Source organism: Variovorax sp. GW823-FHT04F07 (assembly GCF_058795995.1).
In genome coordinates, this window is record NZ_JBXAIG010000001.1 from 1341624 (window position 1) to 1794849 (window position 453226).

Sequence of the window (453226 nt, forward strand, 5' to 3'; positions counted from 1 at the left end):
CTACAAATTAGAACTTTAGATTAAATGCAATTACTTGCATCATTTGTGTCCAACTGTATATCGATTGCGACCGGGATGGAAGGCAATCGACGACATGCCGATGAGGCCATGTCGCCAACGCGACGCGGCGCCGTGCTAGGCGCTCAGCTCGACGATGCTTCGGCCTCGAGGGCCTCGTCGAGCGCCTTGCACGAAGGCGCGCAGACGGTCTGCGACTTGCCCAGCACCTGGCGCGTGCGCAGCTGCGAACGCACGCGGTGCTTGCCGCACATGAAGCAGGACATCGTGGCCCCGCTGAACGACGCCGAGGCGCGGAACGGAGAGCCCGGCGCCTTCGATTTGTAGCGCAGCCCGTCCGCCACCACTGCCGTTTTCACTTCACCCTTGGCCATGCATCTTGTCCTTGTTCGATTCGTCACCGCGCATGGCGCGGGCAATGGCTTCCCTGGCTGCGCCTTCGGCGGCCAGGGAAACGTCCAGCGCCGAGCGGCAAAGGCCGGCGTGCTGGTAATTCATATTTTCGTAGACCTCGGAGGCGGCCGGATAGGCATCGAGCAACTGGCCCAATTCGGCACCGGGCTCGACGTCTTCGAATTCATGCACCAGGTGCTCGACCACCGAGCGGTACTGCTCGGCGCCAACCGGCACGGCGCTGTGCTCAAGCTTCTCCAGCAGTTGAGCCAGCACGTGGGTCACTGCCAGATCGGTCTTGGGAGACGGATTTCGGGTCGTGTTCATGGTTTGCATGTGGGGACAGCATACCCCTATGCAAGGGGCGGGTCCCGCGGAAGTGTCTCTGCCGACATGGCTTCCTGCGCCGCACGCATGCGCTGGAGCAGGCTGTGAAGCATTTCGGTCGACAGGCCGTGGATCACCAGCCGGTGCCCCGCCCGCAAGGTCGACAGCGGCACCAGCGGATGCTTGTTGTTGACCAGGATCAGGTGCTCCGGCGCGTTCAGGATCGTCGCCGCGTAGATGCCGATGGTTTCGTCCAGTTGCAAGGAGTTGGCGGCGCGCCAGAAATCGTTGTCGGTCAGCATCAGCTGGTACAGCGGCGTGAACAGCTCGATGGCGCTTTGCAGGTCGAGAAAATTGAGCTTGCCCTGGGGCATGTCTTCCAGCCGCAACGCCGGCGGCTGGATCATCGAGAAATCGACCTGCTCGGCCTTGCACAGCGCCAGCCCCTTGTCGCGCAATGCTGTGTTCAGCCGGATCACGAAGTTGAACAGGTTCAGGTCGTGCTTCAGGAACATCTCGTCCTTCAGCGCGTCGATGTCGGCGGGCTCCAGCGGCGACGTGCCCACGGGCGCGGGCGAGTTGCGACCGATGAACGCCAGCACCTGCGAGCCCAGGTGAAAGTGCCGCAAGATCAGCCAGTTCGCCTCGGGCGACACGAAGCGCTTGAGCCCCCACGCCAGGAAGCGGTGCAGCAGCACCGAATGCGACCAGTTGCGCGGCACGAACACCTTCACGATCTGGATCAGGATGATCGTCAGCCGCGCGATCGGCCGCAGGAACGGCAGCAGGTACTGGCGCGAGGCCGAGCTCGAGTCGGCCAGCCACGCGGCCTTCACGTCGTCGGGCAGCGGCGTGCTCTGGTCGAGGTACAGCGCCAGCCACGGACTGGGGTCGCGCTCGTCGTGCGCCTGCGTCAGGAAATCAGGTGTTCGATCCATGGGGCATTCGTTCGGTGATGTGCTGGAACTGCATCAGGTACAGCGCGGCCGTGTGGCGCGCGGTGTCGGCAATCTGGCGGGCGGCGCGGGCTTGGCCTTCCACGGCCATCACCATCTCGACCGCGGCGAGCCAGCGGTTCAGGTGGTGCTCGTCGTTGTGGCCGTGGTATTCGAGGAAGCGGAAGGCGTCGGGCGGCAGCTTCAGGCTGGCCTTGAGCAGCGGCAGCAGCGCCGGCACGATGCGCTGGCCCGTGCCTTCGATGATGTAGATCGCGCCCAGGAGGCCGATCGGGTCGCGCGTGGCGGCCAGGCCGTGCAGGTAGGCGTTGAGCGCCTCGCCGCCGGGGTTGCGGCGCAGTTCGTCGATCGATTCGACCGTGCCGCCGGCCTTGCGGTAGTCGCTGAAGAGGATGTTGAAGTCGTTCTGCTCCTCGCCCGCGTGCACGTCGATCAGCGACGACAGCATGCGGTACGGCTCGCTGAGCGAGGCGGCGCCTTCGCGCATCCACAGGCTGCCTTCGCGCACCTGCGGCACCCACTGTTCCATCCAGTTCAGGTAGTCGGGCACGGCGAAACGGCGCTCGCGGATCTGGCGGATCAGCGGCGTGCGCCACACGCGCGAGCGGTAGTCGTGCCAGATGGCGGCCAGCTCGGTCAGCAAGGCGCCCAGGCCTTCGGGCGCGGCGGCCGGGTCGTGCGGGGGCGCAATGACGAGATCGTCGTCGGGTGCCACCGCCGCCGCGCGGGGCGCGATCACGACGGGCGCCGCATCGACGGCCTCGACCTCGAGCAGCATGTACGCCGCCATGAAGCGCCCCGACTCCGGCACATAGCAGAAGATCTGCTCGCCTGGCTTCAGCGCCTTGGTGTGCAGGAACTCGGCGAGCATCACGAGGATCGATGCCGCGCCGGTGTTGCCGCGCCAGGCCAGGTTGCTCCACCAGCGCTCGCGCGGAATCGCCAGGTCGGCCTTGGCCATCAGGTCTTCGACCACCGGGATGAATTTTTCGGACGAGTAGTGGCACAGGAAATGGTCGACCCGCTTCGGATCAACCCAGCCGTCGCGTACCAGGCCGGCGTATTCGTGGATGCCGATGTCGAACAGGTGCGGCAAGAGGCGGATGTCCTGGCGCAGCGACAGCGCGCCGGCCGCCTCGGCCTCGGCCCATGAACCGAAATCAAGGTGGCCGCGCGCGCGATCCTCAGTGAGGCCCAGCTGCATGCACACCGGGTAGTCGCCCGAGAAGGCGCGCTGGTGCACCCACTTCAGCTTGAGGCGCAGCCCCGGCTTGCCGGCCAGCGCGGGCGTGCCGTCGGACAGCAGCAGCGCGCCCGCGCCATCGGACAGCATCCAGCGCAGGAAGTGCGAGTCGAAGTCGGTCTCGTAGCCGCGCGCGGCAAAGCGCGAACGCTTGAACAGGCGCGACGGCATTTCGCTCGCCACCGCCAGCGCCGAGCGGTGCGCGCCCAGCTCGATGCCCTGTGCGGCCGTCTGGATCGCCGACACGCCGGCCGCGCAGATGCCGTGCACCGAATGCGTTTCCATCGGCTGCGCCGCCAGCTCGCCCTGGATCATGTTGGCAAAGCCGGGCATCAGCGTGTCGCCGCCCGACGAGCCGCTGGCCAGCAGCGAGACGCGCGACAGCTCCGTGCCGCCGCGCTGCAGGCAGTCGCGGATCGCACCGGCCGCCAGCTGCGCGTTGGTGTGCCGCGTCACGCCTTCTTCATCGATCGCGTAGTGCCGCGTGAGGATGCCGTTCTCGGCCAGGATGCGGCGCTTGATGCGTTCCGACATGCGGTTGAGCGGCGCGATGTACGCGTCCATGCGGTCGTTGGGAACAGGCTCGCCGGGCATGAAGTAGCCGGCGCTTTCGAGGTACACGCGTTGGAATGAAACGGGCATGGGTTCAGGAGATGGGTGAATCGGGAGGCATCAGCGAGCGGCTGCGAAAACGCGGCCACACGGTCCCCAGCACGAAGACGCGCACCATGTACGGCACCAGCCCGCCCTCGTTGAGCGCGGGTGCCACCTGCGCGCGGTAGCGCGTGTGATGCAGGTGCGTGAGCTCGGACCAATGGGCATGCGGGTTCTCGTGGTGTGCGGTGTGCAGGCCGATGTTGAACAGCAAGGGGTTCACCAGCCCCTCGAAATTGCGCGCGTAGTTCAGCTGGCTACCGCGGGTATCGCCGGATGCCTCCTTGCGCGGCGTCTTGCGGCCGTCGGCGTGCGCGTGCTGCAGGTAGTTGGTGGCCAGCAGCCAGTGCAGGCCGTGCAGCTGCGGCACGATCACGAACAGCAATGCCTTGCGCCAGTCGATCACCAGCAGCACGGTCCAGCTGGTCAGCCACAGCGCGTACTGCGCCATGCAATAGCGCCACGCGCCGCGGTGATGACGGTGCAGCCGCGCGAGCCAGCCGAAGAACAGCGGCATCAGCACCCACACGGCCTGAAACGGATGCAGCAGGTAGCCCCACAGATGGTTGGTGTCGCCGCCGAAGCGGTAGGTGCGCGCCACATCCTTCGGCCCGTGGCGGTGGCGATGGTGGTTGGCCACGTGCGCGGGCCAGAAGACGAAGGTCGGGTGGCCCTGCAGCAGCGTGATCCAGAAGTCGGTCAGCCGGTTCATGCGCCGCCCTCGCCACATGCGCAGGTGCACGTGGTTGTGATGGATCACGCCGATGCCGAGCGTGAGGAACAGCATCAGCGCATACAGCACCACCTGGAAACCGTGCACCCACTGCCACGCCGCCAGCGCGGGCAAGGCGACGAGGTACGCCAGGCTTTGCCAGTCGCGCCAGTGGCGCAGCCGCGGCAGCCGATGGCGCGCGTCAGGCCGTCGTGGCGCCATGCTTCTTTCGAAAGGCCTGGAACAGCGGCTCGGCTGCATCGGCCGCGATGCGCGTGCGGAACAGCCGGTCCATGAAGGTGAACTGGAAGCCGTAGTTGCCGTTGTGCACGGCGTGGTGCAGGTGGTGACGGCGGCTCGCGGCGAACCAGTGGCTGTACGACACGCCGGGCACGAAGTCGTAGTTCGAATGCCCGACGCAGTTGAAGAACAGGCTGAACACCGGCACCGACGCCAGCGACCAGAAGCTGAAGTCGTGCAGCACCATCGGCAGCAGGATCACGTTGCCGAGCATCAGCGCCTCGATCGGATGAAAGCTGTAGGTGGCCCACGGCGTGGTCACGAACGAGCGGTGGTGCGGGCCATGGAAGCGGCGCAGCCAGCGCGTGTGCAGCAGCCGGTGGTTGAGCCAGAAATGCACGTCGTTCCACACCGCGAGCACGAGGATCTCGATGCCGATGCGGCGCCAGCCCGCGTCGGGCTCGAGCCGCGCCCAGCCCAGCTGCAGCAGCCCCCACGGGAACACCATGCCCAGCCCGAAGATCAGCACCGAGATGCCCGATTGCGTGAGCTCGCGCCGCAGCTGGCCGGGCTGCAGCGGCCGCGGATCGAGTGCGCGCCCGATGCCCAGCGCCGGCAGCACGCGCTTCGTGAGCAGCCAGGTGAGCGCGCCGAAACCCAGGTAGATGCCGCCGAAGAACAGCAGGCCCCACAGCATGACCTGCGGGGCCGAAAGAGAAGTGAAGGTCTGCGCCATCCCCCGAGGCTACAACAGCATCTCGGGCACCAGCGGAGAGATCAGGGTGTTGTACAGGCGCTGGAAGAAACCCGACTCGGGTTCCGAGGTGAGGATCACCTCCTTCTCGCCGTCGTTCGTGAGCCATTCGAGCGTGCCGCCCTCCTTCGACAGCCGCAGCCGGTACGAGTTCTGCAGCTTGCTCACATGGATGATGCGCAACATCTCGCGCGCCAGTTGCGGGTTGTCGACCACCACGCCCATCTCGGTGTTCTGGCTGGCCGAGCGCGGGTCGAGGTTCATCGAGCCGATGAAGATGCGCGTCTTGTCGATGGCGGCGGTCTTGGCGTGCAGCCGGCCCAGCGAGTTGCCGAAGCTGCCGAAGCGCATGCTCGCGGTGGTGCGCTGCGGGCTCAGCTCGTACAGGTCGGCGCCGCCTTTCAGCAGGCGCTCGCGGTAACGTGCGTAGCCGGTGTGCACCAGCGGCTCGTCGTTGGCGGCCAGCGAATTGGTCAGCAACGTGAGCTTGACCTTGCGCTTGGCCAGGTCCTCGAAGGCCGCCATGCCGCGCTCGCCCGGCACGAGGTAGGGCGAGGTCAGGTCGACCTCGGTCTTGGCGTCGAGCAGCAGCGCCCAGACCTTCATCGTCACGCTGGTGGCAATGGCATCTTCGGCCGTCAGCGTCGTGGGCTTGGAGGGCGGGTCGGCGATGGCGCGCGCCTCGCCCCACAGCAGGCCCATGCGGCCGCCGTCGAGCTCTTCGGCGATGGGGCCGTAGCCGAGGATGTCCGAGGGCGGCAGCACGACCTTCGGCGGCGGGCCCGACATGCCGATCTCGGCATCGAAGGTGGCGGCGCCGGCCTCTTTGCGCACGATCTCGGCAATGGGCCAGATCTGGTCGCTGTTCCAGTAGGCGTCGAAGATGCTCTCGAGCTGCGGTACCACCTTGCCGACCACCAACGCGTCCATGTCGATGAAGTTCTGCGCCTCGCTCAGCACGAAATACTCGTCGGCGATGTTGCGCCCGCCCACCACCGCCATCGCGCCGTCGGCAATGAAGAGCTTGTTGTGCATGCGGTGGTTGAGGCGGTGGATGTCGAAGATCGACACCACGAAGCGCGACAGGAACCCGTCGCGCGCACAGCAGAACGGGTTGAACAGGCGCACCGACACATTGGGCGTCTCGGACAGCGCCAGCAACAGCTGCTGGCTCTTCACCGTGTACAGGTCGTCCACCAGCACCCGCACCTTCACGCCGCGCGCCGCCGCCTCGCGCAGCGTGCGCAGCAGCAGCCGGCCGGTGGCGTCGTTCTCGAGCTGGTAGTACTGCACCACCAGCGAGCGCTCGGCGCGCTGCGCGAGCTGCAGGCGCGCGTCGAGCGAGTACACGCCCAGCGGCATGAGCCGGAAGCCCGAATGCTCGCCGGGCGGCGTGGAGGCCGCGACGATCTTCGCGAGCGCGGTGCCCGGGTCGGCGGCGGCGGCGTGTTCGGCCGGGCGTTCGCGCGCCGGCGGCAGCGAGCCGCACGCGCCGAGCAATGCCAGCAGCACGCCGGCCAGCGCCGTGCGCAGAAGAGATCGGGCCCAGGCGTTCATGGTCGGGTTCCTCTTGTCGTTGTGGATGCCACTGCCCTGATGTACGCCGGTCCTCCCGCGGCGGTTTCAACGGGGCCCTTTTTGCGAAGCGTCGTCCTAGAATTCGATTCACTTCGCTTCGGAGTTACATCATGGCCCGATCGCTCCTTTTGCGCACCGCTTTGTGGGCCGCGGCCCTCGCCGCCGGGGTACCCCATGCCCACGCCGCACTCGACATCGGCGACCCGGTGCCCAAGTTCACGGCCACGGCCGCGCTGGGCGGCAAGACCTTCCGCTACTCGCTGGCCGAGGCGCTGGCCAAGGGGCCGGTGGTGCTGTACTTCTTTCCGGCAGCCGACTCCAACGACTGCTCCATCGAGGCCCACGCCTTCGCCGAGGCGGTCGACCAGTTCGCCGCGCTGGGCGCCTCGGTGATCGGCGTGTCGGCCGACGACATCGACACGCTCTCCAAGTTCTCGGTCAAGTCCTGCCAGAGCCGCTTTCCGGTGGCCTCCGACCAGGGCAAGACCGTGATCCAGGGCTTCGACGCGTTGATGCAGACCCGGCCCGACTTCGCCAACCGCCTGTCGTACGTGATCGCGACCGACGGCAAGGTTGCCTACTACTACCAGAACCTCAACCCCGACAAGCACGTCGAGCGCATGCTGAACGCCGTGCGCGCGCTGCCCAAAGCCACCGCGGCGAAGTAAGGCGGGCCGGCCCGGGCGCCACGCGCGGGGCGGGCTTCGCGCAAAATCTCGCCCCATGCAGCTCAACTACATCGCCAACGCGGACGTTCCCTCCGCCTCCGGCCGCACCCTCCCCGTCATCGACCCCTCGGACGGCCAGCCTTTCGACGAGATCCAGCGCAGCAACGCCGCCGACATCGACGCCGCCGTGCGCGCCGCGCGCGACTGCTTCGAGGGCGTGTGGCACAAGGTCAGTGCGGCCGACCGCGGCCGCCTGCTCTTCAAGCTCTCGCAGAAGATCGCCGAGCACGTCGACGAGCTCGCACTCATCGAGCAGCGCGACTGCGGCAAGCCCGTGAAGCAGGCCCGCGCCGACGCGGTGGCGCTGGTGCGCTACTTCGAGTTCTATGCCGGCGCCTGCGACAAGCTGCACGGCGAGACCATTCCCTACCAGGACGGCTACAGCGTCTTCACCTGGCGCGAGCCGCACGGCGTCACGGGCCACATCATTCCGTGGAACTACCCGATGCAGATCTTCGGGCGCAGCGTGGGCGGCGCCCTGGCGGCCGGCAACGTGTGCGTGGTGAAGCCGGCCGAAGACGCCTGCCTGTCGCTGATCCGCGTGGCGCAGCTGGCGGCCGAGGTCGGCTTTCCGGCCGGCGCGCTCAACATCGTGACCGGCTACGGCCATGAGGTGGGCGACGCGCTCGCGCGCCACGAAGGTATCGACCACATCAGCTTCACGGGCAGCCCGAAGATCGGCACGCTGATCCAGCAGGTGGCGGCCGAGCGGCATTGCCCGGTCACGCTCGAGCTGGGCGGCAAGAGCCCGCAGATCGTGTTCGCCGACGCCGACCTGGACGCGGTGATTCCCGTGGTGATCAACGCCATCGTGCAGAACGCCGGCCAGACCTGCTCGGCGGGTTCGCGCGTGCTGATCCAGCGCGACATCTACGAGCCCCTGCTCGAGCGCCTGGGCCGCGCCTTCGAAGCCCTGCGCGTCGGCCCCGCGGCAATGGACCTCGACGTCGGCCCGCTCATCCGCCAGACGCAGCAGCAGCGCGTGTGGGACTTTTTGAGCGACGCCCAGCACGCCGGCATCCCGATGGTGGCGCAGGGCGTGGTGGTCGAGGAAGCGCCCGAGACCGGCTTCTACCAGGCCCCGACCCTGCTGCGCGACGTGCCCGTGGGCCATCGCCTGGCCCAGGAAGAAGTGTTCGGCCCCGTGCTCGCCGCGATGCAGTTCGCCGACGAGGACGAAGCCGTGGCCCTGGCCAACGCCACCCAGTTCGGCCTCGTGGCCGGCGTCTGGACGGCCGACGGCGCGCGCCAGTTCCGCATGGCCCGGCGCGTGAAGAGCGGCCAGGTGTTCATCAACAACTACGGCGCGGGCGGCGGCGTCGAGCTGCCGTTCGGCGGCGTGAAGTCGTCGGGCTACGGGCGCGAGAAGGGCTTCGAGGCGCTGTACGGCTTCACGACCCTGAAGACCATCGCCGTCAAGCACGGCTGAGGCTGACGACGCCGCGCCCCGGGCGTCAGCCCAGCGCGGTGTCCAGCAACATCATCAGCACGAAGCCGATCATCAGCCCGCTGGTCGCATAGGTTTCATGCCCCTTGCGGTGCGATTCGGGAATGATCTCGTGGCTGATCACGAACAGCATCGCGCCCGCCGCAAAGCCCAGCCCCCAAGGCAGCAGCATCGCCGAATGCCCCACCACCGCCGCGCCGAGCACGGCGCCCAGCGGCTCCACCAGCCCCGAGGCCATGCCGATCAGCACCGCGAACAGGCGGCTGTAGCCCGCGGCCAGCAGCGCCACGGCCACCACCAACCCCTCGGGCACGTCCTGGATCGCGATGCCGGTGGCGAGCGCATCGGCGCGCACGCCGTTGTTGGCCGCGTAGCCGACGCCGATGGCCAGGCCCTCGGGCACGTTGTGCAGCGCGATCGCGAACACGAAGAGCCACGTGCGGCGCAGCTGCCGCCCGCTCTGCCCTTCGCGGCCCTTGATGAAATGCTCGTGCGGCAGCACGCGGTCCATGGTCATGAGCACCAGGCCGCCCAGCAGGATGGCCGTGCCGATCACGCCGCCGGCCGCCCAGTCGCCGCCGCCGAAGACGCCGATCGACTTGGCGGCGTCCAGCCCGGGAATGATCAGCGAGAAGGCGCAGGCCGCGAGCATCACGCCGGCGCCGAAGCCGAACAGCGTGTCCTGCAGCTTGTCGGGCAACTTCTGCGAGAACAGTACCGGCAGCGTGCCCAGCGCGGTCGCCAGCGCCGCCACCGAGCCGCCGCGCAGCGCGTTCCACACCAGCGGGTCGGCGCGCACGAAGGACCAGAACTGCGACGCCAGCGCCAGCGCGCCGGCCGCGACGATGGCAAAGCCGATCCATTCGCGCAACGGGCGCGGCGACCTGGGCGGCGGCGCTGTGGCCACCGTGCCCTGCGGCGTGTCGTTCATGGGCGGGCTCCTCTTCGGCTCATCGGCCGCCGGTCGCGGCGGCATGGCGGCGGGCCACCTCGGCCCAGTTCACCACGTTGTAGAAGGCCGCGATGTATTCCGGGCGGCGGTTCTGGTACTTCAGGTAGTAGGCGTGCTCCCACACGTCCAGGCCCAGGATCGGGGTCTTGCCCGAGCCGGTGCCGCGCATCAGCGGGCTGTCCTGGTTGCCGCTGCTTTCCACGGTCAGCTTGCCGTCGGCACCGACGACCAGCCAGGCCCAGCCGCTGCCGAAGCGCGTGAGCGCGGCCTTGGTGAAGGCGTCCTTGAAGGCGTCGAAGCCGCCCAGGTCGGCGTCGATGGCCTGCGCGAGCGCGCCCGAAGGCGCCCCGCCGCCACCCTCGCCCACCGGGGCCATGACGGTCCAGAACAGGCTGTGGTTGGCGTGGCCGCCGCCGTTGTTGCGTACGGGGGCGCGCAGCGCCTCGGGCAGTTCCTCGACACCGGCGATGAGGGCTTCGACCGGCGTGTCCGCATGCGGCGTGTCTTTCAACGCCGCATTCAGGTTGTTCACGTAGGTCTGGTGGTGCTTGCCGTGGTGGATCTCCATCGTCTGCGCGTCGATGTGGGGTTCGAGCGCGTCGAAGGCATAGGGCAAGGCTGGCAGGGTGTACGGCACGGTTCGGAAGCTCCTTGTTGGAAAAGAGCCCTTTGCGTGGTGCTTGTGCTGCGTACTCAGGCGTTCAAATGATAGTAATTCTCATTGTCTGCGTCAAGATATCGACGTCATAGATGCCGCCAATCGGCCAGCACGCCATCGCCGAAGCGCCGATACACTGCCCCGCGACCGGCTCGCACGGACGGCGCCAAGACCGTCCTGCCGGTTCCATCCTTCCACCACCGACGGAGACAACACGCATGATCTTCTTGAAGCGCCGCGCCCTGGTGCGCACGGCCCTGCTCGGCCTGAGCCTCGCCCTGCCGCTGCTCGCCACCGCCCAGTCGCTGCCCACCGCCCGGCCCGAGTCGGTGGGCCTCTCCAGCGAACGCCTGCAGAAGCTCACCGACGTGCTCAAGGCCGACGTGGCGGCCGGCAAGATCCCCGGCGCGGTGCTGCTGGTCGCGCGCCAGGGCAAGGTCGCATGGTTCGAACCCGTCGGCAAGCTCGACGCCACCGCCGGCACGCCGATGCCGCGCGACGGCATCTTCCGCATCTACTCGATGAGCAAGCCCATCACCACGGTCGCCGCGATGATGCTGGTGGAAGACGGCCGCATGAAGCTGGACGACCCGGTCGCGATGTACCTGCCCGAGTACGCCCGCATGACGGTCGGCATCGAGAAGCCCGGCGCCGACGGCAAGCCGGTGCTCGAGACCGTGCCCGCGCGCCGCCCGATCACCGTGCAGGACCTCATGCGCCACACCTCGGGCCTGACCTACGGCTTCTTCGGCCCAGGGCTGGTGAAACAGGCCTACAACACCGCCAACCTCGCGGAAGGCGATCCGACCAGCGCCGAGTTCTCGCAGCGCCTGGCCAAGCTGCCGCTGGCCTACCAGCCCGGCACGACCTGGGACTACAGCTACTCGACCGACATCCTGGGCCGCGTGGTCGAGGTGGTGTCGAGCCAGTCGCTGTACCAGTTCGAAAAGGCGCGCCTGTTCGACCCGCTGGGCATGAAGGACACCACGTACTACGTGCCCGAACCGGCGCGCCAGCCGCGCATCGCCGAGCCGCTGCCGAGCGACCGCAGCTTCGGCGTGGGCGCCGACCTGAACGACCCGCGCATCGTGCGCAAGTTCGAATCGGGCGGCGGCGGGCTGGTGTCGACCGCGTCCGACTACGCGCGCTTCCTGCAGATGCTGCTCAACGGCGGCACGCTCGACGGCACGCGCTATCTCGGCCCGCGCACGCTGGCGCTGATGACGACCGACCATTCGAACGCCGGCGCCGGCATCGTGCCCGGCCCGCTGTACCTGCCGGGCCCCGGCTACGGCTTCGGCCTGGGCTTCGCGGTGCGCCGCAACGACGGCGAGGCGCCCTACCCGTCCGGCGGCGGCGAGTACAACTGGGGCGGCGCGGGCGGCACCTACATGTGGGTCGATCCGAAGAACGAGCTGTTCGTCGTGCTGATGCTGCAGTCGCCCAAGTACCGCACCCACTACCGAAGCCTTGCGCGCAACATGGTCTATGCGGCAGTGCTGAAGTAGCCCGCATGGCGCGCGGTCGCGGGCCATGGCGCAAAATCGGCATCGCCCCATGAAGAAAAGCAGCAGCACTGTCATTCCGATCGCTCAGGCCGGCCACGCCGTCGTGGCCGCGCCGGACATCGCCGTGCCCGCCACCGGCCTGCTGGCCGATCGGCTGGGCCGCCCGCTGACCGACCTGCGCATCAGCGTGACCGACCGCTGCAACTTCCGTTGCAGCTACTGCATGCCCAAGGACGTGTTCGACAAGGACTACCAGTACCTGCCGCACAGCGCCCTGCTGAGCTTCGAGGAAATCACGCGCCTGGCGCGCCTGTTCGCCTCGCACGGCGTGCACAAGATCCGCCTGACCGGCGGCGAGCCGCTGCTGCGCAAGCACATCGAGGGGCTCATCGCCCAGCTGGCCGAGCTGCGCACGCCCGACGGCGACCCGCTCGAGCTCACGCTCACCACCAACGGCTCGCTGCTGAAACGCAAGGCCGCCGCACTGAAGGCCGCCGGCCTGCAGCGCGTGACCGTGAGCCTGGACAGCCTGGACGACGCCGTGTTCCGCCACATGAACGACGTCGACTTTCCGGTGGCCGACGTGCTGGCCGGCATCGACGCCGCCCTGGCCGCGGGCCTGGGCCCGATCAAGGTCAACATGGTGGTCAAGCGCGGCACCAACGAGCAAGAGATCTTGCCGATGGCGCGCTACTTCCGCGAGCACCACGGCGGCAAGGTCGTGCTGCGTTTCATCGAGTACATGGACGTGGGCGCCACCAACGGCTGGCGCATGGACGAGGTGCTGCCCTCGGCCGAGGTCATCGCCCGCATCGCGGCCGAGTTTCCGCTCGTGCCGCTCGAAGCCACCACGCCCGGCGAGACCGCGCAGCGCTGGGCCTATGCCGACGGCGGCGGCGAGATCGGCGTGATCAGCAGCGTGACCCAGGCCTTCTGCCACGACTGCAGCCGCGCGCGCCTGTCGACCGAGGGCAAGCTGTACCTGTGCCTGTTCGCAAGCCAGGGCCACGACCTGCGACCGATGCTGCGCGACGGCGCGAGCGACGAGGCCATCACCTCCGCCATCGGCCACATCTGGCAGGGCCGCGCCGACCGCTATTCCGAGCTGCGCGCCCTGCGCGGCCCCGACGACAGCGCCCCCGACGCGGCAGCGCCCCGGCGCGTCGAGATGAGCTACATCGGCGGATGAGGCCGCCAGCCATGGGTACCGCACCGGCCATCGCAGCGGCCGACATCACGGGCCTCGTGCTCGCCGGCGGGCGCGGCACCCGCATGGGCGGGGTCGACAAGGGCCTGCAACTGCTCCAGGGCGAAGTGCTCGCCGCGCACGCCGTGCGGCGCCTGCGCCCGCAGGTCGGCCGCGTGCTGGTCAATGCCAACCGGAATTTCGCGGCCTACGAAGCGCTGGGCGTGCCCGTGTTCGCCGACAGCGTGCCCGACCACCCCGGCCCGCTGGCCGGCATGCTGAGCGGGCTCGAACACTGCCCCACGCCCTGGCTGCTCACCGTGCCCTGCGACACGCCGCGCTTTCCGCCCGACCTGGCAGCGCGGCTGGCCGAAGCCCTGGCCGCCGAAGGCGCCCACGCGCGCATCGCCATGGCCGCCGCGCCTGAAACCGAGGCCGACGGCCGCACGGTGCTGCGTCGCCAGCCGGTGTTCTGCCTGCTGCACATCGAGTTGCGCGACAGCCTGCGCCGCTTTGTCGAGGAAGGCGGCCGCAAGGTCGGCGCCTGGACCGCGCAGCACAACGCCCTGACCGTTCCCTTCGACCGCCCCGGCGACGCGCCCTACGCCTTCTTCAACGCGAACACGCTGGCCGACCTGCAGACGCTCGAACAGCCATGAGCCGCATCGCCGCCATTGCCGCCGACCTCGCGGACTACGACGCGGGCGACCTCGACGTCGACACCGTCGCCGCCTTTCTCGCGCGCCTCGTCGCGCCGCTGGCCGTGGCCGACACCGAAGAGGTCGCGCTGCGCGACGCGCTCGGCCGCGTGCTGGCCGACGACCTCGTTTCGCCGGTGAGCGTGCCGCCGCACGACAACTCGGCCATGGACGGCTACGCCTTCGACGGCGCGCTGCTGCCGGCCGATGCGCCCATCGACCATTCGCTCACGCTGCGCGTGGCGGGCACGGCGCTGGCCGGCTCGACCTGGCGCGGCGCGCTCGGGCCGAACGACGCGGTGCGCATCATGACCGGCGCGATGATGCCGGCCGGCCTGGACACCGTGATCCCGCAGGAGTTCTGCAAGGTCGACGGCGACCAGGTCTGCTTTCCGGCGCGCGTGCTGGGCCGCGGCGACAACCGCCGCCTCGCCGGCGAAGACCTGATGCAGGGCCAGGCGGCGCTGCGGCGCGGCGAGCGCCTGTCGCCGGCCGCGCTCGGCATGGTCGCCAGCCTCGGCCTGGCGCGCGTGACCGTGCGGCGGCGGCTGCGCGTGGCGTACTTCTCGACCGGCGACGAAATCCTCTGCCTGGGCGACACGCCGCGCGAAGGCGCCGTGTACGACAGCAACCGCTACACCCTGTTCGGCCTGCTCACGCGGCTGGGCTGCGAGGTGGTCGACCTCGGCCTGGTGCACGACGATCCCGCCACGCTCGCGGCCGCGCTGCAGCGCGCGGCGCGCGAGGCCGACGCCATCGTCACCAGCGGCGGCGTGAGCGCGGGCGCGGCCGACCACACACGCGACGTGATGCAGCAACTGGGCGACATGGCCTTCTGGCGGGTCGCGATGCGGCCCGGGCGGCCGCTGGCGGTGGGGCTGATTCCGCGTCCGCGCGAGGCCACGGCCACGTCGGCCGTGCTGTTCGGCCTGCCGGGCAATCCGGTGGCGGCGATGGTCGCCTTCCTGGCCTTCGTGCGCCCGGCGCTGCTGCGGCTGATGGGCTGCCACGACGAAGCCTGCGCCCCGCCGCCGCTGCTGCGCGCGCGCAGCGCGGGGCCCATCCGCAAGAAGCCGGGGCGCACCGAGTACCAGCGCGGCGTCGTGCGCCAGGTGCCGGGGTCATTGCCCGAGGTGCGGGTGGCGGCGCACCAGGGGTCGGGCGTGCTGAGTTCGATGCTCGAGGCCAACGGGCTCGTGGTGCTGCCTCACGAGCAGGGCCATGTCGACGCCGGGCAAGAGGTCGACGTGATGGTCTTCGAAGGGCTGATCTAGCCCCTGGCCCTGCCGCTGAGGGTCAGATCCGGCCCAAGGCCTTGTCCACGCCCTTGTTGGCCAGCATGTCGGCCCGCTCGTTGCCCGGATCGCCCGAGTGCCCCTTGACCCAGCGCCACTCGATCTGGTGGCCGCCCTCGGACACCAGCTTGTCGAGCTTCTGCCAGAGCTCGACGTTCTTCACGGGCTGCTTGGTCGAGGTAAGCCAGCCCTTGGCTTTCCAGCCGCGAATCCACTCGGTGATGCCCATGCGCACGTACTGGCTGTCGAGGTACAGCAGCACCTTGCAGGGCCGCTTGAGCGCGGCCAGGCCCTCGATCACCGCCGTGAGTTCCATGCGGTTGTTGGTGGTGTTGAGTTCACCGCCGAACAGTTCCTTCTCGGTGGGGCCCGACTTGAGCCACGCGCCCCAGCCGCCCGGTCCCGGGTTGCCCTTGCACGCGCCATCGGTGTAGATCACGACTTCGTTCAAACTGACTGTTCCTTTTTTCTCTAGCGTCATGCGGGCGATGCCGCCCGCGTCCATGGATTCGTTCGTTCACTGCTTGCTGCGGTGCACCTTGCCCGCGATGGGCACCGGCGCCGTCGCCCGCGCGCCGCTGCGGCGCCAGTCGGCGCTCAGCAGGCGCATGCCGCGCACGCGCTTCACCGCCACCAGGAAGTAGGCGGCGCCGAAGATCGGCCACCAGCGCTCGCCGGCGGCGTCCATCCAGCGCGAGCGCTCCAGCCAGGCGTCGCTGCGCACCGCCGGCCGGTAGATGCCGAAACGGCCCGACTCCACCTCGAAGCTCAGCAGGCGCAGCCAGTCGCGCATGCGCCAGTAGCCGATGAACTCGCCGGCCTCGGGCAGGAAGGTCTCGCCCAGGCCCAGCCGGCGGTACAGGTGCCCGCGGCGCTGCCGCAGGCCCCACAGGCTGGTCGGGTTCAGGCCGCAGATCACCACCCGGCCCTCGGGCACCAGCACCCGCTCGACCTCGCGCAGCGTGGCGTGCGGATCGGGACTGAGTTCCAAGGCGTGCGGCAGCACCACCAGATCGAGGCTGTTGGCCGCGAACGGCAAGGCGGCGAAATCGGTCACCAGCGTCGCCTTGCCGGCCCGCACCGGGTCGGTCAGGGCCAGCCAGCGGTGCGGCATGCGGTTGGCGCGCAGCCCGTCGACCTCGGCGGCCCCGAGCTGCAAGGCGTGGTAACCGAAAACATCGGCCACCGCCTCGTCGAACTGGGCCTGCTCCCAGGCCAGGAGGTAGCGGCCGGGGGGGGTCGCGAACCAATCCTGCAAACCTATAATTTGACCGCTCATGACCCTTGTTCCGCTGCCCGCTTTTGCTGACAACTACATCTGGATGCTGCACGACGGGCACCACGCCATCGTGGTGGACCCGGGCGATGCCCAACCGGTGTTCGATGCGTTGGCGCACCACAAGCTGCAGCTGGCCGCGATTCTAGTCACGCACCACCACCCCGATCACACGGGCGGCGTGGCCGCGCTGCATGCGGCCACGGGCGCGAAGGTGTGGGGCCCGGCGCGCGAGCGCATCCCCGAGCCCTTCACGCCGCTGGTGCAGGGCGACGTCGCACAGGCCCTGGGCCTGCGCTTCGAGGTCATCGACGTGCCGGGCCACACGGCCGGGCACATCGCCTACTTCCTGCCGGCCTCGGCCGCGCAGGCCCCCGTGCTGTTCTGCGGCGACACCCTTTTCTCCGGCGGCTGCGGCCGCCTGTTCGAAGGCACGCCCGCGCAGATGCTCGCCTCGCTCGACGCCCTGGCCGCGCTGCCCGGCGACACGCGCGTGTGCTGTGCGCACGAATACACACTTGCTAACCTGAAGTTCGCCCGCGCCGTGGAACCCGGCAACGACGAACTCACTCACTACAACGCGCGTTGCGAAAGCCTGCGCGCACAAGGGCAGCCCACGCTGCCGTCACAACTGGCGATCGAACGCCGGATCAACCCCTTTCTTCGCAGCCGCGAAGCCACTGTCCTTCGAGCAGTGCGGGCCCATGCCGAGCTTTCCGCGGATGCCGCCGAAGCCGAGGTGTTCGCCGCCCTGCGCCAATGGAAAAACGACTTTCGATGAAATTTATCGTTGCCACCTGCCTTGCAGGCTCCCTGGTACTCGCGGGCTGCGCGGGCACGGACAACAGCGCTTCTTCCTCCACCTCCGCCAAGGCCGGCGCCTCCGCTGGCGGCACGGGCGCCCGCCCCTCGGGCAGCGCCACGCCGATCTATCCGCGCGACAGCAACCTCAGCCCGCTCACCAGCGGCCAGGCCCGTTCGCAGAGCGTGGTCACGCTGGCGCCGCCCGCCGACATGTGGGACCGCATCCGCCGCGGCTTCAAGATGCCCAACCTGGAAAGCGACCTGGTGCGTGACCGCGAGCAGTGGTACGCCAGCCGGCCCGACTACATCCAGCGCATGACCGAGCGCTCGAACAAGTACATCTTCCACATCGTCGAGGAGCTCGAGCGCCGCAACATGCCGACCGAGCTGGCGCTGCTGCCGTACATCGAGAGCGCCTTCAACCCGCAGGCCGTGTCCAGCGCGCGCGCCGCCGGCATGTGGCAGTTCATGCCCGCCACCGGCACCGACTTCGACCTGAAGCAGAACATCTTCCGCGACGACCGCCGCGACGTAGTGGCCTCCACCCGCGCCGCGCTCGACTACCTGCAAAAGCTCTACGGCATGTTCGGCGACTGGCAGCTTGCACTGGCCGCCTACAACTGGGGCGAAGGCAGCGTGGGACGTGCCATCGCCAAGAACCAGCGCCTGGGCCTGCCCACCACCTACAGCGACCTGTCGATGCCGGCCGAGACCCGGCTCTACGTGCCTAAGCTGCAGGCCGTGAAGAACATCGTGGCCAACCCGCAGGCCTTCAACGCCGAGCTGCCGCTGATCGCCAACCACCCCTACTTCCAGACCGTGCCGCTCACACGCGACCTCGACGTGGAACTGGCGGCCAAGCTGGCCGACGTGCGCATCGAAGACTTCCGCGCGCTCAACCCCGCCGCCCACAAGCCCGTGCTGATCGCGGCCGGCACCTCCGAGATCCTGCTGCCCTGGGACAACGCGGCGGTCTTCAAGCGCAACTTCGACGCCTACACGCAGGGCCAGTACGCCAGCTGGACCGCCTGGGTCGTGCCCACCACCATGACGGTGGCCGACGCCGCCCAGCGCTCGGGCATGAGCGAGTCGGACCTGCGCGCGCTCAACAACGTGCCGCCGCGCATGCTCATCAAGGCCGGCTCCACGCTGATCGTGCCGCGCGGCGCGCGCGTGAAGGAAGACGTGGCGGCGGTCGTGGCCGACGGCGGCCACCTGAGCTTCCAGCCCGAGATCATCACGCGCCGCACCACCGTCAAGGCCGGCCGCTCGGACAACGTGGCGAGCATCGCGCGCCGCTACAACCTCAAGCCCGCGGCCGTGGCCGACTGGAACGACGTCAATCAGAACCACGCCTTCAAGCGCGGCTACAGCGTGGTCGTGTACCTGCCGGTGCGCGCCACGCCCGCGGCGCGCGTCGGCTCGGGCGCGGCGCCCGCGCGCGGCCGGGGCGCGGCGGTGGTCACATCCAAGCGCGGTGGCGCGCCGGTGAAAGCCGCCGCACGCGGCAGCAGCAGCGCCAAGCAGGCGGTGGTGCGCCAGCCGCGCGGCGGCACGCCGTCCAAGCGCAAGCGCTGATCCCTGCCCTGCCGGCGGGCGGTGCCGGGCCCGGACCAAAAAAGCGACATCAGGAGGACAGGCCATGGCAGTCGAAGGAAGCGCGGGCGATCTCATCAAGGTCGTCACGCTGTTGGGGGCCGCCGTCGTGGCCGTGCCGCTGTTCAAGCGGCTCGGGCTGGGCTCCGTGCTCGGCTACCTGGCGGCGGGCCTGGCCATCGGGCCCTTCGGCTTCGGCCTCTTCACCGACCCGCAGACCATCCTTCACACGGCCGAACTCGGCGTCGTGATGTTCCTCTTCGTGATCGGGCTCGAGATGCGCCCGTCGCATCTGTGGAGCATGCGGCGCGACATCTTCGGCCTGGGCAGCCTGCAGGTGGTGGTGTGCGGCATCCTGCTGACCGGCGTGGGCATGGCCTTCGGCTTCCCGCTCGCCGTCTCGTTCGTGTGCGCGATGGGCTTCGTGCTCACCTCCACGGCCATCGTGATGCAGCTGCTTGGCGAGCGTGGCGACATCGCTGCGCCGCGCGGCCAGAAGATCGTCGCCGTGCTGCTCTTCGAAGACCTGCTGATCGTGCCGCTGCTGGCCATCGTCGCCTTTATCGCACCGGTGGATGCGGCGCAGCAGGCCATTGCACCTTCGCGCTGGATCGGCATCGGCATTGCCGTGGGTGCGCTCGCGGCGCTGGTGGCGGCGGGCATCTGGCTGCTCAACCCGCTGTTCCGCGTGCTCGCCAACTCCAAGGCGCGCGAGGTGATGACGGCCGCGGCACTGCTCGTGGTGCTGGGCGCGGCGCTGCTGATGCAGGTCGGCGGCCTGTCGATGGCCATGGGCGCCTTCCTGGCCGGCGTGCTGCTGTCCGAATCGACCTTCCGCCACCAACTCGAAGCCGACATCGAACCCTTCCGCGGGCTGCTGCTGGGCCTGTTCTTCATCGGCGTGGGCATGTCGCTCGACCTCGCGGTGGTGGCGCAGAACTGGCAGCTCATCGTCGCGGGCGTGATCTCGATGATGGTGGTCAAGGCGCTGTGCATCTACGGCGTGGCGCGGCTTGCCAAGAGCTCGCCTGCCGACGCGCTCGACCGTGCGGTGCTGATGGCGCAGGGCGGCGAGTTCGCCTTCGTGCTGTTCTCGTCGGCGCTCGCCGCCAAGGTCATCAGCCCGACGGTCAACGCCAACATGACGGCGGTGGTGGTGCTGTCGATGGCGCTCACGCCGCTGGTGGTGCTGGTGCATCGCCGCTTCGCGCCCACCGCGCAGGCCTCGATGGAGGGCGTGGAGAAAGCCGAGGAACTGGCCGGCAACGTGCTCGTCATCGGCTTCGGCCGCTTCGGGCAGATCGCGATCCAGGGCGCGCTGGCGCGCGGTGCATCCATCTCCATCATCGACAACGACACGCAGGTGATCCGCGACGCCGCCGACTTCGGCTTCAAGGTGTACTACGGCGACGGCGCACGCGCCGACGTGCTGCATGCGGCGGGCGCGCACAACGCCCGCGCGATCATGGTGTGCATCGACAACCGCGCCGTGGCCACGCGCATCGCCGAACACGTGAAGGCCGAGTTCCCGCATGCGCACCTGATGGTGCGCGCCTTCGACCGCGAGCATGCGGTGGAACTGGTCAAGCTCGACGTCGACTACCAGATCCGCGAGACCTTCGAATCGGCGATGGCCTTCGGCCGGCAAGGCGTGGTCGCGCTGGGCGCCACGCCCGAGGAAGCCGACGAGGTGATCGACGACCTGCGCCGCCGCGACAAGGAACGGCTGGTGCTCGAGATGTCCGGCGGCCTCTTCGCGGGACGCGCGCTGGTACAGGTCAACACCGAGACGCGCCAGACCCACTGAAGGCACTGAGCGCGCTGAACGCGCGGCTCAGAGCTTCTCTGTCTCCCCACTGCGCGGCTGCCACTTCATGAGCCGCTTCTCGATCAGGCCCACGAGCCCGTCGAGCGCCAGCGCGAAAGCCGTGAGCACCACGATGCCCGCGAACACCGTGTTCACGTCGAAGGTGCCCTCGGCCTGCAGGATCAGGTAGCCCACGCCGCGCGCCGAGCCCAGGTACTCCCCCACCACCGCGCCGACGAAGGCCAGGCCCACGGAGGTGTGCAGGCTGGAGAACACCCAGCTCGTGGCGCTGGGCAGGTACACCGTGCGCAGCAGCTGCCGCTGGTTGGCGCCCAGCATCTTCGCGTTGGCCAGCACCACCGGGCTCACTTCGCGCACGCCCTGGTAGACGTTGAAGAACACGATGAAGAACACCAGCGTGACGGCCAGCGCCACCTTGCTCCAGATGCCCAGGCCGAACCACAGCGCGAAGATCGGCGCGAGGATCACGCGCGGCATCGAGTTGGCGGCCTTGATGTACGGATCGAGGATCAGGCTCGCCGTGGGCGCCAGCGCCAGCCACAGGCCGCAACCCAGCCCGAGCGCCGTGCCGATGCCGAAGGCCAGCACCGTTTCGAGCAGCGTCGTGCCCAGGTGGCGGTAGATGTCGGCGTTGCCCTTCAGGCCTTCGGGAAACAGCAGGTTCGGCGGCACCTCGAAGGGCAGGAACCAGCTCCAGATGCGCCCCGCCACCACGATCGGCTGGCCGAGGAAGAACGCGATCTGGTCGTTGCGCGAAGCAACGTGCCACAGCACAAGAATCAGGGCCAGCAGCGCGAGCTGCCAGAAGCGCGCATGGCGTGCATCGAGGCGCGGCATCATGCGGCCTTCCTCAGTTGCTGCGCGTAGCCCTTGAGCACCTCGTCGCGCAGCACCTCCCAGATCTGGCGGTGCAGCTCCACGAAGCGCGGCTGCGTGCGCACCTCGGCCACGTCGCGCGGACGCGGCAGGTCGATCACGAACTCGCCGATCGGCCGCGTCGCCGGGCCGGCCGACAGCACCACCACGCGGTCGCTCATCGCAATGGCCTCGTCAAGGTCGTGCGTGATGAAGAGCACGGCCTTCTTCTTCGCGCTCCAGAGTTCGAGCACTTCGTTTTCCATCAGCTGCCGCGTCTGCACGTCGAGCGCGCTGAAGGGCTCGTCCATGAGGATGATGTCGGGGTCGAGCACCAGCGTCTGCGCCAGCGCCACGCGCTTGCGCATGCCGCCCGAGAGCTGGTGGGGATAGCGGTCGCCGAAGCCCGTGAGGCCCACGCGCGAAAGCCAGGCCTCGGCCTGCGCGTGCGCCTCGGCGTCGGGCACGCCGCGGTACTGCAGCCCCACCTTCACGTTGTCGATGGCGCTGCGCCACGGCATCAGCGCCTCGGTCTGGAACATGTAGCCGGCGCGCTTATTGACGCCCGTGAGCGGCTGGCCGAACACCTTCACCCCGCCCGACGACGGCTCGAGCAAGCCCGCGCCCACGTTCAGCAGCGTCGACTTGCCGCAGCCCGTGGGCCCGACCACCGAGACGAACTCGCCCGCGCCGATGCGCAGCGTGGTGTCGTCCACCGCCGTGTAGCGCTGGCCCGGGTCGTCCTTCGAAAGGAAGGTGCAGCGGATGGAAAGGAGTTCGAGGGCGTAGTCGGACATGGCGCTCCGGAAGAAAAAACCCGGCCGAAGCCGGGTTGCTGAACGTTCGCAATCAGGCTTTGAACCTGTCTTTCGCACGCTTTGCAAAATCGTTGGTGTAGGTCCTGGCGAGGTCGATCTTGTCGGCCTTGACCGAGGTGTCGAAGCTCGCGATGGCATTGAGCGCCGTCTTCGGCCCTTCGGCCGGCACGAGGCCGTCGGTGGCGATGGACTCGCGCACCTTGTCGAACGACGCGAGGTACAGCGCGCGGTCGCCCAGCAGGTAGGTCTCGGGCACCGTCTTGATGATGTCGCCCGGCCCCGCCGTCTGCAGCCACTTGAGGCCGCGCACGATCGCGTTGGCCAGCGCCTGGCAGGTGTTGGGATGCTTCTGGATGAAGTCGATCGGCGCGTACAGGCAGGCCGCGGGCATCGGCCCGCCGAACACCTGCTCGGTGCCCTTGAGCGTGCGCGTGTCGCTGATGATCTTCACGTCGCCCTTCTGCTCCAGCATCGTCATCACCGGGTCGGTGTTGCTGATGGCGTCGATCTGGCCCGAGCGCAGCGCGGTGAGCGCACCGGCCGCCACGCCCACGCCGATGAAGCTCACGTCGCTGGCCTTGAGGCCGCCGCGCGAGAGCACGAGGTTGGCCACCATGTTGGTCGAGGAGCCCGGCGCCGAGACGCCGATCTTCTTGCCGCGCAAGTCCTGGATGCCGGTGTAGCCCGCCATGTTCTTCGTCGACACGCCCACCGCGATCTGCGGTGCGCGGCCCTGCAGCACGAAGGCCTGGAAGAACTGGTTCTTGGCCTGCAGGTTGATCGTGTGTTCGTAGGCGCCCGAGCAGACATCGGCCGAGCCACCCACCACCGCTTGCAATGCGCGTGCGCCGCCGGCGAAGTCGGAGATTTCCACTTCGAGCCCTTCGGTCTTGAAGTAGCCGAGCTGCTCGGAGATGGTGAGCGGCAGGTAGTAGAACGCCGCCTTGCCGCCCACCGCGATCGAGACCTTGGTTTTTTCCAGCTTGGCCTGCTGCGCAAAGACCCGCGGCAATGCAATCGCTGCGGCAGCGACTGCGGAGGCGGAGATGAGGGTTCTGCGATGAAGCATGGCGCGGTCCTGCGGGCTCTGTGATTCTGGTGAACTGAATCGAGCTTAGGCGTGCGCCCTGTGGGCCTGCATCGGGGTCATCCCGTGCGGGTTTTCACGTAAGCACGAAGGCCTCCTGGAGAAGCCTTCGCCAAGGCGCTATCGCGCCAGAAAAAGTATCGCGATATTGACCAGGAACGCGAGTGCCCAGACCGCACTGCGCGCGCTCGGCGCGCCGCGGATGTACAGGCCGAGGTAGATCACGCGCAGCACCACGTAGACCACCGCGAGCATGTCGAGCCGCGCCTGCGCCACGCCGAGCTGGTGCGCGATGAGCACCGCGCCGATGAAGAACGGCAGGCCTTCGAAGCTGTTGGCCTGCGCGCTGTTGGCACGTGCGCGCCAACCGCTTTGCTTGGCGGCCCAGTCGCGCGGATGCATGTTGTCGCGCACGCCGAAGCTGCCCGCCTTCGCGATCCATGCCGCGAGGTACGGCAGGCCGCAGGCGATGAACACGCACCAGTAGGCGACAGTGAGCAGTGAGAAGGTCATGGAGGCGACAACAAAAGGGAAGAACGAACGCGGCCTTGCACAGGCCGCGCGTCAGCGGCGATCGACCAGCGCGTGCGCGATCGTGCCGAGGTCGACATACTCGAGCTCGCTGCCGGCCGGCACGCCGCGCGCCAGGCGCGTCACGGTGAGCCCGTGCTGCTTGAGCGCCTCGCCGATCACATGCGCCGTGGCCTCGCCTTCGGCGGTGAAGTTGGTCGCGAGGATGACCTCGCTCACCGTGCCGTCGCGTGCGCGGTCGAACAGCTTCTGCAGGCCGATGTCCTTCGGCCCGATGCCGTCGAGCGGACTGAGCTTGCCCATGAGCACGAAGTAGTAGCCGCGAAAGGCGCCCGTGCGTTCGAGCGCGGCCTGGTCGGCCGGCGTCTCGACCACGCACAGCTTGGTGCCGTCGCGCCGCGAGTCCATGCAGACATGGCAGATCGGCGCTTCGGTGAAGGTGTTGCACAGCTCGCAGTGCCGCACCTGGCCTGCCGCCTGCTGCAACGCGCGCGCGAGCAGTTGCGCGCCCTCGCGGTCGTGCTGCAGCAGGTGGAAGGCCATGCGCGAGGCCGACTTGACGCCGACACCGGGCAACCGGCGCAGCGCATCGACCAGCGCATCGAGCGAACTGGCGTCTGCCATGCGTCGCTTAGAACGGGAGCTTCATGCCGGGCGGCAGGCCGGGCATGCCGGCCGTCAGCTTGCCCATCTTCTGCTCGCTGGTTTCCTCGGCCTTGCGCACAGCGGCGTTGAAGGCGGCAGCCACGAGGTCTTCGAGCATGTCCTTGTCGTCGGCCAGCAGGCTGGGGTCGATGGTGATGCGCTTGACGTCGTGCTTGCAGGTCATGACGACCTTGACGAGACCGGCGCCCGACTCACCTTCGACCTCGATGTGCGCCAGTTCTTCCTGGGCTTTCTTGAGGTTGTCCTGCATTGCCTGCGCCTGCTTCATGAGGCCGGCCAGTTGTCCTTTGTTGAACATCGTTGGTCCTGTCTGTGATGGGTTGGTGATGGAAAGAATACGGGTCGAAAAATGCGGCGACTGCGGCGCCGGCTTCAGAGGGGCTTCAGCGATCCGGGAACAATCTTCGCATCGAAGTCGCGCATCAGCATCTGCACCTCGGGGTCGCTGCGGATGGCTTCCTCGGCCACCCGCTGGCGCTCGTCGGCCGCCTGCTTGTTGCGGCGCGCCGGGCTGTCGACCACGCCGCCGATCTCGATGGCCAGCCTCACATTGTGGCCGAGGCCCTGCAGCGCCGCCGTGAGCTTCTCGCGGCTGGACGGCTGGTTGAGGGTTTCGCGCTCGATGCGCAGCATCCACTGGTCGGTGTCGCGCGCCACCAGCTGCGACTGCAGCGCCAGTTCGCGCGCCAGTGCTGCGACGCTTTCGGCGGCAACAAGCTGCATGACCGTGGCATGCCAGAAGTCGCCCTCTTCGCTCGGCGGAATCGGGGTGTAGGTGCTGCGCTGTTCCTCTTCGCGCGGCACGTCGCGCTGGCCGGGCGGCGGCTGCACGCGGATCGGCACGCCGACCACATGGGCTGCGGGGGCGTCGGACGCCTCCTGCGGGGCAGGCCGGGGCATGAGCTGGCGCTGCGGGGCATCGACCACCGCGAGCCGCTGGCCGGCCGGCGCGGGTTGCGCAGGCGGATGCGAAGGCGCGGCAGCAGGTGCCGGATCGGGCACCGAAGGCCGGGAAACCGGGGCAGCTTCGCGCGCGGGAGCCCGCGGCGCGGCGCCGCCGGCGTCATTCAGAGTTTTTTTTTCCGTGGAGGCCGTCGAGGCGGCCGCATGGGAGGGCTTGAAGGCCAGCAGCCGCAACAGCACCATGGTCAGCGCCGCGTACTCGTCGGGCGCCAGGCCCAGCTCGCCGCGCCCGTGCAGGCATAGGCTGTACAACAGCTGCGTCTCGTCGGCGGGCATCAGCGACGCCAGGCGGGCCGTGTCGGCCGCGTCGGGGTCGGTGGCCGCGTCGGCCGATTCGGCGCGCGAGGGCACGGCCTGCAGCACGGCCATGGCCTGCAGCACCGCCGTCATTTCTTCGAGCGTGGACGCGGCGGACATGCCGTCGCGGCGCAGCGCCTCGGAGGTGTCGACCACGGTCTTGCCGTCGCCTTGTGCCAGCGCCTCGATCAGGCGGAACACATGGCCGCGATCGACGCTGCCGAGCATCTGGCGCACGCCGGTCTCGAGCAGCTCGCCGTTGCCGAAGGCGATGGCCTGGTCGGTGAGCGAGAGCGCATCGCGCATCGAGCCGCGCGCCGCGCGCGCGAGCAGGCGCAGGGCTTGCGGTTCGGCCGGCACCTGTTCGGTCTGCAGCACGCTGGTGAGGTGCTCGAGCACCGTCTCGGGCGCCATCGGCCGCAGGTTGAACTGCAGGCAGCGCGACAGCACCGTCACCGGCACCTTCTGCGGATCGGTCGTGGCCAGCACGAACTTGAGGTACTCGGGCGGCTCCTCGAGCGTCTTGAGCATCGCGTTGAACGCGGTGTTCGTGAGCATGTGCACTTCGTCGATCATGAAGACCTTGAAGCGCCCCTGCACCGGCTTGTAGACCGCCTGTTCGAGCAGCGACTGCACTTCGTCGACGCCGCGGTTGGAGGCCGCATCGAGCTCGGTGTAGTCGACGAAGCGGCCCGAATCGATGTCCTGGCAGGCCTGGCACACACCGCAGGGCGTGGCCGTGATGCCACCCTGCCCGTCCGGGCCCTGGCAGTTGAGCGACTTGGCCAGGATGCGCGACACCGTGGTCTTGCCCACCCCCCGCGTCCCGGTGAACAGATAGGCGTGGTGCAGGCGCTGCGTCGTCAGCGCGTTTTCCAGCGCCTGGACCACATGCCCCTGACCGACCATCTCACCGAAGGTTTTCGGACGGAACTTGCGAGCGAGCACGAGATAAGACATTGCGGGCATTCTAAAAGGCGCGGCGGGGGTCACTTCACGCTTGTTTCCCGTCCTTCTCGAAATGATTCACGCCCCGGCGAAGGGGGCAAATTCAGGCGGTTAGAATGCGGGCTGACGGGCCTCCCTGCATGGTGAAGTGGCCAACCGGGTCAGGTGGGGAACCAAGCAGCCCTAACTGCGTAGTCAGTGCCAGGGGTAAGGCTCGTCAACCTAACATCCAGAAGCCGTGAGTTCCTTTCCCAGAGAACTTACGCGCCGTGTCCAGGGGTTACCGACCCCGGACACCTCAAATTCCCAGAACTTCGCGCAGCCATCCATGAACTTGGACATCCGGCCCGCCCGCATCAGTGATCTCGAAGCGTTGGTGCGCCTCGACACCGTGGCCGCGCACGATGCGCGCCGCGCCGTGCAGATCAAGGGCTGGATCGAGGATCGCTTCTGCCATGTGATCGAGATGGATGGCGAGGTCGCCGCCTACGGCGTCCTGCACCACCACTTCTTCGACTGCAGCTTCATCGAGATGCTCATGGTCGGCGAGCAATTTCGCCGCAGGCGGTTCGGCCTGCAACTCGTCGATCACTTCCAGTCGATCTGCGAACGACCCAAGCTCTTCACTTCCACGAACCGCTCCAACGCGGCGATGCACGCGCTACTGAAAGAAGCCGGGTTCAGGGAGAGCGGCCACATCGAAAACCTCGATGCGGACGACCCCGAGCAGGTGTTCTTCTGGCCCTGCGAGCGCGGAGCAGGCCGGCGGCTACAGCCCCAGCCGCTGGATCGCGCCGCGCGCCGCAGCCGCCCCGCTGGCCATCGCCGCCGTGAGCAGGTAGCCGCCGGTCGGCGCTTCCCAATCGAGCATCTCCCCTGCCGCGAACACGCCGGGCAGCGCCGTCGCCATCAGGGCCGGATCGAGCGCGTCGAAGCGCACGCCGCCCGCCGTGCTGATCGCCTCGTCGACTGGCCGCGTCGCGGCCAGCTTCAGCGGCACCGCCTTGATGGTGGCCGCCAGCTGCGCCGGGTCCTGCATCGCGTCCTTGCTCAGCGCTTCGTGCAGCACGCCCGCCTTGATGCCTTCGATGCCGAGACGGCTCTTGAGATGGCTGCTCAGCGAACGCGCGCCGCGCGGATGCTTCACCGCGGCGAGCACCTGTTCGGCGCTGCGGTCGGGCAGCAGGTCGAGCAGCAGCGTCGCACTGCCGTTCGCGGCAATCTCGTCGCGCAGCAGCGCCGACGCCGCGTAGACCAGGCTGCCTTCGATGCCGGTGGCCGTGGCGACGAACTCGCCCTTGCGCGCGAAGTGCCGGCCCTGGCTGTCAGTGAAGGCGATCGCGACCGACTTGAAGGGCTGCCCCGCGAAGCGGCTTGAAAAATGCTCGCTCCAACCTGCGCCGTCGAAGCCGCAATTGGCCGGCAGCAGCGGCGCCACCGCCACGCCCTGTGCCTGCAGCCACGGCGCCCACGCGCCGTCGGAGCCCAGGCGCGCCCAGCTCGCGCCGCCCAGGGCCAGCACCACGGCGTCGGCCTTGGCGCTGACCTCGCCTGTCGGCGTCACGAAGCGCAGCGCGTTCGCATCGAAGGCCCCGTCGCCCACCCAGCGATGCCGCATGTGGAACTGCACGCCCGCGGCGCGCAGGCGATGCAGCCAGGCGCGCAGCAAGGGCGCGGCCTTCATGTCGGTCGGGAACACACGACCCGAGGTGCCCACGAAGGTCTCGATGCCCAGTCCGGCCGCCCACTCGCGCGCCTGCTGCGGACCGAAGGCCGCGAGCAGCGGCTCGAGCTGCGCGCGGCGCTCGCCGAAGCGGGTCACGAACACATCGAAAGGCTCGGAGTGCGTGAGGTTGAGGCCGCCGCGGCCGGCCAGCAAAAACTTGCGGCCCACCGAGGGCATCGCGTCGTACACGTGCACCTGCGCGCCGGACGCGCTCAGCACTTCGGCCGCCATCAGGCCGGCAGGTCCGCCGCCGATGACGGCGACGGTAGAAGAAACAGTCATTCGAGATTCACCAGTTCGCCCTGCCCGGTCAGGAACGCGGCGCGCACCGTGGCACCGGGGTAGGCATGTTGCACGGCAGCGCGGTAGCGCTGCATCTGTGCGATCAGGGCCGCGTCCCGTTCGGGGCGCGCGGCCGATTTGTAGTCGAGGATCCACCATGCGCCGGTGGAGCGCTCGCGCACCAGCCGGTCGATGCGCAAGGTATCGCCCTCGTGGACCAGCGTGACTTCATTGCCATGCCAGTCGATGCTGCGATCGTCCCACACCCAGGCACCGGCGCCCGCGCGGATGCGCTGGGCCAGCGCCGCGGCGCCGCGCGCCTGCTGCGGATCGAGCATGAATTCGCGCGCGGCCGCCCGCACATGGGCCGGCGGCAAGGCCTCGCCGGGCACCGCCCACTCGAGCAGCCGGTGCATGGCCTGGCCGAACGCGGCGGCGCGCACGTCGACCGTGGCGTCTTGTGCCTTTTTCTTTTCGGGCGGCGCACCGATTGCAGCCACGAGCGGTGCGGGCAGGCGCTTCATCGCGAAGGTGCCCACCCCGGTCTCGCCGGCGGCGGAGGCCTCAACCAGCGGCTCGTCGGCCTCGGTCGGCTCGCACAGCGGCTCCAGCCGCGCCCACCAGCTGCCCTCGTTGGCGCGCGACGGTTTCACCGACGACAACACCAGCCGCTCGCGCGCCCGCGTGGTCGCCACGTAGAGCCCGTTGAGTTCTTCGCGGTGGCGCGCGCGCTGCTCTTCTTCGAGCAGCGCGGCGGCGCAGGCCGGCGGGGTCTTCTCGCTGGCCAGGAACACGAAGCGCGTGGGCGCGCTGTCGCTGCCCTTCCACTCGACCAGTACGCCCATGGTCTGCGCACGCGGCGGCGGCGCGTCGCAGTCGAGCATCAGCACGGTGTCGGCCTCAAGGCCCTTGGCGCCGTGCACGGTCAGCAGCTGCACGGCCTCGGGCGCGGCCACGGTGGGCGCGCGCACGCCGCCCGCGCGCAAGGCCCGCACCAGGGCATAAGGCGTTGCGAAGCGCGCACCGTCGATGTCGAGCGAAGCGGCGACCAGCCCGCGCAGGTTCGCCAGCGCGCTCTGGCGCAAGGCCGCCGGCACGGCGGCGCCGAACTTCGCGAGCACGTCGCCGTCGTGAAAGATCGCGTCCAGCGCGTCGTGCGGCGGCATCGCCATCAACCAGCGCTGCCAGCGGCGCAGCTGCACGCCCGCCTCGGTCAGCACGGGCGGCAGGCCTTCGCCCTTCTGGATCAGAGAGAACCAACTGGCCACCGGCGTCTCGCGCTGGCAGCGCGCCAGCTGCACCAGCGTGTCGTCGTCGATGCCGAACAGCGGCGACTTGAGCGCGCGCGCCAGCGACAGGTCATGCGCGGGCGACACCAGCGCGTCGAGCAGCGCGACCACGTCCTGCACCTCGGGCGCGTCGTTCAGGTCGTTCTTCTCGGGCTGCTGCACGGGAATGTGGCGGCGGCGCAGCGCATCCTGCATGGCCGACAAGCGGCTGCGGCGGCGCGCCAGCACCATGATCTGGCGCGGCGGCGTGCCGTCGGCGATGCGCTGCGCGACCCAGCGCGCGGCCTGCTCGCACTCCTTCTGCAGCAGTTGCTCTTCGGGCAGCACGCGCGGCGTGACGAGGCTGTCGCGCCAGTGCAGCATGCCGTCGTCGGCCGGCGCGGCGGCCGCCGTGGTGTCGAGCGCGTCGCGGTCGATGGCAGGCAGCTTCAGCAGCTCGCCGTCGTCGCCGCGCTCGGTGGTGTGGGCGCGGTAGCCGTCGAACTCGCCGGCCGCCTGCGCGGCCAGCATCGCGCTGTTGACGAGACCGACCACGGCGCGCGCGTTGCGGTGCGTGTGGTCGCAGTTGAGCAATTCACCGCCGAGCCCTTCGCGCACGAACTTCTTGGCAGCGATGAACACCTGCGGTTCGGCGCGGCGGAAGCGGTAGATGCTCTGCTTGGGATCGCCCACGATGAACACGCGCGGCGCGCTGCCGCCCGCACCCGTGTAGGCGCTGAGCCAGCCGTAGAGCGCCTGCCACTGCAGCGGGTTGGTGTCCTGGAACTCGTCGATCAGCAGGTGCGCGACGCGCGCGTCGAGCCGCTCCTGCACCCAGCCCGACAGCGCCGACTGGCCCAGGAGCAGCTGCGCGGCCTGCTCGACGTCGTTCATGTCGACCCAGCCGTGCGCGCGCTTGACCTCGCCGAAGGCGGTGATCAGCAGGCGCGTGAGCCGCGTCATGCGCTGCTGGTAGAGCCAGGCCGCGTGCTGCGCCTGCGCCGCGCACAGCAGCTGCAGTTCGGTCTCGGCCTCTTGCGCCGCGGGGAATTTCTGCAGGTTCTTGGTGAGCCGGTCTTCGCTGGCGACGAAGAAGGTCTTGCGCAGCACGGCGAGCGCGTCGGTCAGCGCCTCGGGCGCGGGCTCGCCGGTGCCGAACACGTCGATGATGGCTTCGGCCGCCTTCTGCGGTGTCTTGTTGGCTTCGCGGCCGAGGACGGCGGCACGGTCGAGCCAGCGGCGGCGCACGGCCTCGCCGCGCAGCGCGTCGGTCGGCAGCTCCAGCCCCTGAAGGGCCGGGCACAGCACGTCGAACGGCGTCACCGCATCCTGGGGATCGGACAGCGAGAACTCGACCCGCTTCGACAGCGCCTCGCCCAGCGCCTTCGCGGTCTGCGAGCGACCGTGCGTGGCAACGACGGCGTAGTAGTCGGCCAGCGCGCGCGCATCGCCGGTCACGGCCTCGAAGAACGGCCGCCAGGTGTGGTTGCGCGCCTCGGCATCGTCTTCGAGCAGCTCGTAGTTCGCGGGCAGCCCCAGCTCGCGCAGCACGGCGAGCGGCGCGTTGCGCAGCAGGCCCGCGAACCACGCGTGGAAGGTGCGGAACTGCACCGGCCGCCCGCCTTCGAGCAGTCGCCGGTAGAGCCCCTGCAGGCGCGGCACGGCGGCCTGCGCGGCCTCGGGGGTCATGCCGCGCATCACGAGCTCGCGCTGCGACGCGGCCGGATCGAGCTCGGCGAACAGCGCGAGCCACTGGTCGAGCCGCTCGCGCATCTCGCCGGCGGCCTTCTTGGTGAAGGTGATGGCCAGGATCTCGTGCGGCTCGCAGGCGGAATCGCCCTCTTCGAGCAGCGCGCGCACGATGCGCGACACCAGCATCCATGTCTTGCCGGCGCCCGCGCAGGCCTCGACCGCGACCGAGCGCCGCGGATCGCAGGCGACGGTGTAGAAGGCCTCGCGCGCGACGTGCCGGCCGTTGTGTTCGTAGGCAGCGCCGTTCATGGCGTGACCTCCCAGAAATCCTTGCGGCACAGGCCGCGTGCGGCGCAGAAATCGCAGACGCTGCCCTCGCCCAGCGGCGGCAGCGGCGCGCCCTGCGCGATGCGCGCGAAGTCGTCGATGATGCCGGCGACCAGCGCATCACGCGCCTCGACCACGGCGGGCTGCTCGACGGTCTGCGTGCCGGACGACTTCTCGCCCACGTTGACGTAGGCCGCACGCAAGGTGTCGTCGGCCACCAGCGCGGCGTAGAAGGCGAGCTGCGTGTCCTCGGTCGGGTCCTTCACGCGCTCCTTGGTGACGGAGGCGGTCTCGGTCTTGTAGTCGATCACGAAGGGCTGGCCGTCGGCCGTGCGGTCGACGCGGTCGAGCCGGCCGACCAGCCGCAGGGTGCCCAAGGGCTGCTCTTTCCAGGGTTCGGCCTCGACGAAGACCGCCCCGTCTGCTTCATGTTTCGCGAGCCAGTCGAGATACCCGTCGCGCACCGCCGGCCACGCGGCGGCGAAGGGCAGGAATTCGGCGTCGGAGTAGCCGAGGGTTTGCGTGACATCGCGCGCGGTGTCGGCGAGCAGCGCGGCGCGCGCTTGCGCATCGCTTGTCGGCGCGTCGCGCAGGGTCTCGTGGAACTGGCCCAGCACCGCGTGCAGCCAGTTGCCGAAGTCGCGCTTGTCGACCTCGGCATCGAGCTCGTCGGCGGTGCGCAGGCCCAGCTGGCGCAGCGCGAAAAAGCGATAGGGACAGCGCCGCAGGTCTTCGTAGACGCTGGTCGACACATTCGTGAGCGGCAGCAGCGCGCCCGAGGGCGTGGGCCGCAGGGTCGGCGTGACGGCGACGTCGCGCGGCGTGCGCGGATCGACGCCCGGCTGCAGCGCATGGGCGAGCTGCAGGGCCTGCACCAGCGGGCTCGGCCGCACGGGCTCGCCGCTGGCGTCGGAATGGCGCCAGACCAGGTCGCAGTTCGGGTTGCGCGTGGCCATGGCCCAGGCCGCGCGCTGTGCGGCCTCCAGCACCTCGCGCGAGGCCAGTCCCAGGTCGAGGCGCTGCGCCGCACTCCAGTTGCCCGGTGGTTCGGGCGACGCGGGCATGCGGCGGTCGTCGCAGCCGGGAATGACGACGGCGCCGAAGACGCGGCCCAGCAGCTGGTACATCGGCAGCACGGACACCTTGGGCGCCTCGTCGCCGGCGGGCGGCACGAAGCTGGCGTCTTCGAGCACGTCGCGCGCCCAGGCCGTGAACTCGGCCAGGCTGTGGCGCCCGCCGGGGAACTCGTCCTCCTCGCCATGCGCGTCGGCATCGAGCCAGAGAGCGGCGATCACCTTGGCACCCGCGAAGTCGGCGGCGAGCGCGTCCCACTGCTCGCCGGCCGTCAACAGCTCGCGCAGCGCGCGGTGCCACTCGGCCAGGGAGCGCGCGCGAGCCATCGGGGCGCGGCGGGTTTCGATGGTGGCGGTGAACGTGCGCAGGCTTTCGTCCTGCGGCTTGTCGCTGCGCGCGATCAACGCGCACCAGGCCTGCCAGTCGCGCACGCCTTCGCGCCGCAGGCGCATTTCGAGCGACTGCACGGCGAACACATCGACCTCGGCGCCGCTCTTGAGCCATTCGAGCACCTGGTCGGTGGCGGCGTCGTGCGCGCAGGCGCGCAAGGCACTCATCAGCGTGGCGGCGGCGCGCGTGGTGGACAGCTTCCAGCCGGTTTCGTCGTGCGTGACGATGCCCTGCGTGCTCAGCTGGGCGCTGATGCGGCGGGTGAGCGCGCGGTCGGTGGCGACGAGCGCGACCGGCGCGCGGCCCTCGGCCAGGTGCTGCAGCACGCAGGCGGCGGCCAGCTGGGCCTCGTCCTCGGGGTCGAGCGCCACGTGCGCGTGGGCGGCAGATGGCGGGGCATCGGCGGGCATGAGCGGGATGCGGATCGCGCGGTCGCCCCACAGCGCGCACAGGGCCTGCGTGAGCGGGTCGGTCTGGAAGCCTTCGAGCACGATCAGCGCATCGACCTGGCTGCGCGCCGCGTCGCGCAGCAGCACGTCGGTCGCGTAGCCCGAGTTCGCGGCCCAGGCCACGGCGACGCGGATCAGCGCGCTCTCGATGCGGAACCACTCCGACTCGCTGCCTGCATCGGCCACCTTGGACGCCCCCTGGGCCCAGTCGCTGCCGCGCACCTCAGGCGCCACGGCGGATGCCAGCGGCGCCAGCTGGTAGGCCAACTCGACCACGCGCCCCGCGAGCGCGAAGCGTTCGGCCTGGAAGCCCGACTGCGCGAGCAGGCCCTGGGCCGTGACCAGGTCGCGCGCCATGTCGAAGGCGATGTCGTAGCCGGACGGCAGGAAGCCACCCGCGCTGCGCGCCCAGTTGTGCGTGGTCTCGAAGCGCGGCACGAAGCCCGGGCTGCCGCAGCGCGCCCACATGCCGCGCGCGACCGCCATCAGCTGCGCGTACGGCACCAGCACCACGGTGCGCGCCGCATGCAGCTGCCGCTCGTCGAGCGCGCGCACGATCCGCGCGACGACGCCGTCGGCGGGATCGCACCACAGGGCCTGGACGGGGTGGCCTTCGTTCATGTTCTATCGAGGGGGTTGAGGGGGTCGGCGGCAGGGCCGCAAAGGGCTTTGGCTATCGCCGCCATAGCCGGGCCGCATGGCACGTCACCCCTTGGTTTCTGTCACAATGACCAGCACTTTAGCTGCACCGAAACTCTCTCTGCGCACAAGGACACATCACATGGCCAGCGAACTGATCAAACACATCTCCGATTCTTCCTTCGAGGCCGACGTGCTCAAGTCCAGCCAGCCGGTTCTGGTCGACTACTGGGCCGAATGGTGCGGTCCCTGCAAGATGATCGCCCCGATCCTGGACGAAGTCTCGGCCACCTACGAAGGCAAGCTGCAGATCGCCAAGCTCAACGTCGACGAGAACCGCGACATCCCCGCCAAGTTCGGCATTCGCGGCATCCCCACGCTGATGCTGTTCAAGGACGGCCAGCTGGCCGCCACCAAGGTCGGCGCCATGAGCAAGGCGCAACTCACGGCCTTCATCGACCAGCAACTCGCCTGATGCATTTCTTCCGGCCAGCGCGCAATGCGTTGGCCGGGGCGATTTTCCTGTCATAATCGCCCTCAGTTCACCGGGCCTTTCATCAGGCAACCGGTTCGAGTTCCCCGGTTCGTGAGGCAGTTCTTGCCCCACATCAAACCTCCCCCCGTTCCCGATTCGATTACCCCTCCAGGGGTCGTTCCATGCACTTAAACGAACTCAAGGCACTCCACGTGTCTGAAGTCTTCAAGCAGGCTGAGGCGCTTGAGATCGAAAACATCGGCCGCATGCGCAAGCAAGAGCTGATGTTCGCGATCATCAAGAAGCGCGCCAAGGCCGGCGAACAGGTCTTCGCCGACGGTGTGCTCGAAATCCTGCCCGACGGCTTCGGCTTCCTGCGCAGCCCCGACACCAGCTTCACGGCCAGCACCGACGACATCTACATCTCGCCCAGCCAGGTGCGGCGCTTCAACCTGCACACCGGCGACATGATCGAAGGCGAAGTGCGCACGCCCAAGGACGGCGAGCGCTACTTCGCACTGACCAAGCTGGACAAGGTCAACGACGGCGCACCCGAAGCCAACAAGCACAAGGTGATGTTCGAGAACCTGACGCCGCTGTTCCCCAAGGAACAGATGAAGCTGGAACGCGAAGGCGTCAAGGGCGAAGAGAACCTCACCGGCCGCATCATCGACATCATCGCCCCCATCGGCAAAGGCCAGCGCGCCCTGCTCGTGGCGCCGCCCAAGAGCGGCAAGACGGTGATGATGCAGCACATCGCCCACGCGATCAGCGCCAACTACCCCGACGTGCACATGATGGTGCTGCTCGTGGACGAGCGCCCTGAAGAAGTGACCGAAATGCAGCGCACGGTGAAGGGCGAAGTCATTGCTTCGACCTTCGACGAGCCCGCAGCGCGCCACGTGCACGTGGCCGAAATGGTGATCGAGCGCGCCAAGCGCCTGGTCGAACTCAAGAAGGACGTGGTGATCCTGCTGGACTCGATCACCCGTCTGGCCCGCGCCTACAACAACGTCGTGCCCTCGTCGGGCAAGGTGCTGACCGGCGGTGTCGATTCGAACGCGCTGCAGCGTCCCAAGCGCTTCCTGGGCGCCGCGCGCAACGTGGAAGAAGGCGGCTCACTGACCATCATCGGCACCGCGCTGATCGATACCGGCAGCCGCATGGACGAAGTGATCTTCGAAGAGTTCAAGGGCACCGGCAACTCCGAAATCCACCTGGACCGCCGCCTGTACGAAAAGCGCGTGTTCCCCTCGATCCAGCTCAATCGCAGCGGCACGCGCCGCGAAGAACTGCTGCTGGCCCCCGAGATCCTGCAGAAGACCCGCATCCTGCGTCAGCTCATGTACAACATGGACGAGATCGAGTCGATGGAGCTGATGCTCAAGAACATGAAGGCGACCAAGACCAATGTCGAGTTCTTCGACATGATGCGTCGCGGCGGCTGAGCTTCAGGCTCTTCCGCAAAAGCGCGTTGGCCCCACGGGTCAACGCGCTTTTTTCATGGGTGCTCGATGCGGATGGCGCGGCCTTCGGCGGCGCTCTGACGGCCGATGTCGAGCAGCTCCATCAGTGCGACGGCCTGCGCGGGCGGCACGGGATTGGGCCCCTTGCCGAGGATCGCATCGCGGACCGCGGCGTAGTAGTCGGCGTAGTTGCCGGCCTGCGTCGGCACCGCGCGAAAGTGCGGTGCGCCGTCGCTGCCCGTCAGCGTGAGTTCGCCATCGAGCGGATCGGCGCCCCACCCTTCGGCCGGCGGTCGCTGGCCGGCGCGCAGCGCCTCTTCCTGCGTGTCGACGCCGCGCTTGACGTAGCTGCCGCGCGTGCCGTGCACGATGTAGCGCGGCGCCGCATGGGCCGCGAGCGTCGTGGCGTGCAGCACCACGCGCAGCGGCGCATGAGGGCCACTCTCGTAGCGCAGCACGGCGTGGAAATAGTCCTCGACCCGTGCGCCATCGCGCAAGGCGGCCGTGTCGAGCTGCAGCGTGTCAGGCCGGCCGAAGAGCTGCACAGCCTGGTCGAGCAGGTGCGAACCCAGGTCCACCCACAGGCCCGCGCCCGGCACGGGCTGCTCCCGCCAGCGCTCGCGGACCTCGGGCCGGAACCGGTCGAAATGCGATTCCAGATACACCGGGCGCCCCAGATCGCCAGACGCCAGGACCTGCTGGAGCGTCAGGAAATCGGCGTCGAAACGCCGGTTCTGGTAGACCGAGAGCACGCAATTGTTGCGCGTTGACAACAATTCAAGCTCCCGCGCCTCGGCCACATCGAGCGTGAAGGGCTTGTCGACGACCACGTGCTTGCCCGCCTCCAGCGCCGCCTTGGCGACCGGATGGTGCTGGGCATTGGGCGTCGCCACCACCACGAGGTCGATGTCCGTCCGGGCGACCAGCGCCGCCACGTCGGGCACCACGGCCACCCCGGGCCAGTCGGCATGTACCTTGTGCGGCTGCGAGCTCGCCACGGCCGCCAGTTCGAGTCCCGGAACGGCCGAAAGCACCGGCGCATGGAAGGTCTGGCCGGCGAAACCGTAGCCGACAAGGCCGGCGCGAAGGGGTGTGGAAGTCATGGGAGGGCCCGGTTTGCTCGCAATTGGGGCAGTATGCGATAATCATGGGCTCCGCGAAAAGTGCGGCTGGGCACGTCGCCCGGCTTCCTTGGCCTTCACTTCACGTCAAGACCTCAGGGCGGCGCGCCAGATTGCTGGCACGCTGGTGGCTCTCGCATCGACCGCGCATTGATTCCAACAGCGCAAAAGGAAACACCATGGCAAAAGAAGGCATCCACCCGAATTACCGCGAAGTTCTGTTCGTCGACATGTCGAACGGCTTCAAGTTCGTGACCCGTTCGTGCGCGAACACCAAGGAAATGGGCAAGACCGACGACGGCCGCGAGCTGCCCCTGTTCAAGCTCGACACCACGAGCGAATCGCACCCCTTCTACACCGGCACGCAAAAGTCGGTGGACAACATGGGTGGTCGCGTCGAGAAGTTCCGCAACCGCTTCGGCAAGACCGCTGCCAAGTAATCAGGCACGCGCTCTGGCGTCGAGGGCAGCCCGGTTTACCGCGCTGCCCTTTTTCTTTCCAATCACCCCTTCGCCTCTTCCGCCTCGCCCTTGAACCAGCCGACCCCCGCGATCGTTGCCCAGAATGCCGTACGCCGGCTGCCGCGCGTCGCGTTGCTGCTGCTGTGCGCGGCCTACCTGCTGCCGGGCCTGCTCGGCCGGGGCCCCTGGAAGAGTGCCGACATCACGGCCTTCGGCTACATGGCCGAGCTGGCCCGCAGCACCGAGGGCATCGCCCGCTGGTTCGATCCGCTGCTGCTGGGCATGCGCCCCGAGACCCCCGCGCTGATCCCCTATTGGATCGGCGCCTGGGCGATCCAGCTCGCCCCGTCGTGGGTCAACCCCGACCTGGCCGTGCGCTTCGTGTTCGCGCTGATGCTGTGGGGCACCTTCACCGCGACCTGGTACGCCGTCTACTACCTGGCCCGCACGCCGCGCGCCCAGCCCGTGGCCTTTGCCTTCGGCGGCGAGGCGCGCCCCACCGACTACGCCCGCGCCATCGCCGATGGCGGCCTGCTGGCACTGATCGCTTCGCTGGGCCTGGCCCAGTTGGGGCATGAAACCACCCCCGCGCTGGCGCAGTTGTACTTTGCCTCGCACCTCTTCTACGGCGTGGCCGCGCTGCCCTACCGCCGCGTCGGCCCGGTGATCGCACTCGTGGTCGGCACCCTCGGCATGACGCTGAGCGGCGGGCCGACGGTCGGCCTCGCGCTGGCGATCGGCAGCGCCGTGTACATGGCCTACGAACGCCACCAGCGCGCCATCCGTGCAGTGGAAGGCTACAGCGACGACGAGAGCCCCGGCTTCACCCTGCCCGCCCTGCTGACGATGGTCGGCATTACCGTGCTGGCCGCCGCGCTGGTCTTCGGTCTGGGCCTGGCGCAATGGAAGATCACGCTGGGCCACTCGCTGCTGTCCGACGTGCGCAGCCAGGCCAAGCTGTTGCTGTGGTTCACCTGGCCGGTCTGGCCGCTCGCGATCTGGACGCTCTGGCGCTGGCGCCGCCAGTGGCTCGAGCGCCACGTCGCGCTGCCGCTGTGGTTCGCGCTGGTGCCGCTGGCCGCCACCTGGACCACCGACTTCTCCGACCGCTCCCTGCTGCTGGCCCTGCCCGCCTTCGCCACGCTGGCGGCCTTTGCGCTGCCGACCTTCCGGCGCAGTGCGGCGGCGCTGATCGACTGGTTCAACGTGCTGTTCTTCAGCGGCTTGGCCGTGCTCGGCTGGATGTACTGGATCGCCATGCTGACCGGCGCGCCACGCAAGCCGGCCGCCAGCGTGGCGCGGCTGGTGCCGGGCTTCGTGGCCGAGTTCTCGCCGGTGGCCTTCGTGCTCGCCCTGGCCGCCACGCTGGCCTGGTGCTGGCTGGTGCGCTGGCGCACCGGGCGCCATCGCGCCGCGCTCTGGAAGACGCTGGTGCTGCCGGCCGGCGGCACCGCGCTGTGCTGGATGCTGCTGATGACGCTGTGGCTGCCGTCCATCGACTACGCGCGCAGCTACGTCCCGCAGGTGCGCGCCGTGACCGAGCGCATCGGCCACCCGCGCTGCGTTGCCGAGCTGGCGCTGAGCCGGCCGCACGTCGCGGCGCTGCGCCACCACGGCAACCTCAACCTGCAGCCGCTGCTGCTGGGCAACGACTGCCCGTGGCTGCTCGTGAGCCCCGACACCATCGAGCGGCTGCACACCATCATCCCGCTGGAACAGTGGCGCTTCAGCGGCACCCTGCGCCGCCCCAGCAGCCCCGCGGACGACCTGCTGCTCTACGAAAAGATCGTGCGCTGACCCGTGAGCAGCAGCACGCACGGGAACGAACGCGGACTCATCGCACGGCACGCCGGCACGGTGCTGATCGGCCAGCTGGCCGTGATGGCCTTCGGCGTGGCCGACACCATCATCGCGGGCCGCTATTCCGAAGGCGCGCTGGCCGCGCTCTCGGTGGGCGCCGCCATCTTCGTCAGCGTGTATGTCTCGCTGATGGGCGTGCTGCAGGCGCTGCTGCCGGTGTGGGCCGAACTGCACGGCGCCAACCGGGGCAGCGAGATCGGCCGCTCGGTGCGCCAGTCGCTCTACCTCGCAGCCATCGCCGTCGTGGTCGGCATGACCGTGCTGCTGCTGCCCGGCGCCGCGCTGCGCTGGACGCAGGTGCCCGCCGACATGCGTGGCGAGGTCGAGGCCTACCTCGCGGTGCTGGCCTTCGCGCTGGCGCCCGCCCTGCTCTTTCGCCTCTTCAGCACGCTGAACCAGAGCCTGGGCAAGCCCAAGCTCGTGACCTGGCTGCAGTTGGCCTCGCTGCTCGTGAAGCTGCCGCTGTCGGTCTGGTTCACCTTCGGCGGCGCCGGCCTGCCGGCGATGGGGCTGGTGGGCTGCGCCTGGGCCACGCTGTGCGTGAACTGGGCCATGCTGGGCTGCGCGGTCTGGCTGCTGCGCCACGGCGCGTTCTACCGCGGCTACCAGCTGTGGGAACGCATCGAGGCGCCCGACTGGCGCCAGATCCGCCTGTTCGCGCGGCTGGGCGTGCCCGGTGGCCTCGCGGTGCTGGTGGAAGTGACGTCGTTCACGCTGATGGCGCTCTTCATCGCGCGCCTGGGCACCGCTGCAGCGGCCGCGCACCAGATCGCCTCCAACCTGCTGGCCGTGGCCTACATGACGCCGCTGTCGCTCGCCATCGCGACCAGCGCGCGCGTGAGCTTCTGGCTCGGTGCCGGCGACACCGTCCGGGCGCGCCATGCCTGCCGGCTGGGCTTCGAGCTCACCGCCCTGTTCGCGCTGCTCTATGCCGGCGCGATGGCCGTGTTCCGCACGCAGCTCGCCAACGTGTACTCCGACAACCCGGCCGTGATCGCGATGGCAGCAGCGCTGCTGACCACGGTGGCGCTGTATCACATCGCCGATGCGTTCCAGACGCTGTGCGTCTTCGTGCTGCGCTGCTACCGCGTGACGCTGGCGCCGCTGGTCATCTACTGCGCGATGCTCTGGGGCATGGGGCTGGGCGGCAGCTACCTGTTAGCCTACCGCGGCCTGGGGCCGTGGCCGGCCATGCAGTCGCCGCTGGCCTTCTGGCTCATGAGCGCCGCGGCGCTGGCGCTCACCGCGCTGTTGTTCGTGGCGCTGCTGCGCTGGACGATGAAGGCGCGGGCCCGCTGAGGGCCACGCGGCTTGCTTACTTGCTCATCACGCGCGCTTCGCGCACGCGCGTCGCCGGGAACAGCAGCGCGAAGCGGCTGCCCTTGCCCACCGTGCTTTCGATGCGCAGCTCGGTGCCGTGGCGCTGCGCGATGTGCTTCACGATCGCCAGCCCCAGCCCCGTGCCGCCGGTCTCGCGCGAGCGGCTGCGGTCGATGCGATAGAAGCGCTCGGTGAGCCGCGGAATGTGTTCGGCGGCAATGCCCGGGCCCGTGTCGCGCACGGCGTATTCACCGCGCCCGTCAGGCAGCACCCGCCAGGTCACCACCACCTCGCCGCCGCCGGGCGTATAGCGGATGGCGTTGCTCACGAGGTTCGACATCGCGCTCTGCAGCTCGGTCGGCGCGCCCGACAGCTCGGACTCGGCCTCGGACGTGAACGTGAGCCGGTGCCCTTGCGGCGTGAGCCGGCCCGACAGGCCACGCCCCTCGTCCTCGCACTGCGCCAGCAGCGCGCGCATGCGCACCCACTGGTTGCCCGATGGCGCCGCGCTGCCTTCGAGGCGCGACAGCGTCAGCAGGTCGTTCACCAGCGTTTCCATGCGGTGCGACTGCTGCCCCATCAGCGACAGGTAGCGCGTGCGTTCGTCGGCATCCAGCGGCAAGTTCTGCAGCGTCTCGACAAAGCCGGCCAGCACCGTGAGCGGCGTGCGGATCTCGTGCGACACGTTGGCCACGAAGTCGCGTCGCATCGCCTCGGCCTGCTCCAGCGCCGTGATGTCGCGCGTGAGCAGCATGCGCCGGTTGCCGGCGTAGGGATGCACCTGCACCGACAGCCGCACCGGATGGCCGCGATGCTGCGCATGCACGAGGCCGGGCGCGTCGATGACGACGTCGCGGCTGTAGTTCCACGAGGCCAGGTAGGCCACGAACGCCGGGTCGCGCACGAGGTTCGCCAGGTGCTGCAGCAGGTCGCGCTCGGCATCGATGCCGAACTGGCCCGCCGCCGTCTGGTTGCACCACTCGATGCGGCCCTGCTCGTCGAGCAGCACCACGCCGTTGGGCGACGCCTGGATGGCGGCCAGGAACTCCTGCAGCCGGTCTTCGGCCTGCCGGGTCTGTTGTTCGCGCTCGCGCAGCAGCTTGCGGATGCGCTCCGAGAGCTCGCCCCACACGCCCGGTCCGCGCGACGGCAGCCCGGCCGCGTCGTTGCGCAGCACGCGCAGCAGGCGTTCGGCGCGCCAGGCATCGAAGCCCAGCCAGAGCACCGCGCCCAGCCAGGCACCCAGCCAGCCGTACTTCCAGCCGAAAAGGCCGACAGCGCCCGCCGCAATTGCGAGGGACGCTATTAAAAACGTAGCAATACGAAAAGGCATGGCGGGCGATTATCCGCGCCCGCCGCCGAGGCTCACGGCGCTGCTCACACCGTGACTTGGGCCGTCAGCCGGTAACCCGCTCCGCGAACGGTTTCCACCATCGGCGCGGCCACGCCCAGCGACTCGCGCAGGCGCTTGACGTGCACGTCGACCGTGCGTTCCTCGATGTAGACGTGGTCGCCCCACACCTTGTCCAGCAGCTGCGCGCGGCTGTGCACGCGCTCGGCATGCTGCATCAGGTAGGCCAGCAGCTTGAACTCGGTCGGGCCGACCTTCAGTGCCCCGCCCTGCCAGGTGACGCGGTGGGTGGAGGTGTCGAGGGCCAGTTCGCCGATCTCGACGCGCTCGGTCACCACCTCGGGCGCGCGGCGGCGCAGCACGGCGCGGATGCGCGCCAGCATTTCCTGGGTGGAGAACGGCTTGGTGATGTAGTCGTCGGCACCGGCATCGAGGCCGGCCACCTTGTCGGGCTCGTCGCCGCGCGCCGTGAGCATCAGGATCGGGATGGCCTTGGTGCGCGGGTCTTTGCGCCACTGGCGCGCAAGCTGCAGGCCGCTCTGGCCCGGCAGCATCCAGTCGAGCAGGATCAGGTCCGGCAGGAAGGCGTCGATTTCACGCTGGGCGGCGGCACCGTCTTCGGACCAGATCGGCTCGAAGCCGTTGTGGCGCAGGTTGACGGCGATCAGCTCGGCGATCGAGGATTCGTCTTCGACGATCAGGACTCTTGGTTTCTTCATGCGTTATGGGGAGTCTTTGCGGCGACGGTCGTCACTGCAATGCCGACTCGATTTCCTCCATCGAAGTGTGCCGCACATCGGCGCCCTTGACGATGTAGATGATGAACTCGGCGATGTTCTTGGCGTGGTCGCCGATGCGTTCGATGGCCTTGGCCAGGAACAGCAGGTCCAGGCTGGCGGAGATGGTGCGCGGGTCTTCCATCATGTAGGTGACCAGCTTGCGCACGAAGCCGTCGAACTCCTTGTCGATGAGGTCGTCGTCCTTGAGGATCGACAGCGCGGCGGCCGTGTCCAGGCGCGCGAAGGCGTCCAGCGCGGTGCGCAGCAGGTTCGAGGCCAGGTCGGCGGCAATGCGCAGCTCGGTGGTGGGCAGCTGGCGGGCCGATCCGCTCTCGATGATCGACTTGACCATGCGCGCGATCTTGTTGGCCTCGTCGCCCACGCGCTCCAGGTTGGCGGTGGTCTTGCTGATGGCGATCAAGAGGCGCAGGTCGCGTGCCGTGGGCTGGCGACGGGCGATGATCGACGACAGCTCGCGGTCGATCTCGATCTCCATCGCGTTGACGCGGTGCTCAGTCTCCATCACGCGGTCGGCGGCTTCGGCGTCGAACTGCAGCAGGGCGTACACGGCCTGGTGGATCTGCGACTCGACCATGCCGCCGAGCTCCATCACTCGCGACGAGACGCCGTTGAGTTCGCTGTCGAACTGGCTGGAAAGGTGTTTCTCGGTCATGGTGTTTCCTTTGACTTCAACCGAAGCGGCCGGTGATGTAGTCCTCGGTCTCCTTGCGCTGCGGCTTGAAGAACATCTGTTCGGTGGCACCGAACTCGATCAGGTCGCCGAGGTACATGTAGGCGGTGTAGTCGCTGCAGCGGGCGGCCTGCTGCATGTTGTGGGTCACGATGACCACGGTGTACTCGTTTTTCAGCTCGGCGATCAACTCTTCGATCTTCGCGGTCGAGATCGGGTCGAGTGCCGAACACGGTTCGTCGAGCAGCAGCACTTCGGGCTTGATCGCGATACCGCGCGCAATGCACAGGCGCTGCTGCTGGCCGCCGGAGAGGCCCGAGCCGCTTTGCTGCAGCTTGTCGCGCACTTCGGTCCACAGCGCGGCCTTCTTCAGGGCCCACTCGACGCGGTCGTCCATTTCGCTGGCCGACAGATTTTCGAACAGCTTCACGCCGAAGGCGATGTTGTCGTAGATCGACATCGGGAACGGCGTGGGCTTCTGGAACACCATGCCGACCTTGGCGCGGATCAGCGCCACGTCCTGCTTGGACGTGAGCAGGTTCTCGCCGTCCAGCGCAATGGTGCCTTCGGCGCGCTGCTCGGGGTACAGCTCGAACATGCGGTTGAAGGTGCGCAGCAGGGTCGACTTGCCGCAGCCCGACGGGCCGATGAAGGCCGTGACCTTGTTCTCGGGGATCTCGAGGTTGATGCCCTTGAGCGCGTGGAACTTGCCGTAGTAGAAGTTCAGGTCCTTGACCGAGATCTTCGAGCGCGACGGTTGTTGTTGTGCGACGGTGTTTGGCATGTTGGCGCCTTCTTGATTTAGTGTTTGTTGCGCGTCAGCACGCGCGCCAGGATGTTGAGGGCAAGCACGGCGACGGTGATCAGGAACACACCGGCCCAGGCCAGTTGTTGCCAGTTCTCGTACGGGCTCATGGCGAACTTGAAGATCGTGACCGGCAGGCTGGCCATCGGCTGGCTCACGTCGGCGGTCCAGAACTGGTTGTTCAGCGCGGTGAAGAGCAGCGGCGCGGTTTCGCCGGCGATGCGGGCCACGGCCAGCAGCACGCCCGTGACCACACCGGCGCGCGCGGCGCGCAGCGTGATGCTCAGGATGACCTTCCATTTCGGCGTGCCCAGCGCGTAGGCCGCTTCGCGCAGGCCCGGCGGCACCAGCTGCAGCATGTTCTCGGTGGTGCGGATCACCACCGGAATCACGATGAGCGCCAGCGACAGCGCGCCGGCCAGGCCCGAGAAGGTCTTGAAGTAGGCCACCACCACGGCGTAGACGAACAGGCCGATCACGATCGAGGGTGCCGACAGCAGGATGTCGTTGACGAAGCGCGTGACCGATGCGAGCAAGCCCTTGGGGTTGTACTCGGCCAGGTAGATGCCGGCCATGATGCCGATGGGCGTGCCCACGAAGGTCGCCAGCATCACCATCACGAACGAGCCGAAGATGGCGTTGGCGATGCCGCCCGCCTCGTTCGGCGGCGGCGTCATCTCGGTGAAGGTGGCCAGCGCCAGGCCGCCCACGCCCTGGCGCAGCGTTTCCCAGAGGATCCACACGAGCCAGAACACGCCGAACGCCATCGCGGCGAGCGACAGCGTGAGGGCGATCTTGTTGACGCGGTTGCGCGCGGCGAACTTCGCCTGGCGCGTCTCTGCCAGGGTCTTGGCGTTGATCAGGTTTTGCGCGGTGCTCACGACTTGGTTCCTTCGCTCTTCTTCATCTGGGCCAGCAGCATCTTCGAGAGCGACAGCACGACGAAGGTGATGAAGAACAGCACGAGGCCGAGGTACATCAGCGCGGCCTGGTGCAGGCCCGCGCCGGCTTCGGCGAATTCATTGGCGAGGGCCGAGGTGATGCTGTTGGCAGCCTCGAACACCGACAGGGAGTTGAGCTGGTTCATGTTGCCGATCACGAAGGTGACGGCCATGGTCTCGCCCAGTGCGCGGCCCAGGCCGAGCATGATGCCGCCGATCACGCCGGCCTTGGTGTAGGGCAGCACGACCTTGGAGACGACCTCCCAGGTAGTGGAGCCCAGGCCGTAGGCCGACTCCTTGAGCAGCGCGGGCGTCACTTCGAACACGTCGCGCATCACCGAGGCGATGAACGGAATGATCATGATGGCCAGGATGATGCCGGCCGACAGAATACCGATGCCCACGGGCGGGCCGGACACCAGGGCACCGAGGTACGGCACGCCGGCCAGCAGCTTCTGCAGCGGCTGCTGCACCCAGGTGGAAAGAATGGGGCCGAAGACCAGCAGGCCCCACATGCCGTACACGATGGACGGCACGGCAGCCAGCAGTTCAATGGCGGTGCCCAGCGGGCGCTTGAGCCAGTTGGGCGAGAGTTCGGTCAGGAACAGCGCGATGCCGAAGCTCACCGGCACGGCGATCACCAGTGCGATGAACGAGGTGGCCAGCGTGCCGTAGATCATCACGAGGCCGCCGTACTCGTCCTTCACCGGGTCCCACACGCTGCTCGTGAGGAAGCCGAGGCCGTACTTCGAAATGGCGGGCCAGGCGCCGGCGACGAGCGACAGCAGGATGCCGATCAGCATCGCGAGCGTCAGCAGCGCGGCGCCCTTGGCGGCCCAGCCGAAGAGGCGGTCGGCCATGGGGCCGGAACGTGCCGCCTTGACGGGCGGCGGAGGAGCGGCGGAGGTGCGCGCGCGCTCGGCCGCGAGGTCGAGGGAGGCGGCAGCAGCGGGGAAGGTGGATGACACGGGTCGCTCCGGCAAAGACGAAAGCGGCGCGTCCTGGAGCGAAGAGTTGCTCATGGGCGCGCCGTCCTGGAGGGTGGATGAAGGGTTGCTTCTTACTTGAACGCGACCGGCTTGCCCGATGCGTCCTTCACTTCACCCCATGCCTTGGCAATGGTGGCCTTCACGGCGTCGGGCATCGGCACGTAGTCCAGCTCGTCGGCCGTCTTGTCGCCGCCCTTGTAGGCCCAGTCGAAGAACTTCAGCACGGTGGTGGCGCTGGCGGGCTTGTCCTGCACCTTGTGCATCAGGATGAAGGTGGCGCCGGTGATGGGCCACGAATCCTTGCCGGCCTGGTTGGTCAGCACCTGGTAGAAGCTCTTGTTCCAGTCGGCACCGGCGGCGGCGGCCTTGAAGGCGCTGTCGTCGGGCGAGACGAACGTGCCGGCGGCGTTCTGCAGCTGGGCGTAGGTCATCTTGTTCTGCTTGACGTAGGCGTACTCGACGTAGCCGATCGAATTGGGCAGGCGGTTCACGAAAGCGGCGACGCCTTCGTTGCCCTTGCCACCCGCGCCGGTGGGCCAGTTCACGGCCGTGCCTTCGCCGACCTTGGACTTCCACTCGGCGTTGACCTTGCTCAGGTAGTTGGTGAACAGGAAGCTGGTGCCCGAACCGTCGGCGCGGCGAACCGGGGCGATGGCGGCGTCAGGCAGGGCCAGCGACGCGTTCAGAGCCTTGATGGCGGGGTCGTTCCACTTGGTGATCTTGCCCAGGTAGATGTCGCCCAGCACCTGGCCGTTGAGCTTCAGCTCGCCCGGCTTGATGCCGGGGATGTTCACCACGGGGATCACGCCGCCGATGACGGTGGGGAACTGCATCAGGCCCTTGGCCTGCAGTTCGTCGTCCTTCAGGGGAGCGTCCGAAGCGCCGAAGTCGACGGTCTTGGCTTCGATCTGCTTGAGGCCGGCACCCGAGCCGACCGACTGGTAGTTGATCTTGACGCCGGTGGCCTTGTTGAAGTCGGAAGCCCACTTGGCGTACAGCGGTGCGGGGAAGCTGGCGCCGGCGCCGGTCACGTCTTGTGCGAAGGCGGAAATGGAGAACAGCGCGGTCACGAGGCCGGCGGTTGCAAATTTGAACGTCGTTTTCATAAAGCTTCCTTGAGAAGTAAGAAGTAGTCCCTTTGGGGGCTCGAACGGACTCTAAAAAGCTTTTGTGACATCGATGTGACACCCCTTCTGTCGAGGGAAAATGCCGCTGCGCCACCCCTGCTGTGTGTGACGCTGTCACACAACCGTCATTCACCCCGCCTAACCTCCAGCCCTCGCCGTGACGTGACTTGGGAGGCGGCGCCTGCTGTCACGGCGCTACGATCAGAGAACCGCCCTCTTCACTACAACATGCAAAACGGCACCCGCCTCGCAGCGGTCGATCTCGGCTCGAACAGCTTCAGGCTGGAAATCGGCCAGGTCGACCACGGACAGATCCACCGCACCGAGTACCTCAAGGAAACCGTGCGCCAGGGCAACGGCCTGGACAGCGCCCGCAACCTCACGACCGAAGCCATGCAGCGCGGCTGGGACGCCCTCGCCCGCTTCGGCGAACGGCTGGCCGGCTTCAAGCGCTCGCAGGTGCGCGCCGTGGCCACCCAGACCTTGCGCGAAGCGCGCAACCGAGAAGAGTTCCTGTTGCGCGCGCGCACCATCCTGGGCTTCGGCATCGACGTGATCCCGGGCCGGGAAGAAGCCCGCCTGATCTACCAGGGCGTGGCACACCACCTGCCGCACACCGACGCCTCGGACCAGGAGCGCCGGCTGGTCATCGACATCGGCGGGCGCTCCACCGAAATGATCATCGGCCACGCGCTCGAGGCCGAACGCATGGAGTCGTACCGCGTGGGCAGCGTCGCCTGGTCGATGAAGCATTTCGGCGAAGGCCAGTTCACCGCCCCCGCCTTCCGCGCCGCTGAAGTGGCGGCCAAGGCCGTGCTGGACGACGCGCTCTCCAGCTACACGCGCGACCAGTGGGACGTGGCCTATGGCGCCTCCGGCACCATCGGCGCGGTGGGCGACGTGCTCGCCGCGGCCGGCGGCGAGGCCGGCCTGGTCACGCGCGAGGGCCTCGACTGGCTGCTCGACCGCCTGCTCAAGGCCGGCAGCATCGACAAGCTGCGCATCGACGGCATGCGCGAAGACCGCAAGGCCGTGATCGGCGGCGGCCTGAGCGTGCTGCGCGCGGTGTTCGACCTGCTCGACATCCAGGAAATGAAAGTCGCCCAGGGCGCCCTGCGTCACGGCGTGCTCTACGAATTGCTCGAACGCGACGAGAGCGTGGCCGACATGCGCAGCGCCACGGTGACCCGGCTCGCCACCCGCTTCGCGGTCGATCCGGCCCAGGCCAAGCGCGTGAGCGACACCGCCGCCGCACTGTTCGTGCAACTCGCCCCCGCCGCGCGCGGCGGCAGCACCTCCAGCCGCGCCGGCCGCGCCCTGCGCAAGCTCGGCTGGGCCGCGCAGCTGCACGAGATCGGCGCGCTGGTCTCGCACAGCGACTATCACAAGCACGGCGCCTACATCCTCGACAACACGGATGCGCCGGGCTTTGCAGTGAACGAACTGCATGCCCTCGCCCAACTCGTGCTGGGCCAGCGCGGCAAGCTGCGCAAGCTCGAAGCCTCGCTGGACGACGAGACCTTCGTGATGCAGCTGCTGGCGCTGCGCCTGGCGGTGATCCTGTGCCACGCGCGCCGCGACCCCAAGCCGCAGGCGCTGAACCTCGCGGCACTCGGCGCCAGGGCCTTCACGATCGCCTGCGCGCCCGACTGGGCCGAGATGTACCCGCAGTCGGCGCACCTCCTGCGCGAGGAAGTGCTGGCCTGGCAAAAGACCGGCAACTGGCGCGTGGAACTCAGCGGCGCCTGAGCCGTTTCACTTCGTGTCGATGCCGGCCGTCTGCGTGACTGCCGCAGCGCTGGCCTTGCGCGGCTCGTCTTCCCCGAACAGGCTGACATAGGCCGGCTGCACGATCTGGTCAAGCCCGCGCTTCAACCCTTCGCGAGCACCTGCGGTGTCCTTGAGCAGGCCGTCGTACAGGAGATAGGTCGGCTCGCTTAGGTCGGCGACCTGCAAGGTCTGGCCCACGACGGACTGCTTCTCGTCCCTCAGCAACTGCTCCACCCAGACGTACGGCTTGAAGCTCGATGTCGCATCGGCCGCGCCATAGGACGTCGTGATCCGCAAGATCAATGTGCTGTAGCCGGGCGTCGGCTGGAGTTCCTGCACCTGCATCTGCGCGTGCTCTCCGGTCGCGCGGAAGAAAGGCGTCAGCTTCACCTCGCGGCCACTGTCCCGCAGGCGCGCCGCCAGTCGCTCTGCGAACTGCCTGTTCAGCCCCATGGTCACGCCGCTGTTCTTCACTGCGGCCGTGAACTCCTTGCTGCGCTGGTCGGTCCGGGCGGCCATCGTCAGTCGGCTGTTGGTATCGACGGAGATGGCCACCAGCGCGGCGAGGGGTCCCAGAAACCCTGCGAAGCCCGTCAGCCCCGACCCGCCGCCATCCGTGACGATCAGTTGGTCTTCCTGGTTGTAGATGAGCTCGACCTTCTCGATCGACCGGGCGACATCGTGACGGGTCGGTGGCACAGGCGCGGCGGTGTTCATCGCACACCCCGACAGCAGGGCTGCGGCAACAAGCAGAAAAAACAGCGCCTTCAACCGCATGTCCGCGTCTGCACGCAGCATGTTCATGAAGCTTCCTGGCAGTGTGTTGAGCGGTTTCATGCGTCTTCCCCAGTGATGTGGTCGACCGGCACCGCTTCTTTCCCGCATCGGCGTCAAAAGCACGCTGCCGTGGAGTCACACTGTAGAAATTGCGCCGCGCGCGCGCATGAGTGCTTCGCCCCTTTTTCCGGGAGACAAGCGCCCTGCCAGCTCTGCCCGCAACCGTGACAAAGCGCCTGTCCGCAAGCGTCAGGCAGGGTCCGCGGCGAAGGACGGCTTTGGCAGCTAGAGAAGCTCGGGCGCCTGCACCGTCACGACGACGGTCTGCACGTCGCCGTCGCGCTCGCGGGTGCGGATCCACCACAGCGAGCCCTTGCGCACCGGGCAGCTGTCCTGCTTCAGGCCGAGCAGCATCGAGATGGCCTGGCCCAGCGAGGGCTGGTGGCCGATCACCAGCACCACCGACTTGCCGTTGGGCCAGCCCGTGGCGGCCAGCAGTGCGTCGGGGGTGGTGTCGGGCGACAGCTCGGAGCGCAGCTTGTACTTGCGGCCCAGTGCCAGCGCGGTCTGCTCGCAGCGGCGCGCCGGGCTGCACACGATGCGCGTGCCGTCGGGCAGCTGCCGGTCGAGCCAGGTGGCCATGCGCTTGGCCTGCTTTTCGCCGCGCGGGGTGAGCGAGCGCTGCATGTCGTCACACCCTTCGGTCCAGTCCTCGGCTTCGGCGTGACGCCAGAAGATCAAGTCCATGCTCATCGTCTTTCGAACTTCTTCTTCAATTTCAATTGCCGGACGCATCACGGTGGTTTCCTCGTGATGCATAGCGGCCCATCAAGGCGGCCTGGGCGCCATGCGCTTCGATCGCGGGGGACGCACCCGCCTCGCCGGGGTGGGTGTCATGGTCGACACGCCGGTAGATGCCGTCACCGCCCAGGTCCCAGGCGTCGCGCCCATCGTGCAGGTAGGCCACCAGGCACTCGTCGATGAGGCGCTGGCGCAGGTTGGGGTCGGTCACGGGCCAGGCCAGCTCGATGCGCCGCATCATGTTGCGGTTCATCCAGTCGGCGCTCGACAGGTACAGCGACTCGTCCTCGCCATGGCGGAAATAGAACACCCGCGAATGCTCGAGGAAACGCCCGATCACCGAGCGCACGCGCACGTTGTCGGTGAGCCCCGGCACCTGTGCCGGCAGCGTGCAGGCGCCGCGCACGATGAGGTCGATCTTCACGCCCTTCTGCCCCGCGCGGATGAGCGCGCCGATGATCTCTTCGTCGGTCAACGCGTTCATCTTGGCGACGATGCGCGTGGGCTCGCCGCTGGCGGCGGCCTGTCCGAGCGCATCGATGCGCGCGACCAGGTTCTTGTGCAGGTCGAAGGGCGCGAGCCACATGCGGTTGAGCTTGGGCAGGCGGCTCTGGCTGGCCATGTGGACGAACACGGCCTCCATGTCGGCGGTGAGCGCCGGGTCGGCCGTGAGGTGGCTGATGTCGGTGTACAGCCGCGCCGTGCGCGGGTTGTAGTTGCCGGTCGACAGGTGGCCGTAGCGGCGCAGCTGCTTGCCCTCGCGGCGCGTCACCAGCAGCATCTTGGCGTGGGTCTTCAGGCCCACCACGCCGTACACCACCTGCGCGCCGATCGACTCGAGCATCTCGGCCCAGTTGATGTTGGCCTCTTCGTCGAAGCGCGCCTTCAGTTCGACCACCACCGTCACTTCCTTGCCGCGGCGCACGGCTTCGCGCAGCAGATCCATGAGCTCGGAGTCGGCGCCGGTGCGGTAGATGGTCTGCTTGATCGCCAGCACCTGCGGGTCGAGCACCGACTCGCGCAGGAACGCGAGCACGCCGTCGAAGCTTTCGAAGGGCTGGTGGATCAGCACGTCGCCGCGCTGCAGCCGCTCGAAGAACGACTGGGCGGGCGACAGCGTGACGGGGAACGACGGCGCGTACGGAGGAAAGCGCAGCTGCGGCTCGCCGATCAGGTCGATGAGCTGCGTGAGCCGCGCCAGGTTCACCGGGCCGTGCACGCGGTACAGCGCCTGCGGCGGCAGGTTGAACTGCGCCAGCAGGAAGCTCGCGAGCGATTCGGCGCAGCTGGCCGACACCTCGAGTCGCACGGCCTGGCCGTAGTGGCGGTGCTGCAGGCCCTGGCGCAGCGCGGTGCGCAGGTTCTTGACATCTTCCTCGTCGACCGCGAGGTCGGAATGGCGCGTCACGCGGAACTGCGAGAAGTCGCCCACCTCGCGGCCCGGGAACATGCTGGCCAGGTGCGCGCGCACCACGCTCGACAGCGCCACGAACAGCGTCTTGCCGTCCGACACCTTGGCCGGCATCTTGATCAGGCGCGGCAGCACGCGCGGCAGCTTGACGATCTGGATCGGGTTCTCGCGGCCGAAGGCGTCCTTGCCGCCCAGGCGCACGATGAAGTTCAGCGACTTGTTCGCCACCTGCGGGAACGGGTGCGCCGGGTCGAGCCCCACGGGGATCAGCAGCGGGCGCACTTCGCGCTCGAAATACTCGCTGACCCACTTGCGCTGGGCCGGGTTGCGTTCGCCGTGCGACACGATGTGGATGCCGTGCGTGGCAAAGGTCGGCATCAGCTCGTCGTTGTACAGCGCGTACTGGCGCGCCACGAGCGTGTGGGCCGCTTCGGACAAGCGTTCGAAAGACTCGACCGTGTAGGTGCCCTTGCGATCACCGGCGCTGCCCGCGCTCAGGTGCGGTGCGGCGCGGACTTCGAAGAACTCGTCGAGGTTCGACGACACGATGCACAGGTAGCGCAGCCGTTCGATCAGCGGCACTTCGGGCCGGTGGGCCCAGTCGAGCACGCGCTCGTTGAACGAGAGGATGCTGTGGTCGCGGTCCAGCAACGCGAACGAAGACGCTTCGCCGGCGCGTGACGGGTCAGCGGAGAGGGAGGACATGGGCACTGATTCTGGAGCAAGCGGCACGGGAGAACACGACGGCTGAAATATGACAGTGTCAACTTCGTCCGTGACAGTTCCATGACATTCGCGTGACGCGCCCTGCCCCACAGAGAGCGAACCTGACACATTCGGCGACGGCGAAGCAGCGTGCGGCCCGGCGTCGGGCCGGATGGCCGCCGGCTTCATGCGCCGAGGAAGTGCTTGCGGTAGCGCGCCGGCAGGTCGTCGATGCGCATCAGCATCGGCAGGTCGGCGGTGTTGAAGTCCGGGTCCCAGGCCGGTGCGCCGAGCACCTTGGCGCCCAGGCGCAGGTAGCCCTTGATGAGCGCGGGCGGTTCCACGTCGAGCGCGCTGTCGAGCCGTTCGACCGGCAGCGGCAGGCGCGGCTGCACCTGGTATTGAATAGGCGCGAGGTGGCTGGCCGAGAGCTGGCGCCAGATGCTGGCGGCCGCGTCGCCGCTGGTCACGCCGTTGTGCGACATCGGGATGCTCGCGCAGCCGATCATGGTGTCGAGCTTGTTGCGGTGCATGAAGCCGGCGAGCGCGCCCCACAGCGCGAGGATCACGCCGCCCTGGCGGTGCTCGGCGTGCACGCAGCTGCGGCCCAGCTCGACCATGCGCTCGCGCAGGTCGCGCAGGCGGGTCAGGTCGAACTCGGTGTCGCTGTAGGTGCTGCCGACGCGGCGCGCCTGCGCGGGGGTCAGCACGCGGTAGGTGCCGATGACCTGGCCGGTGAGTTCGTCGCGCACCAGCAGGTGTTCGCAGAAGTCGTCGAACAGGTCGATGTCGTGGCCGGCCAGCGGCGTAGTCAGACGTGCGCCCATCTCGCCGACGAACACGTCGTGACGCAGGCGTTGCGCGGCGCGCACGTCATCCAGATGACGCGCCCAGCTCACCGTGATGCCCGGCTTGGCTTCGACCACCGGCGGCACGATGACGGCCAGCGGCGCCTCGGGCACCGCCGTGCGGGTGGCCAGTGCGGCGACGGTGGCGGCGGCAGCAACAGCAACGGCGGGGGTTCCGGCAGCGGGTGCGGGCCACAAGGCTGCGCGCAGTCCGAGCTGCGAGAGCGGAAACGTCGGGTTCGGCAGTTCTTTCATGGGAAATCCCTTTCTGCTGACCGAGTCTGGACACGCGCAATGAAACCGGCATGTCAGCGGCGTGGCAGACACATGACGTTGTTACAACGCGCGTCAGCGTCGCTTTGGCGCCGCTTCGGCGTCTAATGCGGGGCATTCGCGACACGGAGTTCGACCCCATGGCCACCGACGCACCAGGCGCCAACAGCCGCCTGCACCAGACTTTCCCCGTCCTCAGTGACGCCGAGATGGCACGCATCGCCAGCTTCGGCAGCGTGCAGCGCTTTGCGCGCGGCGAGCGCCTGTTCACCGCCGGCGAGACCGGCGCCGGCATGTTCGTGCTGCTCAAGGGCGTGGTTGCCGTCACGCAGCGCGACGGCCTGGGCCATGTGGTGCCGATCGCACGCCAGGGGCCGGGCGAGTTCCTCGCCGAGGTCGGCCAGCTCAGCGGGCGCCCTGCCCTGGTCGACGGACATGCCGATGAAGAGGTCGAGGCGCTGGTCGTGCCGCCGGACCGCCTGCGCGCGCTGCTGGTGGCCGAGGCCGACCTGGGCGAGCGCATCACCCGCGCGCTGATCCTGCGGCGCGTGGCGCTGATCGAATCGGGTGCGGCCGGGCCGGTGCTGATCGGGCGGCCTGACTCGCCCGAGATGGCGCGGCTGGAGAACTTCCTGCGCCGCAACGGCCATCCTTATCACTTGGTCGACGCGGCCACCGACCCCGATGCCGCCGCGTTGCTCGCCCAGTACGGCCCCGACCAGTTGCTCGCCGTGTGCCCCGACGGCTCGGTGCTGGTCAACCCGAGCGACGAGGGCCTGGCGCGCTGCCTCGGCATGGTCGACGCCGCGGCGCGCGACGAGCTCTACGACGTGGCCGTGGTCGGTGCCGGTCCAGCCGGCCTCGCGACCGCCGTGTATGCCGCCTCCGAAGGGCTGCGCGTGATCGTGCTCGACTGCCGCGCCTTCGGCGGACAGGCCGGCGCCAGCGCGCGCATCGAGAACTACCTGGGCTTTCCGACCGGCATCTCGGGGCAGGCGCTGGCGGGCCGCGCGTTCGTGCAGGCGCAGAAGTTCGGCGTCGAGATGCTGATCCCGGCGCAGGTGGCAGCGCTCGACTGCTCGCGCGAGAACGCGCGGGACAGTCTCGCGCTGAAGCTCACCGACGGCCGCACGATCAGCGCACGCACGGTCGTCATTGCGAGCGGCGCGCGCTACCGCCGCCCCGGCGTGCCGCGCCTGGCCGAATTCGAAGGCCGCGGCATCTGGTACTGGGCCTCGGCCATCGAAGCGAAGATCTGCGCGCAGCAGGAAGTGGCGCTGGTGGGCGGCGGCAACTCGGCCGGCCAGGCGGCGGTGTTCCTGTCGCGCCATGCGGCCAAGGTCAACGTGCTGGTGCGCGGGCCGTCGCTGGCGGCCAGCATGTCGCGCTACCTCATCGACCGCATCGAGGCCACGCCCAACATCTCGCTGCAGCCGCACACCGAGCTCGTGCGGCTGCACGGGGCGCCCGAAGAAGGCCTGACCGGCGCCACGTGGCGCTGCCACACCTCGGGCCAGGAGCACGACTGCCCGGCGCGCAACATCTTCCTGTTCGTCGGCGCGGAGCCCGAGACCTCATGGCTCGAAGGCTGCGGCGTGTCGGTCGACAAGCACGGCTTCGTGCTGACCGGCCCGGCCGCGAGCAGCGGCTTTCCGGCGCGCCCCGCCACGGCGCTCGAATCGAGCGTGTCGGGCGTGTTCGCGGTGGGCGATGTGCGCTCGGGCTCGGTCAAGCGCGTGGGCGGTGCGATCGGTGAAGGCGCCGCGGTGGTGGCGCTCATTCACCAGCACCTGTCGTCGGCCTCGGCCGTGGCCTGAACCCTTCTTGTCCTGAAACACCCATGCCCATCCACGCCTGCGAACACGTTCCCGCCGACCTCGCCCAACCGTACGCGCCCCGCGGCTGCGAAGACTGCCTGAAGACCGGCGACACCTGGGTGCACCTGCGCCTGTGCGTGCACTGCGGCCACGTCGGCTGCTGCGACTCGTCGAAGAACCGCCACGCCACGAAACATGCGCGGGCCGAAGGGCATCCGGTGATCCAGTCGATCGAGCCCGGCGAGCATTGGATGTGGTGCAACGCGCACGAGCGGCAGGTGGGGTAAGCGGTCAACCGTGCGGCCAATGCCCGCACCCGCACGCGACCGCAGGGGCGTGTATATGCTGCCGTTCTCCCGTCACAACCCTCTCACTCCGGAGCCCGCGACATGCCCGCATCGCCCATCGAGGTCTATTCCTGGCCCACGCCGAACGGCCACAAGATTCACATCATGCTCGAGGAGTGCGGCCTGCCGTACCACGCGCACCCGGTGAACATCGGCACCGGCGACCAGTTCGCACCCGAGTTCCTGAAGATCAGCCCGAACAACAAGATCCCCGCCATCACCGATCCCGACGGACCGGACGGCCAGCCGATCTCGCTGTTCGAATCGGGCGCCATCCTCGTGTACCTCGCGGGCAAGACCGGCAAGTTCCTGCCCACGGGCGACCGCGAGCGCTACGACGTGCTGCAGTGGCTCATGTTCCAGATGGGCGGCGTCGGTCCGATGCTCGGCCAGGCGCACCACTTCCGCATCTACGCGCCCGAGAAGATCGCCTATGCCGTCGACCGCTACACCAACGAGGCCCGGCGCCTGTACGGCGTGATCGACCGGCAGCTGTCCAAGCACAAGTTCATCGCCGGCACGAGCTATTCGATTGCCGACATTGCCATCTTCCCGTGGCTGCGCAGCTGGGAGAACCAGGGCATCACCCTCACCGACTACCCGCTCCTGAAGGCCTGGTTCGACGGCATCGCCGCGCGCCCCGCCGTGCAGCGCGGCGTGAAAGTGCTGGCCGACCTGCGCCGTCCCATCACCGATGACAAGGCGCGCGAGATCCTTTTTGGCAAGACACAGTACGAGAAGCGCTGAGCGGCCTCTTATTCGGGCTAGAATGGAAGGCTTGGCGGGGTGTAGCGCAGCCTGGTAGCGCATCTGGTTTGGGACCAGAGGGTCGAAGGTTCGAATCCTTTCGCCCCGACCAAAAGAAAAGTGAAAGCCTGCAACGATGAAAGTCGTTGCAGGCTTTTTTCTTTTCCGGGCCGCTCGTGATCGCCGCGAATCTCACCGCCCTTTAGACGTTTCGTAGCACGACCCACGGCTTTCCGTACATCAGGCAACGCCGCTGCCTTGTTGTTACACCGTCAAGACAACCTTTTTCTTAAGGAACTACCCGCGAGGCCCTCGGCGCTCACGCAGAATCAAGCCAATCGTGATCGTGTTTACAAAGTAAGTGGAATCGCGTTTACAAAGCCGAAGAGCTGAGTCAGGGATGGACGTCACAGCAGAACCCTCACCCCTGGACCCTTTTCCGATGCTGAATTACTTTTCCCGCTGTTCTTGCGGCCTCAGGCATCTCGCCCGCATCGAGCGCCGGCCATGGATGCGACTCTTCTCGAGCCTGCGCTTCTACCAATGCAGCGCCTGCGGAAAGAAGCAACTGGCGTCCGAACGCGCGGTGAACGACGCGGTCTGGAAGTACCGCTCGGAAAACGTCTGACGCCCTCTCCGCCCACGCGATCCACAGAGGCATCGGGCGGGCGAAACGCCGTCCTTAGCAATCTGTTGCGCGTGCTGCCCTTTCGCTGCATGCCCTGCGCCCCCACAGAATCGAACGCGGGTGCTTCACGGTTGCGCAAACCGCGAAGCAGCGTCGGGGAAAGAGTGTCGACACCTTCCCGGTTTGAACTCTTCTGTGATGCTGCTGAATCTGTTTCTCCGATGTTCCTGCGGCCTGGCCGGCCTTCGCCGCATCGAGCGGCGAACCTGGATGAGGATGCTGCCGGCCCTCAGGTTCTACCGGTGCAGCACCTGCGGCAAGAAGCAGCTCGCGTCGAAGCAGGCCGCCGAGACCGCCAGGGTGTCCTCCGGCGCCAGCCCCGCCCTTTCGCCCTCTCAACGACCGCCGCCGAAGGCGTCGTGCATGGAGGGATGTAGGTAGAATCCGCGCTTCCCCGGTCAGAGGCAGAAGCGTCCAGACCGTTGATTTTTCGGGTCTGTTGTCGCACCACTTGCGGCCCGAGGACCGAAGGCTCCGGCCCTCGCTTCTCGACCGGAATCTGCCCGTAGCTCAGTTGGATAGAGCACCTGCCTTCTAAGCAGGTTGTCGGGGGTTCGATCCCCTCCGGGCAGGCCATTTGCGTCTCCAACCGCAACGGGTTTCTCCAACTTTTGCGCCGTTGCTCCGCCGGAAGGACGACGCACAGAGCACGCATGCGCGAGCTGCCGTCAAGTCGACGCGCTTGCTGCCCACGGATGCGGCGGTAGGTTCAACCCGCCCGTCGCCTGCTCGCTCCCTCGCGGTACAGCCCCCTCCGATCTCTCCCAAGACTGCCCAGCCATCCTCCGAAAGGTGATCGCCGCCGTGCTACCGGCATCCGTTGACTCCCACAAATGCGGTATTTGGTTTGCAAAATGGCATGGATAGATTCGGGTCTTCCACCACGAGGAGACGTCGATGAATTACAAGAGCCCGCTATTGGCATTCGGCCTTTTTCTTTACGCCGCCCTTGCGAGCGGCAATGAAGCGCAGCGCGCATGCGGGGACTTCGACAGCGCCGTCATGACAACGCGCGCGCAATGCCAGCGCGAGCGAACACAGGACGACAGAGAGTACTGCGCAGCCACCAGGCTCAAGCGCGCCCAAGACGCACACGCCTCGTGCCTTGTTCGATTCAACACCCGGGGAGCGGGATCCGTTCAAGAAGCCAGGGAGCGCTCAAATCGTATCCGGCGGGAACCCTGAGGCGAAATAAATCTTGCAATTCATCATTGACCAAACAGGGTTTTATAGGAGTTCACATGATTCGATTTTCTCTCGCCATCTTGCTGGCATTCGTCTCTTCTCATGCACTCGCCAGCAATTGGACGACATCCATGGACAATAAAAGAAAATGTGAAACCGCGGCTCATGAGGCTGAGAAGAATCGCCGACCGATGGCGGCCAACCATTACAAGCAATGCGCCAAGGATTTTCAGACTGCTGCCCAATATTTTCGGGAGAATGATCAGGCGTACAACGGGAAAACGGCTTTTCAGCGTGGGCTTGACCAATACAACCGGGGGAACATGCAATAGCCAATATGCCTCGGTGCGCTGATCGAGAAGATCGGCCACCAGACTGAGTTCAGTGGCCCAGTTTTTCCCTCCTCTCCTCAGGACCACCCTTGCCCGCCTTCGTGCGGGCTTTTTTTTGGCCAGTCCAGTCACAGCCCACTGGTTTCCGTGGACTCCCACAAAAGAGGTATTTCGCTTGCAAATCGAGCGACTAGATTCGACTGGTCTCACATCGAGGGGATGACGCCATGACGATAAAGACCACCGCGCAAGAACCTAACGCCACCTCCCACCGCCGAGGTCGGCATGGCCTCTTGCACGCGATCCAGATCCCCACCCACTTCCTGTCGGTGCTGGTCCTCTCGGCCTGCGTACTGGCTGCTCCTGCGGACGCTCGGGCTCAGGTCAATCCCGAGATCGCCAACTGCGCCGAGCTCAAGGACGAGGCCACAGTCACCCAGGCCGATCTCTGCGCCGCGCATGTCGGCTGCCGCTTCGTGCTGAACGTGCAGAAGACCTGCGCACGCGCCAAGAGCTACCTGGAGCGGCTGCAGGCGGCCATTGGCGAAGGCACGCGCACGCTGCTGTTCGGCTATCGCAAGGAAGTCACACCCGATGCCATCTTCACGGCAGAGCTGAACAGCGAGGAGCGCAGCAACGAGCGTGCGCTGGGCGCCCGGCCCGACGTCCAGCCCCGTGCACAGGACATCAGCAACCGCGTGCGCGATGCGGGCACCGGCGATACCCTGAGCGGCAATGGCAAGAACGGCACCACCTGGGTCTACTACGGCCAGACCCGGGACGGCCAGGAAGAAGGCACCGGCACGACGATCTTCTCCAGCGGCGAGATCCAGCGCGGCCAGTACAGGCAAGGCGAGAGGCAGGGGGCATTCGACGTCCTGCACCCCACCGGCGACCGGTTCGTGGGCGAGTATGTGAACGGCAAGCGTGTCGGCGCGGGCGCGTACGGATTCAAGAACGGCGCCACCCTGGTCGGCCGCTGGACCGACACAGGCGCCGTGCAGGGCACCTTCACGCGCGCCGACGGTTCGCGCTTCGAGGGCCTGCGCGTGGATGGCAAGCCCGCCCAGGGCCGCGAGTACCGCGCCGACGGGTCGCTATCCGAGGAAGGCCGCTACGACAAGGGCGTGCTGTCGGTAGGCGCGCGCATCGACACCGAGGGCAACCGGATCGACGTCAACCTGCCGCGCGACCGCGAGGCCGCCGCCCGCGCCGAAGCAGAAAAGAACCGGCTCGCGGCCGAAGCCGAACAGCAGCGCAAACGCGAGCAGGCGGCCCAGGCCGAACAGCAATTCCGAACCAGCCTGCAGACGATGAACCCCGGCCAGCTGTTCGCCCGCGCCGACGAACTGAACGCCCAGGGCGACCGCGCCCGCGCGCGCGAAGTGCAGCGCACGTTGATGAGCCGCTTCCCCGACCATCCGCTGGCGGCCACGACGGCGCGGCAGATGACGGGTGAGTCGGGTGGCAGCACGAACGCGGGTGGCGGCTCGTCGCCAGCGGGCACGGCCAACGCGGCCAGCCGCCCTGCCGGAACGCGCCTTTCCAGCCAGACCTGCGAAGCCATGAAGCAGTCGGTCATCGCGACGAAGGTCGCACCCAATGCCTCGATCACCGCCAGCCAGGAAACGGTGATGTTCATGACGAAGACGGTGCTGGACATGATCGCCGCCAACTGCCCCACCGAGCCCGGCGTGACACCCGCCCAGATCGCCGCGGAACGCCAGACGCGCCAACAGCAATACGCCGCCGCCGAGAACGCCTGCAATGCCGTGCAATCCGGCGGGCGTCGGTGCGTTGCGCAGAATCATTTCGGACCCGGCCGTTGAGGCCCTTGGCCCCTGGCCGTCAGAACAAGGGAAGGACCACCTGGCAATGAGTCGTCGCTGAAAGAATGGCACGGGCAGCGGACGCCGACCCTGGCCGCTTGCGCCTTCAGCGTGTCTTGCCACGCAGCCTGGTGGTCAAGGTGTACCAGCCGTGCTTCATGATGAGCAGCGACAGCACCCCCAGCACCACCGGGACGATGATGTACTCGGCCATCGAAGGCAGGTCCGTCATGGCGGTTCGCGACTTCTTGATCGTGTCCCAGACGGCGAAGGCGCCCATGGCGAAGCCCCCCAGGAGACTGAAGACCGCATCCGTGAGGAAACCGAACCAGGCCGTGAACCTGGACAGCGGCACGGCGCCCGGCCAGTCCAACGCCAGCCACACAAGGCCCAGCGCGAGCAAGGCGACCATGGCCACGAACCAGGCCACGAGCCCGTAGACAAGCAAGGGCACCATCGAGATAAAGGCTGCGGACATGGCGGCCATCAATGCCCGTCGGCGGCAGCGACCTGTGCACGCGCGGACAACGGCACGCCCGACGGCAGCAGCGCCAACGCCTGCGCCCCGCGCGCCGCGGTGCCCACATTGGCCACGAAGGTCCGCCGCGCGTCGTGGAACTCGAAGATCAGGTTGAAGGTGCCATAGGCCTCGCGCACATCGACCTGGCGGATGTCCGCGAAAGGCCGCTCGCGCTGGCGCAGCACGCGGTACACCAGCTGCTCGCTTTCGATGCGCAAGACAGGGTTCAGGCTGTTGGTCGCCAGCGCCACCCACGGCAGTCCGCGCAGGCCGGTGAAGGTGGCCACGACGGGCACCGCGCCGCCCTTGATCGCAAGGGGCGCAGCCCCCGCCCGGGGCGCCTTGGGCGTACGGAGCTTCTTCCAGAGCCAGTAGAGGAACCAGAACGACAGCCCTTGAAGGACGATCACTCCGACGGTCCCCAGGACGGTCATCCAATCCATCTGCACGTCGCCTTCCTCTGTGACACAGCCTGGGCCCTCCCCGGCAAGGCGCCATTAAAGCAGAGGCTCCACGCGCCAGATGCGCGCCGTCTGTCGTTTGAATTCTGGATTCAATACTGTACATTTAAACAGTATTCTCAAGGAATCCACATGCCGAAGAACGCATCCCAGTCCAACGCGTGGGTGAACCATGACCCAAGCTGAACTCTTCTTCCCCCGGCCGGCAACGCCGCCCTCGCCCCTCTTCAACTTCCACGAGCCCTCTGCCGTTGCGGCCGCGCTCGAAGACACCGAGGACGAACCGCGTGACGCCTTTTCCGCCAAGCTGATCGACTACCCCCACTCGTCGGCCGACGCAGTCAGGGTCGCGGAGCAACGCTTCCGGCGCGAACTCGAAAAGCAACTGGGCGCCGACGTGCTGCCAGCCATGCGCGCCTTCCAGAACGCCAGCGAGTCGAGCGACACCGACCTCACCAAGCGCGAACTCGCGCTGGCCGCGCGCTGGGTCAAGGCCTACGACGCCGCGCGCACGGCGGGCTTTCGCGACCTGGGCGACACCGACGAAGCCTACTTCGAGGTCAAGGCGATCTAGCCCCCTGGCGAGGGCTCGTACCAGTTTTCGGTGATGGCTCCCTCGAGGGCAAAAAGACACACTTCGTCGCGTTTGTCTTGTTTGCTTTCACAGGGGAAGAGTCCATGCCGATCCACGTCCACATCCATGGTGTCCATGGACAACCGCCGCGCATCCGCGCCCTTCGGCACTTGGCCGCCGTGGCCTTGCTGGTTGCCGGCAGTGTCCATGCGGCCGGCCTGGTCCACGGCAACGTGGGCAATGTGGGCGCGGTGCAGTCGGGTGGATTCGGCGGTGTCGGCGGAGGTGCCGCCTCGACCTCCGCCGACGGTGCGACAGCGCTGGGTGCGGGCGGCGATGGTGGCGTGGGAACGTCCGGCGGGACCGGCGGCACGGGAGGGGCCGGCGCCAGCGCCACCGCAAGCGGCACGACGGCCATCGGAGGCGGAGGCACCGGTGGAGAGGGCAGCGCAGGCGGCACGGGCGGCACCGGAGGACGTGGCGCACAGGCATCGACCAGCGGGGCCATCGCGCTCGGCGCGGGAGGCACCGGCGCTAGCGGTTGCTGCGGCTTTTCCCCCCCGTCGGGCGGCAGCGGCGCACAGGCATCGGGCAACGCCGCCGTCGCCATCGGCAGCGCCTTGGGCTCCCAACAGGGCGCCCAGGCCTCCGGCAACGGCAGCACGGCCATCGGCGGCGCGAGCGACACAGCCTCGGGCGCCGCAGCACTGGCCGCGGGCGGCGTGGCGATCGGCTCGGGCAGCCGGGTCGCGAACGGTGCGAACGGCGGCGTGGCCATCGGCGCGAACTCGGTCGCCACATCGGCCAACACCGTGTCTTTCGGCAGCGCGGGACAGACGCGCGGCCTGGTCAACGTGAGCGCCGGCGCGGTGCACGCCACCAGCACCGATGCCGTCAACGGCGGCCAGCTGTACACCGTGCGGCAGGCCGCGGACACCGCACAGGCCGCGGCCTCCGCGGCCAATGGCACGGCCGTCCTCGCCAGGGACGCCGCGGGCGCGGCGCAAGGCACCGCCAACACCGCCTTGGGCGCCGCGCAAACCGCGCAGGCGGGCGTCGCCACTGCGCAGGCCGCAGCGGTGGCCGCCCAGGGCACGGCCAACACCGCAACCACGGCCGCAGCCACGGCCCAGGGCACCGCCAACGCGGCGCTGGGCGTGGCGAACAACTCCGCGCAATACGGCGCGGGCGGTGCCCAGGTCGCGCTGAACGCCAACGGCGGCGCCGGCACCACGCTGAGCAACGTGCGCGCGGGCGTCGCCGCCACCGACGCCGCCAACGTCGGCCAGCTGCAGCAGGTGCAGCAAGGCGCGCTGACCACGGCCAACACCTTCACGATGCAGCAGATCGCCGCCTTGCAGGGCGTCATGAACCAGGCGCTGTCCAACGGCCTGTGCAGCTTCAGCGGCGGCAACGTGACCTGCGGCACCGGCACACAGGCCACGGGCACGGGCGCCACGGCGCTGGGCACCAACGCCACTGCTAACGGCGACAACACCACGGCGATGGGCAACGGGGCGCAGGCGCGCTACGCGGGCTCGGTGGCGATCGGCGCGGGCGCGAAGGCGCTGGCCGATCCGACGACCGCCGTCGGCAACGACGCCATCGCCACCGGCAACAACGCGGTGGCACTGGGCGCCAACACGCTGGCCGCGGGATCGAACTCGGTCGCCCTCGGCCAGGGCTCCGTGGCCACGCGCGACAACTCGGTGTCGGTGGGCAATGCCGCCACCGGCCAGACGCGCACCATCGCCAACGTGGCGCCCGGCGTGCTGCCCACCGACGCGGTCAACCTGCAGCAGGCCCAGCAGCTGACGGCGGCCGCGGTGTCCGAGGCGCGCAGCTTCGCGGCCAAGGGCGTGGCCGCGGCGATGGCGATGGGCGATGCGCCGATGCCGTCCGCACCGGGCAAGACCAGCTGGGCCGCGCAACTGGCGAACTACAAGGGCCACTCCGCGATGGGTGCCAGCGTCGTGCACCGCCTCGCGACGGACATGCCGCTGGCGCTCTCCGCCGGGGTCAGCGGCGCGAGCGGATCGGTGGGCGTGCGCGTGGGGCTCAAGGGCGAGTTCTGACGCGAGGGCGCAGCCCGTCCGCCGCGCATAAGAAAACACGAAAAGCGTATTTCCCAGCGACGGCATGGCGCGGGCACAGTCCCACGCCTGTATCGCTCTTTTCCGGCGCGCCCTCGGGGCCGCCCGGCTCTCCATGGCATCCATCCACGACACGCCGACGCGCCCCGCCGCGCCCACGGCCCCCGCCCGCCCATCCACGCTCGCACCCTCTTCCCAGCAACTCGCCGAGCGCTTCCGCCCCGTCTTTGCGCGCATCGCCGAACACGCGGCGCAGCGCGAGAACGACCGCGAACTGGCCTACGCGCCGGTGGCCTGGCTCAAGGCCGCCCGCTTCGGCGCACTGCGCGTGCCGCTCGCGCACGGCGGGCTGGGCGCATCGGTCGAGCAGCTGTACGACCTGCTGATCGAACTCGGCGAGGCCGACTCCAACCTGCCGCAGATCCTTCGCGCGCACTTCGGCTTCATCGAGCGCCTGTTCGCCGAGATCGACCCCGCGCTGCACGGCCCCTGGATGCGCCTGGCGGCCGACGGCGTGATCTTCGGCAACGCCACCACCGAGCTCGGCGAAGGCGCGCTCGGCGCGCTGCAGACCACGCTCACGCGCGACGCGCAGAGCGCCGACACGTGGCGGCTCGACGGCGACAAGTTCTACAGCACCGGCACGCTCTACGCCGACTGGATTTCGGTCGCGGCCCAGCGCCTGAACGACGACGGCAGCAGCGACCGCGTGATCGCGCTCGTGCCCGCGGAAACCGCGGGTGTCGAGCGTGTCGACGACTGGCGCGGCTTCGGCCAGCGCCTGAGCGCCTCGGGCACGACGCGCTTTCGCCAGGTGCGCGTGAAGCCCGAGCACGTGCTGCTGTACGTGCGCGACCAGCCCACGCCGCTCACCGCGCATTTCCAGCTCACGCACCTGGCGACGCTGGCGGGCATCGCGCGCGCCATCGTGCGCGATGCCGTGGCCTTCGTGCAGCCGCGCAAGCGCGTCTACAGCCACGGCAGCGGCGCCACGCCGCGCGAAGACCCGCTGGTGCAGCAGGTGATCGGCCAGCTCGCGAGCACGGCCTTCGTGGCCGCGTCGACCGTGCAGGCGGTGGCGCGCGGCCTGGGCGAGGTCGATCGCCATCTGCAGCGCGGCGAGGCCGTGCCCGAGCAGCTGCTGTTCGAGGTGGAGCTGAACACCGCCAAGGCGCAGGCCGGCATCGTCGATGCGGTGCTGCAGGCGGGCACGCGGCTGTTCGACATCGGCGGCGCCTCGGCGCTGCAGGAAGACCGGCGGCTCGACCGGCACTGGCGCAATGCGCGCACGCTGGCATCGCACAACCCGACGATCTACAAGGGACGCGTGGTGGGCGACCACCTGCTCAACGGTGCGCGGCCGACCTTCTACTGGGCGGTCGGCGCCATCGCGAGCTGAGACGGGAAGAAAAAGGAAGAAGCCGCGAGGCGGTGTTCAGACCCGCGGCAGCGCCGCGAGAAAGGTCGACACCACGATGGCAGCCGCGCGATCGAGCTGCAGGATGTCGGCGACGTCGAAGGCGTTCGGCGCCGTGTGGCCGCTGGTGCCGAGCGGCTTGCGGATTTCGACCAGCACTTCGGCGGCGAGTTCGCGATCGCTGCGCGGACGGCCGTCGGGGTGCATCACCCACTCGTCGACCTGCTCGATGGGGATGCTGCGAAACACCCCCACGATCGGGACGTACTTGTAGCGGTCCTCGCCCACGAGGATGGGCACGCTGAGATTGCAAAAAAACGTATTCGTCGACATGCGGAACGCCGTCGCTAGCCAAAGCAAAAGTTGATTAATTGTTTTCGAGTGTGACTCCGATAGTCATTTTCCCGACCGAGGGCATACGGCAAGACGTGACCTTCTGCACACAAAGTGCGGTCAATTCCGCCGAATTACTCGGGAAAACAACTACTTAATTCTTACACAAAGACACGGATGGCGCGCTTTGTGTACGATTTTTGGCATACGAAATGTTGCGACCGCCACTTCGGCCGGCAGAAACGGGCGCGCAAACAGCTGCGCCTCGCGGTGTCCGCACCGCGAGGAATGCAGGAAAAAACGAGAAGAAGAAACTCAGGCCGGCGCGCTGAACTGCGGCGCCCGCCGCTCGATGTTGGCCTTCACGGCCTCGCGCTGGTTGGGGCTGCCGATCAGCGCCTGCTGCTCGACCGACTCGGCGATCAGCAGCTCGGCGGCGCTGTGCGCGAGCGATGCGTTCAGCAGCCGCTTGCCGGCGCGGATCGCGTCGGGGCTCTTGGTTGCGATCTCGTGCGCCATCTGCAGCGCCTCGGCCAGCGGGTCGGCGGCCACGCGCGTGGCCAGGCCCAGGCGCACGGCCTCTTCGCCCGAGAAGATGCGGCCGGTGAAGGTGAGTTCGCGCACGACGTCGGTGCGCGCCAGTTCGCGCATCAGCACCATGCCCGCCATGTCGGGCACGAGGCCCCACTTGATCTCCATCACCGACAGCCTGGTGTCGGCGGCCACGAGCCGGATGTCGGCGCCCAGCGCCACCTGCAGCCCGCCGCCGAAGGCCACGCCGTGCACGGCCGCGATGACCGGCACCGGCACTTCGCGCCACACCATCGCCACCTGTTGCGCGGCGTTCGAGAGGCCGTGCGTGCGCGCGACGAGGTCGGTGCCGCCGGCCGACGCGCCCAGCACGTCGCTGGCGGCGCCCTGCCCCATGCGTTCGAACGACGCCATGTCGAGCCCCGCGCAGAAGGCCTTGCCGCGGCCCGCGATGACCACGGCGCGCACGCTCTTGTCGCCCCGCAGCGCTTCGCCCGCCTGGACCAGCGCGTCGAACATCGCGGGGTCGAGCGCGTTCATCTTGTCGGCGCGCGCCAGCTGCAGTTCCACCACGCCGTCGGCGTGGCGGGTCCATTCGATACGGTCGCTCATTGCATGTCTCCTGTCGGTGTCCGGGTATCGGCTCAGTATCGCGCGACCGGGCCGCTGGGCGATGATGCGCACTGTCGCCGACCCAACACCTCCGCCGCCTCGTCATGCCTCTGGACCGCCGTCACTTTCTCCTCCAATCGGGCGCGACCGCCGCCGTCGTCGCGCTGTTCGGCCAGGGCTGCGCGCGCTCGCAGTTGCCGCCTTCCACGGGCGCGACAAGCCCGGCGGGCTTCTTCACCAGCGTGCCCATTTCGCAACGCGACGCGGTGGTGGTGCCGCCGGAGTACGAGTGGCAGATGCTCTACCCCTGGGGCGCGCCCACGGGCGTTGCGGGCCGCATGCCGGCCTTCGCGCCCGACGCCGGCAACAGCGCCGACGAGCAGGCCCTGCAGGCCGGCATGCACCACGACGGCATGCACTTCTTCGCGCTCGATGCGCGCGGCGAACGCGGCCTGCTCGTGATGAACCACGAGTACACCGACGAGCAACTGCTGCACCCCGACGGCGTGAAGGCCTGGAACGCCGACAAGGTCCGCAAGTCGCTGCATGCGATGGGCGTGTCGGTGATCGAGGTCCGCCGCACACCCGAAGGCTGGCGCCAGGTGCTGCCCTCGCCCTACGCGCGCCGCGTGCACGGCCGCACGCCGATGCGCATCGCCGGCCCCGCCGCGGGCACGCCGCTGATGCGCACCGCCGCCGACCCGGCGGGCACCGGCGTCTTCGGCACCTTCGCCAACTGCGCGATGGGCGTCACGCCCTGGGGCACCTACCTGACCTGCGAGGAAAACTTCCACGGCTACTTCGGCGGCCCGAAGGAGGCAGCCAAGAACGCGACACCCGCGCAGCGCCGCTACGGCACGGTGCCGGGCGCGCAGTGGGTCGAGTACTGGCGCTTCGACGAACGCTTCGACCTGAGCCGCCACCCGAACGAGCCGCACCGCTTCGGTTGGGTGGTCGAGATCGATCCCTTCGACCCCGAGTCGGTGCCCGTCAAGCGCACCGCGCTCGGCCGCAAGCGCCAGGAAAGCGCGACCTGCACCGTGGCGAAGGACGGCCGCGTGGTGGTCTACATGGGCGACGACGCGCGCTTCGAATACATCTACAAGTTCGTGAGCCGCGACCCCGTGCGCCCCGGCACCGATGCCGCCGCACGCGCGGCCAACCGGCACCTGCTCGACGAAGGCACGCTGCACGTCGCGCGCTTCGACGCCGACGGGCGCGGGCGCTGGCTCGAGCTGGTGCACGGGCGCCACGGCATCGACGCCGCCAGCGGCTTCGCCGACCAAGCCGAAGTGCTGATCCACGCGCGGCTGGCGGGTGACATCGTCGGCGGCACGAAGATGGACCGCCCCGAATGGATCGCCGTGCATCCGCACAGCGGCGAGGTGTACGTCACGCTCACCAACAACACACAGCGCGGCGACCTCGGCAAGCCCGGCGCCGATGCCGCCAACCCGCGCGCGCCCAACTTCTTCGGCGGCATCCTGCGCTGGCGCGAGGACGGTGGCGACGCAGCCAGCACCGCCTTCGCCTGGGACCACTACGCACTCGCGGGCGACCCGGCGCAGCCCGGCGCCGGCACGCGCTACCCCGGCGACCACGCCGATGTCTTCGGCTGCCCCGACGGCCTGCACTTCGACAGCGGCGGGCTGCTGTGGATCCAGACCGACATGAGCGGGCAGTCCATGGGCAAGCCGCCCTACGCCGCGCTCGGCAACAACCAGATGCTGTGCGCCGACCCGGCCACGGGCCGCATCCAGCGCTTCCTCACGGGGCCCAACGGCTGCGAGATCACGGGTTGCGTGGTCACGCCCGACCGGCGCACGCTGTTCGTCAACATCCAGCACCCGGGCGAGTCGCGCGACGACGGCGACGCGAAGCACAACAGCGCCTGGCCCGACGGCGCGCAGCCCGGCAGCGCCCGCCCGCGCTCGGCCACGCTGGCAATCCGCCGGCGCGACGGCGGTATCGTCGGCACCTGACAGTCGAACACATCACAACAACAGCCCCAGGAGATCCCCGTCATGAGCATCCGCATCGTCCGCCTCGGCACCCCGCGCGCACCCGGCGAGGGCCTGCGCATCGGCACCGTGCGCCGCCCGCCGCGCGGCGTGCCGAAGACCGAGTTCGCCTCGCAGAACTGGTACGACGTGTGGTACCCCAACCTCGCGCCGTCGGCCGAGACGATGAAGCTGGGCCAGGAAGCCGAGACCCCGGCGCAATGGAACGCCTTCATGCGCAAGTACAAGGCCGAGATGGCCGAGGCCGACGCGAGCCGCAGCCTCGACCTGCTCGCGGCGCTCTCGCACACCGCTGCGCTGGCGGTCGGCTGCTACTGCGAAGACGAGTCGCGCTGCCACCGCTCGCTGCTGCGCGGCCTGCTGGCCGAGCGCGGGGCGGACATCGCAGCCTGAGCGCGGTCGCTCAGGCCAGCGGCGCGCCGACGAACACCGGCAGTTGCTCGGCCTGCGCCGTGTAGGCGGCGAGCTGCGCAAAGTCCGACGGGCGCACCGCGTCGGGCAGGATGAACTGCGTGAAGGTCCAGGCCACCGCCGCCGAAATGCCGCCCTGCGTGATCGTGTTTTCTGCGGGTGCCGCCAGCGGTGCGGCGGCCAGTTCGCGCTCCAGCTCCGCATACGCCGTGTTCAGCTGGTCCTGCACGCGGTCGACCCACGGCTGGTGCTGCTTCTCACTGGGGCGCAGGTTGCGCTCGTAGACGATCTGCACCGTCTTCTCGCAGGCTGCGAGCGCGAGCCCCGTGAGGCGCAGGTCGCGCAACCGACCCGCCGGATCGGTAGGAAACAAGCTGCGGCCAACGACTGCCTGCGCGTGGTCGATGATGAGCGTCGAGTCCATCAGCACCGTGCCGTCGTCGCACACCAGCGTCGGGGCCTTCACCACCGGGTTGATCGCGCGGAACTGCTCGAAGGTGCTGAAGACCGAGATCGAGCGGTGCTCGAAAGCGAGGCCGAGCAGGCGCAGCGAGATCGCGGCGCGGCGAACGAAGGGCGAGTCGAGCATGCCGACGAGTTGCATGGGGTCTCCTGGAAAAAGATGACTGCCACCATAGCGCCCGCGCCGCGCGCGCAGAAGGGCAACCCATCGAAAATCGGCACACCTTACCGATCGATCATCGGTCCCCTCTTCTTTCGCCGCACGCCATGACCCTCGACAAGAAAGATCGCCTCATCCTCGAAGCTCTGCAGACCGACGCGCGCCAGAGCCTGGCCGCGATCGGCAAGCGCATCGGCCTGTCGCAGCCGGCGATGAGCGAGCGCGTGCGCAAGCTCGAGCATGCGGGCGTGATCGAAGGTTACGGCGCGCGCGTGAACCTGCGCGCGCTGGGCGTGGGGCTGGAGGCCATCATCCGCATCGACACCACGCACGCGGCCATTGCGCGCTACCTCGCGCTCTTCGAGGCCATGCCCGAGGTGCTCGCGGTGGACCGCGTGACCGGCGCCGACTGCTTCTTCGTGCGCTGCGCCATCGCCGAACCGACCGACCTGGAGCGCGTGGTGGACGCGCTGGCGGTCGACGGTTCGGTGACCACCTCGCTCGTGCTGTCGAGCCCCGTGCGCAAGCAGGTCACCGTGGGTGCGGCTAAGGCGCCGCGCAAGTAAGCGTCAGCGCTGCGCCTTGTCCTTCTGGTTCTGCGCTTCGATGCGTTCGCGCGCGGCCAGCCAGTCGGCATCGCTCCACTCGCGCAGCTCGTAGAAGTTGCCGCCGGTGGCCAGCGCATTGCCGCCGTCCATCATGATGCTCTGGCCCGTGAGCCAGTCGCACTGGCCCGGCGCCATCAGGAAGGACGCGAGGTTCTGCAGCTCGCTCATGCGGCCCACGCGCGCCATCGGGTTGGTCTTGATGCTGCGCGCGCCGGGTTCCTCGCCGGGGTTCAGGCGCTTGCTCATGCCCTCGGTCGGGATCTCGCCGGGGCCCACCGCGTTCAGGCGGATGCCGTGGCGCGCCCACTCCACCGCGAGCGACTTGGTCATGACCTCGATGCCGGCCTTGCTCATGGCCGAGGGCACCACGTACGGGCTGCCGTTGTCGACCCAAGTGACGATGATGCTCATCACGCTGCGAAAGGCATCGCCCGGCTTCCACGCGCCCGACTTGGCCTGCGCCACCCAGCGCTTGCCCACGGCCTGCGTCACGTAGAAGCTGCCGTGGAACACGATGTTGGCCACAGCGTCGAAGGCGCGCGGCGAGAGGTTCTCGGTCGGCGAGACAAAGTTGCCCGCCGCGTTGTTCACGAGGCCCGTGAGCCCGCCGCTCTGGAACAGGCTCTCGACCATGTCGTCGACCTGCTGCGCGATGCGGATGTCGACGCCGAAGGCATCGATGCGCCGATCGGGAAACTGCTGGCGCCAGGCGGCGGCGGTTTCTTCACAGACCGCCTGGCGCCGGCCGCAGATGGCGACGTCGGCGCCCAGGCTCAGGAAACGCTCGGCCATGGCACGGCCGAGGCCGGTGCCGCCGCCGGTGACGAGGATGCGCTGGCCGCGCATCAGGGATGCTTCGAACATGAGGGGTCTCCTTGGCGTTGCGGCAGCGGCAAGAGCGCGTGCTGCCATCGGCCGCATGCTACGACCGACAGGCCGTTGTGGCTTGCGGAATCTGGCTCTGCCGGCGGGTGAAAATGGCCGCGCCCCCTTCCCTTTCACCCCTGGACCTTCCGGACACACGACCCATGCCCCGTTCCTCCGATGCTTCCTTCCTGCCGCTCGACGGCGTGCGCGTGCTGAGCCTGGCGCTCAACCTGCCGGGCCCCGCCGCGCTGCTGCGCTGCCGCACGATGGGCGCGGCCTGCCTCAAGCTGGAGCCGCCCGGCGGCGATCCGATGGGGCTGTACAACCGGCCCGCGTACACCGCGCTGCACGAGGGCGTAGAGGTCCGCACGGTCGACCTGAAGACCGAGGCCGGTCAAGCGCAGCTGCACGCCGAGCTGGCCCGCACCGACGTGCTGCTGACCTCGTTTCGCCCCTCGGCGCTGCAGAAGCTGAAGCTCGACTGGGCCTCGCTGCAGGCGCGGCATCCGGCGCTGTCGCAGGTCGCCATCGTCGGCGCCCCGGGCGAGCGCGCGGAGGAGCCGGGCCACGACCTGACCTACCTCGCCGAAAGCGGCCTCGTCACCGGCACGGCGCTGCCGCCCACGCTGTACGCCGACATGGGCGGTGCGCTACTGGCGAGCGAGGCGGTGCTGAAGGCCGTGCTGCAGCAGACCCGCCAGCGCGGCGGCGTGTACCTCGAGGTGGCGCTGAACGCCTCGGCCGACTGGCTCGCCCTGCCCCGTACCTGGGGCCTGACGAAACCCGAAGGCGCGGTGGGCGGCGCGCACGCGGGCTACCGCGTCTACCCCTGCGCCGACGGCCGCGTGGCGGTGGCGGCGCTGGAGCCGCATTTCGCGGCGCGCCTGTGCGACGTGGCCGGCGTGGCACCGCCGGACATGATGGCACCGGCCACGCACGCGGCGCTGGCCGCCTGGCTCGCGACGCGCACGCGCGCCGAGCTGGAGGCCATGGGCCGTGAGCGCGACGTGCCGCTGCTCACGCTGGCCGACTGACGGCGCTCATGACACCGGCAGGCGCAGGTCGCTCAGCTTGCGATCGAGCTTGATGAGCCAGATGCGCGTCGGCCGCTCCAGGTCGGAGCCGCGCGTGATGCGCGCGCTGGTGGCGCCCGCGGGGCAGCCGCTGAAGAGCTTGCCGGTGGCATCGACCGTGCAGTCTTCGACGCTGCCGGCCACGGTCTTTCCATCGGCGCCGAGCAGCACGGTGCCCAGGCCGAAGTCGTTGTCGTTCACCAACGCCAGGGTCTGGTCGTCGACGATGGTCAGGCCCTCGGCCTTCTCGGCCAGCCAGCCCAGCACGTTGAGGTCGAGCAGCTCGGTCTTGCGCATCGTCACCACGGTCGAATAGTCGGCACCGTTCGACGCGGCCTGCGTGATGCTGCTGATTTCCAGGTTGTGGTCGAAGGCCTTGATGTCGGTCGCATTGGTCGGCAGCTCCACCAGCATCAGCTTGTTGAACACCTTGCCGTCGCCCTTGCGCGCGCCCTGCTCGATGACGATGAAGCGGCCGTTGCCCAGGCTCACCATGTCGCCGAGCTTGGCGTTGCCGGTGCGGTCCTTGTCGTACTGGCTGCCGTCGATCGGGTAGGCGTAGAGCTTCGAGGTCTCGGTGGCCGGATCGAACGCGAGCCAGCGCGTGAACTTCGCGATGTGGCGCACGTCGGTGTTGCTGCCGCCCGGTGGCTTGGCCTTGATCGACTTGCCGTTGGCATCGCGCGGGTCGATCGGGCTCTGCAGGAAGCCGTGCAGCACGCCGCTGGCCACATCGAGCGTCAGGCCTTCCATGCCGCGGTTGGGGCGGCGCTGGGCCAGCACCGCCGGCAGGTCGGTGGCGCCAGGGCCGGGCGCGTACTTCTTCTCGACCACGCCGCTGGCGATGTTCAGGCGCGCGATGAAGGGGCCGTACTCGTCGCTGGTCCACAGCACGTTGCGCGCCTTGTCGAGCACCAGGGTCTCGGGGTCGAGGCCGTTGGCGTCGTAGCCGGCCTTGGCTTCGTCGAACTTGTACTGGTCGGTCAGCGGGGTCTCGCCGGTCGAGCCCACGCCCGAGCGCGGCGGCAGGCCGGTGATCTTGGTGTTGGCGTCGCGCTTGAGCGGCACGCTGGTGCTGAGCACCGCGCCGGTCTTGCCCACGCGCACGATGCCGAAGCTCGGCGCGAACGATGGCGCCGGGAACACCTTGCTGATGCTGGTGACACCGTCGCCGCCGCCGGGCACGGGCGCGGTCGGGCCGTCGCCGTTCGGGCCGCGGTCGGTGATGGCGTAGAACTCGAGCGCGCCGTCGTCGGCCTTGCCCTTGAACGCCAGGCCCGAGCCGTAGGCCGGCAGGAAGCCCTGCGGAAAGTCGGCCTTGATGTCCGCGCTGTCGCCCTCGTAGGGCACGTGGAAGCGGGTGTCGGCCTGCAGCTGGTAGCGCGTGACGGCGATGCCGATGGCGCCGAGCTGATTGGTCTGCGTCGACGCTTCGGTGACCGGTGCGGCCAGACGCGAGGCCAGCGTGTCCTCGAAGTGTTCGCGGGCCAGCATGCGGCGGTTCGAGTCGACCATGCGGGCATTGTAGGGAGCGGGCAACGCGGCCAGCACTGCGTTGAGCGCGGTGTGGAAGGCGTCGGGCGCGGCGTTGAAATCGAGCGCGCCGGCCGTCAGGGCGGCCTTGAGCGCGGGCGTCAGGCGGATGCCGTTGGCGGGGTCGCGGTCCTCGTCGAAGCTCTGCAGCGCGAGCAGGCGGTTGACCACGGCATCGGCCTTCACGTCGCTGCCGCCGGCCAGGGTGAGCGGCGTGATCGCTTCGCCGCATGCGGCGCTGCCCAGGGCCAGCGCGCCGGCGCTGAAGGTGACGGTCTCGCCATCCTTGCAGGTGAACTCGCCCTTGGCGTTGGTGGCGGCCTTGGCGGCGCTGCCGGCCACGTAGTCGAGGCCTTCCACGGCGGCATCCAGGAAGGTGCCGGTTTTCGACTGTGCAGCGGGCGGATTGGTCGTGCCGCCGCCCACCGGGAACGACCAGCCGCCCCCGCCGCCGTTGCCGCCGCCGCAGGCGGTCAGCACCGCGCCAGCGCCCACGAGCGCCAGCCATCCCATCCTCGATCCTCTTGTTGTCTTGCGCATTGCTTGTTGTCCTTGTGATGCGCCCGCGCAAAGGCGCAAGCCCCGGCGATTAATGCCGAGGCAGATGACAAGCCCGTGAAACTGCAACCGAAAGGTTGCGGTGGTCGGCGCGCTCTCAGCGCCTTCTCAGCGACCGCTGCCGTCGCGCTGGCGGTCTTCGCGCTTCACCGCGAGGTAGGTGTCCAGGTCGACCTCGTGCAGCTGGCGCGGGTAGCGCTCGGCCGCCGCGAACCAGTAGCGCTGCCGGCGCTCGGCCGGGTCGTTGGCGCCGGTGGCCAGGTAGGCATCGAGCGTGAGGAAGTAGCGCATCGCATTGCGCTCCACCAGCCCGCGCAGGCCGCGGATGTACTCGGGCTGGCCGTCGGCGCCCTTGCCCACCACGGTGAAGCCCACCTTGGAACTGCCGAAGGTGGCGAGGTAGGCCTGCGTGGCCAGCCGCACCATCGTGTTGTGGTTATAGCCGTAGCTGAAGTGCAGGAAGGTCTTGCGCTCGTCGAGCGCCACCGCTTCGAGCCGCACGCGGTAGTTGCTGGTGCCGAACGGGCCGGTGTCGGCCGACATCTCGACCTGCAGGTGCTCGGGCGTGGCGCTGGCCACGCGGTAGGCAAATGGCAGCTCGAAGGCCTGGTCGACCGGCTTGTCGTAGCGGCGCACCACGAACAGCGTGAGCGTCTCCTTGCCCTGCGGCGAGGTGCTGATGCGGCAGCGCCGGTTGTTGATGTGCAGCGTGAGCAGTTCGCACCAGTGGTCCGAGCCCTTGAGTGCCGCGCTGACCTTCGACAGTGGGTGCTCGACCACGGCGTAGATGTCGCCCTCGAGGCCGCCGGGCGTCTCGGTGGAGTCGAGTTGCACGGGGCGCCCGAAGCGGCTCTGGTCGAGCTTGTCGCTGAGCTTCTGGTGTTCGGCGCGCAGGGCCTGGGCACCCGCGGGCGCGGAGGCCTCGGGGGCCGCAGCCTGCGCCAGCAGCGACACGCCGCAGCAGGCGGCCACCGCCAGGATGCGTTTCCACGAAACCGGCAAGGGGGGCGAACGGCTCATCATGGGGCTACACGATACCCCGGTTCCGCCGCACCAGCAGCAGCATCGCCCCCGCCAGCAGCGCCGCCCCCAGCCATTGGCGCGGCGCCATCGGCTGGGCCAGCCACAGCGCCGCCAGCCAGGCGGCCACCAGCGGTTCGATCAGCGTGCCGACCACCGCCGCCGTCGGCGACAGCCGACGCGCGCCCCAGGCGAAGGCCAGGTAGGCGACCGAGGTGGTGGCCACGCCGGTGTAGGCCGCGCCCGTCCATTGCGCCGTGCCCTCGGGCCAGGTGATGCCGTTCGCAACGGCGACGCCGAGCATGCACAGCGCCGCGGCGCTCATGCCCCAGGCGGACGCGGTCACGGCCGGCACCCGCGCCGGCATGCGCGCGTTGCCCAGCACCACCAACGCATAGCAGACGGCCGAGCCGAAGGACCACGCGAGCCCGGCACCGTAGCCCGCCGGCAAGGCGCCCCAGCCAGCGGCCGGCATCACCAGCAGCAGCACGCCCGCCAGCGCCAGCACGAGGCCGCCGAGCAGGCGCGCGCCGAAGGGCTCGTAGCCGCGCAGCACCGACACGCAGGCCACGATCAGCGGCGCGCAGCAGATCGAGATCACCGTCGGCAGCGCGGCACCCAGGTGCGCGATGCCGGCGAACCAGCAGCTCACGTTCAGCGCCATCGCGGCGCCGGTGCCGACGACGTGGCCCTGCTCGCGCCGCGTCAGGTGGCGCCACCCGGCATCGGCGACCGGCGCGCGCCGCGTCGCCTGCCAGTGCAGCCACCACAGCAGCGGCATGCCCAGCGCGAAGCGCGCGAGCGACAGGCTGTGCGGCGCGATGCCGCCGTCGATCAGGAATTGCGCCACCAGGGCGCCGCCGCCCCAGAGCACGCCAGCCAGCAGCACGCCGCCCCAGGCCAGGGCGGCCGTTGTTCTTGCATTCATGTTGAATCTCTCCGTGAGGCCCGTCGCCTCGGCGTCGCGTCGACGCATTGCCGGGGGCGGGCATGACCATCCGGCCACCGCCCGGCATTCTTCATTCAGCAGAAGAAGGCGGACGGCAGCGACCACTTGCGGGCCTGACGGGCGCGGCGCGAGGCGCGCGCGAACGTCAGCGGCAGGTCGACGAAGGGGGAGAGTGATGCAGGTGCATGAGCGGTCGATGATAGGAGCGGTGTCCCGTGCCCACAAGAGAGAATCGCCCGCATGTGCCCTGCCCTCTTTCACCGCAATCCATGAAGCGCCAAGGTCGACTCGTTCGTTGGGAGGCCGAGCGCGGCTTCGGTTTCATCCGCAGCCCGGAGGTGTCGGCCGACGTCTTCGTGCACCTGCGCGACTTTCGCGACCGCCAGCTGAGGCCGCAGGTCGGCATGGCGGTGCACTTCGAAGAGATCCATGTCGGCGGCAAGGGGCCGCGTGCGGTGGCCGTGGAAGCGGCTGCGGCCTCGGCGGCTGCCGTGCCTCGTGCAGCATCACGCCCGCAGCCTCGCCGGCCTTCGGGTCGCAGCACGGCCGGCACGCCGTGGGGCGCGTGGCTGATCGGGGTCTACGCGCTGGGCCTGGGCGCCGCCGTCTGGCTCGGCCGCCTGCCGCTGCTCGCGCTGGCGGTCGTCGCGGGGCTGAGCCTGCTCACCTTCGGGGCCTACGCCTTCGATAAGCGCGCGGCGCAGGCCGGGCGCTGGCGCACGCAGGAAAGCACGCTGCACCTGCTCGCGCTCGCGGGTGGCTGGCCGGGCGCTTGGTGCGCGCAGCAGCTGCTGCGGCACAAGTCGAGCAAGGCGAGTTTCCTGTGGCGGTTCTACGTCACGGTCGCGCTGCATTGCGCTGCGCTGGGGGCGTGGGTGTTCTGGCTGTCGAAGCACGCGGCCTTGGGCTGACCGCGTCTTCGACCAGGCCTCAACGCACCTTGCGTGAAGGCTTGTTGAGCGGCTTGCCGCCGCTGCCGTTGTCGCGCGGCGGCAGGCCCGTGTGCTGCGTGAGGATGCGGCCCTTGGAGGGCTTCACCGGCGCCAGCCGGACCGGTGCCGCGGCCTTGGCGGCCACCGGCGCGGAGGTCGAGTTCTTGCGGCGCGCGCTCGTGTAGCCGCCATCGGTCAGCGGCTGCCACGTCGGGATCAGGTGGTGCTTGCCGTTGCCGATGAGGTCGGCGCGGCCCATGCTCTTCAGGGCTTCGCGCAGCAGCGGCCAGTTGTTGGCATCGTGGTAGCGCAGGAAGGCCTTGTGCAGGCGGCGGCGCTTGTCGCCGCGCACGATGTCCACCGTCTCGCTCTCGCGCGTGATCTTGCGCAGCGGGTTCTTGTTGGTGTGGTACATCGTCGTCGCCGTGGCCATCGGGCTCGGGTAGAACGTTTGCACCTGGTCGGCGCGGAAGCCGTTCTTCTTGAGCCAGATCGCGAGGTTCATCATGTCCTCGTCGCTGGTGCCCGGGTGCGCGGCGATGAAGTACGGGATGAGGTACTGCTTCTTGCCCGCCTCGGCCGAGTACTTCTCGAACATCTGCTTGAACTTGTCGTAGCTGCCGATGCCGGGCTTCATCATCTTCGTGAGCGGGCCCTGCTCGGTGTGCTCGGGCGCGATCTTCAGGTAGCCGCCGACGTGGTGCTGCACCAGCTCCTTCACGTACTCGGGCGACTGCACGGCCAGGTCGTAGCGCAGGCCGGAACCGATGAGGATCTTCTTGATGCCCTTGAGCGCCCGCGCGCGGCGGTAGATCTTGATGAGCGGGTCGTGGTTGGTGCCCAGGTTCGGGCAGATGCCCGGGTACACGCAGCTGGGCTTGCGGCACGCCGCCTCGATCGCGGGGCTCTTGCAGCCCAGGCGGTACATGTTGGCCGTGGGGCCGCCCAGGTCGGAGATGGTGCCGGTGAAGCCGCTGACCGAATCGCGGATGGCCTCGACCTCCTTGATGATCGAGTCTTCCGAGCGGCTCTGGATGATGCGGCCTTCGTGCTCGGTGATCGAGCAGAAGGTGCAGCCGCCGAAGCAGCCGCGCATGATGTTCACGCTGAAGCGGATCATTTCCCACGCGGGGATCTTGGTCGCGCCGTCGTGGCTGCCGTTCTCGTCGGCGTAGCGCGGGTGCGGGCTGCGCGCATACGGCAGGTCGAACACGTGGTCCATCTCGGCCGTGGTGAGCGGAATGGGCGGCGGGTTGATCCACACGTCGCGCGCCGTGGCGCCCTCGCCGTGCGCCTGCACCAGTGCACGAGCGTTGCCGGGGTTGGTTTCGAGGTGCAGCACGCGGTTGGCGTGGGCGTAGAGCACCGGATCGCTGCGCACCTGCTCGTACGACGGCAGGCGGATCACCGAGCGGTCACGCGGCGGCACGGCGATCTTGCCGCGGCCTTGCAGCGCCGGGTTGGGCACGAAGTTCAGCGGCTTGATGGCGGGGTTGACGACCGAACCCGCAGCGGAGCCCGCGGCTTCGGCGGCCTTGGCGACAGCTTCGGCCTCGTCTTCCTTCGCGCAGGTGGCGCCGTTGGCCTTGGCCTGGTCGGACACCATCAGGTACGGGTTGACGTGCGCCTCGACGCGGCCCGGCTCGTCCACGCTGGTGGAGTTGATCTCGAACCAGGCCTCGGGCGTTTCGCGGCGCACATAGGCGGTGCCGCGCACGTCGGTGATCTGCTGCACCGGCTCCTTGGCGGCCAGGCGGTGTGCGATCTCGACGATGGCGCGCTCGGCGTTGCCGTAGAGCAGCAGGTCGCACTTCGAATCGACGACGATGGAGCGGCGCACCTTGTCCGACCAGTAGTCGTAGTGGGCGATGCGGCGCAGCGAACCCTCGATGCCGCCGAGGATGATCGGCACGTCGTTCCAGGCTTCCTTGCAGCGCTGCGAGTACACGATGGCCGCGCGGTCGGGCCGCGAGCCACCGATGTCGCCGGGCGTGTAGGCGTCGTCGCTGCGGATCTTCCGGTCGGCCGTGTAGCGGTTGATCATCGAATCCATGTTGCCGGCCGTGACGCCGAAGAACAGGTTCGGCTTGCCCAGCACCTTGAAGGGCTCGGCGCTCTGCCAGTCGGGCTGCGCGATGATGCCCACGCGAAAGCCCTGCGCCTCGAGCATGCGGCCGATCACCGACATGCCGAAGCTGGGGTGGTCGACGTAGGCGTCGCCCGTGACCACGATGATGTCGCAGCTGTCCCAGCCGAGCGCGTCCATCTCCTTGCGCGAGGTCGGCAGGAACTTGGCCGTGCCGAAACGGGCCGCCCAGTACTTGCGGTAGCTGGTCAGCGGCTTGGCGGCGCGCGCAAAAAAGGAGACGTCGACGGGGGCGTTCATCGGTGGGAGCGGACAGCGCCGGGGCGCCGCCTGTGTGGGCAACCCTCCATTTTAGGGTTTTCCAGCATTTCTGTCGCCCTGAAGATCCCTTGCCCCGGGATGCAAGGGCTCTTATTTGATTGCTAAAGTCAAGCAATTTGAATGACAATGGCAACCATGCCCACGCCAACGCCCTCCGTCGACCCGTCCGCCGTCAAGGCCATCCGCCGGTTCAACCGCTTCTACACCCGCCGCATCGGCGCCCTCGACCCCTACCTGGGCAGCGACCTGTCGCTGACCGACGTGCGCGTGCTCTACGAGCTGGCGCACCGCGAAACCCCCGTCGCCAGCGAGATCGGGCGCGACCTGGGCTTCGACGCCGGCTACCTCAGCCGCATCCTGCGCCGCTTCGAAACCCACGGCTGGCTCACGCGCGAGCCGCACCCGCGCGACGCCCGCCAGAGCGTGCTGCGCCTGACCGAGTCCGGCCATGCCGCGTTTGCGCCGCTGCAACAGAAATCGCGCGACGAGGCCGCCGCCCTGCTCGCCGCGCTGCCGCCTGCGCAACAAAACCAGCTGGTGCAGGCCATGGACACGGTGCAGGCGCTGCTCGAACCGGCCGCATCGCCGGCCCGTCCCCAGGCCGCCGTGCTGCGCGACCCGGCACCCGGCGACATCGGCTGGGTGGTGCAGCAGCACGGCGAGCTGTACGCGCGCGAATACGGCTGGGACCACCGCTTCGAAGCGCTCGTGGCGGGCATCGCGGGCGAGTTCCTGCTCAAGTTCCAGCCCGAGTGGGAGCGTTGCTGGATCGCCGAACTCAACGGCGAGCGCGTCGGCGCGATCTTCGTGGTGCGCAAGTCGGCCACCGTGGCGCAGCTGCGCATGCTGATCCTCACGCCGGCCGCGCGCGGACTGGGCCTGGGCGGACGCCTCGTGGACGAGTGCATCGCCTTCGCGCGCCGCAAGGGCTACAAGAAGATGACGCTGTGGACCAACAGCTGCCTCACGGCCGCGCGCAGCATCTATGCCAAGCGCGGCTTCCAGCTCACGCACTCGGAGCCGCACGAGGGCTACGGGCAGCCGCAGGTGGGCGAGACCTGGGAGCTGAAGCTGTAGCGCTTACTGCATGTACCAGCCGTGGCTCACGACGAGCGACTGGCCGGTGAGTGCATTGGTCGGGAAGGCCGCGAACAGCAGCGCCACGCGCGCCACGTCGTCCGTGGTGGTGAACTCGCCATCCACCGTCTCCTTGAGCATCACGTTCTTGACGACCTGCTCCTCGGTGATGCCCAGCGTCTTCGCCTGCTCGGGAATCTGCTTCTCGACCAGTGGCGTGCGCACGAAGCCCGGGCAGATCACGTTGGCGCGCACGCCGTGCTTGGCACCTTCCTTGGCGACCGTCTTGGCCAACCCGATGAGGCCGTGCTTGGCCGTGACGTAGGGCGCCTTCAGCAGCGACGCTTCCTTCGAGTGCACCGAGCCCATGTAGATCACGCTGCCGCCGCGGCCTTGCGCATACATGTGCTTGAGGCATGCCTTGGTGGTGAGGAACGCACCGTCCAGGTGAATGGCGAGCATCTTCTTCCAGTCGGCGAAGCTGAACTCGTCGACCGGATGCACGATCTGGATGCCGGCGTTGCTGATGAGGATGTCGATGCCGCTGAAGGCCTTCGCACCCTCTTCCACCGAGGCATTGACCTGGTCTTCGTTCGTCACGTCGACGCCCACGCCGATGGCCTGCGCGCCCGTGGCCTTCAGTTCGGCGGCGGTGGCGTCGGCGGCCTCCTTGTTGAGGTCGGCAATGATGATCTTCGCGCCTTCCTGCGCGAACAGGATGGCGATTTCCTTGCCGATGCCGCTGGCCGAGCCGGTGATGTAGGCGACCTTGTCCTTGAGTTGCATGGTGAAGCGTCCTTGGAAGTGGTGGATAGGAAAAAAACGAGCAAGAACCGGGCACGCGCCCGGCTGACCTCCCTCAGCGCGACAGCCCCGGCCGCTTGATGCGCCCGGTGCCCGGCTCGCCGAGGTCGAAGGTGGTCACGCCGTTCACCGTGGCGTCGGCGCGCAGCGTCTCGGGATGCGCAAGCGTCTTGCCCATGTCGCGCACGCCCGATTCCCAGTGCTCCTCGACCGCGGCGCGCGAGAACTCGTAGTCCTTCGACTCGAGCTCGTACGTCTTGTCGCGGTAGATCAGGTGAAAGATGTCGATCGGTTCGTGCGTGAGCTGCGCCTGCACCTCGACCACGCTCGGGTCGTTGCGCAGGCCGGGCGGCAGCTTGGCGATCAGGTCGGCAATCGCCTGCTGCAGGTTCATGTTGGCCGCCAGCGCATCTGTGTTCAGGCGCGTGCGGCTCGAATAGGTGATGTCCTTCTGGCGCTCCATCACACCCGACAGCGTGTGCGGCATCTCGCCGCGCGCGTTGAACAGGTCGACCTGCAGCACCACCAGCGCCTCGGAACGCGGGTGCGTGTCGAGTACGTACTGCAGCGGCGTGTTCGAGACGATGCCGCCGTCCCAGTAGTCGTCGCCGTCGATGTGCACCGGCGCAAAGCCCGGCGGCAATGCGCCGCTGGCCATGATGTGCTCGGGGCCGATGCGCTGGCGCGTGTTGTCGAAGTACACCGAGTTGCCGGTGCGCACGTTGACGGCGCCGACGCTGAAGCGCGCCTCGCAGGCGTTGATGCGGTCGAAGTCGATGAGCCGCTCCAGCGTGGCCTTCAACGGCGAGGTGTCGTAGTAGCTCAGCAGCGGCGCGGCACCGCCCAGCAGCAGGGCCGGCGAATAGCGCGGTTCGAAGAAACCGGGGATGCCGACCAGCGACGCCATGGTGGCGCTCCACTGGTTCTGCGTGGCGCGGTCGCCCAGCCACGACGGCAGGCGCTGCGCCGGCCCCGAAGACACCAGGTGCCAGAACTCGCGCAGCCGGTCGACCCGCTGCGCGGGCCCATTGCCGGCGATGAGCGCGGCGTTGATGGCGCCGATCGACACGCCCGCGATCCAGTGCGGCTGCAGGTCGGTCTCGCTGAGCGCGGCGTACACGCCCGCCTGGTAGGCCCCGAGCGCACCGCCGCCCTGCAGCACCAGCGCCTTGCGGGCGGTGCGCATGCCTTCGCGGCGGGCGATGAAGGGATGGGGTGGTGCGTGCGAAGAAGAGGAAGCAGCGGTGGCGGCGCGAGGCTTTTTCTTGGGTGTCGTCGTCATGCGGTCATTGGACACCAGCCCCGCGACAGCCACCTGACCAGGGGCCTTTTCGCGGCTTCGGCCCGGACGAATCTCACATCTTCGGCAGCATCTGCCCGCGGATCTCGCCGCCCGGGTTGGCGGCTGTGTGGATGTTGGCGTACCACTTGCCGGCCACGAGGTCGGCCGCCTGCGCCGGCGTGAGCGTGGCCTGGCCCTCGATCGGGCTTGCCGGACTCGCGAAGGGCAGCACCACGCCGGCATTCGCGCCCGCGGCGGCGGGCCCGTGGAAGTGGGCCGCCGTGGCCGGGCCGCTCAGGCCTTCGTAGGTGATCTTGTACTTGAGCACGTTGGTGTCGCGGTTGAGCCAGGCCTCGGCCATGCCGCTGCCGCGCGTCATGTTGGGCGGCACCTGGCTGGCCGCGTTCATCGCGCCGCTGAAGCTCGCGACGTTCGACTTCGACATCATTCCGCAGCCGGCCAGTGCGACGGCGGCCAGGCCCGCGACGAGGGTGCTGCGCCAGAGTGTGCGAGTGTTGTTCATGGTCGGGGTCTCCTGTGGATGAAAGCATTCAGCATAGGCAGACGCCGCCTGCGGCCTTGTCGGCCAGCACCCCTTCTTCGCACGCCTGTGCAAGAGAATGCAACGATGATTTCCGACGACACACTCCCTTCCGCACACGACGTGGTCGCCTTCTGGCGCGATGCCGGCCCCGAGCGCTGGTTCGCGAAAAGCAACGCCTTCGATGCCGCCTGCATCGACCGCCTGGCCGCCGCCCACCAGGCCGCGGCCAGCGGCCGGCTCGACCACTGGGCCGACACCGGCGAAGGCGCGTTGGCCTTGCTGGTGCTGTTAGACCAGTTCCCGCGCAACGCCTGGCGCCAGAACCCGCACATGCTCGCCACCGACGGCCTCGCGCTGGCCGTGGCGCGCCGCGCCGTCGAGGCCGGCTTCGACCAGCAGGCCGACGCTCTGATGCAGCGCTTTTTCTACCTGCCCTTCATGCACTCGGAGGTGCTGGCCGAGCAGGAGCGTTCGGTCGAACTCAACGCCACGCAGGACGCCAACACGCAGCACTTTGCCGTGCTGCACCGCGACATCGTGGCGCGCTTCGGACGCTTTCCGCACCGCAACCGGATGCTCGGTCGCACCTCCACGCCCGAGGAGCAGAAGTTTCTCGACGAAGGCGGCTTCGCAGGCTAAGCAGCGTCGACGTGCGCCGGCAGCGGCACGTCGCGCGTCGGTGAGGCGTGACCTGCCGGCTCAGCCAGGGTGTCTTTCATCGAGCCGTAGGTGCGCGCATAGACCCAGGTGAACTCGGCGCCCAGCAGGAAGATCTGCGCCGAGTAGTACACCCACACCAGCACCACCACCAGCGAGCCGGCCGCGCCGTAGCCCGAGGCCACGCTGCTCTTGCCGATGTACAGGCCGATGAGGTGCTTGCCCACGGTGAACAGCAGCGCCGTCACCGCCGCGCCCACCCACACATCGCGCCACTGCACCTTGGCACGCGGCATGATCTTGTAGATCATCGCGAAGATCACCGTGACCATCGCGAAGCTGAAGACGAAGTTCACCACCTGCGCCAGCGTGGCCCAGGCACCGAACATCGGCGACCACCACTTGCCCAGCGCGGCCAGCGCCGCGCTCGCCACCAGCGACACCATGAGCAGGAAGCCGATGCCCATGATCATGCTGAACGACAGCAGCCGCACGCGCAGCATGTTGAAGACGCCCTTGTTGCGGGTGCGCGCGGGGGCACGCCAGATGCGGTCGAGCGCGTCCTGCAGCTCGCCGAAGACGGTGGTCGCACCCACGATCAGCAGCGCGATGCCGACCACCGTGGCCACGATGCCCTCGGTCGGCTTGTTGACCGCCTGCAGCATGCCCTGCACGGCCGCCGCGCCCTGCTCGCCCATGAGGCCCGAGAGCTGCGCGAAGATCTCGCCGCGCGCGGCCTCCTGCCCGAAGACGAGGCCGGCCACCGCGATCACGATCAGCAGCAGCGGCGCAATGGAGAACACCGTGTAGTAGGCCAGCGCGGCGCCCATGCTCGGGGCGTAGTCGTTGGACCAGGAAGCGAAGGCGCGCCGGCAGAGATCGAAGAGTGCGCGAAGTCGAATGAGCATGGCGTCGGGTCCCGGTGAAGCAGTGCGCCTACGATAATCGTTCCACATGCATCCGTCCGCCCCCGCCGCGGCATCGCCGCCCGACCACCCGCAGCCCGCGTCGCCACGCGACCTTTTCGTTTCGTTCACCTGGCTCGCGCTGCAGGGCTTCGGCGGCGTCCTCGCCATCGTCCAGCGCGAGATGGTCGAGAAGAAGAAATGGCTCACGCCCGACCAGTTCCTCGAGGACTGGGCCGTGGCGCAGGTGATGCCAGGGCCGAACGTGATCAACCTCGCACTGATGATCGGCGACCGCTACTTCGGCCTGCGCGGCGCCGTGGCCGCGGTGGCGGGCATGCTCACCGTGCCGCTGTTCGTGATCCTCGCGCTGGCCGTGCTCTACGCGCACTACGCCGCCAACCCGCAGGTGGCAGCGGCACTGCGCGGCATGGGCGCGGTGTCGGGCGGGCTCATCGCGGCCACGGGCATCAAGCTGATCCCGCAGCTGCGCAAGCACCCGCTGGGCTTTGCGACCTGCCTCGCGTTCGTGGCGCTGGTGTTCGCGGCCATCGCCCTCCTGAAGATTCCGCTGGGGTGGGTGCTGCTGGCGGTGGGCGGCGTGGCCTGCGTGTGGACCTGGAAGAAGATTTCCCCATGACCATCGCGATGCAATGGCACGACTGGCTGGCCCTCTTCGGCCAGTACCTGCTGCTGTCGCTGCTGTCGATCAGCGGCGCGATCACCACGGTGCCCGACATGCACCGCTACCTCGTGGCGCAGCACGGCTGGCTCACCGAGGCGCAGTTCACCTCCTCGGTCGCCATCGCCCAGGCCGCGCCGGGGCCCAACGTGCTCTTCGTCGCGCTGATGGGCTGGAACGTCGGGCTCAACGCGGGCGGCGGCATCGGCGCCGGGCCCATGGCCTGGCTGCTGGGCTTCTTCGGCCTGATGGTCACGATGGTCGGCATCATGCTGCCGAGCACCACCCTCACCTACGTCGCCACGCGCTGGGGCCACCGCAACCGCACACGCCGCGAGGTGCGCGCCTTCAAGCAGGGCATGGCACCGGTGGTGGTCGGACTGCTCATCGCCACCGGCTGGGTGCTGGCCGGCGGCAACCAGTCGACCGGCGTGCCGGCCTGGCACCTGTGGCTGCTCAGCGGCGTGGCCGCGCTGGTGGTCTGGCGCACGCGCATCCACCTGCTGTGGCTGCTGGGCTGCGGCGCGGCGCTGGGCGCGGTAGGCTTCGTTTGAGCCTTTTTCCTTTCTGCATACTTTTTCTTTCAGGAGCCCTCTGCCATGTCGCAACTTCGTCCGCTCGGCCGTTCCAGCCTTCGGGTGTCTCCCCTCGCCTTCGGTGGCAACGTGTTCGGCTGGACCGTCGACGAGGCGGCCTCGTTCAAGCTGCTCGACGCCTGGCTCGACGCCGGCTTCAACTTCGTCGACACGGCCGACGTCTACTCGGCCTGGGTGCCGGGCCATGTGGGCGGCGAGTCGGAGACGATCATCGGCAAGTGGCTCAAGCACAGCGGCAAGCGCAACCGCGTGGTGCTGGCCACCAAGGTCGGCAAGCCGATGGGCGAAGGCAAGGTGGGCCTGTCGCCCACCTACATCCGCGAGGCCGTCGAGGCATCGCTCAAGCGCCTGCAGACCGACTACATCGACCTGTACCAGTCGCACGACGACGATGCGAACACGCCGCTCGAAGACACGCTGGGCACCTTCGACGCGCTCATCAAGGAGGGCAAGGTGCGCGCCATCGGCGCCTCGAACTACACGGCGCCGCGGCTGGCCGAGGCGCTCGATGTGTCGGAGCGCCTGGGCATCGCGCGCTACGAGAGCCTGCAGCCGCTGTACAACCTGTACGACCGCGCGGTGTTCGAGGACGCGCTGGAGCCGCTGTGCCTCAAGCGCGAAGTGGGCGTGATCAACTTCTACGCGCTGGCGGCGGGCTTTCTCACCGGCAAGTACCGCACCGAGGCCGATGTGGCCAAGAGCGCACGCGGCGCCACCACGAAAAAGTACCTGAACCCGCGCGGCCTGCGCATCCTCGATGCGCTGGACAAGGTGGCCCAGCAGTACAACGCCAAGCCCGGCCAGGTCGCCATCGCCTGGCAGATCGCACGGCCCGGCGTGACCGCGCCGATCGCCAGCGCCACCTCGCTGGCGCAGCTCGAAGAACTGGTGGTGGCCACGCAGCTCAAGCTGGACGCGGGCACCATCGACATGCTCAACCGGGCCAGCGCCGAGACGCCGGCCTGAACCTCAACCGTCGACGGGGTTCAGCGGCGTCGCCAGGATGCGCTGGTAGAACGCCACGTCGAGCCAGCGCCCGAACTTGAAGCCGGCCTGCCGCACGGTGCCTGAATGCGTGAAGCCCAGGCGCTCGTGCAGCGCGATGCTGCCGGCGTTCGAGGCGTCGATCGCGCCGACCATCACATGCACCTCACGCGCGACCGCCTCGGCCACGATCGCCTCCATCAGCGTGCGACCCAGGCCCTCGCCGCGGTGCGCGGCATCGACGTACACCGAGTGCTCGACCGTGTACTTGTAGGCCGGAAAGGCGCGGAACGTGCCGTAGCTTGCGAAGCCCAGCAGCTTGCCGTTGTCGTCTACCGCGCCGATCACGGGAAAGCCGCCGGCGCGCTTGGCGGCAAACCACGTCACCATGTTCTCGGGCGTGCGCGGCTTGTAGTCGTACAACGCGGTGGAGTTGACGATGGCCTCGTTCAGGATCGCCAGGATGGCGCCTGAATGGGCTTCTTCGGTACAGGCGATGAGACGCATGGTGTTTCTCTGTCGTTCAATATAAGAGAATAATAATCTCATATGGGAAACGCTTCACCTTCCACCCCCTCGCCGGCGCCGGCCGATGGCCACATCGACGCGCTCATCGCCACCCGGCTGCTGGCGCTGCGCCAGGCCCAGGGGCTCAGCCTCGCCGACCTGGCCGGGTTGTCGGGCGTGAGCAAGGCGATGATCTCCAAGGTCGAGCGCGCGCAGAGCAGCCCCACCGCCGTGCTGCTGGGCAAGCTGGCCGCCGGCCTCGGGGTCTCGCTGGCGCAGCTTCTCACCGAGGACAAGGCCCAGCCGCAACGGCTGCGCAAACGGGCCGCGCAGGAGGTCTGGCGCGACCCCGAAGCCGGCTACCTGCGCCGCCAGGTCGCCGAGCGCGGCGCGGGCAGCAGCGTGGAACTGGTCGAGGTCGAGCTGCCGCGCGCTGCGCAGGTCGGCTACCCGCGATGGAGCGGCACGCCGTACCGGCAGAGCCTGTGGATGCTCGAAGGCGCGCTGCAGGTCGACTACGGCGACGAGCGCTTCGAGCTCGCCCCGGGCGACTGCCTCGACTTCGGCGTCGACCGGCCGCTGGTCTTCAAGGCGCTGGGGCCCACCGCCTGCCGCTACCTGCTGGTCGCCGTTCCCGATTGATTGAACGATTGCCTGACCGATGCGGTAGGCAAGCTCCCACACGCAGAGACGACTCAGGCCGGTCCGGGCCACGGGGTGCGTCGGGATACTGCAAGGCATCTCAGCTACCGGAGCCGCACGATGTCCTTTGCGCTTTACATGATCGGCTTTCTGATCTTCCTGGCCGGGGTCGCCTGGGGCGCCTCGGTGGCCGGCGTGCCCACGCTCTACATCGGCATCGGCGCGCTGATCCTGCTGGGCATCGGCGTCTTCAGCGCCGTGGCCCGCACGCGCAGCAAAGACCCGTCCTGAACGAGCCTGATCGCTTCACAGATCAGTTCACACAGGCTTCACGCCCGGCGCACATGGCGTCGCTAACTTCGCAGGCGCACCACACCCCGTGGTGCGCTTTGCAAGTCAGCCGCCCATGCACGCCTCTTCTTCCTGTCTCTTTTCTCCCCACGCGCCTTCCTCGTCGGTCGCGCCCTGCCCCGCACCGGCCTTCGTGAGCGACCCGGGAACGGCCTGCACCCAGGTCGACCTGCTCGTCATCGGCGCGAGCTTTGCCGGGCTGGCCTGCGCCCGCGCCGCCGCCAAGGCCGGCCTGCGCGTGATGGTGCTCGAGAAGAAGGCCGCCGCCGGCGCCAAGCTGCACACCACCGGGATCATCGTCAAGGACGCGGTCGACAGCGTGCCGTGGCTGGCCGAAGTGCCGTCCGCGCTGGTGCGCCGCATCGAAGGCGTGCGGCTGTACGCGCCCGACATGCACCACGTCGACCTGCACGCGCCCGGCTACTGGTTCTGGGCCACCGATGCGCCCGCGCTGCTCGACTGGATGGTGGAGTCCACCCGGGCCTGCGGCGTCGAGGTGCGCCTGGGCACGCTGTTCGAGCAGGCGCTGTGGGCGAACGGCCGCTGGGAGGTGCCGGTAGCGCAGGGCCCGTGCATCCGCGCGACCTACCTCGTGGGTGCCGACGGTCCGCATTCGCGCGTCGCCAAGGCGCTGGGCCTGTCGCGCAACACGCGCTTTCTCTACGGCGTGGAGCACGAGTACCAGGGCGCGCGCATGGCGCCCGACCTGCTGCATTGCTTCATCGATCGCCGACTCGCGCCGGGCTACATCGGCTGGGCGCTCGACGGCGTCGGCGTGAGCCAGATCGGCCTGGCGCGCCGCATGGGCCGCCACGACACGGGCGCGCTGCGGCTCGATCCGCTCTTGCGCAAGATCGCCGCCGTGGTGTCGCCCGGCGACGCGCCGCCGGTCGCCGTGCGCGCCGGGATGATCCCCTGCGGCGGCGTGCTGCCGATGGTAGCCCGCGAACGGGCGCTGCTGGTGGGCGATGCGGCGGGCATGGTGTCGCCGGTGACGGCCGGCGGCATCCACACGGCGCTGCAGCACGGCGAGCGCGCCGGCGAGGCCGTGGCGCGCTTCGTGCGCGGCGAGGTGGACGACCCCGCGACGTGGTTCGTGCGCGGCTACCCGCGCTTTCTGATGAAGCGCACGCTGCGCTGGGCCTTCGACCACTTCCAGAGCGACTGGATGTTCAACCGCCTGCTCGGCACGGCGCCGATGCGGCGTGCGGCGGAACTGGTGTACTTCCACCGCAAGGGCAGCGGGCCCGTGGCCCGCTAACCCGCTAGCCTGAGATCAACCGCCGCGCTGGCGCATCGCCTCGTAGAGGCACACGCCGCTGGCCACCGACACGTTCAGGCTCTCGACCGCGCCGGCCATGGGAATGCTCACCAGCTCGTCGCAGGTCTTGCGCGTGAGCTGGCGCATGCCCTCGCCCTCGGCGCCCAGCACCAGCGCCAGCGGGCGCTTGAAGTCGCTCTGGTAGATGGTGCCCGGCGCGTCGTCGCTGGTGCCCACGCACCAGATGCTGCGCTCCTTGAGCTCGTTGAGCGTGCGCGCGAGGTTGGTCACCATGAAGTACGGCACGGTCTCGGCCGCGCCGCTCGCCACCTTGGCGACGGTGGCGTTGATGCCGGCCGCATGGTCCTTGGGCGCGATCACCGCATGGGCGCCGGCGCCATCGGCCACGCGCAGGCAGGCGCCGAGGTTGTGCGGATCGGTCACGCCATCGAGCACCAGCAGCAACGGCACGGTGCCGGCCTCCTCGAGGCCTTCGAGCAGCTCGTCGAGCGAATGGATCTGCGCGGCGGGCTCGACCCGCGCGACCACGCCCTGGTGGCCGTGGCTGCCGCTGAGCTTGGACAGCCGCAGGCCGTCGGCCTCGACCAGCCGCACGCCGGCTTCTTGCGCACGCGCAATGAACTGTTTCATGCGCGCATCGCGCCGGCTGGCGTCGAACATCACTTCGAGCACCGATTTCGGCGCGGTCTTGATGCGCACGCCCACGGCATGGAAGCCGAAGATCACTTTAGGGGAAGACATCCCCTGATTATCGAGGGCGCGGCGCCCTCGCCCTCAGGCCAGCGGCAAACCGCTGTTCGCGCGGGTGCGTTCGTCGTGCAGTTCCTGCACCACCAGGGCGTTCATGTGCACCTTCAGCGTGTTGCCCACGCTGCCCAGGTACTGGCAGGCGGCATACCCTTCGGCGGCCTTTTCGTAACGTGCCACCCAGGCGTCGCGCGCGGGCAGCCGGTCGGGCGACACGGGCCAGACGCCCGGGCGCGGGCGCAGGTGTTCGGCGATGCCCACGCGCCAGGGCTTGGCGCTCAGGCGGGCGCGAAAGCAGTTCTGGTTGCGGCACATGCGCGCGTAGACCTTGTCGGCGCCCAGCGTCTGGAACACGTCGGTCACGGCGGCGTCGGACGGTGCGAAGACATCGTGCATGGCCAGCACGCGCAACCCGGCCGGCGTGCGGTACAGGCGCAGGTGCCAGTCGGGATGCTGGTGGATGAAGCGCTCGACACGCGCCCGCGCGCCCTCCAGCGGATCGCTCTTGTCCTCGGTGAGGCGCAGCCCCTCGTAGCGGGCGCGCCAGAAGCCGAAGGCCGCCACCAGAATGAACGCGACCACTCCGGCCATCGCCGAACGCGTGCCGTAACCCGCAACCAGCGCCCCAATGAACCCCATGCCGATCACCGTCAATCCGCGCGTGCTGTCGCGCAAGTCCTGGACCTCGAAGTCAACGTCGACGAACAGCACGTCGGGCGTGTTGAGGCAGCGCGCGCCGTAGCCGTTGCGGGTGACGATGCTGTCGCCCTGGCGTTCGACGATCTCCTCGCGGATCGGCACGCCGTCGGCGCCGTTGTAGGCCAGCTTGCGTTCGCGGCGCTCCAGCTTTTCGCCGTCGACCACGATGCGGTCATAGGCCTCGCGCGTGCGCTGGTCGGCATGGGCCTGCGCGGCCAGCGGGCTGTCGTCGGACCAGCCGAAGCGGCGCACCGTGACCTGCCGGCCGGCCACCCGCTCCTGGATGCGGCCTTCGGCCCAGAACTGGGGAACGATCACGGCCTCAGGCGCCCTTGAAGTACGACCACGCCGCCGCCGCGATCAGCAGCACGACGATCACCGGCAGCCACTTGAAACCACCGCCCGACACCCGGCCCGGCTCGGCCATCGGATTCACCGCAGCGCTCGACGGCAGGTGCCCGAAGTCGCCGGCGGCCGGGTTCTGGTGCGCCTCGACCAGCTGCTTGGCCTCGGCCAGGCCCAGGCCGGTGGCCTCGCGCGTGAGGCGCACGGCCTCGACCTTCTGGCCCCGCGCCAGGGCCGCGAGCGCGGCGGCCGGCACTGCGGCGGGGCCGTTGCCCTGCATGCCGCTGCCGGTCCCGGCTGCAGCCTCGCCCCGGCCCCAATCGCCTTCCTGCCAGTCGGCCGGCGCACCGGTGGCGACCGCGCCACTGTGGGCATAGCGCTCGACGGCCTCCTTGGACGACTTGAGGTCCATGCCGGTGCGCTCGCGCACGATCTTGATGGCCTCGATCAGGTTGCCGCGCTCGAGGGCGGCGATGGCCTCGGGGGGAAGCTGGGTCATGAACTCTCCTCTGTGTTCGGGGAGCGCCGCGGAAGCCGGGCGCTGTCTGTCTTCTTGCGGGCTCAGGCCGCCTGCGCGACCGTCGATACGGGTGTTGTCTCATTGAGCGCCACGCGCCCGGCCTCGATGGTGATGCGCCGCTCACACTGCGAGGCGATGCCGCGGTCGTGCGTGACCAGCACCAGCGTGGTTCCCAGTTCGCGATTCAGGTCGAACATGAGTTTCATGACCTGCTCGCCGGTGGCGAAGTCGAGGCTGCCGGTGGGCTCGTCGGCCAGCAGCAGGGCCGGCTGCACCACGAAGGCCCGCGCCAGCGCCACGCGCTGCTGCTCGCCGCCCGACAGCACCTTGGGGTAGTGGCCCAGTCGCTGGCCCAGCCCGACGCGGCCCAGCATCTCGGTGGCGGCCTTGCGCGCGTCCTTGCGGTTGGCCAGCTCCAGCGGCAGCATCACGTTCTCGAGCGCGCTCAGGTTGCCCAGCAGCTGGAAGCTCTGGAACACGAAGCCCACGCGCTGGGCGCGCAGCGCGGCGCGCTCGTCCTCGTCGATGGCGAAGATGTCGTCCCCCGCCAGCTTCACGGTGCCGCGCGTGGGCGTGTCCAGCCCGGCAATGATCGACAGCAAGGTGCTCTTGCCGGAGCCCGAGGCGCCGACGATGGCGGCGGTTTCCCGCGCGCCCAGGGTGAAATGGATGTCCTGCAGAATGTCCAGCGTGCCGGCCGAGTCGGTGACGGACTTGAAGACATGCTCGACGGCGACAATGGCATCAGACGGGGGTTGGGACATGAAAGGCTTTTCGTTTTGAATCGACGTGACTTTATCTTGACCACCGCCGCGCTCGGCAGCGCGGGGGCATGGACGGCTGCGGCGGCCCAGGCACAGACGGCATCGGCCGGCAAGCCGGTGATCCTCGTGCTCGGTGATTCGCTGAGCGCAGAGTACGGCCTCAAGCGCGGCGAAGGCTGGGTACCCTTGCTGGAAAAAAGGCTTGCGCAGCAGAAGATCGCAGCCTCGGTGGTCAACGCCAGCATCAGCGGCGACACCAGCTCCGGCGGTCGCGCCCGCTTCCCCGCCCTGCTGGCGCAGCACAAGCCCAGCCACGTGGTGCTGGAGCTGGGCGCCAACGACGCCCTGCGCGGCCTGCCGCTGTCGAACACCGAAGACAACCTGCTGCAGATCACCAAGGCCGCGCAGGCCGCAGGCGCGCGGGTGCTGATCGTCGGCATCCAGGTGCCGCCGAACTACGGCGGCGACTACACGCGGCGCTTCGAGGCCGTGTTCGCGAAGGTGGCGGGCGCGACGAAGTCGGCGCTGGTGCCGTTCCTGCTCAAGGGCGTGGCCGATGCGCCCGACGCCATGACGCTGTTCCAGTCCGACCGCATCCACCCGACCGCCGCGGCACAGCCGCAGATCCTGGACAACGTCTGGCCGGAGCTGCGCAAGCTGCTGCCTAAATAACTTCTTCTCCTTGCGCGCCCCAAAGAAAAAGCCGCCGCAGGCCTGCGCCTGCAGCGGCTTTTCTGTTTTCAGGGGTGCCAGGAACGAGCGGTCACCCGTTCTTGGTCGGCAGCTCGGGCGCCGTGGGGGGATCGCGTTCGAGCGATGCCACGTCGGTCTCCGGGTCTCCGGGGGCCAGCCCGTCGCTGCTCGGATTGAGCTTGCGGTTCGCCTTCTCCCGGAGCTTTTCTTCCTTCTTTTTCTTCTTGGCCAGCTCTTTCTGGCGCTTCTCGTAGCCGTAATTGGGTGTTGCCACTGCTTCTCCTTCAGGCGAGGCAGTCAGGGTGACTGCGCTTCAGCCTACTGTAAGCGATAACGGTGCAGTCTCAAGACGCGGCGCCGGCGGCCGTTTCGAACTCGAACACACCTTGCAAACCCGGGTAACGCTGGCGCATGAACCAGCCCATGGCCCCCGCGCCGGCCACCAGGGCCAGGACCGACGTGGCCACCATCCATCCGATGTGTTCGCCCATCGGCCAGAGGACGATCACGGCCAGCACCGGCAACAGCCCGGCGAGCGATGACAGCCACATCCAGCGCCTCGGGGCGGGCATGGGCGCCCAGGTTTGCGGGTCGATGCCGGCATCGATGAACACCTCGGCGTCGAAGCGCAGGCGCGGCCTCGGCTGGGTGGCCAGGTGCAGCAATAACGCGCGCAGCAGCACGGCCCGGTTGCGAAAGCGAAGGACACGGCCGGTGTCGACGGTCAGCGCCAGGGGCAGCCGGATCTCCGTGGGTTCGCCACCCTGCGTCACCTGCTGGAACACCAGCCGCTTGACGATGGCTTGGCTCGATACGAACTCGGTCTTCACGTCATGGAAACCTGCGCGCGCACGGCACACCTCGCGCCAATGCACCACCTGCGGCGATGCCGGATCGCCCCAGCACATGCCGTTCGCGTCGATCCGCAGCATTCCCTCGCCCACGCGCGGAAACTGGCGCAGCAAATACCAGATGCCGCCGCCCAGCGCCCCAAAGAGGAGCAGTCCGAGCAGCAGCAGGATCGCTTCGTTGCCGCGCGCGTTGGACCAGTCCTCCTCGAGCATCACGGCGGCGACGAGCCCTGCCGCGATCAACGCGAAAAACGCCACGAAGCCACCGATGAAGAGTCGCGTGCCGCGCAGGTCGGGCACGCCTTCCAGCGGGCCGGACTGTGCGAGCGCCTCCAGCACCTGCGCGGGCACGGCCAGCACCCGCGACGCGACGGCCCGTGACGCGGGTGGCACCGCATCGCGCGCAGCCGGCGGCCCGACGCGCTGGCTCTTGCGGTGTTTCCTGCCCACTGCGCGCAACAGCGCCTACATCTGCAGCAGCGCCTGCTGCAGGTCGGCACGCAGGTCGTCCACGTCCTCCAGGCCGACCGAAAAACGCACCAGCGTGCCCTTGTAGGGCCAGCGGGCGACGCTGGCGTCGCGCATCAGGCCGATGTCGTAGGGCACGACGAGGCTGATCGGGCCGCCCCACGAATAGCCGAGGCGGAAGAGCTTCAGGCTGTCGCAGAAGCGATCGACCTGCTCGGTGCTGAAGCGCTCGTCGAACACCACCGAGAACAGGCCCGCAGCCAGGTCGGTGGCGCCGCACAGCGCGCGCCAGTTGGCGTGGCCCGGCGAATCCTCGAGCGCGGGGTGCAGCACCTGCGCGATCTCTTCGCAGCCGTTGAGCCAGCCGGCCAGCTCGCGCGCCGCGCGGTCGTGCGCGGCGTAGCGCAGCGCCATGCTCGGCAGCGAGCGCAGCAGGGTTTCGACGTCGCCCACGCCGATGCCGAAGCCGGTGCGCATGTGGGTGAGCTTGAGCGCGCGGTGCAGGCGCTCGTCGCGCGTGACGACGCTGCCCATGAGCACGTCGCCGCCGCCGCTGGGGTACTTGGTGAGCGCGTGCACCGACACGTCGACGCCCTGCCCCGTGCCGTTGAAATCGAAGGGCGCGAAGGCCAGGCCCGCGCCCCAGGTGTTGTCCAGCGCGGTCATCACGCCGCGTTCGCGGCAGACCTCGGCCAGCGCCGGCAGGTTGGGGAATTCCATCGTCACCGAGCCAGCCGCTTCGAGCCACACCAGCCGCGTGCGGTGCGAGAGCTTGGCTTCCAGGTCGGACGGATTCATCGCGTCGTACAGGCGGTGCGTGATGCCGAAGTTGGCGAGCTCGCCGGTGGCCAGCGCCTTGGTGGGGCCGTAGGCGTTGTCGGGAATCAGCACCTCGTCGCCGGTCTTCAGGAACGCGAACGAGACCAGCGAGATCGCGGCCAGCCCGCTGGGCACCAGCAGGCATTCGGTGCCGCCTTCGAGCGTGGCCAGGCGTTCTTCGAGCGTGAAGGTGGTGGGCGTGCCGTGCAGGCCGTAGGTGTAGCCGGCCTTGGTCTTCCAGTCGCGCGCGCGCATGGCGGCGACGTCGGCGAAGAACACGGTCGAGGCCTTGAACACGCCGGGCTGCGGCGCAGCGAAGGTGGCCGGCGGCGTGTAGGGATGGTGGATCAGGGTCGTGGAAGGCTTGCTCATGTGCCGATGCTAGCGCCCCGCGAGGAACCCTCGACGGCCGTGACATTCTCCGTTCGATGTCGACGGCCTTGGCCGGATCGCACGCGCATTGCGGATAGAGTTGCCCCTCCGAAAATAAAGGGAGGATTTTCTCGATGCGTCATCTGCTCATCACCATCACGGCCGCTGCGGCCCTGTCCGCCTGCGGCGGCATGAAGAACCTGGATTCGAACGCGCTCGCGGGCGCCGGCGGCAGCGCCTTCAAGGCCATGTCGCTCACCGACGGCGACGTGCAGGCCCTGGCCAACCAGTCCTGCGCCGAGCTCGACAAGAGCTCCAAGGTCGCGGGCCCCGCCGATGCCTACAGCAAGCGCCTGGAGCGCGTGCGCCAGGGCCTGCCCACCACCATCGGTGGCCAGCCTGCCAGCTACAAGGTCTACCTCACGAAGGACGTGAACGCCTGGGCCATGGGCAACGGCTGCATCCGCGTCTACAGCGGCCTCATGGACCTCATGAACGACGACGAGCTGCGCGGCATCATCGGCCACGAGATCGGCCACGTCGCCCTGGGTCACAGCAAGAAGGCCATGCAGACCGCCTACGCCGTGTCGGCCGCGCGCGGCCTGGCCGGCGCCACCGGCAATGCGGCGATCACGCAGCTGTCGTCCTCGCAGATCGGCGACTTCGCCGAGAAGCTGGTCAACGCGCAGTTCTCGCAGTCGCAGGAAACCGACTCGGACAACTACGCCTTCGACCTGCTGACCACGCAGAAGCTCAAGCGCGAAGGCCTTGTCACCGCGTTCCAGAAGCTGGCCAAGCTCGACGGCGGCAAGAGCTCGATGCTCAGCTCGCACCCCGCTTCCGGCGACCGCGCAGCCAACATCCAGAAGCGCCTCGCAACGAGCAAGTAAGCAGCCTGGGCCCGGGCGGTTCCTCGGCGCACAATGCGCCGATGCTCACCCGCCCGCCCTTGCCGGGGCCCGTCGCGCCATGCAGCTGACGCGGCCCCCGTCCCCTCCTCTGCGGCCCTTCCTGCGGCTGCTGTGGGCCTCGGCGCCCGAGGGCACACCCGAATCACGCACCAGCGCCCGCGAGCACGTGCTGCCCACGGGCGGCATGCACCTGGTGTTCCGGCTTTCGGGGCCGCCGCTGCGGCTCTTCGACGACACGCGCGACCTGCGCGGCCACACAGTCGGCCATGCCATCGTCGGCGGCGCGCGGGCCGCTTTCTACCTGCGCGATGTGTCGGTGGCCACACGCTCGGTCGGCGCGCAATTGCACCCCGGTGCCGCCCGGCTGCTGCTCGGCGTACCTGAAGACGCTCTGAGTGGTCGCCACACGCCGCTCGACGCGCTGTGGGGCGAGCGGCAGACCGCCGACGCACTCGAACAGCTGCATGCATCGTCCGACGACCCGGCCCGGCAACTGGACGTGTTCGAGGCCCTGCTGACCCGGCGCCTGGCCGCTGCCGCCCTGCCCCGCACCAGCCCGCGCGGCCTGCACCCGGCCGTGGCCGCCTCGCTGGGCCAGATGACGCGCGACACGCCCGCGTCGATCGCCACGCTGGTGGCGCGCAGCGGCTACAGCCACCGGCGCTTCATCGCGCTGTTTCGCGCGGCGGTCGGGCTCGCGCCCAAGGAATACGCCCGCGTGATGCGCTTCGACCGCGTGCTGGCGCTGGCCGCCGACGATCCCGCGCGCGCCTGGGCCGACATCGCGCTCGCCGCGGGCTACAGCGACCAGGCGCACCTGAGCCGCGAGTTCTCGGCGCTGGCCGGCCTGTCGCCGCAGGCCTGGCGGCAGACGGGCGCGACGTCGCCGCGTCATGTGCCGGCTGTCGGCGCGGCAGGTCAAATTCCTTCAAGACGCTAGCGCCGGGGCTGCGCAGAATCGGCGCCACGGTCCCCGTTTCAACACGCTATTCCAGAAAGAAAGGCAGGTCCCGCCATGGCCATCCACGAGCTGTTTCCGTACCTCTGCGTCGACAACGCCGCCGCCGCCGTCGACTTCTATTGCCACGTGTTCGAAGTGAAGGAAATCTTTCGGCTGACCGAGCCCAGCGGCCGTATCGGGCACGTCGAGCTGGACTTTCACAACGGCGCGATCCTGATGATCTCGGACGAGTTCGCCGAGTTCAACATCCGCTCGCCCAAGGCGCTCGGCGGCAGCGCGGTCTCGCTGCACTTGCATGTGGACGACGCAGATGCGCTGGTCGCGCGCGCGGTCGCCGCGGGCGCCACGCTGGACATGGCACCGCAGGATCAGTTCTATGGGGAGCGTTCCGGCGTGTTCCGCGACCCCTTCGGTCACCGGTGGAACGTGGGGCACAGCATCGAGAAGCTGACGCCGGAGGAAATGCAGCGGCGCTACACCGCGATGTTCGACACCCCCGGCGGCGGCAGCTGCAGCAGCAGCTGAGCGTGCCGGCCGGTGGTGCCAGGGCCGGTCATCAGACCGACCACTTCTCGATCAGCTTCTCGGCGCCGAGCGAGTCGTAGCCCTCGAAGGGCTGGTGGATCCACGGGTTGGTGGCCAGGAACTCCACCGAGTAGTCGGGCGTGAAGGTCGACAGCGCCTTGGTCCAGATGACCGCGCTGCGCAGCTCGGTGATCGGCTTGTAGTTGTTGCGCAGCATGTCCATCACGGCGTGCAGCGTGTGGCCCGAATCGGCCAGGTCGTCCACCAGCAGCACCTTGCCGGCGATCTCGCCCTTGGGGGTGGTGATGTAGCGGGCGATGTCGAGATGGCCCTGGATCGTGCCGGCATCGGCGCGGTAGGAGCTGGTCGACATGATCGCCAGCGGCTTGTCGAAGATGCGCGAGAGCACATCGCCCGGGCGCATGCCGCCGCGCGCCAGGCACAGGATGGTGTCGAACTCCCAGCCCGACTGGTGCACCTTGATCGCGAGCTTCTCGATCAGGTTGTGGTACTCGTCGTAGCTGACGTAGAGATGTTTGCCGTCTTCGGTCAACATGGTCTGGTTCGTTCCTGTTCAGTCTGCGAGATAAGGGTGGCGCATCATGATCGTGTGGTCGCGATCAGGGCTCGTGGACACCATGTGGATCGGCACGCCGGTGACCTGCTCGATGCGCTGCAGGTACAGCCGCGCATTGACCGGCAGCTTGTCGTACTGCGTGACGCCCACGGTGCTTTCGGTCCAGCCTTCGAGCGTTTCGTAGATCGGCGTGCAGCGCTCGATCTCGTCCGCGCCCATCGGCAGGATGTCGGTGGTTTCGCCGTCGAGTTCGTAGCCGGTGCACAGCTCGAGCTTCTCGAGGCCGTCGAGCACGTCCAGCTTGGTGATGCACAGGCCCGACAGGCCGTTGACCTGCGCCGAGCGCTTGAGCAGCGCGGCGTCGAACCAGCCGCAACGGCGGCTGCGGCCGGTGGTCACGCCCTTTTCGGCGCCCACGGTGCTCATGTGGTAGCCGGGGGTGCCCGGCGTGGCCCAGTCGAGCTCGGTGGGGAACGGACCGCCGCCCACGCGGGTGCAGTAGGCCTTGGTGATGCCCAGCACGTAGTGCAGCATGCCCGGGCCCACGCCCGAACCGGCGGCGGCGTTGCCGGCCACGCAGTTGCTCGAGGTGACGTACGGGTAGGTGCCGTGGTCGACGTCGAGCAGCGTGCCCTGTGCACCTTCGAACAGCAGGTTGGCGCCGGCCTTGTGGGCATCGTTCAACTCGCGCGACACGTCGGCCATCATGGGCTTGAGCAGCGCGGCGTGGCGCATCGCCTCGTCGAACACGGTGTCGTAGTCGATGGCGGGCGCGCCCAGCACCTGGGTCAGCACGTGGTTGTGCAGCTCGAGCAGCACGCGCAGCTTGGCGGCGAAACGCTCGGGGTGCTTCAGGTCCTGCACGCGCAGCGCGCGGCGGGCGATCTTGTCTTCGTAGGCCGGGCCGATGCCGCGGCCGGTGGTACCGATCTTCTCGATGCCGCCCTTTTCGCGGTAAGCCTCGCGCGCGATGTCCAGCGCGGCGTGGAACGGCAGGATCAGCGGGCAGGCCTCGCTGATGCGCAGGCGCGAACGCACTTCGACGCCGGCTTTCTCCAGGCCTTCGATTTCCTCGAAGAGCTTGGCAGCCGACAGCACCACGCCGTTGCCGATGTAGCACTTGACGCCGGGCCGCATGATGCCGCTCGGGATCAGGTGCAGCGCGGTCTTCACGCCGTTGATGACCAGCGTGTGGCCCGCGTTGTGGCCGCCCTGGAAACGGACCACGCCCTGGGCGCTTTCCGTCAGCCAGTCAACCAGCTTGCCCTTGCCTTCGTCGCCCCACTGGGTCCCGACGACGACCACGTTTCTTCCGGTGGTTACGCTCATGCTCGTTCCATTGCTTAAAAATTCAGATCGCTCGGACACTCCATTGGCCGGCCTGCTCGACGAGCTCGCGGTCGCAATGGAATTCATCGATTTCGCTGCCATGTCCGGGCAGCACGCAGACAACCGTTTCGCCGGCCTTGCGCAGTTGGGCGATGGCCTCGCGCAGGCCGGCCGCGTCGCTCCAGGGCGCACGGATGGCGGCGCGCAGCGGACGGGCCGGCAGCACGCCGACGAGTTCGCGCACATCGAGGCTGAAGCCGACGGCCGGACGGTTGCGGCCGAACACGGCGCCCACCTCGTCGTAGCGGCCGCCGCGCACCAGCGAGTCGGCCGCGCCCGGCACGTAGATGCCGAAACGCATGCCGCTGTAGTAGGCGTAGCCGCGCAGGTCGGCCAGGTCGAAGCTGATCTGCCGCCCTGCCGTGCCGTTCAGGCCGGCGGCCAATTGCTTCAGGTCGGCCAGCGCCGCGGCCACGGTGGGCGTGCCCTTCAGGGCCTTGGCGGCCTCATCGAGCACGGCCACATCGCCGTACAGGCCCACGAGGGCGCGCAAGCCGTCGCGTGACGCAGCGGGGAAATCTTGGGTGAGCGCCTGCAGCTCGCTCGCGTCCTTGGCGGCCAGCGCCGCGTGCACGCGGGCGATCGCGGCGGCATCGACCGGCACGCCGGCGAACAGCGCGCGCACGATGCGGGCGTCGGCCAGGTCGACGATCACGCCGTCGCGCAGGCCGGCGGCGTCGAGGCAGTCGAGCGCCAGCAGCAGGGTTTCGGTGTCGGCTTCGAGGCCGGCGTGGCCGTAGATCTCGGCGCCGAACTGCAGCGGCTCGCGGGTGGCGTGCGGGCGGTCGGGCCGAGTGTGGACCACCGGGCCGCAGTAGCACAGGCGCGCCACGCCGTCGCGGTTCAGCAGGTGGGCATCAATGCGCGCCACCTGGGGGGTGGTGTCGGCGCGCAGGCCCATGCTGCGACCGGAGAGCTGGTCGACAAGCTTGAAGGTTTGGAGGTCGAGCGCCTCGCCGGTGCCCGAAAGCAGCGACTCCAGGTGCTCGAGCAGCGGCGGCATCACCAGCTCGTAGCCATAGCCACGGGCGGTATCGAGCAGCTGGCGTCGAAGTTCTTCGATGTGGCGCGCCTCGGAGGGCAGCACATCGGCAATGTGATCCGGGAGGACCCAGGCGGACATGGGGATCGGGGGCGTGGTTAAACCGGGATTCTACCGGGCCCGAGCTACCCCAGAACCCAGAGCAGTACCAAACCCAGCAGGATGCTGCAAAGACCGAAGAAACGCAGCTGGCCGTCGCGCAGCTGCAGCAGTTGGCTGAAGCCGCGCCGCCACCCGCCCGGCGAGACGAAAGGCAGGATGCCTTCGATCACCAGGACCAGCGCCAACGCGCTCCAGAAGGTGTCGGCGCTCACGGCTCCAGGCAGGACAGCGGAAACGGACGGCCTGTTGTTACTTGCGCGCCGAGCCGGAGCTCTGCATGGCGCGGAAGAAGTCCGAGGACGGGTCGAGCACCATCACGTCGCTCTTCTTGTTGAAGCTCTGCTTGTAGGCCTCGAGGCTGCGGTAGAACTGGGCGAACTGCGGATCGCGGCCGAAGGCCTCGCTGTAGGTCGCGGCAGCCTGGGCATCGCCCTCGCCCTTGATCTTCTGGGCGTCGCGGTAGGCGTTGGCCACGATCACTTCGCGCTGACGGTCGGCGTCGGCGCGGATCTTCTCGCCTTCGGCCGTGCCGGTGGAGCGCAGCTCGTTGGCCACGCGCTTGCGCTCGGCTTCCATGCGGCGGTAGACCGATTCGGTGATGGCTTCCACGTAGTCGACGCGGGTGATGCGCACGTCGACCACGTCGACGCCCCAGGGCTTGGCGCCCTTCACCACGGCCAGCACTTCGCGCTGCACGTCGGCCATCAGGGCCTCGCGGCGCACCGAAATCAGGTCGCGCACGGTGCGCTTGTTGATGTTTTCCTGGAAGGCGTTGCGCACCACGCGGTTCAGCTGCATGGCGCCCGCGTTCTCGTCGAGGCCGACGTTGCGGATGTAGGCCTGCGGGTCGGAGATGCGCCAGCGCACGTACCAGTCGATCACCACGCGCTGCTTTTCAGCGGTGAGCATGGGCTCGGTGTCCAGGCTGGAGAGCGTCAGCAGGCGCTTGTCGATGTACGACACGTTCTGGAACGGCGGCGGCAGCTTGAAGTTGAGGCCGGGCTCGGTGATGACCTGCTTGATCTGGCCGAGGGCATAGACCACGCCGAACTGGCGCTGGTCGACCACGAAGAGGGTCGAGCTCAGCAGCACGAGCAAGACGAGGACCGAGGTGGCGATGAAACCGATTCTGTTCATGTTGTTCCGGGCCTTTCTCAGCGCACGTCGCGGTCACGCGAGCGGCCGTCACGGGCGCGCACGTCGGTGGTGGCGGGCGCCACCGGGATCACCGACGACTGGGTCGGTGCGGTGCCGGCCACGCTGGGGCTGGCGGCATCCACGGGCGTGGCTGTGTTGCCGCCGCCTTGCTGCATCAGCTTGTCGAGCGGCAGGTACAGCAGGTTGGAGCCCTGCTTGCTGTCGACCAGCACCTTGGTCGTGCTGGCGTAGATCTGCTGCATGGCGTCGGTGTACATGCGGTCGCGCGTCACCTGCGGCGCCTTCTGGTACTCGGTCAGCACCGAGCTGAAGCGACCGGCGTCACCCTGTGCCTGCGCCACGATGCGGGCCTTGTAGGCCTCGGACTCTTCCTTCAGGCGCGACGAGGTACCGGTGGCCAGCGGCACGACGTTGTTGGCGTAGGCCTCGGCGTCGTTCTTGGCGCGTTCGCGTTCCTGGCCGGCCTTGAGCACGTCGTCGAAGGCAGCCTGCACCTGCTCGGGCGGACGCACGCCGCCCTGCTGCAGGTTGATGCCGACGACTTCGACACCGACCTTGTAGCGGTCGAGGATGGTCTGCATCAGTGCGCGCACGCGGGGGGCGATCTGGTCGCGCTCTTCGGCCAGCGCCGCGTCCATCTTCATCTTGCCGACCACTTCGCGCACGGAGCTTTCGGCCACCTGCACGATGGTTTCAGCGGGCGACTTGCTCTCGTAGAGCCAGGCGCGCGCATCGCTCAGGCGGTACTGCACGGCGAACTTGATTTCGACGATGTTCTCGTCTTCGGTCAGCATGGCCGATTCGCGCAGGCCGGTGGAACGCACGATGGCGTCGCGGCCCACGTCGGTGGAGCGGATCTGCGTGGTCACCACCACTTCGTGGCGTTGAATGGGGTATGGCAGGCGCCAGTTGAAGCCGGCGTTCACCGTCGACTTGTAGCGACCGAACTGCGTGACCACGGCCTGCTGGCCTTCGTTCACGATGAAGAAGCCGGTGCCGAGCCAGATCAGGACCGCCACGGCGGCCACGAGGCCGATGCCGAAGCCGGCATTTTTCATGTCGGGCTTGTAGCCGTTGCCGCCACCGCCGCCGGTGCCGTTGGGGCGATTGCCGCCGCTCTTGCCACCGCCGAAGAAACCGCCAAGCTTGCGATTGAGGTCGCGCCAGAGTTCGTCGAGGTCGGGCGGGCCCTGGTTCGGGCCCTGGCCGCGCGGGCGATTGCCGTTGCCGTTGTTGTTCTGGTTGCCGCTCGAAGGCGGCGGGATCGGGGCGCCGGGGGGATCGGCATCGGGCGGCCGGTTGCCGGCCGGGCGGTCGCCGTTGGAGGACGGCTCGTCGCCGCGACCCCATCGGCCATCGTTCAGGTTGAACATGCCCAGAAACCCTCTCCGCGCTGGCTTTGCATTCATTCGCTTCGTTCTCGTGTCAGTGGCGGGATTGTGCCCAATCAAGGGGCCGCATCGTGCAATTCAGCGTCCGCCTCAGGGGTCATCGTATCGGCGACGGAACCCGACTGCCGGGCCAGCTCGGCCCGCAGCAGCGGCAGGCCTTCGCCGGTCTTGGCGCTGAGGAAGATGCGGGGAACCTGCACGCCGTCGATTTCCATCTCGTCCTGCAGATGCAGCGGATGTTGCGCGCTTTCAAGGGCGTCGAGCTTGTTGAACACCAGCAGTTGCGGCACGTCGCCCGCGCCGATGTCCTGCAGCACCGACTGGACCTCGGCCATCTGCTCGGGATAGTGCGGGTTGGAGGCATCGATCACGTGCAGCAGCAGGTCGGCATCGACCGCCTCCTGCAAGGTGGCCTTGAACGCGTCGACCAGGCCGTGCGGCAGGTCGCGGATGAAGCCCACGGTGTCGGAGATCGACACCTGCCGGCGCGCATCGCCCAGGTAGAGGTTGCGCGTGGTGGTGTCGAGCGTGGCGAACAGCTGGTCGGCCGCATAGGCGCGGGCCTTGACCATCGCATTGAAGATCGACGATTTGCCCGCGTTGGTGTAGCCGACGAGCGAGATGTTGAAGGTCTCGCGGCGCTCGCGCTGGCGGCGCTGCGTGCTGCGCTGCTTCTGCACCTTGGCCAGGCGTTCGCGCGTGCGCTTGATCGACTCGTTGATCATGCGGCGGTCGAGCTCGATCTGCTTCTCGCCGGGGCCGCCGCGTACACCTGCACCGCCGGTCTGGCGCTCCAGGTGGGACCAGCGGCGGACCAGCCGCGTGCTCAGGTACTGCAGCCGAGCCAGCTCGACCTGCAGCTTGCCTTCGTGCGAACGGGCGCGCTGGGCAAAGATCTCGAGGATGAGGAAGGTGCGGTCATAGACCGCGACATCGAGCTGGCGTTCGAGGTTGCGCTGCTGCGCAGGGCTCAGGGACTGGTCGAAGATGACCTCGCTCGCCCGGTGCATGGCGGCGAGCTCCTTGATCTCTTCGGCCTTGCCGCTGCCGACGAACAGCGCCGCATCGGGCGCCTTGCGCTTGCAGGCCAGGCGGGCGACGGGCGTCAGGCCCGCGGTTTGTGCGAGCAGGCCGAGTTCTTCGAGCTCGCTGTCGAAATGGGGCAGCCCGAAATCGACACCGACGAGAACGGCGGCGCCTTCCTGGCGGGGGATCGAATCAGACAAGCGGAATCAGATATGGAAAAAGCGCGGCGGGGTTGCCGCCGCGCTCCGCGCGATCAGGCGGCGGCGTCGTCGTTCTCGTTGGCCGAGAAGTTGACGGCACGACCCGGCACGATGGTGGAAATGGCGTGCTTGTAGACCATTTGCGTCACTGTATTGCGAAGCAACACGACGTATTGATCGAAGGACTCGATCTGGCCTTGCAGCTTGATGCCGTTCACCAAATAAATGGAAACCGGCACATGCTCGCGACGCAAGGTGTTCAGAAACGGGTCTTGCAGAAGTTGCCCTTTATTGCTCACGATATTCTCCGTGTTCAAGAGTAGTTGTTGGAGAGATGACCTTAACACAGGGTTTCTGCGCCGCAGCAATCGGGGTCAAAAGCCTTGAGAAAATAACGGTTCTCAAAAGACGGAACTTCCGCTCCTGCTGCGGCTCAACAGCTGCCATCGGCAGCCAAGCGCCCTCAGTTGTCCTTGTCCACGAACGGATTCTGCGAGCTTTTGAACTGGATCCGCAAGGGCGTGCCCACGAGGTCGAATTCCTTGCGGAAACGCCCTTCCAGGAAACGCTTGTAGGCGTCGGTCACATGCTCCAGCGAATTGCCGTGAATGATGATCACAGGCGGATTCATGCCGCCCTGGTGCGCATAGCGCAGCTTGGGCCGGAACATGCCGCCGCGCTGGGGCGCCTGGAATTGCACCGCCTCCAGCAGCAGGCGCGTCAGCACCGGCGTCGACATCTTGCGCGTGGCCGACTTGTGGGCCTGCGCAATGGCCTGCCACACCGGGCCCAGGCCCTGGCGCTTGATGGCCGAGATGAAATGCAATGACGCGAACTTGAGGAACGGCAGGCGGGTTTCGATCTGCCGCTGGATCTGCTCGCGCTGGTAGCTGTCGACCGCATCCCACTTGTTGATGGCAATCACCACCGCACGTCCGCTTTCGAGGATGTAGCCGGCGATGTGCGCGTCCTGGTCGGTCACGCCCTGCGTGGCGTCGAGCAGCAGCAGCACGACGTTGGCCGATTCGATGGCCTGCAGCGTCTTGACCACCGAGAACTTCTCGATCGCCTCGAACACCCTGCCCTTGCGGCGCAGGCCGGCGGTGTCGATCAGCTCGAAGCGCTGGCCATTGCGCTCGAACGGCACCGAGATGGCGTCGCGCGTCGTGCCGGGCATGTCGAAGGCCACCAGGCGCTCTTCGCCCAGCCAGGTGTTGATCAGCGTCGACTTGCCGACGTTGGGCCGGCCGGCCACGGCCAGCTTGATCGGCTTGTTGACGTCGTCTTCGTCTTCCTCGTCGTCCGGATCGGCCAGGTTCAGCGGCGCAAGCGCCAGCTCGACCAGGTCGCGCATGCCCTGCCCGTGCGCCGCGGACACGCCGTGCACGTCGCCGAAACCCAGCTCGTAGAAGTCGACCAGCTTGGTGCCGTCGTGCATGCCTTCGGCCTTGTTGGCCGCCAGCACGCAGGGCTTGCCCAGCCGGCGCAGCTCGTTGGCGATGTCGTGGTCTTGCGCCGAAAGGCCTTCGCGGGCATCGACCACGAAGATCACGACGTCGGCCTCGGCCACGGCCTGCCGCGTCTGCTTGGCCATTTCCTTGTAGATGCCGCTGCCGGCATCGGGCTCGAAGCCGCCGGTGTCGATCACGATGAACTCGTGCTTGCCCAGGCGGCCATTGCCGTAGTGGCGATCGCGTGTGAGGCCGGCGAAGTCGGCGACGATGGCGTCGCGCGTCTGGGTCAGGCGGTTGAAGAGCGTCGACTTACCGACGTTGGGACGGCCGACCAGGGCCACGACCGGCTTCATGGCCGGCCTTTCGATGGCGCGGTTTTCATGGTCGGGCCTTGGAAGTAAGAGAAAGACAAAAAATGATTATTCAGGGCGGTAACCGAACACGCCACCCTTGGCGGTCACGACGACCACCGTGTTGCCAGCCAGGACCGGCGTCACGGTGATGGCCGAGCCGTCGGGCGTGACGCGGTTCAGCAGTGCACCGTCCTCGCGCGACACGAAGTGCAGCGTGCCGGTGCTCTCGCCGATGATCAGCGAGCGGCCCACGGCCAGCGGCGCGGTCAGTTCGCGGTTCTTCAGGCGGCTCATCTGCCAGGCGCGTTCGCCGTCGGCGCGACGCCAGGCGGTAACGCTTCCATCCGATTCGGTGCCATAGAGAAAGCGCTCGTCGCCGCTCACGCCATCAGCGCCCGAGGCCGGCTTGCTCCAGAGCAGCTGGCCGCGCAGCGTGTCAACGCAGCCGACGCTGGCGTAGTAGGCGCGTGCGCAGACCGTGTCGCCGTAGCGGCTCACGCTGCCGGTCAGGTCGACCAGGCGTTCCACGTCGTTCGTGCCGCGCGGCGCGGCGATGGGGGCTTCCCAGCGCGAGCTACCGTTGCCGGGGTTCATGCCGACGAGTCGGCCGCCCAGACCGGCGACCAGCGTGTCGCCGACCGCGATCAGGACGCCCGACTTGCGCAGCACGAGGTTTTCGCCCGGGCGCTGCTGCTGCCACAGGCGGCGGCCGCTCTGGCCATCCCAAGCGCTGACGCTGCGATCGGCGGTCTGCACGAAGACGCGGCGGCCGGCCACCAGCGGAGCGGTGAAGGCCTGCGCCGACAGGCGCTGCTTCCACAGCACCTTGCCGTTTTCGATAGCGACCACTTCGTTGTTGGTGGTGACCACGGCCGTCAGCGAGCCGTCGCTGCCGACGCCGGCCGCCAGCGGCGCACCGGCGCTGGCGCGCCAGGTCTCGCGGCCGGCGCGGGCGTCGATGGCGACGACCGTGCCGTCGCTGCCGGCCACGGTCACGATGTCGCCGCTGACATCGGCGGTGAGCGGGAATTCGACGCCCGGAATCCGCACGTTCCAAGCCTGACGCACGCCCATCAGGGACGGATTGGCCGGCAGTTCGGCGGGCTTGGGCTTGCCGGAGCCCGAGCAGGCGGCCAGGAGCGCTACCAGAACAAGAGCAGAACCCGCGCGCAGGGCGGTCGATTCAGGCATGAAACGCTTGAAATTCATGAGGGTGTGCGATCAGGAGTTCTTGGGGACGGCGGGCGTCACGGTGACGGTCGGCGCCAGGGTCTTCGGGTCGACACCGACCGCGTTGAGCTTGATCTCGACCAGCCGGCGGTAGTCCGAGCCGGCGCCCAGGCCGGTCCAGGCCTTGCGGTACTCGGCCTGCGCCTCGTCGCGCTTGCCTTGCGCCATGTAGATGTCGCCCTTGCGGTCGGCCACCAGCGGTTCGAATTCGGTCGGCACCTTGCCGTCGAGTTGCTTGAGCGCGTCGTCGTAGGACTTGGCGTCGAGCAGTTCGGCCGCGAGCCGCAGCTTGGCGATGGCCTGGTAGCCCGGGTCGACGGCGTTCTGCGCAACCCAGCCCAGCGCCGCGCGCGAGCCATCGGCATTGCCCTTGTCGAACAGCGTCTTGGCGACCAGCAGGCCGGCCTGCTGCGCGTAGGCGGTGCCAGCGAAGCGGTCCTTCATGTCGGTCATCACGCGCTGAATACGCTCGACGTCGCCCGACTGCGTGCTGCGCTCGACCTCGTCATAAAGGGCCGCGGCCTGGGCTGCCTTGGTGCGCTGGTAGTACTGCCAGCCATTCCAGGCCACGAAGGCGCCGGCGACGAGCAGCACGGTCCAGGTGATCAGGGTGCCGTAGGTGTTCCAGAAATGCTTGAGCTGGTCGAGCTGTTCCTGTTCTTCGAGGTCGAGATGGGTGGCCATGCGCTGTCAGAGGTTGGGAGCCGGCGATTGTAGGGTGGCGGCCCAGGTGGTCACTTCAGCAAGTGAACGGGCGGACTGCGCGACGCTGGCGTCGCGCAAGGCCTTGAGAGTCACTTCGCCGCGCGCAAGTTCATCGGCGCCGAAGATCAGCGCGTAGGTGGCGCCGCTGGCGTCCGCCTTGCGCATCTGCGCCTTGAAGCTCGCCAGGCCCTCGGCGGTGCTGGCGTGCATCTGCACGCGCACGCCGGTTTCGCGCAACTGCTGCAAGGCGCGCAGCACGACGGGCATCGAAGCGGCGTCGGGCACGATGGCATAGACGTCGGGCACCGGTGCCGGCACTTCGGCGCCCTGCTCTTTCAGCAGGTCGAGCACGCGCTCGACGCCGATGGCCCAGCCCACCGCGGGCGCCGGCTTGCCGCCGATCTGGGCAATCAGGTCGTCGTAGCGGCCGCCGGCGCACACCGTGCCCTGCGCGCCGAGGCGGTCGGTCACGAACTCGAACACCGTGAGGTTGTAGTAGTCGAGCCCGCGCACGAGGCGCGGGTTGATCGTGAAGGCGATGTCGTTGGCCTTGAGGATGGCCTGCAGCCCCTCGAAGTGCGCCAGCGACTCGGCGCCGAGGAAATCGATCAGCTTCGGTGCCGACTCGACCACCTCTTTCATCGCCGGATTCTTCGTGTCGAGGATGCGCAGCGGGTTGCTGTGCAGGCGACGCTTGCCGTCCTCGTCGAGCTTGTCGGCGTGCTGCTCGAAGTGGGCGATGAGCTGGGCGCGGTGCAGCGCGCGCTCGGCCGGCTGGCCCAGGCTGTTGAGCTCCAGGCGCACGTCGATCAGGCCGATGGCCTTCCACAGCGCGGTGGCCAGCAGGATCAGCTCGGCGTCGACATCGGGCCCGGCAAAACCGAGCGCCTCGGCGCCGATCTGGTGGAACTGGCGGAAGCGCCCGCGCTGCGGCTTTTCGCGGCGGAACATCGGGCCCGTGTACCAGAGGCGCTTGGGCCCTTCGTAGAGCATGTTGTGCTCGATCACGGCGCGCACGAGGCCGGCCGTGTTTTCCGGGCGCATCGCCAGGTGCTCGGACTGCCCATGCTTGTCCGAACGGTCTTCGAAGGCGTACATCTCCTTCTCGACGATGTCCGTCACCTCGCCGATGCCGCGCACGAACAGCGCTGTGTGCTCCAGGATCGGGGTGCGGACGTTGCGGTACGCATAGCGCCCCATCAGGTCGCGCACGGTGGCTTCGAGCCACTCCCAGCGCGCCGATTCGGGCGGCAATATGTCGTTCATGCCTTTGACGGCATTCAGTTTTTCAGCCATGAGTCTGCGGAGGTGTCAGGCCAGGACAGCGTGCTCGCTGCCGAAGCGCTTTTCGATGTAGGTTTCGACGAGCTGGTGGAACTCGTTGGCGATATTGTCGCCGCGCAGCGTGAGGGCCTTTTCGCCGTCGATGAAGACCGGCGCGGCCGGCGCTTCGCCCGTGCCGGGCAGGCTGATGCCGATGTCGGCGTGCTTGCTCTCGCCGGGGCCGTTGACGATGCAACCCATGACGGCCACCTTCAGCGTCTCGACACCGGGGTATTTCTTGCGCCAGACCGGCATCTGCAGGCGCAGGTAGTCGTCGATCTGCTTGGCCAGTTCCTGGAACGTGGTGCTCGTGGTGCGGCCGCAGCCCGGGCAGGCCGTGACGCTCGGCACGAACACGCGCAGGCCCAGGGCCTGGAGGATTTCATTGGCGATCAGCACCTCCTGCGTGCGCGACTCGCCCGGCTGCGGCGTGAGCGACACGCGGATCGTGTCGCCGATGCCTTCCTGCAGCAGGATCGACAGCGCCGTGGCCGAAGCCACCGTGCCCTTGGTGCCCATGCCGGCTTCGGTCAGGCCCAGGTGCAGCGGGTTGTCGCAGCGCTTCGCGAGTTCGCGGTAGACCGAGATCAGGTCCTGCACGCCGCTCACCTTGCACGACAGGATGACCTGGTTGCCGGCCATGCCCATCGATTCGGCAAGCTTGGCGGACTCGATGGCCGAGGTGATCAGCGCCTCGTACATCACCTGCTTGGCATCCCAGGGCTCGGCGCGCTGGCTGTTCGTGTCCATCAAGCTGGCAAGCAGCTCCTGGTCGAGGCTGCCCCAGTTCACGCCGATGCGCACCGGCTTGTTCCAGCGCATGGCCGCGTCGATCATCTGGCCGAACTGCTTGTCCTTCTTGTCGCCCTTGCCCACGTTGCCGGGGTTGATGCGGTACTTGCTCAGCGCCTCGGCGCAGGCCGGATAGTCGGTGAGCAGGCGGTGGCCGTTGTAGTGGAAGTCGCCGATCAGCGGCACGTCGATGCCCATGCGGTCGAGCTGCTCGCGGATGTAGGGCACCTGAGCGGCGGCTTCGGGCGTGTTGACGGTGATGCGGACCATCTCGGAGCCCGCAATGGCGAGTTCCTTGACCTGGATCGCGGTGCCGATGGCATCGACCGTGTCGGTGTTGGTCATCGACTGCACGCGCGTGGGCGCGTCGCCCCCCACCGTGACGATGCGCGGGCCCCAGACCACGCTGGCCTGGCGCGAGCGGCGCGCCTTGGGCGCCGCCGATTCGATGGGTTGGGGAGTGCAGTCGGTTGTCACGATTTCACCTCGAAACGCGCCACGCCGCCGCCGCGGGTGACAGGCTTCAGATCGTAGGGCTTTCCGTTCACTTGCACATCGACGGCCGATGCGCGCCCCACCACCACGGACAGCGGCAGCGTGCCGGACAGGCCGACGGTCTCGCCGACCTGCAGGCTGCGGCGCAGCAACTGCTTGCCGCCGGCTTCGGTGACGGTGACCCAGCATTCCTCGCGCGCCACGAAGACGAGCTGCTGGCTGCTGGCGGTGCTGGTGTTGGCGACGGTCGCGAGGGGCGCGGAGGCCGGGGCGGCTGGCGCGGCAGCCACCACGCCGGCGGCCGGTGCGGCGCCCACGGGGCCGGTCGGCGCCACGGCCTGCGTCGGCACGGGCTCCGAGACATCGGCCGGATCGGCGGGCGGCGGCATGGTCTCGCCCTCGTTCTTTGCGGTCAGCCGCGCGACGGAGGCGCCGATCTGGTCGAACGCCGATTGCGGCATCCAGAACAGCACGCCGGCACCGATCAAGAGCAGCACCACGACCGTCAGCAGCGCGCGCGACGGCAGGCCGCCGGAGCGTCCACCGTTCCAGCGCGGCGTGTCGGACACGACGCGGGCATTCAACGTGCGATTGGTTTCGGCCAGCGGTGCGCGTTGCGCACCCGGTAGCTTGGCAAGCACAGGCGCCGGATCGATGCGCAGTGCGCGGCACACGCTGCTGGCCAGGGCCCGGGCGAACACCGGATCGGGCAGTGAGGCGATGTCGTCGGCCTCGAGCGCGATCAGCTTTTGCGGCGGCACCTTGAGCGCCGCGGCCACCATCTCGATGTGCAGGCCATGCGCTTCGCGCGCCTCGCGCAGCATGTCGCCGGCCGTCTTGTGCGCGACGTCGCCTTCTGCCAGCGGCAGCGCCGCGGACGTCCCGAACTCCGAAACCCGTTCAGTCATTGAAATTCCCGCGCTCGTACGCCATTGCCTCCCGCGATTGAGGGAAACGTCGTTGCAATTGACCGCCCAGCTGCGCGACAGCCTCGCGGTTGTTGAGCTTCCGTTCGATCTTGATGCCGAGCCAGAGCGTCTCGGCATTGGCCGAGGGGCTGTTGTTGACACGGCGGACGTAGAACTGCGCGCGCGACCATTCTTCGCGCTGCGCCAGCACCGAGGCCAGGTTGAAGCCAACCACCGGATTGCCGGCATCGAGCTCGTAGGCCTGCAAGAGGCTGCGCTCGGCTTGCGGCCGCTGGCCGGCCTTGAGCTCGCAGACCCCCTGGGTCATGAGCGTCTTGGCGCGATCGGCATAGCTGGGCACGGCCAGTGCCGCGGCGAACTGCTGCGCGGCGTCGCCGTAGCGGTTCTGCTGACACAGCAGCCAGCCGTAGTTGTGGCGCGTGTTGGCGTCGCGCGGATTGATCGCGACCGCGCGGCGGAAGCTGTCTTCGGCCTGGCCGGCGTCGTCCAGTCGCATGTAGACCAGGCCCCGCAGGTTGTAGGCGTCGGCGTAGTTCGGGTCGATGGCCAGCACCTGCTTGAGCTCTTCGAGGGCGACCGAGGGCTGGCCGTGTTCGAAGTAGCCGGCCGCTAGCTCCATCCGCAGGCGGGCACGGCGACGGTTGTTTTCGTCGACGTCGGTCACGGCAGTGGTACCGCTGTCGGCCCCACTGCCGACAAGCCCGGTGGTGGTGGTTCGCGTGTTGACGCAGCCCGCGAGAAGAAGCGCCACGGCGACGCTCGCGATTCCTGCGCTCAGCACTCGCTGCACGCTCGCGGTCGTCGTCGGAAAGGCCATGCTCATTGCGTCAATGCTCCTGGGGAACGGTGGTCTTGGGGGTCTTGGCGCGGGGCGGGTGCAGAACGACGGGACGCTCGGCCACCGCCGCACGGCGCTGGGCCATGCGCTCGGCCGCACGGGTGCGGTCTTTCACGTCGCCGGCGAGTTGTCCGCAGGCGGCGTCGATGTCGTCACCGCGCGTCTTGCGCACGGTGGTCACGAGGCCCGCTTCGCTCAGCGTGCGGGCAAAGGCCAGCACGCGCGGTTGCGGCGAGCGCAGCAGGCCCGACGCCGGGAACGGGTTGAACGGAATCAGGTTGAACTTGCACGAGACGTCGTGCTTGCGCACGAGCTCGATCAGCTGGCGCGCATGTTCGGGCTGGTCGTTCACGCCGTCCAGCATGCAGTATTCGAAGGTGATGAAGTCGCGCGGCGCATGCACGAGGTAGCGCTTGCAGGCCTCGAGCAGTTCGGCGATCGGGTACTTGCGATTGAGCGGCACGAGGTCGTCGCGCAGCGCATCGTTGGGCGCATGCAGCGAGACGGCCATGGCCACGGCGCAATCGGTGCCCAGGCGGTCGATCATCGGCACCACGCCAGAGGTCGACACGGTGACACGCCGGCGCGACAACCCGTAGGCGTTGTCGTCGAGCATGGTGCGCAAGGCAGGCACCAGCGCCGAGTAGTTCTGCAGCGGCTCGCCCATGCCCATCATCACCACGTTGGAGATGACGCGCTCGCTGCGATTCAGGTGCTTGCGCAGGAAATGCTCGGCGAACCAGAGCTGGGCGACGATTTCGCCCGTGGTGAGATTGCGGCTGAAGCCCTGATGCCCGGTCGAGCAAAAGCGGCAGCCCACGGCGCAACCGGCCTGCGACGACACGCACAGCGTGCCGCGATCGTCTTCGGGAATGAACACGGCCTCGACCGCATCGCCGCCGCCGACGTCGAACAGCCACTTGATCGTGCCGTCCTTGGATTCATGCTGCGTGAGGACCGACAGGGCCTCCACGCGCGCGGTGGTTGCGAGTTTCTCGCGCAGCGACTTCGCCAGATCGGTCATCTGGGTGAAGTCGCTGGCGCCACGCTGGTGGATCCAGCGGAACAGCTGCGTGGCGCGGAATTTTTTCTCGCCGAGTTTTTCGCAGAACGCAGCCAGCCCGTCGAGATCGAATTCGAGCAGATTGGCTGTGGTCATGAATTCAGGCGAGCAACGGCTTCAGCGTGCGTAGACGTTGAGGCCGGCGAAGAAGAACGACACTTCGTTGGCAGCCGTTTCGGGCGCGTCCGAGCCGTGAACGGCGTTGGCGTCGATGCTGTCGGCGAAGTCGGCGCGGATGGTGCCGGCGGCTGCCTTCTTGGGGTCCGTGGCGCCCATCAGGTCACGGTTCTTGGCGATGGCGTTCTCGCCTTCGAGCACTTGCACGAACACGGGGCCCGAGATCATGAACTCGACGAGGTCCTTGAAGAAGGGACGCTCCTTGTGCACCGAGTAGAACTGCTCGGCTTCGTTGCGCGACAGGTGAACCAGCTTGGCGGCGACGATCTTGAGGCCAGCAGCCTCGAAGCGGGAAACGATCTTGCCGATGACGTTCTTGGCGACGGCGTCGGGCTTGATGATGGAAAGGGTACGTTCGATAGCCATTGAAATGCTTCCTGAGCTTTGATTTTGAAGTGTTTTGTCACAACTGCAACGAGTTTGTTTCGTGGCACGTCGACAAAGCCTCTGATTTTAACCGGCGCGACCTGCGGGATTGGTGAAAACCCCGCGAAAGGCCGCGCTCCGACGGCTGGCTTTCAGCGTCCGCGGCGGCGTCCGCCGCCACCACCGCCAAAGCCACCACCGCCGCCTTGCGAGCCGCCACCACCGCCGCGACGTCCCGGACCGCCGCGCTGCTCCTTGCGCTGGCGCGAGAAGCTGTCGGCACCGATGTAGCCGAGCGAGGTCTTCATCGGATCGGGCTGGTTCGCACCGCCGCCACCGCCAGCACCCGCCGACCGGTTGCCACCGCCGCCCTGCCCTTGCCCCTGGCCGCCCTGACGGTTGCCGGGACCTGCGTTGCCGCGGCGCCCCTGCTGTGGCGGGCCACCGTTGCCACCGCCCCGGTTGGGACCACCGCGTCCCCCGCGCTCGCCGCGCGGCGGACGACCGTCGCCCAGCGGGCTCGGGATCGGCGCCTCGCGGCCTTCGCCGCGCGCTTCACGCGGCTGACCACCACCCATGCCGCCGTTGCGGTTGTTGTTGTTGTTGCCGCGGCGCTTCTTGTTCCGGCCGTTGCGACCGCCCCCCTCCGGCCCGCCGGGACCGCGCTGCGACGGACCCGCCGGGCGCGCCTGCGCACCACCCGAGGCCTGGAACAGCGCCTGGATGTCGCGCTCGTCGAGCTCCATCCAGGCACCGCGCTTGAGACCGCGCGGCAGCACCATCGCGCCGTAGCGGATGCGGATGAGCCGGCTGACCGCATGGCCCACCGACTCGAACAGGCGGCGCACCTCGCGATTGCGGCCTTCGGAAATGGTCACGCGGTACCAGCAGTTGGAGCCTTCGCCGCCACCGTCTTCGATGGTGCCGAACTGCGCCATGCCGTCGTCCAGGCGCACGCCCTCGAGCAGCTTTTTCTTTTCTTCGCTGGTGAGCGCACCCAGCACGCGCACCGCGTACTCACGCTCCAGGCCGAAGCGCGGGTGCATGAGCTGGTTGGCCAGGTCGCCGGAGCTGCTGAACAGCAGCAGGCCTTCGGTGTTCAGATCGAGCCGGCCGACCGACTGCCACTTGCCCTGCTGCAGACGCGGCAGCTTGCGGAACACCGTCGGGCGGTTCTGCGGGTCGTCGTGCGTGACGACCTCGCCCACGGGCTTGTGGTACGCGATCACGCGCGGCGGCGGCGGTGCGATGCGGTAGCGGATCGGCTTGCCGTTGATCTTGACCTGGTCGCCGTACTGGATGCGCTGGCCGATGTGGGCCGGCTCGTTGTTGACCGAGATGCGCCCCTGCAAGATGAGTTGCTCCATCTCGAGGCGCGAGCCGAGGCCGGCCTGTGCCAGCACCTTGTGCAGCTTGGGCGAATCGGCCTCGGGCAGCAGCACGCGCTTGAGCGGCGGCACCTCGGGGCTTTCTTCGTCGGCGTCGAACTGGCCGGAAATGACGTCGGCAAAACGGATCGGCTCGGTCGGCGGCGCATTGCGCTGCTCGCGCTCGGCGGCGCGACGGGCGCGGTCGAGGTCGTCTTCCTCTTCGTCGGGCTCGTCTTCCTCGTCGTCTTCGTCGTCCCCGCGGTCGTCGTCCTCGTCCTCGTCGGACATCTGGGGACGCTGTGCTTCGACCGGCGCCGGCTCGTTTGCCTCGGCTGCCGCCGCTTCGACAACCACGGGCGCCACATCGGGCTGGACCGTCGCGGGAGCCTCGGCCACAGGAGCGACTTCCGCCGCGCTCACCAATTGCTCGTCCGCAGCCGGCGCCTCGACCACCTTCTTCTTGCGGGGTGCACGCGGCTTCTTCAGCGCTTCCCCGGCCTCGGCCCCTGCCGACTCTGCGGGCGCAGCGACGGATTCGACAGCAACTTCCGTCACCTTCTTGGGCGTGGCGGCCCGCTTCCGCTTCTTGACTTCGGGTTCGACCGGCAGCATCGCTGCGTCGTCGGTGTCGGATGAGCTCATGGGGTTTTTCCGGGAGAAACAGCGTGGGGGTCGTGGGGGTCGGTCTCGTCCGCTGCGGGGGACGGGACGTCGGATTCGGGTTCTTCGGGCGCGGCGGCCACTTCGGGTTCGGCGGGCGGCTCGCCGGTTTCTGGCGCGGACACAGGCAACGCCTCATCGACGGGCTCGGCGGCCTCGGCGATCGCCACCACCTCTTCGGCAAACTCCGCCGCATCGGTCGAGACGACTTCTGCCAGCTCAGCCAACTCGGGCGGCGCATCGACCATGGCGAGTTCCGCCTGCACGCCTTCTTCATCTGCCGGCGTTGCGGCCTCAGCAGATTCCGCAACAGCCTCTTCCGCCACATCGCCGTCGATCGGCAGCCCTGGCTGGTCGCCCGCGGCCTGCTGCAGTGCGTCAACCAGCGCCGCCTGCTGCGCGGGCGTTTCCACCAGCGGCAGCTGGTCGAGCGAGGCCAGCCCCAGGTCGTCGAGGAACTGGCGGGTGGTCGCGTAGAGCGCGGGCCGCCCGACCGTTTCGCGGTGGCCGATCACCTCGACCCAGCCCCGGTCTTCGAGCTGCTTCAGGATCAGCGAGTTGATCGTGACACCGCGGATGTCTTCCATGTCGCCGCGCGTGGCCGGCTGCCGGTAGGCAATGATGGCCAGCGTCTCGAGCGCGGCGCGCGTGTAGCGCGGCGGCTTCTCGGGATGCAGGCGATCAAGGGCATCGCGCATCTCGGGCCGGCTCTGGAAACGCCAGCCGCTGCCGACGCTCACCAGCTCCAGGCCGCGTTGCGCCCAGTCTTCCTGCAGTTCGAGCAACAGCACCTTGATCGTGTCCACGCCCAGCTCGTCGTCGAACAGCACGCGCATGTCGCGCACCGGCAGCGGCTGGCTCGAACAGATCAAGGCGGTTTCGAGAATGCGCTTGGCATCCGCCGTATTCATGGTTCGCGTTATCCGGAAAAAGGCGCCTGGCGACGCTTGTTCAGATGGATGGAAGGGGTAGGCGTTGCCGGCACGCGGCGAGTGCAACGCAAGGCCGGCATCGGGTGGCCGGCGCGGCCCTCGGGCCGTCAGGCGCGATTGTAATCCAGCCCCCAGGTCTGCAAAGCCTGCGCCAGATCGGGCGGCGGCGGCGAACGGAACTCCATCGCCTGCTGCGTGACGGGATGCACGAACGCCAGCCGGAACGCATGCAGCGCCTGCCGCGACAGACCCGCTGCGGGCGCGCCGCCATACAGAGCGTCGCCGACCAGCGGATGGCCGATCGACGCCATGTGCACGCGGATCTGGTGGGTGCGGCCGGTTTCGAGCGTGCAGCGCACCGCGCAGCCGTCGGTGTGGCTGTCGAGCCGCTCGATCAGCGTGCGCGCGGCCTTGCCCGCGTGGCGCTCCAGGTCGACCACGGCCATGCGCAGGCGGTTGCGCGGATCGCGGCCGATCGGCGCATCCACCTGCCGCGCCGCCGCGCCCTCCCAGGCCTTGTGGCCCATCGCCAGGTACTGGCGCTTCACGTCGCGCGCGGCGATCAGCGCCACCATGGCGTCCATCGCGGCCCGCGTGCGCGCCACCACCATCAGGCCGCTGGTGTCGCGGTCGAGGCGGTGCACGATGCCCGCGCGCGGCAGCAGTACGGCCTTCGGATCGAGCGCCAGCAGCCCGTTCAGCAGCGTGCCGCTCCAGTGGCCCGGCGCCGGGTGCACCACCAGGCCGGCCGGCTTGTCGATGATCCGCAGGTGCTCGTCCTCGTGCACGGTGACCAGCTCCATCGCCTCGGGCCGGAAGGCCTGGCTCTGGGGCGTGGGCCGCAGCTCGATGCGCCCCGACTGGCCCGCGCGCACCGTGGCAGAGACCTTGGTGAGCGTGCGCCCTTGCAGCTCGACGGCGCCGGCCTCAATGAGTTGCTGAAGGTAACTGCGCGAAAACTCGGGCACCAGCGCCGCCAGGGCGCGGTCGAGCCGCTGCCCGTGCTGCGCAGCGTCGATGGCGAAGGGCCGCAGCTCGCTGGGCTCCGCGAGATCGGCGCCCTCTTCAGGTTCAGGCCCTTCCGGGGGATCGGTCAGGGGGTCGGTCGATATAATTGAGGGCAACTGTTTCACGAAAGCCGTATGTGATGTTTCGCGCCAAATTATCGGTCCCTGCCTGGATCGCGCTCAGCGCGGCGGCCCTTCTCGTCGCCGGTTGCGGTTCCACCACCAAGGAAGACAAGACCGCGAACTGGAGCCCCAACCGCATCTACTCGGAAGCCAAGGACGAAGTCGGCTCCGGCGCCTACGACAAGGCGGTGCCGCTGTACGAGAAGCTCGAAGGCCGTGCCGCCGGCACGCCGCTGGCCCAGCAGGCCCAGCTCGAAAAGGCCTACGCCCAGCACAAGGCCGGCGAAAAGGCCAACGCCATCGCCACGCTCGACCGCTTCATGAAGCTGCACCCGGCCAGCCCGGCGTTCGATTACGCGCTCTACCTGAAGGGCGTGATCAACTTCAACGACGACCTGGGCATGTTCGCGTTCCTGACGCGCCAGGACCTGTCCGAGCGCGACCAGAAGGCCGCCAAGGAATCGTTCGAATCCTTCCGTGACCTCGTGACGCGCTTCCCCGAGTCGCGCTACGCGCCCGACGCGCGCCAGCGCATGAACTACATCGTGAACTCGCTCGCGCAGTACGAAGTTCACGTGGCGCGCTATTACTACTCGCGTGGTGCCTACCTGGCGGCCATCAACCGGGCACAGATCGCGCTGTCCGACTACCGCGAAGTGCCGGCGCTCGAAGAAGCCCTGTACATCATGGTGAAGTCGTACGACGCGCTCGGCATGAAGGACCTGCGCGACGATGCACAACGCGTGCTGACCACCAACTACCCGCAGAGCACCTACCTGGCGAACGGCTTCAAGGGCAGCACCGACCCCTGGTGGAAGCTCTGGTAATCCAGCGCCTCCCGGTAGATATCAATAGGGTTTCCTGAGCGCGTCGATCGCGCTCTCGAAATCCGCTTCGGTTTCCAGCCGGCGCATCGGCGGCAACGCCGCCAGCAGCCGCCGGCCATAGCCCATCGCCACGAGGCGCGTGTCGCAGATCGCGAGTACGCCGCTGTCGGTTTCACGGCGGATGAGGCGCCCCGCCCCCTGCTTCAATGCCACGGCCGCCTCGGGCAGCGAATAGTCGCTGAACGAGCTGCGCCCCTGCGCTTCGAGCCGCTGCGAGCGGGCCTCCACCAGCGGATCGTTGGGCGGCGGGAACGGCAGCTTGTCGATCACCACGAACTGCAGCGCGTCGCCCGGCGCATCGAAGCCTTCCCAGAACGAGGCCGACGCGACCAGCACGCAGCCCGCGCGCCCGTTGCTCGCGCCTTCGCGGAAGCGGTCCATGAGCACGCGCTTGGGCAGCTCGCCCTGCACCAGCACCTCGGGCCGTGCTTCTGTCTGGAGCAGCTCGAACTGCTGGCGCATCGCATCGCCGATGGTGCGCAGCGCGCGCAGCGTGGTGGTCAGCACCAGCGTGCGCCCGCCGAGTTCGGCGGCGCCGTGCGCAGCCAGCTTGGCCACCTGCTGGCTGTGCGTGGGATCGTTGGGCTTCGGAAAGGCCCGCGGCACATAGATTGCTGCCTGCGAGGCGTAGTCGAAGGGGCTTTGCACGCGCAGCACTTCGGCGTCGCGCAGGCCGCAGGGCTCGGTGAACCAGCGCAGCGTCGGGTCGTCGCCCAGCGTGGCGGAGGTGAAAACCCAGGCGCGGCGGCTGTCTTCCTGCGGTGGCGGCGGGACGGCGCCGTGCTCGGGGTCTTCCTCGTCGTCGCCGTAGGGCAAGTCGGACTCCACGGGCTCGTCGGCCAGCTTGAGCACCCGCTTGCGCATCGCATCGGCGATGTCGAGCGGCGACTCGATCAGGCGCAGCTGCGTGCCCACGTCGACCCAGCGCACGGAGTCGAGCTCGCACAGCTGCGCGAAACGCGCCGTGCGCTTGGCGAGCTGGCGCGCGCGCTCGTGCAGGCGCACGAAGTCGGGCGAGATCTCGCTCACCGTGTCCAGCCCGTCGGCGGCCAGCACGAAGGCGTCCTGCAGGTCGTCGAGCGCGCCCTGCCAGGCTTCGGCATTCACGCCCTCGGGGGCCGGGCCGATCCAGCGCAGCTTGGCGCCCGGCCATTGCTTGCCGACCACCAGGCGCAGTTCGCGCGCCGCGCGTTCGACGCCCGCCACCAGCTGCTGCCAGTCGACCAGCCCGCGCGCATGCTGCAGGCCCGCGCCGAGCATGTCGCGCGCGAAATCGAGCGCCTGCCCGCTGCCGAGCTGTGCACCCAGGAACTGCACGCCGGTCTCGTTGAGCTGGTGCGCCTCGTCGAACACGACGACGCTCACTGTCGGCAGCAGCTCGGCCATGCCGGTCTCGCGCACCGCGAGGTCGGCGAAGAACAGGTGGTGGTTGATGACCACGATGTCGGCCGCCAGCGCCTCGCGTCGCGCCAGGTTGACGTGGCAGGCCTTGAACTGCGGGCATTGCGCGCCCAGGCAGTTCTCGCGCGTGGAAGTGATCAGCGGGATCAGCGGCGAGCGCTCGTCGAGCCCCGGCAGTTCGGCGAGGTCGCCGGTGCGCGTGGCTTTCGACCACTGCTCGATCTTCGCCAGCGTGCGCAGGCTGCCGCGCTCGGGCAGCGAGGCGTCGTGGCGCGCCATGTCGAGCCGATGCAGGCACAGGTAGCTGCCCCGCCCCTTCAGCAGCGCCGTGCGTATCGGCAGTGCGAAGGCCTCGACGAGGCGCGGCAGGTCGCGGCCGAACAGCTGGTCCTGCAGGGTCTTGGTGGCGGTCGAGAGCAGCACGCGCTCGCCGCTCAGCAGCGCTGGCACAAGGTAAGAAAAAGTCTTGCCCACGCCGGTACCGGCCTCGACCACGAGCATGCCGCCGTCGGAGATGGTGCGGGCCACGGCCATCGCCATCTCGGTCTGGCCGCCGCGTTCGCGGAACTGCTCGGCGGCCTGCGACAGCACCCCGTCCTGCGCGAACGCATCGCGCACCTGGTTTTCGAGCGGCGACGTCACGCCGGCTCTTTCGGGTCGAGCGCGTTCTCGAGCTGGGCGATCTGGTCGCGCAGGGCGAGGCGGCGCTTTTTCAGGCGGCGCATCAGCAGTTCGTCCTGCGGCGTGCCGTCTTCCGAGAGCCGGTCGATGGTGGCGTCGAGGTCGGCATGCGCGATGCGCAGCTCGATCAGCTGACGGGAAAGGGAATGAAGATTGGAGTCCAACGGTGGGGGTGCGCGTGCCGCATGGGGCCGCGCGTGTTCATTCGATAATACGTCCTGACACGAACCCCAGAGAAGACAGAAAGCGCGCCTCTGGCGCCCCAGCGCTCATGACCCAAGGCTTTCGACTCGCCGCCGCCACCGGCCTCCACAAGGGGGATCGCCCCTACCAGCAGGACCAGGTGCTGTTGATGAGCCACCCCCGCACGCCGGGCTGCGTGCTCGGCGTCATCGCCGACGGCATGGGCGGGCGCAGCGGCGGGCGCAAGGCGTCCGACCAGGTGCTCATGACCGCGCGCCAGCTTTTCACCCGCTACAGCCCCGAGCGCGACGACCCCGCCGTCGTGCTGCGCCAGCTGCTCGAAGACGCCCACACGGTGATCAAGCTCACGGCGCTGTCGAGCGAGCAGGAACCGCACAGCACGCTGGCCGCCTTCCTGATGAACCCGAAAGGCGACTGCGCCTGGATCCACGCAGGCGACTCGCGCATCTATCACTTCAACGACGGCGCGCTGGTCAAGCGCACGCGCGACCATTCGTACGTACAGGCACTGGTCGATCGCGGCCAGATCAGCGAGGCCGAGGCCAACATCCATCCGCAGGGCAACATCCTGCTGGGCTGCCTGGGCATGACGACCACGCCGCCGCCCGTCGATCCGCACCACATTGCCAAGCTGCAGCCGGGCGACCTGCTGATGGCCTGCAGCGACGGCCTGTGGCACTACTTCTCGCCCGAGGAACTGGCCAGCGTGCTGTACGCGCAGCCGCCGCGCGACGCAGTGGAAATTCTGGTGGGAGAAGCGCGGCGCCGTGCGCGCGGCACGGGCGACAACATCTCGATCGCGGTGCTCAAGCTCGACCGGCTGCCCGCGGCGGCCTGAGCGCCCGCCCTCTTTCAAGGATCAGGGCGAGGAAGCCGCCGGTGCCGGTGGCAACGGTGCGCCGCGCGGCTTGGTGCGCTCGGCGTTCTGGCGTTCGCGGTTGACGCGGTGTTCCGCCGCCCGCTTCTGCTTGTCCTCGAAGCGCGTGGTCGCGGCCGGCGCTTCGGCGCGGCGCTGGGCCGCCTTGGCCTGCTCGTCGGCATGGGCCTTCTGCTTGTTCTCGAACTGGCGCTGGCGCTCGGCGGCGTCGGCCGCGGTCGCGGCGCGGCTCGCGGCGTGGTCGGCGGCGCGCTGCTCGCGCGCCTTCTGGTCTTCCCGCGACTTCTCGCGCTGTTCGCGCGAATCCTGCGGGCGCTGGGTGGCGGCCTTCTGGTCGAGCTTCTGCAGCTCGGCCGCGCCGCTGCGCTGGCGTTGGATGTCGTTGATCGCGGTTTCCTGCCGCTTGATGTGGTCGGTTTCCTTGCGACGGCGGCTGCGGCTTTCGCGCAGGCAGTCTTCGACCGCGAACTTCTTGTAGCAGGCCGCGCGCTCCTTCGCGTAGCGCGACTCGATGACCTCGCGCTCGGCCGCCAGGCGGCTGCGTTCGGCTTCGAGGTCGGCGTTGCCCGCCGCCGCATTGGACTGGGCCCACAGCGGCAGGCTGGCCAAGGCCAGGAACAGGGCAAGAGCGGTTTTTTTCATGTGAGTCGGGTGTCGACGATGCGGCGTTCCAGGGCGAGGAATTCGCTCGACTGCATTTCGGTGAGCCGGGACACCGTGCGCGGAAACTCGTGCGCCAGCGGCCCCTCGGTGTACAACGCCTCGGGCGGAACCTCGGCCGACATGATGAGCTTGCAGCGCCGGTCGTACAAGACGTCGACCAGCCAGGTGAAACGGCGTGCTTCCGAGGCCATGCGCACCGGCATGTGCGGCACGTCGGACAGCAGCACGGTGTGGAACTGGCTCGCGATCTCGAGGTAGTCGTTCTGCGAACGCGGGCCGCCGCACAACGTCTTGAAGTCGAACCACACCACGCCGCCGGCCTTGCGCAGCGCGCGGATCTCGCGCTGCTCGATGTGCAGGATCGGGTTCTCGTCGGCCGTCTCGGCCAGCTTGTCGAAGGCGTGGCGCATTTCCTTCTCGGCCGCCGCGTCGTTCGGCGTGAGGTACATGCGCAGCTGCTCCAGCGTGCGGCGCCGGTAGTCGGTGCCGTTGTCCACGCTCAGCACTTCGAGCTTCTGGTTGAGCAGTGCAATGGCGGGCAGGATGCGGTCGCGGTGCAGGCCACCGGGGTACAGGTCGTCGGGCTTGAAGTTCGAGGTGGTAACAAAGCCCACGCCGTTGTCGAACAGCGCCACGAGCAGCCGGTGCAGGATCATCGCGTCGGTGATGTCCGCAACGTGGAACTCGTCGAAGCAGATCAGCTTGTAGCGCTTGGAGATGCGAAGTCCCAGCTCGTCGAGCGGGTTCACGGTGCCCTGCAGGTCGCGCAGCTCGCGGTGCACTTCGCGCATGAACTCGTGGAAGTGCAGGCGTGTCTTGCGTCGCAGCGGCACGGCGTTGAAGAACAGGTCCATCAGGAAGCTCTTGCCGCGCCCCACGCCGCCGTACATGTAGACGCCGCGCGGCAGCTCGGGCCGGTTGATGAGCTTCTTCAGCGCGTTGGAGCGCCGGGCCTTGTACTCGCCCCACTCGGTGGCGCAGCGGTCGAGCGCCTCGACGGCCGCGAGTTGTGCGGGGTCGCTCTTGAACCCGCGTGCCGCGAGTTCCGCTTCGTAAGCCTGTTTGACGCTCAAGGGATCGGATCGCTTCAAAAATGGAGAGCCCCGACCGCCCCGCGAGGGTCGATCGGGGCCGGGTTCGCTCAAGAACCGGAGATCAGAAGTTGAGCGTGCGCTTGTCCACGGCCAGGGCCGCTTCCTTGGTGGCTTCCGACAGCGACGGGTGCGCATGGCAGATGCGCGCGATGTCTTCGGCACTGGCCTTGAACTCCATCGCCACGACGGCTTCGGAGATCAGCTCGCTGGCCTGCGGGCCCACGATGTGCACGCCCAGGATCTCGTCGGTGGCGGCATCGGCCAGGAACTTGACCATGCCGGTCGTGTCGCCCAGCGCGCGTGCGCGGCCGTTCGCCAGGAACGGGAAGGTGCCGGCCTTGTAGGCGCGGCCCGCGGCCTTGAGCTGCTGCTCGGTCTGGCCGACCCATGCGATCTCGGGGCTGGTGTAGATCACCCACGGCACGGTGTTGAAGTTCACGTGGCCATGCTGGCCCGCGATGCGCTCCGCCACGGCCACGCCTTCTTCCTCGGCCTTGTGCGCCAGCATCGGGCCGCGCACCACGTCGCCGATGGCCCACACGTTGGGCAGGCTGGTCTTGCAGTCGTCGTCCACGGCGATGGCGCCGCGCTCGTCGAGCTTCAGGCCCACGGCTTCGGCGTTCAGGCCGATGGTGTTGGGCACGCGGCCGATCGAGACGATCAGCTTGTCGACTTCCAGCGTCTGGGCTTCGCCCTTGGCGTTGGTCCAGGCAACGCTCACGCCCTTCTTCGACGACTTGATCTCACCGACCTTCACGCCGAGTTCGATCTTGAGCTTCTGCTTGTCGAAGGCCTTCTTGGCTTCCTTGGCGATCTGCTCGTCCACAGCGCCCAGGAAGGTCGGCAGTGCTTCGAGCACCGTGACCTCGGCACCGAGGCGGCGCCACACCGAGCCCATTTCGAGGCCGATGACGCCCGAGCCGATCAGGCCCAGCTTCTTGGGCACCGCACCGATGCGCAGCGCGCCGTCGTTCGAGAGGATGTTTTCCTCGTCGAACGGCGTGCCCGGCAGCGCGCGGGCGTTGGAGCCCGTGGCGACGATGATGTGCTTGCCGCTGATCGATTCTTCAGCGGCGCCCGCCACCTTGATCTCGTAGCCGGCTTCGTCCGCCTTCACGAACGAACCGCGGCCGTGGAAGAAGCTGATCTTGTTCTTCTTGAACAGGTACAGGATGCCGTCGTTGTTCTGCTTCACGACCTGGTCCTTGCGGGCCAGCATCTTGTCGATGTCCAGGCCGAGGCCTTCGACCTTGATGCCGTGGTCCGCAAAGTGGTGGCCGGCCTGCTCGAAGTGCTCCGACGATTGCAGCAGCGCCTTCGAGGGGATGCAGCCGACGTTGGTGCAGGTGCCGCCCGGTGCGGGACCGCCCTTGCCGTTCTTCCACTCGTCGATGCAGGCCACGTTGAAGCCGAGCTGCGCAGCGCGGATCGCCGCGATGTAGCCGCCAGGACCGCCGCCGATGACGACGACGTCGAATTGCTTGTTTGCCATCTGGTTCTTGCTCCCCGGATCAGATGTCGAACAGCAGACGCGACGGATCTTCCAGCGCTTCCTTCATGGCGACCAGGCCCAGCACGGCTTCGCGGCCGTCGATGATGCGGTGGTCGTAGCTCATGGCGAGGTAGTTCATCGGGCGAACGACGATCTGGCCGTTTTCGACCACGGCGCGGTCCTTGGTGGCGTGCACGCCCAGGATGGCCGACTGGGGCGGGTTGATGATCGGGGTCGAGAGCATCGAGCCGAAGGTGCCGCCGTTGGAGATGGAGAAAGTGCCGCCGGTCATTTCTTCAATGCCCAGCTTGCCGTCCTGCGCCTTCTTGCCGTACTCGGCGATCTTCTTCTCGATGTCGGCGAAGCTCATCTGGTCGGCATTGCGCAGAATGGGCACCACCAGGCCGCGCGGCGAACCGACGGCGATGCCGATGTCGAAGTAGCCGTGGTACAGGATGTCGTTGCCGTCGACCGAGGCGTTGAGCACCGGGTACTTCTTCAGCGCATGCACTGCCGCCTTCACGAAGAAGCTCATGAAGCCGAGCTTCACGCCGTGTTCCTTGGTGAACGCGTCCTGGAACTTCTTGCGCAGGTCCATGACCGGGGCCATGTTCACTTCGTTGAAGGTGGTCAGGATGGCGTTGGTCGATTGCGACTGGATCAGGCGCTCGGCGATGCGCGCGCGCAGGCGGCTCATCGGCACGCGCTGTTCCGGACGCTCACCCAGGTCGGGTGCGGCAGGCGCTGCGACCTGTTGCAGCGCGGGCTTGGCAGCCGGTGCGGCGATGGTGGCGGCAGGCTTGGCGCCGGCAGCCACGGCGCCGAGCACGTCGCCCTTGGTCACGCGGCCGTCCTTGCCCGTACCGGCCACGTCGCTGGTCTTCAGGTTGTTGTCCGCCAGCAGCTTGGCAGCGGCGGGCATGGCCACGTCGGCCTTCGAACCACCGGTGGCGGCGGCTGCCGCTGCGGGAGCAGCAGCGGCCGGTGCGGCGGCGGGAGCTGCAGCAGCAGCGGGCGCCGCGGCGGCAGCCTTGCCGTCGGTGTCGATCTTGGCGATCAACTGCTCGGCCACCACGGTGGCGCCGTCGGGCTGAACGATCTCGACCAGCACGCCGGCCGAGGGTGCCGGCACTTCGAGCACGACCTTGTCGGTTTCGATCTCGATCAGGATTTCATCGACGGCGACGGCTTCGCCGGCTTTCTTCTTCCACGTGAGCATGGTGGCCTCGGCCACGGATTCGGAAAGCTGGGGGACTTTGACTTCTACGATAGACATTTGGAGTGAGCTCCGTTTTGTTCTTGAGGGTGTTCGTGTGAAAAGGGACGGTTCTTACTTGGTCAGCACGAAGCCCTTGAGCTTGCCAAATGCGCCATCGACCAGCGCCTTCTGCTGTTCCTGGTGCAGGTGCGAGTAGCCGACGGCCGGCGATGCCGAGGCGGCACGGCCGGAGTAGCCGAGCTTCTGGCCTTCCTGCATGTTTTCGTGGATGTAGTGCTGCACGAAGAACCAGGCGCCCTGGTTCTGCGGCTCGTCCTGGCACCACACGATGTCCACGAGGTTGGGGTACTTCTTGACCTCGGCGGCGAACGCCTTGTGCGGGAACGGGTAGAGCTGCTCGACGCGGATGATCGCCACGTCGTCGCTGCCCTGCTCTTCGCGCTTCTTGGCCAGGTCGTAGTAGACCTTGCCCGAGCAGGCGATCAGGCGCTTGACCTTCTCGGCCTTCAGGCCCTTGCTGTCGGGAATGACGGTCTGGAAGCTGCCCTTGGTGAACTCGGACAGCGGCGAGGTCGCGTCCTTGTTGCGCAGCAGCGACTTGGGCGTGAGGATGATCAGCGGCTTGCGCAGGTTGCGCACCATCTGGCGGCGCAGGATGTGGAAGATCTGGCTGGCCGTGGTCGGCTGCACCACCTGCATGTTGGTGTCGGCGCTCAGCTGCATGAAGCGCTCCAGGCGTGCCGAGCTGTGCTCAGGGCCCTGGCCTTCATAGCCGTGCGGCAGCATCATCGTGATGCCGTTGACGCGGCCCCACTTCACTTCGCCCGAGGCGATGAACTGGTCGATCACCACTTGCGCGCCGTTCACGAAGTCGCCGAACTGGGCTTCCCAGATGACGAGCGTGTTGGGGTCGTTCGAGGCGTAGCCGTATTCGAAGGCCAGCACGGCTTCTTCGGACAGGATCGAGTCGATGACGACGAACGGGGCCTGGTTCTCGGCCACGTTCTGCAGCGGCGTGTAGGTGCCGGTGTCGAACTTCTCGCGGTTCTGGTCGTGCAGCACGGCGTGGCGGTGCGTGAACGTGCCGCGGCCCGAGTCTTCACCCGACAGGCGCACCGGGTAGCCGCTGGCCACCAGCGAGGCGAAGGCCATGTGCTCGCCCATGCCCCAGTCGACGTTGACGTCGCCACGGCCCATGGCTGCGCGGTCGTCCAGCACCTTCTTCACGAGCGGGTGCACGGTGAAGTTCTCGGGTGCCTTGGTGATGCGCTCGGCCAGGCGCTTCCACTCGGCGGAGGGAATGGCGGTGTCGCCGGCGTCGGTCCACTTCTTGTTGAGGTACGGGCTCCAGTCGACGGCGTACTTGCTCTTGAAGTTGGTGAGCACGGGGTCGACGGTGTTCTTGCCTTCGTCGAAGGCGGCGCGCTGCGCCTTGACCATGTCGTCGCCCAGCGTGTCGCCCAGGCCTTGCGCGGCCAGCTTGTCGGCGTACAGCTTGCGCGTGCCGGGGTGGGCTGCGATCTTCTTGTACATCAGCGGCTGGGTGAGCGAAGGCGTGTCCTGCTCGTTGTGGCCCAGCTTGCGGAAGCAGATGATGTCGACGACCACGTCCTTCTGGAATTCCATGCGGAAATCCAGGGCGAACTGGGTGGCGAGCACCACGGCTTCGGGGTCGTCGCCGTTCACGTGCAGCACCGGCGCTTCGATCATCTTGACGATGTCCGAGCAGTACAGCGTCGAGCGGCTGTCGCGCGGGTCGCTGGTGGTGAAGCCGATCTGGTTGTTGATGACGATGTGCACCGTGCCGCCGGTGGAATAACCACGGGTTTCGGCCAGTGCCAGCGTTTCCATCACGACGCCCTGGCCTGCGAAGGCGGCGTCGCCGTGCACGATCACGGGCAGCACCTGCTTGCCCAGCGGGTCGCCGCGGCGGTCCATGCGGGCGCGCACCGAGCCTTCGACCACGGGGTTCACGATTTCCAGGTGCGAGGGGTTGAACGCCAGGCTCAGGTGGACCGGGCCGCCGGGGGTGGTCACGTCCGAGCTGAAGCCCTGGTGGTACTTGACGTCGCCGGAGGGCAGGTCTTCGGGGGCGGTGTGGTCGAACTCGGCGAACAGGTCGGCGGGCATCTTGCCCAGCGAGTTCACCAGCACGTTCAGGCGGCCGCGGTGGGCCATGCCGATCACGATTTCCTGCACGCCCTTGACGCCGGCCTGGTTGATCAGCTCGTCCATCGCGACGATGAAGCTTTCGCCGCCTTCGAGCGAGAAGCGCTTCTGGCCGACGTACTTGGTGTGCAGGAAACGCTCGAGGCCTTCGGCGGCCGTCAGGCGGTTGAGCACATGCTTCTTCTGCTCGGCGCTGAGCTTGGGATTGGTACGGGCGCTTTCGAGCTTCTGCTGCCACCAGCGCTTGTGGTTCTGGTCGGTGGTGTACATGTACTCGGCACCCATCGTGCCGCAGTACGTTTCACGCAGGGCATTGAGCAGGTCGCGCAGCGACATGGTCTCTTTGCCGAAGAAGGTGTTGCTGGTGTTGAACACCGTCTCGAGGTCGGCGTCGGCAAAACCGTAGAACGAGGGCTCGAGTTCCGGAATGGCGGGACGCTCGGCGCGCTTGAGCGGGTCGAGGTCGGCCCAGCGGGCGCCGACGTTGCGGTAGGCGGCAATCAGCTGCTGGACTGCCGTGCGCTTGCGGCCAAGTTCGGAGTCGGCGCCGCTGGCCTGCACGACACGGGTCGTGCCCTGCTTGGCCAGTTCGGCAAAGGCATTGATGACCGGCAGGTGGGGGACGTCGCGGGCGCTGGTGCCGTCGGCGGCGGGAACGTTCTGCAGGGCGTCGAAGTACGTGCGCCAGTTGTCGGGAACGCTGCCGGGGTTGGCGAGGTAGTTTTCGTACATCTCCTCGACATAGGGCGCATTGCCGCCGAAGAGGTAGGTGTTGCCTTGATAGGCGGTGTACGCCGTGGGCGTAGAGGAATCGCTCATGATCCGCTGACCTTCGCTTCCCTGGAGGAAGCACGAGTTGGTTAAGAAACCTTCCGCGACACGGCTGGACCGATTGGCGGATGCGACTGTGGCTGGGGAAGGGCCTGAGTACCTTGGCATTGTGCCACGTCAACCATATGACGACAGAACGCGGCTGCGCAAGGCCCGCAACCCTACCCCGATTCGCGCCCGCGGTCAGGTGGCGGACAGTAACTGTTTGATCTGTTGCAGCGTGGCCGGATCGTCGATGGTGGTCAGGTCGCCCGGGTCGCGCTGCTCGCAGACGGCCTGGATGGCCCGGCGCAGCAGCTTGCCGCTGCGGGTCTTGGGCAGGCCGCTCACGAAGCGCACGCGCGCGGGCCGCGCCAGGGCGCCAAGCTGGTCGGCCACGACCTTCATGATCTCGCCCTCGAGTTTGAGGGCCGCGTCGGCATCGGTCACGGCCAGGCCGTCTTTCGGCACGACGAAGGCCATCGCCACCTGCCCCTTGAGCGTGTCGGCCACGCCGACCACGGCCACCTCGGCCACGTTGGCGTGGCCCGAGATGCTCTCCTCGATCTCGCGCGTGCCCAGCCGGTGGCCGGCCACGTTGATCACGTCGTCGGTGCGGCCCAGGATGTAGAAATACCCGTCGGCGTCGCGGATGCCCCAGTCGAAGGTCGAATAGACCATCTTGCCCGGCACGCTCTTCCAGTAGGTGTTGACGAAGCGGGCGTCGTCCTTCCACACGGTCTGCATGAAGCCGGGCGGCGTCGGCCCCTCGACCACGACCACGCCCTTCTCGTTCGCGCCGGTGAGTTCCTCGCCGGTCGACTCGTGCAGGATCTTGATGCGGTAGCCGTACATCGGCACGCCCGGGCTGCCGAACTTGCTGGGCTTGGCTTCCACGCCGTTGGCGATGGTGATCATCGGCCAGCCCGACTCGGTCTGCCAGTAGTTGTCGATGATCGGCACGCCCAGGCCGTCGCTGATCCAGCGCGCGGTCGGTTCGTCCAGCGGCTCGCCGGCCAGGAACAGCGCGCGCAGGGTCGACAGGTCGTACTTCTTGAGAAGCGCCGGGTCTTGTTTCTTGAGCACGCGCACGGCGGTGGGCGCGCTGAACATCACCGTCACCTTGTACTTCTCGACCAGGCGCCACCAGATGCCACCGTCAGGCTGCTGGTCGAGGCCCTGCGTGGGCAGGCCCTCGTACATGATGGTGGCCATGCCCGCGATCAGCGGGCCGTAGACGATGTAGCTGTGGCCCACGACCCAGCCGATGTCGCTGGTCGAGAAGTAGGTTTCGCCGGGCCGGCCGTCGAAGATGTGCTTCATGCTCGCGGCCAGCGCCACGGCATAGCCGCCCACGTCGCGCTGCACGCCCTTGGGCTTGCCGGTGGTGCCGCTCGTGTAGATGGTGTAGCTGATGTCGGTCGAGGCCAGCCAGGTGCAGGGCACCTGCGCATCCATGTGCTTGTGCCTCAGCTCGCCAGCCAGGTGGTCGCGGCCGGCCACCAGCGTCATCGGCGCCAGGCCGCGGTCGGTCAGCAGCACGGCCTCGGGCTTGTGCTTCGACAGGCGGATGGCTTCGTCGAGCAGCGGCTTGTACGCGATGACCTTGCCGCCGCGCGAACCCGCGTCGGCGCTCACGACCACCTTGGGTTCGGCGTCCTCGATGCGCGTGGCCAGCGAGCCGCTGGCGAAACCGCCGAACACCACGCAATGGATGGCGCCGATGCGCGCGCAGGCCAGCATCGCGAAGGCCGCCTCGGGAATCATCGGCATGTAGATGAGCACGCGATCGCCCTTGCACACGCCCAGTTCGACGAGGCTGGCGGCGGTGCGCTGCACCTCGGCATGCAACTCAGCGAAGCTGTAGCTTTTTTCGACGCCGGTTTCGGTCGACACGAAGATCAGCGCCGGCTGGTCGCCCCGATCGGCCAGGTGCCGGTCGACGGCGTTGTGGCACAGGTTGGTGGTGCCGCCGACGAACCAGCGCGCGAACGGCGGCTGGCTGGCGTCGAGGATCTGCTGCGCGGGCGTGTGCCAGTCGATCAGTTTGGCCTGCTCGGCCCAGAAGGCCTCGGGCGCATCGACGGACTGGCGGTAGAACTCTTCATAGCGGCTCATCGGGATCTGTCTCCTGTTTTATGGATGCCGTTCCGGACTCGCGCCGAAACTGAATTCATAATTATGGGAGTCGATCTTGCGGGAAGCTGACAGCCGCGGCAATCCGGGCGACCCCCTTGCCGGGCCGCCCTTCGACAGCAGTTCAGTGAATCAGCGGATCAGCGCCTGCAGGTCGCGGAACGCCGGGTGCTCAGCGGTGCGCAGCCACTCGAAGCCGACCATCTCGGTGGTCACGAGTTCGGCGCCGGCACCGGCCAGGCGGTCGAAGGCCGCGTCGCGGTTGCGCTCGGTGCGCGAGCTGCAGGCGTCGGTGACGACCCACACGTCGAACTCGTCCTCGAGCAGGTCGAGCGCGGTCTGCAGCAGGCAGACATGGGCTTCGCAGCCGGCGATGACGATGGTGTTGCGCTCCTCGGCCGCGGCCGGGGGCTTCTGCAGGTGCTTGGGCAGGCTGCGGGCGTTGCCCTGCGGCGCGGCCTTGGCGGGCGGACGCAGCCATTCGCCGAGCCCCTCTTCCACGCCGCTGAAATGCATCTTGGCCAGCGTCTTGCGGCAGAAGGCGCGGATCTCGGGCAGGTTCTCGCCCAGCTTGGACGGGTTCTGCTCGGTGCCCCAGACCGGCACGTCGACCCATTGCGCCATCTGGCCCAGGCGCGCCGCGTTGCGCGCTGCCGCCTCGCCTTCGAAGATCGCCGGCATCAGCCGCGCCTGGTAATCGACCAGGACGAGTTGGGATTGCGTGGCGTCGAGCAGCATGGACTTCTTCTTTCAGGTATCGGTTGAACTGGGCTGAACCGTACCACCGAAAAGCGCGGGTTTCGCGGGATCGTCTGCCGTTGCCACAGGGGAAGATCGCTGCACCAGCTGCGCGAGGTAGGTCTTGAACAGTGCATCGGCCGACTGCCTGAACATGCGGATGCGCCCCGTGTGCTGCATCAGCAGCAGCCCGACGCCGTGCGCGAACAGCGCCGTGTTCTCCTGCTGCGCGAGGTCGGCATCGAGACCCAGGGCAAGCAGCGCCTCCTCGCAGGGGCGCAGGGCGTCATAGAGGCGGTCGTTCAGTTCGTGGTCGAGCGCGTGCGTGAGCCCTCGAGGCCGCATGCCGTGCACCAGGTAGAAGCCGAGGTCGAGGTCGCGCGGGTTCGCCGCGTAGAAGTCGAACCAGGCTTGAGCCTTGGCGGCCAGGGTCTGGTCGGGCCGGCGCTCGGACACCGCCACCTCGGCCACCGCAGCCTGCAGGCGCAGCAGCGACTCGTCGAGCAAGGCCGCGTAGATCGCCTCCTTGCTCTCAAAGTACGAATAGATGGCGCCCGGCGTGTAGCCGGCTTTCTTCGCGATTTCACGGATGCTCGCGCCCTCGATGCCCGCCTCGGCGAACACCGCTCGGGCGGCGTCGAGCACCAGGGCGCGGCGGGCGTCGGTGAGGGTCTGGCGGCGTTGGAGCTTGGCGTGCATGGGCGGGACTATAGCCCTCGACCTGGTCGTCGATCATTTTTTCGAACGTTGATCTAAAAATTGAACAGTGTTTAAATTTTTGCGCCGACGGTCCAAAAATCCCCACGAGCCCCCGGAGACAACCACGCATGAATGCCCCACCTTCCGACGCCCTCCTCATGTCCGGCGCCGACTACCGTGAATCGCTGCGCCGCTACACGCCCACCGTGTTCGTCGACGGCCGCCGCGTCGCCAGCGTGGCCGACGAGCCCGCCCTCCAGCCCGGCATCAACGCCATCGCCCTCACCTACGACCACGCGCTGAAGTCCGAGTACGCCCCACTCATGACCGCCGTGCAGCACACCAGCGGCAAGCGCGTGAACCGGCTCTCGCATATCAACACCAGCTCGGGCGACCTGCTCAACAAGCTCGAGGCCGTGCGGCTGGTCTGCCAGGAAACCGGCTGCGCCCAGCGCTACCTGACGCACGACGCGCTCAACGCCATCGCCCAGGTGTCGGCGCGCATCGACGACGCACGCGGCAGCACCGAGCACACCGCCCGTTTCCACGACTACCTGCACCGCATCCAGGACCAGGACCTGACCCTGGGCGTCGCAATGACCGACGCCAAGGGCGACCGCAGCCGCCGGCCGCACGAGCAGGCGAACGTCGACAGCTACCTGCACGTGGTCGAGCGCAACGCGCGCGGCATCGTCATCTCGGGTACCAAGGCCATCGTGACCGGCGCGCCGTACGTGCACGAACTGCTGGTCATGCCCTGCCGGAACATGGCCAAGGAAGACGCCGACTTCGCCGTCTGCTGCGCCGTGCCGCTCGATGCGCCCGGGCTCACCATCGTCGCGCGGCCGGCCGGTCGGCCCGGCGAGAAGCTCGAGCACGGGGACGCCCTGTTCAGCCGCAAGTACGGCCAGAGCACCGGCGTGTGCATGTTCGACCGCGTGTTCGTGCCGTGGGAGCGCGTGTTCTACGCCGGCGAATGGGAGCACTCGGGCCACCTCACCTACAGCTACGCCACGCACCACCGCCACAGCTGCATCGCGGCCCGCGCCGGCTTCGGCGACCTGCTGATCGGCGCCGGTGCGCTGATGTGCGAGGCCAACGGCTTCGACCCCGGCAAGGAGAGCCACCTGCGCGAGCAGATGGTCGAGCTCATCACCATCACCGAGAGCTTCTTCGCCTGCGGCGTGGCGGCCAGCGTCTACGGCAAGGCCGACGACCACTGCGAGGTCTTCATGCCCGACCCGGTGTTCAGCAACATCGGCAAGCTGCTGCTGGCCACGAAGATCTACGACATGCACCGCATCGCGCACTACGTGAGCGGCGGCCTCATCGTCACCCTGCCCGGCCCGGACGAAGACCACAACCCCGAGACGGCGGCGCGGCTGTCCGACGTGCTGCGCGCCAACCCCGCCATTCCCTACGAACAGCGCATCGAGACGGCGCGCTTCATCGAAGACCTCACGGCCGGCTACCAGGGCGGCTGGTACAGCGTGATCAGCTTGCATGGCGGCGGCTCGCCGGCGGCGATGAAGCAGGAGATCTGGCGCAACTACCCGGTCGGCTCGAAGGTCGAGCTGGTCGAGCGGTTGCTCGAGCGCGGCATCGCGGCCGACGGCACGCCGGCCGCCGCGCCGCACGACCCGCGCCGCGCCATCACGAAGAACCGCCAGCCCGGCAAGTGCTGCGACACCGGCTGCACCGTGCCGGGACAGCCTGTGATGGTCGACCTGCCAATTCCGGTGTCGCGCACCTAGACTCCGGCGGATGCAGACCCTGTCGCTCCTGCGCCGCCGCCTCGCCCTGCTCCTCGGCGCCGCCTCGTTGCTGCTGCTCGCCGGCTGCAGCGGGTTGCGTGCCGCCGAGGCGCCGCTGGCCACCACACTGGAAAAGAGCAGCTGCATCCGCAACGCCGACACGCTGATCGTGCTGCTGCCCGGCGCCTACTCGGCGCCCGAGGAGTTCGAGCGCGAAGGCCTCATCGACGCACTGAACGAGAACCGGCTCGCCGTCGACACCCTGCGCGTCGACGCCCACATGGGCTACTACCGCAACAAGACCATCCTCGACCGGCTGGATCGGGACGTGATCGCACCGGCGCGCCGCCAGGGCTACAAGGCGATCTGGATCGCAGGCATCTCGGTCGGCGGTTTCGGCGGGCTGCTGTATGCCCAGACGCACCCCGGCGACCTCGCCGGCCTGGTCGTGCTGGCGCCCTACCTGGGCGAACGCGTGCTGAGCCAGGACATCGCCAATGCCGGCGGCCTGTCGCGCTGGCGCGGCCCGCTCGAGGCGCCGCCCGGCAGCGACCCGCGCACGCCCAGCGACACGCAGCTGTGGCAATGGCTGCGCGGCTACGTCGGCCACACCCGCACCTTCGGCGACCGGCCGCCGCTGTACCTGGGCTACGCGCTCGACGACCGCTTCGCCTTCAGCCACCGGCTGCTGGCCGGGGCGCTGCCGGCGGAACGCGTGGTCACGACCGACGGCGGGCACGACTGGCCCGAGTGGCGGCGGCTCTGGCGCCGCCTGCTGCCGACGCTGCCGCTGCCGGGCTGCCCGGGCTGAGCCGTCGGTCAGTTCGGCCGCAGGCGCAGCAGCTTGCCGTCGGACTCGTCGGTGAGCACGTAGAGCAGGCCGTCCGGCCCCTGCTTCACGTCGCGGATGCGGGCGCGGCCGTCGGCCAGCAGCTTGTGCTCGGCAACCACCTTGTCGTCCTTCAGTTCGATGCGGTCGAGGTACCCGAACTTCAGCGAGCCCACGAAGAGGTTGCCCTTCCAGCCGGCGCCGTAGCGGTCGCTGGTAAGGAAGGCCATGCCCGAGGGCGCGATCGACGGCACCCAGTAATGCAGCGGCTGCGCCATGCCGTCCTTGCGGGTGATGCCCTCGCCGATCTTGCCGCCGCCGTAGTTCTCGCCGTAGGTGATCACCGGCCAGCCATGGTTGACGCCGGCGCGCGGGATGTTGATCTCGTCGCCGCCCTGCGGGCCGTGCTCCGTCATCCAGAAGCGGCCATCGGACGCGAGCGTCGCGCCCTGGCTGTTGCGGTGGCCGTAGCTCCAGATCTCGGGCAGCGCCCCCGGCTTGCCGACGAAGGGGTTGTCTTTCGGCACGCTGCCGTCCTTGGCGATGCGCACCACCTTGCCGTGGTGGTTGTCGAGCGTCTGCGCATCGTCCTTGCGGCTGAAGCGGTCGCCGAGCGTGAGAAAGAGAGTCCCGTCGCGGGACTCGACGATGCGGCAGCCGAAGTGCGCGCGGCTCGCGACCTTGGGCTTCTGGCTGAAGATGACCTGCAATGCTTCCAGCTTCGTGCCGTCGGCCGACAGACGGGCGCGTGCAAGCGCAGTGCTGTTGGCCGATCCGCCGGCCGCCTCGGGTTCCGAATAGCAGAAGTACAGGGTGCGGTTCTGCGCGAAGCCGCTGTCGGCCAGCACGTCGAGCAGCCCGCCCTGCCCGCCCGCCGCGATGGACGGCAGGCCCTGGATGGGCGCGCCCAGCTTGCCGTCGGCCGCCACCAGCCGCAGGCGGCCGGGCTTCTCGGTGACCACGAAACGGCCTTCCGGCAGGAAGGCGACGCCCCAGGGGTTTTCAAGACCGGAAGCGACGGTTTCGGTACGCACCTGCGCCATGGCCGCGCCAGCCAGGCCACACCCCGCGAGCACCAAGAGGCTTCCCAGGGAGCGAAGAAAGGAGCGATTCTGCAAGTTCATGAAGATTTCCTGAATTTGAGGCCATCTTGACAACAAATGGAACGCACATGTCGACTTTTAAGACCGCAAAGTCATATCGACCAAGGTGTTTACATTCGAATCCTTATGCCGCATAAACGTTCACCGTTACATTTTTTCTTCCGCCGGATCGAAAAAACACATGTAAATCAATGGTTTACGCGCGCATTCAACAATTCAGATTAAATTGACATAACTGCGCGTCATCAATATCCTACGCGCCATGCGTTTTTTCGTCCTACCCGTATCCCTCCTGTTCGCCGTGGCCGTCCACGCCGCCCCCCCTCAACAGGATCGATCGGATGAGATGGACCGAATCCTTGCCGAACGCGGCCTGGTCGGCCAGTTCCATCAGGTTCGCCAGACCGTCGCAGAGCGCACGTCCGACCTCGTCGTGACCGCCATCGGTTTCCTCGGCGTTCCTTACCGCCGTGGCGGCAACACCGCCGAATCCGGCTTCGATTGCAGCGGCTTCGTCCGCGCCATGTACAACCAGACGGTGGGCCATGTGCTCCCGCGCCGCGCCGAAGAACAGGCCGCCGCCACCGAGAAGATCGACCGCAGCCAGCTCAAGCCCGGCGACCTCGTGTTCTTCAACACCATGCGCCGCACCTTCAGCCACGTCGGCATCTACGTCGGCGAAGGCAAGTTCATCCATTCCCCCCGCTCCGGTGCCCAGGTCCGTGTCGAAGACATGAACGGCAGCTACTGGCAGCGCCGCTTCGACGGCGCCCGCCGCGTGCTCAGCGGCCAGGGCGACGAGGTCAAGGCGGCGGCCATGGGCACCGCCAGCGACTGATTCGATTTCCCCGAATCCCGGACGAAAAAAAATCCCGCCGCGGCGGGATTTTTTGTGGGCGCCAGTTCGGCGCCCTTCTTATATGTCGCTCAGGCCTTCTTCGCCGGCGGCAGGTCCGTGCAGGTGCCGTGCGCCACTTCGGCCGCCATGCCGATGCTTTCGCCCAGCGTCGGGTGCGGATGGATGGTCTTGCCGATGTCGATCTCGTCCGCGCCCATCTCGATGGCCAGCGCGATCTCGCCGATCATGTCGCCGGCGTGCGTGCCGACGATGCCGCCACCCAGGATGCGGTGCGTCTCGGCGTCGAACAGCAGCTTGGTGAAGCCTTCGTCGCGGCCGTTGGCAATGGCGCGGCCCGAAGCCGTCCACGGGAAGTGGCCCTTCTTGACCTTGATGCCTTCGGCCTTGGCCTGGTCTTCCGTGAGACCGACCCATGCCACTTCGGGATCGGTGTAGGCCACGCTGGGGATCACGCGGGCGTTGAAGGCGGCGCTCGAGAGCTCCTTGTCGCCCTTCTGCTCGCCGGCAATCACCTCGGCCGCCACGTGCGCCTCGTGCACCGCCTTGTGCGCGAGCATGGGCTGGCCCACGATGTCGCCGATGGCGAAGATGTGGGGCACGTTGGTGCGCATCTGGATGTCGACCGGAATGAAGCCGCGGTCGCTCACCGTGATGCCGGCCTTCTCGGCGCCGATCTTCTTGCCGTTCGGGCTGCGGCCCACGGCCTGCAGCACGAGGTCGTACACCTGCGGTTCCTTCGGCGCGTTCTCGCCCTCGAAGGTGACCTTGATGCCGTCCTTCGTGGCTTCGGCGCCGACCGTCTTGGTCTTGAGCATGATGTTGTCGAAGCGCGGCGCGTTCATCTTCTGCCAGACCTTCACGAGGTCGCGGTCGGCGCCCTGCATGAGGCCGTCGAGCATCTCGACCACATCGAGGCGCGCACCCAGCGTCGAATACACCGTGCCCATTTCGAGGCCGATGATGCCGCCGCCCAGCACCAGCATGCGCTTGGGGTCGGTGCCCATCTCGAGCGCACCGGTCGAGTCGACCACGCGCGGGTCCTTCGGCATGAAGGGCAGGCTGACCGACTGCGAACCGGCCGCGATGATCGCGTTGCGGAACTTGACGGTCTGCTTCTTGCCGGTGGTGTCCCAGCTCGTGCCGGAGGTCTCTTCGACTTCCAGGTGGTACGGGTCGATGAAGTTGCCCACGCCGCGCAGCACCGTCACCTTGCGCATCTTGGCCATGGCCGTGAGGCCGCCGGTGAGCTTGCCCACCACCTTGTTCTTGTGGCCGAGCAGCTTGGCGCGATCGACCGTGGGCGCGGCGAAGCTCACGCCCAGGTCGGCGAAGTGCTTCACCTCGTCCATGACGGAAGCGACGTGCAGCAGCGCCTTCGACGGAATGCAGCCGACGTTCAGGCACACGCCGCCGAGCGTGGCGTAGCGTTCGATCAGCACGACCTTCAGGCCGAGGTCGGCCGCGCGGAAGGCGGCCGAGTAGCCGCCGGGGCCGGCGCCGAGCACGACCACGTCGCACTCGACATCGACCTTGCCGCCGTAGCTGGGCACCACCACGGACGCTGCCGCGGCGGGGGCCGGTGCGGCCGCCTTGGGCGTTGGCGCAGCAGCTGCGGCCGGTGCGGGTGCCGCCGCAGCCGGCGCGGGCGCGGCGGCCCCGTCGACTTCGAGCGTCAGCACGACCGAACCTTGCTTGACCTTGTCGCCGACCTTCACGGCCAGCGACTTCACCACGCCGGCGGCCGACGACGGAATTTCCATCGAGGCCTTGTCCGATTCGACCGTGATGAGCGACTGCTCGGCCTTGACCGTGTCGCCGACGTTGACCAGCACCTCGATCACCGCGACTTCGTCGAAGTCGCCGATGTCCGGCACCTTGATGTGTTGTTCGCTCATTTGGACACTTTCAGTTTGAGTGTGAGAACGTCGGCCGGCAGGGCCGAATTGCGATCGAATTCGCAGGCGGCGGCGATGCCCGCCTCCGCCACGTCGCGCGCGTTGCGCGACTTGTTGTCATAGGCCGCGTGCATGGCGCCGAGCGCGAAGCTGCGTCCCGAGCCGATGGCCCAGTACTGCTTGAACTCGAACACCTCGCGGTAGCTGTAGATGCCGTAGATGCCGCTCGGGTTGGCCAGCAGCATGGTGAACTGGCTCGACTCGTAGGGCTCGTGCTCGTCTTCCTTGGTCTGCATGAAGAACGAATCCTTCAGCACTGGATGCAGCTGCGTGAAGGTGTGAAACACCTCGTGCTTGCTGCCGAACTGCAGCGCCTCGCGCGGCTGGGCCGCCAGCGCATGCTGGAGTACCAGCTGGTGCGCGGCGGCGCCCGCCACCGCGAACAGGCTCTGGCCCGCGGCATCCTCGACAGTGAAGATCTTCTGGTTCGCTTCGGCGTTGTGCGACATGCGCGTGTCGCCGAAGGTCACCAGCGAGTCTGCCGCCATCGTGACCTGGCCGCCTTTGCGGACGGCCACTACGGTGGTCATAGCAGGATGCGACGGTAGTCCGCGAGCACTTGCCCCAGGTAGGCGTTGAAACGCGCAGCCAGGGCGCCATCGATCACGCGGTGGTCGTACGACAGCGACAGCGGCAGCGTGAGACGCGGCACGAACTGCTTGCCATCCCACACCGGCTTCATCTGGCCCTTGGAGAGGCCGAGGATGGCCACTTCGGGGGCGTTGATGATGGGCGTGAAGTGCGTACCGCCAATGCCGCCGAGCGAGCTGATCGAGAAGCAGCCGCCCTGCATGTCGGCCGAGCCGAGCTTGCCGTCGCGCGCCTTCTTGGCGAGTTCGCCCATCTCGGCGCTGATCTGCAGGATGCCCTTCTTGTCGGCATCTTTCAGCACCGGCACCACGAGCCCGTTGGGCGTGTCGGCCGCGAAGCCGATGTTGTAGTACTGCTTGTAGACGAGCTGGTCGCCGTCCAGGCTGGTGTTGAAGTCGGGGAATTTCTTCAGCGCCGCGACCACCGCCTTGATCACGAAGGCCAGCATCGTGACCTTGATGCCCGACTTCTCGTTCTCCTTGTTGGTGGAGACGCGGAAGGCCTCGAGCTCGGTGATGTCGGCTTCGTCGTTGTTGGTGACGTGCGGGATCATCACCCAGTTGCGGTGCAGGTTCGCGCCGCTGAGCTTCTTGATGCGCGACAGGTCCTTGCGCTCGACGGTGCCGAACTTCGTGAAGTCGACCTTCGGCCACGGGATGAGGCCCAGCGCCGCGCCGTCGCCACCACCACCGGCCGGCGCCTTGGCCGCCGAGGCCTTGGTGCTGGCCTGGCCGCTCATCACGGCCTTGGTGAAGTTCTGGACGTCTTCCTGCGTGATGCGGCCCTTGAGACCGGAACCCTTGACCTCTTCGAGCGGCACGCCGAGTTCGCGTGCGAACTTGCGCACCGAGGGCGAGGCGTGCGGCAGGCTGCCGGTGGGAGCCGACGTCGGTTGGTGGGCCGGGGCGGCTGCAGCAGGTGCTGCGGCGGCCGGCGCAGGTGCGCTGGCGGTTGCTGCGGCGGGCGCGGCAGCCGCAGCCTGTGCCGGCGCGGGTGCTGGTGCCGCGGCACCTGCGGCGCCTTCGAGCACCGCGATCAGATCGCCGATGTTGACGGTGTCGCCCACCTTGACCTTGAGTTCCTTCAGCACGCCGGCAGCCGACGACGGGATTTCCATCGAGGCCTTGTCCGACTCCACCGTGATCAGCGACTGCTCGGCGGCGATGGTGTCACCCACCTTCACCAGCAGCTCGATGACCGCGACGTCCTTGAAGTCGCCGATGTCCGGCACCTTGACGTCGACCGGGCCCGACGCAACCGCTGCAGCCGGAGCGGCAGCAGCCGGCGCAGGCGCTGCGGCAGCGGGTGCCGCAGCAGCCGGTGCCGGGGCGGCGGCAGCCGCGCCCTCGGCCTCGACCACCAGCACCACCGAGCCTTCCTTGACCTTGTCGCCCACGGCGACCTTGATTTCCTTGACCACACCGGCCGTGGACGACGGGATTTCCATCGACGCCTTGTCCGATTCGACCGTGATGAGCGACTGTTCGGCCTTGACCGTGTCGCCCACCTTCACGAGCACCTCGATCACCGCGACTTCATCGAAATCGCCGATGTCCGGCACCTTCACTTCCACTGCTGCCATATCGTTGTCTCCCGCCGTCAGGCGCCGTTCGTTCGTTGGTTGTTGATGTTCAAGCGTAAAGCGGGTTGACCTTGTCGACATTGATGCCGTACTTCTTGATCGCTTCCACCACCTTGGCCACCGGCACGATGCCATCTTCGCTCAGCGCCTTGAGCGCAGCCACGACGATGTAGTGACGATTGATCTCAAAGTGTTCGCGCAGCTTGGCGCGGAAGTCGCTGCGGCCGAAACCGTCGGTGCCCAGCACCTTGTAGTTGCGGCCCTTGGGCACGAAGGGACGGATCTGCTCGGCGTAGGCCTTCATGTAGTCGGTCGACGCGATCACCGGGCCGGTCGAGGCACCCAGTTGCTCGGCCACGAAGGGCACGCGCGGCGTCTGGTCGGGGTGCAGCAGGTTCCAGCGGTCGGCGTCCTGGCCGTCGCGGGTCAGCTCGTTGAAGCTCGGGCAGCTCCACACCGAAGCCGACACGCCCCACTCCTTCTCGAGCAGTTCCTGTGCGGCAAAGCTCTCGCGCAGGATGGTGCCGCTGCCCAGCAGTTGCACGGTCGGTGCTTCCTTGGCGCCCTTGGCGGCCTTGACCACCGGGCCCTGCTTGGACAGGTACATGCCCTTGATGATCTGCTCTTCGGTGCCGGGCTGCAGGCCGGGCATCGCGTAGTTCTCGTTGAGCAGCGTCAGGTAGTAGTAGACGTTGTCCTGCTTCTCGACCATGCGCTTCAAGCCGTGGTGCAGGATCACGCCGACTTCGTGCGCGAAGGTCGGGTCGTAGCTCACGCAGTTCGGGATGGTGTTGGCCAGGATGTGGCTGTGGCCGTCTTCGTGCTGCAGGCCTTCGCCGTTCAGCGTGGTGCGTCCCGAGGTGCCGCCCAGCAGGAAACCGCGGGCCTGCATGTCGCCGGCCGCCCAGGCCAGGTCGCCGATGCGCTGGAAGCCGAACATCGAGTAGTACACGTAGAACGGCACCATGATGCGGTTGTTCGTGCTGTACGACGTGGCCGCAGCGATCCAGCTGGACATGCCGCCGGCTTCGTTGATGCCCTCTTGCAGGATCTGGCCGGCCTTGTCTTCCTTGTAGTACATGACCTGGTCCTTGTCGACCGGGGTGTACTGCTGACCGTGCGGGTTGTAGATGCCGATCTGGCGGAACAGGCCTTCCATGCCGAAGGTGCGGGCCTCGTCCACCAGGATGGGCACGACGCGCGGGCCCAGGGCCTTGTCGCGCAGCAGCTGCGTGAGGAAGCGCACGTAGGCTTGCGTGGTCGAGATCTCGCGGCCTTCGGCCGTGGGCTCCATCACCGCCTTGAAGGTGTCGAGCGAGGGCACCGTGAAGCTCTCGTCGGCCTTGACGCGGCGGTGCGGCAGGTAGCCGCCCAGGGCCTTGCGGCGCTCGTGCAGGTAGCGCATTTCCGGCGTGTCGTCGGCCGGCTTGTAGAACGGCAGCTCGGCGATCTGGCTGTCGGGAATCGGGATGTTGAAGCGGTCGCGGAAGGCCTTGATGTCCTCGTCGCCGAGCTTCTTGGTCTGGTGGACCGTGTTCTTGCCTTCGCCGATCTTGCCCATGCCGAAGCCCTTGACGGTCTTGACGAGCAGCACCGAGGGCTGGCCCTTGTGGTTCTGGGCGGCGTGGAAGGCGGCGTACACCTTCTGCGAATCGTGGCCGCCGCGCTGCAGGTTCCAGACCTCGTCGTCGGTCAGGTGCTCGACCATCTTCAGCGTGCGCGGGTCGCGGCCGAAGAAGTTCTTGCGCACGTAGGCGCCGTCGTTGGCCTTGAACGACTGGTAGTCCCCGTCGTTGCACTCCATCATGATCTTGCGCAGCGCGCCGTCATGGTCCTTCTCGAGCAGGGCATCCCAGCCCTTGCCCCAGATCAGCTTGATGACGTTCCAGTTGGCGCCGCGGAACTCGCCTTCGAGCTCCTGGATGATCTTGCCGTTGCCGCGCACCGGGCCGTCCAGGCGCTGCAGGTTGCAGTTGATGACGAAGATCAGGTTGTCGAGGTTCTCGCGCGCGGCCAGGCCGATGGCGCCCAGCGATTCGACTTCGTCCATTTCGCCGTCGCCGCAGAACACCCAGACCTTGCGGTTCTCGGTGTTGGCGATGCCGCGGGCGTGCAGGTACTTCAGGAAGCGCGCCTGGTAGATCGCCATCAGCGGGCCCAGGCCCATCGACACCGTGGGGAACTGCCAGAACTCGGGCATCAGCTTGGGATGCGGGTAGCTCGACAGGCCCTTGCCGTCCACTTCCTGACGGAAGTTGAGCAGCTGGTCTTCGGAGAGGCGGCCTTCCAGGTAGGCGCGGGCATAGATGCCGGGCGACACGTGGCCCTGGATGTACAGCAGGTCGCCGCCGTGGTTTTCGCTCTCGGCGTGCCAGAAGTGGTTGAAGCCGGCGCCGAACATGCTGGCCAGCGAGGCGAAGGAACCGATGTGGCCGCCCAGGTCACCGCCTTCGGGCGGGTGGATGCGGTTGGCCTTGACCACCATGGCCATGGCGTTCCAGCGCATGTAGGCGCGCAGGCGCTGTTCGATCTCGAGGTTGCCGGGGCTGCGGGCTTCCACGCCCGGCTCGATGGTGTTCACGTAGCCGGTGTTGGCCGAGAACGGCATGTCGACGCTGTTCTGGCGCGCATGTTCGAGCAGTTGTTCGAGCAGGAAGTGCGCCCGCTCGGGCCCTTCGCTCTGGATGACGGAAGACAGTGCATCCATCCATTCACGCGTCTCCTGGGCGTCCGCATCGTTTGCGGCCGAGCCGAACAGGTTCTCGGGATTTGCCGACATGCTTGTCTCTCCTTTTAGGGCTGTGGCTGTAATTTAGTGCGCTGGGCACCGAGCGCGCCGGAGTTTCGCATAGAAGTTTCCCTATTTCAAATAGTGCTTGCTGATTTCTTATTATGAAATATCAAGGAAGCACGTCCCCTGCAGGGCCTCTTGCCCGGGAGGGCCATCACCTAAACTCCGCCCATGCCCCTTTCCTCCCCGCTCGCGGTCGCCCGCAGTGCCGTCAAAGCCTCGCCGCTGTCCTGGTGGCGCACGTGGTGGCGCAAGCAGACACCGGTGCTGCAGGACGCCGTCGCGATGCTCGCGCCGATGGCGGCCGTGCTGCTGTTTCTCGCGGCCATCGTGTCGGCGTTCTGGTACCTGCGCTCCGAAGAAGTCGAGCGTGAGCAGGAGTCGGTGCGGCGCGATGTCGAGTACGCGCAACAGCGCATGCGACTTCGCCTGCTGGAGCGGCAGGAACAGCTGATGCGCATCGCGCGCGATGCCTCCAACCGCGAGATCGATCCGGTCGAGTTCACGAGCCGCGCCGAGTCGCTCGTGAGCCAGTTCCCCGAGCTGCAGACCATCAGCTGGATCGACGACCGCCGCCGCTTCAAGGCCGGCTATGCCGCGCCCAGCGTGCACCCGGCGCAACAGCACCTGATCGGCGACGTGCTGCGCCCCGGCGACATCGAAAGCAACTACGCGCTGGCGCGCGAGCTGCGCCAGCCGGTGTACTCGCAGCCCGTGGCCGGCGGTGAACCGGCCGCGATGCTGCAGCTGCACATCCCGCTGTTCGACCAGGGCCTGTTCGCGGGCGTCGTGCTCGGCGAGTTCTCCATTGACGGCCTGCTGCGCTATGGCATGCCCTCCGAGGTGCAGGCGCGCTATGCCGTGTCGCTGCTCGACGCCAAGGGCAACGTCATCGCCGGCAACACCACGCCGCTGAAGAACAGCGGCACCCGCCTGCTGCCCTGGACCGAAGCGACCAACGAATACGAAGTGCCGGTGTCGCCCGTGGGCAATGCGCTGATGCTGCGCGCGCAGGCCTACCGCACCTCGCAGGGCGTTGTGGGCAACGGCCTCTTCTGGCTCGTGTGCGCCCTCAGCGTGATGACCAGCTGGATGCTGATCGGCACCTGGCGCCACACACGCCGCCGCCTGCAGGCGCAGCAGCGGTTGGTGGCCGAGACCAACTTCCGCCGCGCGATGGAAAACTCCATGCTCACCGGCATGCGCGTGCTCGACCTGCAAGGTCGCATCACCTACGTGAACGCCGCGTTCTGCGCCATGACGGGCTGGAGCGAAGACGAACTGGTCGGCCAGACGCCGCCCTTCCCCTACTGGCTCGAATCCGACCGCGAGGTGATGAACGAGCGCCTCGAAGAAGAGCTGCACGGCCGCGCCCTGCCCGGCGGCTTCCAGGTGCGCGTGAAGCGCAAGAACGGCAGCGTCTTCAATGCGCGCCTGTATGTGTCGCCGCTGATCGACGCGCGCGGCCACCAGACCGGCTGGATGACGTCGATGACCGACATCACCGAGCCGACGCGCATCCGCGAGCAGCTGTCCGCCTCGTACGAACGCTTCACCACCGTGCTCGAGGCACTCGACGCCGCCGTGTCGGTGGCGCCCATCGGCAGCGAGGAGCTGCTGTTCGCCAACAAGCTGTACCGCCTGTGGTTCGGCTCCGACACCGTGGGCCACCTGGGCATGGTGGCGCAGGCCGGCGTGCCGCCGTCGAATGCGCACGACGAGGGCCTGGACGACGTCGACCCCTACGCCGGCCTGCCGATCGACACCCTCACCGCCGCCCAGACCGCGAACAACGAAATCTTCGTGCCGCATCTGGGCAAGTGGCTCGAGGTGCGCTCGCGCTACCTGACCTGGGTCGACGGTCGCCTGGCGCAGCTGGTGATCGCCACCGACATCACGCCGCGCCGCGACGCCGAAGAGCAGGCCGCCGCGCAGGCCGACAAGGCCCAGGCCGCAAGCCGCCTGATCACCATGGGCGAGATGGCCTCCAGCGTGGCGCACGAGCTCAACCAGCCGCTCACGGCCATCGCCAACTACTGCAACGGGATGATGTCGCGCATCAAGGGGCAGACGATCGACAACGACGCCCTGCTCGCCGCGCTCGAAAAAACCTCGAAGCAGGCGCAGCGCGCGGGCCAGATCATCCAGCGCATCCGCTCCTTCGTGAAGCGCAGCGAGCCCAACCGCACGCCGGCCGACGTCGCCACCATGGTGAGCGAGGCGGTCGAACTCGCGGGCATCGAACTGCGCCGGCGCAACGTGCGCCTGAACCACTACGTGGCCGCGCGGCTGCCGGTGGTGCGCGTCGACCCGATCCTCATCGAGCAGGTGATGGTCAACCTGCTGAAGAATGCGGCCGAATCCATCGACATCGCCGACCGCCCGCTGGCGCGCCGCAGCGTCGAGCTGCGCGTGCTGCCCAAGGTGATCGAGGGGCACAATGCCATCGAGTTCTCGGTGCAGGACACGGGCAAGGGCCTCTCGCCCGAGGTCATGGACCGGCTCTACGAGGCCTTCTTCTCCACCAAGCCCGAGGGCATGGGCATCGGGCTCAACCTGTGCCGCACCATCGTCGAGTCGCACCGCGGCCGGATGCAGGCGGAGAACATCTACAATGGCCCGGATGTGATCGGATGCCGTTTTTCCTTCTGGATTCCGGTGTTGGACGCTATCAGTTCCGTAGCAAGCGACGAGGCAAAGGTACCTGCATGAGTTTGATTCCGAAGAAGGGCACGGTCTATGTCGTCGATGACGACGAAGCCGTCCGCGATTCACTGCAATGGCTGCTCGAAGGCAAGGACTACAGAGTCCGCTGTTTCGAGTCCGCCGAATCCTTTCTCTCCCGATACGACCCGCGCGAAGTCGCCTGTCTGATCGTCGATATCCGCATGGCCGGCATGACCGGCCTCGAATTGCAGGATCGACTGATCGAACGGCGTTCTCCGTTGCCGATCGTGGTCATCACCGGCCACGGCGACGTGCCGATGGCGGTCGACAGCATGAAGAAGGGCGCGATGGATTTCATCCAGAAGCCCTTCAACGACGAAGAACTCGTGTCGTTGGTCGAGCGCATGCTCGAACACGCACGCGGCGCCTTCACGCAGCACCAGCAGTCGGCCAGCCGCGACGCGCTGCTGTCCAAGCTCACCGGCCGCGAGGCGCAGGTGCTTGAGCGCATCGTTGCCGGCCGCCTGAACAAGCAGATCGCCGACGACCTGGGCATCAGCATCAAGACGGTGGAGGCGCACCGTGCCAACATCATGGAAAAGCTCAACGCCAACACCGTGGCCGATCTGCTCAAGATCGCGCTCGGGCAAGCGGCCCCCGCGGCCAAGGCCTCCTGAGCCGCAGCTATCCCTGCGATAGCCACGCACCTTCCCCACGCCTGCGCAAGCGGGCGTTTTTACTTGGAAAATCAAAACCGATGACCGCCCAACTGATCGACGGCAACGCCCTCGCCAAAACCATCCGCGCCGAGGTGTCCGGCCGCACCGCTGCGCTGAAGGCACGCGGCGTGAACCCGGCCCTGTCCATCATCCTGGTGGGCAGCGATCCGGCGAGCCAGGTCTACACCAAGCACAAGGTCAACGACAGCACCGAAACCGGCCTGCAGGCCACGCTCGAGACCTACCCCGCCGACCTGAGCGAGGCCGACCTGCTGGCACGCATCCGCGCCCTCAACGACGACCCCAAGGTGCACGGCATCCTCGTTCAACTGCCGTTGCCCAAGCACATGGACAGCCAGAAGGTCATCGAGACCATCTCGCCCGCCAAGGACGTCGACGGCTTCCACGTGGCCAGCGCCGGCGCGCTGATGACCGGCGCCCCGGGCTTCTGGCCCTGCACGCCGCACGGCTGCATGAAGATGCTCGAATCGATCGGCTACGACCTGCGCGGCAAGCACGCCGTGGTCATCGGCCGCAGCAACATCGTCGGCAAGCCGATGGCCATGATGCTACTGGCCAAGAGCGCCACCGTCACCATCTGCCACAGCGCCACGCAAGACCTGGGCGCCCTCACGCGCCAGGCCGACGTGGTCGTCGCCGCCGTGGGCAAGCTCGACCTGCTGACCGCCGACATGGTGAAGCCCGGCGCCGTCGTCATCGACGTGGGCATGAACCGCAAGGCCGACGGCAAGCTGGCCGGCGACGTCGATTTCGACGGCGTGAAGGAAGTGGCCGGTTGGATCACCCCCGTGCCCGGCGGCGTCGGCCCGATGACGCGCGCCATGCTTCTGGTCAACACCCTTGAAGCGGCCGAACGCGCCGCAAGATAAGAACCACCCCGTTGTTGGCTCACTGCGTGTAGCCGCCTCCCCCTCAAGGGGCACCACCGGCGGCCCGGCAAAGCCGGTTCCGCGGTGGTTCCCGAAATGGCTTCGCTACGCTCGCCCAGGATCTTTCACATGACCAATCCGCTCCTCGACTTCACCGACCTCCCCCTGTTCGACCGCATCAAGCCCGAACACGTGTCGCCCGCGGTCGACGCGCTGCTGGCCGATGCCGAGGCCGCGCTGCAGACGGTGACGGCGCCCGAATTCCCGGCCGACTGGATCGCGATCTCGAAGGTGCTCGACGTGGCCTCCGAACGTTTCAGCCGCGCCTGGGGCGCTGTCGGTCACCTCAACGCCGTGGCCGACACGCCCGAGCTGCGCGCTGCCTACAACGAGGCCATGCCGCGCGTCACCGCCTTCTGGACCCGCCTGGGTTCCGACGAGCGCCTGTACGCCAAGTACAAGGCCATCGACCCGGCCACGCTCAACCCCGAACAGCGCCAGGCGCACAAGAACGCCGTGCGCAACTTCGTGCTTGGCGGCGCCGAGCTGCAGGGCGAGGCCAAGCAGCGCTTTGCCGACATCCAGGAACGCCAGGCCGAGCTGAGCCAGAAGTTCAGCGAAAACGCCCTCGACGCCACCGATGCCTTCGCGCACTACGCGCAGCTCGGTGAACTCGACGGCGTGCCCGAAGACGTGGTGAGCGCCGCGCGCGCGGCCGCCGAGGCCGAAGGCAAGAAGGGCTACAAGCTCACGCTCAAGATGCCGTGCTACCTGCCGGTGATGCAGTTCGCCAAGAGCAGCGCACTGCGCGAAACCCTGTACCGCGCCTACGTGACGCGCGCCAGCGAACTCGGCGATCCGAAGTTCGACAACACCGCGCTCATCACCGAGATCCTCGCGCTGCGCGAGGAAGAATCGAAGCTGCTGGGCTACAAGAATTTCGGCGAACTCTCGGTCGTGCCCAAGATGGCCGAATCGCCCGAGCAGGTCGTCAAGTTCCTGCGCGACCTCGCCGCCAAGGCCAAGCCTTACGGCGAGCGCGACCTGGCCGACCTGCGCGCCTTCGCGGCCGAGCAGCTGAACCTCGTCGACCCGCAGGCCTGGGACTGGACCTACGTCGGCGAGAAGCTCAAGGAAGCGCGCTACGCCTTCAGCGAGCAGGAGGTGAAGCAGTACTTCCCCGCCCCCAAGGTGATGGCCGGCCTGTTCAAGATCGTCGAGACGCTGTTCGAGGTGTCGATCCGCCGCGACAGCGCCCCCACCTGGCACCCGAGCGTCGAGTTCTACCGCATCGAGCGGGCCGGCCAGAAGGTCGGCCAGTTCTACCTCGACCCCTCCGCCCGCGCCGCCAAGCGCGGCGGCGCCTGGATGGACGACGTGCGCGCCCGCTGGCTGCGCCCCGACGATGGCGTGCTCCAGACGCCGATCGCGCAGCTGGTCTGCAACTTCGCCAGCGGTGTCGACGGCAAGCCGCCGCTGCTCACGCACGACGACGTGACCACCCTCTTCCACGAGTTCGGCCACGGCCTGCACCACATGCTCACGCAGGTGAACGAGCGCGACGTGTCGGGCATCAGCGGCGTCGAGTGGGACGCGGTCGAACTGCCGAGCCAGTTCATGGAAAACTTCTGCTGGGAGTGGGACGTGCTCGCCCACATGACGGCCCACGTCGACACCGGCGAGCCGCTGCCGCGCGCGCTCTTCGACAAGATGACCGCCGCCAAGAACTTCCAGAGCGGCCTGCAGACGCTGCGCCAGATCGAGTTCTCGCTGTTCGACATGCTGCTGCACACCGAGCACCAGGCCGCCGCCGCCCAGCCGGGTGCCGTGATGGCGCTGCTCGGCCAGGTGCGTGCCGAAGTGGCCGTGATGCCCTCGCCGCCGTTCAGCCGCACGCCGAACACCTTCAGCCACATCTTCTCGGGCGGCTACGCGGCCGGCTACTACAGCTACAAGTGGGCCGAGGTGCTGAGCGCCGACGCCTACGCGGCTTTCGAGGAAACCGTGGGCGCCGACGGCGAGCCCAACATCGAGACCGGCCGCCGATACCGCCAGGCCATCCTGGAGGCCGGCGGCAGCCGCAGCGCCATGGATTCGTTCAAGGCCTTCCGGGGCCGCGAGCCGCAGCTTGATGCGCTGCTGCGACATCAGGGCATGGCCCAGGCCCAGCCCGCTTGATACGGCGCTGAAGCTTGCGATACTCGGGAGATATGTATCCGACTTTTTACAAACTCCCGATGCGCGGCCTGATCGGCCTGGTCCTCGTGCTATCGACCGCCAGCGTGCTGGCGCAGGCGGTCTACCGCCAGGTCGACAAGAACGGCAAGGTCACGTTCTCCGACCAGCCCCCCGTCGTCACCAACGCGCCGACGGGCGGGCCCCAGCCCGCTGGCGTCAACGCGCCGACGAACAGCGGGCTTCCCTACGAACTGCGACAGGTGGCACAGCGCTACCCCGTCACGCTCTACAGCGGCGAGGGCTGCAGCCCCTGCAACGAGGCGCGCACGCTGCTCACCACGCGCGGCATTCCCTTCGAGGAACGCACCATCAAGAGCAACGAGGACGTCGACGCCCTGCAGCGCCTGAGCGGACAGAACGCGCTGCCGCTGCTCACCGTCGGGTCGCAGCAGCTCAAGGGCTTCTCGGATGTGGAATGGTCGCGCTACCTCGACGCGGCCGGCTATCCCAAGAGCAACAGCCTGCCCGCAGGCTATCGGCCGCCCGCCGCGCGCCCGCTCGTCGCGCAGCAGGCACCGGCGGCTGCTGCGCCCCGTGCGACCGACACGCCCCTGCAGCCGCCGAACCCCGCGCCGGCGCCGCCCTCGAACGCACCGGGCCCGAACAACCCGGCCGGCATCAAGTTCTAGGAACGACGGGGGCCTCGCCCCCGCCTTGCATCGCCGCCGTTCAGCCGGCGAACTGCAACGTCTTCACGCCCGACGCCGTGCCCAGCAGGCACACGTCGGCCTTCTGGTGGGCAAAGACCCCCACCGTCACCACGCCGGGCCACTGGCTCACTTCGGACTCGAAGGCGCGCGGGTCGGTGATCCGCAGGCCGGTCACGTCGACGATGTGCTGGCCGTTGTCGGTCACCAGCGGCAGGCCGTCTTTCTCGCGCACCTGGGCGATGCCGCCCAGGCCGGCGAACTGGCGCATCACGCGGCGCGCGGCCATCGGGATCACTTCCACCGGCAGCGGAAACGCGCCGAGTGTCTCGACCAGCTTGGAGGCATCGGCGATGCAGACAAAGCGCTTGGACTGCGCCGCGACGATCTTCTCGCGCGTGAGCGCCGCGCCGCCGCCCTTCACCATGAAGCCCCGGTGGTCGATCTCGTCGGCGCCGTCGATGTAGACGGCCAGTTCTTCCACCTCGTTGCTGTCGAACACCGGGATGCCCAGTGCGCGCAGGCGCTCGGTGGACGCGACCGAACTGGAGACGGCGCCCTTGATCTCGTCCTTGATCGTGGCCAGCGCGTCGATGAACTTGTTGACCGTGGAGCCGGTGCCCACGCCGACGATCTCGCCCTTGACCACGTAGGCCAGCGCGGCAAGGCCGACCTGGGCCTTGAGTTCATCCTGGGAAAGAGGGGTTGGGGAGGCGGGTGCGGTCATCGCGGAGAATCCTTGGCTCATTGAAGTCGAGAATTATCCGATGCCCCTGCTGTTGCCCTCTTCGCTCTATGGCCTGGCCCGCCCTTTTCTGTTCGGTTTCGACCCCGAGCACGCCCATGAAATCACCCTCGACGGGCTGGCCCGCACCCAGAACACGCCCTTGGCCTGCGCCTACGCGGCGACGCGCGTCGAAGACCCGATCCAGCTGGCTGGCCTGAATTTCCCCAACCGCGTCGGCCTGGCCGCCGGGCTGGACAAGAACGCCCGCTGCATCGACGCCTTCGCGGCCATGGGCTTCGGTTTCGTCGAGGTCGGCACGGTCACGCCCAAGGGCCAGCCCGGCAACCCGAAGCCGCGCATGTTCCGCCTGCCGCAGCGCGACGCGCTGATCAACCGCCTCGGCTTCAACAACGAAGGGCTCGACGCCTTCCTGGCCAACGTGCAGAAGGCGCGCTTTCGCAAGCAGGCCGGCGGCGGCAAGTCGCCGATGCTGCTGGGCCTGAACATCGGCAAGAACGCGGCCACGCCGATCGAGCGCGCGGTGGACGACTACCTGGCCTGCCTGGACGGCGTCTACCCGCACGCGGACTACGTGACGATCAACATCTCCAGCCCCAACACGGCCAACCTGCGCTCGCTGCAGAGCGATGAGGCGCTCGACGCCCTGCTGGGCGCCGTGGCCGAGCGGCGCGAAGCACTGGCCACGCGCCACGGCAAGCGCGCGCCGCTGTTCGTGAAGATCGCCCCCGACCTCGACGACGCGCAGGTCGCGGTGATCGCCGCCACGCTGCAACGCCACGGCATGGACGGCGTGATCGCCACCAACACCACGCTCGCGCGCGACGCCGTGGCCGGCCTGCCGCACGCGCAGGAAGCCGGCGGCCTCTCGGGCGCACCGGTGCGCGAAGCCAGCAACCGGGTGATCGCGCAACTGCGCGCGGCGCTGGGCAAGGACTTTCCGATCATCGGGGTGGGCGGCATCCTGAGTGCAGCGGATGCCAAGGCCAAGATCGCCGCGGGCGCGGACGTGGTGCAGATCTACACCGGCCTGATCTATCGCGGCCCCGGGCTGGTCCGCGAAACGGCCCAGGCGCTGCAACGGGATCGTCGCAAGGCCTGAGCCGGTTCTTCTCTTTGCTGCCGGTGGCTCAGCGCATGCGCCAGAGCACCGGTGCAATGACCGTGGCCCACCGCAGCAGCCGCTTCGGGCGAATCACCGCCACAGCAGCGGCAGCGACCACCCCGGCGGCCACCGGGTGTTCGCGCGCAATGCGCAACGCGGTTGCCGCGGCCGATTCATTGACGGGCTCGCCCGAGGCCGGCTGCGTCTCGCGACCGCCCTGCAGGGTGGCGATGCGTTCGCGCTGGCGTTCCATGCGGGCCAGCAGCTCTTCGCGTGTGACGGGGCGCGGCGGACGCGGCGCTTCGTCGTCCAACTCCGGGTCCTTGCCGAGGTTGAAGCGGTCCTGGACCCAGGCCCAGTCGCGCTCGAACTCGTGAAAGGTCGGCACGAAGCTGTTGGAGGCATTGCTCAGGCTGCGCATCAGGCCGATGACGGCCGCCAGCCACAGCACCGCCCAGACACCGGCCACCACCCAGGCGGCGGTGACGCGGTACGGCGTGTCCCAGTAATGCACGACCACCGCCATCGAGAGCAGCGCCACCGCGACGGTGGTCAGCCCCAGTACGGCGACGACCAGGACGAGGGTCAGCTTCAGGCGCTGCTTCTCGTCCTCCCAGGCCATGCGCAGCAACTGCACCCGGTCCTCGGCCGCCAGCGCACCTTCGGCGGCGGCGATGCGCAACCGGCGGATGCGGGCATCGAGCCCGAACAGGGACAGCAGTCTCATGCGCCGCCTCCGCCCTCACCGGCCACAGTGTGGCAACGGCGAACGAAGGGACGGCGGTGTGCGCTCAGGCCGGTGCAGTGACGCTCAGCGGCGGCCAAGCAACAGGCCCACCAGCACGCCGACGGCCAGTGCGGCACCGGCAACCTGCCAAGGTTCATCGTGGGCGTAGGTGTTGGTGGCGGTGGCCGCCTGGCGCGCCTTCTTGGCGGCCAGCTTGCTCTTTTCGGAAGCCAGCTCGCGCGCGATGGCGAGCTTGGTGTCGATGCGTTGGCGCAGCGCCTTGATGTGGGGAACCGAATCCAGGTCCTTGCTGGCCAGCACGCCGCGCACGTCGCTTGCGATGTCTTCGGCTGCTGCTTCAAGATTGTTGGATGCACTCATTGGAATCTTTCCTCCGTGATGACACCGGCACCGCGCCGGCGGCTTCACGCCAGCATATGGCGTGCTGTCATGTTACAGGCTCGAAAGCCCCTCATGCGCGACAGATGTGCTCAGTTGTGCCCGAGTGCATGCATCAGGCCTCGGCGAGCAGGTCCGCGACATGCCGTCCGATGGCCAGGCAACTGGTGAGTCCGGGCGACTCGATGCCGAAGAGATGGACCAGCCCCGGCACCCCATGCGAGGCGGGCCCCGCGATCACGAAATCGGCCGCAGGCGCGTCCGGCCCCGAGATCTTCGGGCGCATGCCCGCATAGCCCGGGATCAACGCACCGTCGGGCAATGCCGGCCAGTACCTGCGCACCTCGTCGTAGAAACGCTCGCCGCGTGCGGGATCGACCACGAGATCGTCGGCCGCCTCGACCCACTGCGCGTCGGGCCCGAACTTGGCCTGTCCACCGAGGTCGAGCGTCAGGTGCACGCCGAGCCCGCCCGGCTCCGGCACGGGATAGATGAGCCGGCCGAACGGCGCGCGGCCCGCGAGCGTGAAGTAGCTGCCCTTGGCGAAGTACTCGCGCGGCACCACCGACGCCGGCATGCCTTCGAAGCGCCGCGCCAGTGCCGGCGCGCCCAGCCCCGCGGCATTGACCACGGTGCGGCAACGCAGGGCCGTGCCATCGGCGGCGATCAGCACGACGGCCCCGTCCACGCATTCGGCACGTTCGATGGGCGACTTGAGCGCCAGCATGCCGCCCGCGTTCTCGAGATCGCCGAGCAGGCCCAGCATCAGCGCGTGGCTGTCGACGATGCCCGTGCTCGGCGAATGCAGCGCCGCCACGCAATGCAGTTGCGGCTCCATCACGTTGGCTTGCTGCGCGGTGAGCAGCAACAGGTCGTCCACGCCGTTGGCCGCGGCCTTGGCGCGAATCACGTCGAGCTGCCCCACCTGTTCGGCCGAGGTCGCCACGATGAGCTTGCCGCAACGGCTGTGCGGCACGCCGCGCGCCTGCGCGTAGCTGTACAGCGCGTCGCGTCCTTCCACGCACAGCGTCGCTTTCAACGACCCCTGCGGGTAGTAGATGCCCGCGTGGATCACCTCGCTGTTGCGCGAACTCGTTCCCGTGCCGATGGCCCCTTCGGACTCCAGCACCAGCACCTCCCGGCCTGCGAGCGCCAATGCGCGCGCCACGGCCAGACCCACCACGCCGGCACCGATGACGGCGCAATCGATTTCATCCATCGCGCGAGCTTAGCGCGGCGCGACGGGCGTTCGGCCTACCTCGCGCTCGGCGGCGGCTCGGGGTCGGTGGGCTCGTCGGGCGCGTGCTCCGGCCCTTCGTCGGGCTCGACCGGCAGGTCGGGCGTGATCGGAGACGGAAGATCGGGTTGGGTGGCCATGGCTGCACTCCTTCGTTCCATCTCTTCGTTCTAGCGCGTTCTCACGCGCCTGCAAGCGGCCCGTGGCGGAAGGCGTCGTCGGTGCGCACCGACAACAGGCCTTTGCCCAGGCGCTTCAGTGACAGGGCCACGCACGCTGCTGTGTCCTCGCCCCTCCCACACCACACAGGGAGGATCACTGTTCGCGATGCATGGCAGGGCCAGTCTAGGCATCGCCGTGCCTTCGCACATGAGCGAAGCGCCCTTTGGTGAGGGAGCCATGCGCCCTGCCCGGCGTGCATGCGAGCGTGACAAAGCGCCTGCCTGGGACCGCGAGCCTGGCGCGGCCCCCACGACCCGCCGGTCGCGTCGAGAAAAACGCCGTCCGTCCGGCCTGAAAAACCCGTGCCCGCAAAGCATTCGCGCCGCGGTCCGACGGTGAATTGCGGACGAAATGACGGGCCCGCTGCGTCGATGCCCCGACCCGGCTCAGGCCTTCCCGCCGGCGCGACGGAAATCAACCGGGATCAATGCCGGTACCCATGGCGCGACCGCCGTTCCGAAATTTGCCGGCGATTGTCGCAATGCATCCCCGCGCTCCGTGCGCTGACAGAGGGGAAAGTACCTCGATCCCCATTGTTCTCTATTTCATTAAAACAATGGACATCATTTGAATTTCAATGATCGCCAATAATCAATAAAAAATTGCATCCCAGGCACCAAAAATCAGATGACAAGTAACATTTTTCATTAGATCTTTTAGGCCTTTTGAGAATTCTCAGATTCACCCTCAAGTTAACCAAAAGACGAAAAACCCTTCCACAGAAGAAAAATATCTACCCCATTCTGAGTGCTCAACGCTCGAATGCCGATTCCTTCCAACTGTCTCAATTCGCGAAAAGTTTCTTGTCGACCGTCAAAATTTGTCTGATTTTAGAAATTCTCATCGAATTGATACCGAAATTCAGACTCTCAGGTCTGCAGACATGGCGAAGAAGAATGGCCATTTTTTTGAATCGACGTTCCATCATGGCTTCCTACAGGGGTGACAAAACGCCCACCACAAATGGCCTTGGTACCTCAAATGTCATGGCTTAGGTAGTTCGATTCGGAAATATTTATATCCAAATGTAAACATGGAGAAAAGAGCCAAACAGAAGGCTCGCCAAGTTCATAGGATCTCGACAAACCAAGAACCAAATCCAATTGAAATCAATTCGATTCCTTCAATTGAATTTTCCATTCACAGTCTGCAGCCGGGTAATTGCATGGAAACCCACATTGCTTCGTCGCCGGAGGCCGCCGTGGCTTCGCAGGCCGCGCTGGGCGATCTGTTCGTGTCGCCGCCCGCGCGCGCAGCGGCAGGCGAACGGCTCGGCGTCTCGCTGGCCCTCGAAGCCGGGTTCGCGCAGCGCTGGCTCGCGTCGCTGGGCACCACGGGGTACCTGCCGGACACGCTCTTCGTGGGTGCCTGGCTGCTGCTGCAATCGCGCTGGCTGGGCGCGGCCCTGCCAGGGTCTCACGGCATGCCGACGTCGCTGCCCGGCACCGCCAGCGCGTGGCTGACCCAGCTCGACCTTGACCGACGGACCACGCCGCACACCGCCGACACCCAGCCGCCCCTGCGGCTCGAAGCCCGGACAGAACTCCCCGCCCGCCTGCATCTGGACGTCGACGCGAGCCTGATGGACGCGCCCTGCGCCAGCCGCCTGCTCGCAGCCATCGCCGACACCGCCGCCGATCTGCTGGCGCATCCCGGTGCAGCGCTCCACAACATCCGCGCCCTGCCCGACGTCGACCGCCGCGACCAGCTCGCCGCATGGGCCACGCCGCCCGCCGCGCCCGACCTGTCGCTCACCGTGCCCGCCGTGTTCGGCCGCCGGGCCGCGGCCACGCCCGACGCCGTGACGCTGGTGGAAGGCGACGAAACGATGACCTACGCCGAGCTCGACGCGCGCAGCGACCGGCTCGCACAGCGCCTGCAGCAGTCGGGCGTGCAGGCAGGCGACCCCGTCGGGATGGTGTTCGAGCGGTCGATGGCCGCCATCGTCGCCATGCTCGGCATCCTCAAGGCGGGCGCGGCCTACGTGCCGGTACCCACCGACTTTCCGCCCGAACGCGTCGCCACGATGTTCGACCAGGCCGGCGTGACCCGGGTCGTGACGACCGAGGCGCTGGCCTCGCTCGTGCCGGCCCACTGCACCGCCGTGCGGATCGACGCGCCTGAAGACGGCGCGGCCCCCGCGCCGTGGACACCGCCGGCCATCGACGGCGAATCGCTGGCGTACCTCATGTACACCTCGGGCTCGACCGGCGTACCCAAGGGCATCGAGATCAGCCATCGCGCCATCCTGCGGCTGGTCGTCGATGTCGACTACATCGAGCTCGCACCGGGGCGCGCGATGCTGCATGCGGCGCCGCTCGCCTTCGACGCCTCGACGCTCGAAGTCTGGGGGCCGTTGCTCAACGGCGGGCGCTGCGTGATCCACGACGAACGGGTACCCACCGGCGCCGGCCTCGCGCGCACCATCGCCCGCCACGAGGTCCACACCGCCTGGCTCACGGCCTCGCTCTTCAACGCCGTGGTCGACAGCGATCCGCAGCACCTCGCGGGCCTGGCGCACCTGTTCACGGGCGGCGAGGCGCTGTCGGTACCCCATGTGCGGCGCGCGCTCGACGCACTCCCCGGGCTCACGCTCAGCAACGGCTACGGGCCGACCGAGTGCACGACCTTCGCGGCGACCCATCGCATCGAGCGCGCCGCGATCGCAGCGGGCCCGCGCTCGGTACCGCTCGGGCGCCCGATCAAGGACACCGTGCTGCGCGTGCTGAGCCCGACACTGGAGTTGCTTCCCAGCGGACTCGTGGGCGAGCTGTGCATCGGCGGACACGGGCTGGCGCGCGGCTACCTGGGCCAACCCGAACTCACGGCCGCGCGCTTCGTGCCCGACCCCTTCGGCGCGCCGGGCGAGCGGCTCTACCGCACCGGCGACCTCGCCCGCTGGCTGCCCGACGGCGCGATCGAATTCATCGGCCGCATCGACGGCCAGGTCAAGATCCACGGCCACCGCATCGAGACCGGCGAGGTCGAGGCGGCGATCCTCGCGCACCCCGCGGTGCAGTCCTGCGCGGTGGTCGCGCGGCCCGGTCGCGACGGCCAGCTGCGCCTGGTCGCCTACCTGGTCGCCCGCACTCAGAAGCTGGCGTGGGACACGCTGCGCGCGCACCTGGCGGCCCGCCTGCCCGCGGTGATGCTTCCGTCGGCGCAGGTGTGGCTTGCGCAGCTCCCCGTCACGCCCAACGGCAAGCTCGACCGCAACGCCCTGCCCGAGCCGGCCGCCGAGCGCCCCGAACTCGCGCAGCCTTTCGAGGCCGCGCGCGACGCGCTCGAGCAGCAGGTGTGCGACGCCTTCGCGCGCGCCCTGGGCATCGACAAGGCCGGGCGCCACGACAACTTCTTCGACCTGGGCGGCAGCTCGCTGCTGGTGCTGCAGGTGCTGGCAGACCTGCAGCGCGAGGGCGCGCCGCCGCTGTCGACCAACCTCTTCTTCCGCCACCCGACGCCGGGCGCCATCGCGGCGCAACTGCAGTCCGCTGGCGAGGCGCCGCAGGCGCCACAACCCGTGCCCGTGCGCGAGGACGCCGCCAGCGTCCCCGAGCCCATCGCTCTCATCGCCACCGCCGGTCGCTTCCCCGGCGCGGGCGATGTGGAGCAGTTCTGGGACAACCTCGTCGCCGGGCGCGACACCATCAGCTTCTTCGATGACGCCAGCCTGGACGCCGGCGTCAACGAGTCGCTGCGCCGCGACCCGGCCTATGTGCGGGCGCGCGGCGTGATCGACGGCATCGAGGGCTTCGATGCCGCCTTCTTCGGCATCGGCCCGAAGGAAGCCGCGCTGATGGACCCGCAGCACCGCGTGTTCCTCGAGATCTGCTGGGAGTGCCTGGAGCGCGCGGGCTACGTGCCCGACGAAGCGCCGGGCCCGGTGGGCGTGTACGCGGGCACGTACAACGCGACCTACTTCCAGCGCCACGTCGCCTCGCGGCCCGACCTCGTGGAGGCCGTCGGCGAGTTCCAGGTGATGCTGGCCAACGAGAAGGACTACATCACCACCCGCGTGGCCAACCGGCTCAACCTGCGCGGGCCGGCGGTGAGTGTCAACACCGCGTGCTCGACCTCGCTGGTCGCGGTGGCCCAGGCCTTCCATGCGCTGCGCACGGGCCAGTGCTACATGGCGCTGGCAGGCGGCGCCTCGGTCACCTGCCCACCACGCAGCGGCTACCTCTACAACGAGGGCTCGATGCTCTCGCCCGACGGCCACACGCGCAGCTTCGACGCGCAGGCCAAGGGCACCGTGTTCAGCGACGGCGCCGCCGTGGTGCTGCTCAAGCGGCTGTCCGACGCGCAGGCCGACGGCGACACCGTCTATGCCGTGCTGCGCAGCGCCTGCGTCAACAACGACGGCGGCGCCAAGGCCAGCTTCACCGCGCCCAGCGTGGACGGCCAGGCGGCCGTGATCCGCGCCGCACTGGCCGCGGCGGACGTGGACGCGCGCAGCATTTCCTACGTGGAAGCGCACGGCACCGCCACGCCGATGGGCGACCCGGTCGAGGTCGAGGCCCTGGCTGTCGCGTATGCCGAGCACACCGACGCGCGGGGCTACTGCACGCTGGGCTCGCTCAAGAGCAACGTGGGCCACATGGTCACGGCGGCGGGTGCCGCCGGCCTCATCAAGACGGCGCTGTCGCTGCACCACGAACTGATTCCGCCCACCGCGCACTTCACGGCGCCGAACCCGGCGATCGACTTCGCGCGCACGCCGTTCCACGTGAGCAACCAGCTGCAGCCGTGGCCGCGGGCCGACCTGCCGCGCCGCGCGGGCGTCAGCTCGTTCGGTGTCGGGGGCACCAACGCGCACGTCGTGCTCGAGGAAGCGCCGGCGCGGCAGGCGCGCACCACGCAACCGGGTGCCCATGTGCTGGCGCTGTCGGCCCGCTCGGAGGCCGCGCTCGCGGTCGCGACGCAGCAGCTGGCAACGCACCTGGAGGAACAGCCCGGGCTCTGCCTGGGCGACGCGGCGTTCACCCTGTGCGTCGGCCGCAAGGCCCATGCCTTCCGCCGCGCCGTGGTGGCCGGCGATGCGGCGCAGGCCATCGAGGCCTTGCGCTCGGAGAACACGGCGTGGCGCGTGAGCGACCGGATCGCCGAGCGCGCACCGCAGCCCGTGCTGATGTTCCCGGGCCAGGGCGCACAGTACCCGGGCATGGGCCGCGCGCTGCATGCCGGCGACCCGGTGTTCGCGGCCGCGTTCGACAACTGCGTGCGTGCCTTCGAGGGCGCGCTGGACTTCGACCTGCGCGAGCGCCTGTTCGCAGACGACCCGCAGGCGCTCGCGCCGACGGCCGTCACGCAGCCCGCGCTCTTCACGCTCGAGTACGCGCTCGCACGGCGGCTGCTGTCGCTGGGCCTGCGCCCGCACGCGCTGATCGGCCACAGCGTCGGCGAATTCGTCGCGGCCGTGATCGCCGGCGTGATGCGCCTGGAAGATGCCGCCCGGCTCATTGCCCGCCGCGGCGCGCTCATGCAGGCCCAGCCCGCCGGGACGATGCTGTCGGTGCGGCTCGGCGCGGACGCGCTGGCCTCCCGACTCGCGTCCTCGCCCCAGGTCTCGCTCGCCGCGGAGAACGCACCCGGCGCCTGCGTGGCCGCCGGCCCCACCGAAGCCATCGCGGAACTCCAGGCCGCGCTCGAAGCCGAGGGCGTCGCCTGCCGGCTGCTGCAGACCTCGCACGCGTTTCACTCCGCCATGATGGACGCCGCGGTGGCGCCCTTCGAGGCGCTCGTGAGCCAGGTGGCGCTGCACGCGCCGCAGATTCCCCTCTACTCCACGCTCACCGGCCGCCTGCTCGAAGACGCACAGGCCACGAGCCCCGCCTACTGGGCGCAGCACCTGCGCGGCACCGTGCGCTTCTCCCCCGCGTTGCAGAGCGCCGCGGACGACACCACCCATCCGGTGTTCGTGGAGGTCGGTCCCCGCAACACGCTGGCCGCGCTGGTGCGCCAGCACCGCCTGCCAGGCCTGGCCCCGGCGTCGAAGGCCGGCGCCGTGGCGGTGTCGCTGCTGCACGGCGAACCGGCCGACGAGGCCCGGACCCTGCGCCTGGCCGCCGCGCGCCTGTGGACCTGCGGCGCCGAGGTCGACCTTGCCCTGCTGGCACCGCGCGCCGGCGCCCGGCGCGTGTGCCTGCCCACCTACCCGTTCGAACGCAAGCGCCTGTGGGTCGACATCGCGCCCGCCGCGCCGGTGTCGCCCGCCCTTGCGCCCGTCCTGCCTGTTTCATTGGAGCCGATCGTGACCGCTGCAGCGCCCTCGCCTGACCTTCCTCCGCCTTCTTCCCCGCCGTCCGAGGCGTCGCGCGCGGCGTCGGTCGACAGCCGATTGCGGGCCCTGTTCGAAGACATCTCGGGCATCGACATGGCCCAGGCCGAGGGCCAGGCCCCGTTCGGCGAGATCGGGATGGACTCGCTCACGCTGACCCAGGCCGCCACGCAGATCAAGAAACGCTTCAAGGTCGAGCTGAGCTTCCGTCAGCTGATGGAGAACTACCGCAGCTTCGACGCACTGGCCGCGTACCTGCTGCAGAGCCTGCCGCCCGAGGCCGAGCCGGTGGCTGTGCCCGCCACGCCCACCGTGCCTGCGGCCTCCGCCGTGCAGGTGTCGATGCCAACGCCACCGCAAGGGCTTGCGCAGCCCACCGGCCTGCTGAACCAGGTGATCGCGCAGCAGATGGAGCTGATGCGTCAGCAGCTCGCACTCCTGTCCGGCGCGGCCGCGCCAGTGGCGGTGGCGGCGATGCCCGTCGCGGCCGAGGCCGCACCCGCCGCGCAGCCACAGCCGCCCGCCGAAGCCCCGCTTCGCTACGACGTCAACAAAGCCTTCGGCGCCATCGCCCGCATCCACACCCAGCGCACCGCCGAGCCCAGCGCGCGGCAGAAGGCACGGCTCGCCACCTTCGTGCGGCGCTATGTCGAGCGCACGCCAAAGAGCAAGCGCTTCACCGAGGACAACCGCGCGCACATGGCCGATCCGCGCGTGGTCAACGGCTTCCGTCCGCTGACCAAGGAGATCACCTACCAGATCGTGATCGAGCGCTCCAAGGGTTCCAGGCTGTGGGACCTCGACGGCAACGAGTACGTCGACGCGCTCAATGGCTTCGGGCTGAACCTGTTCGGCTGGCAACCCGATTTCGTGCAGGACGCCGTGCGGGCCCAGCTCGACGCGGGCTACGAGATCGGGCCGCAGCATCCGCTCGCGGCCGACGTGACCCGCCTCATCTGCGAACTCACGGGCAGCGAGCGCGCCGGCCTGTGCAACACCGGCTCCGAGGCCGTGATGGCGGCGCTGCGCATCGCGCGCACCGTCACCGGGCGCAGCACGGTGGTGGCCTTCACGGGCTCGTATCACGGCACCTTCGACGAAGTGCTGGTGCGCGCCGGCAAGGGCGGCAAGGGCCTGTCGGCCGCGCCCGGCGTGATGAGCGGCATGTTCGGCGACATCCGCGTGCTCGACTACGGCACGCCCGAGGCGCTGGCCTTCATCCGCGACAACGTCGCAGACCTGGCGGCCGTGCTGGTCGAGCCGGTGCAAAGCCGCCGCCCCGACTTCCAGCCGCGCGAGTTCCTGCACGACGTGCGCGACGTCACCGCGAAGCACGGCTGCTGCCTGATCTTCGACGAGGTCATCACCGGCTTTCGCAGCGCGCTGGGCGGCGCGCAAGAGCTGTTCGGCGTGCGCGCCGACCTGGCCACCTACGGCAAGGTGATCGGCGGCGGCTTTCCGGTGGGCGTGATCGCCGGCAAGCGCGAGTTCATGGACGCGCTCGACGGCGGCGCCTGGCAGTACGGCGACGACTCGATCCCGGGCGTGGGCGTCACCTACTTCGCCGGCACCTTCGTGCGCCACCCGCTCGCGCTCGCCGCGGCCAAGGCCTCGCTCACGCACCTGAAGGAGGCCGGGCCCGCGCTGCAGGCCGGGCTCACCGCGAGCACGACCGCCATGGCCACGGAACTCTCGGGCTGGTGCCAGGAGGTCGGCGCGCCGATCGAGATCCGCCATTTCGCGTCGCTGTGGCGCGTGAGCTGGCTCGAAGACCAGCCGCTGCAGGACCTGCTGTTCGCCATGATGCGCAGCCGCGGCGTGCACATCCTGGACAACTTCCCGTGCTTCCTCACGAGCGCGCACAGCGCCGAGGACATCGCCTTCCTGCAGCGCGCCTTCAAGGAGTCGGTCGCCGAGATGCAGGAATCCGGCTTCCTTCCGCGCCGCGCTCCCGCCCCCACCCGCTTCGACGCGCGCAAGCCCGTCGAGGACGGCAGCGTGCTGGCCCGCGACAGCGACGGCCAGCCGTACTGGTACGTACCCGAAGACGCCGCCTTGCACGAGCGCCTCCTCATCAACGGAAAGGCCGCAGCATGAACGCCGCACTCAAGCCCACCGCGAGCGGTGGCCTCGTCGAATGCATCATCGCGACCACCGAGTCGCAGCGCGAAATCTGGCTCGGCGCCACGCTGAGCCCCGAGGCCTCGATGGCCTACAACGAGTCGGTCGTGCTGCGCCTGCGCGGCGCGCTGGACGGCGACGCCTTGGCGCGCGCCACCGACCGGCTGCTCGAACGTCACCAGGCGCTGCGCGCCACCATCTCGCCGGACGGCACCTTCATGCTGGTCAGCCCCCCGGCCGGGAACCAGCTGGTGCGCCACGACCTGGGCGGGCTGGCGCCCGAAGCCCTCGCGCAGGCGCTGCACGCGGCCCACGACGAAGCGGTGTGCACGCCGTTCTCGCTCGAACACGGGCCGCTGTTCCGGGCCGTGCTGTACCGCCTGGGCGATGACGAGCACGAGCTCGTGATGTCCGCGCACCACGTGGTCTGCGACGGCTGGTCGTGGGCGGTCATCACCGAACAGCTGGGCCACCTCTATGCCGAGGAAACCGGCATCGGGCTCAAGCTCAAGGCCGCGCCGCTCTTCTCCGACTTCGCCGCCGAGGAAGCCGTCGCGGCCGCGAGCCCCGACATGCAGGCGCACATCGACTACTGGCTGGAGCGCTTTGCCGGCAACACGCAGCCCGTGCTCGACCTGCCGCTGGACCGCCCCCGCCCGGCCGCGCGCACCTTCAATTCGCGCCGCGCCGAGCGCCTGCTCGACCGGCGCGTGGTCGGCGCCGTGCGCATCGCGAGCACCAAGGCCGGCGTCAGCCTGTTCACGGGCCTGCTCAGCGGCTTCGTCGCGACACTGCACCGCCTCACGGGGCAGGAAGACATCGTGGTCGGCATTCCGACCTCGGGCCAGCTCGCGCACGACGTGCCCGGCCTGGTCGGCCATTGCGTGAACCTGCTGCCGCTGCGCATCGCCGCGCACCCCGCCATGCGCTTCGACGCGCTGATGGACGAATGCAGCACCGCCGTGCTCGACGCCTTCGATCACCAGGCCCTGACCTATGGCGCGCTGCTGGGCCAGCTGTCGCTCGAGCGCGACCCGAGCCGGCTGCCGCTGGTGAGCGTGACCTTCAACGTCGACCCCGACGTGGCGAGCAGCGCGCAGGCCTTCACCACGCTCGACGTGGTGCAGGACACCATCGCCCGCCGCTACGAGAACTTCGAACTCTTCGTGAACCTGCGCCCGCACGCCGGCAGCCTGCAGGTCGAGGCGCAATACAACACCGACCTGTTCGACGACGTGAGCGTGCAACGCTGGCTCGACATGTTCGAGTGCGTGCTGCAGTCGGCCGCGCACAAGCCCGACGACACCATCGGCGGGCTCGACGTGCTGTCCGCCGGCGCCGCGCGTGCGCTGCTGGCGCTGCAGCCTGCGCGCGTGCCGTTGCGCGGCGCGCCGCTGGCGCACGCCGGCTTCGTGGCGCGCGTGCCGCAGCAGCCGCACCGCCCGGCGGTGCGCGACGGCGCGCGCAGCTGCAGCTACGGCGAACTCGATGCGCTGTCCAACCGCCTGGCGCGTGCGCTGCGCGCGCGCGGCGTGGGCCGCGGCCAGCGCGTGGGGCTGTGCCTGGAACGCAGCCTGGAAATGGTCGTCGCCATGCTGGGCATCCTCAAGGCGGGGGCGTCCTACGTGCCGATGGACACCTCATTTCCGCAGGCGCGGCTGGACCATTACGCCAGCGACGCCACCCTCAGCCTGATGCTGACCTCGTCCGACATCGCGGTGGCGCCGCGCGACTGGCGCGCCGACGCCGACCAGCGCGTCTTCGAGATCGATCGCGACACCGCCTGGCGCCAGCTCTCGGGCGACGCGCTGCCGCCGAGCAGCGACGACCCGGGCTCCGAAGACGCGGCCTATGTGATCTACACCTCCGGCTCGACCGGCCTGCCCAAGGGCGTCATCGCGCACCACCGGGGCGTGGCGCACCTGCTGCAGTGGATGCAGCGCGAATCGGGCATCGGCCCGTCCGACCGCATCGCCGCCGTCACCACGCTGTCGTTCGACATGGCCGTGCCCGACCTGCTGCTGCCGCTGGCGGCCGGCGCCGAGCTGGTGATGGTGCAGCGCGAGGTCGCGATGGACGGCAACCGCCTGTCGCGGGCGCTCGACGACGAACAGATCACGCTGCTGCAGGCCACGCCCGGCATGTGGCAGCTGCTGCTCGATGCCCAGTGGGCCGGCGGCACGCCCGGTTTTCGCGGCTGGACCGGCGGCGAGGCGCTGCGCCCGAGCATGGCGCTGGCGCTGTGCGAGCGCATGGAAGGCCTGTGGAACGGCTACGGCCCGACCGAGACGACGGTGTATTCCACGGCCTGGCATGTGCGTCCCGAAGAGATTGCCTCGCGCGGCATCTCGATCGGCAGGCCCGTCGACAACACCGAGATCTGGATTCTCGACGCCGATCTGCAACCCTGCCCGATCGGCGTGCCCGGCGAAATCTGCATCGCGGGCGAAGGCGTCTCGCTGGGCTACCTCGACCGCCCCGCGCTGACCGCCGAGCGCTTCGTCACGGTGCGCATCTTCGGCGCCACGAAGAAGGTCTACCGCTCCGGCGACCGCGGCCGCTGGCGCAACGACGGGCTGCTCGACCACCTCGGGCGGCTCGACTTCCAGGTCAAGGTGCGCGGCTACCGCATCGAGCCCGGCGAGATCGAGGTGCGCTGCTGCGAAGTGGCCGGCGTCTCGCGCAGCGTGGTCGTGGCCCGCGAGGACAACCCCGGCGATGTGCGCCTGGTGGCCTACCTGGCGCTGGCGCCCGAGGGCGGCTTCGACCTCGATGCGCTGATGGTGCACCTGCGCAAGCACCTGCCGGCCTTCATGCTGCCGCAGCACGTGGTGACGCTCGATGCCCTGCCCACGCTGGCCAACGGCAAGGTCGACCGCGTCTCGCTGCCGCCGCCGCAGGCGGTGGCGCGCAACGAGGTGCGGCGCGGCGCCGGTCCGCGCAACGCGCACGAACGCAAGGTGCTCGCGGTCATGGAGAAGGTGCTGAGCCTGCCGGGCCTGGACATGCGCGACAACTTCTTCACCATGGGCGGCCACTCGCTGCTGGCCGCGCGGCTCACCACGCTGCTGAGCCGCGAGTTCCAGGTCACGCTGCCGCTGCGGGCGCTGTTCGAGGCGCCCACGGCCGAGAAGCTGACCGCGGTCATCGAGGCGCTGCAAGGCGCGGGTGTCGGCCTGCAGGCGCCGATTGCCTGCCACCCCGATCGCCGCAGCGCGCCGCTCACGCCCTCGCAGGAACGCATCCGCTTCATGGAGCAGCTGTACACGGGCCGTTCGGTCTACAACGCCCCCTCGGCGCAGCGGCTCACCGGCAAGCTCGACGCCGCGCGCTTCGAAGGCGCGCTGCGCGAAATGATCCGCCGCCAGCCGTCGCTGCGCACGCGCATCGGCTTCGACGAGGACACCGGGCGGCCCATTCAATCGATCGCAGAGTCGGTGGAGTTCGCCTTGCCGCTGGTCGACCTGCGCGGCCTGCCCGCTGACCAACGCGAGGCCGAGCTGGCCGAGCAGATGCAGGAGCTGGCCGACCGGCCGCTCGACATCCACAGCGCACCGATGATGCGCGCGACCCTGTTCCAGCTCGACGACAACGAACACGTCTTCCTGTTCGTGCCGCATCACCTGATCTGGGACGGCTGGTCCTTCGACCTGATGCAGCGCGAGCTGGGCGCGTTCTACGACGCCGCCGAACGCGGCCGTCCGCACAACCTGCCCGCGCTCGCCACCACCCACGGCGACTACGCCGAGTGGCTCGAGAAATGGCTGACCGAGCCGGCCTGCGAGGAGCAGCTCGCGTTCTGGCGCGGCCGGCTCGCCAGCGCCAGGGCCGTGCGCCCGCCCCGCACCGACATGCCGCGCCGCGCGGGCAAGAGCGGCCAGGGCGGCGCGCACTGGATCCACATCGACCTGCAGAGCACGCAGCGGCTGCGCGAGGTGGCGCGCGACATGGACGTGACGCTCAGCATGCTGACCTTCGGCATCTACGCGCTGACCATGGCCCAGGCGACCGGCAACGACGCCATCGTCATCGCGAACCCGGTGCGCGGGCGCCAGCAGGCCGAGACGGAAGACGTCATGGGCTTCTTCAACAACGTGCTGCCGGTCTCGCTCGCGGTCGACATGGCGCTGCCGCTGCCCGAGTTCATGCGCTACGTGAAGCAGGAGCTGCTGTCGATGATGAACCACCAGCAGGTGCCGTTCGAGCGCCTGATGGCCGAGCCCGGCTATGCGGGACAGATCAAGGCCTCGGGGCCCTACCAGGCGATGTTCTCGTTCCAGGACGCCCGCGAACGCGCGCGCACCGTCGGCAGCCTGCAGACCCGCCAGGTGCACGTGATGCAGCACGGCGCCACCGACGATGTCGGCGTGTGGCTGATGGACAAGCCGCACGGCCTGGAAGGCGCGCTGCTCTACAACGCCGACGTGTACCTGCGCGAGACCGGCGCCCAGCTGCGCGAGCGCTATCTCGAAGTGCTGGGCCGTGTCGCCGACCACCCGAACGCCACGCTCGCCGAGATCGCCAGCACCGAAGGCTCGGCCAGCGCGCGCTACCTGCGCAAGCTGGCGGCCGAGGATGCGGACAAGGGCGCGCCGGCCGAGGCCGCCAATGGCCTCGACGGCGCCGCGCGCGAAGCCAAGCGCGGACTGCTCAGCCCCGAGCACGCCCAGCTGGCCCAGATCTGGGCCGACGTGATCGGCATCGACGTCGACGAGATCCGCGCCAGCGACAACTTCTTCGACCTCGGCGGCGACTCGCTGCTGGTGCTGCGCGCCGTGCAGCAGGCGGCGCAGACGCTGGGGCACCGCGTGGAGCCGCGCCGCTACCTGTTCGAGAACCTCGGGCAGATCGCGTCCTCGGCGCACGGCACGCCGCACGGCGTGCCTTCGGACCTCGCCGACCTGGCCGCCGGCACGGCCGCGCATGCACAGCGCGGCGGGCTGCTCGGCGCACTCGGCAGCTGGCTGCGCAAGGGGTGATCATGACCGGCGCCGCCAACGCACTGTCCATCGACGCACCGGTCTGCCGGTACGTCGAGCTGGACAGCTTCACCGACACCCTGCCCGCCCAGGTGCTGTCGGAGGAAGAGCGCGCACGCGCCCAGAACCTGCGCTTTCCCGTCGACCGGCAGCGCTTCGTGGCGGCCCATGTCGCGCTGCGCCAGGCGCTGTGCGCGTACACGGGCCTGGCCCCCGACGCACTGACGCTGGCCACCGGCGCCTTCGGCAAGCCGTCGCTGGCGGGGCATCCGCGCACCCAGTTCTCGCTGAGCCACAGCCAGGGCCTGGCATTGATCGCCATCGGCGGTCGCGGCCCGCTGGGCGCCGACGTCGAGCTGCTGCGCCCGATGCCGGACGCGGCCGACCTGGCGGCGGCGCATTTCACGCGGCGCGAACAGGAGGCGCTGGCCGCCCTGCCCGCCGACGAACGCGACCGCGCCTTCCTGACCTGCTGGACCCGCAAGGAAGCCTGCCTGAAGGCCATCGGCGTGGGCCTGCTGGTGTCGCCGCAGAGCTTCGACGTGGGCCTGGCACCGGACAGCCGCAGCGTCGAGCTGCCGGTGGCCGGCCGCATCCTGGTGCTGGCGCTGGGGCCGGCACCCGCGCGGGCGGACAGCGTGGGCTCGCTCGCCGAATGGCGCCATACCGAAGCCCGCGCCCGGCCCTCGCAGGCCGACCCCGAAGGCCGCCGCATGCGCCCCCTGAATCCGCGCAAGGGCATGAGCGAGGCGCGATGCGCAGGGGGTGTCGCATGACCCTCTTCACGCCGCTCATGTTCGGGCCGGCCTCGCGCCAGGTCTTCGGCGCGTTCCACGCCGCCGACGACCACCGGGACGAGCCCACCGCGGTGCTGCTGTGCCCGCCCTTCGGGCAGGAGGGCCTGCGCACCCACCGCTTCTTCAAGGTGCTGGCCGAACGCCTCGCGCGCGCCGGCATCGCCACGCTGCGCTTCGACTTCTACGGCTCCGGCGACTCGCCGGGCGACGAGAGCGAGGGCGAGCTCGACGGCTGGCGTCGCGACCTGTGCGCGGCGCACGAGGAGCTGCGGCGGCACGCACCCCATGCCGCCATCGTGTGGATCGGCGCGCGGCTGGGTGCCACGCTGGCCGTGCTGGCCGCGCGCAACGGGCGCTGCGACCCGGCGCGGCTGGTGCTCTGGGAGCCGGTGATCGACGGGCCGGGCTACGCGCGCCTGCTGCGCGAGCGGCATGTCGAGGCGATCGACACGACCTTCTGCATTCCCGACCTGTCCTGGCGCCGCAGCCTCGCGCGGGAACCGGACGCGCTGCCCGAGGAGGCGCTGGGCGTGCGTCTCTCGCCGGCGCTGCAGGCGCAGCTGCGCGCCCTCACGCCGCAGTCGCTGCCGCTCACGGCCCTGCACGACACCCTGGTGCTGGCCCCGCCCGACGACACGTCCACCGCGCAATGGGCGGCCGAGCAGCAGTCGCGCCACATGCCGGTGCGCCTGGCCTACCTGAGCCACCCGCTGGACTGGACGTCCGACCCCTTTCCCCACAGCGCGATGGTGCCGGCCGATGCGCTCAACCGCCTGCAGGGAGCCATCCATGAATGACATGACGCAGACCCCGGTGTGCTTCGGCCCCGGCAACGCACTGATGGGCATGCTCACCCTCCCCGCGCAGCGCGCGGCGGCCCCCGTCGCCTGCCTGATGTTCAACATGGGCGCGAACCACCGCGTCGGGCCGCGCCGCATCAACGTGAAGCTGGCGCACCTCCTGGCCGCGCGCGGCGTGGGCAGCCTGCGCTTCGACCTGGGCGGCATCGGCGACAGCGAGGCGCTGGACACCGGGCCCGACCTGCAGACGCGCGCGGTGCACAGCCTGCAGGCCGCCATGGACCTCGTGCAGCGCATGCAGGGCATCGGCCAGTTCGCGACCGTGGCCATGTGCTCGGGCGTGGAGCACGCCATGTCGGCCGCCGCGGTGGACGCGCGCATGGTGGCGCTCTCGCTGTTCGACGGCTTTGCCTTCCCGCAGCGGCGCACGCGCTGGGAGCTCACGGTGCGCCGCGCGCTCGCGGCGCCGCTGCACCCGTCGTTCCCGGGCAAGGCGCGGCGCTGGGTGCTGCGCCATCTGCCGGGCAGCACGGTGGGCAAGCCGCTGCCGGGCTACTTCGTGGACCGGCGGCCGCCCAACGTCAATGCGATCTGGTTCGAAGCCACGATGAAGCGGCTGGTCGAACGCGAGGTGGCGGTGCAGCTGCTGTATTCGGGATCGCTGCATGTCTGCGACCGCGACCGCGACCAGCTCGGCGCCCTGCGCCGCGAACCGTTCATGCAGGGCCTGCAGTACGAGTTCATGCGGGACGTGGACCACACCGTCTGCACGGTGAAGGGCCAGCAGCTCTTCCTGCAGTCCGTCGGCGACTGGGTCGTCGAGCACTGTCTGGCCACCGGCAGTCCGCAGCGGCAGGACCGCCCGGCGACAGGCACCCCGCGCGCGATCCCGGCCACGCTCGCCGCGCCCTGAAACAACAACCGAAGCCAAGGAGATTGCCATGACATCCGCAACCCCAGCGAACCCGCGCGGCGAGCGCCTCCTCGCCACCGAGGGCGCCCGCGCCCTTCCCGGTGGCCGCTTCCGGTCGCGCGCCATGGCGCTGCTGCTGTCGCTCGGCTTGTGCGGCTGCGCACCCGGCTTCGGCACGCCGGGCCCGCTGCAATCGGCCGACGGCACGGCCGGCGGCAGGATCGCGGCCATCACGCCGGAGCTGGTCCGCGCGCAACTCGCCGGGAACACGGGCATCCCGCCCGACGTGAAGGCGCTGTTCGGCCGGCCCGCGCCCTACACCATCGGGCCGGGGGACGTGGTGGGCATCACCGTCTACAACAACCCCGAGCTGCAGCCCAACCTGGGCGCGGTGATCGCGCAGCAGAGCGACCCGACCGGCGTCACCGTGGCGCCGGGCTTCATCGTCGATGCCGCGGGCGAGATCAGCTTTCCCTACATCGGCCGCACCCGGCTGCAGGGCCTCACGGAAAGCGGTGCGTCCGAGCTGATCGCCAAGCGCATCGGCAGCATCATCAAGGCACCGCTGGTCAGCGTGCGCATCCAGTCGTTCCGCAGCCAGCGCGCCTATGTCGAGGGCGAGGTCCGCACGCCCGGGCTGCAGATCTTCACGGACATCCCGATGACGCTGTCCGAGGCGCTCAACCGCGCGGGCAGCATCACCGCCGGGGGCGACCGTTCGCATGTGACGCTCACGCGCGGCGACCGCACGGTGGTCATCGACCTGATGCAGCTCAAGCGCTTCGGCGCCGACGCCAACAACATCCCGCTGCGCAACGGCGACATCGTGTACGTCGGCAGCCGGGACGACAGCCGCATCTACGTGATGGGCGAGATCCTGCGGCCCTCGGCGCTGCTGATGCGCAACGGCCGCATGAGCCTGAACGAGGCCCTCGGCGATGCGGGCGGGCCCGACCTGCTCACGGCCGACCCCGGGCAGATCTACGTGATCCGCAACTCGCCGCAGACGCCCGACACGCCGCAGATCTTCAGCCTGAACGCGAAGAACCCGGCCGCGCTCGCACTGGCCGACCGCTTCGAGCTGCGGCCGCGCGACGTCGTCTATGTCGACCGCGTGCCGCTGGTCTCGTGGAACCGGGTCGCCAACCTGATCCTTCCCGCCGCCCAGGTGATCAACCTCGCGCGCGACACCGCCCGCAGCAGGTAGGCCGCGCAGCCCCGGCCCGAACACGACAAAGAAGGTGAAGCCCATGAATGCGCGTTGGTACCCCCCGCTTCCCGCACCGTACAGCCCGGAACCCGAGCGCCCGCACTCGCGGTTCAAGGAATACGTCGACCTGATGCTGGACAACCGATGGCTGATCGCCTCGGTCACCGCCGCGGTGTTGGTGCTGGGCGCGGGCTACGCGCTCTTCGGGCCGCGCGTGTACGAAGCGAACGTGCTGATCCAGCTCGAGGATGCCGAGCGCTCGCCCGGCGGCGCGGGCGATGCCGCGGTCAACGGCGTGGGCGTGAAGACGCCGACATCGGGCGAGGCCGAGATCCTGAAGTCGCGCATGGTGCTCGGCCAGGCGATCGAGAACACCAAACTGTTCATCAAGGCACGGCCGCACTACATCCCGGTCGTGGGCGCCTTCATGGCGCGGCATTCGAAGACGCTGTCCAGGCCGGGCTTTCTCGGCATGCGCGGCTACGTGTCGGGCACCGAGCGGATCGCGGTCGCGCAGATGGACGTGCCGCCGGCCCTCGAGGGCAAGAAGTTCCTGCTGACCGCCGGCAAGGACGGCGCCTACACCCTGACGCACCCCGACCTCGACACCCCGCTGCACGGCCGGGTCGGCGAGCCGCAGGACAGCTCGGTGCCGGGCGGCACGGTCCACCTGCTGGTGGCCTCGATCGACGCCCGGCCCGGCGGTGCCTTCGAGCTGACGCGGCATTCCACGCAGCTCACCATGCTCGAGCTGCAGCGCGAGCTGCGCGTGATCGAGAAGGGCAAGCAGTCCAGCGTGATCGACGTGAGCTGGCAGACCGACGACCGCGAGCACCTGGCGAACCTGCTCAACGAGGTGGCGCGCCTGTACATGCGGCAGAACATCGACCAGAAGACCGCGCAGGCCGAGCGCACGCTGAACTTCCTGGGCACCGAGCTGCCCAAGTTCAAGCAGCAGCTGGAACAGTCGGAAGAGGCCTACAACCAGTACCGCAACCAGAACGGAACCATCAGCCTGGACGACGAGGCGCGCAACGCGCTGTCGCAGAACGTCGACCTGCAGGCCAAGCTGCTCGACGCGCGCCAGAAGCGCCTGGACCTGGCGAGCCGCTTCACCAGCCAGCACCCGATGCTGATCACGCTCGACGCGCAGATCGCCTCGTTGCGCAAGGAGCTGGGCGGCGTGGACAACCGCATCCGCCGCATGCCGATGCTGCAGCAGAACTCGCTGCGCATGCAGCGCGACATCAAGGTCAACACCGAACTCTATTCGTCGCTCTTGAACAGCTCGCTGCAGATGCGCCTGGCCCGCGAAGGCCGCATCGGCAACGTGCGCGTGCTCGACCAGGCGCTGTCGCCCGAGAAGCCGGTGCGGCCCAAGGCGGTGATCGTGATGGCGCTGGCGCTGGTCGTGGGGCTGTTCCTGGGCGCGGTCACGTCGGTGCTTCGCAAGGTGCTCAAGAACACGGTCGCCACCCCCGACGAGATCGAGATGCGCACCGGCCTGAACGTCTACAGCACGATCGCACTCAGCACGCGGCAGGGCACGCTCGACCGCGCCATCCGCCAGGGCAAGCCCGGCGTGAAGCTGCTGGCGGCCTCGCACCCGGACGACCCGGCGCTCGAAGGCGTGCGCAGGCTGCGCACCGCGCTGGGCTTCCTGATGGCGGGCGCGCAGAACAACCGCATCCTGCTGACCAGCGCCACGCCGGGCGCGGGCAAGACCTTCCTGTCGGCGAACTTCTCGGCCGTGCTGGCGGCCTCCGGCAGGCGCGTGCTGCTGATCGACGCCGACATGCGCCGCGGCAAGCTGGCGAGCCAGTTCGGGCTCAAGGCGACCACCGGCCTGTCGGAGCTGATCGCCGGCACCGCCACGCTCGCGCAGGCGGTGCATGCGCAGGTGCTGCCGCACCTGGACGTGATCACCACCGGCAAGCTGCCGCTCGATCCGGCCACGATGATGGGTTCCAGTGCGTTCACGCGGTTGCTGGAGACCCTCTCGGCGCTGTACGACGCCGTGGTCATCGATGCCCCGCCGATCCTGCTGGCGACCGAGACCGTGGCGATGTCACCGGACGTGGGCACCCTGATGCTCGTGGCCCGCGCCGGCGACAGCGAACTGGGCGACCTGGTGGAGAGTGCGAAGCGGCTGGCGCACGTGGGCGCGGCGTTCCACGGCGTGGTGCTCAACGCGCAGGACGCGCGGCAACGCCACAACGCCTACGGCTACGACTACGGGCCCTACGGCCTGCCGCCGAACATCTATCCGCCCGCGCTGGGGCACACCCCCCGCGCCGAACCGGAGCGCGCGACATCATGAGCACGCACCTTTCACGCACGCCGCACCGCACCGCCGCCCGCCCCGTGCCGGTGGGCGGCTCGCGGCTCCTGCAGGCCGCCAAGCGCGCCATGGACATCCTCCTGGCGGGCGCCTTCTTCCTGTTCCTGGGCTGGGCCTACGCGCTGATCGCCCTCGGCGTGCTGCTGACCTCGGGCGGCCCGGCCATCTACGTGCAGCCGCGCTACGGCCGGGACGGGCGGATCTTCCGCTTCTACAAGTTCCGCACCATGGCGCCCGACGCCGATGCCCTGCTGGCTCGCCACCTGCGCGAGAACGACGCGGCGCGGCGCGAATGGGAGAAGTTCCAGAAGCTCGAGCACGACCCACGGATCACCCGCTTCGGCGCCTTCCTGCGTCGCTACAGCATCGACGAGTTTCCGCAGTTCTGGAACGTGCTCAAGGGCGACATGAGCATGGTCGGCCCGCGCCCCTGCATGTTTGCGCAGAAGGAGCTCTACGGCCCGTACTGGGCGTACTACTGCGCGGTGCGCCCGGGCATCACGGGCCTGTGGCAGATCAGCGGACGCAACGAGGTGAGCTACCGCCGCCGCGCCGCCATGGACGCCGAGTACGTCGCCACGCTATCGCTGCTGCGCGACGTCGTGATCCTGCTGAAGACCTTCCGCGTCGTGCTCGGGGCGCGCGGTTCGCGCTGAGACCCGCAGTCCCCTCTTCCTTCACTGAAAGAACACCATGCGAATCTATGTTGCAGGTCATCGCGGAATGGTCGGCCAGACGCTCACGAGGCGCCTGCGCGAACTCGGCCACGAGGTCGTGACGCGCAGCCACGCCGAGCTCGACCTGCTCGACCAGGCGGCGGTCGCGCGCTTCTTCGCGACCGAGCGCATCGACCAGGTCTACGTGGCGGCGGCCAAGGTCGGCGGCATCCACGCCAACATGACCTATCCCGCGCAGTTCATCTACGAGAACCTGCTGATCGCGGCCAACCTCACGCACCAGGCCTTTCTCGCCGGCGTCAAGCGGCTGCTGTTCCTCGGCTCGAGTTGCATCTATCCGCGGCTGGCCGAGCAGCCGATCCGCGAAGAGGCCTTGCTCACCGGCAAGCTCGAGCCCACCAACGAGCCCTACGCGATCGCCAAGATCGCGGGCATCAAGCTGTGCGAGAGCTACAACCGGCAGTACGGCGCCACGCACGGCGTCGACTTCCGCAGCGTGATGCCGAGCAACCTCTACGGGCCCGGCGACAACTACCACCTGGAAAACAGCCACGTGGTGCCGGCGCTGATCCAGCGCTTCCACCTGGCCAAGATCAGCCGCACGCCGAGCGTGCTGATCTGGGGCAGCGGCCGGGCGCGGCGCGAGTTCCTGTACGTGGACGACATGGTCGAAGGCTGCCTGGACGTGATGAACCTGTCGCGCGCCGCCTACGACCAGCACACCGATCCGATGCGCGGCCACATCAACCTCGGCACGGGCGAGGACGTCTCGATCGCCGAGCTGGTGGAGCACATCCGCGAGGTCGTGGGCTACGAGGGCAGCATCCACTACGACCTGGCCCAGCCCGACGGCGCCCCGCGAAAGCTGCTGGACGTGTCGCGCGCTGCCAGCTTCGGGTGGCACGCCACCGTGCCGCTGGCCGAAGGGCTGCGCCGCACCTATGCGGACTACCAGACCGCGCGCCGGACCGCCGCCGAGGCCGAGCACGCCTGAAGCAGAAACGGACCTCGCCATGAGAACCCTCGTCTTCTGGTCCGGCATCGTCTGCGCCGCGCTGTGCGGGCTGATCGATCCTGTCTGGGGCTACGGGGTGGTGTTCGTGCTGACGGTGGTGCAGCTGTCGATGCTGGGCACCGCCAGCGACAGCGTGTTCCTGCTGATCCACTACACGGCGGTTCTCATCTACTTCTCGCTGGCGCCGGCGATGCAGATCGCGACCGACACCGACTTCTGGGAGGTCGGCATCGTCGGCCAGGCCGCGCACACGCAGGGGCTGATGCTCGTGCTGCTGTACATGGCCGGCGTGGAAGCCGCACGGCTGGGGCTGCCCGAGCCGCCCGCCACGCCCCGGCCGGCGCAGCGCGCGCTCGGCGCCGGCGTCGCCCACCCCTTCCTGCTGCTGGCCTGCCTGGAGGTGGCGTTCGCCATGCTCTTCCTGCGCCCCGACATGAACTTCACGGCGCGCGGCGTGATTTCCGAAGAGGAGGCCGCGCCGGTCCAGTACATCGTCTATTCCACGCTGCCCAAGCTCATGGTGCTGCTGTGCTGCGTGGCGCTCGCGATCCACGCCACGCGCCAGCGCACGCTGTGGGCCTGGTGCGTCGCGGGCCTCTCATTCGCGCTGGCCGCCATCGCCGCGAACCCGGTCAACACGGCGCGCCAGGTCATCCTGATCGGGCTGCTGCCGCTGCTCATCCACGCCCTGGGGCGGCGCCACCGGTGGACGCTCGCCGCCGTGATCTTCGGCGCCATCGCGGGCCTGGGGCCGGTGCTGAACCTGATCTCGCGGGACGCCATGTGGGGCGCGGAGCTGGCGTCGTACCCCTTCAGCCAGGACTTCGACGCGATGTTCGTCGTCGCGGGCATCCTGGAGCGCGCGCCCTCGCCCGATCTGGGCTACGGGCGCTACCTGCTCTCGGCCTTCTCCTTCATCCTGCCGCGCGAACTGAAGATGTTCCCGGGCTACGACCCGCTCGGCTGGCCGGCCGTGCTGGGCAACTTCTCGCAGAGCAACCTGTCGCTGCCGCCCTTCACCACCGCCTACTTCGACTTCGGGCTGGCGGGCCCGGCCCTGCTGGGCTTCGCGGTCTCGGCGCTCTTTCGCCTCGTCGACAAGGCCATCGATCCGCAACGCACGCTGACGGCCGGCTACCTGTGCGCGCTGGTGCTGCTGGCGGCCTACGTGCCGTTCCTGCGCGGGCCGATCCTGGGCTGGGGACCGTTCGCCGTCTCGGGGCTGGTCGCGGCCGTCGTCGCCGGCAGCCTCGCGGCGTGGTTCCGCAGGCCGGCCCCCCGCCCGGCGCGCGCCAGCCTGCCGACCGCATGAGAACGCACGCACGCAGGAGCGACCATGGCCACCTACCTCTTCTACGACACGATCCGGCTCAACGCGTCGGCGGGCGGGGTGCTGAACGTGTCCGAGGTGCTGCTCGAGAGCATGCGCGACGCGCCGGGCCACGAGGTGCAGCCGATCAGCGAGCGCCATCCGCACCTGTACGCGGCCGCACGGCGGCTGAAGATCAGCCGCTTCATCCTCGACACGCTGCTCTACAACATCCACCTGGTGCGCGGGTGGCTGCGCGGGGAGCGCGTGTACTCGCTGTTCCCGAACTACTTCCTGCCTTTCTCGCTGCTGGCGCCGTTCGGCCGCCACCGGGATTCGATCGTGGTGGTGCACGACGTGCAGTACAAGTCGTACCCGCAGTACTTCAGCGCGCGCAAGCGCCTCTGGCTCGACTGGAACCTGCACCGCGTGGCGCGCAGCGCCGCCGACGTGGTCTTCATCAGCCGCAGCAGCCAGGAAGACTTCGAGCGGCACTTCAGGCGCTGCGAGCACCCGGCGGTGATCTTCAATCCCGTGGATGCGGGCGCCGTCGCCGCGAACGCCGACCGCACGGCAGCACCCGACGGGCGCTACCTGATCGCGGCCTACCACTACTACCCGCACAAGAACTTCGAAGGCATCCTGAAGCTTTTCGTGCGCATGAAGCGCCAGGGCCTGGTCGACTACCTCGACATCACCGGCAACGGCGCCAAGGAGGTCGAACGCATGATCTCGGCCATGGCGCCCGCGTTCCGCGGCTGCGTGCGACACCGGGGACTGGTGTCGCGGGAAGAACTCCTGCGGCTGTATCGGGGGGCGACGGCCTTCATCTCGCTGTCCACCTTCGAGGGCTTCAACCTGTCGGCCGCCGAGGCGGCCACGCTGGGCGTGCCGCTGCTGCTCTCGGACCTTCCGGTGCACCGGGAGCTCTTCGCGGGCTACGCGTTCTTCATCGGCAATGAATTCGTCGGCCTCGGCAGCATCGAGCGCTACCTGGCCGCGCACCAGCGCACGCGCCCCGCATGGTCGCTCTCGCGGGTCTGCACGCCGGGCGCGGTGGCCGCAAGTTACCTCAGGCTGAAGCGCGGTGACGCGTCGCTGGCGAGGGCCACGCCATGACGAACCGCGCACGCTCCCTGCTTCGCACGCTCGCGATGCTGGCGCTCGGGCTGGCCGCATGGGCGCGGCCGGCCGTCGCAGCACTGCCCGAAACGCAGGGCGCACCGGGCTTCGGCGTGATGGTGCATTACCTGCCCGACAAGCAGTCCATCGCCGGCATCGGACGCTTCGACGTCGACGCCTTCGCCGCTTCGCTCGCGGAGATGCGCGCCAGCCATCTCATCCTCACGCTCGGACAGAACAACGGCCAGTTCATCGCGCCGAACGCCGCCCTCGAAGCGCTGTGCCCGCGCAGCGCCGCGCACCGTTCACCGCGCGACCTGCCGATGGAGATCGGCCGCGCGCTGCGGCGCCACGGCATCGCGCTGATCCTCTACCTGCCCTTCCGCGCGCCGCAAGGGGATGCCTACCTGATGGAGTGCCTGGGCGATGTCTCCGAACAGCAGCCACCGCCGACGCGCTTCATCGCCGCCTGGTCGGCCGTGATCGACAGCTGGTCGCAGCACTACGGCGCAGTCGCCACGGGCTGGTGGTTCGACGGCGTCTACAACACGACGGGCATGACGACGCGCGACTGGGACCGGTTCTGCGCGGCCGCGCGCAGCGGCGCCCCCACCCGGTGGCTGGCCTTCAATGCCGGCGAGGGGGCGGCGCGCTTCAGCCTCAAGAGCGCGCCGTGCCAGAACCTCATGGCGGGCGAGTACCTGCAGCCCGCCGCACGCCTGGCCTCGCCGCCCTCCGAACTCCGGCTGCATGTGCTGACGCCGCTGGGCGCTTCCTGGGCCCAGCCGAGCGCGCCGCGCTTCTCGGCCGCGCAGCTGCGCAGCTGGATCGGCGACGCGAACGCGCGGGGCGGAATGCTCACGCTCGACATGCCGCTGGACGCCGACTTCCACTTTCTTCCCGCCCACGTCGCGCTGGTGCGCAGCGCCACCGCGCCGCGGCCCTGACCCGTACCAACCCGCTTGCCCGACCATGGACCACGCCCTCCCCTTCATCGTTGTGGAAGACCGCCAGAACACGGCCCTGCGCCTGTGCTGCGAATCCGCGGCCATGGCGCAGGAGCAGCTGGTCGTCCTGTCGGACACCGACGCCGGACCGGCGTACGAACGCTTCTGCCAGGCCTACGTGCACCTGTCGAGCAACACGCCGGCGTTCGAGAAGATCTGCTTCCGGCGCTACTTCCTCCTGGCGAACCATCTCGCAGCGCACCCCGATTGCCGCGCCTTCGTGCTGATCGACAGCGACGTGCTGCTGTTCAACGGCGTCGGCGCCCACATTGCGCGCCTGGTGGGCAGTGCCGACTTCTCCGGCTCCAGCATCCTGCCCACCGACGGCTGGAACCCCTGCCAGATCTCGCCGCACGTGAGCTACTGGACGGCGGCCGGCCTGCAGGACTTCGTCGCCTGCCTCCTGCGCATGTACAGCACGCCCGCGGGCCTGCACCAGCTGCGCGACATTGCCGAGCGCTTCGCGACCCGCAGCGTGCGCGGCGGGGTGTCCGACATGACGCTGCTGTACCTGTGGGCGCAGGCCAGCGGCAACACGGTGCCGATCAACCGGGTGTTCGACGGCCAGGTGATCGACCACAACGTCAACGGCGGCACCAACCACTTCGTGCGCGAGTTCCGCGTGCGCGGCGGCGCCAAGCGCCTGGCCTTCATCGACGGCCAGCCCTGCCTGCAGACGCCGGCGGGCGACACGGTGCGCGTGCTGGCGCTGCACTTCCAGGGCGCCGCCAAGCTGGCGATGCAGCCCGCGCTGCATCGCCGCGTGTACACCGTTGCGGTGCTGACCTGGGCACTGCAGATGGCACGCCGAGCCAAGAACAACGCGCACCGGATCGCCTCGCGCGCGCGCCGCATGGCCGACACCCTGGGCGTCGCGCAGGCGCCAACGCCGAAGCACCCCGCGGACGGGAGCACGCCATGAAGCCCGCCGCCGGCACCTCGTTCGCCCTGCCCGGCATCCGCCTGGCACAGCGCCTGGGGCTGGGGGCGCTCGCGTCGCGGCTGTATGTGTACCTGTCGGGTTTCCTGGCGATCTTCCTGATCGCGGCGCAGGTGGCGCCCGCGCGCTTCGGCGAGTACTCCGTCTACCAGTCGGTGCTGGAAGTGGCGCTGGTCGTGGGCACGCTGGGCAGTTCGCTGCTGTTCTCGCGCAATGCCGCGAGCGTGCCGCCCCGGGTGACCCGTGGCGACCTGGCGCGCACGCTGGCGATCGGGCTGCCGCTGGCCGCGCTGCTCGCGGCCGGCGTCGTGGGGGCGCAGCGCCTGCCGGTGGCCGGCGCGCCCTTCGTGCTGATCGTGCTGTCGCTCGCGGTCTTCGCCTTCAACAGCCTGCGCCTGTCGTACAGCCGGGGCCTGGGCCATGCGGGCCTGCTCAACCTGGAATCGGGCGTGCGCGCGACCGTGCTGGTGCTGGGCGTGGCGACGCTCGCTGCGCTCGGCCTGGAGATCGGCGTGGCGCACCTGCTCGCCATCAACCTGCTGGCCTTGGTGCTCGTGGGCGCGGCCATCTTCCTGCCGGCGAACGGTGCTGCACCGCCGGCCGGGCCGCCCGTGCTGGCGCTCGCGTCGCAGGCCAGCGCCACGGTGTATGCGCTGCTGACCTTCCTGCTGCGCAAGTCGGACCTGCTGCTCGTGGCGCTCTTCATGCCGCTGGGCTACGTGGGCGCGTTCAAGCTGGCCTTTCTGCTCGCGGAGGCGCCCTCGCAGTTCGTGCAGGCCTTTCTCGTCACGAAGACGCCGGCGATGCTGGACGCCAACGCGGCCAACCTGACGATCGAGAAGCTGCGGCTGGCACGACATTCGTTCCTGCTCGGCTGCGTGCTCTTCGTGGGGCTGGCGGGGCTGATGGCGGTGGCCGCGCCGCTGCTCAAGCTCGGCCCCGAGGCGCGCGACATCTTCGTGTGCATCGCGCCGTACTTCCTGCTGAGGACCTACACGGTCCACCACGAAACGATGCTCTCGCTGAACGCCACGATGGGTTCGCTCGGGTGGTGGACGCTGCTGGAGTTCGCACTGCGGCTGGCTTCGTACGGCGTCGTGATCGCGCTCTTTCCCGACAAGCCGCACTACGTCTTCTTCATCGCCTTCGTCACCGACTTCGTGCTGTACGAGCTGCGCATGCGCGCGCTGTTCGGCTTCTTTCCGATCGTGCGCCTGCTGCGCCCGGCCATGGGGAGGTCGCCGTGAAGATCCTGCTGTACTCGATGAACTTCGCGCCCGAGCTGACCGGCATCGGCAAGTACTCGGGCGAGATGGCCGACTGGCTGCAGGCCCGGGGCCACGACGTGCGCGTGATCGCGGCGCCGCCCTTCTTCCCGCACTGGGCGGTGTTCGAGGGCCATTCGGCCTGGGCCTATCGCAGGACCACCGGGCGCAACGGCCTCACGGTCTGGCGCGCGCCCACCTGGGTGCCTTCGCAGCCGCGTGCGCTGGCGCGCGTGGCGCACCTGTGCTCGTTCATGCTGTCGAGCATGCCGCTGCTGCTGGCGCAGGCGCGCTGGAAGCCCGACCTGGTGTTCGTCGTGGAGCCGCCGCTTTTCTGCGCGCCCGCGGTGCTGTGCTTCGCGAAGCTGCTCAGCATCAGGTCGTGGCTGCACATCCAGGACTTCGAAGTCGATGCGGCGTTCGGCCTGGGCCTCGTGCGCGGCGCGGGCGTGCGGCGCGTCGCGCTGTCGCTCGAGCGATGGCTGCTCGCGAAATTCGACCGCGTGTCGACCATCTCGGCGGCCATGGTCGACAAGGCCAGAAGCAAGGGCATCGGTGAAGGTCGCTTGGTACTTTTCCCGAACTGGGTAGACGTCTCGGCGATCCGCCCCGCTCCCCGCGCGACCGATGGCTACCGGGCCGAGCTGGGCATTGCGACCGATGCCGTGGTCGTGCTCTATGCGGGCAGCCTGGGCGCCAAGCAGGGCATCGAACTGCTGGCCGAGGCGGCGCGCCTGCTCGCCGACCAGCAGAACATTCACTTCGTCATCTGCGGCAACGGCCCGAGCCGCGACCCGCTGATGTCGGCCTGCGCCGGCCTGGACCGCGTGCACTTTCTCGACCTGCAGCCCGCCGAGCGGCTCAACGAATTGCTGGGCATGGCCGACATCCACATGCTGCCGCAGCGCGCCGATGCCGCCGACCTCGTGATGCCCTCGAAGCTGGCCGGCATGTTCGCGAGCGGCAAGGCCGTGATCGCCACGGCGCACCCCGGCACCGAACTCGCCCGCGTGGTCGCGGACCGTGGCTTCGTGGTGCCCCCGGGCGATGCGGCCGTGCTGGCCGACGCGATCGCGCAGCTCGCGTGCTCGCCGGGCCTGCGCCAGGCGCTCGGTGCGGCGGGCCGCGCGTTCGCGCTGGCGGAGCTCGACCAGGACGCCATCCTGTCGCGCTTCGAGCAGGCGCTGCTTCGCTGCGTGGCAGACCAAGGCACGGCCACGCCAACCCCACTGCGCGAGTCCCAACCATGACCCACTCAAAGATTCTGGTGACGGGTGGCGCCGGCTTCGTCGGAAGCCACGCCTGCGTGGCGTTGATCGCGGCCGGCTACCTGCCGGTGGTGCTGGACACGCTGGTCAACAGCGACCCGCGCTCGCTGGAGCGCGTGGCACGCATCTGCGGCGTGCAGCCGCAGCTGGTGCGCGGCGACGTGCGCGACGCGGCGGTGCTCGACCGCGTGTTCGCCGAGCACGGGGTCGACGCGGTGCTGCATCTGGCCGGGCTGAAGGCGGTCAGCCGCTCGGTGAGCGACCCGCTCGGCTACTACGACGTCAACGTGGCGGGCAGCCTCGCGCTGGCGCGTGCCATGGAGCGTGCCGGCGTGCGCACGTTGATCTTCTCGTCCTCGGCCACGGTCTACGGCGACATCCCGCGCTCGCCGATACGGGAAAGCGCGTCGTACGCGGCCGTCAACCCCTATGGGCGCTCCAAGGTGATGGTGGAGCGCATGCTCGCGGACCTCGCCCGCTCCGATCCGCGCTGGGGCATCGCATGCCTGCGTTTCTTCAACCCGATCGGCGCGCACGAGAGCGGCCTGCTCGGCGAACACCCGCAGGGGCCGCCCGACAACCTGGTGCCGTATGTCTCGCAGGTCGCGGTGGGCGAGCGCGGGCACGTCGTCGTGCACGGCAACGACTACGAGACGCACGACGGCACGGGTGTGCGCGACTACGTGCACGTGATGGACGTGGCCGAAGGCCATGTGGCGGCCCTGCGGTACGCGACGCTGCATCGGGGCCTGCTCACGGTGAACCTGGGCACGGGGCACGGCGCGTCGGTGCTCGACGTGATCGCGGCCTTCGAACGCGCATGCGGGCACCGCATCGCGGTGCACATCGGTCCGCGCCGTCCCGGCGACGCCCCGGCCTACTGGGCGGACGTGCAGCACGCCCAGGACCGGCTCGGCTGGCGCGCACAGCGCAGCCTGGACCAGATGTGCGCCGACAGCTGGCGCTGGCAGCTGGCGAACCCGCGCGGCTTCGACGAACCGATGCCGGGCTTCCCGGTCCGCGCCGCCGACGGCGCCGCACCGACCGCCGTTCCTCACTCACTTCAACCGGGGCAAGAACATGGCTGAAAACACGCTCACACCCTCTGGCGACCCCACCCCCGCCGTGATGGCGCCGCGCCGCCCGGGCCCGCCCGCCCCCGTGTGCGCGCCCGCCGCGAGGCTGTGGCCGGACTTCATGACGGGCCAGGAAAAATCGCCGGTGCGCGTGCTGCTCATCGACGACGACGAGTACATGCGCCGGGTGATCGCCCAGGAGTTGCTGTCGGACCTGCGCATCCAGCTCGAAGGCCAGGCCGACAGCATCCGCGAGGGGCGCAAGCTCTTGGCCACGCATGCGTTCGACGTGCTGATGGTCGACCTGCGGCTCAGCGACGGCATGGGTTTCGAGCTGATCGCCGAGGCGCGCCGTCACCATGGCAACGGCGAGATCATCGTGATCTCCGCGCTCGAGGACGATGCCCACGTGCTGCGCGCCTTCGAGCTGGGCGCCACGGGCTACCTGCTGAAGAACGCCTGGCTGCAGAGCTTTGCCGATGCGGTGCTGCACGTGGTGAACGGCGGCGCCGTCATCACGCCGCGGCTCGCGCGGCGCCTGCTGCACCGCCTGAACCACCAGCCCCGCGAGCCGCAGCCCGCCGACGACGCATCACCGCCGCGCGACACGACGCTGACACCGCGCGAGAGCCAGGTCCTTCGCCACGTGGCGTCGGGCTACGTCTCGGCGGAGATCGGCGCCAAGCTCGGCATCACGGGCCAGACGGTCAACGTGCACATCAAGAGCATCTACAAGAAGCTGCATGTGCATTCGCGCGCCCAGGCGGTGAACCTCGCCGTTCACACGGGCCTGATCTGAGCGGCACGCCCTCGAAGCGATCCGGTTCATCACCCACTGCACACACAAAGGCTGGTCACCATGAACACCCCCACCATTCATCCCGTGGTCCTGTGCGGCGGCAGTGGCACGCGGCTGTGGCCGCTGTCGCGCAAGGCCTTTCCCAAGCAGTTCGCACCGATCGTGGGCAACAAGAGCCTGCTGCATCTCACGCTCGAACGGCTCGCAACGCTGAACCGGACGATCACCTGCGTCGCGTCGGAAGAGCACCGCTTCCTGGTGCGCGAGGCGATCGAGAACGCGCACGCGCAAGGCCGCCAGATCCTCGAGCCCGTGCCCCGCAACACGGCCGCCGCGATGGCCGCGGCGGCCCTGCTGGCCGAGCCCGACGACCTGCTGCTCTTTGCGCCCGCGGACCACCACATTCCCGACGTGGCGCTGTTCGAGGCCACGATGCGCAGCGGCGTCGAAGCAGCCCTGGCAGGCAAGATCGTCACCTTCGGCATCGCGCCCAGTTTTCCGAGCACGGCCTACGGGTACATCGAGGCGGCCGGGGCCACGGGCCATGGCCCCAGCCACGCGGTGGCGCGCTTCGTCGAGAAGCCGACGGCGGCGGTGGCCGCGGCGCTGATCCTGCAAGGCAACTACTGCTGGAACGCGGGCATCTTCCTGGTCCAGGCGCGCACGCTGGTCGCGGCCCTGCGCACGCATGCGCCCGACATCCTCGCCACCTGCGAACGCGCGACGGCCGCGGTGTCGGTCGACGGCAGCTTCGTGCGGCTGGACCGTGAGGCCTTCGAAGGCTGCCGCAGCGACAGCATCGACTACGCGGTGCTCGAAAAGCACGCCGACGTCGCGGTGGTGCGTTTCGAAGGCGCATGGAGCGACGTGGGCAGCTGGAACGCGGTGGCCCAGCTGCACCCGGCCGACGAGGCGGGCAACCGCGTGAGCGGCGCGGGCAGCGTGCTGAACTCGCGCAACACCTTCGTCCATGCGCCGCACCGGCCGGTGGTGGCGCTCGGCACCGAGGACCTGATCATCGTGGACACGCCGGACGCGGTGCTGGTCGCCGGCGCGGACTGCGCCGAACAGGTGGCCGAGGTGGTGCGCATGCTGGCGCGCGAAGGCACGGTCGAAGCCACCGAGCATCGCCGCGTGGTGCGGCCCTGGGGCGCCTACGACAGCATCGACACCGGCGAGCGCTTCCAGGTGAAGCACCTGACCGTCAAGCCCGGCGGCAAGCTGTCGCTGCAGATGCACCACCACCGCGCCGAGCACTGGATCGTCGTCAAGGGCACGGCAAAGGCCACGCGTGGCGGCGAAGTGCTGCTGGTGCGGGAGAACGAGTCGATCTACCTGCCCTCGGGCACCATCCACCGGCTGGAGAACCCCGGCAAGACGATGCTGGAAGTGATCGAGGTACAGACCGGCAGCTACCTCGGCGAAGACGACATCGTGCGCTTCGACGACACCTACGGCCGCTGCCCCGCGGCCGAGAAGCGCGAGGCGCTCGCGTTGCAAGCGGCCCTGCAGCCCACGGCCGAACGCGGCGTCGATGCGCCGGCCTGACCCGTCCCTTCCCTTCCCTTCCTCTCACCTCATTGAAGCCATGAAAAAACGTGCTGTCGTCACTGGCATTACCGGACAGGACGGGGCGTACCTGGCCGAGCTGCTGCTGGGCAAGGGCTACACCGTCTACGGAACCTTCCGCCGAACCAGTTCGGTGAACTTCTGGCGCATCGAGTCGCTCGGCATCCAGGACCATCCGGAGCTTCATCTCGTGGAGTACGACCTGACGGACCTGGGCAGTTCGATCACGCTCATTCGCGATGCGCAGCCCGACGAGGTCTACAACCTGGCGGCGCAGAGCTACGTGGGCGCGAGCTTCAACCAGCCCGAAGCCACCACGAACATCAACGGGCTGGGCACCCTCCACCTGCTCGACGCGATCCGCCTGACGGACCGCAGCATCAGGTATTACCAAGCCTCGACGTCGGAGATGTTCGGCAACGTCCAGGCCATTCCGCAGAAGGAAGACACGCCCTTCTATCCCCGCAGCCCGTACGGCGTCTCCAAGCTCTTCGCCCACTGGATGACGATGAACTACCGCGAGAGCTACGGGCTCTTCGGTTGCTGCGGCATCCTCTTCAACCACGAGAGCCCGCTGCGCGGCCGCGAATTCGTGACGCGCAAGGTCACCGACGCGGCGGCCAAGATCCGGCTCGGCAAGCTCGATGTGCTCACGCTGGGCAACATGGACGCCAAGCGCGACTGGGGCTATGCGAAGGAATACGTCGATGGCATGTGGCGCATGCTGCAGGCCGACAAGCCGGACAACTACGTGCTCGCCACCAACCGCACGGAAACCGTGCGGGATTTCGTCGACATGGCGTTCAGGGCCGCGGGCTACGAACTCCGGTTCGAAGGGTCGGCGCAGGAAGAGGTCGCCATCGACCGCGAGAGCGGCAAGGTCCTCGTGAGGGTCGACCCGAGGTTCTATCGCCCGGCAGAGGTGGAACTGCTCATCGGCGATGCGTCGCATGCCAGGAAAACGCTGGGCTGGGAGCCCCGCACGACGCTGGAGGAACTGTGCGCGATGATGGTGGAGGCCGACCTGCGGCGCAACCGCGAAGGCCGGTCGTTCTGAGTGCGGAAGACCCGTCCTGAATGGCATCGGGATTTGCGCGGGACCAACAAAAACGGCACCCGAAGGTGCCGCCTGAAACGAAAACGGCACCTGATGGTGCCGTCTGTCGTAGGTCTGAAATGGTGGGCGGTGGAGGCTTCGAACCTCCGACCCCAGCAGTGTGAATGCTGTGCTCTACCCCTGAGCTAACCGCCCTGAGACACTGCTTTTGAGTTCAGTGTCTTGAACACGTATCGCGCTGTGCGAAGCCTCAGATTATGCCATAGCTTTTCAGCCGTTTTGGCGAAATAAAGTTTTTCCGCCGCTGGATTTGTCGAGTTGCGACAACACGGCCTCGTGCGCGCTGAGTTCGTGCTCGGCCGCCGCGATCACCGGCAGCTCGAACTGGCTCAGGTCGATGGCCACGACCGTCGTGCCCTGCGCGGGCTCGTTCGAGGCCACGTCGATCAGCAGTGCGTCCTGCCCACGCGTGAGGTTGATGTAGACGTCGGCGAGCAGCTGCGCGTCGAGCTTGGCGCCGTGGAAGGTGCGGTTCGAGCGGTCGACACCGAAGCGGTCGCACAGCGCATCGAGCGAATTGCGCTTGCCCGGATACACCAGCTTGGCCATGGCCAGCGTGTCGGTCACTTCGCTCACGAAGGTCTTGAGCGGCGGCAGGCCGGCGCGCTCGAATTCCTTGTTGAGAAAGCCGACGTCGAAGGCCGCGTTGTGGATGATCAGCTCGGCATCGCGCAGGTACTCGATGATGTCCTTGCCCAGCGTGGCGAACTTCGGCTTGTCGCGCAGGAAGTCGGTGGTCAGGCCGTGGACCTTGAGCGCGTCCTCGTGGCTCTCGCGCTCCGGGTTGAAGTAGATGTGCAGGTCGTTGCCGGTGAGCTTGCGCGCGAACAGCTCCACACAGCCCAGCTCGATGATGCGGTCGCCGTTCTCCGCAGACAGGCCGGTGGTTTCCGTATCGAGAACGATCTGGCGACTCATGCGTGCCCCCTGTCTCGGCACTTCGTGTCCTCGCCGCCCCCCGAGGGGGTGCGAGCTTGCTTGGGGCGGCCCGGCGCTGCGCTCATCAGTGGTTTTCCTTGGCGTGGTTGATCGAGTACTTCGGAATCTCGATCGTCACATTCTCCTGCGCCAGGATCGACTGGCAACTCAGGCGCGATTGCGGCTCCAGGCCCCAGGCGCGGTCGAGCAAATCTTCTTCGCCCTCTTCCGCCTCGTTCAGCGAGTCGAAGCCCGCGCGCACGATCACGTGGCAGGTGGTGCAGGCGCAGCTCATCTCGCAGGCGTGCTCGATGTTGATGTCGTGGTCGAGCAGCGCCTCGCAGATCGAGGTGCCGGCGGGCGCGGTGATTTCGGCGCCTTGCGGGCAGTACTCGGGATGCGGGTAGATCTTGATCGTGGGCATGAAATGGTTCTGTCTACAGGGATTCGACCTTGCGGCCGGCGAGCGCGCGTGCAATGCCCGCGTTCATGCGCTGGGCGGCGAAGGCTTCGGTGTCGTTGGCCAGCGCCTTCGTGGCGGCTTCGATCGCGGCGGCTTCGTTGCTGCTCTTGGCGGTTTCGCGCAGCCGCGCCATCGAGGCGTCGATGGCGGCGCGTTCTTCGGCGCTCAGCAGGTCGCCGTCGGCATCGAGCGCACTCTGCGTGGCCAGCAGCATGCGGTCGGCATCGACGCGCGATTCCACCAGCGCGCGGGCCTGCATGTCCTGCTGGGCGGTGGAGAAGCTTTCCTGCAGCATGGTCGCGATCTGGTCGTCCGACAGGCCGTACGAGGGCTTGACCGCCACGCTGGCCTCGACGCCGCTGCCCTGCTCCTTGGCGCTCACGCTCAGCAGGCCGTCGGCGTCGACGGTGAAGGTCACGCGGATGCGCGCCGCGCCGGCCGCCATCGGCGGGATGCCGCGCAGCGTGAAGCGCGCGAGGCTGCGGCAGTCGGACACGAGGTCGCGCTCGCCTTGCACCACATGCAGCGCCAACGCGGTCTGGCCGTCCTGGTAGGTCGTGAAGTCCTGGGCCATCGCGGTGGGGATGGTCTGGTTGCGCGGCACGATGCGCTCGACCAGGCCGCCCATGGTCTCGATGCCGAGCGACAGCGGGATCACGTCGAGCAGCAGCAGTTCGCCCGCGCCGTTGTTGCCGGCCAGCTGGTTGGCCTGGATGGCGGCGCCGAGCGCGACGACCTCGTCGGGGTTCAGGTTGATCAGCGGCTCGCGGCCGAAATACGCAGCCACTGCGCTGCGGATCTGCGGCATGCGCGTGGAGCCGCCGACGAGCACGATGCCCTGCAGGTCTTCGGGCTTGAGCTTCGCGTCGCGCAACGCCTTGCGCACGGCCGCGAGGGTGCGGTCAGTGAGCGCCTGCGTGGCGGCAAAGAACTGCGCGCGGGTCAGCGTGAACTCGGCCTTGCCGCCCGCCAGCGCGGCGCTGAAGAGGGTCGACTCGGCATCGGTCAGGGCCTCCTTGGCGGCGCGCGCGGCCACGAGCAGTGCGGCGCGGTCGTTGTCGCTGCCGGCCTGACGGCCGGTCTGCGCGAGCACGAAATCGGCGATGGCATGGTCGTAGTCGTCGCCGCCCAGGGCCGAGTCGCCGCCCGTGGCGATCACTTCGAACACGCCCTGCGTGAGCCGCAGGATCGAGATGTCGAAGGTGCCGCCGCCCAGGTCGTAGACCGCGTAGACGCCTTCGCTCGCGTTGTCCAGGCCGTAGGCAATGGCGGCGGCGGTCGGCTCGCTGATCAGGCGCAGCACGTTCAGGCCCGCGAGCTGCGCCGCATCCTTGGTCGCCTGGCGCTGGCCCTCGTCGAAGTACGCCGGCACGGTGATGACGGCGCCGTAGAGCTCGTCGTCGAAGGTGTCTTCAGCGCGGTAGCGCAGCGTGGCCAGGATCTCGGCGCTGATCTCGACGGGCGACTTCTCGCCGGCCGAGGTCTGCACCTTGACCATGCCGCCGTCGTCACCGCCGATGCGGTACGACATGGCGTCGCGGTTCGCGATGTCGGCCAGGCCGCGGCCCATGAGCCGCTTGACCGAGGTGATGGTGTTGGCGGGGTCCTGCGCGCGTGCAGCCACGGCGTCGAAGCCGATCTGGCGGCGGTCGCCGTCGAGGTAGCGCACGGCCGAGGGCAGCAGCACGCGGCCCTGGTCGTCGGGCAGGCATTCGGCCACGCCGTTGCGCACCGAGGCCACCAGCGAATGCGTGGTGCCAAGGTCGATGCCCACGGCGATGCGGCGCTGGTGCGGATCGGGCGCCTGGCCGGGTTCGGAAATCTGAAGAAGAGCCATAAGGGCTTATTGTCCCAACTGATCGATTTTGGTTTCGACGTCCTGCCCGAAGCGCTCAATGAACATGAGGGCTCTCACCTGCTGCACGGCGCCGGGGTAGTCGCCCTTTTCGTCGATCAGCCAGTCGAGCGACGAGAGTGCGCGGGCGCGCGTGGTTTCGACGTCGGCCTGCAGCAGCTCGACGGCGGCGATGTCGCGGGCGTCGTCGAGCGCTTCGCGCCACTCCATCTGCTGCATGAGAAAGGCACCCGGCATCGCCGTGTTGTTCTCCGCATTCAGCGGCGCGCCGTTGAGTTCGCAGATGTAGCTCGCGCGGCGGATCGGGTCTTTCAACCGCTGGTAGGCCTCGTTGATGCGCACCGACCACTGCATGGCCACGCGCTGCGCGGCGGCGCCCTGCGCGGCAAAGCGGTCCGGGTGCGCCTCGCGCTGCAGCTCCTTCCAGCGCGCGTCGAGCACGGCGCGGTCCTGCGCGAAGGTCGCCGGGACGGCGAACAGTTGGAAGTCGGTGTCGTTCAGATTCATGGCAAGAAAAAACCGCCAGCACATGACATGGTGGCGGCTGTGGTCGCGGTCAGCGACGACGCATCAGATGCGAAAACTTTCGCCGCAGCCGCAGCGGTCGCGTTCGTTCGGGTTGATGAACTTGAAGCCCTCGTTCAGGCCTTCGCGCACGAAGTCGAGCTGCGTGCCGTCGATGTAGGCCAGGCTCTTCGGGTCGACCAGCACCTTCACGCCGTGGTCTTCGAACACCACGTCTTCAGGCGTGAACTCGTCGACGTACTCGAGCTTGTAGGCCAGGCCAGAGCAGCCGGTGGTCTTCACGCCCAGCCGCACGCCCACGCCCTTGCCCCGTTTGCCGAGGTAGCGGGTGACGTGGCGCGCAGCGGCTTCGGTCAGCGTGACGGCCATCTCAGTGAACAGCAGCTTCGGCGGTCGACTCGGGGGTCTTGGCGCCGTGCTTGGCCTTGTAGTCGCTCACGGCCGCCTTGATGGCGTCTTCCGCGAGGATCGAGCAGTGGATCTTGACCGGCGGCAGCGCCAGTTCTTCGGCGATCTGCGCGTTCTTGAGGGCCGCCGCTTCGTCGAGCGTCTTGCCCTTGACCCATTCGGTCACGAGCGACGACGAGGCGATGGCCGAGCCGCAGCCGTAGGTCTTGAAGCGCGCGTCTTCGATCACGCCGGTTTCGGGGTTGACCTTGATCTGCAGCTTCATCACGTCGCCGCAAGCCGGTGCGCCGACCATGCCGGTGCCCACCGAGTCGTCGCCCTTTTCGAAGGAGCCGACGTTGCGGGGATTTTCGTAGTGGTCGATGACCTTGGAAGAATATGCCATGGTGTACCTCTCAAACTTTGTTCAATCGTGGAGCCTTGGGCTGGCCTGGGTCAGTGGGCCGACCACTGGATCGTGCTGATGTCGACGCCGTCCTGGAACATCTCCCACAGGGGGCTCAGCTCGCGCAGCTTGGCGACGTTGTGCTTGATGGTCGAGATGGCGTAGTCGATTTCTTCTTCGGTCGTGAAACGGCCGATGGTCATGCGCAGGCTGCTGTGGGCCAGCTCGTCGCTGCGGCCCAGGGCGCGCAGCACATAGCTGGGCTCCAGGCTGGCCGAGGTGCAGGCCGAACCCGACGACACCGCCAGGCCCTTGATGCCCATGATCAGCGACTCGCCTTCGACGTAGTTGAAGCTCATGTTCAGGTTGTGCGGCACGCGGCGCTCGAGGTCGCCGTTGATGAAGACCTGTTCGACATCCTTCAGGCCGTCGAGCAGGCGCTTCTGCAGACGCGCCGCATGGGCGATGTCGTCCTTCATCTCGAGCTTGGCGATGCGGTAGGCCTCGCCCATGCCGACGATCTGGTGCGTGGGCAGCGTGCCCGAGCGCATGCCGCGCTCATGGCCACCGCCGTGCATCTGCGCTTCGAGGCGGATGCGCGGCTTGCGGCGCACGTACAGCGCGCCGATGCCTTTGGGGCCGTAGGTCTTGTGCGACGCCAGGCTCATCAGGTCGATGGGCAGCTTCGTGATGTCGATGTCGATCTTGCCGGTGGCCTGGGCCGAGTCGACGTGGAAGATCACGCCCTTTTCGCGGCAGGCATTGCCCAGCGCGACCACGTCCTGGATCACGCCGATTTCGTTGTTCACGAAGAGCACGCTGGCCAGGATGGTGTCGGGACGGATGGCCGCCTTGAACTTTTCGAGATCGACGAGGCCGTTTTCCTCGACGTCGAGGTAGGTCACTTCGAAGCCCTGGCGCTCGAGTTCGCGCATGGTGTCGAGCACGGCCTTGTGCTCGGTCTTCAGGGTGATCAGGTGCTTGCCCTTGCCTTTGTAGAAGTGGGCCGCGCCCTTGAGCGCCAGGTTGATCGACTCGGTGGCGCCCGACGACCAGACGATTTCACGCGGGTCGGCGTTGATCAGGTCGGCCACCTGGCCGCGCGCCTTCTCGACCGCCTCTTCGGCTTCCCAGCCCCAGGCGTGGCTGCGCGATGCCGGGTTGCCGAAATGTTCGCGCAACCAGGGAATCATGGCGTCGACCACACGCGGGTCGACCGGCGTGGTGGCGCCGTAATCGAGATAGATCGGGAAATGAGGAGTGACGTCCATGGCTGGCTCGGGCTGGCGTGGGGGGTTGTGTTCTGGGATCAGGGCAAACTCAGGGCGATGCCCGCAGGCATCGCCAGACTCATCGGGTCAGGACTTCGCGAAGACGTTGCCGAGGGCGAAGACCGAATTCGGTGCGTTCACGCGGATGGGCTTGACCACCGGCTGGGCCGAGATGGCGCGCTTGACGACCGGCTTGTTCTCGATCTGCACGCCCTTGGCGATCTGGTCGTCGACCAGCTTCTGCAGCGTGACGGAGTCGAGGAACTCGACCATGCGCTGGTTCAGCGAGGCCCAGAGTTCGTGCGTCATGCAGCGACCCTGCTCACCGAGGCAGTTTTCCTTGCCGCCGCACTGCGTGGCATCGATCGGCTCGTCGACGGACACGATGATGTCGGCGACCGTGATGTCCGCCGCCTTGCGTCCGAGGCTGTAGCCGCCGCCGGGGCCGCGGGTCGATTCGACCAGCTCGTGGCGGCGCAGTTTGCCGAACAGCTGTTCGAGGTACGACAACGAAATCTGCTGCCGCTGGCTGATCGCAGCCAGCGTGACCGGACCGGTGTTCTGACGCAACGCCAGATCGATCATTGCTGTGACCGCAAAACGGCCTTTGGTAGTGAGACGCATCGCAAGCTCCTTCAAGTGCTTACCGTTGAAATGACACCACAGCCTTGGGCCGCGGTGACTTCGTCTCCGCCCTGCCCGACCCCGACGCTGGTGAACCAGCCGGTAGGAGTCGGTCCTTCATCGCGAAGTTCTTTGTTGTTGAGTATTTCGGTCAAGTATAGCAGATGCCCCTGAGATCTGCTCGGGTAAACCCCAGCGCGGCTCGCTTGAAGAAAGCGAACTTATGACCTATCCGAAATCAGGACGCCAAACCGGGGATGTTGTCGCCACCCGACGCCCCGAATGCCTGCTCGCGCAGCAGCGCCAGCTGGTCGCGCACCCGGGCCGCTTTCTCGAATTCGAGGTTGCGGGCGTGCTCCAGCATCTGCTTCTCGAGGCGCTTGATTTCCCGGGCGATGTCTTTCTCGCTCATGTCCTCGACCTTGGCGCGTTCCAGGTCGAGCTTGGCCATTTCCTTGCCGGTCTTCTCGCTGTAGACGCCGTCGATCAGGTCGCGCACCTGCTTCACGATGCTGCGCGGCGTGATGCCGTTCGCCTCGTTGTGGGCAATCTGCCGGGTGCGGCGGCGCTCGGTTTCACCGATGGCCTTCTTCATCGACTCGGTCATCCGGTCGGCATAAAGAATAGCCTTGCCGTTCAGGTTGCGCGCCGCCCGGCCGATGGTCTGGATCAGCGAGCGCTCGGCGCGCAGGAAGCCTTCCTTGTCGGCATCGAGGATCGCCACCAGCGACACCTCGGGAATGTCCAGTCCTTCGCGCAACAGGTTGATGCCCACCAGCACATCGAACGAGCCCAGTCGCAGGTCGCGAAGAATTTCCACCCGCTCGACCGTGTCGACGTCGCTGTGCAGGTAGCGCACCTTCACGCCGTTGTCGCCCAGGTAGTCGGTGAGCTGCTCGGCCATGCGCTTGGTCAGCGTGGTGATCAGCACGCGTTCGTTCTTCTCGACGCGGATGCGGATCTCGCCCAGCACGTCGTCCACCTGGTGCGTGGCGGGACGCACCTCGACCTCGGGGTCGATCAGCCCGGTGGGCCGCACCAGCTGCTCGACGACGTTGCCGGCGTGGTCCTTCTCGTACTGCGCGGGCGTGGCCGACACGAAGATGCACTGGCGCACCCGCTTTTCGAACTCCTCGAGCTTGAGCGGCCGGTTGTCCAGCGCGCTCGGCAGGCGAAAGCCGTACTCGACCAGCGTGACCTTGCGCGCCCGGTCCCCGTTGTACATGGCGCTGAGCTGGCCCATCATCTGGTGGCTCTCGTCGAGGAACATCAATGAGTCCTTCGGCATGTAGTCGGTGAGCGTCGCCGGCGGGTCGCCAGGCTCCGCGCCCGAGAGGTGCCGCGTGTAGTTCTCGATGCCCTTGCAGTGGCCGATCTCGGCCAGCATTTCCAGGTCGAAGCGCGTGCGCTGCTCCAGCCGCTGCGCCTCGACCAGCTTGCCTGCGCCGGTGAGCTCCTTGAGCCGGCCTGCCAGCTCGATCTTGATGGTCTCCACGGCCGCCAGCACCTTGTCGCGCGGCGTCACGTAGTGGCTCGACGGGTACACCGTGAAGCGCGGCACCTTCTGGCGGATGCGCCCGGTGAGCGGGTCGAACAGCTGCAGCGACTCGATCTCGTCGTCGAACAGCTCGAAGCGGATCGCCAGCTCGCTGTGCTCGGCCGGAAACACGTCGATGGTGTCGCCGCGCACCCGGAACGTGCCGCGGGCAAAGTCCTGCTCGTTGCGCGTGTACTGCATGCGGATGAGCCGCGAGATCAGGTCGCGCTGGCCGACCTTGTCGCCGACGCGGGCAATCAGCCGCATCTCCATGTAGTCCTCGGGCGTGCCGATGCCGTAGATGGCGCTCACCGTGGCCACAATGACCGTGTCGCGCCGCTCCAGCACGCTCTTGGTGGCCGACAGGCGCATCTGCTCGATGTGCTCGTTGATCGAGGAATCTTTCTCGATGAACAGATCGCGCTGCGGCACGTAGGCTTCGGGCTGGTAGTAGTCGTAGTAGCTCACGAAGTACTCGACGGCGTTCTTCGGGAAGAACTCGCGGAACTCGCTGTAGAGCTGGGCCGCCAGCGTCTTGTTGGGTGCGAACACGATGGCCGGGCGGCCCAGCCGGGCGATCACGTTGGCCATGGTGAAAGTCTTGCCCGAGCCCGTCACGCCCAGCAGCGTCTGGTACACCTCGCCGTCGAGCACCCCGGCCACCAGTCCGTCGATGGCCGCGGGCTGGTCGCCCGCCGGCGGATAGGGCTGGAACAGCTCGAACGGCGAATCCGGGTAGCGGATGAATTCGCCCTGCTTCGCCGGCCCGATGGGGTCGAGTTTCTTCAGGTCTGCTATGGCTTCGGTGTTCTCTGGCATGGCTGTTCCCGACAGGTGGCGTGGCGCCGGTAAAATTCAAGGCAACCGGAAAGGATAAAGCCTCCTCCGGTTGCCAGCGAAGCTTTCATCCCAAAGGACCTTTCCATGTCTATGTTCACCGCGGTCGAAATGGCGCCGCGCGACCCGATCCTCGGCCTCAACGAGCAATTTGCAGCCGACACCAACCCCAACAAGGTCAATCTCGGCGTCGGCGTGTATTACGACGACAACGGCAAGCTGCCCCTGCTCCAGTGCGTGCAGGCCGCAGAGCAGAACATGATGAAGGCCCCCTCGGCCCGCGGCTACCTGCCGATCGACGGCATCGTGGCCTACGACAACGCCGTCAAGGGCCTGGTCTTCGGCCCCGACAGCGAGCCCGTCACCTCCGGCCGCGTGGCCACCATCCAGGCCATCGGCGGCACCGGCGGCCTGAAGGTCGGCGCCGACTTCCTCAAGAAGCTCAACCCCAACGCCACCGTGCTGATCAGCGACCCGAGCTGGGAAAACCACCGCGCGCTGTTCACCAACGCCGGCTTCACGGTCGAGAGCTACCCCTACTACGACGCCGCCCAGCGCGGCATCAACTTCGACGGCATGCTGGCCGCCCTGAACGCGGCACCGGCCGGCACCATCGTCGTGCTGCACGCCTGCTGCCACAACCCGACCGGCTACGACATCACCCCCGAGCAGTGGGACCAGGTCGTTGCGGCCGTCAAGGCCAAGGGCCTGGTGCCCTTCCTCGACATGGCCTACCAGGGCTTCGGCTACGGCCTGAAGGAAGACGGCGCAGCCGTTGCCAAGTTCGTCGACGCCGGCCTGACCTTCTTCGTCTCGACCTCGTTCTCCAAGAGTTTCAGCCTGTACGGCGAACGCGTCGGCGCCCTGTCGGTGCTGTGCGAGAACAAGGAAGAAGCCGGCCGCGTGCTGTCGCAACTCAAGATCGCCATCCGCACCAACTACAGCAACCCGCCGATCCACGGCGGCGCCGTGGTGGCCGCGGTGCTCGGCACCCCCGAGCTGCGCGCCCTGTGGGAAAAGGAACTGGGTGAGATGCGCGTGCGCATCAAGGCCATGCGCCAGAAGCTGGTCGACGGCCTGAAGGCCGCCGGCGTGAAGGAAGACATGAGCTTCATCACCACCCAGATCGGCATGTTCAGCTACTCGGGCCTGACCAAGGACCAGATGGTGCGCCTGCGCAACGAGTTCGGCGTGTACGGCACCGACACCGGCCGCATGTGCGTCGCCGCGCTCAACAGCAAGAACATCGACTACGTCTGCGCGTCGATTGCGAAGGTCATCTAGGTGACAACCGGGTGTGAGTGAATCGACTTTTTGACGATTCGTTCACATTCGGCCACAGAAGCCGAATCCAGCCCGCTTCGGGCTAGGGTTCGGCCCCCTGCGCCGCGGCAAATGCACTGATATATTGCACTGCAACATCCACTCAAAGACCCGCGATGCTCTATCAACTCTACGAAGCCCAGCGTTCCCTGATGGAGCCCTTCTCGGACTTCGCCCAGGCCGCCTCCAAGCTCTACGGTCCCGGCGCCGTCTGGAGCCAACTGCCGATGGCACAGCGCATGGCCGCCGGCTATGACCTGCTGTACCGGCTGGGCAAGGACTACGAGAAGCCCGAGTTCAACATCAAGTCCGTCAAGGTCGACGGCGAAGAGGTCGTGATCCAGGAGGCCGTCGAGCTCGACAAGCCCTTCTGCGAACTGCGCCGCTTCAAGCGCTTCACCGACGAACCGCACATCCTCAAGACGCTCAAGAGCCAGCCCGTGGTGCTGATCGTGGCGCCGCTGTCGGGCCATTACGCCACGCTGCTGCGCGACACCGTGCGCACCATGCTGCAGGACCACAAGGTCTATATCACCGACTGGAAGAACGCGCGCCTGGTGCCGCTGTCCGACGGCGAGTTCCACCTGGACGACTACATCAACTACGTGCAGGAGTTCATCCGCCGCCTGCAGGCCGAGTACGGCAACTGCCACGTCGTGAGCGTGTGCCAGCCCACCGTGCCGGTGCTGGCGGCCGTGTCGCTCATGGCCAGCCGCGGCGAGCCCCTGCCCCTCACGATGACCATGATGGGCGGCCCGATCGACGCGCGCAAATCGCCCACGGCCGTGAACAACCTCGCGACCAACAAGAGCTTCGAGTGGTTCGAGAACAACGTGATCTACCGCGTGCCGCAAGGCTTCCCGGGCGCGGGCCGCAAGGTCTACCCGGGCTTCCTGCAGCACACGGGCTTCGTGGCCATGAACCCCGACCGCCACGCCAGCAGCCACTACGACTACTTCAAGGACCTGATCAAGGGTGACGACGCCAGCGCCGAAGCCCATCGCAAGTTCTACGACGAGTACAACGCCGTGCTCGACATGGACGCGGACTACTACCTGGAGACCATCCGCACCGTGTTCCAGGACTTCGACCTGGTCAACGGCACCTGGGACGTGAAGAGCCCCGCCGGCCAGGTGGAGCGCGTGCGCCCGCAGGACATCCATGCCACCGCCCTGCTCACCGTCGAAGGCGAACTCGACGACATCTCCGGCTCGGGCCAGACCCAGGCCGCGCACAGCCTGTGCACCGGCATCGCCGACGCCAAGCGCGAGCACTACGAGGTCAAGGGCGCGGGCCATTACGGCATCTTCAGCGGCCGCCGCTGGCGCGATCTGGTCTACCCGAAGGTGCGCAACTTCATCGCCGCCAGCGACGAGCCCCAGCGCCGCGCCGGCGCGCGCGAAGAGCTGCCGGCCGAAGACCGCATCAAGCCCGGCCAGAAGCTGAAGGCCGTGGCAACCGCTGCGGCCCGCAAGACGCCGGTCGCCGCCAAGAAGGCCGTCGCCGTGAAAGCCGCGCCGGCTGCCAAGAAGCCGGCCGCAGCGGCAAAGAAGCCCCGCGCCAGCGCCGCGCGCTGAGCCGCGCGCATCACCCACCGTGAACGGGCTGGCCGCACGCATCAACAACGCACTGCCTCAAACGCAGTGCACACGGTGCGGCTACCCGGATTGCGCGGGCTACGCGCAGGCCATCGCCGACGGCGAGGCCGACATCAACCAGTGCCCGCCGGGCGGCGCCGAAGGCATCGAACGCCTCGCGCTGCTCACCGGCCGGCCCGCACAACCGCTCGATCCGCAGTTCGGCACCGAAGGCCCGCGCGCCATGGCGGTCATCGACGAGGCCTGGTGCATCGGCTGCACGCTCTGTCTCGACGCTTGCCCGACCGACGCGATCATCGGCATCCACAAGCGCATGCACACGGTGATCGAGGCGCACTGCACGGGCTGCGAGCTGTGCATTCCGGTCTGCCCTGTCGACTGCATCTCGCTCGAAGTCGAAACGCCCGGTCGCAGCGGCTGGCAGGCGTGGTCGCAGGCACAGGCCGAGGCCGCACTGCAGCGCTACAAGCTGCACGCCCAACATCGCGACACCGCGAAGCGCGAGGCCGAACCCGCACCTGCCGCTGCCGAACCGCAGGCCGCCGACACGCGCAAGCGCTCCATCGTCGAAGCCGCCCTGGCACGTGCCCGGGCCGCCGCCGAACAACGCCAGGCCGCCACCAAACCATGACCCTCGACACTCTGCTGATCTATGCCGTCGCCTCGCTCGCCCTGGCGGTGATCCCCGGCCCGACCATGCTGCTGGCGCTGTCCAACGGCATCGACGGCGGCATGCGCCGCGCCAGCTGGGGCATCGCGGGCGCGTCGCTGGGCAGCGTCTCGCTGATCGCGGTCGTGGCGCTCGGGCTGGGCTCGCTGCTCGCGGCCTCGGAATGGCTCTTCAACGCGATCCGCGTTGCGGGCGTGGCCTACCTGGTCTGGCTCGGCATCAAGCTGTGGCGCAGCGAGGCGACCGACCTGGGCACGGCGCTGGCCAAGTCGGCCGTCGAGGTCCGTCCGCACGGGCGCATCGCCCTCGTGCGCAGCCTGATGGTGGCGCTGTCGAACCCGAAGACGGTGCTGTTCTTCGCCGCCTTCCTGCCCCAGTTCATCGACACCGCCAAGCCCCAGGGCATGCAGTACCTGGTGCTGGGCGCGATCTTCGTGGCGCTCGACACCTGCGTGATGCTGGCCTATGCCGGTGCCGGCACGCAGGCCGTGCGCTGGCTCTCGCGCCGCGGCCTCAAGGTGCTCAACCGCAGCTGCGCGGTCGGCATGTGGCTGCTGGCGGCCACCCTCGCCTTCTGGCGCCGCCCGGCCTGAGCCTCGTCGAACTCAGCCCTTCTGCGGGCGCTTGAACAGCAACAGCAGCACACCCGCCAGCACGACGCCCACGGCGTACCACTCGAAGCGCGTGACCGTCTCGTGGGCGATCCACACGCCCAGCAGCATCGCGATCACCGGGTTGACGAAGGTGTAGCTTGCCGCCAGCCCGGCCGGCGCCTGCGCGAGCAGCACCATGTAGGCGTTGAAGGCAATCAGCGAGCCGAACACCACGAGGTAGACCCAGGCCCCCAGCGCCACCGGCTGCGGCGGCCAGCGCATCGTTTCGCCCGACGCCGCGGCCAGCACCATCAGCACCACGCCGCCGCACAGCATTTCGCTGGCGAAGCCCATTGCGCCCGGCGCCAGCGGCAGCTTGCGCTGGCTCAGCACGCTGCCGAGCGACCAGCAGATGCAGGCCACGCAGATCGCCACCAGCCCCTCGGGCGAGGCCTTGAAGCCGCTGCCCTGCGTGAGCATCAGCACGCCGACGAGCCCCAGCGCGATGCCCGCCGCTTCGAGCCGCGCCGGCTTCACGCCCCAGATCAGGTTCAAGAGCGCAATCAGCAACGGGATGACGGCAATGAATGCCACCACCAGCCCCGAGCCGATCGACACCTCGGCCAGCGCCGTGCCACCCATGCCGCCGCCGAGCATCAGCGCGCCGACGACCAGCGCGTTGCGCCACTGCAGGCGCGTCGGCCAGGGCGTGCCGCGCCAGCGCATCCACGCCGCCAGCAGCACGCCCGCGACCAGGAAGCGCGAGCCCATCTGCAGGAACGGCGGAAAACTGATCAGCGCGTACTTGATGGCCAGGTAGGTCGAGCCCCAGACCACCCAGGTGGCGGCCAGGCACAGCCACAGCAGCGGCGTCAGCCGGGGGCGCGAGGAGGAAGTGGCAGGCGCGGCCTGCGCGGGCGTGGCGAGTGTCGACATATCGAGGGTGTCTCTTCTTGGTATGGAATGCCCGTCATGGTATGAAAGCCATGGGCCGGCAGCCATGCGAAATTCATGGTTCTGCTCGCACCGCACCGTCGATTTAAAGGACTTCCATGGACTTCACCTTGACCCCCACGCTGGACGCCCACGACACCCGCATCCTGGCCGAACTGCAGGCCGACGCGCGCCTGAGCATGGCCGAGCTGGGCCGCCGCGTGCACCTGAGCCAGCCGGCCGTGACCGAGCGCGTGAAGAAGCTGGAAGCCGCCGGCGTCATCACCGGCTACCGCGCCACCGTGAACCTCACGCGGCTGGGCTACGGCATCCGCGGGATCATCCGCGTCGGGCGCGCCGACTACGACCTCGTGGTGAAGCTGGTGCAGGAGACGCCCGAATGCGTCAACGCCTACAACGTGACCGGCGAGGACAGCTGGATCCTCGAGATCGCGGTGATCGACGTGCCGCACCTCGATGCGGTGCTCGCCAAGTTCTGCATCCTGACCGAGACCGCGACCTCGATCATCCTGAACCCGGCGCGCGAGCACCAGCCGATGCTGCCGCCGCAGCGCGCCGACGTGAAGCCGCCGGTGCGCAAGGCGCTCAGCGCGTAGCGGCGAGCGCGTTGAAGGCTGTCACCACCTCCGGCGGCGCCTGCACCATCTCGACCAGCACGCCCTCGCCCGAGATCGGGAACTCGTCGTTGGCCTTCGGGTGCAGGAAGCAGATGTCGAAGCCGGCCGCGCCCTTGCGGATGCCGCCCGGCGCAAAGCGCACGCCCTGCGCCGTGAGCCATTCGACGGCCTTGGGCAGGTCGTCGATCCACAGGCCGACGTGGTTCAGCGGCGTGGTGTGCACGGCAGGCTTCTTCTCGGGGTCCAGCGGTTGCATCAGGTCGACCTCGACCTTGAACGGGCCGCTGCCCATCGAACAGATGTCTTCGTCGACGTTCTCGCGCTCGCTGCGGAAGGTGCCCGTCACCTCGAGCCCCAGCATGTCGACCCACAGCTTCTGCAGACGCAGCTTGTCGGGGCCGCCGATGGCGATCTGCTGGATGCCCAGCACCTTGAAGGGACGCGGCGTGGTCATGCGCAGCCGCCTTCTTCGGCCTGCTCCTGCGTGCGGTGCGAGCGCAGGCCGAGCTTGCGCAGCAGCTGCACGTCGGCATCGACGTCGGGGTTGCCGGTGACCAGCAGCTTGTCGCCGTAGAAGATCGAGTTGGCGCCGGCCATGAAGCACAGGGCCTGCACCGCCTCGCCCATCTGCTGGCGGCCGGCCGACAGGCGCACGCGCGCGGTCGGCATCGTGATGCGCGCCACGGCGATCATGCGCACGAAGTCGAAGGGATCGACCGGCTCCGAGTCGGCCAGCGGCGTGCCGGGCACGCGCACCAGGCTGTTGATCGGCACCGACTCGGGGTACGGGTCCATGTTGGCGAGCTGCGCGATCAGCCCGGCGCGGTGCACCGGCTGCTCGCCCATGCCCACGATGCCGCCGCAGCACACGCTGATGCCGGCGCTGCGCACGGCCGCCAGCGTGTCCAGGCGGTCCTGGTAGGTGCGCGTGTCGACCACGTCGGTGTAGTACTCGGGCGCGGTGTCCAGGTTGTGGTTGTAGTAGTCCAGGCCCGCGGCCTTGAGCTGCTGCGCGTGGTGCGGCTCCAGCATGCCCAGCGTGGCGCAGGTCTGCAGGCCCAGGCCCTTCACGGCCTCGACCAGCACCGCCACCTTCTCGACGTCGCGGTCCTTGGGCGCGCGCCATGCGGCGCCCATGCAAAAGCGCGTGGCGCCGGCGTCCTTGGCGGCCTGCGCGGCGCGCACCACCTCGTCGACCTCCATGAGCTTCTGCGCCTTCACGCCGGTGTCGAACTCGGCCGACTGCGGGCAGTAGCCGCAGTTCTCGGGGCAGCCGCCGGTCTTCACCGACAGCAGCGTGGCCAGCTCGATGTCGCCCTCGGGGAAATGCCGGCGGTGCACGGTCTGCGCCTCGAACAGCAGTTCCATGAAAGGCTTGTCGAGCAGCGCCTGGATGGCCTCCACGGACCAGGGGCCCTGGGGCGTCGCCACGGCCTTGGCCGGGCGGTGCAGCATGATTGCCGCTTGTTGCAGGTCGTTGGCACCCATCAGTTGAACTCCAGAATGATTTGGTCGACGGCGAGCGATTCGCCCTTGGCCGCCGAGATCTTGCCCACCACGCCGTCCTGCGTGGCGAACAGCACGTTTTCCATCTTCATGGCCTCGATCACGGCCAGCTTCTCGCCGGCCTGGACCTGCTGCCCCGGCTGCACCGACACCTCGACCAACAGGCCCGGCATCGGCGACATCAGGAACTTGCTCAGGTCGGGCGGCGCCTTGTAGGGCATCAGCTCGAGCAGGCGCGCGCCCAGCGGCGACAGCACCATGGTCTCGACCTGCGTGCCGTCGTGCGACACGCGCAGTGCCAGCGGGTTCTTGCCCGCGCCGCGCTCCACTTGCGCCGTGAAAGGCTTGCCGTTGGCCGTGCCCTGCACGCGCACCGCGCCGAGCGCGAAGTCGCTCTCGATCTGGTAGCGCTTGTCGCCCACCGTGACGGCGCTGGCGCCGGTCTTGCCCTGGAAGTCGCTCACCGACACCGCGTGGTGCACATGCTTGCCCTCGGGGCCCAGCTCGACCACCACGAACTGCTCGCCCACCTTCACGCCATGGCCCGCGAGTTGCCCGCTGATGCCCGAGGCGCGCGCGCGGTAGCGGCGGTTGACGAAGGCGGCCAGCGCCACCAGGAACGCCGGATCGGCATGCGGCACGTCTTCCGCGTGGAAGCCCTTGCCGTAGTGCTCGGCGATGAAGCCGGTGTTGAAATCGCCCGCCACGAACTTCGGATGCGCCAGCAGCGCGGCCTGGAACGGGATGTTGCTGCTGATGCCACGGATCACGAAACCGTTGAGTGCCTCGCGCATGAGCGCGATCGCCTCGTTGCGGTCCTTGCCGTGCACGATGAGCTTGGCGATCATCGAGTCGTAGTACATCGGGATCTCGCCGCCGTCGTACACGCCGGTGTCCACGCGCACGCCGTGCAGGTGGCCGGTGTCGCTCGCGAACATGCTCTCGGCCGGCGGCTGGAACTTCACCAGCCGGCCCGTCGAGGGCAGGAAGTTGCGGAACGGGTCTTCGGCGTTGATGCGGCACTCGATGGCCCAGCCGTCGCGCTTCACGTCGGCCTGCGCCAGCGGCAGCTTCTCGCCGGCCGCCACGCGGATCATCAGCTCGACCAGGTCCAGGCCGGTGATGCACTCCGTCACCGGGTGCTCCACCTGCAGGCGCGTGTTCATCTCCAGGAAGTAGAAGCTCTGGTCCTTGCCGACCACGAACTCCACCGTGCCCGCGCTCTGGTACTTCACGGCCTTGGCCAGCTGCACCGCCTGCTCGCCCATCGCCTTGCGCGTGGCGTCGGTGATGAAGGGCGACGGCGCCTCCTCGATCACCTTCTGGTGGCGGCGCTGAATGGAGCACTCGCGCTCGTTCAGGTAGATGACGTTGCCGTGCGAGTCGCCCAGCACCTGGATCTCGATGTGGCGCGGCTCCTCGACGAACTTCTCGATGAACACGCGGTCGTCGCCGAAGCTGTTGCGCGCTTCATTGCGGCAAGAAGTGAAACCCTCGAAGGCCTCCTTGTCGTTGAAGGCCACGCGCAGGCCCTTGCCGCCGCCGCCGGCCGAGGCCTTGATCATCACCGGGTAGCCGATGTCCTTGGCGATCTCGACCGCGCGCTCGGCCGTCTCGATGGCGTCGTTCCAGCCCGGGATGGTGTTGACCTGGGCTTCGTTCGCGAGCTTCTTCGAGGCGATCTTGTCGCCCATGGCCGCGATCGAATAGTGCTTCGGGCCGATGAAGGCAATGCCCTCTTCCTCGACCTTGCGCGCAAAGGCTTCGTTCTCCGACAGGAAGCCGTAGCCCGGGTGCACAGCCTCGGCGCCCGTCTTCTTGCAGGCCGCGATGATGCGGTCGGCCTGCAGGTAGCTCTCACGGCTGGGCGCGGCACCGATGTGCACGGCCTCGTCGGCCAGCTCGACGTGGCGGGCTTCCTTGTCGGCGTCGGAGTAGACGGCGACGGTCAGGATGCCCATCTTCTTCGCGGTCTGGATGACGCGGCAGGCGATTTCGCCACGGTTGGCGATCAGGATCTTCTTGAACATGTTCTTCTTTCTCCGTGCGGCTCAGAGCGGAATGTTTCCGTGCTTGCGCCACGGGTTCTCGAGCTTCTTCTCGCGCAGCATCACGAGCGAGCGGCAGATGCGCTTGCGCGTCTCGTGCGGCAGGATCACGTCGTCGATGTAGCCGCGCGCGCCGGCCACGTACGGGTTGGCGAAGCGGGCCTTGTACTCGGCCTCGCGGGCGGCGAGCTTCTCGGGGTCGTTCTTGTCTTCGCGGAAGATGATCTCCACCGCGCCCTTGGCGCCCATCACCGCGATCTCGGCGCGCGGCCAGGCCAGGTTGACGTCGCCGCGCAGGTGCTTGGAGGCCATCACGTCGTACGCACCGCCGTAGGCCTTGCGCGTGATGACGGTGATCTTGGGCACCGTGCACTCCGCGTACGCGTACAGCAGCTTGGCGCCGTGCTTGATGATGCCGCCGTACTCCTGGCCGGTGCCGGGCATGAAGCCGGGCACGTCGACGAAGGTGATGACGGGGATGTTGAAGGCATCACAGAAGCGCACGAAGCGCGCGGCCTTGATGCTGCTCTTGATGTCCAGGCAGCCCGCCAGCACCAGCGGCTGGTTGGCCACGATGCCGACCGTCTGGCCTTCCATGCGCGCGAAGCCGATCACGATGTTCTTCGCGTAGTCGGGCTGCAGCTCGAAGAAGTCGCCGTCGTCCACCACCTTCAGGATCAGTTCCTTGATGTCGTAGGGCTTGTTCGGGTTGTCGGGCACCAGCGTGTCCAGCGAGTAGTCGGGCCGGTCGGCCGGGTCGCCCTGGCCGTCGTTGCCCAGGCGCACCGGCGGCTTCTCGCGGTTGTTCAGCGGCAGGTAGTTGTACAGGCGGCGCAACATCATCAGCGCCTCGACGTCGTTCTCGAACGCCATGTCGGCCACGCCGCTGCGCGTGGTGTGGGTGATGGCGCCGCCCAGTTCCTCGGCCGTGACGCTCTCGTGCGTCACGGTCTTCACCACCTCGGGGCCGGTGACGAACATGTAGCTGCTGTCCTTCACCATGAAGATGAAGTCGGTCATGGCGGGCGAGTACACCGCGCCGCCGGCGCACGGGCCCATGATCATGCTGATCTGCGGCACCACGCCCGAGGCCATCACATTGCGCTGGAACACGTCGGCATAGCCGCCCAGCGAGGCCACGCCTTCCTGGATGCGGGCGCCGCCCGAGTCGTTCAGGCCGATGACCGGTGCGCCGACCTTCATGGCCTGGTCCATCACCTTGCAGATCTTCTCGGCGTGGGCTTCGCTGAGCGCGCCGCCGAAGACCGTGAAGTCCTGGCTGAACACGAACACGAGGCGGCCGTTGATCATGCCGTAGCCCGTGACCACGCCGTCGCCGGGGATCTTCTGCTCGGCCATGCCGAAGTCGACCGAGCGGTGCTCGACGAACATGTCCCACTCTTCAAACGTGCCGTCGTCGAGCAGCAGCTCGATGCGCTCGCGCGCCGTGAGCTTGCCCTTGGCGTGCTGCGCGTCGATGCGCTTCTGCCCGCCGCCGAGTCGCGCCTGGGCGCGCTTCTTTTCGAGTTGTTCGATCAGTTCTTGCATGGTGTGCTTCCGAAGCTGTGGTTCTGGATTGCTGGGAGAGTCTTGTGGGGGCCGGGGTGTCACACCCGGGCGGTGATGGCTGCCGCGGCGAGCAGCTGGCGCGCCGCCGTCGAGGCCGGCAGGCTGCCCTGGGCCACCTGCTGCGTGAGTTGCGGCAGCAGCTCGCGCACCTGCGCGTGCTGGCGGAACGCCTGCTTGAGCCCGGCGTCGATGCGTTCCCACATCCACGCGGTGGCCTGTTTTTCGCGGCGCTTCGCGAGCTTGCCGTTGGCGGTCTGTAGCGTCTTGAATTCGAGCACGGCGTCCCAGAAGGCGTCGACGCCGGTGCCGGCGAGCGCGCTCAGCTGCAGCACCTTGGGCAGCCAGAAACGGCGCTCCACGCCGCTGTGCGCGTCGTGCACCGCGTGCGCGTGGTCGGGGTTGCCCTGGTGGCCGAACAGGCGCAGCGCCGAGGTGATCTGCGCCTGCGCGCGCGTGGCGGCGTCGCGGTCGATGTCGGCCTTGTTGATGGCGACCAGGTCGGCCAGCTCCATCACGCCCTTCTTGATCGCCTGCAGGTCGTCGCCCGCGTTGGGCAGCTGCAGCAGCACGAACATGTCGGTCATGCCGGCCACGGCCGTTTCGCTCTGGCCCACGCCCACGGTCTCGACGATGACGATGTCGTAGCCCGCGGCCTCGCAGACCAGCATGGCCTCGCGCGTCTTCTCGGCCACGCCGCCGAGCGTGCCGCTCGAGGGGCTGGGCCGGATGTAGGCGCGCTCGTGCACCGACAGGCGCTCCATGCGCGTCTTGTCGCCGAGGATGGAGCCGCCCGACACGGTGGACGAGGGGTCGATGGTGAGCACCGCCACGCGGTGGCCCTTGCCGATCAGCAACAGGCCCAGCGTTTCGATGAAGGTCGACTTGCCCACGCCGGGCACGCCCGAGATGCCGAGACGAAACGATGCGCCGGTGCGCGGCAGCAGCGCCGTGAGCAGTTCGTCGGCCTGCGCGCGATGGTCGGTGCGCGTCGATTCGAGCAGCGTGATCGCCTTGGCGATGGCACGCCGCTGCGCCATGCCCGGCGCATCGGCCAGCGCGCGTTCGAGCGCGCCGACGGTGTTCAGCACGCGGCCTCCGACGCCACGCGCCAGCGGTAGTGCAGGTCGACGCCCTCCTCGCCTTCGAGCACGAAGCCGTGCCGCTGGTAGAAGCGGTTGGCGTCGCTCTGCACGAGCGCGGTGAGCTTGATGTCCAGCTGCTGTTCGCGCGCCTGCGCCTTGGCCCAGCGCAGCGCCCATTCGCCGATGCCGCGCCCCTGGAAGCCGGTGCGCAGGTACAGGTGATCGAGGCGCAGCGCATCCGCGTCCTCGGGCTTGAGCGTGATGAAGCCCAGGCGCTGCTCACCGTCGAGCACGATGTGGTGCATGTACGGCACCACGAAACCGGCCGACAGGCGCTCGCGCGAGCGCGTGAGGTCGAAACGGCCGACGCGCTCCAAGCTCGGACGCATCGCATCGATGCGCACGGCCAGCATGTCTTCGAAATCGCTGGAATCCACGGGCTGCAGCGACAGCCGCGACAAGAGATCGCCCACGTCGATTCGTCTCAGACTACGACGGCCGCGCGGATCTGCTCCAGCACGTCCTTGGCGCTGGCCGGGATGGGCGTGCCCGGGCCGTAGATGCCCTTGACGCCGGCTTCGTAGAGGAAGTCGTAGTCCTGGCGCGGAATCACGCCGCCGACGAAGACGATGATGTCGTCCGCGCCCTGCTTGCGCAGCTCTTCGATGATGGCCGGCACCAGCGTCTTGTGGCCGGCGGCGAGCGTGCTCACGCCCACGGCATGCACGTCGTTCTCGATGGCCTGGCGCGCGCACTCTTCGGGCGTCTGGAACAGCGGGCCCATGTCGACGTCGAAGCCCAGGTCGGCGAACGCTGTGGCGACGACCTTCGCGCCGCGGTCATGCCCGTCCTGGCCGAGCTTGGAAATCATCACGCGCGGGCGGCGGCCTTGCGCCTCGGCGAAGTCGTTGATCTCGGTCTTGAGCGCTTCCCAGCCTTCGGCCGAGTCATAGGCGGCAGCGTACACACCGGTCACCTTCTGCGTGTCGGCGCGATGGCGGCCGAATGACTTTTCGAGGGCGTCGGAAATCTCGCCGACGGTGGCGCGCGCGCGCACCGCGTCGATGCTCAGCGCCAGCAGGTTGCCGGTGTTGTTCTCGGCGGCATCGGTGAGCGCGTCCAGCGCGGCCTGCACCTTGGCGTTGTCGCGCGAAGCGCGGATGCTCTGCAGGCGCGCCACCTGCTGCTCGCGCACCTTCACGTTGTCGATCGACAGGCTGTCGATCGCGTCTTCGTTCTTGAGCTTGTACTTGTTGACGCCGACGATCACGTCCTTGCCCGAGTCGATGCGCGCCTGCTTCTCGGCGGCGGCGGCTTCGATCTTGAGCTTGGCCCAGCCGCTGTCCACGGCCTTGGTCATGCCGCCCATCGCTTCGACCTCTTCGATGATGGTCCAGGCGGCGTCGGCCATGTCCTGCGTGAGCTTCTCCATCATGTAGCTGCCGGCCCAGGGGTCGATCACGTTCGTGATGTGCGTCTCTTCCTGGATGATGAGCTGCGTGTTTCGCGCGATGCGGGCGCTGAACTCGGTGGGCAGCGCAATGGCTTCGTCGAGCGCGTTGGTGTGCAGGCTCTGCGTGCCGCCGAACACCGCGGCCATCGCCTCGATGGTGGTGCGCACCACGTTGTTGTACGGGTCCTGCTCGGTGAGCGACCAGCCAGACGTTTGGCAGTGCGTGCGCAGCATCAGGCTCTTGGGGTTCTTGGGGTTGAACTCCTTCATGATGCGGCACCACAACAGACGCGCCGCGCGCATCTTGGCCACTTCCAGATAGAAGTTCATGCCGATGGCCCAGAAGAAGCTCAGGCGCCCGGCAAAGCCGTCGACGTCCAGGCCCTTGGCCAGCGCGGTCTTCACGTATTCCTTGCCGTCGGCCAGCGTGAACGCGAGCTCCAGCGCCTGGTTGGCGCCGGCTTCCTGCATGTGATAGCCGCTGATCGAGATCGAGTTGAACTTGGGCATCTTCTGCGCCGTGTACTCGATGATGTCGCCAATGATCCGCATGCTCGGCGCCGGCGGAAAGATGTACGTGTTGCGGACCATGAACTCCTTGAGGATGTCGTTCTGGATGGTTCCGCTCAGCTGATCTTGTGCCACGCCCTGCTCTTCGGCCGCGACCACGTAGCCCGCGAGCACCGGCAGCACGGCACCGTTCATCGTCATGGACACGCTCACCTTGTCGAGCGGAATCTGGTCGAACAGGATCTTCATGTCCTCGACCGAGTCGATCGCCACGCCGGCCTTGCCGACGTCGCCGGTCACGCGCGGATGGTCGCTGTCGTAGCCGCGGTGGGTGGCTAGGTCGAAGGCCACGCTCACGCCCTGCCCGCCGGCGGCCAGCGCCTTGCGGTAGAAGGCGTTCGATTCCTCGGCGGTCGAGAAGCCGGCGTACTGGCGGATGGTCCAGGGGCGCACCGCGTACATGGTGGCCTGCGGGCCGCGCAGGTAGGGCTCGAAGCCGGGCAGCGTGTCGGTGTACTTCAGGCCTCGCAGGTCGGCCGCGGTGTACAGCGGCTTCACGCTGATGCCGTCGGGCGTGATCCAGTTCAGCGCATTCACGTCGCCGCCGGGCGCCGACTTGGCGGCGGACTTGGCCCAGGCGTCGAGATCGGCCGGCTTGTAGGTGGGTTCGGGTGTGCTGCTGCTCATGGAAGGCGCCGCTCCAGGCGGTGGTCTGACGGGATTCGCAAGGTCGCTTGCACGGATTTGCAAGCCGTTCACAAGTCTAACCCATCTGTAATTATTAATTCAAACGCGATTTTGAAGTACAGTTCAGCCCATGTCCGCCGTCACCCTGACCCCCCGCGCCCTCTATGAAGAGGTGGCCGAGCTCCTGCGCCAGCGGATCTTCCGCCGCGAACTGGAGCCGGGCAGCTGGATCGACGAGCTCAAGCTGGCCGAGGAATACGGCATCAGCCGCACGCCCCTGCGCGAGGCGCTGAAGGTGCTGGCCGCCGAAGGGCTGGTGACGATGAAGGTGCGCCGCGGCGCCTACGTCACCGAGGTGTCGGAGCAGGACCTGGCCGACGTGTACCACCTGCTCTCGCTGCTCGAGAGCGACGCCGCCGGCGTGGTGGCCGAGCGCGCCACCGATGCCCAGCGCGCCGAGCTGAAGGCGCTGCACGCCGAGCTGGAAGCCGCCGCCGCCCCCGGCAAGGAAGACCGCGAGCACTTCTTTGCGGTGAACGAGCGCTTCCACATGAGCCTGCTGGCCATTGCCAACAACAAGTGGCGCGACCAGATGGTGGCCGACCTGCGCAAGGTGATGAAGCTCAATCGCCACAACTCGCTGCTGAAGGCGGGGCGCATTGGCGAGTCGCTGGCGGAGCACCGTGCGGTGATGGCGGCCATCGAGGCGCGCGACGCCGCCACGGCCATGGCGCGCATGCGCGAGCACTTCCTCAACGGCCTGGAAGCCGCTGTATAGGGCTCTCCCCCAGGCTGCGCGCACTTCGTGTCGCTTCGCCAACCCCCTTCCGGGGGCGACGCCTGCGGCCCGGCGGAGCCGGTTCCGCGGCGTCTCACGAAGGTGACCGGCGCCCTTCGGGCGCGGTCTATTTCCTTTTTCAGCCTAGCGTGAGGGTGCCGGCCTCTGTCGCGATGCGCTGGGCGATTTCCAGCATGCGCGGGGCGACACGGCTCAGCATGGCCTCCCTCGGCAGCAGGTAGGCGGGGCCGCCGCAGCTCACGCCGTAGCGTTCGCCGCGCGGGCCTTCCAGTGCGAAGCCCAGGGCGTGGATCTGGGGGTTCCATTCGCCGAAGGAGGTGCAGTAGCCCAAGCGGGCGTGCTCTTCGAGGCTGGCGATGAGGCGCGGCTCGATGGCGTGCCAGTTCTCGCCGGTTTCGAGGCGGATCTGCTCCAGCAATGCCGACTGCTCGGGCCCGGGCAAGGCGCCGATGTAGGCGCGGCCGGAGGCGGAGGTGGCGATGGACATGCGCGAGCCGACGTCGATGCGGGAGCTGATGAGCGCCGAGCGCGGGCGCAGCGAATCGATGACCAGCATGTCCAGGTCGTCGCGCACCGCCATGTGGATGCTGGCGCCCGACAGTTCGGCCAGGTTGCTCAGATGGGGGCGCGCCAGCGCCCTCAGGTCGAAATTGCGCAGGTAGCGGCTGCTCATGTCGAGCAACACCGGCCCCAGGCTGAAACGCTCGCTGTCTTGCGACTGCCGCAGATACCCCGCCCCCACCAACGTCGCCGTGAGGCGCGACACCGTGGCCTTCGGAATGCCGGTGGTGTCGGCCAATTCCCGGTTTCCGACGGGCGCTGCCGCCATCCCGATGACCTTCAGCAGCGACAACCCCCTGGCAAGCGCACTGACTTCTTCCTTGCTGCCTGCAGCTTCACTCATAAGACAGAACCTTTTTCTTGTTTCCCTGACCGCCTTATTCTTGAGCAAAAACAGGTGCTTCGCTCACACTTGTTGTTGCATTGTCATGAAACTGTGTTCCATCGAGCGTCAACTTCGCTCAATTGTGTTGACTGTCTACAAAGTCGGGGCGGCAAGGCCGAAATTCAGGCGGCCTGGGCGGCAGGTTCGTGCGCCAGCGCCATCACTTCGTGCGGCGGGCGGGTCTTCAGGCGGTGGTCGCTCCAGACCTGGCGCCAGCGGCGCGCGCCGGGCAGGCCGTTGCGCAGGCCCAGCATGTGGCGCGCGATCGACCACCAGTTCGTGCCGTGTTCGGCCGCCTCGCGGACCATGTAGTCGCACATCTGCGCCTCGATGTCCTCGCGCGTGAGCGTCTGCGGGGCCTCGCCGTAGAACTCGGCGTCCCATTCGGCCAGCCACCAGGGGTTGTGATACGCCTCGCGGCCGATCATGGCGCCGTCGAGCAGCCGCAGGTGCTCGTGCACCTGCGCGTTGGTGGCGATGCCGCCGTTGATCGAAAACTGCAGCGCCGGAAAGTCGTGCTTCAGGCGGTGCACCAGCGCATAGCGCAGCGGCGGAATCTCGCGGTTCTGCTTCGGGCTCAGGCCCTGCAACCAGGCGTTGCGCGCATGCACGATGAACGTGCCGCAGCCGGCCTCGCTCACCGCGCCGACGAAGTCGCGCACGAACTCGTAGCTCTCGATCTTGTCGATGCCGATGCGGTGCTTCACCGTGACCGGCACATCGACCACGTCGACCATCGCCTTCACGCAATCGGCCACCAGCTGCGGCTCGTTCATGAGGCAGGCCCCGAACGCGCCGCGCTGCACGCGCTCGCTCGGGCAACCGCAGTTCAGGTTGATCTCGTCGTAGCCCCACTCCTGCCCGAGCTTCGCGCAGTGCGCCAGGTCGTGCGGCTCGCTGCCGCCGAGCTGCAGCGCCACGGGGTGTTCTTCTTCATGAAAGCGCAGGTGGCGCGGCACGTCGCCGTGGATCAGCGCGCCGGTGGTCACCATCTCCGTGTAGAGCAGCGCGTGGCGCGTCATGAGGCGGTGGAAGACGCGGCAATGCCTGTCGGTCCAATCCATCATGGGCGCGACGGAGATGATTTTTTCTTTCAGATTCAAGGACTTGTCGTTCATACGCGGGGCGCTCGCTCGGGGGCGTAGTTTCTCACGCGACGGTTTTTGGCGAGCCGCCTGCCCGGTAGTTCCCCGGCGTCACGCCGAAGCAGCGGCGGAACCAGCGCGAGAAATGCGCCTGGTCGGCAAAGCCGCATTGCGCGGCCACCTCGGCGGGCGCATGGCCCTCGCGCAGCAGCACCTTGGCGCGGGCGATGCGCGCCAGCCGCGCGTACTGCGCCGGCGCCATGCCGACCGCCGCGCGGAACAGGCGATGGAAGTGCTCGCGCGACACGCCGAGCCGTTCGGCCAGCGACGCGGGTTCGATGCGGCAGGCGTCCTCGGTCGCGAGCAGGTCGCACACGGCCTCGACGCGCGCATCCCCTGTCGCCCGCGCAACCGCCACGAGCGGCTCGGTCGTCTGCGTGCGGAAGATGCCGTCGAGCAGCGCGCCGATGCGCGCACCGTCCTTCGCCGATGACGCCTGCGCGAGCGCATCGACGCTCGCCTCGTCGCGCCAGACCTCCTGCCGCAGCGACCCGCGCCGACCAGCCGGCCACCCCATTCGCGCCGCCACCCAGGCGTGCGGCACATACAGCATCACCATGCGAAAGCCTTGGGCGCTCACGCCGGCCGTGTGCAGCGCGAACGGCGGCATCAGCACCAGCTCGCCGGCCTGCGCCGAGCGGGGCGCGCCGGCGCAGACGAACTCGCAGCGGCCTTCGACGATCGCGCCCACGCTCCACTCCGCATGCCAGTGCAGCGCGAAGTGCGCCTTGGGATCGCCCGCGAACATCACCTCGACCGGCGTGCCGTCGGCCAGCGGCATGCCGATCACGTGCGAGGTCGTCGGGGCGGGAAGCGTCATGGCCCGCCGAGGGTAGCGCAGCCACCCGCCGGAGGCAGCGCCCTCCTCACACCGCGATCGCGCCGCGCACCGTGAGGCCCATCCAGCCCGCGCTGGCCTGCGTCGCCTGCACGGGGCCGAGCAGCGCCAGTTCCTCCACCGGATGCTCGTGAAAGCGCAGCGTGGCCTCGCCGTGAACCCAGCCCGTTTCGACACGGTCGATGATGTCGGCACGCAGGTAGCGCGGCACCGTCACGCTGCCGGCTTGCGTCAGGTCAGGCCAGCCGATGGCGCCGATGGTGGGCGCGGCCAGGAAGCCGAGTGGCCCGCTCGCCTCGCCCGACAACGTGACCGTGGCATCCACCAGCCGCCGCTCCTTCACGCTGAGGCTCGCGCCGAGCCGGCTGCCGGCCGCCATCGGCGCGGCGGCCGGATGGATCAGCGGCAGGCTGCGCGTGAGCCAGGTCTGGCCGATCTTCTTGGGCCAGCCCTGCAGCCAGCCGCGCAGCATCGAGATGTCCTGGTCGACGTAGATGAGCGGGCAGTAGAAGCAGCGGCGCGACGTGTCGCCGCGCGCCGGTTCGATCTCGAGCACCACGATGGTCTCGCGGTATTGCGCGTACACCGGGTCGAGCATTTCGCGCCCGTCGTCGCCGCACGATTGCCAGTCGGCGAAATGCACGCAGCCGTTGCCCGTGGCCACGCCGACCTCCGGCGGCACCAGCGCGGCGCCGCGTGCGGCATCGAACGAGAAGCCCACATTGACCAGCCACCCGGCGTAGTGCCACGGCGGCGCCTGCACGAGCGCGCTGCGGCCCGAAGCGGTGAAGGGTGGAGCGAAGGAAGACGAAGAAGAACGCGGCATCGAAGAACCTGTCGTGACGGAGTCAAAGAAGCCCCGCAAGATAGGCACGCCCCGCCTCCGCGTCTTGTACGCCAGTGATGCAATGCACAAACAGCGCTTTCGCGTGCGCGGGGGACGCCATGTGGCGGCGTTGTCCGACTCCGCCCCGCCCTCGCCTCGTGACAATAGACCGGCCCGGCAGACCCGCGCCACAAGCGCAGACGAGCCGTTGCATTTCATTTCCAGGCTACGCACCGATGACCCGCATCTACCTCATAGAAGACAACCCCCTGATCGCCACCACCCTGACCGATGGACTGAGGGAATTCTCCGGATGCGAAGTCGTCGCCACCGCCAGCAGCAGCGACGAAGCCATCGACTGGCTCGACGCGAACCCCGACGCCTGGGACGCCGCCGTGATCGACGTGTTCCTTGCGCAAGGCAACGGCCTGACCGTGGCCAACCACCTGAGGGAACGCAAGTCGCCCGCGCAGCGCACCGTGGTGTTCATGAACCACGCGACCTCCGAGGTGCGTGAAGGCGCGCTGTCGGCAGGCGTCGATGCGGTGTTCGACAAGTCGCTGCAGCTCGAAGACTTCTACGACTTCTGCCGCACGCTCGGCATTGCGCCGCGACGTTAGTCGTTCAGACGTTGGCCGCGCGAATCGATTCGGCCAGCAGCCCCAGCCCTTCTTCAAAAACCGCCTCCGGAATGGTGAGCGGAAACAGGAAACGCACCACGTTGCCGTGCACGCCGCAGGTCAGCAGCAGCAGGCCGCGTTCGAGCCCGGCCGCATGCACGCGCTTCGTGAACTCGGCGTCGGGCTCGCCGCTGTGCGGATCGCGAAACTCCACCGCCACCATCGCGCCCAGGCCGCGCACGTCGCAGATGCGCGGCACCTCGGTGCGCAGTGCCGCGAGGCATGCCGTCAGCCGCTCGCCGAGCATGCGAGCGCGCGCGACCAGCCCTTCGTCCTCGATCACGCGCATCGTCTCCAGCGCCGCGGCCACCGCCAGCGGGTTGCCCGCGTAGGTGCCGCCCAGGCTGCCGACGCGCGTGGCGTCCATGAGTTCGGCGCGCCCCGTGAGCGCCGACAGCGGGAAGCCGCCGGCCAGGCTCTTGGCGGTCGTGACCAGGTCGGCCTCGATGCCGTAGTGCTCCAGCGCAAAGAGCTTGCCGGTGCGCCCGAAGCCGGTCTGGATTTCATCGACGACGAGCAGGATGCCGTGACGGTCGCACTCCGCGCGCAGGTGCTCCATGAGTGCGGGCGGCGCCACGTAGAAGCCGCCCTCGCCTTGCACCAGCTCGATGACGATCGCGGCCACGCGCTGCGGATCGACGTCGGTCTTGAACAGCCGGTCGAGCGCCGCGATGCTGTCGTCCACCGTCACGCCCAGCGGCGCGGCCGGAAACGGCACGTGCCACACGTCACCCGGCATCGGGCCGAAGCCCGCCTTGTACGGCGCGACCTTGCCGGTGAGCGCCATGCCCATGAAGGTGCGGCCGTGGAAGGCGCCCGAGAACGCCACCACGCCGCTGCGGCCGGTGGCGGCGCGCGCCACCTTCATCGCGTTCTCGATGGCCTCGGCGCCGGTTGTGAAGAGCGCGCTCTTCTTGGCGCTGGGGCCAGGCACGAGGCGGTTCAGTTGCTCGCACAGCGCCACGTACTCCTCGTACGGCGTGACGTGGAAGCAGGTGTGGTGAAAGTCGTCGAGCTGCGCGCGCACGGCCGCCACGATGCGCGGGTGGCGGTGGCCGGTGGCGAGCGTGGCGATGCCGCTGGCAAAGTCGACAAAGCGCCGGCCTTCCACGTCCCACAGTTCGGCGTTGTCAGCGCGGGCGGTGAAGTGCGGCGTGAGCGTGCCGATGCCCTGCGCGCAGGCGGCGTTCTTGCGGGCCTGCAGGCTCGCGTTGGTCGTGACTTGGGTGAGCATGAAGAAGAAGAAAGAAAAGAGAAGCGAAGGAAATCAGCCGCGCATCAGGTGCTCGGCCAGCGCGCGAAAGGCGTGCATCGAGGTCGGCAGGTGCGCGTTGGCGGCCAGCGGGTGCGAGGCGAAGCGCGCCACCACCATCTCGGCCTCGGGGTCGATGTGCAGCGCCTGGCCGTGGATGCCTTGCGCGGTGAAGGTACGGCGCGCGTCGTGCGCCACCCACCACATGTTTCTGTAGCTCCAGCCGGCCAGCCGCGTGTAGCCCGCGAGCGCAAAGCGCGCCGGATCGGCGCCGCGGCGGATGTCGGCCACCACGGCCTCGGGCACGATCTGCATGCCGTTGAACGCGCCGCCCAGCCGCATCATTTCGCCCAGCCGCGCCAAGTCGCGCAGGCCGGTGCACAGGCCGCCGCCCGCGAACTCGGCGCCCTGCCCGTCCACGGCAAAGGCCGCGTCCTGCTCGGCGCCCAGGCGCGACCAGATGCGCTCGCCCAGCACCCGCGCCAGCGGCTGGCCGGCCACGCGGCTGATGAGCCAGCCCAGCACGTCGGTGTTGACGGTGCGGTAGGCAAAGGCCTCGCCGTGCGTGCCCTGCCCCTGCACGGTCTGCAGGAACTGGCGGTAGCCCTCGGCGCCCGCGTAGCCCGCGGGGCGCGGCAACAACTGGCCGGCGCGCGCGTGCTTCCACACGCCGGCGTCGGGGTCGGTGTAGTCCTCCGAATAGTCGATGCCCGTCGTCATGTCCATCACCTGGCGCACGGTGGCGTGGCCGAAGGCGCTCGTCGCCAGCTCGGGGATGTAGTGCCGCACCTGCGCATGCTCATCGAGCGCGCCCTCGACCGCGAGCATCGCACCGACCGTGCCGACGACCGACTTGGTGACCGACATCGCCATGTGCTGCCCGTGCTCGTCGAGCGCACCGAAGTAGCGCTCGTAGACGATGCGCCCGCGGTGCAGCACCACCGCACCGTCGGCGCAGATCGTTGTGAGCGCGCTATGCCAGTCGGTGCGCGAGCCGTCGGCGGGCAAGGTGAAGGCCAGCGTGTCGAGCTCGGGCCGCTCGGCGCGCGGCAGCACAGACACCGCACCGGTGCCGCGCGACACGTTGCGCGTCGGCTGCAGCTCGCGCAGGTGCGAGAAGGCCCAGCGGTTCTCGGGCGCCTGGAAGATCGGGCGTTCGCGCGGGCGCTGCGCGACAGTGTCGGCCGTGGGAAAACCATCGCGCCAGCCGTCGGCCAGCGCGGCATCGGGAGCCGTCGTTTCTGGGGTGGTCATAAGGGTGTCGCGGCTCATTCGCCGAGCGCATCCAGGTCGCCCATCACGCGGCGCTCCAGGATGTCGCTGGCACGGCTCAGGTGGGCGTGCATGTGCTTGGCGGCGACTTCGAGCTTGTTCTCCTCGACCGCGTCGAGGATCTGCAGGTGCTCGCGGCACGACTTGCGCAGCAGGTCGATGTTCACGAGCGGGTAGTCCGACAGATCGGAGATGCGGCGCAGCCGGTTCTGCTGCTTCACCGCATCGAGGATGAAGCGGTTGCCCGAGGCGCTGGCCAGCAGCTCGTGGAACTGCGCGTTGGCCTCGAAGAACTCCATCCACGAATGGCGCGAGGCGTGCGTGAGCAAGGTCTGCTGCTGTTCGCGGCAGGCCAGCAGCCGCTCGTGCTCGACCTTGAAGCCCGGCTCACGCAGCGCCGCGCATTCCACCACCAGGCGAAAGCGGTAGCTCTCGCGCTCGCTCTCGACCGAGTCGAGGGTTTCGGTGAACTCCCAGCGCTGGTAGTGGCGACCGCGCAGCACGCCGTCCTGCAGCAGCGTGGTCATCACGTTGCGCAGCAGCGGGCGCGGCACGCCGTAGGTCTGGGCCAGCTCGAGTTCGTTGACGCGCGTCGGCAGCTTGCCCGCGAGGCGGTCGCGCAGCACACGGTAATAGAGCGTCTTCTCCTCGTCCTCCGGCATCTCGCGGCGCGCACGGTCGAGCGCCTCGCGATCGGCCACCAGCGTGTAGCCGCGGTTGGGCACGTGCGCCAGCAACTCACGCTCGTGCAAGAGCCGCAGCGCAGCGCGCACCGGCGTGCGCGAAATGCCGAGCCGGCCCGCGAGGTCGGTCTCGGTCATGTGGCGGCCGTTCTCGTAGCCGCCGGCCAGGGCCTGATCGAGGATGTAGCGGCTCACGCGCTGGGTGAGCGGCGGGACCGACTTGTTGTCCATCTGCGTCTGCATCTGCTGCTGCGGGGCCATCCATGGGTCTCCGGAAACACGGGCTGGGTGCCGATCATCGCGGGTCTTTTGTATTTTTGGCCCCAAAAAACCATGTACATCTCGCGCCAAAAATACAATTTGGATTTCAAGATCGGCCCCACGCCGACCCGGACGATGGGTCGTTTCCCAAGGAGAAAAACACCGTGGCTTCCGCCGATACCCTGACAACGCCACCCGGTTCGCTCGACGCGTTCTGGATGCCCTTCACGCCCAACCGCAAGTTCAAGCAAGCGCCGCGCCTCATCGTCGGCAGCGAGGGCCTGTACTACGACCTGGCCGACGGCCGCCGCGTGCTCGACGCCATCGCCGGCCTGTGGTGCGTGAACGCCGGGCACCGCAATCCGCGGGTCAGCGCGGCGATGAAGGCGCAGATCGACGTGCTCGACTACGCCTCCAACTTCCAGATCGGCCACCCCGCCGCCTTCACGCTGGCGCAGCGCCTCGCGCAGATGGCGCCGGCCGGCATGGACCACGTGTTCTTCACCAACTCGGGCTCCGAGTCGGTCGACACCGCGCTGAAGATCGCCGTGGCCTACCACCGGGCGCGCGGCGACGCAGGCCGCTACCGGCTCATCGGGCGCGAGCGCTCGTACCACGGCGTGGGCTTCGGCGGCATCTCGGTGGGCGGCATCGGGCGCCAGCGCAGCACCTTCGGGCCGCTGCTCAACGGCGTGGACCACCTGCCGCACACGCTCGACCTGGCGCGCAACGCCTTCTCGCGCGGCGAGCCGCCGCACGGCATCGACAAGGCCGACGCGCTCGAGGCGCTGGTCGCGCTGCACGACGCCTCGACCATTGCCGCCGTGATCGTCGAGCCCGTGGCTGGCTCCACCGGCGTGCTGCCGCCGCCGCGCGGCTACCTGAAGCGCCTGCGCGAAATTTGCGACAAGCACGGCATCCTGCTGATCTTCGACGAGGTCATCACCGGCTTCGGGCGCGTGGGCCGCAACTTCGCGTCCGACCTGTTCGGCGTGACGCCCGACCTCATCACCACCGCCAAGGGCCTGACCAACGGCGCCGTGCCGATGGGCGCCGTGCTCATGCGCGGCGCGGTGCACGACGCCTTCATGCAAGGCAGCGTGAGCGCGGTCGAGCTCTCGCACGGCTACACCTACTCGGGCCATCCGCTGGCCTGCGCCGCCGCCATGGCCACGCTCGACGCCTACACCGAAGACGGCCTGATCGCCCGCGCCGCCGAGCTGTCGCCCTACTTCGAAGACGGCCTGCACAGCCTGCGCGGCCTGCCGGGCGTGATCGACGTGCGCAACGTCGGCCTCCTGGCCGGCATCGAGCTGCAGGGTTGGGCCTCGGGCCCCGGCACGCATGCGCAGGCGGTGGCGCAACATTGCCTGGACGACAGCGGCGTACTGGTGCGCTCGGTGGGAGACACCATTGCGCTGTCGCCGCCGTTCACGCTGGAGCGCCGGCACATCGACCAGATCATCGACAGCCTGCGCGCCGCCATCGCGCAGACCGCACAAGCCAGCGACACGGCAGCCTGACCGCCTCAGGCTGCAAGCACAGACACACAAGACAAGCCCCGGAGACAAGACACACCATGGACATCGAATCGTTCCCCCTGTACGACATCGAAGGCGACGCGCAGCAGCGCGGGCGCCAGTACGGCCGCGCTGCCGGCGACCGCATCGACCTGAGCCTGCGCACCTACCGCGCCGCCTTCGAGCGCGTGGGCCTGAGCTGGGAGCGCACGCGCGCGCTGGCGCGCCGCTTCATGCCGATGGTCGAGGCCTTCGACGCCGGCATGCTGCGCGAGATCGAGGGCGTGGGTGAAGGCGCGGGCGTGCCGGCCGAGGACATCGTGGCGCTCAACGCGCGCAGCGAAATGCTCTACGCCTTCCAGCAGCTCGAAGCCACCGAGCCACCCGACGGCTGCACCGGCGTGGTCGTCATGCCTTCGGCCGCGCGCGACGGCAAGCTCATCCATGCGCAGAACTGGGACTGGCGCGTCGAGAGCCTCGAGCTCGGCGTGGTGCTGCGTATCCAGCCGGACGAAGGCCCGGCCATGCTCACCTTCGCCGAGGCCGGCACGCTGGCGCGCGCGGGGCTCAACAGCGCGGGCATCGCCGTCACCGGCAACTTCATCAAGGCCGACAACGACGGCAAGCAGCAGGGCGTGCCGCTGGCGCTGATCCGCCGCGGCATCCTGCAGTCGACGCTGTACGCCAACGCGCTGGGCGTGGTGTGCCGCAGCGCGCGCTCGATCTCCAACAACATGATCATCACGCACGCCGAGGGCGAGGCCGTGAGCCTGGAGACCTGCCCCGAGCAGGTGTTCTGGCAGCAGCCCGAAGGCGGCATCCTGGTGCACGCCAACCACTTCAAGACCCCGGCGGCGCTGGCGCGCGTGGTCGACCGCAGCCTGGAGACCACGCCCGATTCGCTCTACCGAGACCGCCGCGTGACCGAGGCGCTGCACAACAAGCGCGCTGCAGGTTTGCTCACCGAGCAGGACGTGCTCGACGCGCTGCAGGACCGCTTCGGCGCGCCGCGCGCCGTGTGCCGCAGCCCGAGCGCGGGCCCCGGCGGTGCCTCGTCGGCCACCGTGGCGACCATCGTCATGGACCCGGCGGCACGAAAGATGCGCATCGCGCCGGCGCCCTTCAAGGCGCACCGCTTCACCGAGTATTCCCTCTGATCCGCCCGCCCCGCCCAGCCATCGCCAGGAGTGTTGCCATGAACCTGCCCACGCCCCCGTCCCTCCCTCCCGCTGCGCGCACCGCCGCCGCGCTGGTCCTCGGCCTCGGCCTGGCCGCCAGCGCGGCCTTCGCCCAGGCTCCTGCCGGCCAGACGATGCGGATCCAGATCAACTCCGACATCCGCTCCACCGACCCCGGCGGCAACCGCGACGACAACACCGACAACGTGCTCATCCACGTCGTCGAAGGCCTGGTCGCGCTGCGCGAAGACACCTCGGTCGGCCCGATGCTCGCGAGCAAGGTCGACACCTCGGCCGACGGCCTGACCTACACCTTCACGCTGCGCGACGGCGTGAAGTTCCAGAACGGCGCCGTGCTCACGGCCGACGACGTGGTGTGGAGCTGGCAGCGCTACCTCAAGCCCACCAGCGGCTGGCGCTGCCTGCCCGAGTTCGACGGCAAGGGCATGACCAAGGTGCTCGCGGTGGAAGCGCCCACGCCCAAGACCGTGGTCTTCAAGATCGAGCGCCCGAGCGCGCTGTTCCTCACCATGATGGCGCGCCCCGACTGCGGCGGCGCCGCCATCGTGCACCGCAGCTCGCTCGGCGCCGACGGCCAGTGGAAGGAGCCCGTGGGCACCGGCCCCTACAAGATCAAGGAGTGGAAGCGCGGCCAGTACATCGAGCTCACGCGCTTCGACGGCTACACCTCGCGCCCCGAGGCGCGCGACGGCCTCACGGGCGGCAAGAAGGCCGAGATCGAGAACCTGCGCTTCGTCGTCATTCCCGACTCGGCCGCGGCCAAGGCGGCGCTGTACAGCGGCGGCATCGATGCCTTCATCAGCCCCAGCCCGGCCGACGTGGTCGAGATGCGCGGGCGCAGCGACGTGCGCGTCGACACCACGCCGGTGATGACGATGGTGGCGCTGCTCTTGCAGACCACCGACCCGCTGCTGAAAGACGTGCGCATCCGCCGCGCGCTGGCACTGGCGCTGGACACGCCCGAGATCGCCAAGTCGGTCACCGAGGGCCTGTCGGCCGTCAACAACTCGGTCGTGCCTTCGTCCAGCCCGTTCTACAGCGCCGTGCAGGCCGGCGGCTACAAGCGCGACATCGCCGGTGCCAAGAAGCTGCTGGCCGAGGCCGGCTACCGCGGCCAGCCGATCAAGCTCGTCGCCAACAAGCGCTACGAGGCGCTGTACTCGGCCGCCGTGCTGGTGCAGGCCATGGCCTCCGAGGCCGGCATCAACATCGAACTGGAAGTGCTCGACTGGGCCACGCAGCTCGACCGCTACACCAAGGGCCAGTACCAGAGCATGGCCTTCATCTACTCGGCCCGCATCGACCCCTCGCTCAACTACGAGATGGTGTCGGGCGACAAGGCCACGCAGCCGCGCAAGGTGTGGGACAGCGCCGCCGCGCAGACCCGGCTCACCGAGAGCATGGTCTCGCGCGACAAGGCGCGCCGCCAGGTGCTGTTCGACGAGCTGCACAAGCAGATGCTGCAGGACGTGCCGATGGTCGTGCTCTTCAACGCCAGCGACGCCACCGCCATGCGCAAGAGCGTGGCCGGCTTCAAGGGCTGGGCGCCGGCCAAGCCGCGGTTCTGGAACGTCCGGCTCGACGCGCGCGGCTGACGGGGCGCCGCCGCCATGCTTGCCTACCTCTTGCGCCGGATCGCCATGACGGTCCCGACGCTGCTGCTGGTGTCGATTGCCGTCTTCACGCTCATGCGGCTGATTCCGGGCGACCCGGTGCAGCTCATGCTCGGCGAAGGCGCCGACCCGGCGCAGCTCGAACTCGCCCGCCAGCAGATGGGGCTGGACCAGCCCCTGGTCACCCAGTACGTCGTGTGGCTACGCCACGCGCTCACCGGCGACCTGGGCGTGTCGACCACCAACGGCCTGGCCGTGCTGCCGCTGATCTGGGAGCGCTTTCACGTGAGCGCCGTGATCGTGCTCACCGCCGTGGCGCTGGCCTCGCTGATCGCCGTGCCCGCCGGCCTCGTCGCCGCCTGGCGCAAGGACCGGCCGACCGACCTCGCCATCATCGGCGCGGCCACGCTCATGCTGTCGGTGCCGAGCTTCTGGCTCGGCCTGCTGCTGCTGATGTTCTTCGGCCAGTACCTGCACTGGCTGCCGGTGGTGGGCTACGTGCCCATGTCGGAAGACTTCTCGCAGGGCCTGCTGTACGTGATCCTGCCGATCGTCACGCTGGTGCTGGTCGAGACCGGCGTGCTCACGCGCATGTCGCGCGCCAGCACCATCGAGGTGCTGCGGCTCGAGTACGTGACGCACGCGCGCGCCAAGGGCGTGCCCGAGTCGCAGGTGCTGCGCCGCCATGTGCTGCCCAACGCCTTCAACCCCACGCTCACCATGATCGGCCTCATCCTGGGCCATCTGCTGAGCGGCATCGCGGTGCTCGAAACGGTGTTCACCCTGCCCGGCCTGGGCCGCCTGATGATCGATTCGATCTTCGCGCGCGACTACCCGGTGCTGCAGGGCTGCCTGCTGTTCACGGCCTGCATCTACGTGGTCATCAACCTGATCGTGGACATGTGCTATCCCCTCTTCGATCCCCGGGTGTCGGTGCAGTGAAAAAGATCAAGACCCATACCCTCGTGGGCGGCGTGCTCATCGGCGTGCTGCTGGTCCTGGCACTGGTGGCCGCGCTGTGGACGCCCTACAACCCGCTGGGCATCGACCTGCGCGGCAAGCTGCAGCCGCCGTCGATGGCGCACTGGCTGGGCACCGACGAGTTCGGGCGCGACGTGGCCAGCCGTGCCATGCGTGCGGCCTCCACCAGCTGCCTCATCGCGCTGCTCACGGTGGCACTGGCCACCGCCGTCGGCCTCGTGGTGGGCGTGCTTGCCGGCTTCGTGCGCGGCTGGACCGACCGCGTGCTCATGGCCTTCAACGACACGCTGCTGGCCTTTCCGGGCCTGCTGCTGGCGCTGGGCGTGATGGTGATCGTGGGCGCCAACCAGTGGGGCATCGTGCTCGCGCTGAGCATGGCGTATGCGCCCTCGGTGGTGCGCGTGGTGCGCGGCACCGTGCTGTCGCTGCGCGAGCGCGAGTACGTCGAGGCCTCGCGCATGATCGGCAACGGCGAGATCTACACCATGTGGCGCCACATCCTGCCCAACTGCGTGGCGCCCGTCGCCGTGCTGGCCACCAGCATGTTCGGCTGGGTGCTGCTGTCGGAAAGCGCCCTGAGCTTCCTCGGCCTGGGCGTGCCGCCGCCCGCGCCCACCTGGGGCAACATGCTCTCCAGCGCACGCCCCTACATGGCTTCGGCCGTGTGGCTGTGCCTGGTGCCGGGCCTGTGCATCGCGCTCACGCTGCTGGGCATCAACCTCCTGGGCGAATCGCTGCGCGACCGGCTCGACCCGCGCACGGAGAAGTCATGACCCATCCCTCCTCTTCCGCAGCGCCCGTGCTTTCCGTGCGGCACCTGAAGATCGACCTGCACGGCGGCGCCCAGACGCTGGTGCACGACCTCTCGTTCGACGTGCGCCCCGGCGAGTTCCTTGCCGTGGTGGGCGAATCGGGCAGTGGCAAGACCATGGCCGCGCGCGCCATCCTGCAGCTGCTGCCGCCCGGCATCGCGCAAAGCGGCGGGCAGATCGTGTTCGACGGCGAAGACCTGAGCACGCGCGACGTGAAGGCCATGCGCCCCATCCGCGGGCCCGGCATCGGCATGGTGTTCCAGGAACCGATGGTCTCGCTCAACCCGGTGCACCGCATCGGCGAGCAGATGGCCGAGGGCCTGCGCATGCACACGAAGCTGTCGGCTGCCGAGATTCGCGCGCGCTGCCTCGACATGCTGCGCCGCGTGCAGATCGCCGACCCCGAGCGCTGCCTGCACGCCTACCCGCACGAGTTCTCGGGCGGCATGCGCCAACGCATCATGCTGGCCAGCGTGATGCTGCTCCAGCCCCGCCTGCTGATCGCCGACGAGCCGACCACCGCGCTCGACACGCTGAGCCAGCGCGAAGTGCTCGACCTCATGGTCGGCCTCGCGAAAGACCAGGGCACGGCCGTGCTGCTCATCACGCACAACCTCGGGCTGGTCGGGCGCTATGCGCAGCGCGCCATCGTGCTGGAGAAAGGCAAGCTCGTGGAGACGGGCGACGTGCCCGCCATCCTCGTCGACCCGAAGCAGCCCTACACCCGCAAGCTGGTCGACGCCCTGCCGCGCCGCCAGGCCGCGAAGCCGGCCCCGGCCGCGGCGCAGCAGCCACTGGTGCAGGTGCGCGGCCTGTGCGTGAGCTACCCCGGCCCGCGCGCCGGCTTCTTTAAGCGCCATGCGCCGGTGCAGGTCATCGACCGGCTCGACCTGGACATCCACCCCGGCGAGATGGTCGCGTTGGTGGGCGGCAGCGGCTCGGGCAAGACCACTCTGGGCCGCGCCATCCTGCGGCTCGCGCCGTCGCACGCGGGGCAGATCCTGTTTCGCGGCGACGACGTGCGCAGCGCCGACCGCGCCGCGCTGCACCGCTTCCGGCTCGCCTGCCAGCTGGTGTTCCAGGACCCGTTCTCGTCGCTCGACCCGCGCATGCGCGTGCAGGAGATCGTGGCCGAGCCGCTGCGCCACCTGCCCGCGCTCGATGCCGCCGCGCGCGTGAAGCGCGTGCACGAAACGCTCGATGAAGTCGGCCTGGACGGCCTGGGCGCGCGCTACCCGCACGAGCTCTCGGGCGGCCAGCGCCAGCGCGTGGCGATTGCGCGCGCGCTGGTGCGCCGGCCCGCCTTCGTGGTGGCCGACGAGCCCGTGTCCGCGCTCGACATGACCATCCAGGCGCAGGTGCTGCGGCTCTTTCAAAGCCTGCAGGCGCACCACGGCTTTGCGTGCCTTTTCATCAGCCACGACCTCGCGGCCGTCGAGCAGATCGCCGACCGCGTCGTTGTGATGGAGCGCGGCCGCATCGTCGAGCAAGGCCCGCGCGACGCCGTGTTCGACCAGCCGAGCCATGCGTACACGCAGGCGCTGCTCGCGGCCACGCCTCGGCCGCTCGCGTCGCTGGCCGAATCTGTCTCCCGCCCTCCTGAGAAAGTGTTTGCGTGACTGCCGCTCCCTTGCCCGCCACCTGGCTGAACCCCACCGCCCCGCCCCCGCTCGATCCGCAGATCGTCGAGTTCATGCGCCTCATGGCGGCCGAGGGCAGCCGCTACCCGAAGCGCCACACCATCCCGATCGCCGAAGGCCGCGCCAACGCCGAGAAAGTGCGCGCGCCGTGGACCGAAGGCGGCCCCGCGATGGCGCGCACGGTCGAACAGCAGGTGCCCACGCGCCACGGCAACGTGCGCATCCGCGTGCACTACCCGCAGCACCGCAGGCTGCAGGGCGCGCTGGTCTACATCCACGGCGGCGGCTTCGTGCTGTTCAGCCTCGACACCCACGACCGCGTGATGCGCGAGTACGCGGGCCGCGCGGGCATCGCCGTCATCGGCATCGACTACACGCGGGCGCCCGAAGCGCAGTTTCCGCAGCCGCACGACGAGTGCGTCGACGTGATGCGCTGGCTCGCGGCGAACGCAGGCACGCTCGACATCGACCCCGCGCAGCTCTTCATCGGCGGCGACTCGGCGGGCGCCAACCTGTCGGTGGGTGCCTGCCTCGTGCTGCGCGACGCGGGCGAGGCGCTGCCGCTGGGCATGCTGCTGAACTACGGCGCCTACAGCACCGAGCTGTACCGCGAGTCGGTGGTGCGCTACGGCGCGGGCGAGTACGGCCTGTCGCTGCACATGATGGTGTGGTTCTACGGCCTGTACCTGCGCCGGCCCGAAGACTTTCGCGACCCGCGCCTGGCCAGCCTCACGGCGCGACTCGAGGGCCTGCCGCCCGCGTGCCTGGCCATCACCGAGTGCGACCCGCTGCACGACGACAGCGTGCTCATGGCCGCACGGCTGCGCGAAGCCGGCGTGGCCGTGACCGACGTGCTCTACCCCGGCACGATCCACGGCTTTCTGGAGGCCGTGTCCATCGCCGACGTGGCGGGCCGCGCCTTCGACGACGCCGCCCGCTGGATGCACGCGCTGGCCGCGCGCTGAAGCCCTCGCCATGTACACGCCCACACCGTACGTCGAGGACGACCTCGCGACGCTGCACGCCGGCATCCGTGCGTGGAGCTTCGGCACGCTCATCACCGCAGGTCCATCGGGTGCCAGCGCCACGCACCTGCCCTTCCTGCTCGACGCGCAGGACGATGGCCCCGGCCTGCTCACCACGCACCTGTCGAAGAAGAACCCGCAGTTCGACGAGCTGCGTGCGGGCGCCGAAGTGCTCGCCATCTTCCAGGGGCCGCATGCCTTCGTCACGCCCAGCTGGTACGTGAAGCAGAGCACCTTCCCGACCTGGAACTACACCGCGATCCACGCGCGCGGCACGCCCCGCGTGATCGAGGACAGCACGGCCATCCATGCCGTGCTGCGCCGCACCGTCGCGCTGTACGACACGCCGCTGGGCGGCAACTGGGACTTCGACGCCATGCCCTTCGACTTCGTGGCGCCGCGCCTGGACATGATCGCGGCGGTCGAGATTCCGGTGCGCGTGCTCGAAGGCAAGTTCAAGCTCAACCAGGATCGTTCGGAAGACGACCGCAAGGGCGTGATCGCCGCGCTGGAGCAGTTGGGCGATCCGCAGGGCGTGGCCGTGGCGGGGCTCATGCGGCAGCAGATGGCGTTGACGGTGGCCGGCTGAATCGCGGCGGCACAATCGTCCGCGTGCCACGCCTACTTCACCTTCTGACCGCCGGCCTCGCGCTGGCCCTCTCGCTCGGTGCCCAAGCGGCCGACCCGGTGCTGCTCGTCACCTCGCCCGTCGCGCTGCAGGCCGCCGAGAAAGCCGGCGCCGGTTTCGGCCGCTGGTTCGACGTGCCCTCTGCGGCCAGCGGCATCGCCACCAACCAGGCGCTCGCACGCTCACCCGCCTGGCAATCGATCGCCGACCCGCTGAAGGCCAGCCTCGCCGCCCTGCAGCGCCGCGACCCGCAGGCCGGCGTCGGCATTGCGCGCTACCCGCACCGGATCTTCGACGCACGCTGGCTTGCCAGCCCCGACGCCTTCTTCGAGCTGGTCGGCGTGGCCAACCGCATGGACCGCCGCCCCTTCCAGCCCGGCGCCTGCGGCGAGACGCGGCTCGTGTACCGGCTGGCCTACCGCTCGGCCGCGATGCAGTCGCGCCTGCCGATGACCGTCGCCGTCGAGCTGCGCGGCGATGCGCCCGATGCCGACGGCAGCTGCGCCAGCGCGGCGCGGCGTTGGCAGCCACCACAGGCGTCGATGAAGGACGAAGCGCTCGGCCGCTGGCTCGTGTCGGCCGACGGCCCGCTCGCGCCGCCGCGGCTCGCACAGGCCCGCATCGCGCAGGTGACGACCAACCTGCAGAGCGTGCGCTGGCCCTCGGCCGTGCGGCCCGACCTCGGCGGCCATGCCGAGTACCTGCTGCGCGCCTTCCGCTGGAACGCGGGCACGCAGCGCTTCGACGCAGGCCCGCTCGAGAACACGCCCGATGTCGCGAAGCTCAAGGCCGACGCCCCGCTGCGCAAGGCGCTGCTGCAATGGCTGCAACAGCCCGACACGCTGCGCGCGCTCGACAGCGCCACCGTGCGCATCCCCGATCGCTTCCTGGCGACCGAGTCGGTCTCGGTCGCGCCGCGCGGCCTCGAGCGCCTGGCGAACCGCCCCTTCGAACAGCTGTTCGCGCCAGGCGACTGGCAGCCCGTGCCCGGCAGCCGCACGCTGCAGTCCCCGCAGGCCGTGCTGCGCCGGCTCGACGACCTGAGCTGCGCCGGCTGCCACCAGAGTCGCGCGGTCGCGGGCTTTCACCTGCTGGGCGTGGACCGGCGCGGCGCCTCGCGCACCTTCACGACCGGCAACGCGCTCGCGCTGCCGCATTCGCCGCATCTGCAGGATGAGCTGGCGCGGCGCGAACGCTATGTGAAGGCCGCGTTGACGACGCCCGTGCCCGACCCGTTCCGCCCGCTGGCCTCGCCGGACGATGCGAACGCCTTGCCCGACAAAGCCACCGTCGGCGCCAGCTGCGAGCCCACGCGCATCACCGCCTCGGCCGACCCGTGGCGCGACCGCGCGCAGAAGCTGCCACGCACCGCCGCCACGACGTGCGAAGGCGCGGACTCTGTGTGCGAGAAAACCTCGGTCGGCTTCCCCGGCGGCATGTGCTCGGGCCGCTGCGATCCGAAGGACCCGAACGGCACCTGCGGCGGCATCGCCATCCTCAGCGACTTCAACCAGTGCCTGGCAGCCAAGCAACCCTTCGGGGATTGCCTGAGCAAGCACACGCGGCCCGGCAACCTGCGCAGCTGCTCGGCGCAACAGCCTTGCCGCGAGGACTACATCTGCGCGCAGGCCGAAGGCCAGCCCGAAGGACGCGGGGCGTGCATTCCGCCCTACTTCCTGTTCCAGATGCGGGTGGACGGGCACTCGTGATGTGAGCGAGTGCGAGGACCGGCCCTCAGCTTTCTTCTTCGTACCACCGGTCCTTCGCCAGCATCACCCGGTGATGCCCACACCCCGACGGCATCATCGGGAAGCAGTTCTCCTGCGCCGCCACCTGCACGTCCAGAAAGAACGGCCCCTTGCTCGCCAGGCATTCGGCCAGCGCGTCTTCCAGCTCGGCCGGGTCCGACACGCGCCGCGCGCCCCAGCCGAAGGCCTTGGCCAACGCCACGAAGTCGGGCAGCGCCTCGTTCCAGCTGTGGCTCAGGCGGTTGCCGTGGTTCAGCTCCTGCCACTGGCGCACCATGCCCATGTAGCCGTTGTTGCTCAGCACCAGCTTCACGGCCGTGCCGTGCTGCATCGCCGTCGACAGCTCCTGGATGTTCATCAGCACCGACGCGTCGCCGCTCACGCACACCGTGAGCGCGTCGGGGTGGCCGATCTGCGCGCCGATGGCCGCGGGCAGCCCATAGCCCATGGTGCCGGCGCCGCCCGAGGTGAGCCAGTGGCGCGGGCTGTCGAAGCGCAGGTACTGCGCGGCCCACATCTGGTGCTGGCCCACATCGGTCGAGACGATCGCGTCGCGGCCCGCGATGGCCCGCTGCAGCGACGACATCAGCTGCTGCGGCAAGATTTCTTCAGTCGACGGCGTGAAGGCCAGGCAGTCTTCGGCACGCCAGCGCTCGATGCGCGCCCACCACGGCGCCAGCCGCTCGGGCGCAAACGCTTCGGGCAGCAGCCCCAGCAGCGCTTCGACGATGGCGCCGCAGTCGCCCACCATCGGTACGTCGACGTGCACCACCTTGTTGATGCTGCCGGGGTCGATGTCGATGTGGATCTTGCGGGCGTGCGGGCAGAACTCGTCGAGCTTGCCCGTCACGCGGTCGTCGAAGCGCGCGCCCACGCACACCACCAGGTCGGCCTCGTGCATCGCAAGGTTGGCTTCGAGCATGCCGTGCATGCCCAGCATGCCGACGAACTTCGGGTCCGACGCCGGGAACGCGCCCAACCCCATCAGCGTGAGCGTGCACGGCGCGTGCAGTCGGTGCACGAGTTGCGTGAACGCCTCGCAGGCCGCCGGCCCCGAGTTGATGAGCCCGCCGCCGCCGTAGAGCACCGGCCGGCGCGCGGTCGAGATCAGGTCGGCGGCGCGCTGCAGCATCGCCCGCGGCGGCAGCGGCGCGCGGCCCGTGCGGAGCGCGCGCAGCGGGGCCGGCGCGGCGCCGTGCGTGAGGCGCATCAGCTGGATGTCCTTCGGCACGTCGAGCAGCACCGGGCCGGGGCGGCCGGTGGTGGCGATGTCGAGCGCGCGGCGCACCAGCGCGGGCACGTCGTCAGCGGCGCGCACCTGCCGGTTCCACTTGGTCACCGGGCGCGACATGCCCAGCGCGTCGCTTTCCTGGAAAGCCTGCGTGCCGATCACCGCCGTCGACACCTGCCCGCTGATGCACAGCACCGGCACCGAGTCGCTCATCGCGTCGAGCAGCCCCGTGATCGTGTTGCCCACGCCCGGCCCCGAGGTGACCAGCACCACGCCCACGCGACCCGTGCTGCGCGCATAGCCCTCGGCCGCATGCACCGCCGCCTGTTCGTGGCGCACCAGCACATGGCGCAGCCGGGGTTCGCCGTGCAGCGCGTCGTACAGCGGCAGCGCCGCGCCACCGGGGTAGCCGAAGATCGTGTCGACGCCGCACTCGACCAGCGTGTCGAGCAGCGCTTCGGCGCCGTTGCGCACGCGGGGTGGGGTCTCGGGCATGGCCGGCGAGAGGGAGGGCGAGGATGTGGGGGGAAGGTCGAGCAGTCGCATGCCGTCAATTCTTCCGCTCTTGAGGCAAAATTTGCTTCTTTCTTTTGGCTGTTTAAGCTCGAAACATGAAAACCAATCGCCAAACATCGTCAGACAGCGAAGGATCTTTCGACAAGACCGATCTGGCGATCCTGCGGGTGCTGCTGCTCGACTCGCGCAAGACCCTGCAGGAGATCGGCAACGAGGTCGGCCTGTCGCCCACCAGCTGCTGGACGCGCATCAAGAAACTCGAGGCTTCGGGCGTCATCAAGCGCTACACCGTCGACGTCGACCCGGCCAAGCTCGGGTACCACGACTCGGTCATCGTGCAGGTCACCCTTGAGAGCCACACCGACGAAACCCTGTACGACTTCGGCCGCACCCTCGCCACCATTCCCGAGATCCAGGAGGCCTACCTGGTGTCGGGCGACTACGACTACTACATCCGCATCGCCGTGCGCGACACGCGCGACTACGAGCGGCTGCTGCGCGAGAAGCTCTACAAGATTCCCGGCATTCGCCACAGCAAGTCGCATTTCGTGCTGCGGGTGCTGAAGGAAGCGACGGTGCCGCTGATCTGACGAATCGACGGGCCCGCATGAACGAATGGTGGGTACGATCGCCGACGAACGGCCCTTCGCAGACGCCATCCCCTTCCATGAGATCGACTTCGGAACATCGGACCCTGATCGTCCTGAGCGGACTGCCCGGCACAGGCAAGACCACCATCGCGCGCGAACTCGTGACGCGCGTCCCTTCGGTGTACCTGCGCATCGACGCCATCGAGCACGCACTGAAAACCGCAAGCGGGCGCGCTGACGACGTGGGCCCGGCGGGCTACGTCGTGGCCTACGCGCTGGCTCGGTCCAACCTTGCGCTCGGCATGTCCGTGGTTGCTGATTGCGTCAGTCCGCTGTCAGTCACGCGTGAAGCGTGGCGGGCCGTGGCGGCGGAGACCTCGTCGCATCTGGTGGAGATCGAGGTCATGTGCTCTGACGTCGTTGAGCATCGCAGGCGCGTGGAGAGCCGGGAAGCCGACATTGCGGGCTTCGCGTTGCCGAGCTGGGAGGCTGTGCTTCGGCATGACTACGAGGCCTGGGGCACGAGCCGCCTGGTCATCGACTCGGCGCTGGTGAGTGCGAACGAGGCGGCGGACCTGATCTGGCGGCGCATGCGTGAGCGGTAAATCGATGCGCTCCCGTTTCATCGACGCCTTCCTGGGCGCCATCGTGCTCGGGCCCTGGGCGGCGATGTTTGCCTATCTGGGCCTTGCACCGTTGGCCGCCTACTGGCTCGACGGCACCAAGCAACGCACGGGCTCCAGTCGCGGTTCTTCCTATTGGTGGAGCTTCCAGGACGCCGTGGCCGCGCAGTACCCGATGCTCACCTGGCTGCTCGAACTCAAGAGCCATGTCGTTGTGTGGAGTTGCCTGGCTGGGATGGTGATCGGGCCGGTGGTGGCGTGGATCATGAGCAGCCGCTTGAAGCGCATGCGTCGCGACATCCGCCAATGAATTTAGGAATGAACGATCGTCCATGAACCCGACCGCAGAGATCTCGGTGCAACCAGCGAAACCCGATGAATGGAAGACCTATCGAGACCTGCGCCTGCGGGCGTTGCTCGATTCCCCGGACGCCTTCGGAAGCACGTACGAGGCGGAGGCCACGAGAACCGATGCGATGTGGTCCGCTCGCATTGCTGCGGCGACTTCGTCGGGGAAAGACCGTGTGCTTTTCGCGTTCAACCGCACCGACGCCTGCGGCCTGATCTGGTGCAAGGTGTCCGGCGATGAACCGGTTGTCGCTCATCTGTTTCAGATGTGGGTCGACCCCGCCTCACGAGGCATCGGGGCCGGTCGCGCCTTGCTTGAAGAAGCGGTTTCCTGGGCAGCGCGTGCAGGGATGAAGCGCGTCGGCCTGGGGGTCACTGTCGCAGACACGCCCGCGATGCGCCTGTACACGGCGTGCGGTTTCCGACCCGATGGTGCGTTGGAGCCGCTGCGGGAACACTCGCCCTTGATGGTGCAGCCGATGAGCCTGGTACTCGGATCAGCCGGCCCCATAGCCTGACTTTCGCGATACCCGCACACGGTCTCTTCGTGCGGCAACACGCATCAGCCCCCCGTGATCGCCACGCATTGGTCGACACACCTTCGTTTAAGCTCGACCGACTCAACTCTCTGAGGTTTCGCCATGCTCCAAATGCGCCCCGGGTGTGAATGCTGCAACCGAGACTTGCCACCGGATTCGGCCGATGCTCGCATCTGTTCTTTCGAGTGCACGTTCTGCAGTGATTGCGCGAACCAACGCCTCGCAGGCACATGCCCGAACTGCGGCGGAGAGTTGGTCCCACGCCCGTCGCGGCCAACGGCAAAACTTGAAAAGTTTCCGGGTTCGACCACACGGATTTTCAAGCCCGAAGGTTGCGCAGCGGCACCGTGAAGTGCGCGTCGCGGGCCCTGTCGCTTCGACGCTTTCTAACGACGGGAGACGACCTCCAATCTCAGAGAATTCTTGCGCCGCAAGATAGAGATCTACGCACCTTCAGGTGCGGCAAGACAGGCGATGATCCGATAAGAAAGCGATCGACCGCATCGCACACTTGGAGTTGCTACGGATCGAAAATTCGCGGCTCACGAAATGAACAACTGGAGCTAACAATGCGATTTTTCTGGCGGCGGGATGCCTTGACAGATTCGCCATACCTTCGGGATGCCAATCGACTAGGCGACGTCATTGCAGCTCTGCAAGCAATGGCCGTCTATAAGTTCTACAAGCTCTCATTTGAAGATTGGGCGGACCGCCTGACTGCAGACAAGACTCAGGCTGAGAAGTGGAAGACCGTGTTTGCCGAGCACCCGGAGTTCTTTCGCCTAGACGGAGCCAAGGAGAGGGCTTCACTGGTTTGGCGCCGACAGTTTCCTAGGCGCTACGACGTAGATAACGAGCGAGTTCTTACGGCCGAGGAATACCGATCGCTCCCGGCGGAGAGGAGCGCTCGCATGTCGCGCAACCCCTTGTCGTCATCCGATATTAAGGCTCTCGTGGACACCGCAGTAAGCATGCACTCGAGGGCTCTTGAGCATCAGAAGGACAAACGCTGGTGGGTCGCTCTTTCAAGCGCGGCAGGCGCACTCTTAGGTGCACTTATCGGGAAGCTTCTTTGATATGGCGGGATTCCTTTGCAACGCTGATTGAATGTCAGCGATAAAACCACGCCGCGACACGCGCCGCATCCGGCCACAGGTGCTCGACAGCTCGGCGTGCGATCGGGCAAGCGCAGACCATCTTCCCTGTCGCAGGTCGACTTGATCGCCTTACCATCCCCGATTTTTCCGACCAGACCCCATGCACCAATCACTCGGCCTCGTCTCCTTGGTGGTCCCCGACTACGACAAGGCGCTCGAATTCTTCATCGGCACACTGGGCTTCGAACTCGTCGAAGACACGCCCGTGCCTGCACAAGGAAAGCGGTGGGTCGTCGTCAAGCCGCAGGGCGGGCAAGGGGCCTGCCTTCTCCTGGCGCAAGCGTCGGCGCCAGAACAGCAACGCGCCATCGGCGACCAGGCCGGCGGCCGCGTGTTCCTGTTCCTGTACACGGACGACTTCTGGCGCGACTACGAAAAGTACAAGGCCGCAGGCGTCGAGTTCGTCCGCCCGCCGGAGGAGCAGCCGCACGGGATCGTGGCGGTGTTCAAGGACCTGTGCGGGAACATGTGGGATCTGATCCAGCCCAATGCCAGCAACAGGAGCTGGCAGCTGTAAGAATGCCCTCCCACGTTTGCGCGAACCTCACTCTCCACCTGCGAAAGAACCGCCCATGACCGAGACCACCAAGGTAAAAGGCCCCGCCTCGTACTTCCCCTCCATCGAGAAGACCTACGGCCAGCCGATCGCGCATTGGATGGACATTCTTCAGGCTGCGGGCCCCCTCAAGCACATGGAGCTCGTGAGCCAACTCAAGACCCAGCACCAGATGGGCCACGGGCATGCGAATGCCTTGGTTGCGGCGTTTCTTGCGAAGAAGTAGCGCACGCCATCGGCGCCGAGAACGCATGCCTTCGGCCCACGGCGGTGCGAACGGCTGACGACGCGTTTTCTTTTCGTCGCAACTGTCATCTTTGACACCCCGACATGCGCCTCTTTCACTTCAGCGAAGACGGGCTGGTCGACCAGTTCACTCCACGCTCTGTACGCCAGCCGGCACTACGCAGGCCCGGCCAGGAATGGCTCAACGGTCCGCTCGTGTGGGCCATCGATGCCGATCACCAGCGGCTGTATCTCTTTCCGCGAGAGTGCCCGCGCATCGTTGTCTGGGCGCACTCGGCATCGAGCCACGATGATCGAATGGCGTGGATGGGCGATCTTCCGTGCGGCGTACAGGCCATTGCGTTCATAGAGCGAGCCTGGGTGGACCGCCATCGATCTGGCTCGATCTTCCGCTACGAGTTTCCCGTCCACTCGTTCGAGTGCATTGAAGACGCAGGCATGTTCGTCAGTCGAAGCGTGGTGCGTCCGCTGGGCTGCGAAAGGATCGCGAATCTTCCCCTGGCCTTGAACGACAGCCACACCGAGTTGCGGGTTGTCGATTCGTTGCTCCCTTTGCGTGGTGTCTGGAACAGCACGCTGCACGCGAGTGGCATACGCTTGCGCAATGCGCCGGGTTGGGCCTGACCTCAATGCCCAACCGAGGGCAAGTGGTCATCTCGATCTGTTGCCCTTCGGCAGTACACACCTCGTCCTCACCCAGGAGACACCATGCAGCTTCACACCGCCCGCATCTTCGTCCAGGACCTCGCCCTCGCCGCCCGCTTCTATGAAGAGATCCTCGGCCTGCCCCTGAAGGCCGACGGCCGCGACCAGGGCTTTTGCGTGTTCGACGCAGGACCTATGAGCCTGGTGGTCGAAAGTGTCGAAGCAGATGCCCCGCCAGAAGACCTGGCCTTGGTGGGCCGCTTCACAGGCCTGTCTTTCGACGTGGACAACATCCAGTCGAAGTACACCGAACTCTCGTCACGCGGCGTGACCTTCAGCGGCCTCCCCGAGCCGCAGTCCTGGGGCGGCATCCTCGCCACGCTGCGCGACCCCGCCGGCAACGAACTTCAGTTGGTGCAGCAGCCCCGAACGTAGCCATTGGTGCACAGTCGTCATACAATGAGAATAATTCTTATTTGGATGGCCTGGCCACCGCACTACGTCCGCCATGGCCGCCGATCCCGCTCTGCACCCGCACATCCACACCCTCTATAGCGAGCACCACGGGTGGTTGCAGGGCTGGTTGCGCAGGAAGCTCGGCAATGCCTTCGATGCGGCAGACCTTGCACAGGACACCTTCCTGCGCATCCTCACCGCGCCAGATCACACGCCCGAGAAGCAGTGCGACTGGCAATTGCGGGAGCCGCGCGCCTACCTGACGGTCGTTGCCAAGCGGCTGCTGGCCAACCTGTACCGTCGGCGTTCGCTGGAGCAGGCGTACCTCGAGGCCTTGAGCGCATTGCCCGAGCCGCTGGCGCCCTCGCCCGAGCAGCAGGCGATCATTCTCGAAACCCTGCAAGAGATCGACGCGATGCTCGACGGCCTGGCACCGCCGGTGCGCCAGGCCTTCCTGATGGCGCAGCTCGAAGGACTGGGCTATGCCGAGATCGCAACGAAGCTGGGCGTGAGCGAGCGCACCGTCAAGCGCTACATGGCCGAGGCCATGGCCCGCTGCATCCTGCTGGTCGCGTGACGGTGCAACGCACGATGGCGGTCGGGGTCGACAAGGCCGTCGCCCTGCAGGCGGCACAATGGTTCGTCCTGTTGCAGTCGGGCGAGGCCACGGCGGCCGAGCGCACGCAATGGACGCGCTGGCGGGCGGCCGACCCCGCGCACGAAGCGGCCTGGCAGCGCGCCGAGCAGGTCAGCGGCAAGTTCGGCAGGCTGCCGGGCGCGCTGTCGATGCCGGTGCTGGGCCGCGCGGTGCGAAGCGACCGCCGCGCAGCCGTCAAGGCACTCGCCGTGCTGCTGACCGCAGCGCCTGCCGGCTGGCTGGCCTGGCGCGCATCACCGGCGCGCGAATGGCTGGCCGACCACCGCACCGCCACCGGCGAACGCCGCGAACTGCGTCTGGCCGACGGCACGCGCCTGCAGTTCAACACCGCGACGGCCATCGATGTGGCCTACGGCGCGACGCAGCGCCTCGTGCGGCTGCATGCGGGCGAAATACTCATCGACACGGCGCCCGATGCCGTGCCCTCTTCCGATCCCGCCTACCGCCCCTTCATCGTCGAGACCGCGCAGGGGCGCCTGCGTGCGCTGGGCACGCGCTTCGTGGTCCGGCAGCACGAAGGCGATCGCAGCCATCTGACGGTGCTCGACGGCGCGGTCGAGGTTCGCCCCGACCACGCACGCAGCCTGTCGGCGGTGGTGCGTGCCGGCGAGCAGGCCATGTTTTCTTCGTCGGCCGTCGGCGAGATCACGGCGGCAGATGCCGATGCCGACGATTGGTCGCGCGGTGTCCTGCGCGCCAGGAACATGCGGCTGCACGACTTCCTCGCCGAGCTTGGCCGCTACCGGCCCGGCGTGCTGCGCTGCGATCCGGCCGTGGCCGACCTGCGCGTGTCGGGCGTGTTCCAGTTGCGCGACACCGGGCCGGTGCTCGACAGCCTGCCGCAGGCCTTGCCGGTGGACGTGCTCTTTCGCACGCGTTACTGGGTCACGGTGGTCGCGCCGGGCGGTTGAGGCACTGGGTGCCGGCGGTGATTCCGGCCGTTGCGATTTTTTCTGTCGCCGCCTGTCCCCTTTTCTTTCCTCGCGTGTGAAGCCTTGAGGAACAGCAACTTCACACCCCTTGCAGGAGAGAGAGAAATCCATGGCCCGTCGCCGACCGTCCCCCCTTGATTCCGACGCCGTCTCGTTGCGTGCGCTGTCGCTCGCCGTGCATGGCGCGTTGTTCGCCATGGCATGCGCTGCTGCCGGGACGGTCGCCGCGCAGACGCCGGGCACGCCCAGCGCACCGGCCGCACAAGCCGAAGCACGCAAGGCCTACAACATCGCACCCGGTCCGCTCGACGAGGCACTGTCGAGCTTCGCCGCCTCTGCCGGCGTGAGCATCACGATTCCGCCTGCCCTCGCGCAGGGCAAGCGGTCGCCCGGCCTGCAGGGCCAGCACGCCGTGGGCGAAGGCTTCGCGCGGCTGCTGGCCGGCTCGGGCCTCGAAGCGGCGGGCGGCGCGGGCGGCGCGTATGCGCTGCGCCGCTCGAGCATCGGCGGCCCTGCAGACACCGGCGCCGACGGCAGCACCACGCTCGCACCCGTCACCGTCACGGCCGAGGCCGAACGCAGCGCCACCACCGAAGGCACGCGCTCGTACACGGCGCGCGCGCTGACCCTCGGCAAGGGCGAGCAGGCGCTCAAGGACATTCCCCAATCGGTGAGCGTGATCACGCGCCAGCGCATGGACGACCAGGGCCTCGTCGACCTGCGCGATGCGGTCAACAACGTCACGGGCGTGGTGGGCGTCAAGGGCGTGGGGCCGGGCATGGTCCTCACATCGCGCGGTTTCCAGATCGACGCCTGGCAATACGACGGCGTGCCCGTGCCGCGCAACATGTATTCGCTGGGCAACTGGGCCACCGAAGACACGGTGTTCTTCGACCGCGTGGAGGTGCTGCGCGGCGCCTCGGGCCTGTTGCAAGGCACGGGCAGCCCGGGCGGCGCGATCAACCTCGTGCGCAAGCGCGGCCAGCCCGAGAAGACGCTCACGCTCACCGGCAAGGTGGGCTCGTGGGACCACTACGGCGCGCAACTCGACGCCGGCGGTCCGCTCAATGCCGAAGGCACGCTGCGCGGCCGCGTGGTGGTCGACGAAGACCGCAGCCACTCGTTCACCGACTACGTGTGGCGCAAGACGCGCTCGCTCTACGGCGCCATCGACTACGACATCTCGCCCGACACCACCGTCGGTTTCGGCGTGAGCCACTCGCACGCCAAGGGGCGTCCGATGCTGCGCGGTTTTCCGCGCTACCCGGACGGCACCGACATCGGCCTGCCGCGCTCCGTGTTCACGGGCGCCCTGTGGAACCACAGCGACATCGAGCAGACCACGGTGTATGTCGACGCCGAGCACCGCTTCAACGACAAGTGGAAGCTGAAGTTCTCCGCGCTCGGCATGAACGAGAAGAACAGCGCGCAGCACCAGCGCATGCACGGCGACGTGCAAGCCGACGGCAGCGGGCTGAACTTCGCCGACTGGGACACCCGCTTCGATTCGCGCAAGCTCGGCTTCGACGTCTACCTGCGCGGACGCTTCGACGCGCTGTCGATGCAGCACGACCTGACCATCGGCGCCAACTACTCGAAGTTCGAGTCGACCGACCGGTATGCGCGCCGGTTCAGCGGCGGCGGCAACATCTTCGCCATCGACCACAACCGCCCCGCGCAGAACTACGACACCATCATGGCCGCCGGTGGCGGAAAGAGCCACACGCACTACGACGTGCGGCAAAAGGGCATCTACGGCAGCTGGCGGGCCCAGTTGGCCGAGCCGCTCACGGCCATCGTCGGCGCGCGCCTGAGCTGGTACGACTACCTCTATTCGAGCCAGTCCGCGGGCTTCACGAGCACCGTCAGCACGTCGGGCGAAGTGACGCCCTATGTTGGCCTCGTGTTCGCGCTCAACAAGCAATGGTCGGCCTACGCGAGCTACACCGACGTGTTCGAGCCGCAGACCGAGCGCACCGTCTCGGGCGACGGGCTCAAGCCCATCATCGGCAGCAATTACGAGGTGGGCCTGAAGGGCGAGCTGATGGACGGCCGCCTGAACACCTCGCTGGCCGTGTTCCGCTACAACCACACCAACCGCGCCGTGACCGACCGCGACGGCGGCTTTGCCTGCGATGGCTGGTACTGCTCCAAGTCGTCGGGCAAGGTGCGCAGCCAGGGCTTCGAGGCCGAGGTCAGCGGCGAGGTCGCGCCGCGGCTGCAGCTCACGGCGGGCTACACCTACAACACCACCCGGTTCCTCGAAGACCCGGACAACAAGGGCAAGATCTTCAGCCAGTGGACGCCCAAGCACATGCTGCGCGTGTGGACCAATTACCAGCTGCCCGGCGACTGGAGCCGGCTCAGCGTGGGCGGTGGATTCAGCATCCAGAGCCACACGCTGGGCTACGACCGCACGTACAAGGTGCCCGGCTTCGCCGTGTGGAGCGCACGCCTGGCCTACCAGCTGACGCCGGAGGTGGCGCTGGCCGTCAACATCAACAACGTCTTCGACAAGCGCTACTACATCCCGGCCTACAGCGAGGCCAACGGGAACAACAACTACGGCGATCCGCGGAATGTGCTGTTCACGGTGAGGTACACGCCGAAGCTGTGAGTTGTGGAGAAGGGGCACGTGGGTGGCGCGGCCCTTTTTCGTTCTCTCGCTGCCAAAGCGCGGAAAATCGCCTCGGCATGAACTACACGATTTCGAACGAACGGACCGTCACCTGGCAGGAGTTTGGCCATCTGATGGCGTCGGTCGGTTGGGGCAGCGGGTACGACGAAGCATCGTTCGAACGCTCCCACCGGGCCTACCCGCTCGTCGTCCACGCACGTGCAGGCAGCGGTGCGCTTCTCGGCTATGTCTCAGCCTTCAGCGACGGGGCATTCACGACGATGCTCGGTGAACTGGTTGTCCACCCGGACGCCCAGGGCTCGGGCATCGGCCGAGCGCTACTGAGCGCCGTTGAAGCGGAGTTTCCTGGTGTCCCTGTCTACGTCAAGGCGCTGGGCAATGCGAAGCGATTCTTCGAGGCATGCGGCTATCGCAGCCCGAGCGAAGAAATGACAGTGCTGTTCAAAAAGGCTCGTTCTGGCTCCGGGCAGGCTCTTTGATCAGTGCATGGCTCCGATGCGAGAGACACAACGAACGCCTCCTGTTGATGAACAAACCCGAAACGACTGCGTGGGTACGGGCGAACGCTGGACGCGTCATGCATGAGTGAAAAACTGAACTTCGTAGGGGGCACCATCGGCCTCCTGGTCCTGCTGGGCGGCACGGTTTTCTGGCTCCGACACGACCTGAAGCGCCTGTGCAGCCTCAAGCGAAAGCTGCGGCTCGGCGCCCTGCTTACGCAGGCAGAACAGGACGAGCTGGCGTCGCTGCAGGGAAAGTACCCCTGGGCCTGACGGCCGCCCTCGCCTTCACGACCGCACGTCGAACGGATCAGAACCTGATCCGCACCGAAGCCGCACTCCGATCGGCTTCGCCGTGGAACACGGCCTCGATGTTGTTGCCATCCGGGTCCAGCACGAACGCCGCGTAGTAGCCCGGGTGGTAGGCGCGTTCACCCGGCGGGCCGTTGTCCCGGCCCCCGTGCGCCAATGCGGCCTGGTAGAAGGCATCGACCATGGCCCGGTCCTGCGCCTGGAATGCGATGTGGTGGCGCCCGGTGAGTTCGCCCTGCACTTCGTCGCTGTCGCGCGTCGACACGAACAGTTCGTCGGCCCAGAAGTTGCGCGCGTCGGAGCCGCCCATCGGGATCTTCAGCGCCTCGAAGACGGCGCTGTAGAAGGCCTTGCTGGCCGCCAGATCGCGAACGACCAGACCGATGTGGTCGATCAGGCGGCCGCGATGCAATTCTTTTTGCGTACTCATGAAGCGCTCCTGTCAATGGAGATCGGAGTGGCGGAATCTACCAAAGCCAACCTCGGATATCGAGCGACAGGGTTTGCATCTCAGGGCCGACTCAGCTTCAGCAATTTCTTCCATGCGGCCAGCGACGCGCCATGCGATGGCGGGTGCGTCTGCAGCCATGCTTGCGCCGAGGCATGCGGCGCGTAGTGGCTTCGCAGCGCCGGATCGGCACCCGCGGCCACCAGCAGCCGCGCGATCTCGAGGTGGTCGCGCGCCACCGCGCGCATCAGGGCGTTGTCCGTCCAGAACCCCGCTGGCGGCAAGGCGCTTTCAGTGCCGGACGCGGGTGCGAACGGCAACCGGCCGACAGGCTGCGTGGCCTGTGGCAACGTCGACGAACCCGCCTGCGGCGCGAGCGAAGCGTCGTTGCAAGGAGGAGGCAGCACATGGACAAGGCGGGGCAGCCCCGATGAAGTCTGCGGCTGCGGCACCAGTTCGCTGCGCAGCGGCGCGGGGGTCTGGTGGTTCACGTCGACGCCCAGGGCCAGCAAGGCGCGCACGGCCTCCACGTTGCCGGCATCGACCGCCGACGCCAACGGCGTCATGCGTCCGCACGCGATCGTCTCGAAGGCGCGGTAGGCGGCCAACGCTTCTTGCGGCTTCTGCTGCAGGATCAGCAGATAGACCCGCGCCTCGGCCGGCGCCCCTGCTTCGAGGGACGGCCACTGCGGCGGGTCCATGGCCCGGTGCAGCAGGCGGGCGGCCTGCAGATGCCCATGCGTCGCCGCTGCACGCACGGCGCGCTCGGTCGCCGGCAGGCCTTGCGCCAGCAGCAGGCGAACGATCCCCGCATCGCCACCCTTGGCCGCTGCATCGAGCGCGTTGTGCCCATCGGCATCGGCGCCCCGCACCGCGTCCAGCGACATGGCTGCCAGGAGCTGCCGGACGCTTTCCAGGCGGCCCTTCTCCGCTGCCACCGCCAGTGCCGACGCGCCCTGCGCATCGCGCACATCCGGCCGCGCGCCGGCGGCCAGCAGCAGCCGCACGCGCGCCGGATCGTGTGCATGCTCGATCAACGGCGGGTTCGAGTTCGCGGCGTTGGGGTCGGCACCGGCGGCCAGCAGCGCCTGGATGGCCCAGGTCGTGGGCGCGAAGAACAACGGAAGGCCGCCGTTACGATCGGGCGTGTCGGGGTTCGCACCCGCCTTCAGCAGCAGCGCCAGGGTCTGGCGGTAGTCGATGGCGTGCGTGTCGCTGATGCCGCCGGAGCCCGCGAACTTGGCTGCGCGCAGCAGCGCCGTCTCGCCGTCGTTGGCGTTGCGGTAGTTCACATCGGCATGGCGACGCAGCAGGAACTTCACCATCTGCGCATTGCCTTGCTGTGCGGCCTTCATCAGTGGCGAGTCGCCCACATTGAAACCGTAGCCCTGCACATCGTTGGCACCAAAGCCCTGCGCAAGAAATGCCTCGACCTCGCGCAGGCGACCGCGCTCCACGGCATCGAAGAACGGGATCTGCGCTTGCGCGGACGTCGTGTCGCGAGCGGGTTCGGCCTCGGCCGGGTACGCCAGCATGTGGAGCATGAGAGCTGATGCGAGGGCGATGCACCAATGAAAGGATAGGTTTCGTGTGAACACTGCGGTCAGGCCTCGCTGGCCTGTCGATCGATGTCCGCCACGAGGCCTTGCAGCCACAGTCGGTGATCGCTGAAGGTACTCAATCGCTCCTCAGCCTCTTCCCTCGCAGCCAGGTGCTGATCCAGATACCGGAACCCGACCCGCCGTGCGGCCTCGTGCAGAACGCTCTCGGGCACATCGTTTTCGTACAGCGCGTCGAACCGGGTCACCCAGAAGCCTTGCTCGGTCAACGCGATCCCCTCGAACGCGCGAGGGTCTTCCACGCTGAACTCGACGAACTCCAGGCCATCCGGATGCGCGCGCAGGCCCGTCACCCGGCTGCTGCGATCCCACAGCGGAACCCATGGCGGCCCGTCGGGTGCGCGGGCGCCGTGGTACGCCAGGAACGCTGGCCCCAGGCAGACCGTGCGGAACACTTCGTGGAGGCACTCGCCCATCGCCAACTGCACCAGGGGCGCAGACGCCCCAAGTCGCTGCAGTGTCGCCATCCGCAAAGTCTCTGCCACCACCGTCATCCTGCGTCCTCCTTGATCTGCTGTCGGCCGATGTTAGCCATGCCCGCCCGGTACAGCAGCTCTTGTATTCTTGCTTCCACGCCGCGCGACGTTCATTAGCGGACTGCGCGGCCGCTTCAAGCCATGCCCCCCTCTCACGCCGACTTCTTCATCGACAAGGGCTATGTGCGGTTGGAAGGCTTCCATCCGCACAAGCAGATCGCGGGCCTGCGGCAGAAGCTGCGCGATGAGATCAAGCGCCTGAAAGCCTTGTCCGGTGGAAAGAGCCTGCCCGGCGCGCTGCACAAACTCCCCGTCTTCCAGCAGATCGGCAAGCTGTCGGCGCTCGTCAAGGTGCCCGGCGTGCATGAAGCGCTGGTGACGCCGGCGCTGATCGACTGCGTCACCCGACTCGGTGGACGTGCCCCGACCGCCATCCAGGACACGCAGCTGCTGCTGTCCCCGCCCCTTCAAGGCGCCTCGACCCTCACGGGCCTGAACTGGCACGTCGACGTCTCGACCCGACCGCAAGACCCGCTGCCGGGAATCCAGGCCTTCTTCCTGATCGACGACGTGGCACCCGGCGGCGGCGCGACGCTGGCATTGGCCGGATCGCATCGCGTCGGCACACCGGGGCGCGTTGCGGCCTCCGAGCTGCGGCAGCTTCTGAAGACGACCGGCGACCTGGCGCAAAGCCTTCACCCGCTGGGCCTCGGCCTCGTCGAGATGTCAGGACGCGCCGGTGACGTCTTCCTGATGGACCTGTGCCTCTTGCACACGCCCTCCGTCAACTCGACAAAGAACGTGCGGATGATGGCGACGACGCGCTGCTTCCTGAACACCTGAGGCGAGTTCGCGAAGGGCCTCGCATCACCAAACAGGTTACCCACCGCACTGGCATCGCACCCGCCTCAGGCGTAAGCTGACCACCACCCGGCCAGCCAAAGCCATGCCGCCAAGCGGCACCCGCTGCGCCGACCTGCTCGAAAGGACCCACCATGCTGTCCGATTCGTCTGTCACGACCATGCTTCCCGTGAAGGACATGGACCGCGCGCGTGCCTTCTACGAGGGCTGCCTGGGCCTGAAGGCCGGTGGCTTGCGGCCCGACGGCAAGTTCGTCTACACGGTGGGCGGCAGCACGCTCGCGCTGTTCCCCAAACCCGAAGGAACGAAGGCCGACCACACGGCGATCAGCTTCCAGGTGCCGGACATCGCCGCCAGCATCGACAAGCTGAAGCGCGCCGGCGTGGTGTTCGAGGACTACGACTTTCCCGACCTGAAGACGGTCGACCATGTCTGCGTGCTCGGCTCGGAAAAGGCGGCGTGGTTCAAGGACACGGAAGGCAACTTCCTTTGCATCCACGAGGACCTTGCGCCGGCGTAGCTGGCTCGCCGTGAGCAGCTACGGCGCCAGAGATTGGCCGTCCGGCAACTTCCGTCCCGCGGCGCGACGCGTCGAGGCGAACACGCTGGTGCCCAGCCACCGCCACAGGTCTTGCGCGTCGCACCTCGCCCCATCGACACGGATCTCGCGCGACTGAAGCGCCTGCGCAGGCGTGCGATCGCCCGTCCACACTTCGGTCAAGGCGCGCACGGAGGCATCCACCACGAGCGTCAGCTCGCGCCCCGGGTCGTCGCGGCACAGATCGGCCACGCCGTCCTCCACCACGAGCCACCACGTGCGCTCGCGCGTCCGTGCGTCGCGCAGCTGGAAGTGGATGATCACGGGTCGGGGCGGGAACTCCTGAATGCACGCGAACCGGCGCATGTCCCACATGAGCAGGCCCGCATCCAGTTCGTCGTCGCGCAGGCGGCTGCCGATCCACTGTGCACCCCAGTGGCCCAGCGCCATGACGATGGGTCGAAGTTCCTCGCCGGCCTCCGTGAGGCTGTATTCCCACACCTTGCCGACGGTGTTGCGGCGCACGACACCGAATTCCTCGAGGCGATGAAGCCGCTGCGCCAGCAGGCTGGTGGACATTCGCGGCACGCCGCGATGCAGGTCGTTGAAGCGCTTGCTGCCGCACAGCAACTCGCGCACGACCAGCGGCGTCCATCGCTCGCACAACACCTCGGCCCCCCTGGCGACGGTGCAGAACTGACCGTAGGTGTTTTCCATCGCCTCGTCTCCAGAGCGGCAACGCTTCAGATTCTGGACTTGTTCGCCCGCCTGGTCACGCGCAAGCTGCCCCCGACTTCCTCACTCTTTTCGGAGACCACTCATGACGATCCAACTCACACGCATGGACGGCGGGACCGTGGACCTTTCGCCGGAGATCCTGCAGTCGTTCAAGGCCACGTTCAAAGGCCAGGTGCTGACCGCGGAGGACACGGCCTACGAGGAGTCGCGCAAGGTCTGGAACGCGATGATCGATCGCCGCCCGGGCCTGGTGGCGCGCTGCACCGGCACGGTCGATGTCGTGCAGGCCGTCCGGTTCGCGCGCCAGCACGGGCTTCTGAGTTCCGTGCGCGGCGGCGGCCACAACATCGCAGGGCTCGCGGTCTGCGAGGGCGGCCTCATGATCGACATGTCGCTGCTGAGAGGTGTCTGGGTCGACCCGGCGCGCCGCACGGCGCGCGCGCAAGCGGGCTGCACGCTGGGCGACGTCGATCGCGAGACACAGCTGCACGGGCTCGCAGCCGTGCTCGGTTTTGTGTCTGCCACAGGGATCGCGGGCCTCACCGTTGGCGGCGGATTCGGCTACCTCACGCGTCGCCACGGCTGGACCTGCGACAACGTGGTCTCGATGGAGGTCGTGACGGCCGGCGGCGAGGTCCTGCGTGCGTCTGCGGACGAGAACGAGGACCTGTTCTGGGCGCTGCGTGGCGGCAGCGGCAACTTCGGCATCGTCACCTCCTTCGAGTACCGGCTCTTTCCCGTCGGCCCCGAAATCCTGGGCGGTGCGATCGCATGGAGCGGCGACGACGCCCGGCAGGTTCTCGACGCCTACCGTGCGTTCAGCGCAGAGGCCCCGCGCGAACTGACCAGCGTGGCGGTTCTGCGGATCGCGCCGCCGGCCCCCTGGCTCCCGAAGGAGGTGCACGGCAAGCCGATCGTGGCCATCTTCGTCTGCTACACCGGCAAGGTCGAAGAGGGAGAAGCATTGATCGCACCGCTGCGCAGGCTCGGTCAGCCGGTGGCCGACATCGTGACGCGCCGGCCCTACACGCAGATGCAGAGCCTGCTCGACGCCACGCAGCCCAAGGGACGGCGCTACTACTGGAAGTCGCACTACCTGCCAGGCATCGATCAGCGGACCATCGACCTCGCCGTGACGCATGCGGGCCGGATTCAGTCGCCCCATTCGGCCATCCTCCTGTTCCAGATACAGGGTGCGCTGGGCGAGCTGCCTGCCGGGCATTCGCCGGCGGGCAACCGGGACGCGGCCTATGTGCTGAACATCGCGGGCTCCTGGGAGAAGCCGGGCGACGACGACATCCACATCCAGTGGGCGCGGGACTGCTTCGAAGCGACGCGCGCCTGCTCGACAGGCGGGGCCTACATCAACTTCCTGACGGAGGAAGAGGGTCAGGACCGCATCGAAGCCGCATACGGCCGGGCCAACCTGGACAAACTCGCGGCACTCAAGCGCAGGTACGACCCCGAGAACTTCTTCCGTCACACAAAGAGCGTCTCCGGCTGAACCGATCGTCGGCGACTTGTTGGCGGCCCTTCACAGGTGAATCCGGCGCAGGCGCCCGGTGATCTAGTCCCACGCAGGAAGCTGCAGCAAGGCATCGGTGGGACGGTCCAGGATGTCGACGCCGGCGAAAGCGGTCCCGCCCGGCAAGAGCCGGGCGTCGCAAATGACTTCCCAGCCGTGGTTTTCAGTGCGCCGGGCCAGGCACACCTCCTCGCCGGCCGCAAGGAGCTTGACGCATTCGCCGACGCTGACGCGCTGTGCCGTGCCAAGGGCAAATTCCGTCGAACCGAACTCCTTCTCCACGACCGGGTGAATGGCGACGAGGTCCACCTTTCCGTCCTTGAAGTGAACAGCGGTAATTGCGTGCTGGGCCATCTTCGACCTCCATTCGTGCAGAGAGAGCCTCGACAGGCCCACGCTTCGACTGTACGCCCGCAGCGGCAAGCTCTGCGTCGTCATGGCGAAAAGCCGATGCCGGCGAAGGGGGCGGCTGGCTCGCCAGCTGACGCTACAAGCTGCGGGCGATCTGCTCGCGCAGCCACCGATGTCCCAGGTCGCGATGCCGCCGCTCGTGCCACAGCATCGCCATCTCGTAGCCCGGCACCTCCAGCGGCGCCTCCACCACGCGCAGCCCCGGCGCGCCGCGCGCCAGGCGCTCGGGCAGCATGGCGACCATGTCGGTGCTGGCCAGCACGGACATCATGAAAAGAAAGTGCGGCACCGACAGCGCCACGCGCCGCGTGAGGCCCTGCGCCGCCAGTGCCTCGTCGGTGGGGCCGGCAAAGCCGCCGCCGCTGAGCGACACCACCACATGCTCCAGCGCGCAGAACTGCGCCAGCGTGGGGCGGCGCTTCAGACGCGGGTGCCCTGCCCGCCCGGCCAGCACGTAGCGCTCGTGGAACAGCACGCGCCGGTGCAGGCCGGGCGGCGCGCCCACGCTGGTGTGAAAGAACAGGTCGATCTCCGCCTGCTCGAGCTGGCGCGCCATGCGCGTCGGCACGGCCTCGACTACGGCCAGCCGGGTGTGGGGCGCGGCCGCGCGCAGGCCGGCCAGCGCGGGCAGCAGGATGGCCGACTCGGCGTAGTCGGCCGCGGCCACGCGCCAGGTGGTGGTCGCCTTGGCCGGGTCGAAGGGCTGGCTGGGCGCCACCGCGCGGCCCAGCGATGCGAGGGCTTCGCGCAGCGGCTCACGCAGTTCGTCGGCGCGCGCGGTGGGCCGCATGCCGCGCTGCGCGGGCACAAGCAGCGGGTCGTCGAAGAGCTCGCGCAGCTTGGCCAGCTGCACGCTCACCGAGGGCTGCGAAAGGTTCAGGCGCTCGGCCGCGCGGGTCACGTTGCGCTCGGCCAGCAGGGTGTCGAGCGTGACCAGCAGGTTGAGGTCGATGCGGCTGAAATTGTTCATGGCGATACCTGACATTCAAACTATTCATTTCCAATATAGCGCGGCGATCCCTAACCTGAGGGCATCTTCACTCGAACCCTTTGACACCGTGAACATCCTGCTGGTCCTTGCCCATCCCGAAGCCGCCTCGCTGAACGGCTCGCTCCATCGCTTCATGGTCGAACGCCTCACGAGCGCCGGCCATTCCGTGCGCGTGTCCGACCTGTACGCGATGCGCTGGAAGCCCGCGCTCGACGCCAACGACTTTCCCGCGCGCGACACCGCCGCGCCCTTCGACCCCGTGCTCGACTCGCTGCGCGCCTTCGAGGGCGGCACGCAGACCGCCGACATCGCCGCCGAGCAGGAGAAGCTGCTGTGGGCCGACGCGGTGATCCTGCAGTTCCCGCTGTGGTGGTACTCGATGCCCGCCATCCTCAAGGGCTGGATCGAGCGCATCTACGCCTACGGCTTTGCCTACGGCGTGGGCGAACATTCCGATACACACTGGGGCGATCGCTTCGGCGAAGGCACGCTGGCCGGCAAGCGCGCGATGCTGGTGGTGACGACCGGCGGCTGGGCCTCGCACTACGCCCCGCGCGGCATCAACGGGCCGATGGACGACCTGCTGTTTCCCATTCACCACGGCATCCTCTACTACCCCGGCTTCGACGTGCTGCCGCCCTTCGTGGTGCACCGCACGGGCAAAGTCGATGCCGCAGCCTATGCGCGCATCACCGGCGAGCTGGGCGAGCGGCTCGACACGCTGTGGACCACCGACCCGATTGCGTTCCGCCGACAGAACGGTGGCGACTACGAAATTCCGGCGCTCACGCTGCGCGAACACATCGCGCCGGGCCGCGCGGGCTTCGGGGTACACCGCAAAAACAGCGAATCTGAAACTTTGGTTTTCGAGCCCGGCCGCCTTTAACCACGCCGGGAACAGGTGGATTCGCGAGAGACTTCAAATCGTCGCGACAACGCAGCAAGATGCGCATCCGCCGATTCGTCCGAAGGAGCTTGTCCATGTTCGCTACGCCAGAACGCACCGTCAAGATTCCGGGCCCCGACCATGCGATCACCATCACGCCGAATCCGTTGCGCGTGGTGGTGTCGGTGGGAGGCCATGTCATTGCCAGCTCGCGCGAAGCGCTGACCTTGCGTGAATCGCATTTCGGCACGGTGCATTACCTTCCGCGCAAGGACGTGCGCATGTCGCTGCTGGAGCGCACCACGCATGCGACCTATTGCCCGTACAAGGGCGAGTGCGCCTATTACAGCATTCCAGCCGGCGGCGAGCGCTCGGTGAATGCCGTGTGGACCTACGAGTCACCCTATGAATCGGTCGCGCCGATCAAGGACTACGTGGCCTTCTATCCGGACCGCGTGGGCACGATCGAAGAACGCTGCTTCTGACGACCGCCCCACCCCGTTCGTGAAAAAACCGGCCCTTGCTTTCGCAAGGCCGGTTTTTCTTTCCCTGGCCCGCCGACACCCGCCCCGTGGGGTAAGGTGCGCGCACCAGTCGTCGCGTCGATGAATTACAGCGGCAGTGCGTCACCGCGTGCGGCGGCACGGGCCTCGGCGCGCACGCTGGCACGGTCCAGGCCGCTGGCCAGCACCGGGGCCACGCGGGACGTCACGGCTTCGCTGTAGGGGTTCTCGCTGCGAGCAGCCACCACGGCCTGGGCGCGCACGGCGTCGCGGCTCACGGTCGACACGAACACCTGGGCGGGGCCTGCCTCGGCGCCGGTGGCATAGGGGTCGGCGCTGTGCGCGGCCACGACGGCTTGGGCGGCGACGTCGGCGCGGCTGGCGGCCGAGGTCAGGCGATGCACGCCTTCGTAGGTTTCAGCGTGGGCGGCACCGGCGACGGCCATCAGGGCAACAGCAACGGCGGAGAGGATCTTCGAGGCGTTCATGGCGGTTTCCTTCTTCAATTCAGTTCAGTAGTACAAGTGTTTGCTTGGATGGTTTGAACCGGTCTTGGGTGGGTCACCGTCCCTCTTCTTGAAGGGCGGCCAACTCGCTCGGGGCCTGTTCATCCGGATCGGTTTTGGGGGCCGGCCCGTGAGATGAATTGTGCGGCGGGATCTAGGTAAAAACCCTCAGCAAAAAGAACCACGGCGTTCCCGAAAAGGAAACAATGCGGCGCGCCGGCGCCGCCATCAGCCCCAGGTCAGCGGGTCGAGCCGAAGATAGAAATCGAGCCGGCCGTCGTCGGGCGCGTCGATGCCCAACTGCGCGAACAGCAAGGCATGCGCGGCGCGCGCGTCGGCCGCATCGCGCCAGCTCTCGCGCGCATTGCCCAGCAGCAGCGACAGGTCGACATACCGGTCCGCCGTGCCCAGCCGCCCCACGTCGATGAGGCCCGTGCATTGCAGCGTCTGCGGATCGACCAGGAAGTTCGGCAGGCAGGCATCGCCGTGGCACACGACGCAGTCTTGCGCTTCCTGCGCGAGCCGGTGCTGCAGGTCGGCGTGCAGCCGCGCCAGCAGCAATGGCGGCGACACGTCCTGCTGGTCGGGGTCGAGGAACTCCGGGTTCACCGCGCCGCGTGCGACGACATCGGCGGCGCGGTCGAACATGGATGACAGCGGGCGCGCGAAGGGGCACTCGCCCGCCGAGATCTCGTGCAGCGCGCGCAGGCGCCGCGCCATCGACGGCCAGGCACGCAGCAGCTCGGCCGCCGGCAGGTCGCTGGCCGGCACGCCCGGCACCGCCGCCGTGACCAGGCAGGCACCCTCGGGCGTCGCGCGCCAGTCGAGCACGCGCGCGGAGCCGACGTCGTACGGCGCGAGCCACTCGGTGCGCCGGCGTTCCTCGTCGAGCTGCCCGGCACCCGCACCGAGCGACACCTTCGCGAAGGCCGCGCCGTCGCTGCGGCGGAACACCGCATCGCCCGACTCGCCCTCGCTGGCCGGGGTCCATGTCGTGCCGGCGGGCAACCGGGGCAGCAGCTGTTCGACAGCGCCCATGCCTCAGTGCCCCACCGACTTCGAGAACACGTTGACCACCACCACGCCCGCGATGATCAGCCCCAGCCCGACGATGGCCGGCGCATCGAGCGTCTGGCCGAACCAGAGCCAGCTCACCACCGAGATCAGCACGATGCCCACGCCCGACCAGATCGCATAGGCGATGCCGGTGGGCAGCACGCGCAGCGCGAGCGAGAGAAAGTAGAACGACACGGCGTAGCCCACCACCGTGGCCACGCTGGGCCAGAGCTGGGTGAAGCTGTCCGAGGCCTTGAGGAAGCTGGTCGCGAGCACTTCGACGACGATCGCGACAGCGAGGTATGCATAGGTCAGGGTCATCGCCGGACTCTAAACGCGCCCGGCGCGGCAGGCGCCGGAACCCTTGCGCGACCCGGGGCCGCTCAGGGCGGCAGCAGCAGCGGGCCGCAGTTGCTGTCGGTGACGAACACCGCCATGAGCTTCGCGGGCTTCACCGGGTCGGGGTTCTCCGCGAACATGTGCAGCGTGTTGGGCGGCTCGAAGAAGGTCTCGCCGCTCTTGAAGGTGCCCACGGGGCCTCCGCCCAATTGCGAGCGGATGGTGCCTTCGACAATGATCGCGGTCACCGAGCCCGGGTGCCGGTGCGCGGGCGAGTAGGCCAGCGGTGGAAAGTCGACCAGCACCGTCGTCACCGACTTGCCGGGCACATGCGGCAGCGCCTCGCACGACAGCACCTTGACCTGCGTCGCCGGCCGGGCCGTGGCCTCCGAGCCCGCAGGCACGGGCGCGGACGCGAACATCGGCCGTGCCACCGAGCTGCACACATCGGCGAACCACTGCACGGCCTCCTGTTGGCCGGCGCGCGGCACCAGCGCCCAGCCGGCGGCGAGCACCAGCGACAGCCCTGCGAGGCCCGCGCCGATCGACGGCGTGCGATGCCAGCGTGCGGCCTTCATGACGCGACCTCCTGCGACAGCCGGAATGCCGCGTGCCACCCCAGTTCGCGCTTTGCCTTCTCGCTGCTGACCTCGGCGCTGTCTTCCGCGATGTTGAAGATGCCGCCGCGCGCCTGCCGCATCGCCAGCAGCGCCGCCCAGGCCGCGGCCTCGACATGCACCGGGCTCGCGCCCTTCGGTGTCGCGTTCGAGGTGCCCGGCCCATGCAGCTGCCCATAGCGCAGCACCGTGCCCGTGAGCCCGACGGCACCCAGCACGCTGCGCTCCAGCGCCGCCACGCCATCGATGCTGATGCGGCGACCGCCTTCAGCCCCGAGGTCGAGCGGGTCGCCCTCGGTGTGCGGCGTCGGCCCGGGCGCGTAGGCCCAGGCGATGCTCTGCGCAATCAGCTGCGTCGCACCGGCCGCCAGCGCCGCCGCCACGAGGTGCCGCGTGCCCTCGATGCGCACGCGCGCATTGCGCACCACCGCCTCGGCCATCAGCGCCGGGTCCAGGTCCCGGGGCAGATCGGTGAGCTGGTGGATGACGACCGTGGGCGCGATGCGCACCAGCGCGTCGCGCAAGGCCTGCGCGTCGAACACGTCGACGACGACCGGCGTGGCGCCGCGTGCCTCCAGCGCCGCAGCACGCTCGGCGCGGCGGGTGGCGCCGTACACCGTGTGACCGGCCTCGACCAGCAGCGGAATCAACGCCGAGCCCACGGCCCCGGTCGCGCCCGCCACGAATACCTTCTCGCCCATTGCGTGTCCTTCTTTCCTGCTGGCTGTTCGAAGGCTCGAGCTTAGGATCGCGATGCACCAGACGAAAGAACCAAGAATCGTCAAAATGAGTGGGCCATGATCGAACCGCCAGACAACGCCCTCCCCGGCATCGACCGCTCGACCGCGACTCCGCTGCATCGCCAGGTCTACGAGCGCTTTCGCACAGCCATCGAACACGGCGTGCTGCGCCCCGGCGACCGCGTGGCCTCGGCGCGCAGCCTGGCCAGCGAGCTGGGCGTGGCGCGCGGCACGGTGGAAGCGGCCTACAGCCAGCTCGCGGGCGAAGGCTATTTCTGCGCGCAGGGACAGGCGGGCACGGTGGTGTCGCCGTCACTGCCGGTGCAGCGGCCGGTGCGCGCCGGTTCGCGCCCCGTCGCGGATGCGCCCGCACTGGCCGGTCCCGCCGCCCCGCCACCGCTGCAGCTCGGCATCCCGGCACTCGACGCCTTTCCTCGCAAGCTCTGGGCACGGCTGATGGCCCGCCGTGCGCGCGCCATGGGCGCGGCCGACCTGTTCTACGGCGACCCCGCAGGCCATGCGCCGCTGCGCGAGGCCATCGCGGCCTACCTGCGGGTGTCACGCGGCGTGGCCTGCCAGCCGGCGCAGGTCTTCGTGACCGGCGGCTACCGCGCGTCGCTGGCGTTGGTGGCGCGCACGCTGCTCGCCCGGGACGACCGCGTGTGGATCGAAGACCCGGGGTATGCGCCCACGCGCGACGTGCTGCACAGCGACGGCCACCGCGTGGTGCCGGTGCCGGTGGACGGCGAAGGCCTGGTGGTCGCGCGGGGCGTGCGCCGCTCGCCGAAGGCGCGCATGGCGGTCGTCACGCCCTCGCACCAGGCGCCGCTGGGCGTGTCGATGTCGCTGGCGCGCCGGCTGCAACTGCTCGACTGGGCCTCGCGCGCCAAGGCCTGGATCGTCGAGGACGACTACGACGGCGAGTACCGCTATGCCGGCGCGCCGCTGCCCGCGCTCAAGAGCCTCGACGGACACGACCGCGTGCTGTACGCGGGCAGCTTCTCGAAGGTGCTCTACCCGGGCCTCGCGCTGGGCTACCTGGTGGTGCCCGAATCGCTGCGCGAACGCTTCGAGGACGCGGCGCGCATCGCGTCCAACGGCTGCCCGCAGATCACGCAGGCCACGGTGGCCGACTTCATGCGCGACGGCCATTTCTCGCGCCACCTGAAGAAGATGCGCCTGCTCTACGCGCGCCGCCGCGCCCTGCTGGTCGAGGCCTTGCACAAAACCTTCGGCGACGGCGTGCGCATCGACCTGCAGGCCGGGGGCATGCACCTGATCGCGCGCTTCGAAGGGCACCGCGACAGCGACGTGGTGCTGGCCCGCCGTGCGCAGGCGGCCGGCCTGAACTGCCAGCCACTGTCGGCCCGGGGCACCACGGCCGTTGAAGGCCAGGGGCTGCTGATGGGCTTCACCAACGTCGCCTCGCCCACCCAGGCGCGCCAGCTCGCGACCCGGCTGCGCGCGGCGTTGGGCTGAGTCTTACGCGCGCAGATCGACTTCGGGCCGCATCGACGACGCGCCGTTCCAGCGCACTTCGAAGCCCGCGCCGCGGAACTGGCCAACCACCAGTTCGCCGACGCGCTGCATGTCGGCATCGCCGCCTTCGGGCGCGCCCCAGAACGCGAGCGAGAGCTGGCTGGTGCGCTTGGCGCGGTTCTGGTCCTGCCGCGTGTAGAAGCAGAAGCCGTGCACGCCGGCCTTCTTGCCGCCGCGTTCGCGGAACGCTTCGGAGCAATCGGAGAAGCCGTCGGACTGCGTGTCGCCCGCGTCCTGCAGCGCGACCAGGCCCGCCTGCGTCAGCGCGTCGAACACCTCGGCGATGCGTGCCTCGGCGGCGCGCCACTGCGCGGCACTCATCTTCACCGGGTCTGGCTCGGGCGGGGGCGGTTCGGGCAGCGCGTGGCCGGTGATGCGCGAGAGCAACTCGGCAACCTCTTCCTCCATCGCGTTCTCCGTGATGTGGTTGCCGTGGCTGTCGCGCACGTCAGGGTCGGCGCCCGCGTCGATGAGCAGTTGCACCGGCTCCGTGGTCGGCGAGAACTCGGCCGCGAGGTACAGCGCGGTGCGGCCGCCGGTGCCGGTGTATTCGAGCGGGCTGCCGGCGTCGAGCAGCAGTTGCAGCACGGCGAGGATCGGTTCGAGCTCGGCTTCGTTCGTACCCGCCGCGGCACATTGCAATGCGGTGAAGCCCTGCTTGTTCACGGCGGCCAGGTCGGCCCCGGCCGCGATGCAGGCACGCACCGTGTCGACATCGGCTTCGCCGGCCGCGTCGAAGATCTTCTTCGGATTCATGGCATCTCCCTGTGGATCGGCCCATTCTGCCGCAGCCTTCTTGCATTGCCTGGCACTTCACAGACCGCGCGAACCTCGCTACATTCGACGCCTCGATCAACAAACCGGACTGGAGGTGCGCGATGGAAGACACTGCTATTCACTCTCCCTCCCACGTACGGTTCGTCGGGTCGCATCCGAACTGCTGCTGAAGCGCTTTCCACGCTCCAGGTGCCGCTGAAGGCACCACCAGCCAGCCCGTTCGACCCTCGCGGTGTCCTGCCGCGACACGCCGTCCGATTCAGACAACGCCACGCCGGCACATGAGTGCCGCGCGCGGTCCGTTCCCTTTTCGAATCAAGGCTCACCATGCTTGAAACCCGTGCCGCCGATGCGCGGCAGTTCACGACTTCTTCTTTCGATCCGCAGCGGGCGTCCGCTGACGAATGGGCGCAGGCGCTGGCCTACTGGCGCCAGCGCCACGACGAAGACTTTCCGGGCGAGCCGCAGCCCGAAGATGCCCACACCCAGCAGAACGTGCGCCAGCACACACCGCTGCACGTGGTGCACCGCGCCTTCGCGCGGGACGCACAGGGGTGCATCGTCGGCAGCCTCAACATGGGCGTGCGCCGCGAAGGCTCGCCCGACTATGCGACCTTCGCGCCTTTCATCGACGTGTGGGGCGGCGTGCTGCGATCGCACCAACGCCAGGGCGTGGCCAGCACCTTGCTGCACCGGCTTCTGGCGCTGATGGAAACGCGCGCCCCCACCACCGCGACCTTCAAGGCCCACTTGCCGGAAGGCCGGGCGTTCCTCGCGGCCATCGGTGCGACCGAAAAGCACCGCAGCATCGAGAACCGCATGGCCTTCGCCGGCCTCGACTGGGCGGCGCTCGCGCGCTGGCGCGCCGGCGCCCTCGCGCCCACGCACGGGCTGCGCCTGGAGATCCACGCGGGCCGCGTGCCCTTCGATCGGCTGGCCACGCTGATGGCGCCGCTGTCCGCGCTGCTCGAAGACGCGCCCACCAGCGCGCTGGAACGCGCGCCCCTGCGCTTCGAGCTGGAAGGCTTCCACGCCTGGTACGCCGAAATCGACCGGCGCGGCGGCGAGCACTTTCTCGTGCTGCTGCGCGATGCCAACGACGAGGTGGCCGCCGTGTGCGACGCCAGCTGGAACCAGCTGTACCCCGACCGCATGTTCCAGCGCCTCACCGGGGTTGCCCGCCATTGGCGCGGCAAGGGACTGGCCAAGGGCGTGAAGGCGATCATGTTGCAGCTCGTGCGCGAGCGGCATCCCGAGGTGGCGATCGCCGTCACGCAGAACGCGGAAGTCAATGCGCCCATGCTCGCCATCAACCGTCGGCTGGGCTTTGCCGCGCACAGGCATGATGGCGCCTACCAGATCGGCACGGAAAGCCTGAGGGCCTTCCTCTCGACCCGCCCCCTGGCTGTGCCGGAGGCACGCGCATGAAGACACCCCAAAGACTGCAATCCCTCGTCGACGAAGGGCTGATCGACAGCGTCGTGCGCCAGCTCATGAGCGGCAAGGAAGCCATGGTCTACGTCGTGCGCTGCGGCGACGAAACGCGCTGCGCCAAGATCTACAAGGAAGCCGACAAGCGCAGCTTCCGCCAGGCCGTCGACTACACCGAGAACCGGCGCGTGAAGAACACCCGCGAGGCGCGCGCCATGGCCAAGGGCACGCGCTTCGGCCGCAAGGTGACCGAGGCCATCTGGCAAAGCGCCGAGGTCGATGCGCTCTACCGCCTGGCCGCGGCCGGCGTGCGCGTGCCCACGCCGCACAACTTCCTCGAAGGCGTGCTGCTCATGGACCTGGTGACCGACGCGAACGGCGACGCCGCCCCGCGCCTGAACGACGTGGCCTTCTCGCCCGACGACGCGCTGCGCCACCACGCGAGCCTCCTCAAGGAAGTGATGCGCATGCTCTGCGCGGGCATCGTGCACGGCGACCTGTCGGAGTTCAACGTGCTGCTGGCCGAAGACGGCCCGGTGATCATCGACCTGCCGCAGGCCGTGGACGCGGCCGGCAACAACCACGCCAAGCGCATGCTGCTGCGCGACGTGGAGAACCTGCGCAACTTCTTCGGGCAGTACGCGCCCGCGCTGCTGCAGACGCACTACGGCGACGAAATCTGGCAGCTCTACGAGCGCGGCCTGCTGCGCCCCGAGACCGAGCTCACGGGCACCTTCGTGCGCGAGACCGGCCCGGTCGATCTCAGCAACGTGCTGCGCGAAGTGGACGACGCGCGGGCGGAAGAAGCGGCGCGCCAGCTGCGGATGCAAGCGCCGCGACAATAGCGGGCTGACTCCGCCCGCCCCGATGACTTCCAACGCCCTGCCCCAGCGCCCACCTTTTTCTTCCACCGCCGCGCGCCACATCGCCCGGGCCGCGGCCTTCGTGGCGCTGGGCCTCGGCCCGGCCGCGCACGCGGGCGCCATCCGGCTGGAAGACGACCGCGGCCGGGTGCTCGAGCTGCAGGCGCCCGCCAGGCGCATCGTGTCGCTGATGCCCTCGCTCACCGAGACGGTCTGCGCGCTCGACGCCTGCGACCGGCTCGTGGGCATCGACCGCCACGCCAACTGGCCGGCGGCGGTGAAGGGCCTGCCGCAGGTGGGCGGCATGGACGACGCGAACATCGAGCGCATCGTGGCGCTCAAGCCCGACCTCGTGCTGCTGCGCCCGCGCAGCCGCGCCGCCGAGGCACTGGAGCGCCTGGGCATCAAGGTGCTGGCGCTCGACGCCAAGACGCATGCCGACATGCGCCGCGTGATGGAAACCGTGGCCCGCGCCACCGGCAAGCCGGGCGCGGGCGAGGCCTTCTGGCGCAGCATCGACGCCCGGCTGAACGCAGCGCGCGCCCGCGTGCCGCTGAACTGGCAGGGGCGGCGCGTGTACTTCGAGGTGCACGGCGGCGTGGCGGCGGCGAGTGAAAGCTCCTTCATCGGCGAGACCCTGGCGCGCCTGGGCCTGGCCAACGCGGTGCCGGGCTCGCTCGGCCCCTTCCCCAGGATGAACCCCGAGTTCGTGGTGCGCGCCAACCCCGACGTGCTGATGGTCTCGGCCCTCGGCGAAATATCGGCCATGGCCACGCGGCCCGGCTGGTCGGCGATGTCGGCCATCCAGCGCGGGCGCGTCTGCAGCTTTGCCTCGGCGCGCTTCGACCTGATGATGCGGCCCGGCCCCCGGCTCGACGAGGCGGCCGATGCCATCGTGAATTGCCTTGCGTCGCTGGATGCGCCGCGCAACTGATCCGCACACCCCATGAATTTCGATATCGTTCCCGCCGCGGACTTCGGCACCGACGAACTCACTGCCCTCTGGAACCGTTCCTACGAGGACTACTTCGTGCCGATCGCGTTCGACCGCGCGATGTTCGAGCGGCATGTGCGGCGCGCCGAAGCCGACCTCGGGCTCTCGCGCGTGATCGTCGTCGGCGGCGACGCCTGCGGCCTCTCGCTCGTTGGCCGGCGCGGTTCGCGTGCGTATCTCGCGGGCTTCGGCATCGCGGGCGCGCAACGGCGCCGGGGGCTGGCGAAGCAGCTCATCGAGGCGCAGCTGCGCGACCTGTCGGCAGCCGGCGTCACGCAGGTGCAGCTCGAAGTCATCGAGCAGAACCCGGCGCGGCAGCTCTACCGGCAGGCGGGTTTTGTTGAAAGCCGCACGCTCGAGGTGCTCGAAGGCAGCTTCGAGCCTCGCGCCGACGCAGCCTCGACGACGCCCGACACCGACGCGCTCGCCGCCGTGCATGCGGCCTGCACCGCCCTCTCGCGCCCCACCTGGCGCCGCGAGTGGTCGACCGTGCAAGGCGCGCTCGCGCACGACGGCGCCGTGGCCCTCGGCACGGCAACGGGCGGCTACGCCATCCTCCTGCCAGCGACCCTGCCGCTGAACACGCTGCTCGATGCCGCCGCACCCGACGAAGCCTCGGCCCACGCACTGCTCGATGCGCTCGCGCAGGCGCGCCCCGGCGCACGCTGGCGGCTGGTCGACGAGCCCGAGGGCAGCCCGATGCACCGCGCCCTGGTCGCACGCGGCGCCACCCTTGTCATACGCCAGATCGAGATGACCGCGACACTCCTGCCCACCTCTTCCTCTTCCGACTCCTCGCGCCCCGCCCGTTCATGAAGTCCCCCAAGCGAACCTCGTCCACCCCCTTCATCCGCGTGGGCCCCAGCGGCGTGCATGGCCTGGGCGCCTTCGCCACGCGCAACCTGCCGGCCGAAGCCTTCCTCGGCCTGTACGAAGGCCGCCGCTACACCAGGCAGGAAGTCGCCGCCAAGCTCTGGGACGACCAGCTCACCTACCTGTTCACGCTGACGACCGGCGAGACCATCGACGGCGCCAAGGGCGGCAACGCCACGCGCCACCTGAACCATTCGTGCGAGCCGAACTGCGAGGCGGTCGAGGAGTACGACGAAGCGGGCGAGATGGTGCTGCGCTTTCAGACGATGGAAGCGGTGGAGGCCGGCGACGAGCTCTTCATCGACTACTCGCTGACGGCCGACGACGGCTCGCCGCCGTCGAAGTACCCCTGCCATTGCGGCTCGCCGAACTGCCGCGGGACGATGCTGGCGCCGGTGGAGGCTGTGGCGGAGAAAGACGGGCCGGCCACCCCCGCCGATGTGGCGCCGGCTGTTTCAGACCCGCGCAGACCGCTCAGCGAGCTGCCCTGGTGACCTAGCTCAGGGCGACTCGCTCTTCACGCTGCGCAGCTGCGCCTCCGCGCGTTCGAGCTCGGTGCGCAGCGTGCGGATCTCGCGTTCCAGTTTCTCGATGCGCGCTTCGCGGCTCATCGGCGCCAGCGCCTGGCAGCGCTGCTGCAGCGCGCTCAAGGTGTCGGCCAGCTCGCGCCGGCGCAGCATCTGGCCGCGCGAACGGGCCAGGGCCATGTCGCGCTCCAGCACGGCTTCCTGCGCCTTGCACTCTTCGGCACTCAAGGGCTGCGCGGCCGGCTCGGTTTGGGCAAAGGCGGCAGGCATGGCCAGGGTCAACGCAAGGGCCAGGAGACGGGGTTTCGGACGCATGCCATACGGTACCCGAACTGCCTGGCTGAACAGGCCTTCAGCCCTTCAGGCTGCAGCTGTTCTGGCGATGCACTTGATCTCGATCAGCCAGTCCGGGCTGCCCAGCCGCGCCACCTGCACCAGCGTCTGCGAGACCTGCGGCTCGCCGCCGAATATCTCGGCGCGCAAGGCGAAGAGCGCCTCGGCCTGGCCGAGGAAGCCGTCGATGTCGGTGACGAACAGGGTTTCGTCCACCACGTCGGCCATCGAGGCGCCGAAGGATGCGAGCACGCTGCGGACGTTGGCGTAGGCCTGCCGCACCTGCGCCGCGATGTCGCCGGCGCCGAGGGTGCGGCCCTCGCCGTCGACGCTCACCTGGCCCGAGAGATAGATCGTGTCGCCGACCTGCACACCGTCGGCAATGATGTGCTTGAACGCGCCTTCGCGCACCACGCGGCGGGGAGTGACGGACATGGGGTTTCCTTTCGTTGAGAGCGCGGCAGTATCGAAGGCGCCGCGTGCACAGGCATGCCGTGCAGCGGATGTCCCTGCGCGCTCCAAGTCGATCGGTGGATGCCGAGGCGCGCCCCGCAATCCTGTGATTCAGGCGCTGAGGTAGCGCGCGTCCCACTGCGCGGCCAGCTGCCGCGCCCGGTGCAGCGGCGTGCGGGCGCGCTCGAAGTCCATCACGCAGGCGACGTCCGCCGCGACGGGACGCGCGGGGCTTTCGTTGCTGCGGCCGTCGGTCAGCAGCCAGAGCCAGCGCTGGCGGCTCTCGTGCTTCGCCAGCAGCTGCTGCGCGCGCTGCACGCCGAGTGCCAACGGCGTGCCGCCACCGGCCGCGATGGGCGCAACCCAGTCGTCGTTCCAGGCGCTGGCGCGGCGCGGCGGCAGGCGCAGCTCGACCACGTCGCCGGCAAAGCACAGCAGCGCCACATGGTCACGCCGCTGGTAGGCCTCCTGCATCAGCGCGAGCAGCTGGCCCTTGGCGCGCGCGAGCTGGCCGTCGTGGCGCATCGAAGCCGAGCAGTCGAGCAGGAAGCAATGCAACGCACCGCTGCGCGCCTCTTGCGGGCGATGGCGCAGGTGCGCGGCCTGCAGCCGGTCCGCGCCGCGGGCGACGAGCGTGCGCGGCCAGTCGAAGGCCGTGCCGGGCGCGGCGGCGCCGTGCCAGGCGTCCCGTTGCGTGCCCTGCCTCCGGTCACCCTGGCGTGCGCCAGCGGGTGCGGCGTCCCGGAGGCTCAGGCTTTTTTTGGGGCGGCCTGGGAAGCGGAAATCAGCGGACGCAGCGGCTTCACGCGCTCGATGCCGACAGGCTCGGGCGGCATCGCGCCCCAGTCGCCATCGCCGGCATCGCGTGCAGGCGTGTCACCCGGGTTGCGATGAGGTGCGGGTGGCGCCATCGGAGGCGCCACGGCCGCGTCGGCCGCCGGATGGCGTCGATGCAGCAGCACCGCCTCGGCCACGCGCTGCACATGGTCGTCGGTGATCGATGCCGCACCTTCCCACGCCGCGAGCGCACGCGCGGAGCGCAGCATCACGAGGTCGGCGCGCAGGCCGTCCACGCCGGCCGCAATGCACAGCGCGCCGACGGCTTCGTGCACCGCATCGCCATACGGCAAGGCCGCCGCGTCCGCCACGAGGGCGCGCGCACGCACCAGCGCTGCCGCAAGTTCAGCCTCCTCCTTCGTATGTGCCGCACGGAAGCCTTGCGGATCGGCATCGAAGGCCAGCCGCGCACGCACGATCGCCTGGCGCTCGGCCGCGTCCTGCAGGTTGCGCAGCCGCACGCACAGGCCGAAGCGGTCGAGCAGCTGCGGGCGCAGCGTGCCCTCTTCCGGGTTCATGGTGCCCACCAGCACGAAGCGCGCGGCATGCCGGTGCGAGATGCCGTCGCGCTCCACCACGTTGACGCCGCTGGCCGCCGCGTCGAGCAGCGAGTCGATGAGCGCGTCGGGCAGCAGGTTGATCTCGTCGACGTACAGCACGCCGCCGTGCGCGCGCGCCAGCAGGCCCGGCGCAAACTTCAGTTCGTGGCCGGCCAGCGCCTGCCCGAGGTCGAGCGTGCCCACGAGGCTTTCGAGGCTCGCACCCAGCGGCAGCGTGACGAAGGGCGCACCCGGCAGCAGCTCGGCGAGCGCGCGCGCGGCCGTGGTCTTGGCGGTGCCGCGCGGGCCTTCGATGAGCACGCCGCCCAGCGCGGGATCGACCGCGGCCAGCAAGAGCGCCTGGCGCAGCTGCGGCTGGCCGGCGATCGCGGCAAAGGGGAACGGCACCGGCATCGGGGCGGCTGTGGTCATCGGGGGCTTCCTTCCATCTGCTGCTCGTGGTCGAGCAGCAGGTTTTCCAATTGGTCCTTGTAGTCGCCGGGCGACTGCCAGAGGCCGCGCTGCATGGCTTCGAGCAGGCGGTTGAGCATGTCCTGCAGCGCGCGCGGATTGTGCGCGTTCACGAAGTCGCGGGTGGCCTCGTCGAGCACGTAGGCGTCGGCCACCATCGCGTACTGGTGGTCGCCCACCACGCGCGCGGTGGCGTCGAAGCCGAACAGGTAATCGACCGTGGCGGCCATCTCGAAGGCGCCCTTGTAGCCGTGGCGCTTCACACCGTCGATCCACTTGGGGTTGACCACGCGCGCGCGGATCACGCGGCTGATTTCTTCCTTCAGCGTGCGCACACGCGGCGCCTGGGGGTTGCCATGGTCACCGTGGTACATCGCGGGCTGTTGGCCGCTCAGGTGGCGCACGGCGGCGGCCATGCCGCCCTGGAACTGGTAGTAGTCGTTGGAGTCGAGCAGGTCGTGCTCGCGGCTGTCCTGGTTCTGCAGCACGACGTTCATGGCGCGCAGCCGGCGCACCAGCGCATCGCCCGCCGGCACGCCGTCGCTGCCCTGGCCGTAGGCATGGGCACTGCCGCCGACGTAGGCCTTCGACAGGTCGTCGTCGCTCTGCCAGTCGCCATGGTCGAACAGCGGCTGCAGGCCGGAGCCGTAGCTGCCTGGCGCCGAGCCGAACACGCGCCAGCCGGCCTGCAGGCGCGCGGCCTCGGGCGTCTGGCCCTGCGCTTCGAGCGCCGCGGCCTCGCGCAGGATGCGCGCGCGGATCGGGTTGCGCTCGGCGTCTTCGTCTTCCTGCGCAGCCACGGCCTGCACGGCCGCGTCGAACATCTGCACGGCGTTGGGAAAGGCATCGCGGAAGAAACCCGAGATGCGCAGCGTGACATCGATGCGCGGACGCCCGAGGCCCACGGTGGGCAGCACCTCGAAATCGACCACGCGCTGGCTGCCCGGCGCCCACTTGGGGCGCACGCCGATGAGCGCGAAGGCCTGCGCCAGGTCGTCGCCGCCGGTGCGCATGGTGGCCGTGCCCCAGACCGACAGGCCCAGCGCGACCGGGTAGTCGCCGTGCTCCTGCAGATGGCGTTCGACCAATTGCGCGGCCGACTTGAGCCCGAGCATCCAGGCCGTGGGCGTGGGGATGGCGCGCGTGTCGACCGCGTAGAAGTTGCGCCCGGTCGGCAGCACGTCGGGCCGGCCGCGCGAAGGCGAGCCGCTGGGGCCCGGCGGCACGAAGCGGCCTTGCAGTGCGCGCGACAGCTGGCGCAGTTCTTCCCCGCCGCACGCATCGAGCGCGGGCGCGAGATGCCGTTCGATGCGGCCCATCACGGCAGCGGTGCGCGGCAGTCCGGCCGGGCAGTCGCCCGCTTCGAGCAGCTGCTGCGCCAGCAGCTCCAGCCGCTCGCGCGTGTCGCCCTGATGGCGCCAGGCCTCGTCGCTCACGGCCGCCAGCAATGCCGGCCGTGCGCCCTGCCAGGGCTTTGCCGCGTCGATGTCGAGCGGATCGAAGGCGTCGCCGGGCAGCAGGTCGGCCGCGAGCGCGCCGAGCAGACCGGCGTTCTCGCCCGCGCCGTCGCCGGCCGGAAAGCGCGCGAGCGCGAGCAGCGTGTCGCGCCGCAACCGCGCGCGCGGCGAATCGCCGAACACATGCAGGCCGTCGCGGATCTGGGTTTCTTTCAGCTCGCACAGGTACGCATCGACGCGCGCCAGCACGGCATCGTCTTCCGCGCCCGGCATCCCCAGTTCTTCGACGAGGTGCTGGGCGCGCACGGTCGCGAGGATCTGCGCGCGCAGCACCTTGGCGCGGCGCGCATCGACCAGCAATGCGTCGTAGTACTCGTCGACCTGCCGCTCCAGGTCCTGCAGCGGGCCGTGGTTCTCGGCGCGCGTGAGCGGCGGCATCAGGTGGTCGACGATCACGGCCTGCGTGCGGCGCTTGGCCTGCGCACCCTCGCCGGGGTCGTTGACGATGAAGGGGTACACGTTGGGCAGCGGCCCGAGGATGGCGTCGGGCCAGCAGGAGGCCGACAGTGCGAGGCTCTTGCCCGGCAGCCATTCGAGGTTGCCGTGCTTGCCGACGTGGACGACCACGTCGATGGCGAACACATCGCGCAGCCAGAAGTAGAACGCGAGGTAACTGTGCGGCGGCACCAGCTCGGCGTCGTGGTAACTCGCGTAGTCGGCCAAACCGAGCGGGCCCAGCGCGCGCGCCGGCTGGATGCCGACGAACACGCGGCCCAGCCGCAGCCCGGCGATCATGAAGCGGCCCTGGCGCAGCATCGGGTCGTGCTCGGGCGGGCCCCATTGCGCGTCGATGGCGGCGGCCATGCCCTCGGGCAGCGCCGCGAGGCGGGCGCGGTAGTCGGTGAGCGCGTAGCTCTGCCACGCGGGCCGCGCGGCCCACTGCGCGGGGTCGTTGGCGATGCCCTCCTGCAGCGTGCGCATCAGCGCATCGCCGTCCGCGGGCAGCGCGTCGAGCGTGTAGCCCTCGGCCTGCATCGTGCGCAGGATGGCCATCACCGAGGCCGGCGTGTCCAGCCCCACGCCGCTGCCGATGCGGCCTTCGCTGCCGGGGTAGTTCGCCAGGATGAGCGCGACGCGCTTCTCGTCGGCGCGCAGGCGGCGCAGGCTGCACCAGCGGCGCGCGAGTTCGGCCACGAAGGCGATGCGGTCGGGCTCGGGCCGGTAGCCGACCACTTCGGTCTGCGTGAGTTCGCAGCGGTGCGACAGGCCCTTGAAGCTCACGGCGCGCGTGACGATGCGCCCGTCCATCTCGGGCAGGGCGATCTGCATCGCGATGTCGCGTGGGCGCAGGCCCTGGCTATCGGCCAGCCAATCTTCGCGGTTGCCGCCGCTCACGATCACCTGCAACACAGGGGCGTCGCCCGCGAGTGCCAGAGGCTCACCGCTTTCGTCCGAAGCGCCCTGCCCCAGCGCGGCGAAGGCGGTGGTGTTGAGCACCAGCTGCACGTCGTGTTCGCTGCACAGCGCGCGCAGTGCGGACAGGCACAGCGGGTCTTTCAGCGAGTCGAGCGCCACGGGCAGCGGGTTCAGTCCTTGCGCATGCAGCGCGGCGGCCAGCGCATCGAAGGCCTCGGTGTTGCCCGACAGCAGGTGCGAGCGGTAGAACACCAGCGCGACCACGGGTGCATCTGCATGCCAGCCCGCACGCAGGTCGTCGATGCCCGCGACCGTGTGCGTCGCGTCCATGCCGCCCGGCACATGCAGCGCGACCTGCGGCAGGCTGCGCGGCGGCAACGGCGCCTCGCCGTGGCCCAGGCCATGGAAGGCCACCGCGCGCAGGAACTGCGCCGCGTTACCCGCACCGCCCGAGCGCAGGTACTGCCACAGCTTCCGGCTCACGCTGCGAGGCACGGTGCCGCGCGCGAGCAGGTCTTCGTCTTCCTGCAGGTCGCCCGAGAACATCGCGAGCTGCTGGCCCTGGCGCTTCGCAAGCTTTTCAAGCTGCTGCAGGCCGTAGGCCCAGGCGGACTCGGCCCCCAGGTGGTCGACCACCACCACGCGCGCGTGCCGCAGCACCTCGTCGACGTACAGGTCGAGCGACGCGGGCTGGCGCAGGTGCATGAGGTTGGCCAGCCGCAGCGACGGGTAGCCGGGGTCGGTGGCCGCCAGCGCCGTGCGCGCGGCGGCGAGCAGCGCGAGCGTGGTGTCGGCCGAGCTGAGCACCACGATGTCGCCCGGCGTCTGGTCGAGCCGGGTGACGACGCTCGGGTCGTCCTCGACGAAGCGGCCGGGCTGAGTGCTCAGCAGGTGCATGCGGTCAGGCGGGAACGGCCGCCACGCCTTCCAGTGCCTTGCGCAGCGCGCCTTCATCGAGGTCTTCGCCGATGAACACGAGCCGCGTGCGCTGCGCTTCGCCGTCGCGCCAGCGGCGGTCGAAGTGGTGGTCGAAGCGGCGGCCCACGCCCTGCACGAGCAGGCGCATCGGCTTGTGCGGCACGGCGACGAAGCCCTTCACGCGGTAGATGGTGTGCTGTTCGACCAGCGCGGTCAGCACGGCGATGAGACCGTCGCGGTCCACGGGCGGCAGCTCGATCACGAGCGAATCGAACTCGTCGTGGTCGTGGTCCTCCTCGTGGTCGTGGTGGCTCTCGCGCAGGTGGATGGTGCTTTCGGCGGCGCGGCCCTGGCCCAGCAGCAGCGCGAGCGGCAGCTTGCCTTCGGTGGCGCCGACGATCTTCACCTCGGGCGGCAGTTCTTCGCGCACCAGCGCCTCGACCTGCGCGCGCGCGGCGGCGTCCATGAGGTCGGTCTTGTTGAGCACCACGAGGTCGGCGGCCGAGAGCTGGTCTTCGAACAGCTCGTGCAGCGGCGATTCGTGGTCCAGGTTGGGGTCGGCGCGGCGCTGCACGTCGACCTGCGCGGGGTTCGCCGCGAACTGGCCCGAGGCAGCAGCGGGGCCGTCGACCACGGTGACCACCGAATCGACGGTGAAGATGTTCGCGATGTCGGGCCACTGGAAGGCCTGCACCAGCGGCTTGGGCAGCGCCAGGCCCGAGGTCTCGATGAGCACGGCGTCGATCTGGTCGCGGCGCTCTGCCAGCTGCAGCATCACGGGCAAAAATTCTTCCTGCACGGTGCAGCAGACGCAGCCGTTGGCCAGCTCGTACAGCGCGCCTTCGCGCTCGTTGCCCTCGTCGTCGCAGCCGATGCCGCAACCGCGCAGGATGTCGCCGTCGATGCCGAGTTCGCCGAACTCGTTGACCACCACCGCGATGCGGCGGCCCTCGGCGTTGCCGAGGATGTGGCGCAGCAGCGTGGTCTTGCCGCTGCCGAGGAAGCCCGTGACGATGGTGACGGGGATCTTGGCGTTGCTTTGTGTCATGGAATGGATACTTTCGGGCGCCAAAGGCGCACAGGGAATCGGGCGCCCGGCGCGTGCATGGCGCACGCGCCGGCGAGCGGCGCCCCGTCGTCAAAGAGGGAGGCTTGCGCGAATCAGACGGCGCTGTACAGGCGGCGCTCGACCAGAGCCGTGCCCTGCAGGCGGCGCCAGGCCTTGGCCGCGGCCAGCACGCCCAGGTCGACCAGCGGCTCGACCAGCACGACCGTCATGTAGGCCGCGCCGAAGCTGGCGATCTGGCTGAGGTTCTCGAGGCCCGTACCACGGCCGTAGAGGGCCCAGAAGCCCACCCACACCACGATGCCGCCCTGGTAGGCCACCGACAGCTTGAAGGCCTGCTGGTAGCTGATGTCCACGTAGGCCATGTTGGCGGGAATGATGCGGCGTGCCAGTGCGGCGGTCGCGAACAGCGGCACCAGCAAGGTGGTGACGTTCATGCCGTACTGCGGCAGGTCGGGTGGTGCGAAGAACAGGCTCTGGATGAGCAAACCACCCGCCAGGCCGATGGCCGCGGGCGCGAGCCCGAAGAGCAGCATCAGCGTGGTGCCCAGAATCAGGTGCACCTCGGACACGCCCACGGGATGGTGCGGGAACACCTCGAAGAAGCAGAACACGAGCATCACGGTGAAGACCGAGCGCAGGAGCAGGCCGATGGGGCCGTCCTTGCGCAGGGTGTCGAAGGCGACCTTGCCTGTGTAAGCCAGTGCAGCCGCCCCCGTGGCATAGCTGAGGAAGATCTTGGATCCGTCGACGAGTCCGGGTTCGATGTGCATCGCGCACCTCCTGAAATGCACCGAAGTGCGAAAGTTGATTGTTGGGGGATGGACTGGCTTGCGCAAGTCCCCGTCATGAAACCCGGGAGCCTTGCAGCCCCCGCTGAACAGGCGAAGGCTGTGGCTTGCGCCGCAGCCGCCGCCAGCCGATCACCACGCCGCTCGCCGAAGCGACAACGCCGATGACCGACAGGAACCACACCACCAGGTCCCAGGCCGGCCGGTACTGGATGAGCCAGGGAAAGTCGAGGCTGTGCGCGGCGTTGAAGAGCCAGCGGCGCAACCGCGCGTTGCGGTCGTTGCTGCCGGCCACCTGGCCGCTCGTCGGGTCGATGTAGAGCCAGCTGCGCGCGGCATCGTCGAACTCGAGCCGCCACACGGGCAGCACGCGCGTGCGGTGGTGGCCGTACCAGTGGAAGTCTTCGTGTGTCTGAAAGGTGGCCTGCGTGATCGCGGCGCCGGGGCGCAGCCGGGCGGCGGCGCGCATGATGTCGTCGCGAGCGATGACGGCCGGCGCGCCGGTCGCTGCATCAATCACCTGCACGCGGGCCTGCGCATCACGCAGTTGCAGCAGCGGCTTCCCGTCGAACCCCATCAGCAGCGCCTCACGCGGTGCGGCAGCGCCCTCGCCTGCCGGCAGCACGGCCGGCGGCCAGGGGAACGGCGAGGCAACGGCGCCCGTGTAGCGCGCCATCGCGGCCGCATCGGCGGGCGCACGCTGGAACCAGCCATTGGGGTTCATCGAGAGCCAGCCGCTCACGATCCAGGTCAGCACGAAGAAGCCGCCGATGAGGCCGGCGATGTGGTGCCAGGCCATCCAGCCGGTGTACGGCGTGACCGCGCCGCTGCGAAAGCGCCGCCGCAGCCGGATGCGAAGGATGCCGATGACGATGCCCGTCGCGGCCGAGACGATGCAGGCGGCCGACAGCCACACGACCACGTCGTGCCACAGCGGCGGGTCGGCGCGCAGCGGCGTGAAGTAGATCCAGTGCGGCACGGCGCCCAGCCAGTTCCAGAAGCGCTCGGTGCGCGTGGTGTCGCGCACCACCTCGCCGGTGCGCGAGGACACATACAGCTCGGTGCCCGCCGCGTCGCCGACTTCGATGCGGTGCAGCGGGCGCAGCGGGTTCAGGCCCTGCGGCACGGTCCACTGGTCGCGTTCCAGCGTCTCGGCCCAGCGTGCGCCGGGCTGTGCGGAGAAGTCGCGCGCGATGGCCTCGGCTTGCGCCGCATCGACCGGCCCGAGCACACGGCCGTCGCGCGCGGACACAGCATGCCGCCCGCCGCGCGCATCGACGATGCGCCACACGGGCTGCGCGTCGGCGCCGGCCTGCATTTCGAGCGCCATGCGCCTGGGCTGCTGCGCACGCACCGCGAGCGGCAGCGCATCGAGCGCGGCAGCCGGCGCGACCACCGCCTGTTCGAAGCGCACCGGGCCGAGCCCCGCGAGCCGCTCTTCGTCCGTGAGGTTCGGGTACCCCACGTACATCATGACCACGCCCGAGACGAACCACATGACGAACAGCAGGCAGCCGCCGATGCCCAGCCATCGGTGCGTCCAGTACAGCGCCCGCCGCAGCGGAGGCCATGTACGTTGCCATGCGATGCTCATGCGGCCATGCTCAGAAGGTCACGAACGCCGACAGCTCGAACGAGCGCGGACGGCCCAGCAGCCACTGGTTGCCGCCGTTCGAGAACGAGACCGGGTACTTGCGGTCGGCCAGGTTGAAGGCGCGCAGCGCGAGCTTGAGCGACGGGTTCGCCTGCCAGCTCACGCCCGCGTCGGCCACGGTGTACGAACCGATCTGCCGCGTGTTGGCCGCATCGACCTGCCGCGCGCCGACGTGGCGCACGCCGAACCTGGCCTCCCACTGCGGCAGGAAGCGCCAGTGCAGCCACAGGTTGGCCGCCACCTCGGGCACGCCGGCGGGCGTGTTGCCCGCGCGCGAGACCAGCGACTTGCCGACCGCCTCGTTGAAGTCGTCGTAGCGCGCGCGCAGCCGCGCGGCGTTGGCTTCGAGGCGCAGCGTGGAGGTCAGCGCCAGGTCGAGCGTGGCCTCGATGCCTTCGGACGACTGCTTGCCGATCTGCTGCACGACGGTCGGGTCGTTCGCGTCACGCGACAGCAGCTTGGTCTTCTCGATGCGGTAGGCGGCCACGCTCCAGGCGCCGCGGCCCTCGGCCAGCTGGCGCTTGTAGCCGACCTCGACCTGCTTGCCGACGCTGAGCTCGAACGGCACCTGCGTGGCCGAGGTGCTGATGAGCCCCGTGAGCGGATCGGCCGCGCGCGCCACCTGCGCATAGAACGACTGGGCGGCGTCGGGCGCGTAGACCACGCCCAGGCGGCCGGTGGCGTACTCGAAAGTCTTGTCCAGGCGCGGGGCGCGGTTCTGCGGGTCGGTGCGCACGATCTTCGCGTGGTCCCAGCGCAGGCTGCCGACCACCGACCATTGCTCGTTGAAGGCCAGCTTGTCTTCGGCGAAGAAGGCGTAGGTGCTGGTCTTGGTCTTGTAGCGCGGCAGGTAGGGCGTGGGCGAGACGTAATAGCCGGGGTTGAAGACGAAGGCGTCGACCACCGAGCGCCCGCCATAGGGCGTGTCGCTCGAATTCAGGAAGTCGATGCGGTTGGCGTCGAAGCCCACCAGCACCTGGTTCTTCAGGCCGAACAGCGCGTGCTTGAAGGTGGCGTCGGTGCGGTTGCCGATCTGTTCCTGGTCGTGGCCGATCTCCAGGTAGTCGCCGCGCGTCACGCGGTTCGTGGTGGCGCTGTAGGTGTAGGTTTCGCTGTCGCGCCAATGGCGCTTGCTGTCCAGGCGATAGAGCTGGTTGCGCACGGTGACGGCGTCGTTGGGCGTCCACTGCGCATCGAGGCGGGTCCAGCGGTCGCGGTACTTGACCTCGGCGTCGTCGAGGTTGTAGTTCTGTTCGCGGTTCAGGCTGCTCAGGCGGCCGTTGACGAGCGGCACGCCGAAATAGCGCTGCGGCGTCTGGCGGCCCTCGTCGTGCGAGAGCGTGAACTGCAGCCGCGGCGACACATCGAGCCGCACCGCGCCGCCCACCGCGAGGCTCTCGGCCTCGCCGCGCTGCATGAAGCCGTCGGTCTTGCGGTGGCTGATGTCGAAGCGGTACGAGAGCATGTCGTTGATCGCCCCGCCGCTGCCGAAGGCGACCTGGCGCGTGGCGTCGGAGCCCACGGTCACGAGCGCCTCGTTGCGAATCGGGCCACGCGTGGGCTTCTTGGGCACCACGTTGATCGCGCCGCCGATGGCGCCCTCGCCGAACATCACCGAGGCGGCGCCGCGCAGCACCTCGATGCGGTCGGTCGACCAGGTGTCGAACGGGAAGGTGACGGTGCCGGCGCCCACGTACAGGCGCGTGCCGTCGTACAGCTGCATCACCGAGCCATGACCGTTGAAGCCGCGCGCCGACAGCGACGAACCGCCGTTGCCCGGCGCGGGCGAGCCCGTGATGCCCGTGGCGCGGCTCGCGGCCTCGACCACCGACACGTCGCCGCGCGCGCGGATCGCGTCGCCAGTGAGCACCTCGATGCTCGCCGGCGTTTCGAGCGGCGTGAGGCCCAGGCGGCTGCCGGTCTGCGTGGGTTCGTCCAGGGCCAGCGGCGTGTGGCGGCTGGCTTCGACCTGCACGGGCGTGAGGCTGGGGCGGCCGGTCGTGTCGCCCGACTGGGCGAGCGCTGGCCCGCAAGCGAGGCCGAGCCCCAGCGAAAGACCTGAAAGACCCGAAAGGCGCGCCCGTTGCAGGGGCGGGCCCGAGCGATCGCGCGGCGGCGATGCAATGCGATTCATCCGACTTCTCCTCCAGCCCGCGTCCCCGCAGGCTCCTGACAGATCGCGGATGCCGAGGGAGAAGAGACGAGGGGCGGTGCCGTTTCGCGCGAGGGAAAAGCGGCAGGCCCGGACACGCACTCCCGCAGCATCCGAAGGCGGTTGCGAAGGCCGGTATCCGGGCTCGCGGAGTGCGTCGGGGTGCGATGCATGCACCTCGGCGCCGAAGCCCTCGCCTTCCCACGCCGAAGCGCAGTGGCTGCCCGGGCGAAGAATCGCCGGGACCTGAGGGTGTCGATGTCCGCTGACCGTTGCGGGGGCAGCGCAGGAATGGAAGGGTCGTTCGAAAAAAAACGACGCCTCGCACCTGCTTCCCGTTTAACCCCGCCGCCAATCCTGTGACTGGTCGTGCAGGGCACCTTCGAACCGTGGGGTGTTGGACGACACCGGTGTGAACCAATGTTTCCAACCGCCGGGATTATAGGGAGCGCCCTGCGGCGGCGCCCTTGCGGGCCTCGTCAGACGGGCTTGCCGTCGGGCCCGAACAGCCGCCGCAGCACCGCCACGCCGGCCACCAGTGCATTCGAATACGTGGCGTAGGGCTCGTGGGCGGCTTCGAGCGGCACGTACACATGGGTGGAGTCGCCGGGCGAGCCGTCCACGGCCTCCATCAGCACCCAGTAGAACTCCCCTTCTTCCAGTTCGTGGACGGTGAGTGCGATGTCTCTCGGCGAAGGCATGACGGTCAGAAATGAAACAGGGAATGAACCCGCCTTTGAACGGGCCGGGGGCTGGCGCGGTTGTCAGCGTCAGTACTAGGGGTTCTCCTACAGTGCCTGGACGCCGCGCGGCCTAATGTTAGGGGTGGGGAGTTGCATCAGAACAAGGAGTCAGCATGAAACATTTCACGCTTGAACCCAACATGCGCGCCGCCTTCGGTGGCGCGTTCTACCCGACCGGTTACTCCCTGGTGATGTTTCCGAGCGTCGAAGATGCCAGCCGCATCGGCCACGGGCTGATCGCGAAAGGCATCGTGAGCGGCGACGAGGTCTACCTGATACCGGCCGAAACCGTCCTGGCGGAAATCGCGCCGACCGTGCATGCCTCGCACAGCCCCCTGCCCTCCGCCGGCACCGACGGCGACACGGTGCGCGCCTTCATCCAGCTGGCCCACGAAGGCCACACGGGCCTGCTGATCCGCACCAAGGACGGCGCCATCACCGAGCGCGTGATGGAACTGGTGCGTACCGTGCCCTACTCGATCGCCGAGCGTTATCGCACGCTGGTGATCGAGGACCTTTGAGTTCTCAGGCCGGCACCGCCATCGCGGCGGCGCGCTGCACCACATCGCGGGCCATGGCCTGGGCGAGTTCCTGTTCGCCCAGAAACACCTTCGCGTCGGTTTCGGCGGCCAGCAGGCGGGCTTCCTGCTCGTTGTGGCTGCGCACCACGGTCTGGATGGTGGGGTTCAGCGTGCGCGCGGTTTCGATCATCTGGCGCACGTTCATGGCGTCGGGCGTGGCCACCACGAGCACGCGGGCGCGCGCCACGTGCGCCTGGATCAGCACCGCCGGGTCGGCCGCGTCGCCCCACACGGCGGGGATGCCGGCTTCGCGCAGCTTCTCGACCAGCTCGCGGTTCTGCTCGGCCACCACGTAGGGGATGTCGTTGGTCTCGAGCTCGGCGGCGATGCGCCGGCCCACGCGGCCGTAGCCGACCAGCACCACCTGGCGCGACAGGTACTTGGCCTCGGTGGTCATGGGCAGCTCGGCCAGCGGGTCGCTGCGCGCGTCGAGTTCGCGCGCGAACTTCGAATGCGCGTGCAGCCATTTCTGCAGCGGCGCGATGAGGCTGAACCACAGCGGGTTGGTGGCGATGGAGATCAGCGCGCCCGCCAGCACCAGGCTCTGCCCTTCCACCGGCAGCAGGCCGAGCGACACGCCCAGCCCGGCCAGGATGAACGAGAACTCGCCGATCTGCGCCAGGCTCGCGCTCACGGTGAGCGCGGTGGCCAGCGGGTAGCGGAACACCAGCACCAGCGCACAGGCCGCGAGCGACTTGCCCAGCACGATCACCAGCACCACGGCCAGCACCTGCAGCGGGCGCTCCAGCAGCACCGACGGGTCGAACAGCATGCCGACCGACACGAAGAACAGCACGGCGAACGCATCGCGCAGCGGCAGCGACTCCTGCGCCGCGCGGTGGCTGAACTGCGACTCGCGCATCACCATGCCGGCGAAGAACGCACCCAGCGCGAATGACACGCCGAACAGCGCCGCCGACGCAAAGGCGATGCTCACGGCCGCCGCCACCACGCACAGCGTGAACAGCTCGCGCGAGCCGGTGCGCGTGACCTGCCAGAGAATCCACGGGAACACGCGCCGCCCCACCACCAGCATCAGCACCACGAAGCCGCCAACCTGCAGCAGCGTGAGGCCCAGCGTCTGCCAGACGGGGTCGCCGCTGGTGTCGACCTTGGTGCTGCCCAGCGCGCCCGCCAGCGGCGGCAGCAGCACAAGCACCAGCACCATCGCGAGGTCTTCGACCACCAGCCAGCCCACCGCGATGCGGCCGGTGAAGGAATCGAGGATGCCCAGGCTCTCGAGCGCACGCAGCAGCACCACCGTGCTCGCCACCGACAGCGCCAGCCCGAACACCAGCGCCGCGCCCCAGCTCCAGCCCCACCACATGGCCAGCCCGCCGCCCAGCAGCGTGGCGACCGCGATCTGCGCGATGGCGCCGGGTAGCGCGATCTTGCGCACCGCGAGCAGGTCGGCCAGCGAAAAGTGCAGGCCCACGCCGAACATCAGCAGCATCACGCCGATCTCGGCCAGCTGCGCGGCAATGCCCGCGTCGGCCACGAAGCCGGGCGTGAACGGGCCGATGATCACGCCCGCCAGGAGGTACCCCACCAGCGCCGGTAATCGCAGCCGCGCCGCGAGAAAGCCGAACACCAGCGCCAACCCCAGGCCGGCGGCAATCGTATTGATGAGGGAGACGCTGTGGGGCATCGGTCCATTTTGCAGGAACGGCCTCCAACCTTTGAAGCCCGCAGGCTTCTACGGGCCTGCGTCTACACCCCTACGGAAGCGACGCGAACTATCGTAGGCATAAAGCACTTCTATTCGCATCGACACCTTTCTCATCCAGAATTTGAGCGGTCCCCCGTCCCCCCAACAACAGGAGCCTCCCCATGAGCAACGAGAAAACCGAAGCGAAGTGCCCGTTCAGCCAGGCCACCGGCGCCGGCACCACGAACCGCGACTGGTGGCCCGAGCAGCTGCGCCTGGACCTGCTGCACCAGCACTCCTCCAAATCCGATCCCCTGGGCGCCGGTTTCGACTACGCCAAGGCCTTCCAGAGCCTGGACCTCGCCGCGGTGAAGAAAGACCTCGCCGCACTGATGACCGACTCGCAAGACTGGTGGCCCGCCGACTTCGGCCACTACGGCCCGCTCTTCATCCGCATGGCCTGGCACAGCGCCGGCACCTACCGCATCGGTGACGGCCGTGGCGGTGCCGGCCGCGGGCAGCAGCGCTTTGCGCCGCTCAACAGCTGGCCCGACAACGTGAGCCTGGACAAGGCGCGCCGCCTGCTGTGGCCGATCAAGCAGAAGTACGGCCAGAAGATTTCCTGGGCCGACCTGTTGATCCTCACCGGCAACGTCGCGCTCGAGACCATGGGCTTCAAGACCTTCGGCTTCGGCGGCGGCCGCCCCGACGTGTGGGAGCCCGACCAGGACGTGTACTGGGGCCGCGAGAAGACCTGGCTGGGCGGCGACGTGCGCTACGCACAGGGCTCGCCCGGCGTCGAGAAAGACCGCGGCGTGCTCGTGAAGGACGACGACAGCAAGGTGCCGCACAGCCGCAACCTCGAGAACCCGCTGGGCGCCGTGCAGATGGGCCTGATCTACGTGAACCCCGAAGGCCCGGACGGCAACCCCGACCCGATCGCCGCGGCCCACGACATCCGCGACACCTTCGCCCGCATGGCCATGAACGACGAGGAAACCGTGGCGCTCATCGCCGGCGGCCACACCTTCGGCAAGACACACGGCGCGGGGCCGGCCTCGAACGTCGGCAAGGAACCCGAAGCCGCCGGCCTCGAAGACCAGGGCTTCGGCTGGAAGAACAGCTTCGGCACCGGCAAGGGCGGCGACACCATCACCAGCGGCCTCGAAGTGACGTGGACCACCACGCCCACGAAGTGGAGCAACAACTTCTTCGAGAACCTGTTCGGCTACGAATGGGAGCTGACCAAGAGCCCCGCAGGCGCGCACCAGTGGGTGGCCAAGGGCGGCGCCGGTGCCGGCACCATCCCCGACGCGCACGACGGCTCCAAGCGTCATGCGCCAACCATGCTCACGACCGACCTGTCGCTGCGCCTGGACCCGGCCTACGAAAAGATCTCGCGCCGCTTCCTGGCCAACCCCGACCAGCTCGCCGACGCCTTCGCGCGCGCCTGGTTCAAGCTCACGCACCGCGACATGGGCCCGCGCGCCCGCTACCTCGGGCCCGAGGTGCCGGCCGAGGAGCTGATCTGGCAAGACCCGATCCCGGCCGTCGACCACCCGCTGGTCGACGCCAACGACGTCGCGGCGCTGACGAAGAAGGTGCTGGCCTCGGGCCTCACGCCTGCGCAGCTGGTGTCGACGGCGTGGGCCTCGGCCTCCACCTTCCGCGGCTCCGACATGCGCGGCGGTGCCAACGGCGCCCGCGTGCGGCTGGCGCCCCAGAAGGACTGGGCCGTCAACCAGCCCGCGCAGCTGGCCCAGGTGCTGAAGGTGCTCGAAGGCATCCAGAGCGAGTTCAACGCGGCACAGACCGGCGGCAAGAAGATCTCGCTGGCCGACCTGATCGTGCTGGCCGGCGGTGCGGGCGTGGAACAGGCCGCGCGCAATGGCGGCCGTGAAGTGAAGGTGCCCTTCTCGCCGGGCCGCGCCGACGCCTCGCAGGAACAGACCGACGTGCCCTCGTTCGAGCCGCTGGAGCCCGCGGCCGACGGCTTCCGCAACTACCTGAAGGGCCGCTACAGCGTGCCCGGCGAAGCACTGCTGATCGACAAGGCGCAGCTGCTCACGCTCACGGCGCCCGAGATGACGGTGCTGGTCGGCGGCCTGCGCGTGCTCGACACCAACGTCGGCCAGACGCGCCACGGCGTCTTCACAAAGACGCCCGGCACGCTGAGCAACGACTACTTCGTCAACCTGCTCGACATGGGTACGGAGTGGAAGGCTGTGTCGGACGCCAAGGAAGAGTACGAAGGCCGCGACCGCAAGACCGGCACCCTCAAGTGGACCGGCACGCGCGTCGACCTGGTGTTCGGCTCCAACGCGCAGCTGCGGGCCATCGCCGAGGTCTACGGCGCGTCCGACAGCCAGCAGAAGTTCATCGACGACTTCGTGGCCGCCTGGACCAAGGTGATGAACCTGGACCGCTTCGATCTCGCCTGAGGCGGGGCGCCTTCGGGCGCCTGCGCCGTCCGCGCCCCGGGGTTCCGTCCTCCGCGGGCGCGGACTCCCATGAACGAGGTATTCGGTTTTCAGGCCGGGGCACTAGATTCGGCCCCATGAAATTCGCGAAGGCATGGCTTGCCGCCGGCGTCGTCCTGGCGGCCTCGCAGTTCGGCGCGCTGTACGCGCAGGACGGCAACCCCGAGTGGCGCGCGCTGCGCCAGGAACTCGTGCAACGCATCAACGCCAACTGCTACGACGTCGGCACGCTCGAGCTGGCGCAGCAGGTGCTGCGGACGGCGCAACGCACGGGCGGGGTCGAGTCCGCCGACACGGCCCTCAGCCTCGTGCTGCTGGCCCACGTCCACCAGCGGCAGGGGCAGCTGACGCGGGCCGCGCAGTCGTACACGGCCGCGCTCGCCATCCAGGAAAAGACCGCCGGACCGGACAGCCCGATGGTGGCGTTCACGCTGAGCGCGCTGGCCGGCCTGCACTACCGCCGCGAGGCCTTCGACCAGGCCATTGCGCTGTACGAACGCGCCCTGGCGATCCACGAGAAGCAGCGGCGCCCCGACGCACACGCCGTGCTGTACAGCCGGCAGAACCTGGCCGCGGCCCATCGCGCCCAGGGCGCCTACGCCAAGGCCGCCCCGCTGTACGAACGCGAGCTCGACGCCAGGGCGCAGCCGCTGCTCGCGGTGGCCCTGGTGCACTGACGTGCACTGAAGCGCACCGAAACGCGCCGCACCGCACCGAAACGCGCGGGCCGGCGCCCTGCCCCGGCTACTGCGCCATCTTCGATTCGCGCGCGTTCACCAGTTCCTCGGGCTCCTGCGACTCGACCCAGCTCTCGTTGTTGAGCCCGGCCTGCAGCCGCTCGGTGTCCAGTTCGTTGGTCCACTTGGCGACCACGATGGTGGCCACGCCGTTGCCGATCAGGTTGGTGAGCGCGCGGGCTTCCGACATGAAGCGGTCGATGCCCAGGATGAGCGCCAGCCCCGCCACCGGCACGTGCCCCACCGCCGACAGCGTGGCCGCCAGCACGATGAAGCCGCTGCCCGTGACACCGGCCGCCCCCTTCGAGGTGAGCAGCAGCACGGCCAGCAGCGTGATCTCCTGCGTGAGCGTCATGGGCGTGTTGGTGGCCTGCGCGATGAACACCGCCGCCATCGTCAGGTAGATCGAGGTGCCGTCCAGGTTGAACGAGTAGCCCGTGGGAATCACCAGCCCCACGCAGGTCTTGTGGGCGCCCAGGTTCTCCATCTTCTCCATCATGCGCGGCAGCACCGATTCGCTGGACGAGGTGCCCAGCACGATCAGCAGCTCTTCCTTGATGTACTTGATGAACTTCCAGATGCTGAAGCCGTGGAAGCGCGCAATGAGCCCCAGCACCACGAAGATGAACAGCAGGCAGGTCAGGTAGAAGGTGCCCATGAGCTTGCCCAGCGACAGCAGGCTGCCCAGCCCGTACTTGCCGATGGTGAAGGCCATCGCGCCGAAGGCGCCGATGGGCGCGAGCTTCATGATGTAGTTGACGATCACGAACAGCACGTGCGAGCCCTTCTCGATCACGTCGAACACCAGCGTGCCGCGCCCGCCGAAGCGGTGCAGCGCAAAGCCGAACAGCACCGCGATCAGCAGCACCTGCAGGATCTCGCCCTTGGCGAAGGCGTCGACCACGGTGGAGGGAATCACGTTGAGCAGAAAGTCGACCGTGCCGGTCATCTTGCCTGGGCCGGTGTAGGCCGCGATGGCCTTGGTGTCGAGCGTGGACGCGTCGATGTTCATGCCCGCGCCGGGCTTGAGCAGGTTCACCAGCACGAGGCCGACCACCAGCGCGATGCTGCTCACGATCTCGAAGTACAAAAGCGCCAGCCCGCCGGTCTTGCCGACCTTCTTCATGTCTTCCATGCCGGCGATGCCGACCACCACCGTGCAGAAGATGATCGGCGCGATGATCATCTTGATGAGCTTGATGAAGCCGTCGCCCAAGGGCTTCATCGACTCGCCGAGCGAGGGGTAGAAGTACCCCAGGAGCACGCCGACGATCACCGCGGTGATCACCTGCACGTACAGGGAACGGTAAAGGGGGAGCTTCCTGGGTACTGTGCTTGTTGTATGTGCCATGACTGCCTCCTGAAAAGATGAAGGAAAACGCAGAAGAAAGGGTTCGTGCCGGGTTGCTTTCGATGGTTGAAGTCGTGTGTCCTGTGGGGGTGGTTTCGGCCCAAATGAAAAAACCCGCCGAAGCGGGTTTTTGTTTTCAGGGCGTGGCGCGCATGCTCAGTGCATGTGGAGGCCGCCGTTGACCGAGAAGTCGGCCCCGGTGCTGTAGCCGCCTTCGTCGGTGGCGAGCCACGCGATGATGGAAGCGATCTCGCTCGGTTCGCCCAGGCGCTTGACCGGGATCGTGGCCACGATCTTGTCGAGCACTTCCTGGCGGATGGCCTTGACCATGTCGGTGCCGATGTAGCCCGGGCTCACCGTGTTCACGGTGACGCCCTTGTTGGCCAGCTCCTGCGCCAGCGCCATCGTGAAGCCGTGCATGCCGGCCTTGGCCGCCGAGTAGTTGGTCTGGCCGGCCTGGCCCTTGGCGCCGTTGACCGAGCTGATGTTGATGATGCGGCCCCAGCCCTTTTCGACCATGTCGCCCACCACCTGCTTGGTGACGTTGAACATGCTGTTGAGGTTGGTTTCGATCACCGCGCTCCAGTCCTCGGGGGTCATCTTGAGGAACATGCGGTCCCGCGTGATGCCGGCGTTGTTGACGAGCACGTCAATCGCCCCGTGGGCCGCCTTGGCGGCGGAGAAGGCCTCGACGGTGGATTGCCAGTCGCCGACATTGCCGACCGACGCGTGGAACTCGAAGCCTTCGGCTTTCTGTTCGGCCAGCCACTTGGCGTAGTCCCGCGTGGGGCCGCAACCTGCGACCACGGTGAACCCGTCTTTGTAAAGACGCTGGCAGATGGCTGTTCCGATGCCACCCATGCCTCCGGTGACATATGCAACTTTCTTGCTCATGAGATTTCCTTGATTGAAGCTAGCAAAAAGCCTGAACGGCCGCCTTCACTCTAGCCATTTTCAGGCCACACAACTCTGAGGGAGAACACTGAGCCAAGCTTGCAACCAGCTGTCACGGACATCACCTCGGCGGCACTCTATATGCTTGCGGCTTCGCGCCCGTGACAGGGCCCCTGCCGGCCACCCCACCAGGAGTTCGCACGCATGAATTTCGCAATCGTCGTCTTCCCCGAGGTCGAGGAGCTCGATTTCGTCGGTCCCTGGGAAATGCTCACCATGTGGAGCAAGCTGGCCGGCGGCCCCGCGAACTGCCTCGTGGTGGCGCAAACGCACGGCCCGGTCGTCTGCGCCAAGGGGCTGTCGATCAACCCGCATGTCTCGTTTGCCGACTGCCCGCCGCTCGATTTCGTGCTCGTGCCCGGCGGCATGGGCACGCGGCGCGAGGTCGACAACCCCGCCATGGTGCAGTTCCTGGCCGCGCAGGCGCCCGGCTGCAAGGCGCTGCTGTCGGTGTGCACCGGCGCCTTCGTGCTGCATGCGGCCGGCCTGCTCTCGGGCCGCACCGCGACCACGCACTGGGGATCGCTCGACCGCCTGCGCGCGCTCGGCGACGTGAAGGTGGTCGAGCAGCGCTTCGTGCAGGACGGCCACGTCTGGACCTCGGCCGGCGTCTCGGCCGGCACCGACCTGATGCTCGCCTTCATCGCTCATGTGTCGGGCGAGGAAGCCGCGGCCAAGGTGCAGCTGCAGGCCGAGTACTACCCGGCCGACACGGTGTACGGCCACACCTCGAGCCACGAGCGCGCGCCGTCGTATGTGCGGCGGCCGGGCTCGCGCGCGGGCCTCGCCTGACCATTCGTTCGCTCGTTCACGCGTTCCCTTGATCGATCGAACGGTCGGTCATTTCTTCTTTCTTACTTCTTTCGACCTCCATGTCCACGCCCGACCTCACCGACCTCGAACCGCTTTCCGTGCTCGCCGCCCGCGTGGGGGCGACGCTGCGCGAGCGGCGCCAGACGGTGGCGGTGGCCGAATCATCGGCCGGCGGCCTGGTCTCGGCCGCCCTGCTCGCCCTGCCGGGCGCCTCGGCCTACTTCCTGGGCGGCGCGGTCATCTACTCGCGCCGCGCCGGCAAGGCCCTGCTCGGCCTCACGCCCGAGGACATGGGCGACATGCGCGGCGAGACCGAGCCCTATGCGCGCTTCATCTCGGGCCGCATCCGCGACGCCCATCGTTCGAAGTGGGGAATCTGCGAGAGCGGCGCGGCGGGGCCGTCGGGCAGTCCGTACGGCGACGCGCCCGGGCATGTCTGCATCGCCGTGACCGGCGCGGACGGCCTCGTGGTCAGCCGCACGATCGAGACCGGCGCGACCGACCGGCCATGGAACATGGATGTGTTCGCGCGGCTGTTGCTGAAGTTGTTCGAAGAGACGCTGCTGGCGAACGGCGACGCATGACCGAGGCCGTGATTTCGACCGCCTCCGAAGAAGAGGTCCGCTCCGGCGTCCTGGGCCGCCGGTTGCGCGAGTTCAACTACGGCTTCGTCGGCGAGTACCCCGATACGCAACCCGTGTGGCTGAACGCGAAGGATGCGCAGGGCCGCCTGATGGGCGGGCTGCGTGGCTTCGTCTTCCTCGAATGGCTGCGCATCGACGTGCTGTTCGTCGAGGAGGAAGCCCGGGGCACCGGCCTGGGCCGTCGCCTGCTCGCGGAGGCGGAAGCGCGCGGCAAGGCGCTGGGCGCCGGGAATGCCGCGCTCGAAACCTTCGAGTGGCAGGCGCGAGGCTTCTACCTGAAGCAGGGCTACGAAGAGTTCGCCCGCATCGACAACTACGCGCGCGGCAACTACCTCGCCTACATGAAGAAGAAGCTCTGAGCCCGGGGCATTGCGGCCCCCGACCCCGAACCTCCTCTCAAGCTGTCGCGCTCAATCCGCCTGCACGCCCGCAGCCCGGATCACCTTCCCCCACTTCTCGATCTCCGCCGCCAGGTGGCTGCGCAGCGCCTCGGGCGTGACCTTGTCCATCGGCACGGCCTCGGTGCTCAGCTCGGCGAAGCGCTTCTTCACGTTGTCGTCCTGCAGCGCGGCGCGCAGGGCCACGTTGAGCTTCTCGATCACGGCCGGCGGCGTGCCCTTGGGCGCATACACGCCGTGCCACACCTTCACGTCGAAGCCCTTGAGGCCCTGCTCGTCGAGCGTGGGGATGTCGGGCATGCTCGACAGGCGCTTGGGCGTGGTCACGCCGAACACCTTCACGCGCTGGCCGTCCTTGATGACGGGCGCGGTCTGCGTGGTCTGGTCGCACAGCAGGTCGACCTGCCCGCCCATGAGGTCGTTGAGCGCCGGGCCTGCGCCCTTGTAGGGCACGGTCGTGAGCTGCACGCCGATCTGGTGCGCGAAGAGCATGCCGCACAGCTGCGACACCGCGCCGATGCCGGCGTTGGCAAGCGAGACCTTGTCCTTGTTCGTCTTCACGTAGGCCAGCAGCTCCTTGAAGTTGTTGGCCGGAAAGTCCTTGCGCGACAGCAGGGTCATCGGCACGTCCATGACCTGGCCGACGTACTCGAAGTCTTTCAGCGGGTCGTAGTTGAGCTTCTTGTACAGCGCGGGCGCGGTGGCCATGCCCATGTGGTGGATGAGGATGGTGTAGCCGTTGGGCGCGGCCTTGGCCACGCGGGTCGGCGCGATGGTGCCGCCCGCGCCCACGGTGTTTTCGACCACCACGGTCTGCCCCAGCGACTTGCCCATGGGCACCGCGAGCATGCGCGCCACCACGTCGGTGGGGCCGCCGGCCGAGTACGGCACGACCATCACGATGGGCTTGTCGGGCCACGCGGCCTGCGCGGCGGCGGGCGATGCGGCGGCGAACAGGCAGGCGCCCGCCGAGGCCGCGATGAGGGCTTTCAGTTTCCAGGTCTTCGTTGCGTTCACTTCTTTGTCTCCTTTTGGTTTGTCTGTGGATCAGTGCGTCACGGATGAATCGCCCGGGCCGTGAGATGCGGCCAGCGCCAGCCAGCGCTCGGCCAGCCGCACCACGGGCCCGTCGACCATGCGGCCGTCGAGGCTCACGACGCCGCCGCCGGCCGCGCGCACCGCCTCGGTGACGCGGTGCGCCCAGGCCACCTCGTCGGCCGTGGGCCCGAGCGCGGCCTGCACGGGCGCGACCTGCTCGGGATGGATGCACAGCTTGGCGCCGAAGCCGCCGCGCCGCGCGCGCGCGGTGTCGGCGGCGAGCCGCTGGGCGTCGCGCCAGTCGGGCGAGACGCCGTCGATGGGCGTGGCCAGCCCCGCGCGGCGCGAGGCCAGCACGAGCGCGAGGCGCACGGGCACCAGCTCGGCCTCGTCGGCGTCGCAGGCCATGCCGAGGTCGGCCTGGAAATCGAGATGGCCGAAGGCCAGCCGCAGCACCTGCGGCGCACCCGCGATGGCATCGAGCGCCGCGAGCCCCGCGGCCGATTCGATGAGCGGCACCAGCACGGCCTTCGGTCCGACCGTGGCGGCCAGCCGATGCAGTTCGTCGGCGTGCTCGGCCTTGGGCAGCACGATGCCGGCGATGAGGCCATCGGCGATCCAGCCGGCCGCGCGCGCGCAGTCGTCGTCATGCCACGGCGTGCCGCTGGCGTTCACGCGCACGAGCAGCCGCCCTCGCCCTTCGGCGGGCAACGCCGCCAGCGAGGCGCCGAGCGCGTCGCGCGACTCGGCCTTGCGCGCGGGCGCCACGGCGTCTTCGAGGTCGATGATCACGCCGCCCGCGCCCGTGGCCAATGCCCGCGCATGGCGCTCGGGCCGGTCGGCCGGCACGAAGAGAAAGGCGCGCGCCAAAGCGAGCGCTTGATTGGCGGGTTCGCTCATACCGCGCCGGCCGCGCGCAGCGCTGCAATCGCGTCGTCGCCACGGCCCAGGCTGCGCAGGATGGCGTCGGTGTGCTGGCCGACCGCGGGCACCGGGTCCATGCGGTAGTCGAAGGCGCTCTGGCGACCGGCGGGCAGCAGCGCCGGGATGTCGCCGGCCGGCGAACCCACCTGGCGCCAGCGCTCGCGCGCCTGCAGCTGCGGGTGCGCCCACAGCCCGGCCATGTCGTTCATGCGCGCATTGGCGATCTGCGCGGTGTCGAGCCGTTCGAGCACCTGCGCCGCGCTGAGCGCGCCGAAGGTGTCGACGATGAGCGTGCGCAGCGCTTCGCGGTGCTCGTTGCGCCGCGCGTTGCTGTCGAAGCGCGGGTCGCTCGCGAGCTCGGGGCGCAGCAGCACCTTGTCGCAGAAGGCGCGCCACTCACGCTCGTTCTGCAGGCCGAGCATCACGGTGCCGCCGTCGCCGGCGGGGAACGGGCCGTAGGGGTAGATGGTGGCGTGCGAGGCGGCACTGCGCGGCGGCGGCGGCGCGCCGTCGTAGGCGTAGTACATCGGGTAGCCCATCCACTCGGCGAGCGATTCGAGCATCGACACGTCGATGTGCGAGCCCTTGCCCGTCTTGCCGCGCTGCATCAGCGCCGCGAGGATGCCGGTGTAGGCGTACATGCCCGCCGCGATGTCGGCGATGGAATTGCCCGACTTGCACGGGTCGTCGGGCGTGCCCGTCACCGAGAGAAAGCCGGCCTCGCTCTGGATCAGCAGGTCGTAGGCCTTCTTGTCGCGGTACGGCCCGTCTTCGCCGTAGCCCGAGATGTCGCAGACGATGAGCGCGGGGTGCTTCTCCTGCAGCACCTGCGCGCCCAGGCCCATGCGCGCGGTGGCGCCAGGTGCGAGGTTCTGCACCAGCACGTCGGCGCCGGCCACCAGCTCCTGCAGCACGGCGAGCGCGGCGGGCTGCTTCAGGTCGAGCGTGAGGCTTTCCTTCGAGCGGTTGACCCACACGAAGTGCGAGGCCTCGCCGTTCACGCGCTCGTCGTAGGCGCGCGCAAAGTCGCCGCCGCCGGGGCGCTCGACCTTGATGACGCGCGCGCCGAGGTCGGCGAGCTGGCGGGTGCAGAACGGCGCCGCGATGGCGTGTTCGAGCGAGATGACGGTGATGCCGTCCAGGGGTCTGGTCATGGGCTTCTTCTTTCTTTCCTTGCGTCAGGCGAGCACGGCCGTGGCCTGCATCGTGAGCCAGCCGTCGGCGTCTTCGCCCCACAGGCTGAAGGTCTTGCCGTCGGTGCTGCCTTCGGCGGGCTTGCCGTGCACGCGGAACGGCGCGATGTCGAAGGTCGGTCGCACGGCGCGGAACTCGAAGCGCGCAAGCTGCGCATCGGCCGGCGCGTTGCGGCGCAGCAGGTCGACCAGCAGCGTCGCGATCAGCGGCCCGTGCACGATGAGGCCCGGGTAGCCCTCGACCTGCGTCACGTAGCGGCGGTCGTAGTGGATGCGGTGGCCGTTGAAGGTCAGCGCCGAGTAGCGGAACAGCAGCACGTCGTCGGGCACGAGGTCGCGGCTGAAGGCGGCGTCTTTCGGTGCGGACGTGGGCGGCGGCGTGGCTTCGCCTGGTGCGGCGGCGGCGCGGTACACGATGTCGTGCTCTTCGGTCAGCGCGAGCCCGCGCGCGTTGCGCACTTCATGGCGCACCAGCACGAACACCAGCTCGCCCGTGCGGCCGGCCTTGTGCGTGACCGAGGCGATGGTCGACGTGCGCTCGACCGCATCGCCCACCTGCAGCGGATTGCCCGGTTCCCACGTCAACCGGCCGCCGGCCCACATGCGGCGCGGCAGCGGCACGGGCGGCAGGAAGCCACCGCGCTTGGCATGGCCGTCTTCGCCGATCTCCGACTGGCGGTGGTGCGGCAGGAAGTAGAGCCAGTGCCACAGCGCAGGCAGGCGCGTGCCCGCCTCGGGCAGCGGGTCGTCGCGGTCGAGCGTGGCGGACAGGCCGCGCACAGGCGCGGCCGTGAGGACGTCGCGCAGCGTTTCGGTGCGGCCCTGCCAGGCCTGCAGGCGCGCGAGGGCTTCGGCGTCGATCAAGGGAGAAGTCATGTCGTGTGTGGCAAGAAGAGAAATACGTCGATGGATCAGTCGACCGCGGCGCCCGAGGCCTTGACGATGCGCGCCCACTTGGCGAGGTCGGCATGCAGCAGCGCCGAGAACTGCTCGGGCGAAGTGGGCGCGGCGATCTCCACGCCTTGCTGGTCGAGCTTGTCGCGCAGGTCCTTGGCCGCGAGCGCCTTGCGCGTGCCGTCCTGCAGGGTCGCGAGCACGTCGGCCGGCACGCCCGCGGGCGCGAACAGGCCGATCCACAGCGTGCCGTTGTAGCCCGGCACCTGCTCGGCGATGGCGGGCACGTCGGGCAGCACGGGCGAGCGCTTTTCGCCGCTCACGGCCAGCGCGCGCAGCTTGCCGGCCTTGATGTGGGCCAGCGCCGAAGGCAGGCTCGCGAACACGATCGGCAACTGCCCGCCCAGCACGTCGTTGAGCGCGGGCGCCACGCCCTTGTACGGCACGTGCTGCATCGAGATGCCGCCCATGCTGTTGAGCATTTCGCCCAGCAGGTGGTTGAGCGTGCCGTTGCCGGCCGAGGCGTACTGGTAGTTGGCGCCCTTCGCGCGCGCCAGCTTCAAGAATTCGGCGAAGTTCTTCGCGGGGAACGACGGGTTCACCAGCAGCACGTTGGGCACGGCGCCGATCAGGCCGACGGGCTTGAAGTCTTTCTCGGGGTCGAAGCCCGGGTTCTTGTAGAGCGCGGGGTTGATGGCCTGGCTGCTGCTGATCGTCATGAGCAGCGTGTAGCCGTCCTTCGGGCCCTTGGCGACCAGCTGCGTGCCGATGTTGCCGCCCGCGCCGGGGCGGTTGTCGACCACCACGCTGGCGTTGTTCAGCACCTCGCCGAGCTTCTGGCCCACGAGACGGCCGACGATGTCGTTGGTACCGCCCGCGGCCTGGGGCACGACAAGCGTGATGGGGCGCGAGGGGTAGGTCTGGGCGGTGGCCGGGTTGGTGGCCAGCAAGGCTGTGGCCGCGAGGCCGAAGGCGATCAGCGCCTTGGTGCGAAGCCGCAAGGCGGGGGTGGTGTCGTGTGTCTCCATGGCCGCATGGTCTTCTGCCCGCCCCGCCTGCGCAATCTGCGATTTCGGAAGCCAGGCTTCTGAAATTCCGAAGGCTTGACTACCATCGCCCCATGCTCTTCGACCTCACCGACCTGCGCCTGTTCGTGGCCACGGCCGAACTCGGCAACCTCACGCGGGCGGCCGAGCGCCAGCACCTGTCGCTGGCCGCGGCCAGCGCGCGCATCAAGGCGCTCGAGACCCAGGCCGGCCTGCAACTGCTGCAGCGCGAGGCCCGCGGCGTGCGCCTGCTGCCGCCGGGCGAGGCCTTCCTGCACCACGCCCGGCTGGTGCTGCACCAAGCCGACCAGCTGCGCGCCGACCTGCTCGAGTACGGCGGCGGCCTGCGCGGCCACCTGCGCGTGTTCGCCAACACCACGGCGGTGACCGATTTCCTGCCCGAGATCCTGCCCGGCTTCCTGGCCGCCAACCCGCGCATCAACGTCGACCTTCAGGAAAAACCGAATGCTCAGATCCCGCGCGGCGTGCGCGACGGGCGCGCCGACATCGGCATCGTCGCGGGCCAGATGGACACGCTGGGCCTGGACACCATCCACTTCAGCACCGACCGGCTGGTGCTCGTCACCTCGCGCCAGCACCGCTTTGCGCGGCGCCGCCGCATCTCGTTCGCCGAGACGCTCGACGAAGACGCCATCGGCATGCAGCAGGGCAGCACGCTGCAGGCCTTCCTGGGACAGATCACCGACCACCTGGGCAAGCGCCAGAAGCTGCGCATCCAGCTCGGCAGCTTCGACGCCATGTGCCGGATGATCGGCAGCGGCGTGGGCATCGGCGTGGTGCCGGAGTCGGCCGCGCGGCGCAACCAGGAGAGCATGGGGCTCGCGCTGGTCGAGCTCAGCGACCCGTGGTGCGTGCGCGAGCGCTACCTGCTCGTGCGCGACCGTGCCGCCCTGCCCGTGTACGCCCAGGCGCTGGTCGAGACCTTGTGCAAGCACTACGCCGAGGCGCAGGCCGAAACCGGCTGACGGCCCGATTTCCGGCCAAAAACAGGCACTTGCAGGCAGCTTGTGAGAAACCCGATGTCTTCCCCATTTTCTGTGCACAACTTTGGGGGTAAGTCAGGGGCAGCGTTGTAAAGCGAACGCAAGTCGTTGTTTTATAAGGGGAATAGTTAGTCTGCTTAAAAATTTTGCAGTGCACAAGTCAGGCTGCCGAGGGGCCTGAAAATCGCTCGAAAACAGGAAAGTCAAGCGAAAAAACAGGGGGTTGCCTGTGCTAGGCCGCCCTTTGAAACCAACGACTTGTGGCGGGTTGTGAAGAAGTCCGCTGCAATCCCCACTTTCTGTGGGCAACTTTGGGGGTAACTCGGGTGGAGCTTTGTAAAACGAATGCAAGTTGTTGTTTTACAAAGGGATTCCACACATTGCTCAATTTTTGAGCGGTGAACAAGAGCGTCAGCCAGTCGGGTGGCCCTCGCCCAAATGAATCCAAAGGTTCTCAGAACGCCGAATCGGGTCGATGCGAGGCGCGAAAGAGGGCCGCTACAGTCGCCCTGACATGCTCGAAGCCCTCAGCTCCCCCTGGTCCTGCATCGGCGCCATCGCCGGGCTGCTGATCGCCCTGGGGGTTCATTGGCTGGCACCGGCGGACATCGACACGGTGCACGCCGGCGCGTGGCTGGTGGGCATCGGCTGGCTCGCGGGCCTGGCCTGGGACCTCGTGGCTTCGGACCGGTCGAAGTAGTCCGCAGGAAGTCTCTCGAATAGCGGGCACAAAAAAGGGAGGGGAGGCAGCGGCCCTTGCGAGCCCCTGCCTCCCCTCCCCGTACCGGTTCACCCGGTGACCAGGCTCAGCGCTCGATCGTCAGCGCCACGCCCATGCCGCCGCCGATGCACAGCGAGGCGATGCCCTTCTTGGCGTTCTGGCGCTGCATTTCGTGCAGCAGCGTCACCAGGATGCGGCAGCCCGACGCGCCGATGGGGTGGCCGATGGCGATGGCGCCGCCGTTCACGTTCACCTTGTTCACGTCCCAGCCCATTTCGCGGTTCACGGCGCAGGCCTGTGCGGCGAAGGCTTCGTTGATCTCGAGCAGGTCGAGGTCGGCGGCCTTCCAGCCGGCGCGCTGCAGCGCCTTCTGCGACGCCGGCACGGGGCCCATGCCCATGATGGTCGGGTCCAAGCCGGCGGTGGCGTAGCTGGCGATGCGGCCCAGCGGCTTCAGGCCCAGGGCCGCGGCCTTCTTGGCCGTCATGACCATCACGGCGGCGGCGCCGTCGTTCAGGCCCGAGGCATTGCCCGCGGTCACGCCGCCGGCCTTGTCGAAGGCGGGGCGCAGGCCGGCCAGCACTTCGGCGTTGGTCTTGCGGTTGATGAACTCGTCCTGGTTGAAGACGATGGGGTCGCCCTTCTTCTGCGGAATGCTCACGCCGACGATTTCGTCCTTGAACTTGCCGGCGTCCTGCGCGGCGGCGGCCTTGGTCTGGCTGGCCAGGGCCAGTTCGTCCTGCGAGGCGCGGTCGATGTTGTACTTCTTGGCCACGTTCTCGGCCGTGATGCCCATGTGGTACTGGTTGTACACGTCCCACAGGCCGTCGACGATCATGGTGTCGACCAGCTTCCAGTCGCCCATGCGCTGGCCGTTGCGCGAGTTGGGCAGCACGTGCGGCGCCATGCTCATGTTTTCCTGGCCGCCGGCAATGACGATTTCGGAGTCACCCGTGGCCACGGCCTGCGCCGCCAGCATCACGGCCTTCAGGCCCGAGCCGCACACGGCGTTGATGGTGAGCGCCGGCGTTTCCTTGGTGCCGCCGCCCTTGAGCCAGGCCTGGCGCGCGGGGTTCTGGCCGGCGCCGGCCGCGAGCACCTGGCCCATGATGGCCTCGCCCACCTGGTCGGCCGTGAGGTTGGCGCGCGCGATCACTTCCTTGATCACGAGGGCGCCCAGCTCGGTGGCGGGAATGCCGGCGAGCGAGCCGCCGAACTTGCCGACCGCCGTACGCGCAGCCGAAACGATGACGATGTCTTCCATGAGGTTCTCTCCGTTGAGGTGATTTGAAATCGGTTGCGATCTTGCGGGAGCTGGCGCCCGTTCAGGCCTTGGCCTTCACGTAGCGTCCCGGCGCCGGTTCGATGGCCTTGTAGGCCTTGCCGTTGCCGTAGCCCTTGGGCGCGGGGATCTGCTTGCCCGCGTGGCCCTTGAGCCATTGTGCCCAGTCGGTCCACCAGCTGCCCGGCTGCTCCTGCGCGCCGGCCAGCCATTCGGGCTGGGTCTTGGGAAACTTGCCGTCCTCGCGCAGCCAGTGGCTGCGCTTGTTCTTGGCGGGCGGATTGATCACGCCGGCGATGTGGCCCGAGGCGCCCATCACGAAGCGCTTCTTGCCCGTGAGCAACTGCGTGGAGGTGTAGGCGCCGCCGATGGGCACGATGTGATCTTCACGCGAGCCGTAGATGTAGGCCGGAATGTCGATCTTGCCCAGATCGACCTTCTCGCCGCACACGGTGAGCGCGCCGGGCTTGGCCAGCTTGTTCTCGTGGTACGTGTTGCGCAGGTACCAGGCGTAGAACGGGCCCGGCAGGTTGGTCGCGTCGCTGTTCCAGTACAGCAGGTCGAAGGCCGGCGGCGTCTCGCCCTTGAGGTAGTTGCCGACCACGTAGTTCCACACCAGGTCGTTCGGGCGCAGGAAGCTGAAGGTCGAGGCCAGGTCGCCGCCGGGCAGCAGGCCGCCCTTGCCCAGCTGCATCTCGCGGTACTGCACCATCGGCTCGTCCACGAAGATGTCCAGGATGCCGGTGTCGCTGAAGTCGAGGAAGGTGGTCAGCAGCGTGACCGACGCGGCCGGTTTCTCGCCGCGCGCCGCGAGCACGGCCAGCGCGGTGCTCAGGATGGTGCCGCCCACGCAGAAGCCCAGCGTGTTGATCTGCTTGCTGCCGCTGATCTCCTGCACGGTGTGGATGGCCTTGATGGCGGCGTTCTCGATGTAGTCGTCCCAGGTGGCCTGGGCCAGCGACTCGTCGGGGTTGCGCCAGCTCACCACGAACACGCGGTGGCCCTGCTCGTTCGCATAGCGGATGAGCGAGTTGTCGGGCTGCAGGTCGAGGATGTAGAACTTGTTGATGCACGGCGGCACCAGCAGGAACGGCCGTTCGTACACCTTGGCGGTGAGCGGCTTGTATTCGAGCAGCTGGAAATAGTCGTTCTCGAACACCACGGCGCCTTCGGTGGTGGCCACGTTGCGCCCCACTTCGAAGGCGCTCTCGTCGGTCATGCTGACGTGGCCCTGCTTCATGTCGTGCAGCAGGTTCTGGATGCCCTTGGCGATGCTCTCGCCCTGCGTGTCGATGGCCTTTTTCTGCGCCTCGGCGTTGAAGGCGAGCGAGTTGCTGGGCGAGGCCGCGGCCATCCACTGCTCGACCGCGAAGCGCAGGCGCGCCTTGGTCTTGTCGTCGGCGTCGATGGCCTCGGCCATGCGCATCATGGTGCGGCCGTTGAGCAGGTACACGGCGGCCGAGAAAGCGGCCATCGGGTTGCTGCCCCAGGCCTCGGCGGCAAAGCGCTTGTCGCCCTCGGGCCGGGCACCGAAGCCGCGGCGCCACAGGTCGGTGGCGTCGCTCAGGTACTGCTGCTGGATCGACTGGAGCTGCTCGGGATCGATGGAGAACTTGGGCAGCTCGGGCATGGCGGCTGCGCCCGGGAATTGCGCCATTTGTGGCAATTGCCATAGCGGCGTGCCGCCGACGTCGAAAGCGGCGGTGCCTCCTGGGCCCCCAGCTTTCTGGAAAGCCTCCATGGCCTGGGTCCAGCCCTGCGTGAGGGCTTTTTGAAAGGGCGCGAACGCATCGGCCCCCGTGTCTTGTTGCTTCATCATGTCTCCTGGCCGTGGCCTGGGTCGATACGAACGGATGGCTTGCGTGTTTTGAGTATGCTGCATTCGCAAGGCACTCACAACGCCGCGCTTTCACTAATCCCTTGAAACAAAACGTCTGCGCCTGTGTTCATCCATTTGATCGTGATCGGCTGGCTCTATGTGGCCGTGATGATGGCGGTGGCCGAGGCCACCAACACCACGGGCACGGTGCTGGGCGCCATCTTCACATTTCTTCTTTACGGCCTCGCGCCGGTGGCGCTGGTGATCTACCTGATGGCCACGCCGGCGCGCCGGCGGGCGATCAAGGAACGCGAGGCGCAGGCCCAGGAGGCCGCGCGCCGCGCCGCCGCGGAGGCTGCGGCTTCAGACCTTCCAGACCAGCGCGGCGAAGCGCCCGCTGACGCCGTCGCGCCGGTGCGAAAAGAACCGTGACGGCTGCGCGACGGTGCACCACGCATCGCCGCTGTCGTTGCCGTGAAGCGACGCGACACCCGCCGCACGCAGCCGCTGACGCGCCAGCGCAGGCAGGTCGGCCAGCCACTTGCCTTCGGCCGCCGCGGGCGTGAAGCACGACGTCGCCTCGGGCGACTGCGCCTCGAAGGCGGCCTTGACCTCCGCCCCCACCTCGAAGGCCTTCGGGCCGATGCAGGGGCCGAGCCAGGCCATGAGGCGCGGCGCGCCACCGTCGTGTTGCGCGAAGGCGCGCACGGTCTGCTCGAGCACGCCACCGGCGAGCCCGCGCCAGCCCGCATGCGCGGCGGCCACGCGATGGCCGCGTTCGTCGGTGAAGAGCACGGGCAGGCAGTCGGCCACCATGACCGTGCAGGCGCGCGCGGAGGTCGCGGCCGTGCAGGCATCGGCGACGGTGCCGTCGGGCATGGCCTCGTCGAGCGACACGAGCCCCGTGCCATGCACCTGCTGCAGGAACACCGGCCGCGTGCCAATAGATTGCTGCAGTCGCCGGCGGTTCTCGGCGACGTGCGCGGCGTCGTCGGCCACGTGGTCGCCGAGGTTCAGGCTCTCATAGCGCCCGGTCGACACCCCGCCGTCGCGCGTGGTGCACAGCGCGCGCACGTTCGGCGGCGCGGGCCACTCGGGCACCAGCCATTGCGGATTCATCGCGACGCGCCGGCTCAGGGTTCCGCGTCGGGCGACTGCGAGGGCTGCGCGCGCTGGAAGGCGTCGAGCTTCATGCAGGCATCGAAGGCGGCCATGGTGCGCGGCAGGCCGCTGAAGTCGCAGTCGAAGCGGCGGCCATTGAAGATCTGCGGCACGAGGCAGCAGTCGGCAATGGTGGGCGTGTCGCCCCAGCAGTAGGTGCCGCCCGGGTGCTGCGCGAGCTGGCGCTCGAACGACAGCAGGCCGTCGCGCACCCAGTGGCGGTACCAGGTGTTCTTGGCTTCGTCGTCGACCTTCAGTTCCTTCACGAGGTACTTGAGCACGCGCAGGTTGTTCAGCGGATGGATCTCGCAGGCGATCGACTGCGCCAGCGCGCGCACATGGGCGCGGCCCACCGGGTCGCTGGGCAGCAGCGCCGGCTCGGGGTGCGTTTCGTCCAGGTACTCGATGATGGCCATCGACTGCGAGAAGCGCTCGCCCTCGTCCTCGAGCAGCGGCACGAGCATGTCGGCCGAAATCGCCGAGTACGGGCCGGTGCGGTGTTCGCCGCGCGCGATGTGCACGGGCACGTAGTCGTAGTCCAGGCCCTTGAGGTTCAGGGCGATGCGCACGCGGAACGAGGCGGAGGAGCGAAAATAGTTATGCAGCTTCATGATTTCTCGAGGATAGCGCCCTCTCAGGAGCGTGGTGTGGCCGGGAGCGCACAGCGAAAGTCGCGCAGCCGGGCTTCGGGGTGTTCTTGCTGCCACGTGTCGAGCAGGCCGCGCGCCGCGGCTTCTTCGCGTGCGGCGATGCCCAGGTGCCACGGCCCTTCGGCCGCGGGCGGTTCGCCGGGGGCATGGTTGTGCTGGTCGTCGGGCCGGCCTTCGGAGCAGGCCTTGCACAGCACCTGCATGCTCGACGTCCAGTTCTCGGCGCTGAGGCCCGCTTCCTCGAAGCGACGCACCAGCGCATCGATCGCTTCGGCCTGCACCTCTTCGACGAAGACTTCGTAGGTCGCGTGGTCCGACGGTGCGATCAGCGCGAGCGCGTCGAACACTGGCACCTCGCGCTCGCCGCGGCGGCGGTAGCCGTTGGCGGCGCCGTCGTGCAGCACCAGGTCGCCGTAGCGGTGGCCGCTGGCGGGCGTCGGCACGTTGCGCAGGATGGCGCGCGCCGGGTCGATGCGGTCGGCCCAGACCACCTCGCTGGCCTCGTCGCCGTGCACGCGGATGGGCGTGAGGCCGACGAAATAGTCGACCGGCCCTTCACCGTCCGGGATGCCGATGCCGTACTGGCGCCATGCGCGCCGCGCCGTGGGCCAGTCGCCCAGCGCGGTGGCCGCGATGCCCAGGTTCCACAGCGCGCCTTCGTTGCCCGGCTCGCACTGCACGGCGCGGGCGTTGGCCTGCAACGACGCGGCCCAGTCGCCGCGGTACTTGTGGATGAGCCCGGCGTTGTACCAGGGCGCCGACCAGTACGGATGGATGGCGCTGGCCTGCGCATAGGCGGCCAGGGCGCCGTCCTGGTCGCCGGCCTCGTCGCGTTCGCGGCCGAGTTCGTTGAAGGCGGTGGCCTTGCCGGCTTTGCCGAGTCGGATGGGCATGGTGGAGCGAGGGAGAGAAGAGGTCGGAAAAGGGGTCGGGGAAACGCGCAGAAGCGCCTATTGTGGGCCGCCGCAAAATCCCGAGTCCGGCGTGCCGGCAAGCCCGTGCCGCCTCTGGCACACTGCCGGTCTCCCCTCCCGCTTCGCTGAAAAAGGACACCTTCCCATGGCTTCCGAGTTTGTTTTTGCCCCGCCGGCCACCGTTTCCGTGCCGGTCGTCGGTCAGCCCGCCCGCTTTCCGGTGCATCGCATCTACTGCGTGGGCCGCAACTACGAAGATCACGCCAAGGAAATGGGGTTCACCGGCCGCGAGCCGCCCTTCTTCTTCATGAAGCCGGCCGACGCGCTGGTGACGGTCGATGCGGGCCAGACCGGCAGCATGGCCTACCCCACGCTCACGAAGAACCTGCACCACGAGATCGAGCTCGTGGTGGCCATCGGCACCGGCGGCAAGAACATCAAGGCCGCCGACGCCCACAAGCACATCTATGGCTACGCCGTCGGCCTGGACATGACGCGCCGCGACCTGCAGAACGACATGAAGAAGCAGGGCCGCCCCTGGGACATCGGCAAGAGCTTCGAGCAGAGCGCGCCCATCGGCCCGATCGTGCCCGTGGCGCAGGCCGGCAACGCCGAGCAGGCCGAGATCTCGCTGCAGGTGAACGGCGAAGACCGCCAGCGCAGCACCGTGAGCAAGCTGATCTGGAACGTGGCCGAGACCATCGAGCACCTGTCGGCGGCCTGGGAGCTGCAGCCCGGCGACCTGATCTTCACGGGCACGCCCGAAGGCGTCGCGGCCGTGGTGGCCGGCGACACGCTGGTGGGCCAGGTCGCAGGCCTGCCCGCGCTGACCGTCAAGATCGTCTGACGCCCGCGCGGTCCCGCTTCATGCTCCTTCGCGTACCCATCAAGCATTGCAAGAACTGCGGCACGGCGGTGGTCTACCGCGTGCCGGACGACGGCGACACCAAGCAGCGCGCGGTGTGCCCGGCCTGCCACACGATCCATTACGAGAACCCGCTGAACGTGGTGGGCACCATCCCCGTGCTGGGCGACAAGGTGCTGCTGTGCAAGCGCAACATCGAGCCGCGCTGGGGCAAGTGGACGCTGCCCGCGGGCTTCATGGAGCTCGAGGAAACCACCGCCGAGGGCGCGGCCCGTGAGACCGACGAGGAGGCCGGCGCGAACTTCGAGATCGAGGGCCTGTTCGCCGTGATCAGCGTGGTGCGCGTGGGCCAGGTCCACATGTTCTACCGCGCCCGCCTGCTCGACGACCGCTTCGACCCGGGCCACGAGACGATCGAGGCGCGCCTGTTCACCGAGGACGAGATTCCCTGGGACGAGATCGCCTTTCGCACCGTGCGCCAGGCGCTCGAACATTACTTCGAAGACCGCAAGCGCGGCAGCTTCGACCGCGTCCACGAACTCAGCATCGTTTGAAAAATCTCCCCATGCTCAAGACCCTGCGCGCCACCCTCCTCTGTGGCGCCAGCCTCGGCTTCGCCCTCGCGGCTTCTGCGGCCAAGGCCGACACGGTCGGCGAGGTCGACACCGCCTTCAAGCTCATCGGCCCCGACCACAAGATCGTGGTCGAGGCCTACGACGACCCCAAGGTCAGCGGTGTCACCTGCTATGTCTCGCGCGCCAGGACCGGCGGCATCGCCGGTGCCTTCGGCGTGGCCGAGGACAAGGCCGAAGCCTCCATCGCCTGCCGCCAGGTCGGCCCGGTGAGCATCACGCAGCCGCTGCCCAAGCGCGAAGAGGTCTACAGCGAACGCCTGTCGGTGCTCTTCAAGCGCCTGCGCGTGGTGCGCATGGTCGATCCCAAGCGCAACACGCTGGTCTACCTGACCTACTCCGACCTGCTCATCGACGGCTCGCCCAAGAACAGCGTGACGGCCGTGCCGGTCGATCGCGGCACGCCGATTCCGCTCAAGTGAACGGCCGCTGAAGGGCTGCTGAACGGCTCGGCGATGCGAGTTTGCTAGCATCGTCCGAGCGGCCGACACCGAGATGTCGGCCTTCGACGGAACCCTCCGCAACGAATCCGTTCCAACAGCGTCATGCACCTTCAGACTTTTGTTTTCCGAACCGCCGCCACGCTGCTCGTGGCTGGGGGCATTGCCGCCTGCACCACGCCCGGCCCCACGCCGCCGCAGCAGCCCGTTCCAGGCGCCACGCCGCCGCCACCGCGCCAGGCGCTCTTCATCCGCCCCGCCGCCGGCACCACTGTGGGCCGCTTCGACGGCGTGCGCAACAAGGGCCTGGACATCGCGGGCAACCTGGGCGACCCCATCGTGGCCTCGGCCGACGGCCGCGTGGTGTACGTGGGCGGCGAGCTGCGCTCCTACGGCAACATGGTCATCGTGAAACACAACGAAACCTTCCTCACGGCCTACGCCCACGCGAAGACCATCCTCGTGAAGGAAGGCGCCGTGGTGCGCCAGGGCCAGAAGATCGCCGAAATGGGCAACAGCGAATCCGACCGCGTGAAGCTGCATTTCGAGATCCGCAAGAACGGCACCGCCGTCGATCCCGAGCCGTACCTCAACGGTCGTTTGCAGCAGTAAACGTAAAAGCCGTTACAGCAGGCTTTCGGGCACCAGGGGCGCCAGCAGCTCCAGCCGCCAGCGGGCCCAGAAATGGGTCTCGGGCTCGGTGTGCAGGATGGTGTCCGCCCCGTCGCCCGACGCCGGGTTCACCCACTCGATGCCGCCGCGCGGCCCCAGCTGCAGCTGGTAGGCACCGTCCAGCCGCATGAAACCGATCAGGCTGGTCAGCTGCTGCGCGATCTGCGGGCTGAAGATAAAGAGGCCGATCTCGGTGTTGTGCAGCGCCGAGCGCGGGTCGAAGTTCATCGACCCGACGAACACCACCTGCCCGTCGATCACGGCCGACTTGCCGTGCAGCCGCCCGCTGGCCGAGCCATAGATGCCGAAGCGCTTCGTCTGCTCCACGCGCTTGGGGCTCAGCTCGTACAGCTCCACGCCCAGCCGCAGCATCTGCGCGCGATAGCGCCGGTAGCCGATGTGCACCAGCGACTCGTCGGTGGCCGCCAGCGAGTTGGTGACGATGGTGTAGCCCACGCCGTTGCCGCGCACGATCTGCATCGTCTCCATGCCGCCCCGCCCGGGGATCAGGTACGGCGTGGTCAACAGCACCCCGTGCTGCGCGCCGCGCAGGTAGCGCTGCACGTTGTAGAGCACGCTGTCGGCGGCCTGGTCGGCCGGCAACCCGCGCCCTTCGTCGGTGGGCGCCAGCGCCTTGGCGGGCGCGTCGGCATACGCCTCGGCGCGGGCCCAGCTCAGCGCGAGCTTGCCGGCGTTGAGGTCCTTGGCCAGCGGGTTGTGGCCCAGCAGGTCGGTCGATTCGGGCTCTTCGGGGTGCAGCGTCTCGGGCCCCGTGGTGAGCCGGTCGAAGCGCTCGCGCAGCGCCTGCGCCGACGCGTTGCCGCGCGGCACCAGCGACTCGATGGGATAGACGTATTGGCTGTTCCAGTACATGTCGAACAGCGACGACAGCCGGGGCACCACCGCGCCGGCCACCAGCGTGTCGATGTCGATGAAGTTGGAGCCGCCGTCGCGCAAAAAATACTCGTTGGCGATGTTGCGCCCGCCCATGACCGCCATCGTGTTGTCAACCACGAACAGCTTGTTGTGCATGCGCCGGTGCACGCGGTCGAAGTCCAGGATCGACCACGCCCAGCGCGTGCCGAAGCGCGAACGCCCGGCCGGGAACGGGTTGAACAGGCGCACCTCGACGTTCGGGTGCGAGGCAAAGCTGGTGAACAGCGGGTCGGCGCCCGCGGTGTACAGGTCGTCCACCAGGAGGCGCACGCGCACGCCGCGGTCGGCCGCGTCGCGCAGCGTGCGCAGCAGGTAGCGGCCGGTCTCGTCGTTCTGCACGAGGTAGTACTGCACGTCGATGGAGCGCTGCGCGCGGCGCGCCAGCTCGATGCGCGCGTGCAGCGAGAACTGCGGCATCGGCAGCAGGCGGAAGCCGCTGAGCGGCTCGCCCGGCGGCGCGGCGGCGCGCACGAGGCGGCCCAGCGCGGTGTCCGCGCCGTCGGTGATGGCACTCGAGGGCTTGCGCACCACCTCGGTCGGCAGGCCGGCGCAACCGGCGAGCACGAGCATCGCCAGGCTGCACAGCAGCCAGGCGAACCACCGGGCGCGCGGCACGTCAGCCCGGGGGGACAGGTTGCGCATGAACGACAGAAAAGAGGGAGGGCAAGGGCACGGGAGCGAAGGAGAAAAAACGCCGCTGCCGCGCGGCGCGGTGCACGACCGCGCCCACGGGTGGCGGTTTCTACCACGCGCGGCGCGAGCGCGCAGCCAATGCCTTCGTCAGTGCGCGCGCTCGGACCATTGCCGCACGAAGTGCTCCGCGCGCACGTTCGCGCGCGCCACGGCCGAGTCCCACGACAGCTGCTGGGTGATGACCAGCGCGCAGCGCGGAATGCCGTCCAGGCTCAACGCCGCGATGCCGGCGTAGGTGCCCTTCGGGGTGCGCGTGAGTTCGAACCATCCCGTCCAGCCACCTGGCACGTGAAGGTCGAGTCGGGCGGAGTCCATGATGAATTCATCATAGGCCTTTAGTTTTCATTTGCAAACATTGCATACAAAAGCAACGGCTCAGGCATGCATGTCCGAGCGGCGACCGGTCGGCAGGCGCTGCAGCGCCTGGCGCAGCGTGGAATCCACCCGCCGCAGCGACAGCCCGTGCCGCACCGCCACCTCGTGCCGCGTCAGCTCGTGCACGCGCAAGGCAACAAAGATGTCCTGGTGGCGGTGCGGCAGCCCCTGCATCGCGCGCTCGACCGCCTTCAGGTCGGAGCGCGCCTCGGCGATCAGCTCGGGCCCCGGTGCGTGATCGGCCACCTGGGCCAGCGTGTCGTCCGCCTCGCCGGTGTACTGCCAGGGACGCTCGGCGCGCAGGCGGTCCATGGCGGCATTGCAAGCCACGCGGAAGATGTAGGCCACGGGGTTGTGCAAGGCATCCGTGAAGGCGGCCTCGGCCAGACGCAGCCAGGCGTCGTGCAGGCTTTCGGTGGCGGCGTCGGCACACCCCAGGTGCAGCGACAGCCGCCGGTGCAGCTGCGCGTAGTGCGCCACCAGGAGTTGCTGGACGTCCGGCGGCGCAGGGGCGGTCCCCGCGGCATCGCCGCGGGGCAGCAGGCAGGCGTGCGACATGGTGCGTCGCCGCCTAGCGGCCGCGCGGCAGGCCGCGCCGTTCGGGCTCGTTCAGGCGCGTCAGCTGCGCGTCGGTGAGCGCACCGTGCCCCACCATCTGGACGAAGCCCGACGGGTCGTAGCTCGCCTGCTCCGCCGGCCTGCGCCGCACCTCGGGGGCCTCGGGCGCGCCGGACGCGGGCTCGTTGCCGAAGCCCAGCACGCGCACCGAGAACACCGACGGCAGGCTCTGGCGCGCCGCCGCGCGCTCGCGCTGCATCACGTCCTGCGCCGCCGCCGTGGCCTGCGAGGCCGCGGCGCTGGCGTTGGTCAGGGCACCGACATTCACCGACGCCACCACCGGCAGCCCCGTGCTCTTGCCCTGCACCGCCATGTTGTCGGCATTCACGATCTGCAGCGCCGCCAGGTTCACGTTGCCCGACACGCGGATGCCCGCCTCGCCCGCGTCGATGGTGCCCAGCGGCGCGATCAGGTCGATGTCGCCGGCCGGCACCTCGGGAATCGGGTTCAGCGTGGCAATGCCCGCGCCCGTGCTCGGCACGTCCGACGACAGCACCACGTTGCCCCAACGGTCGTACACGCGCTTGGGCGGCGTGTAGACCACGGTGGTCTTCGAGCCCCGGCCCGCGTTGATGTCGCCTTCGGCCGACCAGCCCAGCACGCTGCCGCCGAAGGTGGTCATGATCCGGCTCTGGCCCAGCAGGATGCTGCCCAGCGCGTACAGAGAAATGTCGCCCGCGCCCTGCGTGATGACACCCGGAATCAGCGTGCCCACCGCCTTGGGCGCCGCGCCCTCGATGCCGAACACCTGGCGTCCGCCTGGCGTGAGCAGCGCGATGTCGCCGCCGAACAGCGTGTTGATGCCGGCCGCGCCGAACATCGTGATGTCGCCCCTGTAGCTGGTTCCCGGGAACAGCGACGCGATGGCGTTGCGCCCGCGCAGGTAGCTGCCGTAGCGCACGCCGGCCTCGTCGTTGTATTCGCGGCCGCCCTCCTTCAGCTCGGCGAAGTACACGCCGCGCAGGTAGCTGCGCTGCTGCTCCGGCGGCAGGGCGTTGAAGAAGGCCAGCGCCTCCTGTGCACCGCCCTTGCCGCTGTAGCCCTGCGAGGCTTCGAGCCAGTTCACCAGGTACAGCTGGCTCGCCTGCCGGTAGTCGTTGGCGAGCACGCGGCGCGGCGTGCCGGTGTCCGCGTCGAGACGGGCTTGCCGCTGCGCCATCCAGGCCGCCGCGCCGTTGTCGTCGCCGCTGTAGCCATGCTCGGCGCGCAGCCAGTCACCCAGCGTGAGCTGGCGGTTGTAGTTCTTCACCACCTTGCCGGCCTGGTCGGCCAGCGGCTGGGCGCTCTGCATCAGGTGGGCCGGGTCGAGGTAACGCTGCGCGAAGCCCGCGTAGTCGGGCCCGTGGGCGCCCACGCCGGCCAACATCGCGATGCCCGCACCGGGCCGGCTGTCGCCCGGCACCACCGCGCCGAGGCTGCTGACCGAGGCCTTGTTCTCCATGCGGATGTCGCGCCCGGCCGTGATCTCCAGCGTGCCGGGGCCGGCCACGTTGAAGGCGCTGAACAGGATGTCGCGGCCCGCCGAGACCACCGAGATGTCGCCCGGCCTTGCATGCGCGAACAGGTTGCCGCTGCTCTCGAAGTAGGTCTGCGCCACGCCGCTCGAAGCCTCGGTCTGCCCGACGGGCGTGCCGCTCGCGACGATGTCGCGCCCGGCCCGCATCCACACCGGTTGCGCGCCCTCGTACCAGGTCTGGCCGGCACGCGTCGCATCGTCAGGCCCGAAGCGCAGGATGCGCCCGCTGCTCACGCCGACCAGGTCGCCGTGCACGGCGTAGAACCGCGCCGGCTGCGTGCCCACCGCTTCACCCGACACAGTGTTGGGGCCGAAGGCGAACAGCGGACGCACGCCGCCGCCGGCCAGGTTGTTGCCACCCGACAGGTTGCCTAGCACCGTGCCGTCGCTGGCGGTGCCCTGGAACGCCGGACGCCGCGGCGTCGCCAGCGCAGAGGCCGCCGCGCCCGACTGGCTCACGGTGTTGCCTCCCGCATAGATCGAGCCGCTGGCCAGGAACTCCAGCATGCCGTGGGCCGAGGGCGCCAGCACCAGCGGCGTGCCCGTGCCGGTGTTGTCGAAGGTCGCCGCATCGCCATAGAACAGGCTGCCACTGGCGGCCACCGCACTCAGGATCGAGGGGTACACGAAGGCCGAGTCGGTCACGGGCACGCCCGCGCCACCCGTCACCGGCACCAGGTTGCCGCCTGCGCCGAAGAGGCGGATGGCCGTGTGCGGTGTCCACAGGGTGAACCAGCTCTGGCCCTGTCCTGCCAGGCCGTTGGCGCTGAACGGCGTGGCATTGGCGAGGTCGACGCGCGTCGGATCGATCACGCCCTTGACCACCAGGTCGCCACGCGTGGCGAGCGTGTAGTTCGCATCGCCCGGGGCCAACACGATGCCGCCTTGCGCCATGCCGCGGGTTGCCGTGTAGAGGTCGTAGGCGCGGGTCTCGCGGGGCGACTGCGCCCGCTCGGAGAGCCCATAGACCCGGGGCAGGCTGCCGAGGGTGCCGGCCTGCAGCTGCACGTCGCCCCGGAGGTTGACGATCGCCCCGTTGAGCCCGGCGTCGGAGTCGCCACCGGCACCCTCGACGTAGGGCGTGTGGAGCGGATTGAAGGCGCCTCCCACGCGCACGAGCACGTCGCCACCGCCCGTCAGGCTCAGGCTGCCGTCGGCCAGCACACGGCCGGTGCCGCCCACCGCCAGCACCAGGCCCTGGCTGCGCCGGCTGTCGGTGGACGAATCTGTCTTGGCGCCGCGCCGTCCCTGCAGGCCCGCGTTGCCGCCCACGTCCACGCGCAGGTCGCCGCCGCCCAGCGTGCCGAAGCCGGTGAAGCCGAGCAACTTGTCGGCCGCCCCGGTCGTGCCGACATACGAGCCGAAGTTGATCCACCACGCCGTGGGCTGGTCCTGCGCGCCGCCGAAGCTGTCGCCCGTGCCCTGGCGCCACAGCCAGTTGCCGATGGCGCCGCTGTTGAAGCCCTTGTCGGCCGGATTCGGCCGCCCCAAGCCGCTTCCCCCGGAGATCAGCATCATGTCGCCGGTCAGGTCGCCGCCGGCCTGGAGCGTCAGGTTGCCGCCGGAGGCCGGGTACCAGGCGCGTGCCAGGCTCTGCGCGCCGCCATCGACGAACTTCTCGTAGCCACCGCTCGCGTCGTTGAGCACCGTGCCCTTGGCGCCCACCGCGCGCGGCAGGTTGTAGGGGTCGCCGGCCCGCGTGGCCTGCGACGAGGCGCCGGCGGTGTACACGCCGAACAGCGAATCCATGCGCAGGTTGCCGGCGGCCAGCAGGTCGAGATCGGCCGCGCCGGTGCGCACCACGCTGAAGCGCGTGCTGCCCGGCAGGTAGCTGTACTCCGGGGCGGCGATGACGCAATAGCTGGGAAGGTCCACGCAAAGCTCCGGGTACTGGATGTCCGCGAAATCGATGGGCTTGCCAGCCATGCTCTCGTCGCCCACGAAGTTGATGGACCCTTCCACGCTCCACACCGCGCCGCCGGGCTTCAGCTTGCCGAACATGCCGTAGTGGCTGTCCGCCAGCCGCAGGTCGCCCCGGCCCGCCGCCGGATGCACCTGCACGATGCGGTTGTCCGCCGCGCTCAGGTCCGCACCCGCGGCCAGCCGCACCGACCATGACTGCGAACCTTCGGGCAGCATCGCCGCCGCGGCCCACAGCCTGCCGGCGCCGTCCGGGCGCAGGTTCACCGAAGTCACCCCGCCGGGCAGCTTGATGTTGGTCGCGGCCGGGAGCAGCGCGCCCAGCGGCAGCGTGAGGGCGCCGTTGAGCACGAACTTCTTGCCGTTGCCGGGCAGCGGCACGCCCTTGGGCCACACCACGCCCGACAGCGTGGCCGCCGACGGCAGGCGCATGCCGGCCCCCAGGCGCGTGCCCACCGGCAGCGTCACGTCGGCGCCGCTCACGATGCTGCCCGCTGCGAACAGCAGCGTGCCCGAGGCGTCGCGCACGTCGGCGCTCAGCACCGTGCCCACCTTCAGTTCGAGCGCCTGGGCCAGCACGCTGGCCACCGGCATCACCTGCCCGGCCCCGAAGGCCGTCGACTTGATCGGCAGGTCGTAGTTGAGGGTGCCGGCGCCCCCCTCGAAGGTCGTGCCGTCGGCCAGCACCACGCCGCCGCGCGGCAGCACGGTGTCGCCGCGCAGCAGGTTGACGCCCGGCAGCAGCAGCCAGCCGCCGTCGTCCGGCGTGGCGGGCGGCGGCGCAAAGCCGTCGTTGAGGCTGCCGAAGATGTCGAGGTTGCCGCCCGCGCGAAGGGCCAGCGTGCCGACCTCGCCCGAGCCGTACACGCCGGTCTTTGGTGTGTGCGGGTTGGCGCTCGCATAGCGGTAGCCCGACAGGTCGATGTCGCCCTGCACCACCATGTCGCCGTCGGGCGTCTTGCTGACGATCTGCACGCCGGGGCGCAGGTGGAAGGCATCGGCATAGCGCGCGTTGTTCAGGCCTGCGAGCTTGCCGTTCATCAGCGCGCTGTTGGCCAGCGCGTTGTCGATGAAGACGGTGCTCTGCAGGTGCTTGGCGTCGAGGTACGCCTGGTCGATGACCTGGTAGGGCCGGCCGGTGGCCGCGGCGTCGGTGCCGAAGCGTGCATCGTCGTAGCGCCACATGCCGTTCACGGCGATGGAGCGCGCGCCCTCGATGGCGAGAGTGCCGCTGGCGTCGATGCGGATGTCACCCACGGTCTCGCCGGTGCGGCCCGCGTTGAGCTCCAGCGTGCCGCGCGCCCTGCCATCGTTCTGGCCCGGTTCACCGCCCACCTTGGCGTCGGTGCCGTGGCGCAGGTCGATGCGCGAACCCGAGGCCAGCGTGAGCTGCCCGTCGTTCGACGTGAGCTCGACCATCGCGCGGTTCGGCGAATCGATGATCTGGCCGTGGCTGTCCACGCGCAGCGTGCGGCCGTGCGCATCGAGCACCGCGCTGCCGGCCAGCGTGAGGTTGTGCTTCGCGGCCAGGCTGATGCGGCCCACGCGCTCGCCGCTCGCATCGATGGTGCCGGTGACGGTGAGGCTGCCGTTGTCGAGCGACACGTTCACCTCGCCGGCCTTCAGGCCGTCGCCGATGACGAGGTCGCCCTGGCGCAGCTGGAAGCTGCGCGCGCCGAACACGCCGCCATCGTTCAGTCGCTGGTTGAGCGCCGCGAACTCGGCATCGCCGAGCTGCCGCGCGCGCACGTCCATGCTGCCCGCCGCGAACGGCACCCGCGTGCCGCCCGCGTCGTAGTGGCCGCTGCTCGCGCCGAGGATGCGGCCCTGCAGATCGACGGCGCCGGCCGCATCGTCGAGCGCCATCGCCTTCAGCGTGCCCGCACGGTTGTTCTGCGCCGAGATGTCGATCACCGAGCCGGCCGCCTGCCGCAGGTTGCCGTGCAGGCTTTCGAGCACCACGTCGCCGCCGGCGCTGTACTTGCTCACGTCGTTGAACACCACCTTGCGGCCCGACAGGTCGAGCAGCGCGCGGTCGGTCAGCGTGAGGTCGCGTTCGGCGCTCAGCGTGAGCTTGCCGCTGGGCAGCGCCACGGCGGTGTCGAGCGTCAGGTCGTGTCCGCGCAGGCTCAGCTCGGCGCCCAATGCGGCATCGCCGGTGGCCGCCGCCGGCGCGCCCGCGGGTGCGGCCACGCGCAGCGTGCCGCCCGCCGTGATGCGGTTCACCGAGCCCGCCTCGCCCGTCAGCAGCGGCGCCACGATGCGCAGGTTGCCGCCGCTGTACGCGTAGCCCTTGCCCGCTTCGTACGCGCCCTGCGACTGGTAGACCGAGAGACTGCCCTTGTGGTTGGCGCTCACGCGCTCGGAGGCCTTGAGGTTCACGTCGGCAAAGCCCAGCACCAGGCGACCCGCGTCTTCCAGGCCGCTCGGCTGGCTGTGGGGGCCGTAGCCGAACTCGATGTGCTCGGCCTCGATGTTCAGCGTGCCGCTGCCTGTGCCCGCGCCACCACGCACCACGGCCGACGGCGCCGTGGTCGCGCCCTGCCACACCAGGCGGCCGGTGCGGATGGTGGCCACGTCGTCCGCGCCACCCTGCCCATAGATGGCAGGCGTGGCCAGCACCAGTTGCGCCATCGTCGCCTTGCCGGTGGCGGGGTCGATGGTGTCCAGCGCCGCGGTGCCGAAGAAGTTGACGCCGCCGCTGGCGCTCAACTCCAGTGTTTCGAGCGCGGGCGCGCCGTACTGCCGGTCGCCGCGCAGCAGGCGGTCGAGCAGGGCCTGGCTCATGGCCAGTCCAGGCGGCAGCGTGTGGTTCTGCGCGGCGGCGGCCAGCGCGGCGCTGTCGCCCACGTTGATGCCGCGCACCGCCAGCGTGAGGTGGCGCGTGCCGTAGCGCACCGCCTCGTTCATCTCGAAGCGGTCGGGTGTCACCATGGCGATGGTCCCTTCGGAATACAGCTCGGTCTGCCCGCTGCACGACGCGCTGGCACACACGCCGATCTGCAGGCTGCGGTTGTCCGACGTGGCCTGGGTCTGCGGCACCGGCAGCGTGCTCACCCGGCCGTTGGAGACCATCAGCATCTGGCCGGTCGCGGCGTAGACGAAGCCGTCGCCTGCGTCGTAGGCGGCCTTGCCACGGCCCAGGGTGTGGATGCGCGCGCCCTGCTCGACCACCACGCCGAGCGGCGTGCCCTCGGTCGCGCCCACCGCGGCCAGGAACACCTCGGGTGCGGACAGCACCGCCCCCTGGCGCAGCACCACGCTCTGCCCACCGTCGCCGGTCTGGATGACGTTGCCGCTCTGCCCATAGTCGGCGCCCTGCAACCCGCCGATGACCAGGCGCGACGCGCCCATGCCACTGAGCGCGCCCGCATCGAGCGTGACGCCCTGGAAGCCCGCCGTCGCCGGCGCGCCGGCCGCGACGATCTCGAGACCGAGCTGCTCCTCGCTGCTCGTGGCCACCACGGAACCGCCCCGCCCGCCCTCGCCCACCTGGAAGCGCGCCGTGCCGTCGAAGCGCAAGGCCTCGGCGCCCGCACCGGGCGCGAGCTTCAGGTGCAGGTTGCGCGCGTCCGCCGGCAGCATGGCGCGCGGCACGCCCACGCGCAACGCGTCGGCGCGCACGAAGTCGCCGTAGCCCATCTCGTTGTATTGCGAGTAGCTGCGCAGCACCTCGCCCGAAGTCACGATCGCCTGACGGAACAGCGTGTCGCCGATGCCGGTGCGGCCCACGCCCAGCTGCGCAGCCGTGAGCCACGAGCCGTTGCGCATCGCCAGCGTGCCGGTGGGCGCGCCCAGGCCGGCCGCGCCGTTCAGCTCCACGCGGAAGGCGCCCTGCTGCAGCGCATAGGTCGAGGGCATCAGCGTGTAGGTGCCTGCAGGCAGGCCCGGCACGCCGGCGCCGATAGTGATGTGCTGGCCGACCAGAGGATCGACCGCGCCCTTCTCTGCACCCGTGGGCGCCACCGCCGGCTGCACGCCGGGCACGATGGCATACACCGGGTTCGTCGCGAGCCCCGGCAGCGTGAAGCCGCCGCGGGCGCCGACCTGCATCAGCGGGCTGAAGCGCGCGTCGGTCGAACCGCCGCGTCCGCTCACGAAGCCCGCGCCCCTGAGGTTGCCGCCGCCCGACAGGTCGAGCGTGGCGCCTTCCTGGCCTTGCACGCTGGCCCCCATGAACGTGAGGCCGATCGTCTGGTTGCGCTTGTAGGTGTCGCCCGCGCCCACGCCGGTGAGCTTGACCTGCTTGCCGTCGTACAGGTAGTTGATGCCGTCGACCGTGCCGCCATAGGGCATGTCCAGCCCCTCGCCGCTCACCGACGTGAGGCTGCCGGGCAGCAGCCTGACCTGCGTGGTGAGCGCATCGCCGAGCGTCAGCTGCCCGAGCGGCACCCGCACCACGCCGCCCTGCTCGATGACGCCGGCGCGCAGCGACAGGTCACCGAAGGCCGAGTACGGCACCTGCGGGGTCGCGCCCGTGCCCTCGATGCGCAGCACCGTGTCGGGCCGGTAGGTGCCGTCCGGCGCCAGGCCCGCGGACACCAGCGCCACCACGCCCGTGGCCGGGTAGATCTGCGCGGCGCGCAAGGTCAGGCTGCCGGGCACGACCAGGCTCGTGGAAACGCCGACGTCCTGCCGGCCTTGCAGAAAGCGCAGGTCGCCGCTGCTGGCCAGCGTGACATGGCCGAAGGCGGCCAGGTCGACCGTGGGCGCTTCGCTCGCGCTGTCGAGCATCGGGACCTTGCCGTTGACGCCGAAGCCCATGCCGTCGCGGATGTCGATCAGGTCGCCCGCCACATCGAGGCGGGTGCCGGACGGCACGCGCACCACACCGCCTTCGGCGACGGGTGCCCTCAGGACTTCGCGCGAGAACGACGGCATCGCGCCGGCCAGCCGCACGTGCGCAGCCGACAGCGCCACATGCGCATCGTCGGGCGCGTTCGTGCCGAGCGCGAGGCCGCCCGCGTAGATCTGCAGGCCCTGCCGCATGCGCAGGTCGACGCCGTCTTCGAAGGCGAGCGTGGAGCCGGCAAACAGCGAGAGGGTGTCGAAGCCGCCGCGCCGGACCGTGTCGGTGCCCAGTCGGCCCTGGCCGTAGGCGAGCGCGCCGTCGTCGACGCCGGCCTGCAGGGTGTCGGGCGCGAGCGGTGCGCCTTGTTCCACACCCAGCACCAGCACGCGGTGCCGGCGCACGCGGTCTTCCGCCTGCTGCAGCGGGTCCAGGTGCAGACGCAGACCGGGCGTGCCGAGCACCACGGCCAGCGTGCCGCCGGCCGCGCGCTCGCCGCCCGCGACGGCGCGCAGGGTGCCGTCCAGCTGCAGCCCGTTGTACGACGCGAGCGAAATGCTGCCGCCGTTGCTGGCGACGTCGGTGGCGCCCATGCCGGGCACGTCGAGCACCGCATGCGTGCCGGAGGCATCGAGCAGCGCGCCCGGGCGCACGACGACGAAGTTCTGCGACGCGGTGGCCTTGCTCCCCACCGCATCGATCTCGCCGCCGACCACGATGCTGCCGCCGTCGCGCACCAGGCCGTAGCGCTTGCCGGTGGTGTCGGTGGCGGTGGCCGCATGTGCCGACGCATCGAGCACCGCCTGCCCGCCGATCCAGATCGAGCGGGCATGGGCCTTTGCATTGGCAATGTCCGATTCGAGGTCGGTGATGTCCACCGTCTTCAGCACGATGCGCCCGCCGTTCGCGCGCAGCGTGCCGTCCACCGTGAGCTGGCCGGCGCTGCGCACCTCGATGGCCTGGCCCGGGTCGACGTGGATGGCCGCGCCCTTGCCCACCACGGCCTGCACCGTCGGCAGCTCCTTGGCGAGCGTGGTCGTCGTGCCGGCCTGCAGCGACAGGCTCGCGCCCTTGCGCTGCGTGAGCACGGCCTTGGTGGCGTCTTCCTGGTAGAGCGGCGGCGTCCACACCTCGAGCGCGTCGGCCGGACGGCTGCCGGTGGCGATGTCCTGCGCGTGGGCGCCGAAGCGGTACACCGGCATCGTCACGTCGATCTTCGCACCGTCGGCCACGGTGAGGCCGTGGTTGCCGATGAGCGCATAGCGGCTGAAGCCCTTGTCGAAGAAACCGGCGTCGAGCATCAGCGTGTCGGCCTGCGCCGCGCCCGAGGTGTCGCCGATGGCGACGCGCATCGTCTGCACGGTCAGCGTGCCGCCGCCGTCCACGCCGTGGCCGCGCAGCACCGCGCCGTCGAGCGCGACGTGGCCGCTGCCCGTGTTGAAGCCGTCCGCCTCGAGCGTGACGCTGCCGCCCTTGCCGCCTTGCGGCTTGGCCTTCGACAACAGCGCCGCGCCGGACGAGACGTCGATGGCGCTGCCGGTGCCCAGCACCACGTCGCCGGTGCTGCGCACGGACACGCTGCCGCCGTTGCGGTAGGCCACGCCGCCCGCGTCGGCCGGGTTCGTCAGCAGATGGGTCCACAGGCCGCGGGTGTCGAGCGTCGCACCGCCCGCGAGCACCACCGAGGTCGTGCCGCCGTCGGGCGCGGTGAGGGTGCTCGTGTCCTTCAGGTAGTTGAGGCTGACCTGTTCGAGCACGTTGCCCAGCTGCATGCCGCCGCCGCGCGCGACGAGGTCGGCGTTGACCTTCACGTTCGGGCTGTACAACGCGAGGTGGCCGCCGTCGCCGACCTGCAGCGCCTTGTCGACCGCGATGCTGTCGGTGGCCGCGATGCGCACCGCGCCCAGTCGGAAGCCGCTGAGCTGCGCCGCATCGAGCACCAGCGTGCCGCGGCGCTCGGCGGGCAACACCGTCGAGAGGTCGAGCCCCGCCGCAATGCCTTCGGCCGTGTCGCCGAACACCACGTTCTTGATGCCCGCAGCATCGAGCCGCCGGTGGAGCGCACCGCCCGCCTTGTCGTAGTACGCGTCGTAGCGGCCCACGACGAGCTGCCCGCGCTGCGCCACCGCGCCGGCCGACTGCTGGTAGCCGTCGAGCCCGGCCTGCCGCGCCTGTGTCTGCCGCTCGCCCTGGAAGGTCTCGCCGACGATCTCGCCTTCGAGCACCGCGGCCTGCGTGCCGACGATCAGCAGGCCGGCGTCGCGGCCCACGGTGTAGCCGCTTTCCAGCCGCGTCTGCGGGCCGATCAGCGGGTTGTAGAAGAAGCCCGTCGTCTTCTTGCCCCAGCGCGCGTGTTCGTCTTCGAAGCCCTTGTAGACGCCCGTGTAGCGCAGGTCGCCCGGCGCCTTCGACACTTCGTACAGCCGCCCGTCCGCGCCCTTGAGCCAGCTCTGGTTGAGCTTGCCCGTGAGCACGTCGAGCGTGCCGCCCGAGATGTTGATGCTCGCGCCGCGCTGCGTGACCAGCTCGCCGCCGCTGAAGCCCACCACGCCGCCCTGCGCCATCCACTCGCCCACGCCGTGCGCCTGCGTGCCGAGGTAGCCGCCCACCTCGAGCAGGCCGCCGCCGGTGTACCAGCGTTCGCCCTGGTAGCCGCCGGTGCCGCCGGGCACGAAGACCAGCGAGCGCCGGTCGATCCACAGGTCGTTGTTGTTGAGGTTCTTGCTGTCGCGGTTGAGCGGCGCATCGCGCTGCTCGTTGCCCTGCACGTTGATCTTGATGTTGTTGGATTCCATCGCGAGCTTCACGCCCACCGCGCCCGACACGTCGATGCGCGCGCCCTCGCGCACGAGGCTGCGCTGCTTCGCGTCGACCACCACCTGGCCGCCAGTGGCCAGCGTGAGCGAGCCGGCCTGGAACTCGACCGTGCCGCCGCTGGCGACTTCGACGCGCGACAGGTCGCGGCGGTCGTTGCCCGCCAGCACGATGCTGCCGGTGCCCAGCTGGACCGCCGGCGCCATGAGCCCGGCGCGCTGGCTGTCGAGCGCGGTCGCGCCGCCGGTGTCGAGCACGATGGCGGTGGTGCTGCCTTCGCCGAACCGGACCTGGCCCGTGGCGCCGGTCGCGTTCAGATGCACCGTGCCGCGTGTGTTGACCGAGGTACTGGAAAGGACGACGCCGCCCTGCACCACTTCGCGCCCGGCCAGCGTGACGTCGCCGGTGGTCGCCTGGATCAGCCCGGTGTTGCGCACCGTGCCCGCCGGGCTGTTCGTGTCCAGCGTGACCGCGACTTCGTTGCCGCGCGTGGTCGAGCCCAGGTTGCCGTCGGTGCCCACGCCCTTGCGGATGGTGAAGTGGTCGCCCGCCGCCAGCATCGTCTGCCCGCCGGGCGTGGCGATCTCGCCGGCGTTGTGCACCTCGGCGCCCAGCAGCAGCACATAGCCGCCGCCCTGCGTGGCCGAAGCGGGTGCGGGCGTGGAAAGCCTGGCACCGGCCTGCACCTCGACGCGGCCTTGCGCGTTTTTGAAGTTGGGCGCGCTGCCGTTGGCGTACACGCCGTGGGCCTGGAACTGCGCGTCGTCGATCTGCGCCGCTGCGGCCACGAGGTTGCGTGTGTCGACCTGGCTGCTGCCGCTGAACACGATGCCGTTGCGGTTGGCGACCATCACCGTGCCGTCGGCCTTGATCTGCCCCTGGATCTGCGAAGGCCGCGCCAGCGGGTCGTTCACCTTGTTGAGCACCGCCCAGTCCTTGCGCTGCGCGAAGGCCACGGTGGTGTTGCGCCCGACGTTGAAGGTCTCCCAGTTCAGGATCGCCTTGTCGGCCGTCTGCTCGACCGTGACGACCGTGCGGCCGTCGACCTGCCGCTGCGAATCACCGGTCAGCGCGCGCGCATTCGACCAGCCGGCGGTCAACGCATTCGTATCGACCTTCAGGCCGCCTTCGGCCAGGCCGTCGGGCACCGAGGGGTCGTTCTGCGCGGCGCGCCGCGCGGCCGCCTGTGCCGCCTGCTGCGCCGCGATGCCGCGTGCCGCCAGGTTCAGGTTGCCGATCGACTGCTGCAGCTGCTCGCTGGCGCGCTGCTGCTGCGCGAGCGGGCTCGTGAGGTTCGCCGCCGGCAGCCCGTTGGGCATCAGGCCGGTGGCCGTGGCCGTGGCCTGCGCCGCGCCCTTGGCGTTGAACCAGGTCGGGCTGAAGGCGCGCTGCGCATGCGCCGGTGCGGCGGCCGCGCCGGCGGCCAGCGCCAGCGCCATGGCCTGTGCCAGCGGCGAAATCCGGAAGCTCCTCGCCTGCACGGCAGCGCCCTGGCGGCGGCTGCGGTGTCCCTCGTGTGTGTTCATCTGACGCCCAGTAAAGAATGAAATGCACCGGCACGGAATCCGTGCCCCTTACTGGACAGACCGACAGACGCAAACAAAACCGCTAAGTTTCTGGACCAATCCTGAGCGCACGCGAGGGCCAATCAGGTTGTCACATTCATCAGCTAAGCAGCAGCACGCCGCCCGGCAGCGCGCGCGCCTCGAGGTCGTACGAGCGCTGGATCTGCACCAGCACCGTGTCGAGCGAAGCGATGGCGAAACGCCCGCTGACTTCGCGACCGGCCAGGCGCTGCGCCAGCAACACCACGCGGCCCGGCCGATAGCGGTTGATCTCCTCGATCACGTGCGCCAGCGGCGTCTGCCGGAACACCAGCACGCCGCTGCGCCAGGCCGAGGCCTCGCGGGTGGCCACAGCCGCCACCGGCCCGAGCGAACCCGCGTCGTACAGCACCTGCTCGCCGGCCTGCAGATCGCGCGTGCCCCTCGCGTGCGTGACGCGCACGCGCCCTTCGAGGCAGGTCACGCAGCCCCGGCCCGCAAGGTAGCGCACCTCGAAGCGGCCGGCCTGCGCCTCGCTGCGGGCTGCGCCCGCCACGACGCCGAAGGGCTGCGGCCCGGCCACCAGGTCGAGGGCCGCCTCGCCCGCGATCAGGTCGATGCCGACGACGCGGCCCTCGACGCTGCGACGCTGCACGCTGGTCTGCGTGTTGAGCACCAGGTCGACGCCTTCGGCCACCTGCACCGCGCGCTGCTCGCCGGTGGCCGTGCGGTAGTCGGCGTTCCACTCGCCGAGCGACGGCCACAGGCCCAGCGGCGGAGAGACCACCGCCACGCCCGCGGCGCCGGCCGCGCCCACCGCCGCGCCGAGGAACGCGCGGCGCGCGGCCACCGGCCGCGCCGACAGCACGGGAGCTCGCTGGACTTCGGCCGGCATGCCGCCGATGGCCGGGTCGAGCGCTTGCCACAAGCGTCGGGCCTGCGCCAGCGCGGGCTGGTGCAGCGGGTTGCCGTCGCGCCAGCGGCGAAAGCCCTCGACGTCGTGCTGCGTGGCCGCACCGGACGACAGCCGGCGCAGCCAGGCCTGCGCTTCGCGCAAGGCCTGGGCGTGTGCATCGGGCGGGGTCATCGGGGCTTCAACCCGTGCGCGCTGAAAGATGTCGCATACCCATGAGACGGCTCTCGACGCGGTGAACCGCACTTTATTTTTCATGCGGCTCCCTCCCTTGCGGCATACGGTCCGCGCGGCCCATGCGGGCGGCGATGTGGTCATGCGCCTCCTTGAGTTCCTTCTCCACCGTGCGCAGCGAGATGCCGAGCCGCGCCGCCACCTCGCGCTGCGGCAGGTGCTGCCAGCGCACCATCACCAGCACCTGCCGGCGCCGTGGCGGCAGCCGCTCGATGAGCGCGCGCAGCGTGGCCAGCTCCGCGCGGTCCTGCGCGATCTGCGCGGGCCCCGGCGCGGGGTCGGGCGTTTCGTCGAGCAGCGCCTCGATCTCGTCGGACGTGGCCAGGCGCCCCTGCTTCGCGACCTGGTCGTAGGCCAGGTTGACGGCCACGCGCAGCAGGTAGGCGGCGGGGTCGTGCACGCCGTCGATGTCGTCGCGGCTTTCCAGGCGCAGCCAGGTGTCCTGCAGCGCGTCACCGGCGCGCTCGGCGTTACCGAGCCGCCGCGCAAGCCGCTGCTTGAGCTCGTCGTAGCGCGCGACCAGGAAGTCGCGCAACGCGGGCAGCGCGTTCTCGGGCATGGCGATGGCGTCAGTGCCGCACCGGGCACTCGAGCCCGGGCGTCTGCGAGCGCGGCAGGATCAGCATCGTGAGCGGCTGCGCCATGTCCGGCGGCGGCGCGCGGTCGATGCGCAGCTGCCGCAGGGTGTCGAGGATGGCGTCGTCGCGCGCGCGCTCACCGCTGGTGTGCAGCAGGAAGGCATGGGCGATGCGGCCGGTGCCGTCGATCACGAAACGCATCGCCGCGCGGTAGCCGCCCGGCGCTGCGCGCGGGTGGGCGCACAGGGCTTCCCAGACGCGGGTCTGGACCAGCCCGTCGTAGCCGCGGTGAACGGCGGCGGGCGCCGCCTGCGCCGCATCAGCCGGTCGTGCCGGTGCGGGCACAGCCGGCGCGAGCCGGAGCACGAAGGCGGTCGTGGCCCCCACACCGGCGTCGTCGGCGACCAGGCCCGTGCCCGCGAGCAGCGCATCGAGGGCGGCCTGCGCATCGAACAGGCCATGCACGGGCGCGGCGTGACGTCCGGCCACGCGTTCGGCATCGAAGAACACGGGCAGCCCGGTCGCGCGGCCGTACTGCTCCAGCGCCGCGGCCAGCGGCTGGGCCGCGATGTCGAAGGCGATGCGCGCGGCCTGCGGCCGAAGCGGCGCCGCGTCGGACTGCGCGCGGGCGCTCATCCACGGCCCGGTCATGCAGGCGACCAGCGCGATGCCAACCAGGGAGACGAGAGGAAAAGAAGGAGGTGCATGCCGCATGAGTTCGATACGCCCGGCGAAAGCCACGGCCCGGGGGGCATGTCGAAGCGGATGCTAGGTTCGCTGCATGACGTTCGGATGACTTGGCCGGTCAGCGCGAGGCCTTCTCAGCACTTCGGCGACCCGGCCTGCGCGCAGATCGGCACGAAGATCCGCGCCCCCGCGCGCTGCACCAGCAACGCCGCCGTGCCGTCGGCTCCTTCCAGCGCCTGGGCCAGGGCTTCGGCGCTGTCGATCGGCTGGCCGTTGAGCGCCAGGATGACGTCGCCCGGCTGCACGCCCGCGCGCGACGCCGCCACGTTCACGCGCTGCACCAGCAGCCCGCCCTCCACGCGCAGGAACTGCCGCTCGGCCGGCGCCAGCGGGCGCACCGCGAAGCCCAGGCGCGAGGGCACCGAGGCCGCCGCCGCCGCATCGCCTTGCAGGCGCGGCGTGTCGTAGCCCTCCACCTTCACCTCGACCACGTGCTCGGCGCGGTCGCGCCACACCATGAGGCGTGCGCGCTGCCCCGGCACCTGCTCGGCGATGAAGCCCAGCGCGTCGGCCGCCTGCACCACCTCGCGGCCCTGCACCGACAAGATCACGTCGCCGGTCTTCAGCCCGCCGCGCGCCGCCGCACCGCGCGGCTCCACATCGGTGACCAGCGCGCCGGCCGGACGCGGCAGGCGGAAGGTGTCGGCCAGCGCCTGCCCCACCTCCTGCACGGACACGCCGATGCGCCCGCGCGTGACGGTGCCGGTGGCCAGCAGCTGGTCCTTGATGCGCATGGCGGCGTCGATGGGAATGGCGAACGACAGCCCCTGGTAGCCGCCGCTGCGGCTGTAGATGCGCGAGTTGATGCCGATCACCTCGCCACGCAGGTTGAACAGCGGCCCGCCCGAGTTGCCGGGGTTGATCGGCACGTCGGTCTGCAAAAACTGCATCGACTCCGCGCCCGGCAGCAGCCGCCCCTTGGCGCTGACGATGCCGGCCGTCACCGAGTTGCCGAAGCCGTAGGGCGAGCCGATGGCGGCCACGCCGTCGCCGGGCTCCACGTCCGCCGGATCGCCGATGCGCACCGTGGGCAAGCCGGTCGCGTCGATTTTCAACAAGGCCACGTCGGCCAGTGCGTCGAGGCCGATGAGCCGCGCCCGGAACTCGCGCCGGTCGGGCAGCTTCACGCGGATCTGCGTGCCGTGCGCGACGACGTGCGCGTTGGTGAGGATGAGCCCGTCGGCGCTCACGAGGAAGCCGCTGCCCAGGCTGCTCTCGTCGGCCTCGGCCGGCGGCGCGCGCAGCAGCCAGCGGTCGCTGAAGCGGCGCGCCGGCGCCGACGGCCGCTCCACGCCGATGTGGACCACGGCCGGCCCGAAGGCCTTCACCAGCGCCGCGAGCCCCGGCACGGGCCACGGCATGGCGGCGTGCAGCGGCACTGCAGCCGCCAGGCCCAGCAGCGCCACGCAAAGGCGGCGCGATCGGTCAGGTGCGCGCGACAAAGCTCAGCGTGAGTTGCAGCACCATCGGCTGGCGCATGTCGCGCGGCGGCGGCTCGGCCAGCGGCTGCGCGGTGAGCAGCGCGCGCAGGTCGGTGTCGGCCTGCGCATCGCCCAGCGAATCGAAGGCCACGCGCTCGACCTTGCCGCTGCCCGCGACCCACACGCGCACCACCACCGGCGCGGGCGGCACGGGCTGGCCTTCCTTCAGCATGCGTTCCTGCATCCACGTGTGCAGCCGCACCACGGTGTCGCTGGCCGGATCGCTGAGCGACGACTGCAGCTGATTGCTGGCGAGGTTGGCGTAGCTGATCCAGTGCTGCGGCACCTGCGGCTGGGCCTGCGCCGATGCGGCCAGGGGCGCGGCGGCGGCGGACAGCCCGAGGCCGAGCCCGCCGAGCGCCAGGCGCAGGCGGCGCCAGCCGCGGGTCTTGCCGGAAGAAAAGGTCATGGGAATTCCAATGAAAAGTCGAAGAAGGACGCTCAGCCGCACAGCACGCCGACCGACAGGGTCGAGGCCCGCGCGGCGGGCGACTGCTGCGGGCCGAGCTGCGGTTCGCGGCTGTGCGTGTAGGCGATGCCGTGGGCGTCCAGGAAGTCGCGCAGGCGCGCCGCCGGCACCGCGCGCACCCGCGTCACGCCGCCCGCCACGCCCGCGGCCGAGGCCGCGCGGCTGAGCACCATGCCCGACGCATGCGGCGCGGCGGCGACACGCTCGACCACCACGCCGAGCAGCAGGCCGTCGGCGCCCAGCACCGCGCTGCCGCTGGCGCCGGGTTGCACGCCCGACAGCAGCTGCAGGCCGTCCACGCCGGGCACGGTCATGGCGTTGCTGAGCAACGCCGCGCGATCGGGCATGCGCTGCAGCACCGCGTAGGCCTCGGTGAACACGCCCACGCTGCCCGGGGCCGGCGCGCGCGCGTCCGCCGCGAGCGTGGCGTGCAGGTACGGCGTGAGGGTGGTGCGCAGCACCGCGACGTCGAGCTCGGCGCTCTCGGCGATCACCCGGGCCTGCGCCACCTGCGCGTCCTTGAGGGCGAACAGCGAACGGCAGTCCGCCACCGCATGGCGCGCGGTCAGCACGTCGCCGGCGGCGTTGAGGAACACGCCGCTGGCGTTGGCCTCGGGCGGCGCGCCATGCGCCGCGCCGGCCAGGGCGGCGAACGCCGTGGCCAGCAGGAACGACGCCCACGGGCGCGGGCGGGGGCCGGCAGAAGACAGCAGCAGAGGGGGCATCGGACAGTCACGAAAGCTCTGAGACAAAGACGGAACTGCGCGCCCCGGAATGTCGTTTGTCACAAAAATTTCATCTGCCGCCCTTCCCTCTCACTGCCCCAGCAGACGCCGCTCCTGCGCCGTGAGCTTGGTCTTCTGCGCATCGCCCAGCGGCCCGCGCCCCAGCACCTGCACCGGGCTGTGCGCGTCGTAGCCCACCGGGCGCGCCGCGGCGCGGCCCGCATCGGACGGCGCCGCGGCACCGTCGGCAGGCTCGTTGCCGAAGCCCAGCACGCGCACCGAGAACACCGACGGCAGCGCCTGGCGCGCCGCCGCGCGTTCGCGCTGCATCGCCTCCTGCGCCGCGCCCACCGCCTGCGAGGCCGCCGCGCTGGCGTTGGTGAGCGCGCCCACGTTCACCGAGGCCACCACCGGCAGGCCGGCCGACTCGCCCTTGACCTGGATGTTGGCCGCGTTCACCACCTGCAGGGCCGCGAGGTTCACGTTGCCCGACACGCGGATGCCGGCCTCGCCCGCGTCGATGGTGCCCAGCGGCGCGATCAGGTCCATGTCGCCCGCCGGCACTTCGGCGATGGGCGCCAAGGTGGCCAGGCCGGCGCCCGAGCTGGGCACCTGCGACGACAGCTTCACGTTGCCGATGTTGTCGTACACGCGCTTGGGCGGCGTGTAGACCAGCGTGGTCTTGGAACCCCGGCCCGCGTTGATGTCGCCCTGCTCCGACCAGGCCAGCACGTCGCCGCCGAAGGTGGTCATCACGCGCGACAGGCCCAGCAGCAGGCTGCCTTCGCTGAACAGCTGGATGTGGCCCATGCCCTGCGTGATCACGCCCGCGCTGCCCGGCGGCACCGCGCCCTGCACGCCCACCACGATCTGCCCGCCCGGCGCGAGCATCTGGATGTCGCCGCCGAAGTCGGTGTGCACGCCCGAGGGGCCGTACAGGATGATGTCGCCGGTGCGCACGATCTCCTGGCCCGCCGCGTCGAGGTCGGGGAACAGCGTGGCGATCATGCCGCGCCCGCGCAGGTAGCTGCCGTAGCGCGGGCCGTCCACGTCGTTGTACTCGCGGCCCCCGGCGCGCAGCTCGGCGAAGTACACGCTGCGCAGGAACACGCGCTGCTGCTCGGGCGCCAGCGCCTTGAAGTACGCGAGCGCGCTGCCCGGGTCCTTCGCGTCGGCGCTGGTGGCCACGAAGCCGTAGCGTTCCTTGAGCCATGCGGCCAGCTCGGCGTCGTAGGTCTTCACCACGCGGCCCGGCTGGCTCGCCAGCGACTGGCCGGGGCCCGACTCGGCGCGCTTCGCGGGGTCGAGGTAGCGGTCGGCAATGGCCGAGAAGTCCGGCCCGCCCACGCCCATCGGGCCCATGCCGGCCATCATCGCGATGCTTGCGCCGGGGCGCGTGTCGCCCTCGGCCAGCGCACCACGGCTCACCACGCTGGCGCGGTCGTCCTGCGTGATGTGGCGGCCGGCCGACACCTCCAGCGTGCCGGGGCCCGCCACCTGCAGGTTCGCGTACAGGATGTCGCGCCCGGCCTGCACCAGCGACACGTCGCGCGGGTCGTTGTTCACGATCAGCGCCTCGGTGCCGACGATGTCGCGCCCGGCGCGGATGCGTGCCGGCGCGGCCGAGCGGTACCAGGTCTCGGGCGCGGGTTCGCCGCTGGCCTGCACCTTGCGCGCCGTGCCACTGGCCAGGCCCAGGATGTCGCCGCGCACGGCGTAGAACAGCGAGGGCGGCGCATCGGCTGCGTGCAGCGCGCGGGCGCCCAGCGTGTCCGGTCCGAAGGCGAACAGAGGGTGGTTGTCGACCACCCCGTAGTTCGGCACGCCGGGCGATCCGACCATCGAGCCCTCCGGGCTGGTGTTGTAGACCACCGGCTGCTGGCGCGAGTTGTAGCCCACGAAGGCGGGCGCCCAGGGCGTGGGCAGCGGCGTGACCGCGCCCGACATCCCCACCGGATAGCCGCCGCCGAACAGCGAGTTGCCCGCCAGGAACTCGAGCGCGCCCGACGGCGACGGCGCGAGCACCAGCGCACGGCCGGGCGCCTGCGTGGCGGGCGTGGCCGAGAAGCCGAAGTACAGGCTGCCCGAGGCCGCCGTCGCGCGCAGGATCGACGGATAGACCGTGACGTTGTCGCTCATGTTGATGCTGCCCAGGTACCGGCCGGCGGCCTCCCGGTTCGCCAGGTCGGTGCCGGGCGTGAGGTTGCCGCCCGCGCTGAACAGGTTGATCGCGGTGCGGTCGGTCCACAGCGTGAACCAGCCCTGGCCGATGCCGTACTCGGTGCCGCCCAGCTTGAATGCCGAGCTGTTCGGCACCCGCGCGCGGCCCGCGTCGGCCACGCTGGTGAGCACCAGGTCGCCCGGCGTGTCCAGGTACATCGCCGAGTCGCCCGGCACGAGCACGATGCCGGCATTGCCGACGCCGATGGTCGGGGTGAAGGGGTCGATGGGGCGCGTGTCCTTCACATCGCCCTCCTGGCCCGGCAGCGAGAACGCGTACTTGCGGTAGCGCACCTCGACGCCGCCGATGGCGGAGGCCGACACGGTGGCCGCGCCGCGCAGGTTGACCAGGGCGCCGTTGAGGTCCTGGTACTGCGTATTGGTGCCAGAGCTGCCGTACTGCGCCGCGGCCAGGTTCGGATTGACCACGCCGCCGATGCGCAGCTGCAGGTCGCCGCCGCCGGTGAGCGTCAGTTGCCCGTTCGCGTCGACGCGGCCCGTGCTGCCGACCGCCGCCACGATGGCCTCGCTGCGCTGCCAGACCTGGCCGTTGCCCAGCCGCGTGGTGAGGCCCGCGTCGCCGCCCGCGCGCAGCGTGAGGTTGCCGCCGCCCAGCGTGCCCATGCCGGTGAAGCCCACCAGGAAGGGCTCGGGGCTGCTGTCGGTGCTGACCTGCGCACCGGCCGGCAGCGCGTAGGTGCCGAAGTTGATCCACCACGACGTCGCGATGCGGTCGCTGCCGGGCAGGGCCGTGCCCGAGCCCTGGCGCCACAGCCAGCTGCCCACCGCGGCGCTCGGCGCCTGTCCGCGCTCGCCCCCGAAATGACCCCAGACGTCGCCGACGACGTTGCCGCCCACCGTGATGTCGAGGTTGCCGCCCTGCTCGGGGTACCAGGCCTGGTAGGCCGCGAGCGCGGCGCTGTAGTCCGCCGTCTGCGGGCCGATCACCGAGCCGCCGACGGCCTTGCCGCGTGCGAGGTTGAAGGGGTCGAGCCCGTTGGCGTCGAGCAGCGGCGCCGAGCGCGTGCCGGCCGTGTAGACGCCGAACGGCGACTCCATGACGAAGTTGCCGGCCGCCGCCAGGCCCAGGTCGCCCGTGCCGGTGCGCAGCACGCTGAACATCGGCGACAGCGGCGTGTACTTGGTGACGTCCTTGACGGGGTTGATGACCGTCGTGCAGATGCCCGGCCCCCACTCGCAGATGGTGACGTATTCGGGCAGCACCGGCGTGCCCTCGACGAAGCTCGGGTCCCAGTCGTCGCCGTTGGGGCCCCAGAAGTAGGAAAGGCGCGCCGGGTCGACAACGCAGGTGCCCTCACCGCCCCAGTCGCAGTAGCCCGCCTCGAAATCCAGCGGGTCCATCGGCGTTCCCTCGTCGTGGCCCCACATGGGCCCGTTCGGCCCCCACAGGAAGCCGCTGCCGCCCGGCGTGAGCTTGACGTTGTACATCGCGTGGCTGTCGGCCAGGATGAGCGCGCCGTGCTTGGCCGGGTCGACCGCGCGGCGGTCGGCCGAGTCCAGGTCGGCGCCGGCCGTGAGTTGCAGGCTCCAGCTCGTCGCGCCCTGCCCCAGCATCGGCGCCACGGCCCAGTTGCGGCCCTGCACGCCGTCGACTTCGGGCCGCAGGTTGACGGCCGCGTCGTTCGGCAGCTGCACATCGGTCAGCGACGGAATCACCGCACCGCGCGCCAGCGCGATGGTGCCGTCGGCCTTCATCGCGACCGGCAGGCGCACGCCCTTGGGCCACACCATCGCCTGCACGCTGGCCTCGGCGCGCAGCGCGGTGCCAGCGCCCAGCTTCATGCCGCTGTCCAGCACCACGGCCTCGCCCAGCACCGTGCCGGCCTTCAGGCGCACGCTGCCGTCGGCGTTGTAGACGTTGGCGCGCAGCACCGTGCCGGCGGGCAGCGTGTAGGCCGCGCCCAAGGTCACGGTCACGGGCAGCACCGTGCCGGCCGGCAGCGCCATGGCTTCGGCGGGCACGTCGTAGTTGAGCAGCGCGTCTTTCGGGAACACGGTGCCCTTGTCGAGCACCACGCCGTCGATCGGCACGACGATGTCGCCGCCGTCGGGCGTGAACGGCGTGCCGAACTTGGTGCGCTGCTCGGTGAGGTACCAGCCCTTGTCGTCGGGCGTGGCCGGCGGCGGCGCGAAGCCGTCGTTGATGCTGCCGTACACGTTGAGGTTGCCGCCCGCGCGGATCACCAGCACGCCGGGCTCGCCGAAGCCGCGCCGCGCCGGGTCGGTGCGGTTCGCGCCGGGGCCGTAGCGGTAGCCCGAGAGGTCGATGTCGCCGACCACGCTGAGGTCGCCCTCGCCGGTGCTGCTGACGATCTCCACGCCGGGGCGCAGGTGGTAGCTGCCCAGGCCCGCCAGGCGCGCCGAGAGCGAGGTGTTGGCCAGCGCCTTGTCGATGAAGGCGCTGCTGTGGCCGTCGATCTCGTCGAGGTACTTCTGCGTGATGAGCTGCGGCACGTGGCCCGTGACGTCGGGCGCGCTCGCCAGCGGTGCGTCGCTGTAGGTGCGGAAGGCGTTGACCGAGATGCTCTTCGCGCCCTGGATCGCGGGCGTGCCGCCGACGTTCACCGCCACATCGTTGTCGCCGCGCCGCGGCGCGTTCAGTGCGAGCGTGCCGCGCGCGATGCCGTCGTTGCCCTGCGCCGCGCCCACGGCCGTGCCGGCACGCAGGTCGATGGCCGCGCCGCCGCCCAGCGTCAGCGTGCCGTGCGTGCTCGTGAGGTCGACGATGGCGCGGTTCGGGCTGTCGATGATCTTGCCGTAGCTGTCCACGCGCAGGCCGGTGGCGTGCGCGTCGAGCGTGCCGTTCACCGTGAGGTCGCCCTTGGCGGCGAGGCGGATCGCGCCCACCTGGAAGCCGCTGGCGTCGATGCGGCCGTTCACCGTGAGGCTGCCGCCGTCGAGCGTGACCTCGACCACGCGCGCCTTCACTTCGTCGCCGATGGCGAGGTCGCCCTGCTTGATCTGGAAGCGCCGCGCGCCCGTCACGCCGCCTTCGTTCAGGCGCGTGTTCAGGCCCGCGAAGTCGGCCACGGTCTGGCCGCGCACGCTGATCTCGGCCGCGTCGTAGGGCACGATGGTGCCGCCCGCGTCATACGTGCCGCTCGCGGTGCCGAGGATGCGTCCGCCCAGGTCGATGCGGCCCGCGCCGGCGCCCAGCGCCGTCGCCTGCAGCGTGCCGCCGCGGTTGTGCGTGGCCGACAGGTCGATCACCGAGCCCGCCGCCTGCGCGATGTTGCCGGCCGAGCTCGTCACCTCCAGGTCGCCGCCGCGGCTGTAGCGCGTCTGCTCGAAGAACTTCACGGCGCGGCCCGCGAGGTCGATGCGCGACTCGGCGCCAAGCGTCACGTCGCCGCTGGCCGTGAGCTGCAGCTTGCCCGAGGGCAGGCCTACCGTGCCGTCGATGGTGATGTTGCGGCCCGTGAGCGCCAGCTGCGCGCCCAGCGCCGCATCGCCGGCCGGCTGCGCGCCTGCCGGTGCGCTCACCCCGATGTCGCCGCCCGCCGTGATGCGGTTGTTCGAGCCGGCCTCGCCGGTGAGCAGCGGGGTGCGCAGGTTCAGCTGGCCGCCCGTGAAGTCATAGCCCTTGCCCGTCACGTACGCGCCCTGCTGGTGGTACACGGCCAGCGTGCCCTTGCCGTTGGCGGTGATGCGCTCGCTCGCGTTCAGGTTGACCGTGCCGAAGCCCAGCGCCAGGCGGTCTGCCGAGAAGCCCGCGTCGGGTTGCGTGTTGGGCGCGTGGCCCAGCACGATGCGCGCGGCCGACACGTCGAGCGTGCCGTGGCCCAGCAGGCTGCCGATGGCGCCGCCCGGTGCGTTCCCACCGGGAAAGATCTCGTCGTTGCCGGGCGGGCGCGGCGTGAGGCCGGTCCAGATGAATTCGCCGGTCGTGATCTTCGCGGTGTCGCCCGCGCCGCCGTAGCCGTAGATGGCGGGCGTGCCCAGCACCAGCCGTTCGATGGACGACACGCCGGTGGCGGCGTCGAGCGTGTCCAGCGACACCGCGCCGTAGATGTTCACCGACTCGCGCGCGTTCAGCACCAGCGTCTCGACCGCGGGCACGCCTTCGCCCTTGTTGCCGGCCAGCAGGTTCGCCAGGATGCCCTGGTTCATCGACAGGCCCGACGGCAGCTGGCCGTTGGCGGCCGCCTGCTGCAGCGCCGCGTCGCTGCCCAGGTTGACCGCGGACACCGCCAGCAGCAGGTTCTTTGCGCCGTAGCGCACGTTGTCGGCCATCGTGAACGAGCGGTTGGTGGCCACGGCCAGCGTGCCCTCGCCGTACAGCGTGGTGTGGCCGGTGCAGGCGCCGCTGGGGCACGCGCCGATCTGGACCGTGGCGGGTATCCCTCCGGCGACGGGCGGCAGCAGGTTGATCCAGCCGTTCGACAGGCCCAGCACCCCGCCCAGACCCGCCGAGAACACCACGCCGTCGGTGGAATCGTAGGCCGGCGCACCGGCGCCCAGCGTGTTCAGCGACGCGCCCTGCTCCACCTGGATGCCGTCGCCGTAGCCGCCGGCCACGAGGAAGATTTCCGCGCCGCGCAAGGTCGCGCCGCTGCGCACGACGACATGGCCGGTGTTCGACTTGAAGGTTGCGTAGTTGTCGGCATACGGCAGATCGATCTGGCCGCCCAGGATCATCCGTGGCGCGCCGAAGGCGTTGAGCTGGTCGGCCTGCAGCGACGCGCCCGTGAACCCGGCCGTGCGCTGCGCGCCCGGCGCCGTCACCTCGATGGCGATGCCCTTCGCCGACAACGTGCCGCCGAAGCCCGCGCTGCCGGCCGCCGGATTGAACAGCGCCGTGCCGTCGAACTGCAGCATCGACACGCCGTCCTTCGGCTTGGAATAGAAGTAGTCCAGCAGCAGGTTGCGGGCATCGGACGCGATCTCGCCGCGCACGCCGCCGCGGCGTGCCGCGTCGGCCACCACGAAGGCGTCGTAGCCCATCTCGTTGTAGCTGGCGTGCTGCTTCACCAGCGCCGCCGGCGTGACGACCAGCTGGCTGGCCAGCGACGACTTCACCGCCGTGTTCGCCACGCCGAGGTAGCCGCTCGCCACGTACGAGCCATAGCCGGCCGGCAGCGGCGTCGCGGGCAGCGCGCTTTGCGCCCCCACTTCCACACGGAAGGCACCGGGCAGCAGTGCGTAGGTCGAAGGCAGCAGCGTGTAGGTGCCGGCCTTGAGCCCACCCACGTCGTGATCGAGCGTGACCTGCCGGCCGATGGCCGGCTCGCCCGCGCCGGCGTCGGGCGACACCGGCGCGTAGCCGCCCTGGAAGCCCGGCACGATGGCGTACACGCCGTTGCCCGCCTTGCTGAAGGTGTTGGCCGGATTGGCATTGGCCAGCGGCGTGCGCAGCACGTCCACCGAACCGCCGCGACCGCTCACGAAGCCCGCGCCCGTGAGCTCGCCGCCGCCCGACAGGTCGAGCAGCGCACCCTGGTGCCCGACCACGCTGTCGCCCGTGAGCAGGATGCCGCTGCTGCCGATGGCGCGCTTGTCGATGGGCGCGCCGGCCACGCTGTAGCCGATGCCGTCGGTCGTGCCGCCGTAGGGCATGAGCAGGCCGGCGCCGCTGACCGAGGTGATGCTGCCCGGCAGCAGGTCGACCACGCTGGCGCGCGCCTCGAAGGTGCTGCGCCCGTCCTGCCCCACGATGAGGTTGCCCAGCGGCGCGCGCACGATGCCGCCCTGGCGCACCGTGCCGCCGCCGAGCGCCAGGGTGCCGAATGCCGACTGCGGCATCGCCACGTCGCCCTCGACCTGGCGGCGGATGTCGAGCACGCGGCCCTCGTCGTAGCCCGCGCGGATCTGCGCGTTGGCTCCGGTGGCGGGGTAGATCTGCGCGGCGGTGAGCGTGAGGTCGCCCAGCGTCGCCAGCTCGGTCGTGGTCGCGCCGAGCAGGCCGAGCGTGGGCGTGCCGCCCAGCAGGCGCAGGTCGCCGCGGCTGGTCATGCTCACGGCGTCGAAGCCGCGGCGGTCCACCACCTGCGCGGGGCCGGTCTTCATGGCGATCTCGCCGTGCGCGCCGAAGCCCACGCGGTCGCGGATGTCGATCAGGTCAGCCTCGGCCGTGAAGGTGGCCTCGCTCGCGCGGGTCGATGCGCCGTGGCGCCAGGTGGTGGTGTAGATCACCTCGTTGTCCTGCTTCGGCGCACCGGTCACGCCGGCCAGCCGCAGGTAGGACGAGGCAAGCCGCACGCTCGAATCGGTGGCCGCGCTGTCGGCCAGCGCGAAGCTGCCGGCGTACAGGCGCAAGCTCTGCGCGGTCGTGAGGTCGACGTGGCCGTCGAAGCTCAGCAGGCCGTTGACCAGCAGCGAGAGGTTGCCGAAGCCGCCGTCGCGCACCTGGTCCGCGCTCAGGCGCCCCTTGCCGTAGGCCAGCGCCGCATCGGCATGGCCCGGCTTGAGGGTGGCCGGCAATCCGCTGGGCTGCTGCGCCTGCGAGATCACCAGCTCGCGCGCCTGCCGCACCGCGTCGTCGACGGTGTAGATCTTCGAGAACACCGGCGCCTCGAGCGCCACCGCGAGCGTGCCGCCCGCCGCATTCGCGCCGCCCGCGTGGGCGCGCAGCGTGCCGTCGAGGTACAGGCTGTGCGCCGACTTGAGCACGATGCTGCCGCCGTCGCTGGCCACGTCGAGTTCGCGCCACAGGCCGCCCACGGCCGGCACGTCGATGCGCGCATGGCTGCCCGAGGCATCGAGCAGCGCGCCGGGGCGGATGACGATCGCGAGGTCGGGCGCGTTGGCCGCGCCCTTGGCCTCCCAGTCGAGCGCGCCGCCGATGGCGATGGTGCCGCCGTTGCGCACCGTGCCGTAGCGGCGGCCGTCGTCGTCGACACCGGTCTGCGCGCGCGCCGCCACGTCGAGCACCGCGCCCTCGCCGATCCACACCGAGCGGTTGTGCGGCTGCAGCGACGTGCTCAGCGGCGAGTTGAAGGCCGGCGCCTCGATGTCGATGGCGATGCGCCCGCCCCAGGCGTTGAGCCGGCCATCGACCACGAAGCTGCTCAGGCCGCCGCCGAGCAGCTGGATCGAGCGGCCCGGATCGACCGTCACCACCGCCCCCGCGCCGATGGCGAGGTTGCCGCCTTCGGTGATGCGGCGCTGCGAACGCAGCACGAGGTCGGCGCCCTGGCGCTGCACGACCTGGCGGTTCACCGTGTCCTGCTGCAGCAGCGGCGGCGTCCACAGTTGCAATGCGATGCCGGCTTCGTGATCGGCACCGGCCCCGGGCGCGATGCGATAGACCGGCATGAGCACGTCGAGCTGCGCGCCCGGCGCGACCGTGAGGCCCGCATGGCCGTTGAAGTCGTAGGTGGAAAAGCCCGACTGCAGGCGCGACGCGTCGAGCACGAGCTGCGTCGCGTCCGACAGCGTCGGGTCGGGGCCGATGAGCAGCGCGTGGCCCGTTTCGATCTTCAGCGTGCCGCCGCCGTTCACGCCGTGGCCGCGGATCTCGCCGCCGAGCGACAGGCGCCCCTTCGCATCGGTGGGCGACGCGGCCGAGTCGGCCACCAGCGTCACGTTGCCGCCCTTGCCGCCCTTCTGCTTGCCCTTGGCCAGCAGCGCCGCACCCGACGACACGTCGATCAGGCTGCCCTGCCCGATCGTCACGCCGTGCGTCGATTCGAGGCGCACCGTGCCGCCGTCGATGACCGCGAGCGTGGCCGAGTCTTCAGGTGCCGTGCCGATGTCGACGCGGCGTCCGCGCAGGTCGAGCGTGACGCCGTCGCGCACGGTGAGCGACGAATCGGCGTCCTTCGCCAGCACGCGCGGCTGGGCGCCCGCCACCGGCGACGTGAAGACATTGCCGGCTTCCAGCGCGCCGCCGCGCACCGTGACGTCGGCGCCGATGTCGATGAACGCGCCGAGCAGGGCCATGCGCCCGCCGTCGGCCAGCGTGAGCGCCTTCTCGACCGTCACGCTGCCGCGCGTGCCGATGTCCAGCACCGACAGGCGCTGCGCATTCAGGTGCGCCGCGTCGAGCCACAGCGTGCCGATGCGCTCGTCGGCCAGTGCGTCGGCCGCGGCCATCTGCTGCGTGACCGGTGCCACGTCGCCCAGGCGCACATCGGTGTCGAACAGGTCGATGCGGCCCAGTGCGCCGTAGCGCCCCAACGCCAGCACGCCGCCGCGCGCCACCGCCGTCTGCGACTGGCGGTAGCCGTCGTCCAGCGCGGCGTCGCGGGCGCGCGTCTGCTGCGCGCCGTTGAACACCTCGGCCACGATGTCGCCTTCGAGCACCGCCGTGGGCGCGCTCACCACCAGCCGGCCGGCGTCGCGCCCGACGGTGTAGCCGTTCTCCAGCTTGCGCTGCGGCCCGATCAGCGGGTTGTAGAAATAGTCGGTGTTCGCCTTGCCCCAGCGCACGTGCTCGGCCTCGAAGCCCTTGTAGACGCCGTCGTACAGCAGGTCCGACGGCGCGCTGTTCAGGTTGTACAGGCGCCCGTCGCTGCCCTTGAGCCAGGTCTGGTAGATCTTGCCGGTCTGCACGTTGAGCGAACCACCCGACAGGTTGACCTTCGAGCCCGCCTGCGTGACCACCTCGCTGCCGCCCAGCACCACCGTGCCGCCCTGCGCGGCCCATTCGCCGATGCCGTGGCCCTGGTTGCCCAGGTAGCCGCCGACCTCCAGCAGGCCGCCCGCCGCGTACCAGCGCTCGCCCTCGTAGCCGCCCACGCCGGGCGCCACGCGCACGAGCTTGCGCCGGTCGATCCACACGTCGTTGTTGAAGAGCTTGCCGCTCTCGCGGTTGCGCGGGGCGTCGCGCATCTCGTTGCCCTGCACGTTGACCTTGACGTTGTTGGATTCCATCGTCACGTCCACGCCCACCGCGCCCGACACATCCAGGCGCGCCTTGTCGGCCACGAAGCTGCGGCGCGTGGCGCTGGCCGCGATCTGCCCGCCGGTGGCCAGCGTGAGCGACTCGCCCTCGAAGCGGATGTCGCCGCCCGAGACGATCTCGATGCGCGACTGGTCGCGCCGGTCCGACAGCCGCGAGAGGTTGTCGAAGAGCGCGAGCGGCACGAGCGCGCGCGCGGCGTCCTGCGCGGCCGATTCCTTGAGGAGCGCGTCGCGCTGGCTGTCGAGCGCGCTGGCCTTGCCGTCGTCCTCGATCAGCACGGCCGTGACCGCGCCCTGGCCGACGGCGACGTTGCCGCGCGTGTCGGCGGCCGAGTTCAGCAGGTGCACCGTGCCGCGCACGGCGACGGTGGAGGTGGCCAGCGCCACGCCGTCCTGGCGCACGTCGCGGCCCGCCAGCGTGATGTCGCCTTCGCGCGCCACGATGAGGCCGGTGTTGCGCACCGTGCCCGCCGTGCTGTCGGCCGCGAACTGCGGCGCGATCTCGTTGCCGCGCGTGGTCGAGAAAGCGTTGGCCTCGGTGCCCATGCCCTTGCGGATCACGAAGCTGTCGCCCGCCGCGAGCTGCGCCTGGCCCTTGCGCGCGGCGATCTCGCCGGCATTGGCCACGTCCTTGCCCAGCAGCAGCACGTAGCCGCCGCCCTGCGTGACGGAGCCGGGCTCCTTGGTGGTCAGGCGCGCGCCGGCCTGCACCTCGACCTTGCCCTGGTCTTCCTTGCGCGTGGTGAAGCTCGGCGCGGTGTCGTTCGAGTAGATGCCGCGCGCCTTGAACTGGTCGTCGCCGATGTGGGCGGCCGCCGCCACCAGGTTGCGCGTGTCGGTCTGGCTGGTGCCGCTGAACATGATGCCGTTGCGGTTGGCGATGAGCACCGTGCCGTCGGCCTTGATCTGGCCCTGGATCTGCGAAGGCCGCGCCTTCGGATCGTTCACGCGATTGAGCACAGCCCAGTCGGCCTGCTGCTTGAAATCGACCGTGGTGTTGCGCCCGACGTTGAAGGTCTCCCAGTTCAGGATGGCCTTGTCGCCGGTCTGCTCCACGGTGACGACGGTGCGGCCGTCGACCTGCTTCTGCGAATCGCGGTTGAGCGCGCGCGCGTTGAGCCAGCCGGCGCTGAGCGAATTGGTGTCGACCTTCAGGCCGCCCTCGGCCAGGCCGTCGGGCACCGAGGGATCGTTCAGCGCGGCGGCGCGTGCGGCGGCCTGCGCGGCCTGCTGCGCGGCAATCGCCTGCGCCGCGAGGCCCAGGTTGCCGAGCGACTGGCGCAGCTGCTCGTTGGCCTTCTGCTGCTGCGCCAGCGGGTTCGTCAGCATCGAGGCCGGCGTGCCGTTGGGCAGGTAGCCCGTGACCACGGCGGTGCCCTGCGCCACGTTCTTCTGCGCCATCCACGCGGCGCTGAAGGCGCGCTGCGCCTGTGCATTGCCCGCCAGGCCCGCCATGGCCAGCGCGAGGGCGGCGGCGTGCGCGACCGGCGCGCGGCGGAATGTCTTGTTGCTCATGTCATACCCCAGAGAAAAACCGTTCTGGAGAAGAGACCGGGCTCACCGGATGCGACCGACACGCGCGCTGCAAAAGTTCGGGAGAATTTGCGAACGAAGACGACGCGCCGCTTTTTTCACAGCCGCGTCACACAGCGCGGCTAGCCCAGCAGCACGATGCCGGCGGGCAGCGACGTGAGCTTCGCGCCGTAGCTCGCGGCGATCAGCGTCTCGACGCGCGAGAGCTCGTCCAGCCGCAGCCGCGCCTGCACCTTGCGGCGGCCGAGTTCGGCGCGCGTGACGATGAGGCGGCCCGGCCGGTAGCGGTTGATCTCGTCGACCACGGCCGCCAGCGGCGTGTCGTCGAACACCAGCACGCGCTCGCGCCAGGCAGCCACCGCCGCGAGGTCGGGCGCGCGCGCCACCTCGGCCTCGCGCCGACCGCCGTAGCGGATCTGCTGCGCCTCGCCCGCCACCAGCACGCGCTCGCCGTCGCGCAGCTCGACCAAGCCCGCGAAGCAGGTCACGCACACCTCGCCGCCCGTGGCGCGCACGTTGAAGCGGCTGGCCGACGCGGCCACGAGGCGCGCGCCGCCCACGGTCATGGTGAAGGGCGCGCGGCGCGCCGCGTCGAGCTGCACCTGCGCCTCGCCGCCGAGCATGTCGAGCACGGGCGGCTCGCCCTCGGCGCCGCGCGCGAGGTTGAGGCTGGTCTGCGTGTTCATCTCGACCACCGCCGCCGCATCGGCCAGCACCACGCGGCGCTGCTCGCCAGTGCCGGTGCGGTAGTCGGCCGTCATGTCGGACAGCGCGGGCCACAGGCCGGCCGGCGGGCGCACCACGACGAAGGCAGCGGCACCGGCCGCGAGCGCGGTGCCGAGGAACTGGCGGCGACCGAACACCGGCGGGCGCGACACGGCGATGGCCGCGCGCGACGGTGTGCCCATCGCGGGCATGCGTTGTGCCACCGCTTCAGCAGCGGGCCGGGTCAGGTCCCACAGGCGCGTCGCCTCGGCCATGGCCTGCGCGTGCTGCGGGCTGCGGGCGCACCAGCGGCGGAAATCCTGCGCGTCGCCGGTGGTGGCGCGGCCGGAGGTCAGGCGCACGAGCCAGTCGTGCGCCTGCGTTTCCAGCGCGGCGCGTTCGCGATCGGTCGGGGTGGGGGCGGCCATCATGTCTTCTCAGACTGTTTTCCCGCGCCGGGACCGAACCTTTGGATCACATCGCGCCCCAAACGACCCGCGCAATGCACCAGCGCGGCCTTCACTTCGCGCTCGACGATGCGCACCGACACGCCGTAGCGCCGCGCCAGGTCGGCATGCGGCGTCTCGTCCACGCGCGAGGCGATGAAGATGTCGCGGCGGCGGCGCGGCAGCTCCTCGAGCGCGCGCTCCAGCGCCTGCACTTCGCTGCGTGCCTCCGAGACGCGGGCCGGGTCGTGGCTGTCGTCCGAAAAATGCAGCAGCTCCTCGACCTCGACGAAGTCGAGCAGCCGCCCGTGGGAGATGCGCCGGTCTTCCGCCACGTTCGACGCGATGCGCAGCAGGTAGGCCATGGGGCTTTGCACCGGGCCGGGGTCGCTCATGCGCTGCACGCGCAGCCAGGTCTCGTGCAGCACGTCGTCGGCCTGCTCTTCCGAGCCCAGGCGGCGACGGAGCCGATTGCGGAAGTCGATGTAGCGGCTGGTCAGCAGGCTGCGCAGGAAGCCGGGGGTGTCCTGTTCCACGGCGCGCTCAGGGAGAAACCGCTGCGTCGCAGACGTCGGGGCGGTCGCCGGTGCGCGGCAGCAGCAGCACCGTGAGCGGCTGGTCGGCCTCGCCTTCGGGCGGGCGCTCGAGCACCAGCGTGTTCATCGCGGCTTCGAGCGCGGCGTCGCGCTGCGCCAAACCGGTGGAACTGAGCAGCCGCGTGCGCCGCACATGGCCGCCGGGCCCGACCCACAGCTGCACGAGCGCGCGGTAGGTGCCGGGGCGCGCATGCGGCCAGCGGCACAGCGTGCGCTCCAGCGCCTGCTGCACCACGCGCGCATCGCGCGGGGACATGGCGGGAGCGGCAAGCGCGGCCGGTGCCGTCGTGGCCACAGGCGGCGCCACCTCGGCCTCGACCAGCGTGAAGGTGCGCGCGTCGGTGTGGCGCGCGGCCAGCCGCGTGCCGGCCAGCAGGCGCTGCAGCGCCTCGCGCGGGGTGAACAGGCCGTGCAACGCGGCGGATTCGAGGCCGGCGGTGAGCTGCCCGTCGAAGAACACGGACTGCCCCGTCGCCTGCGCGTAGACCTGCACGGCGGTGGCCAGCGGCTGGGCCGGCAGGTCGAAGGCGATGCGCCCCGCCGCATCGGGCGAAGGCGCAGGTTCGCCGGCATGCGACACGGCCGCGAGGGACAGAATTCCGAGGATCAGGGTCAAGACACACACCCACCGTGACCGAGCAACGCGAGACATGCCGGGTCCTGTGACGAAGGAGGAATCGCAGGCGCCGGGCCGGTGCCGCGTACTGCTTTGGTGCTCGGAATGCTAGTGACGCTTTGTGACAGCTTGAATGCATCGCAGCCACGGCCACGGTCCGAAGCGCCCCTGTCGCTGGCGACAATGCCTCCATGACGTTCGACCTCTTCGACGCCCCGCCGCGCGCCGCGCGCGAGCCGATCGGCCCGGCCGCCTTCGTGCTGCCGGGCTTTGCGCTGCCGCGCGCCGACGCGCTGCTCGACGCCATCGACGGCCTGGCGGCGCGCGCGCCGTTTCGCCACCTGGTCACGCCGGGCGGCTTCACCATGTCGGTCGCGCTCACCAACTGCGGCGCGCTCGGCTGGACCAGCGACCGGCGCGGCTACCGCTACAGCGCGGTCGACCCCGACAGCGGCGCGCCCTGGCCCGCGATGCCCGAGGCCTTTGCACTGCTCGCGCGCGACGCGGCGGCGCTGGCCGGCTTCGACGGCTTTGCGCCCGACGCCTGCCTGGTCAACCGTTACCAGCCCGGCAGCCGCCTCTCGCTCCACCAGGACCGCGACGAGCGCGACCACGGCGCGCCGATCGTGTCGGTGTCGCTGGGCATGCCGGCGGTGTTCCAGTTCGGCGGGCTCGCGCGCGCCGACAAGACCGTGCGCATTCCGCTGGTGCACGGCGACGTGGTGGTGTGGGGCGGCGTGGACCGGCTGCGCTTTCATGGCGTGCTGCCGCTCAAGGACGCACCGCATCCGCTGCAGGCACGGCTCGGCGCGCAGCGCATCAACCTCACCTTCCGCAAGGCGGGTTGATGTGCGCATGACAGACACGACAACCACCTCCACCGAATCCCCTGGCCGCGCCATCCGCGCGCTCTACGCCGCGCTGTGGCACTTCGCGGCCGGCGCGCGTGCGCAGCTGCTGGCCGCCACCGCGCTGCTCGCGAGCTCGCAGCTGATCCGCCTCACGCTGCCCTACCTCGCCGGCCAGGCCATCAACGCGCTGCAACGCGGCGACCTGCCCGCGGCGGGCCGCTGGATCGCCACGCTCGCGGGGGTGTACGTCGGCGCGTGGGCGCTGCACGGGCCGGGCCGCATCCTGGAGCGCAACGTGGGCCTGAAGGTGCGCGAGACGCTGGCCGACCAGCTCTATGCGCGCATCGCCGCCGCGCCGCTCGCCTGGCACGACAGCCACCACTCGGGCGAGCTGCAGCACCGCGTGCACCAGGCCAGCCGCGCGCTCGCCGACTTCGCGCAGAACCAGTTCATCTGGCTCACCAACGCCGTCAACTTCGTCGGGCCGCTGGTGGCGCTGGCGCTGCTGTCGCGCACCAGCGGCGTGACGGCGCTCGCGGGCTATGTGCTGATCGGCGTGGTGATCGTGCGCATCGACCGCGCGCTCATGAAGCTCGCGCGCGCCGAGAACGACGCCGACCGGCGCTACGTGGCCGCGCTGCTCGACTTCCTGGGCAACGCCTCCACGGTGATCGGCCTGCGGCTGCAGGGCGCGTCGCGCCTGTTGCTGCGCCGTCGCATGGCGGCCGTGTCGCTGCCGCTCAAGCGCACCGTGGTGCTCAACGAGGGCAAGTGGTTCGCGGTCGACCTGATGGGGTTGGCGCTGACCTGGGGCCTGGTCGTCATCTATGTGTGGCAGGCGCGCGCGCCGGGCCAGGCCGTGATGCTGGGCGCGGTGTTCATGATCTACCAGTACGCGCAGCAGGCGGCGGGCGTGGTCACCTCGGTGGCGGCCAACTTCAGTTTCTTTGCGCGCATGCACACCGACTACAGCAGCGCCGAACCGATCTGGCACGCGCCGACGAGCCCCACGCTCGAGGCCCCGCCTGAAGCCGTGCCGGCGCACGAACGCATCGACGCGCAGGCGCCGTGGACGCAGCTGCAGGTCGCGCAGCTGCAATGGCGCTACGCCCCGCGCGGCGCCGTCGCCGTCACCGTCGCCGATGATCCGGCCGCGCCCGCGCGCAGCGGCCTGCACGACGTGGCGCTCACGCTGCGCCGGGGCCAGCGCGTGGCGCTCGTGGGCCCCAGCGGCGGCGGCAAGAGCACGCTGCTGCGCGTGCTGGCCGGCCTGTATGCACCGCACGGCGGCACGCTCTCGCTCGACGGCGAGCCCACCGACTGGGCCCGGCTGCGCCAGCTCGCCACGCTGATCCCGCAGGAAACCGAGCTGTTCGAAGCCAGCGTGCGCGAAAACCTGGCCTTCGGTCGGCCCTGCGACGACGAGCGCCTGCGCGCTGCGCTGCACACCAGCACCTTCGACGAGGTGCTGCAGGCCACGCACGGCGACCTCGACAGCGCGATCTCGGAACGTGGGTTCAACCTGTCGGGCGGCCAGCGCCAGCGGCTGTGCCTGGCGCGCGGCGTGCTCGCCGCCGAAGGCAGTTCGCTGCTGCTGCTCGACGAGCCGACCAGCGCGCTCGACGCCGCCACCGAGGCGCGCGTGCTGGGGCGCATCGCAGCGGCGTTTCCGCAGGCCTGCGTGATCGCCTCGGTGCACCGGCTGAGCCTGCTCGAGCGCTTCGACACGGTGATCCTCATGGAGGCCGGCCATGTGCGCGACCACGGCCCGCGCGACGAGGTGATGGCGCGCCAGCCCATGCTTCGGGAGGCAGTGTCCGGCAACAAGCAGTAGGACCCCTCCTGCGCCAGAACGCGGCGTTCACAACTGCTGCGCTGGCACGCCTTCTGCAACAGTATCGGCATCCATTTGTTCACGCTTGGTCCTGCGCGGTCCCTTTTTGCGCCTCGGCTGCGTTCCAATCACATGGTTCTTCATTCCGCGAGCGTTTCCCGCCCCATGCGTTCTTCCCGCGCCACCCTTCCGCTCGCCCTGCTCGGTGCCCTGCTGGGCCTGTCCGCCTGCACCACCGGCACCACGGCCGAACAGCGCCAGGCCGCCGCCAGCAAGCCGCCGCCCACCGACTGCACGGCCTGGGTCGGCGCCGACCGCAACGCGCGGGTGGGTGGCTACCTGCTGCCGCAGGCCGGCACCGCGGTGAACGCCGGCGGCCCACGCGTGTGTGTGCCCGTGCTCATGAGCGCCTACCCCGTGCCCAACAACTATGCGGGCGGCGACTACCACGTCGGCGCGTTCACCGACGACCAGCTCAAGGCGCGCTGGCGCACCTGCAAGGCCGAGCCGGCCTGCTTCGAGCGCGTGAACGCGCAGATGCAGCGCTGGCTGCCGCCCAACAAGGCGCGCGCCACGCGCGTGACCGGCGCGGTCGATCCGGCCGGACGCATCGAGGCTGACAGCCCGACAGTCGATCTGAAGCAGATCCGCCGCCCCGCCTTCTTCGCGAAGGCGCCCTACCGCGAAGGCATTGCCGAGGCCGACGCGCGCACCCACATCGTCGAGTTCACCGTGCCGCGCGACACCTTCGAGCGGCTCGACCTGAAGCTCACCGACCCGATCAAGCTGCGCGGCTGGTACCTCGAAGGCGCGGGCGTGGACGACGGGCGCGGCCGCAAGGTGCGCGCCCTCGCCGTCATGGCGGCGGGCGGCGGCGGGCAGCTCACGGCCCTCCAGCACCCGGACGAGGTGGCCTACCGCATCGAGGGCGCCAGCGGCAAGGCCGTGCCGGTGTCTTTCCCCAACGGCACCACCGAGGCCATGGGGCAGCGCTGGTGGCGCGAGAACCTGCATGCGCTGAACCAGGCCGGCTTCGACGTGCTGGCCTACGACCGGCGCGGCGAAGGCCTGTCGGGCGGCGTGAGCGACACCAACACGCTGGAGCAAGGCGAGGACGTGTTCCGCGTGCTCGCGCAGCTCGAGCACGGCCAGGGCCTGCGGGTGCTCACGCCGGCGGGCCAATTGCTCGAAGGCAACGCCGCGCGCGGCCGGCTGCTGGCCGGCCAGAAGGCCAGCGAGATTCCGCTGGTGCTGGGCGGCTACTCGCGCGGCTCGATGTCGACCGCCTGGGCCATGACGCGCAACTACGTGGCCGCCTGCAGCTTCGACATGCCCGTGCCCAACTGCACGCCGGCGCGCGGCTGGCGCAACATCCGCGGGGCCATCCTGCTGTCGTCGTTCGCCAGCGGCGCGGGCTACCTGCCCGACGCACCCGACCTGGCCGACCGCAACCTGTTTCTGGGCGGCATGGCGGCGGACCACCACATCCTTTTCTATCCGAACTCCGCCACGCTCGCGGGCATGGACCGCTGGCCCGCAGCCTTCTTCGGCAAGGGCCTGTGGGACCGCGCCGAATCGCTCGAAGGCACCGTAGCCGCCTACAACCGCATCCGCGGCGTGAAGGAGATCGTGCTGTCGCGCGGCCCGCACGCCATCGAGACCTGGCCCGAGTCCGAGCGCCGCTACCTGCGCGAGCGCATGGTGGCCTACGCCAAGGTGGTGATCGTCGGCGGGCGCACGGTGCCGGGCGCGCGGCCTTGGAAGGACTTCAAGTCGCTGGTCGCCACCACGCCCGACGTGTGGGAGCCTTCGTCGCGCCCGGGCACCGGGCCCGGACGACAGCCCTGACATCAACGGTCGGCCGCCACAATGGCGGCCATGGACCTGCTCAAGACCCTCGGCCTCTTCGTCGCGACCGCGCTCGCGGAAATCGTCGGCTGCTACCTGCCCTACCTGTGGCTCAAGCAGGGCCAGTCGGCCTGGCTGCTGCTGCCCGCGGCGCTGAGCCTGGCGCTCTTCGCCTGGCTGCTCTCGCTGCACCCGACGGCTGCCGGCCGCGTGTATGCGGCCTATGGCGGGGTCTACATCGGCGTGGCCATCCTGTGGCTCTGGGCCGTGGACAAGGTGACGCCCTCGGCCAGCGACTGGGTTGGCGTGGCCGTGTGCTTCGTCGGCATGGGCATCATCATGTTCGGGCCGCGCAGCGCGGCTTGAGGCGCGTGGCCACGATGAACCTGCGCGACTGGGCGCGCCGCATCAAGCGCGACGCCGTCACCCTCTGGTTCGCCTGCCGCGACCCCGCAACGCCATGGCTGCCGAAGGCGCTGTGCTGGTTCACCGTGGCCTATGCGCTCAGCCCCATCGACCTCATTCCCGACTTCATTCCCGTGCTCGGCTACCTCGACGACGTGCTGCTGCTGCCCGCGCTGATCTGGCTCGCGGTGCGCCTGCTGCCGCCCGAGGTCATCGTGCGCAGCCGCGTACGGGCCGAGGAATGGATGGCGCGCACGGGCAGCAAGCCGACGAGCAAGGCCGGCATGGCGCTGGTCATCGGCATCTGGGTGCTGGCAGCCGCCGGGCTGGCCTGGTGGCTCTGGCCGCGCTGACGATTTCACGCCGGCCGTTCACCCGCTTCACAAGGAACCGAAATGTTCTCTCATGTCTTCTTCAGCGTCTCCGATTTCGACCGCGCACTGGCCTTCTACGACGCGGTGATGGACGGCCTCGGCCTGGAGCGCCGCTTCTGCGAGCCGGAGAAGCCCTGGGCGGGCTGGCACAGCGCGGGGCGCGCACGGCCCTTCTTCGTGATCTGCCAACCCCACGACGGCCGGCCGCACGACGCGGGCAACGGCCAGATGGCGGCGTTCACCGCCGGCACGCGGGCGATGGTCGATGCGGTGCACCGCATCGCGCTCGCGCACGGCGGCAGCTGCGAAGGCCCGCCGGGGCTGCGCACGCACTACCACCCCGACTACTACGGCGCGTACTTCCGCGACCCGGACGGCAACAAGCTGTGCGTCGTGTGCCACGACGCGGCGGGCTGAGCTTCTAGCTCGCGCGGCTACGCGAACTCTTGCGCGGGCTCTCGGTGCGCGCCACGCGCGCGGCCTCGGCGGCGGCGTTCACCTGCTCGATCCACAGCAGCGCATCGACGTGCGCCATGAAGCGCTGCAGGTACTGCGGCGACAGGTCGCGCATCAGCGTGAGCGCGCGCTGCACCAGGTGGTGCGTGTTGAGCGGGCCGGCGTTCTTCGGCACCTTGGCGAGCGACTGCGTCACGCGCTGGTCGGCGGCGAGCCTGGACCAGGTGCCGCGGAAATAGCTCAGCGTCTTGAGCTCGGGCGCGGTCGAGAGGCTGGGCACGGTGTCACCGTCGGTCGCCTCCGCGTCGGGCGGGGGCGGCAGCGGCGCGAGCTGGGCGATGTGGTTCATCAGCTCGGCGAGTGCGGTGTGCAGCGGCGCATCGGCCGGTACTTCGGCCTCGGGTGCGCCCTTCTCCTGATCGGCGCGGTAGGTCGCCATGAGGCTGGCCAGCCGCGCATCGAGCAGGCGCCGCGCCTCGCCCTCGTGCGCCGCCGCGCGCTGCGCCATCGCCTCGATGAAGCGGAAGCGCACCGGGTCAAAACGGTCGTCGCCGCGCGCGCGCCAGGCGTCGAGCGTGACCACCGCATCGACCTGATCGTCCGGTGCGCTGTCGTTACTCACGGGGCTTCGCAGCGTCGGGTGCGTTCTTGGGCCGGGGCGTCGGCGCCATTTCCACGCGGCGGTTCTTCGCGCGGCCTTCGGCGTCGCTGTTCGAGGCCACGGCCTGCTCGGCGCCGAAGGCGGCGGCGAACACCGACGACGAGGGCACGCCCTCTTCGATCAGCGCGCGCGTCACGGTGAGCGCGCGCTGGGCCGACAGCTCCCAGTTGTCTGCGAACAGGCGCGCGCCGTCGCGCATCTGCCGGTCGTCGGTGAAGCCGCTCACCATCAGGATCTCGTCGCGCGCCTTCAGGTAGGCGCCCAGGGGGCCGGCCAGGCTTTTCAGCAGTTGCCGGCCGCCGGGTTGCAGGTCGGCGGAGTTGAAGGCGAACAGCACGCTGCCGCTGATGCCGATGCGGCCGTTGTTGAGCGTCACGCGGCCCGCAGCGAGCGGCCCGGCCAGCGCCTGCTCGAGCGCCTCGCGGCGCTGCGATTCGGCGCGGCGTTGCTGCACCTCGGTTTCAAGGCGGCTCGCCAGGTCCAGCTGCATGCCGAGCACGCACACCAGGATCAGCACGAACGCACCCAGCATGCCCGCCATCAGGTCGCCGAACACCGCCCACACGGGGACGGTCGGCTCCAGGCCGGCGTCGAGGTCGATCTCGTCGCGCACCATCTCAGGCCTCGCTGGTCACCGCCGTCTGGCGGCTGGCGAACTGCTGCAGGTCTTCGACGATCTGCTTTTGCGACATGATGCTCAGGTCGATCACCTCGCGCGCCTGCGCCACGTAGTAGGCCAGCTGCTCGTCGCTGCGCGCGAGCGACTTGCCCAGCGCGCCTTCGATGCGCTGCAGGTGCGCCACCAGCTTGTCGTTCGATTCGCCGAAGCGCTGCACGGCAAAGCCGAAGGCCTCGCCCAGGCTCGCCACCTCGACCGCGCCGCCGGTGATCTGCGCGGCGATGCCGGCCATCTTCTCGGTCTCGCTCTCGACCTTCTCGGTGAAGCGGCTGCCCACGCGCTCCATCATGTCGGCCGAGGCCGTGACGAGCGCGTCGATGGCGCTGCGCTGTTCGGTCGAGGCATGGTTCACCGCGCCCAGCAGGGTCTCGAGCGTGCCGAGGATGCGGCTGCGCTCTTCGAGCATGTCGTTGTCGCGCGCCATGCCGTCCGACAGTTTCTGGCGCAGCTCGGCGATCACGTCGGCCGCGGCCTTCGGTGCTTCGGCGGCCACCTGCAGCAGCTGCGCGACTTCGGCCACGGTCTGCTTGGCGTTGGCCTCGGCCTGCGCCGACATGTCGCGCACGGTCTGCGCGAGCGTCTCGCTCATCTGCTGTTGCTGGCTCAGGCTGTGCGCGCCGGCCTGCTGCCATTCCTTCTGCAGCGAGGCGGCCATGGTTTCGAGCGAGCCGCTCCAGGCAGCGAGGCGCTGCGCGTCGCGTGTGGCGAGTTCGGTCTGCAGGTTGGCATGCGCCTCGCGCACGGTGTCGAGCAGCGAGGCCGCGGCGCGGGGTGCGTCAGATGCGGCCTGCAGCAGCTGCGCGACTTCGGCGACGGTCTGCTTGGCATGCGCCTCGGCCTGCGTCGACACGTCGCGCGCGGCCTGCGCCAGCGTGTCGCTCAGTTGCTGTTGCTGGCTCAGCGTGTGCGCGCCGGCCTGCTGCCATTCCTTCTGCAGCGACGCGGCCATGGCTTCGAGCGACTGGCTCCAGGCCGACAGGCGCTGCGCATCGCGCGCCGCCAGTTCGGTCTGCAGGCTGGTGTGCGCCTCGCCCACGGTGCGCAACAGCGCCACCGAATGCTGCTCGAAGGTGGCGGCAGCGGCGGCGAGCGCCTGGTGCGAATCGCCCGACAGTTTTTCGCTGACGCGCTGGTGCTGCGCGAGCGCGCTGCCCCAGGTGTCGGACACGCTGCCCACGGTGCTTTCGAGGCGGGCCGACACGCCGTCGACCAGCGCGGCCGAGCGCTGCTCGAAGGTTTCGGCAAAGCGTTCGAGCGTGCCGCGCAGGTCGCTCGACAGCGCCCCGCTCGCGCGCTCGTGTTCGGCCAGCGCGGCCTTCCAGGTGTCGGCGACGCCGGCGGTCGAGGCCTCGAAGCGGCCCGTGAGGCCCTCGAGCTGCCGTTCGACGGCCTGCGCCATGCCGCCCTGCAGCGACGCCGCTTCGCGCGCGATGCCGAGCATGGCCGCCTCGACCACGGGCTGGATCGTCGCGCCGGCGATGCGGGCGGTATCGGTGAGGCTGTCCTTCAGCGAGCGATCGACGGATGCGGCCAGGCCGCTGTAGGCGGCTTCGGCCTTTTCGTGGAAGCTGTCCTGGCTGGCGACGAGGCGCTCGTTCTGCGCCTGGCCCTGGCGTTCCAGCGCGGCCATCATGGTCTGCAACTGGCCGACCAGCTCGGGCATGACCTTCGCCACGGGCTGGATGGTTTCACCGGCGATGCGGGCGCTGTCGGCCAGGCTCTCCTTCAGCGAGCGGTCGACCGAGGCGGCCAGGCCGCTGTAGGCGGCTTCGGCCTTCTGGTGGAAGCTGTCCTGGCTGGCGACGAGGCGGTCGTTCTGCGCCTGGGTCTGGCGCTCCATCGCGGCCATCATGGTCTGCAGCTGGCCGACCAGTTCGGGCATCACCTTTGCCACGGGCTGGATGGTTTCGCCGGCGATGCGGGCGCTGTCGGCCAGGCTGTCTTTCAGCGAGCGGTCGACCGATGCGGCGAGCCCCGTGTAGGCGGCTTCGGTCTTCTGGTGGAAGGTGTCCTGGCTGGCGACGAGGCGTTCGTTGATCGACTGGCTCTGGCGGTCCATCGCGGCCACCATGGCCTGCAGCTGGTCGACCAGTGCGGGCATCGCGTGGGCCTGTTGCTGCATCAGCTTGAACGACTCTTCGCGGCGGTGCGCCAGCGAATGGCCGCGCAGCGACGTGGCGATGAGCGTGTCGAGCGACTGCCCGGCCAGCAGGCGTTCGCGCCGGCACAGCGCCGAGGCCAGGCCCAACATGGCCGATGCGGCCACGCCCGCCACCGAGGTGCCGAAGGCCAGGCCCAGGCCGCGCACGGGCGCCGACAGCGAGTTGCGGATGGCCTGCACGTCGGTCGCGCTTTCGAGCGCCAGCCCCGTGCCGTTGAGCGTGACCACCATGCCCAGGAAGGTGCCCAGCATGCCCAGCAGCACCAGCAGGCCCGCGAGATACGGCGTGAGTGCCGGGCCCGGCAGGCCGACGCGCTCGCCTTCGATGCGCAGGCGCACCGCGTTGCGCAGCGAGGGATGCAGGCCGGCGAGCCAGTCGCCGAGGCTCGTCGGCGGCGCCGACAGGTCGTTCACCGCATGCGACAGCGTGCCGGTGGCCTGGTGGAAGCGGTGCAACTCCAGCGCGCCCATCAGGTAGAACGCGCCGATCAGCGCCGTGATCACCAGGGCCAGCGGGTTGTGGCCGACATAGCTGGCACCGACCCAGCACACGACGGCCAGGCCCACGAGGAAGACGGCGTAATGGAAAAATCTGTTCATGGAAGCTTGTTGTCTCTTGTGGGGCTGCAGGCTAGCGGTCGCGAAGGGCTTCGAGCAGGCCTTCGACCGGTTGCATGCGAATGTCCAGTTCAGCCCGCAACACGCTTTGCATGTCGCGGCCGAACACGTCCAGCCAGCCGGCGGCGGTCGCTGGCGGCTGGGGGTTGTCGGGGGTGGCGTCCTGCGCGGCCTGATGGGCCTCGCGCAAGCGCTTGAAGTGTTTCTCCAGCAGCGTCGGCACGCTCGCCAGCAGGCTGCGTTCGCGCGCGCCCACCACCTGTTCCAGGATGGCGTCCACCGCGGCCAGCCGGGCCAGCTCGGGCGAGCGGGTGGCGAGCCGGGCCCGCAGGCGCGCGCGCAGCGGTTCGATGGCTGTTTCCATGGCCTGCTGCCGCGCGAAGTAGCGGCGGCGGTACGGCGGAAAGTCGTCGTTCGCGCCGGGGAGCACCGAGGCCACGCCGCCGTCGGCATTGCCCTTGGCCAGCGCGGCCTTCAGGCGCGCGCACTCCTGCGCCTCCTCGGCGCCCTCGGACGCCCGGGCGCCGGACACGGCGACGCCCAGATCGGAATCCAAAGCTGCAGACAAGGAGATGGCGTCGGTCCAACTGAACCACTGACTCAAACGATCCGCGAGGGCTTGCCTGGATTCGGGAACGTCGATGTCGCTCAATTGAGCGAGCAAGCGAGTGAGCGCCGAGCCGGTGAAGCCTGTGCGCCGTGACACTTGCACCATACCGCGAGAGAGGGAGAAAACCGGGCAGTTTACACCGGTCAACTGGCGGCTTTCCCTCTGTGAACTGGTGCACACGAAGCACCGGAGAAGTGAAACGGGGTGTGACCGAAACCGAGGAAAACGGGGCGCGAATACCTAAATCAGGTGAGTGTGCTTGTTTACATTTGTCGTAAGAATGAATACTTTCAATTCCCAGTAGCCGAAGAGCCGCAGAGCTTGGTCAGGGTGGGATCTGGACAGCATGGTCACTCTGACAAATGTCGTCGACTCATTCGGTTTCCGCCTGCCCCTGCCACCTTCAGGATATGGACCGCCAGCCGCGCAGAGGGTGGATGCGCCTGTTGCCCTGGCTGCGCCTGTACCGTTGCTCGAGCTGCAGCAGGATGCGGCTCCTGTCCAAGCAGAAGGTGGACAGCGCCCGCCTCCTGCACGCGGCCCAGGTGCGCGCACGCGGGGGCTGAGGGCGCCAGTTCCGATTTCCCTGCTATCATTTTTTCGTTCGCGCGCCCTGCGCGGACCGGGCCGAGGACGACCTCGGTCTTGCACCTCCACCTTGCAAGGGACGGCCCTTTCCTGACTTCTCGCGAAGTTTCGACATGGCCGAACTGCTCCCTTCCTGGCGCCTCGCCGCGCAACGCTTCTTCTCCCGTTTCCGTCTTCCTCGCGCTCCCGGACCGGAGGCCTTCCGGTTGACGATCGGCGCCGTGCGCCTGCACGTGCGCACGGGCGCGACCCGGCTGTCCTACCGCGCCGAATGCCCGCGCGCACGCGCCGCATCGGGGGCCGCGCGATGAACGGTCTTGATCTGCACTGGCCCGCGCTGACCATGGCGGGGGCCCTGGCCTATGCCGCCTGGCATGCGCGCCGCGAAGGCTGCGAGCTACGCGACGTGAAGGCCCTGTGGGCTGCCAGCGGGCTGAGCCTCGCCGGCAGCGGCCTCTTGGCCCTGGCTTCCCTCTTGATGTCGGAGTGACAACGCCCATGACAACAACACCCTCCCCCGCCCGCCTCGTGCCGCCCGCCACCTGGGCCCTGATCGCCGCCGCCTGGCTCGTGGTCGGGCTCTTCATTGCCTTCGGCGACCGCTGGCTGGCTGCGCCGATCAGCCCCGTGGTGGCCGGCTGCGTCTTCCTGGCGCTGTTCGTCACCATCCTGGCCGCCTCGTTCGGCGTGGTGCGCGAGGCAGACCACCTGGCGCACCAGCTGGGCGAGCCGTACGGCACGCTGATCCTGACGCTCTCGATCGTGTCGATCGAGGTGATCCTCATCGCCTCGGTGCTGCTGGGCCCGGGCGAGTTTCCGACCATTGGCCGCGACTCGATCTTCGCCGTGATGATGATCATCCTGAACCTCGTCATCGGCATCTGCCTGATCGCGGGCGCAGCCCGCCACGGCGACCAGGAATACAACGCGCAGGGCGCCGGCGCCTACCTGTCGATGATCGTGCTGCTGACCGGCACGGCGCTGGTGCTGCCCAACCACAGCTCGGGCGCGGGCGAGTTCACGCCGGTGCAGGCGATCGGCATGTCGGTGCTCACGGCCGTGCTGTACGGCGCGTTTCTCTGGATGCAGATGCGCAGCCACCAGCGCTTCTTCATCCAGCCGGCGCCGGGGCGGATGTCAGTGCGGGCGACCGCGCCCTCGCCTGCCGCGCAGGCCGATCACGCCCGCCTGGACAAACGCGCCGTGGTTGTTCGATCGCTGCTGTTGCTCGCAATGATCCTGCCCATCGTGCTGCTCGCGCACTACCTCGCCGTGGTCACCGACTACGGCATTGCCGCGGCCGGCGTGCCCGCGGCCGTGGGCGGCGTGCTCATCGCCATCATCGTGTTCACGCCCGAGTCGATCACCGCCATGCGCGCCGCGATGAACAACGAGATGCAGCGCGCCATCAACCTTTGCCTGGGCGCCTTCGTCTCCACCGTGGGGCTCACGGTGCCGGCCGTGCTGGTCATCGGGCTGGTCACGGGCAAGCAGGTGCTCATGGGCATCTCGGGCGCCGAAACCCTGCTGTTTGCGGTGACGGCGGTGCTGAGCCTGCTGAGCTTCAACGGGCAGCGCACCTCGCCGATCCAGGGGCTCATGCACCTGATGCTGTTTGCGGTCTACGGGATGCTGCTGTTCCTGCCCTGAGGCCGCGCAACCGGGTTACCCCGCGGCCTGCGCCTTCGCCAAGGCAGGCGAACGCCCCGTTGAGGTACCTTGCCCTCTCCGAGGCCTCCCCAACCGACGCCATGCCCTCTCGCCGCCCTGTGCAGCGGCCGCATTTATCTGCATGCAATCCAATGCAAATATAGTTACCAAACGTTAATGGAACGAGATTTCAATTGCATCTGAACACCAAAGTAGTAATGTGAACTCGTCACACGTTGTGGTCTCTGGCAAGAAAAATGTATTCCAAACTGTCACTGCCGAGCGCTCCTGTCCGTACCGCGATCTCCCGCGGTGCCTGACATGGTCCATGCACCGGATGCATCCCCATGCGAGCGCACGGCTCCGCCCCCAGCATCGACGCCAGCCTGGCGGCGGATGCGCTCATGGTGGGACGCATGCGGCTCGTGCTGTCGATCTCGGCTCTGCTGGCGATCACGGTCGACGCCGCCGATAGCCGGCAGCAGGTCCCCGCAGCGGTCTGGCTGGCCTTCTTCGGTTACATCCTTCACAGCCTGCTGATCCACGTCTGCACGGCGATGGGGCGGCCCTACTTCCAGGGCCGAACCATCCACTGGTCCGACGTGCTGTGGTTCACGCTGATCATGGCGGTGACCGACGGCACCCACAGCCTGTTCTTCCTTTTCTACTTCTTCGCCATCCTCACCTCCTCGTTCCGCTGGGGCTTCGAGGAAGGCGCCCGCGTGACGATCGCCTCGGTCGCCTCCTTCGCAGCCTGCGGCCTGGCCACGGGCACGGACGACACGCCGCAGCTGCTGATGCGCACCGCCTTCCTGCTGGCGCTGGGGCACATGATCGTGTACTGGGGCGGCTCCAAGCTGGCGCTGCAACGGCGCCTTGCCCTCCTGGGCGAAGTGAGCCAGCTGTCGAACCCGCGCTTCGGCGCCGGACGCACCATCGCCCGTACGATGGAGCGCACGCTGGCCTTCTTCAAGGCCAGCCACTGCATCCTGCTGACGCGCGACCGCGCCACCGGCACCTGGCTGCTGCGCACACTGCGCGAGGACGACACCTGCGAGCAGGTGAGCATCGAGACCATCGGCCGCCTCGCGGAATCGCCGCTCATGGCCCTGACGCCCGACAGCGTCGTGCTCAGCAACCGCCTGCCCTGGCCGCTGAACCACCTGCGCGCGCAGCACCGTGTCTTCGAAGCCGGCACGACCGCCTGGCGCAGCGCCGACGAAGCAGGCGCTGCGCACTGCACCACCATCGCCGCCCTGCTGGAGGCGCGGGCCTTCATCAGCGCGCCGCTGCCGATGCGCCTGGGCGAAGGCCGGGTGTTCATCTCGTCGCGCGACGGGCGGCTGGGCAAGTCCGACGCGCTGTTCCTCGCCCACCTCATGGAACAGATCTTCCCGGTCATCGAGACCATCGAGGTGCTCGATCGCATGGCCTCGGAAGCCGCGTCGACGGAGCGCCTGAAGATCGCGCTCGACCTGCACGACACCGCCATCCAGCCCTACATCGGCTTGCGCATGGGCCTGTGCGCGCTGCGCAAGCGGGCCGCCGCCGATAACCCGCTGCGCGAAGACCTGGACAAGCTCGCGGACGTGGCCGACGGCGTGATCGCCGACCTGCGCCGCTACGCCGGCGAAGTCAGGCACGGTGCGAACGACGATTCCGGTGGGCTGGTGCGGCCCCACCTGGAGCGCCAGGCCGCGCGGATCAAGGGCCTGTACGGCATCGACATCGACATCGTGATGGCCATCGACGGCCCGCTGCACCTGGACGACCGGGTGACCGCGGAGCTGCTGCAGATGGTCAGCGAAGGGCTGAACAACATCTGCAAGCACACCCATGCGCGCCACGGCAGCGTGCGCATCGACTGCAAGAACGGCCAGCTGGCGTTGTGCATCGAGAACGACGCCTGCCAGGAAAGCTTCACCGCCTTCCACCCCCGCTCTCTCACCGAGCGCGCCGCGGCCCTGGGCGGCCAGGCGCATGTCGACCGATGCGCGAATGGCGGCACGGCGGTACGGATCGAAATCCCGATCTGACCGCCCGCCGCAGACACAGGAAGGAGTCCGTCATGCAAACCCTCGACCATCCCGACCATCCCATTGCCGTGCTGCTCGTGGACGACCACAAGACCATGCTGTGGGGCCTGTCGAAGCTGATCGACGGCGAACAGCCGCGCATGAAGGTGGTCGGCACGGCCAGCTGTTGCGACGAAGCGGTGGCCACGGCGCAAAGCCTCGCACCCGACGTCATCGTGCTCGACCTCGACCTGGACGGCCACAGCGCGCTGGACATCCTGCCCCGGCTGCTGACCAACGAGGTGTCGCGCGTGATGGTGCTGACGGCCGAGAAAGAGCAGCGCACGCTCGACCTGGCCATACTGCGCGGCGCGCGCGGCGTGGTGGGCAAGGACGCCTCGGCGCAACAGCTGCTCGACGCCATCGAGCGCGTGTTCCGTGGCGAGCTGTGCGTCGACGCGCAGACCATGGGCCGCGTCTTCTCCGAACTCACGTCGGCCAGGAAGCCGCCGAAGGCCGACCCCGACACGGCGCGCCAGGCCACGCTGACGCACAAGGAGCGCGAGATCATCCGCATCGTCGCGACGGGCTGCGGCGCCTCCAACAAGGCGCTCGCCGAGCGCGCCTTCGTCACCGAGCACACGCTGCGCAATCACCTGTGCGCGATCTACCAGAAGCTGGGCGTCACGAACCGGCTCGAGCTGTACATCTACGCGATCAAGCACCAGCTCGACACGCTGGCGGCCTGAGCCGTCCGCTGCAGCGGCGCACGCGGCGCGCCGCGTGCGCGCCCTCTCACAGCTGCCCGGCCAGCATCGGCCCGATCATCCGGATCACGCGGATCGCCGCCGGCGTGAGGATCACGAGCGAGATGCACGGGAAGATGCACAGCACCAGCGGCAGCAGCATCTTGGTCGGCACCTTCGCCGCCAGCTCCTCGGCGCGCACCTGGCGCTTGTGGCGCAGGTCGTCCGAGAACACGCGCAGCGACTCCCCGATGCTGGTGCCGAAGCGGTCCGCCTGGGTCAGCATGGTGGCGAAGGTGCCTATTTCTTCCACGCCCGTACGCAGCGCCAGGTTGCGCAGCGACTTCTCGCGCGTGCCGCCAGCGCGCATTTCCAGGTTGGTCCAGTGCAGCTCCTGCGCGAGCGCCTGGCTCTTGATCTGGATTTCCTCCGTGACCTTGGCCAGCCCGGCGTCCAGTCCGAGCCCCGCCTCCACGCACACCAGCATGAGGTCGGCGGCATCGGGAAAGTTCTCGAAGATCTCGCGGCGCCGCGCGCGGATACGCAGGCGCAGCACCAGGTTGGGCAGGTAGCAGCCCGCCAGCGCCGCCAGCGCGAGCCACAGCAGCATCGTCATGCCACCCTCCGACCCTGCCGCGCGCAGCACGAGGAACGCGAGCGCCGCGAAGCCCAGCGGCAGCAGCGTCTTCAGGCCGAAATAGAGGAGGTACGCATCCGGGTGGCGGATGCCGGCGTTCAGGAAACGCACGCGCAGCGGCGACAGATCGGCGTCGCCGGTCGGCGACGACAGCTGCGCGAACGGACCGACCAGCTTGACGGCGGTCTCGGTCCAGGACGACTTGCCGGCCGGCTGCGCCACCGCCTGCAGCCGCTGCGCGGCGCGCGTCGGGGACAACCACACCGCCAGGCCGATGACGGCCAGCGACACGGACAGGAACACCAGGATGGGAAACAGCATGGCCATGGCGCTTCTCCTTCAGACGTGGATCTTCACGATCTTGCGCAGGAGCACGATGCCCACCAGCATCAGCACCAGCATGTATTGCAGCACCGTCTGGCCGATCGGATCGGTCCACAGTGGCGCCATGAATTCGGGATTGAAGATGTTCATGAGCGCCGCCAGGGCGAACGGCATGACGCCCAGGATCCAGGCCGACAGCCGCCCCTCGGACGACAGCACCCGCACCCGCGCGAGCAGCTTGAAGCGCTCCCGGATGAGCCGGCTCAGGTTGCCCAGCACCTCGGTCAGGTTGCCGCCCGAATCGCGCTGAATCAGCACCGACACCACGAAGTAGCGCAGATCGGTGAGCGGCACGCGCTCGCTGAGGTTGGTCAGCGCCTGCTGCAGCGAGACGCCGAAATTCACCTCGTCGGCCACCAGGCGGAACTCGCTGGCGATCGGCTCAGGCATTTCCTCGCCGATCATCTGCACGCCGCTGGCAAAGGAATGGCCCGCGCGCAGGGCGCGCGTCACCAGGTCCAGCGCGTCCGGCAGCTGCTTTTCGAGGCGCTCCAGCCGCTGGCTGCGCTGATGCTGCAGGTACAGGACCGGAAGCACTGCCGCCACGGCCCCGGCCAGCAGCGCCAGCCACACGGGCTGGTGCGCCAGCCACACGGCGCAGAACGCGAACACACCAAGCACACCGCAGGCCAGCAGGAAGCTCGACACCGTCCAGTCCAGCCCCGCCTGCAGGATGAAACGGTCCAGCCGGTGCGCCCGCGGCAGCGCCAGCAACTGGCGCTGCATCCAGGGCACGTCGCTGAGCATGCGCTCCTTCGCGAGATGGGCCTGCGGCGTGCGGTCGACCGCGGCGGACATCGCCTGCAGTCGCTTCTCGATCTTGCGCGCGTCGGGCCCCTTGTAGGACCGCCACAGCAGGTAGAACCCTTCGATCATGAGCAGCGCGGTCACGAAGACCAGCACCGCGACCGTGATCAGCGTGTCACCCCCCAGGTTGTCGAACATGGCGCGCTCCTATTCGTAGTGCTTTTCGGGATCGAAGATGGTGTCGGGCAGCAGCACGCCGTACGCCTGCAACCTCTCCATGAATTTCGGTCGGACGCCGGTCGCGTGGAAATGGCCGCGCACCTGGCCGTCGGGACCCATGCCCGTCTGGTGGAAGGTGAAGATCTCCTGCATGGTGACGATCTCGCCCTCCATGCCGGTGATCTCCTGGATGCTGGTGACCTTGCGCCGCCCGTCGATCAGCCGCAACACCTGGACGACCACCGTGATCGCCGAGGCGATCTGCTGGCGTACCGTGCGGTGCGGCAGATTCAGGTTCGCCATGCCGATCATGTTTTCCAGCCGCGCCAGCGCATCGCGCGGCGAGTTGGCGTGGATGGTGGTGAGCGAGCCCTCGTGGCCGGTGTTCATCGCCTGCAGCATGTCGACCGCCTCGGCGCCGCGCACCTCGCCGATCACGATGCGGTCGGGCCGCATGCGCAGCGCGTTGCGCACCAGCGCACGCTGCGTGATCTCGCCCTTGCCTTCGATGTTCGTCGGCCGCGTCTCCATGCGCGCAACGTGCGGCTGCTGCAGCTGGAGCTCGGCCGCGTCCTCGATGGTGATGATGCGCTCGGACTCCGGAATGAAGCCCGAGAGAATGTTCAGCAGCGTGGTCTTCCCTGCCCCGGTGCCGCCCGAAATCAGCATGTTGACCTTGGCCTGGGCCAGGCCCTCGAGCATCTGCGCCATCGGCGGCGTGAGCGACTTGAGATCGTTCACGAGGTTGTTCATGCGCAGCGGGATCTTCGCGAAACGGCGGATCGACATCATCGGCCCGTCCAGCGCCACCGGTGCGATGACGGCGTTGACCCGTGAGCCGTCGGGCAGCCGCGCATCGACCATGGGACTGGACTCGTCGATGCGGCGCCCGACCAGCGAGACGATCTTGTCGATGATGCGCAGCAGGTGCTTCTCGTCGGTGAAGCTCACGTTGGTCAGCTCCAGCCGGCCCCGCCGCTCCACGTAGATGCTGGTGGGCGAGTTGACCAGGATGTCCGAGACGGTCGGGTCGGCCATCAGCAGCTCGATGGGTCCGAAGCCCAGCATCTCGTGCTGGATGTCGCGGATCAGCGTGCGCCGCTCGATGTCGTTGAGCGCCTCGGGCTCTTCCTGCAGCAGCCGCCCGACCATGGTCGAAATTTCCTGCCGCAGGGCGTCGGGTTGGAGGGTTTCGAGCGCCGCCAGGTCGAAGCGATCCAGCAGCTTCAGGTGCATGCGCTCCTTCAGCAGCTTGTAGGTGTCCGAGGCGAAAGGCGACGTGGTCAGCTCGAGGACCGGCCCTGCTGGCCCCGCCGGCCGCGCGCCCGCATCGCTGTCGATCGCATTGAGTTGGTCCCTGAATGACATGTTGGCACCTCCGCCTGGGTATTGATGGGAATCCGCCCTGTCTCAGGCACGGCGGAACAGCCGCCCCATGAAGCCGGGCGTCGCCTCCGGCCGCGGGCTGAGCGTGTGGGCGATCTCGTCGAGGCGCTTGGCGAGTGCGCTGCCGCGCGACATCTCCGCCAGCGGCACGCCGCGGTTGATGGAGGCGTCGACGTCCTTGCCGCCGTCCGGCACCGTCGTGAATGTCGCGCCAGGCAACGACCGGCGCATGTCCGACAACCCGATCTCGCCGCCGCCGGTGCTGCGGTTCACCAGCAGCTCGACCTTGCCGGCGGCGTAGCCGAGCGACTTGAACACCTGCATCAGGCGCGTCACGTTGCGGATGTGCGGCAGGCTGGTCTGCATCACGGGAAAGATGCGCTCCGCGCGGTCGAGCACGCGCAGCGTGAGCGTGTCGATGCGCGTGCCGAGGTCGAAGATCACGAAGTCGTACTGCGCGAGCGCCACCTGCAGGATGGCGTCGATGTGCTCGGCCTTGACGTCCATCGCGCGCGCCAGGTCCTCGGGCGCGGGCAGGATGCTGTAGCTGGGCGACACGCGCACCACGCTCGCCGCCAGCAGCGAGGCGTCGAGGCGCCCGATGTCGCGCGCCACGTCGGCCATCGTCGCGGTCGGGCGCAGGTCGCTCACATACGACAGCGCATCGCCGAACTGCAGATTCAGGTCGATCAACAGCACCGAGCGCTCGCGCGACAACTGGTGCGCGACGTTGGTCGCGAGAAAGGTCGCGCCGCTGCCGCCCTTGCAGGGCATGAACGCCACGACCCGCCCGGGGCTGCGCGCCTGCGAACCGGCCATCTTGAGCGCGATGCGATCGACCGCGGCCTCGAGCGCGGCGGTGTCGGCGGGCGACGGCAGCACCTCGCGCACGCCCGCGCGCATCGCGTGGATCAGGAACTCGGGCGTCTGCATCGCGCACAGCAGCACCACCGCCACCGTCGGATGCCGCAAGGTCAGGGCCTCCACCAGCGAGAGCTCCTGCGGGTCGCAGCACATGCCGTCGACCAGCAGCAGGTCGGGCCCGACCTTGTCGACGACCGCCTGCATGCGGCTCTTGCCGCCTTCGAAGAGCGACACGGCATGGCCGCGCGGCTCCAGCACCTTGCGCATGTCCTGCAGGTGGTTCGGATTGGGGGAAACGATGGCGATCTTCATGGTCGTGTCCGGTGTGCTGTCAGGAACAGATGGCCGCGCTGTGCGGGTCTTGCCGCATGACCTCGCGGGGCAGGAAGGTGGAGAACCCCGGCATCGGGATGAGCGGCGCGGCGGCCCCCACGATCGGGGAGATCCATTGGTAGTTGAGGCCGGTGATGCTCACGGTGACACCCTGGCAGGTGCTCGCCGTGCAGCCCGAGGGAACCCAGGCCACGCTCACCGTCTGCACCTGCGGCAACAAGGCCCGCATCCTGGCGAGCACCAAGGCCTGCTGCGTGGTGTCGTCGCACACCACGGCATAGCGCGCGCCGGCACGCGTCGCCTCGTTGGCAGCGTTCCAGGTGAACAGCATTCGGGAGAAGTCCACGATGCCCAACACCAGCATCAGGAAGATCAGCAGACCCAGCGCGAACTCGAGAGTGGTCGCGCCCTTGGCGTGGTGTTTCATGATGGCGCCCTCATGGTGGCGGCGATGTCGCTGAAGACGATGTTGCCGTTGGCGTCGGCGAAATTCACGCCGAACACCGATGGAAACAGCGAGTGGAAGGTGTAGCCGGTGATGCGCACCGTGACCGTGTTGATGATCGGGTCCGCCCCCGCCGATTGCCAGGTGCAGCAGTTGGCGGCCGGCACGTTCGCCAGGCTCAGGCCGCGCGCCAACGGCGCGCCGGTGCCGGCGGTGTTGCCATACACGACCAGGTTGCGCGCCTGGGTGATGTTCGTGCCGGGCGTCTGGACCGAGAGATAGCGCACCGCGTCACGGGCCGACTTGGTGACCGTGTTGTATTCGTACATGGCACGCCCGAACTCGGTGGTGATGAAGGTCAGCAGCAGCAGCAGCGGCGTGATGAGCGCCAGTTCGATCAGCGCGGCGCCATGCTGGGTGCGATGGGACTTTTTCATGATGTTCACCTCACCAGGACCGGAACCAACGGGCCTGCCGATCCACCGGCCAGCCCGCTCGTGGTGCAAGGGCTGCCGGCGGCTCCCGCATTGCCGAGGAATTCCAGTTGCGTGTCGGTCATCGGAATGCTCAGCGGCTGCAGCATCAGCATGCAGAGGTAGTCGATCACGTGGTTGCCGCCGTCGATGACCGGCACCGTGACGAAGCGACGGTCCATGCCGTACTGCATGTGGCCTCCGGCCACGTTGCCTGGCGTGGCCAGCTTCTGGAAACTGTTGAGCGACAGCCCGGTGATCGACTCGCAGCTGTCCGCGCCCTTCACCTTGGTGCCGGTGTCGGCGCAGGACGCGAAAGCGGCTCGCTTGGTCACGAAGTTCTGGGCGGTCGGGTCTGCGCCACCGCCCGGCGCGCCGGCATAGGCATTGAACTGCGCGGGCCAGTTGAGCGAGGTGTAGGCATAGCCGGTGTAGTCGGGCCGATTCACACTCGGATCGCCGCTGTTCTTGTAGATGCCGAAGCGGTAGTTCCAGGTGTCGGCCACCGAGGTCTGCACGCCGGGGGTGCCGACCGTGTCGCCCACCTTGGCGCCACAGCGGCCGTTGAGCTCGGCTTCGGTTTCCGAGGCGCTGTTGCTGCCGTCGAGGTTGGCCCAGCCGATCTGGCCGCCCGTGGCCGCGTTCTGCGCCATGATGAGCGTCACCCATTCGCCGACGGCAAAGCCGTAGTTCGGCGCCGTGCCGCCCGGCTTCGGCTTCGCTGCGACCGGAATGGGGCATGCGGTCTGTGCGCTCGCGCGGGTGGCGACTGCGCTCGCCGCCACACTGCGCGTCGCGGGGTTGCCGGCGGTATCGCCCGAGAAGGCGCCCACGGCCTGCATCAGCCACATCTTGATGTTGGGTTGGGTGTGGGTGCACTGCGCATAGCGTGCATTGGCAGACGCGGTGGTGGCCGCGTAGGACGCGTCTCGGAACGTGATATCGGCCGTGGTGAGCTTGCCTTGACCGCTCCAGGTGGCCGACTGCAGGTTCACGTTGTTGGCGTTGCCGGCGGTCTGTCCCGAGCTGCGCGCCCGGTTGATGGCCGTGCTCTCTCCGTTGAGCTCAGCCGCGGCGGCCAGCGCACAGCTGTCCACCGCTGTCTGCAGCTCGGTGCGAGCGACGAAGAGGCGGCCGAAGTCGAGTGCGATGCCCATGAAGCCGAGCAGGAACAGCAGGAACAGCGCGGCCGTGATGATCATCGCGCCACGCTGGCGGTGGGGGGAGCGGCGGGCTTTCATGATCGGACCTCGGTCTGGACGATGAAAAAGAGGACACCGGGCGCGTCACACGCAATTGTTTCCGGCGAAGCAATCGGCCACGCGGGTGAGCACGGCGTCGATGCTCGCCGTGAGCGTCCCCGGTTGCAGCGCGATCACCAGCGCGATGGAAATGACGGCAATGATCAAGGCGTACTCGACCACCTGGGCGCCGTCCTCGTCTGTCAGCAATGACTTGAACATGGTGATGACCTCGTTTCGTTGTGCTGGGAAGTCGCGCAAGGCATCGGGAATTGCGGAAGAAAGCGTGCCTCGAGGAAAAGCCCGCCTTCTTCCGCCCTCCCAACACACTTCAGACGCAGCCGCCGTTCGTCGAGGTCAGGCAAAGTGCGACCCGACTGATGAAGGTCCCGAAGCTGCCACCGTTGGACGTGAGTCCCTTCAACGCGACAACCAGTGCGATCGAAACGACCGCGATGATCAGTGCGTACTCGACGACCTGAGCGCCTTCTTCGTCGCGCAGCAAGCCGCTCGCGGATTGACCGATGGTCTGGAAAAACTTGTTCATGGCTATTTCCTTTCAAGGTGTGGACTACAGAAAATCAGGTTGAAAAAACAAGGGAGTCGAATGTCATGCGTGTCGTGGCGTTCTCCTTTCCATGAGGAAGCTGTTGCAAAACGGGTCCGCAAGATCGCGGTCTTTCATTTCCCCGAGCCGCCGCCCTGGCCACCGATCTGCCCGCCGATGTTGATGACGTTGACCGCCGGCGGCGGCGTCTTGTAGGACTCCTGGTACTGCACCATCGCCTCGCGCGACGCGCGGCCGTCCATGCCTGTGACCGGGTCGCCGCTCTTGCCGGCGTTCGGGTTCAGCGTCATCTTCTTTCTGGCATCGCGCACGGCTTCGCCGAAGCGCGCGTCGTAGTGGGGCGTGACGCTCGAGCAGCCTGCAGCCAGGAGGCATGCGAGCAAGAGGGGTGTCGATCGGATGAACATGGCGGGGCTCCTCACGGGGTTTCGCTGGCCGGGGCGGCCGGGGCCGGGGTGCTGCTTTCGAGGGCGCCATTGAGGTAGACCTCGGCGCGGCTGGGAAGCACGTGGTTGTCGGTCGGCACGCGCGGCGACTGGGCCAGCGGGCGCACCAGGCGCGGCGTGATGACGAACATCAGCTCGGTCTGCTCGTTCTGGAACTCGGTGCTGCGGAACAGCGCCCCCATCACCGGCACTTCGCCCAGGCCCGGATAGCGCTTGATCGCCTCGGTCGCGTTGCTCTTGATGAGCCCAGCGATGACGAAGCTCTGTCCGTCGTTGAGCTGCACCGTGGTGTCGGCGCGCCGCACCGTGAGCGAAGGCACGACGGACGTCACGCCCCCGACCGTGGTGAAGGGCGAGCCGGTCTGCGACAGGTCCGACACCTCCGACACCATCTTGAGATTGATGCGGTCGCCGTTGAGCACCGTCGGCATGAACTTCACGCCGATGCCGAACTCTTTTTCTTCCAGCGTGATGGTGCTCCCGGTGCCGTTGCCCCCGGTTTGCGCCACCGGAATGAAGATCTTGCCGCCCGACAGGAAGCTGGCCTGCTGGCCGCTGATGGCCATGATGTTGGGCTCGGCCAGGATGCGCACCAGGCCGTCGTCCTTCTGGCCGTCGATGGTCACCACGCCGCGGCCGATGCGCAGCGCTTCGACCAGGCCGCCGCCCGTGCTCAGGAAATTGGAGATCAGCGAGTAGTTGTGCAGGCCGCCGCCGCTCGTGCGCGAGTAGCCCACGCGCGAACCCAGCCGGTCGAGCAGCGTCTTGCTGACCTCGGCGATCTTCACCTCGAGCATCACCTGCTGGGGCGTCCCCACGCGCAGCAGGTTCACCACCTTCTTGCCATCGGCGCCATAAGCCGCGGCCAGGTTCATCACGTCGTCCAGCTTCAGCGCGTCGCTGATCTCGCCGGTGAGCACGATGGAGCGCTCGGCACTGCGCACGCGGATGCGGCGCTCTTCCGGCATCAACTCGGCCAGCTTGGCCTGCAGCGCCCCGGGATCGATGGTGACGATCACGTCCTTGATGTAGCAGGTGCCGTCGGCGCTTTGCAGCACCACGTTCATCGAGCCGGCCTGGCGGCCGCGGAAGAACAGGTCGGTCGGGCTCAGCAGCGTGACCTCGATGTCACCGACGCCATCGCTGCGGGGCTGGGGGGGCGCCGCCATGGCTGCCGCACCCTGCGGAGCCGCCACCGGCGCGGCCGCCTGGTTCTGAGGCTGGCCGCTGACCACGATGCGCACCACGCGCGCCTTCAACGGAATGACCACCGACTTGCCGAGCACGGCATAGGTCGGGTCGGAGTCCGGAATGATGGCGGTGCAGCGCCGGCTGGCCGGGGCCGCGGGTGCTGCCGCAACCGTTGCAGCAGCTGCAGCAGGCGCAGGCATGGCGGCGGCCGTGGTGGGGGCGGCTGCCACGACCTCCGCGGCCATGGCAGGGGTCGCCACTGTCGCGAGGGTCGCCAGCAGACGGGCGATGGTTGTTGTGAGTGGGCGCACTTGGTGTTCCTCCTGACGACGATCAGAAACAGGTGAGCGAGCGGCCTGCGTGCTGGATCACTTCCACGCACTCGGAGGCTCGCGGCGTGACGGGGCCTGCCTGCCGCACCCGCGGGCGGGCCGGGGCTGCCGCGGTGGAGACCGGCACGATGTCCTTCTTCTCGCCGAACAGCTGCCCCTTGGTGATGCCCAGGGTGGCGACCGTGGTCTTGTCCATCTGGTTGCGCAGCACGAGCGACAGGGTGCCCACGCTGCGTGCCAGGTCGAGCTTCTCGGAGTCTTCGAGCGAGAGTTCGAGCGTCACCGCGCTCACGACCTTCGGCTTGGTGTCGTCGCGGTTGGCCTCCTGGGCCACCGCCAGCACCAGCACTTTCTCGAGCACGGTCTTGCTGATCTGCAGCGCGTCTTCGCCGCGCCCTTTGTCCTGCTGGGCATTGACCATCACGTCGACGTAGTTGCCCGGCAGCGCGAAGCCCGCCACGCCGACCACGTCGTTGACGCGCACCGTCATGGCCCGCTTGCCGCTGGCGATCACCGCCGACAGCCCGCCCTGCGTGCCCACCGGCGCCAGCTTGCCCTCCATGAGCGCTTCGCCGCGCAGCACGCCGACCTTCACCACGCGGTCGTTCAGCGCCTTGATGTCGCTGAAGGAGCCGTTGGGCACCGAGCCGCTGGGCCAGTCGACCGTGGACAGCATCTGCGCGTTGACGCGGCTGCCCAGGTCGATGTCGACGGCGGCCACCACGACCTTGTTGGACGCAATGCCGCTTTGTCGGGAGATCCAGCCGGTCGCGTAGACCGCGGCCGCCAGCCCGAACAGCAGGGCCAGAAAGATCAGCCCGATCGCCTTGATGTTCTTCATACGAACCTCCGCCAGGGGTGAAACATGTAGGAGCTAGACAAAGCCCAGCTGGTGCGCCAGCACTTGGACCACCGTGCCCGCCGCGATGCAGACGCCGTAGGGCAACTTGCCCACGGACTGGCCTGCCTGCAGGCGCCCGTCGGGCCGCACGCCTGCGATGCCGGAAATGAGCATCCCCTGCGCCGCGGTCTTGACGTTGCCGAGCATGTGAGCGAGGCGGCGGCGATGGATCGCGAAAGCCAGCGCCGCGACGCCGCCCGCGATGAAAGTGAAGAGCAAGGCCATCAGCGTCTGCTGGGGCCCCAGGAAGGCTCCGGTCATGGCCATCAGCTTGACGTCGCCCGCGCCCATGATCCCCAGCGCATAGAACGGCAGCATCACGACGAAGCCCACGCCCAGACCACCGAATGCACTCAGCGCGCCCGACGACGGCGTGCGTGCCGCCATCGTTCCGTAGATGAGGGCGAAGCACGCGCCGCCGAAGGTCAGCCAGTTGGGAATGCGATAGAAGCGCCAGTCGCTCACAGCCGCCACGCCGAGCAGCGCGAAGAGCGCCAGCATGCGGATGTCGGTCGCCAGCATCGCGAGCAGTTCGAGAACAGCGTTGAATTCCTGCATGGCGGGCTCCCCGTGTTCAGGCACTGCGCCGCAGGGCGAGCACCAGCAGAAGGACGACGACCATCACCAGCGCACCGATCAGCGCGAACTCCATGAACGACATGCCGGCGTCTTCGCGCAGCAGACTCAGGGCGGTTCTCGGCAGAACTTCGAGCGGTTCCATGCGGTTTCCCCGGTGATCGTGGCCGGCCGAAACCGCTGGCCTTCCCGGTGTGGGAAGAAGCGTTCGGCATGGGGATGACTGTAGGAATCGCACCGCTTTCGCACATGAGCGGAGCGCCCTTTTCTGGGGGAGTCAGGTGTCCCGCGACGGCACGGGGACAGGCATGACAAAACGCCTACCCGGCCGGGCAGGCGAAAACGCGGGCGCGCTTCAGATCACCTGCGCGTCGCGCAGCGCTGCGAGCTGTGCCTCGCCCAGGCCCAGTGCGCCATACACCTCGGCGTTGTGCTGCCCCGTGCGCGGCCCCGTGGCGGCCGGGCGCACGCCTTCGCGCCCCACGAAGCGCGGCACCGCCGCCGGCGCGGGCACGGTGCCGAACTGTTCGTCGGGCACGTCGATGAAGGCGCCGCGTGCCTGCATGTGCGGGTCGGCCCGCAGGTCGGCGATCGAATACACCTTGCTGTAGGGCACGTCTTCGCGGTCCAGCCGCACGGCCAGCTCCGCGAATGGAAGACTGCTGCACCAGTCGGCAATGATGCGGTCCAGCGCCTCCAGGTGGCGGATGCGCGCGGCGTTGTCGGCAAAGCGTGCGTCGGTGAGCAGGTCGTCGCGACCGATGGCGCGGCAGATGCGCGCGAAGATCGGCCCGCCCGTGCCCACCAGCGTGAACCACACGCCGTCGAGCGCGCGAAACACGTTGGACGGCGCGGTGTAGGTGGCGCGCGAACCGGTGCGTTCGCGCACCACGCCGCCGATGCGGTGCTCGGCCGCCAGCGGATCGAGCAGGCGCGACATCGCCTCGGTGGCCGACAGGTCGATCTCGGCGCCCCGCTGCTGCGCGCGCGGCAATGCATTGCGCTCGGCCAACGCGGTGCTGATGGCGAAGGCGCCGAACAGGCCCGCCACCACGTCGCCCAACGGATAGTTCATGTGCTGCGGCGGGCCGCCGGACTCGCCGGTCAGGTGCGTGAAGCCGCTCATCGCTTCGAAGATGCGGGCAAAGCCCGGCCGGCGCGCATACGGGCCGGTCTGGCCGAAGCCCGTGAGGCGCAGCACGATGAGGCGCGGGTTGGCCGCGTGCAACGTGGCGATGTCCAGGCCCCAACCGTCGAGCGTGCCGGTGCGGAAGTTTTCCACCAGCACGTCGAAGCCGGCGATGAGCTGCAGGAACAGCGCGCGGCCCTCGGGCTTGCGCACGTCCAGCGAGATGCCCTTCTTGCCGCGATTCGCGGTCTTCCAGAACAGCGGATGGCCCTCGTGCACCGGCGTGAGCCCGCGCAGCGGATCGCCGCCGCCCGGCAGCTCGAGCTTGACGACGTCGGCGCCCATGTCGCCGCACAGCGTGGCCGAGAACGGCGCGGCGAGCACGGTCGCCATGTCGAGGATGCGCACCCCGTGCAGGGGTGCGTGGTCGGCAGGCTGGCCCATCAGTTGCCCTTCAGGTCGACGCGCTTGAGCACCGGGTCCCACAGCTTGCGGTCGGCGGCGATGCGCTGGCCGTAGGCGGGCAGCGACGGGTCGAGCGCGGCCGCGCCCAGCTTGGCCAACTTGTCCTTCACCGCGGGCAAGGCCTTGGCCAATGCCGCCCGCAGCGGACGCATGACGGCATCGGGCGTGCCCTTGGGCGCGACGATGCCCACCCACAGGCCGCTGTCGAAGCCCTGCAGGCCCAGCTCGGCGAAGGTGGGCACGTCGGGCGCCGAGGGCGAGCGCGTGCGGCCGGTCTGCGCCAGGATGCGGATCTGCCCGCTGCTCATGTAGGGCAGCGTGCCGCCGAGGTTGTTGCACATCACCGGGATGTGACCGGCGATCAGGTCGTTCACCGCCGGCGCGTTCCCCTTGTAGGGCACGTGCTGCATCTTGATGGCGGCCTGGTGGTTGATCATTTCGCACACCAGGTGCGACGGCGTGCTCGGGCCGGCGGAGCCGAAGGCGAGTTGCCCCGGCTTGGCCTTGTCGGCGGCAATGAGCTCGGGCAGCTTCTGGTACGGCGTCTTCGCGTTGACCGCGATCACGTTGGGCAAGTCGGCCACCAGGCCCACGGGCACGAAGTCGTCCACCGGGTTCCAGCTGAGGCCCTTGTGCACGTAGGGCAGGAAGATGTTGGTCAGGCCCGCCATGAGCAGCGTGTAGCCGTCGGGCGCGGACTTGGCCACGAGCTCCAAGCCGATGAGGCTGCCGGCGCCGGGCTTGTTCTCCACGATGACCGGCTGGCCCAGCGCGTGGCCCAGTTCCAGCGCCACCTCGCGCGCCACCAGGTCGGTGCTGCCGCCGGCGGGGAAAGGCACGACCAGCTTCACGGGGCGATCGGGGAAGGCAGCCATCGCCAACGAGCCGGCCAGGCCGAATGCAAGGCCGGCAGCCAGGTGCGAAATTTTCTTGATCAAGGACGTCATCGTCAGTCTCCAGTTTCTCTGTGTGTTCAGCGTGTCAGTGCGTGAGGAAGCGGCGCCCGAGCGTGGCGCGGTGCAGCTCGGAGGCGCCGTCGTAGATACGGAAGGGCCGCAGCTCGCGCACGATGAGGGCGATGGGCGCGTCTTCCGACATGCCCAGCGCACCGCACATCTGCGCCGCGCGATCGGCCACGCGGTTCAGGGCTTCGGACACGAAGACCTTCGTCATCGCCGACTCGGTCTTCACCGACAGCCCCTCGTCCATGCGGCGCGCGCAGTCCAGGCTCATGAGCCGGCTCGCATGCAGGTCGATGTGGCAGTCGGCCACCATCGCCTGGACCTGCTGCAGGTCGGCCAGCCGATCGCCGAACGACGTGCGCTCGCCCACGTAGGCCTGCGCGATCTCGAGCGCGCGCCGCGCACGGCCCATGAGCCGCAGACAGTGCGACAGCCGCGCGGGCTCCAGCCGCTGCTGCGCCGCCACGAAACCCGAGCCCACCTCGCCCAGCACCGCGTCGGCGCCCACGCGGCAGGCAGTGAAGCGCAGCTCGCCATGGCCGCCCACGGCGAAGGGGTCGATGGCGCGGATGGCGCGCACCAGCGAAAGGCCCGGGTGGTCCATGTCCACGATGAACTGCGTGGGCCCTTCGTCCGTCTGCGCCAGCACGATGCAGAAGGCCGCGCCCACCGCGCCGGTGATGAACCACTTGTGGCCGTCGATGACCCAGCCATCACCCTCGCGCCGCGCGGTGGTGCGCAGCATCGACGGGTCGGAACCCGCGCCAGGCGCCGGCTCGGTCATCGCGAAGCACGAGCGGATGCGGCCCTCGGCCAGCGGCCGCAGGTAGCGCTGCTGTTGCGCGGGCGTGCCCTGGCGCAACAGGCTGATCATGTTGGGCTGGTCGGGCGCGGCGCAGTTCAGCGCGGCCGGGCCCAGGTAGCTGCGGCCGGCCTCCTCGAACACCGCCGCGCGCTCGACCCACGACAGGCCCAGCCCGCCCTCCTCCACCGGCATCTGCGGCAGGTACAGGCCCAGCTCGCGCGCGACCGGGCGCAGCTGCGACAGCGCCGCGTCCATCGCCCGCGGGTCGTGCACGTGGGCAGTCGATTCGAGCGGAATGCAGTGCCGCTCGACGAAGTCGCGCACCCGTGGCACGAGGTCCGTGCGCACGTTCATCGCGCGCCCGCCTCGCGCAATGCCAGCTTGGCGATGTTCAGCTGATGAATCTGGCTCGTGCCCTCGTACAGGCGGAACAGCCGCACATCGCGGTAATAGCGCTCGATGGGGCTGAAGTCGGCCACGTAGCCGGAGCCACCGAACATCTGCACCGCACGGTCGGCCACGCGACCGCACATCTCCGACGCGAAGTACTTGCACATCGAGGCCGACAGGGCCACGTCTTCGCCGCGATCGCGTGCACGCGCCGCCTCGAGGATCATCGAACGCGCCGCGTAGATCTCGGTACGGCTGTCGGCGATCATGGCCTGCACCAGCTGGAAGTCGGCCACCGCCTGGCCGAACTGGTTGCGGCTGCTGGTGTGCGCCATGGCCAGGTCCAGCATGCGGATGGCCGGGCCCGTGCACAGCGCCGCCAGGTGCAGGCGCTGCTTGTTGAGCACCTTCATCACCGTCTGGAAGCCCATGCCTTCGCGCCCGCCGATGAGCTGGTCGGCGTGCACGCGGCATTCGTCGAAGTGCACGTCCGACACGAACGAGCCGGCCTGGCCCATCATGCGGTAGGGCGCGCCCGTCGTCAGGCCCGGCCCGCGCTCGACCAGGAACGCCGACACGCCCTTGCTGCCCTTCGAGCCGTCTTCGGTGCGGGCGATGACGGTGAACACATCGGCCACCGGCGCGTTCGTGATGAAGCGCTTGCTGCCGTTGAGCACGTAGTGGTCGCCCTCGCGGCGCGCGGTGGTCTGCACGTTGCTCGCCTCCGAGCCCGCCTCGGGCTCCGTGAGCGCCAGGCAGCCCGTGAGCTCGCCCGTGGCCATGCGCGGCAGCCAGCGCTGCTTCTGCGCCTCGGTGCCGTCGGCCACCAGCGCTTCGGAGCCGATGCCCGTGTTGGTGCCCACGCGGGCGCGCAGCGCCACCGACGACTGCGACAGCTCCATCGCGCACAGCACCAGCTCCTCGGTCGTGAGGCCCAGGCCGCCGTAGGCCTCGGGAATGCTCCAGCCGAAGTAGCCCTTGCGCCGCAGTTCGTCGACCACGTCGGGCGGGATGTCGTTGTCGCGGCTGACCTGGTCTTCCAGCGGATGCCAGCGTTCGCGAACGAAGGCGCGGATGTCGGCCCGCAGGGCCTCGAAGTGGGGGGTGTCTCGGATCATGGTGGCCGCGACTGTAGGAAGCAGGTCCACAATTGCCGGCACTGAATTTCAATCATTGAAACTGCGATTCACTCCCATGCCCCGCCCTGTCCAGAATCGCCGCCAGCCCATGAAGCATTCCGACGACCTGCGCCGGGTGCGGGACGAAGACCCGTACATCGCCGGCACCCTGGCCAAGGGCCTGCTCATCCTGCAGACCTTCGTGGGCGACCCGCGCGCGCACGCCAACAGCGAGTTCGCCGCCAAGCTCGGCCTGTCGCGCCCCACCGTCTCGCGCCTGTGCCGCACCCTGCTGACCATGGGTTTCCTGGACCACGACGAACGCCTGGACCGCTACTTCATCGGCCCCGCCGCCGTGGCGCTGTGCTACCCCTACGTCATCAACACGCCCATGCTGGCCCTGCTGCGCCCGGCCATGCAGCAACTGGCCGACCGCGTCGAGGGCGCGGTGTCGGTCGGCGTGACCAGCGATCTCGACGTGGTCTACCTGGAGACCTGTGCCCACGAGGGCGGCACCTTGAAGCGCCCCGGCGTCGGTGCCGTGCGCGGCATTGTCGAAACCGCCATGGGCCGCGCGTGGCTCGCGCAGTTGCCTGCGGGTGAGCGCCAGGAGTTCCTTGCCCATGTGAAGCACGAGCGGCCCGAAGAACACGCGCGTTGTCTGGAAGGCGTGCGCGACAGCGTGGCGAACTATCGCAAGCGCGGCTTCGCGATCAACCTGGGAGATTCAGGGTTCGGCGTGCTTGCTGCAGGCGCCGCGGCGCGGGTTCGCTACGGACCGCGGCGGCTGCTGTTCAACTGCGCGGTGCCGGGGTTTCACTGGAAGAAGTCGCAGCTGCTGGACACGATCGGGCCGGGGCTGGTGCAACTGGTGGGGGCGGCGGATCGGCAGTCGGGGTTGCGGTAAGGGGTGGATCGCGGATCTGGCACCAGCGTAGATCGCCGCAGGCTACAGCTACGAGGCCTTCAAGCGTGCACGCCGACTGGCGTCATCGCGGCGTCTGATTGCTTTTCAAACTGTGATGTTTTGCGCAAACCCACAAGAAAGCGCACCGAATACGGTGTCGGTGCACATGCGAGCAGCGGTTGCACCACGGATAGCATGGTTCGGTCGCCATTGGCCATCCAGCAAGGCGTTGGATGCCAACTAACACCGAGGGAGGAAGAGCGATGTCAAGAAAATTCACCACGGCAGCAGCCGTTTCCATGACCATGGCCTTGGCCGCTTGCGGAGGCGGTGGTGGTGGAAGCGGCGGGGGAGGATTGGGGCTGTTTCCACCGCCCCCCTCCTCAGCGTCGGCCGCGGCTCCCACCATCAAGGTGAACAACGCAACAGTCCAAGGTGAAGGTCCCCACGCGATCAAGCCGGGCGATACCGTCCAGATCGACGCCGGGGCTGCCGTCGAATGGACCAGCACTGGCGAAAATATCACCCTGCGCAGTCCGGAGATCGGTGCGTCCAGTTGGAAGGCCCAGCTGGTCAACGGCAGTACCCAAGCCAAGCCCTTCAAGGTGACCGCCCGCGCGGCCAACAATGCGTGGGACATCAATTTCGAGGTGGCAGGCGGCGATGCGCGCAATGGCAGCTATAGCGCCTTCGCTACCAATGGAACACGCCAGACTGTTGCGCTGAACTTCGACGTTGGAACCTACGAATGGACCGGCAGCAACATCACAGCGGTGTCGGGCAGCTTTACGGCAGATGCAGACCAGGCCGGAACCTATCTTTTTCAATCCAGCCGCATCACCACTTCTGCGAACACTGCTCGTTTTCGTGTCGGCCAGGATGTCCTCGTTGGTGCATTCCCGTTTGACGTGACACAGGCAGCGACCGAGAGCTTCGCGACCCAATCCTTCGTCGCCTCACGGGCGCTTGAGACGAATCAGGCGGGTCTCGACGGCACGTTCAATCGCTTCGGCATCAACGTGGGCTCTGCCACCAGCGTGTCCGATATCTCGCAGATGAAGATATCCGGTGGCGGCACGGTTCTGGTTCGCTGTACCCACAGCACCATCTACCGCGTCGACAACTGCCCGGCCGCCTCGCTGAAGACCTGGAACATCTCTCCGGGAACCGTCGTCGGAACCTGGAACATGGTGGACCCCGCCGCACCGGCCGATGCCGCTCTGTTTGCGATGGCTCGCGTTGGCAGCGAAAAGATCTTCTTGATCAGCGGCAAGCTGAATGGCGATCCCAAGACAGCGGTCTTCCGAATCGGGCTGCCCGAGAGCTCGCAATGGCCTACAGGCTTCGGTTACGGCATTTCTACCGCAGCCTCCTGGGGGAAAGTCGACGTGCGCGCCACGGAGTCGTTCAGGAGTGCGGTGAGTACGGATGGCTCGACTTCCAGTGCCCACAACACGTTTGCAACGATGGGCAGCCTCGGGCCGCTGGGCATGCGTGGGATCGTCGGCACTGGTACCGATCCGAAATCGTACTTCGCGATGCAGGGAAGCAGCATCTTCGCGATCGTGGGCGCCAACAACGCGACCACAGGCACCAACGGGTATCTACAGATCAATCTGATGGATTGAGCGAGCAATCTACGGTAGCGGGACACACTCGCTATCGGCAGATGACGCCCGTCGTTGGGGATGCAGTTGGGGTATTGCCCCCGTGGTGGTGTTCTGGGCGCAACTCGCAGGAGGCGCAGGCACAGGCGCCTGGTCCATCGGGTTGTCCGGCGCGATCGCGTTCTGCATCTGCGCGCTGCCTTACTCGAGGCGAACCGATCCGGAGATCACGCGAGCAGACTGGATCTTTCTGGTGGCCTCGCTTTCAGTGCTGCTCACCTGGTTCCTGACCAGCGATGCGATGTGGGCGGTGGTGATCCTGACCGCCGTCGACCTCGCCGGCTTCGCACCGACCTTTCGCGCGGCCTGCCCCCAGCCACTTCGCGAACAGACCACCTTCTTTGCGCTGGGTGCGGCCCGGAATGTGTTGGTGATCCTCGCGCTGGAGCACTACTCGGTGACGACCGTGCTGTTTCCGTTCGCAGGGGGCGTGGCCTGCATCGCGCTGGTCGCGCTGATCAGTCATCGCCGGAGGCGGCTGCGTGGTTGACTGTCAGCCACGCGCGCGCCGGTAGTGCATGGCGACCGCGCCGTTGCCGAGCGGCTTCGCCGAGACCAGCTCAAGCCGTCGCGTGTGAGGCAGCCCGCTCTGGTACAGGGTCGGGCCGTGGCCCGCGATCCTGGGGTGCACGAGGAACCTGTACTCGTCGATCAGATCCAGCCGGTCCAGCGCGGTCGCGAGCTTGCCGCTACCGAGGAGCACGCCGGCTGGGGTCGCGTCCTTGAGCTTTTGCACGCCCGAGCGCAAGTCGCCGGCGATGTGGTGGCTGTGGCTCCACGGGAAGTCCGTTCGCGTCGACGACACGACGTACTTCGGCTTGATCTCCAGCTTGGCCGCCCATTCGCGCACCGCCGGCGGCGCCTCCACATCGCCGCGGGCGACCGCCGGCCAGTAGCTCTCCATCATCTCGTAGGTGGTGCGGCCCCACAGTATCGCCCCACCCTCGTCCATGAGGCGGGTGAAGAAGGCGTGCGTCTCGTCGTCGGCGATGCCCTCCTGGTGGTCGACGCAGCCGTCCAGGGTGACGTTGAGGCTGAAGGTCAGAAGTCCCATGCGAGTCTCCTCCGGGTTGGGCGGCCTGCTGCTTTCGGAGCGCGGGGCGGCACCCTGAATGACCGCTCGTGGCCGCAAGCAGGCCGCGTCAGACGGTAGCTGATGCCTCGCCAAAGAGGAAGTACAGAAACGCCAGGAACGACGGGCAGCGAGGCGCGAGCTTGCCGTCCTTGACCCGGTGCCACAGCTTCACGGCATGGCGTCGAGACAGATGCGCATCGCACATCACTCGCGCACGAGCCGGACCCCGAGGGGCATGGGCTGCGCCTCGCAAGAGATATCGCCCCCACCCCCCAGCACCCATCCTCCGATCCATGCACGGGCCTCCCGCGTCGCGGGGCCGGCGGTGCAGACGGTGGAGGACCGATACCCTTCGCGCAGCGGCTGCGTGCCGGACGCCGGGAAATCGGCGGCGGGGATGTCGAGCTTCTTGAACCAGCGCCCTGCGAGGCTGTTCACCTCCTTGATGGTGGGCAGGCGCCAACCCGGTTGTGTGCTGGCGTGCTGCAGGGCTTGCACATAGCGGTAGCGCCCGGCCGTCCCGGTGCAGCGCTGGCCGTTCCATACCTGCGGCTCGTCGCAGCGGCGCCACGCCAGGCCGGTGTGGCGGTCTTCGACCACGCCGCCGGGCACGCCGCGCTCGTCGGACACTTCGCGCCAGCGTCCCGTCTCCGGCACTTCGGGGCCGCGCACCAGGCGAATGAACAACGGCTGCGGTTTTCTCTCCATCCTGCGGTTGCAGCTGTAGACGAACCCGAGCTTGAAGCTCACGCACCAGATGCGGGTCTGGTCGTCCGGCTCGGAGCTCAGGTAGTTGCCCGGCATGGTGTTGGGCAGCCATCGCGCATCGACGGCGGCCTGCTCGGCGGGCCATCGCCCCGTCCGTTCGTTGATCAGCTCCCCCAGATCGATCAGGCCGTGCAGCTCGGCCACCGTGGGCAGGCGCCAATCGGTGAAGCCGCACAGGCGCATCGCATTCACCTGCGCCACATAGGCCATGGCATCGCCCGGCCGCCCGTCGCCGTAGTAGGAATAGGCGTCGGTGTTGGCCCGGCTGCCGGGCGCTGGCTCGTTGTGCGGACCGTAGGTGTCGATCAGCTTGCCGGTGCCCGGCGGACCGGCCTGTGTCCTCATCCATGCCAGCTTGCCGCTGTCGGGCTTGCCCTCCCAGACCAGCCCGGACACCCGGTCGCGCACGCAGGAGGTCAAGGGTTGGCCGGCCACCGCCTCGTAGTGGGGTGGGCCCGCGCGCAACATGCCGTCTTGCTTGGGGATCAAGGCCAGCGGTCCCGCGTCCGTGCAGGACTGAGGGGCGGATCTGCCGTCTTGCTGCAAGCCCAGGCACGTGCGCGCGCCGGTGGGCGGCACCTTCACTGTGGTCGGTCCGGCCGTGGCCGGTGGCGACTGCGCAGCGGCGGGCGCGGCGGCCAGCCCCAGCAGGACGACCGCTGCGGCTGCCGCGCGAACCACCGCTGCGGACGTGCGGATCGTGGTGGTGTGGAAAGGGATTCGCGTGCTACTCAAGCAAACGTCCCTCGGCTGCTGCGAGCGTCTTCAACATCGTCGGTTCAACCGTCCCCCGGCGAACGGCCGGTCGTGGCCGATGGTACCCAGTCGCACGGGTCTTTCGAGTGCCGGCCATCCGTCCTTGCCGCGCCCGCTCACGAGGCCATGGCGCCCCTCACTCTTTCTTCAGTTCCATCTGCCGCGCCACCTGCCCGAACCGCACCAGGTCCGACCGCGCCCGCTCCGTCGCCTCGCTGGGCGAGCTACCGATGGGCATCCACCCCGCATCGATCAACCTCTTGCGCGTCTCGGGCCGCGCCATGCCCTGGACGATCACCGCGTTGAGCTTGTCGACGATCGCCTGCGGCGTGCCCTTCGGTGCCGCCAGCCCAAACCATCCCGAGGTCACGAAGCCCGGCAACCCCGCCTCCTGCGCCGTGGGCACGCCGGGCAGCGATTCGCTGCGCTCGCGCGTCGTGACGAACAGCGCGCGCACCTTGCCGGCCTGCACGTTCGCAACCTGCGCGGCGGCGTTGTCGATCATGGCGTCGATGTGGCCGCCGAGCAGGTCGGCGATGGCGCCCGTGCCGCCCTTGTAGGGAACGACGTTGGCCGAGATGCCGGACTCCTTCATGAACATCATCTGCGTCAGGTGGGCCTGCGTGCCCACGCCTGCATTCGCGAACGAGATCTTTCCCGGATTCGCCTTGGCATGCGCGATGAATTCCTTGAGGGTGCGCGCGGGAAAGTCCGGCCTTGTCACGACCACGAAGGGAATGTCGACCAGGATCGTGATGGGCGCCAGGTCTTCCACCGGCTTGTACTTCAGGTCGTACAGGTAAGGGTTGACGGCCATCGTTCCGCTGGCCACGAGCACCAGCGTGTGCCCGTCCGGGTTGGCGCGCACGGCCTGCTGCAGCGCCATCGATCCACCGGCGCCCGGCTTCGCGTCGACGATGACCGGCTGGCCGAGCGCCTTGGCCATGAGGTCCGCGATCTGCCGCGTCATGGCGTCGGTGGCACCGCCTGCCGCATAAGGAAACACGATGGTGATCGGCTTGCTGGGGTAGCCCGGGCCGGCTGCACGCGCCGCGGTGGCGAGCGATGCCGCACACAGGGACACGGCAGCATTCAGCACGAAGGTTCGGCGATGGATCGTCATGCGGGCATCTCAGCGTATCGGAGCGAAAGAAGCAAGGGTGCGGCCTGTTCGGCGAAGCGCATCAGCGCGGGCACCATGTCGGACTGATACCAGTGTTCCTGATGCAGGAGGTTCAAGGAACCGATCGTGCGGCCATCGTGCCGGATCGGCACATTGATGGCAGACCGGCAGCCCAGCGCGTCGATCAGCGCATGGTCCGGGAACGCGCGACGGCAGTCTTCCTGATCAACGCAGATGCGCGCCCGGCCGCCCTGCACCACCTCGCGAAAGAAGTCGTTGTCATGGTGCAGTGGCTTGGTACCGCCGCACGGATACGCCACCGGGTCGCTCGTGTACAGGCGCCGGGACGCAGCAAGGCTGGGGTCGATCGCCAGCACGGTGAACAGCCGATGCCCCGGAAACCGCCGCAGCGCGTGGTCCAGGGCCTCGAAGGAAGCCGGCTCGATGGCTCTCACTGCGCAATGCCCAGCCGATCGATAATGGGCCCCCAGGTCGCCGACTCGCGCTGCGTGAACTTCAAGACATCGGCCGGGGTCGACTTGACGCCGATCAGCATCTGGCCGGCCAGGCGCTCCTTCATCTCGGGCATGTCCAGGGCTTTATTGATCTCGGCGTTGAGCCGCGTGACCGCGTCGCCGGGTGCGCCTGCGCGCGCCACCAGGGAGTACCAGCCGGGCACTTCCATGTCGATGCCCAGCTCCTTGAACGTGGGCACGTCGGGCAGTTGCAGCAGTCGCCGCTCGCCGGTCACCGCCAGCGGCACCAGCTTGCCGCTCTTGACCAGCGGCACGACGCCGACGGGGACGGTCGTCATCACCGGCGTGTCGCCCGCCATCACGCTGGTCAGCGCGTTGGGGCCGCCGGCGCCGCTGATGGGCACGTGCTGCATCTGGATGCCGGTGCGCGACTTCAGCAGCTCGCTCGCCAGATGGGTGGAGTTGCCGATGCCGGCCGATGCGAAGCTGAGCCGCTGCGGCTCGGCCTTGGCCATCTTGATGAGGTCGGGCAGTGTCTTCACGCCCAGGCTCGGCGACACGACCGTCACGAACGGCGTGTTGGCGATGACGGCGACACCGGTGAAGTCGCGCGCCGGCTGGTGCCCCAGCGACTTGTACAGGTGCGGGTTCCACGACATGTTCGAGACGCCGGCCAGGAACAGCGTGTAGCCGTCCGCGGGCTGCGAGAGCACGTAGGCCGCGGCCAGCGTGCCGTTGGCGCCGGGCCGGTTCTCCACCACGACGCTCTGCCCGACGCTCTTGGCGAGCACATCGGCCAACGTGCGCGCCAAGGTGTCCGGCCCTGAGCCGGCCGGCTGCGGGACCACGACCTTGATCGGCTTGGAGGGAAAGCCCTGCGCGAAGGCGGGTGCGGCGAGCAGCGAGGCGGCAACGGCCAACGCGGAAAGCATGGTGCGACGGATGGTCATGATGAAGTCAAGGTCGGTGGTTGCGAAAGGTGTGAGCGGTATCAACCGACGGTGGCGTAGTCGAGCGACTTGGGCGTGGCGGTGAGCACACGCGGCGTCGCGCCCACCACGACCGTGTCGTCGATGCGAAAGCCCCCCACGCCGTAGACGTACAGGCCGGGCTCGGCCGAATAGACCTCGTTGTCGCGCAGCGGGCGCTGGCTGAAGGCCATGTCCTCCGGGTACTCGTGGTGCACGATGCCGATGGCGTGGCCCGTGCGGTGGCGGATGCAGTCGGCAAAGCCGGCGCGCTCGATCACGGCCTGCGCCGCGGCGTCGATCGCGCACACGGGCCGGCCTGTCACGGCCGCGCCGATGGCCGCATCGGTCGCGTCGCGTGCGGCGGTCCACAGCGCCTTCTTCTGCTCGTCAGGGCGCCCGCAGAACCAGGTGCGCTCGTTCTCGATCGTCAGGCCGTTGAGCCGGGGAATCACGATGTTGACCAGCACGTCGCCTTCGCGGATGCGCGCGCCGCAGGAAGCACCGTCGCCATGCGGCGAGGCCGATGCCGGGCCGCTGAGCGTCCAGCAGCGCACGACCTCGAACTGCTCGCCGGGAAAACGCTCGGCGGCCTCCTGCACGAACAGGCTGGCCATGGCGCAGTCCATCTCCTGCACCAGGCGGCCGGGCTTGATCGCTTCGCGGTAGCGGTCTTGCAGCCAGTCCGTCAGCCCGGCCATGGCCTGCATGACGGCCAGTTCCTCGGCGTGCTTCTGCCAGCGCAGGCTGCGCACCTCCGCGGTGGCGACGCGCACGTTCAGGTCGGGCAGCAGGCGCTGCACGGCCGCCATCACGCCGCTGCCGGCATCCAGCGCGATGCGCGAGCGGCGCAGGCCGGCGCGGCTCAGGCGCTCGGCGAGGATCTCGGGGAGCTGCGACACGAGCGGCAGGCGGTTGCTCACCATCGGATGCTCGGCATAAAACGTCACGTCCGTGATCCACACCTTGTGCGCTTCCATCGAGAAGCGCATGTGGTTCGTGGACAGCTCGTTCATGACCAGGAAGCCCTCGCCCTGGCGCGGCACGACCGCGAAGATCGGCCGCTCCCAGGGCTGCACGTCGGTGTGGAAGTTGGTGGCGAACTGAAAGAAGTCCGCTGTGGTGAACACCAGCGCATCGACGGCGAGTTCGTCCATCAACCGGACCATCTGGTCGTGGCGGTACCGCCAGACGGCTTGCGTCAGCTTGGGCATGTGTCGTTTCCTTGAAGGAGCCGGAGGCATCCGGCGGGTTGTCTGAACTGGTCGGGGGTACGGGCTACAGCGCGTCGAACTCGACCACGCCGGCCTTCATCACCAGGGGAATGCGCTCGCCCTGCCCCAGCAGGCAATCGAGGTTGCGCATCGGGTCGCCATCGACCAGCAACAGGTCGGCCAGCGCGCCCGGGATCAGCCGGCCGAGCCGGTCGCTCATGCCCAGCACCTCGGCGCCGATCAGCGTGGCGCTGGCGATGATCTCGGCCGGCGACAGCACCTGGGCACGCAGGCGGAACTCGTCGCTCTGCAGCCGATGCGATTCGCCCAGCAGGTCGGTGCCGAAGCCCATCTTCACGCCGGCCGACTTGTAGATCTCGAGCGAGCGCAGCCCGGCGCCGCGCACGTCTTCCACCTTGGCCACGCTCGCGGGCGGCAGCCCCAGCGCCGCGCCTTCGTTGGCGAGGGCGTCGTAGGTCACCAGCGTGGGCACCACATAGGCGCCGTGCTCGGCCATGAGCGCGGCGGTGGGCGCATCGACCAGGTTGCCGTGCTCGATCGTGCGCACGCCGCAGCGCACCACGCGCTGGATCGCGGCCGGGGTGTAGGCGTGAGCCAGCACGTAGGTGTTGCGGGCCGCCGCTTCCCCGACGATGGCGCGGATCTCGTCCTCGCTGTAGCCCAGGGCATCGACCGGGTCGGTGGGCGACGCCACGCCGCCGCCGGCCATGATCTTGATCTGGTCGGCGCCCATCTGCAGTTCTTCGCGCACGGCCTTGCGCACGGCGTCCACGCCGTCGGCCACGCGGGCGAGCATGCCCACGCGGGCGCAGTTGGGGCACACGGTGTTGGCCACCAGATAGTCGGAACGCGCACGGCCGTCGCCATGGCCGCCGGTCTGGCTCAGTGCGCGACCCGAGACGAACAGGCGCGGCCCCTGCGCCAGCCCCGACTGCACCGCCTGCTTGAACGCATCGCCCGCGCCGGCGGCGTCGCGCACGGTGGTGAAGCCGCGGCGCAGCATGCCGCGCAGGATCGGCAGACTGCGCAGCGTCGCCAGCACGTTGGGCATCAGCGCCTGGCGCTGCAGGTTCAGGTCGACGGCCACCACGTGCACATGCAGGTCGATCAGGCCGGGCATCACGGTCTTGCCGGCGGCGTCGATGACCCGCGCATCGCGCGCCACGATCGGCCGGTCGGACACCTCACGGATGGTGTCGCCCTCGATCAGGATGTCGTGGCGGTCCTGCAGCTCGGGCTTCAGCGGATCGAGCAGGCGGGCGTTCTTGACGAGGATCTGAGTCATGGGTCTGTTTGCCGGGTTCCGAGGGCATGGGCGGTGAGGAATGACGGGATCGTAGGATCGCGTCACAATTCCGAAAAATTTATATGCTGAATCCACTTCATTGACCGTGTGAATGGTTTCAGTAGCCTCCTCTTCTGCCCATGAACTACCGCAACGCCGATCTGAACCTGCTGAAGGTCTTCGAAGCCCTCATGAACGAAGGCAACGTGACGCGTGCCGCGTCCAAGCTGTCGCTCACGCAGCCCACGGTCAGCAACGCGCTGCGCCGGCTGCGCGAAACCTACGGCGACCCTCTGTTCGTGCGCAACGGCGCGGGCATCCGCCCGACGCGGCGCGCCACGGAGTTGTGGGCGCCGCTGGCGCGCTCGCTGCGCACCATCCGGGGCACGCTCGAGGGCGAGAGCTTCGATGCCTCGCAAAGCGACGCCCGCCTGACAGTCTCGATGACCGACTACGTGGCCTGCATCGTCGCGCCGCGGCTGCTCGAGCGGCTCGGCGAACTTGCGCCAGGCATGCGCTTGCACACCCACCCCGGCACGGTGGTGGACTTCGGGCAGTCGCTGGACGACAACCGCGCCGACTTCGCCATCGGCGCCTACAACGACGACGTGCAGCGCCCCGGCTTCATGCGCTCACGCCGGCTGTGGTCGGTGGACTTCGCCTGCTTCATGCGCAACGACCATCCGCTGGCCAAGCTCGACAAAATTCCGCTGAAGAAATTCCTGGCCGCCCGCCACCTCGACGTGAGCCTGGCGGGCCGTGTCGGTGGCATCTACGACCGCGTGCTGCAAAGCCGCGGCCTGCAGCGCAACCTGGTCTCTACGGTGAGCCACTACTCCGCAGCCTACGAAGCCGTGCGCCGCTCCGACCTGATCGCCGTGCTGCCCTGGTCCGAGGGCCTGGAGACGATGCGCATGACGGGCCTGAAGCGCGTGGCCCCACCGCTGGCGGCGCCGCCGCGCACCGTCGAACTGGTCTGGCATGAACGGCACGAGACCTCGGCGCTGCACCAGTGGTTCATTGCCCTGGTGGTCGAGATGCTGGCGCGGGAACCGGCTGCGCGCCCTGCGCGGGCTAAGCCCGGAACCAGATCCTGAGCGTCACGTACATCGCATAGCCCAGGCCCAGGACGCACCACGCCAGGAAGAACAGGTTGGCCCAGTAGTCGCCCGCATGCGCCGCCAGCGTGTAGACCTGCCCCACGCAGCCCTTTCCGACGCAGGGCACCTCGCCCCGGACCAGGGCGCGCAGCATCGCGAAGAAGAGGTAGCAGGTCACGCCACCGGCCATGAGGAATCCGACGGGCCCTACGAGCCCCTGGGTGAGTTCGCCCTTCTCATCGCGATAGCCCTTGCGCAGCAGCTTCTGTCCGTACCTGTACCAGGCATATCCGAGCAGGAGCATCAGGGCGTAGTAGAGGAAGGCGCGCATGGGTCCTGTGATCGTCGGGGTGTGGCGGGAGTGAGTGCTTCGGCAAGGATCGTATCCGAGCAACTCACGCTCGCCACCCGCGCCCGCTACCGTGCGCTGGCCACGATGGCGACGCCGCGGATCTGCCCGGCGCTGGGCGCATCCACCGGCTTCGCGTAGCGCGATGGCGCAAAGCGGTGCAGCAGCTCGGCCTCGCGCAGGCGCGCCGCATCCAGGTTCGCCAGCTTCACGTGGCCGAAGCCGCGCACCGACAACGGCAGCGCCGCGATGCGTGCGGCGGTCGGCTGGTTGTCGGGCGTCAGCGCGGTGGCCATTTCCTGCAGCAGGCGGTCGAAGTGCTCGATCAACGCGCGCTCGGTGCGGCGTTCCGCCGTGTGGCCGAACAGGTCGAAGGGCGTGCCGCGCAGGCGCTTGCCGTGGGCCAGCCACTTCATCGCCGGCAGCATCCATCCACCGAGACGCACCTTGGCCGGCGCCTGTCCGTGCGCGGGGCGCGAGAGCAGCGGCGGCGCCATGTGGAACTCGAGCTTCAGGTCGCCTTCAAACTGGTCCTTCAGCTTCTGCAGGAACGCGCCGTCGGTGTACAGGCGCGCGACCTCGTACTCGTCCTTGTAGCTCATGAGCTTCAAGAGGCTGCGCGCCGCGTTGCGCGTGAAGGGCAGGCTCGCATCGCCACCCGGCATTGCGGATTCGACCGCCTGCACTGCGCGGATACGCTGCTCGAAGCGCGCGGCCCACGCGGCGTTCTGGTAGCCGGTGAGATGGCGGCGCGCATCGGCGATCAGCGTTTCCAGTGGGCGGTCGTCGACCTGGTGCGCCGCAGCCTCGACCGGTGCCGCGCGCAGCTGGTCGAGCGCCGCGGGGTCGCCGGCCGCGAGCCGCCCCAGCGAGAACGCCGACTGGTTGGCCGCCACGGCCACGCCGTTGAGTTCGATCGCGTGCATGAGCGCTTCGAGGCTCAGCGGCACGAGGCCGCGCTGCCACGCATAGCCGGTCGCGACGATGTTCGCGGCCAGCGTGTCGCCCAGGAACTCTTCGGCCAGGCTCTGCGCATCGAAGGTCTCGACCTGCTCTTCGCCCGCGACGAAGCGCATCTTCTCCAGCAGCAGGTCGACATGCAGGTCCGCATCGGGGTTGCGAAGCGACTCGGCCACGGGAATCTCATGGATGTTCGCGAGCACGCGCGTGCGTCCGTGCCGCACGGTCTGCAGCGCGTCGGCCGAGGCGCCCACCACCACGTCGCAGGCGAGGATGGCGTCGGCCTGCTGCGTGTCGATGCGCACCTGGTTCAACCGCTCGGGCGTGTCGGCCAGCCGCACGAAGCTCAGCACCGAACCGCCCTTCTGCGCGAAACCCATGAAGTCGAGCACGCTGGCCGACTTGGCCTCGAGGTGCGCGGCCATCGCGATGACCGCGCCCACCGTCACCACGCCGGTGCCGCCCACGCCGGTCACGAGCAGGTCGTAGGGGCCGGTCCATGCATGCGGCGCGGGATGCGCGAGCGCGCCCACGCGGTGCAGGAAGGCATCGCGCCCGGCCGCCAGCGCCCCGCTCTTGCGGCGCAGCTTGCCGCCCGTGACGCCCACGAAGCTGGGGCAGAAGCCCTTGGCGCAGGAGTAGTCCTTGTTGCAGCTGGTCTGGTCGATCTTGCGCTTGCGGCCCATCGGCGTTTCGTGCGGGAGCACGGCCACGCAGTTGCTCTGCACGGTGCAGTCGCCGCAGCCTTCGCACACGGCCTCGTTGATGAACAGGCGCTTGGGCGGATCGGCCAGCTCGCCCTTCTTGCGGCGGCGGCGCTTCTCGGCGGCGCAGGTCTGTTCATAGATGAGCACGGTCACGCCGGGCATCTCGCGCAGGCGGCGCTGCACCTCGTCGAGCGCGGCGCGGTCATGGAACTCGGTGCCCGTCGGAAACTTGTTCTTGATGGCGTCGTAGTGGTGGATGGCATCGCTCACGACCACCACCTTGGTGACGCCTTCCGACTCCACCTGCCGCGCAATGGCGTCCACGCTGATGACGCCGTCGACCGGCTGGCCGCCGGTCATCGCGACCGCGTCATTGAACAGGATCTTGTAGGTGAGCGTGGCCTTGGCCGCCACGGCCTGGCGGATCGCGAGGTAGCCCGAGTGGTAGTAGGTGCCGTCGCCCAGGTTCTGGAACACGTGCGGCGTCTTCGTGAACATCGCGTGCGAGATCCAGTCGACGCCCTCCCCACCCATCTGGATCAGGCCGGCCGTGCTGCGGTCCATCCAGTTGGCCATGAAGTGGCAGCCGATGCCCGCGCGCGCGGTCGAGCCTTCGGGCACCTTGGTGCTGGTGTTGTGCGGGCAGCCGGCGCAGAAGTACGGAAGGCGCTTGACCGCATCGCTCGCATTGGCCAGCAGCTCGGGCGGCGTGAAGTCGCGCACATGCTGCAGGTGATCGCCCAGGTCGTGGTTCTCCGGAAAGTGCGCGGCCAGCCAGTGCGCGACCAGCTCGATGAGGCGCGACGGCCGCAGCTCGCCGAGCGCCGACACCAGCGGCTGACCCGCGTGGTCGTGCTTGCCCACGAGCACGGGGCGCGCATCGGGCGGCGCGTTGTAGAAGATGTCGCGCAGCTGCGTCTCGACCACCGCACCCTTCTCTTCCACGATGAGGATCTCGCCGAGCCCGCGCGCGAATTCCTTGAGGCGCGTCTGCTCGACCGGAAAGCTCAGGCCCACCTTGTACAGCCGCACACCGGCGCGCGCGAGCTGATCGGGCGAGAGTTCGAGCCGGCGCAGCACCTCCATCAGGTCGTGGTGCGCCTTGCCGCAGGTGACGATGCCCACCTTGGCATGCGGGCTCACGATGACGTGGCGGTCGATGCTGTTGCGTTGCGTGAAGGCGGCCACGGCCGCGAGCTTGTCTTCCAGCCGCGACTCGATGCGCAGCGACGGCAGGTCGGGCCAGCGGTAGTGCAGCCCATCGGGCGGTGCCGCGTGGCCGGTGGCGGCGCGCACGGCATCGGCGTCTTCCCAGGCGGCCACGCGCGCATTCACCGCATCGAGGTCCACCGTGCCCGCGCTCTCCACGATTTCAGACAGCGCCGCCATGCCGACCCACGCGCCCGAGTAGCGCGACAGCTCGTAGCCGTACAGGCCGAACTCCAAGTACTCGGCCACGCTCGCGGGCTGCATCACGGGCATGCGCCAGGCCATGAAGGCGTGGTCGCTCTGGTGCGGCATCGACGACGACACGCAGCCGTGGTCGTCGCCCGCCACCACCAGCACGCCGCCGTGCGGCGACGAGCCGTAGGCATTGCCGTGCTTGAGCGCGTCGCCCGCGCGGTCCACGCCCGGGCCCTTGCCGTACCACATGGCGTACACGCCATCGACCGTGCGTTCGGGGTCGGACTCCACGCGCTGCGTGCCCAGCACCTGCGTGGCAGCCAGCTCCTCGTTCACGGCGGGCACGAAGCGGATGCCCGTCTTCTTGAAGCGCTCGCCGGCCTTCCAGATCGCCTGGTCGACCATGCCCAGCGGCGAGCCGCGGTAGCCGCTCACGAAGCCCTGCGTGTGCAGGCCGCGCACTGCGTCGCGCTGTTTCTGCATCACCAGGATGCGGATCAACGCCTGCGTGCCGGTGAGGAAGACCGAGCCGGCATCGGCCCAGAGGTTGTCGGAAAGCTGGTAGTCGGGCCGTCGGAGTGCGGTCGCTTCAAGTGGGGCGTTCATGCCCGGAATTGTTCTGCGCCCCCCCAAGTAAGTGTTTCTTCAATACACTGGCGCAGACCCTTGTTTGAAGAAGAATTCACTCAAAAACTGCGATGAACGTCGGTTCTGTTTCTCTTGACGAGCATTGCCTCAAGATCCTTTCTGCACTGCAGCATGACGGCCGGCAGACCGTGCAGCAGATTTCCGAGGCCGTGGGCCTGTCGCCCACGCCCTGCTGGAAGCGCATCAAGGACATGGAGGCGGCCGGCGTCATCCGCGGCTACACCGCGCTCGTTGACCCCGAGCACGTGGGCCTGCACGTGTCGGCCGTGGCCGAGGTGAACCTCGACCGCCACAGCGAAGCGATGGTGCAGCGCTTCGAAGAAGCCGTGGCCGCGAGCCCGCAGATCATCCGCTGCGTGTCGGCCACCGGCCCCGCGGACTACATCCTCAACGTGACCGTGCCCGACATGAAGCACTACGAGCGCTTCCTGCACGAGGTGCTGTTCAGCCTGCCCGGCGTGACGCACGTGCGCTCGAGCATCGTGCTGCGCGAGATCAAGTCGGAAACGGCGCTGCCGCTCGGGCACCTGCTGGATGCGAAGGCCGGGCTGGCGGGGTCACGGCGGTCGCCGTGAGGCGTGGCGCAGTGGCCTCTAGCGTTTGCGCCGGATGACGTACGCGTTCTGCGCCAGCTCGAAGCCGAGCGTCGGGTAGTAAGACATCGCGTCGGGTGCCGAGAGAAGGATCAGCGACACCTCGTCGCCGATGATCGCCTGCGTGCGCTGCACGAGCTCCCGGCCGATGCCATGGCCCTGGTACTTCTTGTCCACCGCCAGGTCCGACAGGTAGCAGCAGTACGCATGGTCGGTCAGCGACCGCGACAGCCCCACCAGTTCGTTGTCGACCCAGGCCGACAGCAGGAGGCTGGGCGCGGCGAACATCCGCGCAATGCGGGCGAGATCGTTCGTGGGGCGCTTGATGCCGGAGCGGTCGAAGACGCGGGCGACGTCGACCGGGTCCAGGGGCACGTCCTGACGGTAGTCGATGGTGATGTGGTTCATGTATTTCCTGGGTAGCGCCTGCGCCAGCGTCATTCCGTCTCGGAAGACCCGAGCTTCTTCAGTTCGGCGAACTTGGCCGCCATCGTCGGGTTGCCGCGCGTCAGCTTCTTGATCGTCACGTCCTGCGCCTTGTCGTTCGCAAGGCGAAGATTCCGGTCGGTTCCGAGCAGCGCTTCCTTCGTCTTCTGCAGGTGGTCGATCGACTTGTCGATCTCCGCGATCGCCTTCTGGAAGTGGCCGTGGGCCAGGTCGTAGTTCCTGCCGAAGGCGGCCTTGAAGGTCTCCAGCTCGGTTTCGAACTTCGTGATGTCGATGTTCTGCGCCTTGACCAGCGCCAGCTCCGACTTGTACTTGAGCGAATTCATCGCCGCATTGCGCAGCAGCGTGATGATGGGCAGGAAGAACTGCGGGCGCACGACATACATCTTCGGGTAGCGATGGAACACATCGACGATCCCGGTGTTGTAGAGCTCGTTGTCGGGCTCGAGCAGCGACACCAGCACCGCGTACTCGCAGCCCTTCTCGGTGCGGTCCTTGTCGAGTTCCTTGAGAAAGTCTTCGTTCCTGTTCTTCGTGGCCGTGCGGTCGTTCTCGTTCTTCATCTCGAACATGATCGAGACGATCTCGGTGCCGGCCTCGTCCGCGTCGCGGAAGATGTAGTCGCCCTTGCTGCCCGTGCGCGCGTCGTTGTCCTTCTCGAAGTAGGCGCGGGGAAACGCCATCGACCGGATGCGGTTGAACTCGGTCTCGCAGTGCTGCTCCAGGGTCTCGCCCACCATCTTGGTCGACAGGCGCGCCTTCATGTCCCGCAGCCGCTCGATCGCGTCGTCGCGGTCCTTGATCTGCGTTTCGTACTTGTCCTTGAGTGATTTCTCGGCGAGTTGTTTCTCGAGCTCCGCCCGCTCGAGGCCGCTCTTCCACTGGTCCCGCTCCTTCTCGACCACGCTGACAGCCTCGCTGATCGCGAGCTTCTTGGCCACCTCGATGGCATCGAGCCGGGCCTTCAGTTCCTGGATTTCCACGTCCTTCGCGGCGGCGCTCTTCTGCAGCTCGCCCACGTGCCTTGCTTCGGCAAGCGCGGTGGCGGCCAGCTTGTCCTGCTTGGCCTTCTCAAGCTCGTTGGCGAGCGCGTCGCGCTCCCGTTCCACGGCGCCCAGGGCCTCGCTCACGGCGAGCTTGCGCGCGACATCGCCGGCTTCGAGCTTCGCCCTGAGTTCCTGGATCTCGCCGTCCTTGGCGGCGGCGGCCTTCTGCAGTTCGCCGGCGGCCCGGGTCTGGGCGAGTTCGACGGCGGCGCGCTTGTCGCGCTCGGCCAGTTCCAACCGCTCGTGCAACTGCTTCTCGAAATCGCCGTCGCGCACCTGCTTCAGGATGTCCGCGTAGCCGGCTTCATCGATCTTGAATGCCTTGCTGCAATGGGGGCAGATGATTTCGTGCATGGCTATGTGCGCTCCATCGTCAGGGTGGGCGTCGACAAGAGAGGGAGTGCAGCGAAGCGCCGCGCCGTTCGGGCGGAATCGCAGGGAGTGATGCTGTTCATAGGGTCAGGGACATGGAGCCATCCGACTGTAGCCGGACAGGAAGCGCCGGCGAGCGGCAGGCGCTTGAAGACCCAGGCCGACGTCTGCGAACGTGCGATCCCGTCTCGATCACGTTGCTAGAATCGTCGCTGCAAAAATCGACTCTGACCTGTTCAGAGCTCCATCCCGCCGTAAGCGTTTACGTCAACCAACGCATCACCAGTGGCACCCGCATGCCGACTGGCGGTGCGCGTGGGTCGCTTCGGTGCTCATCGTCCCGCCCATTCGACCGGCTGGTGCCGCCTTTGAAAACTCAAGGAGCGGCGCTCGATGACGAACGTCCAAACAAACTCTTCTTCCCTGCGCACGTTGGTCTGGATGACCCTCGCGCTATTTCTCGCTTACCTGTCTGTCGCCATGTCGATGCCGGCTGTGACGCTCCATGTGTCGCAGACGCTGGGCATGGGCAACGTCGCGTCCGGCCTGGGCGTCGGCGTTGCTTTCCTGTCCACCATCCTCAGTCGCGGCTGGGCGGGCCGGCTCGCTGACGAACACGGCGGCAAGGTCGCCATGTTCCGGGGCCTTGTCCTCTATGCGGCGGCATCGCTCCTGTGCTGGGCGTCCTCGCTGCCCATGCTGGGCCATGGCGTCGGCGCGTACCTGGTTCTTCTGGTGGGGCGTCTCGTGCTGGGCCTCGGCGAAAGCTTCGCGCTCGTCGGCATGCTGGGCTGGGCGATGGCGGCCATGGGCCCCGCGCGTTCCGGGCAGGTCATGGCACTCGTCGGCACCGGCATGTACGGCGCTTTCGCGGTGGGCGGCCCGCTGGGCCTCTGGCTGCTGGAGCGGCTCGGCTTCGCCGGCCTGATGGCGGGCAGCATCGCCTTGCCGCTGGTCAGCGGCGCGATGCTGTGGTGCATTGCGCCCGCCATGTCGGCTCAGGGGCGCCGCGCGCCCTTCTCCGATGTGCTGGGGCTCATCTGGAAGCAAGGCGCGGTCGTGGGCCTGCAAGGCGTCGGCTTCGCCGCCTTGGGCGCGTTCTTTCCCTTGTACTTCCTGGCGCATGGCTGGCAGGGTGCCGGCTATGGACTGACGTGCTTCGGCCTGGGCTTCGTCCTGGTGCGCCTGCTGGCGGGTCGCTTGCCCGACCGCATCGGCGGCACCAAGGTCGCGCTGGTCTCCCTCGCGATCGAAGCCGTGGGTCAAGCGCTGCTGTGGCTGGCGCCCCATCCCGTCGTGGCGATGGTGGGCGCACTGCTGACCGGCATGGGATGCTCGATGGTCTTCCCCGCCATGGGACTGGAGGCCGTCAAGCGCGTGCCCACCCACCTGCGCGGAACAGCGATCGGCGGCTTCGCGGCGTTCCAGGATCTGGCGTACGGCGTCACAGGCCCGATGGCGGGGCTGATTGCCGACCACTACGGTCACGACAGTGTGTTCCTGGTGGGGCTGATCGCGACGGTTGTGGGGATCGGGATGACGTGGCGGCTCGCGAGGGTGTCGCAGGCGGGGCGCGCTTCGACGCTGGCCTGAGACGGCATGAGAGAGAGCCGCTTGGCTCTCTCTTCGGCAGCGGCATCCGTCACCTGCGCACGAGTCGTTCAATCTGCGACGCGACGTCGTCCGGCGCAGCGTCGCTGCGGAAACGGGCACACGGCATCGCCATGAACTTTGGGAATCGCTCCCGTATCCGCCGCTCCTCGCTCGCGCTGTCACCGCGCAAATACGGCCGCGAAAGCTGGCGTCGCACGATCGCCTCCACGCATGCCTCGAGCTCGAAGGCTGGCAGCAGCAGCGAGGTCAGCGCGTCGGCCTCGATGGCGCAACGCAACGTGGGATACCCCTCCTCCACGCCTTCCGGATACGTGAGGAATCCGGACGAAAGTGCGAGAACGGTGGGACTGGTCAACGCAGATCGAACCTCCCGATAGACGGCCACGTTCCGCCTTGCATAGCCCAAGTAGCCAGACGCCTCGATGATGGCGTCGATGTTCCCTTCGCGGGACATGAAGTGCTGGTCGAGATCGACGAACGCCCAGCCCAGTCTCCGGGCCAGATGCGGGCCGACGGTGGTTTTCCCCGCGCCGCCGGGTCCGATGAGATGAAGGACTGTCGTCATGCCCGCCCGAGGTCGCACCTCAAGCAAAGGAGCGCCGATATTTGACGAGACCCCGTTTGGCCGAGGCATCGAAGCCGCATCGCTCGAAGAACCGATGGGCATCCGTGCGATCCACCGAACTCAGCAACATGATCTTCGAGCAATCGCTCGCCGCACAGAACGCCTCGACCTCCCGCATCAACGCGACCCCGACCCCTCGGTTGCGAGCGGCCACGTCGACGACAACGTTCTCCACGACAGCGAACGGCTGCCGCTTGTACATCACGTCCTCGCACAGCGAGACCAGCACCGTGGCGCACACCTGGCCATCGATCTCCGCAACAAGAAGCGCCGTCCGCGGGTCTTCGGACAACTCCTGCAGACGTTCGGGCAGCACGCAGCGCGCCGTGTCTGCGACCAGTTGGCCGTAGAGCGCATCGATGCGCGCGGCGTCGTCGGACACCGCACGACGGACGCTGAGGGACGGGATGGGCATGCAGGCGGTCTCCGCAAAATGACGTCGGGTTCGGGCGAGGCCCGCTTCTGACTGGATTCTCCCGCAGCCCTGCGCCTGCGAAGCGCGCGACGCCCACATAGACTGTGGAAATGTCCCAACCCACCCCCGCCTTCAGCACGTCGTCCACCACCAACAACTACGCCGAGAAAACCGCTCGCCTGGTGCCAGGCCTGCACGACCTGCAGACGATGGCGACCCTGCTCGTCGCCGAGCGCGCACCGGATGCGGCCCACGTGCTGGTCATCGGCGCCGGTGGTGGCATGGAGTTGAAGGTGCTCGCGCAGGCGCATCCCCGATGGCATTTCGTCGGAGTCGATCCGTCGCAACCCATGCTCGACCTCGCTGTGGAAACACTCGGCTCGCTCGCCGAACGGGCCACGCTGCACCATGGCTACACCGACACCGCCCCCGAAGGCCCGTTCGATGCGGCGACCTGCCTGTTGACGATGCACTTCCTGACGCTCGATGAACGCAGGTCGACGTTGATGGAAATTCGTCGTCGCCTGAAGCCCGGTGCGCCGTTCGTCACGGCGCATCTCAGTTTTCCCCAGGCGGGTGGAGAACGAGAGTTGTGGCTCTCGCGCTATGTCGCTTTCGCGGCGGCTTCCGGCGTCGATCCGGACAACGCACGCAAGGCGGCGTCCGCGATCGGCTCGACACTGACGCTGCTCAGCCCGGCGCAGGAAGAGGCATTGCTCGAAGAGACGGGTTTCACCAACGTCCGCCTGTTCTATGCAGGCATGGCATTCAGGGGTTGGGTCGCGCAAGCCTGAGCCGAAGCCTCACTCGGGCGTTCGCAACTCCGCCCACGCCGTCAACATCTTCACCTGAGTGCGCAGCCAGCTCGTCGGCATCGACTGCGTGCCCCACACCGCGATGCGGCCTGCGTGTTCGCCCATGAGCCAAAACTGCCGCACGGCCATGAAGGCGGCGATGGCGTCGACGTCCGCCGAAGGCAACGGACGCGCGCTGCGGTAGCCCGCCAGGTAGCTGCGCCAACGCGCCAGCGACGTCGCGTCGAACGATCCGCTCACCGTGCGCGGGTGCATCGCCCACAGGTACACGCACAGGTCGTAGGCCAGCCAGCCGGGGCCTGCATCGTCGAAATCGAAGAACGAGGCGACGCGCACGCCGTCCAGACCCTCCGTCACGAAGTTGTTCATGCCATGGCAATCGCCGTGCCCGTGAACGCGCGTCAGGGCCGGCATCGCGGTGACGCGGGCTTCGAGTGCGCGCGCGATGGCGCTGAACTCCGGGCGCAGCGCGTCGGTCATGGTGGGCGCGGCGTGCAGGCGCTCCAGCGACGCGTGCAGCAGGTCGGGCAGTTCCAGGGTGTAGCGGCTGGCGGGGCCGTGGTAGTCCTGCGCGGCTTCGTGCAACAGCGCCAGGCCGCGGCCGGTGGCTTCGACGTCGGGCAGCACGTCGCCGGGCACGTCGCCGTCGAGGTGCTCGAACAGGATCAGCGGACGCTCGCCCTCGGGCAGGTCCATCGCGACAGCATGTGTGCCGTCGCGTGCCGCCAGCGCGCCGGCCACCGGAACGCCCCTGGCCTTCAGGTGCACGAGCAGTGCCGTTTCGTAGCCGATGTTGGGGGCGCCGCGCGGGCGGTCGGCGCTCAGGCGCGCGACGGCGTGGCGGCCGTCGGCAAACTGCAGGCCGTAGACATGGTTGAAGCTGCGCCGCAGCAGCTCGCACGACCAGACCTCGCCGAAGTCGTAGGCCTGCGCCACCTTCTCTGCGATGGCAGCGCCCGTGGGCGTGGTCTGGGCGATCTGGGCAGAGCGGGCGGGCGTCGTCACGGGGCGACCTTTCGGGAGCGTGGGGCGGGCGATTCTGCCCTACCCTCCGCAGCCTCCCCGCATGGCGTCAACGCTCCAGATCGCGATCGAGCAAGGCGCCCCCGTCCCCCACCTGCCGCCACGCAGGCGCCAACGCCTTGCGCGCCGCATTCAGCTCGGCCATCGAGATATGCAGCTCCGCCATGGTCTGCACCAGCAGCTCGAGCAGCGCGGCGCGCTGGCGCAGCCGCACGGTCTCGGCGCGGCGCGCGCGTTGGGCCTGGCGCGCCGCGGCCTGGATGGCGCGGCCCGTGGGCGAGTCGTGCGAGGGATGGTGGTGGTCGTCCACGGACAGGCCGGATGCAGCGCGCATGGGCAGTGGCATCACGCGGCGGCGGGCACACCCTGGACGGCGGCGGTGGCAGCAGCAGCGTCGGCATTCGCCGCATCGCCGCGCGTCTCGGCGGCGGGGCCGTAGTTGCGCAGGTGCAGGAAGAACTCGCCCATCATCTGCATCCACAGACGCACGGCAAACGCCAGGTAGGCGGGGCTGACGCCGCCGGCCACGACCACGTCCATCTCGAGCACGACGAAGTCGCCGTGCTGCGCCACGCGCGCAAAGCGCTTGCTGCGGTGCCAGGCGGCGAGCACGGCCTCGGGCAGCGTGCCGCCCTGCACGCGCAGCGGGCAGCTCAGGGTGAAGTCGGTGTACTGGGTGGTGGTGACGGCGTTGCCCCACAGCACCTGGAAGCCGATGCCGTGGCTGGCGCTGTGCAGGCGCACCACGCCATCCTGTTCGATGGCGGTGACGGCGCCGCCGGCGGCCTTGATGGCGTCCGACACCTGCTCGGGCGTGACGGCGTCGAGCATGTCGAAAGGCACCGGCGTGGCGGCCTGGTCGTCGGCTTGCGGGGTCGTGGCGGTGGTGTTCATGGTGTGCTTCTTCTTTCTGAAAAGGGGGAATGGGTTCAGTTGGTTTTCTTGAGCGCGGCGTCGAGCGCGGCGCTGTCGATGCTCAGTTGCGCCGGCGGCGCCAGCTGGGCCATGTAGGCCTGCACCAGCTGCTGCTGCCGCTGCTGGCGCAGCGCGGCCTGCAGTTGCGGCTTCATTTCCTCGAGGGTGGCGGTGCGCGCGGGCTGGGTGTCGAGCAGCTTGACGATGTGAAAGCCCGCCTCGGCCTGCACCGGCTCGCTGACCTGGCCCTGCTTGAGCCTGGCCACGGTGTCGCGCAGTTCGGGCAGGATGCGCGCGAGCGGCAGCGTGTCGACCTCGCCGCCGCGTTCGGCGCTGCGGCGGTCCTGCGAGCTGGCGCGCGCCACGGCGGCGAAATCGCCGCTGCGGGCCTGCTTGGCGAGGCGGTTGGCTTCGTCGCGCACCTTGGCGATGGCGGCCGGGTCGCGCTCGGGCGTGGCCAGGTAGATCTGCGCCACGCGGTAGGCGGCCGGCAGGTTGAAGCCGGTCTTGCCCTGGTCGTAGGCGGCCTTCACCTCGGCGTCCGACGGAAAGCCCGCAGGCACCTGGCTCACGGATTCGAGGTAGCTGGTGGCGACGATGCGCGCGGTGATCTCGCGCGTGGCGGCGTCGATCTTGGCCTTCACGTCGGGCCGGTCGGCCCAGCCCTTGGCGCGGGCGTCGCGCAGCAGCGCTTCGCTCACGAGGCGCTGGCGCAGCCAGCCATCGAGGCTCGCGCGGTCGGCCTTGACGGCGGCGCGCTCGGTCTCGGGCAGGGTCTGCAGCAGCTTCTCGATCTCGTCCTGGCCGATGGTCACTTCGCCGATGCGTGCGACGACAGCGGGGCCGGGCGCGGCGGGCTGCTGCGCGGCGGCCACGCCGACCGAAGAGACGAGCAGCACACCGGCTGCCGCGCGCAGGCGGCGGCCGAGCCCGGCTGCGGGAGTGGCTTGTGCGGGGTTCATTGGGGCTTTCCTTCCGTGGGGGATGCAGCAGCCGCAGGCGCCGGCGCGCTCACGGCGCGCACGTCGAAGCGGCTCTCGTAGAGCTTGTCGCCGTACTGCTGCGCGATCTGTTCGTACTTGACGCGGCTTTGCGCCGCGAAGGGCTGGCGCGAGGCGAGCACGCTGCCCACGTCCATGGTTTCGTAGGCGCGCAGCACTTCCTGCCCGACGGCATACAGCTGCGTGTTCTTGGCCTCGCACTGCGTGAGCGCAGTGCGCTGCAGCGCGGCCTCGCCGGCCAGGCGCTGGCGTTCGGCCTCGGAGGCGCGCGCCATCTTCAGCAGCTCGTCGTACGCGCCGCGGAACTGCGCGATCTGCGCGCCCGCCTTCTCGCTGGCGACCTGGGCCTGCTCGCGCAGCTGCGCGTTGCCGGCGCTGGCCTGGCCGCGTGCATGGCGCTCGGACGCGAGCTGGGCCTGGCTGGCGGCCAGTTCCTTCTTCAGCGTCTCGAGCTCGGACGCGGCCGGCGCCGCACCGGGTGCCGCGGGCGCCTTGCCCGCGGGCTGGCCGGCCTTGAGCGCGGCCAGCTCGTTCTGCGCCTGCTGCAGCTGGGTGGTGGTGGTGCGCAGCTGCGCGCGCAGCCGCTCCTCCATGCTCTGGCCCTGCGGCTGCTGGGCCTGCGCGACGCCGGCCGTGGCGGCCAGCGCGGCCAGGGCCAGCGCCGGGAAGATCGTTCGGGACACGGCGGACTCCTTCTTAGAAACGCGCATTGAATTCGAGCTGCAGGGTGTCGATCGACAGCGGCGGGCCGTAGACCTCCTTGGTCGAGATCCAGCGGCCGGTGAACCACATGTTCTTGTCGATCGCGTACGAGCCGCCCAGGAAGTAGCCGCGCGCGTTGGTGCCGCCGCCGTGGAAGCTCGAATCGTTGTAGCCATCGGGCATGGCATCGGGCTCGATGCGCTTGTAGCCCGCGAGCACGTTCCAGTCGCCGCGTGCGGCCGGTGCCGGCTTGCCGTAGGTGGCCTGCAGCATGTAGGCGTTGCCGCCGCTCTTGAAGTCGGACTGGGTGGTGCCGCCGGTCGGGCCGAAGTTGTTCACGATGGCGCCACGGATGCCGCCGCGCTTCCAGATGTCGTTGGCGTCGTAGGCGGTGTTGCGCACGAAGTTGGCGTCCAGGCGCAGGTTGTTGCCGGCCACCTGGGTGTCCCAGCGCAGGTTCAGGTCGATCAGGCGGAACTTCGAGGCCAGGCCCACGTACTGCGGCTGCGGCGTGCCGGCCGGGTTGAGCGGGTCGAGCGAGATGTCGCGCAGCAGCATGAGCGTGTTGCCCTTCTGCATGAAGGCCGGGCGCGACCAGTCGGTGCTGCAGCCGTCGGCGCCTGCGTACAGCGCGCAGGGCTCGGAGACCTGGCCGCTGACGTTGCGGAAGTTGTAGTACGCCAGCGCGCCGCGCACGCGGTTGTCTTCGTTGATCTTCCAGTCGGCGCCCACCTGCGCGCCGAGCAGCCACTTGTTCTCGCTCTTCATCTTGCGCTGGCTGCGCGTGGGTGAACCGTCCGCGGAGTACTCGAGCGGAATGAGGCCCAGCGTGCCGAACAGCGAGAGGTCGCGGTTCGAGGCCAGCTTCTTGTCGAACTGCGCGGCAATGCCGTCGAAGTTCAGGTCGCTGGAGTACAGCAGGTCGGTCGACATGAAGGGGTTGCCGAAGCGGCCGCCGGTCACGGTGAGCCAGTCGGTCGGCTTGTGCGAGATCCACATCTGGTCGAGCCACACGCTCTTCTTGCCCAGGCCGCCGCCCAGCGTGGTGGTGGTGGAAACGGGGCTCTCGTCGCTGCCCGAGGCCAGGCGCACGCCGGCCTTGGTGTTCTCCGACAGGTCGGCCAGCAGGCCCACGCGTGCGCGGGCGCGGAACAGGTTGCGGCGGTCCTGGCGCGTGTTCAGGATCGACGGCAGCGACAGGTTGGTGTTCGGGTTGACGTCATAGCCGCTGCCCTGGTTGAGCGAGGGCCAGTTGATCTCGATGTCGCTGTTGTTGCCGGCGTAGCTGCGCGATTCGTTGCGCACGCGCACGTCGCCTTCGAAGCGGATGCGCTTGCTCCACTCGGGCGTCTCGTTGGGCGCGGCCCAGCCTTCGTCCTTGGCCTGGGCCATGACCTGCGCCTTGACCTCGTCGCGGATCTGGTCGCGCACGGTCTGCGAGATGTAGGGCACGCGCACGTCGCCCGCTTCGAGGCGCATGCCGCCCGCGACGGTGGCCGATGCGGCGGTGGCCGACACGGCCGCCTGGCGCTGTGCCTGCTGCGCGGCGATGGCTTCGGTCTGGGCCTGGGCCAGCAGCGCTTCGCCCACGTCCTTGGCGAGCGTGCCGCTTTGAATGAGGCCACGAATCAGCTTGACCATGGCGGATTCGCCCGCGGGCGCGGCGGCGGTCTGGGCCATGGCGGTGCCGGCCGACAGCACGAAGGCGGAGGCCACGGCCGCCGCGAGCGCGCACTGGCGCAGGGCCGGCATCGCGCCCCGGCGCGGGAGGGTGTTGTGCAGGGTGTTCATCGCTTCGTTCACTGGAGGAAAGGAGTCGGGCCGGGCGTCGGCCGTACAGGTGTGGAAAGTCATGGCCGGCGGCCTTTCATCGACACGCGCATCGGAAAGCGCATCGAGGCCGGCGGACGTTCGTCGACGCGGTCGAGCCCGCGCACCAGCGCCAGCACGGCCTCGTCGATGTCCTCGGTGCCGGTGCCGCGCACCAGCTGGGCGCGCGTGGTCTTGCCGTCGGCGCCGAGCCACAGGTCGATCTGGATGTCGTCGAACACCAGCTGGCGCGTGCGCGGGTCGCGCGACAGCGCCTGCTGCAACATGCTCGACACGTAGCGCGCATACGAGCCGCTGCCCAGGCCGCCGCCACCGCCGGTGCCGCTCATGCCGCCGCCGCTGCCGGCCTGGATGCCGAAGGCGTCGTTGCCGGCCTGGCCGGCGCTGTCCATGGTCACCGGGTCGCCCAGGTCCTTCGAGGGGCTGGGCGGCGCGTCGTCCTTCGGCGCTTCCAGCGGCTCGACCGGCTTGGGCTCGGGCTCGACCACTTCGGGCTTGATCTTTTCCGGCTCGGGCTCGGGCAGCTTCTCGGGTTCGGGCGGCGGTGGCGGGGGCGGCGGCAGCATCAGCGTGGGCGCGTCGGCCACCACGCGCTTCTGGCTCGCGGTGTCGGACAGGAGCCGCCACACGAGCAGCGCCAGCGCCACGACGATCGCCAGGCCGATGACCACCCCGCCCCAGCGGCGCCACAGCGCGGCCGTTCCACCCGTGCCGCTGGAGCGCGGCGCGGGCGAGGCAGAAGAAATCGGGTCGCGAGAGTTCACGCTCCGGTCCTCACTTCTGCTTGCCGGTCACGAGGCCGATCTGGTTCAGCTCGATGCGGCGCAGCAGGTCGAGCACGTCGACCACCTTCGCGTACTGCACGCTGGCGTCGCCGCGCACGATCACGGGAAAGTCGGGCGACAGCGCCTTCTCGGTGCGCAGGCGCTCCTCGAGCTCGGGCAGCGTGACCGGGTAGGCGTCCAGGAACACGTTGCCCGCGTTGTCGATCGTGATGGCCTTGGTCTTGGGCTTTTCCAGCGCCACCGAGGCGCTGGCCTTGGGCAGGTCGACCTTGATGCCCGGGATGCTGGCGTTGCTGGTGAGGATGAAGATCACCAGCACCACCAGCAGCACGTCGACGAAGGGCGTGATGTTGATGCCGCCCGTGCGCTTGCGCACGGCGAACTTCGCGGCTGTGTTTGCCATGGTGCGCGGTCCTCAGGCGCGGCGCGCCTGCACGGCCACCGGCAGCGAGCGGCCCTCGCCCTGCTCTTCGGCCAGGCGCGTGACGAACTCGTCGACGAACACGGCCATGTCGGCGCCGATGGCGTCCGAGCGCGAGGCCAGCCAGTTGTAGCCGAACAGCGCGGGGATCGCGACGCCCAGGCCGGCGGCGGTACACAGCAGCGCGGCGGCCATGCCGGGCGCCACCGAGTTGATGTCCACGGCGCCGGCCATGGCCGCCACCACGAACACCAGCATGATGCCGATCACGGTGCCAAACAGGCCTACGTACGGCGCGCCTTCGATGGTGGTCGACAGCCAGTTCATGCGCTTGGACATGCGCTCGGTCTCGCGCACCATCACGCCGTCCATCGCGGCGCGAATGGCGCCGATGGTGGAGGCCGACACGGCGTTCAGGTCGTAGCCGCGGTCATGGCGGCGGCGCATCTCCTCGATCGCCACTTCGTACAGGCGCCACAGCGAGGAATCGGCACGCACTTCCTGCGGCACCGTGTTGTTGGTGGCCAGGCGGTCCAGCGGCGCACCGGCGGCTTCGCGGAAGTGCTCGATGAAGGTGGCGTTGGCGCGCGAGGTGGCGCCGAAGTTGCGGCCCTTGCCGATCATGATGGCCCACGACAGCGCCATCATCAGGCCCAGCAGGCCGACCACGATCCACGCGTCCAGCGGCATCGCGGCCAGGATGAAGCCGAAGTGGCTCTTGCCGGCCTGCTGCTCGTCGGGGCCGAAAGCGGCCAGGCGCGACTCGGCGCCTTGCGACACGGCATCGGCCAGCAGCAGCGCGTCGGGACGTGCGACCTTCGACAGGCGCACTTCGTCGATCGCGCCGGTGAACGGCGCAAAGCCGGCCACGGGCGCTGCGCCCGGTGCAGCGGGCGCGGCAGCCGGTGCATCGGCGCCGAGCGCGGCGGCGGTGTTCAGCGCGGGCAGCTTCGCGGCCAGCGACACGGCCGGACGGCCGCCCACATACAGCGCGACGCTGTCACCCTCGGCCTTCACCGCCAGGTGCGACCACTGGCCGGCCTGCACCGGCTGGCCGGGCGTGCTGCGCTGGCCGTTCACCTGCACGAAGGGCACGCCCTGGTCGATGCCGACCACGAGCTCGCCGGCGCCGTCGCGGCGCGCATAGATCGCCTGGCGCGCGCCGAGCGAATCGGGCTTGATCCAGGCCGAGAAGGTCAGCGTGCCGCCGGCCGTCACGGCCAGCGAGGGCGTGGCGGGCAGCATCAGCGCACCGTTGCCGAGCTGGGCGCCCTTGCCGATGACCGTGCCTTCGACGGGCACCGCCGCGGTCTGGCCGTTGTTGCCGTAGGCGGTGGTGTCGCGCGGCGGCACCGCGCCTTCGGCGAAGTGGTAGACCAGCGTGTAGTCGGGGTCGAAGCTGCGCTGGCCGTTGCCCGAGGCCGGGGCCTTGGGGTTGCCGTAGTACATCCACAGCTTTTGCGGCGTGCCGGCCGAGACGTTGGGCACGTCGACCCAGATCAGCGCGATGCCCAGCAGCGGATCGAACTGTTCGATCTGGTGGTTGAGCACGGTCTTGTCGTCGCCCGCGACAAAGCGCAGGTCGGCGCCGGTCTCGCTCACGCCCTCGAACTTGAAGTTGCCCGTGTGCAGGCGCACCAGCACCGGCACGCGCCCGGCATCGCTGCCGATGGCGCCGGCCTGCGGGCCGCCGTCGATGGTGACGGGTTTGCGGTAGGCCCACTCGGCCTGCCACCAGGCATGGGCCAGGCCCGGCAGGAGCGTGCTCAACAGCGTGAGCGCGATGAAAAGAAGTCGTCGCATGACAGGGTTCTCCGGAAAGCTCGTGGAATGAGAAAAAAATCGAAAAGAGGAATGGCTGTTGCCGTCGGTCGTTCGTTCGGTCAGTAGCTCGCGGTGATGCTGAAATTCACCTGCGTGTCGTGCTTCCTGGTGCGCGGCCCGTCGACCAGCGGATAGCCGATGTCGACGCGGCCCGAGAAATACGTGCCCACCTTGAAGGTCGTGCCCACGCCCACCGAATACAGCGAGAAGCGCTCGGCCTGCTCGGGCAGCGGGCTCTTCAGGCGCAGCCGCGCGGCGTCGGCAAAGGCGTACACGCGCCAGTTCTCGACGGTGCTGCCCAGGAAGGCCAGCGGCTTGCTGCGCAGCTCGACCGAGCCGACCACGCCGTAGTCGCCGGTGGCCTCGGCCGAGAGGTAGCCGCGCACCGAGTTCATGCCGCCCGCGGCGATCTGCTCGCTCGAGACGAGCGGCGAATCGGTCATCTGTGCGTTGACGCGGAAGGCCACCTGCGTGCCGCCCTCGAAGCTGTGCGCGCCGTTGAGGTCGGTCTTGAGCACCATGAAGCTGGGCGAGGCCTTGTAGCGCTTGTAGTCGAAGGCCGCCCAGTCGCTGCCGTACTTGAACGAGCTGCTGGTGCCCGCCACCAGCGACACGCCCACGCCGTACTGGCTCTTGTCGGTCTGGCGGAAGCCCGAGTACGACAGCGTGATCGGCGCGTACTTGAGCGGCACGGTGTCGCCGCTGCCCTTGAGCGTCAGCGCTTCCTTGTTGTTCTTGAAGTCGACGCCCACGCTGAAGGCATGCCACCAGTTGCCGGTGTTGGGCACCGTGTAGGTGGCCTTCAGGCCGATCGAGTGGCCCTTGCCCAGCACGGTGGTGCCGCCCACGGTGGCCACGTTGCTGTCGGACACGAAGGCGTTGGCCTCCAGGCTCCAGTTCGTGCCCTTGAGCGGCGCGTTGTACGAGGCCGAGAACACCTGCGTCTGGTTCAGGTCCTGCGGCGCGCCGAAGAAGCTGATGGAGGCGCTGTGGCCCATCTGCCAGAGGTTGTCGTGGCCCAGCGAGGCGCTGGCGCGCAGCTTGCGCGTGTCGGCGCTGTAGTCGTTGTTCAGGCCGACGCTGGCGCGCCACGGGCTCTGGTCCTCGACCTTCAGGTCGACGTCCATCGTGCCCGGCATGGTGCCGGGGCGCACCAGCGGCATCACCTGGCGCTTGGGGCTGCGGTTGAGCGCGGTGAGCTCGGCCTGGGCCTTGTTGAAGTCGGGCACGCCGCCCTCCTTCAACGCCGGCACCTGGTCGCGCACGTCGAGCGGCGAGTTGTACTCGGCGCCCACCACGCGCACGCGGCCCACGCGGGTCTCGTTGACCTGCAGGAACACCACGCCCTGCGTGACCTGCTGTTCGGGCAGGTCGACGTACACCGACTGGTAGCCCGCCGCCTGGTAGGCCGCGAGCAGCGCGTCGCGCGCGCCCTCCACGTCCTTGAGCGTGCGCTCGGGGCCGAGGAAGGGCGTGACCGCCTTCTCGATGGCGCGGGCGTCCAGCACGGTGTTGCCGCGCACGATGTATTCGGCGATGTCGACCTTGCGGGCCGGTTCGGCGGCCGCGGGCGCGCCCGCAGCCGGTGTGGGCGCCGAGGTCGGCGCCGGCGTGGAGACAGCGGCAGGTGCTTGTGCGAACGCTGCCGCCGGGGCACCGATCGCCATCACCGCCAGCCACACCGCTCTCCAGCAGGTCGGTGGGGCGTTCTTCTTCATGTCATGCATTTACAGCTCGGTTCTCAAGGATGAAGCTCGCGTGGCAGCGGCTCATGGTGGAGAGCCTTCATGTCGCTGCTGCGTACCGATACCTAGACGCACGGCGTGCGCGGCGACTGTCGTTTGTCACGAAAACTTCATCAAGAAATCGGCACGAGGTCCGGCGCGGCGGGTTTCGCGCACATAAGAAGAAGGGCCTCCGCATGGGAGGCCCTTCTGTTTTTTCGCCGGCGCGGGTAGCGCAAAGGTTCAGCGCCTCAGCGTTTCAGCCCCCGCTGCTCGCCCGGCGTGAGCGACTGCATCTGCGCGGTGGTGAGCGCGCCCGCGCCGAGCACCTGCACCACGCCCTTGGGGTCGTAGGCCGCGCCAGTGCGCTCGCGGCCGGCACCGGCGCCGCCCTCGCCGCCCGCGGGCTCGTTGCCGAAGCCGAGCACGCGCACGGTGAACACCGAGGGCAGTGCCTGGCGCTGCGCCGCGCGGTCGCGCTGCACGGCGTCCTGCGCCGCGGTGGCGGCCTGCGAGGCGGCGGCGCTGGCGTTGGTGAGCGCGCCCACGTTCACCGCCGCCACCACCGGGACGCCGGTGGACTTGCCCTGCACCTGGATGTTCTCGGCGTTGGCCACGCGCAGCGCCGCCAGGTTCACGTTGCCCGACACGCGGATGCCCGCCTCGCCGGCGTCGATGGTGCCCAGCGGCGCGATCAGGTCGATGTCGCCCGGCGGCACCTCGGGGATCGGGTTCAGCGTGGCGATGCCGGCGCCAGTGTTGGGCGTGGTCGGCGACAGGCTGACGTTGCCGGCGTCGTCGTACAGGCGCCGCTGCGGCGTGTAGACCACGGTCGACTTGGAGCCGCGACCGGCGTTGATGTCGCCCTGTGCCGACCAGGCCAGGATGCCGCCGCCGAAGGTGGTGAAGATGCGGCTCTGGCCCAGCAGGATGCTGTCCAGCGAGTAGATCTGCACCTCGCCCGCGCCCTGCGTCAGCACGCCCGAGCCCTCGCCCGGCACGAAGCCGCCGTCCACCCCCACCAGCGTGCGCCCGCCCGGCACGAGGATGTTCACGTTGCCGCCGAAGTTGGTGTGGATGCCAGCGTCGAGCGCGTCGTACACGCCGATGTCGCTGGGCCGGCCGGCGGCCGTCCAGGCGTCGCGCCGCAGGTAGCTCTTGCCGGCCTGCGGGCGCTTGGTGAACGGGTCGGAGCTGCTCGCGTAGTAGTTGGCGCTGCTGAACATGGTCAGGTCGCCCTGGTAGCGGCGCGCGCTGCCGTCGGCGCCCTGCGCGGGGAACAGCGTGGCGATGGCCTCGCGCCCGCGCAGGTAGCTGCCCCGGCGCGGACCGCCCTCTTCGTTGTACTCGCGCCCGCCGGCGCGCAGCTCGGCGAAGTACACGTTGCGCAGGTACACCTGCTGCTGCTCGGGCGGCAGCGCGGCGAAGAAGGCCTGCGCGTCCATGGTGGCGGCGTCGAAGTGGCGGCCCTGGCTGTTGCTCCCTCCGAAGCGATCGCGCAGCCAGTTCACCAGGTGCAGGCCTTCGGCCAGGCCGAACTCGCGCACCAGGTCGCGGCGCGTGCTGCCACCGCCTTCGCTGCGCTGGCCGTCGATCTCGGCCTGCTTGCGCTTCAGGTAGGCATCGGCACCGGCCTCGTCGCCGCCGTAGCCGAACTGCTGCGACAGCCAGCCGGCCAGCGTGAGCTCGCCGCCGTAGCTGTACAGCGCGGTGCCGGGCTGGTCGGCAAAGGGCTGGCCGCTCGCGGCGCGGCGCTTGGGGTCGAGGTAGCGCGCGGCGAAGCCAGCCCAGTCCGGCCCGTCGCGGCCCACGCCCACCGCCACCGAGATGCCGGCGCCGCTGCTGCGGTCGCCCGGCTTCACGTTGACGATGGCGCCCAGGCTCTTGAGCTCGCCCTTGTCGGCCATGTACAGCTCGCGCCCGGCGCTCAGTACCAGCTCGCCGGGGCCGGCGATGTGGAAGCTGCTGTTGCGGATGTCGCGCCCGGCCTCCACCACCGACACGTCATCGGCGTGGCGGTGCACGATCAGGTTGCCGCGCGCCGAGGCGGCGTTCAGCGTCTGCGGCTGCGGCGGCAGTTCCGGCCGGCCGGGAAAGTCGCGCCCGCGCCAGCCCGCGCCCTCCGACGGCACGAGATCGACCTCGCCCAGCGCGGTGCCGGCGCCGACGATGTCGCGCCCGGCGCGGATCGCCACCGGGCCGGCGCCTTCGTACCAGAGCCCGTTCGGCGTCGCCACGCCGGTGTTGGAGCCGCGGTAGACGATCGAGCCGGTGCGCAGGCCCACGATGTCGCCCTCCAGCGCATAGAAGCGCGACGGCGGCTGGCCCGCCGGCGCCACGTCGGCCACGCTGGGCGAGGTGAGCGTGAACAGCGGAAAGCGCAGCCACGAATTCTGGCCGTCCAGTGCAATGGAGGGCAGCAGCGCGTCGGCGGCCGTGTTGTGGATCAGCTCGCGGCCGTACCAGAGCTCGCCGCCCAGCGCGGCGAAGCCCGGCTGGAACGGGTCCACCAGCCGCGACGGATCGGCGCCCGAGGGCGTGATGGTGTAGCCCGCCGCGTGAATGGAGTCGCGCGCCAGCAGCTCCAGCTGCGCGGTGCGCTTCACCGCGTACTGCGGGCCGACCGGCGACGGCGCCAGCGTGAGGCTCCAGGGCGACAGCACCGGCCCGTTGCTCGATTCGTCGCGCACGCCCGAGCTCGCGCTGCCGTAGTACAGGCTGCCGCTGGCCGCCAGCGCGCGCAGCACGGCCGGGTAGACAAAGCGGCCGTCGGTCGCCTGGTGGTTGGTGCGATCGCCCAGGTCGGTCCAGCCCAGCGTCGGCGTGAGGTTGCCGCCGGCGCTGAACAGGTCGATCGCGGTCGACGGCGTCCACAGCGAGAACCAGGTCCAGCCCTCGCCCGGGTGCTTCGTGCCGTTGGCGCTGAAGGGCGTGCCGTGCGTGAGCGTGGGCACACGCCCCGGATCGGCCACGCCGCCCAGCACCAGGTCGCCGCGCGCATCGAGCCGCACGCCGGCATCGCCGGGAATCAGCACCGGGCCGCCCGAGGCGATCGACGAGCCGGCGACGTAAGGGCTGAGCGCGCGCGAGTCCTTCGGGCCGGGCGTGCCGAAGTCCAGCTCGATGCCGCCCACCGCACCGCTTTCCAGCCGCAGCGCGCCGCGCAGGTTGGCGAAGACCCCGTTCAGGTCCAGCCGCATGCGGTCGTAGCGCTGGAGGCTGCCGGCCTGCCAGGTGGTGCTGGCGGGCACTGCGCGCACCTCGGGCGCCGGGTTCAGCGTGCCGCCGATGCGCACGTCCAGGTCGCCGCCGCCGGTCAGCAGCAGTTCGCCCGCGCGCGTCACGCGGCCGGTGCTGCCCACCGCGAGATGCAGGCCCTGGCTGCGTGCCACGTAGGTGGCGCTGTGGTCGCCCATCTGCTCCATCATCCCGGCGTTGCCGCCGGTCTCGAACACCAGGTTGCCGCCGCCCAGCGTGCCGATGCCGGTGAAGCCCACCAGGTAGGGCCAGAGGCCGCCGAGGTCGTAGGTCGTGCCTTCGTGGCCCGCGACGTAGCTGCCGAAGTTGATCCACCACGCGGTGGGCACGCCCTCGGCACCCGGCACCACGCTGCCGGTGCCCTGGCGCCACAGCCAGTTGCCGAGCATGGCGCTGGGCATCTGCTTGCGGAACACGCCCAGTTCGTCGGTGGTGCGGCGCATGTTGCCGCGCACGCCGATGGTGTCGCCGCGCGCATCGCCCTGCACGCGCATGCGCAGGTTGCCGCCGTGGTCGGGGTACCAGGCGCGGTACAGGCTCTGGCTGTCGACGAACTGCTCGAAGATGTCGTAGCCGCCGTTGAGCACCGTGCCTTGCGGACCCTTGGCGCGCGGCAGGTGAAAGTCGGCATCGTCGGCGCGCGCCGCGGCGCGGGTGCCGGCGGTGTAGATGCCGTAGGGCGAGCGCTGCGTGAAGTCGTTGCCGGCCAGCAGGTCCAGGTCGCCGGTGCCGGTGCGCACCACGCTGAACAGCGGCTGGCGCACGGGGTAGGACTTGAAGTCCCAGACCTCGGGGGTCTCGGAGACCAGGTCGCAATAGCCGATGTCGCACATACCCCAGGACACCTCCTCCGGCGTGAGGATGCTGCCCAAGCTGCCCCAGCCTTCGTCGGCCGCCTGCTGGTTCCAGGACCACACCTTGCCGCCGGAGACCAGCTGCTTCGTGAAGGCGTTGCCGTAGTGCGTGTCGGCCAGCAGCAGGTCGCGCTGCGGCCCGCGCGGCTGCAGCGCGCGGCTGTCGGCGGCCTGCGTGTCGGCGCCGGCCACCAGGCGCATCGACCACGACTGCGAGCCCTCGGCCAGCATCGGCGCGATGGCGAAGTTGCGGCCCTGGTTGCCGTCGCCATCGGCCAGGCGCAGCCGCACCGACGCCGCACCGCCGGGCAGCACGACCACCGTCTCGGCCGGGATGACGGCGCCGCGCTGCAGCGGCACCTCGCGCGCCAGCACCGGGCCGTTGTAGCGGTAGAAAGGCGGCTGGTTGACGTCCAGCACCGCGCCGTCGGGGAACGGCAGCGGCACGCCGACCGGCCACAGCATGGGGCCGACCTTGGCCGCGCCCGCCAGCCGCACGCCGGGGTCCAGCTGCATGTTCACGCCCAGCACGAGCGGCTGCGCCAGCACGGTGCCGGCCGCATGAAGGACCTGGCCGGACGCATCGCGCACCGCGCCGCCGAGCACCGTGCCCGCGGGCAGCGTGTAGCCCTCGGTGAGCACCGCGCGCACCGGCAGCACGGTGCCGGCCGCCAGGCTCATGGCCTTGAGCGGCGCCTGGAAGTTGAGCGCGCGCCCGGGCTGCAGGAAGGTGTTCTCGGCCAGCGTGACGGCGCCGCCGCGCGGCACCACCACGTCGCCGCCGAAGGGCACGCGCCCTTTCAGCAGCACCCAGCCGTCGTCGTCGCGCGTGGCCGGCAGCGCCGAGGTGTCGAAGCCGTCGTTGATGCTGCCGTGGAGCTTCAGGTTGCCGCCCGCGCGCATCACCAGCGCGCCGGCCTCGCCCGAGCCGTAGACGCCGGTGCGCTGCGTGCGCGCATTGAGGCTGTCGTAGCGGAAGGCCGAGAGGTCGAGGTCGCCGTCGATCTGCAGGTCGCCGTCGGGCGTGCGGCTCACGATCTGCACGCCGGGGCGCAGGTGGAAGGCATCGCCGTAGGCGCGCAGGCCGGCCAGCCGGCCGTCGACCAGCGCGCCGTTGGCCAGCACGTTGCGCATGAAGGCCGTGCTGTCCTCGTGCTTGGCCTGCAGGTAGGCCTGGTCGATGCGCTGGTAGGGCCGCCCGCTGATGTCCGGGTCGGTGCCCGTGGGCGCGTCGTCGTAGCGGAAGAAGCCGTTGACGGTGATCGTGCGCGCGCCCTCGATGCGCTGCGTGCCGCCGGCGTCGATGTCGATGTCGTTGCCGCGCGCGCCGCCCAGGCGCGGCGCGTTGAGCTCCACCGTGCCGAAGGCGCGCGGCGTGCCGTCGGTGCCGGCGCGCAGGTCCATGCGCGCGCCGTTCTCCAGCACGAGGCGGCCCTGGCCGCTGTCGATCTCGATGGTGGCGCGGTTGGGCGCCTCGATGGTCTGGCCGTAGCTGTCCACGCGCAGCCGCGTGCCGTGTGCGTCGAGCAGCGCGTTGCCGGCAATGGTGACGCCGTCGCGCGCCGCCAGCCGGATGCTGCCGACCTGCACGCCGCCGGCGTCCACGGTGCCGGCCACGGTGAGGTGGCCGCCGTCGACCGACAGGTTGATCTCGCGCGCCTTCAGCTCGTCGGCCACCACCAGGTCGCCCTGCTTGAGCTGGAAGCTGCGCTCGCCGACCACGCCGTCGTCGGTCAGGCGGCGGTTCAGGCCGGCGAAGTCGGCCAGGCGCTGCGCGCGCACGTCGATGCGCCCCGCCGCGTAGGGCACCGCCGTGCCGCCCGCGTCGTACTCGCCGCTGCTGCCGCCGGCAATGCGGCCCAGCAACTCGACATGACCAGCACCCGCGCCCAGCGCGGTGACAGCCAGCCGGCCGGCGCGGTTGTTCTGCGCCGACAGGTCGATCTGCGCGCCCTGTGCCTGGCGCACGTTGCCCGTGCGGCTTTCGATTTCCACGTCGCCGCCCCAGCTGTACTTGTCGACGTCGAAGAAGCGCAGGCGCCGCCCGGCCAGGTCCAGCCGCGCGCCGTCGTGCAACTGCACATCGCCGTCGGCGCGCAGCACCAGCTTGCCGCTGGGCAGCACCACGGCGGTGTCGAGCGCCACGCTGCGCCCGTCGATGGCGATTTCGGCGCCGAGCGCGCGCGACGCGTCGGCGTCGGTCATCGTGGCCGGCTGCATGCCTTGCGGCGCGGCCACGCGCACATCGCCGCCGGCGGTGTAGCGCATCACCGAGCCGGCCTCACCGGTCAACAGCGGCGTGTCGATGCGCAGCGCGCCGCCCGTGCGCACATGGCCCTTGGCGGCCTCGTCCCACGCGCCCTGCGACTGGTAGACCGAGAGCGAGCCCTTCTGGCGCGCCGTGACCTGCTCGCTCGCGTTGAGTTGCACCTCGCCGAAGCCCAGCACCAGCCGGTCCATGTCGTGCACGGTGTCCACGCGCATGTCGCGCGCGGCGCCCAGTTCGATGCGCCGGGCGTCGATCTGCAGCCGGCCGCTGCCGGTGCCCGCGCCGCCGGTGGCCACCAGGCCGGGCGGCGTGCGCGTGCCGTTCCACACCAGCACGTCGGTGTGGATGCGCGCCACGCTGTCGGCATCGCCCCAGCCGTAGATCGCGGGCGTGGTCAGCATCAGGCGCGCGATCGTCGACTGGCCGGTGGCGGGGTCGATGGTCGACAGCTGCGTCGAGCCGAAGAAGTTGACCGCGTCGCGCACGGTGAACACCAGGTTCTCCAGCGCCGGCGCGCCGGTGCTGGTGTCGCCGCGCAGCAGGCGGTCGAGCACCGACTGGTTCAGCGTCAGGCCCGGCGGCAGCGCGCCGCGCGCGGCGGCGTCGCCCAGCGCGCGTTCGCCGCCGACGTTGATGCCACCCAATGCAAGCACCAGGTTGCGCGTGCCGTAGCGCGTGCTCTCGCCCAGCGTGAAGGCCTGGTCGGTGGCGGCGGTGATGGTGCCTTCGGAATACAGCCGCGCGCCGGCGCTGCAGCTGCCGCTGGGGGCGCACACGCCGATGTCGATGCGGCCGGGGCCCGTTTGTCCGCCGCTGGACGCGGACGGCGGCTGGATGTCGATCCAGCCGTTGGACACCGCCAGCACGCTGCGCAAGCCCGGCTCGTAGATGTAGCCACGGCGCGAGTCCCAGGCCGCCGGCCCGCGGCCCAGCGTGTCGATGCCGGCACCGGACTCGACGGTGATGCCCGAGTCGCGGCGGTCGGTGACCAGGAACACCTCGCCCGCGCGCAGCACCGCGCCCTCGCGCAGCACGATGCCCTCGGCGGCGCCGCTGAAGCCCAGGCGGTTGGCGTCCCTCAGCCGGTCGGCCGCGGTGGCGTCCTGCACGAAGGTGCCCGCCGGCGCGCCGCCGATGGCCAGCTGCGCGGCACCGATGGCGTTGAGGTCGCGCGCATGCAGCGAGGTGCCTTTGAAGTCCGGCGTGGGTGCGGCGCCGTCGCCCAGCACCTCGAAGGAGCGCGCCGTTCCGCCGAGCACCAGCGCCGTGCCGCCCATGCCGTCGCCCACCGTGGCGTAGCGCGCGGTGCCGGCGAAGCGCAGCGCGGGTTCGCCGGGCATCTCGCCCGCCGAGCCCTTCAGGCCGAACTGGAAGCGCAGCGCCTTGGCGTCGCGCTCCAGCAGCGGGCGCGGCACGCCGTCGCGCAGCGCCTGCGCCACGGCGAAGTCGGCATAGCCGGTCTCGTTGTACTGCGCGTAGGTGCGCAGCACGTCGCCCGGCGTGAACACCGCCTGCAGCGGCAGCGCGTCGTGGATGCCGGTGCCGGCCACGCCCAATTGCGCGGGCGCGGTGTAGGAGCCGTTGCGCATCGCCGTCGCGCTGCCCGGCGCGCCGACCTGCGCAGCCAGCCCGTTGAGCTCGACGCGGAAGGCGCCGGGCAGCAACGCGTAGGTGGACGGCATCAGCGTGTAGCGGCCCGGCGGCAGGCCGGGCACGCCGGCGCCGATGGTGATCTGCCGGCCCACTGCCGGATCGCTCGCGCCCTTCTCTGCGCCGAGCGGCGCCTGCAGCGGCTGCACGCCCGGCACGATGGCATAGACCGGGTTGGTGGCCAGGCCGGGCAGCACGAAGCCCTTGCGCTGCGCGCCCACCTGCACCAGCGGGTGCATGCGCGCGTCGGTGGAGCCGCCGCGCCCGGCCAGGAAGGCGGTGCCGGTGAGCGTGCCGCCGCCCGACATGTCGAGCACCGCGCCCTCGCGCACGTCCACCGCGTGGCCGGACAGCGTGATGGCCGGGCCGACGCCGGGCACGCGGTAGGCCACGTCCTTGCCGTTGAAGAGATAGGTCAGCCCGTCCTGCGTGCCGCCGTAGGGCATCAGCAGCCCGTCGGCGCTGACCGAGGTCAGGCTGCCCGCATGCAGCTGCACGCTGCTGGTGGAGGTGTCGCCGAAGACGCTGCCCAGCGCGATGCCGCCCAGCGGCGCGCGCAGCACGCCGCGCTGCTCGATGTGGGCGGCGTGGAAGGTGAGCGAACCGAAGGCCGACTGCGGCATGGCCGGCGTGTCGCCCACGCGCTCGATCACCAGCCGGCGGTTCATGTCCATCTCGGCCTGGCGGGTGCCCCACTTGTCGATGACGTTGCGCTGGCCGACCTGCACCAGCCCGCTGTCGCCGGTGGCCGGATAGATCTGCGCCGCCGCCAGCGTGAGGTCGCCCGGCACGTAGAACCTGGCGTTGTTCGAGAAGCGCAGGTCGCCGCTGCTGCGCAGCAGCGTGCGGTCGAAGGCGTTGCGCTCCACGACCAGGTCCTCGGGCACGTTGCGCACGATGGTGCCGCGCACGCCCTGCTGCACCATGCCCGCCAGGTCGATGAGCTGCGCGTCCAGCCGCAGCGAACTGCCGGCCGACACCAGCGGCACGCCCAGCGTGCCGGCACCCCCGCCGGCGTTGCGCGAGCCGAGCACCGGGTTGGGCAGGATGTAGTCGTCAATCTGGGTGCGCCCGCTGGCGGCCAGGCGGATGTAGGGCGCGGCCAGCGTCACGCGCGCATCGGGCGCGGACGCATCGGCCAGGGCCAGCGCGGTGGTGGTCAGGCGCAGGCTCTGGCCCAGCGAAAGATCGACGCTGCCGTCGAAGGACAGCATGCCGTGGCTGAGCAGCGACAGGTTGTCGAAGCCGCCGTCGCGGATGCGGTCGACGCCGATGCGCGCCGTGCCGTAGGCCAGCGCGCCGTGCGCCTGGCCCGGGCGCAGGCCGGCGGCATCGGCCACCGCGCTGCGACCCTGCACCTGCGCCAGCAGCATCTCGCGCGGCACGCGCACCGCGTCGTCGACGTTCTCGCCCTTCAGGTTGTAGCGCGCTACCTGGCCGTAGATGGGCGTGTCCAGGTTCAGCGCCAGCATGCCGCCGGCCGCGCCCGCGCCGCCCGCGGCGGCGCGCATGTCGCCGTCCAGGAACAGGCCGCGGAACGAACTCAGCGCGATGGTGCCGCCGTGGCTGGCGACCTCGGTCGCGCCACGGCCCGCCAGGTCGAGCGTCGCCGAGGTGCCCGAGGCCTCCAGCCGCGCGCCGGGGCGCAGCACCACGAAGGCATCGGCCGCGTCCACCTGCGTGGCATCGAGCACGTGGCGCCCGCCGATCTCGATGGTGCCGCCGTTGGCCACCTGGCCGTAGCGATGGCCGCGCGCGTCGGTGGCCACCACCGGGCGCGCGGCGACGTCGATCAGCGCGTGCTCGCCGATCCAGTACGAGCGTGCGTTGGGCATGCCGTCGGCCAGGTTGCGCGCGTTGCCCATGCCGTGCTCGCCCGGCAGCAGCGCGACGCGCCCGCCCCAGGCCGAGAGCGTGCCATCGACCGTGATCTGGTCGTTGCCGCGCAGCGTGAGCGTGCGGCCGGGGTCGAGCGCGATGTGGGCGCCCTCGCCCACCACCAGCGGCGCGCGCTGGTAGAGCGTGCCGGCCTCCAGCGTCAGGTCGGCGCCGGCGCGCTGGGTGAGCTTCTGCTTCACCGGATCGTCCTGGTACACCGGCGGCATCCACAGCGGCAGCGCGATGGACGGGTCGGCGCCGGTGGGCGCGAGCGCGCCGGCGACGGGGTCGAAGCGCTGCACCGGCATGCGCACGTCCACGCGCGCGCCGTCGGCCACGGCCACGCCGTCCTGGCCGCGCACCGTGTACTGCGCGAAGCCGCTCTGAAACAGGTCGGTGTCCAGGCGCAGCAGCGGCTGCACCGCGACCGCGCGCGGCAGCGCGGTGCCGGCGACGATCGGCGTGCCCGCGGGCATCACGGTGTCGGCGGCGGCCACCGTGCCGGCCTTGTACGACGTGGTCTTGGCCGGGATCGGCAGGCCCGAGGGGAACACGTCCCTGGGCAGCACGTAGCCCTGGGCCAGCAGGGTGATGGCCGCCAGCACGCTGCCGGCCGGCACCGTCTGGCCCGGCTCGTAGCCCTTGCCGTCGAGCAGGAACGCCTGCGTGCCCGGCGGCACCACCCAGTCGGCGCCGGTGATGACGGTGCGCGCGTTGCTGACGCCGGGTTGCACGCTCTCCTTGAGCGCCTCGCCCGGCAGCGCGCGCGACACCGTGACGGCGAAGTCCATCGGGATCTCGCTGCCGGCCGCAATCACGTAGTCGCCGGCCAGCCGCAGGTGCACGGTGCTGCTGCGTCCCGCCGCGAGCTGCCCGTCGCCGCCCGCGGGCAGCTCGCCGATGCCGATGGCCGCGCCGTTGGCCAGCGTCAGCTTGCCGCCGCCCTTCACGCCGTGGCCGCGCAGTTCGCCGTCCATGCGCAGCGTGCCGGGGCCCGCGCCTTCGTTGCCGGGCTGGGCCGCCATCAGCGTCACGTCGCCGCCGCGGCCGCCGCGCAGTTCGTTGCCGGCCAGCAGGGCCGCGCCGCCCGACACGTCCACCACGCTGCGCGCGCCGAGCACCACATCGCCGGTGCTGCGCAGCGTGACCTGCCCGCCGTCCACGTAGGGCAGGCCCTCGATGCGGTCGGGCGACTGCGCGATGTGGCTCCACAAGCCGCGCGCATCCAGCCGCACGCCCTCGCCCACCACCACGCGCGGCGCGTAGCCGATCGGCAGCACGTCGGCGATGGAGATGTCGACCCAGCTGCCGCCGTTGGCGCTGGCGAAGCGGCTGACCAGGTCGCCCAGCGCGATGCTGCCGCCGCGCGCGACCAGGTCGGCATCCACCGTCACCGTGGGCGCGTGCAGCGCGATGCTGCCGCCGGGTGCGACGGCAAGGGCCGACGTCACCGCCACCGTGTCGTTCGCATAGGCGACGACGCCGCCCAGGCGCTGGCGCTGCAGCCACCGGCTGTCGATGCGCACGTGGCCCGCGAGGTCCTTCGGCAGTGCCTCGCCGGCGGCCAGCGCATCGGCCAGCGTGGCGGGCGAGATCGGCGCCTCGGCGAAGGTGACGCGGTCGACCCGCGCGGAGGGGTTGTCGCGCAGCAGGCCGGTGGCGGCGTCGTAGACCGGCGCCACGCCGCCGATGACCAGGCGCCCGGCCAGCGGGGCCGCGGTCTGCAGCTGGCGGTAGCTGTCCAGGCCGGCATCGCGCTTGCGCTGCTGGCGCTCGCCCTGGAACACGGTGGCGTCGATGTCGCCTTCGAGCACCGCGGCGCGCGTGCCGACCTGCACCTGGCCGGCATCGCGGCCCACGGTGTAGCCGTTTTCCAGCCGCTCGCGCGGCGCGATCAGCGGGTTGTAGAAGTAGCCGGTGGTGGTCTTGCCCCAGCGCGCGTGCTCGTCCTCGAAGCCGCGGTACAGGCCGGTGTAAACGATGTCGGCCGGCGCGGTCGACAGGTTGTACAGGCGCCCGTCGGGGCCTTTGAGCCAGCTCTGCTGCAGCCGGCCGGTCTGCACGTCGAGCGTGCCGCCGGCCACGTTGATGCGCGAGCCGCGCTGCGTGACCAGCTCGCCGCCAGCGAAGGCCACCGTGCCGCCCGACGCGGCCCATTCGCCGACGGTGTGGCCGTCGGTGTTGAGGTAGCCGCCGACCTCCAGCAGGCCGCCGCCGGTGTACCAGCGCTCGCCGGCGTAGCCGTTGACGCCGGCCGCCACGCGCACGAGGTCGCGGCGGTCGATCCACATGTCCAGGTTGTTCAGGCGCTTGCCGTCGCGGTTGAGCGGCGCGTCGCGCTGCTCGTTGCCCTGCACGTTGATCTTCACGTTGTTCGACGCCATGGCCACGCCGACGCCGACCGCGCCGGCCACGTCGATGGCGGCGCCGCTGGCCACGCGCGTGCGGCGCGCGGCGCGCGCCTGCACCTGGCCGCCGGTGGCCAGGGTGAGCGAGCCGCCGTCGAAGTCGATGTCGCCGGCCGAGTCGATCTTCACCAGCGACTGGTCGCGGCGGTTGTAGCCGCCGTCGCTCAGGCGCATCGAGTCTTTCAGCAGGGTGTCGCGCTGCACGTCGAGCGCGGTGGCGCCGTCGTTCTCCAGCACGATCGCGCTGGTGCTCTGCGGCGCCAGCGTGACGCGCGCCTCGCCGGCTTCGCCCACCGCCCGCAGGTGCAGCGTGCCGCGCGTGTTGACCGAGCTGCTGGACAGCAGCACGCCCTGCTGCTCCACCGTCTTGCCGACCAGGGTCACGTCGCCGGTCGGCGCGGCGATCAGCCCGGTGTTGCGCACGCGACCGGCGGCGCTGCCGGCCGGGCGCAGCGGATCGACCTCGTTGCCGCGCGTGCTCGAGTCGCTGTTGCCGTCGGTGCCCATGCCCTTGCGGATCACGAAGGCGTCGCCGGCGGCCAGCACGGTCTGGCCGTTGGCGGTCGTGATGCTGCCGTGGTTGTGCGCCTCGCGCCCGGCCAGCAGCACATAGCCGCCGCCCTCCGTCACGCTGGTGGGCCGGCGCGTGGCGATGCGCGCGCCGGGCGCCACCACCACGTCGGCGGTGGCCGCGCCGTGCGTGGCGCCGGTGGCGTGGAGCACCAGGTCGTTGGCCAGCACCGGCACCTGGGTGCTGCCGCGCGTTTCGCTGTACAGGCCGCGCTTGAACTGCGCGTCGCTCATGCCCACGGCCGCGGCCACGAGGTTGCGCGTGTCGACCTGGCTGCTGCCGCTGAACACGATGCCGTTGCGGTTCACGACCATCACCGTGCCGTCGGCCTGGATCTGCCCCTGGATCTGCGAAGGCCGCGCCTTCGGGTCGTTCACGCGGTTGAGCACCGACCAGCTGGCCTGCTGGTCGAACTTCACCGTGGTGTTGCGCCCGACGTTGAAGGTCTCCCAGTTGAGGATCGCCTTGTCGGCGGTCTGCTCGACCGTGACCACGGTGCGGCCCGCGGCCTGGCGCTGCGAATCGGGCGTGAGCGGGCGCGCGTTGTGCCAGCCGGCGGTGAGCGAGTTCGTGTCGACCTTCAGGCCGCCTTCGGCCAGGCCGTCGGGCACCGACGGATCGTGCTGCGCAGCCGCGCGTGCCGCAGCCTGCGCCGACTGCTGCGCCGCGATGGCGCGCGCCGCCAGGTTCAGGTTGCCGAGGGACTGCTGCAGCTGTTCGTTGGCACGCTGCTGCTGCGCCTGCGGCCCCGCGAGCATCGCGGCCGGCAGGCCGTTGGGCAGGCGGCCGGTGGCGAGCGCGGTGCTCTGCGCCATGTTCTTCTGCGCCATCCACGCGCCGCTGAACGCCTGCTGCGCCTGCGCGCCGTCGAACGCGGCGCCGCCGGCCAGCAGCAGCGCGATGGCGCGCACCAGCGGCGTGAGCCGGACCTGCGCGAATGCGGCGGACGAATAAGAAGAAGAGGACGCGTTCGGCGGATTGCGCCGGGACACCGTGCGGCGGCTGCTGCGTTGCATGCGGACTTCCATGGGTTCGTGTTTCGTTGCTCGATCGGGGCCACGAAGCGCAAGGGCCCGTGGACTACCGAGCTATGACAGCGAAGGTCCGGCGCGACTGCACCATGTCACGAAATCTTCACGAACGCGCGGATCGGCACGCTGCAACGCGCCTCAGGCGCTCGCGGCGCCCAGCAGCACGATGCCGCCGGGCAGCTGCGTGAGTTCGGCGCCATACACGTCGCGCACGAGGAAAGCCACGTCGTCCAGCCGGTCGATGGAGAAGCTGGCCTGCACGCGGCTGCGGCCCAGCGCCTCGTTCGTGAGGATGAGCCGGCCGTGACGGTAGCGGTTGACCTCGGCCACCACCTGCGACAGCGGCACCTGGTCGAACACCAGCTGGCGGCGGCGCCAGGCGACGACGGGGCCGGTGTCCACGCCCGTCACGACGCCGAGCCCCGCGGGGCCGTAGCGCAACTGCCGGCCGGCGTCGAGCCGCGCCTGCTGCGTGCCCTGCGCCACGTCGACCTGGCCCGCCAGGCAGGTCACGCAGACCTCGCCGTCGAGGTGGCGGATGTTGAAGCGCGCACGCGTGGCCGACACCGTGCCGCCGCCCGCCGCGACCGTGACGCGCGCCGAGGCCGGGCCGCCGGCGAGCACCTCGGCCTCACCGGACACCAGCTCGATGGCTTCGCCCGCGCTCTCCGTCGCGCCGCGGCGCAGGTTGATGCGCGTCTGCGTGTTCATCTGCAGCACCACGCCGTCGCCCATGGCGACCTCGCGCTGCTCGCCGGTGGCGGTGCGGTAGTCGTCGCCCCACTCGGCGACCGAGGGCCACAGCGCCAGCGGCGGCGACACCGCAAGGTAGGCGACCGACGCCGCGACCGCGCCACCCAGGAAGGCACGGCGGCCCGGCACCGGCACGCGTCGGGCCGCCTCGCGCGCTTCCTGCTGGCGCACGCGCTGCGCAGCCGGCGCCATGGCCTGCCACACCTGGCGCGCCTGCACGAAGGCCTGCGCGTGCTCGCGGCTGCGCGCGCACCAGCGCCGGAAGGCCTGGGCGTCGTCTTCGGTGGCCTGTTGCGAGCCGAGCCGCACCACCCAGGCTTGCGCTTCGCGTTGCAGGGTCTGCTTCATGGCCTCGGTCGCCTGGGATTCTTCAGCGGTCATCATGGGGAGACTGTTTTCCGGCGCCAGGACCGAAGCGCTGGATGAAATCCCGCCCGAGCCGCTCGCAGCAATGCTCCAGGCCGGCGCGCAATTCCTTCTCGACGGTGCGCGCCGACACGCCATAGCGCGCCGCGATGTCCTTGTGCGGCATCTCGTCGACACGCGCGGCCAGCACGATGGCGCGGCGGCGGCGCGGCAGCTCGGCCAGCGCGCGCTCGAGGGCCTCGAGTTCGTTGCGCGCCTCGGCGCCGCGCGCAGGGTCGGCGGCCTCGTCGGCCATGTCGTACAGCGCCTCGACCTCTCCCACACTCAGCAGCCGCGCGTTGCTCTTGCGCTGGTCTTCCGCCACGTTGAGCGCGATGCGGAACAGATAGGCCGAGGGGTAGCGCACGGCGCTGCGCACGGTCGAGTTCTCCACGCGCAGGTAGGCCTCCTGCAGCGCGTCGTTGGCGAGGTCTTCCGAACCGAGGCGGTGGTGCAGGTGCTTGCGGAACTGCGCATAGCGCGCGAGGAACAGCGCACGCAGCGAGGCCTTGATCGATTCGGACATGCGACTCAGCCTGCGCGCGCGCGCAGGTACGGCCGGCAGTCGCGCGCCGGGTCGGGGCGCGGGGTCAGCAGCAGCGTGACGGGCTGCGGCAGCGCGGCCGGCGGCGGCGTATCCAGCCCGAGCGTGCGCAGGCTGGCGAGCACCGTGGCATCGCGCGCCGGCACGCCGCTGCCCTCGAGCAGGCGGGCCTCGGTGACAGCGCCCGCCGGGTCGATCCATAACTGGACCGCGAGCCGGTAGCGGCCGAAGGCGTCGGGCTGCGCGATGCACAGCACGCGCGTGACCGCCCCCTGCAGCACGGCCGCGTAGGCCTGCAAGGCCGGGACGTTGCCGGCCGTGGGGACGCCCGCCGACGCGCGTTCGTCGGGGACGGCGGTCGCCGGCTGTGCCGGCACGAGCGTGAACGCGCTGGCGCCGGTGTAGCGCGCCACCAGCCCGGTGCCCACGAGCATCCGCTGCAGCGCGTCGCGCGGTGCAAAGTCGCCCTGCACCGGCGACGCCTCGCGGCCGTCGGTGAGTCGGCTGGTGACGAGCACCGAGTGTCCGGTGAGGTGGCCGAAGACGGCGAGGGAGCGCGCCAGCGGCTGCGCCGGCAGGTCGAAATGCAGCGCCGGCGCGTCGCTCGCCATGTCGTCGGCTGCCGCGGCGTGGGCGGCGCACATCACCAGCGCCATGACCAGGCACCAGGACAGTGTCAGGCCACCGCCCGATGCGGAAGTACGTGTCATGTGACGGAGGATCAACAGCAGCAACGAAGGGTCTGGAAAGCGGCCGTCCGCCGTGCGGCCCGGGTGAGCGTGCGGGCGAGACTAGCGACCGTGCATGACCGACATGTGACGTTTCGTTCACACTTCCGACCTCGCGAGATTCCGTCTTCTTCCTGACTTGCGCGCGGTCCAGACTGCCCGGTTGGCCGTGATCGCGGCACGGCGTTTCTTCTTCTTTTTTCCTGGGGTGCAACGATGCGCGTCGGTGTGTGGCTGTTCGGCGTGATGCTCTCGGTGATCGGCACTGGCGCGGCGGCGCAGACACCGCCTTCCGGTGGCGGCGAGGCCGACGGCAGCTGCGTCGAGGTGGTGGTGAACGGCGAGCGCACGCCCGCCTACGACTGCCTGACCCGCAAGCTCGCGCCCACGATGCCGGCCCGCGGGCCGGACGACGCGGCGCCCGGGCTGGCCTCGGAAGCGATCACGCAGCGGCCGGGCAATCAGCTGGGCTTGTTCAACCGCGCGGCGACCGGGCACCGCATGGGTAACACCTTCGGCACCTCGGTGTATCCGCAGCGTCCGCCGCCGGCGGTGTACACCTCGCCGCTGCTGCCGCCCCGGCCCTGAGCGAGGCCATGCGGGAAAAGAGGCCGGGCGTTCAGATTTGCTGGGTCACCAGCACCACGAACCCGGCCAGCGAAATGGCGACACCCATGGCTTTCCTGAAGGTCTTCAACATGTCGTGTGCTCCATCGGTGAGATCCGTGAGCCTCGATGGTGCGCCGCTTGCGGGCGCAGCGGGTTTGGCAATCCCGATGGCCGGGATAGAAAAACTTCAACCGCGGGGTGCGGATGAACCCGGTCAGCTCGCCCGCGCGCCGGTCCGGGCTTCGGCGAGCGACAGGCGCTCGCGGGCGAACTGGCTGGCCCGCAGGCGCACGCGCGCGACCGCGGCGTCCAGCGAGGGCTGCTGCATGAAGACGAGCACGCCGCGCTTGAGCCCGCGCAGGCGAAGTTCGGCCACGCCGGCATAGCGGCCGCCGGTGGTCTGGCGGATGTCGATCTCGCTGGACCAACCGTCGGAAAGTTCGACGAAAAGATGTTGCTGTGTGGCGCTCATGTCAGTGAGGAGCTTAGGGCTACTGCCGGCGCCGCCCTAGGACATAGTTCCTAGGTATTAGCATTTAATTTCGTTTAATAACAATTTCACGCGCTTCGCGCAAAGGGACACCATGTGTGAACATCCGCATGACTTTCGGCACTCGCGCCGAAACAGCGTGCCATCTAGGATGGAGCGGCCGTGATCCGTCTCCCTCTTTCTGCGCATCCTCCCGACCGGCCTGCCCCGCAGGTCGACACCGTCCGCCCCGATTTTCGCGCCGCCGCATGAAGGACGAGATCCACTCCGCCGAGCACCTCTACACCGTCGAAGTCGAGGGGCGCAACGTCACGGTGCGCGACGTGATGGTGGCGGCATTCACCTACCGCATCAAACTCGAGGAACTGCTCGGCTCGCCCCGGCAGGTCGCGCACTGCTACCGGCTCTGGCGCCGGCTCGAGCGGCTCGACGAGCCCCCCATGACCCGCCTGGACATCAAGTACGCCACCGCCTGGCGCGACGCGCATGCGCAGGCCTGGCAGGTGGCGCAGGTGTTTCTCACCGACCCGCACACCAAGACCTTCGTGCTGCGGCTGGCCGCGCCCTAGCGCGCGTCAGCGCATGTGCGCCATGTCGCGGATGTCGGAGCGCAGCGCACTGCGGTCGGCGCCCACGAGCGGCAGGTTGACCAGCAGTTCGAGCCGGCGGCGCAGCGAATACAGCACCTGGAGCGCGCCATGCGCCGCGTCGTCCGGGCCGGTGTTGGCGCCGGCCACGTCAGGGTAAGGCCACAGCGCCGCATCGGGCTGGCCGGGCCAGCGCGGCTGCAGCGGTTCGAGCGCGGGGTCGAGCGTGATGACGACATCGGCGTTGTGCGATCCCGCGCGCGCCAGCAGGTCCCAGCTGCGCGGCGGCGAAGTCGGCAAGGCCATGCCGGCGCTGCCCAAGGCCTCGACGGCCGCGGGGTGCACGTCCGCTGCCAGCCGCCCCGGTTGCCCGCACGAGCGCACCGAAAAGCGCTTCGCATCGAGGTGGGCAAGACAGGCCTCGGCCAGCACGCTGCGCAGCGAATTGCGCCGCGAGACAAAGACAACCTCGATCCGTTTCTGCATGGTCGAACGACTATAGCCACGCCGTGTGGCAGGTGGGTGCCGAAGCACAGGGACCCTTTTGCAGACGCCTGTTTACCCCGGACCTGCAGGCATGACAAATAAGTGTAAACACTCGTAAACCTTGCGGGATGGGTCGGCGTTAGAACCGCATGACAACCGACCCCTCCCTCGTTGTGCTTGCTTTCCTGGTCGGTCTTGCCGCGGGCGTGACGCTCATGAGCATGCTGGCAGTCCTGCGTTCCGACCAGGACATGCCGCACTCCGAGCACACCCGGCTGTAAGGCAGACCGCGGGCATCGCCTGCCGGCACGTGGCCGGCCGGCGCAAGCGGGCGCGCTTGTTCAGAACCCCGACTGCTCGATCAGCACCGAGGTCGCCGCATGGACCCAGCGGCGGGCCAGGCTCTCGCGGGTGCCTTCGAAATGCGCGCGCACCTCGCGCACGCCATCGACCGGCGCGTCGTCTTCTCCCTCCACCGTCACACGGAACCAGGCTTCGGCGGGGCGCAGGTCTTTCTTCTGCGCGGTCGGGTTGAGCGCGATCGGGCCGCCGTGGTCCTGCGCCAGCAGCAGGTGCGGCAGCCGGCGCACCGGGCTGTTGTCGATGGCGCGCACCTGCCCTTCGAGCTTGCGCGTGCGGCCCTTGACAAGGATCACCCCGCGGCTGCCAGCCGCCAGGCGCTGGCGGTCGTGCTCGGGCACCAGCGCTTCCACGCGCCAGCGCCGGCCGTCGACCACCATCGCCATCAGTTGCGACGGCGCCACCCACGTGCCGGACTGCAGCAGCGGATCGACGTCGCGCAGCGTGCCGCCGTGCGCCGCCACGAGCCGCAGGCGCAGCAGCTCGGCGTCGCGCGCGCGGCGTTCGGTGTCCCAGCGGCTGGCCTGCTGCTCGGCCAGCACCTGCTGCGCCGCCGGGCGTTCTTCCAGGCCCATCGCGCCGCGCGCCGCGCGCGCGTAGGCGCTGGACATCACGCGCGCCTTCTCGCGCTCCTCGGTCTGGCCGGGCGCCTCGAGCGTGACCAGCGACTGCCCCGCCGCCACGGCCGCGCCGTCGTTCGCTTCCATCGCCGCCAGCCGCGCCGCGTAGGGCGAGAACACGGGCTGCTCGACGCCGGCCCGGATCACGCCCGGCGCCGAGATGCCGCCATGCCACGGCACCAGCAGCACGACCGCCGCGAGCGCGAGCAGCAGCACCGCCACGACGCGCCGCCGCGGCCTGATCTCGCCGCGCCGCGCGTGCCACACGCGCAGCTCGGCCATCACCGGCCGCACCACGAACACACCCATCTCGACGATGAAAAGGAACACGCCCAGCGCCTTGAAAAACGCGTGATAGACCACGACCGCGATGCCGATGAACAGCACCAACCGGTAGACCCAGGTGGCGAACGCGAAGGCGATGAGAAAGCGCCGGAAGCCTGGCGTCAGCGTCTCGGGCGACGGATCGTCGAAGCCCAGCAGCCAGCGCCGCAGCGCGCGCCGGGCCTGCTGTCCGGCACGTTCGTGCAGGCCCGGAAAATCCAGCGCGTCGGTCAGCATGTAGTAGCCGTCGAAGCGCATGAAGGGACTGGCGTTCACCGCCAGCGTCAGCACCCAGGCCGTCGTCGCCAGAAAGAACAGCGCGTTGCGCAGGTCGCCGTCGGGCATGAAGGCCCACAACAGCGTCGACCACGCGGCCAGCACCAGCTCGGCGCAGATGCCGGCCGACGCGATGGCCAGGCGATGCCGCGAGCGCGCCAGCTTCCAGCTTTCGCCGGTGTCGGTGTAGGCCATCGGCCACATCACGAGCAGCGCGACGCCCATGTGCCCCACGCGCACGCCGTGGCGCGTGGACATGAGCGCGTGCCCCATCTCGTGCAGCAGCTTCGACACCACGAGCGCGCCGGCAAATCCCAGCACGCCCTCCCAGCTGATGGCGCCGCGCAACTGGGCCGCCACCGTGTCCCACTGCCGCGCGGCCAGCAGCACGCCGACGCCGGCGGCGAGCACGCTGAGCGCCACGAACCAGCGGCTGTAGAGCCACTCGACCCAGGGCAGCATCTTCTCGAGCAGCCGCGCCGGCCGCACCAGCGGAATGCGCACGAACAGGTAGTTGTTGAGCAGCCAGCGCCACGCCGGCATCGGCGGCTTGCGGCGCACGGTGCGCAGCAGCTGGTGCTGTTCGAGAAAACCCTGAAAGCGCGCCACGTCGTCGGCGTCGGGCGCCAGCGGGGTGTCGCGTTCGATCGCCTGCGCGATGCGTGCGGCGTCGGCCATCGGCCAGCGCTGCAGGATCTCGAACTCGAGCCAGCCGATGCGAAAGAACAGGTTGCGCACCGGGTCGCACACGTGCCAGGCCGGCGAGCCGTCGCCGTTGGCGCCGGCCGGATGGATCTGCAGTTCCTCTCGCAGCGCCGGCCACGGCGGCGGCGCTGCAGCACCCGCCGGGGCGCCACGGCCTGCGGGCGCCGTGCCGCTCAGCATCCGCACCACTCCCGCGCCGCCGCGAACGGCCGGCGCAGCAGCAGGTAGCCGAGCACGGTCCACTCGCCCGACACGCGCGCCGTGCCGCGCAGGCCGATGCGCGCCACGCCCGAGGGCTCGCTCAGGTGGCCGCGCAGCTGGTAGCTGGCCACGCCGTTGGGCGCCTCGACCGCCTGGTAGCCGGCGTGATCGAGCCGGGCCGACACCGGGTCCAGCGGCGCCACGCGCAGGAACAGGGTCATGGGCGCGCCCGGCGCGAGGTTGACCGCCTCGCTCACCGGCGCCCAGGCCTGCACGCCGAGCACGGCCGGGTCGGCCAGCAGCCCGACGCGCTCGCCGGTCTGCACCGGACGGCCGGCCCAGTCGTCGGGGTCGGAGTACACGAACACGCCCGCGGCCGGCGCCTTGATCTGCAGCTGCGCCACTTCGCGCTGCAGCGCCCCCACCTCCACCTCGCGTTCGCGCAGCTTGCCTTCGGCCAGGCTCAACTCGGCCTTGGCCGACTGCGACTCGATGGCGCGCTGCGAGGCCTGGTGCAGTTCCAGCCGCGCGGTCGACAGCGCCGCGCGCGCCACGGCCAGGCGGTTGTCCAGCGTGGTGTCGTCGAGCTCGGCGATGGTCTGGTCGGCCACCACCGGCGTGTTGGGCGGCACGGTCATGCGGCGGATCACGCCGTCGCGCGGCGAGGCGATCACCTGGCTGCGCGTGGAGATCACCTCGGCTTGCAGCAGCGCGTACTCGCGCACCGGCACCAGGAGCGCGAGCGGCAGCAGCGCCAGCGCCCAGCGCAGCGGCTTGCGCGCCCACGCGTCGTGCAGCAGCGTGCCGATGGAGCGGCGGCGCCCGGTCAGCGCCCACCACGCATGGCCGTACATCGCGGCAGCCTGCAGCAGCAGGAACTCGGGCGCCTTGGCATCAAACTCGGTGGGCCACGGCGCCTCGCGCGCCAGGAACAGCGCGGCGCGCGCGCGGCCGTCGGGGTCGGCCATGGGCAGCACCCACACCTGGTCGGGCAGCCAGTCGGCCCACGACGCGGCGAGCGCGGGCGGCAGCATGCCGGGCGACAACGCCAGCACGCGCGCGGCGGCCGGCAGTTCGTCCAGCCGCGCCTTCAGGTGGTCGGCCACCGAGGCCAGCCACAGCGCATAGGGCGAGTCGGACTCGACATCGGCCAGCCCCGAATGCGCCACCAGCCGCGTGCGGCGCGCGCCGAAAAAACCGACCAGCGCGGCCTGCCGGTACGGCGCGATCGCGTGGGTCTCGTTGCAGATCAGAAAAGCCAGGTCGGCCGGACGCTGCGCCGCGCGCACCTTCGCGGCCAGCGCATGGAACGCGAGATCGGTCACGACGCCCAGTCCTCGCCGCGCGCGGCGCTCATCCCCTGCCGACCGGCGCGCGCACCTGCCCGCTCATGCCCGGCAGCACCTGGCCGGCCGCGTCGCCCGCAAGTTCGGCCTCGATCTCGATGGTCTGGCTCACCGCGTCCACCCGGCCCGACACGCGCGTGACCTTCAGCGCCACGGCGGCGCCGGTCTCGTCGACCGTGGCGTCCAGGCGCTGGCCGGTCTTCAGCCACGCGAGCCATTGCGAGGGCACGTTCATGCGCGCCTTCAGCGGCCCGTTGCCGACCAGCTCGACCACCGGCGCGCCGGGGTTCACGCCCTGCCCCACCTTCACATGCACGCGCGCCACCTTGCCGGCGAAGGGCGCCACGAAATTGCACTGCGCGATCTGGGCGTCGAAGATGCGGACCTGGCTCTGCGCCTTGTTCACGTTGGCTGCCGCCAGCTCGACCTCGATCTCGGCCGCCGACTGCAGGCCCTGCAGCTTCAGCTTGCCCACGTACTGCACCTTGGCGGCCTCGTGCTCGGCCCGCGCGGCGGCGCGGCGCGCCTGGATCTCGTCGCATTCGTAGGCGGCCAGCACCTGGCCCGCGCGCACCGTGTCGCCCAGGCTCACCGGCACCTTCGCGAAGCGGCCCGGGGCCGAGGCCGAGAGCACGCTTTCCTGCGCGGCCACGACGAGAAAACGCACCGGTGCCAGGTTGCCCGGCGCACCCGCCGGGGCGGCGCGCGGCGCGGGGGCCGTTTGGGCGCCGGCCTGCAGGGCACCGCCCAGGGCGCAGGCCAGGAGCACGCCGACGCGAAGCGCGGAGAAGGACGACGGTTTCAAGGGCGGGCTCGCTTTCACTTCTGCGTCACCGTGGCGCCCGTGCGCGCGAGGCGCCGCACGTCCGTGATCACCGACAGCGTCGCCGCCTCGGCGAAGGCGCTCACGGCGCTTTCGGTCGTCACGGCCGGCACGTAGCTCGCGTAGTTCTGCGACAGCAGCTCGCGCCCGCCCGGCTCGGCCAGCGTGAGCCGCCACTGGGCGCGCGTGGTGCCGCGCTGCTGCGGCACGTTGCGCTGGAAGGCCAGCGTGAGCACGAGCGCATCGGCCGACCCTGAGGCCACCAGCTCGTTGCGCGTGACGATGCGCTCGACCGCGCCGCGCACCGCCGCTTCGCTCACGCCCCACGGCAGGTCGCGCACGCGCACGGTCACCGGCCGGTTGCGCACCGGGATCAGCGCCGCTTCGAGGAACACCGCCTTCTCGCCTTCGGCCATGCTCTGCTCGATGGCCCTGGCGACGGTCTTGATGTCGGTGCTGGCCACCGTGGCCGGCATCAGGTCGATGCCGACCGAGTTGAGCACCCGTCCGTACGAGGTCTGCGTGGCCGCATAGGCCGTGGCCAGCTGGAAACGCGACACCAGCGCGCGCGCATCGACGCGCAGCGCCTCGAGTTCGCTCTCGAGCTGGTTGCTGGCACCGGCGCGCGCCACGCTGGCCATGCGCTGGTCGACGCGGCTGGATTCGGCCGCCAGCTCCTGGTCGACCACCGCCAGCTTGTAGCGCTCGGCCGACACGCGCACCTGCGTGACCACCGCCATGGTCAGCGCCAGGCGGCGGGCTTCGTCGGTCTTCTTTCGCGCGTCGTTGGTGCGGTTGATGGCCGGGATGGCCGCCAGCCGGAACAGGTCCATCGACAGGCTCACGCCCGCGTCGCTCCAGTTGCTGTTGTAGAGGAAGGAGTTGGAGTCGTAGCGCGCCCCGGCGTACAGGTTCAGGCTGGGGAACAGCGAGGCGATCTGCTTCTTGGTCTCGGCGATGCCGATGCGCGCCTTGTAGTCTTCCTCGCGCAGCTCGGCGCGGTTTTCCAGCGCGGCGATCTCCAGCTTGTCGATGTCCAGCGTGACCGGCGCGCGGCCGTCCTGCGGCCCTTCGACCAGCGTGAAGTCGACGCCCGGCGGCAGGCTCATGAGCGCGGCCAGCTCGCGCTTGGCGAACTGCATCTCCTGGCGCTTGGCGTTGACCAGCGACATCGCGTCGAGCAGCGCGCGCTGGTAGGCCAGGCCCTGCGCGGGCGGCAGCACGCCGGCGCGCTCGGCCTCGCGTGACTTCTTCAGGGCGTCCTCGATGCGCACGGCGAGCCGGTCGGCATCGCCGATGAGCTGCTGCGCACCGATGGCACGCCAGTAGGCGCTGCGCACGTCCTGCGCGATGTTCTGCAGGATCTTGCGGCGGCGCTCCTCCGCGATGTTGACCTCGTCGGCCGCCTGCTTGGCGCGGAAGTAGCTGATGCCGAAATCGAGCGCGTTCCACGACAGCGTGGCGCGGCCGTAGTAGTGCGAGCGCTGCTCCGAGGTCGAGGGCCGCAGGCTCACCACGCGGTCCTCGATGCCGATGCTGGTGCCGCCCGAGTCGTTGCTGCGGTCGTTGTAGCCGGCGTCGGCCACCAGCTTGGGCAGCATGTCGGCGGCCGACACGTCGAGCAGGCCGCGCGCCAGGGCCGACTCCATGAGCTTGAGGCGGTAGTCGGCGTTGTACTGGAGCGCGCGCGCCAGCACCTCGGAATACGTCATGGGCGTGGCGACCGCGGCCTGGTCCTTGTACAGCTGCTTCTGGTCGTGGCGCACGCGCACCACGATCTCGTCGCGCGTGAGCTGCACCGGCGTCATGCTGCAGCCGGCCAGCATCAACGCGGCCGCCGCGGCGGTCCACGACAGGGGGAAACGAAGGGTCGACGCGGGTTGCTTGTGAATGTCGGTCATGGTGCTCGATGGGTAGGACATGGTTCGATGGCTCCGGCGTTTTTCTCTGCGTCGATCAACTCGTGGGCACGCGCACGGTGGGCGTGGCGCGCTGCGGATGCCGCAGCAGGTCGCGCACCGCGTCGCGCTCCGCGGCGGCCGCGGCCACGCGGCTGGAGAACGAGCGCGCCGTGTCGGTGGCCACAGGCGCGGTGGCACCGGCCGCCGGCGCCGCATCGGCGCGCGGCACCACGATGCGCCCGCCGTCGCGCGCGGGTGCTTCGGGCACTTCGGGGGGCGACGGCTGCTGCGGCGCCGAGAAGCTCTCGAAGTCGCCGAACAGCGGGCTCGCGCCGTCGACCAGCTTGCCGGCCGTGACGCCGCGCAGCGCGAGCGTCTGCTCCACGTCGCGCACCATGCGCAGCGAGAAGGCCACGCCGTCGCGGCTCACGTGCTCTGCGTAGTCCACGCCTTGCGGCTCGCCCCACAGGTCGGTGGGACGGTCCTCGCCGAAGAGGCGGTCGCCGCCCAGCGCGCGCGCGGCGATCGCGCCCGACAGCATCTGGCTCAGGCGCTGCGATTCCTGCACCGCGATCTGCACGAACAGCGCCGGCGTCATCGACTGGTCGATGCGGCGGCTGGTGTCACCGAAGTCCGCCGGGAACACCTGGTCACCCGTGAGCGGCCGGTGCTGCGAGGTGCCGTGGATGGTGACGACCAGCTTCGCCGTGCTGGTGCTGCCGTCGGCATCGGTGATGACGTAGTCGAACACCTCGGTCAGCGTCTGGCCGTCGCCCAGCGAGGCCACGCGCACGTTGCTGGCGTTCACCGAATAGCTATAGCTGCCGTCGGCGTTCAGGTGCAGGTTGCCGTAGCGCCCTGCCGTCGATCCGCCGATGGTGCCGGCCACGCCCTCGAACGAAACGCCCGTGACCGGCGTCGGCGTGCCGTCCGCGCCGAGGCGGTCGGCCACGTCGTTCGCGCCCATGCCGCTGCCGCCGAACACGTTGCCGGTCGCCGCGGCGCCGGGGCGCGTGGTGCCGATGGCGGTGGCGTCGTTGCGTGCCGTGGGCACGTCGTCGATCACCAGCACGCGCAGCGTGCCCTGCGTGGTGTCGCCGTCGCGGTCGGTCACCTGCAGCGCGATGTCGTCGGTGACCTGCCCGCCCGCGTGGCTCTGCGCGGCGCCCAGCACATAGGTGTAGCGCACGGTGCCCGTGGCCGCGTCGAAGCCGGTGAGCGTGATGCGCCCGCGGTCGGTGGCGATGGTGACCGGGCTCGTGCCGAGCGCGGCCAGCTGCGCCGGCGTGAGCGGGGTGCCGTGCACCGCGATGCTGCCCAGGCCGTCGGGCGCGGTGACGAAGAAGCTGCCCGAGACGGTCTCGCTCGCGTCGCCCGGCTCGACCAGGCCGCGCTCGTACACGGTGGCCTGCCCGGCCGTGTCGGGGCCGTTGTTGTCGCCGATCACCAGCGTCACGCCGTCGTTGGCGCCGTGGATGGTGAGGGTCAGCGTGGCGGTGCTGGTGTCGCCGTCCGCGTCGGTGATCGTGTAGCTCACCACCTCGGTCAGCGTGTCGCCCACGACCAGCGCCTGCACGCGCGGGTCGGCGTTGCTCAGCGTGTAGGTGTAGCTGCCGTCGGCGTTCAGCACGATGCGGCCGTAGGTGGTGGTGATCGGCACACCCACCGTGCCGGCCACGCCGCCGAAGCTCACGCCCGTCACGGGCACGCCGTTGGCGTCGTCGGCGCCGAGGGTGTCGTTGGCCTTCACGTCGCCGCCCACCGTGTTCGGCACGCCGTCCTCGGTGATGGCGTTGCTGTCGTTCACGGCCTCGGGCACGTCGTCCACGATGCGCACGGTGAGCGTGCCCGTGGCCGTGTCGCCGCCGGCGTCGGTCACCAACAGCGCGATGTCTTCCGTGCTCTCGGTGGCGTTCGGCTGCGCCACCTGCCCGTCCAGCGTGTAGGTGTAGGCCAGCTCGCCCGTCGTCGGCACACCGCCCACCGAACTGGTGGGCGTGAAGCCGGTGAGCACCAGCGTGCCACGCGGCGTGTCGATGGTGACCGGCGTCGTGCCCAGGTTCGCCAGCTCGGTCAATGTGAGCGTGCGGTTGCCCACGGTGACGCTGCGCATGCCGTCGCTCGCCGAGACCACGATCGTGCCGGTGGTGTGCTCGCGGGTGTCGGGGCCGGCCGGGCCGTCGACCAGCCCGCGCTCGTGCACCTCCGCCTGCCCCGTGGCCGCGCCGTTGCCGTCCACCGCGCCGATGGCCGGGTCGCCGTCCAGCCGGCCATGGATGGTGATCGTCAGCGTGGCGGTGCTGGTGTCGCCGTCGGCATCGGTGATCGTGTAGCGCACCGTCTCGGTCAGCTGCTCGTTGGTCTTGAGCGCGTTGACGGCGGCGTTGTCGTTGTCCAGCGTGTAGGTGTAGCTGCCGTCGGCGTTCAGCACGATGGCGCCGTACGTGGTCGTGAGCGACACGCCCACCGTGCCGGCCGCGCCGCCGAAGCTCACGCCCGTCACCGGCACGCCGTTGCCGTTGTCCGCGCCGTCGCGGTCGTTGGCCTTCACGTTGCCGCTCACCGTGTCGGGCACCGCGTCCTCGGTGATGGCGGCCGTGTCGTCGGTGGCCTGCGGCGTGTCGTTCACGATGAGCACGGTGAGCGTGCCGTTGGCCACGTCGCCGTCGCGGTCGGTCACCGACAGCGCGATCTGCTCGGTCACTTCGGTCAGCACGCCGCCGGATCGGTGGCTCTGCGGAGCACCCAGCACGTAGGTGTAGCTGACCGCGCCGCCGGTCACGATGCCGTTGGGCAGCGTGGTGCCGCTGAAGCCCGTCAGCTGGATCTGGCCGTCGGGCGTCGTGATCGTGATCGGCGCGCCCGGCGTGAGCGCCTGCAGCTGCGCCAGCGTCACCACCGTGCCGCCGACATTGATGCTGGCCACGCCATCCGCCGCAGTGATGTTGAAGCTGCTGGCGGCGCGCTCGCCCGTGTCGGTGATGCTCACCAGGCCCGACTCGAACACCGTGACCTGCCCGGTCGCCGCGCCGTTGGCGTCGGTGACGGCGATGCCCGGGAGATCGTTGGCGCCGCGGATGGTGATCGTGAGCGTGGCGGTGCTGGTGTCGCCGTCGGCATCGGTGATCGTGTAGCGCACCTGCTCGGTCAGCGTCTCGCCGACCGACAGCGCCTGCACACGCGCGTCGGCGTTGTTCAGCGTGTAGGTGTAGCTGCCGTCGGCGTTCAGCACGATCGAACCGTAGGTCGTGGTGATCGACGCGCCCACCGTGCCGGCCGCGCCGCCGAAGCTCACGCCCGTCACCGGCGCGACGTTGCGGTCGTCCGCGCCGATGGTGTCGTTGCTCGCCACGTTGCCCGACACCGTGTTCGGCGCGGCGTCCTCGGTGATGGCAGCCGTGTCGTCGATGGCCTGCGGCACGTCGTCCACGATGCGCACGGTGAGCGTGCCCGTGGCCGTGGCGCCGCCGGCGTCGGTGACCTGCAGGGCGATGGCCTCGGTGCTCTCGGTCGCGCCCGGCTGCGGCACCTGCGCGCGCAGCGTGTAGGTGTAGGCCAGGTTGCCCGCCGTGGGCACGCCGCCCACCGAGGTGGTGGCCGTGAAGCCCGTCAGCGTGAGCGTGCCCAGCGGCGTCGTGATGACGACCGGCGTGGTGCCCAGGTTGGCCAGCTCGGCCAGCGTCAGCGTGCGACCGCCCACGGTGACGGTCTGCAGGCCGTCGGCCGCCGACACCGTGACGACGCCGCTGCCGTTCTCGCGCGCATCGGGGCCGCCCGGGCCGTCGACCAGCCCGCGCTCGTAAACCTCGGTCTGGCCCGTGGCCGCGCCGTTGCCGTCCACCGGCACGATCTCGGGGCTGGCGTCGGTGCGGCCGTGGATGGTGATCGTCAGCGTGGTGGTCGAGGTGTCGCCGTCCGCGTCGGTGAGGGTGTAGCTCACCGTGTCCGTGAGCGTCTCGCCGTCTTTCAGCGCGTTGACGCGCGGGTCGGTGTTGTCCAGCGTGTAGCTGTAGCTGCCGTCGGCGTTCAGCACGATGGCACCGTATTCCGTGTCCAGCGCGCTGCCGACCGTGCCGGCCGTGCCACCGAAGCTCACGCCCGTCACCGGCACGGCCGTGTCCGCGCCCTCGCGGTCGTTGGTCTTCACGTTGCCGCTCACGGGGTTCGGCGCGGCGTCTTCGGTGACGCTGTTCGTGTCGGGGTTCGCGGTGGGCACGTCGTTCACGATCAGCACCGTGAGCGTGCCACTGGCCACGTCGCCGTCGCGGTCGGTCACGCTCAGCGCCACCGCCTCGGTCACTTCGCCCGCGCTGTGGTTCTGCGCCGAGGTCAGCGTGTAGGTGTAGCTGACCGTGCCGCCGATCACGACGCCGTTGGGCAGCGTGGTGCCGCTGAAGCCCGTGAGGCGGATCTGGCCGTCGGGCGTGGTGATCGTGATCGGCGCGCCCGGCGTGAGTGCCTGCAGCTGCGCCAGCGTCACCACCGTGCCGCCGACGTTGATGCTCGCCACGCCGTCGGCCGCCGTGATGTTGAAGCCCGCGCCCGCCGTCTCGCTCGTGTCGCCCACGCTCGTCAGGCCCGACTCGTGCACCGTCACTTGGCCGGTCGCGTTGCCGTTGGCGTCGGTCACCGTGATGCCCGGCACGTCGTTGCTGGCGCCGCGGATCGTGATGGTGATCTGCGCGATGTCGGTGCCGCCCGCGCCGTCGGAGATGGCGTAGGTGAACAGGTCGGTGAGCGTCTCGCCGGCGATCAGCGCCTGCACGCGCGGGTCGGTGTTGTCCAGCGTGTAGGTGTAGCTGCCGTCGGCGTTCAGCACGATGCTGCCGTGGGTGCCGGTCAGCGGGCTGCCCAGCGTGCCGGCCGTGCCGGCGCCGGCCTCGGGGCCAGTGCGGATGCTGGTGACCGTGAGCGTGGTGCTGTCGGGGTCGTGGTCGGCCTCGCCGGGAATGCGCCCGCTGATGACGTTGCTGCCCACCGAGGGTGCGTCTTCGTCGATGCTGTGCGTGTCGTCGACCGCGGTCGGCGGGTCGTTCACGGCCGTGATCGTGAGCGTGCCGGTGAGCACGTTGCTGTTCAGCGGCTGCGGGCCGCCCGCGTTGCCGCCGGGCTGCACGTTGTTGCCGTCGTTGAGCACGATGGTGTAGACGCGCTCGTTGTCGGTGCCGAAAGCGGTCGGGTTGTCGCTGCTGCTGCGGTAGGACAGCTGGTCGAGCACCGCGCGCACCTCGGCCACGGTGGTGTCGGCGTCGAACTGCACCACCAGCGGTGCGCCGTTGCCGCCCGAGACGGTGACGCCCGCGGGCAGCACGCCGTTGACGAACAGCTGGTCGCCCGGCTGGTAGCCGTCCAGGCTCACGGTGAGCGAGCCCGCACCGAACACGCCGGCGGCCAGGCCGGGCGTGGTCGCCAGGTCGAGGTCGCCGACGGTACCGCCGCTGACCAGCGCCACGGGCGGAATGCTGACGCCGGTGCCGGTCTGGTTGTTCTCCACCGCGGTCGCGCCGGTGGTGCCGCCGATCACTGGCGCGTCGTTGCGCGGCGCGATGGTGGTCGACACGTTGCGCAGCACCGACCACTGGCTGGTGTCGTCGTTGACGGTGGCGCTGATGTCGCCGCTGCCCGCCGCCACCGGCGCATCGGACACGCGCACGACCAGCCCGCCGGGCGTGCCGTTGAAGTCGGCCGCCGGCACGAAGCGCAGCTGTGCGCTGGTGGGCAGCAGCAAGGCGCTGGTGTCGGACGCGCCCGTCGGCACGGCGAGCCAGTCGGTGCCGTTCAGGCTGTACTCCCACGCACCCTGCGCGGCATTGGCGTTGTTGCCCACGATGGCGATGCCGCCGAACGAGGTCGATGCATCGCCGCCGCCGCTGATGGACGTCTGGTTGTCGGTCGCGTCGTCGTAGCCGCCGCCCAGCAGCGTGTCGACGCGCACACCGGCACCCGTCACGTCCTCGACGCCGGCGGGCACGGTCGCATCGGTCGCCGTCGGCCGGTCGTTCACGTTGATCACCGTGGTGCCGAGCACGATGGTGCCGGCGCTGTAGACGGTGGTGCCGCCGTTGCGGGCACCGGACACGTCGACCTGGCTGCCCGAGGTGGGGTCGGCGGTGGCGCTGTCGTTGTTGGTGTCGGTCTCGACCAGCCGCACGGTCAGCGTGGTGGGCGTGCCGTGGAAGTTGGCGGCCGGCACGAAGCGCAGCTGCGCGTCGGCCGCCAGCACCAGGGCGGTGCCGTCGGTGCGTGCGCCGACGGGAAACCAGGTGCTGCCGTTGTCCAGCGAGTACTGCCAGGCCCCCTGCGCGGGGTCCGGGACGTGACCCGTGATCGCGACGCCGAAGAAGGTGTCGGACGAACTGCCGCCGGTGCCACCGTTGCCGCTGTTGTCGATCAGGTCGGCACCGTCGTCGAAGTGCGTGCCGAACAGGGTGCCCACGGGGGTGCCGGCCGCGTTGTTGCCCACGTCTTCGGTGACGTTCGGCAGCGTCTGCGTGGTGCCGCCCACCACCACCGGCGCGTCGTTGACCGGCGCCACCGTGAAGACGAAGGTGCGCGTGGTGACCAGGCGGTTGCCGACCCCGTCCGCGTAGGCGAAGGTGCCGGTCGTGCTGTTGTCGCCGGGTGCCAGGACGCCCGGACGCCCGCCGGTGTGGCCCTCGTCGTTGACCACCACGGTCACGGTGAAGGCGCCGTTCCAGTCGGCCGGCAGCGCGGCGCCGGGGGCGTCGGGCAGCGCGATCGAGATGGCGTTGATGCGGCTGTTGATCTGCGCCAGCGTGCCGGTGATGGTGATGCTGGCGCCGCCCAACGGGCCGACCGTGCCGCCGCTGCCGCCCACGCCGTTGATGACGAAGCCGGGGGGCACCGACACCGTGGCCGTCAGCACGTCGGTGGCGGCCGCGTCCTGGTCGGTGACCGTGAGGCCGGTCAGCGTGACGCTGCCGTTGCCCTCGTCCACCGTCGGGTTGCCGGCCGCGATGTGGGCCGGGTCGTTGATCGACGACGGGAACAGCGTGCGGTAGGCCGAGGCCACGTTGGCCGTCAGCCCCGCGGGGATCAGCGCGTAGGGGTTGACGTTGGTGGTGGGCACCGCCACCGTGCCGCCGTTCGCGTTGTTGTTCTCGCCGCCGTTGGCGCCGCCCGCCAGCGCGCCGCTGCTGTTCTCGCGCAGGCGGTCGTCCACGATGACCTGCACGCGGTAGGTCTGGTCGGTGTTGGCCAGGCTGCCGCCCAGCGCCACCTGCAGGCCGTCGAGGTAGGCCTGCACCTGCGCGCGCGTGCCGCGGATGACGAGCGCGCTGCCGGTGCCGTCGAAGGTGCTGTCGATGGTCACGCCCGAGCCGGCTGCATTGCTCGAGGTGATGGTGATGGCGTCGCCGCCGCCGTCCGTGTACTGCGCCGCGCCCAGCGGCGCGCCCGTGCCGTTGGTGATGCGCACGGTGACCTGCAGGAAATCGGCTTCGCCGGGCGCGATGCCGCCGCCGTCGCCGTCGATGTCCAGGTCGCGCACGACGAAGCCCGGCACGGCCGACGGCGCGCTGCCGCCCGTCAGGTACAGCGGCGTGTTCGGGTTGGTGCCCGGCGTGAGCCCGGCCGTCGGCGCGTCGTTGACCGCCACGATGGTCAGCGCCATCGTCATGTCGGGCGGGTTGTTCGACACGCTGCCCCCGCCCGTGTCGCCGCCGATCTGCGAGCCGGTGTCGTCGAAGGACACGGTGAGCGTCACGTCGCCGGCGTCGGCGCCGTTGAGGTCGTGGTTGACGTGGGTGGCGCTGCGGTAGGTCAGGCCCGTGGCGGCGCCGCTGGTGATCAGTTCCTGGATGTCGCTGGCACGCCCGGTGAGCGTGAGCGCGCCGGTGTTGTCGCCGGCGATGGTCACGACGCGCCCGCTGGGCAGCGTGAAGCTCGTCTGGCCGCCGGTGCCGCCGATGCCCAGCGTGCCGTTGGGCACGGTCAGCCGCAGCGTGATGGGCGTGCCGAAGGCGGCCGATTCGGGGTCGGACACCACGAAGCCCGTGCCGATGTAGGTCGGCTGGTCTTCATAGACCGTGTGCACGGGCGGCACGACCAGCACGCCCGGGTCGTTCTCGCTCGACGCGCGCACCAGCACCGAGGCGGCCGCGAGGTTGCCCGTGATGTCGCCGGTGGTGGGCACCGTGTCGGCATACCAGTCGTACTCGGTGGTCGGGATCGCGATGTTCGGCCCGCCCGGCACGCTCGGCTCGTTCTGCGGGCCGCCGTTGGCGCCGGGCTGCAGCACGCCGGTGGCGGTGTCGCGCAGGCGGTCGTCCACGATCACCTGCAGCCGATAGGCCTGGTCGCGGTCGGTGTCGAAGGTGAGCGTCAGGCCGGCCAGCGCGGCGTTCACCTGCGCGCGCGTGCCGCGCAGCGTGAGGAAGTCGCCGCTGCCGTTCTTGTCGCCGTCGACGGTCACGCCGCCCATCGAGGTCGAGCCGATGGTGGCGCCCGCATAGGCCGCCGCGGACAGCGGATTGCCGTTGGCGTCCAGCAGCCGCACCGTCACCTGGACGAAGTCGGTCTCGCCCTGGATCACCGCGTCCAGGTCGGTGTCGCCCACATTGAAGCCGGGCACGGGGTTGTGCGCCGGGTTGCTGCTGTCGATGTCGATCGGGCCGGCCGGCGCCGTCACCGTGGGGGCGTCGTTCAGCGGCGTGACGTAGATCCAGAACTGGCCGCCGGCCTGTTCCTTGTCACCGTCGCTCAGCGTGAAGGTGAAGCGGTCGCTCGGTGGATCGCCGTTGGCTTCGGTGTGGCCGTCGGATTCGTCGCCCGAATTGAAATAGTAGATGCGCCCGGCGTTCACGTCGGCCTGCGTGAACGAGGAGCCCACGCCCAGCGCCACGAAGTTGACGCCGTCGGTCGAGTACATGATGCGCCCGTGCGTGGTGACGGAGGTGATCGTGTACTGCAGCTGCGTGAGCGTGCTGTCGGGGTCGAAGGCCCTGAGCATGCCCGGCGTGATCTGGCCGCGCCCGCCCTCGGCCACGGTCAGCGGCTGGTTGGCGGTGCCGGGCGGGTCGGGCTGCGTCGGGTCGGGCGCGATCACCGGTGCGTCGTTGACGTTGGTGATCTGGATGCCGACGGTGACGGGGTTCGACGCGGCGCCCCAGCGGTCCACGGCATGCACGTTGAACTGGGTGGTGCGCACCTCGGAACCGTCGCTCACGAAGCGCAGGCCGGTGGTGCCGGCGCTGCCGGTGATGAGCGAGGCGTCGATGCGCTGCCCCACGGCCACGGCCACCCAGGCGGCGCCGTTCCAGTACTGCAGCTGGCCGCCGGTGGGCAGGCTGTCGAACTCGAACTGCATCGCGCCCGGCCCGGTACTGCCGTTGTTGAAGGCGTAGTTCGGGTCGCCGTTCAGCAGCGTGGCCGAGCCTTCGAGGTAGCTTTCGCTCGCTGCGTCGTCCGCATCGACCACGCGGATCTGCCCGGTCGTGAGGTAGGCGGTCTCGCCTTCGCGGATGACCGTGTTCGACGAACCGGTGGCCACGGGCACGTCGTTGATCGGCGTGATGAAGAACGAGAAGCTGGTGTTCCAGACGTTGCGCACGCCGCCCACGGCGACACCGGCCGTCACCGAGAGCGACACGGCCGACTCGAAGTCTTCCACGTCGCCGTCGTGCTGGAAGCGGATGCGCCCGGCGTTCAGGTCTTCCTGCGTGAAGGTCTCGTAGGTGTCGATGTCGACCCAGGCCGCGCCGTCGAAGCGCTGCAGCACGCCGTTGCGCACGGGCCCCGTGGTGCCGGTGTAGTCGGTGACGGTGTAGATCACCTGCGACGGCGGCACGCCTTCGACCACGTAGCTCAGGCCCGGCACGGTGTTGAAGTCGGAGCCGGTGCCACCCAACACCACCGAGCCGCCTTCGCTGAGCGTGCCGCGCGTGGCGCCGTTCTGGTCGGTGCCCGCGTGGTTGGAGCCCGAGGTGGTGACGGTGCCGTCGATGGTCTGCAGCGGATCGCCGTTGCCCGCCGGGGTTTCGACGAGGTTGATCGTGAACTCGTAGGTCTTCAGCGTGCCGTCGGGGTTGCGGTCGGCGCCCTCGCGGATCACGGTGTTGCCGTTCGCGTCCCAGGTCGGCCCGAGCGTGTTGTCGACCACCTGGAAGCTGAAGGTGTCGGTGTCGCCCGCCGCCGCGCCCTGCGTCTGCACGTACTGCACGCGGCCCGAGCGCACGTCTTCCATGGTGAAGGTGCCGCCCGGCGGCAGGATCTTGCCGTCGAGCAGCAGGTAGCCCTGGTTCAGGCCGTTCATCGAGGTGACGGCAAAGGTCAGGTTGTCGTCGCTCGAATCGACGTCGATGGCGCCGAGCATGCCGGGCGTGAGCGTCACGGTGTAGCCGCCGCCCGCCGGGTCCACGGTCGCCTCGAGCGTGCTGCCGGGGTCGAGCACCGGGTCGTCGTTGGCCGGGCGCACGTTGATCGCGATGGTGCCCGAGGTGGACGACGGCGTGCCCGTGCCGCCGCCGGCGTCGCTCACCGTGACGCCGAAGCCGTCGGTGAACGGGTAGCTCTGCCCGTTGTTGTCGCGCTGGCCGTTGTTGCCGTAGGTGAGGCCGCCGCGGTCGTCGTAGCCGAACACGAAGCCGGCGTCGATGTCGGCCTGCGTGATCGCGCGGTTGGTGACGTTCTGGGGCACGCCGCCGATCAGCACCGTGCCCGTGAAGTACAGCGTGCCGTCGGTGGGCAGGCTGGTCAGCCGCACCGTGAGGTCGCCGCTGGCGTCGTCGCCGCCGCCGTCGGCAACGATGAAGTTGCCCACGACCGAGCTCGGGTTGCCGCTGCCGTCCACCGCATTGGGAGGCTGCCCTTCGAACACGCTGCCCCCGCCCGAGACCACCGGCGGCTGGTTCAGCGGCGTGACGTTCAGCGTGATGGTGGCGTGGTCGGAGCCGGCCAGCGGCGTGGCGCCGTCGTTGACCACGATGACGAAGCTGTCGTCCAGGTTCTGGTCCGCGCCGGTGGCCGTGTGCACGTAGGCGACGCGGCCCGCGAGCACGTCGGCCTGCGTGAAGACCGAGCCCACGCCGATGCGTTCGCCGTTGAGCGTGAGGTAGCCGTGCGCGGTGTTGGTCGCGATGCCGTAGACGATCTGGCCGGTGTTCTGCGAGCCGATCGTCACCTCGGAGTCGATGGCGTTGAGCGTGGCGCCGGTCAGCAGCGTGGTGCCGCCCTCGGAGACCGTCTGCGCCGCGTCGGCCACCGTGGTCGGGTCGTTCGACGGCGTGATCGTCACGTCGAGCGCGCGGTTGGCGGTGAGCGCCGGCGTTTCCGAATCGGTGATCGACACCAGGATGCGCGTGGTGGCCGTGGCGTTGCCCAGTTCGGTGTCGGCGGCGGTGAACACCAGCTGGTTGATCCAGGCGTTGGCATCGGCCACGCTGCCGACGAAGCGGTAGCCGCCGGGCACGGTGGTGACGCCGGCCATGCTGGCGCTGGACAGCGCGCCCAGCGCGGGGTTCTCGACGGTCACGTCGACCGTGACGTTGCCCGCGCCGTCGTCGGTGAGCGTCCAGCCGCTGAGCGTGGCGCGGTCGGCGCCCGGCGCGTTGAGCGAGCTGGGTTCGCTGACCGTGATGCGCGGCGTGGTCGTCGACACGGTGGGCGCGGCCAGCAGGCCGTCGTAGTCGGCGGCGGCGAAGGCGCGCGACTCGATGAGGCCGGTTGCGACTTCGAGCGACCAGTCGCCCTGGCGCGAGGCGGCGCCGGTCGCGTCGAGCGACGCCGCCACGTCGGCGCCCGTGGCGCGGCCCAGGGCCTGCACGAAGCGTTGCCCGTCGGCGCCCACGTCGCACCCGTAGAGCAGGATGTCGCCGTCCGCACCCAGGCTCGCGCCGATCGCCTGCCAGGCGCCGGCCGAGCGCGCCAGGCCGGCGACGTCGAGGGTTTCGTTGCCCAGCGTGATCTCGCCCGCGCTGCCGTGGCTGAGGATGTGCAGCGCCGTGAGGCCGCTGCGCCCTTCGAGCGCCTGGCGCAGTTGCTCGACGCCGGACGAGCCGGTGTCCAGCAGGATCAGGCCGGCGCCCTGCGGCACCGAGGCGGCGAGCTGCTGCCAATTGGCAACGTTCTTGTCGACGACGTAGACCTCACCGGACGAGGCCGGGGCCGGGCCGGGCGCGGATCGCGCCTCCGCTTCGGGCGTGCTTTCGCGCCCATGCGGCACGGCAACGGGCGCCGCCGCGTCGGCGGCATGCGGCGCATCCCCGTGCGGGCCCTGCGGTGCGTCCGCCGGTGCCGCCGCGGCGGCCTCCACAAAAGCGGCGCCATCAAATAGCTGCCGGCTTTCCAGCGCAAATCGATGCGCGCGTGGGCGAAGGAATTGGGGCGATTGAGACCTTGGCATGGCTCAAAGTGTGACGACAAATATGCAAATGTGTCCACCATTAACGTTCTATCTTTTCGATTCAATACCGTCAAAAAATCGCAAAAACAACGGCTTCCTTCGCTTTTCCTCTCAATTTGAAATTAATTGTTACCCGCACATCGCGATCCATTCGCCGGCTCATATGTGAGGCATATCCATTGCCGTATTCCTCTCCGAACAAGGCGATCTTCTCTCGACAGCCAAGCGATCGAAGCCTTTGCGAATTTCGTTCACTCGAATTACCCGATCTATTTCATATTTTCAACTACGGGATTCCGTAGAAAATCGGGGCGGGAATTCCCTATTCCTTGATGGCAAAGAACTCGGTCGTCAGGAATGGCGCGCCAACGCCTCAATTCATCGCAACCGATTCACAACTGAAAGAGCATGTGCATGCCATCCTGCAATGAGAACCTTTGCCATAAGAATTAATTGATGCAATGCACAAGCCGAGGGTTCGGCGGCAATTCGATCGACCGGAAACCTGGCCCCGTCCGGCCATGTCCTGCCGGCTGCCGCGCACCGCGACGGGCGGGTCTGCGGCACGGGGTTGTAACCATGTGCGTGACCGCCGAAGAGGCACGGCAGGCTGCTCGGCCGACTCCGGAAATGGACCGCAGCGCGCCTTCAGGAAACTTCGCGCGACCTCGTCGCTTCGATGTAATTCGAAAGAATCAACAACATCCGCTTGCAGATGCGAGGCCGGTCGAGCACCCGGTTCGACGGGCCATCGCGCCCCCTGTGTACGCCCGCGCAGCTTCGACTGCTTAACCCGGCAATATTTAACGATTCAAGATAATTGTTACGTTTTTGGAGCATCTGCAGACCCACGATTCCTGCCTTCGCGGGGGTCTGTTGCACAGGGCGCGGTGATACTGTTCCGGCCCCGAATCTTGCGTTCCTGGTGTGCGCACTGCGCGCCGCGGGACACGAGGCGTGGCACATCATCCAACTCGCTCATGTAAGAAAAAATGAACAAACTGCTCGCACTCATCTTCGTGGCTGCCGCCATCACCGCTTGCTCGAAGCAAGAGTCCACGCCCGCAGCGCCGGCCGCTCCCGCAGCACCTGCTGCTGCACCGGCCACGCCGGCACCCGCACCGGCCGCCAGCGCACCGGCTGCTGCCGCGCCCGCTGCCACCACGACGGCATCGGCCGACGTGCCCAAGGAATGCCAGGAGTACCTGGACAAGGTGAGCGCCTGCGTGGGCAAGCAAAGCGGCGCCGCCGCCGACGCGCTCAAGGGCAGCCTCGAGCAGACCAAGGCCACCTGGGCCAGCTACGGCGCCAACGCCGCCCAACTCGGCGCTGCATGCAAGGCTGCTTCCGACGCCTTCGCCGCACAAGCCACGGCCATGAAGTGCTGATGCACTGAGTCGCTGCCGCCGGCGAGGTTGCCCTCGCCGTGCGACGCGACACACCTCCTCGTCACCGACGAGGAGGCGCCGCTCCCACTACAGCGGACGGCGCACCAACGGTTCCTGTCAGACCGAAAGAATCCAGTCCCATGACAGACCTCCTCACCAACCTCACCTGGCACGCCCTTTCGGGCCCGCATGCGTCTTTTGCCGCCGGCACATCGACCGCACGCCGGTACGCCACAGGCTTCTCCCCCATCGTCGGTTTTGCCGACGCATTGCATCCCGACCTCGACGCGCTGCTGCCTTTCTGCACGCCGGACGAGCACTTCTATGCCATCGGCTGGTCGGGCCCCGCGCCGTCCACCTGGCAGGTCGACATGGAATCGGTCATCGTGAAGATGATCTGGGACGCGCCTGCGCCCGTGGCCGACACGCTTCCTGATGTGGTCCGGCTCGGCGCAGCAGATGTAGAACAAGTGCTGGCCCTGGCCGACCTGACGCGCCCCGGGCCCTTCTCCACGCGCACCATCGAACTCGGCGAGTACGTCGGCTGCTTCGACGCCGACGGCCGCCTCGTGGCGATGGCCGGCGAACGCATGGCCGCCGGCACGCTGCGCGAGATCAGCGGCGTCTGCACGCACCCCGATGCGCAGGGCAAGGGCTATGCGAAGCGGCTCGTCACGCGCCTGGTGGCGCAGCAGATGCAGCGTGGCGAAGTGCCGGTGCTGCATGTGATGCAGGGCAACGCGGGCGCGCGGCGCATCTATGAGCGCATGGGTTTTCGCGTGCACAGCGAACCCGTCGTTCGCGTGATCTCTCGGCGCTGAGCGGCGCCTCTACCGCCTCAGGAATTCGCGCAGCGCATCGAGCGCGCGCAGCGCACCGGCTTCGTCCACGTCCCGATGCGTGACCAGGCGCAGCCGGCCGTACAGCATCGAGACACGGATGCCCTTCTCTTGCAGGTGCTTTTGAAGTGCGTGTGCCGTGTCCTGCCCGCGATCGGCCAGATCGAGGAACACGATGTTGGTCTGCGGCGCCTCTGCCCGCACGCCGGGGCTGTCGCAAATGCCTTCGTACAACAGCCATGCCAGCCGGTGGTCTTCGGCGAGCCGATCGACATGGTGGTCCAGCGCATGCAGCGCCGCTGCGGCCAACACGCCGGCCTGCCGCATCGCGCCACCCGCCGCTTTTCTCACACGCCGCGCACGCGCAATGAAGGCCGCACTGCCACACAGCGCACTGCCGACCGGTGCACCCAACCCCTTGCTGAAGCACACCGACACGGAGTCGAAGTGCCCCGCGATGCGCCGCGCGCCGGCCTCGGGCGACGTCGCAGCGCCGGCCGTGGCCGCATTGAACAAACGCGCGCCATCCAGGTGCGTCGACAGGCCGTGCTGCCGCGCCAGGCCAGTCGCGGCGCCCAGGTACGCATCGGGCAGGCATCGCCCCCCCAGCGTGTTCTCCAGCGCAAGAAGCCGGGTGACGGCGAAGTGCTCGTTGTCCGGCTTGATCGCGTCGGCGATCGCGGCCAGCGGCAAGGTGCCGTCTTCCGCGTGATCCAGCGGCTGCGGTTGCACGCCGCCGAACATCGCCGCGCCGCCGGCCTCCCAGCGGTAGCAGTGCGCCATCTGGCCGACGATGTATTCGTCGCCGCGCCCGCAATGCGCGAGCACCGCGCACAGGTTGGCCTGTGTGCCCGACGACACGAACATCGCTGCCTCGAAGCCCAGCATGCCGGCGATGCGCGCCTGCAGCGCGTTGACGGTCGGGTCTTCGCCATAGGTGTCATCGCCCACGGGCGCGCGCTGCATGGCCTCGTACATTGCGGCCGTGGGCCGCGTGACCGTGTCGCTGCGCAGATCGACGCACGCGTTCATGCCGCACCCAGCGAGCCGCCGAGCTCCTTGTTGACGACCGAGAGCCAGTAGGCGATGCCCAGCGGCAAGGCCTTGTCGTTGAAGTCGTAGTACGGCGTGTGCACGTCGCCCTGGCCGTCGCCCTTGCCCAGGCCGTTGCCGATCAGCATGTAGGCGCCGGGCCGCTTGCGCGCAAAGAACGCGAAATCGTCACCGCCTGTCAGCGGCGCCTGCTCGGGGTTCACAGCCTGCAGGCCCACCACGTCGTGTGCGGCGCGGATCGCGTTGCGCGTCGCGTCGGGGTCGTTCACGAGCGGCACGGAGTTCCACCAGCACTTCACGTGCACCGACGCTCCCTCGGTGGCGGCCGCGTGCTGCGCATGCTCGCGCAGGCGCTTTTCGAGCAGCGCCTGCACCTCGTCCGAGAACGCACGCATGGTGCCGGAGATGCGCAGCTCCGCCGGAATCACGTTCATGGCCTCCGGGTCGCCCGCGCCGATGTGGCCCACGCTGAGGGTGGCCGGGTCGGTCGGCGCCACGTTGCGGCTGACGATCGACTGCAGGCCGAGGATGAAGTGCGCCAGCACCACGCTCAGGTCGGTCGACAGGTGCGGGTAGGCGCCGCCATGGCCGCCGGTGCCGTTGAACCGCACCTGCCATCGCCCCGACGCCGCCATCATCGCGTGGCTGCGGATGCCGAATTGGCCCAGCGGCAGCGCAGGCATGGTGTGCATGCCGAAGATGCGGTCGCAGGGAAAGCGCTCGAACAGCTGCGCCTCGAGCATCGCCAGCGCGCCGCCGCGCCCTTCTTCCGCGGGCTGGAAGATCAGGTGCACGGTGCCCTCGAAGTCGGGGTTCTCGGCCAGGGCCTGGGCCGCGCCGAGCAGCATCGCCGTGTGGCCGTCGTGGCCGCAGGCGTGCATGCGGCCCCGGACCGTCGAGGCATGGCCCAGCGTGTTCTGCTCGCACAGGGCCAGGGCGTCCATGTCGGCGCGCAGGCCGATGGCGCCCGCCCCCGCGCGCCGGCCGCGCACGACACCGACCACGCCGGTGTTGCCGACCTTCTCGTGGGTCTCGATGCCCCAGTCGCGCAGCTTGCCGGCGATCAGCGCGGAGGTGCGGACCTCTTCGAACCCCAGCTCGGGGTTGGCGTGGATGTCGCGGCGGATGGCCGCGATCTCGTCGATGTGCCGGTTGGCGAGGTCGAGGAGGCTCATCGCGCCACCTCGCTCTTCTCGGGCGGCATGCGCGAGACGATGCCCTGCATCTTGCCTTGCGTGTCGGCCACGACCTCGGCGAAGCCGGGGCGCGCGCCCGCGGCGGCCGGCATGAAGCCGATGCGACGCAGGTTCGCCGCCACCTTGTCGTCGGCCAGCACGGCATCGACGGCGGCCGACAGGCGCTGCGTGACGTCCGGCGGCGTGCTGCGCGGCACGAAGAAGCCCAGCCAGGTGTTCAGGTCGATGCCCTTGAGGTACTTGCTCTCGTTGAGCGTGGGCACGTGCTTGAGCAGCTCGTCGCGCTGCAGGCCGGTGGTGCCGAAGCCGCGCACACGGCCACTCTCGATGGCTTCGGGAAAGGTGGCCGGGGCCACCAGCGTCAGGTCGACCTGGCCGCCCAGCAGGTCGGTCACCTGCGTGGAGCCGCCCTTGTACGGCACGTGCAGCATCGAGGTGCCGCTGCGCTCCTGGATGTCGCGCATGACCACGTGCTGCAAGGTGCCGATGCCCGAGGTCGCGTAGCTCAATGCGCCGGGGTTCTTGCGCGCGAACTCGATCAGCTCGTCGGTGGTGCGCGCGGCAATGCCGGGGCGCCCCACCAGCACGAACGCGGAGTCGCCGACGCGCGCCACCGGCACCAGGTCGTCGGTCTTGTAGCTGACGGCGCGATTGACCAGCGGTGCCAGCACCACTTCATTCACCGAGCCGAGCAGCAGCGTGTAGCCGTCGGCGCGGGCACGCACCACCTTGGCCGCACCGATGGCGCCGGCACCGCCGCCGAGGTTTTCGATCAGCACCGGCTGGCCCAGCTGCTTGCCGAGCGCCACATGCAGCGCCCGCGCCATGGCATCGACGGAGCCGCCCGCCGGGTACGCCACCACGACCGTCACCGGCTTGTTCGGATAGGCCTCGGGCGGTGCCGCATGGCCGTGAAAGGCCGCGGCGCACAGCAGCGCGGCAGCGAGGAGTCGGGTTCTTCTTGGCATGGTCGGATGGATGTCGCTGGAATGAACTGGAAAAGCCATTCTTCAATGACTGCCCCACGGGGAACCAATGCCTTGTGGCCCCCAGCCATGCATCCTGCTTATAGCTTCAGGGGTGCTTCCTCGCGTAGCGGAACAGGTGCTCCTTCAGCGTGTTCGCTGCCTCGCCGCGCTCGTCGCACACGCTCAGGATGCCCAGCGGCGGCAACGCGGGCAGGTCGGTCACGTCGATCAGTGCGATCTGCCCCATGTCGATGAACTGGCGCATCGCGCTGTAGGGCGTGAAGCTGAGCAGCATCTCGCTCTGCAACTGGGCCAGCACCATCGCGCTGGAGCGGACCTCGAGCTTGCGGTAGCGCGCCGCCGTGCCGTGCGCGGCCATGAGGGCGTCGAAGGTCTTTCGCGCGTGGGTCGCGGGGTGCAGCATGAGCCACATCTCGTCCAGCAGGTCCGGCAGGCGCAGCCCGCGCTTGTGCACCAGCGGATGATTCGGGCCGGCAACGACCACGAGCCGGTCGGGCAGAAGGTCGGCGAACTCCCAGCCCTCGGGCCACACGGGCGGTTCGCGGCACAGCATGAGGTCGACCTCGCGGTTCGAGATCAACGCGCTCGACTCCGCGGCATTGGCCTCCTGCAGCTGCACGAGGATGTCGGGCTTCGATTGCCCGAAAGCCGGCAGCGCCCGCACCAGCAGGCCGTTGATGGCGCCATGGATCGCGCCCACGCGCACGATGCTGTGCCCACTCGATTGGCGAAAGGCCACGAACTGCGTGCCCGCCTCGAGCGTGGCCAGCGAACGCTGCACGAACGGCAGCAGCTCGCGCGCCATGTCCGTCATGCGCATGCCGCGCGCATGGCGATGGAACAGCGGGCACTGAAGAAACTCCTCCAGGTCGGCCACCAGGTGCGTCACCGCGGGCTGCGTGAGACCGATCGCGTCGGCCGCGCGCTGCGCGCTGCCGAACTCGGCGATGGCGGCAAACGCCTGCAGATGGCGAAAGCGCGCCCCCGTCATGAGACGCGCATAGAGAACAGCAGACGACGGAGTCATGGCACGGGAGCAGGCCGCGACGGCCTCGGCGGGAAAGCCCGGATGCTAAGCGCCCCTTGCATGCGCGGCCATGGGTTGTGTCCCTGAGGCCGGGGCACCCAGCCATAAGCAAAGCAGACCTCTCGGCCTCAATTTTCATTTGTTGTGCCCCCGCCCCAAAAGAAGAATCGCGGCCGGCAAAGCAGCCCTCAGCACAACAACGGAGACACGACGCATGAAGAAGAGATCGATCGCCCCGGCCACCCTGGTCCTGGCCCTTGCCGCCTCGGGTGCAGCGCACGCCCAGTCCACCCTCACGATCTTCGGCGTGCTCGATGCCTCGATCACGTCGACCACCAACCGGGCGCAGAACCTGTCGCCGCTCGGCGGCAGCGTCTCGCTTTCGCGCACCGAGCTGGCCAACAGCCGCAGCGCCAGCAGCCGGCTGGGCTTCATGGGCCAGGAAGACCTGGGCGGCGGCATGGCGGCGGCGTTCTGGCTCGAAGCCCCCGTCACCAACGACGACGGCGCCACCGGCATCGCCACCTTCTCGCGCCGCTCGACCTTGAGCCTGCTGGGTACCTTCGGCGAACTGCGGCTGGGCCGCGACTACATGCCGGTGTTCGTCAACGACGTGCTGGTCGACCCCTTCAGCTTCAACGGCGCCGGAGCCGCCCTCACCTTCATCGCCAACACCGGTTCGCGGCTCGACCGTGTCTCGCGCGCGAACAACTCGATCGCCTACTTCCTGCCACCGAACCTGGGTGGCTTCTACGGCCAGGCGATGTATGCGCTGCACGAAGGCACCAAGCAGACGCTGTGGACCACGCCGCCACCGCCCAACAGCACGCGCACCGGCCGCCACATCGGCGCGCGCTTCGGCTACGCCAAGGGACCGCTGGACGTCGGCGTTGCCTTCGGACGCAGCACGACCGGCGACGACTACAACGCAGGCACCACCGACGAGGTGCAACTCGCAAGCCTGGGGCTGACCTACGACTTCAACTTCGCCAAGTTCTACGCCGGCGTCAACCGCAGCAAGGCCGGCCGCGACTACGCGAGGCCGCCTGTCTCGCCGCTGCCCGACGCCACGCTGAACAGCGCCCTGATCGGCGTCACCGTGCCGGTGGGTGTGGGCGTGATCCGCGCGACCTATTCACGGGCCGTCTACGACGAGCACCTGAACGACAGCCGCCCCGACCCGCAGGCCAGCAAGATCGCGCTCGGCTACCTGCACAACCTGTCCAAGCGCACCGCGCTGTACGCCACCGTGGCCCGGCTGCGTAACAAGAACGGCGCCGCCATCACCATCGGCGGCCCGGCTTACCTGCGCAGCGCGTCGCTCGTGCCGACGACGTCGACCGGCTACGACGTCGGCATCCGGCATGCGTTCTGATCCAGCGGTCAGGCCGCCGCCGCCCCGCGCTCGCTCGTGATCTCGGCGCCTTCGCGCATCGTCTTCGTGACCGGCGTGTTGGCCACCACCTCGAGCAGCCGGCTCCACTGCGCATCGGTCAGCGGGCCGCTAGCATGCAGCACACGGTGGATGTGCGCCTTGCCGTCCGCGTCTTTCGTGAAGCTCAGCTCGGCCTTGAACTCGCCCAGCTCCCAGCCCTTGCGCTGGGCGTACATCCGCAGCGTGATCGCGGTGCAGGCGGACAGCGCGGCCAGGTAGTAGTCATAGGGCGCCGGCCCCGCGCCCTGCCCGCCCAATGACGCCGGCTCGTCCGCCACCAGCTGGAACTTGCCGACCTGGATGCGGTGGTTGAAATTGACGTCCGTGGAGACGATCGTTGCGGTGTGGCCCATGGGTGTGCTCCTGTTGACAAGCAAGCATTCTGGCGCGGCCGAACGCCCGAAAACATCAGCGCCAACGGGGTTGATCCAGACGCTCATAATGCTCGCCGGGCGGCCATGCCAGGGGTCGCCAGCCACCCGGCACAAGCGGGTGCGCCGCCTTCCTGCCTGGCATCGACGGAACGACACCATGAGCGCTTTGCACATGTTTCTACCGGTCTCCGAGCCCGCGCGCAGCGAGGCGCTGGCACTTTTCATCAAGACACACCACGTGCCGCGCCACCTCGTGAGAGGCACCTCGCGCAAGATGCCGGACGACTGCGGTCCCCCCGCGCCGGTTCGCACCTCGCAGGAACAACCGCTGGCCGCATCCGCCCAGCCATCGGCCGCATCGGCCTAGGGCGGACAGGCCGCAAGGAAGACAGCCCCCGCCGCGCCGGCCGCGCGCGGCGCGTGGTCGTGCGCCCTTCTTGACCCGCCTCCGGCGGCCGCCGGGCATCGCGTGCCACATCGCCGCGAGGCAGCCCGTCTTTCCATTCGCATACACCGAAAACCCGGGATAAAACCCACCTTCATCGGTCACACTGGCGACATCGACAAAAGAATGCGCGAGTTGTCGCGACATACTGCACGAATGCAAAAAAATCACATGGAAACGAGCCGCCCCACGATGCGCTCGTTCCGCAGCCAGCCATGACGGAGTTGAGGGTCAGCTGGGAGCACACGTTCCCCGACGACGGGACGAAGCTGGTCATCCATTCGAACTGGGTTTCCAACACCCCCGCCACGCAGGCCTACCTCGAGGCCCTGGTCGCGCGGGTCGGGCAGATGGACCCGGCGCCTCACTGCGTTTTCGAGAAGCGCCAGGCCGTCCCGTCGCGCTCGTTGCCGCCGGACCTCGGCACCTTCACCTCGGCCGAGTTCTGGCAGGTGGCCGAACTGCTGCACCTGCAGGCCACCCCGTCCCTTGCCGCCGCGCGGCTGGTGCTGGTCGAGGGCATGCGCCCGGCCAAGGCGGCGAGACAGCTCAACACGAGCCCGCAGGCGTTGACGAACACGCTGCGAAAGATCCGCACGGAGCGCGCGACCTCGTCGCGGCTGGGCAGGTTGCCCGCCGACCGGCCGCCATCCGAAGGCACCGCGCCGCAGGAGCCCTGAGCGGCCGACCGGCGCGCCCTCCCCGGCTTGCATCGGCACGGTCAATCCCGTACGCTGGCCCGGCGTCGATGCGCAGCACCCGAGCCCTTGCGGGCCGCCGGGCCGGCCTTGCGGACGCGCAAAGGAGTCCCGCCATGCCAAGCCGATCGAACGGCCTCGCGGCCGAAATGGAAGCAGTGCGAACGCTGGCGCTGGTGGGCGCGGCGGCCGCCGGCAAGACCTCCCTGGCCGAGGCCCTGTTGTTCAAGGCGGGCGCCGTCGGCGCGTGCGGCAGCGTCGAGCGCGGCAGCACCGTCAGCGACCACGACCCGCTCGAGCGCCGCATGCTGCATTCGCTCAACGCCTCGGTGATGCACCTCACGCACGCCGCCACGCGCATCCACCTCATCGACACGCCCGGCGGCCCCGACTTTCTCGGCCAGAGCCTGCCGGCGCTGGAGGCCGTCGAGACGGTGGCGGTGGTCATCAATGCCGCCACCGGCATCGAGCCGATGGCGGTGCGCATGATGAATTACGCGGCCTCGCGCCACCTCGCCCGCATGATCATCGTCAACAAGATCGACTCGCAGGGCGTCTCGCTATCGGGCCTGCTGGCCGACATCCAGGCCACCTTCGGCCGCGAATGCCTGCCGCTGAACGTGCCCGACGGGGTCAACCGGCAGGTGATCGACTGCTTCTTCAATCGCTTCGGGCGCTCCGACTTCGGGCCCGTCGAAGCGGCGCACCGCGCGCTGGTGGAACAGGTGGTCGAGGTCGACGCGGCCTTCGTCGACCGCTACCTTGAAGAAGGCGACGTGGACCCGTCCGAGTTGCACGCGCCGCTCGAGCAGGCGCTGCGCGAAGGCCACCTGATCCCGGTGTGCTTCACCTCGTCGCGCAGCGGCGCCGGCGTGGCCGAGCTGCTGGACGTGATCGTCAAGCTCCTGCCCGACCCGACCGAGGCCAACCCGCCGGAGTTCCTCGTCGGCGAAGGCGCGCAGGCCGAGCCCATGCAGGCCCGGCCCGACTCGTCGCTGCACGTGCTGGCGCATGTGTTCAAGGTCACGATCGACCCCTATGTCGGCAAGATGGGCATCTTTCGCGTGCACCAGGGCACGGTCACGCGCGACAGCCAGCTCTACATCGGCGACGGCCGCAAGCCGTTCAAGGTGGGGCACCTGTTCATGCTCCAGGGCAAGGACCATGTCGAGGTGTCACACGCGGTGCCCGGCGACATCGTGGCGGTGGCCAAGGTCGACGAGATCCATTTCGATGCCGTGCTGCACGACGCGGCCGAAGACAGCCATGTGCACCTCGCGCCGCTGCCGTTCCCGGTGCCGGTGTACGGCCTGGCCGTGGAGCCCAAGCGCCATGGCGACGAGCAGCGCGCCTGGGAAATCCTGGGCAAGCTCGCGGCCGAAGACCCGTGCCTGCGCATCGAGCATGTGGCCGCGACCAACGAGACGGTGCTCTACGGCCTCGGCGAGCTGCACCTGCGCCTCGTGCTCGAACGCCTGCGCGAGGTGTACCGCTTCGAGGTCCAGACGCGGCCGCCGCGCATCGCCTACCGCGAGACCGTGACCGCGCCGGCCGAGGGCCACCACCGCCACAAGAAGCAGACCGGCGGCGCCGGCCAGTTCGCCGAAGTCTTCCTGCGCATCGAGCCGCTGGCGCGCGGCGCGGGTTTCGAGTTCGCCGACGAAGTCCGGGGCGGGGCCATTCCGAACCAGTTCATCCCCGCGGTCGAAAAAGGCGTGCGCGAGGTGCTGGCCTACGGTGCGATCGCCGGCTACCCCGTGGTCGACGTGCGCGTGGTGGTCTACGACGGCAAGCACCACAGCGTGGACAGCAAGGACATCGCCTTCGCGACCGCCGGCCGCAAGGCCTTCATGGCGGCGATCCGCGAGGCGCAACCGGCCGTGCTCGAGCCGATCGTCCAGATCGAGATCGCCGTGCCCGAGCATGCCGTGGGCGACGTCACGAGCGACCTGTCGGCGCGGCGCGGCCTGGTCACCGGCACGTCGGGCCTGGGGGCCGGCACGGTGGCCATCGGCGGACAGGTGCCCGAGGTCGAGCTGGCCAACTACCAGTCGCGCCTCAATGCGATGACCAGCGGCCAGGGGCGCTACACCATCGCGTTGTCGCACTACGAGGCCGTGCCGCCGACCGTGCAACGCACGCTGATGGGGCAGTACCGGGTGCGCGACGACGACTAGGCGCCCACCGGGAGCATGACGCTGCCATGGCCTAATGGCCGGCATCCGTCATTCGTCCCGCACGGGCTCCCCGATGAAGAAACTGCTGCCGCTGGTCCTGTCCACCCTGTTCGCCCTGCCCGCTTCCCAGGCCCACGCCGCACCGCGCCAGCCGCACACCCCGGAACAGGCGCGGGCGCTGCTCACGCAACTCGGTGCGCACGTGATGGTCATCAATTCCGACCAGACGCTGATCAAGAAGAAGCCGGCGAGCGCGTTCGACGTACTGACCTACTACCCGCTGCCCAAGGCCAAGGTCGACGAATACAAGCGCAACGGCCACATCGTCAACACGAACGACGACATCGCCGACGCTGCCACCTACCGGATCAAGGACTACGCGCTGACCAACGAGAAGAACGAAAAGCTGCGCCTGAAGGACGACGGCGGTGCATCGTCGCTGCAGGACTTTTCGCTCTGGACCTACGACCACGCCCTGAGCAGCCAGCGGGGCTTCTACGTGAAGCTGGACAAGCCCTTCGAGCGCGTCAAGGGGCACCTCACGGTGGTTTTCGAGATGCCCGGGAACCTCCGGCACGAGACGCGGGTGCCGGTCGACCTGTCCATCACGGACAAGGACCCGCGACCCGGCACCTGATCCTGCGGTCGCTTCACGGCGATCCTGGCTCGAAGAGCTCGCGCTGCGACGTCGTCAAGGCCGCGAAGCTGTCCCCCATGGGCTGAAGAATGGCATCGGCGATCGGCTGCAATTGCCGGGTGAGGTAGTGCTCGTAGTCGATGCGCGAATGGCGGGTTTCCAGCGGCTCCGGCCCGTTGCGGGTCATGACGTACTGGATCCAGCCGCCCTTCTGGTACTGCTGGGTCCGGCCGACCCGCGCGTTGTGCTCGTCGGCGATGCGCGCGGCCCGCACCTGCGGCGGCACGTTCACCAGGTAGTCGTCGAGCCGATGGCGCAGGCGCTTGCGGTAGATGAGCAGGTCGTCCTTGGCGCCCGCCAGCGTCGCCTTCGCATAGTCGGTCACGAAGGCCTTGTAGGGCTCGCCCTGGAAGATGCGTGACAGCAGGCCCTCCTGGAACTGGCGCGCCAGCGGGGTCCAGTCGCTGCGCGCCATCTCCAGGCCGCGATACACCATCTCCTCCTTGCCCGCGGCATCCACGCTGAGACCGGCGTAGCGCTTCTTGCTGCCGACCTCCGAGCCGCGGATGGTGGGCATGAAGAACTTCTTGTAGTGGGTGTCGACCTCGATCTCGAGAAAGCTCTGCAGGCCCTGCTCATCGCGCAGCGTGCGCGCCCACCAGTCGTTGATGTCGGCCGCCAGGCGGGCCGCGACGGCGTGCGCCTCCTCGTTGGTGTGGGTGCGCCGGAGCCAGATGAAGATCGAGTCGGTGTCGCCATAGATCGCCTCGTAGCCCCGCTGCTCCACGAACTCGCGCGTGAGCTTCATCATCTCGTGCCCGCGCAGCGTCACGGCGGACACCAGCTTCGGGTTGAAGAACCGGCACTCGGACGCGCCCAGCACGCCGGCGAAGGAGTTCATGAGCAGCTTCAGCGCCTGCGAGAGCGGCTCGTTCTTCGCCCGCTTGGCCTCGTCCCGCGCGTGCCAGAGCGTGGTCACGATCTGCGGCAGGCAGTGCCTGTCGCGCGAGAAGACGGTCTCTTGCGGTCCGTGGATGAGCCCGGTCGCATCGGCGGCGTTCGAACCTTCGACGAGGCCCACCGGATCGACCAGGAAGGTGCGGATGATCGAGGGATAGAGGCTCTTGTAGTCCAGCACCACGACGGAGTCGTAGAAGCCCGGCTTCGAGTCCATCACGTAGCCGCCCGGATAGGCCTTGCTCGCAATCTCGCCCACGTTCGGCGCCACGTAGCCCAGGCGATGCATCCGCGGCAAGTAGTGGTGGCTGAACGCGGCGATGGAGCCGCCGAAGTGGTCGGCCTGCAGACCGGTGACCTGGGCGCGCTCCATCATGAACTGCAGCAGCTTCGCCTTCTCGAAGATGCGCAGGACCAGCTCGCAGTCGCGGATGTTGTACAGCGCGAGCGCGGGCTTGTCGTGCTGGTAGCGCCGCTCGATCTCCGCCATCTTGTCGTACTCGTCGCCGATGGCCTTGCCTTCGCCCAGCAGCGTCTGCGAGACGTTCTCGAGGCTGAACGACGGAAAGCTCCACACCGCGGCCCGGAGCGCCTCGATGCCATCGAGGACG

Annotated in this window: 385 protein-coding genes, 3 tRNA genes, 1 other RNA gene, 1 pseudogene and 1 riboswitch (1 of these 391 running past the window's edge); of the genes and pseudogenes, 157 read left to right on the forward strand and 233 right to left on the reverse strand. The window is 69.1% G+C overall.

The window, feature by feature from the left end; all coding sequences use genetic code 11:
* Positions 1-143 precede the first annotated feature (143 nt).
* The 7 genes from AC1RAA_RS06365 to AC1RAA_RS06395 are packed head-to-tail and all read right to left on the reverse strand — an operon-like array spanning position 144 to position 6854.
* Complete coding sequence (locus tag AC1RAA_RS06365; protein ID WP_056580179.1) at positions 144-392, reverse strand: hypothetical protein; 249 nt, start codon at positions 390-392, stop codon at positions 144-146.
* Entirely contained in the window at positions 379-738 is a 360-nt protein-coding gene (locus AC1RAA_RS06370) for a hypothetical protein (protein ID WP_492727206.1), read from the reverse strand. Before AC1RAA_RS06370 ends, AC1RAA_RS06365 begins: the two co-directional genes overlap by 14 nt.
* A gap of 26 nt (positions 739-764) precedes the next feature.
* Positions 765-1676, reverse strand: coding sequence for a DUF6999 family protein (locus AC1RAA_RS06375; RefSeq protein WP_492727208.1), 912 nt, complete (start codon positions 1674-1676; stop codon positions 765-767).
* Positions 1660-3579, reverse strand: coding sequence for an iron-containing redox enzyme family protein (locus AC1RAA_RS06380; RefSeq protein WP_492727210.1), 1920 nt, complete (start codon positions 3577-3579; stop codon positions 1660-1662). Before AC1RAA_RS06380 ends, AC1RAA_RS06375 begins: the two co-directional genes overlap by 17 nt.
* 4 nt (positions 3580-3583) lie before the next feature.
* Positions 3584-4525, reverse strand: a complete 942-nt coding sequence (locus tag AC1RAA_RS06385) for a fatty acid desaturase family protein (protein WP_492727212.1) — start codon at positions 4523-4525, stop codon at positions 3584-3586.
* Positions 4506-5279, reverse strand: a complete 774-nt coding sequence (locus AC1RAA_RS06390) for a sterol desaturase family protein (RefSeq protein ID WP_095950217.1) — start codon at positions 5277-5279, stop codon at positions 4506-4508. The genes AC1RAA_RS06385 and AC1RAA_RS06390 overlap by 20 nt, the downstream gene beginning before the upstream one ends.
* A gap of 9 nt (positions 5280-5288) precedes the next feature.
* Positions 5289-6854, reverse strand: coding sequence for a phospholipase D family protein (locus tag AC1RAA_RS06395; protein WP_062473093.1), 1566 nt, complete (start codon positions 6852-6854; stop codon positions 5289-5291).
* A gap of 131 nt (positions 6855-6985) precedes the next feature.
* Here AC1RAA_RS06395 and AC1RAA_RS06400 point away from each other — a divergent pair, with 131 nt between their 5' ends.
* Positions 6986-7543: a peroxiredoxin gene (locus AC1RAA_RS06400; protein ID WP_307588537.1), complete on the forward strand. Its 558-nt coding sequence runs from the start codon at positions 6986-6988 to the stop codon at positions 7541-7543.
* 55 nt (positions 7544-7598) lie between these two features.
* Positions 7599-9032 (forward strand): aldehyde dehydrogenase family protein, encoded by a 1434-nt coding sequence (locus AC1RAA_RS06405; protein ID WP_492727215.1) that lies wholly within the window; start codon positions 7599-7601, stop codon positions 9030-9032.
* Positions 9033-9057: 25 nt separating this feature from the next.
* Here the strand turns inward: AC1RAA_RS06405 and AC1RAA_RS06410 are convergent, their stop codons facing one another.
* Together AC1RAA_RS06410 and AC1RAA_RS06415 are read right to left on the reverse strand one after the other, a co-directional pair.
* Complete coding sequence (locus AC1RAA_RS06410; protein WP_492727217.1) at positions 9058-9981, reverse strand: ZIP family metal transporter; 924 nt, start codon at positions 9979-9981, stop codon at positions 9058-9060.
* Positions 9982-10000: 19 nt separating this feature from the next.
* Complete coding sequence (locus tag AC1RAA_RS06415) at positions 10001-10639, reverse strand: superoxide dismutase (protein ID WP_492727219.1); 639 nt, start codon at positions 10637-10639, stop codon at positions 10001-10003.
* Positions 10640-10878: 239 nt separating this feature from the next.
* Here AC1RAA_RS06415 and AC1RAA_RS06420 point away from each other — a divergent pair, with 239 nt between their 5' ends.
* From AC1RAA_RS06420 to moeA, 4 genes are read left to right on the forward strand one after another with little or no spacing between them, the layout of a single operon-like run.
* The gene (locus AC1RAA_RS06420) at positions 10879-12168 is read left to right on the forward strand and encodes a serine hydrolase domain-containing protein (RefSeq protein WP_492727221.1); all 1290 of its coding nucleotides are present in this window, start codon (positions 10879-10881) and stop codon (positions 12166-12168) included.
* Between the two features lie 49 nt (positions 12169-12217).
* Positions 12218-13357 (forward strand): GTP 3',8-cyclase MoaA, encoded by a 1140-nt coding sequence (gene moaA, locus AC1RAA_RS06425; RefSeq protein WP_492727223.1) that lies wholly within the window; start codon positions 12218-12220, stop codon positions 13355-13357.
* A gap of 11 nt (positions 13358-13368) precedes the next feature.
* The gene (mobA, locus tag AC1RAA_RS06430) at positions 13369-14013 is read left to right on the forward strand and encodes a molybdenum cofactor guanylyltransferase MobA (RefSeq protein WP_492727225.1); all 645 of its coding nucleotides are present in this window, start codon (positions 13369-13371) and stop codon (positions 14011-14013) included.
* Complete coding sequence (gene moeA, locus AC1RAA_RS06435; protein WP_369629081.1) at positions 14010-15326, forward strand: molybdopterin molybdotransferase MoeA; 1317 nt, start codon at positions 14010-14012, stop codon at positions 15324-15326. The genes mobA and moeA overlap by 4 nt, the downstream gene beginning before the upstream one ends.
* 22 nt (positions 15327-15348) lie before the next feature.
* Here the strand turns inward: moeA and rnhA are convergent, their stop codons facing one another.
* Together rnhA and AC1RAA_RS06445 are read right to left on the reverse strand one after the other, a co-directional pair.
* Positions 15349-15798, reverse strand: coding sequence for a ribonuclease HI (rnhA, locus tag AC1RAA_RS06440; RefSeq protein WP_095745544.1), 450 nt, complete (start codon positions 15796-15798; stop codon positions 15349-15351).
* A gap of 66 nt (positions 15799-15864) precedes the next feature.
* The gene (locus AC1RAA_RS06445; RefSeq protein ID WP_223301333.1) at positions 15865-16626 is read right to left on the reverse strand and encodes a class I SAM-dependent methyltransferase; all 762 of its coding nucleotides are present in this window, start codon (positions 16624-16626) and stop codon (positions 15865-15867) included.
* On the opposite strand from AC1RAA_RS06445, the gene gloB reads away from it, so the two are divergent.
* From gloB to AC1RAA_RS06460, 3 genes are all read left to right on the forward strand, one after another.
* Positions 16625-17404 (forward strand): hydroxyacylglutathione hydrolase, encoded by a 780-nt coding sequence (gloB, locus tag AC1RAA_RS06450; RefSeq protein ID WP_492727227.1) that lies wholly within the window; start codon positions 16625-16627, stop codon positions 17402-17404. The genes AC1RAA_RS06445 and gloB overlap by 2 nt on opposite strands.
* The gene (locus tag AC1RAA_RS06455) at positions 17401-19005 is read left to right on the forward strand and encodes a transglycosylase SLT domain-containing protein (protein ID WP_095950226.1); all 1605 of its coding nucleotides are present in this window, start codon (positions 17401-17403) and stop codon (positions 19003-19005) included. The genes gloB and AC1RAA_RS06455 overlap by 4 nt, the downstream gene beginning before the upstream one ends.
* 64 nt (positions 19006-19069) lie before the next feature.
* The gene (locus AC1RAA_RS06460) at positions 19070-20830 is read left to right on the forward strand and encodes a monovalent cation:proton antiporter-2 (CPA2) family protein (protein ID WP_062473110.1); all 1761 of its coding nucleotides are present in this window, start codon (positions 19070-19072) and stop codon (positions 20828-20830) included.
* A 27-nt stretch (positions 20831-20857) separates the two neighbouring features.
* Here the strand turns inward: AC1RAA_RS06460 and AC1RAA_RS06465 are convergent, their stop codons facing one another.
* The 7 genes from AC1RAA_RS06465 to dnaX all read right to left on the reverse strand — a co-directional run bounded on the left by AC1RAA_RS06465 (position 20858) and on the right by dnaX (position 27028).
* Positions 20858-21691, reverse strand: coding sequence for an ABC transporter permease (locus AC1RAA_RS06465; RefSeq protein WP_119552041.1), 834 nt, complete (start codon positions 21689-21691; stop codon positions 20858-20860).
* A complete protein-coding gene (locus tag AC1RAA_RS06470; protein ID WP_307586782.1) occupies positions 21688-22503 on the reverse strand; it encodes an ABC transporter ATP-binding protein in 816 nt (271 codons plus the stop codon). Before AC1RAA_RS06470 ends, AC1RAA_RS06465 begins: the two co-directional genes overlap by 4 nt.
* A gap of 52 nt (positions 22504-22555) precedes the next feature.
* On the reverse strand, positions 22556-23593 hold the full coding sequence (locus AC1RAA_RS06475) for an ABC transporter substrate-binding protein (RefSeq protein WP_492727230.1): 1038 nt from the start codon (positions 23591-23593) through the stop codon (positions 22556-22558).
* 138 nt (positions 23594-23731) lie between these two features.
* Positions 23732-24124 (reverse strand): MAPEG family protein, encoded by a 393-nt coding sequence (locus AC1RAA_RS06480; protein ID WP_492727232.1) that lies wholly within the window; start codon positions 24122-24124, stop codon positions 23732-23734.
* Between the two features lie 51 nt (positions 24125-24175).
* On the reverse strand, positions 24176-24766 hold the full coding sequence (recR, locus tag AC1RAA_RS06485; protein ID WP_062473120.1) for a recombination mediator RecR: 591 nt from the start codon (positions 24764-24766) through the stop codon (positions 24176-24178).
* Positions 24767-24773: 7 nt separating this feature from the next.
* Positions 24774-25106 carry a YbaB/EbfC family nucleoid-associated protein gene (locus tag AC1RAA_RS06490; RefSeq protein ID WP_007836669.1) on the reverse strand — a complete coding sequence of 111 codons (333 nt, stop codon included), beginning with the start codon at positions 25104-25106 and terminating at the stop codon, positions 24774-24776.
* A gap of 74 nt (positions 25107-25180) precedes the next feature.
* Positions 25181-27028, reverse strand: a complete 1848-nt coding sequence (dnaX, locus tag AC1RAA_RS06495; protein ID WP_492727234.1) for a DNA polymerase III subunit gamma/tau — start codon at positions 27026-27028, stop codon at positions 25181-25183.
* Positions 27029-27141: 113 nt separating this feature from the next.
* Here dnaX and ffs point away from each other — a divergent pair.
* Both ffs and AC1RAA_RS06505 read left to right on the forward strand, forming a co-directional pair.
* Positions 27142-27238, forward strand: an RNA gene (gene ffs / locus AC1RAA_RS06500) — signal recognition particle sRNA small type.
* A 244-nt stretch (positions 27239-27482) separates the two neighbouring features.
* A pseudogene (locus AC1RAA_RS06505) lies at positions 27483-27638 on the forward strand (GNAT family N-acetyltransferase); the annotation flags it as partial.
* Between the two features lie 147 nt (positions 27639-27785).
* On the opposite strand, the gene AC1RAA_RS06510 reads toward AC1RAA_RS06505, so the two are convergent.
* The 3 genes from AC1RAA_RS06510 to AC1RAA_RS06520 are packed head-to-tail and all read right to left on the reverse strand — an operon-like array spanning position 27786 to position 34845.
* Positions 27786-29024, reverse strand: a complete 1239-nt coding sequence (locus AC1RAA_RS06510; RefSeq protein ID WP_492727236.1) for a TIGR03862 family flavoprotein — start codon at positions 29022-29024, stop codon at positions 27786-27788.
* Positions 29021-32293 (reverse strand): UvrD-helicase domain-containing protein, encoded by a 3273-nt coding sequence (locus AC1RAA_RS06515; RefSeq protein ID WP_492727238.1) that lies wholly within the window; start codon positions 32291-32293, stop codon positions 29021-29023. Before AC1RAA_RS06515 ends, AC1RAA_RS06510 begins: the two co-directional genes overlap by 4 nt.
* Positions 32290-34845: a PD-(D/E)XK nuclease family protein gene (locus AC1RAA_RS06520; protein ID WP_492727240.1), complete on the reverse strand. Its 2556-nt coding sequence runs from the start codon at positions 34843-34845 to the stop codon at positions 32290-32292. Before AC1RAA_RS06520 ends, AC1RAA_RS06515 begins: the two co-directional genes overlap by 4 nt.
* Positions 34846-35005: 160 nt before the next feature.
* Here AC1RAA_RS06520 and trxA point away from each other — a divergent pair, with 160 nt between their 5' ends.
* On the forward strand, positions 35006-35338 hold the full coding sequence (gene trxA / locus AC1RAA_RS06525; RefSeq protein WP_042578306.1) for a thioredoxin TrxA: 333 nt from the start codon (positions 35006-35008) through the stop codon (positions 35336-35338).
* Positions 35339-35520: 182 nt separating this feature from the next.
* Entirely contained in the window at positions 35521-36786 is a 1266-nt protein-coding gene (gene rho, locus AC1RAA_RS06530) for a transcription termination factor Rho (protein WP_062473130.1), read from the forward strand.
* Between the two features lie 53 nt (positions 36787-36839).
* Here rho and AC1RAA_RS06535 read toward each other — a convergent pair whose 3' ends face one another.
* On the reverse strand, positions 36840-37907 hold the full coding sequence (locus AC1RAA_RS06535; RefSeq protein ID WP_492727242.1) for an oxidoreductase: 1068 nt from the start codon (positions 37905-37907) through the stop codon (positions 36840-36842).
* A 197-nt stretch (positions 37908-38104) separates the two neighbouring features.
* Between AC1RAA_RS06535 and AC1RAA_RS06540 the strand changes: the two genes are divergently transcribed.
* From AC1RAA_RS06540 to AC1RAA_RS06550, 3 genes are all read left to right on the forward strand, one after another.
* Entirely contained in the window at positions 38105-38365 is a 261-nt protein-coding gene (locus AC1RAA_RS06540; RefSeq protein ID WP_056580149.1) for a type B 50S ribosomal protein L31, read from the forward strand.
* A 90-nt stretch (positions 38366-38455) separates the two neighbouring features.
* Complete coding sequence (locus AC1RAA_RS06545; RefSeq protein ID WP_492727245.1) at positions 38456-40183, forward strand: hypothetical protein; 1728 nt, start codon at positions 38456-38458, stop codon at positions 40181-40183.
* Between the two features lie 3 nt (positions 40184-40186).
* The gene (locus AC1RAA_RS06550; RefSeq protein ID WP_492727247.1) at positions 40187-41545 is read left to right on the forward strand and encodes an MATE family efflux transporter; all 1359 of its coding nucleotides are present in this window, start codon (positions 40187-40189) and stop codon (positions 41543-41545) included.
* Between the two features lie 16 nt (positions 41546-41561).
* Here AC1RAA_RS06550 and phoR read toward each other — a convergent pair whose 3' ends face one another.
* From phoR to pstS, 7 genes are read right to left on the reverse strand one after another with little or no spacing between them, the layout of a single operon-like run.
* Positions 41562-42899, reverse strand: coding sequence for a phosphate regulon sensor histidine kinase PhoR (gene phoR, locus AC1RAA_RS06555; RefSeq protein ID WP_307693032.1), 1338 nt, complete (start codon positions 42897-42899; stop codon positions 41562-41564).
* Positions 42900-42943: 44 nt separating this feature from the next.
* A complete protein-coding gene (gene phoB, locus AC1RAA_RS06560) occupies positions 42944-43636 on the reverse strand; it encodes a phosphate regulon transcriptional regulator PhoB (protein ID WP_062473140.1) in 693 nt (230 codons plus the stop codon).
* 31 nt (positions 43637-43667) lie between these two features.
* On the reverse strand, positions 43668-44369 hold the full coding sequence (gene phoU / locus AC1RAA_RS06565; protein WP_062473142.1) for a phosphate signaling complex protein PhoU: 702 nt from the start codon (positions 44367-44369) through the stop codon (positions 43668-43670).
* 16 nt (positions 44370-44385) lie between these two features.
* The gene (gene pstB / locus AC1RAA_RS06570) at positions 44386-45171 is read right to left on the reverse strand and encodes a phosphate ABC transporter ATP-binding protein PstB (protein ID WP_056580144.1); all 786 of its coding nucleotides are present in this window, start codon (positions 45169-45171) and stop codon (positions 44386-44388) included.
* 17 nt (positions 45172-45188) lie between these two features.
* Positions 45189-46073: a phosphate ABC transporter permease PstA gene (gene pstA, locus AC1RAA_RS06575; protein ID WP_082818044.1), complete on the reverse strand. Its 885-nt coding sequence runs from the start codon at positions 46071-46073 to the stop codon at positions 45189-45191.
* Positions 46070-47155 (reverse strand): phosphate ABC transporter permease subunit PstC, encoded by a 1086-nt coding sequence (gene pstC, locus AC1RAA_RS06580; RefSeq protein WP_095745556.1) that lies wholly within the window; start codon positions 47153-47155, stop codon positions 46070-46072. Before pstC ends, pstA begins: the two co-directional genes overlap by 4 nt.
* Positions 47156-47193: 38 nt before the next feature.
* A complete protein-coding gene (gene pstS, locus AC1RAA_RS06585; protein WP_062473144.1) occupies positions 47194-48228 on the reverse strand; it encodes a phosphate ABC transporter substrate-binding protein PstS in 1035 nt (344 codons plus the stop codon).
* A 249-nt stretch (positions 48229-48477) separates the two neighbouring features.
* Between pstS and AC1RAA_RS06590 the strand changes: the two genes are divergently transcribed.
* Positions 48478-49998, forward strand: coding sequence for a Ppx/GppA phosphatase family protein (locus AC1RAA_RS06590; RefSeq protein ID WP_492727250.1), 1521 nt, complete (start codon positions 48478-48480; stop codon positions 49996-49998).
* A gap of 6 nt (positions 49999-50004) precedes the next feature.
* Here AC1RAA_RS06590 and AC1RAA_RS06595 read toward each other — a convergent pair whose 3' ends face one another.
* From AC1RAA_RS06595 to AC1RAA_RS06610, 4 genes are all read right to left on the reverse strand, one after another.
* Positions 50005-50856, reverse strand: coding sequence for a hypothetical protein (locus AC1RAA_RS06595; RefSeq protein ID WP_492727252.1), 852 nt, complete (start codon positions 50854-50856; stop codon positions 50005-50007).
* Positions 50857-51081: 225 nt separating this feature from the next.
* Entirely contained in the window at positions 51082-51543 is a 462-nt protein-coding gene (locus AC1RAA_RS06600) for a SixA phosphatase family protein (RefSeq protein WP_062473174.1), read from the reverse strand.
* A 31-nt stretch (positions 51544-51574) separates the two neighbouring features.
* Entirely contained in the window at positions 51575-53713 is a 2139-nt protein-coding gene (ppk1, locus tag AC1RAA_RS06605; protein ID WP_492727254.1) for a polyphosphate kinase 1, read from the reverse strand.
* 185 nt (positions 53714-53898) lie between these two features.
* Positions 53899-54816, reverse strand: a complete 918-nt coding sequence (locus AC1RAA_RS06610) for a GNAT family N-acetyltransferase (RefSeq protein ID WP_492727256.1) — start codon at positions 54814-54816, stop codon at positions 53899-53901.
* Positions 54817-54974: 158 nt separating this feature from the next.
* Here AC1RAA_RS06610 and AC1RAA_RS06615 point away from each other — a divergent pair, with 158 nt between their 5' ends.
* From AC1RAA_RS06615 to AC1RAA_RS06645, 7 genes are all read left to right on the forward strand, one after another.
* A complete protein-coding gene (locus AC1RAA_RS06615) occupies positions 54975-56651 on the forward strand; it encodes an FAD-dependent oxidoreductase (RefSeq protein ID WP_492727258.1) in 1677 nt (558 codons plus the stop codon).
* Positions 56652-56674: 23 nt separating this feature from the next.
* Positions 56675-56938 (forward strand): UBP-type zinc finger domain-containing protein, encoded by a 264-nt coding sequence (locus AC1RAA_RS06620; protein ID WP_492727261.1) that lies wholly within the window; start codon positions 56675-56677, stop codon positions 56936-56938.
* Between the two features lie 102 nt (positions 56939-57040).
* The gene (locus AC1RAA_RS06625) at positions 57041-57745 is read left to right on the forward strand and encodes a glutathione binding-like protein (protein ID WP_492727263.1); all 705 of its coding nucleotides are present in this window, start codon (positions 57041-57043) and stop codon (positions 57743-57745) included.
* A gap of 35 nt (positions 57746-57780) precedes the next feature.
* Positions 57781-57857: transfer RNA gene (locus tag AC1RAA_RS06630), tRNA-Pro, on the forward strand.
* 288 nt (positions 57858-58145) lie between these two features.
* On the forward strand, positions 58146-58373 hold the full coding sequence (locus AC1RAA_RS06635) for a hypothetical protein (RefSeq protein ID WP_492734762.1): 228 nt from the start codon (positions 58146-58148) through the stop codon (positions 58371-58373).
* A 559-nt stretch (positions 58374-58932) separates the two neighbouring features.
* Positions 58933-59009: transfer RNA gene (locus AC1RAA_RS06640), tRNA-Arg, on the forward strand.
* Between the two features lie 321 nt (positions 59010-59330).
* A complete protein-coding gene (locus AC1RAA_RS06645) occupies positions 59331-59618 on the forward strand; it encodes a hypothetical protein (RefSeq protein ID WP_307693084.1) in 288 nt (95 codons plus the stop codon).
* Between the two features lie 23 nt (positions 59619-59641).
* On the opposite strand, the gene AC1RAA_RS06650 is transcribed toward AC1RAA_RS06645, so the two are convergent.
* Positions 59642-59989, reverse strand: coding sequence for a hypothetical protein (locus AC1RAA_RS06650; protein ID WP_492727266.1), 348 nt, complete (start codon positions 59987-59989; stop codon positions 59642-59644).
* Between the two features lie 188 nt (positions 59990-60177).
* Here AC1RAA_RS06650 and AC1RAA_RS06655 point away from each other — a divergent pair, with 188 nt between their 5' ends.
* Positions 60178-61779: an MORN repeat-containing protein gene (locus AC1RAA_RS06655; protein WP_492727268.1), complete on the forward strand. Its 1602-nt coding sequence runs from the start codon at positions 60178-60180 to the stop codon at positions 61777-61779.
* Between the two features lie 106 nt (positions 61780-61885).
* Here the strand turns inward: AC1RAA_RS06655 and AC1RAA_RS06660 are convergent, their stop codons facing one another.
* Both AC1RAA_RS06660 and AC1RAA_RS06665 read right to left on the reverse strand, forming a co-directional pair.
* Entirely contained in the window at positions 61886-62257 is a 372-nt protein-coding gene (locus AC1RAA_RS06660; protein WP_492727270.1) for a hypothetical protein, read from the reverse strand.
* A gap of 8 nt (positions 62258-62265) precedes the next feature.
* Positions 62266-62709, reverse strand: a complete 444-nt coding sequence (locus AC1RAA_RS06665) for a hypothetical protein (RefSeq protein ID WP_492727272.1) — start codon at positions 62707-62709, stop codon at positions 62266-62268.
* Between the two features lie 223 nt (positions 62710-62932).
* On the opposite strand from AC1RAA_RS06665, the gene AC1RAA_RS06670 reads away from it, so the two are divergent.
* The 3 genes from AC1RAA_RS06670 (at position 62933) to AC1RAA_RS06680 (ending at position 66826) form a co-directional block, all read left to right on the forward strand.
* Entirely contained in the window at positions 62933-63334 is a 402-nt protein-coding gene (locus AC1RAA_RS06670) for a hypothetical protein (RefSeq protein ID WP_492727274.1), read from the forward strand.
* Between the two features lie 104 nt (positions 63335-63438).
* Positions 63439-65409, forward strand: a complete 1971-nt coding sequence (locus AC1RAA_RS06675; RefSeq protein ID WP_492727276.1) for a YadA family autotransporter adhesin — start codon at positions 63439-63441, stop codon at positions 65407-65409.
* Positions 65410-65542: 133 nt separating this feature from the next.
* Positions 65543-66826: an acyl-CoA dehydrogenase family protein gene (locus AC1RAA_RS06680; protein ID WP_492727278.1), complete on the forward strand. Its 1284-nt coding sequence runs from the start codon at positions 65543-65545 to the stop codon at positions 66824-66826.
* Between the two features lie 36 nt (positions 66827-66862).
* Here AC1RAA_RS06680 and AC1RAA_RS06685 read toward each other — a convergent pair whose 3' ends face one another.
* Complete coding sequence (locus tag AC1RAA_RS06685) at positions 66863-67177, reverse strand: hypothetical protein (RefSeq protein ID WP_070060970.1); 315 nt, start codon at positions 67175-67177, stop codon at positions 66863-66865.
* Positions 67178-67492: 315 nt separating this feature from the next.
* Entirely contained in the window at positions 67493-68320 is an 828-nt protein-coding gene (locus AC1RAA_RS06690; protein ID WP_492727280.1) for a crotonase/enoyl-CoA hydratase family protein, read from the reverse strand.
* Between the two features lie 104 nt (positions 68321-68424).
* Between AC1RAA_RS06690 and AC1RAA_RS06695 the strand changes: the two genes are divergently transcribed.
* Together AC1RAA_RS06695 and AC1RAA_RS06700 are read left to right on the forward strand one after the other, a co-directional pair.
* The gene (locus AC1RAA_RS06695) at positions 68425-70302 is read left to right on the forward strand and encodes a PhoX family protein (protein ID WP_492727282.1); all 1878 of its coding nucleotides are present in this window, start codon (positions 68425-68427) and stop codon (positions 70300-70302) included.
* 42 nt (positions 70303-70344) lie between these two features.
* Complete coding sequence (locus AC1RAA_RS06700) at positions 70345-70734, forward strand: DUF488 domain-containing protein (RefSeq protein ID WP_095947243.1); 390 nt, start codon at positions 70345-70347, stop codon at positions 70732-70734.
* A 10-nt stretch (positions 70735-70744) separates the two neighbouring features.
* Here AC1RAA_RS06700 and AC1RAA_RS06705 read toward each other — a convergent pair whose 3' ends face one another.
* Entirely contained in the window at positions 70745-71356 is a 612-nt protein-coding gene (locus AC1RAA_RS06705) for a glutathione S-transferase (RefSeq protein WP_492727284.1), read from the reverse strand.
* Positions 71357-71481: 125 nt separating this feature from the next.
* Between AC1RAA_RS06705 and AC1RAA_RS06710 the strand changes: the two genes are divergently transcribed.
* Positions 71482-71940: an Lrp/AsnC family transcriptional regulator gene (locus AC1RAA_RS06710; RefSeq protein ID WP_062481605.1), complete on the forward strand. Its 459-nt coding sequence runs from the start codon at positions 71482-71484 to the stop codon at positions 71938-71940.
* 3 nt (positions 71941-71943) lie between these two features.
* Here AC1RAA_RS06710 and AC1RAA_RS06715 read toward each other — a convergent pair whose 3' ends face one another.
* The gene (locus tag AC1RAA_RS06715; RefSeq protein WP_390343455.1) at positions 71944-72846 is read right to left on the reverse strand and encodes an SDR family oxidoreductase; all 903 of its coding nucleotides are present in this window, start codon (positions 72844-72846) and stop codon (positions 71944-71946) included.
* A 164-nt stretch (positions 72847-73010) separates the two neighbouring features.
* Here AC1RAA_RS06715 and AC1RAA_RS06720 point away from each other — a divergent pair, with 164 nt between their 5' ends.
* Positions 73011-73883, forward strand: a complete 873-nt coding sequence (locus tag AC1RAA_RS06720) for a CoA transferase (protein WP_492727286.1) — start codon at positions 73011-73013, stop codon at positions 73881-73883.
* A 6-nt stretch (positions 73884-73889) separates the two neighbouring features.
* On the opposite strand, the gene AC1RAA_RS06725 is transcribed toward AC1RAA_RS06720, so the two are convergent.
* From AC1RAA_RS06725 to AC1RAA_RS06735, 3 genes are all read right to left on the reverse strand, one after another.
* Positions 73890-75968, reverse strand: a complete 2079-nt coding sequence (locus AC1RAA_RS06725; RefSeq protein ID WP_492727288.1) for an esterase-like activity of phytase family protein — start codon at positions 75966-75968, stop codon at positions 73890-73892.
* Between the two features lie 153 nt (positions 75969-76121).
* A complete protein-coding gene (locus tag AC1RAA_RS06730; protein WP_492727290.1) occupies positions 76122-77033 on the reverse strand; it encodes a hypothetical protein in 912 nt (303 codons plus the stop codon).
* Positions 77034-77040: 7 nt separating this feature from the next.
* Positions 77041-77961 carry a DMT family transporter gene (locus AC1RAA_RS06735; protein WP_492727292.1) on the reverse strand — a complete coding sequence of 307 codons (921 nt, stop codon included), beginning with the start codon at positions 77959-77961 and terminating at the stop codon, positions 77041-77043.
* A gap of 290 nt (positions 77962-78251) precedes the next feature.
* On the opposite strand from AC1RAA_RS06735, the gene AC1RAA_RS06740 reads away from it, so the two are divergent.
* The gene (locus AC1RAA_RS06740) at positions 78252-78893 is read left to right on the forward strand and encodes a DUF1294 domain-containing protein (RefSeq protein ID WP_492727294.1); all 642 of its coding nucleotides are present in this window, start codon (positions 78252-78254) and stop codon (positions 78891-78893) included.
* Positions 78894-78912: 19 nt separating this feature from the next.
* Here the strand turns inward: AC1RAA_RS06740 and AC1RAA_RS06745 are convergent, their stop codons facing one another.
* Positions 78913-81300 carry a YgiQ family radical SAM protein gene (locus AC1RAA_RS06745; protein WP_492727296.1) on the reverse strand — a complete coding sequence of 796 codons (2388 nt, stop codon included), beginning with the start codon at positions 81298-81300 and terminating at the stop codon, positions 78913-78915.
* Between the two features lie 156 nt (positions 81301-81456).
* Between AC1RAA_RS06745 and AC1RAA_RS06750 the strand changes: the two genes are divergently transcribed.
* Entirely contained in the window at positions 81457-82398 is a 942-nt protein-coding gene (locus AC1RAA_RS06750) for a bifunctional helix-turn-helix transcriptional regulator/GNAT family N-acetyltransferase (protein ID WP_492727298.1), read from the forward strand.
* Positions 82399-82401: 3 nt separating this feature from the next.
* Here AC1RAA_RS06750 and AC1RAA_RS06755 read toward each other — a convergent pair whose 3' ends face one another.
* The 3 genes from AC1RAA_RS06755 to AC1RAA_RS06765 form a co-directional block, all read right to left on the reverse strand.
* Positions 82402-83184 (reverse strand): 3-hydroxybutyrate dehydrogenase, encoded by a 783-nt coding sequence (locus AC1RAA_RS06755; RefSeq protein WP_492727300.1) that lies wholly within the window; start codon positions 83182-83184, stop codon positions 82402-82404.
* 73 nt (positions 83185-83257) lie between these two features.
* Complete coding sequence (locus AC1RAA_RS06760) at positions 83258-84484, reverse strand: patatin-like phospholipase family protein (RefSeq protein WP_492727302.1); 1227 nt, start codon at positions 84482-84484, stop codon at positions 83258-83260.
* Between the two features lie 73 nt (positions 84485-84557).
* Positions 84558-85007, reverse strand: a complete 450-nt coding sequence (locus AC1RAA_RS06765) for a CHRD domain-containing protein (protein ID WP_070060984.1) — start codon at positions 85005-85007, stop codon at positions 84558-84560.
* A gap of 105 nt (positions 85008-85112) precedes the next feature.
* Here AC1RAA_RS06765 and AC1RAA_RS06770 point away from each other — a divergent pair, with 105 nt between their 5' ends.
* Positions 85113-85667, forward strand: a complete 555-nt coding sequence (locus tag AC1RAA_RS06770; RefSeq protein ID WP_492727304.1) for a DUF924 family protein — start codon at positions 85113-85115, stop codon at positions 85665-85667.
* On the opposite strand, the gene AC1RAA_RS06775 is transcribed toward AC1RAA_RS06770, so the two are convergent.
* Complete coding sequence (locus tag AC1RAA_RS06775; RefSeq protein ID WP_095745634.1) at positions 85664-86593, reverse strand: YihY/virulence factor BrkB family protein; 930 nt, start codon at positions 86591-86593, stop codon at positions 85664-85666. The two genes, AC1RAA_RS06770 and AC1RAA_RS06775, sit on opposite strands and share 4 nt — an antisense overlap.
* A 46-nt stretch (positions 86594-86639) precedes the next feature.
* On the opposite strand from AC1RAA_RS06775, the gene AC1RAA_RS06780 reads away from it, so the two are divergent.
* The 3 genes from AC1RAA_RS06780 to AC1RAA_RS06790 are packed head-to-tail and all read left to right on the forward strand — an operon-like array spanning position 86640 to position 88834.
* Positions 86640-87230, forward strand: a complete 591-nt coding sequence (locus AC1RAA_RS06780; protein WP_070060987.1) for a chromate transporter — start codon at positions 86640-86642, stop codon at positions 87228-87230.
* On the forward strand, positions 87227-87826 hold the full coding sequence (locus AC1RAA_RS06785) for a chromate transporter (protein WP_307693104.1): 600 nt from the start codon (positions 87227-87229) through the stop codon (positions 87824-87826). Before AC1RAA_RS06780 ends, AC1RAA_RS06785 begins: the two co-directional genes overlap by 4 nt.
* A 45-nt stretch (positions 87827-87871) precedes the next feature.
* Positions 87872-88834: an aldo/keto reductase gene (locus tag AC1RAA_RS06790; RefSeq protein ID WP_492727314.1), complete on the forward strand. Its 963-nt coding sequence runs from the start codon at positions 87872-87874 to the stop codon at positions 88832-88834.
* Positions 88835-88837: 3 nt separating this feature from the next.
* Here the strand turns inward: AC1RAA_RS06790 and AC1RAA_RS06795 are convergent, their stop codons facing one another.
* A complete protein-coding gene (locus tag AC1RAA_RS06795) occupies positions 88838-89359 on the reverse strand; it encodes a GNAT family N-acetyltransferase (RefSeq protein ID WP_492727316.1) in 522 nt (173 codons plus the stop codon).
* A 42-nt stretch (positions 89360-89401) separates the two neighbouring features.
* On the opposite strand from AC1RAA_RS06795, the gene AC1RAA_RS06800 reads away from it, so the two are divergent.
* The 3 genes from AC1RAA_RS06800 (at position 89402) to AC1RAA_RS06810 (ending at position 91613) form a co-directional block, all read left to right on the forward strand.
* Positions 89402-90001 carry a helix-turn-helix domain-containing protein gene (locus AC1RAA_RS06800; RefSeq protein ID WP_492727318.1) on the forward strand — a complete coding sequence of 200 codons (600 nt, stop codon included), beginning with the start codon at positions 89402-89404 and terminating at the stop codon, positions 89999-90001.
* Positions 90002-90121: 120 nt separating this feature from the next.
* Entirely contained in the window at positions 90122-90292 is a 171-nt protein-coding gene (locus tag AC1RAA_RS06805; protein ID WP_167395039.1) for a hypothetical protein, read from the forward strand.
* A gap of 115 nt (positions 90293-90407) precedes the next feature.
* Positions 90408-91613, forward strand: coding sequence for an NAD(P)/FAD-dependent oxidoreductase (locus tag AC1RAA_RS06810; RefSeq protein WP_492727320.1), 1206 nt, complete (start codon positions 90408-90410; stop codon positions 91611-91613).
* Positions 91614-91628: 15 nt separating this feature from the next.
* Here the strand turns inward: AC1RAA_RS06810 and rlmB are convergent, their stop codons facing one another.
* The 4 genes from rlmB to AC1RAA_RS06830 all read right to left on the reverse strand — a co-directional run bounded on the left by rlmB (position 91629) and on the right by AC1RAA_RS06830 (position 94709).
* On the reverse strand, positions 91629-92375 hold the full coding sequence (gene rlmB / locus AC1RAA_RS06815) for a 23S rRNA (guanosine(2251)-2'-O)-methyltransferase RlmB (RefSeq protein WP_139704529.1): 747 nt from the start codon (positions 92373-92375) through the stop codon (positions 91629-91631).
* Between the two features lie 33 nt (positions 92376-92408).
* A complete protein-coding gene (locus AC1RAA_RS06820; protein WP_492727323.1) occupies positions 92409-93398 on the reverse strand; it encodes a hypothetical protein in 990 nt (329 codons plus the stop codon).
* Between the two features lie 4 nt (positions 93399-93402).
* A complete protein-coding gene (locus AC1RAA_RS06825) occupies positions 93403-93924 on the reverse strand; it encodes a ribosomal protein L7/L12 (RefSeq protein ID WP_492727325.1) in 522 nt (173 codons plus the stop codon).
* 62 nt (positions 93925-93986) lie between these two features.
* On the reverse strand, positions 93987-94709 hold the full coding sequence (locus AC1RAA_RS06830; protein ID WP_144004563.1) for an ABC transporter ATP-binding protein: 723 nt from the start codon (positions 94707-94709) through the stop codon (positions 93987-93989).
* Positions 94710-94745: 36 nt separating this feature from the next.
* Here AC1RAA_RS06830 and AC1RAA_RS06835 point away from each other — a divergent pair, with 36 nt between their 5' ends.
* Positions 94746-95381, forward strand: coding sequence for an arylesterase (locus tag AC1RAA_RS06835; RefSeq protein ID WP_172438263.1), 636 nt, complete (start codon positions 94746-94748; stop codon positions 95379-95381).
* A gap of 91 nt (positions 95382-95472) precedes the next feature.
* Here AC1RAA_RS06835 and AC1RAA_RS06840 read toward each other — a convergent pair whose 3' ends face one another.
* From AC1RAA_RS06840 to AC1RAA_RS06850, 3 genes are all read right to left on the reverse strand, one after another.
* Positions 95473-95676, reverse strand: a complete 204-nt coding sequence (locus tag AC1RAA_RS06840) for a hypothetical protein (RefSeq protein ID WP_062480739.1) — start codon at positions 95674-95676, stop codon at positions 95473-95475.
* 70 nt (positions 95677-95746) lie between these two features.
* The gene (locus AC1RAA_RS06845) at positions 95747-96712 is read right to left on the reverse strand and encodes a hypothetical protein (protein ID WP_492727328.1); all 966 of its coding nucleotides are present in this window, start codon (positions 96710-96712) and stop codon (positions 95747-95749) included.
* A 6-nt stretch (positions 96713-96718) separates the two neighbouring features.
* On the reverse strand, positions 96719-97912 hold the full coding sequence (locus AC1RAA_RS06850) for a PLP-dependent transferase (protein WP_070060997.1): 1194 nt from the start codon (positions 97910-97912) through the stop codon (positions 96719-96721).
* Between the two features lie 134 nt (positions 97913-98046).
* On the opposite strand from AC1RAA_RS06850, the gene AC1RAA_RS06855 reads away from it, so the two are divergent.
* From AC1RAA_RS06855 to AC1RAA_RS06865, 3 genes are all read left to right on the forward strand, one after another.
* Positions 98047-98802, forward strand: a complete 756-nt coding sequence (locus AC1RAA_RS06855) for a M48 family metallopeptidase (protein WP_062480745.1) — start codon at positions 98047-98049, stop codon at positions 98800-98802.
* Positions 98803-98881: 79 nt separating this feature from the next.
* Positions 98882-99763 (forward strand): helix-turn-helix domain-containing protein, encoded by an 882-nt coding sequence (locus tag AC1RAA_RS06860; RefSeq protein ID WP_492727331.1) that lies wholly within the window; start codon positions 98882-98884, stop codon positions 99761-99763.
* Between the two features lie 75 nt (positions 99764-99838).
* Positions 99839-100309: a VOC family protein gene (locus AC1RAA_RS06865; RefSeq protein ID WP_062480749.1), complete on the forward strand. Its 471-nt coding sequence runs from the start codon at positions 99839-99841 to the stop codon at positions 100307-100309.
* Positions 100310-100340: 31 nt separating this feature from the next.
* Here AC1RAA_RS06865 and AC1RAA_RS06870 read toward each other — a convergent pair whose 3' ends face one another.
* From AC1RAA_RS06870 to AC1RAA_RS06965, 20 genes are all read right to left on the reverse strand, one after another.
* Positions 100341-100865, reverse strand: a complete 525-nt coding sequence (locus tag AC1RAA_RS06870) for a phosphoribosyltransferase (protein ID WP_095745645.1) — start codon at positions 100863-100865, stop codon at positions 100341-100343.
* Positions 100866-100883: 18 nt separating this feature from the next.
* Positions 100884-102215: an adenylosuccinate synthase gene (locus AC1RAA_RS06875; protein ID WP_062480752.1), complete on the reverse strand. Its 1332-nt coding sequence runs from the start codon at positions 102213-102215 to the stop codon at positions 100884-100886.
* 22 nt (positions 102216-102237) lie between these two features.
* Complete coding sequence (locus tag AC1RAA_RS06880) at positions 102238-103398, reverse strand: ATP phosphoribosyltransferase regulatory subunit (RefSeq protein ID WP_492727334.1); 1161 nt, start codon at positions 103396-103398, stop codon at positions 102238-102240.
* Between the two features lie 44 nt (positions 103399-103442).
* A complete protein-coding gene (locus tag AC1RAA_RS06885) occupies positions 103443-103631 on the reverse strand; it encodes a DUF2065 domain-containing protein (RefSeq protein WP_062480756.1) in 189 nt (62 codons plus the stop codon).
* A gap of 37 nt (positions 103632-103668) precedes the next feature.
* Positions 103669-104556 (reverse strand): protease modulator HflC, encoded by an 888-nt coding sequence (gene hflC / locus AC1RAA_RS06890; protein ID WP_062480758.1) that lies wholly within the window; start codon positions 104554-104556, stop codon positions 103669-103671.
* 17 nt (positions 104557-104573) lie between these two features.
* Positions 104574-105950: an FtsH protease activity modulator HflK gene (hflK, locus tag AC1RAA_RS06895; RefSeq protein ID WP_492727338.1), complete on the reverse strand. Its 1377-nt coding sequence runs from the start codon at positions 105948-105950 to the stop codon at positions 104574-104576.
* Between the two features lie 74 nt (positions 105951-106024).
* Entirely contained in the window at positions 106025-107194 is a 1170-nt protein-coding gene (gene hflX / locus AC1RAA_RS06900) for a GTPase HflX (protein WP_070061004.1), read from the reverse strand.
* A 53-nt stretch (positions 107195-107247) separates the two neighbouring features.
* Complete coding sequence (gene hfq / locus AC1RAA_RS06905) at positions 107248-107493, reverse strand: RNA chaperone Hfq (RefSeq protein WP_056582504.1); 246 nt, start codon at positions 107491-107493, stop codon at positions 107248-107250.
* Between the two features lie 164 nt (positions 107494-107657).
* On the reverse strand, positions 107658-109001 hold the full coding sequence (gene der / locus AC1RAA_RS06910) for a ribosome biogenesis GTPase Der (protein WP_062480763.1): 1344 nt from the start codon (positions 108999-109001) through the stop codon (positions 107658-107660).
* Positions 109002-109067: 66 nt separating this feature from the next.
* On the reverse strand, positions 109068-110210 hold the full coding sequence (gene bamB, locus AC1RAA_RS06915; RefSeq protein WP_062480765.1) for an outer membrane protein assembly factor BamB: 1143 nt from the start codon (positions 110208-110210) through the stop codon (positions 109068-109070).
* Positions 110211-110222: 12 nt separating this feature from the next.
* Positions 110223-110915 (reverse strand): YfgM family protein, encoded by a 693-nt coding sequence (locus AC1RAA_RS06920; RefSeq protein ID WP_159271539.1) that lies wholly within the window; start codon positions 110913-110915, stop codon positions 110223-110225.
* A 6-nt stretch (positions 110916-110921) separates the two neighbouring features.
* Complete coding sequence (gene hisS, locus AC1RAA_RS06925) at positions 110922-112232, reverse strand: histidine--tRNA ligase (protein WP_492727342.1); 1311 nt, start codon at positions 112230-112232, stop codon at positions 110922-110924.
* Between the two features lie 15 nt (positions 112233-112247).
* On the reverse strand, positions 112248-113528 hold the full coding sequence (ispG, locus tag AC1RAA_RS06930; RefSeq protein WP_070061008.1) for a flavodoxin-dependent (E)-4-hydroxy-3-methylbut-2-enyl-diphosphate synthase: 1281 nt from the start codon (positions 113526-113528) through the stop codon (positions 112248-112250).
* Positions 113525-114454 (reverse strand): helix-turn-helix domain-containing protein, encoded by a 930-nt coding sequence (locus tag AC1RAA_RS06935; RefSeq protein ID WP_447744899.1) that lies wholly within the window; start codon positions 114452-114454, stop codon positions 113525-113527. The genes ispG and AC1RAA_RS06935 overlap by 4 nt, the downstream gene beginning before the upstream one ends.
* Positions 114447-115298 (reverse strand): type IV pilus biogenesis/stability protein PilW, encoded by an 852-nt coding sequence (gene pilW / locus AC1RAA_RS06940; RefSeq protein ID WP_095745652.1) that lies wholly within the window; start codon positions 115296-115298, stop codon positions 114447-114449. The genes AC1RAA_RS06935 and pilW overlap by 8 nt, the downstream gene beginning before the upstream one ends.
* 4 nt (positions 115299-115302) lie before the next feature.
* Positions 115303-116472, reverse strand: a complete 1170-nt coding sequence (rlmN, locus tag AC1RAA_RS06945) for a dual-specificity RNA methyltransferase RlmN (RefSeq protein ID WP_492727346.1) — start codon at positions 116470-116472, stop codon at positions 115303-115305.
* 21 nt (positions 116473-116493) lie between these two features.
* Positions 116494-116919 carry a nucleoside-diphosphate kinase gene (gene ndk / locus AC1RAA_RS06950; protein WP_013542117.1) on the reverse strand — a complete coding sequence of 142 codons (426 nt, stop codon included), beginning with the start codon at positions 116917-116919 and terminating at the stop codon, positions 116494-116496.
* A 152-nt stretch (positions 116920-117071) separates the two neighbouring features.
* On the reverse strand, positions 117072-118931 hold the full coding sequence (locus AC1RAA_RS06955) for a pseudouridine synthase (protein ID WP_492727349.1): 1860 nt from the start codon (positions 118929-118931) through the stop codon (positions 117072-117074).
* Positions 118928-119860, reverse strand: a complete 933-nt coding sequence (gene scpB, locus AC1RAA_RS06960) for an SMC-Scp complex subunit ScpB (protein WP_492727352.1) — start codon at positions 119858-119860, stop codon at positions 118928-118930. The genes AC1RAA_RS06955 and scpB overlap by 4 nt, the downstream gene beginning before the upstream one ends.
* A 128-nt stretch (positions 119861-119988) precedes the next feature.
* Positions 119989-121005 carry an RluA family pseudouridine synthase gene (locus AC1RAA_RS06965; protein WP_253252364.1) on the reverse strand — a complete coding sequence of 339 codons (1017 nt, stop codon included), beginning with the start codon at positions 121003-121005 and terminating at the stop codon, positions 119989-119991.
* Between the two features lie 23 nt (positions 121006-121028).
* Here AC1RAA_RS06965 and AC1RAA_RS06970 point away from each other — a divergent pair, with 23 nt between their 5' ends.
* Positions 121029-121838, forward strand: a complete 810-nt coding sequence (locus AC1RAA_RS06970; protein ID WP_070061014.1) for an outer membrane protein assembly factor BamD — start codon at positions 121029-121031, stop codon at positions 121836-121838.
* A 21-nt stretch (positions 121839-121859) separates the two neighbouring features.
* Here the strand turns inward: AC1RAA_RS06970 and yoaA are convergent, their stop codons facing one another.
* Positions 121860-123941 carry a DNA repair helicase YoaA gene (gene yoaA, locus AC1RAA_RS06975; protein ID WP_492727354.1) on the reverse strand — a complete coding sequence of 694 codons (2082 nt, stop codon included), beginning with the start codon at positions 123939-123941 and terminating at the stop codon, positions 121860-121862.
* Positions 123938-124144: an HP1242/YdcH family protein gene (locus AC1RAA_RS06980; protein WP_062481953.1), complete on the reverse strand. Its 207-nt coding sequence runs from the start codon at positions 124142-124144 to the stop codon at positions 123938-123940. The genes yoaA and AC1RAA_RS06980 overlap by 4 nt, the downstream gene beginning before the upstream one ends.
* Before the next feature lie 107 nt (positions 124145-124251).
* Between AC1RAA_RS06980 and AC1RAA_RS06985 the strand changes: the two genes are divergently transcribed.
* The gene (locus tag AC1RAA_RS06985) at positions 124252-125022 is read left to right on the forward strand and encodes a PP2C family protein-serine/threonine phosphatase (protein WP_095745659.1); all 771 of its coding nucleotides are present in this window, start codon (positions 124252-124254) and stop codon (positions 125020-125022) included.
* Between the two features lie 21 nt (positions 125023-125043).
* Here the strand turns inward: AC1RAA_RS06985 and AC1RAA_RS06990 are convergent, their stop codons facing one another.
* From AC1RAA_RS06990 to AC1RAA_RS07025, 8 genes are all read right to left on the reverse strand, one after another.
* Complete coding sequence (locus tag AC1RAA_RS06990) at positions 125044-125703, reverse strand: hypothetical protein (RefSeq protein ID WP_492727357.1); 660 nt, start codon at positions 125701-125703, stop codon at positions 125044-125046.
* Positions 125700-126797, reverse strand: a complete 1098-nt coding sequence (zapE, locus tag AC1RAA_RS06995) for a cell division protein ZapE (protein ID WP_062480826.1) — start codon at positions 126795-126797, stop codon at positions 125700-125702. The genes AC1RAA_RS06990 and zapE overlap by 4 nt, the downstream gene beginning before the upstream one ends.
* Before the next feature lie 82 nt (positions 126798-126879).
* Entirely contained in the window at positions 126880-128310 is a 1431-nt protein-coding gene (gene lpdA / locus AC1RAA_RS07000; protein ID WP_070061018.1) for a dihydrolipoyl dehydrogenase, read from the reverse strand.
* 19 nt (positions 128311-128329) lie between these two features.
* A complete protein-coding gene (gene odhB / locus AC1RAA_RS07005) occupies positions 128330-129586 on the reverse strand; it encodes a 2-oxoglutarate dehydrogenase complex dihydrolipoyllysine-residue succinyltransferase (protein WP_070061019.1) in 1257 nt (418 codons plus the stop codon).
* Between the two features lie 54 nt (positions 129587-129640).
* Positions 129641-132517 carry a 2-oxoglutarate dehydrogenase E1 component gene (locus tag AC1RAA_RS07010; protein WP_062480820.1) on the reverse strand — a complete coding sequence of 959 codons (2877 nt, stop codon included), beginning with the start codon at positions 132515-132517 and terminating at the stop codon, positions 129641-129643.
* Positions 132518-132712: 195 nt separating this feature from the next.
* On the reverse strand, positions 132713-134626 hold the full coding sequence (locus tag AC1RAA_RS07015; RefSeq protein ID WP_492727359.1) for a propionate--CoA ligase: 1914 nt from the start codon (positions 134624-134626) through the stop codon (positions 132713-132715).
* A 150-nt stretch (positions 134627-134776) separates the two neighbouring features.
* Positions 134777-135382, reverse strand: a complete 606-nt coding sequence (locus AC1RAA_RS07020) for an isochorismatase family protein (protein ID WP_062480816.1) — start codon at positions 135380-135382, stop codon at positions 134777-134779.
* Positions 135383-135394: 12 nt separating this feature from the next.
* Positions 135395-136081 carry a TetR/AcrR family transcriptional regulator gene (locus AC1RAA_RS07025; protein ID WP_492727361.1) on the reverse strand — a complete coding sequence of 229 codons (687 nt, stop codon included), beginning with the start codon at positions 136079-136081 and terminating at the stop codon, positions 135395-135397.
* 128 nt (positions 136082-136209) lie between these two features.
* Here AC1RAA_RS07025 and AC1RAA_RS07030 point away from each other — a divergent pair, with 128 nt between their 5' ends.
* Positions 136210-137835 carry a 4-hydroxyphenylacetate 3-hydroxylase family protein gene (locus AC1RAA_RS07030; RefSeq protein ID WP_492727363.1) on the forward strand — a complete coding sequence of 542 codons (1626 nt, stop codon included), beginning with the start codon at positions 136210-136212 and terminating at the stop codon, positions 137833-137835.
* 10 nt (positions 137836-137845) lie between these two features.
* Positions 137846-138646: an alpha/beta hydrolase gene (locus AC1RAA_RS07035; protein ID WP_492727365.1), complete on the forward strand. Its 801-nt coding sequence runs from the start codon at positions 137846-137848 to the stop codon at positions 138644-138646.
* A gap of 8 nt (positions 138647-138654) precedes the next feature.
* Here the strand turns inward: AC1RAA_RS07035 and AC1RAA_RS07040 are convergent, their stop codons facing one another.
* The gene (locus AC1RAA_RS07040; RefSeq protein ID WP_492728340.1) at positions 138655-139707 is read right to left on the reverse strand and encodes a PQQ-dependent sugar dehydrogenase; all 1053 of its coding nucleotides are present in this window, start codon (positions 139705-139707) and stop codon (positions 138655-138657) included.
* 322 nt (positions 139708-140029) lie between these two features.
* Between AC1RAA_RS07040 and AC1RAA_RS07045 the strand changes: the two genes are divergently transcribed.
* Complete coding sequence (locus AC1RAA_RS07045) at positions 140030-140605, forward strand: C40 family peptidase (RefSeq protein WP_062480809.1); 576 nt, start codon at positions 140030-140032, stop codon at positions 140603-140605.
* 89 nt (positions 140606-140694) lie between these two features.
* On the opposite strand, the gene lpdA (AC1RAA_RS07050) is transcribed toward AC1RAA_RS07045, so the two are convergent.
* Genes lpdA (AC1RAA_RS07050) through aceE form a run of 4 tightly spaced genes read right to left on the reverse strand, consistent with a single transcriptional unit; the run spans position 140695 to position 147533 of the window.
* The gene (gene lpdA, locus AC1RAA_RS07050) at positions 140695-142521 is read right to left on the reverse strand and encodes a dihydrolipoyl dehydrogenase (protein WP_492727369.1); all 1827 of its coding nucleotides are present in this window, start codon (positions 142519-142521) and stop codon (positions 140695-140697) included.
* Positions 142518-143111, reverse strand: a complete 594-nt coding sequence (locus AC1RAA_RS07055; RefSeq protein WP_095745669.1) for an Ntn hydrolase family protein — start codon at positions 143109-143111, stop codon at positions 142518-142520. Before AC1RAA_RS07055 ends, lpdA (AC1RAA_RS07050) begins: the two co-directional genes overlap by 4 nt.
* Positions 143108-144754, reverse strand: coding sequence for a dihydrolipoyllysine-residue acetyltransferase (gene aceF / locus AC1RAA_RS07060; RefSeq protein WP_492727372.1), 1647 nt, complete (start codon positions 144752-144754; stop codon positions 143108-143110). The genes AC1RAA_RS07055 and aceF overlap by 4 nt, the downstream gene beginning before the upstream one ends.
* A 49-nt stretch (positions 144755-144803) precedes the next feature.
* Positions 144804-147533, reverse strand: a complete 2730-nt coding sequence (gene aceE, locus AC1RAA_RS07065; RefSeq protein ID WP_492727374.1) for a pyruvate dehydrogenase (acetyl-transferring), homodimeric type — start codon at positions 147531-147533, stop codon at positions 144804-144806.
* 183 nt (positions 147534-147716) lie between these two features.
* Here aceE and AC1RAA_RS07070 point away from each other — a divergent pair, with 183 nt between their 5' ends.
* From AC1RAA_RS07070 to AC1RAA_RS07090, 5 genes are all read left to right on the forward strand, one after another.
* On the forward strand, positions 147717-150257 hold the full coding sequence (locus AC1RAA_RS07070) for a PAS domain-containing sensor histidine kinase (RefSeq protein WP_062479933.1): 2541 nt from the start codon (positions 147717-147719) through the stop codon (positions 150255-150257).
* Positions 150254-150889, forward strand: coding sequence for a response regulator transcription factor (locus tag AC1RAA_RS07075; protein ID WP_056580071.1), 636 nt, complete (start codon positions 150254-150256; stop codon positions 150887-150889). The genes AC1RAA_RS07070 and AC1RAA_RS07075 overlap by 4 nt, the downstream gene beginning before the upstream one ends.
* Positions 150890-150969: 80 nt before the next feature.
* Positions 150970-151821, forward strand: coding sequence for a bifunctional methylenetetrahydrofolate dehydrogenase/methenyltetrahydrofolate cyclohydrolase FolD (folD, locus tag AC1RAA_RS07080; protein WP_369629142.1), 852 nt, complete (start codon positions 150970-150972; stop codon positions 151819-151821).
* Positions 151822-151950: 129 nt separating this feature from the next.
* Positions 151951-153999, forward strand: a complete 2049-nt coding sequence (locus tag AC1RAA_RS07085; protein ID WP_307635570.1) for a M3 family metallopeptidase — start codon at positions 151951-151953, stop codon at positions 153997-153999.
* A 59-nt stretch (positions 154000-154058) separates the two neighbouring features.
* Entirely contained in the window at positions 154059-154688 is a 630-nt protein-coding gene (locus AC1RAA_RS07090; protein WP_492727377.1) for a glutaredoxin family protein, read from the forward strand.
* A 40-nt stretch (positions 154689-154728) separates the two neighbouring features.
* On the opposite strand, the gene rpiA is transcribed toward AC1RAA_RS07090, so the two are convergent.
* A complete protein-coding gene (gene rpiA / locus AC1RAA_RS07095; protein ID WP_062479923.1) occupies positions 154729-155433 on the reverse strand; it encodes a ribose-5-phosphate isomerase RpiA in 705 nt (234 codons plus the stop codon).
* Positions 155434-155473: 40 nt separating this feature from the next.
* Here rpiA and AC1RAA_RS07100 point away from each other — a divergent pair, with 40 nt between their 5' ends.
* The gene (locus AC1RAA_RS07100; RefSeq protein ID WP_139704919.1) at positions 155474-156553 is read left to right on the forward strand and encodes a quinone-dependent dihydroorotate dehydrogenase; all 1080 of its coding nucleotides are present in this window, start codon (positions 155474-155476) and stop codon (positions 156551-156553) included.
* A gap of 28 nt (positions 156554-156581) precedes the next feature.
* On the opposite strand, the gene AC1RAA_RS07105 is transcribed toward AC1RAA_RS07100, so the two are convergent.
* From AC1RAA_RS07105 to AC1RAA_RS07120, 4 genes are all read right to left on the reverse strand, one after another.
* Positions 156582-157283, reverse strand: coding sequence for a phage holin family protein (locus tag AC1RAA_RS07105; RefSeq protein ID WP_492727379.1), 702 nt, complete (start codon positions 157281-157283; stop codon positions 156582-156584).
* Between the two features lie 84 nt (positions 157284-157367).
* Positions 157368-157664: a glycine zipper domain-containing protein gene (locus AC1RAA_RS07110; RefSeq protein WP_056580064.1), complete on the reverse strand. Its 297-nt coding sequence runs from the start codon at positions 157662-157664 to the stop codon at positions 157368-157370.
* 133 nt (positions 157665-157797) lie between these two features.
* The gene (locus tag AC1RAA_RS07115) at positions 157798-158901 is read right to left on the reverse strand and encodes an NAD(P)/FAD-dependent oxidoreductase (RefSeq protein ID WP_492727380.1); all 1104 of its coding nucleotides are present in this window, start codon (positions 158899-158901) and stop codon (positions 157798-157800) included.
* 35 nt (positions 158902-158936) lie between these two features.
* Entirely contained in the window at positions 158937-159059 is a 123-nt protein-coding gene (locus AC1RAA_RS07120) for a hypothetical protein (protein WP_062479916.1), read from the reverse strand.
* A 1247-nt stretch (positions 159060-160306) separates the two neighbouring features.
* Here AC1RAA_RS07120 and AC1RAA_RS07125 point away from each other — a divergent pair.
* The 19 genes from AC1RAA_RS07125 to gmd are packed head-to-tail and all read left to right on the forward strand — an operon-like array spanning position 160307 to position 191683.
* Entirely contained in the window at positions 160307-167515 is a 7209-nt protein-coding gene (locus AC1RAA_RS07125; RefSeq protein ID WP_492727382.1) for an amino acid adenylation domain-containing protein, read from the forward strand.
* On the forward strand, positions 167512-172518 hold the full coding sequence (locus tag AC1RAA_RS07130) for an amino acid adenylation domain-containing protein (RefSeq protein WP_492727383.1): 5007 nt from the start codon (positions 167512-167514) through the stop codon (positions 172516-172518). The genes AC1RAA_RS07125 and AC1RAA_RS07130 overlap by 4 nt, the downstream gene beginning before the upstream one ends.
* A 2-nt stretch (positions 172519-172520) precedes the next feature.
* Entirely contained in the window at positions 172521-173294 is a 774-nt protein-coding gene (locus tag AC1RAA_RS07135) for a 4'-phosphopantetheinyl transferase family protein (RefSeq protein ID WP_492727384.1), read from the forward strand.
* Positions 173291-174112 (forward strand): serine aminopeptidase domain-containing protein, encoded by an 822-nt coding sequence (locus tag AC1RAA_RS07140; protein WP_492727385.1) that lies wholly within the window; start codon positions 173291-173293, stop codon positions 174110-174112. The genes AC1RAA_RS07135 and AC1RAA_RS07140 overlap by 4 nt, the downstream gene beginning before the upstream one ends.
* Entirely contained in the window at positions 174105-175028 is a 924-nt protein-coding gene (locus tag AC1RAA_RS07145; protein ID WP_492727387.1) for a hypothetical protein, read from the forward strand. The genes AC1RAA_RS07140 and AC1RAA_RS07145 overlap by 8 nt, the downstream gene beginning before the upstream one ends.
* 28 nt (positions 175029-175056) lie before the next feature.
* Positions 175057-176235, forward strand: coding sequence for a polysaccharide biosynthesis/export family protein (locus AC1RAA_RS07150; RefSeq protein ID WP_062473261.1), 1179 nt, complete (start codon positions 175057-175059; stop codon positions 176233-176235).
* 43 nt (positions 176236-176278) lie between these two features.
* Complete coding sequence (locus AC1RAA_RS07155; protein ID WP_492727389.1) at positions 176279-178558, forward strand: polysaccharide biosynthesis tyrosine autokinase; 2280 nt, start codon at positions 176279-176281, stop codon at positions 178556-178558.
* Positions 178555-179235, forward strand: a complete 681-nt coding sequence (locus AC1RAA_RS07160; protein WP_159276456.1) for a sugar transferase — start codon at positions 178555-178557, stop codon at positions 179233-179235. The genes AC1RAA_RS07155 and AC1RAA_RS07160 overlap by 4 nt, the downstream gene beginning before the upstream one ends.
* A 37-nt stretch (positions 179236-179272) precedes the next feature.
* Positions 179273-180250 (forward strand): GDP-L-fucose synthase family protein, encoded by a 978-nt coding sequence (locus AC1RAA_RS07165; protein WP_369629152.1) that lies wholly within the window; start codon positions 179273-179275, stop codon positions 180248-180250.
* Positions 180251-180269: 19 nt separating this feature from the next.
* Positions 180270-181583, forward strand: coding sequence for a hypothetical protein (locus tag AC1RAA_RS07170; protein WP_492727391.1), 1314 nt, complete (start codon positions 180270-180272; stop codon positions 181581-181583).
* Positions 181584-181607: 24 nt separating this feature from the next.
* Entirely contained in the window at positions 181608-182699 is a 1092-nt protein-coding gene (locus tag AC1RAA_RS07175) for a glycosyltransferase (RefSeq protein ID WP_492727393.1), read from the forward strand.
* Positions 182696-183649, forward strand: coding sequence for a hypothetical protein (locus AC1RAA_RS07180; RefSeq protein ID WP_492727395.1), 954 nt, complete (start codon positions 182696-182698; stop codon positions 183647-183649). The genes AC1RAA_RS07175 and AC1RAA_RS07180 overlap by 4 nt, the downstream gene beginning before the upstream one ends.
* A gap of 25 nt (positions 183650-183674) precedes the next feature.
* Positions 183675-184631 carry a hypothetical protein gene (locus AC1RAA_RS07185; RefSeq protein WP_492727397.1) on the forward strand — a complete coding sequence of 319 codons (957 nt, stop codon included), beginning with the start codon at positions 183675-183677 and terminating at the stop codon, positions 184629-184631.
* A complete protein-coding gene (locus AC1RAA_RS07190) occupies positions 184628-185896 on the forward strand; it encodes a polysaccharide biosynthesis protein (protein ID WP_492727399.1) in 1269 nt (422 codons plus the stop codon). The genes AC1RAA_RS07185 and AC1RAA_RS07190 overlap by 4 nt, the downstream gene beginning before the upstream one ends.
* Positions 185893-187164 carry a glycosyltransferase WbuB gene (locus AC1RAA_RS07195; protein WP_492727401.1) on the forward strand — a complete coding sequence of 424 codons (1272 nt, stop codon included), beginning with the start codon at positions 185893-185895 and terminating at the stop codon, positions 187162-187164. Before AC1RAA_RS07190 ends, AC1RAA_RS07195 begins: the two co-directional genes overlap by 4 nt.
* On the forward strand, positions 187161-188270 hold the full coding sequence (gene galE / locus AC1RAA_RS07200; protein WP_492727403.1) for a UDP-glucose 4-epimerase GalE: 1110 nt from the start codon (positions 187161-187163) through the stop codon (positions 188268-188270). Before AC1RAA_RS07195 ends, galE begins: the two co-directional genes overlap by 4 nt.
* 40 nt (positions 188271-188310) lie before the next feature.
* On the forward strand, positions 188311-189057 hold the full coding sequence (locus AC1RAA_RS07205) for a LuxR C-terminal-related transcriptional regulator (RefSeq protein WP_369647709.1): 747 nt from the start codon (positions 188311-188313) through the stop codon (positions 189055-189057).
* Positions 189058-189117: 60 nt separating this feature from the next.
* On the forward strand, positions 189118-190605 hold the full coding sequence (locus tag AC1RAA_RS07210) for a mannose-1-phosphate guanylyltransferase/mannose-6-phosphate isomerase (protein WP_492727405.1): 1488 nt from the start codon (positions 189118-189120) through the stop codon (positions 190603-190605).
* Between the two features lie 40 nt (positions 190606-190645).
* Entirely contained in the window at positions 190646-191683 is a 1038-nt protein-coding gene (gmd, locus tag AC1RAA_RS07215) for a GDP-mannose 4,6-dehydratase (RefSeq protein ID WP_492727407.1), read from the forward strand.
* Positions 191684-191803: 120 nt separating this feature from the next.
* On the opposite strand, the gene AC1RAA_RS07220 is transcribed toward gmd, so the two are convergent.
* From AC1RAA_RS07220 to uvrB, 10 genes are all read right to left on the reverse strand, one after another.
* A tRNA-Val gene (locus tag AC1RAA_RS07220) sits at positions 191804-191878 on the reverse strand.
* Between the two features lie 75 nt (positions 191879-191953).
* Positions 191954-192661, reverse strand: a complete 708-nt coding sequence (gene dnaQ / locus AC1RAA_RS07225) for a DNA polymerase III subunit epsilon (RefSeq protein ID WP_070061050.1) — start codon at positions 192659-192661, stop codon at positions 191954-191956.
* A gap of 85 nt (positions 192662-192746) precedes the next feature.
* Complete coding sequence (gene fdx, locus AC1RAA_RS07230) at positions 192747-193085, reverse strand: ISC system 2Fe-2S type ferredoxin (RefSeq protein WP_070061051.1); 339 nt, start codon at positions 193083-193085, stop codon at positions 192747-192749.
* A gap of 13 nt (positions 193086-193098) precedes the next feature.
* The gene (gene hscA / locus AC1RAA_RS07235) at positions 193099-194961 is read right to left on the reverse strand and encodes a Fe-S protein assembly chaperone HscA (protein ID WP_492727409.1); all 1863 of its coding nucleotides are present in this window, start codon (positions 194959-194961) and stop codon (positions 193099-193101) included.
* Between the two features lie 6 nt (positions 194962-194967).
* The gene (gene hscB / locus AC1RAA_RS07240; RefSeq protein ID WP_492727411.1) at positions 194968-195486 is read right to left on the reverse strand and encodes a Fe-S protein assembly co-chaperone HscB; all 519 of its coding nucleotides are present in this window, start codon (positions 195484-195486) and stop codon (positions 194968-194970) included.
* Positions 195487-195549: 63 nt separating this feature from the next.
* A complete protein-coding gene (iscA, locus tag AC1RAA_RS07245; RefSeq protein ID WP_007828190.1) occupies positions 195550-195873 on the reverse strand; it encodes an iron-sulfur cluster assembly protein IscA in 324 nt (107 codons plus the stop codon).
* Position 195874: 1 nt separating this feature from the next.
* Positions 195875-196297 (reverse strand): Fe-S cluster assembly scaffold IscU, encoded by a 423-nt coding sequence (gene iscU / locus AC1RAA_RS07250; RefSeq protein ID WP_062473231.1) that lies wholly within the window; start codon positions 196295-196297, stop codon positions 195875-195877.
* Positions 196298-196347: 50 nt separating this feature from the next.
* On the reverse strand, positions 196348-197568 hold the full coding sequence (locus tag AC1RAA_RS07255) for an IscS subfamily cysteine desulfurase (RefSeq protein ID WP_062473230.1): 1221 nt from the start codon (positions 197566-197568) through the stop codon (positions 196348-196350).
* Between the two features lie 87 nt (positions 197569-197655).
* Positions 197656-198192 (reverse strand): Fe-S cluster assembly transcriptional regulator IscR, encoded by a 537-nt coding sequence (iscR, locus tag AC1RAA_RS07260; RefSeq protein ID WP_056580055.1) that lies wholly within the window; start codon positions 198190-198192, stop codon positions 197656-197658.
* 238 nt (positions 198193-198430) lie between these two features.
* Positions 198431-200548, reverse strand: coding sequence for an excinuclease ABC subunit UvrB (gene uvrB / locus AC1RAA_RS07265; protein WP_492727413.1), 2118 nt, complete (start codon positions 200546-200548; stop codon positions 198431-198433).
* A gap of 105 nt (positions 200549-200653) precedes the next feature.
* Between uvrB and AC1RAA_RS07270 the strand changes: the two genes are divergently transcribed.
* The 4 genes from AC1RAA_RS07270 to AC1RAA_RS07285 all read left to right on the forward strand — a co-directional run bounded on the left by AC1RAA_RS07270 (position 200654) and on the right by AC1RAA_RS07285 (position 204750).
* Positions 200654-201850: an amino acid aminotransferase gene (locus AC1RAA_RS07270; protein ID WP_492727415.1), complete on the forward strand. Its 1197-nt coding sequence runs from the start codon at positions 200654-200656 to the stop codon at positions 201848-201850.
* 155 nt (positions 201851-202005) lie between these two features.
* Positions 202006-203466 (forward strand): polyhydroxyalkanoate depolymerase, encoded by a 1461-nt coding sequence (locus tag AC1RAA_RS07275; RefSeq protein ID WP_492727417.1) that lies wholly within the window; start codon positions 202006-202008, stop codon positions 203464-203466.
* 19 nt (positions 203467-203485) lie between these two features.
* Complete coding sequence (locus AC1RAA_RS07280) at positions 203486-204118, forward strand: RnfABCDGE type electron transport complex subunit B (protein WP_492727419.1); 633 nt, start codon at positions 203486-203488, stop codon at positions 204116-204118.
* Positions 204115-204750 carry a LysE family translocator gene (locus AC1RAA_RS07285; RefSeq protein WP_095947175.1) on the forward strand — a complete coding sequence of 212 codons (636 nt, stop codon included), beginning with the start codon at positions 204115-204117 and terminating at the stop codon, positions 204748-204750. The genes AC1RAA_RS07280 and AC1RAA_RS07285 overlap by 4 nt, the downstream gene beginning before the upstream one ends.
* A gap of 12 nt (positions 204751-204762) precedes the next feature.
* Here AC1RAA_RS07285 and yedA read toward each other — a convergent pair whose 3' ends face one another.
* Entirely contained in the window at positions 204763-205686 is a 924-nt protein-coding gene (yedA, locus tag AC1RAA_RS07290) for a drug/metabolite exporter YedA (RefSeq protein ID WP_492727423.1), read from the reverse strand.
* 116 nt (positions 205687-205802) lie between these two features.
* Here yedA and AC1RAA_RS07295 point away from each other — a divergent pair, with 116 nt between their 5' ends.
* On the forward strand, positions 205803-206300 hold the full coding sequence (locus AC1RAA_RS07295; RefSeq protein WP_062473217.1) for an Lrp/AsnC family transcriptional regulator: 498 nt from the start codon (positions 205803-205805) through the stop codon (positions 206298-206300).
* Here AC1RAA_RS07295 and AC1RAA_RS07300 read toward each other — a convergent pair.
* The 7 genes from AC1RAA_RS07300 to scpA are packed head-to-tail and all read right to left on the reverse strand — an operon-like array spanning position 206290 to position 215176.
* Positions 206290-206775: a VOC family protein gene (locus AC1RAA_RS07300; RefSeq protein WP_056580047.1), complete on the reverse strand. Its 486-nt coding sequence runs from the start codon at positions 206773-206775 to the stop codon at positions 206290-206292. The genes AC1RAA_RS07295 and AC1RAA_RS07300 overlap by 11 nt on opposite strands.
* Positions 206772-207809, reverse strand: coding sequence for a biotin synthase BioB (gene bioB / locus AC1RAA_RS07305; protein ID WP_492727426.1), 1038 nt, complete (start codon positions 207807-207809; stop codon positions 206772-206774). Before bioB ends, AC1RAA_RS07300 begins: the two co-directional genes overlap by 4 nt.
* Positions 207809-209857: an acetyl-CoA carboxylase biotin carboxylase subunit gene (accC, locus tag AC1RAA_RS07310; RefSeq protein WP_492727428.1), complete on the reverse strand. Its 2049-nt coding sequence runs from the start codon at positions 209855-209857 to the stop codon at positions 207809-207811. Before accC ends, bioB begins: the two co-directional genes overlap by 1 nt.
* 21 nt (positions 209858-209878) lie before the next feature.
* Positions 209879-211423 carry an acyl-CoA carboxylase subunit beta gene (locus AC1RAA_RS07315; protein ID WP_062473211.1) on the reverse strand — a complete coding sequence of 515 codons (1545 nt, stop codon included), beginning with the start codon at positions 211421-211423 and terminating at the stop codon, positions 209879-209881.
* Between the two features lie 59 nt (positions 211424-211482).
* Positions 211483-212481, reverse strand: a complete 999-nt coding sequence (gene meaB, locus AC1RAA_RS07320; protein WP_235926833.1) for a methylmalonyl Co-A mutase-associated GTPase MeaB — start codon at positions 212479-212481, stop codon at positions 211483-211485.
* Between the two features lie 44 nt (positions 212482-212525).
* Positions 212526-212999, reverse strand: a complete 474-nt coding sequence (locus AC1RAA_RS07325; protein WP_095947171.1) for a GNAT family N-acetyltransferase — start codon at positions 212997-212999, stop codon at positions 212526-212528.
* Positions 213000-213010: 11 nt separating this feature from the next.
* The gene (gene scpA, locus AC1RAA_RS07330; protein ID WP_492727431.1) at positions 213011-215176 is read right to left on the reverse strand and encodes a methylmalonyl-CoA mutase; all 2166 of its coding nucleotides are present in this window, start codon (positions 215174-215176) and stop codon (positions 213011-213013) included.
* A gap of 130 nt (positions 215177-215306) precedes the next feature.
* Here scpA and AC1RAA_RS07335 point away from each other — a divergent pair, with 130 nt between their 5' ends.
* A complete protein-coding gene (locus AC1RAA_RS07335; RefSeq protein ID WP_062473203.1) occupies positions 215307-215954 on the forward strand; it encodes a GntR family transcriptional regulator in 648 nt (215 codons plus the stop codon).
* Positions 215955-216093: 139 nt separating this feature from the next.
* On the opposite strand, the gene AC1RAA_RS07340 is transcribed toward AC1RAA_RS07335, so the two are convergent.
* The 4 genes from AC1RAA_RS07340 to AC1RAA_RS07355 form a co-directional block, all read right to left on the reverse strand.
* Complete coding sequence (locus tag AC1RAA_RS07340; protein WP_062473201.1) at positions 216094-216879, reverse strand: IclR family transcriptional regulator; 786 nt, start codon at positions 216877-216879, stop codon at positions 216094-216096.
* A gap of 164 nt (positions 216880-217043) precedes the next feature.
* Positions 217044-218039, reverse strand: coding sequence for a tRNA dihydrouridine(20/20a) synthase DusA (dusA, locus tag AC1RAA_RS07345; protein ID WP_492727433.1), 996 nt, complete (start codon positions 218037-218039; stop codon positions 217044-217046).
* A 31-nt stretch (positions 218040-218070) separates the two neighbouring features.
* Positions 218071-218886 (reverse strand): helix-turn-helix transcriptional regulator, encoded by an 816-nt coding sequence (locus AC1RAA_RS07350; protein ID WP_492727435.1) that lies wholly within the window; start codon positions 218884-218886, stop codon positions 218071-218073.
* Positions 218887-218932: 46 nt separating this feature from the next.
* Positions 218933-219730 (reverse strand): acetoacetate decarboxylase family protein, encoded by a 798-nt coding sequence (locus AC1RAA_RS07355; protein WP_492727437.1) that lies wholly within the window; start codon positions 219728-219730, stop codon positions 218933-218935.
* 236 nt (positions 219731-219966) lie between these two features.
* Here AC1RAA_RS07355 and AC1RAA_RS07360 point away from each other — a divergent pair, with 236 nt between their 5' ends.
* The gene (locus tag AC1RAA_RS07360; protein WP_062473196.1) at positions 219967-220350 is read left to right on the forward strand and encodes a response regulator; all 384 of its coding nucleotides are present in this window, start codon (positions 219967-219969) and stop codon (positions 220348-220350) included.
* Between the two features lie 4 nt (positions 220351-220354).
* Here the strand turns inward: AC1RAA_RS07360 and gabT are convergent, their stop codons facing one another.
* From gabT to AC1RAA_RS07375, 3 genes are read right to left on the reverse strand one after another with little or no spacing between them, the layout of a single operon-like run.
* Positions 220355-221644: a 4-aminobutyrate--2-oxoglutarate transaminase gene (gene gabT, locus AC1RAA_RS07365; protein WP_062473195.1), complete on the reverse strand. Its 1290-nt coding sequence runs from the start codon at positions 221642-221644 to the stop codon at positions 220355-220357.
* A gap of 33 nt (positions 221645-221677) precedes the next feature.
* On the reverse strand, positions 221678-222916 hold the full coding sequence (locus AC1RAA_RS07370) for a serine hydrolase domain-containing protein (RefSeq protein WP_492727439.1): 1239 nt from the start codon (positions 222914-222916) through the stop codon (positions 221678-221680).
* Between the two features lie 14 nt (positions 222917-222930).
* Positions 222931-223878, reverse strand: a complete 948-nt coding sequence (locus AC1RAA_RS07375; RefSeq protein ID WP_307585017.1) for a GntR family transcriptional regulator — start codon at positions 223876-223878, stop codon at positions 222931-222933.
* Positions 223879-224042: 164 nt separating this feature from the next.
* Between AC1RAA_RS07375 and aptA the strand changes: the two genes are divergently transcribed.
* The 9 genes from aptA to AC1RAA_RS07420 are packed head-to-tail and all read left to right on the forward strand — an operon-like array spanning position 224043 to position 235005.
* Positions 224043-225401: an omega-aminotransferase AptA gene (gene aptA / locus AC1RAA_RS07380; RefSeq protein ID WP_492727441.1), complete on the forward strand. Its 1359-nt coding sequence runs from the start codon at positions 224043-224045 to the stop codon at positions 225399-225401.
* Between the two features lie 56 nt (positions 225402-225457).
* Positions 225458-226555, forward strand: a complete 1098-nt coding sequence (locus tag AC1RAA_RS07385; protein WP_095745749.1) for a C45 family autoproteolytic acyltransferase/hydrolase — start codon at positions 225458-225460, stop codon at positions 226553-226555.
* Positions 226556-226593: 38 nt separating this feature from the next.
* Positions 226594-228192 carry an ABC transporter substrate-binding protein gene (locus AC1RAA_RS07390; RefSeq protein ID WP_492727444.1) on the forward strand — a complete coding sequence of 533 codons (1599 nt, stop codon included), beginning with the start codon at positions 226594-226596 and terminating at the stop codon, positions 228190-228192.
* A gap of 15 nt (positions 228193-228207) precedes the next feature.
* Positions 228208-229152 carry an ABC transporter permease gene (locus AC1RAA_RS07395; protein WP_062473187.1) on the forward strand — a complete coding sequence of 315 codons (945 nt, stop codon included), beginning with the start codon at positions 228208-228210 and terminating at the stop codon, positions 229150-229152.
* On the forward strand, positions 229149-229964 hold the full coding sequence (locus AC1RAA_RS07400; RefSeq protein WP_159271486.1) for an ABC transporter permease: 816 nt from the start codon (positions 229149-229151) through the stop codon (positions 229962-229964). The genes AC1RAA_RS07395 and AC1RAA_RS07400 overlap by 4 nt, the downstream gene beginning before the upstream one ends.
* The gene (locus AC1RAA_RS07405; RefSeq protein ID WP_492727447.1) at positions 229961-231622 is read left to right on the forward strand and encodes an ABC transporter ATP-binding protein; all 1662 of its coding nucleotides are present in this window, start codon (positions 229961-229963) and stop codon (positions 231620-231622) included. The genes AC1RAA_RS07400 and AC1RAA_RS07405 overlap by 4 nt, the downstream gene beginning before the upstream one ends.
* Positions 231619-232608 (forward strand): alpha/beta hydrolase fold domain-containing protein, encoded by a 990-nt coding sequence (locus tag AC1RAA_RS07410; RefSeq protein WP_492727449.1) that lies wholly within the window; start codon positions 231619-231621, stop codon positions 232606-232608. The genes AC1RAA_RS07405 and AC1RAA_RS07410 overlap by 4 nt, the downstream gene beginning before the upstream one ends.
* A 10-nt stretch (positions 232609-232618) precedes the next feature.
* Complete coding sequence (locus AC1RAA_RS07415) at positions 232619-233257, forward strand: FMN-binding negative transcriptional regulator (protein ID WP_492727451.1); 639 nt, start codon at positions 232619-232621, stop codon at positions 233255-233257.
* Between the two features lie 23 nt (positions 233258-233280).
* A complete protein-coding gene (locus AC1RAA_RS07420; protein ID WP_492727453.1) occupies positions 233281-235005 on the forward strand; it encodes a hypothetical protein in 1725 nt (574 codons plus the stop codon).
* Positions 235006-235030: 25 nt separating this feature from the next.
* On the opposite strand, the gene ilvB is transcribed toward AC1RAA_RS07420, so the two are convergent.
* Positions 235031-236821 carry a biosynthetic-type acetolactate synthase large subunit gene (ilvB, locus tag AC1RAA_RS07425; protein WP_492727455.1) on the reverse strand — a complete coding sequence of 597 codons (1791 nt, stop codon included), beginning with the start codon at positions 236819-236821 and terminating at the stop codon, positions 235031-235033.
* Between the two features lie 65 nt (positions 236822-236886).
* Here ilvB and AC1RAA_RS07430 point away from each other — a divergent pair, with 65 nt between their 5' ends.
* The 15 genes from AC1RAA_RS07430 to AC1RAA_RS07500 all read left to right on the forward strand — a co-directional run bounded on the left by AC1RAA_RS07430 (position 236887) and on the right by AC1RAA_RS07500 (position 246952).
* Positions 236887-237381: an Lrp/AsnC family transcriptional regulator gene (locus tag AC1RAA_RS07430; RefSeq protein WP_307693174.1), complete on the forward strand. Its 495-nt coding sequence runs from the start codon at positions 236887-236889 to the stop codon at positions 237379-237381.
* Positions 237382-237458: 77 nt separating this feature from the next.
* Positions 237459-237986 (forward strand): P-loop nucleotide/nucleoside kinase family protein, encoded by a 528-nt coding sequence (locus tag AC1RAA_RS07435; protein ID WP_487849418.1) that lies wholly within the window; start codon positions 237459-237461, stop codon positions 237984-237986.
* A 4-nt stretch (positions 237987-237990) separates the two neighbouring features.
* Positions 237991-238314: a hypothetical protein gene (locus AC1RAA_RS07440; RefSeq protein WP_307585037.1), complete on the forward strand. Its 324-nt coding sequence runs from the start codon at positions 237991-237993 to the stop codon at positions 238312-238314.
* Between the two features lie 22 nt (positions 238315-238336).
* Positions 238337-238870, forward strand: coding sequence for a GNAT family N-acetyltransferase (locus AC1RAA_RS07445; protein WP_492696851.1), 534 nt, complete (start codon positions 238337-238339; stop codon positions 238868-238870).
* A 123-nt stretch (positions 238871-238993) separates the two neighbouring features.
* Positions 238994-239242 (forward strand): DUF1272 domain-containing protein, encoded by a 249-nt coding sequence (locus tag AC1RAA_RS07450; protein WP_492696850.1) that lies wholly within the window; start codon positions 238994-238996, stop codon positions 239240-239242.
* Between the two features lie 311 nt (positions 239243-239553).
* Positions 239554-239967, forward strand: a complete 414-nt coding sequence (locus AC1RAA_RS07455; RefSeq protein ID WP_492727458.1) for a hypothetical protein — start codon at positions 239554-239556, stop codon at positions 239965-239967.
* Between the two features lie 181 nt (positions 239968-240148).
* Positions 240149-240565, forward strand: coding sequence for a VOC family protein (locus tag AC1RAA_RS07460; protein ID WP_492727460.1), 417 nt, complete (start codon positions 240149-240151; stop codon positions 240563-240565).
* Between the two features lie 55 nt (positions 240566-240620).
* Complete coding sequence (locus tag AC1RAA_RS07465) at positions 240621-240830, forward strand: DUF4287 domain-containing protein (RefSeq protein ID WP_139703055.1); 210 nt, start codon at positions 240621-240623, stop codon at positions 240828-240830.
* Positions 240831-240934: 104 nt separating this feature from the next.
* A complete protein-coding gene (locus AC1RAA_RS07470) occupies positions 240935-241474 on the forward strand; it encodes a DUF6886 family protein (protein ID WP_492727462.1) in 540 nt (179 codons plus the stop codon).
* 84 nt (positions 241475-241558) lie between these two features.
* Positions 241559-241930, forward strand: coding sequence for a VOC family protein (locus AC1RAA_RS07475; RefSeq protein WP_492727464.1), 372 nt, complete (start codon positions 241559-241561; stop codon positions 241928-241930).
* Between the two features lie 73 nt (positions 241931-242003).
* The gene (locus AC1RAA_RS07480; protein ID WP_139703058.1) at positions 242004-242528 is read left to right on the forward strand and encodes a sigma-70 family RNA polymerase sigma factor; all 525 of its coding nucleotides are present in this window, start codon (positions 242004-242006) and stop codon (positions 242526-242528) included.
* Complete coding sequence (locus AC1RAA_RS07485; RefSeq protein ID WP_492740541.1) at positions 242525-243520, forward strand: FecR domain-containing protein; 996 nt, start codon at positions 242525-242527, stop codon at positions 243518-243520. The genes AC1RAA_RS07480 and AC1RAA_RS07485 overlap by 4 nt, the downstream gene beginning before the upstream one ends.
* 130 nt (positions 243521-243650) lie before the next feature.
* Entirely contained in the window at positions 243651-246158 is a 2508-nt protein-coding gene (locus AC1RAA_RS07490) for a TonB-dependent siderophore receptor (RefSeq protein ID WP_492727468.1), read from the forward strand.
* Positions 246159-246235: 77 nt separating this feature from the next.
* Positions 246236-246658, forward strand: coding sequence for a GNAT family N-acetyltransferase (locus AC1RAA_RS07495; RefSeq protein WP_492727471.1), 423 nt, complete (start codon positions 246236-246238; stop codon positions 246656-246658).
* A gap of 102 nt (positions 246659-246760) precedes the next feature.
* Positions 246761-246952, forward strand: coding sequence for a hypothetical protein (locus tag AC1RAA_RS07500; RefSeq protein ID WP_492727474.1), 192 nt, complete (start codon positions 246761-246763; stop codon positions 246950-246952).
* Positions 246953-246989: 37 nt separating this feature from the next.
* Here AC1RAA_RS07500 and AC1RAA_RS07505 read toward each other — a convergent pair whose 3' ends face one another.
* The 3 genes from AC1RAA_RS07505 to AC1RAA_RS07515 form a co-directional block, all read right to left on the reverse strand.
* Positions 246990-247421, reverse strand: a complete 432-nt coding sequence (locus tag AC1RAA_RS07505) for a VOC family protein (RefSeq protein WP_139703062.1) — start codon at positions 247419-247421, stop codon at positions 246990-246992.
* 80 nt (positions 247422-247501) lie between these two features.
* The gene (locus AC1RAA_RS07510) at positions 247502-248983 is read right to left on the reverse strand and encodes an ankyrin repeat domain-containing protein (RefSeq protein ID WP_492727478.1); all 1482 of its coding nucleotides are present in this window, start codon (positions 248981-248983) and stop codon (positions 247502-247504) included.
* Between the two features lie 59 nt (positions 248984-249042).
* On the reverse strand, positions 249043-249552 hold the full coding sequence (locus tag AC1RAA_RS07515) for a hypothetical protein (RefSeq protein WP_492727483.1): 510 nt from the start codon (positions 249550-249552) through the stop codon (positions 249043-249045).
* A gap of 123 nt (positions 249553-249675) precedes the next feature.
* Between AC1RAA_RS07515 and AC1RAA_RS07520 the strand changes: the two genes are divergently transcribed.
* Together AC1RAA_RS07520 and AC1RAA_RS07525 are read left to right on the forward strand one after the other, a co-directional pair.
* Positions 249676-250377, forward strand: a complete 702-nt coding sequence (locus tag AC1RAA_RS07520) for a phytanoyl-CoA dioxygenase family protein (RefSeq protein WP_492727485.1) — start codon at positions 249676-249678, stop codon at positions 250375-250377.
* Positions 250378-250529: 152 nt separating this feature from the next.
* A complete protein-coding gene (locus AC1RAA_RS07525; protein ID WP_095745770.1) occupies positions 250530-250916 on the forward strand; it encodes a VOC family protein in 387 nt (128 codons plus the stop codon).
* Positions 250917-250934: 18 nt separating this feature from the next.
* Here AC1RAA_RS07525 and AC1RAA_RS07530 read toward each other — a convergent pair whose 3' ends face one another.
* Positions 250935-251651: a winged helix-turn-helix transcriptional regulator gene (locus AC1RAA_RS07530; protein ID WP_095745771.1), complete on the reverse strand. Its 717-nt coding sequence runs from the start codon at positions 251649-251651 to the stop codon at positions 250935-250937.
* Positions 251652-251754: 103 nt separating this feature from the next.
* Here AC1RAA_RS07530 and AC1RAA_RS07535 point away from each other — a divergent pair, with 103 nt between their 5' ends.
* On the forward strand, positions 251755-253176 hold the full coding sequence (locus AC1RAA_RS07535; RefSeq protein ID WP_492727489.1) for an FAD-binding oxidoreductase: 1422 nt from the start codon (positions 251755-251757) through the stop codon (positions 253174-253176).
* A gap of 63 nt (positions 253177-253239) precedes the next feature.
* Here the strand turns inward: AC1RAA_RS07535 and AC1RAA_RS07540 are convergent, their stop codons facing one another.
* Both AC1RAA_RS07540 and AC1RAA_RS07545 read right to left on the reverse strand, forming a co-directional pair.
* Positions 253240-253551 carry a hypothetical protein gene (locus tag AC1RAA_RS07540; RefSeq protein WP_095947274.1) on the reverse strand — a complete coding sequence of 104 codons (312 nt, stop codon included), beginning with the start codon at positions 253549-253551 and terminating at the stop codon, positions 253240-253242.
* 133 nt (positions 253552-253684) lie between these two features.
* On the reverse strand, positions 253685-254578 hold the full coding sequence (locus AC1RAA_RS07545; protein ID WP_492727490.1) for a LysR family transcriptional regulator: 894 nt from the start codon (positions 254576-254578) through the stop codon (positions 253685-253687).
* An 88-nt stretch (positions 254579-254666) separates the two neighbouring features.
* On the opposite strand from AC1RAA_RS07545, the gene AC1RAA_RS07550 reads away from it, so the two are divergent.
* Entirely contained in the window at positions 254667-255485 is an 819-nt protein-coding gene (locus tag AC1RAA_RS07550) for an NAD(P)H-dependent oxidoreductase (protein ID WP_492727491.1), read from the forward strand.
* A 95-nt stretch (positions 255486-255580) separates the two neighbouring features.
* Entirely contained in the window at positions 255581-255970 is a 390-nt protein-coding gene (locus AC1RAA_RS07555) for a DUF427 domain-containing protein (protein ID WP_062481469.1), read from the forward strand.
* A 125-nt stretch (positions 255971-256095) separates the two neighbouring features.
* On the opposite strand, the gene AC1RAA_RS07560 is transcribed toward AC1RAA_RS07555, so the two are convergent.
* The 5 genes from AC1RAA_RS07560 to AC1RAA_RS07580 all read right to left on the reverse strand — a co-directional run bounded on the left by AC1RAA_RS07560 (position 256096) and on the right by AC1RAA_RS07580 (position 259207).
* Positions 256096-256476, reverse strand: coding sequence for a hypothetical protein (locus tag AC1RAA_RS07560; RefSeq protein WP_062481471.1), 381 nt, complete (start codon positions 256474-256476; stop codon positions 256096-256098).
* 246 nt (positions 256477-256722) lie between these two features.
* Complete coding sequence (locus AC1RAA_RS07565) at positions 256723-257532, reverse strand: APH(3'') family aminoglycoside O-phosphotransferase (protein ID WP_492727492.1); 810 nt, start codon at positions 257530-257532, stop codon at positions 256723-256725.
* A gap of 3 nt (positions 257533-257535) precedes the next feature.
* On the reverse strand, positions 257536-257871 hold the full coding sequence (locus AC1RAA_RS07570) for an SMR family transporter (RefSeq protein ID WP_062481473.1): 336 nt from the start codon (positions 257869-257871) through the stop codon (positions 257536-257538).
* A 62-nt stretch (positions 257872-257933) separates the two neighbouring features.
* Entirely contained in the window at positions 257934-258467 is a 534-nt protein-coding gene (locus tag AC1RAA_RS07575) for a cupin domain-containing protein (RefSeq protein WP_492727493.1), read from the reverse strand.
* Positions 258464-259207 carry an NAD-dependent epimerase/dehydratase family protein gene (locus tag AC1RAA_RS07580; RefSeq protein WP_492727494.1) on the reverse strand — a complete coding sequence of 248 codons (744 nt, stop codon included), beginning with the start codon at positions 259205-259207 and terminating at the stop codon, positions 258464-258466. Before AC1RAA_RS07580 ends, AC1RAA_RS07575 begins: the two co-directional genes overlap by 4 nt.
* Before the next feature lie 96 nt (positions 259208-259303).
* Here AC1RAA_RS07580 and pdxR point away from each other — a divergent pair, with 96 nt between their 5' ends.
* Complete coding sequence (gene pdxR, locus AC1RAA_RS07585; protein ID WP_492727495.1) at positions 259304-260725, forward strand: MocR-like pyridoxine biosynthesis transcription factor PdxR; 1422 nt, start codon at positions 259304-259306, stop codon at positions 260723-260725.
* A 3-nt stretch (positions 260726-260728) separates the two neighbouring features.
* Here pdxR and AC1RAA_RS07590 read toward each other — a convergent pair whose 3' ends face one another.
* Positions 260729-261541, reverse strand: a complete 813-nt coding sequence (locus AC1RAA_RS07590; protein ID WP_492727496.1) for an ankyrin repeat domain-containing protein — start codon at positions 261539-261541, stop codon at positions 260729-260731.
* A gap of 348 nt (positions 261542-261889) precedes the next feature.
* Here AC1RAA_RS07590 and AC1RAA_RS07595 point away from each other — a divergent pair, with 348 nt between their 5' ends.
* The 5 genes from AC1RAA_RS07595 to AC1RAA_RS07615 are packed head-to-tail and all read left to right on the forward strand — an operon-like array spanning position 261890 to position 266217.
* Complete coding sequence (locus AC1RAA_RS07595) at positions 261890-262990, forward strand: GNAT family N-acetyltransferase (RefSeq protein ID WP_492727497.1); 1101 nt, start codon at positions 261890-261892, stop codon at positions 262988-262990.
* Positions 262987-263838: a PA4780 family RIO1-like protein kinase gene (locus tag AC1RAA_RS07600; protein ID WP_492727498.1), complete on the forward strand. Its 852-nt coding sequence runs from the start codon at positions 262987-262989 to the stop codon at positions 263836-263838. Before AC1RAA_RS07595 ends, AC1RAA_RS07600 begins: the two co-directional genes overlap by 4 nt.
* 22 nt (positions 263839-263860) lie before the next feature.
* Complete coding sequence (locus tag AC1RAA_RS07605; protein ID WP_492727499.1) at positions 263861-264790, forward strand: ABC transporter substrate-binding protein; 930 nt, start codon at positions 263861-263863, stop codon at positions 264788-264790.
* A 12-nt stretch (positions 264791-264802) separates the two neighbouring features.
* A complete protein-coding gene (locus tag AC1RAA_RS07610; RefSeq protein ID WP_492727500.1) occupies positions 264803-265666 on the forward strand; it encodes a GNAT family N-acetyltransferase in 864 nt (287 codons plus the stop codon).
* Positions 265663-266217 carry an SET domain-containing protein gene (locus tag AC1RAA_RS07615; protein WP_492727501.1) on the forward strand — a complete coding sequence of 185 codons (555 nt, stop codon included), beginning with the start codon at positions 265663-265665 and terminating at the stop codon, positions 266215-266217. The genes AC1RAA_RS07610 and AC1RAA_RS07615 overlap by 4 nt, the downstream gene beginning before the upstream one ends.
* 6 nt (positions 266218-266223) lie before the next feature.
* On the opposite strand, the gene AC1RAA_RS07620 is transcribed toward AC1RAA_RS07615, so the two are convergent.
* The 10 genes from AC1RAA_RS07620 to AC1RAA_RS07665 all read right to left on the reverse strand — a co-directional run bounded on the left by AC1RAA_RS07620 (position 266224) and on the right by AC1RAA_RS07665 (position 279038).
* Positions 266224-266520: a DUF1090 family protein gene (locus AC1RAA_RS07620; RefSeq protein ID WP_492727502.1), complete on the reverse strand. Its 297-nt coding sequence runs from the start codon at positions 266518-266520 to the stop codon at positions 266224-266226.
* A gap of 90 nt (positions 266521-266610) precedes the next feature.
* Complete coding sequence (locus AC1RAA_RS07625; protein ID WP_492727503.1) at positions 266611-267018, reverse strand: RidA family protein; 408 nt, start codon at positions 267016-267018, stop codon at positions 266611-266613.
* A gap of 129 nt (positions 267019-267147) precedes the next feature.
* Positions 267148-267594 (reverse strand): vWA domain-containing protein, encoded by a 447-nt coding sequence (locus AC1RAA_RS07630; RefSeq protein ID WP_492727504.1) that lies wholly within the window; start codon positions 267592-267594, stop codon positions 267148-267150.
* Between the two features lie 191 nt (positions 267595-267785).
* Complete coding sequence (locus AC1RAA_RS07635) at positions 267786-268844, reverse strand: magnesium chelatase ATPase subunit I (RefSeq protein ID WP_492727505.1); 1059 nt, start codon at positions 268842-268844, stop codon at positions 267786-267788.
* Positions 268841-272653, reverse strand: a complete 3813-nt coding sequence (gene cobN / locus AC1RAA_RS07640) for a cobaltochelatase subunit CobN (RefSeq protein WP_492727506.1) — start codon at positions 272651-272653, stop codon at positions 268841-268843. The genes AC1RAA_RS07635 and cobN overlap by 4 nt, the downstream gene beginning before the upstream one ends.
* Before the next feature lie 4 nt (positions 272654-272657).
* On the reverse strand, positions 272658-273722 hold the full coding sequence (cobW, locus tag AC1RAA_RS07645; protein ID WP_070061111.1) for a cobalamin biosynthesis protein CobW: 1065 nt from the start codon (positions 273720-273722) through the stop codon (positions 272658-272660).
* A gap of 113 nt (positions 273723-273835) precedes the next feature.
* The gene (locus AC1RAA_RS07650) at positions 273836-274513 is read right to left on the reverse strand and encodes an energy-coupling factor ABC transporter permease (RefSeq protein WP_492684122.1); all 678 of its coding nucleotides are present in this window, start codon (positions 274511-274513) and stop codon (positions 273836-273838) included.
* Positions 274514-274586: 73 nt separating this feature from the next.
* Positions 274587-276125, reverse strand: a complete 1539-nt coding sequence (locus tag AC1RAA_RS07655) for a PepSY domain-containing protein (protein ID WP_492727507.1) — start codon at positions 276123-276125, stop codon at positions 274587-274589.
* 10 nt (positions 276126-276135) lie between these two features.
* Positions 276136-278319: a TonB-dependent receptor gene (locus AC1RAA_RS07660; RefSeq protein ID WP_492727508.1), complete on the reverse strand. Its 2184-nt coding sequence runs from the start codon at positions 278317-278319 to the stop codon at positions 276136-276138.
* A 131-nt stretch (positions 278320-278450) separates the two neighbouring features.
* Positions 278451-278735: riboswitch (cobalamin riboswitch) on the reverse strand.
* Positions 278736-278816: 81 nt separating this feature from the next.
* Positions 278817-279038 (reverse strand): hypothetical protein, encoded by a 222-nt coding sequence (locus tag AC1RAA_RS07665; protein WP_062480886.1) that lies wholly within the window; start codon positions 279036-279038, stop codon positions 278817-278819.
* Positions 279039-279193: 155 nt separating this feature from the next.
* On the opposite strand from AC1RAA_RS07665, the gene AC1RAA_RS07670 reads away from it, so the two are divergent.
* A complete protein-coding gene (locus tag AC1RAA_RS07670; RefSeq protein ID WP_062480884.1) occupies positions 279194-279601 on the forward strand; it encodes a hypothetical protein in 408 nt (135 codons plus the stop codon).
* Positions 279602-279605: 4 nt separating this feature from the next.
* Here the strand turns inward: AC1RAA_RS07670 and AC1RAA_RS07675 are convergent, their stop codons facing one another.
* On the reverse strand, positions 279606-281309 hold the full coding sequence (locus AC1RAA_RS07675) for a cation:proton antiporter domain-containing protein (RefSeq protein ID WP_159271447.1): 1704 nt from the start codon (positions 281307-281309) through the stop codon (positions 279606-279608).
* Between the two features lie 182 nt (positions 281310-281491).
* On the opposite strand from AC1RAA_RS07675, the gene katG reads away from it, so the two are divergent.
* Together katG and AC1RAA_RS07685 are read left to right on the forward strand one after the other, a co-directional pair.
* Complete coding sequence (gene katG, locus AC1RAA_RS07680) at positions 281492-283750, forward strand: catalase/peroxidase HPI (protein WP_492727509.1); 2259 nt, start codon at positions 281492-281494, stop codon at positions 283748-283750.
* Positions 283751-283866: 116 nt separating this feature from the next.
* Entirely contained in the window at positions 283867-284466 is a 600-nt protein-coding gene (locus AC1RAA_RS07685; RefSeq protein WP_492727510.1) for a tetratricopeptide repeat protein, read from the forward strand.
* A gap of 67 nt (positions 284467-284533) precedes the next feature.
* On the opposite strand, the gene AC1RAA_RS07690 is transcribed toward AC1RAA_RS07685, so the two are convergent.
* Together AC1RAA_RS07690 and phbB are read right to left on the reverse strand one after the other, a co-directional pair.
* Entirely contained in the window at positions 284534-285877 is a 1344-nt protein-coding gene (locus AC1RAA_RS07690; RefSeq protein WP_062480874.1) for a dicarboxylate/amino acid:cation symporter, read from the reverse strand.
* Between the two features lie 156 nt (positions 285878-286033).
* Positions 286034-286771, reverse strand: coding sequence for an acetoacetyl-CoA reductase (gene phbB, locus AC1RAA_RS07695; RefSeq protein ID WP_062480872.1), 738 nt, complete (start codon positions 286769-286771; stop codon positions 286034-286036).
* 204 nt (positions 286772-286975) lie between these two features.
* Here phbB and AC1RAA_RS07700 point away from each other — a divergent pair, with 204 nt between their 5' ends.
* The 3 genes from AC1RAA_RS07700 (at position 286976) to AC1RAA_RS07710 (ending at position 288647) form a co-directional block, all read left to right on the forward strand.
* Entirely contained in the window at positions 286976-287623 is a 648-nt protein-coding gene (locus AC1RAA_RS07700) for a DJ-1/PfpI family protein (RefSeq protein ID WP_390343221.1), read from the forward strand.
* Positions 287624-287703: 80 nt separating this feature from the next.
* On the forward strand, positions 287704-288228 hold the full coding sequence (locus tag AC1RAA_RS07705) for a CinA family protein (RefSeq protein ID WP_062480868.1): 525 nt from the start codon (positions 287704-287706) through the stop codon (positions 288226-288228).
* Positions 288225-288647, forward strand: a complete 423-nt coding sequence (locus AC1RAA_RS07710) for a GNAT family N-acetyltransferase (protein ID WP_307585127.1) — start codon at positions 288225-288227, stop codon at positions 288645-288647. Before AC1RAA_RS07705 ends, AC1RAA_RS07710 begins: the two co-directional genes overlap by 4 nt.
* A gap of 51 nt (positions 288648-288698) precedes the next feature.
* Here AC1RAA_RS07710 and AC1RAA_RS07715 read toward each other — a convergent pair whose 3' ends face one another.
* From AC1RAA_RS07715 to AC1RAA_RS07735, 5 genes are read right to left on the reverse strand one after another with little or no spacing between them, the layout of a single operon-like run.
* Positions 288699-289703 carry a tripartite tricarboxylate transporter substrate binding protein BugD gene (locus tag AC1RAA_RS07715; RefSeq protein ID WP_492727511.1) on the reverse strand — a complete coding sequence of 335 codons (1005 nt, stop codon included), beginning with the start codon at positions 289701-289703 and terminating at the stop codon, positions 288699-288701.
* A 30-nt stretch (positions 289704-289733) separates the two neighbouring features.
* Positions 289734-290624: an HpcH/HpaI aldolase/citrate lyase family protein gene (locus tag AC1RAA_RS07720; RefSeq protein ID WP_492727512.1), complete on the reverse strand. Its 891-nt coding sequence runs from the start codon at positions 290622-290624 to the stop codon at positions 289734-289736.
* The gene (locus AC1RAA_RS07725) at positions 290621-291802 is read right to left on the reverse strand and encodes a CaiB/BaiF CoA transferase family protein (protein ID WP_492727513.1); all 1182 of its coding nucleotides are present in this window, start codon (positions 291800-291802) and stop codon (positions 290621-290623) included. Before AC1RAA_RS07725 ends, AC1RAA_RS07720 begins: the two co-directional genes overlap by 4 nt.
* Positions 291803-291826: 24 nt before the next feature.
* Positions 291827-292717: an HTD2 family dehydratase gene (locus AC1RAA_RS07730; protein WP_492727514.1), complete on the reverse strand. Its 891-nt coding sequence runs from the start codon at positions 292715-292717 to the stop codon at positions 291827-291829.
* A 35-nt stretch (positions 292718-292752) separates the two neighbouring features.
* The gene (locus AC1RAA_RS07735; protein ID WP_492727515.1) at positions 292753-293763 is read right to left on the reverse strand and encodes a tripartite tricarboxylate transporter substrate binding protein; all 1011 of its coding nucleotides are present in this window, start codon (positions 293761-293763) and stop codon (positions 292753-292755) included.
* 92 nt (positions 293764-293855) lie between these two features.
* Here AC1RAA_RS07735 and AC1RAA_RS07740 point away from each other — a divergent pair, with 92 nt between their 5' ends.
* Entirely contained in the window at positions 293856-294767 is a 912-nt protein-coding gene (locus AC1RAA_RS07740) for a LysR family transcriptional regulator (protein ID WP_070061126.1), read from the forward strand.
* Positions 294768-295299: 532 nt separating this feature from the next.
* Positions 295300-295485: a hypothetical protein gene (locus AC1RAA_RS07745; RefSeq protein ID WP_492727516.1), complete on the forward strand. Its 186-nt coding sequence runs from the start codon at positions 295300-295302 to the stop codon at positions 295483-295485.
* 106 nt (positions 295486-295591) lie between these two features.
* Here the strand turns inward: AC1RAA_RS07745 and AC1RAA_RS07750 are convergent, their stop codons facing one another.
* On the reverse strand, positions 295592-296770 hold the full coding sequence (locus AC1RAA_RS07750) for an acetyl-CoA C-acetyltransferase (protein WP_062480264.1): 1179 nt from the start codon (positions 296768-296770) through the stop codon (positions 295592-295594).
* A 61-nt stretch (positions 296771-296831) separates the two neighbouring features.
* Complete coding sequence (gene phaC, locus AC1RAA_RS07755) at positions 296832-298604, reverse strand: class I poly(R)-hydroxyalkanoic acid synthase (protein WP_492727517.1); 1773 nt, start codon at positions 298602-298604, stop codon at positions 296832-296834.
* Between the two features lie 126 nt (positions 298605-298730).
* Here phaC and AC1RAA_RS07760 point away from each other — a divergent pair, with 126 nt between their 5' ends.
* On the forward strand, positions 298731-299039 hold the full coding sequence (locus AC1RAA_RS07760) for a hypothetical protein (RefSeq protein WP_095745806.1): 309 nt from the start codon (positions 298731-298733) through the stop codon (positions 299037-299039).
* On the opposite strand, the gene pgeF is transcribed toward AC1RAA_RS07760, so the two are convergent.
* Genes pgeF through AC1RAA_RS07775 form a run of 3 tightly spaced genes read right to left on the reverse strand, consistent with a single transcriptional unit; the run spans position 298971 to position 301311 of the window.
* On the reverse strand, positions 298971-299726 hold the full coding sequence (pgeF, locus tag AC1RAA_RS07765) for a peptidoglycan editing factor PgeF (protein ID WP_492727518.1): 756 nt from the start codon (positions 299724-299726) through the stop codon (positions 298971-298973). The two genes, AC1RAA_RS07760 and pgeF, sit on opposite strands and share 69 nt — an antisense overlap.
* 14 nt (positions 299727-299740) lie before the next feature.
* The gene (maiA, locus tag AC1RAA_RS07770) at positions 299741-300379 is read right to left on the reverse strand and encodes a maleylacetoacetate isomerase (protein ID WP_062480269.1); all 639 of its coding nucleotides are present in this window, start codon (positions 300377-300379) and stop codon (positions 299741-299743) included.
* Positions 300380-300402: 23 nt separating this feature from the next.
* A complete protein-coding gene (locus AC1RAA_RS07775) occupies positions 300403-301311 on the reverse strand; it encodes a tetratricopeptide repeat protein (protein WP_492727519.1) in 909 nt (302 codons plus the stop codon).
* Positions 301312-301477: 166 nt separating this feature from the next.
* Between AC1RAA_RS07775 and AC1RAA_RS07780 the strand changes: the two genes are divergently transcribed.
* The 4 genes from AC1RAA_RS07780 to AC1RAA_RS07795 all read left to right on the forward strand — a co-directional run bounded on the left by AC1RAA_RS07780 (position 301478) and on the right by AC1RAA_RS07795 (position 303881).
* Complete coding sequence (locus tag AC1RAA_RS07780) at positions 301478-302179, forward strand: fumarylacetoacetate hydrolase family protein (protein ID WP_099790369.1); 702 nt, start codon at positions 301478-301480, stop codon at positions 302177-302179.
* A 20-nt stretch (positions 302180-302199) separates the two neighbouring features.
* Positions 302200-302751 carry an NUDIX hydrolase gene (locus tag AC1RAA_RS07785; protein ID WP_062480276.1) on the forward strand — a complete coding sequence of 184 codons (552 nt, stop codon included), beginning with the start codon at positions 302200-302202 and terminating at the stop codon, positions 302749-302751.
* An 11-nt stretch (positions 302752-302762) separates the two neighbouring features.
* Positions 302763-303251, forward strand: coding sequence for a CreA family protein (locus tag AC1RAA_RS07790; RefSeq protein ID WP_062480278.1), 489 nt, complete (start codon positions 302763-302765; stop codon positions 303249-303251).
* 123 nt (positions 303252-303374) lie between these two features.
* The gene (locus AC1RAA_RS07795; RefSeq protein ID WP_062480281.1) at positions 303375-303881 is read left to right on the forward strand and encodes a murein hydrolase activator EnvC family protein; all 507 of its coding nucleotides are present in this window, start codon (positions 303375-303377) and stop codon (positions 303879-303881) included.
* Between the two features lie 12 nt (positions 303882-303893).
* Here AC1RAA_RS07795 and AC1RAA_RS07800 read toward each other — a convergent pair whose 3' ends face one another.
* The 14 genes from AC1RAA_RS07800 to AC1RAA_RS07865 all read right to left on the reverse strand — a co-directional run bounded on the left by AC1RAA_RS07800 (position 303894) and on the right by AC1RAA_RS07865 (position 339274).
* On the reverse strand, positions 303894-305519 hold the full coding sequence (locus AC1RAA_RS07800) for a phospholipase D family protein (protein ID WP_492727520.1): 1626 nt from the start codon (positions 305517-305519) through the stop codon (positions 303894-303896).
* A 138-nt stretch (positions 305520-305657) separates the two neighbouring features.
* Positions 305658-305885: a hypothetical protein gene (locus tag AC1RAA_RS07805; RefSeq protein ID WP_070061133.1), complete on the reverse strand. Its 228-nt coding sequence runs from the start codon at positions 305883-305885 to the stop codon at positions 305658-305660.
* A gap of 60 nt (positions 305886-305945) precedes the next feature.
* Positions 305946-306503: an RNA polymerase sigma factor gene (locus AC1RAA_RS07810; protein ID WP_095745813.1), complete on the reverse strand. Its 558-nt coding sequence runs from the start codon at positions 306501-306503 to the stop codon at positions 305946-305948.
* 13 nt (positions 306504-306516) lie between these two features.
* Positions 306517-319128 (reverse strand): filamentous hemagglutinin family protein, encoded by a 12612-nt coding sequence (locus AC1RAA_RS07815; protein ID WP_492727521.1) that lies wholly within the window; start codon positions 319126-319128, stop codon positions 306517-306519.
* Positions 319129-319267: 139 nt separating this feature from the next.
* The gene (locus AC1RAA_RS07820; protein WP_492727522.1) at positions 319268-320233 is read right to left on the reverse strand and encodes a FecR family protein; all 966 of its coding nucleotides are present in this window, start codon (positions 320231-320233) and stop codon (positions 319268-319270) included.
* Between the two features lie 73 nt (positions 320234-320306).
* Positions 320307-320852: an RNA polymerase sigma factor gene (locus AC1RAA_RS07825; RefSeq protein ID WP_390343183.1), complete on the reverse strand. Its 546-nt coding sequence runs from the start codon at positions 320850-320852 to the stop codon at positions 320307-320309.
* A 10-nt stretch (positions 320853-320862) separates the two neighbouring features.
* On the reverse strand, positions 320863-321507 hold the full coding sequence (locus AC1RAA_RS07830; protein WP_492740544.1) for a TonB C-terminal domain-containing protein: 645 nt from the start codon (positions 321505-321507) through the stop codon (positions 320863-320865).
* A 185-nt stretch (positions 321508-321692) separates the two neighbouring features.
* Positions 321693-323024: a trypsin-like peptidase domain-containing protein gene (locus tag AC1RAA_RS07835; protein WP_492696799.1), complete on the reverse strand. Its 1332-nt coding sequence runs from the start codon at positions 323022-323024 to the stop codon at positions 321693-321695.
* A 19-nt stretch (positions 323025-323043) separates the two neighbouring features.
* Positions 323044-323508: a YbaB/EbfC family DNA-binding protein gene (locus AC1RAA_RS07840; protein ID WP_492727524.1), complete on the reverse strand. Its 465-nt coding sequence runs from the start codon at positions 323506-323508 to the stop codon at positions 323044-323046.
* Between the two features lie 32 nt (positions 323509-323540).
* A complete protein-coding gene (locus AC1RAA_RS07845) occupies positions 323541-324293 on the reverse strand; it encodes a S1 family peptidase (protein ID WP_492727525.1) in 753 nt (250 codons plus the stop codon).
* A gap of 90 nt (positions 324294-324383) precedes the next feature.
* Positions 324384-336893, reverse strand: coding sequence for a filamentous hemagglutinin family protein (locus AC1RAA_RS07850; RefSeq protein WP_492727526.1), 12510 nt, complete (start codon positions 336891-336893; stop codon positions 324384-324386).
* Positions 336894-337033: 140 nt separating this feature from the next.
* Positions 337034-338044 (reverse strand): FecR family protein, encoded by a 1011-nt coding sequence (locus AC1RAA_RS07855; protein WP_492727527.1) that lies wholly within the window; start codon positions 338042-338044, stop codon positions 337034-337036.
* On the reverse strand, positions 338044-338598 hold the full coding sequence (locus AC1RAA_RS07860) for an RNA polymerase sigma factor (protein WP_070061142.1): 555 nt from the start codon (positions 338596-338598) through the stop codon (positions 338044-338046). Before AC1RAA_RS07860 ends, AC1RAA_RS07855 begins: the two co-directional genes overlap by 1 nt.
* Before the next feature lie 7 nt (positions 338599-338605).
* A complete protein-coding gene (locus AC1RAA_RS07865) occupies positions 338606-339274 on the reverse strand; it encodes an STN domain-containing protein (RefSeq protein ID WP_492727528.1) in 669 nt (222 codons plus the stop codon).
* Between the two features lie 191 nt (positions 339275-339465).
* Here AC1RAA_RS07865 and alkB point away from each other — a divergent pair, with 191 nt between their 5' ends.
* The 6 genes from alkB (at position 339466) to AC1RAA_RS07895 (ending at position 345003) form a co-directional block, all read left to right on the forward strand.
* Positions 339466-340122: a DNA oxidative demethylase AlkB gene (alkB, locus tag AC1RAA_RS07870; protein WP_492727529.1), complete on the forward strand. Its 657-nt coding sequence runs from the start codon at positions 339466-339468 to the stop codon at positions 340120-340122.
* Between the two features lie 7 nt (positions 340123-340129).
* Positions 340130-341959, forward strand: a complete 1830-nt coding sequence (locus tag AC1RAA_RS07875; RefSeq protein WP_492727530.1) for an ABC transporter ATP-binding protein — start codon at positions 340130-340132, stop codon at positions 341957-341959.
* 165 nt (positions 341960-342124) lie between these two features.
* Positions 342125-343807, forward strand: coding sequence for an alpha/beta fold hydrolase (locus AC1RAA_RS07880; protein WP_492727531.1), 1683 nt, complete (start codon positions 342125-342127; stop codon positions 343805-343807).
* A 30-nt stretch (positions 343808-343837) separates the two neighbouring features.
* Positions 343838-344173, forward strand: a complete 336-nt coding sequence (locus AC1RAA_RS07885; RefSeq protein ID WP_095947269.1) for a YnfA family protein — start codon at positions 343838-343840, stop codon at positions 344171-344173.
* 14 nt (positions 344174-344187) lie between these two features.
* Positions 344188-344565, forward strand: coding sequence for a YkvA family protein (locus AC1RAA_RS07890; protein WP_492728343.1), 378 nt, complete (start codon positions 344188-344190; stop codon positions 344563-344565).
* Positions 344566-344607: 42 nt separating this feature from the next.
* The gene (locus AC1RAA_RS07895; RefSeq protein ID WP_307585192.1) at positions 344608-345003 is read left to right on the forward strand and encodes a VOC family protein; all 396 of its coding nucleotides are present in this window, start codon (positions 344608-344610) and stop codon (positions 345001-345003) included.
* Positions 345004-345007: 4 nt separating this feature from the next.
* Here AC1RAA_RS07895 and AC1RAA_RS07900 read toward each other — a convergent pair whose 3' ends face one another.
* The 4 genes from AC1RAA_RS07900 to AC1RAA_RS07915 are packed head-to-tail and all read right to left on the reverse strand — an operon-like array spanning position 345008 to position 349876.
* Positions 345008-345664 (reverse strand): DUF2894 domain-containing protein, encoded by a 657-nt coding sequence (locus AC1RAA_RS07900; protein WP_492727532.1) that lies wholly within the window; start codon positions 345662-345664, stop codon positions 345008-345010.
* Positions 345657-346319: an OmpA family protein gene (locus AC1RAA_RS07905; protein ID WP_095745829.1), complete on the reverse strand. Its 663-nt coding sequence runs from the start codon at positions 346317-346319 to the stop codon at positions 345657-345659. The genes AC1RAA_RS07900 and AC1RAA_RS07905 overlap by 8 nt, the downstream gene beginning before the upstream one ends.
* 1 nt (position 346320) lies before the next feature.
* Positions 346321-349143, reverse strand: a complete 2823-nt coding sequence (locus AC1RAA_RS07910; RefSeq protein WP_492727533.1) for a DUF802 domain-containing protein — start codon at positions 349141-349143, stop codon at positions 346321-346323.
* Between the two features lie 31 nt (positions 349144-349174).
* Positions 349175-349876, reverse strand: coding sequence for a DUF3348 domain-containing protein (locus tag AC1RAA_RS07915; protein ID WP_447745252.1), 702 nt, complete (start codon positions 349874-349876; stop codon positions 349175-349177).
* Between the two features lie 596 nt (positions 349877-350472).
* Here AC1RAA_RS07915 and AC1RAA_RS07920 point away from each other — a divergent pair.
* From AC1RAA_RS07920 to AC1RAA_RS07940, 5 genes are all read left to right on the forward strand, one after another.
* On the forward strand, positions 350473-350670 hold the full coding sequence (locus AC1RAA_RS07920) for a hypothetical protein (RefSeq protein ID WP_492727534.1): 198 nt from the start codon (positions 350473-350475) through the stop codon (positions 350668-350670).
* Positions 350667-350849: a hypothetical protein gene (locus tag AC1RAA_RS07925; protein WP_487848559.1), complete on the forward strand. Its 183-nt coding sequence runs from the start codon at positions 350667-350669 to the stop codon at positions 350847-350849. The genes AC1RAA_RS07920 and AC1RAA_RS07925 overlap by 4 nt, the downstream gene beginning before the upstream one ends.
* 8 nt (positions 350850-350857) lie before the next feature.
* Positions 350858-352009 (forward strand): calcium:cation antiporter, encoded by a 1152-nt coding sequence (locus AC1RAA_RS07930; RefSeq protein WP_492727535.1) that lies wholly within the window; start codon positions 350858-350860, stop codon positions 352007-352009.
* Positions 352010-352356: 347 nt separating this feature from the next.
* A complete protein-coding gene (locus tag AC1RAA_RS07935) occupies positions 352357-354045 on the forward strand; it encodes a sensor histidine kinase (protein WP_492727536.1) in 1689 nt (562 codons plus the stop codon).
* A 32-nt stretch (positions 354046-354077) separates the two neighbouring features.
* Entirely contained in the window at positions 354078-354773 is a 696-nt protein-coding gene (locus AC1RAA_RS07940; protein WP_095745836.1) for a response regulator, read from the forward strand.
* Between the two features lie 46 nt (positions 354774-354819).
* Here AC1RAA_RS07940 and AC1RAA_RS07945 read toward each other — a convergent pair whose 3' ends face one another.
* From AC1RAA_RS07945 to AC1RAA_RS08030, 18 genes are all read right to left on the reverse strand, one after another.
* Entirely contained in the window at positions 354820-355734 is a 915-nt protein-coding gene (locus tag AC1RAA_RS07945) for a type II secretion system F family protein (protein ID WP_159271410.1), read from the reverse strand.
* Between the two features lie 12 nt (positions 355735-355746).
* Complete coding sequence (locus tag AC1RAA_RS07950; protein ID WP_307585236.1) at positions 355747-356736, reverse strand: type II secretion system F family protein; 990 nt, start codon at positions 356734-356736, stop codon at positions 355747-355749.
* A gap of 9 nt (positions 356737-356745) precedes the next feature.
* Entirely contained in the window at positions 356746-358125 is a 1380-nt protein-coding gene (locus AC1RAA_RS07955) for a TadA family conjugal transfer-associated ATPase (protein WP_095745839.1), read from the reverse strand.
* A gap of 42 nt (positions 358126-358167) precedes the next feature.
* Entirely contained in the window at positions 358168-359319 is a 1152-nt protein-coding gene (locus AC1RAA_RS07960) for a CpaE/TadZ family protein (protein ID WP_492727537.1), read from the reverse strand.
* Between the two features lie 19 nt (positions 359320-359338).
* On the reverse strand, positions 359339-359767 hold the full coding sequence (locus tag AC1RAA_RS07965) for a TadE/TadG family type IV pilus assembly protein (RefSeq protein ID WP_159271407.1): 429 nt from the start codon (positions 359765-359767) through the stop codon (positions 359339-359341).
* Positions 359764-360222, reverse strand: coding sequence for a TadE/TadG family type IV pilus assembly protein (locus tag AC1RAA_RS07970; protein WP_492684166.1), 459 nt, complete (start codon positions 360220-360222; stop codon positions 359764-359766). The genes AC1RAA_RS07965 and AC1RAA_RS07970 overlap by 4 nt, the downstream gene beginning before the upstream one ends.
* A 5-nt stretch (positions 360223-360227) precedes the next feature.
* A complete protein-coding gene (locus AC1RAA_RS07975) occupies positions 360228-361499 on the reverse strand; it encodes a pilus assembly protein TadG-related protein (protein WP_159271405.1) in 1272 nt (423 codons plus the stop codon).
* A gap of 45 nt (positions 361500-361544) precedes the next feature.
* Complete coding sequence (locus tag AC1RAA_RS07980; RefSeq protein ID WP_159271404.1) at positions 361545-361721, reverse strand: Flp family type IVb pilin; 177 nt, start codon at positions 361719-361721, stop codon at positions 361545-361547.
* Positions 361722-361830: 109 nt separating this feature from the next.
* Complete coding sequence (locus AC1RAA_RS07985; protein ID WP_159271403.1) at positions 361831-362046, reverse strand: Flp family type IVb pilin; 216 nt, start codon at positions 362044-362046, stop codon at positions 361831-361833.
* 134 nt (positions 362047-362180) lie between these two features.
* Positions 362181-362474, reverse strand: a complete 294-nt coding sequence (locus tag AC1RAA_RS07990; protein WP_159271402.1) for a hypothetical protein — start codon at positions 362472-362474, stop codon at positions 362181-362183.
* A gap of 11 nt (positions 362475-362485) precedes the next feature.
* Positions 362486-363949 (reverse strand): type II and III secretion system protein family protein, encoded by a 1464-nt coding sequence (locus AC1RAA_RS07995; protein ID WP_370869523.1) that lies wholly within the window; start codon positions 363947-363949, stop codon positions 362486-362488.
* A gap of 88 nt (positions 363950-364037) precedes the next feature.
* On the reverse strand, positions 364038-364877 hold the full coding sequence (gene cpaB / locus AC1RAA_RS08000; protein ID WP_447745318.1) for a Flp pilus assembly protein CpaB: 840 nt from the start codon (positions 364875-364877) through the stop codon (positions 364038-364040).
* 33 nt (positions 364878-364910) lie between these two features.
* Positions 364911-365495, reverse strand: coding sequence for an A24 family peptidase (locus tag AC1RAA_RS08005; RefSeq protein WP_159271400.1), 585 nt, complete (start codon positions 365493-365495; stop codon positions 364911-364913).
* Between the two features lie 16 nt (positions 365496-365511).
* The gene (locus AC1RAA_RS08010; RefSeq protein ID WP_174254357.1) at positions 365512-365658 is read right to left on the reverse strand and encodes a hypothetical protein; all 147 of its coding nucleotides are present in this window, start codon (positions 365656-365658) and stop codon (positions 365512-365514) included.
* 210 nt (positions 365659-365868) lie between these two features.
* Positions 365869-367086, reverse strand: coding sequence for a CaiB/BaiF CoA transferase family protein (locus tag AC1RAA_RS08015; protein WP_492727538.1), 1218 nt, complete (start codon positions 367084-367086; stop codon positions 365869-365871).
* Positions 367086-368054 (reverse strand): Bug family tripartite tricarboxylate transporter substrate binding protein, encoded by a 969-nt coding sequence (locus AC1RAA_RS08020; RefSeq protein WP_492727539.1) that lies wholly within the window; start codon positions 368052-368054, stop codon positions 367086-367088. The genes AC1RAA_RS08015 and AC1RAA_RS08020 overlap by 1 nt, the downstream gene beginning before the upstream one ends.
* 34 nt (positions 368055-368088) lie before the next feature.
* Positions 368089-369228, reverse strand: coding sequence for an acyl-CoA dehydrogenase family protein (locus AC1RAA_RS08025; protein ID WP_492727540.1), 1140 nt, complete (start codon positions 369226-369228; stop codon positions 368089-368091).
* Entirely contained in the window at positions 369225-370382 is a 1158-nt protein-coding gene (locus AC1RAA_RS08030; protein ID WP_492727541.1) for an acyl-CoA dehydrogenase family protein, read from the reverse strand. The genes AC1RAA_RS08025 and AC1RAA_RS08030 overlap by 4 nt, the downstream gene beginning before the upstream one ends.
* Before the next feature lie 109 nt (positions 370383-370491).
* On the opposite strand from AC1RAA_RS08030, the gene AC1RAA_RS08035 reads away from it, so the two are divergent.
* From AC1RAA_RS08035 to AC1RAA_RS08045, 3 genes are all read left to right on the forward strand, one after another.
* Entirely contained in the window at positions 370492-371289 is a 798-nt protein-coding gene (locus AC1RAA_RS08035) for an IclR family transcriptional regulator (RefSeq protein WP_492727542.1), read from the forward strand.
* 263 nt (positions 371290-371552) lie between these two features.
* Positions 371553-372917 (forward strand): hypothetical protein, encoded by a 1365-nt coding sequence (locus AC1RAA_RS08040; RefSeq protein ID WP_492727543.1) that lies wholly within the window; start codon positions 371553-371555, stop codon positions 372915-372917.
* Between the two features lie 82 nt (positions 372918-372999).
* Complete coding sequence (locus tag AC1RAA_RS08045; protein ID WP_492727544.1) at positions 373000-373446, forward strand: hypothetical protein; 447 nt, start codon at positions 373000-373002, stop codon at positions 373444-373446.
* Between the two features lie 3 nt (positions 373447-373449).
* Here the strand turns inward: AC1RAA_RS08045 and AC1RAA_RS08050 are convergent, their stop codons facing one another.
* The 7 genes from AC1RAA_RS08050 to AC1RAA_RS08080 form a co-directional block, all read right to left on the reverse strand.
* Positions 373450-374010: a dihydrofolate reductase family protein gene (locus AC1RAA_RS08050; protein ID WP_492727545.1), complete on the reverse strand. Its 561-nt coding sequence runs from the start codon at positions 374008-374010 to the stop codon at positions 373450-373452.
* Positions 374011-374235: 225 nt separating this feature from the next.
* Complete coding sequence (locus AC1RAA_RS08055; protein ID WP_492740546.1) at positions 374236-375288, reverse strand: DUF1566 domain-containing protein; 1053 nt, start codon at positions 375286-375288, stop codon at positions 374236-374238.
* Between the two features lie 403 nt (positions 375289-375691).
* Positions 375692-376678, reverse strand: coding sequence for a Bug family tripartite tricarboxylate transporter substrate binding protein (locus AC1RAA_RS08060; RefSeq protein WP_492727547.1), 987 nt, complete (start codon positions 376676-376678; stop codon positions 375692-375694).
* On the reverse strand, positions 376675-377133 hold the full coding sequence (locus AC1RAA_RS08065) for a GAF domain-containing protein (protein WP_492727548.1): 459 nt from the start codon (positions 377131-377133) through the stop codon (positions 376675-376677). Before AC1RAA_RS08065 ends, AC1RAA_RS08060 begins: the two co-directional genes overlap by 4 nt.
* A complete protein-coding gene (locus AC1RAA_RS08070; protein ID WP_492727549.1) occupies positions 377130-378104 on the reverse strand; it encodes a Bug family tripartite tricarboxylate transporter substrate binding protein in 975 nt (324 codons plus the stop codon). The genes AC1RAA_RS08065 and AC1RAA_RS08070 overlap by 4 nt, the downstream gene beginning before the upstream one ends.
* Positions 378105-378145: 41 nt before the next feature.
* Positions 378146-379336, reverse strand: a complete 1191-nt coding sequence (locus AC1RAA_RS08075) for a M24 family metallopeptidase (RefSeq protein ID WP_492727550.1) — start codon at positions 379334-379336, stop codon at positions 378146-378148.
* Positions 379337-379400: 64 nt separating this feature from the next.
* Complete coding sequence (locus tag AC1RAA_RS08080; RefSeq protein WP_492727551.1) at positions 379401-380642, reverse strand: metal-dependent hydrolase family protein; 1242 nt, start codon at positions 380640-380642, stop codon at positions 379401-379403.
* 140 nt (positions 380643-380782) lie between these two features.
* Here AC1RAA_RS08080 and AC1RAA_RS08085 point away from each other — a divergent pair, with 140 nt between their 5' ends.
* The gene (locus AC1RAA_RS08085) at positions 380783-381739 is read left to right on the forward strand and encodes a LysR family transcriptional regulator (protein ID WP_492696754.1); all 957 of its coding nucleotides are present in this window, start codon (positions 380783-380785) and stop codon (positions 381737-381739) included.
* Here the strand turns inward: AC1RAA_RS08085 and AC1RAA_RS08090 are convergent.
* Together AC1RAA_RS08090 and AC1RAA_RS08095 are read right to left on the reverse strand one after the other, a co-directional pair.
* Positions 381717-382046 carry a hypothetical protein gene (locus AC1RAA_RS08090; protein WP_492727552.1) on the reverse strand — a complete coding sequence of 110 codons (330 nt, stop codon included), beginning with the start codon at positions 382044-382046 and terminating at the stop codon, positions 381717-381719. The two genes, AC1RAA_RS08085 and AC1RAA_RS08090, sit on opposite strands and share 23 nt — an antisense overlap.
* A 113-nt stretch (positions 382047-382159) precedes the next feature.
* Positions 382160-385768 carry an indolepyruvate ferredoxin oxidoreductase family protein gene (locus tag AC1RAA_RS08095; protein ID WP_492727553.1) on the reverse strand — a complete coding sequence of 1203 codons (3609 nt, stop codon included), beginning with the start codon at positions 385766-385768 and terminating at the stop codon, positions 382160-382162.
* 92 nt (positions 385769-385860) lie between these two features.
* Between AC1RAA_RS08095 and AC1RAA_RS08100 the strand changes: the two genes are divergently transcribed.
* The gene (locus AC1RAA_RS08100) at positions 385861-386385 is read left to right on the forward strand and encodes an Lrp/AsnC family transcriptional regulator (RefSeq protein WP_062474115.1); all 525 of its coding nucleotides are present in this window, start codon (positions 385861-385863) and stop codon (positions 386383-386385) included.
* An 18-nt stretch (positions 386386-386403) separates the two neighbouring features.
* Here AC1RAA_RS08100 and AC1RAA_RS08105 read toward each other — a convergent pair whose 3' ends face one another.
* Positions 386404-386811 carry a GNAT family N-acetyltransferase gene (locus AC1RAA_RS08105; RefSeq protein ID WP_492727554.1) on the reverse strand — a complete coding sequence of 136 codons (408 nt, stop codon included), beginning with the start codon at positions 386809-386811 and terminating at the stop codon, positions 386404-386406.
* 29 nt (positions 386812-386840) lie between these two features.
* Positions 386841-388250 carry a DUF2130 domain-containing protein gene (locus AC1RAA_RS08110; RefSeq protein ID WP_492696751.1) on the reverse strand — a complete coding sequence of 470 codons (1410 nt, stop codon included), beginning with the start codon at positions 388248-388250 and terminating at the stop codon, positions 386841-386843.
* 411 nt (positions 388251-388661) lie between these two features.
* Between AC1RAA_RS08110 and AC1RAA_RS08115 the strand changes: the two genes are divergently transcribed.
* Complete coding sequence (locus tag AC1RAA_RS08115; protein WP_492727555.1) at positions 388662-389861, forward strand: MFS transporter; 1200 nt, start codon at positions 388662-388664, stop codon at positions 389859-389861.
* 49 nt (positions 389862-389910) lie between these two features.
* Here AC1RAA_RS08115 and AC1RAA_RS08120 read toward each other — a convergent pair whose 3' ends face one another.
* Both AC1RAA_RS08120 and AC1RAA_RS08125 read right to left on the reverse strand, forming a co-directional pair.
* The gene (locus tag AC1RAA_RS08120; protein ID WP_492727556.1) at positions 389911-390447 is read right to left on the reverse strand and encodes a shikimate kinase; all 537 of its coding nucleotides are present in this window, start codon (positions 390445-390447) and stop codon (positions 389911-389913) included.
* A gap of 19 nt (positions 390448-390466) precedes the next feature.
* A complete protein-coding gene (locus AC1RAA_RS08125; RefSeq protein ID WP_492727557.1) occupies positions 390467-390922 on the reverse strand; it encodes a GNAT family N-acetyltransferase in 456 nt (151 codons plus the stop codon).
* Between the two features lie 110 nt (positions 390923-391032).
* Between AC1RAA_RS08125 and AC1RAA_RS08130 the strand changes: the two genes are divergently transcribed.
* Positions 391033-391716 (forward strand): class I SAM-dependent methyltransferase, encoded by a 684-nt coding sequence (locus tag AC1RAA_RS08130; RefSeq protein WP_492727558.1) that lies wholly within the window; start codon positions 391033-391035, stop codon positions 391714-391716.
* A 9-nt stretch (positions 391717-391725) separates the two neighbouring features.
* On the opposite strand, the gene AC1RAA_RS08135 is transcribed toward AC1RAA_RS08130, so the two are convergent.
* From AC1RAA_RS08135 to AC1RAA_RS08200, 14 genes are all read right to left on the reverse strand, one after another.
* Positions 391726-392742: a phosphotransferase enzyme family protein gene (locus AC1RAA_RS08135; protein WP_492727559.1), complete on the reverse strand. Its 1017-nt coding sequence runs from the start codon at positions 392740-392742 to the stop codon at positions 391726-391728.
* 67 nt (positions 392743-392809) lie between these two features.
* Complete coding sequence (locus AC1RAA_RS08140) at positions 392810-393094, reverse strand: hypothetical protein (RefSeq protein WP_235944056.1); 285 nt, start codon at positions 393092-393094, stop codon at positions 392810-392812.
* 11 nt (positions 393095-393105) lie between these two features.
* Positions 393106-393654 (reverse strand): YbjN domain-containing protein, encoded by a 549-nt coding sequence (locus AC1RAA_RS08145; RefSeq protein WP_492727560.1) that lies wholly within the window; start codon positions 393652-393654, stop codon positions 393106-393108.
* Between the two features lie 35 nt (positions 393655-393689).
* Complete coding sequence (locus AC1RAA_RS08150; RefSeq protein ID WP_307693284.1) at positions 393690-394637, reverse strand: peptidylprolyl isomerase; 948 nt, start codon at positions 394635-394637, stop codon at positions 393690-393692.
* Positions 394634-395359 (reverse strand): hypothetical protein, encoded by a 726-nt coding sequence (locus tag AC1RAA_RS08155; RefSeq protein WP_492727561.1) that lies wholly within the window; start codon positions 395357-395359, stop codon positions 394634-394636. The genes AC1RAA_RS08150 and AC1RAA_RS08155 overlap by 4 nt, the downstream gene beginning before the upstream one ends.
* A gap of 13 nt (positions 395360-395372) precedes the next feature.
* Complete coding sequence (locus AC1RAA_RS08160; RefSeq protein WP_492684187.1) at positions 395373-397232, reverse strand: putative porin; 1860 nt, start codon at positions 397230-397232, stop codon at positions 395373-395375.
* On the reverse strand, positions 397229-397972 hold the full coding sequence (locus tag AC1RAA_RS08165) for an energy transducer TonB (protein ID WP_492727562.1): 744 nt from the start codon (positions 397970-397972) through the stop codon (positions 397229-397231). Before AC1RAA_RS08165 ends, AC1RAA_RS08160 begins: the two co-directional genes overlap by 4 nt.
* A 10-nt stretch (positions 397973-397982) precedes the next feature.
* Positions 397983-398396, reverse strand: a complete 414-nt coding sequence (locus tag AC1RAA_RS08170; protein ID WP_062474100.1) for an ExbD/TolR family protein — start codon at positions 398394-398396, stop codon at positions 397983-397985.
* Between the two features lie 12 nt (positions 398397-398408).
* Positions 398409-400217 (reverse strand): DUF2341 domain-containing protein, encoded by a 1809-nt coding sequence (locus AC1RAA_RS08175; protein ID WP_095947038.1) that lies wholly within the window; start codon positions 400215-400217, stop codon positions 398409-398411.
* 80 nt (positions 400218-400297) lie between these two features.
* A complete protein-coding gene (locus AC1RAA_RS08180) occupies positions 400298-401956 on the reverse strand; it encodes a ShlB/FhaC/HecB family hemolysin secretion/activation protein (RefSeq protein ID WP_492727563.1) in 1659 nt (552 codons plus the stop codon).
* Between the two features lie 257 nt (positions 401957-402213).
* On the reverse strand, positions 402214-415866 hold the full coding sequence (locus AC1RAA_RS08185; RefSeq protein ID WP_492727564.1) for a filamentous hemagglutinin family protein: 13653 nt from the start codon (positions 415864-415866) through the stop codon (positions 402214-402216).
* Between the two features lie 153 nt (positions 415867-416019).
* Entirely contained in the window at positions 416020-417018 is a 999-nt protein-coding gene (locus tag AC1RAA_RS08190) for a FecR family protein (protein ID WP_492727565.1), read from the reverse strand.
* Entirely contained in the window at positions 417005-417565 is a 561-nt protein-coding gene (locus tag AC1RAA_RS08195; protein WP_070061200.1) for an RNA polymerase sigma factor, read from the reverse strand. The genes AC1RAA_RS08190 and AC1RAA_RS08195 overlap by 14 nt, the downstream gene beginning before the upstream one ends.
* A gap of 5 nt (positions 417566-417570) precedes the next feature.
* Positions 417571-418293, reverse strand: a complete 723-nt coding sequence (locus AC1RAA_RS08200) for a secretin and TonB N-terminal domain-containing protein (RefSeq protein WP_492727566.1) — start codon at positions 418291-418293, stop codon at positions 417571-417573.
* Positions 418294-418527: 234 nt separating this feature from the next.
* Between AC1RAA_RS08200 and AC1RAA_RS08205 the strand changes: the two genes are divergently transcribed.
* Positions 418528-418899 carry a hypothetical protein gene (locus AC1RAA_RS08205; protein ID WP_095745878.1) on the forward strand — a complete coding sequence of 124 codons (372 nt, stop codon included), beginning with the start codon at positions 418528-418530 and terminating at the stop codon, positions 418897-418899.
* A gap of 235 nt (positions 418900-419134) precedes the next feature.
* On the opposite strand, the gene AC1RAA_RS08210 is transcribed toward AC1RAA_RS08205, so the two are convergent.
* Positions 419135-419392 (reverse strand): hypothetical protein, encoded by a 258-nt coding sequence (locus tag AC1RAA_RS08210; RefSeq protein ID WP_062482654.1) that lies wholly within the window; start codon positions 419390-419392, stop codon positions 419135-419137.
* A 266-nt stretch (positions 419393-419658) separates the two neighbouring features.
* On the opposite strand from AC1RAA_RS08210, the gene AC1RAA_RS08215 reads away from it, so the two are divergent.
* The gene (locus AC1RAA_RS08215) at positions 419659-419979 is read left to right on the forward strand and encodes a hypothetical protein (protein WP_095947031.1); all 321 of its coding nucleotides are present in this window, start codon (positions 419659-419661) and stop codon (positions 419977-419979) included.
* Between the two features lie 6 nt (positions 419980-419985).
* On the opposite strand, the gene AC1RAA_RS08220 is transcribed toward AC1RAA_RS08215, so the two are convergent.
* The 6 genes from AC1RAA_RS08220 to AC1RAA_RS08245 form a co-directional block, all read right to left on the reverse strand.
* Positions 419986-420483 (reverse strand): arsenate-mycothiol transferase ArsC, encoded by a 498-nt coding sequence (locus AC1RAA_RS08220; RefSeq protein ID WP_062482660.1) that lies wholly within the window; start codon positions 420481-420483, stop codon positions 419986-419988.
* A 341-nt stretch (positions 420484-420824) separates the two neighbouring features.
* Entirely contained in the window at positions 420825-422948 is a 2124-nt protein-coding gene (locus AC1RAA_RS08225; RefSeq protein ID WP_492727567.1) for a site-2 protease family protein, read from the reverse strand.
* Positions 422942-424294: an efflux RND transporter periplasmic adaptor subunit gene (locus AC1RAA_RS08230; protein ID WP_369629317.1), complete on the reverse strand. Its 1353-nt coding sequence runs from the start codon at positions 424292-424294 to the stop codon at positions 422942-422944. Before AC1RAA_RS08230 ends, AC1RAA_RS08225 begins: the two co-directional genes overlap by 7 nt.
* A 28-nt stretch (positions 424295-424322) precedes the next feature.
* Positions 424323-425120: an efflux RND transporter periplasmic adaptor subunit gene (locus AC1RAA_RS08235; protein WP_492727568.1), complete on the reverse strand. Its 798-nt coding sequence runs from the start codon at positions 425118-425120 to the stop codon at positions 424323-424325.
* Positions 425121-425134: 14 nt separating this feature from the next.
* Positions 425135-427060: a TolC family protein gene (locus AC1RAA_RS08240; protein WP_492727569.1), complete on the reverse strand. Its 1926-nt coding sequence runs from the start codon at positions 427058-427060 to the stop codon at positions 425135-425137.
* Between the two features lie 34 nt (positions 427061-427094).
* A complete protein-coding gene (locus AC1RAA_RS08245; RefSeq protein WP_492727570.1) occupies positions 427095-439310 on the reverse strand; it encodes a cadherin-like domain-containing protein in 12216 nt (4071 codons plus the stop codon).
* Positions 439311-440392: 1082 nt separating this feature from the next.
* On the opposite strand from AC1RAA_RS08245, the gene AC1RAA_RS08250 reads away from it, so the two are divergent.
* Both AC1RAA_RS08250 and AC1RAA_RS08255 read left to right on the forward strand, forming a co-directional pair.
* The gene (locus tag AC1RAA_RS08250) at positions 440393-440788 is read left to right on the forward strand and encodes a hypothetical protein (RefSeq protein WP_070061208.1); all 396 of its coding nucleotides are present in this window, start codon (positions 440393-440395) and stop codon (positions 440786-440788) included.
* 140 nt (positions 440789-440928) lie between these two features.
* On the forward strand, positions 440929-441609 hold the full coding sequence (locus AC1RAA_RS08255) for a GNAT family N-acetyltransferase (RefSeq protein WP_095947026.1): 681 nt from the start codon (positions 440929-440931) through the stop codon (positions 441607-441609).
* Between the two features lie 9 nt (positions 441610-441618).
* Here AC1RAA_RS08255 and ltaE read toward each other — a convergent pair whose 3' ends face one another.
* From ltaE to AC1RAA_RS08275, 4 genes are all read right to left on the reverse strand, one after another.
* On the reverse strand, positions 441619-442659 hold the full coding sequence (ltaE, locus tag AC1RAA_RS08260) for a low-specificity L-threonine aldolase (RefSeq protein ID WP_492727571.1): 1041 nt from the start codon (positions 442657-442659) through the stop codon (positions 441619-441621).
* On the reverse strand, positions 442656-443855 hold the full coding sequence (locus tag AC1RAA_RS08265) for an amidohydrolase (RefSeq protein ID WP_492727572.1): 1200 nt from the start codon (positions 443853-443855) through the stop codon (positions 442656-442658). The genes ltaE and AC1RAA_RS08265 overlap by 4 nt, the downstream gene beginning before the upstream one ends.
* Positions 443852-444844 carry a tripartite tricarboxylate transporter substrate binding protein gene (locus AC1RAA_RS08270; RefSeq protein WP_492727573.1) on the reverse strand — a complete coding sequence of 331 codons (993 nt, stop codon included), beginning with the start codon at positions 444842-444844 and terminating at the stop codon, positions 443852-443854. The genes AC1RAA_RS08265 and AC1RAA_RS08270 overlap by 4 nt, the downstream gene beginning before the upstream one ends.
* Before the next feature lie 106 nt (positions 444845-444950).
* Positions 444951-445892, reverse strand: a complete 942-nt coding sequence (locus tag AC1RAA_RS08275; RefSeq protein WP_492727574.1) for a LysR family transcriptional regulator — start codon at positions 445890-445892, stop codon at positions 444951-444953.
* A 214-nt stretch (positions 445893-446106) separates the two neighbouring features.
* Between AC1RAA_RS08275 and AC1RAA_RS08280 the strand changes: the two genes are divergently transcribed.
* A complete protein-coding gene (locus AC1RAA_RS08280; RefSeq protein WP_492727575.1) occupies positions 446107-447267 on the forward strand; it encodes a porin in 1161 nt (386 codons plus the stop codon).
* An 8-nt stretch (positions 447268-447275) separates the two neighbouring features.
* Here AC1RAA_RS08280 and AC1RAA_RS08285 read toward each other — a convergent pair whose 3' ends face one another.
* A complete protein-coding gene (locus AC1RAA_RS08285) occupies positions 447276-447680 on the reverse strand; it encodes an OsmC family protein (RefSeq protein ID WP_095947020.1) in 405 nt (134 codons plus the stop codon).
* A gap of 178 nt (positions 447681-447858) precedes the next feature.
* Between AC1RAA_RS08285 and AC1RAA_RS08290 the strand changes: the two genes are divergently transcribed.
* The 4 genes from AC1RAA_RS08290 (at position 447859) to AC1RAA_RS08305 (ending at position 451658) form a co-directional block, all read left to right on the forward strand.
* Positions 447859-448068, forward strand: coding sequence for a hypothetical protein (locus tag AC1RAA_RS08290; RefSeq protein ID WP_492727576.1), 210 nt, complete (start codon positions 447859-447861; stop codon positions 448066-448068).
* Positions 448069-448361: 293 nt separating this feature from the next.
* Entirely contained in the window at positions 448362-448826 is a 465-nt protein-coding gene (locus AC1RAA_RS08295) for a hypothetical protein (protein WP_062471967.1), read from the forward strand.
* A 134-nt stretch (positions 448827-448960) separates the two neighbouring features.
* Positions 448961-451021 (forward strand): elongation factor G, encoded by a 2061-nt coding sequence (gene fusA / locus AC1RAA_RS08300; protein WP_492727577.1) that lies wholly within the window; start codon positions 448961-448963, stop codon positions 451019-451021.
* A 73-nt stretch (positions 451022-451094) separates the two neighbouring features.
* Positions 451095-451658, forward strand: a complete 564-nt coding sequence (locus AC1RAA_RS08305) for a hypothetical protein (RefSeq protein ID WP_492727578.1) — start codon at positions 451095-451097, stop codon at positions 451656-451658.
* A gap of 13 nt (positions 451659-451671) precedes the next feature.
* Here AC1RAA_RS08305 and AC1RAA_RS08310 read toward each other — a convergent pair whose 3' ends face one another.
* Positions 451672-453226 carry the 3' portion of a DNA polymerase II gene (locus tag AC1RAA_RS08310; protein WP_492727579.1) on the reverse strand. The gene runs 833 nt beyond the window's last position, so the window shows 1555 of its 2388 coding nt (coding positions 834-2388); the start codon falls outside the window, past its right edge; its stop codon occupies positions 451672-451674.

Excerpts from the sequence above, each read along its gene's own strand:
- AC1RAA_RS08225 (WP_492727567.1), bottom strand. The coding sequence starts at position 422,948 with ATGCTGAGCGGCACGGCGCCCGCAGGCCGTGGCGCCCCGGCGGGTGCT.
- AC1RAA_RS07995 (WP_370869523.1), bottom strand. The coding sequence starts at position 363,949 with ATGGCCGCGGAGGTCGTGGCAGCCGCCCCCACCACGGCCGCCGCCATG.
- AC1RAA_RS08160 (WP_492684187.1), bottom strand. The coding sequence starts at position 397,232 with ATGACTTTCCACACCTGTACGGCCGACGCCCGGCCCGACTCCTTTCCT.
- AC1RAA_RS06370 (WP_492727206.1), bottom strand. The coding sequence starts at position 738 with ATGAACACGACCCGAAATCCGTCTCCCAAGACCGATCTGGCAGTGACC.
- AC1RAA_RS07430 (WP_307693174.1), top strand. The coding sequence starts at position 236,887 with ATGAAAACCAATCGCCAAACATCGTCAGACAGCGAAGGATCTTTCGAC.
- maiA (WP_062480269.1), bottom strand. The coding sequence starts at position 300,379 with ATGAAGCTGCATAACTATTTTCGCTCCTCCGCCTCGTTCCGCGTGCGC.
- ppk1 (WP_492727254.1), bottom strand. The coding sequence starts at position 53,713 with ATGTCCTCCCTCTCCGCTGACCCGTCACGCGCCGGCGAAGCGTCTTCG.
- AC1RAA_RS07150 (WP_062473261.1), top strand. The coding sequence starts at position 175,057 with ATGACATCCGCAACCCCAGCGAACCCGCGCGGCGAGCGCCTCCTCGCC.
- AC1RAA_RS07295 (WP_062473217.1), top strand. The coding sequence starts at position 205,803 with ATGGACTTCACCTTGACCCCCACGCTGGACGCCCACGACACCCGCATC.
- AC1RAA_RS07780 (WP_099790369.1), top strand. The coding sequence starts at position 301,478 with ATGGCTTCCGAGTTTGTTTTTGCCCCGCCGGCCACCGTTTCCGTGCCG.
- AC1RAA_RS07855 (WP_492727527.1), bottom strand. The coding sequence starts at position 338,044 with ATGGCCGCCCCCACCCCGACCGATCGCGAACGCGCCGCGCTGGAAACG.
- AC1RAA_RS07800 (WP_492727520.1), bottom strand. The coding sequence starts at position 305,519 with ATGCGCAACCTGTCCCCCCGGGCTGACGTGCCGCGCGCCCGGTGGTTC.
- AC1RAA_RS07510 (WP_492727478.1), bottom strand. The coding sequence starts at position 248,983 with ATGCTCCACATGCTGGCGTACCCGGCCGAGGCCGAACCCGCTCGCGAC.
- AC1RAA_RS07350 (WP_492727435.1), bottom strand. The coding sequence starts at position 218,886 with ATGACGCTTCCCGCCCCGACGACCTCGCACGTGATCGGCATGCCGCTG.
- AC1RAA_RS08090 (WP_492727552.1), bottom strand. The coding sequence starts at position 382,046 with ATGCTCCTGCTCGGATATGCCTGGTACAGGTACGGACAGAAGCTGCTG.
- AC1RAA_RS07020 (WP_062480816.1), bottom strand. The coding sequence starts at position 135,382 with ATGCTGCTCGACGCCACGCAATCCCAACTCGTCCTGGTCGATTACCAG.
- AC1RAA_RS06520 (WP_492727240.1), bottom strand. The coding sequence starts at position 34,845 with ATGAACGAAGGCCACCCCGTCCAGGCCCTGTGGTGCGATCCCGCCGAC.
- AC1RAA_RS07745 (WP_492727516.1), top strand. The coding sequence starts at position 295,300 with ATGCTCGAAGCCCTCAGCTCCCCCTGGTCCTGCATCGGCGCCATCGCC.
- AC1RAA_RS06805 (WP_167395039.1), top strand. The coding sequence starts at position 90,122 with ATGTCCTTTGCGCTTTACATGATCGGCTTTCTGATCTTCCTGGCCGGG.
- AC1RAA_RS08205 (WP_095745878.1), top strand. The coding sequence starts at position 418,528 with ATGCGCGTCGGTGTGTGGCTGTTCGGCGTGATGCTCTCGGTGATCGGC.
- AC1RAA_RS07530 (WP_095745771.1), bottom strand. The coding sequence starts at position 251,651 with ATGGAAAACACCTACGGTCAGTTCTGCACCGTCGCCAGGGGGGCCGAG.
- AC1RAA_RS06475 (WP_492727230.1), bottom strand. The coding sequence starts at position 23,593 with ATGCTTCATCGCAGAACCCTCATCTCCGCCTCCGCAGTCGCTGCCGCA.
- AC1RAA_RS06395 (WP_062473093.1), bottom strand. The coding sequence starts at position 6,854 with ATGAACGCCTGGGCCCGATCTCTTCTGCGCACGGCGCTGGCCGGCGTG.
- AC1RAA_RS06730 (WP_492727290.1), bottom strand. The coding sequence starts at position 77,033 with ATGAGCCGTTCGCCCCCCTTGCCGGTTTCGTGGAAACGCATCCTGGCG.
- AC1RAA_RS06740 (WP_492727294.1), top strand. The coding sequence starts at position 78,252 with ATGAAGCGCCAAGGTCGACTCGTTCGTTGGGAGGCCGAGCGCGGCTTC.
- AC1RAA_RS06410 (WP_492727217.1), bottom strand. The coding sequence starts at position 9,981 with ATGAACGACACGCCGCAGGGCACGGTGGCCACAGCGCCGCCGCCCAGG.
- katG (WP_492727509.1), top strand. The coding sequence starts at position 281,492 with ATGAGCAACGAGAAAACCGAAGCGAAGTGCCCGTTCAGCCAGGCCACC.
- odhB (WP_070061019.1), bottom strand. The coding sequence starts at position 129,586 with ATGTCTATCGTAGAAGTCAAAGTCCCCCAGCTTTCCGAATCCGTGGCC.
- AC1RAA_RS06670 (WP_492727274.1), top strand. The coding sequence starts at position 62,933 with ATGACCCAAGCTGAACTCTTCTTCCCCCGGCCGGCAACGCCGCCCTCG.
- AC1RAA_RS06750 (WP_492727298.1), top strand. The coding sequence starts at position 81,457 with ATGCCCACGCCAACGCCCTCCGTCGACCCGTCCGCCGTCAAGGCCATC.
- AC1RAA_RS08075 (WP_492727550.1), bottom strand. The coding sequence starts at position 379,336 with ATGCCCAAGCTGACGCAAGCCGTCTGGCGGTACCGCCACGACCAGATG.
- AC1RAA_RS06390 (WP_095950217.1), bottom strand. The coding sequence starts at position 5,279 with ATGGCGCAGACCTTCACTTCTCTTTCGGCCCCGCAGGTCATGCTGTGG.
- AC1RAA_RS08005 (WP_159271400.1), bottom strand. The coding sequence starts at position 365,495 with ATGCAGGAATTCAACGCTGTTCTCGAACTGCTCGCGATGCTGGCGACC.
- AC1RAA_RS07460 (WP_492727460.1), top strand. The coding sequence starts at position 240,149 with ATGCACCAATCACTCGGCCTCGTCTCCTTGGTGGTCCCCGACTACGAC.
- AC1RAA_RS06470 (WP_307586782.1), bottom strand. The coding sequence starts at position 22,503 with ATGTCCGACTACGCCCTCGAACTCCTTTCCATCCGCTGCACCTTCCTT.
- AC1RAA_RS07055 (WP_095745669.1), bottom strand. The coding sequence starts at position 143,111 with ATGACCACCGTAGTGGCCGTCCGCAAAGGCGGCCAGGTCACGATGGCG.
- AC1RAA_RS06645 (WP_307693084.1), top strand. The coding sequence starts at position 59,331 with ATGAATTACAAGAGCCCGCTATTGGCATTCGGCCTTTTTCTTTACGCC.
- AC1RAA_RS06400 (WP_307588537.1), top strand. The coding sequence starts at position 6,986 with ATGGCCCGATCGCTCCTTTTGCGCACCGCTTTGTGGGCCGCGGCCCTC.
- AC1RAA_RS06600 (WP_062473174.1), bottom strand. The coding sequence starts at position 51,543 with ATGGACTTGATCTTCTGGCGTCACGCCGAAGCCGAGGACTGGACCGAA.
- AC1RAA_RS08275 (WP_492727574.1), bottom strand. The coding sequence starts at position 445,892 with ATGACTCCGTCGTCTGCTGTTCTCTATGCGCGTCTCATGACGGGGGCG.
- AC1RAA_RS06785 (WP_307693104.1), top strand. The coding sequence starts at position 87,227 with ATGACCATCGCGATGCAATGGCACGACTGGCTGGCCCTCTTCGGCCAG.
- AC1RAA_RS07635 (WP_492727505.1), bottom strand. The coding sequence starts at position 268,844 with ATGACCACAGCCGCCCCGATGCCGGTGCCGTTCCCCTTTGCCGCGATC.
- AC1RAA_RS07560 (WP_062481471.1), bottom strand. The coding sequence starts at position 256,476 with ATGAACGCCTCGAAGATCCTCTCCGCCGTTGCTGTTGCCCTGATGGCC.
- AC1RAA_RS06985 (WP_095745659.1), top strand. The coding sequence starts at position 124,252 with ATGACCCAAGGCTTTCGACTCGCCGCCGCCACCGGCCTCCACAAGGGG.
- AC1RAA_RS06455 (WP_095950226.1), top strand. The coding sequence starts at position 17,401 with ATGAAATTTATCGTTGCCACCTGCCTTGCAGGCTCCCTGGTACTCGCG.
- rho (WP_062473130.1), top strand. The coding sequence starts at position 35,521 with ATGCACTTAAACGAACTCAAGGCACTCCACGTGTCTGAAGTCTTCAAG.
- AC1RAA_RS07575 (WP_492727493.1), bottom strand. The coding sequence starts at position 258,467 with ATGAAGGCCGCACGCTGGCATCGCACGCCGTCGATCGGCGCGGGCCTC.
- recR (WP_062473120.1), bottom strand. The coding sequence starts at position 24,766 with ATGGCAGACGCCAGTTCGCTCGATGCGCTGGTCGATGCGCTGCGCCGG.
- AC1RAA_RS06535 (WP_492727242.1), bottom strand. The coding sequence starts at position 37,907 with ATGACTTCCACACCCCTTCGCGCCGGCCTTGTCGGCTACGGTTTCGCC.
- AC1RAA_RS07475 (WP_492727464.1), top strand. The coding sequence starts at position 241,559 with ATGCAGCTTCACACCGCCCGCATCTTCGTCCAGGACCTCGCCCTCGCC.
- AC1RAA_RS08240 (WP_492727569.1), bottom strand. The coding sequence starts at position 427,060 with ATGTCCTACCCATCGAGCACCATGACCGACATTCACAAGCAACCCGCG.
- AC1RAA_RS08015 (WP_492727538.1), bottom strand. The coding sequence starts at position 367,086 with ATGGGCCAGCCTGCCGACCACGCACCCCTGCACGGGGTGCGCATCCTC.
- AC1RAA_RS08215 (WP_095947031.1), top strand. The coding sequence starts at position 419,659 with ATGAAGGACGAGATCCACTCCGCCGAGCACCTCTACACCGTCGAAGTC.
- AC1RAA_RS07085 (WP_307635570.1), top strand. The coding sequence starts at position 151,951 with ATGACCAATCCGCTCCTCGACTTCACCGACCTCCCCCTGTTCGACCGC.
- AC1RAA_RS07370 (WP_492727439.1), bottom strand. The coding sequence starts at position 222,916 with ATGACCACCCCAGAAACGACGGCTCCCGATGCCGCGCTGGCCGACGGC.
- AC1RAA_RS07075 (WP_056580071.1), top strand. The coding sequence starts at position 150,254 with ATGAGTTTGATTCCGAAGAAGGGCACGGTCTATGTCGTCGATGACGAC.
- AC1RAA_RS08150 (WP_307693284.1), bottom strand. The coding sequence starts at position 394,637 with ATGAACCCCGCACAAGCCACTCCCGCAGCCGGGCTCGGCCGCCGCCTG.
- AC1RAA_RS07355 (WP_492727437.1), bottom strand. The coding sequence starts at position 219,730 with ATGCCGCGTTCTTCTTCGTCTTCCTTCGCTCCACCCTTCACCGCTTCG.
- AC1RAA_RS07035 (WP_492727365.1), top strand. The coding sequence starts at position 137,846 with ATGCAGACCCTGTCGCTCCTGCGCCGCCGCCTCGCCCTGCTCCTCGGC.
- AC1RAA_RS06765 (WP_070060984.1), bottom strand. The coding sequence starts at position 85,007 with ATGAACAACACTCGCACACTCTGGCGCAGCACCCTCGTCGCGGGCCTG.
- alkB (WP_492727529.1), top strand. The coding sequence starts at position 339,466 with ATGACGTTCGACCTCTTCGACGCCCCGCCGCGCGCCGCGCGCGAGCCG.
- AC1RAA_RS07255 (WP_062473230.1), bottom strand. The coding sequence starts at position 197,568 with ATGGACGTCACTCCTCATTTCCCGATCTATCTCGATTACGGCGCCACC.
- yedA (WP_492727423.1), bottom strand. The coding sequence starts at position 205,686 with ATGTCGACACTCGCCACGCCCGCGCAGGCCGCGCCTGCCACTTCCTCC.
- AC1RAA_RS07555 (WP_062481469.1), top strand. The coding sequence starts at position 255,581 with ATGTTCGCTACGCCAGAACGCACCGTCAAGATTCCGGGCCCCGACCAT.
- AC1RAA_RS07480 (WP_139703058.1), top strand. The coding sequence starts at position 242,004 with ATGGCCGCCGATCCCGCTCTGCACCCGCACATCCACACCCTCTATAGC.
- AC1RAA_RS07705 (WP_062480868.1), top strand. The coding sequence starts at position 287,704 with ATGTCCACGCCCGACCTCACCGACCTCGAACCGCTTTCCGTGCTCGCC.
- AC1RAA_RS07145 (WP_492727387.1), top strand. The coding sequence starts at position 174,105 with ATGAATGACATGACGCAGACCCCGGTGTGCTTCGGCCCCGGCAACGCA.
- AC1RAA_RS06830 (WP_144004563.1), bottom strand. The coding sequence starts at position 94,709 with ATGTCCCAACCCCCGTCTGATGCCATTGTCGCCGTCGAGCATGTCTTC.
- accC (WP_492727428.1), bottom strand. The coding sequence starts at position 209,857 with ATGTTCAAGAAGATCCTGATCGCCAACCGTGGCGAAATCGCCTGCCGC.
- AC1RAA_RS07720 (WP_492727512.1), bottom strand. The coding sequence starts at position 290,624 with ATGAGCGAACCCGCCAATCAAGCGCTCGCTTTGGCGCGCGCCTTTCTC.
- AC1RAA_RS08030 (WP_492727541.1), bottom strand. The coding sequence starts at position 370,382 with ATGATCCGAGACACCCCCCACTTCGAGGCCCTGCGGGCCGACATCCGC.
- AC1RAA_RS06755 (WP_492727300.1), bottom strand. The coding sequence starts at position 83,184 with ATGCAACTCAAGGACAAGGTCGCCTACATCACCGGCTCGGCCAGCGGC.
- meaB (WP_235926833.1), bottom strand. The coding sequence starts at position 212,481 with ATGGCGCAGCGGCGTGCCATCGCCAAGGCGATCACGCTGCTCGAATCG.
- folD (WP_369629142.1), top strand. The coding sequence starts at position 150,970 with ATGACCGCCCAACTGATCGACGGCAACGCCCTCGCCAAAACCATCCGC.
- AC1RAA_RS07790 (WP_062480278.1), top strand. The coding sequence starts at position 302,763 with ATGCTCAAGACCCTGCGCGCCACCCTCCTCTGTGGCGCCAGCCTCGGC.
- AC1RAA_RS07610 (WP_492727500.1), top strand. The coding sequence starts at position 264,803 with ATGAATTTCGATATCGTTCCCGCCGCGGACTTCGGCACCGACGAACTC.
- AC1RAA_RS06710 (WP_062481605.1), top strand. The coding sequence starts at position 71,482 with ATGACCCTCGACAAGAAAGATCGCCTCATCCTCGAAGCTCTGCAGACC.
- fusA (WP_492727577.1), top strand. The coding sequence starts at position 448,961 with ATGCCAAGCCGATCGAACGGCCTCGCGGCCGAAATGGAAGCAGTGCGA.
- AC1RAA_RS07985 (WP_159271403.1), bottom strand. The coding sequence starts at position 362,046 with ATGAACAAGTTTTTCCAGACCATCGGTCAATCCGCGAGCGGCTTGCTG.
- AC1RAA_RS07140 (WP_492727385.1), top strand. The coding sequence starts at position 173,291 with ATGACCCTCTTCACGCCGCTCATGTTCGGGCCGGCCTCGCGCCAGGTC.
- lpdA (WP_492727369.1), bottom strand. The coding sequence starts at position 142,521 with ATGAGCGAACAACACATCAAGGTGCCGGACATCGGCGACTTCGACGAA.
- AC1RAA_RS07795 (WP_062480281.1), top strand. The coding sequence starts at position 303,375 with ATGCACCTTCAGACTTTTGTTTTCCGAACCGCCGCCACGCTGCTCGTG.
- AC1RAA_RS08290 (WP_492727576.1), top strand. The coding sequence starts at position 447,859 with ATGAGCGCTTTGCACATGTTTCTACCGGTCTCCGAGCCCGCGCGCAGC.
- AC1RAA_RS07840 (WP_492727524.1), bottom strand. The coding sequence starts at position 323,508 with ATGACCTTTTCTTCCGGCAAGACCCGCGGCTGGCGCCGCCTGCGCCTG.
- AC1RAA_RS08020 (WP_492727539.1), bottom strand. The coding sequence starts at position 368,054 with ATGACGTCCTTGATCAAGAAAATTTCGCACCTGGCTGCCGGCCTTGCA.
- AC1RAA_RS07890 (WP_492728343.1), top strand. The coding sequence starts at position 344,188 with ATGAACCTGCGCGACTGGGCGCGCCGCATCAAGCGCGACGCCGTCACC.
- AC1RAA_RS06695 (WP_492727282.1), top strand. The coding sequence starts at position 68,425 with ATGCCTCTGGACCGCCGTCACTTTCTCCTCCAATCGGGCGCGACCGCC.
- AC1RAA_RS06850 (WP_070060997.1), bottom strand. The coding sequence starts at position 97,912 with ATGAGCAAGCCTTCCACGACCCTGATCCACCATCCCTACACGCCGCCG.
- AC1RAA_RS06770 (WP_492727304.1), top strand. The coding sequence starts at position 85,113 with ATGATTTCCGACGACACACTCCCTTCCGCACACGACGTGGTCGCCTTC.
- AC1RAA_RS07750 (WP_062480264.1), bottom strand. The coding sequence starts at position 296,770 with ATGGAAGACATCGTCATCGTTTCGGCTGCGCGTACGGCGGTCGGCAAG.
- hscA (WP_492727409.1), bottom strand. The coding sequence starts at position 194,961 with ATGGCTCTTCTTCAGATTTCCGAACCCGGCCAGGCGCCCGATCCGCAC.
- AC1RAA_RS07385 (WP_095745749.1), top strand. The coding sequence starts at position 225,458 with ATGGACATCGAATCGTTCCCCCTGTACGACATCGAAGGCGACGCGCAG.
- AC1RAA_RS07850 (WP_492727526.1), bottom strand. The coding sequence starts at position 336,893 with ATGAGCAACAAGACATTCCGCCGCGCGCCGGTCGCGCACGCCGCCGCC.
- AC1RAA_RS06365 (WP_056580179.1), bottom strand. The coding sequence starts at position 392 with ATGGCCAAGGGTGAAGTGAAAACGGCAGTGGTGGCGGACGGGCTGCGC.
- AC1RAA_RS06620 (WP_492727261.1), top strand. The coding sequence starts at position 56,675 with ATGCCCATCCACGCCTGCGAACACGTTCCCGCCGACCTCGCCCAACCG.
- AC1RAA_RS06855 (WP_062480745.1), top strand. The coding sequence starts at position 98,047 with ATGCGTCATCTGCTCATCACCATCACGGCCGCTGCGGCCCTGTCCGCC.
- AC1RAA_RS07885 (WP_095947269.1), top strand. The coding sequence starts at position 343,838 with ATGGACCTGCTCAAGACCCTCGGCCTCTTCGTCGCGACCGCGCTCGCG.
- phaC (WP_492727517.1), bottom strand. The coding sequence starts at position 298,604 with ATGAAGCAACAAGACACGGGGGCCGATGCGTTCGCGCCCTTTCAAAAA.
- gmd (WP_492727407.1), top strand. The coding sequence starts at position 190,646 with ATGAAAAAACGTGCTGTCGTCACTGGCATTACCGGACAGGACGGGGCG.
- AC1RAA_RS08200 (WP_492727566.1), bottom strand. The coding sequence starts at position 418,293 with ATGACACGTACTTCCGCATCGGGCGGTGGCCTGACACTGTCCTGGTGC.
- AC1RAA_RS07675 (WP_159271447.1), bottom strand. The coding sequence starts at position 281,309 with ATGCCCCACAGCGTCTCCCTCATCAATACGATTGCCGCCGGCCTGGGG.
- AC1RAA_RS07605 (WP_492727499.1), top strand. The coding sequence starts at position 263,861 with ATGACTTCCAACGCCCTGCCCCAGCGCCCACCTTTTTCTTCCACCGCC.
- AC1RAA_RS08220 (WP_062482660.1), bottom strand. The coding sequence starts at position 420,483 with ATGCAGAAACGGATCGAGGTTGTCTTTGTCTCGCGGCGCAATTCGCTG.
- AC1RAA_RS07185 (WP_492727397.1), top strand. The coding sequence starts at position 183,675 with ATGGACCACGCCCTCCCCTTCATCGTTGTGGAAGACCGCCAGAACACG.
- AC1RAA_RS07810 (WP_095745813.1), bottom strand. The coding sequence starts at position 306,503 with ATGTCGCACGCCTGCCTGCTGCCCCGCGGCGATGCCGCGGGGACCGCC.
- AC1RAA_RS07910 (WP_492727533.1), bottom strand. The coding sequence starts at position 349,143 with ATGAACAGATTTTTCCATTACGCCGTCTTCCTCGTGGGCCTGGCCGTC.
- pstC (WP_095745556.1), bottom strand. The coding sequence starts at position 47,155 with ATGAGCAACTCTTCGCTCCAGGACGCGCCGCTTTCGTCTTTGCCGGAG.
- bamB (WP_062480765.1), bottom strand. The coding sequence starts at position 110,210 with ATGAATTTCAAGCGTTTCATGCCTGAATCGACCGCCCTGCGCGCGGGT.
- AC1RAA_RS08145 (WP_492727560.1), bottom strand. The coding sequence starts at position 393,654 with ATGAACACCACCGCCACGACCCCGCAAGCCGACGACCAGGCCGCCACG.
- AC1RAA_RS07620 (WP_492727502.1), bottom strand. The coding sequence starts at position 266,520 with ATGCCTGCCGCCTTTGCCCAAACCGAGCCGGCCGCGCAGCCCTTGAGT.
- cobW (WP_070061111.1), bottom strand. The coding sequence starts at position 273,722 with ATGACACAAAGCAACGCCAAGATCCCCGTCACCATCGTCACGGGCTTC.
- AC1RAA_RS08270 (WP_492727573.1), bottom strand. The coding sequence starts at position 444,844 with ATGCCAAGAAGAACCCGACTCCTCGCTGCCGCGCTGCTGTGCGCCGCG.
- AC1RAA_RS06510 (WP_492727236.1), bottom strand. The coding sequence starts at position 29,024 with ATGACTGTTTCTTCTACCGTCGCCGTCATCGGCGGCGGACCTGCCGGC.
- AC1RAA_RS06375 (WP_492727208.1), bottom strand. The coding sequence starts at position 1,676 with ATGGATCGAACACCTGATTTCCTGACGCAGGCGCACGACGAGCGCGAC.
- AC1RAA_RS08025 (WP_492727540.1), bottom strand. The coding sequence starts at position 369,228 with ATGAACGTGCGCACGGACCTCGTGCCACGGGTGCGCGACTTCGTCGAG.
- AC1RAA_RS07125 (WP_492727382.1), top strand. The coding sequence starts at position 160,307 with ATGGAAACCCACATTGCTTCGTCGCCGGAGGCCGCCGTGGCTTCGCAG.
- AC1RAA_RS07160 (WP_159276456.1), top strand. The coding sequence starts at position 178,555 with ATGAGCACGCACCTTTCACGCACGCCGCACCGCACCGCCGCCCGCCCC.
- AC1RAA_RS08080 (WP_492727551.1), bottom strand. The coding sequence starts at position 380,642 with ATGACTCAGATCCTCGTCAAGAACGCCCGCCTGCTCGATCCGCTGAAG.
- AC1RAA_RS07155 (WP_492727389.1), top strand. The coding sequence starts at position 176,279 with ATGAATGCGCGTTGGTACCCCCCGCTTCCCGCACCGTACAGCCCGGAA.
- AC1RAA_RS06760 (WP_492727302.1), bottom strand. The coding sequence starts at position 84,484 with ATGACGACGACACCCAAGAAAAAGCCTCGCGCCGCCACCGCTGCTTCC.
- AC1RAA_RS07070 (WP_062479933.1), top strand. The coding sequence starts at position 147,717 with ATGCCCCTTTCCTCCCCGCTCGCGGTCGCCCGCAGTGCCGTCAAAGCC.
- phoR (WP_307693032.1), bottom strand. The coding sequence starts at position 42,899 with ATGCCTTTTCGTATTGCTACGTTTTTAATAGCGTCCCTCGCAATTGCG.
- der (WP_062480763.1), bottom strand. The coding sequence starts at position 109,001 with ATGAAGCCGGTCGTGGCCCTGGTCGGCCGTCCCAACGTCGGTAAGTCG.
- AC1RAA_RS07830 (WP_492740544.1), bottom strand. The coding sequence starts at position 321,507 with ATGAGCGCCCGCGCGCAGTCCGACGCGGCGCCGCTTCGGCCGCAGGCC.
- AC1RAA_RS06595 (WP_492727252.1), bottom strand. The coding sequence starts at position 50,856 with ATGAAACCGCTCAACACACTGCCAGGAAGCTTCATGAACATGCTGCGT.
- AC1RAA_RS07275 (WP_492727417.1), top strand. The coding sequence starts at position 202,006 with ATGCTCTATCAACTCTACGAAGCCCAGCGTTCCCTGATGGAGCCCTTC.
- AC1RAA_RS07965 (WP_159271407.1), bottom strand. The coding sequence starts at position 359,767 with ATGAAACACCACGCCAAGGGCGCGACCACTCTCGAGTTCGCGCTGGGT.
- AC1RAA_RS08265 (WP_492727572.1), bottom strand. The coding sequence starts at position 443,855 with ATGAGCCTCCTCGACCTCGCCAACCGGCACATCGACGAGATCGCGGCC.
- hisS (WP_492727342.1), bottom strand. The coding sequence starts at position 112,232 with ATGGCTGAAAAACTGAATGCCGTCAAAGGCATGAACGACATATTGCCG.
- AC1RAA_RS07895 (WP_307585192.1), top strand. The coding sequence starts at position 344,608 with ATGTTCTCTCATGTCTTCTTCAGCGTCTCCGATTTCGACCGCGCACTG.
- scpB (WP_492727352.1), bottom strand. The coding sequence starts at position 119,860 with ATGAATACGGCGGATGCCAAGCGCATTCTCGAAACCGCCTTGATCTGT.
- AC1RAA_RS06970 (WP_070061014.1), top strand. The coding sequence starts at position 121,029 with ATGTTTCGCGCCAAATTATCGGTCCCTGCCTGGATCGCGCTCAGCGCG.
- AC1RAA_RS07135 (WP_492727384.1), top strand. The coding sequence starts at position 172,521 with ATGACCGGCGCCGCCAACGCACTGTCCATCGACGCACCGGTCTGCCGG.
- AC1RAA_RS07105 (WP_492727379.1), bottom strand. The coding sequence starts at position 157,283 with ATGAGACTGCTGTCCCTGTTCGGGCTCGATGCCCGCATCCGCCGGTTG.
- AC1RAA_RS07395 (WP_062473187.1), top strand. The coding sequence starts at position 228,208 with ATGCTTGCCTACCTCTTGCGCCGGATCGCCATGACGGTCCCGACGCTG.
- AC1RAA_RS06810 (WP_492727320.1), top strand. The coding sequence starts at position 90,408 with ATGCACGCCTCTTCTTCCTGTCTCTTTTCTCCCCACGCGCCTTCCTCG.
- AC1RAA_RS08050 (WP_492727545.1), bottom strand. The coding sequence starts at position 374,010 with ATGGGACTTCTGACCTTCAGCCTCAACGTCACCCTGGACGGCTGCGTC.
- AC1RAA_RS07540 (WP_095947274.1), bottom strand. The coding sequence starts at position 253,551 with ATGGCCCAGCACGCAATTACCGCTGTTCACTTCAAGGACGGAAAGGTG.
- AC1RAA_RS08295 (WP_062471967.1), top strand. The coding sequence starts at position 448,362 with ATGACGGAGTTGAGGGTCAGCTGGGAGCACACGTTCCCCGACGACGGG.
- AC1RAA_RS06775 (WP_095745634.1), bottom strand. The coding sequence starts at position 86,593 with ATGCTCATTCGACTTCGCGCACTCTTCGATCTCTGCCGGCGCGCCTTC.
- AC1RAA_RS06625 (WP_492727263.1), top strand. The coding sequence starts at position 57,041 with ATGCCCGCATCGCCCATCGAGGTCTATTCCTGGCCCACGCCGAACGGC.
- AC1RAA_RS07285 (WP_095947175.1), top strand. The coding sequence starts at position 204,115 with ATGACCCTCGACACTCTGCTGATCTATGCCGTCGCCTCGCTCGCCCTG.
- AC1RAA_RS07975 (WP_159271405.1), bottom strand. The coding sequence starts at position 361,499 with ATGAAAGCCCGCCGCTCCCCCCACCGCCAGCGTGGCGCGATGATCATC.
- AC1RAA_RS07935 (WP_492727536.1), top strand. The coding sequence starts at position 352,357 with ATGCGAGCGCACGGCTCCGCCCCCAGCATCGACGCCAGCCTGGCGGCG.
- AC1RAA_RS06920 (WP_159271539.1), bottom strand. The coding sequence starts at position 110,915 with ATGGCCACCCATCTCGACCTCGAAGAACAGGAACAGCTCGACCAGCTC.
- cpaB (WP_447745318.1), bottom strand. The coding sequence starts at position 364,877 with ATGAAGAACATCAAGGCGATCGGGCTGATCTTTCTGGCCCTGCTGTTC.
- AC1RAA_RS06725 (WP_492727288.1), bottom strand. The coding sequence starts at position 75,968 with ATGGGATGGCTGGCGCTCGTGGGCGCTGGCGCGGTGCTGACCGCCTGC.
- AC1RAA_RS07170 (WP_492727391.1), top strand. The coding sequence starts at position 180,270 with ATGAGAACCCTCGTCTTCTGGTCCGGCATCGTCTGCGCCGCGCTGTGC.
- AC1RAA_RS08140 (WP_235944056.1), bottom strand. The coding sequence starts at position 393,094 with ATGCGCGCTGCATCCGGCCTGTCCGTGGACGACCACCACCATCCCTCG.
- AC1RAA_RS07665 (WP_062480886.1), bottom strand. The coding sequence starts at position 279,038 with ATGCCTTCGCCGAGAGACATCGCACTCACCGTCCACGAACTGGAAGAA.
- AC1RAA_RS08095 (WP_492727553.1), bottom strand. The coding sequence starts at position 385,768 with ATGAACGCCCCACTTGAAGCGACCGCACTCCGACGGCCCGACTACCAG.
- AC1RAA_RS07520 (WP_492727485.1), top strand. The coding sequence starts at position 249,676 with ATGCCCCCCTCTCACGCCGACTTCTTCATCGACAAGGGCTATGTGCGG.
- AC1RAA_RS07445 (WP_492696851.1), top strand. The coding sequence starts at position 238,337 with ATGAACCCGACCGCAGAGATCTCGGTGCAACCAGCGAAACCCGATGAA.
- AC1RAA_RS07100 (WP_139704919.1), top strand. The coding sequence starts at position 155,474 with ATGCCCCTGCTGTTGCCCTCTTCGCTCTATGGCCTGGCCCGCCCTTTT.
- AC1RAA_RS08305 (WP_492727578.1), top strand. The coding sequence starts at position 451,095 with ATGAAGAAACTGCTGCCGCTGGTCCTGTCCACCCTGTTCGCCCTGCCC.
- AC1RAA_RS08285 (WP_095947020.1), bottom strand. The coding sequence starts at position 447,680 with ATGGGCCACACCGCAACGATCGTCTCCACGGACGTCAATTTCAACCAC.
- hscB (WP_492727411.1), bottom strand. The coding sequence starts at position 195,486 with ATGAATCTGAACGACACCGACTTCCAACTGTTCGCCGTCCCGGCGACC.
- AC1RAA_RS08250 (WP_070061208.1), top strand. The coding sequence starts at position 440,393 with ATGAACAAACTGCTCGCACTCATCTTCGTGGCTGCCGCCATCACCGCT.
- AC1RAA_RS08010 (WP_174254357.1), bottom strand. The coding sequence starts at position 365,658 with ATGGAACCGCTCGAAGTTCTGCCGAGAACCGCCCTGAGTCTGCTGCGC.
- AC1RAA_RS08190 (WP_492727565.1), bottom strand. The coding sequence starts at position 417,018 with ATGATGACCGCTGAAGAATCCCAGGCGACCGAGGCCATGAAGCAGACC.
- bioB (WP_492727426.1), bottom strand. The coding sequence starts at position 207,809 with ATGGGTGCCAACGACCTGCAACAAGCGGCAATCATGCTGCACCGCCCG.
- phbB (WP_062480872.1), bottom strand. The coding sequence starts at position 286,771 with ATGAGCAAGAAAGTTGCATATGTCACCGGAGGCATGGGTGGCATCGGA.
- AC1RAA_RS08170 (WP_062474100.1), bottom strand. The coding sequence starts at position 398,396 with ATGGCAAACACAGCCGCGAAGTTCGCCGTGCGCAAGCGCACGGGCGGC.
- ilvB (WP_492727455.1), bottom strand. The coding sequence starts at position 236,821 with ATGCGACTGCTCGACCTTCCCCCCACATCCTCGCCCTCCCTCTCGCCG.
- AC1RAA_RS08115 (WP_492727555.1), top strand. The coding sequence starts at position 388,662 with ATGACGAACGTCCAAACAAACTCTTCTTCCCTGCGCACGTTGGTCTGG.
- hflK (WP_492727338.1), bottom strand. The coding sequence starts at position 105,950 with ATGTTCAACCTGAACGATGGCCGATGGGGTCGCGGCGACGAGCCGTCC.
- AC1RAA_RS06870 (WP_095745645.1), bottom strand. The coding sequence starts at position 100,865 with ATGTTGACCGAAGACGGCAAACATCTCTACGTCAGCTACGACGAGTAC.
- AC1RAA_RS06420 (WP_492727221.1), top strand. The coding sequence starts at position 10,879 with ATGATCTTCTTGAAGCGCCGCGCCCTGGTGCGCACGGCCCTGCTCGGC.
- AC1RAA_RS07615 (WP_492727501.1), top strand. The coding sequence starts at position 265,663 with ATGAAGTCCCCCAAGCGAACCTCGTCCACCCCCTTCATCCGCGTGGGC.
- AC1RAA_RS07950 (WP_307585236.1), bottom strand. The coding sequence starts at position 356,736 with ATGTTCGACAACCTGGGGGGTGACACGCTGATCACGGTCGCGGTGCTG.
- AC1RAA_RS08035 (WP_492727542.1), top strand. The coding sequence starts at position 370,492 with ATGAAGCATTCCGACGACCTGCGCCGGGTGCGGGACGAAGACCCGTAC.
- AC1RAA_RS06720 (WP_492727286.1), top strand. The coding sequence starts at position 73,011 with ATGCCCCGTTCCTCCGATGCTTCCTTCCTGCCGCTCGACGGCGTGCGC.
- AC1RAA_RS07845 (WP_492727525.1), bottom strand. The coding sequence starts at position 324,293 with ATGCCCCCTCTGCTGCTGTCTTCTGCCGGCCCCCGCCCGCGCCCGTGG.
- AC1RAA_RS07015 (WP_492727359.1), bottom strand. The coding sequence starts at position 134,626 with ATGAGCCGCTATGAAGAGTTCTACCGCCAGTCCGTCGATGCGCCCGAG.
- AC1RAA_RS06860 (WP_492727331.1), top strand. The coding sequence starts at position 98,882 with ATGCAGCTGACGCGGCCCCCGTCCCCTCCTCTGCGGCCCTTCCTGCGG.
- AC1RAA_RS07990 (WP_159271402.1), bottom strand. The coding sequence starts at position 362,474 with ATGTTCATCCGATCGACACCCCTCTTGCTCGCATGCCTCCTGGCTGCA.
- aceE (WP_492727374.1), bottom strand. The coding sequence starts at position 147,533 with ATGTCGGCAAATCCCGAGAACCTGTTCGGCTCGGCCGCAAACGATGCG.
- AC1RAA_RS06590 (WP_492727250.1), top strand. The coding sequence starts at position 48,478 with ATGCAAAACGGCACCCGCCTCGCAGCGGTCGATCTCGGCTCGAACAGC.
- AC1RAA_RS08130 (WP_492727558.1), top strand. The coding sequence starts at position 391,033 with ATGTCCCAACCCACCCCCGCCTTCAGCACGTCGTCCACCACCAACAAC.
- AC1RAA_RS07685 (WP_492727510.1), top strand. The coding sequence starts at position 283,867 with ATGAAATTCGCGAAGGCATGGCTTGCCGCCGGCGTCGTCCTGGCGGCC.
- AC1RAA_RS07735 (WP_492727515.1), bottom strand. The coding sequence starts at position 293,763 with ATGGAGACACACGACACCACCCCCGCCTTGCGGCTTCGCACCAAGGCG.
- mobA (WP_492727225.1), top strand. The coding sequence starts at position 13,369 with ATGGGTACCGCACCGGCCATCGCAGCGGCCGACATCACGGGCCTCGTG.
- AC1RAA_RS06460 (WP_062473110.1), top strand. The coding sequence starts at position 19,070 with ATGGCAGTCGAAGGAAGCGCGGGCGATCTCATCAAGGTCGTCACGCTG.
- AC1RAA_RS08210 (WP_062482654.1), bottom strand. The coding sequence starts at position 419,392 with ATGAGCGCCACACAGCAACATCTTTTCGTCGAACTTTCCGACGGTTGG.
- AC1RAA_RS07590 (WP_492727496.1), bottom strand. The coding sequence starts at position 261,541 with ATGAATCCGAAGAAGATCTTCGACGCGGCCGGCGAAGCCGATGTCGAC.
- AC1RAA_RS06385 (WP_492727212.1), bottom strand. The coding sequence starts at position 4,525 with ATGGCGCCACGACGGCCTGACGCGCGCCATCGGCTGCCGCGGCTGCGC.
- pstS (WP_062473144.1), bottom strand. The coding sequence starts at position 48,228 with ATGAAAACGACGTTCAAATTTGCAACCGCCGGCCTCGTGACCGCGCTG.
- AC1RAA_RS07405 (WP_492727447.1), top strand. The coding sequence starts at position 229,961 with ATGACCCATCCCTCCTCTTCCGCAGCGCCCGTGCTTTCCGTGCGGCAC.
- AC1RAA_RS08255 (WP_095947026.1), top strand. The coding sequence starts at position 440,929 with ATGACAGACCTCCTCACCAACCTCACCTGGCACGCCCTTTCGGGCCCG.
- AC1RAA_RS07120 (WP_062479916.1), bottom strand. The coding sequence starts at position 159,059 with ATGGCCACCCAACCCGATCTTCCGTCTCCGATCACGCCCGACCTGCCG.
- AC1RAA_RS07435 (WP_487849418.1), top strand. The coding sequence starts at position 237,459 with ATGAGATCGACTTCGGAACATCGGACCCTGATCGTCCTGAGCGGACTG.
- trxA (WP_042578306.1), top strand. The coding sequence starts at position 35,006 with ATGGCCAGCGAACTGATCAAACACATCTCCGATTCTTCCTTCGAGGCC.
- AC1RAA_RS07785 (WP_062480276.1), top strand. The coding sequence starts at position 302,200 with ATGCTCCTTCGCGTACCCATCAAGCATTGCAAGAACTGCGGCACGGCG.
- AC1RAA_RS06745 (WP_492727296.1), bottom strand. The coding sequence starts at position 81,300 with ATGAACGCCCCCGTCGACGTCTCCTTTTTTGCGCGCGCCGCCAAGCCG.
- AC1RAA_RS07570 (WP_062481473.1), bottom strand. The coding sequence starts at position 257,871 with ATGACCCTGACCTATGCATACCTCGCTGTCGCGATCGTCGTCGAAGTG.
- AC1RAA_RS06875 (WP_062480752.1), bottom strand. The coding sequence starts at position 102,215 with ATGAGCGTAACCACCGGAAGAAACGTGGTCGTCGTCGGGACCCAGTGG.
- pstB (WP_056580144.1), bottom strand. The coding sequence starts at position 45,171 with ATGCCAAACACCGTCGCACAACAACAACCGTCGCGCTCGAAGATCTCG.
- gabT (WP_062473195.1), bottom strand. The coding sequence starts at position 221,644 with ATGCTCACCCAAGTCACGACCAACGCGAGCCTGCAGGCCCGCAAGAAC.
- AC1RAA_RS08175 (WP_095947038.1), bottom strand. The coding sequence starts at position 400,217 with ATGCGACGACTTCTTTTCATCGCGCTCACGCTGTTGAGCACGCTCCTG.
- AC1RAA_RS07210 (WP_492727405.1), top strand. The coding sequence starts at position 189,118 with ATGAACACCCCCACCATTCATCCCGTGGTCCTGTGCGGCGGCAGTGGC.
- AC1RAA_RS07490 (WP_492727468.1), top strand. The coding sequence starts at position 243,651 with ATGGCCCGTCGCCGACCGTCCCCCCTTGATTCCGACGCCGTCTCGTTG.
- rpiA (WP_062479923.1), bottom strand. The coding sequence starts at position 155,433 with ATGACCGCACCCGCCTCCCCAACCCCTCTTTCCCAGGATGAACTCAAG.
- rlmB (WP_139704529.1), bottom strand. The coding sequence starts at position 92,375 with ATGTCTTCCCCTAAAGTGATCTTCGGCTTCCATGCCGTGGGCGTGCGC.
- iscR (WP_056580055.1), bottom strand. The coding sequence starts at position 198,192 with ATGCGTCTCACTACCAAAGGCCGTTTTGCGGTCACAGCAATGATCGAT.
- AC1RAA_RS07115 (WP_492727380.1), bottom strand. The coding sequence starts at position 158,901 with ATGGATGAAATCGATTGCGCCGTCATCGGTGCCGGCGTGGTGGGTCTG.
- AC1RAA_RS07775 (WP_492727519.1), bottom strand. The coding sequence starts at position 301,311 with ATGCCCATCCGACTCGGCAAAGCCGGCAAGGCCACCGCCTTCAACGAA.
- AC1RAA_RS07130 (WP_492727383.1), top strand. The coding sequence starts at position 167,512 with ATGAACGCCGCACTCAAGCCCACCGCGAGCGGTGGCCTCGTCGAATGC.
- AC1RAA_RS07825 (WP_390343183.1), bottom strand. The coding sequence starts at position 320,852 with ATGCCCGAGAACGCGCTGCCCGCGTTGCGCGACTTCCTGGTCGCGCGC.
- ltaE (WP_492727571.1), bottom strand. The coding sequence starts at position 442,659 with ATGAACGCGTGCGTCGATCTGCGCAGCGACACGGTCACGCGGCCCACG.
- AC1RAA_RS06990 (WP_492727357.1), bottom strand. The coding sequence starts at position 125,703 with ATGAAAAAAACCGCTCTTGCCCTGTTCCTGGCCTTGGCCAGCCTGCCG.
- AC1RAA_RS07340 (WP_062473201.1), bottom strand. The coding sequence starts at position 216,879 with ATGAGTGAAGCTGCAGGCAGCAAGGAAGAAGTCAGTGCGCTTGCCAGG.
- iscA (WP_007828190.1), bottom strand. The coding sequence starts at position 195,873 with ATGGCCGTCACGCTGACCGAAGCCGCTGCGCGCCACGTCACCCGCTAC.
- hflC (WP_062480758.1), bottom strand. The coding sequence starts at position 104,556 with ATGAACAGAATCGGTTTCATCGCCACCTCGGTCCTCGTCTTGCTCGTG.
- AC1RAA_RS07710 (WP_307585127.1), top strand. The coding sequence starts at position 288,225 with ATGACCGAGGCCGTGATTTCGACCGCCTCCGAAGAAGAGGTCCGCTCC.
- AC1RAA_RS07655 (WP_492727507.1), bottom strand. The coding sequence starts at position 276,125 with ATGAGCATCGCATGGCAACGTACATGGCCTCCGCTGCGGCGGGCGCTG.
- AC1RAA_RS06800 (WP_492727318.1), top strand. The coding sequence starts at position 89,402 with ATGGGAAACGCTTCACCTTCCACCCCCTCGCCGGCGCCGGCCGATGGC.
- pdxR (WP_492727495.1), top strand. The coding sequence starts at position 259,304 with ATGATCGAACCGCCAGACAACGCCCTCCCCGGCATCGACCGCTCGACC.
- AC1RAA_RS06715 (WP_390343455.1), bottom strand. The coding sequence starts at position 72,846 with ATGTTCGAAGCATCCCTGATGCGCGGCCAGCGCATCCTCGTCACCGGC.
- moaA (WP_492727223.1), top strand. The coding sequence starts at position 12,218 with ATGAAGAAAAGCAGCAGCACTGTCATTCCGATCGCTCAGGCCGGCCAC.
- AC1RAA_RS06635 (WP_492734762.1), top strand. The coding sequence starts at position 58,146 with ATGGACGTCACAGCAGAACCCTCACCCCTGGACCCTTTTCCGATGCTG.
- AC1RAA_RS06865 (WP_062480749.1), top strand. The coding sequence starts at position 99,839 with ATGGCCATCCACGAGCTGTTTCCGTACCTCTGCGTCGACAACGCCGCC.
- AC1RAA_RS07815 (WP_492727521.1), bottom strand. The coding sequence starts at position 319,128 with ATGAACACACACGAGGGACACCGCAGCCGCCGCCAGGGCGCTGCCGTG.
- AC1RAA_RS08070 (WP_492727549.1), bottom strand. The coding sequence starts at position 378,104 with ATGACCATCCGTCGCACCATGCTTTCCGCGTTGGCCGTTGCCGCCTCG.
- AC1RAA_RS06610 (WP_492727256.1), bottom strand. The coding sequence starts at position 54,816 with ATGAAAGAACTGCCGAACCCGACGTTTCCGCTCTCGCAGCTCGGACTG.
- AC1RAA_RS07175 (WP_492727393.1), top strand. The coding sequence starts at position 181,608 with ATGGCCACCTACCTCTTCTACGACACGATCCGGCTCAACGCGTCGGCG.
- moeA (WP_369629081.1), top strand. The coding sequence starts at position 14,010 with ATGAGCCGCATCGCCGCCATTGCCGCCGACCTCGCGGACTACGACGCG.
- AC1RAA_RS08105 (WP_492727554.1), bottom strand. The coding sequence starts at position 386,811 with ATGAACCACATCACCATCGACTACCGTCAGGACGTGCCCCTGGACCCG.
- AC1RAA_RS07600 (WP_492727498.1), top strand. The coding sequence starts at position 262,987 with ATGAAGACACCCCAAAGACTGCAATCCCTCGTCGACGAAGGGCTGATC.
- pgeF (WP_492727518.1), bottom strand. The coding sequence starts at position 299,726 with ATGAATCCGCAATGGCTGGTGCCCGAGTGGCCCGCGCCGCCGAACGTG.
- AC1RAA_RS07595 (WP_492727497.1), top strand. The coding sequence starts at position 261,890 with ATGCTTGAAACCCGTGCCGCCGATGCGCGGCAGTTCACGACTTCTTCT.
- AC1RAA_RS06825 (WP_492727325.1), bottom strand. The coding sequence starts at position 93,924 with ATGACCCAGCTTCCCCCCGAGGCCATCGCCGCCCTCGAGCGCGGCAAC.
- scpA (WP_492727431.1), bottom strand. The coding sequence starts at position 215,176 with ATGAGCAGCAGCACACCCGAACCCACCTACAAGCCGGCCGATCTCGAC.
- AC1RAA_RS07905 (WP_095745829.1), bottom strand. The coding sequence starts at position 346,319 with ATGGTGCGCGACGAGATCGACCTCGACGCCGGCCTGGAGCCGACCGTC.
- uvrB (WP_492727413.1), bottom strand. The coding sequence starts at position 200,548 with ATGCCAGAGAACACCGAAGCCATAGCAGACCTGAAGAAACTCGACCCC.
- AC1RAA_RS06880 (WP_492727334.1), bottom strand. The coding sequence starts at position 103,398 with ATGTCCGCCTGGGTCCTCCCGGATCACATTGCCGATGTGCTGCCCTCC.
- AC1RAA_RS07470 (WP_492727462.1), top strand. The coding sequence starts at position 240,935 with ATGCGCCTCTTTCACTTCAGCGAAGACGGGCTGGTCGACCAGTTCACT.
- AC1RAA_RS07525 (WP_095745770.1), top strand. The coding sequence starts at position 250,530 with ATGCTGTCCGATTCGTCTGTCACGACCATGCTTCCCGTGAAGGACATG.
- AC1RAA_RS07820 (WP_492727522.1), bottom strand. The coding sequence starts at position 320,233 with ATGACCCCGCCCGATGCACACGCCCAGGCCTTGCGCGAAGCGCAGGCC.
- AC1RAA_RS08120 (WP_492727556.1), bottom strand. The coding sequence starts at position 390,447 with ATGACGACAGTCCTTCATCTCATCGGACCCGGCGGCGCGGGGAAAACC.
- AC1RAA_RS06480 (WP_492727232.1), bottom strand. The coding sequence starts at position 24,124 with ATGACCTTCTCACTGCTCACTGTCGCCTACTGGTGCGTGTTCATCGCC.
- AC1RAA_RS07505 (WP_139703062.1), bottom strand. The coding sequence starts at position 247,421 with ATGAGTACGCAAAAAGAATTGCATCGCGGCCGCCTGATCGACCACATC.
- AC1RAA_RS07030 (WP_492727363.1), top strand. The coding sequence starts at position 136,210 with ATGAATGCCCCACCTTCCGACGCCCTCCTCATGTCCGGCGCCGACTAC.
- AC1RAA_RS08185 (WP_492727564.1), bottom strand. The coding sequence starts at position 415,866 with ATGCAACGCAGCAGCCGCCGCACGGTGTCCCGGCGCAATCCGCCGAAC.
- AC1RAA_RS07110 (WP_056580064.1), bottom strand. The coding sequence starts at position 157,664 with ATGAGTGCATCCAACAATCTTGAAGCAGCAGCCGAAGACATCGCAAGC.
- AC1RAA_RS07455 (WP_492727458.1), top strand. The coding sequence starts at position 239,554 with ATGGCCGTCTATAAGTTCTACAAGCTCTCATTTGAAGATTGGGCGGAC.
- AC1RAA_RS07535 (WP_492727489.1), top strand. The coding sequence starts at position 251,755 with ATGACGATCCAACTCACACGCATGGACGGCGGGACCGTGGACCTTTCG.
- AC1RAA_RS08195 (WP_070061200.1), bottom strand. The coding sequence starts at position 417,565 with ATGTCCGAATCGATCAAGGCCTCGCTGCGTGCGCTGTTCCTCGCGCGC.
- AC1RAA_RS07915 (WP_447745252.1), bottom strand. The coding sequence starts at position 349,876 with ATGGTGCAAGTGTCACGGCGCACAGGCTTCACCGGCTCGGCGCTCACT.
- AC1RAA_RS07500 (WP_492727474.1), top strand. The coding sequence starts at position 246,761 with ATGAGTGAAAAACTGAACTTCGTAGGGGGCACCATCGGCCTCCTGGTC.
- iscU (WP_062473231.1), bottom strand. The coding sequence starts at position 196,297 with ATGGCATATTCTTCCAAGGTCATCGACCACTACGAAAATCCCCGCAAC.
- AC1RAA_RS07740 (WP_070061126.1), top strand. The coding sequence starts at position 293,856 with ATGCTCTTCGACCTCACCGACCTGCGCCTGTTCGTGGCCACGGCCGAA.
- AC1RAA_RS07270 (WP_492727415.1), top strand. The coding sequence starts at position 200,654 with ATGTCTATGTTCACCGCGGTCGAAATGGCGCCGCGCGACCCGATCCTC.
- pilW (WP_095745652.1), bottom strand. The coding sequence starts at position 115,298 with ATGAGCATGGCCTTTCCGACGACGACCGCGAGCGTGCAGCGAGTGCTG.
- AC1RAA_RS06515 (WP_492727238.1), bottom strand. The coding sequence starts at position 32,293 with ATGAACGGCGCTGCCTACGAACACAACGGCCGGCACGTCGCGCGCGAG.
- AC1RAA_RS08125 (WP_492727557.1), bottom strand. The coding sequence starts at position 390,922 with ATGCCCATCCCGTCCCTCAGCGTCCGTCGTGCGGTGTCCGACGACGCC.
- AC1RAA_RS06405 (WP_492727215.1), top strand. The coding sequence starts at position 7,599 with ATGCAGCTCAACTACATCGCCAACGCGGACGTTCCCTCCGCCTCCGGC.
- AC1RAA_RS07440 (WP_307585037.1), top strand. The coding sequence starts at position 237,991 with ATGCGCTCCCGTTTCATCGACGCCTTCCTGGGCGCCATCGTGCTCGGG.
- AC1RAA_RS08100 (WP_062474115.1), top strand. The coding sequence starts at position 385,861 with ATGAACGTCGGTTCTGTTTCTCTTGACGAGCATTGCCTCAAGATCCTT.
- AC1RAA_RS07300 (WP_056580047.1), bottom strand. The coding sequence starts at position 206,775 with ATGACCACGCCGCGTCCCTTCAAGGTGCTGGGCATCCAGCAGATCGCC.
- ndk (WP_013542117.1), bottom strand. The coding sequence starts at position 116,919 with ATGGCTATCGAACGTACCCTTTCCATCATCAAGCCCGACGCCGTCGCC.
- AC1RAA_RS07920 (WP_492727534.1), top strand. The coding sequence starts at position 350,473 with ATGGCCGAACTGCTCCCTTCCTGGCGCCTCGCCGCGCAACGCTTCTTC.
- AC1RAA_RS07360 (WP_062473196.1), top strand. The coding sequence starts at position 219,967 with ATGACCCGCATCTACCTCATAGAAGACAACCCCCTGATCGCCACCACC.
- AC1RAA_RS07545 (WP_492727490.1), bottom strand. The coding sequence starts at position 254,578 with ATGAACAATTTCAGCCGCATCGACCTCAACCTGCTGGTCACGCTCGAC.
- AC1RAA_RS06735 (WP_492727292.1), bottom strand. The coding sequence starts at position 77,961 with ATGAATGCAAGAACAACGGCCGCCCTGGCCTGGGGCGGCGTGCTGCTG.
- AC1RAA_RS08040 (WP_492727543.1), top strand. The coding sequence starts at position 371,553 with ATGTCAAGAAAATTCACCACGGCAGCAGCCGTTTCCATGACCATGGCC.
- AC1RAA_RS06380 (WP_492727210.1), bottom strand. The coding sequence starts at position 3,579 with ATGCCCGTTTCATTCCAACGCGTGTACCTCGAAAGCGCCGGCTACTTC.
- cobN (WP_492727506.1), bottom strand. The coding sequence starts at position 272,653 with ATGCACCTGCTGAGCACTCAGCCCGGCCGCTTCGTCGAGGACGACCCG.
- AC1RAA_RS07580 (WP_492727494.1), bottom strand. The coding sequence starts at position 259,207 with ATGGGCGAGAAGGTATTCGTGGCGGGCGCGACCGGGGCCGTGGGCTCG.
- AC1RAA_RS07205 (WP_369647709.1), top strand. The coding sequence starts at position 188,311 with ATGGCGCCGCGCCGCCCGGGCCCGCCCGCCCCCGTGTGCGCGCCCGCC.
- gloB (WP_492727227.1), top strand. The coding sequence starts at position 16,625 with ATGACCCTTGTTCCGCTGCCCGCTTTTGCTGACAACTACATCTGGATG.
- fdx (WP_070061051.1), bottom strand. The coding sequence starts at position 193,085 with ATGCCCACGATCAAGATCTACCCGCATCCCGAGTACTGCCCGCAAGGC.
- AC1RAA_RS07315 (WP_062473211.1), bottom strand. The coding sequence starts at position 211,423 with ATGCAAGAACTGATCGAACAACTCGAAAAGAAGCGCGCCCAGGCGCGA.
- AC1RAA_RS06445 (WP_223301333.1), bottom strand. The coding sequence starts at position 16,626 with ATGAGCGGTCAAATTATAGGTTTGCAGGATTGGTTCGCGACCCCCCCC.
- dnaQ (WP_070061050.1), bottom strand. The coding sequence starts at position 192,661 with ATGAGTCGCCAGATCGTTCTCGATACGGAAACCACCGGCCTGTCTGCG.
- AC1RAA_RS08110 (WP_492696751.1), bottom strand. The coding sequence starts at position 388,250 with ATGCACGAAATCATCTGCCCCCATTGCAGCAAGGCATTCAAGATCGAT.
- AC1RAA_RS07045 (WP_062480809.1), top strand. The coding sequence starts at position 140,030 with ATGCGTTTTTTCGTCCTACCCGTATCCCTCCTGTTCGCCGTGGCCGTC.
- AC1RAA_RS07875 (WP_492727530.1), top strand. The coding sequence starts at position 340,130 with ATGACAGACACGACAACCACCTCCACCGAATCCCCTGGCCGCGCCATC.
- AC1RAA_RS07025 (WP_492727361.1), bottom strand. The coding sequence starts at position 136,081 with ATGCACGCCAAGCTCCAACGCCGCCAGACCCTCACCGACGCCCGCCGC.
- AC1RAA_RS07660 (WP_492727508.1), bottom strand. The coding sequence starts at position 278,319 with ATGAATCGCATTGCATCGCCGCCGCGCGATCGCTCGGGCCCGCCCCTG.
- AC1RAA_RS06490 (WP_007836669.1), bottom strand. The coding sequence starts at position 25,106 with ATGTTCAACAAAGGACAACTGGCCGGCCTCATGAAGCAGGCGCAGGCA.
- AC1RAA_RS08085 (WP_492696754.1), top strand. The coding sequence starts at position 380,783 with ATGAACTACCGCAACGCCGATCTGAACCTGCTGAAGGTCTTCGAAGCC.
- AC1RAA_RS07690 (WP_062480874.1), bottom strand. The coding sequence starts at position 285,877 with ATGGCACATACAACAAGCACAGTACCCAGGAAGCTCCCCCTTTACCGT.
- AC1RAA_RS06690 (WP_492727280.1), bottom strand. The coding sequence starts at position 68,320 with ATGAGCGACCGTATCGAATGGACCCGCCACGCCGACGGCGTGGTGGAA.
- AC1RAA_RS07040 (WP_492728340.1), bottom strand. The coding sequence starts at position 139,707 with ATGGCGCAGGTGCGTACCGAAACCGTCGCTTCCGGTCTTGAAAACCCC.
- AC1RAA_RS06780 (WP_070060987.1), top strand. The coding sequence starts at position 86,640 with ATGCATCCGTCCGCCCCCGCCGCGGCATCGCCGCCCGACCACCCGCAG.
- AC1RAA_RS08180 (WP_492727563.1), bottom strand. The coding sequence starts at position 401,956 with ATGAAGAAGAACGCCCCACCGACCTGCTGGAGAGCGGTGTGGCTGGCG.
- AC1RAA_RS07980 (WP_159271404.1), bottom strand. The coding sequence starts at position 361,721 with ATGTTCAAGTCATTGCTGACAGACGAGGACGGCGCCCAGGTGGTCGAG.
- AC1RAA_RS07565 (WP_492727492.1), bottom strand. The coding sequence starts at position 257,532 with ATGGGCGCTGTCGAACAGCTGCTGCCCCGGTTGCCCGCCGGCACGACA.
- AC1RAA_RS07375 (WP_307585017.1), bottom strand. The coding sequence starts at position 223,878 with ATGGCCCCGCAGCAGCAGATGCAGACGCAGATGGACAACAAGTCGGTC.
- rlmN (WP_492727346.1), bottom strand. The coding sequence starts at position 116,472 with ATGACCACAGCCAATCTGCTCGAATTCGATCTCGACGGGCTGGCTGCG.
- AC1RAA_RS06705 (WP_492727284.1), bottom strand. The coding sequence starts at position 71,356 with ATGCAACTCGTCGGCATGCTCGACTCGCCCTTCGTTCGCCGCGCCGCG.
- dusA (WP_492727433.1), bottom strand. The coding sequence starts at position 218,039 with ATGAACGACAAGTCCTTGAATCTGAAAGAAAAAATCATCTCCGTCGCG.
- AC1RAA_RS07700 (WP_390343221.1), top strand. The coding sequence starts at position 286,976 with ATGAATTTCGCAATCGTCGTCTTCCCCGAGGTCGAGGAGCTCGATTTC.
- AC1RAA_RS07165 (WP_369629152.1), top strand. The coding sequence starts at position 179,273 with ATGCGAATCTATGTTGCAGGTCATCGCGGAATGGTCGGCCAGACGCTC.
- AC1RAA_RS07730 (WP_492727514.1), bottom strand. The coding sequence starts at position 292,717 with ATGACTTCTCCCTTGATCGACGCCGAAGCCCTCGCGCGCCTGCAGGCC.
- AC1RAA_RS07880 (WP_492727531.1), top strand. The coding sequence starts at position 342,125 with ATGCGTTCTTCCCGCGCCACCCTTCCGCTCGCCCTGCTCGGTGCCCTG.
- phoB (WP_062473140.1), bottom strand. The coding sequence starts at position 43,636 with ATGAAGAAACCAAGAGTCCTGATCGTCGAAGACGAATCCTCGATCGCC.
- AC1RAA_RS06675 (WP_492727276.1), top strand. The coding sequence starts at position 63,439 with ATGCCGATCCACGTCCACATCCATGGTGTCCATGGACAACCGCCGCGC.
- AC1RAA_RS06680 (WP_492727278.1), top strand. The coding sequence starts at position 65,543 with ATGGCATCCATCCACGACACGCCGACGCGCCCCGCCGCGCCCACGGCC.
- AC1RAA_RS06655 (WP_492727268.1), top strand. The coding sequence starts at position 60,178 with ATGACGATAAAGACCACCGCGCAAGAACCTAACGCCACCTCCCACCGC.
- AC1RAA_RS07930 (WP_492727535.1), top strand. The coding sequence starts at position 350,858 with ATGACAACAACACCCTCCCCCGCCCGCCTCGTGCCGCCCGCCACCTGG.
- aceF (WP_492727372.1), bottom strand. The coding sequence starts at position 144,754 with ATGGCAGCAGTGGAAGTGAAGGTGCCGGACATCGGCGATTTCGATGAA.
- AC1RAA_RS07180 (WP_492727395.1), top strand. The coding sequence starts at position 182,696 with ATGACGAACCGCGCACGCTCCCTGCTTCGCACGCTCGCGATGCTGGCG.
- AC1RAA_RS06615 (WP_492727258.1), top strand. The coding sequence starts at position 54,975 with ATGGCCACCGACGCACCAGGCGCCAACAGCCGCCTGCACCAGACTTTC.
- AC1RAA_RS06685 (WP_070060970.1), bottom strand. The coding sequence starts at position 67,177 with ATGTCGACGAATACGTTTTTTTGCAATCTCAGCGTGCCCATCCTCGTG.
- AC1RAA_RS07465 (WP_139703055.1), top strand. The coding sequence starts at position 240,621 with ATGACCGAGACCACCAAGGTAAAAGGCCCCGCCTCGTACTTCCCCTCC.
- AC1RAA_RS07495 (WP_492727471.1), top strand. The coding sequence starts at position 246,236 with ATGAACTACACGATTTCGAACGAACGGACCGTCACCTGGCAGGAGTTT.
- AC1RAA_RS06465 (WP_119552041.1), bottom strand. The coding sequence starts at position 21,691 with ATGATGCCGCGCCTCGATGCACGCCATGCGCGCTTCTGGCAGCTCGCG.
- AC1RAA_RS07625 (WP_492727503.1), bottom strand. The coding sequence starts at position 267,018 with ATGTCCGTCACTCCCCGCCGCGTGGTGCGCGAAGGCGCGTTCAAGCAC.
- AC1RAA_RS06660 (WP_492727270.1), bottom strand. The coding sequence starts at position 62,257 with ATGTCCGCAGCCTTTATCTCGATGGTGCCCTTGCTTGTCTACGGGCTC.
- AC1RAA_RS07670 (WP_062480884.1), top strand. The coding sequence starts at position 279,194 with ATGAAACATTTCACGCTTGAACCCAACATGCGCGCCGCCTTCGGTGGC.
- AC1RAA_RS06790 (WP_492727314.1), top strand. The coding sequence starts at position 87,872 with ATGTCGCAACTTCGTCCGCTCGGCCGTTCCAGCCTTCGGGTGTCTCCC.
- AC1RAA_RS07725 (WP_492727513.1), bottom strand. The coding sequence starts at position 291,802 with ATGACCAGACCCCTGGACGGCATCACCGTCATCTCGCTCGAACACGCC.
- AC1RAA_RS07390 (WP_492727444.1), top strand. The coding sequence starts at position 226,594 with ATGAACCTGCCCACGCCCCCGTCCCTCCCTCCCGCTGCGCGCACCGCC.
- AC1RAA_RS07955 (WP_095745839.1), bottom strand. The coding sequence starts at position 358,125 with ATGTCATTCAGGGACCAACTCAATGCGATCGACAGCGATGCGGGCGCG.
- AC1RAA_RS06795 (WP_492727316.1), bottom strand. The coding sequence starts at position 89,359 with ATGCGTCTCATCGCCTGTACCGAAGAAGCCCATTCAGGCGCCATCCTG.
- AC1RAA_RS07515 (WP_492727483.1), bottom strand. The coding sequence starts at position 249,552 with ATGACGGTGGTGGCAGAGACTTTGCGGATGGCGACACTGCAGCGACTT.
- phoU (WP_062473142.1), bottom strand. The coding sequence starts at position 44,369 with ATGACCGAGAAACACCTTTCCAGCCAGTTCGACAGCGAACTCAACGGC.
- AC1RAA_RS07925 (WP_487848559.1), top strand. The coding sequence starts at position 350,667 with ATGAACGGTCTTGATCTGCACTGGCCCGCGCTGACCATGGCGGGGGCC.
- AC1RAA_RS08060 (WP_492727547.1), bottom strand. The coding sequence starts at position 376,678 with ATGACGATCCATCGCCGAACCTTCGTGCTGAATGCTGCCGTGTCCCTG.
- AC1RAA_RS07450 (WP_492696850.1), top strand. The coding sequence starts at position 238,994 with ATGCTCCAAATGCGCCCCGGGTGTGAATGCTGCAACCGAGACTTGCCA.
- dnaX (WP_492727234.1), bottom strand. The coding sequence starts at position 27,028 with ATGTCTTATCTCGTGCTCGCTCGCAAGTTCCGTCCGAAAACCTTCGGT.
- lpdA (WP_070061018.1), bottom strand. The coding sequence starts at position 128,310 with ATGGCAAACAAGCAATTCGACGTCGTCGTCATCGGCGGCGGTCCTGGC.
- AC1RAA_RS06955 (WP_492727349.1), bottom strand. The coding sequence starts at position 118,931 with ATGAGCTCATCCGACACCGACGACGCAGCGATGCTGCCGGTCGAACCC.
- AC1RAA_RS07940 (WP_095745836.1), top strand. The coding sequence starts at position 354,078 with ATGCAAACCCTCGACCATCCCGACCATCCCATTGCCGTGCTGCTCGTG.
- AC1RAA_RS07010 (WP_062480820.1), bottom strand. The coding sequence starts at position 132,517 with ATGAGCGATTCCTCTACGCCCACGGCGTACACCGCCTATCAAGGCAAC.
- AC1RAA_RS07970 (WP_492684166.1), bottom strand. The coding sequence starts at position 360,222 with ATGAAAAAGTCCCATCGCACCCAGCATGGCGCCGCGCTGATCGAACTG.
- AC1RAA_RS07960 (WP_492727537.1), bottom strand. The coding sequence starts at position 359,319 with ATGAAGATCGCCATCGTTTCCCCCAATCCGAACCACCTGCAGGACATG.
- AC1RAA_RS07090 (WP_492727377.1), top strand. The coding sequence starts at position 154,059 with ATGCGCGGCCTGATCGGCCTGGTCCTCGTGCTATCGACCGCCAGCGTG.
- AC1RAA_RS07335 (WP_062473203.1), top strand. The coding sequence starts at position 215,307 with ATGTCCGCCGTCACCCTGACCCCCCGCGCCCTCTATGAAGAGGTGGCC.
- AC1RAA_RS07415 (WP_492727451.1), top strand. The coding sequence starts at position 232,619 with ATGTACACGCCCACACCGTACGTCGAGGACGACCTCGCGACGCTGCAC.
- AC1RAA_RS07650 (WP_492684122.1), bottom strand. The coding sequence starts at position 274,513 with ATGCACATCGAACCCGGACTCGTCGACGGATCCAAGATCTTCCTCAGC.
- galE (WP_492727403.1), top strand. The coding sequence starts at position 187,161 with ATGACCCACTCAAAGATTCTGGTGACGGGTGGCGCCGGCTTCGTCGGA.
- AC1RAA_RS06700 (WP_095947243.1), top strand. The coding sequence starts at position 70,345 with ATGAGCATCCGCATCGTCCGCCTCGGCACCCCGCGCGCACCCGGCGAG.
- AC1RAA_RS07190 (WP_492727399.1), top strand. The coding sequence starts at position 184,628 with ATGAAGCCCGCCGCCGGCACCTCGTTCGCCCTGCCCGGCATCCGCCTG.
- AC1RAA_RS06540 (WP_056580149.1), top strand. The coding sequence starts at position 38,105 with ATGGCAAAAGAAGGCATCCACCCGAATTACCGCGAAGTTCTGTTCGTC.
- AC1RAA_RS07805 (WP_070061133.1), bottom strand. The coding sequence starts at position 305,885 with ATGGACTCCGCCCGACTCGACCTTCACGTGCCAGGTGGCTGGACGGGA.
- AC1RAA_RS07945 (WP_159271410.1), bottom strand. The coding sequence starts at position 355,734 with ATGGCCATGCTGTTTCCCATCCTGGTGTTCCTGTCCGTGTCGCTGGCC.
- AC1RAA_RS06935 (WP_447744899.1), bottom strand. The coding sequence starts at position 114,454 with ATGACTGAACGGGTTTCGGAGTTCGGGACGTCCGCGGCGCTGCCGCTG.
- AC1RAA_RS08280 (WP_492727575.1), top strand. The coding sequence starts at position 446,107 with ATGAAGAAGAGATCGATCGCCCCGGCCACCCTGGTCCTGGCCCTTGCC.